Source organism: Bacteroides sp. AF39-11AC (genome assembly GCF_003474285.1).
In the GTDB taxonomy this organism is placed as follows: Bacteria; Bacteroidota; Bacteroidia; order Bacteroidales; family Bacteroidaceae; genus Bacteroides.
Genome location: NZ_QROH01000005.1, coordinates 57,672 through 519,044, shown reverse-complemented (window position 1 = coordinate 519,044; position 461,373 = coordinate 57,672). Strand labels below are relative to the sequence as shown.

Below are 461,373 nucleotides of genomic sequence, written 5' to 3'. Positions count from 1 at the left end.
TCATTTATTTTAGCCATTGTTTTATCAGTTCCATCACCTCTTTCTTTTCTTTTTCGGGCAATGTATTGATACGTGCCAGATGGCTGCCATTCGGTTGGATAAATACATGAATATTCTTTTTGTTTTTCAGCCAGGTGACGCCTGCGGCCGTCCATGGGTCGTTCTGACCATAAATGAAGATCATCTTCGGATCTTGTTTCTTTAGAAACTTTGTTATTTTCTTGCTTAAGGTTTTGTCGAAGGGCATGTCTTTTAATTCTTCGGGAAGCATTAAACGATGCAGATAGCCTTCACCGGACCGGATGGAGAGATACTGCTTGAACGGTTGGACATCATAACCATAGTATCCCAACTCACGGGCAGCTTGTACGAAGAAAGAAGCATTGGGGCTATCGGCGGTGAAATATCCCGGTTCACTGATAGCAAGCAGATGAGAGAAAATATCGTTATCTGAAGCGGTGGTAGCAGGGATTGAGTTGATAGAAGTACCCCACTGCCACAAAGCAAAAGAATATTCCAATACCGAATAATCGTAAATTTCTTCAATGGGTGCACGGAATGAATAATTCTTTTCAGTGCAATACTTCTCAAAACGGGGAAGTAAGGTTGCTTTCCGTTTCAAAGCTTCCAATTGGAAACCTTCAATTTTCTTGCGGTTTTCCGGTGTCGAAACTTTGTGAAGGAAAGGCTCATGGCGTCCATCTTCTACTCCATAACAAAGCGGAGCTACGTAAGGAACGGAAATATCTACATCATCCGGATAGAAAGTGCGGTAAAGAAGGGTAGTCTGTCCTCCTTTGCTGATGCCGGTGGCGATCCATTTGCCCGGATAGATGTTTTTGAATGCGGTGGTGATGGCATGTAAGTCGTCCGCAGAGTTCTCGGCTGTCAGGTATTGCCAGTCTTTGGGCTCAGGGGTAGACTCAAGGAAGTAGCGATATTCCACGAATATCATGTTGGCATTGAGAAGTTTTGAAAGCTCTTCACGATATTGGGAACGGAGGGCGTAAGCGGCGCCATAGCCTTCGGTAACGATCACTGTGGGGCGGTCGAAGCCGACATGAGCAACGATAACGCGTTGGCGGAAGCTGCCTTTCTCCGGATGGCGGTGATCCAGCGGTTGGGTAAAGTAGGTCACATACTTCTCTGAAAACTCAGAAGTTTCCAATGGACGGACTTCTTTAATGGCGGAAATCGCGTTGATTTTTTGCTCCAGAACGGTCTGTGCGAAAGAAGAGGTCGATGCTGACAGCAAAACAAAGAGTAGGAGTGCTGCATAGCGAATGTGCATGGTTTTCATCATTATCGGGTTTTAAATTTATGAATAGTTTTTATAAACTCCGACAAAGGTAATAAAAAAAGAGAGAGAACTACCTCCCGGCACCTCTCCCCCTGCAAACTTAAAACAACCAACAAAAGAAATAGATAATTTCAAATAGTGATTAGTGTTTAGTGATGAGTGATTAGTGGATGCGCTGTATGCGGCATTTTGCTTATCACTAATCACTAACCGTTAATCACTTCTCTTCACTTATCTTATAAACAAGAGTTCCCTGTATTTGGGCAGCGTCCACATCTGGTTGTCAACAATCAGTTCCAGTTTGTCGATATGATAACGGATCTCCTCCATTGCCGGTACGATGGTGTCGTGGTAGGCAATGGCTTTCTCACGTTCACTTTCGATCTTGTTGGCCACCTTGCGGGCTTCGATCATGGTATCTACATGCTCTTTGATGAAGGCGGTGCGGTCGGCAATTTCTTCGATGAGTTCCAGGTTCTTGGCAGACAGTTTTGCAGCTTTGTCGCCGGGGAACAGGTCTTTCATCTTGTAAACGTTATCAATGAGATCCGTTTGATACTGCGTGGCTACCGGGATGATATGGTTCATGGCCAAGTCACCTAATACACGAGCTTCAATCTGGATTTTCTTAGTGTAGGTTTCCCATTTCACTTCGTTGCGGGCTTCCAGTTCTTTCTGAGTCAGGACACCGGTATCTTCGAACATGCGGATGCTTTCCGGTTTCAGATAGCTGTCGAAGATGAGAGGCACACTGGTTTCGCAATCCAGACCGCGTTTCTTGGCTTCTTCTTTCCACTCGTCACTGTAGCCATTGCCGTCGAAATGGATGGGTTTGCAAATCTTGATGTATTTGCGGATCACATCCAGGATAGCCGAAATCTTCGGTTCACCCTTCTCGATGAGTTTGTCCACATCTTTTTTGAATTCTACCAGTTGTTCGGCTACGGCAGCGTTCAGGGCAATCATGGCGCAGGCACAGTTTGCTTCCGAACCTACGGCGCGGAACTCAAAACGGTTTCCGGTGAAGGCGAACGGGCTGGTGCGGTTACGGTCGGTATTGTCAATCAACAGTTCCGGAATCTGCGGAATATCCAGTTTCATGCCTTGCTTGCCGCTAAGGCTTACGAGATCATCCTTGGTACTCTCTTCAATGTGTTCCAATACCTGCGACAACTGTTTGCCCAGGAAGCTGGAAATGATTGCGGGAGGTGCTTCGTTGGCACCCAGACGGTGTGCATTTGTGGCACTGGAAATGGATGCTTTCAATAACCCGTTGTGTTTGTAAACGGCCATCAGGGTATTTACAATGAAAGTGATGAAGCGCAGGTTTTCTTCAGGTAATTTGCCCGGTCCCATCAGTCCGATACCTGTATCCGTACCCAATGACCAGTTGTTGTGCTTACCGCTACCGTTGACACCTTTGAAGGGTTTTTCATGTAGCAGTACGCGGAAGCCGTGGTTACGGGCTACTTTACGCATCAATGCCATGACGAGCATGTTATGGTCTACAGCCAGGTTGCACTCTTCGAAGATGGGAGCCAGCTCGAACTGGTTGGGAGCTACTTCGTTGTGACGGGTCTTGACGGGAATGCCGAGCTTCAAAGCTTCGATTTCCAATTCTTTCATGAAGGCCGCCACGCGGGTGGGAATGGCACCGAAATAGTGGTCTTCCAACTGTTGGTTTTTGGCACTGTCGTGTCCCATCAAGGTGCGGCCTGTCATCAGCAAGTCGGGACGGGCGGCGTACAGACCTTCATCGATCAGGAAGTATTCCTGTTCCCAACCCAGGTAGGCAACCACCTTCTTCACTTCCGGATTGAAATAGCGGCATACGTCTACGGCAGCTTTGTCTACGGCACGCAGAGCTTTCAGCAACGGTGCCTTATAGTCCAGAGATTCTCCGGTGTAGGCAATGAAAATGGTCGGGATGCAGAGCGTATCATCGACGATGAAAGCCGGAGAAGAGGGATCCCATGCGCTGTAACCGCGTGCCTCGAACGTATTGCGGATGCCACCGTTAGGGAAGCTGGATGCATCCGGTTCCTGCTGAACGAGCAATTTGCCTGTGAATTCTTCCATCACACCGCCTTTGCCATCATGCTCAATGAAAGCGTCATGCTTCTCGGCTGTACCTTCAGTCAACGGGTGGAACCAGTGGGTATAGTGGGTAACACCCATTTCGAGTGCCCATTTCTTCATACCGGCTGCCACTTCATCAGCAATGCTGCGATCCAGCGGAGCGCCATTGTCGATCACGTCAATCAGTTTAGCATATACCTTGCTCGGCAGATACCTGAACATCTTTTCCTTGTTGAATACATACTTGGCATAATATTCCGACGGACGTTCCGCAGGAGCTGCCACTGCAACGGGTTTCTTTTTAAACGCCGTTTCTACTACTCTGAATCTCAATTTAGACATAATACTTTATTATTGTTGGTTCGTAAATTAGTGATTAGGGTTTGGTGATTAGTGATTAGTGGCTGCGCTGTATGCGGCATTTTGCTTATCACTAATCACTAACCGTTGATCGTTATCCATTATACGCTGATTCACCATGCTCGTAGATGTCGAGCCCTTCTTCTTCAACGCGTTTGGAAACGCGGAGACCGTGTATCTTATCGAGTCCCTTGAAGATGATGAAACCCATGCCGGCTGCCCATGCACCTACTACGAGGGCGCCGAATACTTGTGCTCCGAGGAATCCCCAGCCTGCACCATAAAAGAGTCCTTCACTGGTGGACAAGAAACCTGTGAGAATGGTACCTGTGAAACCGCAGACACCGTGTACGGAACTTGCACCAACGGGATCGTCAATCTTCAGCACTTTATCGATGAACTCTACCGAGAATATCATTAGGATGCCGCAGATGGTACCGATGATGACGGCACCCAGCGGAGAAACCATATCGCAGCCTGCCGTGATACCTACCAGACCTGCCAGTATGCCATTCAGAGTCAGGGATAAAGATGGTTTGCTGAATTTTAACCAACTGACCACCAGTGCGAAGAAACCTCCGGCACAAGCTGCAAGATTCGTGGTGAGGAAGACGTGTGAGATAGCCATTGCGTCGTCCGTGGAGGCGGCTGCCAACTGTGAACCGGGGTTAAATCCGAACCAGCCGAACCATAAAATGAATACACCCAGCGCCGCCATGGTGAGGTTGTGTCCCGGAATAGCTCTGGACTTGCCATCTTTACCGTATTTACCGATGCGTGGACCAAGGATGGCTGCACCTACCAGCGCAATCCAGCCACCGACGGAGTGAACAATGGTGGAACCTGCGAAGTCGTGAAATGTGGTGCCGAACAGATTCATCATGAACGAACCTTCTTCGCCGTTCATCAACCAGCCGCCGCCCCAGGTCCAGTGACCGGAAATCGGATAGATCAGTACGCTGATGAAGATGGTGTAAACCAAATACATGGAGAATTTGGTACGTTCGGCCATGGCTCCCGATACAATAGTGGCTGCTGTGGCACAGAATACAGTTTGGAAAACAAGGAAACCCTCTGTTGGTAATCCTCCTCCGTCATAGAACGAGAGGTCGAAGAAGTGGGGCATTCCCACGAAACCACCTACGCCGAACATCAGTCCGAAACCGATGAACCAGTAGAGCAGGCTGCCGAACATGAAATCCACGAAATTCTTCATCAGGATGTTGGCGGTGTTCTTAACCCGGGTGAAACCGGCTTCTACCAGTGCAAAGCCCGGTTGCATGAAAAATACCAGCATAGCGGCGAGTAACATCCATACTGTGTTGAGTCCGTTTACCAGTTCTCCGACGGTGGAGGGGGCTGATGATTCTACAGTAGTCTCTTCTAATGTAGCTATAACAGCGGTTGTTGTAGCTGATATACTATCCGTTGTTGCGGAAGTTTGTGCAAAAGTTTCTGTTGTTGTGCAGAGTGCCATAAGGACAGCAAGGGCTATCCACAGCCTGGCAATGCTGCGTTTACTATATTTATCCATAAAATCTTTTTGCTTTTAGTTGTACTTGTATTCTTTGTTTCGTTAAGCAGCTCTTGCAGCTCTCTGGAGGGGGCTCTTAACAGTTGTGGTTTGATGCTGCCCTTTTATCTTTCCTGTTCGGCATTGTAGAGGGCGATGTCGCCACGTTCGGCGGTGCGGATGCGGATAGCGTCTTCTATGGGGATGATGAAGATACGCCCGTCGCCGATTTCTCCGGTCTGTGCGGACCTGATGATGGCCTGCACGGTCTTTTCGGCATTCTTGTCGCGTACCACGATAGAGATCAGGATACGTTCAATGGAACTGGTGTCGTACATTACACCGCGGTAGATGCGTGCCTGACGGGATTTCCCTATCCCCCGGACGTCGTAGTAGGAGAACCATTCGATGTCCGCTTCGAGCAATGCGTCCTTTACATCCTCGAATTTTGTCTTGCGGATAATTGCTTCAATCTTTTTCATACCTTAATACATTTACGATTAGACAATTTACTATTTACGATTTGCCATTCGGCGCATCTGTAAATACCTATACCCGTTTATCCTTCTTTAGAAACTAACTCCGAATACGAAGTATGCACCCTGTGTGTGTGGATTGAACGTCAGTTGTGCAAAGGTGGGCAGCGAAAAAGAATTTGTGAATTTGATTTCTTTTTCTGCTTTCAGTGTGAGGTTGGTTACGTTGAACTTGTTGGCATACGCACCTTCCCATGGGGTAAGACCGACTTCTGCCGACCAGTCCAGGCCACCGAGTTTAAAAGGTGCGCTGATGCCTACATACGTGGAGTAAGCCCTGTCACCGTTCTCCTTCGTATAATCATCTCCTGCAAAGTAAGTGTTCCAACTCAGTGCCAACGGACCGAAGTCATATCCCAGAGTGGCTTCGAAGATGTGTACCGTGCTGTGTGCACCGTACTTGAAATAATCTCCCGTATATCCGCCGTCCTCTTTGTGGTAGGAGAACCAGTAATCCGTAACGGATACGCTGAAACCGCCTGTATTGTAACCCAGTGTGAGGTCGATCTCCCTGGCATCTTCCTTGTCGATGCCTACCGAGCCCCAAGCTGCCAGTGACAAGCCTTTGTAGCTGACTTCCATGCTGGGCTGGATACTTACACCACCGCAGTCTGTTCCACGCCAGATGTAGTTGCTTACAAAATCTGCACCGACTGAGGCTTCCACTTTATCCTGTGCTTTTGCCGTGAAAGGCATTGCTGCTGATAATAGCGCGATGGCTATCATTCTGAATTTTACGCTTTTCATTTTCATACCTATTTTACCTTTTAAGTTTAGACAAATTGCGGATGATCAGTCCGGTGAAACTATAGTTTTATTTTAGTTGTTATCTTTTTCATCTTCATGCCAGCCATTTTCTGATTCGCCTCATGGCTTCCACACAATCTTCGTGATTCCCGAAGGCGGTCAGGCGGATGTAGCCTTCTCCGCTGGGGCCGAATCCTACACCGGGTGTTCCTACTACATTGGCTTCGTATAACATCTGCTCAAAGAATCGCCAGGAGCCGGTGCCATTCGGTGTTTTCAGCCAGATGTAAGGGGCATTCACGCCGCCGTACACTTTCAGTCCGGCGGATTCCAGACCCTCTTTCATGGTTCGGGCGTTGTTCATATAGTAGTCGATGTTTTCCTTTATCTGCTGCTTGCCCGCCGGGGTGTAGATGGCTTCGGCAGCCCGTTGGGTGATGTAGCTGGTACCGTTGAATTTGGTGCATTGACGGCGGTTCCAGAGACGGTTCAGCGGAATGCGTTCACCGGTCAGTGTGGCGGCTGTCAGTTCTTTCGGAACTACGGTGTATCCGCAACGGACTCCGGTGAATCCGGCTGTCTTCGAGAAGCTGCGGAACTCTATGGCACATTTCTTGGCACCTTTTATTTCGTAAATGGAGTGGGGAACGTCTTCTTCCTGTATAAACGCCTCATAAGCGGCATCGAACAGAATCAGAGTGTCGTTGGCAAGCGCGTAGTCCACCCATTTTTTCAGTTGCGACTTGGTTAGCGTTGTTCCTGTCGGATTGTTCGGGTAGCAAAGGTAGACGATGTCAATCCGCTTGTCCGGTATCTCGGGAACAAAGTTGTTTTCGGCGGTACAGGGCATGTAGGTCACGTTGCTCCATTTGCCGTCTTCTTCCAATACTCCGGCACGGCCACACATTACGTTGCTGTCTATATATACCGGGTAGATGGGGTCTGTCACTCCCACACTGTTGTCGTGGCGGAGGATATCGCCTATGTTGCCCGTATCGCTTTTGGCTCCATCGTTTACGAATACTTCCGTAGGGCTAAAATGAATGCCTCTCGGAGCATAATCATGTTTGATGATCGCTTCAATCAAAAAGTCATATCCCTGTTCGGGACCGTATCCGTGGAAGGTACCGGCATTTGCCATCTCATCCACTGCCCTGTGCATCGCCTCGATGCAAGCCGGTGGCAGTGGCCGGGTAACGTCTCCGATACCCAGACGGATGACCTCTTGTTTAGGGTGCGTTATCCTGAAAGTATTCACCTTTTTAGCTATGTCTGAAAATAAGTAACTTCCCGGTAGTTTCAAAAAATGTTCGTTTACTAATGCCATACTTTCTTGTTGTTTTAAGCGTTATTTAGGTTAGTGATTAACGTTTAGTGATTAGTGATTACACTGGATGCTGAATAGAGCTAATCACTAATCACTAAACATTAATCACTAATTATCTTTTCTCCGTCGAACACCCGGACTGCTCCTCCGGTCATCCATACGTGATCCGTCTTTTCGTCCCATTCGATGTTAAGTGAGCCTCCATCCATGATGATGTCTGTTTTTCTTCCGGATTTTCCGGTCAGTGCGGCGGCTACTGCGGTGGCACAGGCTCCGGTTCCGCAAGCTTGGGTGATGCCCGAACCTCTTTCCCAAACTCTCATCCTGATTTTCCCATGCTCCAGCACCTGGGCAAACTCTACATTGATGCGGTCGGGAAACAACGGATGGTTTTCCAGTTTCGGGCCGATGCTTTCGAGGTTGATATCTTTCACATCTTCTACAAAGATTACCAGGTGAGGATTTCCCATTGATACGGTTGTTCCGATGAATTTCTGCCCGTCGGCTTCGATGGGTTGTTCCTTCATATCAGCGGGACGTCCCATATCCACGGTTACGGTGTCCACTTTTCCGTCTTCCACGTGGAGTTTCAGTATTTTGATGCCCGATAGGGTGTCGAGGGTAACGGCTGTTTGGGAAGTCAGGCCGTATTCATATAGATACTTACCGATGCAGCGACTGGCGTTGCCGCACATTTTGGCTTCGGAACCATCCGCATTGAAGATGCGCATACTGAAATCTGCCTTGTCCGAACTGCCGATGAGTACCAGGCCGTCGCTTCCAATTCCTGTATGCGGGGCGCTCCATTCAACCGAAAGTTTTTCAGGGCTTTCGATGGGATATTTCAGGGTGTTTACATAAATGTAATCGTTGCCTGCTCCGTGCATCTTAGTGAATTTTATAACTCTTGTCATTTTGTACTCTGTTGATGAATTAATCTTTCTTTTTGTTTTATTGCAATGCAAAGATACGACGTTTTGCTAAATTATTCATAGAATATATATCTTATTTCTATTATTTTCATTTATTCTTTCAGTCGCTGCAAATATACGGTATTCAAGTTTTAAATTAAAAGTTTGCGGGTGGATATTTGTATAAATTGTTATTTATGGAATTATTTCCGCATATTCATTCTATGTGGGTAGTGGCGTAAATACGTGTTTTTAGTGGAAAAATGGAGTATGTGGGGTGAAAATGAAGAATTGTATATGACAGAATGAAATTATTTTCTTCTTTTTGGTGACTAAATGATCTTTTGCATAATGCCGCACTATTACAAGGCAAATGCCACACTTTAGCTTCCGCAATGCCATTCATTGGAGCCATCGAAGTGTGGCGTTTGAATTGTTGAGGTGTGGCATTGGGGGAGTTAAAGTGGGGCATTGGTACAGCTTGGGAAAGTAATGAACTAAATGCTGATAATAATTTAGGCGCGGATTACGCGGATTACACGGATTCTTTTTCTGTAATATAGTGTGATAGCGCAGCCATTAATCCGTGTAATCCGCGTAATCCGCGCCTAAAATTATATTCATAACCGAAAATAAAGAAATGAATTTAACTACCGATCTGCATTACTTCTTTTTCAATATCTCCTGCAATAATACCGGTTCGTTAGTGGTGATGAAATCCACTCCCTGGCTGATGAGCCATTCCATATCTTTGGCATCATTTACTGTCCAGGCATTTACTTTCATGCCAAGATCGTGACATTCTTTGATCCATTCGGGATGTTTTTTGAAGACAGAGAAATGGTAATCAGGACCGGCGCAACCCATGTCTTTCAGTTCCTGCGGATTGAGGTCACCTTCCAGATAATATACGGGGGTGCCTTTAGGAGCCAGGCGAATGAACTCTTTGGTCGCATGGCGTGAGAAAGTGATGTATTCGGTACGCTCTTCCAGTCCCATCTCCTTAATCATTTTCACAATTTGCTCTACGGCGAGCGTTTCCCGTTCGGGAGTCTTGTGTGCTTTGAGTTCCAGGATAAGGCGGGTTTTCAATCCTTTGGCTTTATCGAGGTATTGCTGAAGGGTAGGGAGGTTCTCACCGTTGTCGAGGGTGATGGAGGTACATTCTTTCTCGGTGGATGTTTCCATGCGGACACCTTTGAATACGCCATCGTGGTCTACGATAAGTTTGTTGTCGGCAGTGAGCCAGACATCGAACTCAGAGCCGTAGCAATGGATGGAGTCAGCTTTCACCAGGGCGGCAATACTATTCTGGGCAGAGCCGTCGGTCTTCCAGAAACCACGGTGTGCAATGACTTGGGTGTTTTGGGCTTGCAGGATGCCGCATGCGGCAAAAGACATAGCGGAGGCAAATAAAAGTTTTTTCAGTTTCATAGTTCCTTATTTATAATTCTGCCGCAAGGTACAAAATATGTCTGAAAAGTGATGTTTCATTTATGTTATTAATGCGAATCAGGAGATAAAGGTGTTATCTCCTTTACCTCCTATTACCTGCGTATACGGCGTCTGCGCCTGTGGTGACGTTTCTTCTGCTTATAAACGCTGATCCGTTTCCAGACAATCCACACAAACAGTATTCCGAAGACTGCAAAGATAAGAAGCACGATGCCTGTATTCAGGTTATCGCCTTTAACGCGGCTCCACATTTCGAGAACAAGCTCTGTGCGGTCGCCGAAATCACGGATCATGGCGCAACGCTCCACGACTTTACGGTCGGGGTATTGTATCGGATTGATCTGAACGCTGTCTGCACCGGGGCCGAAGAAATAACTGAGGTCGGAGAACTGTTCAAGAGTAGTGTCGGTCTTTGCTTCCATAATTTCGGGCGTTGCTACGGCACTGACGTAGCCGATGGCGTCCATATTGCGCAGGGCAATATCCGGCTGGCAAAGATAATTGATGAAGTAGCTGGCGGCTTTTACGTTGCGGGCATACTTGGGGATGGCCCAGCCATCGTACCAGATGTTGCTGCCTTCACGGGGAACTACATAGTCCAGGTCCACGCCTACAGCTTCCGCTTCGTCAATGGCCCAGACGGCGTCGCCACTCCAGGTAAGGTTGAGCCATGCTTTGTTTTTGGTCATCATTTCTTTACCGAAGTCGGCTTCCCATCCGGCAATGTTGGGTTTCAGGGCTTTCAGGTATTGCTCTGCAAGAGCAATGGCCTCAGGGGAATTGTCGTTCATCAGTTGCTCCACGGTGATGGTGCTGTCGGCAAGTTGCCGGGCATGGGCATAGATGATGGCAGTACCGTAGGCATCGCGATAACTGTCTTTCATCAGAATCTTGCCACGGTTGACGGCATCCCAAAGGCATCCCCAGGAGCTGACTTCTTCAAGGGTCTTGAACTTCTTGTTATAGAGTATTCCGGCGGTACCCCACATGTAGGGAACAACGTAATCATTGGTGTGGCGACCGGGCTGGCTGATTTTCTCCAACTCTTTCTGAATATACGGGGAAATGTTGGGGATATAGTCCGGAGTCTTCCCAAAATTGCGGTTGATAGGGAGGAGGAGATCTTTCTTCAACATTCGTTCGATGATGTATTCCGATGGGCATACAAGGTCGAAATCTTCCTGTCCGCGCTCAATTTTGGTGAGCATGATTTCGTTGATATCGAATACCTGGTAGATGATGCGGATATCTTCGCCTGTCTGCTCTTTGTACCAGGCAGGGAATTCGGCGAGGACTTCTTCGTCGATGTAATCTGCCCAGTTGTAGACTTTCAGTACACGGCTGCGCTTCTCGCTGGCACCGGTACAGGAGGCAAGGAGAAGAATGCAGAGAAGGAGGGGGATGTATTTCTTCATTGTTTATAGGGTTATATTAGTGATTAGCGTTTAGTGATAAGTGATTAGTAGGCTGCGCTATCATTCCGCATGGCACTAATCACTTATCACTAAACGCTAATCACTATTCTTGTTTCTTTCTGCTCTCTTGTTAATCACAATCAGCAATACTAACACCGTTACAAAAATGATTGTTGACAGTGGCCGCAGTTCAGGAGTCAATCCACCCTTACGTGCGTCCGCATAGATGTATGTCGACAATGTTTCCAATCCTTCATTTCCGATAGTGAAGATCGTTACTGCGAAATCATCAATGGAAAGCGTGAAAGCGAGGATGAAACCGCTGATCATTCCCGGCAGAATTTCAGGGAAGATGACTTTGCGAAGCGCCTGGAAAGGAGTAGCTCCGAGGTCGAGGGCTGCTTCGTATACATTCTGATTCATCTTCTTCAGACGGGGCATCACACTAAGTACCACGTATGGGGTACAGAAAGTGATGTGTGCCAATACCACTGTAGTAAATCCCTGCGAAATGCCAAAGCTGACAAACAGCAGGAACAGGGAGACACCGGTAATGATATCCGCATTCATCATCGGAATAGCATTGGTGAAATTCATCACCTGACGCGCCCGGGAGCGTAGGTTAAAGATGCCGATAGCTGCCAGACTTCCCAGCAGGGTAGAGGCTGTGGCGGCAATCGTAGCAATCGCGAATGTGTTCCAGATGGCATTCATCAGTGAGTGGTGCATGCCGCCTGTAAACAATGAACTGTATAGTTTGGTAGAGAATCCTGTCCAGTTACCCAGTACTTTGGCCTCAGTGAAAGAGAAGATCATAATGATCAGGATGGGCGAATAGAGCAGGGCAAGCAGAAACCAAAGATAGCCTTTTGCCAGAATACGTGTCATCATATCACACCTCCGCTTTCATTTTGTGCACTGTCGTCCTCGTTGGTGAAGAGGGCGGTGACGCCAATCAGCAACAGCATGATGAGCGAGAGGGCAGCGCCGTAGTTCCACATTCCGTTATATATATTCTCTTGTACGGTAGTACCGAACAGTTTGATGTTGTTCATCGTCAGCAACTCGGCAATGGCAAAGGTGGAAACCGTGGGCATGAAAACCATCACCACACCACTCATGATGCCGGGCATCGAAAGGGGGAGGATCACTTTACCGAATACCTGTACAGGCGTAGCTCCCAGGTCTTGGGCTGCTTCTATCAGACTGCCATCCATCTTCTGCAACGTATTGTAGATAGGGTATATCATGAACGGCAGGAAGTTGTAGACCATACCGAATACCAAAGCTCCTTCGCCCAGCGGCAAGTTGAGGAAATCAAACAATGCCACCGTGGCAAGTGTACGTATCAGGATGTTCACCCACATGGGCAGGATGAACAGTACAACCATGGTCTGGGAAGTGTTGAAGCGCTTCTGACTGAGAATATAAGCAGCCGGATAACCGAGCAGGAGGCATGCGAGAGTCGTGATGACAGCTATTCCGATGGAGTAGACGAATGTGTTGATAGATTCGGGATGCATCATGAATTTGCGGAAGTTGGCAAACGTGAATGTGCCTTCAGCATCGGTGAAGGCATAAACCACAATGAGCAACAGAGGCATCACAACGAAGATGATGAGAAACAATGCGTAGGGAACTGTCCAGTTCCGGCGACGCATGAAGAAACGGGATATATTACTGAGCACTTCCTTTCTTATTAGCAGATTCAACAATAGGGATAGAACCGGTAGCCTGGGCCGGTGCAACAATTCGTATATTTTCGGGTGCGATGGTGATGCCGACACGGTCGCCGTCGTCCCAGACGTCAGTGGTGTCTACAAAGATATCCTCGTCCCAATCGGTAAACACGGTGAGATGGTAATGGTTTCCTTTATAAAGGATGAATTTCACTTCGCCCGTCAGATGCCCGTCTTCTTCGTTATCTTCGAGGATGACGTTCCGGAAATCTATTTCTACGAGGACAGAGCTGCCCGGTTCGATGTCCTGCACTTCGGCACACTCAAAGGTGTAACCGAGGAATTCAACGTGTGTGGCGTCTATGAGCTTGCCTTCGAAGGTGTTGCAGGTGCGTTCTTTCTTCATTACGTGAATGTCGAAAGGTTTTACGAGCAGACCGACTTCCCGTCCGGCTTCAAAGCTATGATAGTCCTGTACCATGAATTCGTAGCCCTCGTTAGTCTGTACCATCATTTCGTAATGCACGCCTTTGAAGATGCAGGAGGTGACAGTACCCGTCAGTTGGGCAGCGGCAGAAGGCTCGAATATATAGATGTCTTCGGGACGGATGACTACATCGACGGGGGTATTTTCGCCAAAACCTTTGTCGACACATTCAAATTCGTGTCCGGCAAAGGATACGGCTTTGTCTTGAAGCATGAGGCCGTTCAGGATGTTACTTTCTCCGATGAAATCAGCAACGAAAGAGTTGATGGGTTCGTTGTAGATATCTGTCGGCGTGCCTATCTGCTGGATGCGGCCTTCGCTCATCACAACGATGGTGTCGCTCAGGGTGAGGGCTTCTTCCTGGTCGTGGGTGACGTAGACGAAGGTGATTCCGAGCTTCTGGTGCATCTCTTTCAACTCCATCTGCATGTCTTTACGCATTTTGAGGTCGAGGGCGGCAAGTGGCTCGTCCAGTAACAGCACTTCGGGTTCGTTGACGATGGCACGGGCGATGGCAACGCGTTGCTGCTGTCCGCCGGAGAGGGAATCGACGTCACGGTCTTCGTAATCCGTCATACCTACCATGCGGAGGGCTTGTTTCACTTTCTTGCCAATGGTGGCTTCGGGCATCTTTTTGAGCTTCAGTCCGAAAGCGATGTTGTTGTACACGTTGAGGTGGGGGAAAAGGGCATACTTCTGAAAGACGGTGTTCACCGGACGTTGGTGTGGCGGTGTTTGCGTGATGTCTTTTCCGGCGATGGTGATGATACCTTCCGAGGCGGTCTGGAAACCGGCTATCAGGCGCAACAACGTAGTCTTGCCGCAGCCGGAGGGGCCCAATATTGTTACAAATTCGCCCTTACGGACAGAGAGGTTTACATCATTCAGTACGGCTTTGTCTCCGAAGTATTTCGATACGTGCTCTACACCGATGATGCAGTCAGACTTTTGCATAAGCGTTATTAAGTGTTTAACCTAAAACTAATAGAACGAATTCTGCCTTTCTAAAAAAAGCGGGTACAAAGGTAGGGAATAAATTGGGAAAATGAAAGTACTGCCTTCGATTTGCATTATCTTTGAAGAAGATAAGCTGCACTTCGGCATAAAAAATGAACGAGTTCATTTTATACTGTTCTCGGTTTACATTATCTTTGTAGCATTAATGAATACTATTATAGTAGAAGGAGGCAAGGACATGGGTAACAGAATATATCCTATCGGGATACAAAACTTCGAGAAGATTCGTAAAGAAGGATACGTTTATGTGGATAAAACTGCATTGATGTATAAGTTGGTGAAGAGTGGCAGTTACTATTTCCTTTCCCGCCCCCGCCGTTTTGGGAAGAGTTTGCTGATTTCCACGCTCGAAGCCTATTTTGAGGCGAAACGGGACTTGTTTGAAGGCTTGGCGGTGGAAGCTTTGGAAAAAGACTGGGTGAAACGTCCCGTGTTCCATCTGGACTTGAATATCGGGAAATATGATACGCCGGACAGTCTGGACAAAATACTGAATGAAACGCTTGATTACTGGGAGTCACTTTATGGAACGCGTTCTGCCGAAACGACCCTTGCCTTGCGCTTTGCAGGAGTTGTGGGACGGGCCTATGAGCAAAGTGGTGAGCGTGTAGCCATTCTCATCGACGAATATGACAAACCCTTGCTCCAGGCTATCGGCAACGAGGAACTGCAACGCGAATTCCGCAACACTCTGAAACCTTTCTACGGCGTACTGAAAACCATGGACGGCTGCATCAAGTTTGCCTTGCTGACGGGAGTGACCAAGTTTGGCAAAGTCAGTGTGTTCAGTGACCTGAACAATCTGAATGACATCTCCATGGACGAGCCGTTTATTTCTATCTGTGGAATCACTGAAAAGGAGATACATCTTAATTTTGAAGAAGACCTGCACGAATTGGCAGCCGCGCAGAAAATGACGTATCAGGAAGTGTGCAATGAACTGAAAGCGTGCTATGACGGTTATCACTTTACAGAAAACACGGACGGCATCTACAATCCCTTCAGTTTGCTGAATACATTCTTTAAGATGAAATTCGGCAACTATTGGTTTGAAACCGGAACGCCTACTTACCTTGTGGAGTTGCTGAGACGAAATCATTACAATTTGGAGCGCATGGCGCATGAAGAAACGGATGCTGATGTGCTGAACTGTATTTATGGCGACAACGAACCCATACCGGTTATTTTCCAAAGCGGTTATCTCACGATAAAGGGGTATGATAAGGAATTCGGTCTATACCGTCTCGGTTTCCCTAACCGGGAAGTGGAAGAGGGCTTTATCAGATTTCTGATGCCGTTTTATACCCGCTTCAACCAGTTAGAAGCACCGTTTGAGATACAAAGATTTGTTCGTGAGATACGTTCCGGCCAACCTAACGCTTTCTTTAAGAGGCTGCAAAGCTTTTTTGCCGACACACCTTATGAATTGGTGAAAGACTTGGAATTACATTACCAGAATGTGTTGTTTATCGTCTTCAAACTGGTGGGTTTCTACACACAGGCGGAGTATCACACTTCGGAAGGGAGGGTGGATCTGGTAGTGAAGACTGCCGATTACATTTACGTCATGGAATTCAAACTGGAAGGTACTGCAGAAGAAGCCTTGCAGCAAATAGAAGAAAAACAGTATGCTCTTCCTTTCGAGGCAGACCCGAGGAAATTATTCAAAATAGGTGTGAACTTCAGTAATAAAACAAGGAATATAGAGAAGTGGATTATTGAATGACAGATTTGTGTAATTCGCGTTCTTTTATTCCGTTTTGACACTATCTTAGTGTGGATTGGAGTGGAGAGTCCTTTTATATTTCATCTTTGTTGTGTGTTAAGTTAACGTAAGTTCCTAATTTCTAATTCTCAAAATTAGAAAAATGGTATCGGACAAAAACAAAATGGAAGAATTAAAAAATAAAAAAAAGAAAAGTCGGAAAAACCGGCCAGAATACTTGACTTCACCTTTCGGATGTCGTATCTTTGCAGGGTAGTTGATAATAGAGAATTCATACGACTTGTTTTCTAAGATAATAACAGACAAAAAACAAGAAAGGCGATAATTTCAATAGGAAGTTATCGCCTTTTTTGTTGATATTTATCGGATTCGGGCTTAAAAGAGGCTTTTTACGTTTTTAATAAACGTTGAGCACATTCTTTAAAAACGTTCCTGTTATTCTTTAAAAACGAATAACAAGAAGCTTAATAAAGCAGAGAAATGCCTGTGATTTGTCTATATTTGAGACTGTGATAAGAATGCTCAGCATTCTATTGATGGATCTCGCTTGGTAAATTGTTTACACAGTAGACTCTGCTTATAACAGGCTTTATCAGCCCACGTTCCCGGCTGCCTCGTGCACATCTGCCACAGCCCGTCCGCTCGGATCATTTTTCCCTTGCAACGTGGCATCCCAGGCGAGTGCTTCAGCAGTAGAGCAAGCCACGCTCGGCACACTGGGCACGCTTCGGGCAGCCGACTGACTGGGGAAGTGCTCTTCGAAAATGCTACGATAGTAATATTCCTCCTTATTCTGTGGCGGATTGATGGGAAACCGTTCGGCGGCATGTTCCATCTGATGGTCGGTGACGGCGGCCGAAGTAATGGCTTTCAATGTATCAATCCAATTGTAACCGACGCCATCGGAAAATTGCTCTTTTTGCCGCCAGGCAACACTCTGAGGCAGCATATCTTGAAAAGCTTCGCGCACAATGCGTTTCTCCACTTCTTTGCCCGGACACATCTTGACGGCAGGGCTGAGGTTCATTGCCACATCCAGGAACTCTTTATCGAGGAAGGGAACACGACCTTCCACACCCCAGGCAGAAAGGCTCTTATTGGCACGCAGACAGTCGTACAGGTGCAGCTTGGAGAGCTTACGGATCGTTTCTTCGTGGAAAGCCTGCGGTGTGGGGGCTTTGTGGAAGTATAGATAACCACCGAAAACCTCATCGGCACCTTCGCCACTAAGCACCATCTTGATACCCATAGACTTGATGACACGTGCCAACAGGTACATCGGTGTGGAAGCACGAACAGTGGTAACGTCGTATGTTTCGATAAAGTAGATGACATCACGCAAGGCATCGAGCCCTTCCTGAATGGTATAATTGATTTCATGGTGAACGGTGCCGATGTATTCCGCCACTTCACGGGCTTTAATCAAGTCCGGTGCACCGCGCAGGCCGACGGCGAAGGAGTGGAGTTGCGGCCACCAGGCTTCGCTCTGGTTATCAGTTTCAATGCGCTTGCGGGCATACTTCTTGGCAATGGCGGAGATGACGGAAGAGTCGAGACCACCACTGAGCAGGACACCGTAAGGAACATCGGACATTAACTGGCGTTGCACGGCAGCTTCAAGGGCGAGTTTTACGCTGTTGATTTCTGGCTGGGTAGCTCGGCGGGCGGTGGTGTCACTGGCTTTGACGGCGGCATAATCGGTCCAGGGACGCTGATACCAACGGTGCATTTTTCCTTCGCGTCCCCAGAAGTAATGTCCGGGCAGAAAAGGCTCGTAGGTATCACAGAAACCTTCGAGAGCTTTCAGTTCGCTACCAACGTAGATATGTCCCTGGTCGTCACGACCGATATAAAGAGGGATTACCCCGATAGGGTCACGGGCAATCAGATAATCGTCTGCTTCCTCATCGTAAAGGGCAAAGGCGAAGATACCGTTCAATTCTTCGAGGAAATGAATGCCTTTATCCTTATATAATGCGAGGATGACTTCACAGTCCGATCCTGTACGGAAAGCATACTTGCCGGCGTAGCGTGAACGGATTTCCCGATGATTATAGATCTCACCGTTGACGGCAAGGATTTGCTTGCCATCCGGAGAGTACAAAGGTTGTCCGCCACTTTCCGGATCGACGATGGAAAGACGTTCGTGAGCCAGGATGGCACTGCCGCCTACATAAATACCACTCCAGTCCGGTCCGCGATGACGGATTTTCTGCGCCATTCGAAGCGCTTTGTTTCTCAATTCTTGGGATTGAGATTTGATATTGAAGATACCTACGATTCCACACATGATGCTTAGTGATTAGGGGTTAATGATTAGTTCAGTGATTAGGGTTTAGTGATGAGTGATTAGTAATTAGTAAGCATAGCACAGCCTGCTAATCACTAATCACTTACCACTAATCACTCAAATACTTGTCTATTCTCTCTGCCACTCTCCGTCCGTCCGCCAGTGCATGCACCACAAGGCTGGCACCACGTGCCGCATCACCTGCAACGAACACATTTTCCGGAAATTCCGGTTGTTCCGGTTTCAGGAAGCCCATGGCCAGAAGCACCATATCGGTGTCTATCACTTCCTTCTTTCCGGTAGGCTTCATGGTAGGACGTCCTCCATCCTGAGCCGGAGTCCATTCCACTTCTTCCACCTCTACACCGCAGACTTTTCCATTCTTGCCAATAAACTGATTGGATGCCAGCGACCAGCGACGCGTGCAACCTTCTTCGTGACTTGAAGTCGTCTTCAGCACAATGGGCCATTGCGGCCAAGGAGTAGCGTCATTGTGACCTACGGGAGGCTGTGGCATAATCTCAATCTGTGTCACACTCACGGCTCCCTGGCGGATGCTCGTGCCGATGCAGTCCGATCCAGTATCACCGCCACCGATGACGAGAACCCGTTTGCCCTTGGCATTTACCAGTTGGTCTTTCGGGAACGTTGCTCCATCGAGGATCTGATTTTGCTGAGACAGCATTTCGAGGGCAAGATAAATGCCTTTCAGTTCGCGTCCGGGGATATTGAGGTCACGTGCCTGCGGCGTCCCGGTGCAGATGCAGTAGGCATCAAAACCTGCGGGGAGTTTCTGTACATCTACCGTTACGCCCATTTTGAACTTGATACCTTCGGCTTCAAGCACCCGCATCCGGCGGTCGATTACTGCTTTATCGAGTTTAAAATTAGGAATACCATAGCGTAGTAATCCGCCGGGCATGGGTTTGCTGTCAAAAAGAGTCACTTCATAGCCTTTAGCATTCAGCCGGCAGGCAGCGGAGAGTCCCGCAGGACCTGCACCGATGATGGCAACCCGCTTTCCATTACGCTCAGGCCGAATGGGTACGATGTAGCCTTCGCGAAAAGCCGCTTCGGCAATAGCCGCCTCGTTTTCACGAATGGTGACAGGTGCATCACACGAAAGCTTCAGTACACATGACTTTTCGCAAAGTGCCGGACAGATGCGTCCGGTAAATTCGGGAAAGTCGTTTGTGGCGGCGAGCACTTCGTATGCTTCGCGCCATTTACCTTTATAAAGCGCATCCTGAAATTCGGGTTGCTTATTGCCCAACGGGCATGCCCAGTGACAGAAGGGTACACCGCAATCCATGCAACGTGATGCCTGGAGTTTACGTTCGTGACTGTTTAAAGTTTGCTCTACCTGACTGAAGTCGGTGATACGTTCGTGGACAGGACGGTATCCCGCTTCCTGCCGTGGTATGTTTAAAAATGCTTTTGGATCTGCCATAATGAAATTTACAATTTAGCAATTTACAATTTACCAATCTCTTTGTCCGTTTACAATGTTTATTTCCAGATGCTATTATGACAGTTGTTCCGCATGGTAATTGTACATTGTAAATGGTCAATTGTACTTTTAGTAGTCTCTCTGCATCTCCGCAATCTTCTGTTGCAGTTTCCGCATTTGCTCCTCTTGCAGCACCTTCTTGTACTCGATGGGGACTATCTGGATAAACTCATCCACATATCGGTTCCAGTTATCAAGCATCGTGCGTGCCAGGTTGGAGCCTGTATAGAGGTAGTGCTGACGAATGAGTTCGTGCAACTCCTTACGATAGGATGCTTCTTCGATGAGGCTTAGTTCCACCATTTCCATGTTACAGAAATAATCGAAGTTTCCATCCTTATTCCATACATAAGCTACACCGCCCGACATACCGGCTGCGAAGTTGCGCCCTGTTGAACCGAGGACTACCACACGACCGCCCGTCATGTACTCGCAACAATGATCGCCTACACCCTCTACTACGGCAATGGCACCGGAATTGCGGACAGCAAAACGTTCGCCTACGCGCCCATTAATGTAAACTTCACCGCTGGTTGCACCATAGAGCAAGGTGTTTCCTGCAATCGTATTCTTCTCGGCTTGGAAGTTAGAGCGTACCGGAGGCAGCACGGCAATCCGTCCGCCCGAAAGGCCTTTGCCGAGGTAATCGTTCGCTTCACCTTCCAGCTTGAAGTTGACACCCGGTACAAGGAAGGCACCGAAACTTTGTCCTGCAGAACCTTTGAACTTTACGTTCAACGTATGTTCCGGCAGTCCCGCTTCACCGTACTTCGCGGCAATGGTGCCCGAAAGCATGGCTCCGCAAGCACGATCCGTATTGGCAATGGTATATTCCAGTGAGATTTCTTTCTGGCTTTCCAGAGCTTCGGCAGCGGCATGCAGCATTTCAACGTCTTTTACGTGGTCGATGCCGTGTTGCTGGTCGATGGTGTGGCGGATGGCTGCACCATTATCGACGCGTGCCAGTATTTTGTCGAAAGCAATCAGGGATTGTTTGGGTGATTCGTTTTCTGACTTGCGGATAATTAGATCCGTGCGTCCGATGATATCATCCATACGTTCCACACCGATTTCTGCGAGATACTCCCGTACTTCCTGTGCCAGGAAAGTGAAGAAGTTCACCAAGTATTCGCTACGTCCGTGGAAGCGCCGGCGAAGTTCCTCGTTCTGTGTCGCCACACCCACAGGGCAGGTGTTCTGATGGCATTTACGCATCATGACGCAGCCCAGTACAATCAAAGCGCTGGTTGCAAATCCGAACTCTTCGGCACCCAGCATCGCCATCAGCACGATGTCACGACCGGTTTTCAGTTGCCCGTCCACTTGCAGCATCACTTGCCCGCGCAGACCGTTCAGTACAAGGGTCTGTTGTGTTTCACTCAGTCCCAGTTCAGGAGAGATACCGGCATAGCGGATACTGGAAGCAGGAGAGGCGCCCGTGCCACCTTCCGCACCGGAGATGACGATAAGGTCGGCTTTTGCTTTGGCCACTCCGGCGGCAATGGTTCCCACGCCGCTTTCGGCCACCAGTTTCACACTGATCTTGGCGTGAGGATTTACATTCTTCAGGTCGAAGATCAACTGTGCCAGGTCTTCGATGGAGTAAATGTCGTGATGGGGCGGGGGAGAAATCAATGAAATGCCGGGGATGGAGTGACGTGTCTTCGCAATCACCTGGTCTACTTTAAAGCCCGGCAACTGACCACCTTCGCCCGGTTTGGCCCCTTGTGCCACTTTGATTTGTATTTCATCGGCGTTCACCAGATACTCCGTTGTTACACCGAAGCGTCCCGAAGCTACCTGCTTGATGGCGCTACGCAGACTGGTTCCGTCTTCACGGGGCGTAAAGCGTGCGCTGTCTTCGCCTCCCTCACCTGTGTTGCTGCGTCCGTGAATCCGGTTCATGGCAATGGCCATTGCCTCATGCGCTTCTTTGCTGATAGACCCGTAACTCATGGCACCCGTCACAAAGCGGTGCATGATGCTTTCTACCGGTTCAACCTTATCTATAGAAATGGGGGCACGGCGAAAATCCAGGAAGTCGCGCAAGAAGATAGGCGCTTCTTTTCCATCTACCAGACTGGTGAATTCTTTGAACTTCTTATAACTGCCCAGGCGTGTGGCGAGTTGTAAGGTAGAAATGGTTTCAGGGTTCCAGGCATGTTTTTCTCCGTCTTTACGGAAAGCATACAAACCGTTGTTGGGGAGTAATCCGTCTATTTGTGCGGCAAAACCTGCATCGTGGAATGCGATTGCATCGCGTGCCACTTCATCCAGCCGGATGCCGCCTATTGTGGATCTCAACCCGCCGAAATAAGCATTGCTGAGCTCTTCACTCAAACCTACGGCTTCGAATATTTTCGCTCCCCGATACGAGCGGATGGTACTGATACCCATCTTACTCATGATCTTGAACAATCCCTTGCAGATGGATTTGATATATTTCTTTTCGGCTGTGGCATAATCCAATTGGATTTCTTTCTTCGCCACCAGCTTGTCAATCACGGCAAATGCCATGTAAGGATTCAGGGCACTGGCTCCAAATCCCAGTAACAGGGCTGCGTGCATCACCTCGCGTATTTCACCGCTTTCCACTATCAATGCCGTCTGTACGCGTTTTCCTACCGAAATCAGGTGGTGGTGTACTGCGCTTACTGCCAGCAGAGAAGGGATAGCCGCATGAGTGGCATCTACATCACGGTCGCTCAGTACAATGTAGTTCACCCCTTCGCTGACGGACTCTTCCGCTTGCTTGCAAAGTGCTGTGAGTGCTTCCTGCAATCCGGCACGGCCCTTTGCTGCCTCAAACAGCAAGGGTAATTTCACCGTTTTGAAACCTTTGTAGCGGATGTTGCAAAGAATATCCAGTTGTGCATTGCTCAGGATAGGATGGTTGAGGCGCACCATCTTACAATGGCTTTCGCTGGGTGTCAGGATGTTCATACCCACGGCGCCGATATATTCCGTCAGTGACATTACCAGTTCCTCGCGTATCGGGTCGATAGGCGGATTGGTGACTTGTGCAAACTGTTGGCGGAAGTAGTTGTACAGTAGTTGCGGCTTATCGGAGAGCACGGCAAGCGGCGTATCATTTCCCATTGAGTTGATAGGCTCGGCACCCGTGGTACACATCGGGACGATGAGCCGCTCTACATCTTCCTTGGAATAGCCGAAGGTGCGCAGCATCCTCTCATAATCGGGCACAGTGTGCGCTACCTTACGGCCGCTTTTCAGCTCATCCAGTTCGATGCGGTTCGTTGCCAGCCAACTGCGGTAAGGCTTGGCTTCGGCCAACTGTTTTTTCAATTCTCCGTCGTAGTAGATTTCGCCTTTCTCGGTATCTACCAGCAGTATTTTACCCGGTTGCAGGCGTCCCTTTTCTTTGATGTCTCCCGGTTCGAAATCCATCACGCCCACTTCGCTGGCAACTACCATCATGTCGTTGTGCGTAATCAGATAGCGTGCAGGACGCAATCCGTTACGGTCGAGCATACCGCCAGCAAAACGTCCGTCGCTGAACAGCAAGGCGGCGGGGCCATCCCACGGTTCCATCAGGATGGAGTGGTATTCATAGAATGCTTTCAGGTCTTCGCTGATGGGGTTCTTTTCATTGAAAGATTCAGGCACCAGCATGGCCATGGCGTGCGGCAGGCTGAGGCCTGACATAACGAGGAATTCCAAAACATTGTCCAGTGAGGCACTGTCGCTCATCCCCGGCTGAATGATGGGGCGTATCTCCTTGATGTCGCCCAGGACGGGAGAGGAGAGCACGCTTTCGCGGGCTTCCATCCAACCCCGGTTGCCGCGGATGGTGTTGATTTCGCCATTGTGGGCCAGGAGGCGGAACGGCTGTGCCAATCCCCAGGTAGGGAAGGTGTTGGTGCTGAAGCGGGAGTGCACCAGTGCTATGCCGCTGGTGAAGTAGGGGTTTGTCAGATCGGGGAAGTAGCCTCGCAGTTGCAGTGAAGAGAGCATACCTTTGTAGATGATGTTCTTCGTGGATAGGGAGACAACGTAGAAATCTTCGTGCGTGGCAATATCGGATTTGCGTACTTTGTTTTCTATTCGCTTTCTTATTATATAGAGTTTACGGTCGGCTGTCTCGCTTTCCGTAAATCCGGTGATGAAAATCTGTTTGATATCCGGTTCGTTGGCAAGTGCCGATTCTCCTAAGATTTCAGGACAAGTGGGCACATTGCGCAGGTGCATCAATGTCAATCCTTCTTTTTCAATCTCTTCGATGATAATACTTAAGATAGCACCCTGGTCTTTCTCATCTTTCGGCAGAAAGAGAAGACCTGTACCGTATTTCCCTTTCTCGGGAACAGGAATTCCCTGCAAAAGAATAAACTCATGCGGGATTTGCAGCAGAATGCCGGCACCGTCTCCGGTTTTGTTATCCGCACCTTCGGCGCCCCGGTGACGCATGTTCTCCAACACCTTCAATGCAGACTCCACCAGTTCGTGTGACTTGCCTCCGTGGATGTTCACTAACATACCGACACCACAAGCGTCATGCTCGTTCTCTGCATCATACAAGCCCAACTGCCTGGGCTGTCGTTGATATACAGGATGTTGGCTTTCTTCCCTTCCCTGTTGTCCGGCTTTTCTCTTTGTTTCGTTGTTAAAAAGTTCTTCTTTCATCTTTTTAAGTTTACTTTATTCTGCGGTAATACCTATTATTGCTATCAAAATGTTTGGCAAAAGTATTAATTTAATTTCGTATTGGTATGATAATGCGGGTTTTTGTGACTTGCAAAATGTCTGTTTATTGGATCTATGTTTTAAATTGAAATAAAATATGTGCTTTTACGTTTTGAATTGAAGTAAAATGCGTGATTTATATTCTGTATTGTAAGTATGCCTTTCCCTCGTTCGAGAAATTGCCATATTGCCATAATGCCAAATAGCCAAAAGGGAAGTGCATGACATTTTTTTCGTTTCATCCTTATCCGGATATAACCAAGTCCGTACCAACTCCGTGTCAAGTCCATACCAACTCCGTACCAAGTCCATTCCTATAGACACGGAGATGGTACGGACTTGATACAGTGTTGATATGGGATTGACGTGGATTTAGTCTCTTTACCCGTTGGCAGAATTGATTTCTTTCTTTCGGGTATGAATAATGAGTATTTCTACATTAAGTAAATCGAGTATCTCAATTCCCCTCCTCCGTCGGAGGAGGGGTGCCCAGAGGGCGGGGTGGTAGGTAAAGCAAGAAATACCGATGAATCATATAAATAAGGAATTCTTTTCTCACCTACCACCTCCCCCTTCGGGTACTCCACCCCCTCCGGCTCCCCCGTTATCGGGGGAGAGCAATTCCGACGGAGGAGGAGAATTGAGATAGTACTGTTTCATTACTTTTATTCATTACTTTTTCATTATGAATTAATTCCACCAACAGTTTTTCTTTATCTTATTGGCCTTTTCCTTTGGCCTTGGCAATTTGGCTTTTTGGCAATTTGGCAACCTTGAAAAACGACACTCTTTGTCGGATTAGAAGATTTTTCCGCTATCTCCTTTCAATATAAAACTAAAATTCCATTGCTTGCTTTGGATTTATAAAGTTATTCCTTTTGCTTTAATAAGTTTGTTTTCTTTAACTTTTTGACAAGAAAATATCTTTTTTCTATTCTTTTGATAAATAAATAGGCAAAATATTAACTTTATGTTCGTGAGATTTTATATCTTTGCAGCGCAAAATCAAATATTAATTAGTATGTGTGGAATAGTAGGCTATATTGGTCAAAAGAAAGCCTACCCCATTCTTATCAAAGGATTGAAGCGATTAGAGTATCGCGGATATGATAGTGCAGGGGTAGCATTAATCAGTGATAACCGACAGTTGAACGTTTACAAAACGAAAGGTAAGGTTTCGGAACTGGAAACTTTCGTTACTCAAAAAGATATTTCCGGTAACATCGGAATTGCCCATACCCGTTGGGCTACGCACGGGGAACCTTGCTCCGCTAACGCCCATCCTCATTATTCCTCTTCCGAACATCTCGCTCTCATCCACAACGGCATCATCGAAAACTACGCCGTCCTTAAAGAAAAACTCCAGGCCAAAGGCTATTCATTCAAAAGCAGTACGGACACTGAAGTACTGGTGCAACTGATAGAATTCATCCAGAAATCCAAAAATACAGATTTGCTGACTGCTGTGCAATTAGCGTTGCGTGAAGTAATCGGTGCTTATGCCATTGCCGTGCTGGATAAGGATAATCCGGATGAAATTATAGCAGCCCGCAAGAGTAGTCCGTTGGTGGTAGGTATCGGTGAAGATGAGTTTTTCCTGGCTTCGGATGCTACGCCGATTGTGGAATATACAGATAAAGTCGTATATTTGGAAGATGAAGAGATTGCCGTCATCCGCCGCGGAGAGAAACTGAAGGTGGTGAACCTGAAAAATGTGGAATGTCCGCACGAAGTGAAGACGGTAGCGCTGAATCTGGGACAGTTGGAAAAGGGTGGTTATCCGCACTTCATGCTGAAAGAGATTTTTGAACAGCCCGATTGCATTCACGACTGTATGCGCGGACGTATCAATGTAGAAAGTACAAATGTGGTGCTTTCCGCAGTGATTGATAACAAAGACCGCCTGCTGGCAGCCAAACGTTTCATCATCGTGGCGTGCGGTACTTCCTGGCATGCGGCTCTTATCGGAAAGCATTTGATAGAAAGTCTTTGCCGCATTCCGGTGGAAGTGGAGTATGCTTCGGAATTCCGTTACCGTGATCCGGTGATAGACAGTAAGGATGTGGTGATTGCGATTTCGCAAAGTGGCGAGACGGCGGATACACTGGCAGCTGTAGAACTGGCGCGGAGCCGTGGGGCATTTATCTATGGCATCTGTAATGCGATTGGTTCGTCTATTCCGAGGGCTACGCATACGGGTTCTTATATCCACGTAGGCCCTGAAATCGGAGTGGCTTCCACCAAAGCGTTTACGGGACAGGTGACAGTGCTCACTATGCTGGCGCTGACGCTTGCCAAGGAGAAGAATACGATAGATGAGGGGGAATTTCTTGCCATTGTGCAAGAGCTGAACCGCATTCCTGATAAGATGAAAGAAGTGCTGAAGTTGAACGGCAGCATTGCAGAGCTTTCCAAGATCTTCACGTATGCGCATAACTTTATCTATCTGGGACGCGGATATTCGTATCCCGTAGCCTTGGAAGGTGCGTTGAAGCTGAAAGAAATCTCTTATATCCATGCCGAGGGTTATCCGGCTGCTGAAATGAAGCATGGCCCTATCGCATTGGTGGATGCCGAAATGCCGGTAGTAGTGATTGCTACACAGAACGGGCTTTATGAGAAAGTATTGAGCAATATACAGGAAATCAAGGCGCGTAAGGGCAAAGTGATTGCCTTGGTGACAAAAGGAGATATGGTTATCAGCAAGATTGCCGATACTTGTATCGAGTTACCGGAAACAATTGAGTGTCTTGACCCGTTGATTACTACGGTACCGTTGCAGTTACTGGCCTATCATATCGCAGTATGCAAAGGGATGGATGTGGATCAGCCGAGAAACTTGGCGAAGAGCGTAACAGTGGAATAAAGAGGGTAATACGAAATAAATAGTAAACGATAAATTGTACTTTGTACATTGTAAATTGTAAATGAACTGATGGAAGAACTGAAGCATGAATGTGGCGTTGCCATGATACGCCTGCTGAAACCTCTGGAATACTATGAACAGAAGTACGGCACATGGATGTACGGTTTGAACAAACTCTATCTTCTGATGGAGAAACAGCACAACCGCGGACAAGAGGGCGCCGGTATGGCTTGTGTAAAGCTGGAAGCAAATCCCGGTGAGGAGTATATGTTCCGTGAGCGTGCACTCGGTTCGGGCGCCATTACCGAAATATTCGGTACGGTGCAGAGCAACTTTAAGGATCTGACAAAAGAGCAGCTTCATGATGCGGATTACGCTAAGAAATACCTCCCTTTTGCGGGCGAGGCTTACATGGGGCACTTGCGCTATTCCACTACCGGAAAGAGCGGCATTTCCTATGTGCACCCCTTCCTGAGGCGTAACAACTGGCGGGCTAAGAACCTTGCTCTTTGCGGCAATTTCAACATGACGAACGTGGATGAGATCTTTGCACGTATCACTGCTATCGGCCAGCATCCACGGAAGTATGCCGATACGTACATCATGCTGGAACAAGTGGGACACCGTCTCGACCGTGAAGTGGAGCGCCTCTTCAATCTTGCCGAAGCGGAAGGATTGACAGGCATGGGCGTGACTCACTATATAGAAGATCATATGGATCTGGCAAACGTGCTGCGTACTTCGAGCAAGGAGTGGGACGGAGGCTATGTGATATGCGGACTGACGGGAAGCGGTGAATCGTTTGCCGTGCGCGATCCGTGGGGGATCCGCCCCGCATTCTGGTATCAGGATGATGAAGTGGCAGTGCTTGCCAGCGAACGCCCTGTGATACAAACTGCTTTCAATGTGCCGGCCGGCAGCATTAAGGAATTGATGCCCGGACAGGCCTTACTGATAAATAAGGCAGGCAAGCTGCGCACCACCCAGATCAATAAAGTGCGCGAGGTGAAACCCTGTTCTTTCGAACGTATTTATTTCTCACGCGGCAGTGATGTGGATATTTACAGAGAACGTAAACTATTGGGTGAGAAACTGATACCTAATATCTTGAAAGCCATTAATAAAGACCTTGACCATACCGTGTTTTCCTTCATCCCGAATACAGCGGAAGTTGCTTTCTACGGCATGTTGCAGGGACTGGATGATTATCTGAATGAAGAGAAAGTGCAACAGATTGCTTCCCTGGGACATAGCCCCAATCTGGAAGAGCTGGAACAGATACTTTCCCGCCGTATCCGTAGCGAAAAGGTGGCCATCAAGGACATCAAACTGCGCACGTTTATTGCAGAAGGAAACAGCCGCAATGACTTGGCTGCGCATGTGTATGATATCACCTATGGCAGTCTGGTGCCGGGTGTGGACAATCTTGTCATTATCGACGACTCCATTGTGCGCGGAACCACTCTGAAACAGAGTATCATCGGTATTCTCGACCGTCTGGGCCCCAAGAAGATTGTGATTGTTTCTTCTTCCCCGCAGGTACGTTATCCCGATTATTACGGCATCGACATGGCAAAGATGAGTGAATTCATTGCTTTTAAAGCGGCCATCGAGTTGCTGAAAGACCGGGATATGAAAGATGTGATTGCCGCTGCCTACCGCAAATCGAAAGACCAGGTAGGACTGCCGAAGGAGCAAATGGTGAACTATGTGAAGGATATCTATGCACCTTTCACTGACGAGGAAATCTCCGCCAAGATGGTGGAACTGCTGACACCTGCCGGAACAAAGGCGAAGGTGGAAATCGTATACCAACCGTTGGAGGGGCTGCATGAGGCTTGTCCTAATCATCGGGGAGACTGGTATTTCAGCGGTGATTATCCTACGCCGGGCGGGGTGAAGATGCTGAATAATGCCTTTATTGACTATATAGAACAAGTATATCAATTTTAACGAAATAGTGTTTAGTGATAAGTGATTAACGTTAATCACTTATCACTAAACACTAATCACTAACTAACATGAGAAATGTAACTCTTATCCTCGACGACGGGAGCCGCTTCCACGGCAAGTCGTTTGGCTACGAAAAGCCGGTAGCGGGAGAGGTGGTTTTCAACACAGCTATGACGGGGTATCCCGAGAGCTTGACTGACCCCTCGTATGCCGGACAGTTGATGACGCTCACTTATCCGTTGGTGGGCAATTATGGTGTGCCGCCTTTCACTATCGAACCGAATGGACTGGCTACCTTTATGGAAAGTGAACGTATCCATGCGGAAGCCATCATTGTAAGTGATTATAGTGAGGACTTTAGCCATTGGAACGCTGTGGAAAGCCTTGCTGATTGGCTGAAGCGTGAACAGGTGCCGGGCATCACAGGTATCGATACACGTGAGCTGACAAAGGTGCTCCGCGAACATGGCGTGATGATGGGGAAGATTGTTTTTGATGATGAACCGGAGAATGTGCCCGATGCCGTGTATGCGGGAGTGAATTATGTGGATAAGGTGAGTTGCAAGGAGATAATCCGGTACAACGAAGGTGCGGGTAAGAAGAAAGTAGTCCTGGTGGATTGTGGAGTGAAGACTAATATTCTTCGCTGTCTGCTGAAGCGTGATGTGGAAGTCATCCGTGTGCCTTGGGATTATGATTATAATGAACTGGAGTTCGACGGACTTTTCATCAGTAACGGCCCGGGTGATCCGGATACCTGTGATGCTGCGGTGCAGAATATCCGCCGGGCAATGAAGAATGAAAAACTACCTATCTTCGGTATCTGCATGGGAAATCAGTTGCTGAGTAAGGCAGGAGGAGCAAAGATATACAAGCTGAAATATGGTCATCGCAGTCACAACCAGCCGGTGCGTATGGTGGGCACGGAGCGTTGCTTCATCACTTCGCAGAATCATGGTTATGCAGTGGACAACACTACGCTGACGGAAGATTGGGAACCGCTGTTCATCAATATGAACGACGGGTCTAATGAGGGCATTAAACATAAACGGAATCCCTGGTTCTCTGCACAATTCCATCCGGAAGCTGCCAGCGGGCCGACGGATACGGAGTTTTTGTTTGATGAGTTCGTGAAACTGCTGTAATCACCTATAAATGTACAATAAATGAAAGAAAACAATATAAAGAAAGTCCTGCTACTCGGTTCCGGTGCACTGAAAATCGGCGAGGCAGGTGAGTTCGACTACTCCGGCAGCCAGGCACTCAAAGCCTTGAAAGAAGAAGGTATCTACACCGTTCTTATCAACCCGAATATCGCTACTGTGCAGACTTCGGAAGGCGTTGCCGACCAGATTTATTTCCTGCCTGTCACTCCTTATTTTGTAGAGAAAGTCATCGAAAAAGAACGTCCGGATGGCGTTATGCTTGCCTTTGGTGGACAAACGGCACTGAACTGCGGTGTTGCCCTCTACAAAGACGGAGTTTTTGAGAAATATGGTGTAAAAGTTCTCGGTACTCCCGTACAAGCCATTATCGATACGGAAGACCGTGAGATTTTCGTGCATAAGCTGAATGAAATCAATGTAAAGACTATTAAAAGCGAAGCCGTAGAAAATGCCATTGATGCCCGTCGTGCTGCTGCCGAATTGGGTTATCCGGTGATTGTCCGCGCTGCATACGCTCTTGGCGGACTGGGTTCCGGCTTCTGTGACAATGAAGAAGAACTGGATGTGCTGGTTGAGAAAGCTTTCTCCTTTTCCCCGCAGGTGCTTGTGGAAAAATCCTTGCGTGGATGGAAAGAAGTGGAGTATGAGGTGGTGCGCGACCGCTTTGACAACTGTATCACCGTTTGTAACATGGAGAACTTCGACCCGCTGGGCATCCATACGGGAGAGTCCATTGTTATCGCTCCGTCACAGACACTCAGTAATTCCGATTATCATAAGTTGCGCGAACTTGCTATCCGTATCATTCGTCATATCGGTATTGTAGGAGAATGTAATGTGCAGTATGCTTATGATCCTGAAAGTGAAGATTATAGAGTAATTGAAGTAAATGCCCGCTTGAGCCGTTCTTCTGCTCTGGCCTCTAAAGCTACGGGTTATCCGCTTGCTTTCGTTGCTGCAAAACTCGGTCTTGGCTACGGATTATTCGACCTGAAGAATTCTGTAACAAAAACCACAAGTGCTTTCTTTGAACCTGCATTGGACTATGTGGTCTGCAAAATACCCCGTTGGGACTTGGGTAAGTTCCATGGTGTAGACAAGGAACTGGGTTCCAGCATGAAGTCAGTAGGCGAGGTGATGGCTATTGGCCGTACTTTTGAAGAAGCCATTCAGAAAGGTTTGCGTATGATAGGACAGGGGATGCATGGTTTCGTAGAGAATAAGGAACTTGTTATCTCTGATATAGACAAGGCGCTCCGTGAACCGACGGACAAGCGTATCTTTGTCATATCCAAAGCTTTCCGTGCCGGATATACCGTTGATCAAGTGCACGAACTGACGAAGATCGATAAGTGGTTCCTGGAGAAGCTGATGAACATCATGAACACCAGCAAAGAGTTGGAACAGTGGAGCAAGAACCACAAACAGATAGCCGATCTGCCTTTGGAATTGCTGAAAAAAGCTAAGGTACAAGGTTTCTCCGATTTCCAGATAGCCCGTGCCATCGGTTATGAAGGAGACATGGAAGACGGTATTCTCTATGTGCGCAATCATCGTAAGAGCGTTGGCATTGTCCCTGTGGTGAAGCAAATAGACACTCTTGCTGCCGAATATCCTGCACAGACTAATTACCTGTATCTGACGTATAGTGGCATCGCTAATGATGTTCATTATCTCGGCGATCGTAAATCCATCGTTGTACTCGGTTCCGGTGCGTATCGTATCGGGTCTTCCGTAGAGTTTGACTGGTGCGGTGTACAGGCACTGAATACCATCCGCAAAGAGGGGTATCGCAGCGTTATGATCAATTATAATCCCGAAACTGTATCTACGGACTATGATATGTGCGACCGTCTTTATTTCGATGAACTTACCTTCGAACGGGTAATGGATATCCTTGAACTGGAAAATCCGCACGGGGTGATTGTTTCCACCGGTGGTCAGATACCGAATAACCTTGCCCTGCGTCTGGATGCGCAGAAAGTGCCTATACTCGGTACTTCTGCCAAAAGCATTGACAACGCCGAAAACCGTGAGAAATTCTCTGCCATGCTGGACCGTATCGGCGTAGACCAGCCTCGTTGGCGCGAGCTTACGAGCATGGACGACATCAACGAGTTTGTGGAAGAAGTGGGGTTTCCGGTGCTTGTGCGTCCGTCATACGTGCTTTCAGGTGCTGCAATGAACGTTTGTTCCAATCAGGAGGAGTTGGAACGCTTCTTGCAACTTGCGGCCAATGTATCGAAGAAACATCCGGTGGTTGTCAGCCAGTTCATCGAACATGCCAAGGAGGTGGAGATGGATGCGGTGGCACAGAATGGAGAAATTGTGGCATACGCTATCTCTGAACATATTGAGTTTGCCGGGGTGCATTCGGGTGATGCTACGATTCAATTTCCGCCGCAGAAGCTTTATGTGGAGACGGTACGCCGCATTAAGCGTATCAGTCGTGAGATTGCACGCGAACTGAATATCTCCGGTCCGTTCAATATCCAGTATCTGGCTCGTGAGAATGACATCAAGGTGATTGAGTGTAACCTGCGTGCATCTCGTAGTTTCCCGTTCGTCAGCAAGGTGCTGAAGATTAATCTTATCGAACTGGCTACGAAGGTGATGTTGGGGCTTCCGGTAGAGAAGCCGAATAAGAATCTCTTTGAACTGGATTATGTAGGCATCAAGGCCAGCCAGTTCTCTTTCAATCGTTTGCAAAAGGCGGATCCGGTGTTGGGTGTGGATATGGCATCTACAGGTGAGGTTGGTTGTATCGGAAGTGATACGTCCTGTGCCGTGCTGAAGGCTATGCTTTCTGTAGGCTACCGCATACCGAAGAAAAATATCCTGCTTTCTACCGGTACACCGAAACAGAAGGTGGAAATGCTTTCCGCTGCCCGTCTGCTTCAGCAAAAAGGGTATAAGCTCTTTGCAACGGGAGGTACCAGTAAGTTCCTTACGGAGAATGGGGTGGAGAATACGCAGGTGTATTGGCCCAGTGAGACCAACCAACAGCCGCAAGCGTTGGATATGCTGCACAAAAAGGAGATCGACATGGTGGTGAATATTCCGAAGAACCTCACTGCGGGTGAGTTGAGCAACGGATATAAGATTCGTCGTGCCGCTATCGACCTGAATGTTCCGCTGATTACGAATGCCCGCCTGGCAAGTGCTTTCATCAATGCTTTCTGTACAATGACACTGGATGATTTGGCAATTAAATCGTGGGCGGAGTATAAATAATCTCTGTATAACAAAGTGAGAAAAACATTTGTTAGTCAAAGAGAATGGCTTAACTTTGCATTTACAACTATAAAAATATAGGAGAGTATATTATGGATACAACGATGGAAACCATTTCATTTGAGTTGCCGAAAGCTGACTTAAAGTTATTCAAAGAATTGGCAAAGAAGATGGGCTGGACTATTACTGACAAAAAGTCGGGTATAGAAAAGGCTATGGAGGATGTGAAGGCCGGGCGTGTGTATAAAGCAAAAGATGCAGATGAGTTATTTAAGCAAATATTAGGCTGATGGCATATACCTTGACATATACCGGACAGTTCAAGAAAGATTTAAAGCGTTGCCAGAAACGAGGATTATATCTTGAACTTTTGCATAAAGTGATAACTCTTTTACAAGAAAACGGTTCTTTGCCGGCTGAATATAAACCTCATATATTGTCGGGACAATTCTCCGGATATTGGGAGTGTCATATAAAGCCGGACTGGTTGTTGATATGGGAGCAGAATGATAAAGAATTGACTTTATTGTTGCTTAATACTGAGACACATTCGGACTTGTTTTGATAACTTTAGAAATATAGCGCCCCGTTGCATTGCAAAGATGTAACGGGGCTTTTGCTTTTTATATGCTGCAAAACATATCCCTATTTCTTGCTGATTCAGAATAAATAATCTTTCTTTGCACCAGCACAGTTCAGCACAGTTACCTGTATCATCCTTACTTTGATTAAACCTGTATACGCAATATGAAAACAATTTTCGGGCAACAAACGACGAAGGTAAAACAACTGGCCGATTTGATCAGCCAGGACATTTCCATGGGACGTTACAAGACGGATACCGCCCTGCCTTCTATCAATCAGCTGAGCCACGATTATAAAGTTTCCCGCGACACGGTTTTTAAAGCCTTTATTGATCTGAAGGAGCGGGGGATTATCGACTCTACTCCTGGTAAAGGTTACTATGTGGTGAACCGTCAGAAAAATATTCTGCTGCTGCTCGATGAATATTCACCTTTTAAAGATACATTGTATAACAGCATCATCCGCCGCCTTTCTACGCGTTATAAGGTAGACCTGTGGTTTCATCAGTATAACGAAGCATTGTTCAATGCTATTCTTCGCGATTCCATTGGCCGTTATAATAAGTACGTGGTAATGAACTTCGATAATGAAAAGATTTCCCCTTATCTCTATAAGATAGACTCTTCCCGTCTGTTGCTGCTTGATTTCGGGCAGTTTGATAAGCGGGAATATTCATACATCTGCCAGGACTTCGGTGAAGCCTTTTACGCAGCTATGGCTCAATTGTCAGATAGGTTGCAGAACTATCGCAAGCTTATCCTGTTTCTGGCACGGGAAAGTAAGCATCCCAAGGAGACGTGCGATTATTTCAGGAAGTATTGTGCAGATCATCAATTGGAATGTGAGATAATAGAGACTTTGGACGGCAGGGAAGTGCATTCCGGTGAAGCCTATATTGCCATCCGTCAGGTGGATGTAGTGGAGATTGTGAAGAAGAGCCGTGCGGCAGGTTTGACGTGTGGCGTTGATTTCGGCTTGATAGCCTACAATGATACGCCGGCTTATGAAGTGATTGATAAGGGAATAACAGTGATGAGTGTTGATTGGCAAAAGATGGGAATCCTGACGGCGGATTTCATCTTGAGTGGCAAGCCCATACAGGTCTGTCTGCCGACGGAAGTAAATTTAAGAGGCTCTTTATAGCCTTTTTTTACAAACCTATTTCAGCACAGTTCAGCATAGATAATGTTTTATTAACCAAATAAATGATAGCATGAAAAAGTATCCGAAAATCGGGATTCGTCCCACTATCGACGGTCGCCAGGGTGGCGTACGTGAAAGCCTTGAAGAAAAGACTATGAATCTGGCTAAAGCAGTAGCCGAGTTGATCACCAGTAACTTGAAGAACGGTGACGGAAGTCCGGTGGAGTGTGTGATTTCAGACAGTACCATCGGTCGAGTAGCCGAAAGCGCGGCTTGTGCCGAGAAGTTTGAACGCGAAGGCGTGGGTTCTACTATCACAGTGACCTCTTGCTGGTGCTACGGTGCCGAGACTATGGACATGAATCCGTATTATCCGAAAGCTGTTTGGGGATTTAACGGTACAGAACGTCCGGGAGCTGTATATCTGGCAGCTGTACTGGCAGGACATGCACAAAAAGGATTACCTGCTTTTGGCATTTATGGACGTGATGTGCAGGATCTGGATGACAATTCCATCCCTGCCGACGTTGCAGAAAAACTGCTTCGTTTTGCACGTGCCGCACAGGCAGTAGCAACCATGCGCGGAAAATCTTACCTGTCGATGGGTAGCGTATCCATGGGTATTGCCGGTTCTATTGTGAACCCGGATTTCTTCCAGGAATATCTGGGCATCCGTTGCGAATCTGTAGACCTGACCGAAATTATCCGTCGCATGACTGAAGGTATCTATGATAAGGAAGAGTTTGCCAAGGCCATGGCATGGACAGAGAAATATTGCAAGAAAAATGAGGGCAAGGATTTCAATATCCCCGCAAAGACCAAGACCCGTGAGCAAAAAGACGAAGATTGGGAGTTTATTGTGAAGATGACCCTTATCATGCGCGACCTTATACAGGGTAATCCGAAACTTCGCGAAATGGGATTCAAGGAAGAAGCACTTGGACACAATGCCATTGCCGCCGGTTTCCAGGGACAACGCCAGTGGACGGATTTTTACCCGAATGGTGACTATTCCGAAGCTCTGTTGAATACTTCTTTTGACTGGAACGGCATCCGTGAAGCATACGTAGTGGCTACTGAAAATGATGCCTGCAACGGTGTAGCCATGCTTTTCGGTCATTTGCTGACAAACCGTGCACAGATATTCTCTGACGTGCGTACATATTGGAGTCCTGAAGCTGTGAAACGTGTTACGGGTAAAGAATTGACTGGTTTGGCAGCTAATGGCATTATCCATCTGATTAACTCCGGTGCTACCACTCTGGATGGTACAGGTCAGCAAACGAATGCACAGGGTGAACCTGTCATGAAACCCCATTGGGAAATCTCCGAGGCTGAAATGGAGAAATGTCTTGAAGCTACCACCTGGTATCCCGCTAACCGTGATTATTTCCGTGGAGGTGGTTTCTCTTCCAACTTCCTGTCAAAGGGTGGAATGCCTGTAACTATGACTCGCCTGAATCTGGTAAAAGGCCTTGGCCCTGTGCTTCAGATTGCTGAGGGATGGACGGTAGAGATCGATCCGGAAGTTCACAGACTGCTGGATGAACGTACGGACCGTACTTGGCCTACTACTTGGTTTGTGCCCCGCCTGTGCGATAAACCGGCATTTGAAGATGTGTACTCGGTAATGAATAACTGGGGAGCCAATCATGGTGCTATCAGTTACGGACATATCGGTCAGGATTTGATTACACTGGCTTCCATGCTTCGTATTCCTGTTTGCATGCACAATGTGGATGAGAAGAAGATATTCCGTCCTGCTGCCTGGAATGCATTCGGTATGGATAAAGAAGGAGCTGATTACAGAGCTTGCACAACGTACGGACCTATCTATAAATAACAAATAAGAAATAGACATGATAACAAACGAACACATAGAACAATTCATTGCCCAGGCGCATCGGGTAGGAGATGCCGGATTGACAATATGCAGTAGCGGCAATATCTCCTGGCGCATTGATGACGAAGTTCTGCTTTCCGGAACAGGGTCATGGGTACCTTCGCTGCCTAAAGAAAAAGTAGCTGTCTGCCGCCTTTCCACAGGAGAAGTCTTGAATGGAGTGAAGCCCTCTATGGAAAGCGGTTTCCATCTGGGAGTACTTCGTGAGCGTCCTGATGTGAATGTAGTTCTGCATTTTCAGTCACACTATGCCACGGCTGTGGCATGTATGAAGAATCGTCCTACGAACTTCAACGTAACAGCGGAGATTCCCTGCCATGTGGGAAGTGAGATTCCGGTAGTTCCTTATTATCGTCCGGGATCGAAAGAATTGGCCCAGGGAGTGATTGATGCTTTGAAAGATCATAATTCCGTCCTCTTGCTGAAACATGGGCAGGTGGTGTGTGGTAAGGACTTCGACCAGGCTTTTGAACGCGCTATGTTCTTTGAAATGGCATGCCGCATCATTATCCAGTCCGGAGGAGACTATACAGTACTTACTCCTGAAGAAATCGATGATCTTGAAACATACATTTTAGGAAAGAAGACTAAATGATGAATACCTATCTGGCAGTAGATTTTGGAGGTGGAAGCGGTCGCGTTATGGCCGGTTCCATCTGCCAGGGTACGTTGAAACTGGAAGAGGTGTACCGCTTTCCAAACCGTCAGGTGCGGATGGGAAACCATGTGTACTGGGATTTTCTTGCCTTGTTTGATGAGATGAAGAACGGACTCCGGCAAGCGGTGCGCAAGGGATATCATATCAGGAGCATTGGTATTGATACCTGGGGCGTGGACTTTGGATTGATAGACCGTAACGGTAATTTGCTGGGAAATCCTGTGTGTTATCGTGATCCCCGAACGGATGGTTTACCGGAGGAGTTTTTCGGTGGTGATCTTGTTCGGCATTATTCCGAAGTCGGCATACAAGTGATGTCCATCAATACACTTTTTCAGCTTTACAGCATGAAGAAAAGCGGTGATGTGCAATTGGAAGTTGCAGACCGTCTTCTGTTTATGCCCGATCTTTTCAGTTACTTCCTCACTGGGGTGGCAAATAATGAATATTGCATTGCATCCACCTCCGAACTGCTTGATGCACATAGCCGGACCTGGAATCAGCCACTCATCCATCGATTGGGAGTACCTGCACATCTTTTCGGAAACATTGTGATGCCCGGTACGGTACGTGGCAAACTGAAACGGGAGATTGCTGAAGAAATCGGTCTGACGGATGAAGTGGATGTCATAGCTGTCGGTTCGCACGATACGGCGAGTGCTGTTTATGCGATTCCTTCGACACAGGTGGATAAATCCCGTTGTGCTTTCCTCAGTTCCGGTACGTGGTCTCTGCTGGGTGTTGAACTGGATGAGCCTATTCTCACGGAAGAAGCTTGCCGCGCCGGTTTTACCAATGAGGGCGGGGTAGGCGGTAAGATTCGTTTCCTTCAGAATATCACCGGGCTTTGGATCTTGCAACGCCTTATAGCGCAATGGAAAGAAAGAGGAGAGCGATGTGGGTACGATTTCTTGCTTTCTGCTGCCGAATCTGCGGATATTTCATCCGTCATTGACGTAGACGATAAGATATTCCAGAATCCTGTGGATATGGAAGATGCCATTGCGGAGTATTGCGAAGCGCACGGGCTGCCTATACCGGAAACTTACGGTGAGGTAGTGCGTTGTGTACTCCAATCACTTGCCTTGCGCTATAAGCAAGGAATAGATCAACTGAACCGCTTGCTTCCTGCTCCGATAGAACAGCTCAATATCATCGGTGGCGGATGCCGTAATTCACTGCTGAACCGCCTGACTGCCGAGGCTTTGGGTATTCCCGTTTATGCCGGACCTGTAGAGGCAACCGCTATCGGTAATATCCTGGTGCAAGCCATTGCCAAAGGAGAGATCGGCAGCCGTGAAGAAATCAAAGAATTTATTTAATAACTTAGCCGGAACGCAGATAAACACTGCTTTGCGTAGATAATTATCGTATCACTTTTTAATCTGCTAAAATCTGTGTTTATTTGCGTTTCAATATTGATTTACTATGGACACATCAATCAAACGTTATCCCGCCAAAGAGCATCATCAGCCGGTGGAGCGTATCTGCCGGACACTGGAACTCCGTGACGATCCGAAGTTGATAGCCGAATACCGCCGCCGGCACAGTCGGGAAACTATCTGGCCCGAAATACCTGCCGGTATTCGTGAAGCCGGCATTCTGGAAATGGAAATATATCTTTTGGACACCCGCCTGTTTATGATAGTCGAAGTGCCTGTAGGGTTTGACTGGGATGCAGCTATGGAGCGCCTCGCTTCCTTGCCCCGGCAGCAGGAATGGGAAGACTATATGGCCATCTTCCAGCTTGTAAAACCCGGTTCCACTGCCGCCGAGAAATGGCGACCGATGGAGCGTATTTTCCACCTTTATGATTAATCCCAGCCAAAGAAATAACTACCATGAAGAACAACACTAAGAAAAACAGCATTATCAGTAAAGACGGAGTAAGCTACCTCATTCCGTTCATTCTTATCACCAGTTGCTTTGCCTTGTGGGGCTTTGCCAACGATATCACGAATCCTATGGTGAAAGCCTTTTCCAAGATCTTCCGTATGAGTGTTACCGACGGGGCACTGGTGCAGGTGGCTTTCTATGGCGGATATTTTGCCATGGCATTCCCCGCAGCTATTTTTATCCGTCGCTTTTCATATAAAGCAGGGGTACTGTTAGGGCTGGGGCTGTATACTATCGGTGCATTCCTCTTTTATCCTGCCATGCTGACAGGCAATTACTATCCCTTCCTCATTGCCTACTTTATCCTGACATGCGGACTCTCGTTTCTGGAGACAAGTTGTAATCCGTATATTCTTTCTATGGGTGATGAAGCTACATCCACCCGCCGCCTGAATCTCGCACAGTCTTTTAACCCGATGGGCTCGTTGTTGGGTATGTACGTGGCGATGAATTTTATTCAGAATCGCTTGAACCCGATGGATACGGTGGAACGCAGTCAGCTTTCGGATATTGAATTCGCTGCGGTACGTGATTCGGACCTGATGGTACTGATTGCGCCTTATCTGATTATCGGGCTTGTTATTTTGGCAATGCTGATTGTGATTCGCATGGTGAAGATGCCGAAAAATGGTGATCGGTCTCATGACATCAACTTCCTGCCTACATTGAAACGCATATTTAGCATACACCATTACCGTGAAGGAGTTATCGCACAATTCTTCTATGTAGGTGCGCAGATTATGTGCTGGACATTTATCATTCAATATGGTACGCGCTATTTCATGTCGGAAGGGATGGAAGAGAAAGCTGCGGAAGTGCTTTCACAGCAATATAATATTGTGGCTATGATTATTTTCTGTGCCAGCCGTTTCATCTGTACGTTTATTTTAAGGTATCTCAGTCCGGGACTGTTGCTGAAAGTACTGGCTATTGCAGCCTGCGTATTTACGGCCGGGGTGATTGGTTTCCAGAATATCTGGGGAATGTATTGTCTCGTAGGGGTATCAGCCTGTATGTCTCTGATGTTCCCCACGATTTACGGCATAGCTTTACAGGGATTGGGCGATGATGCCAAGTTCGGTGCTGCCGGATTGATTATGGCAATTCTCGGAGGTTCGGTATTGCCCCCGATTCAAGCAAGCATTATAGACTGCCAGACGCTTCTGGGCATACCGGCAGTAAGCCTGTCATTCATTCTTCCGTTCATCTGTTTTGTGGTAATTGTAATCTATGGTCATCGGTCGTATTGTAGGGAGAAAATGCGAAAGCAATTATAGATACTTCTGATTTTGATAATGAAGAGCCTTTTTCAAAAAAAAAGGCTCTCTTTTTGTTTTATATGGTTGCATTTCTTCTTTTTTTGCTACTTTTGTATTGCAAAATAAAACAAGTAAATATTTCGCATAACATAAAATTCTTCTGGTACAGATGAAAAAATATTTTCTACTTCTGTTTTTCTATCTCTTATTTGTAATTTCAGCTTTTGCACAAAAAGATGCGATAGACGGTAAAAGTTATATCCTTTGTATAAACTCATATACGGAAGCTTCTCCCTGGAGTAGCCGACTCATTTCCAACGTTACGGAATTCGTTCAGCGGGATCCTGAAATCACTCTCTATGTGGAGCACCTGAATATGCTGTTGGTTGAAAATGATTCCATCTTGGAAGAGTTCAAATATAATATATTTGATAAATATAAAGATCGTTCTCCGCGTATGTTGCTATTATTGGGAAATTCAGCATTGATGTTACGGGATGAATATAGAAAGGTTTGGGGAGATATTCCTATTGTGCTTTGTGCGCAGGAAAGCTATTTAGATTCTTATGAAGCTTACATTCACAGGCAGCTTTCTACATCGAAAGAACGAACTCCTCTTTCTTATTTAGTTGACCCTTATAATTTGGTTTATCTGTATGCTGATTTGTTTATCCCGGAAAATATTCGCTTAATGAAGCAGATGATTCCCGATATGGAAAAGTTTATATTTATAGGTGATGGGCGTAAAGTCAATCAGGACAATGCTGCACTTATCAAGCGAGAACTAAATACGAATTATCCGGATGTCAAATTTCAATTTTGGTCTGCTGAAAATCTAACGACTAATCAGTTGTTGGACTCCTTGTATTTTGTGAATCCTAAAACAACGGGAGTTTTGTTTGCTTCGTGGTTTTATAAATACAAATTAGCTGGTAATAGTGTGTTAGCTACAAATTCTCATAAGCTTATAGCGACTACTTCTATCCCTATCTTTTCTCTTAGCATGGTAAACTTAACAAGTGGAAAAGAAGGAATGTTAGGTGGATATACTTACAATCAGGAGCGTTATGATGAGAGATTGATTCAAACCATTATGGATGTGTTGAAAAGCAAACAAGCGCGTAATATTCCCTCCTATATAGCCACAGATGGAGCACCCGTCATTAATTATGAGATACTGATACGCGAAGGGCTTTCTTCTTCTGTATGTCCTGCAAATACTCGTTTCCTGAATAAACCGCCTACGTTTTGGGAACATTACCGGTACTTCATTTTGGGAACTCTCTTTTCTATTCTGCTTCTTACACTGTTTTTCCTGTACCGTATTCGCAATTTGAACGAGTTAAAGAAAGCGCAACAGAATGAGATAGATGCAATGACTACCTATAAGATGCTGGTGAATAATATGCCTTTGCTCTATATGCAGGAAGAACTGGTGACGGATGAGAATGGCAATCCCGTCGAATTGATCTATCGGAATGTAAACTCGGAATTTGAGAAACAGTTCTATCGTAAGGAGGAAGTCATAGGCAGGAAGGGCAGTGAGGTATTCCCTGAATCTATGCCCGAATTTCTGCACTTCACTAAGATGGCACTGACAGAGAAAAGAGCCATTACATTCCCTTATTATTTTAAAGCCATAGATACTTTTTACGATGTGGTACTGAAAGGGACCCATCACGGGAATATGATTGATATTTTCTGTCTGAACAGCACGGAACTACACAAAGCACAGCAAAAGCTGAGCGCCACCAACAGTAAGCTGGCAATGGCTCTCGACATTGCTAACATTGTGCCCTGGAAGTGGGATTTGAAGAGCAAAACAATTCTATGTGACATCAACAGGCCGATTGAATTGAGCACTGACGAACGGGAGGTGGAAGATGCACAACTGTCTGTGCCCGATTCCCAGTATTTCGCTAAAATATTCAAGGAAGACCGTGAACGGGTGAAACAGGCTTACCGTGACTTGATAGAAGGAAGGGCGGAAAAAGTGAAAGAAGAATACCGCATCATCGATGTACAGAAAAACAACCTGCACAAAGTGGAGTGGGTGGAGGCACAGGCTGCCGTAGATACTCGTGATAAAGATGGAACCCCATTGACTCTGGTGGGTTCATCCCTTGTCATCACAAACCGGAAGAAGATGGAGCAGGAACTTACTACAGCAAAAGACCTTGCCGAAGAGTCTAACCGTTTGAAGTCGGCTTTCCTGGCTAATATGAGTCATGAAATCCGTACCCCACTGAATGCTATTGTCGGTTTTTCGGGGATATTGGCATCTACCGAAGAGGAACAGGAAAAACAGGAATATGTCAGCATTATCGAGAACAATAATACTTTGTTGCTGCAACTCATCAGTGATATCCTTGATTTGTCGAAGATTGAGGCAGGAACGTTGGAGTTGAATTACTCAAATGTCGAACTGAATGAACTGATGAGGGAATTGGAGCGTGGTTTCTTGTTGAGAGTAAAGACGGATGCTGTGAAACTGGAGTTTGTAGAGCCTGCTGAGCCATGCATGGCCTATACGGAAAAGAACCGGTTGTCCCAACTGATGATTAACCTTGTGACAAATGCCATTAAGTTTACCGAAAAAGGAAGCATTCGTTTTAGCTATGAGATGCGGGAGAATGAATTATATTTCTATGTAACCGATACCGGATGTGGAATCCCCAAAGATAAGCAGCAAAACATTTTCGGGCGTTTCGTCAAGCTGAACTCTTTTGCCCAGGGAACCGGACTGGGACTTTCTATCTGCAAAACGCTGATGGACCGTATGGGTGGCAGAATCGGTGTAGAGTCGGAAGAGGGGAAAGGTTCGACTTTCTGGTTTACGCTTCCCTACAAACCGGCAGTGAAGGAGGATAAAAAACAGGCTCCAAAGGACATTCAACCTGTTGCAGTGGAAAGGAACAAACTGACCATACTGATTGCGGAAGATAATGCAAGCAATTATAAGCTTTTTGAATCCATCCTGAAATACGACTATCATTTGATTCATGCCTGGGATGGCATGGAGGCTGTGGAAATGTTCCGAGAACATAGCCCTCAGATTGTATTGATGGATATCAATATGCCTGTAATGGACGGATACGAGGCTACCCGGGAAATCCGTAAGTTCTCCGCAAAGATTCCTATCATTGCCGTTACAGCTTTTGCCTATGCTTCGGATGAACAGAAGGTGATGGAAAGCGGATTCGACGGATATATGCCCAAGCCTATCAATGCCAAGTTGCTGAAGGCGCAATTGGTGGATATTATGCAGAAGCGTATCATCTTGTTATAAGATGAAAGTTTCTCATTTTCAGTTGAATTGTTTTTAAATTTATTTTTCAGTTGAATGTTTTCCAATGCTGTGTTTCAGCACAGGCAATGCCACACTTCGTGGGTGCCGATGCCACACTTGGACGAGCGTGAAGTGTGGAGTCTGTCCTGTTCAGGTGTGGCATTTGCCCCGCTCAGGTGTGGCGTTTCTTTTGATATTCCGCCGGTGTCATCCCCGTCATCCGTTTAAAGAATTTGCTGAAGAATGACGGATTGGGAAATCCCAGTTCATCCGAGATTTGGAATACCAACAAGTCACTGTGTTTCAGCAGCACTTTTGCTTCAAGAATAACGGCTTGGTTAATCCACTGCATTACCGTCTGCCCGCTTACTTCACGAATAACCGTACTCAGATAATGAGGAGTCAGACACAGTTTATCTGCGTAGAAACTGATGTTACGTTCACGTTTACTGTGTTCATTAACCAACCCGATGAAGCGGCGGAATACTTCTTCCTGGCGTGAGAGCTGCAATGGGGCGGACTCTTCGTTCTTTGCATGGATATACCTTATATTATAGAGTAATGCTATAGTCAAGTGTTGCACTACTTCCCGGCGGAACGGAACTTTGTGCACGGTATCCCATATCATTGAAAAGAAAGCATCGATTTGCTGTAATTCTTCTTCTGTGGGCGAAATGAAAATGCCATGCTTTGTGTACGAACCCGTCAGTGCACTTCCTTGTGCGATGGGCAGAAAGTTATTATCGGGAACGATGACCTGAAAGTCATAATCCTCGCTGATTTCCAGAATTTCTATCAGTGAATTGATAGGACTGATAATGATCATTGGTTCTTTTACCTTATATTCTATCAGATTGATGGAAATCCGTCCTTCACCTTTCAGTATACGGATGATCCGGCTTTCTTTAGTGCGGTAGGGTTGTCCTGTGTTAAAGAAAATGCTATCCATTTGGGCAAAGCTGATGACAATGCCAAGATCGCGGTTGATAAAGCGGAAACCGTTATTGTTTACGATGTTTTGATTACTCAGCAGGTCACCGAGTCCAAGCTCCATAGGTTTACTCTTTTCCATATCCTTTTCCTCCTTTAGCTTATCTATCTGTGGCAAAGATAAGAAAATAGTAGGGTTTTCTGTCTTTTAATACTGGTGATCGAACAAATGGAACATCATTGCGCACAAATAGAATGTATCCATATACTTTTAAACTCTATCTTTGTGTCCTATAAAGAAATAAACAAGAAATATATATGGAAATGAAACGAACTATTCTCTCTTTTTCCTTTGTTCTTGCGGCAATGCTGGCACATGCGCAACTCACGCTGGAGGGATGCCAACACTCGGCACAGACCAATTATCCGCTGGTGCGGCAATACGGTTTGATAGAGAAAGCGCGGGAGTATAATCTTGAGAATGCTGGAAAAGGTTATCTGCCGCAGTTCACGATCTCGGGAAAAGCAACCTACCAAAGTGATGTCACAAAGCTGCCCGTGGATATTCCGGGAATCAACATAAAAAGTATGCCCAAAGATCAGTATCAGGTGATGCTGGAAGTGTCGCAGAACATCTGGGACGGTGGAGATATCCGTTCCAAAAAGCAACTGACCCGGGCTACTTCGGAGATAGACCGCGGGAAGCAGGAAGTGGATATGTATGCACTGAATGACCGTGTGAATCAGCTATATTTCGGCATCCTGTTGCTGGACGAACAGTTGAAGCAGAATCAGCTTTTACAGGAAGACTTGGGACGCACTCATCAGCAAGTGTCCAACTATATGGCAAACGGCATTGCCAATCAAAGTGATCTGGATGCTGTAAGCGTGGAGATATTGAACACGAAGCAGAGACGCATTGAGCTGGAATCTTCGCGACAGGCCTATTTGAGTATGCTCTCTATCTTTATAGGAAAGGAAATTGCTTCCGGAACTACATTGGAGAAGCCCGCCGATACTTTTGAATCCACTTCATTGGTGAACAACCGTCCGGAACTTCGCTGGTTCGATGCCCAAGGCGGACAATTGAACGTACAGGAATCTTCATTGAAGACGCGCTTCCGTCCCCGCTTCGGGCTGTTTGTGCAGGGAGCTTACGGAAATCCGGGACTGAACATGCTGAAAGACGATTTCTCCGCATACTATGTAGCAGGAGTCCGTATGTCGTGGAACTTCGGTAGCCTCTACACGTTGCGCAATGATCGGAGGCTGATAGATAACAACCGCCGTAAACTGGAGATCAGCCGCGATGTGTTCCTGTTCAATACCAACCTGCAATCTACGCAACAAAGCTCGGCCATCCAGTCCATGCGCCGACAGATGATGGATGATGATGAGATTATCCGTTTACGTGTCAACATCCGCAAGGCTGCCGAAGCTAAAGTGGAGAACGGTACGCTGACCGTAACCGATATGCTTCGTGAAATCACTGCCGAGAATCTGGCACGTCAAACCAAGGCTTTGCACGAGGTGCAGTTACTGATGAACATCTGGAATCTGAAATATACGTTGAATAGTGATTAGTGGTTAGTGGGTTGCGCTATTATTCCGCATGGTGCTAATCACTAATCACTAAACGCTAATCACTAATCACTAATCACTAAATACTAATCACTAAATACATGAAATCAAGGAATTTATTGGGACTTTGTTCCCTATTGGCCCTCTTTTCCGCTTGTGGAAACGGTACTCCGAAATATGATGCAACAGGAACGTTTGAGACTACGGAAGTGCTTGTATCTGCCGAAGCGTCGGGCCGCCTGCTTTATTTCGATATCGAAGAAGGGATGTTGCTGAAGGCCGGTGAAGAAGTCGGCGTAGTAGATACCGTACAGCTCTACCTGAAGAAGCTGCAACTGGAGGCAAGCATTAAATCCGTCGAAGAACAGCGCCCTGATATCCTGAAACAGGTAGCCGCTACCAAAGAACAGATATCTGCCGCTGAGCGCGAACGGAACCGTGTGGCAAACTTATTAAAAGTAGGTGCGGCAAACCAGAAACAACTGGATGATGCGGAAGATCAGCTTGAAGTGCTCCGCAAGCAACTTGTTGCGCAGAACTCTACCTTGTCCAACAGTCATCAGAGCCTGACGTGGCAAAGTTCATCCGTCGGTATTCAGGTGGCACAGGTGGAAGACCAGTTGAAGAAGTGTCACATCACTTCTCCGATAACCGGCACTGTACTGGCAAAGTACGCCGAACCGGGAGAACTGACCGCTATGGGCACTCCGCTCTTCAAAGTGGCCGATACGGAGCAGATGTACCTTCGTGCTTACATCACCTCCGAACAGCTGTCGCAGGTAAAACTGGGACAGAAAGTAACCGTCTTCTCCGATTACGGCATCGATGAGCACAAGCAGTATCCGGGCGTGGTAACCTGGATTTCGGATACCTCGGAATTTACCCCGAAGACTATCCTGACCAAGAATGAACGTGCCAACCTGGTGTATGCCGTGAAGATTGCCGTGCACAATGACGGGCTGTTGAAGATAGGTATGTACGGGGGAGTGGAGTTTAGTGATTAACGGTTAGTGATTAGTGATGAGTTTATGGAATATGCGGTTGTTGTAGATAACGTTACCAAGAAATATGGGGCGGTGGAGGCGTTGAAGGGTGTTTCCTTGACGGTTCCTTCCGGAGAGTTGTTCGGCATTATCGGGCCTGACGGGGCGGGGAAGACTTCTCTTTTCCGTATCCTCACTACTTTGCTGCTTCCCGATAGTGGAAATGCTTCTGTGTGCGGTCTGGATATAGCGAAGGATTATAAAGAAATCCGTCGTCGCGTAGGCTATATGCCGGGACGCTTCTCCCTCTATCAGGACTTGACGGTAGAAGAAAACCTGAACTTCTTTGCTACAGTTTTCCATACCACCATTGAAGAGAATTATGAATTGGTGAAGGATATCTACCAGCAGATAGAGCCTTTCCGCAAACGCCGTGCCGGAGCTTTGTCCGGAGGTATGAAGCAGAAACTGGCGTTGAGTTGTGCGCTTATCCATAAACCGGATGTGCTTTTCCTCGATGAGCCGACAACAGGAGTCGATCCTGTTTCCCGCAAGGAGTTTTGGGGGATGCTTCGCCGGTTGAAGGAACAGGGCATCACCATCATAGCCTCTACGCCTATTATTGATGAAGCGCGCCAATGTGACCGCATTGCTTTTATCAATGAGGGACAGATACATGGAATAGATACTCCGGAACGTATTCTGAATCAGTTTGCAAGCATTCTCTGTCCGCCGGGGCTGGAACACGACAAAGTGGAACAGAAAGATGAGTATGTCATCGAAGTGGATAAGCTCACCAAACGTTTCGGCAATTTCACGGCAGTGGATCATATCTCCTTCAAAGTCCATCGTGGCGAGATATTCGGCTTTCTGGGTGCCAACGGTGCCGGAAAGACTACTGCCATGCGCATGCTTACCGGATTGAGCCATCCCACAGGAGGCACGGCCCGCGTAGCCGGTTTCGATATTGCCACACGGACGGAGGATGTGAAAAAGAATATCGGCTATATGAGCCAGAAGTTTTCTCTTTACGAAGACCTGAAAGTGTGGGAGAATATCCGGCTGTTTGCCGGGATTTACGGCATGGCAGAAGATGAAATAGCCCGCAAGACCGATGAACTTCTGGAACGCATCGGGCTGAGTGCCGAACGTGATACGCTGGTAAAAGGTCTGCCGCTGGGTTGGAAACAGAAACTTGCTTTCTCCGTTTCTATCTTTCACGAGCCGAAGATCGTCTTTCTGGATGAGCCGACGGGTGGGGTAGATCCTGCCACCCGTCGCCAATTCTGGGAGCTTATTTATCAGGCTGCCGACCGGGGAATCACCGTCTTTGTCACTACCCACTTCATGGATGAGGCCGAGTATTGCGACCGCATTTCTATCATGGTGGATGGTGTGATTCGTGCTCTCGATACGCCCGATGAATTGAAACGGCAATTTAAGGTTGCTACGATGGATGATGTTTTCCAGCAGTTGGCACGGGAGGCGGTGCGTACGGCGGATTAGCCGATTCATAACATAATTAGTAAGAACAATGAAACAATTTATAGCTTTTGTCCGAAAGGAATTCTTCCATATCTTCCGCGACAGGCGAACCATGCTGATATTGCTGGGGATGCCTGTGGTGCAGATTATCCTTTTCGGCTTTGCCATAACCACGGAAGTGAAGAATGTCCGTGTCGCCATTCTCGACCCGTCGAACGATGTTGTCACCCGGCGCATTATCGACCGTCTGGATGCGAGTGAATATTTCTCCGTCACCACGAATCTGAATACTCCGGACGAGGTTGAGAAGTCTTTCAGACGGGGAGACATTGATCTGGCAGTCATCTTCAGCGAGCAATTTGCGAATCACGTTTATACCGGAGATGCTTGTGTACAGTTGGTGGCCGACGCTACCGACCCCAATACGGCAACCACACAAACCGGTTATGCCGCCAACATCATATCCTCTGCCGGACGTGAAATGCTTCCGGCGGGAATGCAGATTTCCACTATTCTTCCCGAAGTGAAGCTGCTTTATAATCCGCAGATGAAGAGTGCCTACAACTTTGTGCCGGGCGTGATGGGGCTGATCCTGATGTTGATTTGTGCCATGATGACTTCCATTTCCATTGTCCGGGAGAAGGAGACGGGAACGATGGAGATATTGTTGGTTTCTCCGGTGAAGCCGCTGTTCATTATTCTTGCCAAGGCAGTTCCTTACTTTGTGCTTTCATTTGTCAACCTGACAACGATTTTGCTACTGTCTGTCTATGTGCTCGATGTTCCCGTGGCGGGTAGCTTGTTCTGGCTGATTGTGGTATCATTGCTCTTTATCTTTGTTTCCCTGGCTCTGGGCTTGCTGATTTCCTCGGTGACTCGGACACAGGTTGCTGCCATGCTTGCATCGGGATTGATACTGATGATGCCTACCATGCTGCTCTCCGGTATGATATTCCCCATAGAGAGCATGCCCTTGCTGCTTCAAGGCATTTCGGCCGTACTTCCTGCCCGTTGGTACATTCAGGCTGTGCGGAAGCTGATGATCGAGGGAGTGGACATCTCACTGGTATTGACGGAAGTCAGTATTCTTGCCGTAATGGCGGTTGCGCTGATTACGATTAGTTTCAAGAAGTTTAAGAACCGATTAGAATAGGAGGGTAGAGGTATGATAAAGTTTCTGATAGAAAAAGAATTCAAGCAGTTGCTCCGTAACTCGTTCCTGCCGAAGATGATTCTTGTCTTCCCCTGCATGATTATGATACTGATGCCCTGGGCGGCGAACTTGGAGATAAAGAACATCAACCTGAATATTGTGGATAATGACCACAGCGTCCTTTCGCGCCGCCTTGTGGATAAGATCGGCGCGTCCACCTATTTCCGTACAACGGATCTTCCTGCTACTTACAATGAAGGATTGCGCTCCATCGAAATCGGTTCGGCGGATATTATCCTGGAGATTCCCCGTGATTTCGAGAAGAACTGGGTGACGGGCATAAGCCCCCGCCTGCTGGTTGCTGCCAATGCTGTAAATGGTACAAAGGGTGGTTTGGGAAGTTCTTATCTTTCCTCCATCATTAATGACTATACCCGTGAATTGCAATCGGAATCACCGGCAAGGGCAATGTCTGCCGGAATGGGATTACCCCGGATTGGTATTACAACGCAGAATCTGTTTAATCCGAACTTGAATTACAAGCTCTTCATGGTACCGGCATTGATGGTCATGTTGCTGACAATGATTTGCGGTTTTCTTCCCGCCCTCAATGTGGTAGGCGAGAAAGAGGTAGGCACTATCGAGCAGATCAATGTAACCCCTGTTTCCAAACTGACGTTTATTTTTGCCAAACTGATCCCCTACTGGTTGATTGGTTTTGTTGTACTCACTATATGTTTTTTTCTGGCATGGCTGCTTTATGGTATTCTGCCTGCGGGACATTTCGTGACGATATACCTCTTTGCGGTGGTCTTCCTGTTTGTAGTTTCCGGATTCGGTCTGGTGATTTCCAATCATTCCGCTACCTTGCAGCAGGCTATGTTTGTCATGTGGTTCTTTATGTTGATTTTTATTTTGATGAGTGGCTTGTTTACCCCTATACACAGTATGCCGGAGTGGGCGCAACTGATTGCTGCGTTTAATCCGTTGAAATACTTTGTAGAGGTAATGCGTACCATTTACCTGCGGGGTGGCGGCATTGTGGAGTTACTTCCACAGTTGGGGGCATTGACAGCTTTTGCGGTGTTCTTTAATTTGTGGGCGGTGAGGAGTTACAGAAAGAGCAATTAAATGCTGTTATTGCAGCATGGCCCATTTTGTCATTCCTATTATGCGGATAATTCCGTATTTTCTTCTACTTTTGCATCCAAATTAATTATATCTGATATCCTAATGAACACGCAGACAACTTATCTTGCCTCTAAGCCGCATTATGAAATCCTGGATGGATTGCGTGGAGTGGCAGCTGTTATGGTCGTAGCCTTCCATCTTCTTGAAGCACATTCAGGTGGCAACCATCTCGCACAAATCATTAATCACGGCTATCTTGCCGTCGACTTCTTCTTTATGCTTTCGGGTTTTGTAATCGGTTATGCCTATGATGACCGCTGGAACCGGATGAGTATTGGCACTTTTTTCAAACGTCGTGTCATCCGCCTGCATCCTATGGTAATTATGGGCAGCATTATCGGCGCCCTTTTCTTTTTCTTCCAGAAATCCCCCTGTTTTCCCAATATAGATAACGTATCGGTCGGAACAGTTTTGATAATCATGCTTTATGGCTGTACGTTGCTTCCCCTTCCTTTGAAGTGGGACATTCGTGGGTGGACGGAAATGCACCCGTTGAACGGGCCGGCATGGTCGCTCTATTATGAATATATCGGCAATATCCTGTACGCACTGTTTGTCCGTAAGTTCAACAAGGTAGCTTTGTCCATCCTTGTTTTTCTGGCAGCCTGTGCCACTTTGCATCTCTGTCTTACGGCGCCCAATGGTGATATCGTAGGCGGATGGGCATTGAATTGGGAACAGCAGTATGTGGGCTTTATCCGTTTGCTCTATCCGTTCTTTGCAGGTTTGCTGCTTTCACGTCTGGGCTGGCTCATACGGGTAAAGAAACGTGCATTTTGGTGGTGTAGCCTGATGATTGTGATAGTTCTTTCCGTTCCCCGTATTGGCGGTGAAGATGGCTTCTGGATGAACGGACTCTACGAGGCACTTTGCATTATCTTTATCTTCCCGGTCATTGTTTCGATGGGAGCCGGTGGCAAAGTAACGGGAAAACGCTCTGTAGGTATCTGTAAGTTCCTGGGCGATATCTCATATCCCGTTTATATCACTCATTATCCGCTGATATACACATATACAGCCTGGGCATGCAATAATAATGCGACCATTACCGAAGGTCTTCCTTATATGATACTGACCTTTGTCGGAGCTTTTGTTCTTGCTTATGCTTGTCTGAAACTCTATGACGAACCGGTACGCAAATGGCTGACCAATCGTTTTCTGAAAGGAACGCGTAAGGCGAAATAAATACATCCGGAGATATAAAAAGAAACGGGCAGCTTCTCGCAAGAGAGGTTGCCCGTTCTGGTTAATACATCTGTTGGGTTCACCGGAAACCTTATTTCACTTCAATAGATTTCTTGTTCTTCTGTTTTTCTTCGGCTGAGAACTTCGGCAGATTGATGTTCAGCACACCATTTTCTACTTGTGCTGCAATCTTTTCCTTGTCCACATTGTCCGGCAATATCATGGTCTGTTGGAACTTAGAGTATGAGAATTCGCGACGCAGATAGCGACCGTCTTTCTTTTCCTCCTTGTTTTCAGTCTTCTTTTCCATGCTGATAACCAAATTGTTGTCTTCGTCGATATGAACGTTGAAGTCATCTTTGGTCATTCCCGGAGCAGCCAATTCTACTTTGTACTCCTTTTCCGTTTCCAGCACGTTGATAGCCGGAGCGGTTGCATTGGCTTTTTCCATCCATTCGTTATCAAAGAAATCATTGAAAATACTTGGTAACCAATTTTGAGTTCTTCTAACAGGCATCATAATTTTAGTCTCCTATCCTTTAAGTTAAACATTCGGTTAGTTCTGAACTTCCGGTCTTGGACTGCTTTCGGGAGCCGTTTCTTAATCACTCCCATGCGGTTCCTGAACCGTCGTTCACAAACATAATCGCAAAACGTATGCCAATTGATTTTAGTTTCGCTGATTAACAAAATGTCACTAAAGTTCTGACAAAATTACTTGTTTTATGCCGTTTTGTACATTTATTATATAAAATTGCTTTCGAATACTATGGATGTGAAATGTTTCGCCTCCGGCTTATTCGTTTCCCTGATAGTCGAAATAATCAAAGTCAGCCTGTGCCTTTGAAGAAGCGGATACGGCATACAAGCCCAATATGATACCGGTAAATCCGCCGGCAGTTTCGGTGCTGAGATAGCGCGTATTCATCTTGGCTATTTCCTGGAACTTATTTCCGGCGATGGAATAGCCGAATGAATAGAACTCATTATTCCCTTTGACCTGAAGCTGCACTTTTCCTTGGGGGATATTGATTTCCTTTTCTATATGTTTCAGTTCTCCCAACTGATATCTCAGGACGATAGACTGCTGTCCCTTAGCATCCTGCCTTATAAAAAAATCATAGTGCGAATGATTCTCCATGAATACCGTTATTCCGGCTTCGTCCTGCGGTTGCCCTTTCTGTAGTTCAACGGATGTTGCGGCTGTGAAGTCGATATGTTGCTGTCTGCGGCCGATGAAAGTAGGAGAGTCCATACTGTTCAGATTGACGGGAGTTGCTTTCAATCGGAGTGTCTTACCGTTCAGGATGTAGTTCTCCTGTTTGGGATTGCGCAGATAGATCCATTCCGGTCCCAGTTTCTCGGTGTTGAAGGTAGTGCGGGGAGCTTTCGAGTCAAAAGGCTGCTGTGGAAGGGTGGGGACATCCATCTGTAAGGTTATGCTTCCATCTCCATTTACCACAGGCCAGGCATTCTTATCCCATCGTACAGGTGCGATAAACGTTTCGCGCCCCAGCAGATGATGCGAGCCGGTTTGCGGACGGAATGCGAGACATACCATCCACCACGAACCATCGTGAGCTTCTATCAGATCGGCATGACCGGTTCCCTGTATCGGACTGTTCTGTGCGTTTTTGTTTATGTGTGTCAGGATGGGGTTGGCGGGATTACTTTCATACGGGCCGTCAATATCCCGGCTACGGGCAATGGTTACCTTATGCCCATATTCAGTACCTCCTTCGGAAATCAGCAGATAATACCAACCATCTTTCTTATAAATATGTGGTCCTTCCGGATGGCGTCCGCCCGTACCGTTCCAGATACGTTTGGATTCGCTTAACTGTTTTCCGGTCATCGGATTAATTTCGCATAGGTAGATGCCTACATCCGGATTGCTGACCAAATAGCACTTTCCATCTTCAAAATAAAGAGATGGATCAATACCTCCTTGCTTTATCCAAACCGGTTCTGACCATTCACCACGTGGATCAGTGGTGTGAACCAGGAAATTCCCCTTGTCCGAAACATTGGTGGTAATCATGTAAAACACTCCCTCATTGTATCGGATGGTAGGGGCGTAGATTCCGCCCCATGTGCCGGCATTGGTTAACTTCACCTGTGATTCCCGTGTCAGGCAATTCCCTATCTGTTCCCAGTTTACCAGATCCTTACTATGAAACAGGGGCACTCCGGGGAAATAACAGAAACTGCTGTTGACCAGATAATAGTCTTCGCCAACACGGCAAACACTCGGGTCCGGATGGAAACCCGGAATGATTGGATTTTGATATCCTTGTTGGGCATGTGAAAGATTTGCCAGTCCCATCATAATAAAGATGGATAAGATGATTTTCTTCATATATGTGCCTTTTAATATGATATTATTGCAGTTTGAAACGCATTCTCCACCGTTTGGCTTCTTCATTCCAGTCGTGGCTGATGACTTTGAAGGTTCCTACTTCAGAGGTATTTTTTACGTGCGTTCCCAAACAAAGACATTCATCATAATTACCTACTTTCACTATGCGTACGGTTTCCGAAGCATCTTCAGGCAGTCGTTTTAAGTCAAAGCGTCCTTGTGCTTCTTCCTGCGTGATGAATTCTGTGGTAACATCCAATCCTTGCGCAATCACTGCATTTACAGCTTCTTCCAGCCGTTTTACATCTTCTTCGGTAGGAGCAGTTTCCAAAGCATAGTCCAGCTTACTTTTCTTTCTCTCTATATGTGCTGATACTGACCGTCCACAACCGAAAAGATTCATCATGGTACGGTTAACTATATGCTCGCAGGTGTGCATAGGTGGGTATTCCTGTTTGTTGTGGTCGTTGAGTTGAATTTGTTGTTCCATATTGTTTAGTATCTTTTTATTACATTCCTATTTCTTGGCTAATCGAAAATAAAAACATCTTTGCCTTTTTAAGATGCCTGTAAAGCATATCTAATCTTCATTATTTACGTTAATGATTAATATCATAAATCTTGCCATAATAATATTTTTGCGTAAAGGTAGGGCTATATTCTGATATTGAAAAGATTTATATTGTAATTTGTTTAGGCTGTATTTAATTAACCTGTATGCATGGATGGGTATTTTTTGTTTGTTGTAGTCGTTGGTTTTGCTTTTTTCTAAACCCCTCGAATTCGAGAGGTTTAAAATCAGAGTTATATAATAGCTTTCACAATTCTAAGTATCCGGTTATCTTTTTATATCTCTTATTTTCGTCTTATATACGAAATAAGCCTACTGGAAATGATTAAGATAAATACTTCTCCCACAAGTAACGCAACGGTCCGAACAACCTCCCGGTCACATTCCGTTCATCCGTCATAACTTCCGCAATTCCGGTTAGTTCACCTTTAAACTCCAATACTTTCCCATAAGACGTCCGTAAATCTTGTGGTAAGCTTACGGTTACGGTATACATACTTTTATCATCTGTCAGTAGAGAGATGGATAACACTTTTCCCGTCAGAAATCCGAATTCCATATAAGGATATCCTGTCACACTGATATTTACCCGTTGTCCGGGTTTCACTTTGCCCGAACCGTTAACGGGTAGCTTTATCTTGCCGATAATATCCCCGGTCTGCGAGGCCACGATGGAGAAAACTTTATCTCCGCTGTTCACATTCTGATTCTTTTGCCATACGTCGTTGTAAGATAGTATGCCATTTGCCGGACTAGTGAAGAGATATGTCATTTTCCAGTCCTCAATGCCTACCTGTAGCTCATCATAAGCAGCTTTTAATGTTGCTACTAAGTTGTTAGCCTCCCGGCTTCGTTCCATTTGAGTTTCCAGAATATTTTGTTGCAACTGTGCTTCCTGTATTTTGGCGGATGAGAGCGAAGTCATCATTTGCTCTTGTCCCTGCTGCTTGTTCAGAAATGCCTGTTTAGCCTCTTCATAGTCCGATTGTGCCGTTAGTCCTTCACCAAAAAGTTTCTTTTCCCGGCTGTGTACAGTCTCAGCTATACGTACCTGTTCCTTATCCAGTTCTGCCTGACGATTCAGATGTTTTATATAGTTGCGATATTCCTGCAATTCCTTGCGAGTTGCCTCTATTTTCTGTTCGTAAAGATCTAAAGACAGGAAATTACGATAATCTGTCAGGCTCTTGATAAATGTGGCATAGGCCGCCTGTACACTGCCCAAAGCTAATTTTTCGGGAAATACAGTGCTGTGTATGCAACTATCTGTCAGGCAGAAATCCTGCAAGATTTTTTCCAGTAGTAAAACATCCTTTGTCTCTGCCGGATTTTCCAGCACGGCAATGATCTTACCGACTTTCACCCGTTCCCGGTCTTTGCCATATACTTCCTTTATTTTCCCATTTCCCCGTGCCACTATCCATACGGGTGGATGCTCCGTAGTGACCGTAATTTCCGCACTCACTACATCCGGATACTTAAAGAAACATCCTCCGATAAAGAACAGGGCCAACACAGTGAAGAATACTGTGATTCCCCACCTTACCAGCGCATGTGGCGGACGTGTCAGTATCTCCTGCACCTCCTCACATCTCAGTTCAATATCTTTTTCTTCTTTTTCCATGCCTCTCAGACTTCCTGTTTATCAGAGTTCCAACTGGTTTTTCACTAACCTGTAATAGATACCTTTCTTTACAGTAAGTTCCTCGTGTGTTCCCATCTCTGCTATATGTCCCTGTTCTATTACTACTATCCTGTCTGCATTCCTGACGGTACTCAGCCTGTGAGCTACCACTACTGATGTCCTTCCTTCGAAAAATTTCTGCAAATTCTCCATGATGATGCGCTCATTGTTAGCATCCAGTGCATTGGTAGCTTCATCGAAGAAGATGAATTCCGGATTCTTATATACGGCGCGGGCAATGAGAATACGTTGTTTTTGTCCCTGGCTCAGTCCATGCCCTTCTTGTCCTATTTTTGTGTTATATCCCAGCGGTAATTCTGCTATAAATCCATGTATGTTTGCCACTTCTGCGGCGTGGCGCAAGCGTTCTTTATCTATGTGTTCCACTCCCGGCGCAATGTTTCCCGCAATGCTATCAGAGAAGATAAACCCATCCTGCATTACGACGCCACACTGTTTCCTCCACTCCCGGATACTATAATTTTCCAATGGCGTATCTCCCAACAGTATTTGTCCGCTTGCAGGCGGATAGAACCCCAATAACAACTTTACGAGTGTTGTTTTTCCACTTCCGCTCATACCAACCACGGCTGTTTGTTTTCCTGCTTTTATCTCCAGATTGATATTATCCAGTGTCGGAAATTCGCTCAACGGGTCGTATTTAAAATTTAGATTCTCTATTCTCAAATCTTTTCCCACAGGGATTTCCCGTATCAATTGTTTTGTTGGTTCTTCTTCATCCGGCTTGTCCCGCACTTCACCCAGACGATTCATACTGAGGCGTGCATCCTGCATGTCGCGTGCGAAAGTTATCAAATCATTCACAGGACTGTTCAGTTGCCCAATGATATACTGTACGGACAGCATCATACCCAGTGTCATTTCTCCCCGTACCACAAGGCTTGCTACCAATCCCGTTATTATAATGTTCTTGGTTTGGTTTATCAATACCGCTCCCGAATCCTGATATTGTCGCAGGGCAAGGCTACGAATATTCACTTTGAACAATTGTGCCTGTATGCGTTCCCATTCCCATCGTTTTTGTTGTTCACAGGCACTCAGCTTGATTTCCTGCATACCATTTACCAGTTGTACCACTGTACTCTGATTGGCACTCTGCTGTGCAAAACGCTTGTGATCCAGTTCCGCCCGCTTCTTCATGAAAAGCCAAACATAAGCCACATAGAGCACACTGCCTCCCATGAAGATAAGGAAAATCATCCAATTATAGAGTAACAGTACAATACCGAAAACCACGATGTTGAATGTAGAAAACACTACACTCAAACTACTTCCCGTCAGGAAATTCTGAATACGTGTATGGTCGTTGATGCGTTGCAGGATATCTCCTGTCATTTTAGTGTCGAAGTATCCCATAGGGAGCTTCATTAGCTTAATAAGGAAATCTGAAATGAGGGCAATATTGATACGTGTTCCCAGATGTAACAATATCCAGCCACGAATAAACTCCACGGCACTGCTACTGAAACTCAACATGAGTTGAGCTATCAGTATTAGGTATATAAAGCTAAGGTTTTGATTATTAATACCAAAGTCTACGATGGATTGTGTAAGAAATGGGAGCATTAGTTGTATCATGCTGCCTAAGAGCAAACCTAACAACAGTTGTCCAATCAAATTTTGATAGGGGAGAAGATATGAATATAGAAATCTAAAACCTTTACGGTCAATGGTTTCATCTTCGTCTTTCATCGCATAGAATTCGGGAGTTGGTTCCAGCAACAGCGCAACCCCTGTATTTTCTCCATTCTTTCGCGAACTTATCCAGCAACGGCTAAATTCTTCTTTGGTATATTTCAGTTTTCCCGCTCCGGGATCGGCAACCCATACTTGCTGATTGTTTATTTTGTAGACTGTAACAAAGTGCTGTTGATTCCAATGTACGATGCAAGGCAGGGGAGCTTCCAGGAGTTTGTTATAATCTACTTGCACGCATATACTCCGAAAGCCTAACTTCTCAGCAGCCTCACTGATACCCAGTATAGATACACCTTCACGGGTGATGAATGATTTTTCCCTTAACCCACCCAGTGAATAGTGCTTACCATAGTAAGCAGACACCATGCGGAGACAGGTGGGGCCACAGTCCATGACATTATGCTGGATGTAAAAAGGGAAACTTTTCATAGCTACATAGTCCTAAAACATTTAGAACGCAAATGCTCTTAGAATCTCATTTTTGAATAAGACTGTCTAAAACTTGTATAAGCCTTTCTCCATGCAAATCTTTTGCAATGATACGTTGTTCTTTATCTATCAAAAAGTTTGTAGGGATTACTTTAATGTTCAACTGCCGCAATAATCTGGAGCGTTGGCCATTAGGATATGTCCCTATTAGATGCTTAAATATTTGTGTAGAATCTTCATTTATAGCTTTCTGCCAAGCTTCTCGTTTATCATCAAGAGAAACAGCATACACGGCAAAATTATTAGGGTATTTCTGTAAAGCATGTTTGATTGTTGGCATTTCTTGACGACATGGTTTGCACCAACTTGCCCAAAAATCGACTAATGTATAATCTATATCTAAATTACTTGTTGATATTTTATTTCCTTCTATATCAAAAAAAGTAAGTGCTAACTTGCTTCCTAAAGATAGATCCAGTAGTTCAATTTGAAGTCTATTCTTTCTCAATTCAAAAAGTCTTTCTCCTGCATTCTTTGATTCTTCGGATATAGGAGCAAGTTTTCTATTCCCCACAGACTCCTGTAACATGAGATGATTAGGAAATTTTTTAGCTACTAATTTTGATAATGCTTTTATTTCAGGTTTTCTTTCTGGAAAATCTACTGATAATATAATATAAGCATCATGGACTATATACCCCAATTTAGCTGTTTTAAGCCTGTTCATTGATTTAATAAACCACTCGGATTTAAGATGCTCAATACTATCTTTTTTATCTTCTGAAATTAAATCTTGCAATTTCGAACGATATGCCATTCTCTCTTGCCAAAAGACGTACATGCTATTGTTAAACTCCCCTTTAACGGCTTTTTTATAGGAAAAAGACTCTCCGTCAGATTCTTCCACATTCATTATAACACATGAATCCGGTTCTATTGGAAGCGAAAAGTTAGGACCATTTTTTGAAAATAGTATTGCTGCTTCACATTCAATAGGTATATTTGCCTGCAATTCTGCTTTACATTGGCCTTTTTCAATAAATACAGAGTCAAATATAACTCTTTCATTACCAGAGAGCCACTCCTTGAAACCATATAGATAAATCCATTGGTCTTCGCTACAAACATAATTGTCTAAAAGCAAGACAATCTTAGCTCTTTTTTCACTAGGGCCAGAGTTTATAGCAAGTATCATTTTCGTATTGCTAAAGGCAATTTGTACGTTTACAGAAATGGATAAGGTCAGAAACGATAATAAAATAAATAATATCTTTTTCATATGTAATAGACTTTTTTATGTTGCTAAAATATGAAAGCCTACGCAGATAGAATGTCTCACAAGTGTCTCATTATCTGTTTTTTTCAGAATTCCTTCAATTTTACATTTTATCTTACTAAAATAGTAGCGAAGGTATAAATACAGAGATCTGAAACCTTAACGATTGATTGTTTATGAGGGACACTTTTCATTTCTGAATAAGACTGTCTAAAACTTGTACAAGTCGTTCACCACGTAAATTCTTGGCAACGATACGCTGGTCTTTGTCTATCAAAAAATTTGCTGGTATGGCTTTTATATTCAACCGGCTTAATAATTTTGTTTTTTTTCCATTAGGGAATGTTCCAATAACATGTTGAAAAGAAAATGTTGAATCCTCTTTTATTGCATTTTGCCATGCTTGGTGATCCGTATCAATAGAAACAGCATAAATGTAGAGCTCCTTTTTATATTGTTTTGCAACTTGTTTTATAATAGGAATTTCTTTACGACAAGGCTTACACCAACTCGCCCAAAAATCAATGAAAACATATTTGGAGTTATCACTTGTAGGGGATACTTTATATCCTTTATTATCAGGAAAGGATAGTGAGATATTTTCTCCTATTGATGTATCTAACAACGGAATTTGATATTTCTCATCCATCATATATTGAATCCTTTCATTGGCCTTTTGGGCATAAGACGTACCAGGAAGAGGCTCTTTCTTCTTTGCAGATTCTTGCAAAGAGACATATTGTGGAAACCTTTCAGCCGCTTCATCAAACATTTTTTTGCCCTCTTGAGGGAAATCAGTCCGTAAATATATGCAAAGATTATAAACTGCACATGGGTGCTTATACGTTCTAATTAATGAACTTAAGCTATTGAATCTGTCTTTTTGTAATTTAACAATACTATCTTGTTCTCCCTTACTCGTAAATTCCTTTAATTTATCTCTATATAACTTTTTACCTTCTATAGCTTTATGCATAAAATTATTAAGATCGCCTTGAAGAGCCTTTTTGGAGCAATAATTCTCGCCATCTTCTTCTTCAATATTCATAATCACACAAGAGTCTGGTTCCATTCCTACTTCTAATTGGCAAGGTCCATTTTTAGAAAAAAGTACGAATAAGGATTCTGCCATAGGTAGATATGCCTGTAATTCAACTGAATGCTGTCCTTTTTCTATGTATGCAGAATCGAAAATTGCAACTTCATTTCCGGATATCCAGCTCTTACATCCATGTAAATATACCCATTGCCCCTCACTACAGATATAGTCATCTAGTTGCAAGACTATTTTTGAATTATTCTGTTCCTCTTTTTTATAATTATCAGAAGAAAGGAATATACTACTGGAAATTAGGCCCAATAATGATACATAAATGAAATATTTCATAATACATTATTTTAAATATGGAATAAATATCTAACAAAACTTATTTGAAACATCCATAATAGACATTTCAAATAAGTTTATCGTTTTAATAGTGACTAATAATCACATTAACCACATCGTTAATTAGCGATTGACCTTAGACTTTTTTAATAGCTTACAGTCTCTTTGCAACTTACACGACTAGCATCAGGATTTTGATCCAAAACAGCTTGTGTTGCCTCTTTTACAGTCAATCCAGTCTGTACTATACTGCGAAAATATGTACCTTGGTCATCTACAATCATACAGGTTATTGCACCACCTCCAGCGATGGCATTCATTTGAACCTTGTTCAGTTTGAATGCTTCAAAACTACTTAAATTTTTCATGGTAATAAAAAATTAAAAGTAAATAAAAAAGTTAGCTCGGATTTTTTTAAGCTGGCTCCAAAACAGCTATTACTTCTCGAGAATAATATCTTTATGTCAATGCATATCTTAAATCTGATAGCGGATATATTTCTGGTATATAGTGTTTATTCACTATAACAGAGGGAGTTTGGTTTATTTTCTGTTCCCGACAATATACCTGTTGCTTTATCCACAAATCTTGTACTTTAGTTGTTATACTGTAATTGTCTGCCTCTTTAATATGTTTTGTTTCATACCACTCTCCCAAAAGTTGCATTGCCTTATTCCAGCCATCAGTGTAATAAGCTGTAATGATAATTTGCGCAACTTCCTCACCCTGTTTATCATTTGGAAATGTCAGTAATACTAATGATACCGGGATTTTTGAAGCTATTTCTTTTACATGACGGTGAATTCTTGCACAGTTCTTACAATTGGGATTTGTTACTATCATCACTCCGCTATCACCTGTATTTTGACTATGTAGTGTGATGTCCAGGCCTGCCATCTCCTTTATTTGAGGATTGAGTGTCAGTAGTTTTTGGAATATTTCCGGATTAAATAAGCCACTAAAATGCTTCTTTATAGAAATTCTCTCCTTCTCCTTATTCTGAATAGTCCTTAGTTGTATTCCAAGAATCAGACAGATGCATCCTATAGTAGCAAACGCAAAGAATGAGTAGAATGAAAAAACTATATCAAAGTAGTTTCTTAACACATAAAGAGTAATCGCATTGCCCCATACTACTAAATTTACTAACATGCAAAGCATGCAACCTTTTTGGAGGATGAAGATCTGATAAATAATAGAATATAAAGTAAATACCACCGCAATCACACAGCAAATGATAGAAATTCCATAAAAATCATTCCATCGGGTCAAGGAAAACCAAAAAAGAACGGCAAAGTAGAGCAGAGATAATTCTCCTAATCCTACATCTGCTATACTTGACCCTTTGGAATGAAGTACTTCATTGCAGTTCACTACTTTTCCTATATGGCAAAACTGCTCCATGAATTGCCCATTTATCTGTTCTTTGTAAAGGATAGCGATAGACACTAGAATTCCAAAACTTAATGTACATAAATAGACAATAAATACAGGTACTTGATTTTGAGAAAAAGCAGTCTGGATTCCCAATATTAAGATAAAAAGTATAGCAATGATAAATTTATAACGTAGCAAATTGAAAAGGATATTTTTTATTACGCAAAAATGTTCGTTTGATGTCTTTTCAGTAGCTTCTCCGAACAAGACAGTACCTGCCCAATGCTGCAAGAACTTGTCTACCGATGTATGATGTTTTTTTCCGTCTCCATTAAGGAATTCTACGATGAAATCATCCTTTTTCGTCACTACACAAAATTGATTTCTGTCCACCTTAAGTATTGTAATGAAAGGAGCTTCCAATTGTGGAAAATAATCGTGTGACGGAAGCTGATATACTTCATTCTTTACATGAAGCACATCCAATGCATCACTGATACTTCGTATGCTATCTCCCAACGGAGTGTTGAGCAAACGATGCACAGTGCCTCTACTCACTTTTACAGATAGTGCCTGTAAATAATGATAAAGTACAATGTCGATATTATCAACTTCGGTCATGATTACTTTCGTCTATTTATCAGAATGTTATAAAGAGAAATGTCCTTCCAATGATATTTCATTAGAAATAATTTCTATCATATAATCTCCGGTATCTTTTCCGTTTAAGTCAATAGAAAAGCTTGTTGGATTGATGAACAACTCTGAAGAAACTATCTCTCCGGTAGTTTTATTAGCAATATTGACTGTAACAGTAGAGAATACTGTTTGAAAATCAATTGTTACTACCTTATTATATAAGGAGGCATACACAGATTGAGAAATACTACTACGAGTTTGTGGAGCATCTTCTGGAGTTGTATCTCCACTCTTACCACCTATTTCTCTGTCACCGTTCTTCTGTGTGAGAACAATTACAGAATTTTCAAAAATAAACTGTGCGTTTACAGAAACGACAAAGATTAAAAACGAGAATAAAATGAATAATACTTTTTTCATATATATCAGACTTTTGTTTTATGCGGTTAAATTACAAAAGCCTACGTAAACAGAGTGTCTCAAAAGTGTCTCACTACCTAATTTTTTGCAGAATTTCTTCAAATTCACAATTCAGATTAGTATCAATCCGCTTTAGTAGGAGATTTTTCTTGCGGTAGAGTGTTGCTCTGGAGAGATGCAATAAGTATTCTAAATGGGAGAATGGGAATCCTACCAAACTTAAACATACCAGATGGAGTTCTTCTTTAGATAATTGATACTTTACACAAAGTTCTGTTATTGCATTATTCCATTCCATATCCATTTCGGCTACAAACTCCTGCCATTCCTGATCGCTTAATTCTTTATCAGATGCATCTTTATCTTGGAAATCTTTAATGATAGCCTGCATTTTTTCATAAATCGGTGAGTGTAGAAAAGCCTCTTTTGCCAAAGTCTTTCGCTTTAAGACTATTTTATCCAATTCTGCTTGTAGCTTTTTTCTTTGCTCTTCATTAACCTGATGCGAAGCTAATTCTTTTCTCAGTTTTTCAATCTCCATACCCTTTTGTGTTATATCAGTTTGTAGGTTGGCATGATGTTGACTTAAATCCTGATTTATCTTTTCTAATTGTTGCTTGTCCTTTTTCAATAAATTGTTCTTTCTTTGATATCGTTTGTATAGATAAAGAGAAATCGCAATAATAATTATTGTTATCAGTATGAAGCTATACAAATACATCTGTAAACGCCCTTTATAGTATAGCTTTTGAAGTATTGTTTGAACATCAGCTTCCACTTCAATTATTCTTTTAGCAACTGGATTTCTGCGAAGTTGATATAAACTGTCTTTATATGCAGAACTGTTCCTTTCCAATTCTATGGATAAAGTCGTATTTCCCTGAATCATTGCTATATCTGCCAGACGCATATAAACATCCGATTTTCTTCCATAATCTTTGCCCAGTAGACTTTTATTTAGATAGAAAGTAGCAGAATCATATTGCTTTAATTTATAGTATGCATCTCCCAGAAGAAGAAAAGTCTGATAAGGCCATACAGTATCTTTCCGTAAAGAGAAATTCAATTTTGCATAATGTAAAGCCTTTTCTCCCTGATTCATTCGGCTATACAAATTACTTAGTGAAGCTGAAATATTAGCTTTTAGGCCGTCATTTTTTATCTTCTCCATTGTCACAAAAGCGTCCAGCAACTTTTGCTCAGCAATAGGGAAATAATTTTCCCCTTTCATTAAATCGATAGAAGCTTGTCTGGATAAGGCTTCTGACCAAAGAGTCGTATCTCTTAATTCTTTGGCAATTACTTCCATTAACCGATAGATAGAATCTGCCTTTTGATTGAAGTCCTGTATATTATAGATATATCCTATATTATTATATATCAACCCTAATTGTCTCTTTTCTTTGACTTTTTCCGTCAAAGGCGCAGCAATAAGAAATTCTCTGATAGCTTCTGCCTGCTGATTCATATCCCTATATACACATCCCCAATAATAATGTGCCTTTGCTTGCATCTTTGTATCTCCAATAGAATCATAATAATGAACCGCTATCTGTATCAATGAATCATCCTTCTGTACAACGAAGTTTTTATCTTGCGCTTGCGTCAGCAGCAATGCATAGTATGCATTATCAGCTCGTGTAGAAAGTTTTTTAGGTGAAATTCTTTTAAGAATATTCAAGGCATTATCCGGACGAAACTGCATAAGTGAATCTGCCTTAAGTAATTGCTGGTTGTAGTCCTGCCGAATGGTACAAGACGATAGCAAAGACATAGCGAATAATATAATAATGACAGTATTTTTCATATTGCTTGTCGTATTTTCAATTAGATATAGTCCACTTGAAGAAGTGGTATTTCTTTATGCTACTAAGGTACAAAAAATATTCAGACGGAAGCATGGCAAACATTATAAAGAATGAAATATTATTCATAATGGTGCAAATCACTGAATCATTGACACCATTTGCCACTACCATGTAAAGTAAGCTGTTAGTAATCCGAAGAAAAGTAAAGGCTTTAAGCTGTAAACAGTAAACTCGATGATGTGCAGAAAAGTGCAGTTCATGATTGTAGTGAATTACACTTTCTTTATATTTGCGAATCATTATAAGTGTGTGAATAAAAAAACATCCAGAAAAGATGTAAATGCTTTATTTACGATCCTGAATGATAAAAATGATAAAGAGGTTAATACATTTCTGCCTATGGTTTCTGTTAAAGGATATAGAAGAGGCGAAAAAGTGTTACAGAAGATATTGGAATAAATATTCTACTCATTTTATAGAAGAAATACCTTAAACTTATGATTATTCTTATTGCAGGAGATACGCATACGGGAAAGACCTTGCTAGCACAAAAGCTATTGGAGAAATATAAATATCCCTACTTGTCAATAGATCACTTGAAGATGGGAGTCATTAGAAGTGGACAATGTAAATTGCCTGCTGATAGTAATGATGCAGAGCTAACAAACTATCTGTGCCCAATCGTCAGGGAGATGATAAAAACCTGTATTGAAAACTCCCAGAATATGATTATTGAAGGATGTTATATTCCTTTTGGCTGGGAAAAGGATTTTACGGATGAATATGTAGGACAAATAAAATACGTATGCCTTATATTCAGTCAAGAGTATATAAGGCATAGTTTCCAAAATATTCTGGAATATGAAAATGTTATAGAAAAAAGGCTGTCAACAGATGTAACCTTTGAGGATGTAAGTAAAACCAATAGGTATAATTTGGAACAATGTATATCAAGAAAGTATAATTACATTTTAATAGATAAAAACTATCGAATAGATACAGATGATATATAAGTCTCCCTGAGCTCACTCATCATTCAGGAAACCACTTTTGGGTATTATTTGCTATCCGTACCAGCATAAGCATTATCGGAACCTCCACAAGTACACCCACAACAGTGGCCAATGCAGCGCCGGATTGTAAGCCAAAAAGAGAGATAGCCACAGCCACAGCCAGTTCAAAGAAGTTACTTGCACCGATCATTCCGGCCGGAGCAGCCACATTGTGAGGTAATTTCCACCATTTTGCCCATCCATAAGCTACAAAGAAAATCAGGACTGTTTGCAGGACAAGCGGGACGGCTATCAAAAGAATATGTAAGGGGTTATTCAATATTGTTTCTCCTTGAAAAGAGAACAGGATAATAAGTGTCAAAAGTAATCCTCCGACCGTATAGTTATCAAATTTACGGATAAATACATGGTTGAAGTATTCTATCCCTTTTTGCCTGATAACCCATGTCCGTGTTATCACTCCCGCAGAAAGCGGAATGACAACGAACAACAATACTGACAGAAACAGTGTATCCCACGGAATTGTGACACCGCCGACACCTAATAATAAGGCAACAATAGGAGCAAAAGCAACTAATATTATCAAGTCGTTTACAGCTACTTGAACCAGCGTGTAGGCGGCGTCACCTTTCGTTAAGTGACTCCATACAAAGACCATCGCCGTACAAGGAGCTGCACCAAGCAAGACCGCACCTGCCAGATATTCCTTAGCCAAATCTTCGGGTATAAATACCTTGAAGATGACATAAAAGAATAGATAGGCTATTCCAAACATCGTAAAAGGCTTTATAAGCCAGTTCGTAACGCAAGTAACGATTATTCCTTTAGGGCGTTTACCCACATTCTTAACGCTTTGAAAATCTACTTTCAGCATCATAGGATAGATCATCAACCATATTAGAATTGCCACAGGTATAGAAACATTGGCGTATTCAAATTTGCTCAAGGTTTGCGGTATTGCCGGAAGCCATTGTCCCACGGCAATTCCGGCAATAATACACAAGGCAACCCATAGGGTAAGATATCGTTCAAAAAATCCAATTCCTTGCTTCTTTTCCATTATATGTTTCTCCATTCTATCAGGGCTGTATTTCCCTGTGATAATTGTTCTACTTTCTTGATCCAAACTAATTCGTTTTGCGCTTTCGCTTTCAGGAACGAATTTTGAGTATCTGTCAATGAGAGGCAAGCATTTACCACCCACCATTTATTGTTTATCCCGGCACGTTGTAAATCCATTTGAAGGCGTTCCGCTTCAAAGACAGGGGTTGCTTCGGGTAAAGTAACAATCACTACTTCCGTCTCCTTTGAATTACGTAGGCGAGGTAACAGGTTGGCTACTGCTCCCGTGACTTCTCCTTGGGTACGCTCAACCTCTTTATGATAACTTTGAGTGGCGTCCAAAAGCAATAAAGTATGCCCTGTTGGTGCGGTATCAATCACAACAATCTCGGTTTCAGCCTTATCCACAATCTCGGCAAAAGCTTTGAATACTGCAATCTCTTGTGTGCAGGGAGAACGTAAATCTTCCTCTATGTACTCCATGTCTTCAGCAGTGACTGCTTCGGCTGCTTTGTTGCGGACTTCGTTTTTGTACTTCTCTAAAACCTCCGCTTCATCAATCCGGCTTACCGTGATACCGGCTTTTATGGCAAGTTCATAATTCAGATGGTTTGCCGGATCGGTAGTTGTCAAATGCACTTTGGCGCCGAGCTTGGTTAATTTTAAAGCAATCTCAGTAGCTAATGTAGTTTTGCCTACACCACCTTTCCCCATTGTGAAAATAACCCTTTTGCCAGATGTATAAAGATCGTCCACCATCTCGTCCACACCTTTGGGGGATGCCACAGGTTTATAATTTACTTCACTGGAAAGGCTGTCGCTATACAGCATCCGCCGGATATTCGCTATACTGGATAAATTGTATGACCGTAAGGGAACATGATACAACGGATAACCGGATAGTTCCGCAGGCATACTTTGCAGGGCTTTCTGTTGCCTCTCATGCAGCTGACTGGAAACACTGTCGTTTTTATCCAACTGTTGCAAGACACCGTTTATTATTAGTATCTGATTTTTAATTCCTAATAATTGCAGTTCATGAGAAGAACGGGCAGCTTCTTTCAATGGCGCGGTTTCAGGACGGCTCACCAACATTAGCCGGGTTGCGCCCGTATCGGAAAGTGTTTCAACAGCCTTTTTGTATATTTCTTTTCGTTCTTCCAATCCTGACAGCTGACCTAAACAAGATGCGCCATGGGTACTTTCACTGATGAATGTGCTCCACGCTGATGGTAGTTGCAACATCCGTAAAGTATGCCCTGTGGGGGCAGTATCAAAGATTATATGGTCGAACTCTGATTGCTTTTGAACATCGGTAATGAAGTCCGAGAACTCATTGAAAGCGGCAATCTCAACCGTACATGATCCTGACAGTTGTTCTTCCATGTTTTGGATCACGCTTTCAGGCAACTTTCCTCTGAAAGGTGCGATCACCCTTTCCCGATATTCTGCCGCTGCTTGTTCAGGATCAAGATTGACAACCGTCAGCCCCGGAATTTCTGCAATCTCTGAACCGTGTCCGTTAAGCGATTGGTTGAAGACGTCCTGCAAGTTGGAAGCAGGATCGGTACTGATAAGAAGTATTTTCTTGCCCTTGTCTGCTAATCCCACAGCCGTAGCGCAAGCGATAGATGTTTTTCCAACCCCTCCTTTTCCTGTGAAAAAGAGATATTTTGTAAGGTCAATGTCTGATAAATTAAATGCTTTCATTGTGTTCTAATGCTTTTTTGTTTCAAATATCATTTTGTGGGCATGAAGTCTAAATTTATGCCGGTCCATTCACTCATCTGCCGGGTGGTGGGGTAGGTTTTAGATACCGCCACTTCACCATCCACCAGGGTGATGGGTAATGCTTCTGCACCGTGTTTTTGAAGATAATTGTTTACGGTCTGATTGCTAACATATATCTGGGGCTCGTCCCTCAGATTATGACGGATAACTGTTACCCCTTGTCTTTTTAATGTTTCTATAGCGACAGCAATCCGCATTAATTCAGGATTGATGTTTGTTCCGCACAAACCCGTAGGACAACACATTGCCGGGTCGAAAATTTCTATCTTTTTCATCTTTACTGTTGATTTTGATTGTTAAAACTTACTTTATAGATAATACATGACTGCATAATAAATCCCCACCGCAATAAAGAGGATGGCGACTACTTTACGAAACCATTTTTCGAATACTTGTATTCTGTTATAGAGCTTGCCTAATCCAGCAACACTATATGCCAATACCCAAGCTACGAGGATAACAGGTAATCCGGTTGCAATCGCATAAACCACTGGCAAAAGATAGCCGCCTGTTTCTGCTGCCGACATTGGCATAAGCATACCGAAATAGAATATTCCACTTGTAGGGCAGAAAGCAAGGGAAAATAAGATTCCTAAGAATAGTGCACCCCAGCTTCCTTTTGTTTTTCTCTTCAGATTATTCCCGCTAAAGTTGATTTTAGGTAAATTGAGCTTGATGATGTCGAGCATATAAACACCAATCACTATTAATAGCGGGGCAATTAGCATTTCTCCATACTTGCTTACAGCCTTTTGTACGGAAAACATACTTGCACCTTCGCGGAGAATGGGAATAAGGATAAACCCAAGAATCGTATAAGTAATTATTCGGCCTAAAGTATAAAGCAAACCATTAATAAATATCCGGTGATGGTTTTCAATATCTTTGCCGATAAATCCTATCGCCGTTATATTGGTAGCTAACGGGCATGGGCTTATAGCTGTTAATATTCCAAGTATAAAAGCTGTTATGGCAGGAATGGAAGTATTGTCTAATATTGATTGAAGAAAGTCCATTGATATCTTATTTTAGCAATTCATCAATTTTATCTTTTATGCCGTTCTTAAATTTGTCGGGATGACTTTTTGCATTGGCAAAACTAAACTCTGTCATATTATTGACCTTCTCCTGACCGCTCTTCCATCCATTTACAAACAAGGATGACCATGTCACTTCGTACTTATCTGCAATCGGCCCATTCTTCTTTTGAGAAATATCAATTATCCTATAGACGATTCTTCCCGATGCTATTTCCTTTGAATAAAGATTGTCTAAAAGTGCTTTTGTGTTAGTTTCAATAGCCCGACAGGTTATGCATCGTTGTGCTCCATGAAAATAAAGCACTTCCACACGGTCATTCTGCATAGCTTCGCTATTTGCTGTTTCTGTTTTCTCTTTGCCTCCGTTTCCGCAGGAAACTAAAATAACACCTGCAATAAATACATGGAATAACTTTTTCATGGCATGTAATTATTGGGTTAGTAATTCTTTTACTTCTTTCAATGACAACCGTTTACCTGCCGAAACGACTTTCCCGTCTATAACCAAAGCCGGAAGACTTAATATATTATATTCGATGATTTTCAATAAATCTTCCTCTTTTACCAAAGTGGCATCACTTCCTAATTCTGCAATAGCTTGTTGGGTGGTTTCGTACAAAGTTTTGCAACTGGGGCAACCTGTACCTAATACTTTAATTTCCATTATCAGATAGCTTTTAAATGAATAATATGTATAATCGTAGTTCGTAGAACAACGAACATTGTTTATAAAAAAAGGTGCTGTTTATTCACAGCACGAAGTACATTTACATTCACCGAAGAATCCGGTAAACAACTTACGGGCAAGTTCCCAGTTTTCACGGTTAATGCAATACTTGACTTTCGGCGTTTCTATTTCACCTTGAATCAGTCCGGCATCTTTTAGTTCTTTCAGGTGTTGAGAAACTGTCGCCTTGGCTATTGGCAGTTCTTCGTGAATGTCTCCGAAGTAGCAACTTTCCTGTCTGGCTAAAAAATTGAGGATAGCCATTCTTGCAGGGTGTCCCAGTGCTTTTGCAAAGCGAGCTATTTGTTCCTGCTCTGTGGTGTACTGTTTGTTTTTCACTTTATATCTCCTTTTTTTGTTTGTTGTTCGCAAAACAACGAACAATATTTGAAACAACAAAATAAATACGATTATTTTTTAGATTAATTAAATGAATGTTTGCCTTGTGGGGATTTTCATAGCAGAAAAGTAGCTATGGGAAAACTGGTTTGTAGTACTTTTCTTCCTAAAATGATATGTATCTTATCTCTCCGTTTTTAAAGAATATACTTACTTACATGTACATGTCAGCGCTATCTACATGTATATGTTATCCTTATTTACATGCACATGTTGATATTACTAACATGTACATGTAAGCATCTCCATTCTTTAAAAAACTATCGTCTTTACTTTAAAGATATTGTGATTTAAGTGCTATCCGCATGGGATTCTATTAAATTTTACTTATTTTTGCATAGAACTTCTTGTAGAAGTAACCTTTAACCAATCGAAACTCAGATGAAGAAAATAGTCACATCCTTATATCTATTATGTTGTGTATGTATGTGTCAGCTCCATGCCGCCAACAATGTTGTAGACTCCCTTTTATCCCAACTGGACCATGTAATTCAAAACCGCCCTGTATACATCGAGCAAAAAGAAAAGAAGCTGAACGACCTGAGACAAGCCTTGAGACAACGCATTTCTGACGAAAACCGCTTTACCCTGTTGGGAGAATATCTGGATGAATACCGTTCCTACAACACCGACTCTTCGCTTTACATCTCACGCGAGAGATATCAGGTAGCCCTGCGAATGAAAAACAAGGAACATCAAGACAACGCCCTCATGAACACTGCCGAGATTATGGGCACAGCAGGCATGTATAAAGAAGCAGTCGACCTGATGCACAACGTACAAATCAATCATCTACCGGATGACCTGCACCCGTATTATTACCATATTTACCGTACCGTCTATGGCCTTATGGCAGATTACGCCGTTACGGAACAGGAGAAAAAACTCTATGCCGAGATAACGGATAGATACCGTGATTCCCTGTTACTGGTCAACAAAGATAATCTTCTGGTGTACACGCTGATTCAGTCCGACCAGCACAATGTGCGGGGCGAGTTCGATAAAGCCATCCAGCTATTGACCGACTACCTGGCGGGACAGATAGATAATGTGCACGATGTGGCAATCTGTGCCTACACTTTATCAGAGTCATACCGCCTGAAAGAAGACACTGAAAAAGAGAAGGAGTATTTGATTCTTTCCTCCATTGCAGATATGAAGTCCGCAGTGCGCGAATATATTTCTTTGAGGAAACTGGCTGTGCTGCTCTATCAGGAAGGAGACATAGACCGTGCCTATTCGTATCTGAAATTGTGTATGGACGATGCCGTGTTCTGCAACGCCCGGTTGCGTATTCTGGAAATCCTGCAAATTTTCCCCCTCATCAACGACACTTACCAGCAAAAGGCCGAAAAGCAACAGGAACAAATGAAATGGGCGTTAGTCTCTATCAGCTTGCTGTCCATCTTCCTACTGATTGCCATCTTCTATGTGTATAAGCAGATGAAACGCGTAGCAGCCGCACGCCACGAAGTGATAGATGCCAACAAGCGTCTGAAAGAATTGAATGAAGAACTCCACCGCTACAATCTGCAACTGAAAGAAGCCAACCACATCATTGCCGAAAACTCTTACTTGAAAGAGGAATACATCGGCCGCTATATGGACCAGTGTTCCGTATATCTGGAAAAGATGGATAACTATCGCCGTTCATTAGGCAAGATAGCCGCTACGGGCAAGGTAGATGAGCTATACAAAAATATCAAATCTTCCAAGTTCATAGAAGAAGAGCTGAAAGAATTTTATGCCAATTTTGATAACACCTTCTTGCAACTGTTTCCCACTTTTGTAGAAGACTTCAACACCCTGCTTGCCGAAGGGGAGCAGATTTACCCCAAGGCCAACGAACGAATGAGTACCGAACTGCGTATCTTCGCCCTTATCCGTTTGGGAATTACCGACAGTGTGAAGATTGCCCAATTCTTGCGCTATTCTGTGACTACCATTTATAATTACCGTACCAAAGTTCGTAATAAAGCTGCGGGCGACCGTGACCAACTGGAACAGGAAGTAATGAAAATAGGTAAGTCGAGAGACTAAAACCACACTTTTAAGGCATATAAGTGTCTTTTTTACGCTTATATTTTTACTACTTTTTTGGAACAATGCATCTTCTTGATGGCATTGATTATTAGTGTTTTATGTCTTATAAAACGCCTAAAACTACTACTTTTTCACTCTTTTCCCCCTTATTGCTTCCTCTTATCAGATACATTTGCATTGTTCCTTCACAGAGGGGACAAATGCATGTGAATCTATATTTTTATTACTAACTTTAAACTCTTATATTATGCAAAAGTACAAAATGCCGATCAGGCTTCGAATCATGGTTTGTCTGATAGGAATGTTACTTCCGATGTGCATGTTCGCACAGCAAATCACAGTACAAGGTGTAGTGAAAGACCAGACCGGAGAAACCGTTATCGGTGCCAGTGTGGTGCAGAAGAACACAACGAACGGTACGATAACGGGTATCGATGGCGATTTCTCGCTGAATGTGCCTTCGGATGCCGTTATAGTAGTTTCATTCGTGGGCTATAAGTCTTTGGAAGTTCCCGTGAAAGGACAGAAACAGATTATGGTAACACTCTCGGAAGACAGTGAAATGCTGGACGAAGTGGTGGTTATCGGTTATGGAACCATGAAGAAAAGTGACCTTACCGGTGCTGTTTCCTCTTTGGGGAGCAAGGACATCAAAAATGCCCCCGTTTCTAATCTGGGACAAGCCATTCAGGGCCGCATCTCCGGTGTGCAGGTAGTGGATGCCGGAAAGCCCGGTGACAATGTATCTATCAAGATTCGTGGTCTGGGCTCCATTAACAACTGCGATCCGCTGGTGGTGATTGACGGTGTGCCTACCGACCTGGGACTGTCTTCACTGAACATGGCGGATGTGGAACGCCTGGACGTATTGAAAGACGCATCGGCTACAGCCATTTACGGTTCGCGTGGAGCCAATGGGGTAGTGATGATCACCACCAAGCGTGGAACGGAAGGGAAAGGCAAATTGTCGGTATCGGCTAATTGTGCTTTCCAGAATGCCACGAACATTCCTTCTTTGCTGAACGCAAGCCAGTATGCCGATTTGAGTAATGATATGATGGTGAACAGTGGTCGCAACCCGAACCCGAATTGGGCAAATCCTTCGGAACTGGGTGCAGGTACCGACTGGATGGACGAATTGCTGCGCACGGGTGTGATGCAGAACTATACGGTAAGTTATTCCGGAGGAAATGAGAAGTCTCATTATTATGTATCCGGTGGTTTTCTCGATCAGTCGGGTACGGTGCGCAGTGTAAACTATCGCCGTTTTACGTTTCAGTCCAACAGCGACGCACAGGTGCTGAAGTGGTTGAAGTTCTCCAATAATATCACTTTCAGCACTGATACGAAGGATTCGGGCAGCTATAATATCGGTGATGCACTGAAAGCTCTTCCCGTTCTTCCGGTGAAGAATGAAGACGGTTCATGGAGTGGGCCGGAAGGTAATTCGGAATGGTACGGTAGCATCCGCAACCCGATAGGACCTACGCAACTGAACAAGAGCCAGACGAAAGGTTATAACTTCCTTGCCAACCTGACAGCGGAACTGACTTTTACCAAATGGCTGAAATTCAAGAGCACTTTCGGTTACGATGCCAAATTCTGGTTCATCGATAACTTCACGCCGAAATATAACTGGAAGCCTATTCCGACGGAAGAAACTTCACGTTACAAGAGCGATAATAAATCATTCACTTACCTGTGGGATAACTATTTCCTGTTCGACCATACCTTTGCAGAAAAGCATCGTGTGGGAGTGATGGCAGGTTCGTCTGCACAGTGGAATGTGAATGATTACCTGAATGCACAGAAGAACGTATTCATGTTCGACAATGTGCATGAAATGGATAACGGTCAGGAGATGTACGCCATTGGCGGCAGTTCCAATGAATGGGCATTGCTCTCTTACATGGCACGTATCAACTACTCTTACGAAGACCGCTATATGCTGACGGCAACTGTCCGCCGCGATGGTTCCAGTCGTTTCGGTAAAAAGAACCGTTGGGGTACTTTCCCTTCTGTATCTGCCGCATGGCGCATTTCACAGGAAAGCTGGTTCCCGAAGAATGACGTTGTGAACGACCTGAAAATACGTGTAGGATATGGAGTGACCGGTAGCCAGGCAAGTGTCGGCAATTATAGTTACCTGGCATCTTACAACACCAGTGTATATCCATTCGGAACAACGAGCGGCAATCAGACCGCATTGGTTTCCTCTACGCTTGCCAATCCTTACATCCATTGGGAAGAGGTGGCACAGACGAATATCGGTTTTGATGCTTCCCTGTTCAATTCACGGATCGTATTCTCACTGGATGCTTATCTGAAAGAGACAAGGGATATGTTGGTGAAGGCATCCATCCCCATCACATCGGGATTTGAAGATACCACCACCACTTATACGAATGCCGGTAAAGTGCGCAACCAGGGCTTGGAAATGAGTCTGCATACCATCAACCTGACCGGAGAACTGGGTTGGGAAACAAACGTGACCGCCACTTATAATAAGAATAAGATTAAGGACCTGAACAGCGCGGTTCCTTACTATATCAACCAGATCAACAACTCGTATGTGACGATGCTGGCAAAAGACTATCCGATTAATGCCTTCTACGGCTACGTGACGGACGGCTTGTTCCAAAACCAGGCGGAAGTGGATGCGCATGCTGTGCAGCCGGGAGCTGAACCGGGTGATATCCGTTTCAGGGATTTGAACAACGACGGTGTCATCAACGACAGTGACCGTACGGTGATTGGCAATCCCAATCCCAGTTGGTTCTTCTCAATGAACAACAACTTGTCTTATAAAGGATTCGAGCTTTCCGTATTCCTTCAGGGAGTGGCCGGCAATAAGATTTATAACGCCAACAATATCGACAATGTAGGTATGGCTGCCGCATACAACCAGACGACTGATGTGCTGAACCGTTGGCGCGGAGAGGGGACAAGCTACTCCATGCCGCGTGCCGTGTTCGGCGATCCTAACCAGAACTGCCGTGTATCCGACCGCTTTGTAGAAGACGGATCTTACTTGCGTGTAAAGAACATCACTCTCTCTTATACCTTCCCGAAACAATGGTTGCAGAAGTTGCAGATAGAGAATGCACGCCTTTCCCTTTCTTGTGAGAATGTGGCTACCATTACCGGGTATTCCGGTTTCGATCCGGAGGTGGATATCAACGGTATTGATTTGTCCCGTTATCCCATTTCCCGTACATTCAGTGTAGGATTAAACTTTAACTTTTAATTGATTTGGATATGAAAAAGATAACAAACTTACTATACGTGCTGGCTGTATTGATGCTGGTATCATGTAATGACTTCCTGGATAAGTCGCCCAAATATGCCGTTGATCCTGAAACAACTGTGACTGATGATGTGGCCGTGGCACTGACAAATGCTTGCTACAAGGCGCTTCAGTCTTCCAATCTCTACAACCAGCGTATGTGGTCGCTGGATATCGTTGCGGGCAACAGCCTGGTAGGTGCAGGCGGTGGTACAGATGGTCTGGAAACCATACAGGCATCCAATTTTATCACGCAGAGCGATAATGGTATGGCTCTGTATATGTGGCGTTCTCCGTGGGTAGGTATCGGGCAGTGTAACATTGTGCTGACCAGTCTTCCGCAGGCCGAAGCTGTATCGGAAAGTATAAAGAACCGTTGTATGGGTGAAGCATATTTCCTTCGTGCCCATTACTATTATATTTTAGCCCGTTTGTATGGCGGCGTTCCTTTGCGTCTGGAACCTTATAATCCGGGTGAATCTACTGCAATAGCACGCACTACGTTGGATCAGACTTATGAGCAGATCATTTCGGACTGTAAGAATGCGGTCGATTTGCTTCCGGCGAAAGCGGAATATAATGAAGAAGAAAAAGGACGTGCCTGTAAGGATGCTGCCCTTGCCATGCTGGCGGATATTTACCTGACACTGGCTCCCAACTATACGAGTTATTATGAAGACGTGGTGGAACTGTGCAATGAGATTACGAACCTGGGTTACGACCTTTCCACCTGCAAGTATGAAAATAACTTCGATGCTACCATCAATAACGGTCCCGAATCTCTGTTTGAAGTGCAGTATTCCGGAAGTACGGAATATGATTTCTGGGGAACGGACGGGCAGTCTTCCTGGCTTTCCACTTTCATGGGGCCTCGCAACTCGGACTTTGTTGCAGGCAGCTACGGCTGGAACCAGCCTACGGAGGAATTTGTGAGCCAGTATGAAGAAGGTGACAACCGGAAAGACCTGACGGTTCTTTATGCAGGTTGTCCGGACTTCGACGGAAAGACTTATAAGAGTTCTTACTCCAATACCGGATATAACGTGCGCAAATTCCTGGTGTCCAAGACTATTTCGCCGGAATACAATACGAACCCCAATAACTTTGTTGTGTACCGCTACGCGGATGTCTTGCTGAAGAAAGCGGAAGCGCTGAATGAAATGGGACAACCCGGCCAAGCTGCCGCTCCCTTGAACATAGTTCGCAAACGTGCCGGATTGCCGGAAGTTTCGGGCCTGTCGCAGGAGGCGATGCGTGAGAAGATTATTCACGAACGGCGCATGGAACTGGCTTTCGAAGGACATCGCTGGTTCGATATGATCCGCGTCAATAATGGAGAGTATGCCATCCGTTTCCTGCAATCCATCGGCAAGAACAGTGTGAATAAGAATCGCCTGTTGTTTCCCATTCCGCAGACGGAAATGGATGCGAATATACTGATGACACAGAATCCGGGTTATTAATCACTTAAATCAGAAGAAGAATATGAAAAGATATATTTCACATTTAGTATTTGCATTGCTGGGTTGCATGGCATTGTCTGCATGTGTGGACAATGACTATATGGAATTGGATAAGGGACACAATGAACTGGCGCTTTCCACCAGCAACACGGAAGTCGTTTTGAACGAACAGGCGCATGGTGATGATGCCTTGGAACTCTCTTGGACAACAGGCACGAATTATGGTACAGGAAATAAGATTTCCTATACACTGGAACTTGCCAAGGCAGGCAGTAATTTTGCCGCTCCTTATGTGGCTTTGGAGAATGTCGTGCAGGAATATACCTGGAAGAAGAACGTGGAGGAATTGAATAATATCCTTCGTGAGCATTTCGGTGCGGAAGCTACTGAAAACTTCTCTCTGGAGGCACGCCTGACAGCCAAAGTAACGGATCGGGAAGAGACGCAGGTAACCACTACTTCTTTTAGTGTCACAGCTTACAAACCGTTGACTTCCACTCTTTACCTGATAGGTGATGCCACTCCCGGCGGTTGGAGTGCGGACGATGCAACGGAAATGACCCGGAAAGACAATGGTATATTTACATGGACGGGAAAAATGACTGCGGGTTCCTTTAAGTTTATCACTACGCTGGGTTCTTTCTTGCCGTCGTACAACAAAGGAACTGACGGAAAGCTGGTGCTTCGTACCAGTGCCGATCAGCCGGACGAATCGTTTACGATTGAAGAAGAGTTCAACTATGTTGTTGAAGCGAACCTGTTTACCGGTGTTATCACCTTGACTCAGACTGAGAACCTCAGACCGGCTTACGATCAGCTTTATTTCGTTGGAGGTATGAACGACTGGGGATTTGTGCCGATGAAAAAGGATGTGCTCGATCCGTTCCTGTTCCGCTATGCCCGTTTGTTCGATGCAGGCCAGGGTGGGGAATTCAAGTTCGGAACTTCAGAAGGAAGCTGGGAGAGCATGTATAAAGCAAAGAATGCCAATGCCGCTTACACCGATACGGAGATGGTATTTGTGAAAGGGTTCGATCCTGACAATAAATGGGTGCTGAAAGATGCCGAATGTGGTAAGGCCTATAAGATATGTGTCGATATCCGTGCAGGGAAAGAGCGCATGATGATGAGCGAATTTGTTCCTTATGAGATGATTTATATGGTAGGGGATGCTGCGCCTGCGGGATGGAGTATTGGAGATGCCACGCCGATGCAGGCCACGGATAATCCGTATGTATTTACCTGGCAAGGTGTACTGAATGTGGGTGAGTTGAAGCTGACCTGTGATAAGAAAGAGGACTGGAACGGTGCTTGGTTTATGCCGACCGTAGCTGATAAGCAGCCTTCGGGCGAGACGGAACCAATGTTGTTTTTGGATAAGGCCAGCGATGCTTTCAAAGCTCAATACCTGGATGTAATGATTGGAGGTATCGACCTGAAATGGAAGATTACGACGGCTGGTTCTTATAAGATTACTCTGAATCAGTTGGAAGAGACAATTTCGATAGTAAAACAGTGAAACGATGAAATATATAGTTTATGCAATGGCTGCCATGTTCTTTTTGGCTTCGTGCAGCAAAGACAATGATGAAACCGGCGGTGGTAACGGTGGTGGAGGAGAAACCGGAGGAGTGACTGATGTCACTCCCGTTACCTCCGATTTAACCGTGAACCTGACTACTGACAAGGCTTGTTACAAACCGGGTGAAACCGTTTCCTTCACAGCCGATGCCCTGCCTGCGGGAGCAAAGGTACGTTACCGTACTTTGAACAAGGTAATCTCCGAACAGGCAGCCGCAGGCGGTTCCTGGACGTGGACTGCCCCTGCAACGGATTTCACCGGATATCTGGCGGATGTCTATCGCACTAAAGAAGACGGTACGGAAGTCATTCTCGGTACTATTGCCATCGATGTATCCAGTGACTGGGCACGTTTTCCGCGTTATGGCTTTGTCGCCACCTTCGACGCTTCTAAAACGGAAAGTAAAATTCAGGAGGAAATGGCTTTTCTGAACCGCTGCCATATAAATGGTGTGCAGTTTCAGGATTGGCACAACAAGCATCACTGGCCGTTAGGCGGTACGCGTGAACATCTCGATGCGGTATATAAGGACATCGCCAACCGGGATATTTATACACAGTCGGTAAAGGATTATATCCGCATTCAGCACTCGTTTGGAATGAAGGCGATGTTTTATAATCTTTGTTTCGGTGCACTCGATGATGCAGCCGGTGACGGTGTGAAGGAAGAGTGGTACATCTTTAAAGGCACAGGACATACGGATAAGGATGCGCATACATTGCCTGACAGTTGGAAGAGCAATATCTATTTGCTCGATCCGGGTAATGCCGAATGGCAGGCATATATTGCCCAGCGCAACGATGATGTCTATGCCAATCTTGACTTTGACGGCTATCAGATAGACCAGTTGGGAAACCGTGGCGACCGCTATGATTACAAGGGGAATAAGGTGAATCTGCCTAAGACTTATGTTTCGTTTATTGAAGCTATGAAGGGGAAACATCCTGATAAGCGCTTGGTGATGAATGCAGTAAGTAGCTATGGGGCATCCCAAATTGCAGGTACGGGGAAAGTGGATTTCCTGTATAATGAAGTTTGGGGGGATGAAGCTGATTTCACGGATTTATATACGATCCTGAAAGCGAACCATCAGTACGGAAATCAGGCATTGAAGACGGTGTTTGCGGCTTATATGAATTATGAAAAGGGTTCCGGTGAGTTCAATATGCCGGGAATCTTGCTGACGGATGCGGTGATGTTTGCTCTGGGAGGTTCGCACCTGGAATTGGGAGGCGACCATATGTTGTGCAGTGAATATTTTCCAAATACCCGTTTGCAGATGAGTGATGCTTTGAAGACGGCTGTTGTGCGCTATTATGACTTTATGACTGCTTATCAGAATCTTCTTCGCGATGGCGGGGAGGAGGAGAAGGTAACTTTGGTATGTACGGATGCAAGCAAGAATCTGAATCTGAACACTTGGCCGCCACAGAAATCAGCCATTACTTCTTTCGCCAGAAGGGTGAACGGCAAACAGGTGGTTCATCTGCTGAACTTCCTTAGTACAAACAGTTTAAGTTGGAGAGACCTGAACGGGACAATGCCCGAACCCCGGTTGGTGACTAAAGTGCCCTTGAAGCTGAATGTTGCGGGGAAAGTGAGCAAAGTGTGGGTAGCTACTCCCGATGCACATGCCGGAGCTTCGCAGGAATTAGCTTTTGAACAGAAAGACGGAGCGATAACCTTTACGCTTCCTTCACTGAAATACTGGAGCATGATTGTAATGGAATAAAACGGTTATTGGGGTTGATTCAAAATGGCACAATAATGAGCTAAATGATAATTTATCAGGCTGAATTTTAAGCCTGAAAGGCTTGCATTATATAGCGTAGGGCATCGCCCTACGTAATATACATCCCCATTTCTGAGCCCTGAAAGGGCGAGATAAAGCGTGTATGCTTGATTGCGCCCTTTCAGGGCTTAAATAGAGATATACATAATCACGTAGGGCGTTGCCCTACGCTATGTAATCTCAGGCTTTCAGCCTTATAAAATCCGCGTTCGTCCGCCTTGTCCGCGTATCAATTTAGCTCATAACCGGAAAAGAAAAGAACATATTATAAAAGATATAGAACCATGAGAAAATATATATATTTATTTTTAATACTGTGTTGCCTGTCTCCGCATTTATATTGCGGAAATGTAACGGGAAACTGTACTTCTTATTCGCAGGAAGGGAGAGACGTTACGTTTCATTTAGACGATAATTCGGCTGTGCAGTTGCAACTTTGCAGTCCCTCCGTTGTGCGCGTCTGGTTTTCGCCGGACGGTAAGTTGCAGCGGGGAAATCCTTCCTTTGCGGTGATTAATGAAGAATTGGAAGATGTAGGCACTGTCCGGGTGGACGAACAGAATGCCTGCTATGAGATATTTACGCCTAAACTGCGTATTCGCGTCAACAAGGCTCCGTTCAGCTTGCAGATATTCGACAAGTATCAGAAGCTCTTGTTCAGTGATTATGCCGACAAGGGGCATATCAGCGATGGAGAGCGTAAAGTGGAGTATAAGACCCTGCGCCGGGATGAGCATTTCTTCGGTTTGGGTGAGAAGACCGGCAAGCTGGACCGCCGAGGCGAATCTTATAAAATGTGGAATAGTGATAAACCTTGTTACAGCGTTGTGGAAGATCCCCTGTACAAAAGTATTCCTTTCTTTATGAGCAGTTATCGCTATGGTATATTTCTGGATAACACGTATAAGACAGAATTCAAATTCGGTACTGAAAACCGTGATTATTACAGCTTTGAAGCTCCCGGTGGGGAGATGGTTTACTATTTTATCTTCGGTAAGGATTATAAGGAAATCATGAAACAGTATGTCGCATTGACCGGAAAACCCATCATGCCTCCGAAATGGGCACTGGGCTTTGCACAATGCCGCGGCCTGCTGACTACCGAGAAGCTCTCTTATGAAATAGCCGAAGGATACCGCAAGCGTGGTATTCCCTGCGATATCATCTATCAGGATATAGGCTGGACACAATACCTACAGGACTTCAACTGGCGGAAAGAAAACTATCAGAATCCGAAGAAGATGCTTGCCGACTTGAAAGGGATGGGCTTCAAGGTGATTGTTTCGCAAGACCCGGTTATCTCTCAGGCTAATAAAAAGCAATGGGAAGAAGCGGACCGCTTGGGTTATCTGGTGAAAGACTCCACTACGGGTAAGAGCTATGATATGCCCTGGCCGTGGGGTGGCAACTGCGGTGTGGTGGACTTTACCATTCCCGAAGTGGCGGACTGGTGGGGAGTTTATCAGCAGAAACCGATAGATGACGGCATTGCCGGCTTCTGGACGGATATGGGTGAACCTGCCTGGAGCAATGAGGAACAAACGGAACGTCTTGTAATGAAGCACCACCTGGGTATGCATGATGAAATTCATAACGTGTATGGTCTGACCTGGGACAAGGTGGTAAAGGAACAGTTTGAGAAACGGAATCCGGATCTTCGTGTCTTCCAGATGACACGTGCCGCCTATGCAGGATTGCAGCGTTACACCTTCGGCTGGACCGGAGATTGCGGCAATGGAGATGATGTGCTGCAAGGCTGGGGACAGATGGCTAATCAGATTCCGGTACTTTTATCTGCCGGACTGGGTGTGATTCCTTTCGTGGCGTGTGACATTTCAGGTTATTGCGGGGATATTGAAGATTATCCCGCTATGGCGGAACTTTATACCCGTTGGGTACAGTTGGGAGCGTTCAATCCTCTGAGCCGTATTCACCATGAAGGAGATGTGGCGGTAGAACCGTGGCTCTTTGGGGAAGAAGCGGAGAAGAACGTTAAAGCTGCCATAGAAATGAAATATCGCTTGCTGCCTTATATTTATACTTATGCCCGCGAAGCGTATGAAACGGGTTTGCCGATTATGCGCCCCATGTTTATGGAATATCCGGCGGATTTGGAAACAGTCTCTACGGATGCACAATTTATGTTTGGTAGCGAACTGCTGGTGGCTCCGGTAGTGAAGAAGGGGGCAACTAATAAGAATGTTTATCTGCCCGAAGGTACTTGGATTGATTATAATGACAAGCGCACGGAATATAGTGGCGAACAGTGGACTACGGCAAATGCTCCGCTGAATACCATTCCTATGTTTGTACGGAAAGGAAGTATCATCCCTCAGATGCCTGTGATGAATTATACGGATGAGAAAGCGGTTTATCCGATTACATTTGAGGTATTTCCGGCTACGGCGGGCGGTGAAACGTCTTTCTCCCTGTATGAAGATGCAGGAACTGATCTGGGATATCAGCGTGGAGAATTTATGCGTACTCCTGTATCTTGCCGGACAACGGAAAAGGGATATGTGCTCGAAGTCGGGGAAAGGGCGGGAGAGAAGTATGCCCTTCCGGGAGAACGCAACCTGATGTTTTGCATTTATACCGGGCAGATGCCGAAGGAGGCGCTTATTGACGGACAGAAAGTAAGGAAAATGAAAGCGGAAAAACTGAATGAAGGGATGGAAACGGAGTTTAAGGTTACCGCATGGTGTCCGGATAAGAAACAGAATCTTTGTATGTTGAGATTGCCGGATGACGGGGCGAAACACACGATTGAATTTATTTATTAATACCAACCATAAAAAGTATAGTTATGAGAAAGTTAATGCTTAGCGCAATTTGTCTTCTTTTTGCCTTAGCGGGGAAAGCGGAAGGAGTGTCGTCTCCTTCGGGCCAAGTGAAGCTGGATTTTGAATTATCAAAGAATGGTGCTCCGACCTATCAAGTGGAGTATAAAGGGAAATCCGTGATTAAGCCCAGCACCTTGGGACTGGAATTGAAGAATGCCAATAATCTGCTGGATGGTTTTGAAGTCCTGAAAGTTTCTACTTCTACCTTCGACGAAATCTGGCAACCGGTGTGGGGAGAAACGAAAGATATTCGTAATCACTACAACGAATTGCTGGTTGAATTGAAACAGCCCGCCACGGATCGTTATATGAACCTTCGTTTTCGTGTATATGATGATGGTGTAGGATTCCGCTATGAGTTTCCGCAACAGAAGAATCTGGTTTACTTCGTGATTAAGGACGAACATACCCAGTTTGCTATGACGGGAGATCATACCGCCTGGTGGATTCCCGGTGATTACGATACTCAGGAATATGATTATACGGAATCCAAACTTTCGGAAATTCGCGGTTTGATGCAGGGAGCCATTACTGATAATGCGTCACAAAACCAGTTTTCGCCGACAGGTGTGCAGACTTCCCTCCAGATGAAAACAGCTGACGGAATCTATCTCAATCTCCATGAAGCTGCTTTGGTGGATTATTCGTGCATGCACCTGAATCTGGATGATAAGAACCTTATCTTTGAATCCTGGCTGACGCCGGATGCACAGGGCGATAAAGGGTATATGCAGTCACCTTGCCACACTCCGTGGCGTACGGTGATAGTCAGTGATGATGCCCGCGAAATGCTGGCTTCCAATCTGATACTGAATCTGAATGATCCCTGCAAGTATGAGGACACTTCCTGGATTAAGCCTGTGAAGTATGTAGGCGTATGGTGGGAAATGATTGCGGCAGGCAAGCCGTGGGCTTATACATTTGATCTCCCTTCTGTAAAACTGGGTGAAACGGATTATACGAAGGTGAAGCCGAATGGCATTCACCCCGCCAATACGGAGAATGTAAAGAAGTACATTGATTTTGCTGCGGAGCATGGTTTCGACCAGGTGTTGGTAGAAGGCTGGAATACCGGTTGGGAAGACTGGTTCGGCAACAGCAAGGATTATGTTTTCGACTTTCTCACTCCATATCCTGATTTTGATATCAAATACCTGAATGAGTATGCTCACTCCAAAGGTGTCAAACTGATGATGCATCATGAGACATCGGCTTCCGCACGCAACTACGAACGCCACATGGAGGCTGCCTATGACTTGATGAACCAATACGGTTACAATTCCGTGAAAAGCGGTTATGTGGGTAATATCATTCCGCGCGGCGAATATCATTATGGGCAGTGGATGAACAACCATTACCTGTATGCCGTGACCGAAGCTGCCAAGCATAAGATTATGGTGAATGCCCACGAGGCTGTACGTCCTACTGGTTTGTGCCGTACGTATCCGAATCTGATAGGAAATGAATCTGCCCGTGGCACGGAATATGAAGCTTTCGGAGGCAGCAAGCCTTTCCACACGACCATTCTTCCTTTCACCCGTCTGCAAGGCGGACCGATGGATTATACGCCGGGTATCTTTGAAATGGATATGAATAAACTGAATCCGAATAGTCACGCTCATGTAAACTCTACATTGGCGCGTCAGTTGGCACTCTATGTCACGATGTACAGCCCTCTGCAAATGGCAGCTGATCTGCCTGAGAACTATGAACGCTTTATGGATGCTTTCCAGTTCATTAAGGATGTGGCTCTGGACTGGGATGACAGCCGATACCTGGAAGCAGAACCGGGACGCTATATCACGGCTGCCCGCAAGGCGAAAGGTACGAATAATTGGTTTATTGGTTGTACCAGCAGTGAGCAGGGACATGCTTCTACTCTGAAACTTGATTTTCTGGATGCTGATAAACAGTATATAGCTACTGTTTATGCGGACGCAAAGGATGCTGATTATAAAACGAATCCGCAGGCTTACGTAATCCGTAAAGGGATTGTTTCTCCTAAGACTGTGTTAAAATTGAAAGCGGCTCCAGGTGGTGGTTATGCTATCAGCATTATAGAGGTGAAAGATAAGGCGGAATTGAAAGGATTGAAAAAGCTGTCCGGTAATATCTGATAAACCGGAATATCTGGTATATAAAAATCCCTTTCCTCAGCTCTCCAATCACCAAAGTACGGTAATTAGGAGTGAGTGAGGAAGGGGCTATTTTCTTTTTAATAGTAGCATAGTTTACTTCGATATTCTCTTGCGGGAATACACATACAGAGAGTAGAAGAAGATTGATGAGTAACAGTGTTCTTTTCATGGCATTATTTATTTTAAAGCATTGCCACAAAGAAAAGCCTTTTGCGAGGATATTCCAAACGTATGGACATAAAAAAAGGAGTACCGCTGTACTCCAACCTTTGTTAACCTTAAATCTAATACTATGAAAAACACAGTGCAAAGGTACGGATATTCTGCGTATTTCCAAATGATTAGACCAATATAAGTGTTTTTATAACACTAATTAAAAATTAGGCATTGTTTCTTTACTTTTTTTCAAGGTTTTATTCATTGATACGCTCTTTTATCTTTCCCCAGGCGTGTGTATCGAACAGGCAACTTTCGCGCATGGTGTGATACATCTCTTTGAAGCGGGACATGGGAATAGTGAAACTCAACAGATTGGCTTCAAAGTGGGGACGCACGGACGGATCGAAGAAGCCGAGGAAACAGCGCTTGCCGTCTTTTTGGTTTTCGAGAACAGTGAGGGTTACAACGGAACTGCAACCGGAACCGAAAGGAGTAGCTACGGTATCAAATGCATTCGTATCATAAAAAGCCCATGTGGTAAGTCCTGACAGGATATCAGGTGTAGCAAGGAACAGCAAACCCTCCACATCATCGAAAGAAGTAAGTTTATCTATCCGGGCAAAATGCAGATAGGCCTTTTCCGTACGCGGTACCTGGATTTGCTTTATGAAATCTGTTACCATTTCAGGAGTCTTTTTGTACTTCTCTTTTAGGGATACGAAGTTAGGTACGTGTATTGGCATTTCCGTGAAACCGGTGTAGAACTTTCCGCCGCCACATCCTATGACGTCGCTGTTCAGGCTGATGGTTTTACCTTCCCTTACCTGTTGCAGGCCCTTGAAGAAGCAACCGCCAATTTTTTCTGTTTCGCTTTCCTGTTTATCGGAGTACCAGAAAGCGATGGGAAGTTCGGCACGTTCACCAAATGCTTCCCGATAATTAGTCATAAAAGTATGTATATCCATGATAACAGAGTTTTGGTTTGGAGGTAAAGATAACAATTGATTGCCGGATTATTGAGGATTTTACTTATTTTTGCATAGAAAACTATAATTCCATATTGATTATGAAAGCACGTATTTCCTGTTTTTTTCTACTTGTTTTTTTCTTTGTGCAGATAGTGAAAGGAGAAGATGACACTTTGTGGCAACTTCATGCTTCTGATATAAATGCTCCTTATGTAGGCGCCCCTATGGCGAATGGCGGAATCGGCATTCTTCCCTGGAAAGAACCTTTCTCTGTGCGGCAGGTGATACTGAATCATGTGTTCGATACGGACGGTCCTCAGGGGGTAAGCCGTGTGTTGAAAGGAATCAATCCTTTCCAGATGTCGATGGATATAGATGGAAAAGAGGTGAATACGGAATGTATCACAAACTGGAAGCAGTGTATTGACATGAAAGAAGCAACTCATAACAGTAGTTTCCGGGCAGCCGGGAAAGTTGATGTGGATTATAGCATTTACGCTTTAAGAAATATGCCTTATGCGGGGCTTATCCGTGTGGATATAAAAGCTCTGTCCGATGTATCTCTGAAAGTTGCTGCCCGGATGGATATTCCCCAAGAATACAGTCAGCCTACACAGCGCTTCCGGAAAATGAGGGCGGATGATACACAAATGTATATGCTGCAATCTTATGCTGCATCTGCGCATCGGCAACAAAAAGTTTCCGCTTCTTCCGCTTTTATTTTTAATAAAGGAAAAGCACAGGAGCCTTTTTATGATGAAGTGACTAAAGAGATGTCTTTCGTACTGAATCTGAAGAAAGGAGAGCAAATCTCTTTTGCTTTGGTGGGTTCTGTGTGCTCCGCCCGTGACTTTAGCGATCCGTATAATGAGGCTGAACGGCAGGTGATTTATGCTATTCATGAAGGTACAACTTCACTGATGGCTGCACATCGCCGTCTTTGGAATGAATTGTGGGAAAGTGATATCCTGATAGAAGGGGATGACGAAGCACAACGGGCGGTTCGGTTTGCACTTTTCAACCTTTATTCTTCTTGCAGGGAAGGAAGCGGATTGAGTATCTCGCCCATGGGACTTTCTTCGCAAGGTTACAATGGACATATATTCTGGGATTCGGAACTTTGGATGTTTCCCCCGATGCTGTTGCTGAATAAGGGAATTGCCGAATCTATGATCGATTATCGTATTGATCGCTTGATGGCTGCCCGCAAGAAAGCAATGTCATACGGCTTCAAAGGGGCTATGTTTCCCTGGGAGAGTGATGATTACGGGGAAGAATCGACTCCTACTTTTGCTTTGACAGGTCCTCTGGAACATCATATCACTGCGGACATCAGTATTGCCTGCTGGAATTATTATTGCCTTACCCGTGACGGACAGTGGCTGCGGACGAAAGCATTTCCGCTGATGAAAGCGGTTGCTGACTTTTGGGTAAGCCGTGTGACGCGTAATGATGACGGTTCTTACTCCATTTGCAATGTAGTGGGAGCCGATGAATATGCAAATGGGGTGGATGATAATGCTTTCACAAATGGTGCGGCTATCCGGGCTTTGGAATATGCTTGTGAGGCGGCAAGGATATGTAATGAGCCTGTTCCGGAAATATGGGAAGAAGTGGGCAAGGGCATCCGTATTCTTCGTTTTAAAGATGGAGTCACTCGTGAGCATGCCACATACAACGGTGAGATGATAAAGCAGGCGGATGTGAATTTATTGGGATATCCATTATATTTTGTCGGGGATGCTGAATCGCAAAAGAAGGATATGGAATATTATGTCGATAAGATTGATCCGCAGAATGGTCCGGCCATGTCTTATTCCGTATTCTGTGTGCAGTATGCCCGGATGAGGGATGCGAAGCGTTCCTATGAGATGTTCTGCCGTTGCTATCAGCCGAACTTGCGTGCTCCTTTCGGTGTATTGGCGGAAACGCCCACCAGTGATAATCCTTACTTTATGACGGGAGCAGGCGGATTGCTGCAAGCTGTTATAAACGGTTTCTGTGGATTGCAGATAACGGATGGCGGTGTGGAGCAATTATCTTCCGTACTTCCTGCACATTGGAAAAAGGTTACGGTGAAGGGAGTAGGACCGGAGAAAAAGATGTATACACGTGAGAGGTAGGAAACGTATGGACATAAAAAAAGGAGTACCGCTGTACTCCAACCTTTGTTAACCTTAAATCTAATACTATGAAAAACACACTGCAAAGATACGTACTTTCGGGATAACTGCAAATTATCCAAATAAAAAAGTATGTTCTATAACATTAATTAAAAATATAGACTTAATCTTATATCTTTGTTAACCTTTAGCCTCCTGATACATAAACCGTTTAATAGATTTTTTGGCTGTCTTTTCAAACTCCTCAAAATGTATCTTCACCTTTGAGATCTGGCAATAAGCCGGTAATTGCTGGTTGAGTTCGTTACGGTTAGCTTCCATCATACGCTCTACATCCGTTTGTTGCAGTCCATTAGCAAATGCATCGTCAAAGTCCGGATAAATCAGTGCTACCAGTTTTTCTTTTTGCAACACAATGAGCGACTCGGAAACATAAGGCATATTATTCAGTTTGCTTTCAATCTCTTCCGGGTAGATGTTTTGTCCGCTGGAAGTGAGCAACATATTCTTGCTACGCCCACGCACAGTTACATAACCTTCCGCATCCATTGTGCCTAAATCGCCTGTATGCAGCCAGCCATTTACGTCAATGATTTGTGAGGTTGCTTCCTGGTTCTTATAATATCCCAGCATCAGGTTGGTACCTCGACAAATGATTTCTCCCGCCACCTTTTCCGGATCAGACGAATCGATCTTCACTTCCATGCCTGTGGTTGCCTTACCGCATGATGCCAGCTTCAGGGTTTCCCAGCGGCTGGAACAGATGATAGGACCACATTCCGTCATACCGTAAGCGATGGTGTAGGGGAAGCCTATCTGTTTGAGGAAGCGCTCGACTTCTGCATTGAACGGGGCTCCGCCGATGATTATTTCATCGAAGTTACCACCGAATATTTCCATTGCTTCTTTGCGTGCAAGAGCCCTGATCTTGTCATTGATGATAGGAAGACGAAGCAGCAACTTACCTATTTTATTATCTACACGAGGCAGAATATTCTTCTTGATAATCTTTTCTACAATCAGAGGCACGCATGAGATGACGCGTGGTTTGATTTCAGCGAAAGACTGTGCGATAATTTTAGGAGTCGGCATGCGAGTGAGGAAGTAGAGGTGTGCCCCGGCTGAAAAACCGTAGAGGAAATCGTAAGTCATTCCGAACACATGTCCCATAGGAAGCATGGCAACCATATTATCGCCCGGTTTTACCGGAAGCATCTCATGGCAGTAATTCACGTTGGACCAAAGGCTGCGATAGGGGAGCATGACACCTTTGGAATATCCGGTAGTACCCGAAGTATAGTTAATGATGGCAAGTTCTTCCGGTTCATCCTTCCGATAGCAGATGTGTTCGGGACGGAAGTTTTTAGGATAGCGTTGTCCGTAGAGTGTATTGCGGTGCTCGAAAGCTTCCATCAATCGTTTGTCTCGACAGACTACAGGGGTGAATTCAGTCATCAGAATAACGCCCAGCAATTGTGGCATGGCGTCCTCATTCAGGTTTTCCCATACCTGGTCTCCCACAAAAAGCAGTCTGGCTTCTGAGTGATTGACGATATTATGTATATTATCCGCTTTAAATTCGTGAAGAATAGGCACAATAACAGCTCCATAAGTGATGGTTGCCAGGAAAGTAACTGCCCAGTGTGCACTGTTACGACCGCAGACGGCAATTTTATCACCCGGCTGGATACCGGCACTTTCCAGTACAATATGGAATTTTGCAATCTTGCGAGCCACGTCTTTATATTGGAGAGTAGCACCTTTGTAGTCAGTCAAGGCGTTTAAGTTCCAGTTCCGAATGATGCTTTGTTCAATGTAATCAATGAAGTGTTGTTCCTGTTCCATCTGTTAAATTTGCACACTTTAGTTAAAACTGCGCAAATATAGAGCTAAATGTGATGTCGTGCAAGTTTATATATTTATTCTTTGGTGGGAGGCGAAAGAAAAAGAAAAAATAACCAATTGTACTTTCTTTTGCCTTGATGCAAAAGAAAGATACCAAAGAAAAAATCAAGGCTGCACTTCCGGGGCTACTCCGAAAGTGTTTTCAGCTAAAGGGCAGGAACTCGCTTCGCTCAAACAGCCTGCCCTTCTTAACGCCGAAAACACTTTCTACGCTTAACGCCCCTACAGTGAGGCCGGAGACCATGCGGCGTGAATGGGGGGAAATATTACGTGGTTCTATATTACATAGCTCTGTGATGCACAGTCCTGTATCGCACAACGCTTTACTGCGCAGCACTCTATCGCGCAGCCTTCGGGCATAGGCGTAGGTGCGTCAAGCGGAGATATTGTCAGGCGCAGGTAAGGGGCGATTTGTCTGAGCGTAGCGAGTTCGAGCCCCGTCTGCGCATGGCAGTATCGGAGTAGCACCGTAGACGTAGCCCGTGCCCTTTCTTTTTGGTATCTTTTTCTTTCGGGCAAACGAAAGAAAAAGTACATGTATTAATCACTACTCTTCTTATCCGAAATCAGCAACAGCTTATCCCCCAAATGTAATTTCAGCGATCCGTTCGGTATCAGGAATTCCGTGCCTCGTTTCACAATCATTACGAGTGCTCCATTAGGCAGAGTGATATCCTTCAGGGTATCGCCTTCTTCGAGCATCTCCGTGGTAACGGTCATATCGCTGAGATCACTGTCTATTTCTTCGGGCAATTCCACACCGAATTCATTGCCGGTCTTCTCCAACGGGGTAGAAAGTTTCAGTAAGCGGGCAGCTAAGGAAACGGTAGTACCCTGGATAACGAGGGAAACAATCGTGATAAAGAATACGATATTAAAGATCACATCGGCACCCGGTACTTGCGCTACTACCGGATAAGTGGCGAAGATGATAGGCACAGCTCCGCGCAAACCTACCCAGGAAACGAAGAGTCGCGAACGGTTTGTAATCTTTTTGCCGAAAGGCAGCAAGCAGAGGAAGACACTGAGCGGACGACCAATAACAATCATAAATACACCGATAAGCGTTGCTACCAAAGCGATATCGAGTAATTCGTGAGGATTTACCAACAAACCGAGGCAAAGGAACATGATGATTTGGAACAGCCAGGTCAATCCATCCATGAAAGTATAAATCTCTTTGCGATGCATTATCTTGTTGTTACCTACCATGATGCCGGCAATGTAAACGGCGAGGTAGCCATTTCCTTTCAGAAGATCGGTAATGGAGAAAGTGAAAAATACGAATGCAAGCAAAAGAATAGGATAGAGGGCTTGATTATCAATATTAAGTCTGTTCAGCATGAGGATGGCAAGTTTGCCAAGAAGATATCCGGCTGCTGCACCTACTATAAACTGTACAACGAATGAGCCGAAGATACCTGCAATACCCATTCCACCGGATTGTATGAACTGTATCAGTACGATGGTAAGCATGTAAGCCATGGGGTCATTACTACCACTTTCGAGTTCCAGCATGGGACGAAGGTTATGTTTCAGATTCATCTTCTGCGAACGCAGAATAGCGAATACTGAAGCGGAATCGGTAGAAGACATCGTAGAAGCAAGAAGCAGAGAAGTAGTGATGGGCAGGTAAATGTTTGACCAACTCATGCCGGAGATCCACCAGATGAATAAACCCGTAAAAATAGCTGTAAGTAATACACCGGCCGTAGAAAGGACAATACCTGGAACAAGAATCGGCTTAATTTCGCTGAATTTAGTATCCATACCGCCAGAAAACAAAATAACGCTAAGAGCAACCATACCAATAAATTGTGCTTCTTTAGCGTTATGAAACTGTAGTCCGAAACCATCGCTACCGAAAACCATGCCGACGACAAGGAATAGTAACAGGGCAGGGACTCCGAATCGATAGCCGGTCTTGCCAACAATAATACTAATGAAAAGTAAGATAGAACCAATTAAAAGAATGTTTTCTGCTGTAAAAATCATAAATTGGGTATTATTTAAGTTGTTTATTCAAGGATTTAGTTATCGCAAAGCGAAGTTATGTCTATTTTTAAACAAATGCAAGGTGTAAAATGTTCAGATTGAATTTTACTTTCTTTTCATATAATCCTTCATTACAAATCTTCTTAATTGAATTTTAGTACAAACATGGTTTCCTTTCCGGGATGTAGGGAAAGGCTGCCACCTGACAGGCGCATTATTTGACGTGAAATGCTCAATCCGATGCCGCTGCCACCTTCTTTTGTGGTGAAGAAAGGTATGAAAATGTGTTCTGCTACTTCAGGAGGAATGGCAGGACCGTTATTGGATACTTCGATGAGTACGGCTTCATTTTCATTACAATAAGCGTGTAAGGTGATGATACCTTCTTGAATTCCTGCTGCCTCGATGGCCTGAATGGCATTTTTCAATAAGTTGATGAGTACCTGTGAGATAAGGTTCTCATCTGCATAAAGAATAAGGTCATCTGGAGTGATGTGGGAGTGGAAGGTGATATGGGAATCAGGATATTGATGCCGTGCCAGTTCCACCATACGATTGATAAAACCTTTGACGTAGAACAAGGAAGGTTCCGGTTTGGGGATACGGGTGAAACGGCGGTAATTTTCTACAAAAGAGAGAAGTCCTTTGCCCGTAGTACTGATGGTGTGCAGGCCATTGCGGATTTCGTCAGCAGTTTCTTTGTCGGAAGAGATAGATTCACTTTTTGCTTTTAATTCTTCGCTTCCTTGTATCAGTGTCAGCAATGTATCACTCAGTGAAGTGATGGGAGTGACGGAATTCATAATTTCATGTGTCAGTACACGGGTCAGGCGTATCCAAGAGTCGATTTCCTTTTCATCCAGTTCGTTATTGATATCATTCAGGGCAAGGATGCGGAAATGCTCCTGACGGATGGTTATGTCGGAGACGCGGATGGAGAGGTTGACTGTGCCGCGTTCGTTGGACAGGCGGGTTTGCAACTTGTCTCCGGGGCGGCAATGGGCGAAAAGTCCCATAAGATTTGCGTCAATACGGCTAAGTTGGCTGACATGGGTGAAGACTTCCAGGCCTAACAGGCGGAGGGCTTCGTTATTTTTCTGGTAAACAGCACCTGCATCGTTCAGTACCAGGATACCGGTATTGATGCAGTCGAGAATGAGTTCGTAATACTTTTCCTGTTGTGCTGTTTCACTCTTTACATTATATAATATAGAAGCAACACGGTTCAGGGCCTGGTTTACAATACGGTTGTCCGGAATGTCTTCGTGTTCGGAGAAATGGATGGATGCATCGTTGTTTTCAATGGCATCGAGCAGAAACAGGACCTTCTGCGTATGCCGACGATACAGTTTCCATTGCCAGCGCAGACTCGTCAGCAGCAGCAAGGAAGAGATGACGATCCATAAAAGGTCTTTATAAATAATGGATACCGTGACAGCTCCCGCCAGCAGGAGAGAGATGACGATACGGAAAAGGTAGCGATCGGTGATGCATCGGTAGTAATGTTTCATAATCCGAACTTTTTCATTTTGTTATAGAGAGTCTGCCGGGTGATGCCGAGTTGTGCGGCAACAGCGGATAGATTGCCGTTACAGGTGTCCAGAGCTTTCTGTATCATTTTCCGTTCCATTTCTTCAAGGGTGGCTGCTTCTGTACCGGCATCGCTTCCGGTGCGTGAGGTTTCGGGACGCTTAGGCAACTGGAACAGTTCCGCCGGCAGTTCGTTGCCGTCGCAAATAATGACTGCTTTCTCTATGGCATGCTCCAGTTCGCGGATATTTCCGTACCAGGGGTGTGTTTTCAATTTGGTACAGGCAGCATCGGAAAGCCGTAATAATGTTTTGTCATATTGCTTGCAGAAGCGTATTATAAAGCGTTCGGCAAGAGGAAGAATGTCTTCCGGCCGTTCGCGCAAAGGCGGAATTTCAAGATGGATAGTATTGATGCGGTAAAGCAAATCTTCACGGAATTCATTGCGTTGTACCATCTCGTTCAGGTTGCGGTTGGTGGCACAAATCAGACGGATGTCAACAGCTATAGGCAGGTTGCTGCCTACACGGACAATACTGCGGCGTTGCAATACGGTCAGTAGTTTGGCTTGCAGGTGATAGAGTAAATTGCCGATTTCATCGAGAAACAATGTGCTATGGTCTGCTGTTTCGAACTTACCGGGACGGTCAGCGTATGCATCTGTGAAAGAGCCTTTTGTATGCCCGAAAAGCTCGCTTTCAAAGAGGCTTTCGGTGATGGCTCCCATGTCTACGGCAATCATTTCCTTCGTACAGCGGGAAGAAAGTGCATGAATTTCACGTGCCAGCATCTCTTTTCCCGTACCGTTTTCTCCGGTGATAAGGATATTTGCATCGGTTATGGCGACTTTCTCCACCAGCGAGCGCAATTGCTGCATGATGGGACTTTCTCCCCAATACATGGCAGAGGTTACAGGAGAGGCATTTTTTCCATTATTCTTATTATGAATGGCTTGGGCTGCATTCAGTAAGGTTTCCACCAGCTTTTGATTATCCCACGGCTTGACAATAAAGTCCGTCGCCCCTTCTTTTATGCCACGCACGGCAAGATCAATATCTCCATAGGCAGTGAAAAGAACCACAGGCAAGGAGGGACGAAGGCGTTTGATCTCCTGCAACCAGAATAATCCTTCGTTTCCGGTATTGATGCCTGATGTAAAGTTCATGTCAAGTAACACCACCGATGGAGTTTCTTCACGCAACACAGAGGTAAGTGTGACAGGTGAAGTGAGCGTGATGATCTTTTCGAAATGGGGTTTCAACAGCAGTTGCACAGCGGTGAGCACACCGCGGTTATCATCGACAATGAGGATATTTCCGGGCTTTTTCATACGAGAGTTTCTTTTGAGGGAGTAAAGATAATGCAAATCGAAGGTATAACTTTCATGCTTGCATGAAAAAGTTATGTTGAGATGCAGCTTATCTTCTGTAAAGATAAGGAAGTTCAGTGAAAAAAATGAAAGATACTTGTCATATTTTCTACATATCGGCGTAATACGAATAACTGACCTTTGCCTGCAACTAAAAATACAGACACTATGAGATTACGTACTTTTTATTCTACCATTCTATTATGGCTGAACCGTATTTATAATGTGTATCGTGCCCGGCATGGACAACCTTATTATTCTTTGTCACAAGCGATTAAACAAAAAGTAAAATCCGCTGTTTCTTATATTTCCGATTTTGAGGAGGAACTGGTGAAGTTTGCCCCTACACGTAAATGCGACGGTATCATTTGCGGGCACATTCATCATCCGGCAAATACTTATTATGATGATATACATTATCTTAACTCCGGTGACTGGATGGAAACTCTTTCAGCACTTGTAGAGGATGAGGACGGAAATTGGGAAGTGTTACGGTACGAGGATATGCTGATGAACGAAAAGCCTGAAGAGCGCCTCTGTAGTTAAAATCGTGAATTATAAATTGTAAATTACTAAATTATAAATATAAAGATGAAAGTTCTTTTTATTGTTCAAGGAGAAGGTCGCGGTCATCTGACGCAAGCCATCACACTGGAAGAAATTCTACGACGCAACGGGCACGAGGTAGTAGAAGTACTGGTGGGGAAGAGCAATACCCGTCGCCTGCCGGGTTTCTTCAACCGCAGCATACAGGCACCTGTGAAACGCTTTCTCAGTCCGAACTTTCTGCCTACGCCTGCCAATAAGCGGGTCAGCATGTCTCGTAGTATCGCATATAATCTGATGCAGGTTCCTGCTTATCTGCGTAGCATTTGTTATATTCACCAGCGTATCCATGAAACTGATGCGGACCTCGTAATCAACTTTTATGAGTTACTGACGGGCTTGACTTATCTTTTTTTCCGCCCCTCTGTACCGCAGATCAGTGTCGGCCATCAATATCTTTTCCTGCATCATGACTTTGAGTTTCCTAAAAAGAATCCCGTGAGCTTGCTGATGCTCCGTTTTTTTACACGACTCACGTGTATCGGAGCCAAAGAGAAGCTGGCTCTCTCATTCCGTCCGATGGAAACGGACGAAAAAGCGCATATACGTGTGGTACCGCCTTTACTGCGGCGCGAAGTGCTTTGTTGTGAAGCTGCTTTCGGAGAGTATGTGCACGGTTATATGGTTAATGCCGGATTTGGAGAAAGTATCTCCCAGTGGCATGAGCAGCACCCTGAAGTGCCTTTGCACTTTTTCTGGGACAAACCGGATGAGCCGGAAGTATGCAGGATGGATGAAACATTGTCATTTCATCAGTTGGATGACGAAAAATTCCTTCGCTATATGTCGGGTTGCCGGGCGTATGCCACTACAGCAGGTTTTGAATCCGTTTGCGAGGCTATGTATCTGGGTAAGCCTTTGCTGATGGTACCGGCGCACATTGAACAGGATTGTAACGCTTATGATGCGGCACGAGGCGGAGCAGGTATTATTTCCGATAATTTTGAGGTAGACCGTTTGTTGGAGTTCGCCCGGAGTGAGTATCAACCCGAAGAGAATTTCCGTAGCTGGGTGCGCAGTTGTGAGTGGCGGTTGCTGAACTGTATAGAAACGGCGGAAGGAATAGGCTTTATAAATGATTATAAATTGATGTATGAATAAGAAAATAGCCTGTATGAAAATAGAGAAGGGGAAAATTAACTTCCCCCTCTCTTTTCTTTTGCTTTTGCTGCGGCCTGGGTAGCAGTGGTTTCAGTTTCTTCGGTCTGTTCTTCGCTGTTCTTTTCCGCTTCCTTTTGTTCCATTTCCCGTCTCAGTCTTTTCAATCTCCACTTATTCCAGAACATAAGCTCTTTCCATCGGTTGAAGTCTTTCTTGAAAATGATACCGATGCCTTGCGTTGTCAGATTGGTTCTTGTATAATAGCGGTCATTCGTTTCATTATACGCTTTCAGTCGAATATCTCCGCTACGGTTCACAAGCCATTCTGCTTCAAAGTCACCTACAAAGTTCGTATTTGCCATCGGATTGTCGCGGTATCCGAAGTTACCGTTGATAAGCAGACGATTGTTCAGTAATTGTCCCGATAGCATTCCTTCGAATTCCATATCCGTCCAGCCTTTTTCTCCGGTGCTGAGGTTGGTACCTATATTCCAGTTGTTACTATTAATAATGTTGGAAAGTGCATTATTTAGTTGTCCTGAAAGGGTAGATGAAAGCACAGAAGTCATCATGTTCGAGTTTTGAGTGGCATCTACATTCTCGGGTGTATAGAATTTGCCGATACCTAACAGATATAGAATCTGCATATTCATTTGTTCGTCTGTAGGGATATAGTTGCGGATAAGGGCTTGCACTTCATCCCGTTCATTAGGCACTTCCAGTCCCAACTTGATGTCAGGGGAAGTGAGTTGACCTGTCAAATTCATGGTACAGTTTACCCGAATATTCGTAGGGATTCCATAGCTGCTTGCATTGGGTACCAGGTCATTCAATGATGCGGAATTCACCATATAGTTTGCTTGGATATCCATAGTGGCATCCAATGGAGGACCGTTGAAACTGATAGTACTTCCGTCTTTTATTGTAAAATCCTTGCGTATCACTTCCTGCAAGCTGAATTTATAAACTCCCTGACTGATGCGGTAACTACCGAACATTTTTACATCATCTGCTTTGTTGTAAAATTCTGTGCGGATATTTCCGGACCCTCGTCCACTGATGTAGTCACCTGCGATAGGGTCCATAACGATTCTCATGGTTGCATTCGGGGTAGCTTCTACAAGCAGATTGAGGCGGATATCGGTCTGACTTTCTTCCTCATGCTGTATCTCTTGCTGTGCCAGCTCGTAATCAGAGGTCAAATTAATGGAATCCAGCACAGCACGACGAGGTGTCTTATCTACAAACTTGATAAATTGGGTGCTGGCAGCTGAAGATACATTATCCTTTATATAAACAAAATTGGTGTTTCGGTCGGTAGCCATAGCAACATCTATGTTTACGCCCTCTCGCGCATTACCGGCAATCAGAGCACTTCCCGTTCCGTATACCGTACCATAGAAAGGAAAATCCAGTGATTCCTTTGTATTCATCACCAGCATATTATTTACGTCAAACTGAAAACGATATTCCAAATTCTTGAAGTGTTCATAGTGCAGGTAACCGTTTACATTTCCTTGATTACCCTGAGGGTCGAAAATACGATTATTATGGAAAGTCAGTCCGTTCGGCTCTATCAGAATGCTGTCTTTTATGAAGAAAGTGGTGTTCAATACATCTACTTTCATGGAGGCATCGCCAAGTACGCGCCCTTCCATAGTAAGCCCTTTAAATTTACCATAGAAATGTACGTTGCCACTGGCCCGTCCGTTAAATTCCGGTGTAATACTACTCATGTAGTGTTCAATAAACTTGAGATTGGTGCTGTCCGCTTCAATCTGTAAGTCGAGTGCACTTGTGGGCTTTATGGGGTAGATATATCCATATACATGACTTTTGGCTATGTCTTTCTCACGAATATGTGCATCGAGATAAATTCCTTTTACTTCGTGATGCCATTCTCCATGAATATTGGCATCGCCCAATAATCCATCATTCAATCCAAGGCTTCGGATAAACAGGTCGGTATACATAACGGGAGTCTTTAATACTCCACTGGCATAGGCAGGGCCGGTAGCTTCACCTTTGAAGTTAACCCCAAGGTCGGCTATATCGAATACATATCCTATATTAATATCTTTCAAATCCAGGCGTACCGTGTCATTGGGTTCTTCTGAAATAACCCCATTGATGCGCAAGTGTCGGTCTTTATGGCTGAAATAGAAATCATTAATATGTATTTTCCCGGAATCAATGACTACTTGTGACGGGTGTATTTCCCATAGAGTATCATTCAGAATGATATCTGTTTTTTGTACATCTACGACCGTTTTCAATGGCGAAACTGCCTTACGGGAACGCTTGTTATCTCGTTCTTCGGTTTGCGCACGGAGAAAGTGTGCAGTAGCAGCCAGTTTACCACTATAGGTGACGGAACTACTGTTACCCCAGTTTAGGGAAGTCTGAATAAGGTCGTCTTTGGCCTGAGCCTCCAATGCAATGTTTATTGCACCTGTCGGCTTGCGGTTATTGAAGCGCAGGCGGGCATGAATTTTGTCACCCGGATTTTCGCATAATAGCATTCCGGATTCAATGAATTTATCTCCGTAACGCAGACGTGGAAAATAGCCCTCTACCCGCAGGCGTTGCGCTTTGTCATTGAAATAACCTTTTAGAGTAGAGTGTGTATAGATTTTAATGGGAACATTGAATACAGTGGACAATAAATCCGTATTAAAGATATTTACATCAAAATGGAAGTTATTCTCGCTTTCTATGGGGTTCTTGTCCGGTAATATCAGAGCGGGAATGTATTTCCTCATGATATTCATTACACTGGCAGGCAGAGTACGATAGGAATAATCTCCCTCGATGCTTGCATTCAGGAAATTAGATGTTACTGTCAGTTGCTTATGAGAACTATCCCTCTGGCTGGCAGCGATTTTCAGGTTATCCAGGAAATACTCCTTATCGGGTGCAGTGAATTGCAGACTGTCGATATTGATTTCTCCATTCATTTCGTCAATGGAGCCACCCGTGAAGTCGGCTGTTAATTGAACAGAAAGTTCCGTATCCTCATATTTTGGGGTCAGGTGGAGTTCGTGCGGACGCACATTGCGAATGCTGGCGTGAAAGTTGAAAGTCGGTATACGGCTGACGGTATTGATATTACCGTTCAGCAGAATAGAACCATTTTCGTCATCCAATGCTGCTTTTCCATTGAAACCGCCTTGTTTGTATTCTCCGTCCAGTGTGATATTCTCATAATTATAATCACTATAGTCGATGGAAGCAATCAATCCTTTCATCACAATGGAAGGATATTGATTATCATAGTGGCTACCTTCAACGTCAAGATTGAAAGTTACTTTTCCCAGCTTTTCGTTATCCAGCATATTGCCCAATTCGAATTCTTCAGTCTTCACGGCACCCGAATATGCAAAATAACCTTTTTCTTTATCTGAACTTATTTTCAAGTCCGTCTTGATGGAGCCAATGTCTGTGTATACCAAACCATAAGTTACGATGTCCGTGAAATAGCCTGATACTTCTCCATGAAATGAAATGGTGCCCAAACGTTGTAATATTGGAGGAACACCCTCGTAATTCTTACTCAAGTTGCGTACAAAAAAAGCAACCCCTTCCGGATCAGCATATAAATTGGACAGGTTACCAAATACAAATGCATCCTGAGGGCGGGATAGATCCTGTAAAGATACATCTCCTTTCAAACGGAAATGCGGTCCTCCTGTGATTGATAGGTGGGGACAGTTCAGCTGGTTAATGGTACCATTTGTTTCTACAGCTATTTGCAGCTTTTCTTTAAAAGGAGAAAATGCGGGAACAAATGCAGCCAAATCACGAAGTGAGATATCTGAAGGCAGCATACGGAACGAGAAGTGCACGTCATTAGCAAAATTGCCAAAGGCCCCCAGGCTGTCATATTCCATACGTATGGTGTCCATGGTAAGCGAAGTATTGGGCAGGTCGATTGCAAAATTTTCGATATTCATCTTCTGATCATTTGCCACAACTTTTAAGCTCAGCCTCTTTAACTCAAATCCGGAATTTCTTTCTTCTATACTTAAACGTTTGATAGCAGCATTTATAGAATCATTTTGAAGTGCTTTTAAGGAGATATTGGCAATAATGTTACGTAGCTGTATGTGCTGTGCATTGAACTTTCCCGGTGTTTCTTCTGCCGACAGCACATTGTAGGACAGCTTGCCGCGTCGTATCAATAAAGAATTGATGCGGATATCCAGATTACTTTCTTTTTTGATGGTATCTTTAGAGGCAAATGCATCAAGTACGAACTGGAAATTGGGTATATCTTCCGGTGTTTTTTTTTCCAGATTGATGTTAAAACCAAATAACTGCACGTTACTGATGGAAACTTTTCCCTTGAATAGGGGTAATATATCGAATTTAGCTGAAAGACGGGATATTTTCAGCATTTCTTTATCGGACTGGTCATTCAATAATAAGTCATCGATTATGATGCGGTTTAGTAGTCCCATATTTATCCGCCCGATGGTCAATTGTGTACCCAGAACGTTAGCTAATTCGTTTGCAACCAGCACAGATATTTGTTGTTGAACGTAAGGAATGTTCAACAACAAAATAGTCCCGATATACAAACTAAGTATAATACCGAGCACCCAGCGAACTGTCTTTTTTAACTTTCTGATAGGCGGTTTGTTTGAATTAGCCAACAAAAATATGAAATAATACGTTATCAATCCTACTTTTATCATTACTTTTGCAGCGTTTAAACGTAAATAACGATATGAGTACAATAATTTTAGGAATAGAAAGCTCTTGCGACGACACCTCTGCTGCCGTTATCAAAGATGGGTATCTGCTATCAAACGTCGTTTCCAGTCAGGCGGTGCATGAAGCCTATGGCGGTGTAGTTCCCGAATTAGCTTCACGTGCACATCAGCAAAACATAGTTCCGGTGGTACATGAAGCATTGAAACGTGCTGGAGTGACCAAAGAAGAATTGAGTGCAGTGGCGTTCACCAGAGGACCGGGATTGATGGGCTCTTTGTTGGTAGGTGTGTCATTTGCCAAAGGTTTTGCTCGTTCTTTAGGTATTCCTATGATTGATGTTAATCATTTGACAGGTCATGTGTTAGCTCACTTTATTAAAGCAGAAGGTGAAGAGAATGCTCAGCCTGAATTTCCTTTCCTTTGCTTGCTTGTATCGGGAGGAAATTCGCAAATTATCCTGGTAAAGGCATACAATGATATGGAGATTCTAGGGCAGACGATTGATGATGCTGCTGGAGAAGCCATTGACAAGTGTTCGAAGGTAATGGGACTAGGGTATCCCGGTGGTCCGATTATTGATAAGTTGGCCCGTCAAGGAAATCCGAAAGCATTTACTTTTAGCAAACCTCATATCCCTGGATTAGATTATAGTTTCAGTGGTTTGAAAACCTCATTCCTGTATTCTTTGCGTGACTGGATGAAGGAAGATCCCGATTTCATCGAGCATCACAAGGTGGATTTGGCAGCTTCGCTCGAAGCTACCGTGGTGGATATCCTGATGGATAAGCTCCGTAAGGCTGCTAAAGAATATAAGATAAAGCAAGTAGCCGTGGCTGGTGGGGTTTCTGCTAATAATGGTCTGCGCAATGCCTTTCGTGAACATGCCGAAAAGTATGGGTGGAATATATTTATTCCTAAATTCAGTTATACGACGGATAATGCCGCTATGATTGCGATTACAGGTTATTTCAAATATCAGGATAAAGATTTCTGTTCGATAGATGCACCGGCCTACTCACGTGTTATGTTACAGTAAAAGGAATTTTAGAGCACTTTTTGGTCTGTACCGTATCTGGTCCGTGTCTGGTCCATACCAACTCCATACCAAGTCCAAATGTATAGATACGGAGCAAGCACGGAGTTGATGCGGATTTGGTGATGTGGAGAGGAAATATAGAACAAAATATAGAAATAATATATATATAAGGTATATGAAGCTGGAAGAAAAGATCGGGGAGTTATTAAAATCGAAGAATTTGTCCCTTTCCACCGCAGAAAGTTGTACAGGAGGCAGTATTGCAGCTCTGGTGACTTCTGTTCCAGGGAGTTCGGAATACTTTAACGGGGGAATTGTGGCATATTCTAATGAAGTAAAGATGTCTCTGCTCCATGTCTCTGCTGAAACTTTGGAGAAATATGGAGCTGTCAGTCGGGAGACTGTTATTGAAATGGTGAAAGGTGCGATGAAAGCGCTGAAAACAGATTGTGCTGTCGCTACATCAGGAATCGCAGGTCCCGGAGGTGGAACGGCAGAAAAGCCTGTCGGAACCGTATGGGTTGCTGCTGCCTATAAAAATGAAATTGTAACTTTCAGACAAGAGGGAGATGATGGAAGGGGTGAAAATGTACAAAAAGCCATTCGAAATGCTCTAATGATGCTCTGTGAGTGCTTAAAATGAAGAAAAAATGCTATCAGACAATGAATTATTTTATGAAAAACTTGTTTGGTATCGATAAAAGTACTTACTTTGCGCTCTGTTTGAAATAAGTATAGATAAAAACTATAAAAATAAGATAGAAATGTCGAAGATTTGTCAAATTACCGGAAAGAAAGCCATGATTGGCAACAATGTTTCACACTCAAAGAGAAGAACTAAGAGAACCTTTGATTTGAACTTGTTTAACAAGAAGTTCTACTATGTAGAGCAAGATTGCTGGATCAGCCTTAGCATTTGTGCTAACGGTCTGCGTATTATTAATAAGAAAGGACTGGACGCTGCTTTGAACGATGCAGTAGCAAAAGGTTATTGTGATTGGAAAAGCATTAAAGTAATTGGCTAAAAAGTAGAGGAGAATACTGATTATGGCAAAGAAAGCAAAAGGTAACAGAGTACAGGTGATTCTGGAATGCACAGAACACAAAGATAGCGGTATGCCGGGAACTTCTCGTTATATCACTACTAAGAACAGAAAGAATACAACTGAAAGATTGGAGTTGAAGAAGTATAATCCGATCCTGAAGAGAGTAACAGTACATAAAGAAATTAAATAATAAGTATAACCCATGGCAAAGAAAACTGTAGCAAGTTTGCACGAAGGTTCTAAAGAAGGTCGTGCTTATACAAAGGTTATCAAGATGGTTAAGTCTCCGAAGACTGGTGCTTACATCTTTGATGAACAAATGGTATTGAACGAAAAAGTACAAGACTTTTTCAAGAAATAAGATATCCCGTCGAAAGACGTTTGATTATAAAATCCTCTTATCGTATTCCGGTAAGGGGATTTTTTTTGTACTTTATCCCCGTACTTTCATTACTTTGTTATATCTTTGTGGCATAATGTATTGTACAAAAAAATAGGATATGGGATTTTTTAGTTTTTTCTCAAAAGATAAAAAGGAAACATTAGATAAAGGATTATCTAAGACGAAAGAAAGTGTATTCGGAAAGATTGCCCGTGCTGTGGCAGGAAAGTCGAAAGTAGATGATGAAGTGCTTGATAATCTGGAAGAAGTGCTGATTACTTCGGATGTGGGCGTAGAAACGACGTTAAATATAATTCAACGTATAGAAAAGCGCGCTGCATCTGAAAAATATATGAATGCGCAGGAGTTGAATACTATCTTGCGCGATGAAATCGCTGCTTTACTAACGGAGAATAATTCGGATGATGTAGACGATTTTGAAGCACCAATTACGAAGAAACCTTACGTAATTATGGTAGTAGGGGTGAATGGCGTGGGTAAAACAACTACTATCGGTAAGTTAGCTTACCAATTCAAGAAAGCGGGCAAAAGCGTTTATCTGGGAGCAGCGGATACTTTCCGTGCAGCAGCTGTGGAACAGTTGGATATTTGGGGCGGACGGGTAGGAGTACCTGTCGTAAAACAAAAAATGGGAGCTGATCCGGCTTCTGTGGCCTACGATACATTAAGCTCTGCTGTTGCTAATAATGCTGATGTGGTAATTATTGATACTGCCGGTCGCCTCCACAATAAGGTCGGCTTGATGAATGAGTTGACTAAGATTAAAAATGTAATGAAGAAAGTGGTTCCTGATGCTCCCAATGAAGTTCTGTTGGTGCTGGATGGTTCTACAGGGCAGAATGCATTTGAGCAGGCTAAGCAATTTACGTTAGCTACAGAAGTAACTGCAATGGCTATCACTAAGCTGGATGGTACGGCGAAAGGTGGAGTTGTTATCGGCATTTCTGATCAGTTTAAAATACCTGTTAAGTATATTGGTTTGGGTGAAGGTATGGAAGATTTACAGGTGTTCCGTAAGAAAGAATTTGTTGACTCGTTGTTTGGGGAGAATGCATGAAACGGAAAACAATTGATATCATAACTTTAGGGTGTTCTAAGAATTTGGTGGATTCGGAGCATTTGATGCGCCAGCTGGAAGAAGCCGGATATCATGTGACTCATGATACGGAAAAGCCCAAAGGAGAGATTGCTGTTATCAATACTTGTGGTTTTATAGGTGATGCTAAAGAGGAATCCATTAACATGATCTTGGAATTTGCACAGGCAAAGGAAGAAGGAGCTCTGGAAAAGTTATATGTAATGGGTTGTCTTTCTGAACGCTATCTGAAAGAATTAGCGATTGAGATTCCGCAGGTGGATAAGTTTTATGGTAAATTTAACTGGGCGGAGTTATTGCAGGATCTGGGTAAAGCCTATCACGAAGAACTTCATGTAGAGCGTACTCTCACTACTCCTAAACACTATGCATACCTGAAAATATCGGAGGGATGCGACCGGAAGTGTTCGTATTGTGCTATTCCGATTATTACAGGGCGGCATGTATCACGACCGGTAGAGGAAATTTTGGATGAAGTCCGTTACCTGGTAAACAAGGGAGTAAAAGAGTTTCAGATAATAGCTCAGGAATTGACTTACTATGGCGTGGATCTGTATAAGAAGCAAATGCTTCCTGAACTTATAGAACGTATATCTGAAATTCCCGGGGTAGAATGGATTCGTTTGCATTATGCTTATCCCGCACATTTTCCTACAGATTTGTTCCGGGTGATGCGTGAACGTCCTAATGTGTGTAAGTATATGGATATAGCTCTTCAGCATATTAGTAATCCGATGTTGGAGAAAATGCGTCGTCATGTAACTCAGGAAGAAACTTATCAACTGATAGAGCAATTCCGCAAAGAAGTACCTGGAGTCCATTTGCGTACTACTTTAATGGTAGGGCATCCCGGAGAAACAGAGGCGGATTTTGAAGAGTTGAAAGAGTTTGTTCGTAAAGTGCGTTTCGATAGAATGGGGGCCTTTGCGTATTCGGAAGAAGAAGGTACTTACGCAGCTGCGCAGTATGAGGATGAAATACCTCAGGAAGTAAAGCAGGCACGTTTGGATGAGTTGATGTCCATTCAACAAGGTATTTCTGCTGAATTGAGCGCTGCAAAAGTGGGGCAATCTATGAAAGTTATTATTGATCGTCTGGAAGGGGATTATTATATCGGGCGTACTGAATTTGATTCTCCTGAAGTGGATCCGGAAGTATTGATAGAGCGTGGTGAACAAACATTGCTTATTGGTAACTTTTACCAGGTAGAGATAATAAGTTCCGATGATTTCGACCTTTTTGGACAGGTTATTTAAATAATTTTCCCGAAGAATTTGTGTATATGCGGAAGTTTTGCTAATATAGCACCGAACTTTATAAAAACATCTGTATTTTGAATAACAAAGAATTTACTTCAGAACTGTCACGAAGATTGGGATATACCATAAAGGATACATCCGAACTTATTGCATCTTTACTGTCGGACATGACACAACAGCTGCAAGAAGGGAATATTGTTTCCGTACAAGGTTTCGGTACTTTTGAGGTAAAGAAGAAAGCGGAGCGTATTACCATCAATCCAACGACAAAGTTGCGTATGTTGGTTCCACCTAAGTTGGTGCTGACCTATAGACCTAGTACGACTCTGAAAGATAAGTTTAAATAATGTCGTCTTCTACTCAAGTAACCCTTCGTAAATATGAATGAAAAGCTGAACATACAGAATTTAATAGAATTGCTTGCCGAAAAGCATGGCATGGATAAAACGGATGCTGAGAGCTTCGTAAAAGAATTTTTCCAGTTGATTGAAGAATCATTGGAGAGCGATAAGTATGTGAAGATTAAAGGTTTGGGCACATTTAAGCTGATTAACGTGGATAGTCGTGAAAGCGTAAATATAAACACGGGCGAACGTTTTGAAATACAAGGACATACAAAGGTTTCATTTACTCCGGAGCCAACTTTAAAAGATTTGATAAACAAACCTTTTTCGCATTTTGAAACTGTGGTATTGAATGATGAAACAGTGTTAGAAGATACACCGGTGGAGAATAATTCTGAAGAGGAGGAAAAAGAAGAGAATTTTGTAGAGCCTGAAAGTTCTACGATTGTTGTAGAATCGCAGGTTGCTGCTCAGGAAACAGCTGAAGAAAATGTAGAAGAGTTGATAGGGGAATCTGTTGAGACTGCCGAGAAGTCCATAGAAAGTATAGAAGAAGAGGCTGAAGTAACTGAAGAGACGACTGAAATTGCTGAAGAAGAATCAATAGAGACAGTTGAAGAACAGGTAATTCAGACTGTTGAGGAAGCTGTAGGGGATATAAAAGAACAGCCAGTTTCGGAAGAAGCGCCCTCTGTTTATCAAGCTGAACCTGCTCTTCCGCCCGATGAAGAAGATTTGGTACCTACTTATGAAGTCTCTGAGCCTCCATCACCTCCTGTGAATAAAGCAGATAGCTCTACCATGAAGTTTTTTATCGGAATTGTAGTGCTTGTAGTATTGCTGTGTGTAGGCGCTGTTACTTTTATGTATTATCCGGATTTATTGGATAGGATGTCCACGCCATCAAAAGAGGAAGTTGCTGATGAAAAAGTTGAGAAACCAGCCGCTCCGGTCGCTCTGACGGATAGTATTGTTCGAAAAGATACCACAACTGTGGTGGCGAAGAAAGATACTGTGGCAGAAGTTGCTGCTCCTAAAGTTGTTGAAGAACCGAAGCCGGTTGCAAAACAAGAGACTCCTGCTACTACTCCTAAACAAGAGACAAAGAAAGCTGCTGCAACTCCTTTTGAACCAGATTCTGTAAATTATAAGATTGTGGGTACGAAAGCCACCTATACTATCCAGGAAGGAGAAACTCTGACAAAGGTTGCACTTCGCTTTTACGGAACTAAGGCCCTGTGGCCCTATATTGTGAAGTATAATTCGGGTGTTATAAAGAATCCTGATCATGTGCCGTATGGTACTGTAATCAAGATACCGGAGCTCGAAAAGAAATAAAAGAAAATATTGCACCCCTGCAAGCTGATGATACTTCACTTGCAGGGGTGATTTGCTATTTATTCCTGTCTGCGAATTTGAAATCCTTTTCAGAAACTATTGTTAACTACTAAACTCTATGAAAGTAGTTTAATCTAATTGTTTTTTAATAAAAATTAGTTGGTATGGTTAATTTATTCCTGTACTTTTGGGAGCGAAAAAAATAATTACCAGTAGCATACTGGAGAGATCAATGGAATTTAAACAATAAAAATAATAGTATTTATGGCTGAAACAATTGATATCCGCGAACTGAACGAGCGGATTGAAAGACAAAGTTCTTTTGTTACCAACCTTACTGCTGGTATGGACCAGATCATCGTAGGACAAAAACATCTGGTAGAATCATTGTTAATCGGTTTGCTGTCCGATGGACACGTATTATTAGAAGGTGTGCCCGGTTTGGCGAAGACATTGGCGATTAAGACGCTTGCCTCACTGATCGATGCACAGTACAGTCGTGTACAGTTTACTCCCGATTTGCTGCCTGCCGACGTTATCGGTACAATGGTTTACAGTCAGAAAGACGAAACGTTCCAAGTAAAGAAGGGACCTGTTTTTGCCAACTTCGTTCTGGCAGATGAAATAAACCGTGCTCCGGCCAAGGTACAGAGTGCTTTGCTGGAAGCGATGCAGGAACGTCAGGTAACCATTGGTACGGAAACATTCCCGTTGCCAGAACCTTTCCTTGTACTTGCTACACAGAATCCTATTGAACAGGAAGGTACTTATCCGCTGCCTGAAGCTCAGGTGGACCGTTTCATGCTGAAAGTGGTTATCGACTATCCGAAGATGGAAGAAGAAAAACTGATTATCCGCCAGAATATCAATGGCGATAAATTCAATGTGAAGCCTATTTTGAAAGCTCAGGAGATTATTGAAGCACGTAAAGTTGTTCGTCAGGTATATCTGGATGAGAAGATTGAACGTTACATTGTTGATATTGTATTTGCTACCCGTTATCCGGAGAAATATGATCTGAAGGAACTGAAAGATATGATTGGTTTCGGTGGCTCTCCCCGTGCCTCTATCAATCTGGCATTGGCTGCCCGTACTTATGCTTTCATCAAACGTCGTGGTTATGTGATTCCTGAAGATGTTCGTGCTGTGGCTCATGACGTATTGCGTCATCGTATCGGATTGACTTACGAAGCAGAGGCCAGTAACCTGACTTCTGACGAGATCATCAGCAAAATACTGAATAAGGTTGAAGTACCTTAATTAAGTAAGCATTTTTAAAAAGGTCTTCCAAGACCTGTTAATAAATGATGTGAACGTTTTTAAAGAATCTTGCCAACGTTTTTAAAGAACGTTGCCGGTATTTATTAACGGAATTATTTAACGATATAGATGGAAACAAGTGAACTGTTAAAAAAAGTCCGTCAGATTGAAATCAAGACGCGCGGATTATCCAACAATATCTTTGCCGGCCAGTATCATTCGGCCTTCAAGGGTAGGGGTATGGCATTTTCCGAGGTGCGCGAATATCAGTTTGGCGATGACATACGCGACATTGACTGGAACGTGACCGCTCGCTTCAATAAGCCTTATGTGAAGGTGTTCGAAGAAGAGCGTGAGCTGACCGTTATGTTGCTGGTGGATGTTTCCGGTAGTTTGGAATTCGGTACGGTGAAGCAGATGAAAAAGGATATGGTGACGGAAATAGCTGCAACATTAGCTTTTTCGGCCATACAAAACAACGATAAAATCGGGGTTATCTTTTTCTCTGACCGGATAGAGAAATTCATTCCGCCTAAGAAAGGGCGTAAGCATATCTTATATATTATTCGCGAACTGATTGACTTTAAAGCGGAGAGTCGGAGGACTGACATCCGGCTCGGACTGGAATATCTGACAAACGTAATGAAGCGTCGTTGTACAGCCTTCCTGTTATCCGATTTCATTGATCAGGGGAACTTTAAGAATGCAATGACTATCGCCAACCGGAAACATGATATGGTGGCTATCCAGGTGTATGACCGCAGGGTAGAGGAACTGCCGGCTATCGGTTTGATGAAAATAAAGGATGCTGAGACCGGACATGAGCAGTGGATTGATACTTCGTCGCGTGCCGTTCGTCGTGCTCACCACGACTGGTGGGTGAATAAACAGGTGGAACTGAACGAAACATTCACTAAAAGCAATGTCGATAATGTGTCGGTACGCACCGATCAGGACTATGTCAAAGCATTGATGAATTTGTTTGCGAAACGAAATTAATCGGAAAAATGAAAAGATATCTATTTCTGATAACCCTATTGGGGATGTTGACTGGCAAGGCAGTGGCTCAGTCGGTAACAGTGGATGCTACCATTGACTCTCTGCAAATTTATATCGGTGACCAGGCGAAGATAAAACTTCAGGTAGCCTTGGATGCCGATAAACGGGCCATTTTCCCTGTTTATACGGATACACTGGTAAGTGGTGTGGAGATTATAGACGTTGCAAAGCCGGATACGCAGTATATAAATGATGATAAACGAATGCTGATTACGCAGGAGTATACTGTTACATCATTCGACTCGGCATTGTATTATCTGCCACCGATGGAAGTATTGGTGGATAATAAGGCATATCGTTCGAAGGCATTGGCACTGAAGGTATATTCGATGAATGTACCATTGGATCCTGAGAATCCGGAACAGTTTTTTGGTCCGAAGACAGTGATGCAGCCTCCTTTTGTGTGGGAAGACTGGTATGGGATTATCACCTGTGGCATATTGCTTATTCCGATTGCATTATTACTTATCTATCTGATTATGCGTATCTGTGACAATAAACCTATCATCCGTAAGGTAAAGGTTGAACCGAAGTTACCTCCGCATCAGATGGCGATGAAAGAAATAGAGCGTATCAAAGGGGAAAAAGTATGGCAAAAGGGACAGCCGAAGGAGTATTACACGGAATTGACAGATACTTTGCGTACGTATATTAAAGAGCGTTTTGGTTTCAATGCTTTGGAAATGACTTCTTCGGAGATTATAGAAAAGCTGCTTGAAATGCAAGATAAAGAAGCTATTGCAGATTTACGTTCTCTTTTTGAGACTGCCGATTTGGTGAAGTTCGCTAAACATAATCCGTTGATGAACGAAAATGATGCAAATCTGATCAATGCCATCGAATTTATCAATGAAACCAAGGAGAAAGAAGTGGAGAATGCAAAACCGCAACCCACTGAAATTACCATCATTGAGAAACGTTCATTGCGTACTAAAATATTGCTGGGCATAGGCATCGTAGTATTGTCGGTTGCCTTGATTGGTTCGTTCGTTTATATTGGAATGCAGTTATACAATTATTTTGCATGATAGCAGAATTTAAGGGTAACTCCAATCTTAAATTGTAAATTGTTAAATAGTAAATACAATGGTTTTTGCCAATATTGAATATTTGTTTTTGCTGCTGTTGCTTATACCTTATATAGTATGGTATATCATGAAGCGGAGGAATAATGAAGCTACACTTCAGATTTCGGATGCCCGTGTATATGCTCATACGCCGAAGAGTTATAAGAACTATTTGTTGCATGTGCCTTTTATGTTACGGATTATTGCCTTGGCATTGATTATCGTAGTGTTGGCGCGTCCTCAAACTACTAATAGCTGGCAAAACAGTGAAATTGAAGGTATAGATATTATGATGGCCATCGACGTATCTACCAGTATGCTGGCAGAGGACTTGAAACCGAATCGTCTGGAAGCTGCTAAAGATGTGGCTGCGGAGTTTATCAATGGTCGGCCCAATGATAATATCGGTATAACTTTATTTGCCGGTGAAAGTTTTACGCAATGTCCGTTGACGGTGGATCATGCAGTGCTTCTGAATCTGTTTCAAGGCATTAAGTGTGGTATTATTGAAGATGGAACAGCAGTCGGTATGGGTATTGCTAATGCAGTTACCCGCTTGAAAGACAGTAAAGCGAAGTCTAAAGTAATCATTCTGTTGACGGATGGTACAAATAATAAAGGAGATATATCTCCGCTGACTGCAGCAGAAATAGCTAAGAGTTTTGGTATTCGTGTTTATACTATTGGTGTAGGTACAAACGGAATGGCTCCGTATCCTTATCCGGTGGGTAACACTGTGCAGTATGTCAATATGCCGGTGGAGATTGATGAGAAGACACTGACGCAGATTGCGGCTACCACAGAAGGTAATTATTTCCGTGCCACCAGTAATTCTAAGCTGAAAGAGGTATATGAGGAGATCGATAAGTTGGAGAAAACCAAGTTGAATGTGAAGGAATACAGCAAGCGCCAGGAAGAATACCGTTGGTTTGCTTTGGCGGCATTCTTGTGCGTGTTACTTGAAGTGTTGCTTCGTAATTCTATCTTGAAGAAGATACCTTAAAACAATGCATTAATTGTAAATTACTAAATTGTACATAGAAAGATGTTTCGATTTGAAGAACCTACATATTTATACCTGTTGATCCTGTTGCCTTTCCTGGCGGCTTTCTACCTGTACTCCAATTATCGGAGACGGAAAGCGATCCGCAAGTTTGGCGATCCGGTGCTAATGGCACAGTTGATGCCGGATGTATCTAAATATCGTCCGGATGTGAAGTTTTGGCTGGTGTTTGCTGCAATCGGACTGTTTGCTGTATTGCTGGCACGCCCGCAGTTTGGCTCTAAGCTGGAGACTGTGAAGCGTCAGGGAGTAGAGGTAATGATTGCGTTGGATATTTCTAACTCTATGTTGGCACAAGATGTACAACCCAGTCGTCTGGAGAAAGCCAAGAGACTGGTAGCACAGTTGGTTGACAAGATGGAGAATGATAAGGTAGGTATGATTGTGTTTGCCGGTGATGCCTTTACACAGTTGCCTATTACAAGCGATTATATTTCTGCCAAGATGTTTTTGGAATCTATTAATCCGTCGTTGATATCCAAGCAGGGTACGGCTATCGGTGCAGCTATTAATTTGGCTACCCGCAGTTTTACACCCCAGGAAGGAGTAGGGCGTGCCGTCATCGTTATTACTGACGGTGAAAACCATGAAGGCGGAGCTGTGGAAGCGGCCAAGGCTGCTGCGGAAAAAGGTATTCAAGTCAGTGTTCTGGGTGTGGGTATGCCTGATGGTGCACCTATCCCCGTAGAAGGAACCAATGACTTCCGTCGTGACCGTGACGGAAACGTGGTTGTAACCCGCTTGAATGAGCAGATGTGTCAGGAAATAGCTCAGGCAGGAGATGGGATTTATGTGCGTGTAGACAATTCAAATGCTGCGCAAAAGGCAATTGCTCAAGAGATTAATAAAATGGCGAAAGCGGATGTGGAAACACAGGTTTATACAGAGTTCAACGAACAATTCCAAGCTGTTGCATGGATTATATTGTTACTGTTGTTGGCTGAAATGCTGATTTTGGAACGTAAAAACCCGTTATTCCGTAATATCCATCTGTTTAAAAAGGAAGAAAGGTATGATGATGAGAAATAGAACTATCGGAATTATCTTGCTGCTACTGACGGCTATTTCAGTTTCTGCACAGAAAGCGGAACGCGACTATATTCGTAAGGGAAATCGTGCTTATAAAGATAGTACGTATGTAAATGCTGAAGTGAATTATCGGAAGGCTATTGATGTGAATCCGAAGTCAGCGATATCCATGTATAATCTGGGTAATACGCTTATGCAACAGAATAAGTTGCAGGAGGCTATGGAGCAGTTTGTTGCTGCCACTAAAATGGAGAAAGATAAGGGCAATCTTGCTCAAATCTATCATAATATGGGAGTAATATTTCAGTCCGGTAAGGATTATGCTAAAGCTGTGGAAGCATACAAAGAGTCATTGCGTAATAATCCGAAAGATAACGAGACGCGTTATAACTTGGCTTTGGCTCAGAAAATGCTGAAAGATCAGGAACAGAATCAGCAGAATCAAGATCAGAACCAAGATCAGAATCAGGACAAAAAGGAGCAGGAAAAAGAACAAGATAAAGACAAACAAGACCAAAATCAGCAAGATCAGCAGAACCAGGATCAACAGCAGCAACCTCCTCAGCCACAAGAAAATCAGATGTCAAAGGAAAATGCTGAACAACTTTTGAAGTCGGTGATGCAAGATGAGAAAGATGTACAGGATAAGGTGAAGAAACAGCAAGTTATCCAAGGTGGTCGTTTGGAAAAGGATTGGTAAATAATAAAAGATACGATAATATATGAGAAAATTAATTTTCTTATGGATAGCACTGGTAGTAGTCAGTCTGCAAGCTTTGGCTAATGACAAGGTGTCATTTACCGCGTCAGCTCCTGATGCTGTAGCGGTGGGTGACCAGTTCAGACTGGCATATACAGTGACTACACAGAAGGTGAGAGATTTCCGTGCTCCTTCTATTAAGGGATTTGACGTACTGATGGGACCCAGTCGCTCTCAGCAAAGTAGTATGCAAATAGTTAATGGGGTATCGACCTCAACCAGCAGTATTACTTTCACTTATATACTGATGGCTACTGCTGAGGGTAGTTTTACAATTCCAGGAGCTACAATTACAGCCGATGGTAATCAGATGGTTTCTAATTCTGTGCAAATCAAGGTTCTGCCAGCAGATCAGGCCAGAGCAGCTTCTTCAGGCGGAGGTAGTAGTAGCCAGCAGGGCAATACCAGCCGTGCTTCTTCAGGAACTTCTGTTTCCAATCAGGACCTCTTTATTTTGCCTACTATTAGTAAGACCAATGTGTATGAACAAGAAGCATTCTTACTGACTTATAAAATTTACACTTTGGTTGACCTTCGCGGTTTTGACAATGTGAAACTTCCTGATTTTAAGGGATTTCATTCACAGGAAGTAGAACTCCCGGGTGATAGAAAATGGAGTTTGGAACATTATAAAGGGCGGAATTATCAGACTACCGTTTACCGGCAATTTGTGTTGTTCCCACAGCAGTCTGGTAATTTGACTATTGATCCGGCACGTTTTGATGCTTCTATTGCTAAAGCTACTCATGTGTCTGATCCGTTTGAAGCGTTCTTTAATGGTGGCAGCAATTACATTGAAGTCAAAAAGACATTGATGACACTGAAACTAACTGTAGATGTAAAGCCTTTACCAGGCGATAAGCCTGCTGATTTTTCCGGTGGAGTGGGAGAGTTTAGCATTTCTTCTTCTATTAATAGTACTAATGTAAAGACAAACGATGCTGTAACTATTAAACTCGTCATTTCCGGTACAGGTAATTTGAAGTTAATAGGTGATCCTGAGGTGAAATTCCCAGATGACTTCGAGGTGTATGACCCTAAAGTTGATAATAAATTCAGGCTGACGAGTGCAGGACTTTCGGGTAGTAAGGTTATTGAATATCTGGCTATTCCCCGCAATGCCGGAACATTTAAAATACCAGCGGTGAAATTCAGCTATTTTGATATCAAGTCCCGTACTTATAAGATATTGACTACCGAAGAGTATGAATTGCATGTAGAGAAAGGTGAAGGAGATGCAGCGCAAACTATTGCTAACTTTACGAATAAAGAGGATTTGAAAGTCTTGAATGAGGATATTCGCTTCATTAAGCAAAATGATGTGACACTTTCTCAAAAGGGAGACTTCTTCTTTGATTCTATATTGTACTGGTTGCTCTATTTAGTACCTGGTGTTGCGTTTATTCTTTTCTTTATCATTTACCGTAAGCAGATAGCTGCTAATGCTAACGTTGCGAAAATGCGTACGAAAAAGGCAAATAAGGTTGCTGTTAAACGTATGAAGTTAGCTGGTAAGTTGTTGGCTGAGAATAAAAAAGATGTTTTCTATGACGAAGTCTTGAAGGCTCTTTGGGGATATATAAGCGATAAATTGAATATTCCGGTTTCTCGACTTTCAAAAGATAATATTGAAGAGGAACTTCGTAAATATGGAGTAGAGGATGCTTTGATTAAAGAATTCTTGGCTGCATTGAATGATTGTGAGTTTGCCCGGTTTGCTCCTGGCGATGATAATCAGGCTATGGATAAAGTCTATTCGGCTTCATTAGCAGTAATAAGTAAAATGGAGAATTCGATTAAACATTAATTAGGAGGTTATATGATGAAAAAAATACTGTTTTTTACTTTTGTTGGCCTGTTAATGGCATTGACCTCTTCTGGACAGACTGCATCGGATACATTACAACAAGCGAATGATTCGGTAAGAATAGGTTCACACACTGAATTCTCAGCTGTTGCGCAAGAGAATAGTGTGACAAAAGCAGAAGGAGATAGCGCATATGTGAAGAATGATTATGCCTCTGCTATTCAGATATATGAAGCTCTGCTGAAAGAAGGAGAAGCGGCTGAGGTATACTATAACTTAGGAAATAGCTACTATAAGGCCGGTGATATAGCTAAAGCCATTTTAAATTATGAGCGTGCACTTTTAATACAACCAGGTAATGCTGATATTCGGGCTAATTTGGAGATTGCTCGTGCAAAAACAATTGATAAAGTGATTCCCGTACCCGAGGTTTTCTTTGTATCTTGGACGAAATCATTGATTAATTGTTTGAGTGTGGATGCTTGGGCAAAGGTAGGCGTCGTTTGTTTCTTTTTGTTGCTTGCATCTCTTTACTTCTTCTTCTTTTCCAAGCAAATCGTGTGGAAGAAAATAGGATTTATTGCAGGGATAGTATTTCTGGTATTAGTTATATTAGCGAATGTCTTTGCTTTTCAACAGAAAAATGAGCTATTAAACCGTAACAATGCTATCGTACTAACTCCAAGTGTAACAGTACGTAGTACTCCGAGTGAAAGTGGTACCAGTTTGTTTATATTGCATGAGGGACGGAAGGTTGAAATTAAAGATAACTCCATGCGTGAATGGAAAGAAATCCGCTTAGAGGATGGTAAAGTAGGATGGGTACCTGCATCATCTGTTGAAGTTATCTGATAGATATAATTCTTTCATAATAAGATAGTTAATAATAGAAAGAAGCCTGTTGAAAGGGAAAATACGAATTTCCTTTTGACAGGCTTCTTTATTTTTGTAAAAAAGACACCGAAATAGTTTGTTTTATCTTTTTTTTTCCTTAAGTTTATAGCGTGATAAGTGAAACTCACAGAGTTATTAACCATTAAATTTATAAATATGAGAACAATAACATTTAATGAACTTCGCAGAATTAAAGATTCATTACCTACTGGTAGTATGCATAGAATAGCCGATGAGCTCGGATTGAACGTCGATACAGTTAGAAATTTTTTTGGCGGTCACAATTTTAAGGAGGGTAAGAGTGTTGGGATACATTTAGAGCCTGGTCCGGATGGTGGTTTGGTTATGTTGGATGATACTACTGTCCTTGATAGAGCTCTAAAAATTTTAGATGAAATGAATGCCAGTGCTGAGCCTGTTCGAGCTTAAGAAAAGAAAGTTATAAATGAATCCCAATTGATAGACAAACAATTGGGATTTCTTATTTGTTTATGAAGTAAAAACAGTTGATTATGGAAGAAAAGTTAGTAACCTTAGCCATTCTGACTTATGCAAAAGCTCAGATATTAAAGAATGTGCTTGAGAATGAAGGTATTGAAACCTATATTCATAATGTAAATCAAATACAACCCGTAGTGTCTTCAGGTGTGCGCTTACGTATAAAAGAAAGCGATCTACCGCGTGCATTGAAGATAACTGAGAGCTCTGCTTGGCTTTCAGAAGAGGTAGTGGGAGGGAAGTCACCCAAAGTAGAAAAGGAGAGTAACAAAGTCTTAATTCCTGTAGACTTTTCTAATTATTCAATGAAAGCATGTGAGTTTGGTTTTAATTTTGCTCAGAATATGGGAGCGGAAGTTGTGTTGCTTCATGTTTACTTTACACCAATCTATACCACATCATTACCTTATGGAGACGTTTTTAATTATCAGCTAACAGACGATGAAAATGTAAAAAACATATTACAAAAAGTTCATGCAGACTTAAACACTTTATCTGACAAGGTAAAAGCAAAAGTAGCTTCAGGAGAGTTTCCGAATGTAAAATATAGTTGTGTATTGCGTGAAGGTATTCCAGAAGAGGAAATTCTTCGTTATTCGAAGGAATATCGGCCACGTATTGTGATTATGGGGACTCGTGGTAAAAATCAGAAAGATATAGATTTAATTGGTAGTGTAACTGCTGAGGTAATTGAGCGAAGCCGCGTACCAGTTTTAGCCATTCCGGAGAATACTCCATTTAAACAGCTGGCAGAAGCTAAACGTATTGCATTTATTACCAATTTTGATCAACGGGATTTAATTGCATTCGATTCTTTGATTGCTGCTTTAAAGCCATTTCATTTCTCTGTATCTTTGATTCATCTGTCAGATGTTAAGGACACTTGGAATGAAATTAAATTAGGTGGTATTAAGGAATACTTTCAAAAGCAGTATCCGGACCTGGAAATCCATTATGATGTTGTGATGAATGATGATTTCTTGAACAGCTTAGATAATTACATAAAAACTAATCATATTGATATAATTACGTTGACTACTTATAAACGCAATATATTCTCTCGTTTATTTAATCCAGGTATTGCTCGGAAGATGATTTTCCATTCCGATACACCGCTGTTAGTTATTTATGGACGCCCAAGCTAAAATAAATAGCGCAAGCAGGAATGAGAAATAATCAGTATTATGTTTAATATATAATACTAATATTCATTGGATCAGATTATTATACTTCCCTATTATAAAAATTAAGTATTTACTAAGAAGCTCCTAAAAAATAAAAAGCCTAATCAACATGGTTGATTAGGCTTTTTATTAAAAACTATTGGTGTTTTTATTGAACCATTTTTTCGATTTCTTCGAATTCAGGTCCCATATCCAAATTGTAGTATACCCGGTATAAACCATTCAACCATAAATCTTTTTGGTCAGGCTTCAATGCTCTTGCTTTTTCATAGCAAGGTTTTGCTTTTTCATAGAAAGCTTTCAAAGTTGCTTGATCTTCTTTATACTTAGGATCATTTACATCTGCTGTTGCTTTCTCTGAGAAGTCTTGTGCTTGCAGACAGTAGATCAAACCTAAATTAGAAAATGCTTCTGCGTAGTTAGGATCTATTTCTGTTGTTTTAGTATAATACTTGATAGCATTATTGAGTGCATCTGCAGCTTCTTGCTCTTTCTTTTCATTTTTCAGGTTAGTGTACATATTATGATAAAGATATCCTTTTACATACAGATAGAATGTATTATTAGGATCTTTAGCCAACATATCATCAGCAAACTGCATAGCTTCATCGTATTTATTATTATTGCTATAATAATCAATCAAATGACCGAAGAAGAATGAATGTTGAGGATATTTCTGCAAACCTTCTTTTAAAGATGCAACCCACTTAACAGTATCACCTTGTGCTTTTAAAGCTGTAGAGATGAATTCCATTGCATACTGACCTACTTCCTTATCATTCTGTGCATAAGGAGCATATTTCAGAACGCTAGGATAATCTTCCATTTTAGCCGCTGCCAAACTTGCATAATATGCAATCTGTGGTAAAATAGTATCTGTCTGCAGGAAATTTTCCTTTTCAAACATAGGATTTTGAGCTATTTCAATGTAAGTTCCAAAGAAATCTAATGCTTCTTTGTTCTTCTCCAAATTATAGTATTGAATACCTCCATTGATCAAGTTAGGACGCTCTGCTATAATTGCAGCAGCGTTAGCCTTTCTGTACTTGTTCTTAATCTTTCCTTTTTCATTTGGAACCTGTGCCAGTTCATCACATTTGAGGTAGTACTTACACATGTTTAATGCACTGTTGTATACCTTAAGAGTATCATAAGGTTTTCTCAAAAATGCGTCTTTCATTTCCTCCTCATTAATCCTTTTCTGAATAAAACCAGCTACATCCCAAGTGTCGGCATTATCCTTTGTTTCAGGATTAGTCAAGGCTTGATTGATGAGCTGTTCGGCCTTATTAAAGTTTGGCTTTACTTCATTCGCAATGCTTTTAGCTTCTTTCACAGTCTTTTCTTGAGCGAAAGTGAAGCCTGCAGCGAGCAATAAAATCACTGAAAATAATACTCTTTTCATGATAGTTGTAAAATTAAAATTAATATTATGTCTATTCTTCATCTTTATTATTGACTTCATTATCAGAGTTATAGTCTTTCTCCTCTCCTTCTACCTCATTTATAGTAGGCGGAATCGGAGAATTTTCATCATCAACAGGAACTTCATCTTCCATACTTTCTGATGTAACCTTACATACTGAACCGATCTCATCGTTTCTCTTTTCAAGATTGATTAGACGAACACCCTGGGTAGCACGCCCCATAATACGAACATCAGCAACTTTCAGACGAATGGTGATACCAGATTTATTGATAATCATCAGGTCATTATCATCTGTTACAGACTTAATTGTTACCAATTTACCTGTTTTATCGGTGATATTCATCGTTTTAACACCCTTGCCGCCACGATTAGTCTTGCGGTAGTCTTCGATATCAGAACGTTTGCCATAACCTTGTTCAGAAACTACCATAATGGTTTCTGCTTCAGGATCTTTGATGCAAATCATTCCTACCACTTCATCTTGTCCGTCTTCGTCAAGCGTCATACCACGCACACCAGTTGCAGTACGTCCCATAACGCGTACAGCACTTTCGTGGAAGCGAATAGCACGTCCGTTACGATTAGCAATGATAATTTCGTTGTCACCGTTAGTCATGCGTACTTCAATAACCCGGTCGTCCTCACGGATAGTAATGGCATTTACACCATTCTGGCGAGGGCGGGAATACTGTTCAAGTAATGTCTTCTTGATAACACCATTCTTGGTACAGAATAAGACATAATGGCTGTTGATGAAGTCTGTGTCAGAAAGGTTCTTCACACGCAGATATGCATTTACAGCATCATCAGAATCAATATTCAGCAAGTTCTGGATAGCACGTCCTTTGGAACTCTTGGTACCTTCAGGGATTTCATATACTTTGAGCCAATAGCACTTACCCTTTTGAGTAAAGAACATCATGGTATTGTGCATGGTTGCCGGATATATGTGTTCAATGAAGTCTGCATCGCGGGTATCTGTACCCTTGGAGCCTACTCCACCACGGTTTTGAGCACGGAACTCACTCAATGGAGTACGTTTTATATATCCCATATGAGAAATGGTGATAATCATTTCGTCATCTGCATAGAAATCTTCCGGATTGAATTCTTCAGATGAGTAAACAATCTCAGAACGACGTTCATCTCCGTATTTTGCTTTTACTTCAATTAATTCATCAGTAATAACTTTGCGGCAAAGTTCGTCATTCGACAGAATTTCTTCATAATAAGCAATCATCTTCATGACTTCTTCGTATTCGGCATGAAGTTGATCCTGCATCAGTCCAGTTAATTGGCGCAAACGCATTTCTACGATGGCACGAGACTGAATTTCTGTTAATTGGAAACGTTCCATCAAACCTGCAATGGCATCATTAGGTGTCTTTGCAGCACGGATAATGCGGATTACTTCATCGATATTATCTGATGCTATGATTAAGCCTTCCAATATATGAGCACGTTCTTTAGCCTTACGCAAGTCATATTGAGTACGACGGATTACCACCTCATGGCGATGTTCTACGAAGTACTTAATCATGTCTTTCAGATTCAGCAAACGAGGACGCCCGTGTACCAATGCTACGTTGTTCACACTAAAAGAAGTCTGTAACAGTGTCATTTTATAGAGCTTATTCAGGACTACGCTGGCGTTGGCATCACGTTTAATATCAATCACGATACGCATACCTTCACGGTCAGACTCGTCATTGGCATTGGAGATACCTTCTATTTTCTTATCATTAGCTAAATCAGCGATATTTTTGATCAGTTCTGCCTTATTGACACCATATGGAATTTCTGTGATGACAATTTTATCATGTGTAGAACTGGTTTCAATTTCTGCTTTTGCACGCATGATAACGCGACCGCGACCAGTAAGATATGCTTCGCGTACGCCACTCATACCATATATATATCCCCCTGTTGGGAAATCGGGAGCCTTTACATAGTTCATCAGCTCCTCTATCTCGATATCGTTGTTCTCAATGTATGCGACACAAGCATCAATAACCTCTGAAAGGTTATGGGTCGGCATATTGGTTGCCATACCTACGGCAATACCAGACGCGCCGTTTACCAAAAGGTTTGGGATACGAGTAGGCATTACGGTAGGTTCCTGCAAAGAATCGTCGAAGTTGCTTTGCATATCAACGGTTTCTTTGTCAAGGTCTTGCATCATATCTTCACCAATCTTGCGCAAGCGACACTCGGTGTAACGCATAGCTGCTGCGCTATCGCCGTCTACCGACCCATAGTTACCCTGACCATCTACCACCATGTAACGCATTGCCCAAGGCTGTGCCATACGAACTAATGCACCGTAAACGGAAGAGTCACCATGCGGGTGATACTTACCCAATACTTCACCTACAACTCTGGCTGATTTTTTATAAGGTTTATCTGACGTATTTCCCAGTCCCATCATTCCGAAGAGAATTCTACGGTGGACAGGCTTAAAACCATCTCTAACATCCGGAAGGGCACGTGAAACGATGACCGACATGGAGTAGTCAATGTACGATGACTTCATTTCCTCCTCGATGTTAATCTTTATAATTCTGTCTTGTTCAAGCATTTAAAAAGATTATTAATTATACATACTTTGGTTCATGAAAAACCACGCTAAAGTACTGCTTTTTTACGATATACAAAAGTTTTCGCCCATAAACTTTATTTCAAAACCATTCTCCTATCCACTTTGTTCTTATAATATATAAATAAGGTATTAATAAGGAGCTTTTCCCAAGAATGGAAGCACTTTAGTATGGTACTGGTGAACGGGATATTAAACTGTGGCACGGGTTTTGTATATAAATAAAATAAAACGATAGAATACGTACTGGAAATTATAAATGCGTATCTTTGTATTAAGTAACACCTTAGAATGAGGAAAGGAGAATATTAAGTATGAATAATCAGTTTTCACAAAGAGTTTCTGACATTATCACTTACAGCAAGGAAGAAGCTAACCGGCTGAAAAATAGATATATCGGTCCGGAGCATCTTCTACTCGGCATGTTGCGAGACGGCGGAGGGAAAGCTATAGAAATATTGCAGAAACTGAATATAGACCTGAACAGAGTTAAGAAACGCCTGGAAGGTTTTTTGAAAGAGATTGAGGATGATAACTTGTTGCCCGATGCAGACATTCCATTGTCTCCTATGGCAGCTAAGATATTGAAAATGTGTATACTCGAGGCTCGTCTGCTGAAGAGTGCCACTGCTGATACTGAACATGTATTGCTGGCTATCCTGAAAGATGGTAATAATTTGGCCGCTACGGTATTGGAAGAAAATAATATAGATTATAAGTCAGTGTTTGAGCAGCTTTCCATGAAAGCCAGCCCTAATGCAGGCATGGGATTTACGGAAGATGATGACGAGGAAGAGGACGAAATGAATATGTCTTCACGCTCTTCTCAAAGTGGTGGTTCACAGTCTTCTACACAAACAGCGTCTAAGAAACCATCCAACGATACTCCGGTGTTGGATAACTTTGGTATGGATATGACTCGGGCTGCAGAAGAAGGTAGGCTGGACCCTGTGGTAGGTCGTGAACGTGAAATCGAGCGATTGGCTCAGATATTGAGCCGTCGTAAGAAGAATAATCCGGTATTGATTGGTGAACCTGGTGTAGGTAAATCAGCTATTGTAGAGGGATTAGCATTGCGTATCGTTCAGAAGAAAGTATCTCGTATTCTGTTTGATAAACGTGTGGTAATGCTTGATATGGCTTCTGTGGTAGCCGGAACCAAATACCGCGGACAGTTTGAGGAACGTATTCGTTCTATCATTAATGAGTTGCAGAAGAATCCGAACGTAATTCTGTTTATTGACGAGATTCACACGATTGTGGGTGCCGGAGCAGCTGCCGGTTCTATGGATGCTGCCAATATGTTGAAACCTGCATTGGCACGTGGTGAAATACAATGTATAGGTGCCACTACCCTTGATGAATACCGGAAGAATATAGAAAAAGACGGTGCTTTGGAACGCCGTTTCCAGAAAGTGATTGTTGAACCGACCACTGCTGAGGAAACGCTCCAGATATTGAAGAATATCAAAGAGAAGTACGAAGACCATCATAATGTGACTTATACGGATGAAGCGCTGGAAGCATGTGTCAAGTTGACAGACCGCTACATTACTGACCGTAACTTCCCGGATAAGGCTATTGATGCTTTGGATGAAGCCGGTTCGCGCGTCCATCTGACAAACATTACTGTTCCGAAAGAGATTGAAGAACAGGAGAAACTGATTGAAGAAGCCCGTCAACAAAAGGCGGATGCGGTGAAATCGCAGAATTTCGAACTTGCTGCCAGCTTCCGTGATCATGAGAAAGAGTTTTCTGCTCGTCTGGAAGAAATGAAGGCTGAATGGGAAGCTCGCTTAAAAGATGACCGTCAGATAGTTGGTGAGGAAGAAATTGCGAATGTGGTTTCTATGATGTCCGGTGTGCCTGTACAGCGTATGGCGCAGGCTGAAGGTATTAAGTTAGCGGGTATGAAAGAAGAGCTGCAAGCTAAAGTTATAGCTCAGGATCCAGCTATTGAAAAGGTGACGAAAGCTATTCTGCGTAGTCGTGTAGGATTGAAAGATCCTAACCGTCCTATCGGAACATTCTTGTTCCTGGGACCTACGGGTGTGGGTAAAACTCACTTGGCGAAACAGTTGGCGAAATATATGTTTGGCTCTGCCGATGCGCTGATACGTGTGGATATGAGTGAATATATGGAGAAGTTTACCGTTTCTCGTCTTGTTGGTGCACCTCCGGGATACGTAGGATACGAAGAAGGCGGACAGTTGACAGAGAAAGTGCGCCGTAAACCTTACTCTATCGTATTGTTGGACGAGATTGAGAAAGCTCACCCGGATGTATTCAACATCTTGTTACAACTGATGGATGAAGGTCGTCTGACTGACAGTTATGGCAGAACTGTAGACTTCAAGAATACAGTGGTTATCATGACTTCAAACATTGGTACACGTCAATTGAAAGACTTCGGTCGTGGTGTAGGTTTTGCCGCCCAAAATCGTACGGATGATAAAGAATATTCACGCGGCGTGATACAAAAGGCTTTGAATAAGTCGTTTGCCCCTGAGTTTCTGAACCGTGTCGACGAGATTATTACTTTCGATCAGCTTTCGCTGGATGCTATCGAAAAGATTATCGATATCGAGTTGAAAGGCTTGTATGAGCGCGTAGAATCTCTTGGATATAAGCTTGTTATTGATGCTAAAGCCAAGACGTTCATGGCATCTAAAGGATATGATGTGCAGTTTGGTGCCCGCCCGTTGAAGCGTGCCATCCAGACTTATCTGGAAGATGGACTTTCGGAATTGATTATTTCTTCTGAATTGCAGACGGGCGATACGATTTCTGTCTCTTTGAACGAAGAAAAAGGAGAACTGGACATCAAGAAAGCATGAAAATGAAGTCTTCTTAGAAGATGATAAACAGTCAAAATGTCAGTCCTTATGGGCTGGCATTTTTTTTGCATTACACTTGCCAAACGATTAAATATATAAACTTAAAAATATAAATCATAAGTAGTATGCAAAAAGGAAATATTGGGGTAACTACCGAAAACATTTTCCCCGTTATCAAAAAGTTCTTGTACAGCGATCATGAAATTTTTCTCCGCGAATTAGTTTCTAATGCCGTAGATGCTACGCAGAAGTTGAAAACCTTAGCCTCTATTGGCGAGTTTAAAGGTGAAGTTGGCGATTTGACCGTACATGTATCTTTAGGAAAAGATACAATTACTGTTTCGGACCGTGGTATTGGTTTAACTGCCGAAGAAATCGACAAATATATCAACCAGATTGCCTTTTCAGGTGCCAACGACTTCTTGGAGAAGTATAAGAATGATGCTAATGCAATTATCGGTCACTTCGGTTTAGGCTTTTATTCAGCTTTCATGGTGGCTAAGAAAGTGGAAATTATCACGAAATCCCATAAAGAAGGTGCTCAAGCTGTGAAATGGAGTTGCGATGGTAGTCCGGAATTCACCATTGAGAACATTGATAAAGCCGACCGTGGTACAGATATAGTACTTTACATTGACGATGAAAGTAAGGAATTCCTGGAAGAGGCCCGCATTTCTTCTCTGTTGAAGAAATATTGTAGTTTCCTTCCCATACCTATTGCTTTTGGCAAGAAGAAAGACTGGAAAGATGGAAAACAGGTTGAAACAGACGAAGATAACATCATCAATGACAGCAATCCGTTGTGGACATTGAAACCCAGCGAACTGAAGGATGAAGATTATAAGAAGTTCTATCGTGACCTGTATCCGATGTCTGATGAACCTCTGTTCTGGATACATTTGAATGTAGATTATCCGTTCCATCTGACAGGTATCCTCTACTTCCCGAAAGTAAAGAGCAATATCGAATTGAATAAGAATAAGATACAGCTTTATAGCAACCAGGTATACGTTACGGATTCAGTAGAAGGTATCGTACCTGACTTTCTGACACTGTTGCATGGTGTACTCGATTCTCCGGATATTCCGTTGAATGTATCCCGTTCTTATCTACAGAGCGACTCTAACGTGAAGAAGATTTCGACATATATCACGAAGAAAGTATCTGATCGTCTGCAATCTATCTTCAAAAATGATCGCAAACAGTTCGAGGAAAAGTGGAATGACCTGAAGATTTTCATCAATTACGGAATGCTTACTCAGGAAGACTTCTATGACAGAGCAAAAGATTTTGCCCTTTTCACCGATACGGATGGTAAATGCTATACATTTGAAGAGTATCAGAAGCTGATTAAAGATAATCAGACTGATAAAGATGGCAATTTGATCTATTTGTATGCTAATCATAAAGATGAGCAATTCAGCTATATCGAGGCTGCTAAGAATAAGGGATATAATGTATTGCTGATGGATGGCCAACTGGATATTGCTGTAGTAAGCATGTTGGAGCAAAAGTTTGAGAAATCTCGCTTTACCCGTGTAGATAGTGATGTTATCGATAATCTGATTATCAAAGAAGATAAGAAAGGTGAAACTCTGGAAGCAGGCAAACAAGAAGCTCTTTCTGCTGTATTCAAGAGCCAGTTGCCTAAGCTGGAAAAGGTTGAGTTTAATATCACTGCGCAGGCTTTGGGTGAAAATTCTTCTCCTGTGATGATTACCCAAAGTGAATATATGCGCCGTATGAAAGAAATGGCTAATATTCAGGCAGGTATGAGTTTCTATGGAGAAATGCCCGATATGTTCAACCTTGTGCTGAATTCAGATCATAAACTGGTGAAAGAAGTTCTTGCAGACGAAGAAAAAGAGTGCGATTCTGTTGTAGCTCCTATTCAGCAAGAAATGAATGATGTAGACAAACGTCGTAATGAGCTGAAAGATAAACAAAAAGGTAAGAAAGACGAAGAAATTTCTACTGCTGAAAAGGACGAGGTGAACGGATTGGATCAGAAGTGGGAAGAACTGAAAACAAAGAAAGACGAAGTATTTGCCGGATATGCAGCTAAAAATAAAGTTGTCCGCCAATTGATTGACCTGGCATTGCTGCAAAATGGCATGCTGAAAGGTGAAGCTTTGAATAACTTTGTGAAGAGAAGCATCGAGTTAATCTAAATACGCCCTTTATTCACAATCTATATGCCGGGAGCATTGCAACTTTTATGAGAGTTGTAATGCTCCTTTTTTCGTATATTTTGTGTGGGAACGCTTGTTTTTTAGCGTTGGATACGTCCAATTTCGAAACAATTGCATATATTTGAGCTTTAATAATAATATATTTTCAGCTCGGAACTTTGAAGTATGAAAAGAATTCTTTTGCTTTTATCGTTTTGTTTCTTGTTGCTGCCCATGTTGCATGCCCAAAAAGTTGGACTTGTATTGAGTGGTGGTGGTGCGAAAGGTATGACGCATATCGGCATCATTCGGGCTTTGGAAGAAAACAATATCCCTATCGATTATATTACCGGTACATCCATGGGAGCCATTATCGGTTCGTTGTATGCCATGGGTTACTCTCCCGATGATATGGAGGCTTTGCTGCGTTCAGAAGACTTTAAACGCTGGTATTCTGGAAAAGTAGAGCCTAAATACGCTTATTATTTTAAGAAAAGTATTCCCACGCCGGAATTTTTTAATATCCGCTTTGATTTTAAGGACTCCTTGAATGTCAAACCGCAATTGCCGACCAGTATGGTTAACCCCATCCAGATGAATCTGGTGTTTGTGGAGCTGTTTGCCCGTGCTACGGCTGCTTGTGACGGTGATTTTGATAGGCTGTTTGTTCCTTTCCGCTGTATTGCTTCTGATGTATACAATAAACGGCAAATAGTGTTAGGGAAAGGTGATCTGGGAGATGCTGTCCGTGCTTCCATGAGTTTCCCGTTTGTTTTTAAGCCTATTGAGATAGATAGTGTGTTGGCTTATGATGGTGGTATTTACAATAACTTTCCAACGGATGTTATGCGGGATGATTTTCATCCGGATATTATCATTGGTAGTGTAGTGGCTGCCAATCCATCCAAGCCTAAAGAAAATGACCTTATGAGTCAGATTGAGAACATGGTGATGCAGAAGACGGACTATTCTATTCCGGATTCTGTCGGCATCCTTATGACATTCAAGTATGATGATGTGAACTTACTTGATTTTGACCGTCTTCAGGAACTCCATGATATAGGTTACAATCGCACTCTTAGCCTGATGGATTCTATAAAGGGGCGTATTCATCGTAGGGTGAATGCAGATAATGTGCGTTTACGCCGTCTGGTTTATCGCAGTAATCTGCCGCAGCTCTATTTCCAGAAAATTTATATTGATGGAGCTAACCCTCAACAACAAGCTTATATTCAGAAGGAATTTCATGATGAAGAAGATGAACCATTCACCTACGAAGATCTAAAGCGTGGATATTTCCGTTTACTTGCGGATAACATGATATCGGAAATCATTCCGAAGGCGATATTTAATGAGGAAACCGATATGTACGATTTACATCTGAAAGTAAAGATGGAGGATAATTTCTCTGTCCGTTTGGGTGGTAGTGTGTCTACGACGAGTTCCAATCAGATATATCTGGGACTGGGCTATCAGAACTTAAATTATTATGCCAAAGAGTTTACGTTTGATGGTCAATTGGGTAAAGTTTATAATAATGCCCAACTGATGGCGCGTATAGATTTGCCTACTCATATTCCTACTTCATATCGGCTTATTGCATCTATCAGTACTTTTGATTATTACAAGAAAGAGAAACTGTTCTCTAAAAACGATAAACCTTCCTTTAATTCAAAGGATGAACGATTTCTGAAGTTGATTATCGCTTTACCATTCTTAGCGAATAAACGGGCTGAATTTGGCTTTGGTATTGGAAAATTGCAAGATAACTATTTTCAATCCAGTGTGATAAACTTTGAAGAAGACCGTTCGGATAGGAGTTTATACAGGCTTATAGGCGGTTCTATTAGTTTTTATGGAAGTACACTGAATTCTCGTCAATACGCTACAAAAGGATATAACGAGAAATTAATAGCTCAGATTTTTACGGGAAAAGAGAGATATAAGCCTGGAAATCCGGCAGAACAGCCTGTTACACAGGAACGGCAATCATGGTTACAGATTTCTTATATGAAAGAAGCATATCATAGTATGGCGCCTAAATTTGTTTTGGGGTGGATGGCGGAAGCGCTGTATTCATCGAGAAACTTCTCGGAGAATTTTACGGCGACAATGATGCAGGCTGCAGAGTTTTCGCCGACTCCGCATAGTAAGCTGATGTATAATGAGGCTTTCCGTGCTAATCAGTTTTTGGCTGCCGGTATCAAGCCTATGTTTATTTTCAATGATATGTTTCATCTGAGAGGAGAATTTTATGGATTTATGCCTATTTTTCCTATTGAGAAGAATACGCAAAACAAAGCATTTTATGGAAAAGCTTTCTCAAAGGTAGAATATATGGGAGAAGTTTCTGTTATTTGCCAATTACCTTTTGGAGCGATCTCTGCTTATGTAAATCATTATAGCTCACCGAGAAGGGAGTGGAATGTGGGGCTGAGTATCGGTTGGCAACTGTTTAATTACCGTTTCATCGAATAATTTTCTTCAAAAAAAGTTTGTAGAATACTTGCAGTTTCGGAAAAAGTCCGTATCTTTGCACCCGTTAAACAAAAAGGCCGCGTAGCTCAACTGAATAGAGTAGCTGACTACGGATCAGCCGGTTACAGGTTTGAATCCTGTCGCGGTCACATCTTTTTGATAACAAGGTCGCGTAGCTCAACTGAATAGAGTAGCTGACTACGGATCAGCCGGTTACAGGTTTGAATCCTGTCGCGATCACAAAAAACCTCTGCAAAGTACTTTGCAGAGGTTTTTTGTGATACACCGTAGGGTAACGGTTATATCAGTGTAGACTCATGCAAATATGTGTGTGAGTCTACACAGATATAACTGTGTGCTTGTGCAGATATAAGTATTAATTTCTTTCCCTGGATGAATAAATCCGTCTCATGAGACGGTAAAAATCAGCTTGTGAGACGAAAAAAATCGTCCCCTGAGATGAATTTTTTCATCTCAGGGGACGATTTACAAAGAAATATCTATTCTTTTTCTTAGCACTTAATGTTTAACTCATCCAAAATCTTCCGCATGGCCTCAAAAGTAGTAATCCTGGTAGGCACAAGCGGAAGGCGGAGTTTATTCTCAATCATTCCCATAACGTTCAACATTGCTTTTACGCCTGCCGGATTACCATCCACAAAAAGAAGCTTGAATAGCTCGGCAAATTTATGATGGATAGTCAATGCATTTGCATAATCTCCTCGCAATGCCAGTCTTACCATGCGGCTAAATTCGCGTGGAAATGCATTTCCGATGACCGATATGATGCCAACAGCTCCCAAAGTAATCAAAGGGAAGGTAATACCATCATCTCCCGAAATAACGTCAAAATTGGCCGGTTTATTCTTGATGATATCATCCATTTGAGTGATGTCACCGGAAGCTTCCTTGATAGCAATAACATTTTTGAAGTCACGGGCAATGCGCAGCGTGGTTTCTGCTTTCATATTTACACCGGTACGACCGGGAACATTATAGAGTACAATTGGGAGTTCTGTTGCCTCTGCAATTGCTTTATAATGTTGATAGATACCTTCCTGAGAAGGTTTATTATAATAGGGAACAACAGACAGAATAGCATCTACTCCGGTAAAATCGTCGTTTTGAAGGGTATCCACAATGGCACGCGTATTATTTCCACCAACACCGAGCAGGATAGGTATCCGACCATTTACTCGTTCGATGACCATTCTCTTGATTTTCTTTTTTTCTTCTTCCGTCAGTGTCGGAGTTTCTGCCGTAGTGCCCAGCACACACAAAAAATCAGTATTGTTTTGAAGTTGATAGTCCACCAAACGTATCAATGCATCGTAATCAACGCTCTCATCCTCTTTAAAAGGAGTAATCAGCGCTACCCCCATTCCTTTCAATTTAGTCTGTATCATGAGTGAAATTTAAGTAATCTCTAATTAAATGACTCGCAAAAGTACGAATATTTTCGATTTCTACAGCAAATATAAGCTATAAAAAAGATTTCACTGGAAAAATGTTACGAAATGAGCGCTAAAAACTCATCTTCGCTCATTATCTGTACACCCAGCTTTTGCGCTTTTTCCAATTTGGCGGGTCCCATATTTTCTCCTGCCAGGATAAAACTGGTCTTGGCAGAAATGCTACCTACACTTTTTCCTCCATTCTTCTCTATCAAATCTTTATATTCGTCTCTGGAGTGGTGGGTGAACACACCGCTGATTACAATAGACTGTCCGGCAAGCTTATCGGTATAGCCGCTCAGATCTTCTTCCTTCCGGTTAAACTGTAATCCGGCAACTTTCAGTCGCTCTATTAATTCTCTATTCAGAGGATTAGCGAAGTAGGAAATGATGCTTTGCGCTATTTTCTCACCGATTTCATCGATATTTATCAATCTTTCAAGATTTGCATTTTCCAGTTCTTCTATGTCAGTGAAAGACTTAGCTATTTTCTTTGCTACAGTTTCACCGACAAAGCGGATACCCAGGGCGAACAACGCTCGCTCAAAAGGCACTTCCTTACTTTGGGCAATACCCTTGACGATATTTTCCGCCGACTTATCTCCCATACGGTCCAGATTCTTGATATCGTCTACAGTCAGCTTGTACAGATCTGCCGTATCCTTAATGAGTCCTAACCGGTAGAACATATCCACAGTTTCCGGACCTAATCCGTCAATGTTCATAGCCTTCCGGCTGATGAAATGCTCGATCTTTCCTTTTATCTGAGGCGGACAAGCCGTTTCGTTGGGGCAATAATGCGCAGCTTCTCCCTCGTAACGGATTAATTTGCTGCCACATTCAGGGCAATGAGTGATGAACTTCACTTTTTCACCTACCATCATACTCCGGGCATCTTTGTCTACTCCGGTAATTTTGGGTATGATTTCGCCACCTTTTTCTACATAAACCATATCGCCGACATGCAAGTCGAGCCCTTCAATGATATCCGCATTATGCAGAGAGGCGCGTTTTACGATTGTACCCGATAATTGTACCGGATCCAGGTTGGCAACAGGGGTTACTGCTCCGGTTCTTCCCACCTGGTAAGTCACCTTGTTTAAGCGGGTCAATGCACGCTCTGCCTGGAACTTGTATGCGATGGCCCAACGAGGAGATTTTGCGGTGAAACCAAGGTTTTTCTGCTGTTTCAGGCTATTAACTTTCAAAACAATGCCATCCGTGGCTACAGGTAAATTCTTCCGTTCTGTATCCCAATAATGGATGTAATCGAACACTTCCTGCAGGCTGTGGCACTTCTTCATATGGTCGGAGATTTTGAATCCCCATTGTGCAGCTTTCTGCAGGTTTTCATAATGTCCGTCGCAAGGAAGTTCTTCGCCTAATAAATAATAAAGATAGGCATCCAGTTTGCGGGAAGCAACTATAGCAGAGTTTTGTAATTTCAAAGTGCCTGATGCAGCATTACGCGGATTAGCGAAAAGAGGTTCTTCGCGCGCCTCTTTTTCGCGGTTTAGTTCCTCAAAGACTTCCCACGGCATTAGTATTTCCCCTCTGATCTCAAATAATTGGGGATAATCACCATGCAAAACAAGGGGGATAGTACGGATTGTCTTCACATTATCCGTTACATCATCGCCTTTTTCACCGTCACCACGGGTTACGGCACGAATTAATTTACCGTTTTCGTATGTCAGTGAGATGGAAGTACCGTCATATTTAAGTTCGGCACAAATTTCAAAATCTTCGTTCAGGGCTTTTTGAGCGCGATCATAAAAGTCAGATACCTCACCTTCAGAATAGGTATTACCCAACGAAAGCATTGGATATTTGTGTGCCACTTGCGTGAAATTCTTATTCAAATCGCTTCCTACGCGCATGGTTGGCGAATTTTCGTCCTGATATTCAGGATGTTCTCGCTCCATCTCCTGCAATTCCCGCATCATGTCGTCGAACTCTTTGTCGGAGATTTCGGGAGCATTCAACACGTAATAATTGTAGTTGTGCCGATGCAGTTCGGCACGGAGCTGATCTATCTTTTCTTTTGCAGTCATAGCTATTTCAGATTGTTTGAACGCAAAAATACAGGTTTCTCCTCTAATATTTGTACTTTTGCAGAAAATTAAAATTAATATGCGCATTGATATAATAACAGTTCTACCGGAGATGATTGAAGGCTTTTTCAATTGCTCCATAATGAAACGTGCTCAGAATAAAGGGCTTGCAGAAATACATATTCATAATTTACGTGATTATACTGAAGATAAATATCGACGGGTGGATGATTATCCTTTTGGCGGTTTTGCCGGAATGGTGATGAAAATAGAGCCTATAGAGCGCTGTATCAATGCCTTGAAGGCAGAACGGGAGTATGATGAAGTCATTTTTACGACTCCTGATGGTGAGCAGTTCAATCAGCCAATGGCCAATACACTTTCACTTACCCAGAACCTTATTATCCTTTGCGGACATTTTAAAGGTATCGATTATCGTATTCGTGAGCATCTGATCACTAAAGAAATCAGTATCGGAGACTATGTGCTGACCGGTGGAGAGCTGGCGGCAGCAGTGATGGCGGATGCTATTGTCCGCATTATCCCCGGTGTTATTTCCGATGAGCAATCAGCCTTGTCCGACTCATTTCAGGATAATCTTTTGGCAGCTCCGGTCTATACAAGACCTGCCGATTACAATGGTTGGAAAGTTCCGGAAATTTTATTGTCCGGGCATGAGGCCAAGATTAAGGAATGGGAGTTGCAACAGTCTTTGGAACGGACGCGTAGACTCCGCCCGGATTTGCTGGGAGAGGAATAAATCAGTTGTATAAAAATAGAAAAAGGACATTCATAGCGAATGTCCTTTTTTATGTAAAACAGGTGCGAATGATATTCACTTGTTATTAGTTATACCTCAAGCGCACCGATAATTTCTTTCACGGACTTATATCCGTGTCTATCGAGATAGTCGTTTATACCTTCCGCTACTTTAATTGTAACTGCCGGATCGATGAAATTTGCCGTACCGATTTGGATGGCTGAAGCTCCGGCGAGCATAAATTCCACTGCGTCTTTCCAGTTCATGATACCTCCTAAACCTATGACAGGTATTTTTACCGCCTGAGCAACTTGCCATACCATACGGAGTGCGATTGGTTTTACTGCTGCTCCAGACATACCACCTGTTACGGTAGAGAGTATAGGACGCCTGCGTTCCGCGTCTATAGCCATTCCAAGCAATGTATTAATTAATGAAACGCTGTCTGCACCGCCATTTTCTACTGCACGGGCTATTTCAGCGATGCTTGTCACGTTGGGAGACAGCTTCACGATAAGTGTCTTTTTGTAAGCTGCGCGCACAGCTTTCACCACTTCTTCGGCTCCTTTTGCAGTGACGCCAAAAGCCATTCCACCTTGCTTCACATTAGGGCAAGAGATGTTCAATTCAATGGCAGGAATTTTGTCAAGTTCGTTAATGGCTTCCGCTGTTTTTACATAATCTTCTATGGCAGACCCCGAAACATTTACAATCATATTGGTTTCGATGTCCTTAATACGCGGATATATCTGTTCAACAAAGTAATTTACTCCCTTATTTTGCAGTCCCACAGCGTTTAACATACCTGATGGAGTCTCTGCCATACGCGGATATGGGTTACCTTCACGTTTGTGAAGAGTCGTTCCCTTTACAATTATACCACCTATTCGCGTAATATCAATGAAATCGGCAAACTCTTCACCATATCCAAATGTGCCGGAAGCCGTCATCACCGGATTCTTCATTTGTAATTCTCCAATGTTTACACTTAAATCTGCCATAATAGTTTGTTTATATTAAAAACCGGACCTTCTTTACATACACATAAATGCCCTTCCGTTGTATTTTCCACACAACAGAGGCAAGCGCCTATACCACACGCCATTGTATTTTCCAATGATACTTCACAGGCTATATCTTTACTTTTGGCATATTTAGCCACTGCCATCATCATAGGCTTAGGACCACAAGTGTAAATCTGCTCGAATTGCACCTTATTCAATATGGAATGTTGTGTCACATATCCCTTTTCGCCATGACTGCCGTCCTCGGTAGTCGTATATACATCACCATAAGCTGCAAACTGCTCCAGTTGCAGCAAGTCCTTATCGCTTCTTGCTCCCAGAAGGAACGTCGGTTTACTGCCGTTTTTAGCTAATTGCTCGCCCAGATAAAGCATGGGAGCTGTACCAACACCTCCACCTACTAACAGAAGCTTATCAGAAGCCTTTTCAGGCATTGTGAAGCCATTTCCCAAAGGAAGTACTACATTGACCGTATCTCCGGCTTTTGCTTCGCCTAATTGCCTGGTTCCGTCTCCAATCAGTTGGATCAGAAACCACACTTCATTGCGTTGTCTATCTACATAATTAATGGAAATGGGGCGGCGCAAGAAAGTAGTTGGAGATCCGTCCACACGTATTTCCGCAAATTGTCCCGGAAGCATATCCGGAAGTGGAGACGGAGACGTCAGTTTCAACAGCACATAATTAGCGTGCAGTCGGACGTTCTCAGTCACTGTCAAATCTAAAATGTATTTTTTCATTATCCTATATAAAGAAGTGAATTTTATCTTTAGGGTACAAAGATAATGCAAATCGAATGCAGAACTTTCATGCTTGCATGAAAAAGTTATGCTGAGATGCTTATCTTATCCAAAGATACGGGAAATTGTGCAAATAGCCATTTATGAGCCTTGCTTTTCGGGTTTAAACGTCTCGTACGTATTATCGTCGAAGAAAATTCTTATTTCAGTGATTTTTCTGGAAGGCCTTTCTTTATAGATAATCTCTTGTTTTACAACCTCTTTAGTGGCATTTACAGGCGTTTCTAATGCGATTTCCTTGCGATTTTCGGCCGGACCTGTCTCTTTGGACGGATTTACGGAATTCTCAGCGAATAATGGATAGTCGAATCCGCTCTCGATAGAAGAGTCAGAATCGGAAGACGTATTACTCATTTCACCTTGTCCGGTAAGTAACCATTCCAAATTTATATCATTATATCTTTGATGTAGGCGAAGAATAACTTCTGTACTTGGATACTTATTACGCGGACCTAAAATATGTGAGATGGTAGCTTGAGCTACACCAATACTTTCGGCAAATGCGCCTGCGGTTAATTTTTCCCGATCCATGATCATTTTGAACCTATCTTTTATGCTCATAACTGTTGCGATATAGGTGATATTTACAATTGTATTGATTTTCTTTTGGATTACAAAAGTAAAAAAATGAAATTACAAAAGCAAATTAAAAATGTAAATTCTTTCATATTACAATTGTATGTTGATTATTTCATATGTTATTTGCATAAATGTAATGATATATATTACCTAGATTTTTAACCCATATTTTTACTTTAATAAAACTATGTATATTATTGGTTATTATGTATCTAAATTTAGATTTTCTACGTGATATATTCCATATTACAATTGTTTTCCCATTGATTTCTCTATTTATGAACTGTTAGATCATATAAATTGTTATATATACACTGATTATTAGCAATTTAATTGTGTTTTTACTCCTCGTTAACCCCTATCCTATTACTTTTGTTATTTTATCATTATCTCATTAAAAACAGTATTATTACAATTGTGTATTATATCTTTTGATTACATTTGTTATATACATAATTGTTATATATTCAATTGTAAATATAAAGATATTACTTTTTTAATATTTCATAGTTGAAATAACAACTATTTCCTTTTCTAATTGCATTTATTCTTGATGATAGATTCGATATTACAGAAAGAATTTGTTACACTAAAATAAGGAAAGTTCAATTGATATGTTCTAAAGTCTTCGTAATTGTAAATCCTTGCTTTATTTCTGTATAAATGATCATGAACTTGGAATTTCTTAATTCTCAGGAGCTTATTTTGAGTATATTTAATTGTAATACAGTGTATTATACCCTATTTTTTAGTTTTAATTTTCTCTCATTCTAGAAAAATAACCCCTTTTTAAGTGCGAAATGACATAATGATAGTGAAAATGGCATTTACTTCTCTATTATTGCTGATATAGTTAACAAGTATAATCTCTTCTAAAATAAGAAATAGACGATCTATTTCTATTGATCTGCTGACCACTTTCTAAATATAATTTTCCTTTTTCTTAGAAAAAGTATATTGTTTTCCTATAAAAATATGCCTGCTTTACTCGGGACAGGAGATTATATTATATATAAACACATGGTCTATTTGCATTAAATAGACCATGTGTTTATATCAGATAAATGGTCTGTTCATTGTATATAGACCATCTGTTTCAGCGAATATGTTGTATGTATTTCAGATACCCTTCCACACTCTATTACCTATGAACAGTACGTTTGGGAACGGTGGAAGGGGGTGAAGGAAAAGCTAAATTTCTTGTTTAATGAAGAGTATATAGAAGAAAAAAGCTATTAATGCAGGATCTTGAAGACCAGTTCGCGAAGAATATCCCCGTCACTTAAAGATGGATTTCCCACTCCTTTAGATTTTGCATCTGCATATCGTATTTCTCCGATAATTTGCATGGTCTTTACTCCATTATATCGGCGCATAGCTGAGAGATAGTCTTTGGCCTGCCAGGGGGTACGTAGTCCCAACATGTTGGCTATGCCTTGCTCCGATTTTTCAGGGGCATAATAGGCCAACATCAAGTTAGAAAAGAATCCAAAAAGTAAAGATAAAGTCATTTGAATTGGATTTGTCTTCGGATTTTCTTCAAAATATTTTATTATCTTATTAGCTTTCAGGACATCCTTTTCAACGAGAGCACTACGTAATTCGAAGTTATTATAGTCCTTACTGATACCAATGTTCTTCTCTATCTGTTCGGGGGTAACGCGTGTATGACCTTTTGGAAGTGTAATGCTCAGTTTTTCCAGCTCCCCCGTGAGGCGACTGAGGTCGGCGCCAACGAAATCGGCCAGCATGGCAGTGGCTTTAGGTTCCACGTCGATACCTTTGCGTTTCATATAAGAAGTGATGAATGCCGGTAGTTGGGCATCCTTCACTTTTTTAGATTCAAACAGGACACCAGTCTTTTCGATTTCGGCAGCCAGCTTCTTTCTTCGGTCCAATACGCCATGTTTATGGCATATTACTAATATGGTAGAAAGCAGCGGTTTTTGGAGGTAATAAGAAAGTTCCTCCATATTACGGATATTCTGCGCTTCCTTTACCACCACCACCTGATGCTCGGACATCATCGGATAACGCTTGGCGGCATTAATAACGGTAGCTATATCCACATCTGCCCCGTAGACAACGGTCAGGTTGAACTCCTTTTCCGTTTCGGTCAGAATATTGTCTGTTATATAGTCGGCAATGAGGTCGATGTAATAGGGTTCCTCGCCCATGAGATAATAGACGGGACGGTATTGCTTCGCTCTCAGTTCCTTTAAGATGTCATCACACGTGATTTCCTGTTTTGCCATATTCGTTTTTACCAGTCGAATTTCAGATGTTTTACGGTTTTCTTCTCGTCGATAATCATACGCAGGGATGCGATACCGATTTCAACGTGCTCGGTTACATAATTTTGGGTAACCAGATTATCGCTTTTATCGGTTTTCACTCCTTCAGGAATCATTGGCTGGTCAGAAACCAGTAAGATGGCTCCGGTAGGGATGTGATTGGCAAAACCGCAACTGAAGAGAGTCGCTGTTTCCATATCAACGGCCATGGCACGGGTTTTCTTCAGATATTCCTTGAATTCCTCGTCATGCTCCCAAATGCGGCGGTTGGTAGTGTATACGGTACCTGTCCAATAGTCGCGGGCATGGTCGCGGATGGATGAAGAAACGGCACGCTGCAACATAAATGCCGGTAGCGCCGGTACTTCGGGCGGGAAGTAGTCATTGGAAGTTCCTTCGCCACGGATGGCGGCGATAGGAAGGATGAGATCCCCTATTCTGTTTTTCTTATCGATACCACCGCACTTGCCCAGGAACAGGCAGGCTTTGGGCTGTATAGCACTTAGTAAATCCATGATAATTGCAGCGTTAGGGCTTCCCATACCAAAGTTGATAATGGTCATGCCTTCTGCTGAAGCAGACGTCATATTAGCGTCTTTACCAAGAACGGGCACATTGAACTTCTCTGCAAAAATATCCACATACTTGTTGAAGTTAGTCAACAGAATATACTCTCCAAAGTCCTCAAGCTTACGTTTTGTGTAACGAGGCAGCCAGTTAGCTACGATTTCTTGCTTTGTTTTCATAAGATTTCATTAAATTTGTTCCCTAAATACTTTCAGGGAGCGATTATTTAACTCACAAAAGTACAATAAAAAAGTAGAATTCGGAAATTTGTTAATCACTTATCACATATCAATATGTTATCGTTAAACTTACCTGTATTTGATGCTAAAGTCGTGAACCGTGAAGGGAAACCTGCTATTTTCGACGTGATACGGCGCCGATATGTAGCACTGACGCCCGAAGAATGGGTACGCCAGCATTTCGTACATTTTCTGCTGAACCATAAAGGATATCCGCAGACATTGATGGCGAACGAGGTACAGGTACAGCTCAACGGAACGAAGAAACGTTGTGACACAGTGCTTTACCGTCGTGACCTCACGGCACGGATGATTGTGGAGTATAAAGCACCGGACATAGAGATTACGCAAGCGGTGTTCGACCAGATTACACGCTACAATATGGTGCTGAAAGTAGATTACCTTGTAGTGAGTAATGGAATGCAACACTATTGCTGCCGGATGGATTATGAGCGGAATAGCTATACTTTTCTTCCGGATATCCCTGATTATCAGATGTTATAATATCCACTAAAAAGGGCTACACCCTTTACCCCGGATGGCTACACCCTTTGGGGGATATGGTGTAGCCATGTGAGGCAAAGGGTGTAGCCCTTTTCAATGAGACTAATCAGGATCTAAATCAATGAACCCAATCAGGGTCTAAACCTTCTCAGTCTTTTCTTCTATCTGCTTCTTTCCCAATTTTTCCTGTATCTTCTGCATCAACTCATAGAAATTAGGGATATAGACTGTGGCAAGCAATGTATTCAGTGCCATACCAAACACGACAGCAGCTCCCAGTGCAATACGGCTTTCCGCTCCTGCACCCGTAGCAAACAGCAATGGCATCACACCGAATACAAATGCCAGGGATGTCATCAGGATAGGCCGCAAGCGGATATGCCCTGCCTGGAATGCCGCATCACGAATGGAGTTGCCTTGCGCACGGAAATCGCGGGCGAACTCTACAATCAGAATACCATTCTTTGCCGACAGTGCCACAAGCAGGATAATACCGATTTGTGTATAGATGCTGACAGGTGTTCCCATGATGAGACAGCCAATCATCGCTCCCAACAATGCTACCGGAAGTCCGATGACCGCAGCTACCGGGCTCGTCCAACTCTCGTACTGTGCTGCAAGTACCAGGAAGGCAACGAGTAACGCCATTACAAACACAACGGTTGTCGTTGTGCCCGCCTGCGTTTCCTGATAAGCTACTGACGTCCATTCATAACCAAATTCATCGCCCAGTTGCTCCTTAAAGAGTGCCTCCATTTGCTGTATCGCCTCTCCGGAACTGCTTCCCGGGGCTACGTTGCAAGTGACGGAGGCAGTGGAATACATATTGTAGCGGTTGATCTGGTCCATTCCCAACTGTTCCTCCACCCGCATAAAGGTTGAAAACGGTACCATCTCTCCCGATGCATTCTGTACACTCAACTTCAGTACATCGTCAATGATCCGTTGGGCACGATCCCGTGCACCGAGCTTTACCTGATAGATGCGGCCGAACTCAACGAAATCGTTCACATAAGCAGCTCCCATGTAGTAACCTAAGGAAGTAAAGACGCTGTTCAGCGGAATACCCATCAATTGTACTTTATCCCGGTCGATGTTCAGGAAATACTGGGGCACATTAGCCTGGTACTGACTGCTGACGGATGCCAATGCAGGTTTGGTGTGATAGGTTGCCATCAGCGTCTCTATGGCATGTTGCATTTCTGTGGCACCGAGGTTATTACGATCTTCCACCTGTAGCTGTAGGCCGCCCGTAGCACCGAGTCCGGGAATGGCAGGGGGCACCATGGCAAAAACTTCTGCTTCCTGAATTCCATACGCCTGTGCATTGAAACGATTTACTACAGACTGAGCCGTATGTTCCTTTCCTTTACGCTCGTCCCAGTTTTTCAAGATAACGAAATAGGTGCCGGAATTACTCTGTTCCCCGCCTCCCATAACAGAGAAGCCGGATATGCCGATATAATTTTTTACTTCGGGATAGCTGTTGAGGATTTCATTGATCTCACGTCCGACAGCTTCTGTACGTTCCAGACTTGAAGCAGGCGGCAATTGCACCACGGCAAGGAAATACCCGTCATCTTCTTCGGGAATAAAGGTACTGGGCCACTTCATGAACAGGATCACAGCGAGTGCCGTAAACCCAGCATAAGACAACAGTGCAGCAGCAGGACGCCGGAGCAACCAACCCACGGTTTTATCATATATCCCTTGTGTCTTGTCGTACACAAAGTTGAAGCCCCGGAAAAGTGGCGACTGTGCAGGTTTCGTGGGCTGTAATATCAAGGCACACAATGCCGGAGTCAGTGTCAGCGAGTTGAAACCACTCAATACGGTGCTGGCAGCAATAGTCAGCGCAAACTGCTTATAAAGTTGTCCGGAGATACCGCTGACGAGCATTGTCGGAATAAATACGGCAAGCAACACCAGCACTACGCCCACAATCGGACCGGTGATCTCTCCCATTGCCTGAATGACCGCCTGCCGGGCACTGTACTGCCCCGTATCAAGCAAACGCGTGGAGTTTTCCACTACCACAATGGCGTCATCCACCACAATGGCCACGGCAAGTATCAGTCCGAACAGTGTCAGTGTATTGATGGAGAATCCGAAGAGCGCCATCACTGCCAGAGTGCCGATGAGTGATACGGGAATGGTGATACACGGAATGATAACCGCCCGCCAGTTCTGCAGGAAAAGAAAGATGACGAGCACTACAAGCAGGGTTGTTTCCAGGAAAGTTACCAGCACTTCGTCTACTGAAGCGTGGATGACGTCCGTCGTATCCAGGGTTACACTGTAATGGATGCCGCTGGGGAACGATTCTGACAGTTCCTGCATCTTCTCTTTCACGCCTTTGGATACATCCAGCGAATTGGAACCCGGTTGCTGATAGATGGCAATGGCGGCGGTAGGTTGCCCGTTCAGCTGGGATACAACGCTGTAGGACGCGGAGCCAAGGTCGATATGAGCCACATCACGGAGGCGAAGCACTCTCCCGCCCGCTTCTGTTCGTAAGATGATATTGCCGAATTCTTCGGGAGATGAAAGTCGCCCTTTCACCGTCAGACTGTATTGATAGGCAGGGGCATTGTTGCCGGAAGAGACATTGCCGATGTTGGTGTTACCCGGAGCTGGATTTCCCGGCAGGGGTTGTCCCACGGCTCCGGCACTGACTTCTACATTTTGTGATTGAATGGCCTGGTAAACATCGGCTGCCGAAAGATTACGGATACGCAGTGCTGCCGGATCCAGCCAGATACGCATGGAGTAGTCTCCCGCTCCCATCACATTGACAGCGCCTACGCCCGGTACGCGTGTCAACTGGTCGACAAGGTTCAGGGTGGCGTAGTTGCTGAGGTATAGTCCGTCATATTCCTTGTTTTCGGAAGTCATGGTGAGGAACATCACGATGTTCGACGACTGCTTTTGAACGGTTACTCCCTGTACCACTACCGGGGTTGGCAATGAAGCCTGTGCCACGCTGACACGGTTTTGGACTTGTACGGTTGCCATGTCGATATCTGTTCCGACGGCAAAAGTAATGGTGAGTGAATAGGCACCCGATGAGGAGGAATTGGAGGACATATAAAGCATGCCTTCCACTCCGTTTACTTGCTGCTCGATGGGTATACCCACGGTTTGGGCCACTGTCTGCGCGTTGGCACCCGGATAGACGGCGCTGACCTGAACGGTAGGCGGCGTAATGTCCGGATACTGCGCAATGGGGAGTATGCCCAGTGTGACCAGTCCCGCCACCACGATCAGCAGCGCAAGCACAGTAGCGAAGATAGGACGGTTTATGAAGAATTTTGAGAACATGAGCTTAGTATTTAGTTATTTACGATTGGTTATTTGCTGATGGGCTTTACTTTCATTCCTTCCCGTACTTTCATCAGTGCCCGGGTGACGTAGCGTTCCTGTGGAGAGAGTCCGCCGGTTATTTGCCGCAGACTGTCGTCTATCAACTGTCCCACTTCAACGTGGCGATAGCGCACCATATCGGAATCGTTCACTACATACACATATTTTCCTAATTGATCGGTCCCGATGGACGCGTCCGGTATCAGTATTGCCTGCGATTCTTTGCCGTATGGCAAGGTGATACTGACATAAAGTCCGCTTTTCAGTAAACCTTTCGGGTTGTCCAGGCGGGCACGCAGATTCAGGGTTCCGGTACTCAGGTCTACATTCGGTGCAAAGTAATCGAGTGTGGCAGGATACGGTTGTATGCCGTCTTCCCCCAAGTTAACAGTGATTTGGCGAGGTAGTGTATCTTTCTGTTGTGCGGTTCCTTGTTGCATTAGCATGGCAAGCCACTGGTTATCAGTGATATTGAAGTATGTATATAACAGGTCATCTTTATAGATCGTGGCAAGGGTGACAGGCTGCAGACTTCCCCCTACATAACTGCCCACATCGACTTGATTCCGGCTGACAGTTCCGTCAAACGGCGCCCGGACTGTGCAGTAACCCAGGTTCGTGCGTGCCGTATTCAGCGCAGCTTCGGCATTGCTGACTGCCGCTTGCGAAGTGGCAACATTCGATTTGGACTGTAACACCTGTATCTGGCTTACAGCATCGCTTTTCACAGCTTCCAGCATACGGGCATAGTTGTTCCGGGCATATTCCAGATTGGCTCGGGCGGTGTTCAGTTCCGCTTCCGCCTGTTCTACATTGTCCTGGTAAATAGTGGGTTCGATGACGAACAACACCTGCCCTTTCCGGACCCTGCTTCCCGGAGCATAGGCGATGGTTTGCAGTGTCCCGTTCACCCGTGCCACCAGGTCGACGGTCTTTTCCGAACTCAGATAGCCCGGATACTCTTTAGTCAGTGTGATGTCTTTCACCACCGGACTGGCTACGCTTATTTCCGGAACGGGCATCGCTCCGCGCGCTGCTTCTTTTTTGTCCCCACATCCCGCTAGCAACGGAATCAGCGTGAGGATGATGTACATTTCATTTTTCATATATGGTTATGGTTTAGGAATTATTACTCAGTTCTCTTTATATCCTCCTCCCAGTGCCTGGTACAATGACACCAGATACAGTAGTGAACTACCCTCCGCCTGCGTCAACTGGTTTTCGTACGTCAGTAGCGAACGGAGTGCATCCAGTACATTCTGAAAAGGACTAAGTCCCTGTTTATAAAGCTCCAGGGAGAGTTTCAATGTTTCTTGTCCCTGATTTCGTACTTCCCGGAGGGCGACAATCTGCTTGATGGAATTCCGGTAATTATTCATTGCATTATCCGTTTCCTGTACAGCGGTAAGCACGGTTTCGTTGAAGTTATGCACCGCTTCATCCAGTTGTGCACGTGCCTGTTTGGTAGCATTCACCAGCTTTGTTCCGCTGAACAGTGTCCAACTGAGGGTCGGGGCAATTTCAAATGTCATGCTTTTCCGTCGGGTCAGGTCTTTCAGATCACGGGCGGCATATCCTACAGATCCTTTCAGGAATACTTGTGGCAGCCAGTCGCTTTTGCTGGCTCCCAATAGTGCGGCTTGTGCATTAACCAGTCTTTCGGCTTGGCGCACATCGGGACGGCGGAGCAATAAATCGGCGGGTAATCCTACTCCAACAGGTTCCATGTAGTCGGGCAATTTCCCGATTCTTTCCAATGTGGGGCGTATTTCCTGCGGATAAGTTCCCAGCAGAATAGCCAGCGAGTTGATGTATTGGCTGATTCCGGATTCCAGTTGCGGAACAGATGCTTTAGTGCTGAAATACACTGATTTAGCCTGTGCTACATCCAGTTTTGATACAAGTCCCGTGTTGTAGCGTACTTCGGTGATATTGAGCACTTCCTCTTGTGTCCGGCAGTTATGCATTACCACCTGTAATTCCTGTTGTAGTTCCCGCAGGTTGATGTAGGCAGAAGCGACTTGTGCGCATAGGGACACTTGTACAGAGATGTACTCTTCACGGCTGGCTTGGAATGTTTCCCGTTGCGCCTTTACCCGTTGCCGGATGCTTCCGAATATATCCAGTTCCCAACTGGCATTGAGTGATGCATCATAATAATGTGTGATGGATTGGGGCAATTCGGTAGTGTTACCACTGCTTTGCTGGCGGAGCCATCCACCATTTAAAGAAATAGAAGGGAAAAAATTACTGCGCTCCATTCGCAGGCTGGCACGTGCCTGTTCCATGCGGTCTATAGCGGCAAGTACGGAATAGTTTTCGCCGGATGCTACGCTGATAAGCGAATCCAGCACCGGGTCATTGAATGCTTTCCACCACTGGTCGTCTACCGGTAATATCTGTCCGTTGAATAAGTTGTCATCTGCGGATGCCGTGGTAGAATTAGCGGTTCCTGCGGAAGTAGGGACCGTTTTAGAGTTCGGAACTACCGTATTCCCCCAGCCTCGGGGCAACGGTTTTTCCAGATAACGGTTGCCATTCTGTGCCGTGACGGCAGAACATAGGCACGATAAGAGCAGCACGCTGCCCCAAGCTTTAATCTTCATAGGTTTAGGTTGTTTTTTGTGATACAGGGTTCATAACAACCTGGAGCTCTATTTGTTTAGAGAAGATTAGGGAGGTATAATGGAGTTCTGACAGATGGATGTGGGTTGGTGTGGGTGATCTATAATTGAAGAAATGAATTAAAGAGTGCTAATGTCCTTTTGTTAGCTTTCTGATAATCAATCAACTGCATTTACCGGAGGTTTACTGCAAGATGTAAAAGCATTTACTGCTGTATGTAACGACCTTTACCCCTTATTGTAACGGCTTTTACTTTAGCATGTAACGACCTTTACCGCAGTATGTAAATGGAGTTATTGTGTGGGGTTAACAAAGCTATCATTTGGGGTAAACAGAATTTTCATGAGAGGAAACGACTGTGCACTTATAAGGTGAAGTAAGAGATAGTCCAGGCCCCTACAATCATGAGTTTAATTCAACGACTTCGGCGGTGTATATAGGAAAAGACGCCCCTGCAAGCAATAGAATGTTGCTTGCAGGGGCGTCTTTTCCTATATATACCGCTGAATATTATTCCGCAGTCTTTTTTCTTCTTGTTGGCTTTTCCTTTACCTCTTCCTTGTGTTCGATGGTTATACCAGCCAATTCCGGGTCAATCATGATACGTCCGCAATATTCGCAAACGATGATTTTCTTACGAGAACGGATATCCAGTTGTCTCTGGGGCGGGATTTTGTTGAAGCAACCACCACAAGCGTCACGTTGTACATATACGATACCCAATCCGTTGCGAGAGTTCTTACGGATACGCTTGAAAGACTGGAGCAAACGCGGTTCGATCTTGGTTTCAAGTTCTTTGGCTTTGTCTCTCAGCTTTTCTTCTTCCTGCTTGGTTTCAGAGATGATTTCGTCCAGTTCGTTCTTCTTAACGTCCAAGTCTTTCTGTCTTTCATCCAACGCTTCTGTGCTCTTTGCAACTTCAGCAGATTTCTCCTGTTCCTGTGCAGCGAACTCTTTGATTCTCTTATCACAAAGCTCCATTTCCAGAGTCTGGAATTCGATTTCTTTGCTCAGGAAGTCGTACTCACGGTTGTTGCGTACATTCTCCTGTTGTTCCTTGTATTTTGCGATAGAAGCTTTTGAAGTTTCAATCTCCACTTTCTTGGTAGCGATGGCGGATTTCAATTCGGCTACTTCTGCCTTAATTCTGTCGATACGAGTGCTCAGACCGGCGATTTCATCTTCCAAGTCCTGTACTTCCAGCGGAAGTTCACCTCTTAAAGTCTTGATTTCATCAATCTTAGACAACATAGTCTGCAACTGGAACAGGGCTTTTAACTTCTGCTCCACGGTCAATTCCTGAGGATCTTTTTTTGCTTCTTTAGCCATTTTACTTATAAATATTTTATGGGGTTGGTATTCACTTTGCACTGTTGCAGCGCAAGGTTAGGAAACAACTCCCGGATTATTGTATAGAATATTTCTTTTGTATATTGTTCGCTTTCGTAATGTCCTATCTCTGCCAGCAGAATATCCGTATCGTGTCCGAAGTAATCGTGATACTTGATTTCTCCGGTGATGAACACGTCTGCACCGTTGCGTATGGCAAGCGGCATCAGGAATGCTCCGGCTCCTCCACACAGTGCCACGGTCTGTATTTCACGTCCGGTCAGCTTGTTATGCTTCAGACAGCCCACTTCAAAGGTCTTCTTGATGCGTTTCAGGAACTCCAACTCCGTTTCCGGTGTTTCCAGTTCTCCGATAACTCCTGCCCCAGCCTGTGTCCAGCTATTCTGCAAAGGATATAGGTCGAATGCAGGTTCCTCATACGGATGGGCACTCAGTAGAGCTTTGATAACTTCCGATTTCTTGTAGGCAGGCAATACGGTTTCTATCCGCACTTCCTTTTCCGTATGCAACTCTCCGATGCTTCCACAGAACGGGTGGCTACCCTCCTGAGCACGGAAAGTTCCCTCTCCTTCTACATTGTAACTGCATGCGTCGTAGTTTCCTATGCAACCGCATCCGGCTGTAAACAAAGCTTTACGAACATCTTCCGCTTGTGCTGTGGGTACAAAAGTCACCAATTTTACCAAAGCATTCTCTTTGGCTTCCAGCACGCGTACATTACTTAATCCTATTTTCTCGGCAATCTTGAAGTTCACACCTCCCGGAGCATTGTCCAGGTTGGTATGTGCTGAGTAGATCACGATATCATTCTTGATCGCTTTCATGATACAACGCTCTACATAGTCCCTGCCCGTGATGGATTTATACCCTTTGAATATCAGCGGATGATGGGATATGACAAGATTGTACCCTAATGCAATCGCCTCGTCCAGCACGGCTTCAGTGACGTCAAGACACAACAAAGCCCCTGTTGCTTCCGCTTCTGTCAATCCGATTTGCAGGCCGGCATTATCAAATCCGTCTTGCAATGGCAGAGGCGCGAACCGTTCAAGGGCGCTTACTATCTCCTTAATTCTCATTATGTGAATAGAAAATTTCGGTGCAAATATAGTAAAAATGCACTGAATAACTGTTTGTTTTACTCTTTTTTTATATATTTGTTCAGATAATTGTAAAACTCTATACCATGAAAGCATTACTTTTCTCGTTTTTTGCTTTATTATGCATTCTTTTCTCGTGCCAACCCTCATCCAAAGCCCAGGATGGCGGTGAAGAGGATGCACAAGAGGAATTTGTGGATACTACTCCGAAAGCTACGGCGATCTTCTGGATAGATAAAAATAAGAAACTACCCAGTTATATGTCTGGAAAACCGGTTCCTATACGTACCTTAAAGGCTCAAGTTGAAATAGATACGGTAGGAAGTGTTGAGGTGCTTTCTTATGTGAAGTCGCAGACAAAATCTGTAGAAAGACATATCAACTGGTGTCTTGAGACGTTCAAAGTAAAGAAAGTACTGATGGATAGTGCTTACATTAAGCCGGGTATACAGTATGTACAGCTTCGTTACACTCCATCCAAAATGAAAGATTAACGTTTTTTCTTCTTTTCCTTTTTCTCTACCATAATTTCCAACAATTTTCCGTTGGCATCGAATGACTTACGCGATGCCAGCGAGATGGTAATCATCAGCGAAAGCATGGATGCCGTGAAAGTTATCACCATAATCATCATCTGATATTTGATGGCAACATTCGGGCTACTACCTCCCAGGATTTGTCCGATCATTGTGCCGGGCAGTGCTACCAGGCCCATAACGGCAATATTGGCAATCAATGGACTAAAAGACTTAATGATAGCCTGTTTGATAAAAGGCGCCTGTGCTTCTGCCCTTGTGGCGCCATTGCCAAGCAGATAGCGATACAATTGCTGTTCCCGTTTCAATCCGCTGTAATAGGCATTCAGCGCAACAACATTGCTGGATAACATGTTTCCCATCAGGATACCGAATATCGGAATAAAATATTGGGCACTGAACACATTTTCCAGCCGTAATACAATGGCAATAAAGTACATACCGATGCAGACGACACTGAATAAAAAACCGATGGAAATAGGAATAAACAGTATTTTCCGTTTCAGTTGGGTGCGTGCCAGGGCGGTTTGTGCAGCGACGAATATCATAATAATCACCCACAGAAAGTTGATCCATGGGTTATTCCACAGAAACAAGTATTTCAGGTAGATACCGATAAAGAAAAGTTGTACAATCATCCGTGCGATACCAATCACGGTAACCCACAATAGTCCTGTCCTGAACTTCCACAAGTAGAACAGCGGAATAAGCAACAGCAGTAATCCGATGGCTAAACTGGTATATGATATGTCGATAGTTCCCACTTTATTAATCTCTTAGTTATAGTGTTATCATCTGGTTGCATCCTTGCGCAAATCCCTGGTCATGAGAGACGGCGAGAATGGCACTTCCCTCCCTCATTCGTTTCCGGAAGAAAGCAAGTACTTTATCCGTAGAGTCCGAATCCAGTGCGGAAGTCGGTTCATCCACAATCAGTAGCGGCTTTTGCATCAGGGTGGCTACGGCAATCATGATACGTTGTCGTTGTCCTCCGGAGATTTCATTTACACGTTTATCGTACAATTCCTCTTCCAGCCCCAATTCATCGAAGCAGGCAAATAGTTTGTCCAGTGAAAAGGGGGTGTTCCGGTTAGCTTTCAGATTAAAAGGGAGCTGTACCATTTCCTTTACCCATTCCGATGGAAGCGCCAGTTCTTGCGGTATCCATGCCACTTGTCTGCGAATTTGGTCGATAGTTCCTTTTTCCAGTAAAATGCCGTTGACGGTGATGCTCCCTGCTTTGAGGGGTACAAATCCTAAAACTGCATTCAGCAAGGAGGTTTTTCCCCGCCCCGATTGTCCGGAAATGCAGGCGATTTCCCCTTCGTGCAGTTGTAAGCAAAAACCGGAAAAAAGTGTATCTGCTCCGAAAGCGATGCATGCGTTGTCTATTTGAAGTATAGTCCTGGTCTCCATTTGAAAGCAAATATAGAAAGGAATTCTGAGAAAATGGCGGATTATTGGCTGAAATCAGTATCTTTAAATAAGATAAGCTGCATTTCGGCATAACTTTTTCATGCAAGCATGAAAGTTCTGCACTCAATTTGCATTATCTTTGCTATCAGTTTTTAATAAAAGTGAGAATTATGATACAGAACGAACGTGCAAGCCGCCACGAACATGTGTTGGACGTGGCAAGGCAGATGATGACTGCTGCCCGTACTGCTCCGAAGGGAAAAGGTGTAGATATAATTGAAATAGCTATGGTCACCGGAGATGATTTAAAAGTATTGTCGGACAAGATGGTTGCCATGGTAGAAGAACACGGAATGAAGTTCTTTTTGCGGGATGCCGCCAACATTTTGCAGGCTGAATGTGTAATTATAATAGGTACGCGCGAGCAGGCGCAAGGATTGAACTGCGGCCATTGTGGTTATCCCACTTGTGCGGGACGCCCTGAAGGTGTGCCTTGTGCCGTGAATTCGGTTGATGTAGGTATAGCTATCGGTTCGGCTTGCGCCACGGCGGCCGATTTGCGTGTGGATACCCGTGTGATGTTCTCTGCCGGACTTGCTGCGCAGCAATTGGAGTGGTTGCCGGGATGCAGATCTGTGTATGCTATTCCGGTCAGTGCTTCGACCAAGAATCCGTTCTTTGACCGCAAGCCGAAAGAAGAAAAGAAAGAATGATAAATATGAGTGATACGTTCAATACTGTTTTACCTGCCGAATGGGCGCCGCAAAGCGGAATACAGCTGACTTGGCCCCATGCCGGAACTGACTGGGCACATATGCTTACGGAAGTACAAACCTGCTTTGCCGCTATCGCACGCGAAATAGCCCAACGGGAATTGCTTCTGATTGTAACTCCCGAACCGGAGGAGGTCAAAAAGCAGATTTCAGCTACCGTCAATATGCAGAATGTCCGTTTCATGGAGTGTGAAACGAATGATACCTGGGCGCGTGATCATGGTGCAATTACCATGTTGGATTCAGAAGGCGCTTCGCTTCTTGATTTCATGTTCAATGGCTGGGGGCTGAAATTCGCTTCGGATAAAGACAATCTGATTACCCGTCAGGCTGTGGAAGCCGGTTTCCTGAATGGGCGGTATGTTAATCGTCTGGGGTTTGTCCTGGAAGGTGGTTCCATTGAGAGTGACGGGGTGGGAACATTGCTCACCACGTCCGAGTGCCTGCTTTCTCCCAATCGTAACGGACAGATGAGCCGCGATGAAATCGAAGAATATCTCTGTTCTGTATTTCATCTGAAACAGGTACTTTGGCTCGATCATGGGTATTTGGCAGGAGATGATACAGATAGTCATGTCGATACGCTCGCTCGTCTTTGCTCACCGGATACTATTGCCTATGTGCAATGCACCGATACGCAGGATGAACATTACGAAGCTCTCCATCAAATGGAAGAGCAACTGAAAACCTTCCGTACTTTGAATGGAAACCCCTACCGCCTGTTGGCATTGCCTATGGTGGACAAGATTGAGGAAGAGGGTGAACGTCTCCCCGCAACGTATGCCAATTTCTTGATAATGAATGATGCGGTGCTTTATCCTACTTATCGTCAGCCGGAGAATGACCAACGTGCTAAAGAAGTGCTTCAAGCAGCTTTCCCTCATCACGAGATAGTGGGCGTGGATTGCTGTGCATTGATAAAGCAACATGGCTCGTTGCATTGCGTGACGATGCAATATCCAGTGGGAATTATAGCCTGAAAGGCTAAAATTATATGGCGTAGGGCAACGCCCTACGTAGTAAATGAATCGCTAACTTAAGCCCTGAAAGGGCGAAATAAACATGCCACAATCATTATCTAAGAATTATATTCATTTGACTTTTAGTACAAAATACCGTAAGGATAGTATTCGAAAAGAAGATTTACCAGAGATGTTCTCATATATATCCGGTATTTTAAAGAACGTCGATTGTCCTTCAATTATTGTAGGTGGAATAACTAATCATATACATGTTCTTTGTGTTTTAAATAAGAATATAGCTCTAACTAAAATGGTTGAGGAAATAAAGAAAAGTTCTTCTAAGTGGATTAAAGGTAAAGGAATTTACTATCAATGGTTTGCGTGGCAAGAAGGTTATGGAGCTTTTTCAGTTAGTCAGTCTAAAGTGGATGTTGTAACCCGATATATCGGTGGACAGGAAGAACATCATAAAAAGATATCTTTTGAAGACGAGTTAAAGATATTTTTAAAAGAATATGGAGTAGAGTATAATGAACAATATTTATGATAATTTCGCCCTTTCAGGGCTTAGGAAGGAGAATGTTAGCTACGTAGGGCGTTGCCCTACGCTATATAATATCAGGCTTTCAGCCTTTTAAGATGTTGTAGTATAAAGATTATTAATAGCCTGAAAGGCTATAATTATATAGCGCAGGGCAACGCCCTACGTGTTAATCAGATAATTCAATTAAGCCCTGAAAGGGCGAAATAGAATATTGATCTGATACTAATTAGTGAAATATTAAAATTAGAAAGATATGAGAAAAATAAAAGTCGGAATTATTCAGCAAGCCAATACAGCAGATCTTCGTACGAACCTGATGAACCTGGCTAAAAGCATAGAAGCCTGTGCAGTACATGGTGCGCAACTGGTTGTATTACAGGAACTACACAACTCCCTGTATTTCTGTCAGACTGAAAACACACAACTGTTTGATCTGGCGGAAACCATTCCCGGCCCTTCCACCGGGTTTTACTCCGAACTGGCCGCTGCCAATAAAATTGTATTGGTAACCTCCCTATTTGAGAAACGTGCTCCGGGACTCTATCATAACACCGCTGTTGTTTTTGATCGTGACGGAAGTATTGCCGGAAAATACCGCAAGATGCATATCCCCGACGATCCGGCCTATTATGAAAAGTTCTACTTCACCCCCGGAGATATAGGTTTCGAACCTATCCAAACCTCTCTCGGAAAGCTGGGTGTACTTGTTTGCTGGGATCAGTGGTACCCCGAAGCTGCCCGCCTGATGGCATTGAAAGGTGCCGAATTATTAATCTACCCCACCGCCATCGGTTGGGAAAGCAGTGACGCCGATGATGAAAAAGCACGCCAGCTCAATGCCTGGATTATCTCTCAGCGTGCCCATGCCGTAGCCAACGGACTCCCCGTTATCTCCGTTAACCGTGTCGGTCACGAACCCGATCCGTCCATGCAGACGAATGGCATCCAATTCTGGGGAAATAGTTTTGTAGTAGGTCCGCAAGGAGAATTCCTTGCACAAGCCGGAAACGACCGTCCGGAAAATATAGTAGTGGAAATAGATATGGAACGCTCGGAAAATGTACGCCGTTGGTGGCCTTTCCTGCGCGACCGTCGTATCGATGAATACGCTGGATTGACGAAACGCTTCCTCGATTAAAATATGGTTCGATAAAAGCGCAGCAAAACGCAGTTTGATAAAGTGTTAACGGAACGTGATTCTCCTGTTCATTATAAAATTCACGCCTCCGTAGATAAATAGTCCCAGGAACTGAGCCAGGTATTCATCACAATTCAGTGCCTCGACCAGCACTACCAAGAATAGGAATTGCGCCAGATACGCCATTCCGAAAGCGATAGAAAAGAGCAACACCTGCCTCCAGGTGTTGCTCTTCTTTTCTTTATCATCCAAAGGAAATATCCAGTGCTTGCACCAGATAAAATTATGAGTCTGTGCAATGACGTAAGCAGTTATGTTAGAGAGCATATAGTCGATGTCCAGTTCATCCATCATCAGCCAGATGACTGCTGCTATAATCAGGGCATTCAGCGTACCGATTACTGCAAAACGGAAGATGCGTCTCGACTCTCTCACAACAAACTAACCTACTCTTATTCTTTGATATCTACGATCAGATTCAGTTCGTCCAACTGAGACGGATCAAGTGCTGCGGGAGCATCCAGCATCACGTCGCGTCCACTGTTATTCTTCGGGAATGCGATGCAGTCACGAATACTATCCAATCCGGCAAAGAGAGATACCCAACGATCAAGACCATATGCCAGACCGCCATGAGGAGGTGCACCGTATTTGAATGCATTCATCAGGAATCCGAATTGTTCTTCTGCTTTTTCGGGAGTGAATCCGAGGATTTCGAACATCTTTGCCTGCAACTTCGGATCGTGGATACGGATTGAACCGCCACCAACTTCCACACCATTGATTACCATATCATAAGCATCGGCACGTACTGCTGCCGGATCAGTATCCAGCAAATCAATGTCCTCGTCTTTCGGATGGGTGAACGGATGGTGCATAGCCATCAAGCGGTTTTCTTGCTCGCTCCATTCAAACATCGGGAAGTCTACCACCCACAGGCATGCGAATGTGTTCTTATCACGCAATCCCAGTTGGTTACCCATTTCCAGACGAAGCTCGCAAAGCTGCTTGCGCGTCTTCATGGTGTCGTCACCGCTCAAAATCAGAATCAAGTCACCCGGTTTGGCACCGAAAGCTTCTTTTACCTGTTGCAGTACTTCCTGCGTATAGAATTTGTCAACGCTCGATTTTACATTTCCGTCTTCCTCTACACGGGCGTAAACCATACCTTTTGCACCAACCTGCGGTCTCTTCACGAATTCCGTCAGTGCATCCAGTTGTTTGCGGGTATAGTGTGCGGCACCTTCGGCACAGATACCACCGATGTATTCGGCACTATCGAATACAGAGAAGCCATGCCCTTTCAGTATATCCATCAGCTCCACGAACTTCATGCCGAAACGCAAGTCGGGTTTGTCGCTACCATAATATTTCATGGCGTCCGCCCATGCCATACGCTGGAACTGACCTTCCAATTCCACACCGCGGATTTCTTTGAACAGATATTTCGTCATACCTTCAAACAGGTTGATGATGTCGTCCTGTTCCACGAAAGACATTTCACAGTCTATCTGAGTAAATTCCGGCTGACGGTCGGCACGAAGGTCCTCGTCACGGAAACACTTGGCAATCTGGAAGTAACGGTCGAAACCAGATACCATCAGCAATTGCTTCAAGGTCTGCGGGCTTTGCGGCAAAGCGTAGAACTGTCCCGGATTCATGCGTGAGGGCACCACGAAGTCGCGTGCGCCTTCCGGAGTAGAGCCTACCAGTACAGGAGTCTCCACTTCGATGAAACCCTGGCTGTCCAGGTAGCGGCGTACCTCAATGGTCATTCTATGGCGGAGTTCCAGATTTCTGCGTACCGACGGGCGGCGCAAATCCAGATAACGGTATTTCATGCGGATATCGTCGCCACCATCCGTATTATCTTCGATGGTGAACGGAGGTGTCAAGGCTGCATTCAGCACATTCAGTTCCGATACGATGATTTCAATATCTCCGGTCGGGATATTGGCATTTTTGCTGAAGCGTTCGTTCACCGTTCCTGTAATCTGAATGACGAATTCGCGTCCCAGGCGGTTGGCGTTCTCGCAAAGTGCGGCGTCCACCTCTTCGTTAAAAACTAACTGGGTGATACCGTAACGGTCGCGGAGGTCAATGAATGTCATGCCTCCCATTTTGCGGCTGCGCTGCACCCAACCTGCCAGCGTTACTTGCTTATTGACATCGGAGATACGAAGTTCTCCGCAGGTGTGTGATCTAAACATGTTGATATTTACAATTTACAATTTACAATTTACAATTTGGCTGCGCTGTCGGGGCACACGCTTAATTGCTAATGACGCGCAAAAATACAGATTTATTTTATAAAAACTCAGATTTTAGTTAACTTCTTAATCTGTTCTTTGCTCTTATCCAATATCATCTTATTCTTATGCACAATTTCCTCATTGATCTGCTTCAGGCCATTTATGTAATCCTGTGCTCGTTGCAATACATTCGAAGAGTCTTTTTCGGCATACCGGGGGATGATCACCTGCAATCCTTCTTTGATTACCTTTACGTCGATGTTTTCTCCCATCATCATCGGGTCCCCGTCAAAGTGCACTACTCCCGGTTTGGTACGGTGGATGCGCAGCGTCTGGCAGCGGAAAGTTTTGATGCGGCTGTTTTGGTCTATAGTCTTATTAAACAGTTGGAAAGACAGGGAGGGCACATCCAGCACCGTGAAAGGTTCAAGGATGGTCACGTCCAGTAATCCGTCCGTCAGCATGGCCTGTGGAGCTATGTACGCATTGTTTCCATATTGCGAAGCGTTGCCGCAGGCTATCAGGAAAGCCTTATACTTTAAGGTACCGTCTTCCGTTTCCAGTTCGTAAGTTTCGGGCTGATACTTCAGACTCTCCAGCAGAGTCTTTTCTAAATAGGTAAGAGGGCCTCTCCTGCCCGCCTTTGCAAATTTCAGACTGACAAAAGCATCAAAACCCACACCGCAGGTGCAGAAGAAAGGCACTTCATTGATTTTTCCGTAATCGATGACGTCTATAATTCCTTCGTTGATGATTTCTATCGCCTTTTTAGGCTCCATCGAGATTTGCAGGTGGCGTGCCAGTCCGTTTCCCGAACCACACGGAATGATGCCCAATGCAGTTTTTGTATGTACTAGCGAACGGGCTATTTCGTTGATCGTACCGTCACCGCCAATAGCCACTACGGCATGCACATTTTCCTTTGCTTTTTGTGCAGCAATTTCAACAGCATGTCCGGCATATTCGGTATAGATTACCTCCTGGACATACTTTGCCTTATCCAGCTTTTCATCGAGCAAATGGAGGATTTGCTCTTTGCTCTGCGTGCCGGATTTCGGATTTATAATGAATGATATTTTCTTTTTTTCTTCGTCCATGCAAGGGTTGTTTCACTATGCAATTTTATAAATGGCAAAAGTAATACAAATACTTGAATTTTTAACCATAGAGTGGGCTTTATTCCATAGACAAATATATTTTTTAGTAAAAAAAGAACAGATAAGCACATATTTTGCTATCTTTGCCCCCTGTTTTCAAAAGGCTTGTAACTAAGAGTTAAATATTTCATATTATATAATAAACATTTCATGGGATTACTACAAGACAAATTGGCGAAATACGACCTGCCACAGCAATATATGGCAATGGGCGTATACCCCTATTTCCGCACAATTGACAGCCATCAGGATACTGAGGTGTTGATGGATGGTAAAAAAGTCCTGATGTTCGGTTCGAATGCTTATACGGGACTGACTTACGATAAAAGAATAATAGAAGCCGCAAAAGCTGCCACAGATAAATACGGTACAGGTTGTGCAGGTTCCCGTTTATTAAATGGAACTCTTGATATACACGTAGAGTTGGAAAAAGAACTGGCTGAGTTTGTCGGAAAAGACGATGCGCTCTGTTTTTCCACCGGATTTACTGTAAATGAGGGTGTTATTCCGCAATTGACGGGACGTAACGATTACATTATCTGTGACGACCGCGTGCACGCTTCCATCGTAGATGGTCGCCGCCTCTCCTTTTCTACTCAATTAAAGTACAAACATAACGATATGGCCGATCTGGAAAAAGAACTCCAGAAATGCGAGCCGGATGCTATCAAACTGATTGTGGTGGATAGTGTCTTCTCTATGGAAGGCGACCTTGCCAACCTCCCGGAGATCGTACGTTTGAAGAAGAAATACAATGCCAGCATCATGGTGGACGAAGCGCACGGATTGGGTGTGTTCGGAAAACAGGGACGCGGTGTTTGCGATCATTTCGGTGTGACGGATGATATCGACCTGATTATGGGTACATTCAGCAAGTCACTGGCTTCTATTGGTGGTTTCGTTGCCGGAGATGCTTCGGTAATCAACTGGTTGCGCCACAATGCCCGTTCTTATATATTCCAGGCAAGTAACACGCCTGCTGCTACGGCTGCTGCCCGTGAAGCTCTTCACATCATTATGAACGAGCCGGAACGTCAGCAACGTTTGTGGGATATCACCAACTATGCATTGAAGAAATTCCGTGATGCCGGTTTCGAAATCGGTGAAACTGAATCTCCTATCATTCCGCTGTATGTGCGTGATGCGGAAAAGACATTTATCGTAACTAAGATGGCGTTTGACGAAGGCATCTTCATCAATCCGGTTATTCCGCCCGCTTGTGCACCGCAAGATACGCTGGTACGCGTAGCATTGATGGCTACTCACACCAAAGAGCAGGTAGACTATGCTGTTGAGAAGTTGACGAAATGTTTCCGTGAACTCGGAGTGATTGAATAAGGATTTTCCTGAAATCAGATAAAATGAAAAGAGACTGTCTTTAAAAGGCAGTCTCTTTTTTTGTATCTTTGCCACCTGAAAATATTAACTTAATACTAAGAAACAAATGTCTAATACCCCCTCAGCAGCTTTTTCGGATACCAAGGCGCATTACGATCTTCTGGACGGACTTCGTGGTGTAGCGGCTCTTATGGTAATATGGTATCATATATTCGAAGGCTATGCTTTTGCAAGCGATACCATGATTACAACGTTCAATCATGGATATTTAGCCGTAGATTTTTTCTTTATCCTTTCAGGTTTCGTTATCGGCTATGCCTATGATGACCGTTGGGGTAAGAGTCTTACAATGAAAGATTTCTTTAAGCGTCGTTTGATACGTCTTCATCCTATGGTGATAATGGGGGCTGTTCTGGGTGCTGTTACATTCTGTATTCAGGGTTCCGTGCAATGGGATGGAACGCATATCGGCATTTCCATGATAATGCTGTCTCTGCTCTGCACAATATTCTTTATTCCCGCAATGCCGGGCGTAGGTTATGAAGTTCGTGGCAACGGTGAGATGTTTCCGTTGAATGGGCCTTGCTGGTCATTGTTCTTCGAGTATATAGGTAATATTCTTTATGCCTTGTTTATCCGTCGCTTATCCAAAAAGGCGCTGACTGTGCTTGTTGTATTGTTGGGAGTGGCATTGGTGCTATTCGCAGTCTTCGATGTTTCCGGTTATGGAAATATAGGTGTGGGCTGGACGTTGGACGGTGTCAACTTTGGCGGCGGATTATTGAGAATGTTGTTCCCGTTTTCTGTGGGTATGCTTATGTCGCGTAACTTCAAGCCTATGAAGGTGAAAGGCGCGTTCTGGATATGTACCATTGTATTGATTGCTTTGTTCTCAGTACCCTATCTGGAAGGTGCGGAGCCGATTTGTACAAATGGTCTTTATGAAGCATTTTGTATTATCGTAGCTTTCCCCGCCCTTGTATGGATAGGAGCATCGGGAACTACTACGGATAAAAAGTCAACTCAGATATGTAAGTTCCTGGGAGATATCTCTTATCCGATTTATGTGATACATTATCCGTTCATGTATCTGTTCTATGCATGGCTGATTAAAAATCAACTCTTTACTTTGGGAGAAACCTGGCAGGTTGCTTTATGCGTTTATGCCTTGAATGTAGTGTTGGCTTACCTGTGCTTGAAGCTGTATGATGAGCCTATACGGAAATATTTGGCACAACGGTTTTTAAAGAAGAAGTGATTACGCCCTTTCAGGGTGCAGACACTGGGTTATATACTTACGTAGGGCGATGGCCCTACGCTATATAATTTCAGGCTTTCAGCCTTCCTTTTATAGGTCGTGCCATATCTAATTCTCCTTTCTTTATTAAAGTATTATTTTTTATAGCCTTTCATTTTTTTCGGTTATGAATTAAATGGGTACGCGGACGAACGCGGATTTAAAAAGCTGCGCTATACTATTATAAATAAAAAAATAAAGTCCGCGTTCATCCGCCTTGTCCGTGTCGTCCGCGTATCTATTCATTCATTACTATACCGTTATGAGTTAAATGATATAATCTTTAAGAAAGGAAATATTATAGTATAAACTGGAATCTTGCCTGCAATACACTAAAATTCTTGTCGCTTATCTCCCGAATGTGTTTTCCGGGGATTACATAACTGTAGTTTACTTTAATCCCTATATGCTTGTTTATGTAGTAATTCAATCCCAGAGAAAAATCCTTTTGTGTTCCGCCTAATACTTCCGCAGTTCGGTCGTTCATATCTACGATATTGAAACGTCCGCAGAGTTCGAGCGCACGGCCTACAGGACGGGCAGGACATGCCAGAGCTGCATCATATGCATAAGTATCTCCTATCAGGAGCCACGAACATTGCGCATATCCACCCTGTCCGGTATAGTAGGCAAGGGCGTTCCTGCGTTTCACCTGAGTGCGGATATATTCGCTTTGAAGGAGGAATTTTCCGTAATAGATCAGCAGTTCAGTACCCAGCTTCACTTGATGGCGGGCATTATCCACTTCTGCATAAATCAGGTTACGATTATCGATAGTGCTTACTCCGGCAGATTTATAGACAAAGGTATTCCTGTTATCATCATCCGGCAAAGCACCATCGGGAGTGCGATAGACAGCGGCAATGCCGAGATGCAGTAACTTTCCAGTCTCATTTACAGGTCGGTAAACAAAACGTCCGTCTACGGCATAACCTTGCGAGGTATTCTTTAAGTTACTGATATCGTTGTCGGTAAACAATCCTCCGCAAGCATAATAATGCATAGCATTGTAAGTATAGGCAACTCCCAGACGCCGACTGTTGGTCATGGCAAGCACAGAGCCGGGTGACTGATGGAAACGTAGGTCGAAAGTGCTGCAAAGCATATCCATGGTGAAAGGTTCGTAGAATTGCCCTACCTGGATGATATGCTTACCGGAAGTGTAAGTGGCGAAAGCATCTTTGATAGAAACCTTGCTGCCTACATAGCCTATTTCCACTTTCATGTCCCAGCGCTGGTAAGTGGCCTTCATGCCTATGCGCAGATCATTGAATTCCGTACCGTTACCGAAATGATTGTCATTCCTGAGATAAACACCGCCATCTATAAGCATGCGGCCGGTTACTTTGTACTGTAATTTGTCGGAGAGAGTTTCCTGTGCTGTGGCGGTCAGAGAAGTGATGACCGCCAGCAGGCACAGGGAGGATTTAGAAAGGTAATTCATTAGTAAGAAGTTTGTTGGACTACTTCTATCAGACGTGTGAAATCTTCAGGATGTACATCTCCGATGTTGCCGATGCGGAAAGTATCTGCCTGGGATATCTTGCCCGGATAGATGACAAAACCTTTTTCTTTCAGTTGGGTGTAGAAAGAGTTGAAATCGAAACCTGCTTTCGGATAAAGGAAAGAGGTGATGATGGGCGACTGGAATTCGTCCGGCAGCAAGGTTTTGAAGCCGAGTGCGCGCATTCCTTCTACCAATATGCGGTGGTTTTCGCAATATCTCTTGTGGCGGGCGGCTACTCCCCCCTCTTCTTCCAGTTCGGCAAGTGCTTGCTTGAAGGCTCTTACTACATGGGTGGGTGAAGTAAACCTCCATTTGCCGTGTCCCTTTTCCATCGTCTCCCATTGGTCGTAAATATCGAGTGAGAGTGAACGGGAAACGCCTTTGCAGTGTAACAGTTCGGATTTTCGGGCTATGATAAAACCGAAGCCGGGAACACCCTGGATGCATTTGTTGGCACTGCTGATCATGAAGTCGATACCTAATTCATACATATCCAAAGGCACGCCGCCGAAGCTGCTCATAGCATCTACAATCAGCTTTTTGTTGTGGAGCTTCACAATGTGGGCAATCTCTTTGAGAGGGTTCAGGATACCGGTAGTGGTTTCGCAATGTACTACGGCTACGTGGGTGATATCTGAATTGTTGGACAGGTAATCGTCTACATAGTCAACGGAAACCTGTTCGGTTTCTTCGAAAGCAAGCATATCGTAGTTGATGCCGTGATATTCGGCAATGTGGCCCATACGGTCACCATAAGCGCCATTGCTGAGGATAAGTAGTTTGTGCTTGGGAGTGATAACACTGCCGATAACAGCTTCCACGCAATAAGTGCCGCTTCCCTGCAAGAGTACGGAAGTGTATTCGTCGGTGGCTGTAGTGGCAAGGGCAACGAGGGATTTGCGGATTTCTTCTACAATGTGTACGTTATAGTCGGCGTCCCATGTGCACCAATCGGTCATCATGGCTTCTTTTACGGTTTCTGACGTGGTTAATGGGCCGGGGGTTAATAATAAATAGGGTTTCATATTGGTTTGATATTTAAAAGGATTAATGATTCGTATTCAGTTTATGATTGATAAGTTCTATGATTTTGGGAAGTTCTTCGATGCTGTCCACCACATAGTGGGCACCTGCCAGAAGCATGCGCTGTCTGACTTCTGCTTTCCGAGCAGTGAGCGTTGCGGGAGGCATTTGTTCTACTTCCTCCTGGGTTAGTCCCAGTTCGTTACTGCCGAGTATGACGCCGACGGTCCAGACTTTGGCATTGATACCCTCTTTGATGTCGGCAATGGTGTCACCGTACTTCAGAACACAGTCTGTTGAAGGGATGGCAAGATCGATCATGTTTTGGTAAATCATATAAGGGAAAGGACGTCCGGCAGGCAGGCCGTTGGGAGTGACACACTTGTCGGTGGTGTAACCTTTGCGGGCTGCATTGGGGAGCACTACATCCATCATGGCTTGGGTGTAGCCGGTGGTGGAACCTATTTTGATGCCTTGTTTTCTCAGTTCATTCAGGGTATCGATGACTCCGGGAATGGGGTCGGTGTAGTTTGCCAGGGAAGCAAAAAGGTATTCTTCGAATTTGGCGTTCATATCTATTACGTCCTGTTCGTTCCAGGGGCGGTGATAGAGTTTCTCAAACTCCTCGCCTACTCCGTCCATCTTGAACAGTTCGCGGATGTGGTCTATCTTGGCCATTCCCATAGGGCGGCGGGCTTGTTCCATCGTGATGTTGATGCCTATTTCATTGAAGGCTTTCAGGAAGGCGGCTACCGGAGCGAAACATCCGTAATCGACTGCAGAGCCTGCCCAGTCCATAATGATACATTCTATTCTTTTCATGTTTACTTGTTATTTTATAATGAGTTGTTATTTACCTGTTTAGATTTTTAAGTGCGGATTACGCACCCGGGAAACTGAATACAACCCGCTAAATTATCATTTATTACAACAAGGTGTTCCATTTTCCTTGTTTTTTTAGCTGGGCATCACAGAAAATGCAGATTGCAGCATTTCCGGTTTCTCTTCTACCGCACGTCCGGTGCGCAGGAGTTCTTCTTTCTTATGTCTCTGCACCAGATAGACAATAGAACAGCTGAATGCTACGGTACAGATTATTCCTACATAACCGGACATCTGGTTGTAAAAATCGAGCCAATTGATATCCGTATTAAAGAATTCCTTGAACATCAAGACGAGTACCGTACCGGTATATCCGATGAAATCAATCGTCACAATAAAGAATCCTACATTGCCTTTTATCTTGAAGCATGCTATGAAGCGGTCGAAAAATATGCTTTGAAAACAAAGGTAGGCAATGTAAAGGCTCAGACTCTGGATGAACAACCAAGTCACGGTGCTGAGTTGAAGCGTATCGTAATTGAGTGATACGAAACTCATGGTAGCCGTTCCGGCAACCACCATACTCAGGAGGATGACCAATACTTTGATATTACTCTTTACAAAGACCATCATTCCGAAAAGTGCAAGGATGATAAGAGTAACAACACTGTCTATTTGTGCAAACAGCCAGGAAGAATGTCCGCTCATGTCGATAATCTTCACCAGGAAATCTTCTTTAATATCCCGGAGGATAACCAACAGAAGGTTGGCTACGAACAGGAGGATCAATACGGGCATGAAGTTGCGAAACAGTTCTTTGCGTTGTTTTCCGTTGAGAGTGACACGCTGGCTCTTTTCGGCAATGTCCTGTTGGGTGGGTTGCGGCAGGCGATTCAGGGTGTAACCCAGTAAGGCAAGCAATGGCAGGGCAAAGGCACCGATGAGAGCGGGCATCCAAAACTCTCCTACATGCAGGGTGTTCATAACGAACAGTCCGATAGATTTTGCCACGCCGGAGCTGATGACAATACTGATACCCAAAAGGCTGGCAAGAATATCGGTGGTGCGTCTGCCTTCGATGAAGCTGAATATCACGCCCCACATGCAACCCAGTGACAAACCGTTGAAGAACATGGCGAAGATATTATAAGGAGCAGGCAAGAGTCCGAAGAGAACCAGGGAGAGTTCCGCTACCAGAATGGAAGCCAGGATGAACTTCATGCGGTGCTCCTTCTTTAATTCGGAGATCAACTTGATACCGACAAACTTGGCGATGAGGTAGCCCAGAATCTGAACGGTGGTAACCAGTACTTTATAATCCAATCCGAAAGCATCCAGTCCGTCGAAGGAGGCAGCGGTGAAAGGCTTGCGAAGCGCATATACTAAGGAGTACGAAAGAAGCGCTGCACCTCCTGCCCAAAGTATGAATACAAGATCGGATATTTTCTTGTTTGAAAGTAGTTCCGTTTTAATGTCGGTAATTGTTTTCATTTTATTCTCTTTTGATTTCGAGGGCAAAAGTAGAAGGATGATGTTACAGAAAAAATGAATATTTATTATTAATACATTTAATTATCGGATAGAAAATAAAGTAACATTAATGTAACATTTATGCAATCGGAATATAACACAAGTGGGTGTTCTTTGCAAATTAAAAACCAAAAACACTTACAAAATATGGAGGAACTATTAGAGATATATAAGCGGATAGAAGATCTGCGTAATAAAGGGGTGAAGATGAAAGATATAGCTGATAAAACGAATATGCCCGCCAGTGTGCTGTCTTCTCTCTATTCAAGTGTGCTGCCCACCTTTGCAAGATCGGTAAAGAAAGGAATGACGGAAGAAGAAGCATTGGACTATGCCCTGTCTCAGGTGAATAATGTTTCGAAGAAACGTTTGCTCGGTAACCTTACTGAAATGAAAGGGCAGTTGCTGGAACTGGAACCCGTGACAACCGGTAACCAGAAGGAAATTCCATTCGTCAGAATGTTGACCGAAGAGATGAATCATTCGGCACAGGAAGTGTATAATTATAGTGGTATATATATAAGTTATAGTCTTTCGTCTTCGAGCGATTGCCTGAAGATGGAACCGTATCTGATTAGTGCCTCCGAAAACAATGACTATGTACAGGTGACTCATATGAGCGCTTACAACACAACGCACCGGGGGATCGGGTTATTAAATAATCATCAGAATGCATATATCATCTTCAATGAAAGGGAGGCTCCGCAGCTTGCATTATTCACCATCTATCTGCAACTGCCCATGTACGACTATCCGTCTATGCTGAAAGGGCTTTACCTGAGTCTGGACTATAACCGGAATCCGATAGCCCGGCGGATTGTTTTCGTGAAATATTCCGATAGTACCAGCATGGATGATTTTATAGAACTGAAAGGCGGACTGCTGACCGAGGAAGAACTGACACCGGAGCAAAAGGTCTATTTTGAATATACATGCCGGGACGGGGATTATATAAAAACGTGTACGGTGCCCTCCCCTCACCTGAATGGTGACGATCTGGAAAGGGAGAAGAAGATGCTGAAACTGTGATTCTGCTAATAAGAATACAACGACGGTGTGTCTTTTGTTACAGATTTACAGTTTTTCTTATCATCTTGCTTTGATATTGAAAGTTTTTTAGTATGTTTGCCGCATTATTAATGAAAAACACGTCTTTTCAATGAAAAAGCAAGATTTCCTGTTTATTATTCTGGTGGTGGTGGTCTTTCTACCCTTCTTTTTGAGTGACGCGGTTTATGACTGGTATAAGTCGTTCAATGCTGCACACGGCATGGTGATGAGTTTTCTGAAGTTTGCCATTCTGTCTTCGTTGGGCGAAGTGCTGGGATTACGAATCAGTGCGGGAGTGTACAACCGGAAGGGGTTCGGTATTATTCCGCGCATGGTGGTATGGGGCATACTCGGTATGGGTATCAATGCCGCTATGATTATCTTTTCAAAAGGTGTGCCGCAGTTCATGGAGTATATGGGAATGGCAAATGCTGCCGCAACGTTTACAAGTGAAGCGATGTCTCTCGATAAGGTGCTGGTGGCGCTGGCCATATCGGTAACAATGAACACAATCTTTGCTCCGGTATTCATGACTTTCCATAAAATAACAGATACGCATATCCTGATGTGCGGCGGTTCTATTAAGAGTCTTATCACTCCTATCCCAATGACGAAAATCATCACCGGACTGAACTGGAACGTTCAATGGAACTTCGTTTTTAAGAAGACAATCCCGTTCTTCTGGTATCCTGCACACACCATTACTTTCATGCTTCCGCCGGATATGCGCGTATTGTTTGCGGCATTGCTGGGCATTGTGCTGGGAGTATTGCTGGCAGTGGCGGCACGGAAATAGTTTTTTTATTACCTTTGCTTCCTGCTAAACGAAAATAGATGTATGAAACTATATAGTAAGCAGGAAGCAATCGCACGCATGAATATGCTGGCAGGCTGTTCAAAGTCGTTTGTCTTTCTGATTGATTATTCGCAGGAACAGGTTTATGTGGAAGAGACAGCAGAGGTCTCACCGGAGGAGCTGATATATAACCTGAATGGATTTACGAATGAAGCAGTTGCCGGTTTAACGGATGAATTGCTTCCGGAGAGTTTGCCGGAACAGATAGAATGGATCTCACAGCCTGTTTCTTTTCTGGAATACAGTAGTGCTTTCGGACATGTGAAAAAGAATATTCTTGCCGGAAACAGTTTTCTTACGAATTTAACTTGCCGGACTCCGGTACAAACCAATCTGACTTTAAAGGATATATATTGTAACTCCCGTGCTTTATATAAAGTATGGGTAAAGAATCGTTTTGTAGTTTTCTCTCCGGAGATTTTTGTTCGGATAAAGAAAGGGATTATCAGCTCTTATCCCATGAAAGGTACGATAGACGCTACCCTGCCCGATGCCGTACAAACCTTGATGAATGACAGGAAAGAAGCGGCGGAACATGCTACGATTGTGGATCTGATCAGGAATGATCTGAGTATTGTGGCATCTCATGTCCGGGTGGAGCGTTATCGCTATATAGATGTGTTGCAGACAAATCGAGGACCGATATTGCAGACCAGTTCGGAGATATGCGGTGAACTTCCAGAAGATTACAAACGGCAGTTAGGTGATATTCTTTTCAGTATGTTGCCTGCCGGTTCTATTACCGGTGCACCCAAAAAGAAGACGATGCAGATTATTCGTGAAGCTGAAGGATATGAACGGGGATTCTATACGGGAATAACCGGATATTTCGATGGAGACAATATGGATAGTGCCGTGATGATACGTTTTGTGGAGCAAGAGGCGGACGGAATGTATTTTAAAAGCGGTGGTGGCATTACTTTCAAGAGTGACGCCCACAGTGAATATGAAGAAATGAAACAGAAAATATATGTGCCGATTTATTGAAACGATACAAGTGCATGACGGTAAGTTGCAGAACCTTGCCCATCACAACCGTAGGATGAATGAGACGAGACAGGCGGTTTTCGGAATGGCGGATCAACTGGATATTCTGGATTATACAGGGGATTGTCCTGAAAGCGGTTTTTATAAATGCCGGGTAGTTTATGGCAGAGAAGTATGTGAAGTGGCATTTTCCGCTTATGCAATGAGGACTGTACGTTCGCTCCGGTTGGTCGGTTCGGATACGATTGATTATCGCTACAAAAGTACGGACCGGAAGGAACTGGAAACATTGTATGCCCTGCGCGGCAATCAGGATGATGTATTGATTGTCAGAAACAATCTTTTGACGGATACTTCCATTGCTAATGTGGCGTTAGAAAAAGAGGGAGTCTGGTATACACCGAGGACTCCCCTATTGAAGGGCACAAAACGTGCATTGCTGTTGGAGCGGGGGGTACTGACGGAATGTGATATTCCGTCAGATGAGATTTCCTCCTATTCACATATCGCTTTATTTAATGCGATGATTGATTTTCAGTCTCTGGTTCTGGAGATTAACCGGGATACGGTTATTCGTGTTTGATACTATCCACCGGATTATTTCTTGCTGCCCGATAACTGTTCAAGCATACTGTGAGCAGGGTGATGCAGACAGTGAAGAACAAAGGAAGCAGGATATGAAGGATGCCGATGTGCACATGGTAAGCAAATTGTTGCAGCCAATAATTCATCGGATAGCAGACCAGGGGTACAATGAGTATAAACGCTATACCTATGTAGTACAGGAACGGGCGATTGACAAGCCATACTATTTGCCCGAATGATGCACCGTGAATCTTCCGAATTCCTATTTCGCGTATACGTTGCTGGATAGCATAATGGGTGATGCCGAACAATCCGAACAGTGTGAGGAATAAACTGATTGATGCATACATCAGCAGGATGCGGGAAAAGTCGGTGACTTCCTGATTATTGGAGATCAGTACCTGATAAGGGTCTTCATAATTGAATGGAGTACCGGGATATTTCTTCTCCCATAATCCGCGAAGATGATTGATGACTGCTGTGCGATCTTGTTCGTCAAACTGTAAGGTTAATGTGGTATAGTCATCCTGTGGCATTTCGTGCAGAATCATTCTCAGTGGAAACACATTGTTTGTGAGCGAATATTTCTTGAAATCTTTCATGACACCGATAATAGTACCTTTCTCACTCTTTTCGGGCACGTATTTGGAAATCGGTTGTCCCACCGGGTCTTCTCCTTCGGGCACAAGATAGCGAATGAAGGACTCGTTGATGATGACCGGCACAGAGGTACGGAGTAATAAATGGAATGTTTGTTTGGCATCCAGCAAGTCGAAATCGTATATATCCAGGAAGTCCGGACAGTTTTCATAAAGTTCAAGCATCAGAAGGTCATTCTTCTCACCATTTTGGCGGGGAACGGCCATACTCATGGTATAAAGGCCTGATTGGGAAGATACGACAGACTTCACTCCGGGGATGGATTTAATGTCTTCTATCCAAGTAGATAGAGGGGATTTCCGGGAATCGCCGATTCCAAACTCAACGATTCCTTTGTAGCGGCTTCCCTCCTGCTCTATCAGGTCCATCTGGCTACGGATGATCATAAAAGCACTTAGCAGTCCGATGGAAATCATGAATTGTAAGGTGACCAGTGCTGCTACAATGCGCTGTTTCTTACGACCTGTAAAGAAGCTGCGGTAACGGCTTTCGGACAAGGTCTGTATCTTCCGGCTCATGTATTCTGCCGGAACAACGGATAGAATGATGACAAACAGCAGGATAACAGGGAATACCTGAACGGAGAAAAGATAGGAGAACGACAGATGCGCGGATATTGTTGCATTGAATACTGCTAACAGGTCGCTCATCAACAGAATGGATAACAAGAACGCTGTAATCACCATCAGGAAAGTATCGGCAAAGAGTTGCCAACGGATTTGACGGTGGCTTGCACCTAAAAGGCTTTCAATGTGCAAGGTGCGTATTTGCTTCAATAAGCGTGAAAAACTGAGATTGATATAGTTGAAGCAACCGATGAACAAGATTAATAAAGCAGATAGCAGTCCGACGCTTAACAGGGCCTTTTGCCGATGCTCGATACACTGGTTGCTATCTTGTGTGGTAGTGGTAAAATAGGATTCCTGTAAAGTCTGGGTACGATAATACCCTTTGCCTAATAAAGTGGGAAGCTCGGTTGTCTCGAAGCGTTGGCGAAAGGCGTTGAGGTCTGCTCCTTCTTTGAGAAGTATCGAACAGGTGGTTCCTTCGGGACTTTTTAGATGCGTGAGCAAGTCTGCCTGCAACATGCTTTGCGGTGGCAGGCGGAAGACGGCAGCGATACGGTAGGCACTTTCGCCGGATTGAGGGATATCCAGCAGCTTGCCGAGGCAGTCGGTGGTACCGAAACAACGTTCGGCCAAAGCTTGGCTGATGGCGATGGTTCCCGGGTGAGTCAATACTTCTTCTATTTTTCCTGCAAGGGTTTCGATGGGGATAAATTGGGGCAATGTGCTGTCTGCCGATAGCAGGTTCAGTTCGGAATATTCTTGGTCGCCCACACGGATTTTTGTATGAGTGATAGCTTGTGTGCGTAGTGAAGCTTCTATCTCAGGGAATTGTGAGATGATTTCGGGGACAGATTCGTGGTATACGAATGTTCCCTGCATTTCTTGTTGTGCGAAAGGTAGTGTTTGTGTCAGCCGGAGAATACGGTCACGGTTGGGGTTGTTATACTCGATGTTGTATTCGTATAGGACGAAGGCTGTCAGTAGATTGGTGCATGCGATACCGATAACCAGACTGACAAGAGAAATAGTGACGAACAATTTATTTCGCCACCAGCTACGCAGGACAAACTTCAGAATGTACATGTTCTTTTAGTGATAATATTAATAGGTTTTAGCTCTATCAGGAAGCCTGAAGAGTTTACATTATATAGTGCCGGGAAACCTGAAAGGGCTCGCATTTACAGTACAGAAGCCTGAAAGGCTTACATCATATAGCGTAGGGCATCGCCCTACGTAATAAGTATTCCCATCTCTGAGCCCTGAAAGGGCGAAATAAAATAGTATATCTCCGATTTCGTCCTTTTAGGGTTTAAGTAAAAATGTGTACAATTTGGGTTACAGACTCACCTCTGTCACCACCTGTCCGTCGAACAGATTAATGATACGTCCTGCAAAACCGGCATCGTGCTGTGAGTGGGTTACCATGACGATGGTGGTTCCTTCTTTGTTCAGTTCATTCAGCAGTTCCATCACTTCCTTACCGTTCTTGGAGTCCAGATTACCGGTAGGCTCATCGGCAAGGATCAGCTTCGGATTGGCTACTACGGCACGGGCTATGGCAACACGTTGCTGCTGCCCACCGGAAAGCTGCTGTGGGAAGTGTTTGCTTCGGTGTGTAATGGCCATACGTTCCATAGCTGTTTCCACGCGACGTTTGCGTTCGGCGGAAGGAATGCCCATATAGAGCAACGGAAGTTCGATGTTTTCGTATACGTTCAGTTCGTCAATCAGGTTGAAGCTTTGGAATACGAAACCAATGACACCTTTACGCAGGCTGGTACGTTGTGCCTCGGTGTATTTGGAGACTTCCTTTCCATTGAGGTAGTATTCTCCGCCCGAAGGATTATCGAGCAAGCCGAGAATATTCAGCAATGTAGATTTACCACAACCGGAAGGTCCCATGACTGCGACGAACTCACCTTCTTTCACTTCGATGTTCACATTGTTCAAAGCCCATGTCTGCACTTCTTCTGTCTTGAAGATTTTTTGCAGGTTTACTGTTTTAATCATAATACTGATAATTTTAATTAGTAATATTGTTTATTCGTTTTTTATTATCTCGGCCGGATTGATATGCATGATCCGGTAAATTTTGTATGCGGTGGTGAGGAATATCATGAAGGCTACACTGAAGAATAACAGAATTCCCCAATCCCAGCCTTGTATACATTTCACTGTACCTTCGCCTATTGATAGCAGCATCAGTCGTACTAAAGGATAAGCAACCGCAAAAGCCAGCAGGAAAATCACCAGATAAGCTTTACCGAATATGCCGGCAATGATCCATGGGGTAGCTCCGTTGATTTTACGAATGGCTATTTCCTTCTGTCGGCTGACTGTGTCCATGGAGATGGCCGAATAGATGCTCAGTACGACCAATAGTATACTTACAACGGCCAGGATTGTCATCGCCACTTGTGTCATATACATTGATCCCATCATCGTTTGTTTATTATCAGATAGGGAGCGGATTTCAAGAGGCAAGGTTATGGGTACGTAGTTACGACAGATATCAGTGATGCGCCGGATACTTTTGGCAGCGTTTGTACCCGGTGCCAGCTTGACATAGAAATACCTGAAATGGTTACTGGGGAAAAATACCGAACCGATGGTTCCTCTTCCCTGAGTTTCTTTATAGAGCTCTTTGAAAGTACCGATGATGCGGTAACTTTGGCCCTCAATCTCTACTCTGTCTTGCACGTTGTCCTTATCCAGTTGCTGTCTGAAGGCCTCACTGACATAAACGGTACCTTCTGCATCTCCATTCACTTCTTTTCCTTGCAATGGGATGTTCAGGAATTTAAAGTAACTCGGAGTTCCCATTGCTATGTCAATCATGACCTCCGATTGGTCAGCTTTCTTATAGGTGCGCATAAAATGATTTCCACTTTGCAAATCATCTGTCATGGTCAGTGTCTCTATACACTCCGGCAATGCTTGAATATCAGATAATATAGGGTTTATGTGCTGCCACATACGTTGGCTGTTCACCTTCAGGGAAATGATATTTTCTTCTTCTTCGGATGTAAGCGGATTGTATGCCTGACCGAACACTTCGTGCCACACCATATTGACGCCGAGTGTACTGCCCACAAAGAAAATGGCAATACCTAACTGCAACCACATCATAATTGAACGGAAAATATGACGGCTACGGTTATTGTTGATTTGGCTGATTATGCTCACTTGCCGTAAACGGCGGATAGGAAACCATATTACGAGCATACATATCATCAGAAGTGCAATATATATTTGAAACTGTACAACGTAGATAGATGACAAGGGTAAATCGGGCATATCATGGCTTGGAATGTATATTTCCGCAAGATTTATCATGAGTTCCGTTAAAAACAGAGATAAAAGAAATGCGGTGGACATCATCCAAAATACTTCAGCAAAAAGGAGCAGGAACAGTCCTTTTATCTCGGATCCCATACATTTGCGAAGCGCCACTTCACGCTGACGATTATAGAACATCTGAATGATGAACTTAAGGAAATTAATCAGCCCTGAAACCAGGATAAGTGAGGCTATGAATAGTATCAGAAACTGCACCATTGTCAGTTCTTTGTCCTGCCGCATACTGAACGCGGCGTAAGGGTGTACGGTGTCCTCATTCCGTTGCCACGTTATGGACTGTAGACTATTGTTTAGCATTTCCATAGTTGCCTTAGGTGATAGATAACCTTGTACACTCAAGGCGTCATAAGTCATGATTTCATAGGAGAAATAACAATCGACTTTGGGGTCTTGCAGTCCGTTATCTTCCACTACATTCACGACTTTAAAGCTCTGTATTGTATTTTCCGCTATACTTTGTGGGTTAGCAAGGCGTATGGTTGTTCCAATGGGATTTGCAGTACCGTACGCTTTGCTCGCAAATTTATGGGATAATACCACTTCATCAGGTACTTTGGGAAGTCGGCTGCCATGTAGCAATTTTCTGTTGTTATAGGAGAAAAAGTTACTGTTAACCCCTCTATAGCCTATCAGAAAAGGTAAGTTACGTTGCTCGTTATCAATGACTTCTATTTCCGTAGAATTGTTAAAGGATTGTATGGTCAGGCATTCTAAACCACTGATAGATTGCTCTTCCAGTCGCTTTATTTCACTAGTTCGAAAAAAAGGACTTTGTTTCTGGTTGACTGTTATTCTTATCCGTCGCTCGCTGTCAGGTAAGTTTTCAAGTTTGGCCCATTCCTGCATGAAAAAGCATACAATGGTATAGCATACGATTCCCACTGCCAGGCAGAGGGCGGAAATGAAACTGTGAGTCTTGTACTTCAGCAGATTTCGTAGAGCAACTTTCAAATAATGTAATACCATTGTTCTTATTCGTTTTTAATCACTTCCGCCGGATTAGTTTTTGCTATCCGCAAGATACGGAAAAGTATTGTAAAGCCTGTAATAAAAGTAACAATCAAGAATATGCAGAGCCAGAAAAGCAGACCGCAGTCAAAGAATACCGTATACATTTGCTTCCATAACATCAATACAACATATACAAGCGGGAATGCAACGATGGCACTACACGATAACAAGATAATATACAGGCGGGCAAACAACAGGATAATCTGCGGAACATCTGCCCCATTTACTTTACGGATAGCAACTTCTTTCTGACGTCGTTCTGTATCGAGCGTGATGCTGGAGTACACACCTAATAGTGTGATAATAATGCTGATAACTGCAAAGAACAAAATGATGTCTTTCAGATTGCACTCAAGAGCCTGCGAAACATGGATATCATCCAGGAACGTTTTAGCCTGATAAGTTATATTTTCAGGAAGCATCTCGCGGTAGACTTTCTCAATCCATCGGGCTACTTCCTTTTGCTGGTCCGGATGACTCTTTATGTAACAATGGCCTATGTAGACTGAAGAATCATAAGGCAGGAAAGCATATCCACTACTTCGGTTATATACATCGGCCTGAAAAGGTGCGGATATTCCGCAGATTGTGTAGTCGGTATTAGCGCTATACAAGTTCATACCGATTATATCTTTCTTCTGCATCTCCTGCCAGATTTTATCCACTACAATTTCATTTTTCGTTTGAGGAAGTCTTCCTTGTTCTATGGGAATATTCATGAAAGAGAAGAAATTGGAGGGTACAGCCATGATACTAATATCAATCCAAGAGTTCTTATTTCCCTTTTCGGTTGTTAACCCATTGCCCGACATTCCTTGCATATAACCGATATCTGATAACAGGATTTCTTTCACTCCGGCATGTTGTTTAAAACGCTCTATCAACGCCAACTTTTCCTCGTTCTTCATAAAGGGATAGTCCAGGGGAATACTAAGAATCTCCGACTTTTCTTTTTGACTTAGCGTATGGATTAAACTATTGGTCGTTTTCTCTGCTTGAAGATATAAAGCGGCCGTCAGGGATGCAAATATCCAGCAAATAAAGAACTGGATACCCAGCATAAGGTTACGTCCCCATTGCTTACCTCTGCGTTTATTGTTTCCATAAATACCTGTTTGCACGGTAATGCGACGAATACGAATGGACACAGATAAACATATAAGGACGCAGAGTATGATAAGAAGAGCGATATATTGTAGAGCATGTATTAAAAGCATTTCAGAGGTAAAGGTCATTGCAAAGCCCGGCAAAGAGAAATTCATGTGATTCCCCAATAATTCTATGCCTGATAATACCAGTATGGAGGATATGGATATGACGATCAATGACTGTGTGAATAGTAAACAGAAAAGTTGTTTCCAGTTGCATCCTATCATTTTCATGATACTGTATTCCTTGGTGCGGTTGAAGAAAGAACCGATAAGGAAATGGAAGAAGTTGATCAACCCTACCAATAATATCAATGTACCTATAATTCCGGTAACTAATCCCAGATAGGAAGCACCTTGTTGTTTCAATCTGGCTCCCATACTACTGGCAATGACAGTGTAAGCTTCGCCATACAAAGTATAAGTATAGTCTCTTTTTGAGAATTGCTTTTCTAAATCGGTACATGTAGTTTGTGGTGATAACAGTACGTAGGTATTGGCTCCCGTCATGTTATGCCGTTTGGGACTTTGTAGAAGTCCTTCACTATCGTTTACGGTCAGCATATCTACGTTTTGCATAAAATCCAAACTATTGTTCAGAGGGATATCTTTCATTACTGCTTGAATGGTATAGACGATACCTCCTGTTTTCGGGGTGCTTTCAGGAGAAGTATTGAGCCTTCTCATGAGAGTCATATGTTTGCCGATAGCACTTTCTGCATTACCGAATATTTTAATGGCCATAGATTGGCTCAGGATAACGGAGTTAAGAGACTGACTTGCCATTTTCCAATGTCCTGCTACCATTTCCGGAGTGAAGATTTTATTGTAGCAAGTATCTATTTCAATCGTTTCAAGCTCATAGGGTAGCGTCTTTTCCGGAGATAACTCTACATAATAAGGGCGTTCGCGAGGATAGGTTACGGATGAAATGGCTTCTGTTTCTCCCAAAGCCCATGTACGCAATTCTTCGGCTAGAGGAACCGGAGAACCGGAAAAATATCTGTCTGCCTTACCGTCATAGAGGTTTAATTCTGCTATGCGATCATGATTAGCAAAACAATGGTCTGTGCTTTCTACAAAGCGACTGCAATATATGCAGACACAGAAGCAGAGCAAACCTACTGCCAATCCGATGATGGAAATGATATTTTGTGTCTTATGCTTACACAAGTTTCTGAATGCTATTTTGAAATAATGGAGTATCATGGTGTATTAGTTGCTATTATTTTGATTAAGTGATAAAAGTATATTCTTGTACATAGTATATTCATTTTGATAATAAGTTTTCAAATCCTATGCCAAAGTTGTAATGGTTTGTATGCTAGAGATATATGCATTATATTGATACTTAATAAGTGTGCTATACTGCACATAAATAGTGCGAATACGCACCATCTATTCACTCTTTATCACTTCCGCCGGATTCTGCCGTGCAGCCTGCCATACGCGCCAACCGATACATAACAGAATAAGTAAACCTATCCCACTAAATATAGCCAGATATATCCATACACTGATTGCTGTTTGTTCTATATAGCTTTCCAACCATTTTTTCATCAAAGCGTATCCTATAGGAAATGCTATCACTGATGCTGCAACGAGTAATATAAAATACTCTTTTACAAACATGGCAAGTATTTCTTTTACAGATGCTCCGTTTACTTTGCGGATGGCTATTTCTTTGCGCCGCTGCTCGCAACTTAGCGTAATGAAAGAGAATATTCCGAAAGCGGCAATGAGTACGCAAATAATTGAGGCAAAGCCAAGCAGCTTCAATAATAACGTTTCGGATTTCAGGAACTTAGAGTACTCCTCTTCTATATTGAGAAGAGAATGATATTCATTACTGCCAGTTGAGATTTTGGCATATACATCATCTACTCGCTTTTTAAGATCATCCCATGTTCCTGCCCGATATTTTATCAAGATATCACCATAGTTGGCATCGGAACCGGAACCTCCCAAACCTCCTTTATTGCAGAATAAAGTAGGTGCTGCCGGAATTGTAGGTGCTGTGATATGGAAGTCTTTGACGATCCCGACAATTGTAACTCCTTGGTGAATATTGATTTTCTTACCTATCGGATCATCTAAGCCTAATCTTCTTGCACAAGTCTCGTTGATGATAGCCTTATCTGCATCATCCGGTTTTAGCATTTCACCTTCTATTAGTTTCAGGTTGTAGAAATTGATAAATTCCCTCCCTTCTCTTATGCAGGTGATATCTATTCTATCTGCCTTATCCGTACTTTTCTTTCCTTCCCAGCTATCTGTACTATAAGTTAGTGTACTATATCTTGGAAACAAGGATTCACATCCCTTCAGTGTCTCTACAATACATGGCATCTTATCTATTTCGGCACTGGCGGCAGCGTAAGATTCCGGAGAAACATATTGTCTTAATACTGCTGTATTCTTTCTTTCCCAACCAATGTCACCATTTGCCAGATGATTGAGTTGCTTCATAAGAATGCTTACGCAAAAGATAAATAAGATACATATTATCAATTGGAATGCTATACTACATTTGCGGAATCGGAACAGACTGCCGGATTGTCTGTGGTATCGGCGGACAATAAAAGGTATTAATAGGATATAGGATATGAAAAGGATGCCTGTAAAATAGAGGAATGATTCTCCATAAATATCTCCATTAATTTCTGATAGTTCTCTGAATTTCGGAAGTGATAATTCAATGAGTGTCATCCCTACAAGGCCGGATAAAAGCAGCACAAATAAATATTCGGTCCCCAAAAGTATGAATAAATTTCGAATGGATGAACCACATACTTTTCTTAATTCAATTTCCCTGTTCCGCGTGCGCATACGGGTGATAAACAAGGAAAGATAGTTGAACAATGCGCAAAGTATAATCATGCCGCTTGCTATGGAGAAAAGTACTAAATAATTAAATTTAAGGGCCAGCTTTTCATTAATGGCAGAGTAAGGGTACTGGGTTAATGGAATTATCTTATATTTTTCGAAAGGTTTGGAATACCATTGGTTTCCGGATTCGTAGTTTTTCATTTTTTCCTGAAATGATATAGCATCTACTCCTTTACGTAGCCGAACGTAGGTTTGAAATCTATGTACTCCCCATTCGCTTTTTACTTTTTGAAATTGTGATGACATTGTCCATGCAGCAAAATAGAGATTACTATGTTTCTCTACATTTTTCAGAATAGCACAGACTGTCTTAGATGCATTTCCAATTTCGATCTCTTGTCCCAAGACTTCAGTTGAACCGAACAATGACATCGCAGTCTCTTCTGTTAGTGCAATTTTATTATCAGAATAAAGAAATTCCATACTTCCAGATAATATGGAGCTAGGGCGGAACATCTCTAAAAATGTAGAGTCAGCATACATGCAATTAACTTTTGCATTTTTCCCCTCCTTGGTTTTCAGTTCTGTTTCGTTCTGGTAAACTGCACACACAGCTTCTACTTCCGGAAATTCTTGCCGGAGTGTAGTAGCCAACATATATGAACTGTATGTACTGAATGTTGATTCATTGAAAGTGGATTCCTGGTAAAGCAAATGAGTTCGTTCCACACCTTCATAGAATTTGTCATACGTAATTTCGTAGTGTATCCACAGATTTGAGAGTGCGAAGCAAGTGAATCCTACCGCCAGACCTATAATACTAATAATACTCTGTGTCTTGTATTTCAGTATATTACGAAACGCTATCTTGCAATAATGCTGTATCATGTCTTTGATTTTTCTATTATTCACTTTTTATCACTTCTGCCGGATTCTGCCGCGCTGCCTGCCATACCCGCCAGCCGATGCATGCAAAAATAACGATCATTATGCCACCGAATATAGCAAAATATATCCAGGCACTGATAACTGTCCGTTCTACATAGTTTTCAAGCCAACACTTCATCAGCACATACCCTACAGGGAATGCAATGACGCCAGCAATGACCAACAAAAGCATATATTCTTTCACAAACATAATAAGAATATCCCAGATTGTAGCTCCATTCACTTTGCGTATAGCTATCTCCTTACGTCTTTGTTCGCAACTCAATGTGATCAGAGAAAAAATTCCGAAAGCAGCAATGATTATGCAGACGGCAGCGATAAAACTCAATAATTTCATCAAGGCATTTTCGGATTTCAGATACCCGGCATATTCTTCTTCTGTATTGAACAATCTATATCTCACTTCCGGATACTCTTGGCTGAATAGACTGTCGATCTGTTGTTTCAGCTCCTTCCATTTGCCATCATGAAATTTGATTAAGATTTGCCCTTTTCCAAAAGAAAATCCCAAGCTTTTAAGAATATCCTCTGCAACTAAAGTATAGGGCTGTACCGGCTCTGTCGGAGTTGTGATGTGAAAGTCTTTAATTATACCTATAATGGTCCATGTCCTATTCTTCTGATAAAGTTTCTTTCCTACCGGATCATTCATTCCAAGTGCTTTTGCAGCCGATTCGTTAATCATTATTTTGCCCGTTTCCGTTGGCTTCACCATTTCCCCTTCCAGCAGTTTCAGATTGTAAAAAGATACAGTCTTTTCACAGTTCCATAGACATAGCATATCTATACTTTTCGCTGCATTTTCTTTTCCGTCCCAATTATCGAAAGTTTGTGAAAAGCCTGATGTCTGAGGCAATAAACAGCAATGTCCGGATATGACTTCTTTTGTACATGAGAATTGCTTTATCTTATCAGCAATGGCTTCAAAATCTTTATCCGGATATAAAAGATTGATGGAAGCTATGCCCTTTCTTTCCCATCCTAAATCTGTATTCGTAAGAAAATAGATTTGCTTCATCAGCACTATTATACAGAATGTGACAAGAAGCCCTATCGCTAACTGGAATGCAATGCTCGCTTTATGGAGCATATACTTATTTCTGGCATTCCGGATGTGCGACCGTCTGATGGCGAATGGCACTAACAGAAGCAAAGACAGTAAGAGAATTCCCACAAAATAAAGCAGTGATTCTCCATAAATATTTCCAGATACACCGGACATCTTTTTAAAGGCAGGTAAGGCCATCTCAACCAAAGCCATACCCAATACGCCGGATAGTAATATGATGTACAAATACTCTATAAAAAGTAGAATAAATACGCCTCCGATGGAGGAACCGCATACTTTACGCAGTTCTATCTCGCGGCTACGTATTCTCATGCGAGTAATGAACAGAGAGATATAATTGAAGAGAGAACAAAGAATTACCAAAGCTCCGGCTACGGAAAACAGTATCAGATAATAGAATTGAAAAGACTTGTTTCTGTTAATTGATGAATAATGATACTCGTCGAGTGGAATTAGCCGAATACTTTCAAACACTCTGTAAGGATCTCTTGGATCGGCTTTTATTTCGTGCGCAGCAAGTTTCTTTTGAAATGCTATCGGATCTGTTCCTTTACGCAATTTGATAATGATTTCGAAGCTTCCATTATTCCAATCATTCTGCCAACGGCGGAAGTATTCTCCTTGTCCCCAGCAACCGAATGTCAGATTACTGTGATTAAGATTTGAGAGGATGGCGCAAACCGTTTTTGTGTCGTCGTTGTAGTTTTTAACTTCTTTACCCAGTACATCCGTAGAACCAAACAAACGTATAGCTATATCTTCTGTTAAAGCTATTTTATCATCTGAATATATAAAGTCCATACTTCCTGATAGAATGGATATATTGAACATATTCATAAAACATGAGTCTGCCTGCATTTCATATACTTCTGCAGTGCTGCCGTCTGCTTTAACATCTGTTTTTTGTCCCCATCTGGTATAGGCACATGCTGCTTCTACTTCAGGGAAATCGTTTTTCAGCACAGTTGATGCCGGGTATGGTATGGAAGTGGAGTACCCGTTTACTCCAAATACGCTTTCTTTGCATAGGATATACATCCGGTCTGCTCCTTCATGGTAAGCATCATACGTCATTTCATAATGTATCCACAAGTTGGCAAGGGCAAAGCAGGTAAAGCCGACTGCCAGGCCAAGGATACTAATAATACTTTGTGTTTTATATTTCAGTATATTACGAAACGCTATCTTAAAATAATGTTGTATCATAGCTTAAATGTTTGTTTGCTGTCTATTTACTTTTGATGTTATTTGCGGGATTATATATTATAATGAGTTTCTTTTTAATATTAAGGTTCAAATCTTGTGCCAAAGAGATAATTGCTTGTATTATAGATGAATACTTGTTTTGAAAACATTGTTTGAGTGTGCTATATTGCACAAAAATAGTGCACATTCGCACAAATAGTATATTAAAACTATAAAGTATAATTAGAACGAAAGCTTCTTAGACTATATGCGCAACAGAAGATAATTATCATTCAGTTACGTATTTTGGTGATAAGCCTTTTTGCTTAGCTCTTTAGTTATCAGTGCATTGCATTTACATTCTATTTACATAACATGGTAAAAGCATTTACTGCTGGATGTAACGGTCTTTACTCCCTATTGTAACGGTCTTTACCTCTTATTGTAAACACCTTTACCTCGGTGTGTAAATGGAGTTATCATTTAAGGTTGCTTCTGATTCTTATTACTCATTCTGTTTTTACTACTTCTGCCGGATTAACATTTGCAGCTTTATGAATTTGCCAATAATAATCAGTAAAGAGATGATGGCTGTAATAATGACGGCTATGGCAAATAAATCGAATGTAACAGGAGCTTTGTGCGCAAAATCTTGCAGATATAGTGCGATGGCTCCCCTGAAACCGGTATGGATATCAAGGTTGCTACTGCCAGTACCGAAAGATACTGTTTGATGAGCAAGGGATAAATATCCGTTGCTTGCGCCCCATTCACTTCACGCAAACCAATCTCGCGATATCGTTGTCGTATATCGAATAATGAAATTGATAATAACCCCAAAGAAGATATAAAAATGGCGACTCCGGCAAAAAGGGTGTAGATGTTGACCACTTGACGGTCTTCACGATATATTTTTTCAAGCTCATCTTCTATCAAAGTATATTCAAAATCAGTTCTTCCAGTTGACTCCTTATACACGTTGCGTAGAAATTCAATGACTTTAGCCCGATTCTCGTGCTTATACGAAGCAGTGACAGTATATACTCTACCAATGCTCGTGTCGTCATAATAGATAACAACAGGCTGTGTAAATAGTGAAAGGTGCCTGATATTGAGATCCTTTATGACACCTACAATTTCGCAGGACGGATTGTAGAAATTCGGCAATTGACTTGAAGCGAAGTAGGTAGTTTCGGGTTGTAGTTTGCCTTTTGTAATGTCTTTTATTCCATATACTCTTTTAGCTGTCTCATTGATAATTACCTTGAAACTATTGATGGTGAATGCTTCGTCTATGGAGTCATTCCATAGACGTCTTTCCACAAGTTGTAAATCATACATGGATATGTCGTGGCTTGTCAAACATGTACTTAATGCCGGATGGAAACCGTTTTCGGCTCTGTTGAGTGCAAAATTTTCAAAATGAAAGCTAGTAAGCAACAAGCCGCGTCCCTTGCTCCAATGCTCCAAAAGTGTGCTTTCACTCATTCGTTTATCTACTAAATGTCTACTTTTCCACTGCATTTTTGCCTTCTTCCAATCCCTCATCTTTACTTACTTTATATTCACCGAATTTATCTACATGCATCCGGCAGGTTATCACATCATGTGTGCATGTATTTCAGGAAAGGATAGATTGTTGTCAGCAACGGTAATCCCAAAAGTACGATAACAGATACTGTGCTCGTCAATAGAATATTCTCAGCATAAATTTGCAGGAAAATTTCTGCTCTGCCTGCACCAAACACTTTCTTTATGCCAAACTCTTTTGAACGTTTGGACATGATTACGGTATAGATATTAATGAAGTTCAGCAGTCCGATGATACCTACCAGGAAAGCCACTGCCATCAATACCCGGATATAGCTTTTATTACCATATCTGTAGACTTTGTTTTCTTTTCCGTGCTCTTTGTCATAGTACAAATCCTTCAAAGGCAAGTATTGGTAATGTATAGTCTCATATGTACTCCATTTGTCGCGCGGCTGTTCTTTCCGGTATTTCTTATTCAGCAGTTTGATGTCTGTGCCCGGTGTCATCAGCATGGCATATGTAGGATAATACAACAAAAAATCGTCTATTTCGTCCGACATAAATATATCAGGCATCCATGATGTCTTGGTATTGGGGTCATCTACTATCCCTATAATGACGAATTTAACTCCTTTCGCATTTTTGAAAGTGGCTCCAATGGCATTTCTTCCACCCAATTTCTTCATCCAGAAAGAACGGGTGATGATAACATCTTTGGGACGGTTTATTTTTCCACTTCCAGCTATCACTTTATATGGAAATATTTTGAAAAAGGTACTGTCAACAGAGAAGGCATTGACTCTAACCTCTTATTCTCCAAATAGGATTGTCATATCCGAAATTGTGTAAATTCCTGTGTATCTTTCTACGACAGGGTCATTTTCCAATCCCGATCGGTAACCCCCTAAAAAGTTCTCTCTATTGCTGGGAAGTCCTTTAACCAGGCAGATGCGTTCGTACTCGGGAAAACACTGATTTACGGTATTTTCCTGATGTATGTATCGGGTAATGGTCAGTACGCAGGCCAAACTGCAAGTTAATCCCAACACATTGATAAGTGTGTATGCTTTGAATTTAAACAAGGTGTTGATAATCTGTTTCATATGGCACTCCTTATTTTATTCACTTTTTATCACTTCCGCCGGATTTTGCCGTGCTGCCTGCCATACGCGCCAGCCGATACTTATGGTGATAACCATTGCTATACCTGCAAAAATGAGGATGAACGGTGTTGCTCCTATACTTACCTGCCGATTGTACGTCTCTATCCAGTGCTTCATAATAGTATACCCGGCAGGGAAAGCTATCAGTGAAGATACAATCAATAGCAGTGCGTATTCTTTAAAGAAGATGCTCAGGATATTGCTGATGGTAGCTCCATTTACTTTGCGGATAGCTATTTCTTTCCGACGTTGTTCGCATGTCAATGATACCAATGAATATATGCCGAATATAGATATCAGGATACAAACAATTGCGGAGAAACCCAATAGACCGGATAATGCATCTTCTGATTGCAGATACTTATTATATCTTTCTTCTTCGCTGTCCAGAAATAATTTGCGGTCGGGAAGTTCAGCTTGCTGCATTTCCTCGATGCGACGACGACATTCTTCCCAGGTTCCCGATTTATACTTGAAGAGGACAAAGCAACGCGGCCACATCCACTGTGATTTATTGGTATTGACAAATACAGTATGAGGCAGGTCTTTGGTAGGAGATCTGTATGCACAGTCTTTTATGACTCCGATCACAGTCATAGGTTCCACCTCTTTATTGCAATAAAAGATGTGTTTACCGATGGATTCTTCAGGTGTCCATCCCATAGTGCGGGCTGTTGTTTCCATGATATTGACTTCACGAACATCCGACTTATCCGAGATCCATTCTCCTGCTACCAGTTGCATGTTATAGAATTTGAAGAATTCCTCTCCTGCCATAATCTCATCTATGCCGATTGGATTTTCAGTTGTCCCATTCAATCCGTCCCAGGAATCTACCTCAAAAGCTGAATAAGAACCCATACTGATGAGTGGCCAGTAAACAGGCCGTACAACTTCAGTCACCATGGGTAATGCTTTTACTTTCTCTGCCCATACATTCATGTCCACATTCATCCAGATGCCCAGGGAAGCACGGTTTTGATAATCCATTCCCATATCTACATTACGCAAATGATAAAGTTGCATTTGCATTATGACAGTACAAAGTATAAATGCAAGGCAAACGACAAGCTGTATTACAATGCTTCCTTTACGGCATATACGTCCCATTATATTCACTTGAGTACTATGCAGTGTATTCTGCAATGAGTGACGGCGGAATAGGTAAACAGAACACAGCGCCACTATAAAAGCCAATACTGACATACCTGCGACGTATAATATGCAATTCCCATAAATGGATATATCTGTATCGACAATCATGGAATATTGCAGGAACCAGGGTTTGAGTAATTCCACGAAAAACATTCCTAAGAGTGAAGCCAATAGAATAGTAAATAGAAAGTCCGTACTGAGTAATGCCAATAACGAACATTCGGATGCTCCATTTACTTTGCGTAGTGCTATTTCCCGTTTACGCGAGCGAAAACAGTCGATATAAATCGTTAAGTAGTTGATCAATGCGCACAGAATGATAAGCACTCCTGTTATGGAGAAATAAACAATGTAACGGAACTGCACAATCTGTCCATCTCCACGAATAAATTCATCCGCATAGCGCAGTGAGGTAATGGGCTCCAAATAGAAACGTGTATATCCGGTTACTCCATAGCTGTTCTTTTTGAGTTCATCCGGAAAGTGCTGATTCATTTTTTCTAAAAGTACATCCACATTTGTGCCGGGCTTTATTTTTATCAGCATCCTGTAATTGGCGTTATCCCATGAAGTATCATTATTGATACGCCCCATAAAAGCATATTTAAAGTTAGAATGCTCTCCCCAATCGCTGACAATGGCGCTTATGCGATATTCATGCCGACGATTATTGTCTGTTATGGTCTCTCCAATCACTTTGGTAGTACCGAACAACTCTTGGGCAGCTTTTTCTGTAATGGCTATCCCACCCTTTTCCGGTGATGTTGATAAAAAGAATTGGTTGTCACCTTCCAGAACTTTTATATCCATCATACGGATGAAAGTTGTATCAGGCATTAACATCGGATATTCCGTAAGCTGTTTCCCATTTTTAATGAATAGAGTATTTTGACCTGATGCACAGAAATCTTCTATTTCAGTGTAGGTTGTTTTTAGATAATTCCCCAACGCATAGGGCACAAAGTCAGAGTAGTGCCCTCCAAAGTGGCAATTATTCATTCGTACAAAATAAATGCGTTCTGCATCCTTATGGAAGTCATCATAACTCATCTCATATTGCACCCAGAACGTAGACAATGCAAAACATGTCAGACCGATTGCCAGTCCGATGATACTGATAATACTTTGTGTTCTGTATTTCAGTAGATTCCGATATGCTATTTTAAAATAATGGTGTATCATAACTAACCTCCTATTCTGCTTTCATAATTGTTGCCGGATTGATGCGGGTTGCTTTATTAACTTGCCAGAGCAATGTGCCTAATGAAATGCCTGCCACCACTAATATAGCAATCAGGTAGATGAATATACTGAGCGGAGCTTTCACCACAAAATCCCGTGTATAGATGTATATCAGATAATAAGATAAAGGTATGGTCAGCAATACCGCACCAGCTATTACCCATATATACTTACGGAATAGAATGGAATACAGGTTTCTCAGTTGTGCCCCATTCACTTTACGGATGGCTATCTCGCGGTAGCGTTGGCGGATGTCGAATAAGGAAAGCCCGAATAATCCCAATGCCGAGACAAAAATAGAGATGGCGGCAAACAGTGTAAACACGGTTGCTACACGGCGATCCTCACGATACAAAGTTTGTATATCCTCATCCAGCCATCGATGATCAAATTCTTCAGTATTAAATACCTCTTGTCTGGCATTTTTCAAATAAGTCATCAGTTCCTTTTCTTTTCCGGGTATGCATGCAATCTGGTATTGCGAGCCGACACTATTGGGGGTTATCATATACACCACAGGCTTCTTTCCGGCTGTGAGATGACCGGTATAATAATCTTTGATTACAGCTTCTACAGGCATCAGAGATTTACCACCTTCTACTATATTGCCATCCGTCCCCATGGATATCCAAAGTGCCTGCTCTCCCCTTACGAAAGCATCTTCCCCTCGCGTATAACCGAAGGCTTTCATGGCCGATTCATTCATGGCTACCATATACTTACCGTGCCCTTCTATTTTATCGGGCAATGAGCCATCTGCCAATTGCAGATTATACAGGTTGAAGAAATCAACCGGTACCCACATCAGCATCATGTTCAACTTAACATCCTTGTCATTTATGAGAGTAGAAGTACTTCCGCTTCCCAGCACTCCACTTTGTGCAGGATCTCCGCAGAACCATTTCTGTATGAATGGGCATTCATTCAACTTCTGCTGAATACTTTGGGCATTCTGCCAGCGTTGCCGTCTCTCTTGTTCGCTTTCGGAGGTCCAGCTTTGAGAGGTAGGAACTAAGTTGGCATACAGTATACCTTGGGTCTGAAATCCCGGAGGAGTGTTTTGCAGAAAGCGAAGATGGCTGCTGAAATACAAAGACAGAATAATGAGCAAGAGAGTGATGCTGTATTGAATGAATAAAAAGACGGTACGTGTGGCAACGGATTGACGCGATGATCCGATGGTACGTATGGATACGATAGGTGGTAGGTAATTGTACTTGATATAGGGATAAATAGTGGTGAGCAGTGGCAAGAGAATAAGGACTCCTATTGACAGCTGCCAGTCGAATGCCGTATAGGGAATGTCGCTCTCCAATAAGCAGTTGGCATATTCGGAAAATATTTCAATGAAGAACCAGGCCAGCAATAACGCTATGGATATCATGAGTGCATTCTCCAACCACAATTGCAGGAAAAGAGCGCGCCCTTGCACACCAAAAACCTTCTTTATACCATATTCCTTGGAACGTTTCAGCATGAAAACCAAGTATATATTTACAAAGTTCAATATTCCCGCCAATAGTAATAGCATGCATACACCCATAAGTATCAGTATATGTGAGCGACTGCTATAATGCCATATTTCCGAATCATTACCTGCGGCAGCCAGTTCCTTGTTCCAATAGAGTTGGCTGACAGGAAGAAAATTATATCGTATTTTGAATCCATCCGGCGCCTGACGGTAAACGTTACTGGCGGCATTGATGGCATCTACATCGACTCCCGGCATGAAACGTAAAAGTTCTACATACATTCTGCTCCACTCTCTTCGTGATTTAAGATCGATGTTTACCACGACATCAAATGTCAATGACGACTTGCAGGGCGGTTCGTCCAATATACCGCAAATGGTAAGGTGCTTGTCTCCCGAATATTCCATAGTCTGCCCGATAGGATCTTTCTCTCCGAATACACGCTTGGCGAATTGACGTGTGATGAGAGCCTCTTCGGGCGCTTTCATTTGTTTGCCTTTCAGGGGATAATGAAAGAAATGGAAGAATGTTGTATCTGCCACTAACATCTGGATCGCATAGGGTCTTTCGTCTATGTTCACATTGTCATTGCTAAGTGTCATGAAGTAGCTTCTTTCTTTAATGGCTTCAGGCAAAAAATAGATGGTATCCGCACCACTGTCTTCGCTTACGCTACCGGGGAATACATTGCTGTCAATGTCACGAATTGGAATATACACATTTTCAGCATCCGTGCAGTGCGTGTTCACTTGCAACTCACGGTGAATGTAGCGTACTAATATGATGGTGCACGCCAGGCTGAGTGCCAGTCCGACTACATTAATAATTGTATATGACTTGGAGCGTATCAAGAAACGCCAGGCGTATTTCAGTGTTTTCATAGTTCTGTCTTTTTATATTTAAATTATATTCTGTTTATTATTCGCTTTTCATAATCTCTGCCGGATTAATTCGTGCAGCCTTATTCACTTGCCAGAATAATGTACCTAACGAGATGCCCGAAACTACCAGTATAGCTATGACATAAATGAATATGCTGATGGGAGCTTTCACTACAAAATCTTGCGTATAGATGTATATCAGGTAATAAGATAAAGGTATGGTAATCAATATGGCAATTCCTATTACCCAAATGTACTTGCGGAACAGAACTGCATACAGATTTCTCAATTGTGCTCCGTTTACTTTGCGGATGGCTATTTCCCGATATCGCTGGCGGATATCAAACAGAGAAATACCGAATAGCCCGAGGCCTACAATTAGAATCGCAATACAAGCAAAAACGGAATAAATGATGCTTGTTTGTCTGTCCTGGGCATAGATTGCTTTTACGTCTTCTTCCAGAATGCTGTATTCAAAATCTTCACTGCCATAAATCTTGAATTCCGTTTTACGTAAGAACTCAAGCACTTCTTTCTTTTTACCCGGCACACAGGCTATCTGATAGACATCGCCGCTCATCTGATTGCTTACCATATAAATAGTTGGTTTCTTTCCTAGAGATAAATGTCCGTTGTAGTAATCATCTACCACCGCCACGATGGGTTGGGTTTTGGCAGAGCTTCCTCTTCTCAGTGAGTTTTCTTCTGCAATGCTGGCTCCTTGACAGGTGGTATAGTCCAAAGCTTTCATGGCTGCTTTATTCATCACCAGGACTCCGAAAATATCTTTATCTGCTAAATTGGGAAGTTCTCCTTCGATAAATTTAATACCATAGATACGGAAGAAATGAGGCGTGGCAAAACGCATATTCAGGTAGACTTTCTTCCCTTGCTCGTTTATATAATTACTGCCATAATCTCCCTTGAGAATGTCAGTATAGCTGGATTCAAAATCTTCTATATAGGGGCAGGAAGAAAGCTCCTTATCCAATGCATTCACTCGTTCTTGGCGTTGCTTCATACTCTCTTCCGTGTAGACATTAAAGTCTTTTGATTCGTAAGCCAACTGAGCAATGATAATATCTTTGGTACGAAATCCTGGTTCGGTATTTAGCAACATATTCAGTTGGTTATTGAAATAAAGTGAGACTACCACCAATAAAAAAGTGAGTACGTACTGAATGCCCAGAAATATAATCCGTGAATATATTGAACGACTTTCCGAACCAATAGAACGAATGGAGACAATAGGAGGAGTATAATTGTATTTAATAAATGGATATAAAGCGGTAACCAATGGCAGTACTACCAATATACCCAATGATAATTGCCAGTCGAATGTCGTATAGCTAAACTGATGATTGAAAAGGTTTCTCACCGGCACAGTACTTACCTCTACAAGCAACCAGGCTATAAGCATAGCAGCTGATACTAACAAGGCATTCTCTGTCCATATATTAAAAAATAGTTCTTTATCTCTTGCACCGAATACTTTTTTCAATCCATATTCTTTTCCCCTCCGGAGCATAGCAACCAGATAGATATTGATGAAATTTATAATACCTGCTAATAGCACTAATAGGCATACTCCTATCATAATCCACAGATGAGAATAACTGCCGGTAGAGAACATCAATGTCTCTTCATTATTGATGGAACTGTCCCAATAAAATTGCTTGACTGGAATCAAAGAGTAAGTATAAGTACGCGTATCACCGCTTTCGGGTGAGTTTACATATCTGGGGACACTACCTGTTTTGTTCAACTTATCTATATCAGTGCCTGGCATAAATGAAAACAAGTCTACAGCCATGCGTTCCCAGTTATCAGATAAAGCTTTAGACAATACCACATCGAACTGCAGGAAAGTCTTGTTTCCGGGATTACCCAATACCCCCTCGATGGTTACGTCTTTCCCATTAGAACAGCGGATTATTTTGCCTATCGGATTCTCCTTACCGAAAAGTTTGTGGGCAAATGCCTCTGTAACCAAAGCGGAGTGCGGTGAAGGTAATGTAATATTTCCCTGCACTACTGGGTAGCGGAATAGCTGAAAAAAGATGCTGTCCGCCACGATGATTCGTGAAGGAAACCGATTCGCTCCGACCATTACATAATCTTTCTCCAACGGAATGAAGCTGCTCTGCTTATTGATGTAGCGTTGATCGATAAGGCTGCTGTCTGTCCTATTGATAAGAATGCTTAGATATTTATTGCCACCCATATCCGCTTTAATACCATAAACCTGTTCCCGGTCAATGCAATGGCTATCTACTGTCAATTCCCTGTGAATATAGCGAAGTAGAATGATACAACATGCCAGACTGAAAGCCAGTCCCAACAGATTGATAAGGGTATATGATTTAGAGCGTATCAGGAAACGCCAAGCGTATTTGAGTGTCTTCATGTTTCAGTCTTTATTTATTATTATATAATACCTATCATTCGCTTTTTATAATTTCTGCCGGATTTTGCCGTGCTGCCTGCCATATCCGCCAGCCAATGTTGATGAAAATAATTGTAATGACGGCTACCAGTATCACTATATAAATCCACCAGGAAATGACAGTCTGAATAACATACCCTTCCAACCAATGCCTCATAACGATGTAACCTACTGCAAAAGCAACCGTGGCTGCCAATGCCAATAATATCAATAACAAAACCTACGGTTAAGCCAATAATGCTGATCAAAGTCTGCATCCTGTACTTCAACAGATTTCTTAGTGCTATTTTCAGATAATGTTGTATCATGTCTTTGTTCTTTACTTTAATATCAACTCTTCTGCTTCGCCAAAGTTATCATATCCTGTTGTAATAACCCAATCTCCGGGTTGTAAACCATCTGTAATCTCGTATTGCTGCGGGTTCTGGCGTCCAATGCTGAGAGGAACGCGTATCGCTTTAGTTTTGGATGCATTTAGTTTGTATATCCATTGTCCACCGGTGGATTGATAGAAGTTACCACGAGGGATAACAATAGCCTGTTCCGGTTGCCCCAACTCTATTTGTACGCGGAAACTCTTACCTACGCGTACGTTGTCAGGCATTTCTCCGGTAAATACCAAGTCCACATCGAAAGTGCGGTCTTTTACTTCGGGTACTACTTTAGTGATGCGGAGCGGATATTTGCGTCCTTGATAATTAATTGTGGCGGGAAGTCCTGTTGTAATACGGTCTATGTAATATTCGCTAAGGGAAGTGTGTACTTTATATTGATCTAATACCTTTATTTCTGCAATGCCTTGGTTGGATGCTACTTGTTGCCCTGGGGTAACTTTTACAAAGCTAAGCTGTCCGGCGACGGGGGCCTTAATTATTAAATTCTCCAGTCGTTCGCAAGCGCGTTCATACTTCTTGCGTTCGCGTTCCCGGTCATTATTGATTAAGTCTTTGCGGATAATAGCAACAACGGAATCTTGCCGTAAACTCTCGCGCTGTAACTTTGCTTTTTTTACATTATAATTATATTCATCTTCGGCAACCTCAAGTTGAGCTTTGCTCTTGATACCCATTTTAAATTCTTCCTTGTCAAGATTGAAACTTTTTTGAAGACGGGCCAACTCATAGTTCGTTTGTAAAGTTTGTTGTTGAAGGGTCAGGCTCTTCTGTTCCATTTCAATTTCCTTCTCACGGAAAGAAATCAGTTGTTTGTCCAGATCATCGCGCTGTTCTTCAATGTTGTGTATCAAGTCGGGATTTTCGAGTACAAGGATCGTATCTCCTTTCTGTAACAGGCTTCCCTCCTCGCCTACAATACGATCTACACTTCCAGATTCACGGGCATTAACGATAATGGTGAGAATGGGCTGGATAAGTCCTTCTACATCTACATATTCCATGAACTTATCATTCTTTACTTCAGCGATCTGCACATTTTCCTGATCGATACGCAGTTTGCTGGGACCGGTAGAAAGAATGATAACGTAAATGATGAAAGCAAGAAATATAATTCCTCCTGCCAAATAATAACGGTAGCGAATGTACCAGGGCTTCTTTTCAAGTTTAATATCCATAGTGTTTTTATTGTTTTACAATTTATAATCAGACGTATGATATGGCTTTTTATTTCCTTATCATTTCATCCATTACTTCTTCTATTCTCTCAGTTTCCGTTAGTGGGGCATCTTTTTCAAAATCATAAAGTGTCAGGCTACGAAGAGTATAGTACAGGCTCCAGTAATTATATAATGCAGTTATATAATTACGTCGGGCAGCATCTTTTTCGCTGATAGAAGCGTTAAGGTCGAGTACGGTAGATTTTCCTAAAATATAGAGCCGCCGGGCTACATCTGCACGTCGTTGCGCTGTTTCATCCGTGCGGGCGGCAATGTGTACGCGCTGGGACTGCAGATTGAATTGTTTTACTAGTTTGCGGACATTCAATTCAAAGTCTGTTTTATCCTGCTCCACTTGGGTATAAGTTAAGTCACGGTTAGATCGGGCTACCCGAATTTGCCCTTTCCCACGTCCCCAGTCTAATATAGGCAGACTGATACCGAGGGTAACATATTGTTGATCCAAAGGGTTATGATAGGCATCTTTTAGCTTATTTCCGGTCTGTGTCAACCCGAAACGGAGATAAAGATCGGCTTTCAGACCGGCATTGGCACGGGCATTGGCCACTTTGCTTTCACTTTCCAGTTTGCGGCGTTGCATATTCAGTATGTCCGGACTGTTTTGCCGTGCTGTGATTAGAGCGGCATTCAAATCTATTTGAAGATTAGGTACATGGTCGCTGACATCGACTTTAATCAATACATCTTCTTGGATACCAAGGTATGAACGAAGTTCCTGCATGCTATTTTCTACCTCAATATGGGCATTCATACGGTTGGTTTCTTCTGTCAGTTTATTCAGTTCCAATTGCAACATCTCATTTTCGGTAATAGTACCTATATTATAGCGTCCTTGTGCATAGGTATATAAGGTATCCGCATTAGCATAGTTGGTAGAAGCTATTTCATAGTTACTTTGTGCTGTGGCAAGAGCAAAGAATTTTTGTGTAGCATTAGCAGCAACAAGTTCCAGAGTTTCTACATAAGTCTTTTTTGCTTCCTGATAACGCAGTGGCTCGATACGGCGGTTCCATTTCAGACTATTATATCCAAAAAGCGATTGACTGTAGCCGACATTTATAGGTGATGTCTGCCAGGAAGTAGAGTTATCGCTAAACAAGTCAAGCCGTTGGGCAGAGGTTTCCACAAACAGTGTACCACCTGTCCATGGAATATTCTGCGTCAGACTTAGAGTCAGGTCGGTACTCAACAGGTTTTGCTCTACAAACTTTACACTACCGTCACCCATGGTGACTTTGTTAATGGCACGGTTGAGATAAGGGTCGGAAGTCAGTTTCAGAGCAGGCAGATAGTTTGCTTTATAATATTTGTAGTTCCAATAAGACGAACGGAAACTGTGCTGGGCTGTTTGTGCATCGGGAGATTGTAGACGAGCACGCTCTATGGTTTGCCCTAAGGTCAATTCCATAGTCTGTTCTTGGGCAGTAGCGGTTACCAGAGTACCGCAGGCTATCAATGATAAAAGTATATTTTTGTACATAGTATATTCCTTTTAATAATAGATATTCAAATCTCGTGCCAAAACTGTAATCAATTGTTATATAGAATATTACTTCAGGAAAAGGGAATCTTATTCTGTGCCATACCGCACAAAAATAGTGCGCATACGCACACACAACACATTGATATATTACCTATCTTTGCCGACAAGTGATGATAGAAAAATAATAGCTTTTATGGAACAATTAGGAAAGATACTGATAGTAGACGATAATGAGGACGTGCTTTTTGCCCTTAACCTTTTACTGGAACCTTATGCTGAAAAGATAAAAGTTGCAGTAACCCCTGATCGTATTGAACACTTCATGACGACTTTCCAGCCCGATATAATATTGCTGGACATGAATTTCAGTCGCGATGCCATAAGCGGGCAGGAAGGCTTTGAGAGTCTGGAACAAATTTTGCGTATCGATTCTCAGGCAGTTGTTATTTTCATGACAGCATATGCAGATACGGATAAAGCGGTACGAGCTATTAAAGCGGGTGCCACAGATTTTATCCCGAAGCCATGGGAGAAAGAAAAACTGCTTGCTACACTCTCATCCGGTATCAAATTGCGTCGTTCCCGATGTGAAGTGAATCTGCTGAAAGAACAGGTGGAAGTACTTAGTGGCGCGGGCAGTGGTGTAGAAGAATCTATAATTGGTGAATCGGCTGCGATGCAAGAGGTGTTTGCAACGATAGAGAAATTACGCGATACAGATGCTAATATTCTAATTCTTGGTGAGAATGGAACAGGTAAAGATGTAATAGCCCGTTTATTATATCGCTGTTCGCCACGTTATGGCCGCCCATTTGTGACGATTGACCTTGGAAGTATTCCTGAACAATTATTTGAAAGTGAATTATTCGGTTATGAAAAAGGAGCATTTACAGATGCCCGAAAACCGAAAGCCGGACGTATGGAGGTGGCAACAGGAGGCACACTGTTTCTGGATGAAATAGGTAACCTTTCATTGTCCATGCAGGCCAAGCTACTGACGGCCATTGAAAAACGCCAGATTAGTCGTTTAGGTAGTACTCAATCTGTACCTATCGATGTGCGGTTGATCTGTGCTACGAATGCAGATATCCGCCATCTGGTGGAAGAAGGGAATTTCCGGCAAGACTTACTCTATCGCGTCAATACGATTGAACTGCACATCCCTCCATTGCGGGAGCGGGGGAATGATATTATTCTCTTGGCAGACTATTTCTTGCAGCGCTATGCCCGTAAATATCAGAAGGAAATGCGAGGCTTAACGCGTGAAGCAAAAGCTAAATTGTTGCGTTATCCCTGGCCGGGAAATGTGCGTGAGTTGCAGCATACGATGGAACGTGCCGTAATTCTGGGTGACGGTTCGTTGCTTCGCCCCGACAATTTCCTGTTTCAGGCTTCTTCCCCCCGTCCTAAGAAGGAGGAAGAAGTACTCAATCTGGAGCAATTGGAACGGCAGGCCGTAGAAAAGGCTATGCGATTGAGCGAAGGGAATATGACGCGGGCCGCAGAGTATCTGGGAATCACGCGCTTTGCATTGTATAGGAAGATTGAGAAGTTGGGATTATAAATTGATAAGCAGTATGAAGCGGTATTCCTTAATTGTTATCTTGCACATCTGTCTTCTGGCAGTACTTTCTGTAGGCGTCTATGTGTTATTTTGTGCAGACTTGTGGTTTAGTATGCTTATCACATCCTTGTTTCTTTTTGGGACGGGTATACACCTTTATTATATACAGATGAAACAATTGCAGATGATGCGTCGCCTGACAGACAGTTTGCGTTATAATGATATGACACAGGCATTCCGTCCACCTTATAGAAATAAACTGATGACAGAGATGGCTGTAGAGTTATCTGAAACTCTACAGGCTTTTCGTGCCCGTTTATTAGAGGAAGAAGTGAAACACCAGTATTACGAAAGTCTGTTGAATAAAGTGGATACCGCTGTATTGGTGACTGACATGTCCGGTCGTATTGAGTGGTTGAATCGTGCTGCTACTGCTCAACTGGGGCAAGATCCACAGTTGCCGTCCGAGTTTCTGAATCTTCCCTCAGGTGAAACACAAGTCATGCGTATTCATCGGAATGGGGCTACTTTGGAAATGGCCGTAGCTACTACCCTTTTCGTAGCTCGCGGCATGGAAAGGCGCCTCATTAGTTTGAAGAATATCCATTCTGTACTGGAACGAAATGAAATGGAAGCCTGGCAAAAATTAATCCGCGTACTTACCCATGAAATCATGAATTCCATTACGCCTATCATCTCTCTTTCCGAAACATTGAGTGAGCGTGGAGTGCCTGTGGCATTAAAAGACGCAGGAGGCGAAAAAGAATATGCCGTAATGCTGCAAGCCATGCAAACTATTCATCGGCGTAGTAAGGGACTGTTGGGTTTTGTAGAAAACTATCGTCGTCTTACCCGTCTCCCCGCTCCCGTCTGTGCGAGTGTATCAGTTCGGGAATTGTTTACTGATTTGCAGAAACTCTTTCCAGACGAAACGATTCATTTTGAACTTCCACCTTCAGGGAAAACATTGGATGTGGATCGTGCCCAGATAGAACAAGTGCTTATTAACTTGCTAAAAAATGCCCGTGAAGCATCTGGCCGTCGCGAAGAACCTAGAATTGAGGTGAAAGCTGCTTTTACACCCAAAGTGGCATCTTCTCTAACTTCCTGGCGTTGTACTATTATTGTTCGGGACAATGGTGAAGGTATCTTACCCGAAGTACAGGATAAAATATTTGTTCCGTTCTTCACAACGAAAACTGCCGGTTCGGGTATTGGACTCAGCCTTTGCAAGCAAATTATGAATCAGCATGGAGGAAATATTTCTGTTTATTCGGAACCGGGAAAAGGCAGTTGCTTTACTTTACAATTTAGTTAGAGGGACATTGCATCTGTAAAAGGTTGTTTTGAGTCTATTAAAAAATACAAATATTATATAATTGTAAAAATTCTGTGTCGATATTTCATTGCTTTTAACAGCTACTAATTTTTCCATTATTTATTTTTGCAGCCACACAAATCGATAACTCATATTTAATTAACCATAAAATTCTATATGATTATGCGAACTAATTATTTGCTGCTATTAACCATTTTGTTGGGTTTGATACCCATGAATTACACACACGCCTCTGATTCTGTACCAAGCGTGTTTCTTTATTCTCCTTACACAAAGATTTCCGTTTCTCCGGGAACGAATATTGACTACAAAATTGATTTAATCAACAATTCGGATGCACCGGTCAATGCCGATCTGTCCGTAACAGGACTACCCGCAAGTTGGAAGCGTGAGTTAAAATCTGGCGGTTGGAATATTAACAAACTGGCAGTTTTGCCTAATGAAAAAAAAGACTTTAATTTGAAATTAGAAGTCCCGCTGAAGATAAATAAGGGTAGCTACAATTTCATAGTCTCTGCCGGAGATTGCCAACTCCCTTTAACAGTCACTGTAGCCCAGCAAGGTACTTATCAGACTGAATTTACTACCGATCAGCCCAATATGCAGGGAAATTCTAAATCCACATTCACCTTCAATGCCGTATTGAAAAACCAGACTGCCGATCAGCAATTATACGCTTTGATGTCCAATGCACCCAGAGGTTGGAATGTTATTTTCAAACCTAACTATAAACAGGCTACTTCTGCACAAGTGGAAGCTAATGCCAGCCAGAATGTATCGATAGACGTCACCCCGCCAGCCAATGTCGAAGCCGGAAATTATAAGATTTCAGTACGTGCGGTTGCCGGTAATACATCTGCTGATCTGGATTTGGAAGTGGTGGTTACAGGTTCCTATCAGATGGAGCTGACCACTCCACGAGGATTGTTGAGTACTGAGATTACTGCCGGAGATGTGAAGCGCTTGGAACTGGTAGTCAGGAATACAGGTTCTTCTTTACTAAAAGATATTCAGCTTTCATCCGGTAAACCTACAGATTGGGAAGTTTCTTTTGAACCGGCTAAAATAGAAATGCTGAAAGCCGGAGAAACATCTGCTGTTACGGCTGTAATGAAGGCTTCGAAAAAAGCCTTGCCCGGTGATTATGTTGCAACTATGGAAGCCAGAACTCCCGAAGTGAATGCTACCGCACAATTCAGGATTGCAGTAAAAATACCTATGCTTTGGGGCTGGGTAGGAATATTAGTTATCGTTGTAGCCGTGGGAGGTGTCTACTATCTATTCCGAAAATATGGAAGGAGGTAATTATGGGCGAACAAGTGATTGTACTTACCGATTTGACAAAAAAATACGGTAATTTCACTGCTGTAGACCATATTAGCCTATCAATCTGCAAAGGAGAAATCTTCGGATTATTGGGCCCGAACGGTGCGGGAAAATCCACAACTATCCTGATGATGCTGGGGCTGACGGAGCCGACTTCCGGCAAAGTGGAAATTTGTGGAATAGACTCCACTACAAACCCTATTGAGGTCAAGAAGAGGATAGGTTATCTTCCCGAAGATTTAGGCTTTTATGATGAAATGACTGGATTGGAAAACCTTGTCTATACAGCACTCCTGAATGGTCTTTCAAAGAGGGAAGCTGAGGAGAAAGCAAAGGAACTCATGCACCGGGTAGGCCTTTCCGAACAGGCAAACAAGAAGACCGGAAAGTATTCCCGTGGTATGAGGCAACGTCTGGGATTGGCAGATGTACTGATTAAGAATCCGGAAATCATAATCCTGGATGAACCGACATCGGGTATCGATCCTGCCGGAATTCAGGAATTTATAGAACTGATTCGTAATTTGAGCAGAGTACATTCCCTTACTGTATTGTTTTCTTCCCATAACTTGGATCAGGTGCAGAAAGCTTGTGATCGTGTGGGTTTGTTTAATCACGGAAAATTATTGGCACAGCTTGATCTTCAGGAGATGGAGGGTAAACAAGTGGAACTTATTGATGTCTACAATGATTATGTAAAGGAAGGAGGTGAGAAGCATGAACAGAGTTGAGCAGCCTTTCTGGGTTATTGTGAATAAGGAAATCCGGGATCATGTACGTAGTTGGCGCTTTATTATCTTACTTGCCATTATTACACTAACCTGTCTGGGGGCTTTGTATACATCACTCACCAGTATGCGCGAGGCTATCAAGTCAGGTGGTGTGGAAGATGCTTTTTTCTTCCTGAAATTATTTACTGTATCGGATGGTACGTTGCCTTCCTTCGTTCTATTCATTAACTTTTTAGGGCCACTGCTGGGCATTGCCTTGGGATTTGATGCCATGAATTCGGAGCAGAATAAGGGAACATTATGCCGTATATTATCACAACCGATACATCGTGATTGTATAATCAATGCCAAATTTGTTGCTGCATTGATCGTGATTACAATTATGCTGTTTGTATTAGGATTCCTGGTAATGGGCGCCGGATTGATTGCAATTGGTATTCCACCCACGCCGGAAGAATTTGCCCGTATCATTTCTTTTTTGGTCCTCAGTGTTTTCTATGTAGGACTTTGGTTGAATATGGCAATACTGTTCTCACTTTGTTTCCGGCAGACAGCGACTTCAGCCTTGGCTTCTTTGGCAATATGGTTATTTTTTAGCGTCTTCTATACAATGATTGTTAACTGGATTGCCAAAATGTTGATGCCTTCTGATATGATGTCTCCTTATTATGCCATCGGTTATCAGAAAATAGTTTGGGGCATAATGTCGTTGAATCCGTGCGAGTTATTCAATCAGGCAACTTCTGTACTGCTGATGCCGTCTCTCCGAAGTTTGGGGCCGTTAATGATGGAGCAGGTTCAAGGAGCTATACCCAGTCCTCTCCCATTGGGACAGAGTTTACTGGTTATATGGCCACAGTTGACAGGATTGATTGCAGTTACAATACTCTGTTTTGCTCTTTCTTATATTATATTTATGCGTAGAGAAATTCGTTCAAGGTAATTGATTGGTTGGGTTAAGAAGAAATCCCTGACGATACTTTATATTTTAAAGTCGTCAGGGATTCATATGTTGTAGTTTGTATTATTTCTGCCTTACATACTCCAGAGTGTATCCGTAGTTAGAACTCAGCACTAAAGAATCCGGTGTCAACTTATCTATTTTCAGAGTGTCTACACCTTCAATTTCTATTCCATTACCAATGCTTTTTACTGTCAGGTAAAGCTGATCGCCTTGTTGCTCCCATTCTTTGTATGCCAGTGTGTGCATATTAATGGAAGATGCTTCTCCATTCTCTTCCAGTTTGATGCCTTGTACTTCTCCGGGTTGGCCGTCGATAGGCATTATCCACGATCCTACTACGGTAACGGGGGCTTTAGTGCCACCACATGCAGCAAATACGACTGCCATGACAGCCATACTAAAGATTTGTTTTTTCATGATGTCTTTTTTATTATAGTGTAACGTTGAAATCCGCCAATTGTTTTTCGGGGCATAAAGTTAGTTGAAAAATATCGTTTTGCCAGCTATTATTTTATGTTTTCTACATTCCTGTTTAATATATCTGTTGATGAGGTATATTGATATCTCTGCTACCTACCTGGATATAGTCAAGTCCGTACCAACTCCGTACCTGGTCCGTATAAAGGTACCTTTATTGGGAGTTGATACGGACTTGGTACGGAGATGACACGGAGGTGACTATACTTTAATGAGCATTCAACACCTCATCAGAAACTTTTTTATAAAAAAAACTTCAGTTTCCTTTGTTTATTACAAAATACTTTCTATCTTTGCACTCGCTTTTAAGAAATAAGGCACTCGGGGTGTAGCGCAGTCCGGTTAGCGCACCTGCTTTGGGAGCAGGGGGTCGTGGGTTCGAATCCCGCTACCCCGACTGAAAAGAATAAGTTGTTGATTTTCAGCAGCTTATTTTTGTATATAGAAGCATCCAACAAAATAACTGTCTATAACTGTCTATTAATTGTCTATTGAGTTAGTAAATCATCACCTAAAACTCAAAAATGACAAATATGGCAAGAAAAAGATCGTTGATTATCCTACCAAAGTTAAAGAACTGCGGTGGAGATTTAAGTAAGAAATGGTATGTGGAGTATTCTTGCAGGGATCCACAAACCAATGAAATGAAAAGATTCAGGCATTATGATGGCTTTGCTGAATTGGAAACAGTCCAAGAACGGGAAGCCTATGCTGAAAAAATCATTTCGGAAATAAAGCTTAAACTCGAAAAAGGAGAAGATCCTTTTAGCGAGAGGAAAGTAACGTACCAGGATGAACTGATTTATCAAGCTGCAGCGGCTCGCTGGGGAAATCAGAGAGAAGGAATTATAAATATTCGCACGTATCTTTCTGATTTCTTGTTAATGAAAAAGGCAGAGGTCTCCCACTCTACTTACCAGACCTATTGTTCCAAGCTCCGTATTTTTTGTGAATGGATGGAACTGCAGGGATATGCAGAAAAACATGTTCGATGTATTTGTCAAGATCAGATTCATAAGTTTTTCTATTATATAGCTGGAGAAAATCATGCAAGCCGGAGAACTGTATTGAAGTATAAACAACTCCTACATACTTTCTTTGACTTTCTGATGAAGACAAAGGAAGTAATTACAGTAAATCCTATATCTAATATTCCACAGCTGGGAGAAAAACGAGATGAAGCTGCAAGACCTATACCGGATAAGGATCGTAAGAAACTCATCGAATATATGGAGGAGCATGATCCTCAATTACTATTAGTTTGCCAGTTGGAGTATTATTGTGCGATTCGGCCAAATGAATGTCGACAGTTATTGATAAGAGACATTAACTTGGAAACAGCTACAATAACAGTGAGACAGGATATCAGTAAGAATGGGCTCACGGAAACAGTCAATATTCCCCGGCAACTGTATGAGTACCTGGAAAACATTCTTCGGATCGGAGGATATCCGGAAGATTGGTATCTCTTTTCGCGAGATGATATGCCTGGAATGTATAAACTTGGAAAAAACACATTTCGATATAGGTTCAATCGGATTCGAAAAATTTTAGGGTTAAGTGAGCGATACAAGTTATATAGCTTCAAACATACTGGCGGTGTGAAATTGGTGAATGCCGGTGTGAATACTTGGGAACTACAACGACATTTTCGTCACAAATCGATTGATACGACAGGGAAATATGTTAAGAGGAATTTTGGTATACAAAGTAAATTAATCAGGGACGATTTTCCTGATATGTGATTAATTTGTTTGTAGGAGGCTTATTTATGCCTCCTACTATCCTACAGTCCTACACAATTATATTCATTCTTATTAAATGATCATCAAGCGTTTTATGATTGCATTTCAGTTTTCGGCAGATGGCAGCTTTCGAGTAACCATAATCAAGCATAGTCCGGATAATGCCTTCTTTGCCGGTCAGCTTATAATGAGTATTTTTATCTCCTTTCTTCCGGCCAAGTTGCATGCCATTAGCTTTTCTTCTGGCTAACCCCTCTTTGGTTCTTTGACTAATTAGATTACGTTCAATCTGAGCAGACAAACCAAAGGCAAAAGCAAGTACCTGACTATTGATGTTATTGCCAAGCTCATATCTTTCTTTAACTGTCAGGACAAAGGTTTCTTTGCTCATACAGAGATTGAGCATCGACATAATTTGCATTAAGTTCCTGCCGAGCCGGCTAATTTCAGACAGTACAAGGGTATCACCTTTCTTCATCTTCTTCAGTAATGGACCTAACTTCCGGTCTTTAGCAGCTTTAGTTCCCGAAACTGTTTCAGAAACCCATTTGTCAATGACTAATTGTCTCTCTTTTGCAAAATTCAGCACTTCAAATCTCTGATTTTCGACAGTCTGTTTGTCGGTAGAAACTCTGATATACGCGTAAATCATTTTTGCCGGTGAAGTTAACAAACTAATCCTGCCTGAACAAATAACACAAAGGACGCCCGTTAAAAGTAGCAGAGATGATCGAAACAATTAACACCAAAGATTATAATAATGATCTGGAGACAAAAGATAGCCTACATAAAGTGAAGGCAGTAGATGGTTCTGGTAATGATATACTTGTGTCACCTGGTATTGTGGCCAATAGTGGAGGATGTGGAATGTTGAGAGGACCTTTAGAGCAAGACAAATGGTACAGAATAGCGATAGGAGGTTTTGGAAACTCAGCAAATTCAGCAATTATCAATATAGGCAAATACTATAATAATGGTAGCCCTACTTCTCAATTGTTTTATGTAAGTGCAGATGGTTATAGCAATGGGCAAACTGTTATTCAATTGGCAAGAGGAGGAATTAGTAGATCTATAGCAAAGGCGAGAATAATATATCAAGAATCGATACAAGTAAGAGTTATATTGGATATTTATATTGCATCACCGAAGAGCAATGACTTTACTATATCTTACAGCAACAATTTGGGTTTTTCATTCCAACCTCCAGAAGAAGTCAGTGCAGATATTCCAGAGGGCTATTCTGTCAAAGAATTTACGTTTTTAGAATAGGGTGACTTCGGTCGCCTATTTTTATACCATATCTTCCGCCCGTTAAAAGTGTAAAGGTATGGCAGTTGAGAAAGTGAAGCTAACAGACAGTAGTGTGATTGAACAGATCAGGGACAGCATGCCTACAGCAACAAGGCAGGCAAAAGGATTAATGCCTGTTATTACAGAAAGAAGTCCTTATCAACAATATATATTATTAGATAAAGATTTGGAAATGGAATTTGATTACAGTTATGGTATGATAGCTCTATGGTCTACTCAAAAAGGATATTCCTCAATCATACTTCTTGGAACGGTGGCTCTTAATATCGTTTCTGAAATAAGCGGGATTGGATTTAGTTTATCAACCGTGAAAGATACAGCAGGAAAAGTAAATGTATATAAAACTGCTGAGAATAAATTTATTATACAAAATAGGACTTATGATCAATTCCGATTCTATATCAGTTATCAATGATGAGATTGTAATTTATAGGGGCTATGCGCCCCTATAAATATGTTTTTAACCAGTAAATTCTATTTTTCTCCATGGCCCCCAAGTTGCTCCATCATGAAATGAACGAACATATAACATTGAATAGCTTGCAGGGGATGAAAAGCGTTGTAAAATCCAATCTTTAGAATGAAATAAAGTCTCTAATATTGCAAGTCGATCAATGGGTGCATTTTCCCACGAAGACGAGGTGATAATACTGGTTCTTTTAATGGAATTACAATCAACAGTAGTCCCAATACGTTTTTCCACAAGATTACTTACTAAATTAACTTTATCTATTTTCCCTTGATTTCCTTCTTTTTCTCCATAGATATACGATATATCTGTTACTGGAGTAAAGTCTTTCATCACTTCTGATAATTGCACTGTCTCTATCGCCATATCTGCTACTTTTAACGGGCAAAAGAAATGAATGGGAAATAATAGCTTAATGTAATTAGTATTATTTAGTAAAAGATATTTCCGTTAACGTGCTAATATCTATGCCTGTTTGTTCTTCCCAAATAAGTTCCCCTGAGAATATGAAATCCGGTTTGCAATAAATGATATGATACGCTGCTCCTATATAAGCATATACATATCCTCCATCATGGTAAAATTTAATATATTGGGCACTTCCACTGCGCTTATAAATATTTATAATGGACATACCTTCTACGTTAGTATATGCATTCGAATAGATGCTGAATTCTGATATATCAGTTGATTCTCCGCGCCGAAATAATACGGTTACTTTACCTGAGAATCCGTATCTTTTACATGAAAACAATTTTATTAATTTATTGGGGGATTCAGCGGTTTGTAATGACTTGGTTACATATTCTTGATTATATAACCCACTTTTATTTGTTGTGGCTATGGGCAAACTTCCTCTTACTTGCTCTACAACGTCTGCATCTGTTATTTGAATCTTCTCGATCATCTCTGCTACTTTTAACGGGCAAAAGATCTGGAATAATTATAAGCAAAATAAATATGGGTTCAGATTTGGTAAGTGTTATTGACTTCTCATAAAGCAATAAGTTAGCTTGAGTTCTTGATTACGATTGTTTCTCACTGAAAAAGAATACTCACCTCCTGATATGACAGATAACTTATCCTGTACATTACTTAAAAAGGAAAACATACTTCCTGTTTCTGCTATTTTCACATAAGTACATGCATGTAGGAATAGAATACTTGAGCCGGTTGCACTATTTGACAACAAAATAAGACTATACTTAATGTCGAATTTTACTTCTTCATCTGCTGCCAAAGTAATGACACCTTTTATTGTACTATATGCCATACCTGGCGTAGCTAATCCTTTTTCCTCGTTAGTAGCGAGTTGCATTCCTTTTCTGATTTCTTCTGCCACGCTTGCATCAGTAATCTTAATCTTTTCTATTACCATATCTTACACTTTTAACGGGCAATATAACTCACAGTTTTTTACTCAACTGACTATTGTGTTTTTGCTGGGTAATTTTCCTGTATAAAGAATGCCCGTTAAAAATAGCATATATGGAAAAGATATTGATTAGTGATGTAGGTATAGCGGAAGAAATCAGGAAACAGATGAATGTTGCTACTGAAAAAGAAAAAGGGCTTATGTCCAGTATTGATAAAAAGCGTACAAACCAAACCTTACTATATGGTTATTATTACAATGCAATTAAAATTGGGAAATTTACTTCATGGGAAAGAGCCTCCTTTATCGTACATGGAATATATGTACAGGCCCCTTTCTTATTTGTACTGAGTATGTATAATGTGCAAAATGATACGTCAAACGCTCCCAAAATATTCATAACTAATCTAAACTCGAAAATGCCATTTAAAATTTATTGGAAAAAAGAGAATGGTTATCTTGACATATATTTAGTTTCAACGGCTAATTCAGCGACTTCAGATGCCGAAAGTTTCAATATATTAGGTAATAAAACAGTTGAAAGAATGAAGTTAATCGTGGATGATAGTTATACTGAAATAGCCGTTTTATGAATAATAGGGGCATAATGCCCCTATTATTCATGTAACATCAATATACGTTGCTGCATCAACTTCCTCCTGATTGGCAACTGATAAAGGTGTAATGTCATTATAAGGTATAGTAGTATTCAGAATCTTTATATATATAGATGGCGTATATTGCGTGCGTTCCAATATAATTTTGAAAAAACCGGTGTTTTCGTTACTCCATATCTTAAATCGTGGAGTTGTCGGAGCATTCGCCCCACCTATCCGATTTAAAATTATCGCAGGCGCCTTCAAAATATCGACTGATCTATTGATGGCCATATAAAATAGGGTCATCGGTCCGCCACCGAAGGCAGCGAGGCTGATAAGTAAGGAGGTGGATATTGCTGTTGAGGATGCCCCTTCATACACAATTCTCGAAGTTGTGGTTGCGATCATCTTTTCCTTCCTTACATCACTGGCAGGGTTAAGCCCGTTTTTCTCAGTCGTAGCCACGGGAATCACATCTGTTAATTCGTTCACTACATCTGAGTCCTTCAAATAAACTTTTTCCATATATGGTATTTTTAACGGGCGTTTTTTCTATCAAGAAAATCAGCCCAATTTAACATTTAATTTTTAATCTCGTTTTGTAATTATAAATTTTCATACAGCAATTAACTATTGCCATATTCTTTAGTTGTAACATTATTTTTTCTAAATAGAATACGTTGTGGAGATATATTAACAGTATAATTATCGCCTAAATATAAAGAACTAAACGTAATACTACCAGGCAGAATTGTCGTCTTGCCACCCAAAGAACCAGTTGGAGTCATATCATATAGTTCGATTACAGGAGTAGTATAATCTTCTATCGTAGAAAAACTAATCTTTCCAACAAGATTTCCAAGGAAATCATACATCGAAATACTATTAGTGACCGGATCAATAACGATTCGTTTACCTTCAGAAGCGGTAGAAATCTGCCCTGTCAGTTCAACTTTGTTCCCTTTAAATAACCCTGTGAGAAAATTCAAAAGCAGATTAGGAGTAAAATCCTCCGTACCAAACTTTCGGAAATCATTGGTAGGATTGCCCGATGCATCAACACCCTGCTGCGATATCATATATTCATCCTGGAATACAGCCGAGCCTATCAAAGCGAAATTAAGGAGAGCAATCTCGGCCGCAATTAACTTGTCGTAAGGATAAGGCGTCCACAGTCCACTCTCTTGATGAGCTTCAATCCATTCCTTCGGGCTAATCTCCGTATTTCCAGAAACGCGGCTGGTCCACATGTACAGCACATTGTCTTGCTTCAGATACTCTCCGTTCTTATACACATTTTCCACGTTCCAATCATCCGAGCGTGGAAAAGGCGTAGGATTGGCGGCAATAATGTTCACCTGCTTGCTATCAATCTCTTTCGTCCGTGCAGCATCCTCATAAGCATAGATACTGATACGGTTAGCGGTAGCATACTGATCTGAAGGAATAGTGTAGTCATAAGAACTGACCTTTGAAACAGGTTTGTCCTCAAACAACTTCGTGACACTACTCCCTACAACACTTTCAACCCTGAACGTGAGATAAGCAGACATAGCCACCTTATTACTCCCTTCACCGGCCCAAAACCGGACCTGTAACGGTGCAGCCTGTACGTTATTAGCATCCAAAGATACCGTCTCAGGATTGACACCAATCCAAAGGCGTTCCGTTTCGGCTATTAAGTAGAATGTTCCTGTTAGTATCATATCATACAATTTATGCAACCCCGCTAATAGAGCCTGACAGGCCCATTTTAGCCCGAACCATGTCCTCAAAAGGAATCTTTGCATTGGTTCCCGTAAATGTGGCGGAATCCTTTCCCGTCAAAATAAATGCGGCACCGGCATTGTCTTTCAGAGAGAATGTCCAACTCTTAATCAGGGATGGAACTTCCTCTCCCGTGCTACGTTTTGCGGCAACAGGAGTGACCGTTGCCGTTTCACCCTTCTTTACTGTATTACCGCTAATGCCGGTAATCTTGATGATCGTATAGTATGGATCGGAAAAGTCAGTCACTTCATCATACCCGGAGGCGACTAATGAGCCGTCTTTCTTCACATCACAGCGCAATTTAAGTACGTTATCCACATCATTGGTAGAAACCACTTGAGTGCGAGATGTACCCCAGTTCGTGTCACCTGCTCCAAGCATTTTCACCCACTGAAAAGTAAAGCCGGTGTAGTCAGTGACTTCAACGCCATCCTTAAAGATACGGACTGTATCGGTTAACGACTCCCCGGCCGTAAGAAGCTGAGACCCCTTGTTATTCGAAATCAAGGCATCGTACTGGTTGCCGGTGGATTCCTGAATGACAACCTCCTTGGACAACGCATTGAAACCGATAGAGGAACCGGAGATTTCAACAGTACCTGAAACAGTGATCCGGTCATTGTCATACCCGGAGATGGGTACAAGATTCTTCATTACACGCAGGGCCGGTACCTTATAAGTAGCTCCACCAATGGTAGTACTGTAAGCGTCTATTTTCTTGAAATAACCGACCATACCGGAGTTCGTAGACAAACCGTTATTGTCAAATGTCAGTAACAAGTCATTGTAACGATACTCAATCGTATTGGGTACAAGAATGCTACCGTTAGAAATATCACGCAGAATAACAACGACAGTCGGACGGCCGTTTTCGGGTAGTGCAGTAAAGTCCGGTATAAAAACAACCGTCCCTTTATTATACCTCTGTACAAGCGGAGTGCCTTCTACACGAAGTGTTCCGTTGATGGTAGTACCATCCATTAAAGCAATAAGTGTAAAACTTCCTTCAAGATTCATACCTCACCCCCTTCCTGTTCAACTGGGTTTTCGGCCGATTCTTCAGTAGTGATATCTTCTTCCGGAGATTCACTATCACTACTACTTTCACCAGTTACCGGTTCTTCACTATTGTTGCCCTCATCTTCTTGGGGAGGATCATAAAGGCCGCTCTCCTTTTGCTCTTTTATTAGCACTTTCAACTTGTCATCCGAAAGGATTTCAGGGCTGAAATTGGAAAGCACCTTCAAAGCACTGAGCGGCAGGATTACACGGCCGTCCGGAATACGTTCCGCATACTTGTAATCGTAACCCTGCCCGTCCAGTTCTTCAGGTTTCACTAACAGATAATTCATAAGCTATTCATATTTAGATATTATAATCAATTTGCCGTCACTTGTAGTCAGGACTTTATTATCGCTTGTAGTCACCAATGCCGTTACCGCATACATTTTCACAGCAGCATATATCGATATGGGATATAAAGGATCAAACGAATAGGTCGAAGGGATAAACTCCACCGTTCTTCCACGACCAACATTTTTTGCTGTACTACCAGCCTTGGCGGATTTTGCATACCAGTCAATCACAAATAGACTATCCTTGCTACTGTCAATCAGTTGCTTGTTATACGACAATATACACTCGTAACCTACAGTGGTATTCATGCGAGAGTTGATCTTAATGCCTTTCGTCTGCCGAATGTCGGCACGCAATGTCCCCGGCATCTCCACTTTGATGGAAGTCGTCGCCTGCATCTCGTCCGAAGTCGGAGAAGATGGACGCATACCGCTATAGTAAGCACCACGAACACGGACTGAAATATTCCTGAAGAACCGGGCATCCAGTGTAAGAGTTTTCCCCCAGGTACCATTGGCGTTTTTACCAGAAACGAATACATCTAACTCATCTTCTGAAAAGTCTCTCCACGTCGTACCGTCAAGAACCTGCCACCAATAAGCTGCGTTGGCATCAGATACTATATCTTCACCAGAATACACCTGAGCTGTGATCGAATAAAGCCATTCTCCTTTACTATTCGGTATTACTTCGAGCGGGTTTATAGTCCATCCTTTTGGCCGGTTGATCTTCAGCGAATAATTGTTTGAGTCAAAAATACTCGTCCGGAGTACAGTGCTACGCTCAAACTTTTCCTGAGTATTCTTTCGCTTATCGGTAATCGAGAATATGCAGTGTAGCTCTATTGGACTGTTGTAGTCCACATTCTTTTTCACCGTCAAAGAATAAGTAGGTTTGCCTGTTGCGGACACGACATAATCATCGTTATTTACGATACGATTGCTACCGTCTGCCTTTGGAGCACCTTCATACCATTCGGCACCGGTAATCGCTTGGCTACCGTTCATCAGTCTCTCAGGGTCCTGAACCGAAATGTAAGGCATGAGTACGCAAGGGATAAGCGAGCGATCCGGTTCATAGTCGTTCGTATCCTTGTTATAGTTTTGCACAGGATTACCGGATAGAACCTGTATCTCCGCAAGGAAAGAATAAGGATCAATATGTACCTGTACGTCTTTGGGTTGGGTTTGTATAGCCATTTTAATAAGTGTCTATTATAGTTATTTTCTTATGCCCTGTTTTTTCTGTTACCAACTCCTCAAGGCTCTTACCACCGACTCTCTGAATAACAATTGTCATTCTACGGCACGGTATAAGTCCCAAGAACTTGTACCGGTATTCAACAAGGCAAGGAAAAACTTTTTCTAATCCCATAACTTTCAAATTCTAAATCCAACATAATTTTCTACTGTCTCAATATCTTCGCCCACCGGGATGAATACCCGGCAGATGAACTTCACCGTTCTAACTGAAAGCCCCCATTCGCTCCCCATGTCAACGGAAGTCAGTCGGATAACATGCTTCTGTCCGTCCACATAGACAGGCTTCCAACTGTTATCGGCAGGGATATTCCCGGTATCCCGTAACCACTCCACTTCGACACCGATAGTAGCCATAAGGACATTGGTGATATCACGGTTACCATAACTCACAACGGCAGCAATATCGGTATTCACACCGTTTTTGAAGAACTGCCAACCGGCAGTAGAAGTAAACTCTAGGTAATAGTTCTTATCCCCTTCGAGCAATACCCAACCAGCGGAGTTCCATTTAGGTTCTTCAGTCGTTTTATCAATCAGGCATCCCCATTTACAGCCATAATGATAAGCAGTATGCTGTTCCAGTGTAGTTATTACCTTCTGATTCTCTAAAAGAGTTTCATAGTCTACAAATCGGTAAGGTTCATCTCCCTGGGCGGTTTCCAAAGACCATTCACCTCGATCCACTTTTTTAGGAATAATCGTTCCGTTCCAGTCGGCTTCATAGATTTTCTCAAAAACACCTATCTTCGACATTACACCGACGTCAGTAGAGCCGATAGGAAGCTTCTCTATCATCTTCACATTGGGGAAACGCCCAAGGGTAAGTGCATAGTTGTAGTCTTCGAGTATCGGCTTAAACACATTCTGCAAAAACATGATCCTGCCTTCACGGGAAGATATCAGCCAGCTTTGAGCACGCTCGTTCGGAGCTTCACCAGCATCCGGAACTTTCGCATTACCTTTACGAGTTACATTATACCCTTCAACCGGTGGGTAGTTCTTGCCGCCCGGTACTTCGCTGTCGGGATAAAGAACTACAGTCAAAGTATTATCATTGCGGTTTTTCGATACTGGTCTGAACCAAGAAGTATAGTAGTCGGTACCTCCGATCAACAGCGAATTAACGATAGAACATAATACGTCGTTTTCCTCTAATGTGGTCCAATCTGTATCTGTGCGTTTCTCCATAGTAAGCCGATAAGTGCCATCGTCCAACAATTCAACCTTTTCAATGGCGCCACAATCAGAGAAAGAGAAATCCCCGGCCATAGCATGAATTTCGTTTATGATAAGGCAAAACTGTCAATGAGTCCCGAATCTCCAAGCTGTTAAATTGCGCACGTCCATCAGGATATATGCCAGCTCCTTTACCGGCAATTAGCGAGTCGATAAACTCACCAAATTGTAGCAGATAATCGGTACGATCAACTCGATCTTTGTGTATGTACTTATCACCTTCGATATCACCTGCTATATCAGCATAACCGGCTTTGATCTTCTTATTGTTGACTAACAGATATTCTGCGACGTAGCTAAGAAGGTTCAAGAGGTCGATATTCCGGTGCTGGTGGCCAATACCACCTCCGGATCCGGCAAACTCTGCAAGCTGTTGACCAACGAAAGTGGCAAAAGCTTCAGCGGTCGTGATACCCCATTCTTCGGAGTATGGGTTTTGAATTGGAAAGAGTGCCCCCTCGGAAAGTGGAAGGCGAGGAAATTCAGCAAGCCGAGGGGGCACTGTAAAAGAACCGACTTCAGGAACAGTGATGCTGAGAACATCTGCTGGAATATCGGTTCTGGGGAGGTTTAATAAGGGACGGGCATCAGCATATTTGAATGTAAATGTGTAATTGGAAGGAAGAGCACGGTCAGTGTAGCTGACATTGCTTTCTGTTACGACAATCTGACGCAGGTAGTTACCGGCATAAAGATACTTAGCCTGGGAGGGGAAAAAGTCAAGTAACCACTTGCGCTCATCCTGATTCAAATGGCCGGTGTTTTTTTGAAACTTTCGTTCGGTATCGACACGGTACTCTTGAGAAATTTCGTCAATTTCTGCCAGGTTATGTGTATGCTCACCGCTGAATGTTGTAGTACCGTAGGCACGGAAGGTGTCAAGACCTCCGAGGGAATTTTCGAAGAGGATCCACTGCTCTTGCTCGGTACGCATGTCTTCAGCATAATAACGCTGTATGTATGTGAGACGCTGACCGGTTAGGTTTTCAACCCATATATCATAATAGGCTGGCAATTTATGGTCAAGCCAACCGGCAACTACAGAATACTGCAGAGGTATAGTGTATGCGATGCCGGCAACCATTTCAGCAACTGTGTAGTCGGTTTGTGATATCACGGATCCGGAAGTATCGGTGAAGTATGCGCGAAGCTTTGCCACACAAGGTATTGTGGCATAGTAAGTCAGGAACTCCGGAGAATAATAGGTAACCGGCTTTATTGATGGCTGCCATGTGAGGAAATTCTGCGTGAGGAAATTGGCAGCAGAATCGGCCAGGCGGTCAATACCGGAGCGGATGACACGGAAGGTTAATGTAGTGTCATTAATCATGGCTGTAAAATCTGAGGCAAGTGAGGATTGCTCATATACTTGTCCTGATTCGATCAGCTGGTAAGATAGCCGGGCATGGACGATATCACGCAGGTTTATTGTGATATGTCCATCTGCGGAAGGATCGTAACGCTGAGATAAGATTTCCACACCACCTTGTTTCAGAATAAAGGAAACCTGGACATCTGAAGAGATGTGGAATTCCTTTAGATTCTGAGATAGCGATAAAGCATCAGGTTGCTGCAGTATAGTCATATTGATTTCTTTTTATGCCAAAATTAGAGATAGAGAGGGGTTAATTAAAGGACAAATCAAGTAGGAGTTGTCGTTGGGCGTGAAGGACGTTCATTGGGATCCTTTTCTGAGAATAACGCTGGACGCAGGGATAAATCTATGCGATAATAAACTTTTCCACCTGTTCGACTTGTATAATATATATAATAAGAACGATGATAATAAGTACCTCCAGCATCGTAAATAGCCTTGGTTGGTGGTAAAGGATAAATGGCCGGAATTGTATTCTGATTTCTTTTATCTTCACTGATAGTATACCCGGCAGCAACATATTCATCTTCACTGACTTCTGTAGTAGAAGAAACAATCATCCATTTGTATTCTGTGTTCCGGACCATACGTTCAGATTCAGCTTTGGCTAAGGACAATGGCTCATAGAGTGAAGTTGTCATCAGTTCGGATGTAACCGGTTCCGATTTACCACCAATGGTGTATTTAAAGATATTGAAAAGTAATTCAACTCCCTGGAGAGAAACTTTGTGATGAACCTGCAGAGAGTTTTTCAGAGAGTTTGGGAGCAATAGATCAGCAGAAACCTTATGCATAGAGTTCCGAAGCATGTTATCGAACTTCCGATAGAATTTCTCAAAAATTCCAATAGGGCCATTGTATAACAGGGAATATCCCCATTTACCCAATAAATCATGATTGGTCCCGATCGCATAATTAGAACTATATTGCACGAAAGCTAAGATCGGTTTCTGATCCGGATTGTTCGCTACAACATCATCATCTGATGCTGTAGCGTCTTCAACGGAGCTTTCTACAGGGACACCATCAATCGTTGAATTGAGTGTGCGGCCATCACCAATATAAGGTGCTGTTTCTCCTCTTTTCATGTTGCCCCTGTTGGTTGTTGGCAGACCTGGAAAGGCAAGATATGATAAACAAAAAACACAGTCCGGTACTTTAACTTCATAGGCCTTGAGAGGACCGCCGGCATAATAGGGTATATTACCATCGGAAAGCCTTTCTTCAATAGTACTATCTGCATATCCTGTACGACAATAGCTACCATCAGCCTCTTTGTACCAGGCCTCAGGATATTTTGCCTCCAGTTCGTATGTAGCATCGTAGGTATTGCCTTCTGTAATAACAGTTTCTGAAGAGAGTTTGAGCTGTTGATAGCCGGGAAAAGATTCCTCTGGTTGGGATGCAAGGTAGGGTGTTAAATCGACTGTTGGCTTTGAATCTATGATGTCGTTGAACAATTCTATTCGTACAGTACGTGCGACTTCATCAGGTATAAACTCACAGCAAAACTTTTTGCGATACACATCAAGAATGGTGTTGGCCATACAATCGGGAACCAGGTGCGAAAGCCTTATAGTGCCATTAACTAAAGAGTCTATGGTGTTATTGATGAAGACCATCTTACTGAAAGGTTCACTCGTGGTAAGAAAATGATCGAGCAAGGTATAACCGAAGTAAGTGAAGATACGCCGCAACAGGTATGCAGCACGAATGAATGGTGAAATGTAATAACCTGGCTCAAGCTTAATAATACGATTATTGACGGTTTCTTTTCGTTCGAAAGAATTGTAAAAACGATAGCTCCCTTGGCCTGCATTACTGGCTATACAAGTTCCTTCAGCATTCATATAGTTGATGCGGTTGACATATCGACGATCGCCATCCAAGTTGACTGTTATTGGGAAAATAGCATAATCAGGATGGGAATTATCGCGAAGGGACCAACAGAAGTCAATTCCTTGCTGTACAGTAGTGATTCCTGGAATAACTTCATCGCCAAAGATATCGGTTAGAGCAACGTCTGATATCCTGGCAAGAAAAGAGCCTTCATTCATGTAGAAGGAAGTAGAAATCTTCTCATAGCGTTTTGCTGATAAAATGGCTTGCCGGCAGGGCATGAAGTAATCTCCATCCTGGATGCTACAGTCGATGTTGGCTGAAGGTTTGTTCTTGTTGGCCATACAATCGGGATAATTGGTAAGCTGACGGTTCAAGTCCGTATCCGGAAGATCAGTTGGCAAGGATTGTTCACCCCATTCATTGAAAAAGAGGTTAGGGCGTTCGATTTCAAGTTGAGTGCCAGGAGTGAGGTGATAGGCTTGACCAGCTTTAGTATTGACTATTTTCATGATGCTTGTTTTTTGGATCCAATGGAACGAGAACGATTGCGAAGTTCTGTCTTCCGCTCGATGTCGGAAAGAACAACTGAAGCCGGTACTCCATACTCATCAAGATGGATGATGGAACGAGCCAACTTCTCCATGAGTTCTGGCGGCAGTGCAGTGCCTGAGTTGCCAGCAGGTGTCGGATCCGGAGTTGAAGACGTCTTACTTATTGATCCGCCGGAAGCATAACCGGCCATGCGGGCACGAATGGCCTGGTTAAGATCGAGTGTGCGGATGTTGCCGGCTTGCTGGGATTTATCCAGGATATCCAGGATAGGTGCTACAGTGGGATTTTCGACGGCAGCATTGCTGGCTACCCATTCCTTTGATTGGCCGGCAGGCCCCTCTCCTACTATAACGGTAGGATGATCTATGAAACCACGAGCATCCGGATCATAATCCGTATCCGGAAAGAGTTTGCCGTCCTGGGCACGACGGACATCTATTTTACCACCTTCCTGACGACCGGTGGCGACGCGGGCACCGGTGGAAGCTCCGGAAGATGTACTTCCGGAGAGAGTCATATTCTTGACCTTATCGCGTTCGGCTTTGGCACTGGCTAATTGAGCAGCACCAGTAACTCCCATCAAAGTTGCAAAAATAGGACCAGCAATTGGTCCAAGTTCACCAAGTGCTTTCATTATGGCTACAGCTGTATCGGCAATGATCTGAGAGGCTTTAATTGCAAAATTGACATCAGCATACTTTTTCTGGATATCGAGTTTCTTCTGAGCCTTTTCATTCTCCAGGCGTTCAACTTCATCGGCATCACCCTTGGCTGCTTCTATTTCAGCGTCGTATTTGGCGTCGATCTGATCCATTTCAGCTTGTTGTAAAGACTGAATAGCATTGGAGAATAGATCCGCATAATAATCAAACTGTTTTTTATAACTGTCTCGCTTGAGATTTTGGACAGCCTGTTCGTATTCTTCTTCAGTGAGTAGTTGTTGAGCACGTGCGATCTTCAATTGCTCTAACTCTGCATTATGACGTTCCTGCTGAGTTGTGAGCCCGTATTGATTGCGAATAGCCAGGAGACGTTGCTGATATTCGGATTCGAGTTGCTCCTTGGCACGATAGTAGGCTTTGTCAAGCTCAGTGGTATCGAGGTTATTCTCTTCGGCCATTTCCTTCCGGGCCTGATAGGATGCCTTGAGCACCTCAAGTTGCATCGCATAATCTTCATCGACAGTAGTCAGTTTGAATTGATCCTTAAAACTTTTGATAAGTTCATTCAACTGGGTCTGCAGAGCAGCACGAGTAACATTGGCTTCTTTTTCAGCATTGATAACACGCTGATTGGATTTTCGGACGATGTCTTCTTTGGTGTTGGCATCAGTAAGGGCCATCGATTGGGCATCAGAATAATAGGACTGCTCAATCTTGAGACGGGCGTCGGCATTCTGTTTGTTCAGCTCCAACAGCATCATTTCGTACTGCTGCTTGGTGAGTTTACCGGTGGACTGGGCCGAGTTCAGAGCAGCCAGAGAATCGTTGTACGTCTTCTGCTGATTCTGCAAGTCTTCTTCGCGGAGAGCTTCGAGGGATTTCACAGCGGCCTGTTCGGTAGATATTTTGGCCTTTTGCTCTTTTTCGGCTGTTGTTCGAGCTTTTTCAGCTGCAGTATCAGCTTTCTTTTTGGCATCAGCAGCCAATTTTGCGGAACCGAGTTCCTTATATTTTTTGATTTCTTCATCCAAGCGTTCTATCTCTTTGTTCTTCAAGATAATATTTTCTTTGGTATCTTCCTTCCAGGTATTTTGCACCTTTTCTTTTTGCTTCTCCAGCTTTTTAATGATTGAGGTGGATTCAACTTGTTTTTTGATTTCTTCATCGGAGAGGCTTACCGTGGTTTTGATTGCCTTTATATAGGGTTCATACTTACGATTGATCTCATCAACACCGGTAGCAAGGTTTCGCTGATCAATTCGAAGAGCGAGAAACTGGTCTCGGAATTTGGTCATTGCATCACTTCCGAGGTTTGAACTGAAGTATTTCCCGAACGTATTCCAAAAGTCAGATAAATCGGTTTTAGAATCATTGAGTACCTTTTCTATTGATCCGCTAAACTTTGAATATACATCTTTCCCTATCTGACGTGAAGCTTCGGACATGAGGTATTCTATTCTGTCCATCTGAATAGATATATTTTTTTGCACATAGTCAGCCGTTGTTTGAGCTTTCATTTCGGTGGCAATGCGGTTGGTAAGGGCTGCGTTGGCTTCATTTTGAGCCTTCGTTATGTCTTTGAGGGAGGCTTTTTCGAGGTTATAGTTTGCCAAAAGGCCCGGATACTTGCCATTGAGTTCTTTTACAAGCTCGATGCGTTCGTTGGTGCTTGGGTTGGTTTTCTCGAGTTCGTTGAATATATTGTTCAGTTCAGTCCGCTCGCTGAGAAGGCGTTTATTAAGACTTTCGACAGAGGTATTGACCTTATCTGTTCGATTGCCAAAGAGCATGAAAGCAGCGGCAGCGGTGGTTATTAATGTCGTAACAATTCCGAGTGGTGAAGCCTTGAGCACAAGATTAAACATTTCAGTAGCTGCAGTAGCTAAATTGCATCGTCCTCTGTAAAGGTCTAAAACGATTAACTTGGCCAGAAATGCTTTTTTGGATAAACCAAGTTGCAATGCGTGGAGCTTCTCGGCAGCAACCGACTTAAGTGTACTTTGTGCATGTTTGGCATTCCATATTGTCGCAAGTTTCTGTGTCGCTATATAGGAGGTGTAGGCCGTTACCAAGAGAATAAGGGCCTTGCGATGTTTAACGATCCAGCCGATGAGTTCCATTGTGGAAACTGATGCACCGGAATAGAATTCATCCCATTTTTCTTTGATTGGCAGCAAGGTTTCACCAAGTTCAAGTTGTGCATTTTGAAAACGAACAGTGGCTGCCTGAGCGCGATCGGCAGAAGATACATAATTATCTCCTGCAGCTGCAAGCTGTTTATCAACAATAGCTGCAACTGCTGACATGAAATCGCCTGTCTGAGACATTTGCTCATTGATTTCGGCGGCAGATAAGCCAAGGTTATCCAAGATCATGACGGACTTACGCCCTAAACCTGTAACAATGGAGTTGGTCATATAGTCAACGGACTGGCCCGTTTGCTGTGCCTTGAGCTGGGCAAACTGCAGATATTTGCCAAGGTCCTCAAGCGGGATCCGGAAGTCGTTAGCCTGTACAGTAGCCTTCATAAGATCAAGATCGGTGACAGTTCCCTTGGTAGCTTTACGTAAGTTATTGAGGATAGTCCCGTCATCGAGCGCATCGAAAGCCTTCTTCACACCATCGGCAGACTCGGCCATTTCAATACCTTCCGCAATAACTTCTTTCATCTTCTGAATGTATTCTCCAGCCTTCTCGGCCAACTTGGCAAATACGATGCCTGACATGGCCGCTAAAGCCGTTTCGGAAGTGGATATTTCACGCAGACTTTTGGCACTGACCTTGAGCTCATTCATACGCTCATCGACTTTTTTGATCTGGCTCTCCAAGAGTGCATAGCGTTCCGGATCCAATGCCTTGGATACATTGTCCAGTTCTCGATGCAGGTCCCGGGATTGTTTCTTGAGTTGCGCCATCGAGAGGACGTTGACATCGAGCTTGCGGGTGAGTTCGCCCATCCGCTTGTTATTGTCGGATATCTGTTTGCCGTAGGCCTTGTACTCTGCTGCCAATTTCTTATAAGTATCGCTCTCTTTTTTGCCTTTGGATTCAAGTTCAATCATGGACTTAAGGCGTTCACGTTGTTGCTGTTTGAGGTCCTTTGTTGCCTTAGAAAGAGCATAAATTTCCTTTTGTGCCTTATCTGTTTCGGCAGAAATGATGTATTTGATTTCGTCTTCAGATAGGTGCTTTTTTGCCATATCAATTAACTGTTAGATTGTTCATTCTGGAGTGATTCTTCCAGTTTCTTACGGATAGAGTTGCGGATTTCTTCGGTAAATCCATACTGGATTTCTGGGAAAGTCTCATGATAAAGTACTCCCCATACAACACGATTGTAGATAGCCAGATTGCTCCGGATATGCCGAGATATACGATCCTTACCACGACGGTAGTTGATATCCAAGAAACGAAGGTAGGGAAAGATGCGCATGTAGTAGACTTGTTTGGAGTCGGAAGACTGTGAAGTAAACGGGCGGCGCGCGAGGTGAGCCAAAAGATTACCCGAACGGGTATGGAGATATGTACGAACTACATTTTCTTGTGTTTCGTATATCTTGCTAATGCCACGAGACATGACATCATTGACAAATTGGGTTCTAATAAGTTCGTCTGTAATCATATTCGCTGCTTATTTACAGCGAAAGTAAGGCGGAAAAGAGAATAGAAAAAGGACAGTTATCGGCGGAAAATAATCCAATAAATAAAGATACCGACGATGGGGAGAGCCAACGACAAGATAATGTAGAAGAGTTTATCAACCGATGAATGAATGGAAATCATCGGCATCAGAAGCAATACAATCACTATGTAAACGAGATATAACATATTAGCAATTTTTCTTTATCCAAAAATAGACAATTTATTCGACATAAGCAAGATAACCCCGGGAAACTTGGTATCTTTTGTGTAACTAATGCGGTTATAGTTTCCCGGGATTCTCTCTACTATATTTCTTTCGCCTGGAGCATCCAGCGGAAGTCTAAGCCTGCGGATCCGGGCCGGTTCTGGTACCGGTAGCCGGCATCGTGCATGGCTTGATGAACTTGATCCTTGGTGATCTGAGCACCCGGATCAATGCGACGGATGGCGTCGAAGACTTCATCGGTGGTAAACCAATGAGTCGTATGACGGGCATCGGGCGCCGGCTTGAATGATGCAGACAAGGCTGCAACGTGAATACTAATATCTGTGATAGTTTGTTCTTTATTTTTCATCGTTATCTAATTTAAAGGTTGATAAATGGCGACTAATTTCACGGAGATTGCGAACGATATGTAGACGTTGAGTATCGGCATCTTTACCATATGGAAATGTTTCTTCCAATATAATATCAATTACTTCATCGACATTGGATATCATAGCACAAACATAGTTCTGGTCTTGCATGAACTTGATGGACTCAATGGAAGAAGAAGAGATTTGTGCTCCATCAATATTAATAGGATAGAGTTTATTGTCCTCATTGGTAGTCATTGCTTACCTCCTTTCGAATTAATGCAATGCTCAGTGGCAGGATCAGCTGATATCTCCGGATCCGCACAATGGGAACAGATGGTCTGAGACTCATCGGCCCACCAACAGGTTCCATGATCGGGATGAAAGCATGGATCATTTTCAGTGCATCCGCAAATACGGCAGACACCTGGAGTTACAAGAGTTTGAGTTTTGAGCATTCCTTCGCCAAAGCTATAATAACCACGCACTGAAGCGTAAGAGATGAAGCAAACAGACTGATTGTCATCGTTGCCTACCCTTACACTGAACTGACCATCTTGTGAATCGAAGACACCGGCACTAAAGGTAATAGCTTTTGTTTTGGGGTACTTCTGATTGAGTTCATTGACTTTTGCTTCAAAGGAACACTTCAAAGAGTCCAGAGCACATTGATCAGTGATCAACAGACGATCGAAAGCTTTCGCAAACTCGCACATTTCCCGCCCCTTTTTGTTGACGTTGGAATAGGTTTGCACATGGTGGATGAAGAACATCATTTGGAACCTCCTCTCTTTGATTTTTGCGCCATAAGGTAGCAATAAACTACAACTAAGATGCAGGGTAAACAGATAAATGTAGCGCAGATGCTGGCAATGGTAGCAATGTACCAACGGTCGGAAGTGGTTTTAACTTCGCAGTCACATAGACTGCGGTAATAACGCTCTTGGAGCGTGTTACAATCCTGCGTTGAGCGGGATACAGACACGGAAGACGTGCCTTGGGTTAAAGTTTTCATATACTGTGAATTGTTTGGCTGTTACTGGCAAGTTTTCTTGCACCCAAATAGATGCAAGAACGGCTGCCAGTTTCCCGTGTCGCCAAACAACTCACAGTATAATCCCCGAAGAGCATTATAAAATGACAGGAAAAGACAGCCGTATTCGTAAACCTTAAGGTTACTTCTACAATTTCGTATATTAATCTGAAAATTCAGACCTATGGACATAAAAATAGCCCAATTTCGTATTGAGCATCTAACCGGAGCTCATCGGCACAGATTCACTGTGAGTTATTTGGCACTGCAAATATGGGAATTTATTTTGGAAGTGCAAAAAGAAAGCATAAAAACTTTCAATATCACATCACAATCAGCAAAATAAAACACTATATTTTTACTATTTATTTTAAAATATCAAGTATAACTATTTGATTGTCAATTATTTATATTATATTTGCACCTGTTTTACTTTTTATTAATCCAAACATTATCTAAAATGGAAACAAAAATTTGTGTATTTGAAGAAAATCCAATCACTTTTGCATTGGAAAAAAACAATGGTATGATGATTAATGCTACTGAAATGGCAAAGCCGTTCGGGAAAAATGTTGGGCATTTCATGGAAAATGACTCAACGAAAAATTTCATTAGAGCGTGTCTAAATAATCGGAATTCCGATTATTTAGGCATCAATTCGGAGAGCGATTTGGTCAACCCCCGGCAAAAAAGTGGCACATGGATGCACCGCATCTTAGCACTCAAGTTTGCGGCATGGCTGTCCCCAGATTTTGAAGTATGGGTCTATTCCACTATTGAAAACCTCCTTTTCGGAAAACATGTTCAACGTGAGCAATCATTTGAGCGTACTTTGAAATTTCAGAAAGAGCTGGATGAGTTGAAAGACAAGCCCCAGAAAACAGGCGAAGATTTTGAACGATACTTGGAACTTGATAGAGCTTTGAAACATGAAAAAGCGGTACGTAAATCGCTAACATCAGAAGCGGTCACTGGCATGCGATCATTATTCAGTGAAGATGATTAAAATCGACAGAGACAGACATAAGAAAAGCGGAGTTTTTAGGCTCCGCTTTTCTTATTATTTATAGACATCATCCCAAGTGCCTTTTTTTTCTTCTTCCGCTGCTTGTTTTCGTTCCTTCTCTTCTTTCCGTTCTTGCTTATATTCACCAAGAAGCCTTATTCCATCCATAATGGACTCACCGTTACCGATTTCTTTAAATAATATATACCGGTAAGTTTCGGCACCGCCCTGGCCTTTCACAGCTGCAGAAAAAGCCGTATGAAGTTTCCAGCCACGATCTGCCATAAAGTTTAGAGCATCAATCATTGATGAAAAAGGCATAATCTTACCATTATCATCCACCATTTGATTATCACTCGAAGCTCTATAATAATAACCCTGGCTTCCAAAATCAAAAGAAATTTTTATGCTACTTCCAGAAAAGGCGGCTGTACCTACCATTTCACAATAAACAGTGCGTAGTTGTGCATGAGCGGACAAGGCCAAACTTATCAGCACAAAGATAAATAGTACTTTTCTCATTACATATTTATTTAGATTCAACATATTCTTTAATTAAATGATAGTCACGATCTATTTGAAAACTGAGTGCCATCTTTACTATTGATGTAGGATTTTTTTTCCCTATTTCCTTTTCATTGTGATAGTAGCACCTCCATAAGTCTAAGGCGTAAATATGCATTTTGGGATAATAAGCAGCTGTATTGAAAACTAAATACTCATTATCAGCTATGCGTTTATAATGTAGCCCTTTATATTGACTACCACTTTCCAATTTATCTTCTACGAAGTTGAATCCCCACTCTTGTATTTTACACTTAAGTTCTTCATAAATAATATCTTTTGCATGATTGGGATCAATCTGTATCAAAAGGCAACGTCTGTCATTATCGCTTAGCTCAATATTGGGGCATAACTCTTCCATTTCTTTCCAAGTTATTCGAGTAGCTGACTGCAACAGAATGCTATAATACTGCTTGTAATTGCACTCAATAGCTATAGATTTAAGTCTTCCATAAATATATTGATAAACCTCGGAATCCCAGCACTTTTTATAGTGAATCCAGTGTATTTTTCCTTCGATGTACTGTATAAAATATAATTTTCCATTAATCGTAGTTTTATATGCACATAAATCACTACAGATATTACATTTATCCTCTCGAGATAAATGAAATTGCAAATTGTGCTTGCCTTTACTTTTTTCTGACTCTATGAAAGAGTTCCAAATATTATATTTCATTATATTTCAATTTTAATTTCTATTTTTGTATCAAAATCAGTTAGTTATGAAAGACGAAATGAAAATTATAAAACTTGAGAAGCAAATTTCGACCTTATACGAATACATATTTGCTCTACAAACATCTATTGATCGCTTACCAGCCATTGTCTTAGTATGTTTCTTGCTGGGGTTGATAGTAGGAGTCCTGCTATAAACGATATAATACCTATAATAAAGTTATATATCTATATTGACAAAAACAAAAGAGGCATTCCTTAGAGGAATACCTCTTTATTTTGTTATACCTTTAAGAATTCTATGAGTTTATACTCCTCTAAGACATCATCAATAAGAGTCATGAACTTTCTTCCGATACCTTTTATCGTTAAAAGTTTTACAGATGTTTTTCGAGCTTCCAATAACTCTCCTAAAGTATATATTTGGTTTTGGTTTAATAAATACACGAGTCTTTTAGGGAGTGGAGTATATGAAATATTCCTATTGAAATACTCTAAATTAACTTTTTCTTCATCATTGATAAGCACTTTTTTGGTAAATGATAATTCATATCCCATACAATAAAGTAACGTCAATAGTTCTTTTACTCTAAGTGGATATCTGTCTGTTTCAATTCTTTCAAGATGAGTTTCAGATAATCCACTTTTTTCAGAAAGCTCTTTGATAGATAATTTTTCATTTTTACGGAGAGAGGATAACTCTTCACCTATTAAAAAAAAGTGTTTCATTTTTTTGATTTTTGCTTATTAGCCGCTTATACGTTGCCGCCGTTAATTTTTACAAAGATAATAGATTTATTTCCAACAACAAATAAAAAAGGCCTCCAACTCGTGGAAGCCTTCTAATCAGAGGGAAAATAATAGTATTCAATAAATACTCAGCGTTCTTTATACGAACTTTACCCTCAAATTTTGGTGTTTTTAAAAACGATGCTCCTTTCCAGGATGCATTGTTACAATACAGCACTCATAGCGCTTAATTTCTTTCCTATATCATTTAATGCAGCAGACAATGTACTCAATTCATTAGGAGTAAAAGTAGCTTCTTTGCCATTTACTTTGTTACCATTGAGGCGTTGATAAAACCAAGAAGAGGATTTACCGAAGTATTTACGGGCAATGTATGAGACGGATATTGCTGGCAATACTTCTTTCATTTTATCACGCAATACTTCTTGCCGAACATCCTCTAATTTATTGTGGATATTTGCAAAGTCTTGTTTGACGCCTTCCAAAAGCCTTTCATCATCTTCTGTATCCATTGATTCCAGCAATTCCGAAATTTCTTTGTCAATTTCAACACGATGGGCTTCATCACTTTTTTTCCAAAGCTCTTTCAACTCAAAAAAACGTTCAGTTTTATCCATATAACAAAGTTTTAAGTCCAACGAAAGGAATCCCGCCCTTGTGGCCAACAAGGGCGGTTTTCCTTCTGGTCAATACAGCTTACCACCCAAACTCTTGATTTCCTCTTCGAGTCGTTTGATTTCTGCTTCAACCACCGCTTTCATGTTCCTGCTTCTTGAAGACAGTTGATGATGTCTGCGGAGATAAAATTGCAGGTCTTCTTCCAGCTCTTTTATCCGAGCCTTTAGCTCTTTGTCATTACTCATTGAGATCTCTTGTCTTAATGACAATGCAAAAATAACATTTTTATTATTAGCATCCAATTAATTCAATAACAAAAATGTTATTAGATTGATTATTTAACATTTACGTAACCATAAGTAGACAAATCCTCCAAAAAGTGTTCTGGGGAATCGGCTCGGATCACATGGCCGGTCTGATCGTGAAATCGGTCGGTAAAATGGTACATGTATTCCTGGTCGGTACATTCACTATCGAAGCGGCTGCTTTCGCGTAACTTGGTTACAAAATCGGCGGCGCAGGTGGCGGTAATTTTACCGCCGTCCTGCAAAATGTAGGTTATTGTCATTATTATGCTAACTTTTTAGTTCTGAGTTTGAAAAATATTTTTTGGTCAGCGGTTAAAAAAGGAATGCTTGATAGTTGGCATCCTGCGTTAACCATGCCTTGTTGTGCAAAGGTAATCATGTTTGCGGCAAAGCGTATCCAATTCTCCATTTTTGTGAAGTTGGTGGTACCGCCATGTTGGCGAAATTCAACTGTGCGGTGGCGGGCGTAGGCTTCGAGGTTCAGCTTGTGGTAGCGGGCGTTTCCAAAGACTGAGCGTAGCTGTGTGATGTTTTGGGCCTCCCGAATGCGACTTTCAGATATATTGGAAAGAGTTTTGCAGTAGATATTATTGCGGCGGTTGCTCGGCATAAATCCGTCGATTACCGGCTCGAGGCGGCGGTAGGTTATTGCCAAGTTGCGCCAAGTCTCGATGGTAAAGTCTGCAGCGTCCATGTGGATGTGTAGGCCGCAGCTGTTATTCACTTTTACATTGCAATACTCAAGTACCCAGCAAACTTTTTGTAACTCCTGTAGTCCGGCCTCTCCTTGCAGTATCGGGCTTACCAACTCGAAAGTGTTGTTTCCGCTAAGGCTGGCGTCTGTTACAAGCTTCCAATGGTCGCGCGTGTCATGGTTGTAACCCTCAACTACTACGTTGATTCCGGCCTCGCGAAGCTCGCAGGCGAGGTGATGTTTATCGCAGTTATAGGCTTCAATCTCGATGCCGAAGCGGCGGTTAAAAGTGTAGTCTATTTCAGAAAGAATTGCAGATGCAGGTTGATGGTTAAAAGTGCCTGCCTCAAGCATTTTTTTGTAAACGTTTTGCACGAAACCGTAGTTTCCGTTGGTTACCAAGTCGGCTACCTGGCGGCGGGTTAAACCTAAAAGAAGGAGCTGTTGTATTTTCGCTGTCTTCGTTATGTTCTGATTGAGAATGTTTGTAACTTGTTCGTTCATAATGATTTACCTTTATTATTGTACAGCTAAGGTAACACTATTAACGCACACAACGTAGTAATATCTTCTTTATTATCAGCTACTTAGCTTTGTTTAGCTTGAGCTAAAAAGTGATTAGTTTTTGCGACGGAAGTAATAAATAATGGTAGCCAGGAGGATTAAAATAAGGTAGGGAATGAAGGGCTCGTACCAAGACTGGGCTTTCACTTGATAGGTCGTTTCTGCCTTTACTATTTCATGAGATTGCTCCGAGGTGGTATCGGAACTGGCGATAAACTGCTTCTGACTGATTGTGGAATCGGACTTGCTTTTGGAAGATAGATCGATATCGGTTACAGATTTGACCGGACCATGTGAAGCAGTGTCACCAGGTTCCGGAGGGAAGTACTCCACGATCCGGACGGCGAGGTTAGATTCTTGCTCATGCAGGTAGCGGGCAAACTTTGCATTGAAGTCTATGGAATCTTTCCGGGTTTCTTTGAGGTGGGTAGTTTGGACATCGGAATGTGAGGTTCCTGATCGCGAACTTCGACAGCCCACGATCAGGAGTAAGATAAACAACACAATCAATATATTATGAACAAAATTCATGATTACACTATCTTAAAGTTTCAGAATCTGGTTTCGATTGGTAGCCCCTCGATAACTAACGTGGACCCAAGAAAAATTCTTCTCATCGATGAGTTGATCAAACGGTAATCCAAGTTCCTGAATGAGGTAGAATAAACGGCGGTTTTCGTTGGGATTGCCACCTGTGATATCTGCGGCCATTCCTTTCATGTGATCGCTGGTGGCTGAACCACCGATTTTACGATTCAATGCTTCACTACGGAAACCACTATTAATTGTAATTGGTTTCCCATAGGCCTCCCTTAGTGGATCCAGTACATGTTCCACCAATTGTGTGAGGTTCGCAACATGTTCTTTTTTGCATCGATTGTCAATTCCAAATCGATCTGCTGTGTTTGAGCGGCATAATTCCGCAATTGTGAAATGCTTCATATATTTTTATTTTAAAAATGTATTAATACTCCGTCCTAATTTTTTCTCCATTTCCCCACGAAGTTGCGCACGGAATATACGTAAGAAAGGCATCTTTGGGTATATGATAAGCATGGACGCACTAAAACTCCAAACTTCGCAGGCTCCGGCTACAGCCGCAGCAACAGAAGTGATGGTGATGCCTGGATGGAACATGTGTTCAATCATATAGACCGAACCTAAACAACATCCGTATATTGCAATTTTGATGCAGGTTTCACGCCCAGCTTCCGAGTAAGCAAAATCTCCCTTTTTCAGTGAAACTGCAATTCCCCAACCTAAATCTACCAAGATGAGGATAAATACTATAAGAAAAGGATAATAGGCAGGTGCAAAAAAATTGAAGATAAGAAGTAATAAGGCCACTAACCAACCGTAGAAAGTGGAAAATATATGGCACAAATGGTCTAAAATTGATCTAAGAAAAAGTTCCATAGCGTTCTTTTTATTTCAAAAGTATAGTGTTCTCAGCAACGAATAAAGGACATTTATTGTGGTATCTTCACTTCGAAAAGATCAGCTGCTGAGGAACTGAACATGAGTGTCCAGCCTATGGATTTAAACTCCGGAGAAACAAAAGGAACGATATCGTGATTATCGGATATCTTATCCAGCCAAGGGCAATTTTCCGCACGAGAGTCCAGGATGAGTTTCTTCCGGAGAGATGCAAGAAGGGATAAGGTGATATCCGAGGCAAGGGCGACTTCGATCATATCGGCTGAGTCGGTGAGCTTCATGGCGATAGTAGCCGCCAGCTTCTGTTGGTCTAAAATGGAGTTTCGGGAATCCCGGGACGAGGAGAATTCTCCAAAATCAATGAAGAGATAATTACCCGTGATATCATTCACACGCCTTTTTACATCATCGTATGATTGACCGAAAACAAGATTCTCAAGTGCTGGCATGAGCGGTGCCGGAAGTCCTTTCACGTACTCAAGCAGAGCGGAGTACTGTGGGAACTGGCTTGCCCCATTGCTAAACATAGAGATCACCCCTTCTTTCTGAGGGTATTGAGCGAAGTACTTTAATAATTTCAGAATCATAGTATATCATTTATTATGTAAATGGGTAAGCCGGTTTCATTCGCAATGTCTATCTTTTCCATCTTAGCTGAGTGAAGGCTTCGGACGGTATCAATGAGTTTCTTACGAAGAATGGTCAAGTATTGGAGAATATTCATTCGCTCGACGGTATAAACGTCGCCAAGACCATCAGAACTCAAGTTATACAGAGACTCAAGAGCACCGGTAGAAATGGCAGACTCTTTGGTATTCTTAGCCTCTGTAAGTAACTTGAATTCGGTTTTGGTAAATAGATAATTAACGAATGCCTGAAAGTTAAAGGCGATAGCCGTCAACTCATCCGTCGGCAGATTTACAAACTTGTGTGCAAGGGCATGAGCTCCATCAGAAGAGTACTGCTCCGGATAGTAAAGGATAGCGGCCAGAAGTGGAAGTTGATCCAGTGATCCGCCGATTAGGGAGCGAGCCTCGATAAACTGAAGAGCTGTCAAAGAGCAAGTGAGCCGGTTGAACGAGGTATCTATATTATAGGCTGAATACAGCTCGTCGTCATCGATGCGAATTGCCGGGATCTGCTGTTTACAAAAGCATGAGTCAACAGCATAGTTATAAGGCTGCTTACTCAGATATCTGGCAATGGTGATGCCTGTTAGGCGATGTGGAGGAATGCGCTTACATAACTTTCGTGTTTCAGGATCGAGATCCTGAAGAGCAGCATCGTTATCCGGATAGATAATTGTGAATGGAAATGTTACTTGCTCGGCCAGCCAGGTTAAGTTAGCCAATCCATCAGAGTCCTTTATTTTTTTGAGTTGCCACCCCATAACACGACAGACATAGTTCACGCGGACCATAGCAATCGAGAGTTTGCCTTGGGCCATCAAGGATATATCATGGATCAGTGATCGGAAAAGATATGGAGTAAGGCTTTCCCAGGTATTAGGAATGCTATATTGAACTCCTTTCGCCATAAAGTCAATGGTAGGATTTAGCATGGCATCACTAATATTATGTCATCAGGACGGTTAAAAGAAGTGTTAGTATCAACGGATCCGGAAGAATCCGAAGTGAGTATCAGGTCGATATTGGCTAATTCCTGTTTCACTTCATCCATTAATGAAGCGGATAAAGCAAGCATGCGTTCCTGCTCATCTTTTCCGGATCGACTTGCTTTGGAATCATCGAACAGGCTCCGGATCGTAGGCGGAAACTCAATGATATCAAAACGTCGGAGTGCAATGGCAATGGTTTGTTTGGCCAGGCATCGATGAAGCATCCGCAATACATCCTCTTTACCTTCTGCTCGTTCAAAGTAGGCGGATAGGCCATCGTCCAGAGCTTCTTTCTGAATAGGTATTGTCCGGAAGAAAAAGAGATAAGAGAGGTCAATGGAGTATAGCATATCGAAATCTTCGGTACTTTGAATTCTAAGTCCATCAAGAAGTTTCTTGTAGCGGGTTTCTTTCCAGGAAGGGAATTTATCTTCAGTATCGAGTAACTGGATTACTGTATCCATCGCATTGAAGTAGTTTTCAATAAATGAGCGACGCATGGTTTCCTGCTCATGCTTGTAGATATCGACATCATTTTTACGCTTAGAAACGATATCGAATATGAGCTGCTTTGCCATTGTCAAATTGGCCATAGCCATACATAAGGCTTCCTTTAGCTCTCCATCAACCTTCACAATCTCAGAATAGACATCTTTCGTTAGTATAATAATCATCATCTTTTTGGCTGAAACTGCTGATGAGTTGAGCTGATCGAAAGTAATATTACTTTCGGCATACGGAGCGTATTTGCGAAACTCCGCGATGGTAGGAAATAGTTCTTGTAATATTGTCATGACTGTTGCTTATTAAGTCTATCTTTGGGTGATACTTCTTCTTGGCGGGCCGGAACTTCACGATAGAAGCCAAGGCGATATCCCTGACTGTATAAATCGGGAAAGTTTATCTGCAGAGCCTGGTTAAATGGCTCTGTACAAATTTCGTCTTCAGAGGTGAGCGACATAATGTAGATCAGATAGTTGTAATATGCATCAGCACCCGATTTGGAAATAACTCCATCTTTGCTGACGCTCGAAATTGAAGAATCAAGGCCCACACTGGAGAGTAAGACTTCATCGGCACGTTTATCGTAGGATATCAGGGCGTCGATATATTCTTTATATTTCAAATCGACAGTTTCTATTTTCCAACGTTCTTCCTCGCCTTGGCTGTTTTTAAAGCTGATAGTTGCATAGGCTTTTCCCTGGTTATCCGCTCCGGAAAGATAGCGGGATATTTTGCGGAGTTCCGACTGCAAATATTTGATTAACGTCGATTCTTTGAATTCTGTACCAATCTCAATATCATTATATTTTAAAAGTTCCTCATTGTTTTTTCTGCGTCGCTTATTCTCATCACAGAGCTTGGTGATTTGGATACGTTTCGACTCAAGCCAGGCATTAGGGATAATTATATGAATTTTAGCGGCCAGAGAGTTGCGGAGGAACGAGTTTATATAATCGGCGGTATCATTGGAGCCTTTGATATACGATTTCGTTCCGGCATGTGTTTCATTCACCCCGTAGAACTCATCAACGGATTTTTCACGATGGTGTGATATCGCCGCAAACTTGTAATTACCGACCTCTGACGGATTGAATTTAGGATAGATACGGAAAGTTGAAGTTCCGTAGCCCCATCTCCCTACCGCTATATGCCGGAAATCCTTATAATAGACTACATCGGTGGCAACATCCTTCTTTGTTGTCGCCAGCCGGCAATGCTTATTTTCCATTATTTCAAGACCGGCAACAGGGAGTACTCCTCTACCCTTCCCTATTGTAAATCGCCATTTTACAAAGAAATCACGGAAATAGTAGTAGTTCTTAATGATAGATTTGGCAACCTCTTTATGATCCGATTCGAGACCACGATCCTTCCAGCTATTAAGCCAATCGGTGACAGTAGGGCAATCAACCCATTCTTTCTGCAATTTGCCATCGACAATCGTAGGCTTGTACACGCTAAGCCCATGCCCATACAACATATTAACCTGCTTGGTTATTAAGCGAGGAAGTAGTCGATTCTTCTTGATATCTGAGGCGATCTCTTCGCACTTCAGATTGTTGAAGCCACGACTGCAGACTTGAAATCCCTGGATACTCTGCCATTGTATATCCGGAAAGTTACTATTATTAAGTACCGGAAACATAGGATCAGGATCCAGCACTGACGAGAGCGGTGTATCACCGATTTGAAACGATATCACATTATCGTCGTCAAGATAGCAACCATAGTTGCCTACCATTTTAAGGTTGCTTTTATTCATAGCCAATCTATTTTATGAAGTTTGAAACCATCTTGTGGAAAGCCCATATACCGGATTAGTATGCGATAGCACATCTTTGGCTCACCATCTGCATCACTGAAGAGGAAGAAGTTATCACTATCAATGCTGAACCGTTCTTCCGGAAGTTGGGTGCGCCATTTGCATCCTTCCTTAACCGTTAGATTAGGTATTGCCTCCCCTCTATGCCTTGAGCATGGGAAGAAGGCAATGGTGAAGCATCCATTAGGGAGCTTCGAGATCTCTTTAGCCCATTGCATCGCCTGAATACCTGTCATCGTCATTTCCATGCCCGAAAGTAGTGGGTTTCGGGGTGCGCCAAAAGGACGCACCCGGGGTTTGTCATATTTTCGGAATTTTCGGGAGGGGGTGAGCGGCAAAGTGAAAACTCAGCGGTGCGTGCAGGTATGCGCCTTGCAAGAAAAATACGTTTTAAGTTTTCAAAAGCAAAGGGCTATTTCCCAAAGTATTAGATATTATTCGGATGTCAAACAGTCCCATTATTATACTTTTACTGATACATTTTTAGAGTGAAAAAGAACTACTATATAGCAAAGTTATCGGGTAAATTATCCGGCATTGATGATAATTCGCTTTGCACTTTGTTTCCATAGCGGCCAAAAAGAAGGTAAATTAAGGAGCTGGGGAGCTGTGTTGTTAGTCCGGCCTGGTTCTTTAACGGTACTTTCTTTTCTGATGATTTATCAAGCTCTATGCGGCCCTCTGTTTTCTTCAGTGGTGACAACATGATAGAGCTGCAAAGGTTTTTGCACTCGTTTTCATCTATCAAGATTTCCGGCAGGGCATTACTGCGGCCACCAAAAATAAGTAGCAACAGTTTGAATTGTTGCCAATAGTAAATTGTAGACTGGCCCTCGTTCATTAGTTCAACCTCGAAGCCATAACTTTCAAGCTCACGCTTTAGTGCCCGGCTGTCAGTGGTGATTTGCTCCAGTTCTTCACGACGTTTGTTACCGGCACGGTCGGGATATAGAATAATGCGTTTGTTTATGGAGTCCGGACCAAAGAACTCATAGAACTGGCGGGCGAGTTCCGGTTGTTCATCTGGATAACAGCAATAGAACTCTTTTAGGATCCGGAGCTGGCGACCATAGTTTTTTTCCTGGGCAACAGTCAAGGAAGAAAAGTGGCCGGGATCATAGCCAACGAGAAGCTCATCGTGCTTACTGTAATACTTTAGGTAACGAGCCGTGAGGATGAAGTGTTCCCGGAGGTCAAGTTTCAGGATGGACTCGTAAATATAGCTATCGGCAAACTGATGTTTTTCCTTGTTGTAATTAGCAAAGAACTTGTTAATTACTTCTTTGTGACGAATGGCACAAATAGAAGTAAGGAACTCATCCATATCGAGGGTTTCGAGCTGGGTTTTGAAGAATTTAGGACCCAAAATATCCTTGTTACAGAAAGAACTGGCGCGAATGTAAAGAGTTGCATTTCGACGCATGTCGGCCAGGCGTGGTTTCCAAAGTGCAATGATGCGGTCTTGCTTTATGATTTCGAGACGGATGTGCTCAAGAGTAACAGGATTGGTTGTCTCACGCTGTGAATTTATTAATCTGTATTTCTGATAGATAGCGGCATTTACATGAAGAGCAACAGTAGCTATTTCTTCAAGCAGTTTATGGTCCATGTGTTTCTCATATTCTTCAAACCAATCGTCCTCCCCCAAGTCAACACGAGCGGTATCAGATACACCGGTGATACCTTGGTAATATGTTGAGCGGCGGATTTCAGCACTGGATCCACGAAGTGAAGGGAACAAGCGGGTTTTCAGTTTTTCACCCTTGTTGTGCTTCATTTCTTCGATGATTGCATGAACAGCCGATCGGCCTGCGACTGATTCCGGTTGATCGGAACTTACTAATTGGATGTGGTGGCCATCACGGAAAACAACGCTGTGCTTGGGGTACGATATCGGATATCGGGGACGGCGGAAGTGTGAAGGGAGTTTGGCTTCACCGACTACATAATCGATGCCGTATTCAAGCATGGGGCGTACCTTTCCGCCAACGGTAACTTCTTTGGAGAAGTATGCCTGAAGGTTGGGCCAAACATTAGTCATGAGAGCGACGTAGGTCTTATGTACCAGGAAGGAAAGTTCACCGGGCATATCATTGGCCACACGAATAATGCGGGGACCGGTAATACCTTCAGTCTTGCCACCGGCGCGTGCAACTTCAGCATATAGATTATTCGGATCGATTACATTAGCCAAAATTTGCATCTGGTTCATGTAGTAGGATTCGAAGCTCGTAGTCGCATCGAAGGTTGTCTCTGGAGATGAGAGAGAGCTTGAAGATTGGCTATACAGTTCTATTCCCATATTATTCCTCATTTAGTTCTTCGTATTCTGCCTCCTGGATATCAGCATCACGAAGGAGACGTTTTTTCTCTACTTTTTTAATAGGAAGGCTGTCAATGAGATTGAGATAAAAACCTTTGTTATGCTTGGCTGCAATTTCTTTTAATGAGGCCTTGCTGTATCCAAGGTCTTCAGAACTGAGTTCTGGAGAGATAAGAAAAACAATACCCAAGTCACGATCAGCTTCAGCTATTTCGGAAGCACGACGACGACACTCCAGGGCGGCGGAGTAACATTTGCCCATTGTTTTATAGTCTTCAGCTGCAGCACAAAGCTTGGCTAAGTCTTCGTACTTGTCGGCATAGTTGGACTCCCATACTTTGATAGATACATTGTTATCAATGCTGAAATAGTTTATTGCAGCATAGATGCGGGCTTTGCAAGTACGTTCATCAATGTTTATCTGCTGTTGTGCATTGATGCGTTGGCGTAGTTGCTTGGCTGCACGAGTTATGTTACGTTCGTACTCATAGATTTCGGCAGCCCATTGAAGCTGCTTCAAAAAGATTTGTACATCGGGCGCAATTCCGTCACACTTTCCGGTAGTGAGGAAAGCGGATATTAGGTCCGGATGTATCTTATCAAGGGTGTCGAGTTGAGTCATACGCCGAACAGTTCTTTTCTAAGTTTCTCTAACTTTGCTTCTTGCATGGTTTCTTTTAACAGGACAATGGCATCAAGATCACCACTGGCAGCTTTCTTGATGAGTCCTTCCATTATGGCATGTGCCGCTTCTTGCGGACTAAGCGGCGAAGTGTCCGCCTCATTTTCCTGGGTGGGTGATGTTTCCTTTTTCATGGACTGCATTAATTATGCAGGCAAAAGTAAATGATAAGAGAGGAACAATGAAGGACAAATCCCCGCTACAAAAGTCTGTAACGGGGATTTGGAGAATTATTGGTGAAAAGAAAGTTCTATGATTTCCTTATTAATATCGGAACAAAATGCAGTCAGCCATTTTACAAGCTGCATATCATTATTGGGGATTTCGGAAAGGTTGGAAGTTACAATTAAACTCATAACAGCCCGGGCAACCATTGACCATTCTTCAATAGTCAGTTCCTTATTCATTTTTATATTGGGATTCATTGGGGACCTCCTTTCTCTTCTCCAGTGATGTAATCAGTCAAGAAGTCACGTAGTAGTTTCAGTTCGTCCAATTCAAGGTCATCTATGAATAAGGCTGTATCTATTTTAGCAACCTCATACATACATTCTGATGCTCCGTTATTATCCGTCCAGTCATATTTCATAATGGAGAATTTGGGGTCTTTACTCATTTTGGACCTCCTTCCTCATTAAAGGAGATATTCACCGTGCCACCATTGGCATAGATAATAATAGATTTTTCACTACGGGTAGCGCGAATGCGCTTGCGACCTGAACAGAGTTCAATACCAAGGTTAGCAAACATTTGCTGGACCTTCTCGGCGGATACATAGCGTCCGCGGGCGCGTCGATTTTGATTTTTCATTTTCTTACAGCAGTTTAAAATGAAACAATATGTCGATTATACACTTATGTGTTAAATCTTGAAAGACGGGAAAGGGAGTTTCTGATTATGTATCCAAAGCATATATGGAATAGAAAAAAAGTTCCGCTTTCCCGCTGCTGTACACCTTGACAAGGCCGGGAGGCCATTAAGCACTCCACACGGGGGTCGGAACTATATGATAACCGATAGGCACAAAAAAGGCCAACGGCAAAGTTGGCGAACATCGTCGCCTTGTCAAAATGTACAGCAATGCAAATATGAGGAAAGTTTTTGGAATAGCAAAAAGAAAGCAGAAAAATTATATCGCTACATCTATTTTATGTTAAAAATAGCAGTTCTGTATTATCTAATCAATATATTTGCGGTGTGAAATTCTAATAAACCATGTTTGACTTGCTTAGAAATATATTAGCTTTTATGGGTACTTTTGTTGTAATCAGCACTGGTATAATGTTGCTATTACAAGGAGTGGTATGCTGCATTACATGGAGTTGGACCTGCAAAAAAAACACCGATTATAGAATTGTTATAATCGGTATTATTGTAGCCCTTTTGCTTATTCCTTTTTATTATTTCCCTGCATAACTAATAATCGCGTCTACCTTCGTTTTTAGCATTCAGAATTTCTATTATTGGTTGCATATCTTCAGGAGATTTTATTTTCAATGAATCCATTGCTCTGGCTGCTGCTCTGACTAATTCGCGGTCAGCTTCTCTATCCAAATAATCATTGATAGCTCCACCAACTCCATTTGTATATAATTCAAATCCTTCGCCTTTTTTATACCGAAGACCGCCTCCAGTTATTGCAACCGTTATTAAGCCAAATAGGAATAGCAATCCGATAGTTTTAGTTGATAATCGCAGCCATCCTGGTGATTCCATTTGTATCTTCATTGTTAATGTGCCATCACATTCCATTTGATGCTTTTGACAAAAATCATCAATCAACAATGATATTGCTTTCAAATCACAAAAATCGTCCAATGATACTTCATTTCTAGTTCTGATTCTTAGAACTAAATGCATTATATCCTCTTTAACATAACAATCGTGTATAACACTATCTATATAAGGAGCATACCCTTTTACATCAGATAAGATATGTCTGGAATTAAACATTAATTGCAAAGTTGGAGGCAAACTCTCTCTGCGACAAGCATGTTTCCAATTTACATGCCATCTTTTCTTGAAGTCACAATGATGTTCTTCATCTAAAAGTGGATGTACTTCTTCATACATTTGCCCTGTAATAATGCCTATAGCCACATGGCAAGCTCCGTTGGAGGGAATTATAACAACGTCTCCCTCTTTAATTTCACGCGTAAATCGTAATATTTGAGCAACAGGATAACCCGAATTTCGAATATCAGGATATCTATTATTAAACATTACTTTTAATGCTTCTTTAGCCGAATTATCAGTTTGGGGTAAATGGTGCAAATCGGCAAGTGTAATATCATTATATCCAACAGCAATATAATTTCCTTTCACAAATTCTCTGTAATATGCACCGCCCATAGTGCGCACCATCCAGTAGTTCTGTTGTTCATTTAAATTTTTGATGTCTGCTACTAAAGAAGTAAAATCCAAATATTCCATTCTAAATATATGGCGAATCCCTTATCAAAACGTGCCCAAAGGTATTTAGTGTAACCTCAACCCGATTTTACGGATTACGTTTTGAAAAGGGATTCATGTCCTGTTTTTCAGTATTTTTATCACTAAATTTGAGGGGCAATGCAAAAGTGCAGATTTATTTTGATATGACAAAAAAAAGCGGAATATTTCTATTCCGCTTCATCTTCTTTACTCTCCCGGTTCTCCCAAATGTCGAAGTATAGTTTCGTGTTGTATGGGGGTGAGCGCCCGTTGTCGGGGCTTGAAGTGCAGGGTTTCGAGTTCCGATTTCAACTCTGTATTCAGTTCTATCCATCGGTGTAACTGAATACTGGCACTGCGAGGGGTACTTCGCGGGAAGTAGGCTTGAGCGAGGTCGCTCATGTAGATTGCTTTCATTATTCGTATATTTTGCTTTGAGATTTATGGCTACTAAATTACTTGAAACTACCTATAGACAATAGGACGTTTACCTATAGGTAGCGGGAGATTTACTTACAGGCAGTTGGCTGACTACCTATAAGTAATTTATCCCAAAGGGTTCTCCTCTATGCCTCCGTCCGAACCGGAACCATTTCCATCTGTTTGGGAAGTTTCTCCTAACTTAGGCACACGCTTGAAGGTAAGGCCTCCGTCTCCGGCACGGGTTGCTGCTTTAATCGGCTTTCCCGGGCGGAACTGGACGTTGGCTGCCGTGATGTTGTTGGGGGTGAACTCTTTTTCATTTTTGGCTCCTTTGCTGGACAGTTGGAGTTGGAAACTGCCGAAATTTTCGAGACGGACAATCTTGCCTGCCGCCAGATTCTTGTTGATTTGCTTGATGAGGGCACGGATAGTATTCAAAGCATCTCCATCCGTCAGGGATGTGGCGTAGGCAATATCTTCGGCCATTTCGTCCATGGTTATTTCACCATTGGCTTGCGCTTTGGCATAATAAAGTTTTGCGGCTGATTTATTACCTGGTTTACTGCTCATCAGAGCGAGGGAATAGTTTACACTCATGCGATTGATGTTTTTAATGATTAATATTACTTTGTCGTTTTGCAAATTGACAAGGCAAAGGAACACAGTTGGCATGAGTGCTGGTTGGCATATCTGTATTCTACTGCAAAAGGGAGCGTTAAGAGGGATTATTAAGCAGTTCGGAATGGCTTATATCTTGCAATATTGCTTTGAATAGGGCCTCACGTTCACGATGGCGGCGGAGGTTCTCTTTGTCCTGAGAGCGCCGAGTCTGCCGATCGGTTCGCTTCAGGTAAGATTCGTATCTGCGGATGTTATCCGCTACATTCTTGTGCAAGCGTAGAAACTCGTGCGGATCCGTCTTCAGTAACTTCGTCAGTTGCGCTCTCTCTGACTGATGAGTTATGAGCGGATGAATGTAGAGGAACTTCCCAGTGTCGTTGAACGATTGCAGCTCATCGAAAGCCTGCAAGTTTCGGATCCGGAGTTCCACCATGTCCATGATGTCACGTTTGACCGGTTTCTTATCCAGGCTTTCGTCGAGCTGCTTCATTTGTTTCCAAGTGACCACACGATCGTTGTAGATGAGTGTGGCTATTTGGACTTGCGGATCGAAGAGGTTGTCCCAGTCGATTTGCGGGTACTCCTCGTGCTTTTGGACTTTGCTGGAGCTGCTTTGGGCTGCTCTTTTTTTTTCTCGGTATCCAGGGCTTGTTCGGCTTCTTCAGCTCGAGTTTCAGCTTCTTCCTGAGCCTCTTCCGCTTCTTCGGCACGTTGCTCGGCCTCTTCTGCTCTTTCTTCGGCTTCCTCAAGGGATTGTTCCAAAGCCTCTATTTTTACTGATTCTGGAGTATTTTCGTCAGTGGTACCGGTAGTCTCATCAGAGGCTGAAGTATCACTATCTGTAGCGGTGATTTCGTCTGAAGGTGTATCCCCGGCAGCGGTACCAGGAACTTCAGTAGCAGCTTTCAGCTCATCTAACTTTTTACGACGAAAGGCACGAATGCTTTCTCGAGTCGTCAGATCCAGGAGAGAATAGAGGATTTCACTCGCATATCTTTTCGGATCGCGAGTATAAGTTCTCAGTTGAGGAAGCCAGGGACGAACTTGTCGCAACAGTTCAAGGTCATATACTGCAGCATCCGGATTGCGGAGGGCATTAAAATGAAGTTTCTTTTCTTTGAAATTATACATAGCTTGTTGGATTTGAAACAAGCTAACTCAACTGAATTTTATCAGTCGGTTAGCCTGTTAATGATGATTAAGCTGTCTGAACACGCGTTCCTTGGACTTCTACGAGTGTAGCCGGGTCCATAACTCGGAATGTGATGGAGGAACCGGCCTTGGCCGTCCAGGTGGCACCATCTTCGAGAGTGAAGGCTGTACCATCGGCAATAGTGGCAGCTTTGTCAGTACCGGTACCTTCAAGAGTTATGTAGCGACCTTTATCATTGGCTGTGAGGCCTGATATCGCATTGATGGCATAAGTCGCTGCGGATCCGTTCGGGATTTCGTACCGGTTGTTCTGAGGAGATATCGCCAAGGTTGCTGAGTCAGCCGCATGCTTGGCTGCAGGAACACGGATAATATCGCCAGCGTACTTGTAATATTGATCTATGCTGGTACGTTTGAATGTGAAAGTTACATAGCGGCCATCTTTATCATTTTTGGACTCATAAGAAGACAGTACCATTGGTCGATCATAATTGCCGAGAATATACCATTGCTCCTCTCCTACTTCTTTGAATATGACAATGAATTTGCCACCGGCATGTTCTTCAATAAAAGTGAGAAGTTGGTCGCGCATACCTCCCATAATCATTACGAAATTATTCTCTCCACTGGTGGTGATATCACCTTTTTCACCCGTTGATGTATATGTAGGTATATCATGGGCCTCAAAATACTTCATATATTGTCCGGTCTTCATAGGTAAAGTACCTATTTCCCTACTTGCATTAGGCTTCGGAAAAGTTACATCTGGGTTGATTTGGGAGATTTCAATCAAATAGACCTTATATGCTATATTCGAGCCATGAGTTTGTCGGTCGGAGACATCTCCAACGTCACCGATAGCCATCATGGCGGCGAATGAAGTGCCGGTGAAACCTGAGAGGCAGAAGGGAGAAGAGGAAGGATCCAGAAACATTCCGATAACGAAGGCGAATGCAATCAACGTCATCAGTGAGAGAAAGAAGCGGAGCTGCATTTTGCGAGCCGCTTGGTTTCCTTTGCGAAAAGGATTTGAAATTTTCTTTGCTTTCATATTAAATAAAATGATGGGTTAAAAAGAAAAGGGCGGGCCAATAACCCGCCCCTGTCACCTAAAAACAATTAATTACCAGACTAACAAAGGTTATCTTACACCTGGAATGTTAGGCTGCAGTGCAGCGTTCACCTTGCGGACACCGGCTACTTGGCGTTCGAGTTCCAGGAAGTTTCCTTTGCTGTTCAAGATCAGCATAATGTAGTCACCGACCTTAGTAGGTGTATACGCCTCAGTGATATCGGCAAACTTACCGGCTTTGGCAATGGTGGTTGCATTTTCGGTTGATCCACACTCGATGATATAAGCGACACCGGCTTTGGCATTAGTGATATCGGTAATGGCTTTGGCTGCAGTATTGGCTACAGTGATTTGCCAGAAACCTTTGGAAGCATCTACGGCGGTGGCATCAGCCTCCATGTCAACAGCAGGTTTATTCATGAAGATTTGCTGCCATTCGTAGTTGTTTGCTTTAAGTTTATCCAGGCTGTCGAAACGACGGCCGGTAAATGAAGCCGAACAACCTTCTTTCCAAGTAGACCAGGCTTTTACAAGTTCCATGTCTTCTTTAACCTTGATAGACAGCATTTCACCCGGTACGTATTCCAGGAACTGAATGTTTCCGGGCACATCCATAAACATGAGAGGAAGCTGGCCAAGATATGGAAGCCAAATGATGTGTACGTTCGTATCAGGAACAACATACTTATAACTGTCTGGTCCGGTAAAGTCGATATCCTTACCATATTTGGCACGAACGTTCTTGATCCACCAAGGCTGATGGGTTTTGTTCAGGTACAGAACATGGTTGTCAATGTCCATATCTTCCGTGCAGGAAGTAATGATGTCGGCAACAAAATCCTGAACAGCATCCAACATATCGGCATCGGTATATCCACGATAAGCTTCATCATCATGAGGAAGAATCTTAAACTCATGAATGTAGCGGAGTAATGTGTAAATAACACCTGTAGAAGCATTCAGATAGCTACCTGCAACGCCTGTCTCCGGTTTTACATAGATACCACGCATACGGCGTTTGTTTTGCTCAACCTGGGCGGTTTCTAAGGAATTAAGGATGCAGAACTCGATCATGTTCCACTTGATCGGATCAGAACCCTCTTTGTTTAAGTAACCGATGTACATGCGCTCCAGTTCCTTCATTGGACCGAACTTGAGTTTGATCATAGCATCATCAACATGTCCCATCTCGTTTTCGAGCTTCATGTCACCCTTCCAGATTTCACCTTGCTGGTAGGCCTGGGAAACTTCAGAGAAGAAAGCGTTGAATACGAGGTCATGATCCTGAATGCCGTAGCGTACAGGGAAGTACTGAGTGAGGTCACGTTTCGTGAGAACACGAGCAATCAAGGCATCTTGGCGGAGAACTACAAATTGGTTACCGACTCCGGCAGTATTAACGCCTTCGTAATTAGTTCCAAATTCACCGGCAGCCAATTTCTTGGCATCGAGCATGCCATTGGCGTGCAAATAGGCATAGCGTTTTTGCAACGAGCGAGAGAAAGCTACAGCCTGTTTACGGAAAGAAGCGCCTTCTGTATCTTCATCCCAAGCTCCAAAAGAAGCTGCAGCTGCCGGATTAGCAGCAATACGGTTCCAACGATCGGTCATGGAAAACATAGAATTTTCGATACCAAACAAGAACTTCGTGCGATCTGCAGGACCTGTGAAACTGGCAGTAGTAGCGGTTACCGTCTGAATGGGACGATCTTCAGTGGCACTATTTTGCATCGTGTTGACCAAGCCTTGTACGGCTTGAGCAAGTTGTACAATGTCAGTACCGGTTGCCGGAGTTTGAGTAGTCTGTACTACCGGCTTTTCTTCTCCATCTTGAGTTGCATTCTGGTTTGGATTAACAATACTATCCAAAATGCCTTGTACCTGATCCATCTGCTCTTGAGTGATAGGAGTATTTGTAGCAGCATGAGCTGCCATGTCGGCGGCTAAGTCATCCTGAAGAGTTGATTGATACTCTTTCTGATAAGAGTCAACAATCTGTTTCCATTCTTCGTCAGTCAGCTGATTGGCTTTTGCTTTGTCCAGCAGCTTCAATTTCTGCAGGACGGTCTGAATTCTTTCTTTAATATTCATGTGAATGAAAAAATTAAGTTATAAATAGTTGAGAGCGTTCTTTTTGATTGTTTCCAAGTTGGTGTAGTTCCGGCCAAGGTCTACAGCGCTGGCAACGGCTTCGAAGAAGGTCATGGATCCATCAATGAGTTTCTTTTCGATGGCATGAGTTGTATCGAAGGTCTCGCCCCGGAAGACAGGATCGTCTTCCGGGAGCTCACCCAGTTCTGGACGGCTTGTACGGACTTCGTTCAGGAACTGCTCAGTGAGCGGGTTCAGCACATCTTTGACATATTGCTCCGGTTTTCCAGCACGCATGTCGTTGTACTTCTTATTCTTGAGGTCTGATTTATCAGCGGTTTGCCTAATGATTTTAATGCCGAGCTTTTCATAATAGCCGCTAAAGTCATAGGTCTCGACCATTGTACCTATACAGCCAATTACTTCATTGGCTGTAAGTGCGGCGATAACATTGGAATGGCAAGTGATGTAATAACAGGCAGAGCAATCGCATTGCTCTACAAGGGTTATGATGGGCTTATTCAACGAACGCATGGTCTCGCTGAGTCTATCAAGATACCAGGCTTCACCACCTGGTGAGTTGGCATGAATGAAGTGGCAAGAAATAGCCGGATTAGCTTCAGCATCCAGGATATCCCGTTCAAATTGCTTGGAAGAGAAATACCAACGACTATCAGCAGTGATAAAACCCCAGATACGATGGTAGGCGATACTACCTTCAGGAAGTTCATTGGAAGAAAAATCACTGGTAAGGGTTACTTCTTGGAACTCGGAAAGTGCATGCAGTTGTTGCTGGATTTTAGCAAGGGCTTTATCTGCCAAGTCTTTATATGTAGGCGGATCATCATCGAAGAAGAAAGCCGATGGTGTGGGTGTGTCATTTGCTATCAAAGGGAAAGCATCCATCATGGCAGAAGTGAAGCCTTCTGCCGAGATGAGAAGCTGTTGAGTGTTTGATAGAAGAAGCTGTCGGAGAAAAGTTCTGTTCATTGCATATCTTTTCAGCGAAGATAAGCAGCTTGCAGAAGGGGGTGAAGGACGCTACAGGAGAGGCGATTTGAGCATTTTACACTCAATTTTCAGCGTAGCGGAGTTAAGATTCGGAGAAATGTATACGATGGCTGGTATCTTATTATCCCCAATACTGAACTTCCGGTACCGGGTATCCCGAAATTCTATAATGGCAAACTTGCCCGAAGAAAAATCACGGATAACGTCAGCTGGTGGAAGATCGACTGTAATCTCTTTATTACAATTGTAGCATCTGCCGGCTTCGGAATCTTCCGGTACCGGCGAAAAAGTAAATTCATCGGCAATGAAACGATAGATATCCTGACGCATCTTGGCGATGGGATATACATTGAGTTGGATGGATAATTCTCTCATAATGATTATATTTATTTGATATTCAATAAGTTCGCCACACATAGGACATTTTGTCCGCCATTTTGGGACAAAATGCATAGTTCGGTAGGTGATTTTTCATCCCCTTTTTAACTTCTTTTTATACTCTCGACGTCTTTTTCTTTTTCGAATGTTTTCCCGCCACCGATAGAAGTTTTTTAGCAAGGCATCTTCAGTAATGCTGTCAATACAGTAGGAACACAGGAATTTATGAACGATATCGAGGTTGTTAAGCTCATGACCGTTCAAGTCATTCTCATCCATAGCGGTGTGAAGGTCACGATTGAACATACGACGTACTTCATTCTCTATGACCTTGGCAGCTCGTGGAGAAAGGTAATTATAGACTTGTGGGTCCTTTCCTATCCGTCGGTCTGGGAGAACAATAGTAAGATTGCCATTATCCACCGGAGATTGATTCTGATGACGACGAGCCATCAGGGTCCAAATAACGTGATACAAATCTGTATTGTCAGGAATTCTAATGGGTTCATCTGCGCCATTATTATATTTTCCACGCAGATATTCAGCAAGGTAAGGTGTAATCATAATGCTCGTTGTAATCATGGCTGTTTCCTCTAAATATATTTTTGAAATAGTTTTTGTTCATTTTCTCATCCTACCGTCCAACCGTCCAACAGGATTATTAAAGTTACTGATTATTATTTAGTTACACAAATTTACCAAAAGAAAAATAGTGTTGGAGGACGTCCAACACGTCCAACAAACTGCGTTATTTCTCTTTTTTGTTGGATGCCGAATGTTGGATGGTTGAAAACGGTCAATCCAACACGTCCAACAGCGTCCTACAAAACAACACCTATGTAGTATATATATAATTAAAAAGAAAATATATACTACTATACAACAGGGAGTTACATTTTAAAATGTTTTTCCTTGTTGGACGGTTGGACTGTTGGACGGTATTTCTGAAAAGTTTTCTTTTCAAAACTTTGCCTCCTTTGCTTTCTTTTTTGTTTCAGGGGGTCTGGGGGATTTGAGAAAGATAGATAGTATAACATTGGTTTAGATGAATTCGACGAAATGTCCGCAAATCAGAATATAAAAAGCAATTATTCCCAATGGGGTGGCCACCGGGAATAATTGCTTGAGAGTTTAGAATAGAATTTGTCTCACTAAAGAACAAGGGGTTGAGGTGCATCAGCAACTCCCAAAGGATCATTGTCCGGATTAGCAGTCGGGATATCCTCCTCCGGATTGCGCTGCAAGTCAATATCATACAATTCTCTGAAAAGTTCGTAATTGATAGCTATACAGCTTGAATTAGTACTTCTCTTCTCCATCTTACGAACCATATCATTATTCAGTTTAATAGGTATGCCTGTTTCATTGGGAATATTCTCCTCAAAGCCACCGCGTGGAACTTCGACTACATCATACCAATTAAAGCGGCGGGCATGCACCAATCCAATGTAACTGGGATGCGAACGTAGGTTCTGCTCGATGGTAGATTGAGTCGAATCTTCCTGGTTGTACGATGATCGAGCGTATTGCGTATAAATGGTGCTGAGACGTAGAAACAATACGCGAGTTCCTGCAGGAATAGGTATTTCCCTTTTCTCCCCTCCAGGAAGTTTGATCGTAAACCGTTCCGGCGTGTCGATGGCAAAATCCCGGCCTTCCTTTATTGCCTTGGAATCGATCATAACATCCATTGCTTTGAAGAAGCTGGCCAACTTGTCGGTTTTAGAAATCAGTTCAACCTGGAACTTAATCTTGTTGCATGCGATTTTGAAAAAATCTTTGTAAGTGAATGGTAATTTCATATCTGTATAATTTTCAATTAGATTACATGTTGCTAAAAATAATGAAGCCGTTTTCATCAGACGATCGATCTCTCCGGAATTCATCAGCTCCTTCTTCAGTTCATCATAAGCTTTTTGCTTAAGCATCCGGAAATGTTGCATAACCAAGGGACGCAGCTGAAGAACCTCGAAAAGTACATTCGAAAGGCCCCTCTTTGATGGATCCTCAATCTCCTTCAGCTTATTGAAAAGCTCAATCTCTTCCGGTGTGCGATTCTTTGCTTTGGGAACCTCACAAACAATGATACGGGACATAAGAGCATTGTCGTCTCTCTGAGGCGTTTCCTGCCCACAAATAACTACCGGTGCAAAAACCTTTTCTATTTCTATATCTTTACCCTGATTTGCTTTCCTTTTCTGACGGCCTTCTCCATCATAAACAGACTGTTTTAGATATTGGAACATCTGGTCATTGATATCCTTATTGTTATACTCGTCAAGAACGACAGGAACATCCCTGAAAGAAGAAAGCAATGAAGAGAGAGCTGGCAGAGTTCCGGTATTCAGATTAAATATAGAAATATTAGGGGAAATGAACAAGGAGCGGATGGATATCGCTATTTGTGTTTTTCCCGATGACATAGGCCCCATAAAAAAGGGAGCGGTAAAAAGACGGTCGATACAGTGAATATTGCTTCGGAAAGCACACATTATAGCATAAATAAGAGCCCATTTTCCATTGTCATTAATCTTATATACGCGATCCATCAGGGAAGCCCACTCTTCAAATGAGCATCTTTTATCTGCAGGAATTTCTTTATATACAAGTTGAGAAATAAGCTCGTATTTATCAGTTTTCCGGCCAGAACCTGCGTAAATTGTAGAAAATGCCGGCAAATAATAGTTCTCCTTATGGTGAGTGACGACTCCGAGCTCATTAACGGGATCAAAGCGAGCAAGACCATCGACTATATGGAAGATACCATTGGCAAAAGCGAAAAATTGCTGATCCTCGCGGCGAGAAAAACCGTCTTCTTGCTGATTACCATAAGTAACAACTTCGGTACACTTCACATAGTGACGGCTCATATATTCGCGAATCTTGGTCCAATGCTTCTCTTCACCGTTGGTGAAATTGACAGCTTCCAACATGATTAGTTTTTCCTCAATGGTGCTCTTCTTAACAAGAGCTTTGGAGGGAACCTCTATGTAAAGAGGGGTTTTGTAGTAGCGTCGATTTATTTTAATGACACGCTTGTTATCTTCGTCGTTATCAGAATAAATATGTAGCAAAGGAGTCATAAAAAAGTCGCCTACCATCGTATGACCTGATTTTTCTTGCTTAAAAAGGTAACAGACCGGTTCTCCCTGCTTATTCAGCTTTGGATAGAAATTACATTGATTAAACATCTGCATGTATTCCGGATTGTCCTGGACATATCGGGGAAGTTCATCAGGATCATAGCTCTCCTCCACATAATCATCATCTGTACGCTGAGCATTGATGGCCATACGAGATTTACGCTTGGCCAGATATGGCTTTAGAATTTCAGTCAGAGCCTGTTTTATCAGTCCCAAACAGCCACAGAAGTATGAGTAATTGATTATACGTACAGAATCATCAGCATAGCTTATAATCTCGGCACAACGTTCAATATAAGGCGAACGCTCTCCTATGAAATTTTTGAAGAATAGCTTATGCTGATAGACATAAAATTTTGCAAAGTTATAGGCCTCGATCACATTATCTTCATCTTCCAGGTCTTCGTCATCTATAATCTCGTCTTCATCGTCGGGTTCCGCTGTCCTTTCAACCGTCACAGTGATGTTGGATATACCTCCACGAAACATTGTAGCTAATGCAGCCAAATAATCGGCTTCTGTCCCATCTTTAGAAATTGTAAGGCCATCACTATCTGTAGTAAACATTTGGCCGGCTTGACGGAGTAATTGGATATCGTTCATTCCCGGAATGCCATGAACATATACTATAGGTTCGTCTCCATATAAAGTGAGAAATTCCTGATAATCTGAAGTAAGAATGCAAGGTTCGTTTCCGGAGCGAGTTTCTGAAAGCATTTCAATACCATATATGCCAGGCTGCATCAGGTCTTTTTCTTTGATCGAAGCTGTCTTCTTTTTACGTAAAGTCTCATTTACCTTTCGTTGGATCACTTCAGTATTGGTGTCAAAAAGGTTGGCTATTGCTTCAATACATTTAAGACGGAGGGTTTCTGAAGGAATTACCGAAACAAGTTCACAGAGGGTTTGCATGGCCTCTTCTTCTTTATTCGGGTCCTCTACCGGATTATCACCACGCAATAATGGGGCAAAGTAGCGGACAAAATGCATTTGATGGTTCATGATCCACTTCCCGGTATCTGTTTTCTTCTCCCTTGCAAGATCATCCGGATCTTGCCCATTAGGAAGAGGAACAGCACTCACCTGGAAACCTGCAGCAAGCAATGCCTCGCAATTTTTAAGAGAAGCATTGATTCCTGCAGTATCAGAATCATATATCAGAGTGACTTTCTTGGTAAAGCGTCCGATGAGCTGGATTTGTTCAGGAGTTAAGGCAGTACCGCTGCCGGCAATGGTATTGCGAACACCTACATCGTGCATGGAAAGAACATCGAACTGGCCTTCGACCAGATAAACATTGTCATATCGAGAGATAGCATCACGTGCCTGGTACAGTCCGAATAAGTGAAGTCCTTTTTTGAAAAGAGGGGTATCCCCTGTATTAATGTATTTCCCACTTTTTTCCTGGGGAGTAATATAACGGCCAGAATATCCGACAATGTTTCCTTTCAGGTCAAAGAACGGGAACATGATGCGATCACGAAAGACATCGTAGATAAACCCTTTCTCCGATTCGCCCAGAACACCAACTTCGAGAAGTCTCTGCTGGGTAAAGCCAGCTTCAAGAAGTTCTTTCTTGGCAATATTGCCTTCCGGGGCATAACCGATTTTAAAATCCTGCAGTATTCCATTGTCAAGTTTATACCCACGTGAGTAAAGGTAGGATTGCGCATCCGGAAGATGTTTCTGAAAAAAGGCTGTTGCTCCTTTCAAAGCAATGCGCTGCGACTCACGTTCCTTAGCTTTAGCCATCTCATCATCTGTCATGACACGCTGTGGAAGCTCTATTCCGACACGATGGGCCAGCCAGGTAAGAGCTTCATTGAAAGACATCCCCTCATGATCCTGAACAAACTGAAGAACATCTCCACCTTTGCCGCAGACAAAACATTTATAAGTTTGCCTTGAGGGACTGACGACCATAGAAGGGTGTTTATCCGGATGAAAGGGACATATCCCCAAATAATTAATGCCTTTTTTACGTAGAGAAACGAACTGGCCAATAACATCGACTATTTCGTTTGCCTCCTTAATACGCTGTTTTAATTCTTCGTCAATCATTGCTTTCTTCTTCAAATATACAGAGTTGACGCGCTGCAAAGGCTTCTTCTAAGGTAATTCCAAAGTAGTTGGATAGCGCGAGATACTCTTGTTGATTAATATTTTTGCGTCCGTGAAAAATATCCCACCAACGCATTTGATTTATGCCAACTTCACGATAAAAAGTGCGGGTTGGCATAAAGTTCTCCGGATGCCGGAACTTAATCCGGAGCATCTCTTGTACCAGGTTTCTTTTGACTGTCTGGCCAACAACAATATGTTTCCGATGCATATACAATTGTACGGCCAAAGGTGAACGATTCAGAACCTCAGACATCTGCTCTGGAGTCATCTTATTAGCGTTGTCTCTTACGAACTGGTCTTCGTGCGGCTGCCATCTTCCATTGTTCATAGCTTTCTTTCCTCCATATTTGTGTGTAATCATCATTAAATTCGTATTCCGGGTGTCGCTCGATATAACAGCAACAGAACTTAATAAATAGTTCCTGCTGGGACGGAATAACAGAGGAGATAATATCGTAATACCGCCCAACCTGAAGTTTATCCAGAGCTTTGAAAACTCGACTCTCAAAGCTCTGGAATTCATTTGGTCCCAGTACCGCCAGGAACTGGTCGATCCAGTCGAGGTTCTCCATTCGGTATTTGATAAGGCTGTCCATTGTGCTGCAATTTATGATACTGCGAATGTAGACGTTTGAAAAGATCATGAGAAAGACATTCTTGTGCCGCTGCGTCCGGATTATGAAAAGTCTGTAGTATCCTCAGTAATGACTCAAGTTCATTAATTGAAATATCATTAATTGAAAATAGTCCACGAGAATCGACATCCAAATACATCAGTCGTATGCCTTTACTCATTTTCTGTTGTTCTTCGACGCTCCGGAGGGGAAGATCGTAATTCCGCTGACGTTGGGTGGAATATAGGGAGAAGCATTGCCCGGCATCGTTCCAACGAAGCGATTTCCATTTGGTGACTGTTTTTCTCTTTCCGGAAATGGTGACTTTCTGTACTACCGGGACCTGGCCATATACTTGACGAACAGTAGCCCCTTCTCCATAAAATACCTGGTCTAATTTATAAGAGCAAATGCTCATGGCAAGCTCAAAAATTCTTGTGCTATACATATTATTGTTTTTTCATTAGTTACTTAACACTGTTCAGCCAATCTAAAGCGTTTTGCAGATTATCTACATAATCGGCATTATAAATATATGAGACCTTATCTCCTTTTACATACTCCCGGTCATTGTCAGTCTCTCCTATTATAAACTCCATATTTGGAGTTCCTAACCGATGTACACCAATGCAATAGGTTGTATCTTCATGTTTCCTACTCTTTTTGGTTTCTAAAAGAAAAATACTATTTTCTAATTCCATTTTATGGCTCCTTTCGATACTTATTATTCATTAATTGGATGGTTATCAATATCTCCAACAAGCCATTCAATCGCAGCTTTGATGCCTTGTTCGTAAATCATACCAGGATAAATGGAAGAACCAGTCTCTTCCGCTTCTGCACATTGATTGAGCAAATCGAAAATTTCTTGCTCACTTCTTACTATATTCATTACTATCTTGTTTTACGCTAATTCATAAATTCTAATTCACAAAACAATCCACATTCCGGCATAATCTCAGTAGGGAAATCGCCACGGTCAGGAGAAAGCTCGTCAAGAAATAAAGCCTTTGTTTCATTACCGATTCTTTCTTTCAGGCAAGAATGCCCGACAACACGTTCCAATTTTGCCATACGTTCAAAATCTTCCGGGAAATCAATACGAATCTTATTCCAGTAACCCATTCCGCCACGGACGCAACCGATGCAGTTGTTATTGTGATATCCCATCTTATACATTCGAGGTAGTTCTATTCCTTCTTTTGCAAGTAAGCAGGCACAATTAGCCTTTGATAGTTGATTATCTATTAATGGGAACAATGGCTTCATGTTCGGGTATTGCTCAATCATTCGTTGTGCCCGATTGGTTTCCGATATATCAAATCCCCATACTTGACCATCCCAATATTTCAATTCATCTTCGATTTGGTATCGAAGCCGTTTTTTAAGTTCGAAGGTACATGGATAGTAATTGTGCTTACTGATTAGCCCTTTCTTTTCAATCACATCGAAATGGTTAGTATATTCCTTGCTCCGGACAATGTTTATTTTTTGACCAAACCATTGCTCACAATCATGAAGGAAGCGTAGACTATCTTCTTCTTGTGAGCCAGTGTCTGTATAGTATAGGACTACATCTTTGTACGTCTGTAAAGCTATTTTGCATGCGACAGCCGATGTTATACCACAACTGAACCATGCTATTATTATTTGACTCATTTCTTATTAAGTTATTAATTAAATCTCTCTTCTATATCTTGATAATCTATGCAGCTTATAGGAATACATAAATCAGGTTCTTCTAATTTGATGTCAGATCCGTAACATTCTATCTTTTTAGCACAATTAATACAGAGATATTCTTCATTTTCCATAATATTCCTTTTTATCTTTTTAGAAGTACCGGGAACCACCCCGGTACTATAAACCCTAACCTGGGGCTGACCCAATAGCTGTCCTTTTCAGCTGGCATATTAAATTGTTAATTATACAATCTACCCTTTACTGAGTATTTTCTTTCAATTCATGTTTTCCTTTTTCAAAGCAAGTTCTCCTGTAGACATTTTTTCTGAAAGCTCAAAAGAATCAATCAATAATGTTCTAAAACCTTTTGAGTGCAGAATTGCTCCTGCAAGCATACGTATTAGTGTTTCCCTTTTTCCAGATACATATTGTGCAAGGCTTTGTATAATAGTGCCTTTTTCAATTTCATGATCAACACATACATTCAGTACTATTGCAATATCATACTCTTTACAAACAGCTTCAACGTGCTTAATAAGCTCCCTCATTGCTTTATCCCGTTCTTCTATCATATTCATTGTATTGTTTATTAAGTTAGTAAATCATCGTGCGGAGCCAGGAATCGAACCCGGATAACCTTACACCGCTTTTATTTAAGATGGTGGACATGCCAATAAGTTATCATTTCCGGTATGTCATGCAGTCCCAGGCGAGCTTTTATATTTTCTCGATGCCGAATAATGGTAAACTTGGAAAGGGAAAGTTTCGCCGCTATGTCTTCAGTTCGAATGTTTGCAACAATTAGTCGATACACCTCCATCTCTCTATCTGTCAGACTGGTATCAATTTCAGGTTTACAAACAACTCCTTCTAATTGACACTCGCCACGAAGAGGGCATTTCACCTCCTCAAAAATGAAATGCCCATTGGAATCAATATCATGACTAAATTGATCGTATTCGCCAAAATTACAGCGACAAAAACGATGAACGACAGAGTATTCAAAGAATGTTTTATTCATTGTACGCTTTGAATATAGTTCCATCAATGCTGCATAAGCTTTAGGATAACGATCACTGATTATTGTAAGCATAGGGGATATGAGCTCGCGATCTTCTTCTTTTAAGCGACGTGCAGGCTGGTTGACTTCTTTAATTATAACATCCCCATCTGGAGTGTTATAAAATTCAATATTGGCTAACATGGCATTACTTGTTTTATATCTTCAATTATTCTATCTATCAATCTTTCTTCTAATGGTTTGAAAGTATTATGCCGAAGTTTATAATAGAAAGTTGTATAAGACATTCCACTTTCTGCAAGAATACGGTTTCGCATTGTTTCCTTACTATCATCTGGTAAACTATCATAGTAGTCTTTAAATACCATTTTTGCAATTTTCTGTTCTTTTTCCATGATTAGTACAATTTTTAGTGCTATATTTATACTGCAAACATAAATAATAATATTCACACAGCAAAGAATTATTTGCTATAATAATATTATTGTTTATTATTTAGACAAAATATAAATAATAGTTTATGATTAGACCAGATAAATTAGCTCAATTGATTGAAGAAAGAAGAATTGTAAAGACCAAACTTTGTGAGGAGCTTGAGATATCCGTTATGACACTGAACAATTTCTTAAATAAGGGCTCTGAAATTGGTTCTAATAAACTTGAAAAAATAGCAGATAAGTTTCAGGTACCTATCGACTATTTTTATGATCGTGAAGTCGAAATAGATGAACGATGGCATATTGGGCATAATGTGAATGGTAATGGCAATAAGGTGTCTGGAGATATCACTTTAAGTGAATGTCAGAAGGAAATACAACACCTTACGCAATTACTTCACGAAAAACAGGCTATTATCAACGAAAAGGAAAGAACAATTCAAATTCTATTAAATAATAAATAGGACATGGAAAATGGAATAAGTTTTGAGACGCCTCAAGATTCATTTATTGAGGTTACAGGAGAGCTTTATCAAATGAATTCTATCCTGAATCGCGAAGCTACTCTTATTATTAATATATCTCATATCGTAGCGGTGCGTAAAGATAAAGATAAAGCATGTTTCTATTTAATTAATGGTTTAAGAATCAGAACACAAAGGCAGTACTATGAAGTTGAGCAAACTCTGATAGGGAAATGTAACTTCATTGGTACAGTGTGATAAATGAGTAGACAATAATAGACAATAAATGACAAATAGACATTTATACATATTGCTAAAAGATTAATAGTCAAAGCTGGGTTAGTGGGGAGCCTTCTCCCGCTACCCCGACAGTAAGGTGAAAGAGGGTGTTATAAATGACACCTTCTTTTTTTTTTAAATAACTGGACACTTTTTCTATTAATCTTATCATTCCATTATAAAAAGTAATGAGGGTGAAGCTATCGAAATAGTAAAAAATATATTTGAAGAATACGCTGTATTATTAAAGCAATTGAATGTTAAGTTAACTCAAGAGAAATCAAATATAGAAAATAATGTTTATCCGGAATAACTATGTACGGATTAAGTGATATTGTCATAGCTGATATTTGTAGTGTGCTTGAGAAGCATGCTAATATAGAAAAGGCTGTAATTTTCGGTTCACGAGCTAAAGGTAACTATGGAGAAGGATCGGATATAGATCTTGCTATAGTGGGGAATGATGTTTCTTTCAATCAATTGATGGATATAAATATTCAAATAGAAGATTTGGGGTTGTTGTATAAAGTAGATGTTATTAATTATAATAAGAATATCGGTACTCCAATTGGAGACCATATAAATCGAGTAGGTTTACTGTTCTATGAAAAAAAAAGTAATATAATCACATCTTTAAATAAAACTCTTTTGTCAACGCAATGTATTCCGGTGTAAATTGATTGCGTTCTACCTCAATACGTAAAGTTTCCTCCATACATTTTTGTTCCTGATGCCCGAATGCGATAAGCACTCTCTTGCTCGGCTTGCCTGGTTTAGTAAAAACATGAAGGCGTCGTGAAGGGTATAATTTGTATTTCCAGGCTGTGTCAATTACTAACTTCTCTGCTTCAGTAGGGATGATGATACATATCCTTCCCTGGTCTTCAAGAAGGTGTGCCGAACGCTGGAAAAGTAACTCGTAATTCAGCTCGCAGGTATGACGTGCCATATTGCGTTGCTTATCAGGGCAATTTAAAGCATCAACAAAATAAGGTGGGTTAGAAACTATCAAATGATATTTATTATCCGTTTGAAATAAACTGAAATCATTACAGATTACTTCTATCCTATTTGCCCACGGAGAACGCGCTATGTTTTCTTCTGCCTGAGTTGCTGCGGCTTCATCTATTTCTATAGCTGTAATTTGTGAAAGTGGATTGCGTTGGGCTAGCATTAAGGCTATCAATCCTGTGCCGGTACCAATATCGAGAATTTGTTGAGGGGCTCCAGCTTCTGCCCAGGCACCCAAAAGAACTCCATCTGTACCTACTTTCATGGCGCATTTATCATGCCATATAGTAAATTGTTTAAACTGAAAATAAGGATTTGGCATAGCTTACAGTTATTATTTAAGGGCAAAAATAGGTAAAGTCGGGAATATTACGACTAATTTGGCACTGTTTTTGTCTTTTTATAGAAAAGGTGCTTTATATTAATGAAGAATAGATTAACTTTGCAGTCGCTTTGTAAGCCCTGTCAGTGTGACATAAACTTAAAAAGAACAAAATGAAGAAAAGACTTTACCTAAAAGATATGGAGACGAGAGAAGATGGAAACTCTTTCTCAGTAATTGCTGATTTTGAGGGGAATGAGGAACAATTGATGGATATTGAAGTGAATGAGATACTTCCGATATTGCCTTTACGGAATATGGTTTTATTTCCAGGCGTGTTTATGCCGGTATCTGTCGGGAGAAAGACTTCCATGAAATTAGTGCGTGAAGCAGAAAAGAAGAGTGCATATATCGGAGTAGTCTGTCAGAAAGCGGCTGAAACGGAAATGCCGATGTTGGAAGATTTGCATACCATCGGTACGGTAGGTAAGATTATCCGTATCCTGGAGATGCCTGATCAGACAACAACGATTATCCTGCAAGGCGTCAAACGTATGGAGTTGGAAGAAATTGTAGATACAACTCCGTATTTGAAAGGACGAGTAAAGGCACTGGAAGAAGATATTCCTGATAAAAATGATAAAGAGTTCCATGCTTTGGTGGAAGCTTGTAAGGATCTGACTATAAGATATATCAAATCATCTGATATGTTCCCGCAGGATTCTGCATTTGCTATCAAGAACATTACTAATCCTATGTTTCTGGTAGATTTTATTTGCACGAATCTTCCATTGAAGAAAGATGAAAAGATTGAGTTGCTACGTATTGACTCATTGCGGGCACGTACTTACCGTTTATTGGAGATACTGAATCGGGAAGTGCAGCTTGCCGAGATTAAGGAGTCCATACAGATGCGTGCACGGGAAGATATTGACCAACAACAACGTGAATACTTCTTGCAACAGCAGATTAAAACCATTCAGGATGAACTGGGTGGCGGTGGTCAGGAACAGGAAATTGAAGAGTTGCGCCGCAAAGCACTCACAACTAAATGGAGTGTAGAAGTGAGAGACACCTTTATGAAAGAGGTGGATAAATTGGAGCGTACACATCCGCAATCTCCTGATTACAGTGTGCAGCTTAATTATCTGCAAACAATGTTGAGTTTGCCATGGGGAATATATACTACTGATAATCTCAATCTGATCAATGCCGAAAAGACTTTAAATAAAGATCATTATGGCTTGGAGAAGGTGAAAGAACGTATTTTGGAGCACTTGGCTGTATTGAAGTTGAAAGGTGACATGAAGTCGCCTATTATCTGCTTGTACGGCCCTCCGGGAGTGGGTAAAACTTCTTTGGGACGTTCTATCGCTGCTGCTTTGAAGCGTAAATACATTCGTATGTCATTGGGTGGTGTGCATGATGAAGCTGAAATCCGTGGACACCGAAAGACATATATCGGTGCTATGCCGGGACGTATTATCAAGAGTCTGATCAAGGCAGGTTCATCAAATCCGGTGTTTATCTTAGACGAAATTGATAAAGTTAGCTCAGATCGTCAGGGCGACCCCTCTTCTGCCCTGCTCGAAGTACTCGACCCGGAACAGAATACAACATTTCATGATAACTTCCTGGATGTAGATTATGATTTGTCTAAAGTGATGTTCATAGCTACTGCAAACAACCTGAATACTATTCCTGGACCGTTGCTCGACCGTATGGAGTTGATTGAGGTAAGTGGTTATATTACTGAGGAGAAGATTGAAATAGCCCGCCGCCATCTGGTTCCGAAAGAGCTGGAAGCCAACGGTATGAAGAAGAATGATATCAAGATACCGAAGAATACGTTGGAGGCAATTATCGAGTCGTATACCCGTGAAAGCGGTGTACGCGAACTGGAGAAGAAAATAGGAAAGATACTTCGTAAGTCTGCACGCCAGTATGCTACAGATGGTTATTTTGCCAAACAGGAAATCAAGCCGGGAGATTTATATGAATTCCTCGGAGCACCGGAGTATACCCGTGATAAATATCAGGGTAATGATTATGCTGGTGTAGTCACCGGACTGGCATGGACTGCTGTAGGTGGAGAAATCTTGTTTGTAGAAACCAGTTTAAGTCGTGGAAAAGGCGGACGCTTGACATTGACCGGAAATCTGGGCGACGTCATGAAGGAATCTGCAATGCTGGCTTTGGAATATATCAAGGCACATGCTTCTTTGTTAAATCTGGATGAAGAAATCTTTGATAATTGGAATATCCACGTACATGTGCCGGAAGGTGCTATTCCTAAGGATGGACCTTCAGCCGGTATTACGATGGCCACATCTCTTGCTTCTGCCCTCACCCAACGTAAGGTAAAAGCAAATCTTGCTATGACAGGAGAAATAACACTTCGTGGTAAAGTGCTTCCCGTAGGAGGTATTAAGGAAAAGATTTTGGCTGCCAAACGTGCTGGTATCAAGAACATTATCTTGAGTGAAGAGAATCGTAAGAATATTGATGAAATACAGGAAATCTACCTCAAGGGATTGACTTTCCACTACGTGAAAGATGTGAAAGAGGTATTTGCTATTGCGCTGACCAATGAAAAGGTAGCCGATGCCATTGACCTGTCCGTAAAAAAAGAAAAGACAGAAAAGAAAGCAGAATGACATTCGACTTACAATATACAGATAGTAAAAGTAATGCGCGTGCAGGATTGATAACCACCGATCACGGGCAGATAGCAACACCTATCTTTATGCCGGTAGGTACCGTAGGAACGGTGAAAGGTGTGCATGTAACCGAACTGAAAGAAGATATCGAGGCGCAGATCATATTAGGAAATACCTATCATCTGTATCTGCGTCCGGGATTGGATGTATTGGAAAAAGCCGGAGGACTTCATAAGTTCAACGGCTTTGACCGTCCGATGTTGACGGATAGTGGTGGATTCCAGGTCTTTTCATTGTCGGGTATTCGTAAATTACGGGAAGAAGGTGCAGAATTCCGTTCACATATTGATGGTAGCAAACATATCTTCACCCCCGAAAAGGTAATGGACATCGAACGTACGATTGGTGCAGATATTATGATGGCTTTTGACGAGTGCCCTCCGGGAGATTCGGATTATGCGTATGCCAAAAAGTCATTAGGACTGACGCACCGTTGGCTGGACCGTTGTATTCAGCGTTTCAATGAGACGGAACCAAAATATGGATACCAACAGTCGCTCTTCCCCATTGTGCAGGGATGTGTTTATCCTGATCTTCGCAAGGAGTCGGCTGAATTCATCGCATCGAAGGGGGCAGATGGTAATGCTATCGGTGGTTTGGCGGTAGGTGAGCCGGTAGACAAGATGTATGAGATGATTGAGTTGGTGAACGAGATTCTGCCGAAAGATAAACCCCGTTATCTGATGGGTGTAGGTACACCGGTGAACATCCTGGAAGGTATAGAGCGTGGTGTAGATATGTTCGACTGTGTGATGCCAACCCGAAACGGACGGAATGGTATGCTGTTTACCAAAGACGGTATTATCAATATGCGCAATAAGAAATGGGAAACAGACTTCTCTCCTATTGAGGCAGACGGAGCTTCCACTGTAGATACTTTATATAGTAAAGCGTATCTGCGCCATCTGTTCCATGCACAAGAATTGCTGGCTATGCAAATTGCATCTATTCATAATTTGGCTTTTTATCTGTGGCTGGTGGGTGAAGCTCGCAAACACATCATTGCCGGTGACTTCTCTACATGGAAACCGATGATGGTAAAACGCGTATCGACAAGGTTATGAAAAAACTGAACTGGAAAATAAAAGGTATAAAGTTGCCGGATAACTGGAAGTGGTTGAAGCGGCTCGACTTCTACATTATCAAGAAGTTCCTCGGAACTTACGTGTTTGCCATTGCATTGATTATCTCTATTGCAGTGGTATTCGACTTTAATGAGAAGATGGATAAGTTCATGTCACACGAAGCGCCATGGAAAGCCATTATTTTCGATTATTATCTGAACTTTGTTCCTTACTTTGCCAATCTGTTCAGCCCGCTGTTTGTGTTTATTGCGGTTATCTTCTTTACTTCAAAACTGGCTGAAAACTCGGAGATTATTGCGATGTTTTCTACCGGAATGAGTTTTAAGCGGATGCTTCGACCTTATATGGTGTCGGCTGCCATTATTGCAGTAGTAACCTTTTGCTTAGGTTCTTATGTAATTCCTAAGGGGAGTGTGACACGTATCAACTTTGAGGATAAGTACTATAAACAACGTAAATCAAATACTGCCCGAAATATTCAGTTGGAAGTGGATTCGGGAGTAATTGCCTATATTGAACGTTTTGAAGATCATAGCAAGACAGGATATCGTTTTTCACTGGATAAGTTTAAAGATAAGCAGTTGGTGTCTCATCTTACGGCTCGTTCCATCACCTATGATACGGCATCTGTTCATAGGTGGACCATTAAGGATTACATGATACGCGAGATGGACGGCATGAAAGAAAATATTGTTAAGGGGGATCGTATTGACAGTACCCTTTTCATGGAGCCTGCCGATTTTCTTATTATGAAAAATCAACAGGAAATGATGACCAGTCCACAATTAAGTGAATATATTAGCAGACAGCGACAGCGTGGATTTGCCAATATCAAGGAATTTGAGATTGAATATCACAAGCGCATTGCCATGTCGTTTGCGTCGTTTATCCTTACGTTGATAGGTGTTTCTCTTTCTTCGAAAAAGACGAAGGGCGGAATGGGATTGCATTTGGGTATAGGTTTGGCATTAAGTTTCTCATATATCCTTTTCCAGACGATTGCTTCTACTTTTGCTGTAAACGGTAATGTGCCTCCGGTAATTGCCGTATGGATACCGAATATACTCTATGCTTTCATTGCATTCTACTTGTATCAGAAAGCACCGAAATAAGGAATATAACCGAATGAATAAAAAATAAGAAGCCCCTCCTGCTCCTTGTGTTACCACAAGTGCAGGAAGGGCTTTTTTGTTGTATCCATTTCCTCTTTTGTCTTTTGCTTCTTCATAACTTTAACGATGCATTCTCATCGTATGCGTATTTAGAAGCAACCCCACTTTCGTCTTACAGGTTCTTTAAATCTTTCATGGCAATGTGCAGTGAAAGCTTAATTCAAGTAAGCTGAAAGTTCTGCAGCAGAGATGTTTTTGGCTATAATCACACCATTATCATCCAGTAAATAGTTAGTAAATCCCCGGCCTAAACGGTATTTTTTAAAGATGCCGGACGACTCGCCTTTAGTTTCCACGAAACAGGTGGGCGTAACTATTTGGTCCTTACGAATGGTTTCCTCGAAGATAGATTGATATTCATCGAATGATACGGAAACCATTTCCACATTGTTGTTTTGAGAAGTTGAACGAAGTGCATTGCTTAAACTTGCGTTTTGCATCCGGGATTGCGCGTCGTAACTTGCCCAGAAACTGAGTAACACATATTTTCCCTTCATCTTGGACAGATTTTGAGTCGGTTGTTGCTCAGCTGACATAGCTTTGATTTTAAAATCAGGGGCTATGTCACCCACATTTAAACCTCCGGTAGGTTTGTCTTTTTCTACGAAAGAAGTCAAGGAACTAATTAGTAATACAACAAAAATCCATTTTACATGCTTCATGTAAGGCGGTTTTGGTTAATACTGGTTGATTTATAGGTGTTTGTCGGACGATGAAATAACGTCTTAACAAACAAATATACGATCAACGTTTACTAAGATTATAGAACCATTTGTTCCAAATCGGGGACAAAGGTACAATATTATTATAGAAAATCAAGTAAACGATTAACTTTTTCATGTTATATAACATGTTTTGCATCTCAGGATATCCCTCAACATGATATATATGATGCATTTGATGAATAGATTATGATGTGTTTTCTCATTAGCATTAGAAATTTTGCCTACTTTTGCATCGTGTTATTCATTAATTTAGATAAACAACTTTTATGCAACCATTGAGTACAGAACTTATACTTATCCGGGTCACGGGCGAAGATCGTCCGGGATTGACTGCATCTGTTACAGAAATTTTAGCTAAATACGACGCTACTATTCTTGACATTGGCCAGGCCGACATCCATAATACACTGTCATTAGGTATCTTATGTAAGACAGAGGAACAACATTCAGGATTCATTATGAAAGAGTTGCTTTTCAAAGCGTCTTCTTTGGGAGTGACGATTCGCTTCTATCCTATTTCAGTAAAGGAATATGAAGATTGGGTGAATATGCAGGGAAAGAACCGCTATATCCTTACTCTGTTAGGACGTAAATTATCTGCTCGTCAGATTTCTGCCGTTACCCGTATTCTTGCTGAACAGGGGATGAATATTGATGCCATCAAACGCCTGACGGGGCGTATTCCATTAGATGAATGTGATTCGCGTACACGTGCCTGCATCGAGTTTTCTGTCCGGGGAACTCCGAAAGACCGTATTGCTATGCAGGAACAGTTAATGAAGCTGGCGAGTGAATTGGAAATGGACTTCTCTTTCCAGCTTGATAATATGTATCGTCGGATGCGCCGACTGATCTGTTTCGATATGGACTCGACTCTGATTGAAACGGAAGTAATTGACGAATTGGCTATACGTGCCGGTGTGGGCAATGAGGTAAAAGCCATCACTGAGCGCGCTATGCGTGGTGAGATAGATTTTACTGAAAGTTTCCGTGAGCGTGTAGCTCTGTTGAAAGGTCTGGATGAATCTGTCATGCAGGAAATAGCAGAGAATCTGCCCATTACGGAAGGTGTAGACCGCCTGATGTATGTATTGAAAAAGTATGGTTACAAGATAGCCATCCTTTCTGGTGGTTTCACTTATTTCGGGCAATATCTTCAAAAGAAATATGGCGTTGACTATGTATATGCCAATGAATTGGAAATAGTGGACGGCAAGTTGACCGGCCGTTATCTGGGAGATGTGGTAGACGGTAAGCGCAAAGCCGAACTGTTGCGCCTCATTGCACAGGTAGAGAAGGTAGACATTGCTCAGACCATTGCTGTGGGTGACGGAGCGAATGATCTTCCGATGCTGGGCGTTGCCGGATTGGGCATTGCTTTCCATGCCAAACCGAAAGTGGTTGCCAATGCAAAGCAATCTATTAACACGATTGGTTTGGATGGGGTACTCTATTTCTTAGGCTTCAAAGACTCATATATTGATTTACCGAAATGAGTTGAACTATTCCGCAAATATATTTGTTTCATATAATGACATATATATTTGCGGAACCTCTTAAATTTGAATACTATGAAGAGAATAAGGAACCTATTCTGTCTCTCTTTACTTTTAGTTGCAGTCGGCTTACCTGCTGTCGCACAAACAAAACTTCATGTTACCCTCCCCGATTCGATAACCACTGTTGGATATGCCACCGGACTTCGTAAGAATCTTTCTGGCTTGGTGGAAAGAATCACTGAAAATCAGATGAATAAAGACCAGATTACCAATCCGCTGGATGCCATCCGTGGACGGGTACCGGGATTGACGATTCTGAAAGGTTCGAATGGACCTGCTGCGCTGGATGCTGTCCGTCTGCGTGGCACTACCTCCCTGACTACTGGAAATGACCCGTTAATTATTGTGGACGGAGTTTTTGGTGACCTGAGTATGCTTACATCTATTTATCCGGCGGATATTGAAAGCTTTGTTATCCTGAAAGATGCTTCGGAAACTGCACAATACGGTTCGCGCGGAGCATCGGGTGTGATTGAGATTACTACAAAAAAAGGTGTCAGCGGGCGTACAAGCGTTAACTATAATGGAAGTTTTGGCATTGCCTCGAGCTATAAAACAGTGAGGATGCTCAATGGAAATGAATTCCGGGCATTGGCTCAGAGACGTGGCATCTCTATTTTGGATATGGGAAACAATACAGATTTCCAGAAAGAGATCGAGCAAACGGGATTACAACATAATCATCATATCGCGTTTTCGGGAGGAACGAATACTTCCAATTATCGTGTTTCACTCGCTCTAATGAATCGTGAAGGAGTGATTGTCAATGAAAAGTTGCAGAACTTCACATCGAATATGAATATGACACAGTATGTATTCGATAATTTTCTTAAATGTGATCTTGGTATGTTTGGTTCCGTACAGAAGGAACGCAATCTGGTGAATCTGCACAAAATATTCTATTCTGCTGCTTCGTATAATCCTACTTTCCCGAATCACAAGAATCCGGAGACCGGTAACTGGGATGGATATGCTTATGCCAGCCAGTTATCACATCCGTTGGCATGGATGGATGTGAAAGACAAGAATGCTACATCGCATATCAGCACGCATGCCCGGTTGACGTTCAATCTGGCCGAAGCATGGAAACTGACTTTTTTCGGTTCCTATACATATAATGTAGTAGAAAATGCGCAGTATCTACCTGTTGCTGTCTGGGCACAAGGACAGGCATACAGAGGAGACAAAAAAATGGAATCATTGCTGGGTAACCTGATGCTGTCTTATAAAAAAGAATGGCGGAAACACTTTTTTGATGTTTTAGGACTGGCAGAGATACAGAAAGACAAATATTCCGGATTTTATACTACAGTTACAAATTTCAGTAATGATAAATTAGGCTATAATAATCTTCAGGGAGGTGCCATTCGTCCGTGGGATGGAACTAATTCTTACTACGAAGATCCTCGTTTGGTTTCTTTTATGGGGCGCGTGAATTATACATATAATGACCGCTACATCCTGACGGTGAATGCCCGTGGGGATGCGTCTTCCAAGTTTGGCAGTAATCATAAATGGGGATTTTTCCCGGCTGTATCTGTTGCATGGGTAGTTAGTAAAGAGAAGTTTATGGAAAAACTTTCTTTTATCGATAATTTGAAAATCCGTGCAGGATATGGCTTGGCGGGCAATCAAAATGGCATTGATTCATATACTACGTTGAGTCTGATGCGACCTAATGGTATTGCACCGGTAGGTTCTACACCTGTAGTCACAATGGATAAGTTGCGGAATACGAACCCGGATTTGAAGTGGGAAGTGAAACAGACATTCAATGCCGGTATAGAAGTAGCTTTGCTGGGTAACCGATTGCTGCTGACTGCCAACTATTATAATTCCAAGACGAAGGACATGCTTTATCTTTATAACGTGAGTGTACCCCCTTTTACTTATAATACTTTGCTGGCAAACATTGGTTCTATGCGTAATTATGGAACAGAGCTATCTATCGGCATTACTCCGCTGAAGACCAAAGACATGGAACTGAATATTAATGCCAATCTGACTTTCCAGCAAAACAAATTACTTTCTCTTGACGGAAACTACCAGGGCGAACATATTTCAGCTACAGAATACAAGAGCCTTGCCGGACTGGATGGTGCAGGATTCCACGGTGGATACAATCATATTGTTTACCAGATTGTGGGTCAGCCTCTGGGTGTATTCTATCTGCCCCATTGTACAGGGCTGGTATCCGATGGAAATGGTGGATATACCTATCAGATTGCCGATCTGAATGGCGGTGGTGTCAGTCTGGAAGATGGTGAAGACCGTTATGTGGCAGGACAGGCTGTGCCAAAGACGATACTTGGTTCTAATATCAGTTTCCGTTATAAAGATTTTGATATATCGCTACAGATAAACGGGGCATTCGGTCATAAAGTGTACAATGGTACTTCATTGACTTATATGAATATGAACAGCTTCCCCGATTATAACGTCATGAAAAAAGCGCCTGCGCAGAACATTAAAGACCAGACAGCTACGGATTACTGGTTGGAAGATGGCGATTACATTAACTTCGATTATGTTACGTTAGGCTGGAATGTTCCGTTAAAGAATACCCGTTACTTGCAGTCGCTCCGCCTGTCCCTGACTGTTAACAATCTGGCGACAATTTCAGGTTACTCGGGCTTAACGCCTATGATAAACAGCTCGTCTGTAAATGCTACTCTGGGAATAGATGATAAACGCAATTATCCTCTATACCGCATATATACTATCGGACTTAGTGTAAACTTCTAAACCTTAAAGCCATGAAACGTAATTCTATATTTTGTTCGTTTTGTATTTTAGTTGCCCTTTGCTGGGGAATGACTTCGTGCGACGGTTTTCTGAAAGAAAAGTCTCGTGATGCACTGCCTGAAGAGGAAGGTTATAGTAATATCTCTGAACTCTATCTCAATGCAGTGGCATCCCTCTACAATTACATAGGTGGAAATGCTGATAGCCAAGGATTGCAAGGAACCGGTCGTGGTATCTATGACCTGAATACTTTTACCACTGATGAAGCCATTATGCCTACCCGAGGTGGCGACTGGTATGATGGCGGTTTCTGGCAAGGATTATTTCTGCATAAATGGGGTGTAAACAATGATGCAATACAGGCCACCTGGGAATATCTTTATAAGGTAATTATGCTTAGTAACAATTCTCTGGAACATATAGAAACCTATGCTCTAACCCACTCTGATGCGGAGTTATCCGGCTATCGCGCCGAAGTACGTGCTTTTCGTGCAATGTACTATTATTATCTGATGGATCTGTTTGGACGTATACCACTGGTTTTACACTCTAATGTTGCCTCAAAAGATATTGTGTTGAGCGAGCGTAAGAATGTATTCGACTTTGTAGTCAGGGAATTACAAGAGGCCGCTCCACTCCTGCCCGCCCAGTTCAGCAACCGTTCCGGCAATTATTACGGACGTTTGACACGCCCTGTTGCATACTTTTTGCTGGCAAAGTTGGCACTGAATGCCGAAATTTATACAGACAATAACTGGACAGATGGTGTTCGCTCTGATGGAAAGAATATCTTTTTCGAAGTAGATGGCACTACATTAAATGCCTGGCAGGCTGCAGAAACTTATTGTGATAAGATCACAGCGTTTGGCTATCGCCTCGAGCCGGATTATACAGCTAATTTTGCTGTATATAATGAAAGTTCCGTTGAGAATATCTTTACTGTGCCTATGAGCAAAACACTGTACACCAATCAGATGCAGTATCTTTTCCGCTCACGCCATTATAATCATGCCAAAGCATTGGGGTTATCTGGTGAAAACGGATCGAGTGCTACCATTGAAGCCCTGCAGACCTTTGGATATGATACTGATCTACAAGACCCTCGTTTTGATTTCTGCTATTATGCAGGTACAGTCTATGATTTGAAAGGCAATGTTGTAAAGTTGGATGATGGAACTGTTTTGGTTTACGAGCCGTGGAAAGTAAAGTTAGATATATCCGATGAACCTTATGAAAAGACTGCCGGCGCCCGAATGAAGAAATATGAAATTGATGATAAAGCAATGAAAGATGGTAAGCTGATAGAAAATGATATTGTCTTGTTCCGTTATGCAGATGTGTTATTGATGAAGAGTGAGGCTAAAGTTCGTGACGGACGCGATGGAGATGAAGAACTGAACCAAGTGCGTGCCCGTGTAGGAGTATCGCAACGTGTTGCTACTTTAGAGAATCTTCTTGCTGAGCGTCAGTTGGAATTTGCATGGGAAGGTTGGAGACGCCAGGACCTAATTCGTTTCGGACAATTTACCCGTACTTACAGCAGTCGTCCGCAACTGCCTGATGAGGAAAACGGATATACTACCGTCTTCCCTATCCCTGAGAAAATCAGACAAATGAATCCGGGATGGGAGCAGCATCCGGGCTATTAAAGGAATGGATTGCAAAGTCGCTTCATTCTTTTGTGTTAATCACTTTATTTCCTATCTTTGCGGCTAAATAAAAAGAAACATGAAGTTTTCCGAACTACAACTGAATGATCAGGTGCTTGATGCACTGGAAGCCATGCGCTTCGACGAGTGCACACCTATACAAGAGAAATCCATCCCCGTTATACTTGAAGGCAGAGATTTGATAGCCGTAGCACAGACCGGAACTGGTAAGACAGCCGCTTATCTGTTGCCTGTATTGAATAAATTATCGGAAGGTAACCATCCGGAAGATGCCATCAACTGTATTGTTATGTCGCCTACGCGTGAGTTGGCACAGCAGATAGACCAGCAGATGGAAGGTTTTTCTTATTTTATGCCTGTCAGTAGTGTAGCTGTCTACGGTGGTAACGACGGAGTACTTTTTGAACAACAGAAAAAAGGGTTGATGTTGGGAGCTGATGTTGTAATTGCTACTCCGGGACGTTTGATTGCTCATCTTAGTTTGGGTTATGTTGATCTTTCGCGTGTCTCCTACTTCATTCTTGATGAAGCCGACCGTATGCTCGATATGGGATTCTATGACGACATTATGCAGATAGTGAAGTACTTGCCTAAGGAACGGCAAACAATTATGTTTTCTGCCACCATGCCTGCCAAGATTCAACAACTTGCTAATACCATTCTCAACAACCCTGCCGAAGTTAAGCTTGCTGTTTCCCGTCCTGCCGAAAAGATCGTGCAGGCAGCGTATGTTTGCTACGAGAATCAGAAGTTGGGTATCATCCGTAGCCTTTTTGCTGAACAAACACCGGAACGCGTAATTATATTCGCTTCATCCAAACTGAAGGTAAAAGAGGTGACGAAAGCCCTTAAAATGATGAAGCTGAATGTAGGAGAAATGCACTCTGATCTGGAACAGGCTCAACGTGAGGAGGTAATGCATGAATTTAAAGCCGGACGTGTAAATATCCTTGTTGCCACTGACATTGTGGCACGTGGTATTGATATTGATGACATCCGTCTTGTGATCAACTACGATGTTCCCCATGATAGCGAAGATTACGTTCACCGTATTGGCCGTACAGCACGTGCTAATAATGATGGTGTTGCTTTGACTTTCATCAGTGAAAAGGAGCAAAGCAATTTCAAGCAGATAGAGAATTTCCTGGAGAAAGAGATTTATAAGATAGGTGTACCCGAGGAGTTAGGCGAAGCACCTGAATACAAACCACGCAGTTATGATGGCAGAGGCAAGAGAAACTTTCGCCCATCCAAGGGAGGCAGAAATGCGAATAAAGGTGGTAGAAAGAAATAATGGTGAAGTTTTACTACTCCACCATTTTTATATGTAGCTCTTTATCAGCGTCAATAGTCAAATCTACGAGGCGGTAAACGGAGCTTTCCGGAACACGGAGTGTTGCTTCATAATGGTAACCTTTTTCATTTACCCCCATAAAATCCATATCAGTAAGAATCATTTGATTGAGTACCTCTTCCGGGAAGACAGTATGGAACATTTTCTTGGTTATATCTTGACCGTACAGTAAATTCTTCCCTTCATAGACACAGATATGTATCACATTGTCGTAGTATACATTGTCGATACCAATTCCTTCATCTGAATAAGTAGTCCTGATAACCTTCATCTTGGAGGGATTAATATAGACGTATCCCCGATAACGTGTCCCTTTATACATTACCACACTATCCTTTTGCACCACTTCGGAGATAGTGGGAATGGCTTCCGCTTCCTGACTGGAGAATGACAGTGTATCTTCCGGGTTTTCTGACTTATGCAGTTTCACGATTTCATCAGAAAGCGAATGGAACCAGAAACTGTATTCTGTCTGCCGGTCTATTTTATAAGCTATAGGGGTATTACCTCGTACATATATTGTGTCGCGAAGTACCTTGAAATAAACTGGAATATTTTGAGGGTCGACATAATAAATCGTATCACCGCTAATACGCATTAACGGCATATCCGTCTCGTCATCTATCCAGATACCTTGCAACATTTCTTTTGCGGTCAGATCTTCCTTGCTGGAAGTCTCTCCACTTTTGACGTTATTGCAAGATGTCAGCATAATAACGAGCACTATAGAAATAGTACTCCACTTCATCATAACTCCCTCCGTTTTAATATTCTTAATGTCCGATGCAATAATAAATAAACCCTTGCTCTTCCATTTCTTTTTTATCATAGATGTTGCGTCCGTCCAGTACTACAGCTCGTTCCATGGTCTTCTTGATAACTGCCCAAGACGGTAACCGGAACTCCTTCCATTCAGTAACCAGCATCAAAGCATCAGCATCAAGTACGGCATCATACATGTCTCTTGCATAGTAAATGCTCTCTCCTATCCGGCGGCGGCATTCGTCCATTGCAGCGGAGTCATAGGCGCGTACTTTACATCCGGCTTTCAGCAATTTATCTATCAGAACCAGTGAAGGGGCCTCACGCATATCATCAGTTTCCGGTTTAAAAGCCAGCCCCCACAAAGCAATTGTTTTACCTTTCAGGTCATTGTTGAAATGCTTGCAAAGCTTATCAAAAAGGATACTTTTTTGCAGTTCGTTTACTTCTTCTACTGCATGCAACACACGCATTTGGTAGCCATTTTGTTCAGCGGTCTTAATGAGTGCTTTCACATCTTTTGGGAAGCAAGAACCTCCATAACCAATACCGGGATAGAGAAACTTACGACCAATGCGGGTATCCGAACCAATACCGCTACGCACCATGTTCACATCCGCGCCTACCAGTTCGCAAAGATTAGCTATGTCATTCATAAAACTGATGCGGGTGGCGAGCATTGAATTAGCTGCATATTTAGTCATCTCGGCAGATGGAATATCCATAAATATAACACGGAAATTATTTAGCAAAAACGGCTTATAGAGCTTGCTCATCAGCTTCTTTGCCCGTTCGGACTCTACTCCTACTACTACTCGGTCGGGACTCATGAAGTCATTAATGGCGTTACCTTCTTTTAGAAATTCCGGATTAGAAGCTACATCGAATTGAATGTTAATGCTTCGTTTATCCAATTCTTCCTGAATAGCAGCGCGTACTTTTTTAGCTGTGCCAACGGGAACTGTACTTTTGGTAACTACCAATATGTATTTCTGCATATTCCGGCCAATAGTACGGGCGACTTCAAGTACATAACTAAGGTCAGCGCTTCCATCTTCATCAGGAGGAGTACCAACGGCACTGAAGATGACGTCCACTTCATTCAAGCAACTTTCCAGCGAAGTGGTGAAGTGCAGGCGTCCGGCTTTCACATTCCGGTTTACCATTTCTTCCAGACCACTCTCATAAATAGGAATGATACCTTTCTTCAGTGCTTCGATTTTCTCACTGTTCGTGTCTACGCAAATAACGTTGACACCAATTTCTGCAAAACAGGTTCCAGTCACCAGACCGACATATCCTGTACCGACAATAGCTATCTTCATACTCTTTATTCAAAATATACTGCATCCTTAAAAAGAGGAGCAGCTTTATCTTTAGGAGATAATAGTAAATGTTCTTCGGCAATCGGCCAGTCAATGCCTATTGCTTCATCATTGTAGCGGATGGATGCTTCTGCCTGTGGAGCGTACACATTATCCACTTTATACGTAAAAATAGCTTCGTCGCTTAATACCAGAAAACCGTGTGCAAAACCACGAGGAATGAAGAACTGGCGTTGGTTCTCTTCACTGAGTTCCACGCTGACGTATTTGCCGAACGTTGGGGATGTCCGTCGCAGGTCCACGGCCACATCCAGAACTTTTCCTTTAATGACACGTACCAGTTTCGACTGGCAGTATTCTCCTTTTTGATAGTGCAGTCCGCGTAACACGCCGAAAGAGGATTTCGATTCATTGTCCTGAACGAAATGCACATCACCTATGTGCGCTTTAAAATCTTCCTCTTTAAAGGCTTCCATAAAATACCCACGCTCGTCGCGAAACACTTTTGGCTCAATCAACCATACGCCATCAATTTCTGTCTGTATGTAATTCATTTCTTTAGAATATTTTTCGTACTTTCAACTGGCAACCTAAATTGTCGCCATATATCTCTCCAGTATCAAAAGCGATAGAAGCATTGAACTTCCATCCCTTCCATTTACGGGGAGTGTAGATAATTGATGCAAAAGTAGAAAAATTTTCTAATATATCGGGTATAGGTTTGAAAGGAGTTCCCCAAGTTTTGTTATATGACAGTTTTGCGAGGTATGTCCATTCGCTGCTGATGTCTCCGCTCCAGCCTAAATGCAGTGCTCGTATACGGTTGTATTTGAAGCTCATATCGCCATCTTTGTTGTAAATGGGAGAAGCTATTAACGGATTGGCCATACTCATCCCCCAATGTACCCAGCCGGGATACCAATCATTATTATAGTAGTCATCGGCTCCTCCGGTCTTCTTTACCTCACTGAAGTCCAACCCATGCATCGGACCACTTTGATTGGTAGTTTGATAATACTCCAGAACGAAACCGTTGATAGCTTGCTTGTGATCGGATTTATACTCGACTCCCCACAATCCGTCAAATCCATTGAGCTTACCCATTCCGCTGAAATCGTCGTAATAGTTTTCTATATAGGCACTAATTGAGAAATCATTGTGACGATAGGTCATCCGGATATGTTCACTGCCCATAAAATTACCTTGATAAGCTATCTGTTCACCCTCCGGGCTGCTGTCATCTCCATGAGTCGGGATAAATACTTTGAAATAATCTTTCCAACTATTGCCCAAATCTCCTGCATCTATTCCGGCACTTTTGTAACCGCCAAATTGTACATCCAGGCTCATACCTAAATCCAGTTGCCATTTACCTTGTGGTACACCGATGCGGAGAAATCCACTCTTGTGATGGTATTTGATACTCTTGGTATACCAGAAATCTTCTCCAACTTTTTTTTCCTGGTATTTATTGTCAGTAAACCATCCGTATGATATTTCTGCTTTCAAGGCAAGGCGCGGCAGTATCTGTACATATTCAGGAAGGCCTATCCATACTTGCGGAATTGGTCTTGCATTTCCTGACCAGAGCAATCCTCCGCTACTTAATTCTTGGTTTAACAAAGGGGAATTAATCTCTTTACTACCAATAAGTAATCCTATCCATTTGTATCGAATATCTGCATATGCCTGTTGCAAAACAAAGGTAGATGTAAACCCTGTAGCCATTGCCATATCCAGTCCACCTTCCAACCTCCATTGGCGGATTGTATCTGTATAGAAAGCACCACCTCTCAAGTAAGTATTATTGTCGATAGAGGAAAGCCCATGCTGATTACTTACTTGCCATAAAGGAGTATTATCGCCTGTGTGGACAGATGCTCCATATTCAACGAAAGATGAAACATTCTGTTGTTTCAGGCCATTTTGTGCTGTCATCACGGAGGATGCAGAAAAACAAAACAGGATTGTGAGTATGTGGCAGACTGTACGCATAGGCTTATCGAAATATTATTTTCACTGTGCTCAGCATTATTCTTAGGTCTAATAAGAATGACCAATGCTCAATATACCATATATCATATTCCACTCTTTTCTTCATCTTGTCTAATTTTTCCGTTTCACCGCGCAAGTTGTGTATCTGTGCCCAACCCGTTATTCCCGGTTTCACCATAAGCCTTTTGTTGTATTCAGGAATAATATTGCAATATTGCTCAGTGTGTATCAGCATATGAGGACGTGGTCCTACTATAGACATATCTCCTTTGAGAACATTCCAGAATTGAGGTAATTCATCAAGACTGGTAATACGTAAGAAATGCCCTAATGGAGTAATACGTGGATCTTCATTGTAGGCTTGTTGTGTATCGGCTTCACCATTGGGTAGCATGGAGCGAAACTTATAACATGTAAATACCTTCCCATATAAGCCGTTGCGCTTTTGAGTAAATATAATCTTACCCGGCATCTTTATTTTGATGCAACACCCGATGACGATATACGCCACTGGATATATCGTAGTCAAGACTATCAATGATAACACTATGTCAAGTGTTCGTTTGAGTATACAGTTACTTTTCCGTTTCAACGGAAAAGTATATATTGAAGATTGTATATTCATTCTTAAAATACAGAATTCTTTAGTATATAGAACGTTAAATTGTTATCTATATTGTTTTATAATATTAGAGAATTATATATTTCTTTGGTCTGTCCGGCTATATTGGTCCAGTTATATGCAGACAAGTTGTAAGAAACCCGTTCTGTCTGAGCATTTTCCAATTGTTTCTTCAGAGCCTGTTGCAAACAGGATAAATCTCCACTTTTGAAGTAACATTCCTCCGGTAATTCTATTTCCTTATTAGCAGGAATATCACTTGCCAGTACCGGACAATTATAACTCATAGCTTCAAGTAGTGCGATAGGCAATCCTTCATGCGTGGAAGGTAATACAAATATCCGTGCGTATGTATATAATTGTGCAAGTTTTTCTCCTTTGATAAAGCCTACCAGGCGTATGTTCTTCTGCCCTTTACACATTTCTTTTAACTTCTGAGTATATTCATCCTGATAATCAGCATCCCCAGCTATTACTAATTTTATAGATACTGGAGATAGTTGTTTGAAGGCTTCAATTAGTTTATCAAAGCCTTTCTCTTTCACAAGACGCCCTACTGCTAAAATATAACCATATTCTGTCAAATCCAGACTTTGAAGATGTTCAGTGCTACGTGCAGGAAATACTGGATTTATTCCATTGTAGATCAGTGTTATATTTTTCTTATCTGGATATTTCTGTTGAATCATTCGTCTGATATGTTCAGAAATAACTATGATATGATTAGCATAGTACATTCCTGTTTTTTCTCCCATACGAAGTATCCATTTGGCAAACTTTCCCCATTTATCACGATCATAATCTGGACCATGATGGGTGATTACCGCTTTCATACCTAATAATCGTACTAAAGGGGTCATTAATGCCGGACCTACTGCATGAATATGTACAATATCTGCTTTTACTTTGCGTGCATATAACACGGCCAAGAAAGTATGTATGAAAGCTTCCAAATGCTTGTTACGCAGCACTCTTATGTCTTTTATAATAACTTGTTTATATACTTTTACAGAATGATCCACTGCATAATAGGGACGGCGAACAACAATAATTTCATGCTGTTTATCTGCAATTAATGGATAGAGCTCTTCGCAATGCGTTTCTACCCCTCCCTGTATACCGGGAATGCCTCTGGTCCCTGTTACTACAATTTTCATATTTCTTTATCTTAAAGACAAATATATCTAAATTTTAAATGCTTTGAACAACTTCCAACCATTTTCGATAATATAGTTCGGCAGAAAAGCGTTCACATGAGGTTACAGATAGTTTTTGTCTATCTACCTCCGAAGAAGAAATAAACATATCCGAAAGAGATGTTATAAGCTCTACTTCATTAGAAAACAGGCGATTATCAGCATCTTTTTCTAATAATTCAGGAATACCACCAATACGCCTACCGCATACGGGAGTGCCACAACATAATGATTCGATAGCGCTGAGTGGATTATTTTCATAGCAAATAGAAGGAACCATAGAAAATTGTACTCTCTTCAATAATCCAATAATTTCCATAGCAGATAAATGTCCGAGGAACTTGATATGATTAGATGAATAGACTCGTTTCAGTTCATTTTCTAAAGGCCCGTTTCCCGCTATATATAGTTTATATGGTAAACGATCTGCGACTTTTAGCAATTCTATAACTCCCTTTTCTTCTGAAAGGCGCCCTATATATGCATAAGCACTTTCTCTTTCTTCTGACGTTGATTCGATGATGAATTTAACTTTCTCGTCGTTAATAAAATTGCAAATAACGTGAAGTTTATCCGCCGAATAACCTCCTTTCATCATCTTCTGTGCTATAAAATTACTGGGACAGATAAAAGCATCTGTCCATTCAGATAGTCTTTCTTTATTCCAATATACAGCTTCACTCCAGGCGAGAAGACTGGCAAGAAAACTATTTTTCATGCATCGGCGGGATACAACCTTGGATTTGTCTGTGAAACATGCCTCACAAGGCATCCCATTACAGAGGCAAGAATATGCAGGACATATCAACTTATAATCATGAACGGTCCATATTACCTTAATACCTTTTTTATGTGCCAATCTGGCAACTATAGGTGAAAGATAAGAATGTATATTATTTAGGTGAACAATATCCGGCTGAAAATCATCTAATATTTTCTCGTAATTTCGTTTTATTCCAGTTCCGAAGATACGTAAAGCTGCATTGATTTTTCCACTGATTGATGGCTGAAAGAAAGATACCTCTTTTGCGAAATATTTATCCTCATTTACATGGATATTCTGCGGATGATGCATTGAAAAGAAACAGACTTCATGTCCTTGCTTTTGCAGCATTTCTCCCAAATTCATGGCATAAACTTCTGCTCCTCCACGTGCATATAAGAATTTACTGACTATAAGTATCTTTAATCTTTTCATTGTATAAATTGATATATTGTTGGGCTATTAGGTTGGAATCAAAATTAACTGCTACAAATGTCTGTGCTTTATCAGAAAGTTGCAGAGCTTCTTCATAATGTTTAATTATATAACGTAACATCCGACAGAGATCATCCACATCGTTGTGCCTGAAATAATAACCTTGTTTACCTTTGTCTATTATTTCTAAAGGAGCGGGCAGGTCAGATACAAGTACAGGGACTCCCGCAGCCATACCTTCAGCAATAGTAAGTCCAAATCCTTCGCTTATTGATGGTTGAACCAATAAGTGATAATCACACAAATGATGATATATCCATTCTATATCACGATTACCTAGAAAGTTTACCTGTTTCTCCAGTTTGAGCTGTCGGGTTACTTCTTTCAGATAGTTATAAGAACTGCCATCCCCAATAAAATCTACACTAATATGGGAAGAAGATAATCTATGTAAAGCTTTTAATATTAAATGTTGTCCTTTAATACCATGTTCCAATCTGCCTACTTGCACAATGCGAAAATTTTGTTCAGCATTGGGGATATTCTTCTTTGTTCGCTGGATTGCAGAAGTTGAAATTCCATTGTATATTACTTCCGGTCTACAAAGTCCTCGATTCTCAGTATTATCGGCCACAGCTTTGGAAATTGCCACAGTCTGATTATAAAGCTTGTACCCTTTTAATGGCAAATCCATTGCATGAATAGTCAATATCGTATGGTAAAAAGAGCGAATAGGTATATAAAGGATAGCATCCGAATCATGGATATGAAGTATATCCGGATGGAACTTAAAGACATATCTGTTCAATTGAAATACGTCCAGAATATTACGACTTGCTTTTTTACGATTGATACGGAACACTTGTATTCTACTATCTAATTCGTTCAATAACTTTTGAGAATATAGATTATTGATAATGCATAATCCTACTTGATTACTTTGCACTTGATAATTAGCGAGAGTAATTACCATGCGTTCAGCACCGCCTACATTTAATGAATATATCAGATGCAAGATTCTCATTTCTTAAACATATATTTTATATGAGAATGAATAATAATAAACATACGCATCAAATATCCCAGCTTTAATATTTTGAAAACCTGTAATAACTGGTTCTTTGGTATTAACTCGTCATCTCTATAATCATTGACAGCTATTGCCAGAAAACGATATTTCCTGATGCGTTCATGTATTTGCACTAATGCTCCAGCAGCTACATAATCATCATAAAAATCATATATAATATTTTGCAATGCTATGTATTCCAAACGTATAGCGCGTGAATTGTTTAACCTATACTGTAAAGATACAGAATCTTGTCTGTTCAGTTCCGTATAGACTATAATTTGGTTAGTGAATAACTGCTCTCTTGAATAGCGGTGCAGTTTTAGAAAATTAGTTTCTTCATAAATTCGTAATTCTTCATTAAAAGGGAATTTTTGCAACATACCACGATTCATAACATGTACAAAATCACCACCAACCTTGCCTCTTAACCAGTCAAAATAGGTTAGTACAGTTTGTTTTTGCTCTAATAGGTGATAGGTCTCATAGAAAGACATACGCCCATTTGTCGCAAACAAATAATGAAGATAAGAGGGAGATTCTTTTATAGTTGTTCGGATAAAAGCAATCGCATTTTCAGCAAGATAGTCATCGCTATCCACAAAAAGGATGTAGTCTCCGGTGCATTTTTGTATGGCGGCATTTCGTGCTGCTCCTACTCCGGCATTACATTCGTATGTTAATAAATGAATATGCGGATACTTATCGGCAAACTGTCGTACTATAGACAATGTAGCATCGGTGGAACCATCGTTCACAATCCAGTGTTCTACTCCTTCAGCCTGAATTGCTACACTCTCTATACATCTACTAATGCAGTCTTCCCTATTATATACCGGTGTAATAATACTAATTTTCATATTTGCATTTTATTTTTCTCAGTAGCAGGAGAGTACATCCCAACAGCATTACTGATTTAACAACTTCCATTGAAACATCTGCCACAGCATAACCATTCACACCTTTTTGCTCAATTAACCAATAGTACAAAACGCACGTAATTATGTTGCAGGGGATCATCAGAAATGTATATGTCTTTATTTTACGCATAACGAATAACATGCGTGTTGATACAGCAGTGATAATAGAAAATGGGATACTGATAATAAGTATGCCCAGTACTTCAATAAATACTTCAATATTTTCAGGTGTCATGGCTCCATTGCCAAAGCATATTTCTACAATAGGTCTGCGAAGAATAAAAAAGAAAATAGCGCCAATCAAACTTAAAAGTATTGACTTCCCTCCGATTTCTATATAAGTACGCTTCATTTCCCGTCCGAGATGTTTGGAATACAACTCACTCAGTTTTATTTGTAAAACTGCAAAAAGCTGAACTAACAAAATCATTGGTGCTTGTAATAGTTTGTTAGCATAAGTTATCACTGTAATAGTTCCCGGATAGAACATGGAAAGGAGGTACATCGGAAACATAGTTGTGAATGCCATTGTAGAATCATTTACAAGCTTGACACATATATCACTGAAACTATCTTTCAGATGTGTAAATGAAAAACATGAATAACTCCATGATAGATTACGTCTTATAAAAATGACCAGCCATAAAAAGTTTATTATAGTTGCAATACCAAAACCGACCGCCAATGAAAAAACGCCGAGTGAAGCATGAAATAAAACTATGAAAAGAATAATGAATATATTATTGATTACAGTAATGATTTGTGGAAAAATAAAATACTTATAAGATGCCAAAACTTCTACATATACAACATTGATTATATAAGGTATGGAGGCAGGTAGTAAAATATATAATAACGGCAAATGTATATCAATATCCTGTGCCGAAAAATTGGAAAGCAATAACAGGCATTCTTTTCCATTTATCAGTATAATGCCTATAATGATAATTGCTATCGAGAGAATGGTATATAAAAAAGCATTCAAATATGCGTTTTCAGTATGAAATGAGTCTTGATTCCTTAATAACATGGAGCGGGGAATCAGTATGGAAGAAGTGATGCTTTGAAGAATTTCACAAGCAGCTATCATGCCTCCGAACATATAAAAATAAATATCCGTCCCCGTCCCGGCTCCCAGATAATAAGCGATCAGGAAGTTCTGGAAAAAAGCGATGAATTTTACTACAACGCTTAATCCCGCAGAATATATAGCTCCACTTTTATATGACTCTATCTTGGCTTTCATATAGAAACAGACGACTTAACATTCCAGATTTCTTTATTCGCAAGTAAAACACATCCCAAAGCCAGTCCTAATAATAAAAGTCCATGTGGAATATTCAGACCGGCGAATCCTCCGACACCAAAAATAGAAATGCAAACAAGAGTTACAAGATACAAATTGCTATACTTATATTTTCGAAGGAAAAAGTAAATGGCAATATAGAATAAATGTTGCACACAAAAACCAATGAGTCCTGTATCAAGTATAGTCTGGACTTGTGTAACCTCTACTAAAGAGGCTACCTCTTCGGCTGCCGATTGATCAGAGTAATATTCATTATGGATGATGTAATCATCATTGGTTGTTAACTCGTTATGGAGAAACCCAAACCCAAGCATGAGCTTTTGTGTAGAAGTGAGCAATTCTATTTTAGGAATGATCTGTGCACCTCTGTCAGAACCGAATTCAGCCAGATTGTCCATGTCACTCATAGCATCTTCTACAGAACGATAAGATGCAAAGGAGGTAAACTGACCTACCAGATGTTGAACACGCAATGCTCCATTCATTTGTCCGTCTAATACATATCCGGCGGCCAACATCACAGATCCGATTACCAAATATATGATTTTCTTCTTCCATGTACCATAAAAGCAGAAGATGGTAATCAAGACTCCTCCTATGACACTGAATGTTTTCGTACAAATTAATCCCAGTGCTATGATCAATATATATTTTAAGGGAGTTTTATAGAGATAAAGCATAGGAAATAAAAGTAGTGCCACAAAATACATTCCCGGAGGATATATTCTGAGAAATTCACCAAACAGATTCATCTCTAAAGTCGTATAGGTCAGATCTCCCCATGTTGTACGCGGTACTAGGATATTACTACTGAATACTAAAGAATCCAGAATGTAGAAGCTACTGATAATTAGCACATAAATGAACAGCTTTTTGAAGAACTTATCGATTTCGAAATCGTGATTTCTGAAAACCAACAAAGGAAAAAGAAAATAAAGAATATGCATATATAATCTTAATCTTCTTATTTGTACAATCAAGGTTTCGTCACTCAGCATTGCAACGAAAATCAAGAACAATATATATGCTGAAATCAATATCAGCAGTTTACTGATGTTTTTCTTCTTCCAATAAATAAAGAATCCGGCTATATATACGATGAATAGCAAATCGTGCATCTTAATGGGAAAAGTCACATTTTCATCATAGAAACCAAATACTCCAAATAAGATCGTACTTTGTAACAGGAAATCATACTTGTTTACTATCAGTGAGAGATACAGGACGATGAAGACTAATATATATGCAAAAGGAAACTCCAGACCTAACAAGGACATGGATAATAAGAAAGAGGCCGGAAGAACAAAATCCTCCGGACATAATCCTAACTGTTCTTTTTGCAACATTTCCAAGCTCTTCTAATATCTAACTTTGATGTAACAACCTGCTCCTATAATTGCAATACTCATAGCAAAAGCCAACAGTCTCATAGGGCGTGGGCTGACAGGCGTCTGTAAAGTATAGGCTTTATCTACAATTTCAGCTTTAGGAGTAGTTACAGCCATAGACAATGCATTTTCTTCTTTTTTTTGCAACAGGAATACAAATAATTCCTGCTTGATCATCTGTTGGCGCTTGATATCAATAAACTCCCTTTCTTGTGTAGGCATGCCTTTTATACGAGCCATGAAATAATCTCCTTGTTCTTGCAAGTTTTCCTTAGCATGGCTGAAACCGGACTTCAAACTCCGGATAGTTGCCAACATATTGTCATGCATTGCATCTATCTGCTCGTTCATGATATCGAGGGTTGGAGTATTTCCCTGGGTTGTTTTCAATAATCTTAAACGTTCCAATAGCGCTTCGTTGTATTTTTGAAGTCCCTCTAAGACGGTACGGTCATTCAGTCCGATATTTAAAGGAACCAGTGAGAAACGGTTTTCTGGTTTCAGCAAAAAATCCTCCACTAACTCAATAACGGTATATTGAGTTTCTGCTTCAATCAACCGTTCTTTGAAATTAGTACTTTTATCCAGTATAATTTTAGCTTCCGCCTCAATGTCAGTCAGAGAATTTTCTTTCTTATAGCTTTCTATTTGTTTTTCTATTTCTACCAGTTCTTTTGATATAAGATTAATACGCTCATCCAGAAAGAGTACCATATTGCCTGCCAGAGCATTTCGGCGTTCTTTGCTGGAGGTATTATAAGAAGCAATCAATTCGTTCAGGACATCTTTTCCTTTCTTGATGTTTTTTTCTTTAAGTTGCATATTGATGATGTTGGCCTTTTTAGTCGCAAAATCCACCTCTACTTCTTTTTGTAGCATTTCGGTGGCATAATCATATCCGGAAAAACTGACTTTTACATTGATTTCTTTGTCAGGGTTATAGAACTGGGTTGTCTCTATCTTAAAATCTCCATAAGAAGTTTGCATAATGAAAGGTAACGAAAAAGTCTCCTCATGTAAGGTTTTAAATCCCTTGGACATTTTTACTTTTACATTTTTTCCTGAACTTTTGATTTTGAATTTTAAAGTCGCAGTGAGGGTGTCCGCAATATCATTTATAGGAGTAATAACCACAGGACTGTTCTTATAATAAGATATTGGAAATATCCATTCACCGGAACTATACTTTTCATTCAGATTTAAACTCTTAACTACACGGCGAAACATAGAGAAGGAACGAATCAGTTCTATTTCATTATGTATGCTGGAATTTCCTCCGAAAACGTCGGTTAAAGAAAATCCTTTCATCATCGACTGCATCTGATTCATTGGGCTACTTTCTTTTTCTTCCACAAGGATGTTTGCTGTTACCAAATAAACAGGTTTAGTTATATATATATACAATATAGCAATGCTGATACATACGATGAGACTGACTATGAATATTTTCCATCTTCTCAAATAGAATACTAAAATTTCTTTTAGTTTCCCGATATCATTCAATTGGTTTTGTTGAGACATAACAGTGATTTTATTTTACCAATAATGCGATTCCTAATGATGCCAAGACAGAGATGGCGCTGATTATAGTAGAAGCTAATGATATATTGAATTGTTGGTTTTGGCTATATTTGGCATTACCTTTTCGGGCCTTGTTAGGTTCTACATACAGCACATCATTTTGTTGTAAATAGTAATAAGGTGAATTCAGAGATTCTATAGAAGTGAGGTCAAAACGATGATATTCCTTTTTACCTCCGTTATCACGTATAAGTAATACATTTTTGCGATTACCATAAATGGTTAGATCTCCTGCCATACCAATAGCATCAAGGATAGATAGACGTTCATTGGGGACACTGACCGTACCAGGTTTAGTTACTTCGCCCAGAACCGAAACTTTAAAATTGCGTATTTGAACTGTTACAATCGGATCTTTTACATAAGTAGCCAGTTTATCAGTCATCAGATCCGTTAACTCACTACGAGTCATTCCTGCTACAGAGATTTTGCCAAGCACAGGGAAGTCGATTTTACCATGAGAATCTACCAAGTATGTATGTAGTACAGGTGTCATGGTTACATTGGTCTCACCGGGTGTCATATAGCTGGACAAAGGCATATTGAATACAGCCACAGCATTAGGATCCACTCCTGATATAGTAATAGACAATTCGTCATCAGGCACTATTTTAGGGGCATAATTAATACTATCTCTGGAATATGCAGCCAAATTATCTAGATCTTGGAAATATGCAATTGAGTCGTTCGTTGTTTTGCACGACATTAATATAAGAAGTGAAAGGGCAGGTATCAGCGTTTTAATCTTCATCGTATATTTTAATATTTTTATAGTTTGATTGGTTGCAAAAATAACTCTCTTATGCCAATAAACGTTAGTTTTTCCGGTTTATTGTTGAATTGTCTATTATTTATGCATCAGCATTTAAGAAAAATCGCGGTAAAATAGGCAGAATTCTTAGTAGATTTGTACTATTTGATATTCAGGATTTTATAAACAGTATTTTTCAAGCCTGTAAGAAGTTAACTCCTTATCGACAAACTCTTAACTTCTTATGGACAGGAAATTTGTATGTTTTCTATTATTTTACAAGTGGTTTAATCTTTTATATCTGGATAGAATTGGCTTACCTAATGATGACTATTTTGCTATATAAGCTATTTGCTATGCTTTCGTGTAGAAACTCTTTTGAGCAGAAAAAGTATAAGGTAAGTAGTATTGCTAAATAACACTGTTCTATATCTATCTTCTTTAACATTAAAATGGTTTTATATTTTACTTTGAATGTGACTACTAAAGCAGTACCTTGCGATGTTTTTCAATGTTAATTATTTAATTCAACTATTATGAAACAGAAAATTGATTTAACAAGTTCTTATGTGAGGACAAATGGTATAAAGTTAGCTTCTACTATTTATAAAATAGCGGAAGATGTCGACTTTAATGGACAGCAAATTCAAATGCCTGCAGACTGTGTACTTAGTTTTGAAGGTGGAAGTATTAGTAATGGTACATTAACAGGGCTAAATACTGTTATAAATGATAATCGACTCTATGGATTTATTAAATCTAATATGCAATTAGCTGGTAGTTTTAATATAGAAAAGGTTATCGCTAATTGGTTTGTAGAGGTTGAAGATTATAAAATGTTTCAACGTGCATTCGATTTTGCTTATGCTATTTCTGAAGCCCAAAAAACATATTTCTCTTCATCTTCTATTTTTGTAACTTGCTTTGCTATGTCATACAATATAAGCAGAGGTATGTATCTTCCTGTTGGCGTTTCTTTTAATGGTAATAATGCAAGTTTCTTTCCTAGCTCAAGTTGGAATACTAGTGAGTATATGTTTTACTTGAATATAAACAAGCAAAGTTTAAATTGGGAGATAGAATATCCAGGAAATATTGAAGAGGAATTTTGTCATATAAATTATTGTAACCCAGATAACAAGCTCTGTCATTTTATCTTAGGTGGCGATAGTCGATATATTCATGATATATATGCTTTTCGACCAGCTATATTCTATAAGCAGATTGATGCATACATAGATAACAAACATATCTGCAATGTTGTTATCAATGGAGATAATTCTTCTTTCCCACTTAATAAACAAATTTCAGATACATATAGGATTCAATGGTATTTAGGAGATGCGTCTGAGATAAACCATATATCAGATGGTGTATCAATTTATATAGGAGGAGGTGCAAATGCTTCTATTCGAAACTCTATAAATGCAACAGTATATGTAAGTAGTTGCAGAAATATTCTTTTAGAAAGTTTTCATAATGAATTAGGAGCTATTATTGCTGAACGCTCATCGATAATAATGAAGAATGCATATTTCTATGCAAATCAAAATGGAAATATATTAATTACTGGACAGTATAATGTAGGAAGTGAATTGTTTCTTGAAAATGTGTTTTTCGGAAATTTAATTAGCTTGACTGATTTTAATTCATATTATCCTATTGTAAGCTTAAGTACTTTTGAGAATTCCAGAATTGTGCTGAAAAATGTATATGGCCTTATTAATAATGGTATGAATGGTCACAATAGCGGTAATGCTATTATGCTCAAATATAAAAATAAATATAACAATGAAACACATTATATTAATCCAAATGGAGAAATCATAAACGTTGGCCATGTTGTTAATAGTTTCAAGCATCTTGATTCGAACTCCGTGCTTCCTCTAACATGGTCTAATGAATCTGGCAGCAGAAAGGCATATATGAGAGTTCTTTATATTGTAGATGATGTTCGAAAATTAAAATTATTGGGAGGTTCACTGACTGATGGAGAAGTTCTTGTAAATTCAATAGATAGTACATTTGCATATCGTGCTACAATGTATAATAGTGGAAGTTCTATTCAACAACTAACTAATTTGCTGGTTCGAATCTTTGTTGGAACCACAAGTGGTCGTTATAACTCCTATTATGATTTCGGTGTGGTGATGCAGAATCAAGAGAACTTTATATTGAGAGAGAATGGAATAGATGGATTGGTACACAAAAGAACAGATAATATTGATGTAAATTATACTCCATGTATAAGCTATACCTGTGATGGATATAATGTCTCTGTGAAGTTATTGAATAATCAACTTCCAACTATAGGCAGTTGGTTGGTAGGAGATAAAATTTTCTTTCCGAATGGAAAAATCTATCAATATAATGGAACTGGTTGGCAGGAGTAATTGAAATTTCTAAATGTACGAATAAGAAATAGGCTAACTTAATCATAGGAAGTAAGTTGGCCTATTTGTTCTTCTCGAAATGGGCATTGTTGATAAGTTGTTGAAAAGAAAAATGCCCTGAAACTGGCTTATATCCGAGATTTGCGTTACTTTTGCATCATGATTGAATTGGCACAACATATAGAAGCTTTGTTATTGGAAAATGACTGCGTCATTGTTCCGGGTTTAGGAGGATTTGTTGCTCATTATGCTCCGGCTACGAGAGTGAAAGAAGAGAATATTTTCCTGCCTCCTACCCGTATCATCGGTTTTAATCCACAACTGAAGATGAATGACGGTTTGCTGGTTCAGTCTTATATGTCTGTATATGGAACCAATTTCTCTGATGCTACCAAGATGGTAGAACGTAAAGTGGGTGAATTGATTTCTGTTTTACACGAAGAAGGTAAGGTTGATCTGCCAAATGTTGGCGAAGTACGTTATACCATTCATAATACCTTCGACTTCGCGCCTTATGATAATAAGATCACAACCCCCTATTTATACGGGCTGGATGTATTTGAAATGCAGGAATTATCTGCTTTGGAAAAGCCACAGGCAGAAAAGGCTGTTTCTTATTCAATTCCTACTGTTGTTAAGAAAGAAAAGCGTACTTTCGCAATCAAAATTAATCGTGCATACCTAACAAATACTGCTGCAGTAGTAGCTGCTATAGTGCTTTCTTTCTTCTTTTCTACTCCGATAGAAAACACAGAAGTGATAGAGGAAAACTATGCAAAGTTACTTCCGGATGAATTATTTGAAAAAATAGAAAAACAATCTCTGGCCGTTACACCGATTGTTGTAAAGCAGAATACTCTTACACGCAAATCTGCAACAGGTAAACAAGCCGGAACTAAGAAAGTTGTAGCTCCTGTTGCTGTCAGAGAAGTTAAGGTTGGTAAAACACCAGCTGTTGCTTCTGAAACAAAAGTGAAGGAAGAAGCCTCCCATTCAGCTACAACGACTGAAGCTCCCAAGCAGAATGTACAGCCTGCTACAGCTAAACCGGTTGTTGCAACTCCTAAAAGACCTTATCATATTATCATTGCCAGCGTTGGAACTGAACAAGATGCAGAAACAATGGCTGCTCAGTTGATTTCTAAAGGTTTTAAAGGTGCAAAAGCGATTGTCGGTGATGGTAAAATGCGTGTTAGCATTGAATCTTGCGGGACGGAAGTAGAAGCCTATCAAGCATTGGCTAGAATTCGCCAGGATGAAACATATAAGAATGCTTGGGTTTTGAAGAAGTAGGAAGCATTTGCTTTGCTTTAATTTTTAATTCTTTAATTTGTAATTGTCATGAAGCGTATCCGTTGCCCTAAATGTGAGAACTATCTTTTATTTGATGAAACAAAATATAGCGAAGGCCAATCTTTGGTTTTCGTTTGTGAGCATTGTGGCAAGCAATTTAGTATTCGCCTGGGAAAAACAAAAATGCGTGCTCCTCAAAAAGAAGAACGTCCTGACGAAGAAGAATTCAAGGATGCTTTCGGTAGCATTACGGTGATTGAGAATGTATTCGGATTTAAGCAAGTGTTACCTTTGCAGGAGGGCGATAATGTGATTGGGCGTCGTTGTGTTGGTACTAATATCAATACTCCCATTGAAACCTCGGATATGAGTATGGATCGTTGTCACTGCATTATCAACGTGAAGCGCAATAAGCAAGGCGTGCTTGTTTATACTCTGCAGGATGCTCCCAGTCTGACCGGAACTTTCCTTAATAATGAAATACTGGGAGATAAAGATCGCATTCGCATTGAAGACGGAGCCATTGTTACCATTGGAGCTACGACGTTCATTTTGCGTACGGCGGAATAGTCGGCCCATTCATTCTGCGGCAGAAGCTTTGATGCTAATTGAATAGCAATCAGGCTTCACTTTACTTTACCCCATTGATTGCTTACCTTTGCAATAAGTCCGATAGGGTGTTGACCTTGGTTAACAGGCCTGTCAACCAAGGCTAACAGGCCCGTCAACCAAGGTTGACAGGCCTGTTGACCGAGGTTGACATCCGATTATTCCTAAGACTGAACAAGCTTTTACTTAGGGCAAAACCAGATAAGACCTCATGTAAAACCAATTAATCTCTCATAATTTAGTCAACCAACCAATGGCAAGCAGACTTTCTGGACGGTGTGTGGTATAAGGAAACTGACTGCAATGGGGAATATTCACCGTTTGCACGGGGAAAAAACTAAAAAAAACACGGATTGCAGGTGCTTTTGATATAGGCGTTTATCACAAGATATCAAATTGTAAAACAATAAGTTAAGCCACAAAAATGTAAATTCGGAGTGTGAGAGTAAGCCACCTACCCTCACGCTTTTATTTTACTCTCACCACACTTGATATTCTATTTATCAACTGTTTATTTTCAAAGTGAGAGTAGTGAGAGTAAACTGCTATGAACTTTTATTTGTGAGCGCTGCTGAAACGCAACTGCGTTACAACATTATCGTTTATGCATGATAGAACAATACAATTTAAAATGATGAATTTATACTTGTGTATCTCCACTTAATGTCACATAACCTTTTTCAGTGAGAATACCTGTATGATATCAATTAGAATCCCATTCATCAAAACTTTCTATATTCTTCAAATTCTCTTTTACTCCTCTTTTATAAAGATCATACAAATTATGTCCTAGACTATCCTTTACACCAAAAAGCCAATAGCTATCACCAAAAGGAATGGAATATTTTACATACTTTCCTTTTTCATTTTGAAAGTAAAAAGTTGAATCACGAAGCAAATTATATAATTTATACCATGATTCTTGTTGGGGTAGTGACTTAAAGAAAATAGGATTATTCATACTCTCAAAGAATAAACACTGCATTATTGTATCTGTAATGTTTAGTTTAAGCGTATCTTTTCCATTCAATACGGCGAAAAAAGGACTATGTATGCTATCTTTGTTTTCTGTAAAATATTCATCAAAAGGATTTGTATAATAGATATCCCCTTCAATATATTGAATATGATCGCGAAACGCCTCCTTTGGAGTGTATGAAGTATCTACAACCAAACTATACATACCTAATACAAAACGTGGTAAATTAACCTCATCATAACCATTGAATACATATTCCAAAAGTTTAGGAAAAGTATAGAAACGAGAGGTCAGATAAGTTATGTGCGTGGAAACTAACGATTGCTTTTTTCCATCTTTCGATACCCCTATATACCACATTTCATTACGTATAGGACCTATTGTATCATTTTGATAATTCGTCATTTTAAGCAATTTTTCTTTGGATATATCTGTTGAAGCCATAGGGCTTATTAAGCAGATATATTTATCCTTGTACTTTATCACTCTTTCTGGTCTTTCCAGACTCCATTCCACAAAGGGACTATCAGTTGATGTTATCTGATAAATAGAACCTATGTCATTTGATGTTACTTCATACATAATTACATACTTAGCGGGAAAAGAATCTTGTTCAATCATACACTCAACTTTCTGCAAAGCGGCAAAAAGAACAGGGGATTCTTTGCTGGGCTGACAGCCCGCCAGCAAAGAAAAGAATAATAATATTAAATATATTTTCTTCATACAATCAGTTATTTCATTTTAAAAAACGCTGCTATGAGGGCAGTATGTATAAAATACCAATCTATATATACCATTCTCTTCACAGAATTTCTTCAACATGATTTTTATTTTTTTGAAATAAGGTTCATTATTATCGATTCTTTCTTTATTGCAATAATTAAAGAGCCCATCATTTCTTATATAGTCAATTAAAATAGCTTTATCTTTATCCATCTTATATTTCTGAGAAATGGTCATTATCTCATTTAGAAGAACATTAGAGAGTTGTGTTTTCATTATAATAATTTTATTTTTTGCATTAAATGCTTTTGGTGTAGAATTAACTAACTGATTTATTATTGCAAATTTCTCCTCCGGATGTGGGAAACAGTCCAAATCGCAACATTTCTTACCTACATTATACAATAATATAGTACTATCCTTTTCTTGCATCCACAGTTGAAATTCACACTCATTTTCCCTAAAAAATAGATGTGCTTTATTTTCTTTCAGAGTTACAAGAGTTTGTTTTTTTAGTATATCATAATAATATAATTCTTCTGGATATGCAACATGCATACTATCAATAAACTCCTCCAATTCATCAAGGCTATCAGGCATTGCCAAGTAATAGACATAATAGAAGTCTAATATATCTGCTAAAAAGGGGAAGTGCGCAGTGATTGTATCTTTATTGTCAATTTCAAATTTTCCATCTTTAGAGTAAAAGGGGGATGATAATTCTTTATCTATCTCGTTGGTGAAAAAAATAAAGAATGGACATAATACAATGTATATACAAAAAAAGTTATTTGCTTTCATAAAAAAATAGTTTTTTGAATATAGAATAGGTGTTATTTTTTGCTTCTTTAGTAGTAAAAACGACTCGTGCACTCCAGTTATTGCTTGATCCGCCACTTCTCGGAAATCTTAAATTATATCCGGATTTCATACTACCAGTTCCCCTATTTGAATTATAAGTGAATCTATTTGTTGTTGTCCAGCTTTCAAAAGTTCCCTTATTCTGTTGCCCTCTACCTATCATATAATAATAGGCTATACCAGTATTTCCCTGTGCTCCATATTCAAAACTAAAATAGGTATCTTCTGTTAAACCAAGAGCGGATGTTCTTGCGTATGCCCCAATGTCAAAATCTGTTTGTCTTTGTTTTATTTCAGAATCAATTACACTCTCTTTTAGAAAATCAACATAGTTAATTATCGCAGCGTCCAATTTGCTCATAGCTTTACCCTCCTTTGTGTTTGCGTCTTCTGTTTGACCAAATAAACTATAATATGTATTATCAGACTTGTATGTTAGTCCTAAATATTCTGCTCCTTTTATCGTTTTATCCAATTCTTTTTGTGAATGAATTTCAGTACTCCATAGGTATGTCCATTCATTATTCTCATCTTTAACACGATACCAGTCTCTACCATCCGGATCAATGAGATTTGCAGGGTTATTCAGACAATATGTATAAGAACTAATCCAATAACATTTCTCTACTAATGGATCCATCGTCGTAAATCTTCCTAATGCCATATCATAATGTCTCGCCCCATAATCATACCAATCTAAACCATGCATTCGATCCAACTCCTTACTATTATACTTATAATTCTGATTACTTGTAGCTAGACCCTCTTCAAACAAGCCACCAAATGGATAATAATGATTAACTTGTTCAACCGTTGTTCCATTTTGATTCATGACTATGCGATTATTGCCTTGATGATCTTTCAGGTAGTAATGATAAATAGGAGCATCTCCACTTAACGTCACATAACCTTCTTCAGTGAGAATCATACTTAGAACTCCATTTTCATAGATCACATTACTACAATAGTCAGTAGTATTAGTTTGAGAAATCTGACTACTTGCCAATTCCTTTATCTGTCCCATTGGTACGGAAATATTGGCAATTGCTGTTTTATAGGTTACTCGTCGTTTCATACCATCAGCACCATATAAGTAATTCGTGCTATTACCATTTGCAAATTGTAGTGTACTTGGCAAATTTAAACTATTATATTGAATCTTAGCTATTTTCTTATTATAATCTTGTTCTAAATTACCATTAGCATCATATTTGTACTCCTGAATAGAAGTTTTATTGCCATCAACGAAGTTAAATGCACCATTATAAAGAGGATCTGTTGCGGCATCTGCCACATTATTAAGTTGATTGCCCACATACGTTAAGGACAAATTATCAATCTTTCCATAAGTACTTCCACTCACCTTACCATATCTTTGTAGACCGGTAATGTTCCCATTATAATCATAACCGATCACATTCTCTGAGAAGTTTTTTCCTGTAGGAGGAGTGATACTTGTTCCTTCGCCATAAATAGCATTTCGCATACGACTCATATTATCATAAGTAAACTTATAGCCACGTATACCGTCTTCCCCACTCTTCCAAGTCATACTTCCAATATTGCCATTATAACATTGACTTCCACTCCCTGTGTTATAATAAAGATTTTGTTCGAAAAGTGTTCCGCTGATTTGGGTCAACCAATTACGTATATTATATTCATAAGTCAGCTTATGTCCTGAAGCGTTATGATGAGTTTTTGTTTTTAATCTTCCTAACTTATCATAGGTATTGATAGCAAGCTTTACTTCACTATTCCCATTTAACTTATATTTTACTTCTTGCAAGCGTTCTGCATGATCATAAACATAAGTATATAATTCTGTTGTATTTATTGCTGTATGTGTATGACTTGTTGTTAATGGTTTATCAGTAAAAGAATAAGTAATGTTATCCACTTCATATTCATTCATATGATTGCTTGAGACCTTTTTTGTCATTCTGCCTTTGACATCGTAATAATTAGCGGAATATAGTTTCTTACCATCTTCCAAAACAGTAACGACATTACCGGTTAGATAGCCTTTGGCATTGCTGCCCATTGAAAAATGTGGTACACCGGAAAATCCTGTTAATGAACAAAACTTATAATCATCGTAATAATTCACAATATGTATTTCTTTGACCTTATCAATCGGTATAAATGTAGAATAATATCCACTTCCCCCTAAACCTGTATTGCTATTTTCTCTGTAGCAAGTTACTACTATATCGGGAATTAAATTTAGCCGATCTATTTCCATGCAAATGCCTTGTATTGTAAGACGATTCAATCTATCATACAAATAAAAAGTCCATTCGTTTTGTAGCCGTTGATTGCCATCTTGTGAAAATATGAGTCTGTCCAACTTATCATATACATATTTAATAGCTTCTGCTCCCGGCATCTTTTTCTCTATGCACAATTGCCTTCCCATATATTTATATTGAAAAGCATACATATTCAGATTGGTATTTGTCTGATACATAGGTTGAAGAACGTATCGTAAATTGTCAAGTCCATCGTACACATAATAGGTATCAAGATTTTGACTTCCTGAGATTTGTCGTGTCAATATAGTGTGTCCCGACTTATCTGTAAAGGTATACCCGACGTTATTATCTTCATCAGTACTTTTGGTTACATATAACTGTCCTGCGGCGTAATACTGATTGCTGGACACTAAAGTTCCGTTGTCATTAACCATGTAATTAAGACAGTTTAATGGAGAAGAAGTGGTGTTTGTCATATATTCAATGTGTACAGGGTGATTATTCCAATCTTCCCCTGCTCCATATTGATTGACTATTTTATTCAAAGGAGAAGCTGAGTATTCTGTCTTTGTATAAGGATGCGTATCTCCATAATCAGCTACAGCTTGAGCTTTAACAGAAGCAGATGACATAAATGTACTGGTAGCAGACTCAACTGGCAGCCATGTATATGTTTTCCTGTTTGCAGCATCATATTCTTGTAAAGTGATTAAATGAGTTTGGAATGGAGTTATTTTACATTCCACTGTCTGGTATGGACGCCCTAAACCATCATAATAACTATATACTTCCATATATTTGTTCCCTTCCTCATTCATCATAGTACGAGTTTTGAAGAAATTTTGTGATGTCCCATTATGGGATAACTGATATTGAAATGACATGATTGTTTTTCTGTTTAGATCTAATATCTCAGAAACTCTGCCTATAGCATCATACTCATAGAATGTTTTTAATCCATTGGGTGACCTCACTTCACTAACTCCGTATGATGGATTATAAAGCCATGTGGTAACTTCACAATCAGAAAATATATTTTGCAAATTATACAGCGAAGTACTATTAGGTATATTAGAGCTACATAGTGTATTCAATAAACTCTCTCCCAATCGGGACAGTACTTTGGCATATGTAATATTAGTAATTTTTGCAATAATCCGGGAATATTTATATCCCCATAAATAAACAACCGACGAACTGTCTTGATAGGTTACTTCGACAGGATTCCATTTACTATCATACTTATATGAAACAGTACGTCTTTTGGGCGATACATTGCTTGACTCCGTACTTGAAAGCAATGTAAATTTAGTAAATACATTTCCATACTTATTTTCTAAAATGGCAGTTGAGCTGCCTGATGTACGTTTATATCTCATTACTGCAGTAAGTACATTATGATCTAAGTGATCTTTATAGAAAGAAGAATCGGCAGCATATTTATATGTTTCCTGAATGTAGTCGGAGCGACTGGTACTTGTTTTACAGGTTGATATTTGATTACGTTGATTATATGTATAAAGTTTCTCTTTGCTTATTGGTACTGAATTGAGGTACTCAGTTTCTGTTTGTTGCGTTAATTGAATATCATAAGCAATGTATGGATATAAAGTTATAAAAAAACGTCCATTATATATGTATGGATTATAATAAGGATGTGCTTCAATTGAAAGGCAATGATTTACAGGACCAACATAATTGTCTATGACTTTTATATTGACTAATTCTTTAGCCTTATTGGCAATGGAGTATTTATTAATTTCTTCTTTTACGAGTTTATTATTTGCATCATATGCACTTTTCCTGATTAAACGTCCACTATAGTTCTCTGGAAAATAGCAAAGTGTAGCATCAATAACTTCACAACTTTCATTGGCAAAGACAAATACTTCTTTTCCTATATTGATTATTTCCTTTTGTTTAATCACACGACTATAACCGACTGGATTTCCATTGGAAGCATAAGCTGGAGGAGATAATGTTTGTGCATCATATCTGCGAAATTGATGGTCTACCATACTATGTATAGGACAATTATCCAGACCATGACGAATATTATGATCAGTCACAAAGTTAATAGGAATCATCAACAGACCGGAACTTTTATGATTATCCAATTCGTAAAGATATTTGGTTCTCTCTAAGATTTCTCCTGTGTTATTCCTTTGGGTAATAGTTTTTATTCTCACTCCGGCACCCATATGTTCCAAAGTATCTATATCTACATTGAATATTTGTGATTTGTAAGTTAAGGTTGCAGCGCTAACATTACGGGCTGTATAACCCTGATTGGGAACAATTGACGCTAAAGTGGATGACAGTACATAGTCCCCAGCTTCCAAGGTAAATGATTCAACAACATGATATGAGTGTTCATCAGTTGCATTTTGTGATGTTACTTTATATGATTTTATAATACCTCCTCCACTTGAACCAACCTGCCTGATAATTGTTCCTGAACCTTCGACTTGACTCGCTGAATAATCATCAAAACGAACTGTTACATTTATGGTTACAGTTTGTGCAAATGGAATATTGAAAGTTACAAATGGAGTGGAAAACTCTGCATTATTGTTATTCACCGTATTTAAATATGCCAATTTAGGAGCATACTTTTCTAAATCCTCTTTTGAAATAACTTTGGCATTAGCAAAAGTATGAGGTTCAAATTCGAACTCTACACTACCTCCTGTTGGGTATGTTATTTTCTTTAGCATATTAGCTGTTATATATTTACGACTCGCATTCCTGACAGCAGTTTGTGCTGGTAGCTCCTGTCCCTGAATTATAAGTGCATCTTGGTTAATTCCTAACCCTTCAATAGAGGGTATAAGTGTGTGGCGATAGCCGGTAAGTGAAGATATATTTTCTGCACCATTGTAAAATCCCCAATAATCCACAGCAAAGGATGTTTTATATGGCAATGGTTGTTCTTCATTATAAACGAATGAATATGTTTCTCCTTGCATGTTGTTATTTTGTTTAGAAAGAGAAAGTAGTTTGAGACGTTTACGTAAAGTTACTTCTGGATTTTGAGAAACATATCCTGCTGCTCCTATACAATCTTCACTACTTAATGTATTACCTCCAATTGCATTCGTAGCACACATAAAATAACTATAGTCAAAATTATATGAATATATAATTTCATTGTTTAACTTATTCTTTATTTCGATGGAAACTAATCTCCCTGTTGTTCCAGGAGAAAGATCTTCTCTGTTACTTAATGTAAATTTTATCTCTTCAGTATTAGACTCTATCTTTGATAGATAAGGAGCTTTATTGGTTGTTGAATTGAAGTTCCGTTTAGTAAAATCATTATGAAGAGGATAGCCAATTGTGTAATATTCTGAAATAACAGGAATAGAGTAACAGGTCGCATCAACATAAGAAAGTGATATAATATTACCTCTCGTATCTTTAATTGCAGTTAATAAATATGTCAATGGTGCATACTTGCCATTGAAGGTATAGGCTGTGAAAGTATATTGAATTCCAGAATTATCAGTTACCACTATATTTCCCGTAGAGTGTACTATTTTGTAATTATAACGTGGCCCGATAATGATAGGGATTTGATTTTTGGGATGTAATATGTATTTAAATGAACGCCCATTAGGAAGAGAAACTTCGAAAACATCTCTTTCCCCTTGTCCGAATAACCCTTGATTTAATACATCATCGGTAGTTGTACTTGTGTATTGATCATAGGATAAACATCCCCATTTGTGAAACTGATCTTCAATACCTGTTCGAATACTGGCTGTATCCCCAGCAACAACCTTCCATTGATATTTAATTTTTTCCCATTCTTCCCATGATGGATAATTTGTAGAACATGCATCTACATTACCAACAGCGTTCAGGGTAACACATCCTCCTGCAAGCAAATTCCATCCTAATCCCACCCATGTTGCTTCTTGCGCAACTTTTATACCACTTACATGATATGATAGAGTAATGGGCAATTCTATTTGACCACTTCTTAGTGTATATAAAGGAATAGAGATATCAGGAGTGCCTGTATATTCATTAACAGGGATATTTCCATATAAATTCATGCCGGCAGCTTCAGGTGTAGGTGGCGTATAATCCGATACATTTAAGAGGTTGTCATTCATGTCCGTATTACTTCGTTGCATGAATTTCTTTTCATATCTTTCATTTTGCTGTCTTCTGATCAAAGAATTTATGCTATCTGCGGAAAATCGTGACAATTCTATTGTATCATTGGACAATGAGCTGCAATGCACACAAAATATATTTGTAACTAAATATATTATAATCAAAATATGTTTTTTCATAACTATTGTCTTTAATGATAATTCATAATTATTTCTTTATGACCTTTTCGCCATATTTCTTATTTCCTACAACTATCTGTAATATATACTTCCCCTTAGGATATTCACCTATTTTAATAATTTCATTATAAACTCCTGAAGATTGGCTATATTTCTGAATGGCAGAAAGTTGTTCCCCCTGTATGTTATAAAGAATAATCGAAATATTACTCGATTCTTTTAACTCATAATAAACCTGTAGATCATTATTATATACTTGAATCTGATAATCAATTGGGATATTAGGGGGCTCTTTATTATCTCTTTCTTTTTTCCAGTCTTTTTCTTGTTGTTTGATTTCTCTTTGTCTTTGGTTTTCTGCATCATGTGGCAAATCATAATATTGTTCACTAGGCATATAGGCAAAAGAAGTAGTAAAATGCTCATAAGGAGTCCCTACTTTGTATGTGGTACTCTTTATTGTCTCAAATATAGGATAGCGATATCCACTAGCGTACCAGCGCCATATTTCCATTTCTATATGAACGGAATCATTGGCAATTAGATAGTCTATACTATCTTTATTGATAGTGAAAGGGATAGTATCTATGCATGACGAATTATCTGATTTTTTTTGAGGTTGCATTTGTTGATGGATATACTTGTGAGTATAAGTACGCAATACATTCTGTATCGTATCTCCGTCTGGTAATATTAATTTTCCAGAAGCGTCTGCTGTAATTGTTGTTTTGCCACGTAAATGTATATCTAAGTAATTACAATAATTTCCTTTACCTTCAAAATAATCATAGACGGTATGTCCTTGAGAGATAGGAAAGACAAGCAATAATTCAGGCTTTTGATAAATAATAAAAGTTGTTGGATTTTCATATCCAATACACAAGAGAGAGTCGCCGGATTTTTGATAGTAATACATTGTACGGTGTTCTGTAGCAATAATTGTGTCATTGCCCTGAGCTTCATATTTTAATTCATAATTCGCATCTTGGAGCTTAATATCTGTGAAATTCCAGACTTGTTGGTTACCACCTTTATTGGGTTGAATAGTGGTTATCTGACATTTCATTAGTTTATCTCCTGAACGAGGGAAATTATAAGATGTGTTCAAAGTTTGACAGTGGACACATAGAGGGAATAAGAGTCCCACGAGAACAGTACATAATGTCTTTCCCATAGTCATTTGATTTTTAAGAGTTAACGCTCTAAATATACCCAAAAGAAGTGACAAAGAGAATTTATTTGAGTATGAAATGCACAGTTCTGTTCTTTAACATAAAAAATAGGGCGAAGCCTCCGCCCCGCCCTATCTCCTTTGTGATACTTGTAGATTAATTAAAGAATTCCCTTTACTGTTTCCAGCATACCTTTTTCCTGGATAGAATCCAGATCAGCTTTCACAGCAGCGGTAAGTCCCGGGATATTATTCAAATCTTCGCCCCAGATAGAAGTTGCAGCAAGTACACCTTCGGTTACTTTCTGGGTATCGCCTGTTGCCCACAGGTCTTTCAGTAATTGCATGATTTCCGGAGCATCGTTCGGGGTGATCTCAGCACCGTCTTCACGAACACCGCCTTTATAATAAGTAATAATAGCGGCCAAACCGAGAACCAGTCCCTTAGGCAATTCACCTTTGCGTTGCAGATAAGTCTTCAAGCCAGGCAGGTCACGAGTTTCATATTTCGGGAAAGAGTTCAGCATAATGCTGGTAACGGCATGGTCAACAAACGGGTTGTTGAAACGCTCCAATACATCTTCCGCAAACTTCTTCAACTCATCTTTCGGCAAGTTCAATGTTTCCATCAACTCATCGAACATTACCTTATTGATGTACTGACCAATAACCGGATGTTGACAAGCATCACGCACAATGTTTACGCCCGACAAGTAAGCTACCGGAGAAAGAACAGTGTGAGGACCATTCAGCAACGTTACTTTTCTTTCGTGATACGGTGCTTCAGAAGGAACGAACAATACATTCAAACCAGCTTTGTCAGCAGGGAATTCTTTGGCAATCTCCTGCGGGGCTTCGATGACCCAGAGGTGGAAGATTTCAGCCTGTACCACCAAATTATCATCATACTGTAATTTTTCCTTAATTGCTGCAATATCTTTGCGCGGGAATCCCGGAACAATACGGTCAACAAGCGTAGCGTACACACCACATGCTTCTTCAAACCAAGTCTTGAATTCATCACCCAATTGCCATAATTCGATATATTGGTAGATGGTTTCTTTCAGTTTGTGACCGTTCAGGAAGATAAGTTCGCAAGGGAAGATAATCAGACCTTTGCTCTTATCACCGTTGAATGTTTTGAAACGATGATACAGTAGTTGGGTCAGTTTGCCTGGATAAGAAGAAGCCGGAGCGTCAGTCAGTTTGCAGGAGGGATCGAAAGCGATACCGGCTTCCGTTGTGTTGGAGATTACAAAACGCATTTCCGGTTGCTCAGCCAACTTCATGAATTCATTGTTCTGAGTGTAAGGATTCAGTGCACGGCTGATAACGTCGATCATTGTCAGACTATTGACAGTTTCTCCTTTATCCAATCCTTGCAGGTTTACGTGATAAAGATCATCCTGTGCATTCAGCATGTCTACCATACCTTTGTCGATGGGTTGAACTACTACAACACTGCTATTGAAATCAGTTTTTTCGTTCATGTTATAAATAATCCAGTCAATAAATGCACGTAAGAAGTTTCCTTCACCGAATTGAATGATACGTTCCGGGCGCTGAGCCTTGGGAGCGGTCTGTTTGTTTAATGCTTTCATGCTTAAAAATCGTTTTTAAAGTGATTGATATTATGATGTTTATTCAAATTCAAAATAGAAATTGATGTTTTCTTTCATCAGGATGTCGATAGGCATATACTTTACACCGGTCACCGGACGTTTGAATACGACATGGTCGCACAGAGCTTTTACACCGCAATATCCTTGCAGTCCCGGGCGTTGTCCGATGAGATAATTTACTTCGCCGGATTTCAGATAATCCACGTTCTTGGGCAGAAGGTCGTATCCAACTAGTCCTTCCAAATGGTGTCCTGTCTCCTGTAGATATCCTGCCACCTGGTAGACACGTGAGTTAAAAACGGCTCCTAATACTGCCTTGGGATGTGCGGCAAAGAAATCTTCCAATGTCCGGCGGTTGGCTTCATCATCTTCTTTATTCAGTACTACATCATGAACCACCAGATTCTCATGTTCCTGTGCAATAAAATTCATGAAACCGTCCATGCGTCGTTGCATCTGTATTTCTGCCGGACTATTCTTTTTATTATTAAGAAATAGTATCAGCTCCTGTCCTTCCTTATACTTGCGCATCAGAATTTTAGCAGCCATATACCCGCTTGTTTGGGAGTCTTGGCCGATGTAGCAGAGTGCATGGGTGTCTTCTATATTAAAGTCGACGAATACGTAAGGTATCTTTTTCCCTTCCAGATAAGATGTCAGCGACATTGTCTCTTCGCGGAAATTGGGTGCAATCAATACGGCATCCGCTATTTCTTTGCGAAGTCTCGCGCAGGCTTTTTCATAAGAAAGCCGGTCGGCATGACGGTAGCACAAATAGTCCACGCTTACATTAAAAGGGCGCAACTCTTGTGCAGCACGGTTGATGCCTTCAGCTACGGAATACCAATAATCATGTTCTACATAATAAGGTGTAATACACAGAACACGGTAGCGCTTCTTGGCTGCCAGACCAATGGCAAACATATTAGGATGATAGTCTATCTCATCAAGCACTTTTTGAACCTTCTCCCTGCTGGCAGCAGAAACATCTCCCCGATTGTGCAACACGCGGTCCACAGTTCCGGCAGAAACACCCGCCATGCGGGCAATGTCTTTAATGGTGTAGTTCTTGTTTTCCATATTCTTTGTCTCATTCGTTTTAAGGCACTAAAGGTTCAATGTCTAAAACTTAAATATTATAAATATTTGCGGCAAAGATACGAATTATTTTGTTTCTCCAAGTAATTTTTCTACTTTTGTGTTCGATAACGGTTAATAAAAGCAAAAACCAATATCTTGCCTATTAGCTTTACAATCAATACTATATAGGTATAGAAAAGAGAAAGTAATATTTTTATATACTTAAAACACAGTAGAATGAAAAAATTTATGGATGAAAACTTCCTGTTGCAGACAGAAACCGCACAGAAGTTGTATCATGAACATGCGGCCAAGATGCCGATTATCGATTATCACTGTCACTTAATCCCTAAAATGGTAGCAGACGACTATCAGTTTAAGTCATTGACTGAAATCTGGTTGGGCGGCGACCATTACAAATGGCGTGCTATGCGTACCAATGGTGTAGACGAACGTTTCTGCACAGGTAAGGATACTTCCGACTGGGAAAAATTTGAAAAGTGGGCTGAAACCGTTCCTTATACTTTCCGTAATCCTTTGTATCACTGGACACACCTGGAGTTGAAGACAGCGTTCGGTATCGATAAGATCCTGAGCCCGAAGACTGCCCGTGAGATTTATGACGAGTGTAATGAGAAGCTGGCTCAACCGGAATACTCTGCTCGTGGTATGATGCGCCGTTATCATGTAGAAGCAGTTTGTACAACGGATGATCCTATTGATTCTCTGGAATATCATATTCAGACACGCGAAAGTGGTTTTGAAATCAAAATGTTGCCGACATGGCGTCCTGACAAGGCAATGGCTGTAGAAGTTCCTGCTGACTTCCGTGCATACGTTGAGAAACTGGCTGAAGTAAGCGGTGTTGCTATCTCTAATTTCGATGATATGATAGCTGCCCTGCGCAAGCGTCATGACTTCTTTGCTGAACAAGGCTGTAAATTGTCTGACCACGGCATTGAAGAATTCTACGCAGAAGACTATACAGATGCTGAAATCAAAGCTATATTTAATAAGGTATATGGTGGAGCAGAACTGACTAAGGAAGAAATCCTGAAATTCAAATCAGCTATGCTAGTTATCTTCGGTGAAATGGACTGGGAAAAAGGCTGGACACAACAATTCCACTATGGCGCTATCCGTAACAATAACAGCAAGATGTTCAAGTTGCTCGGTGCTGATACCGGTTTCGATTCTATCGGTGAATTTACTACTGCTAAGGCAATGTCTAAATTCCTCGACCGCTTGAATTCCAAAGGCAAGTTGACGAAGACTATTCTTTATAACCTCAATCCGTGCGCTAATGAAGTTATTGCCACTATGTTGGGCAACTTCCAGGATGGCACGATTCCGGGTAAGATACAGTTTGGTTCCGGCTGGTGGTTCCTCGATCAGAAAGACGGTATGGAGAAACAGATGAATGCTCTTTCCGTACTGGGTCTGTTGAGCCGTTTCGTAGGTATGTTGACGGACTCTCGTTCATTCCTCTCCTATCCGCGTCATGAATATTTCCGCCGTACATTGTGTAATCTTGTTGGCCGTGATATTGAAAATGGTGAAATTCCGGCTTCTGAAATGGACCGCGTGAACCAGATGATTGAAGATATCAGCTACTATAACGCTAAGAATTTCTTCAAGTTCTAAAAGAAGAATTACTTTTTACCCATAGTAAGGAGTGCATCAAAGTTATATTGATGCGCTCCTTTTCTTTTATACGCATCCATCGCTTCGCTTCTTTTAAAGATAAAATGCGTCCAAATTGGATACCAATTTCCTTTTTACTATATTTGCATATAAATCCCATAAAACAGAAGATTATGATAATAATTAGCACAAGAGATTTCAGAGCCAATCAATCTAAATTCATGGATATGGCTAACAATGGAGAGGACATTATTTTGAAGTCCCGTAAAAACGGAAGTTTTAAACTTGTTCCGGTAAGTGAAAGTGATATGCTGATAAGCAAAGAATATATTCTTGAGCCAGATGCAGATCTTGATCGGGCTATAACAATGGATGAACTTCTTCAAGGTGTAAAAGCAGACATTCATGAATTGTTCGGGAATAAAAGGAAACAAGAATAATGAAAGTAATAGCATTACCAGAGGTGAGAGAATACCTCATGGAGCTGATTCTGATTCTCTATAAAAAAGAATATTTCGGATTTGAGGAAAATGCACAAAAGTACGTGGAAGAATTGATTTTCGATATAAAAAACAACCTTCCGCTAAAGCTAAACAAGCCGGCACCTCCCTATTTTGACAGGTACGGAAAGAAGATGTTATACGCTACGTTCCGGAAAAATAAGGCTACACAATGGTATGTATTTTTCAATGTCTATCAGAAAGACGGTGAAATGATTTTTATTATACGCTATATCAGCAATAACCATGTAACAGCGCAATATTTATAAAGCACTCTAAAACTATCGCATCACTCCTTCGACTTCTATCTACGGCAAAATGACATCGTTTCTTCTTATATCCCTGGCAGGGTTAATGGCTACATCATTGTTTCTATGGTTACTACTAAAACCAACACTTCTTCTTTTTGTCCTGGTCCGTGGAGATATTACCTTGCGTATAGATATCCCGGAAAGTTTTACGTTCTTTAATCATCTGATAGATGAGTCCCCAATCGGGCAATCCGCCCAGATTACGGTCATCAATGAATAGGTCTACTTTCAGTTTACGGGAGAATCCACAGTCCTGCTGCTTTTCTTCGGGATAATCACGATTGACAGCATAGAATTCCACTCCTCTTTCTTTGCACCAGGCGACGGCTTCTTCCAGAAGTTCACCTTCGCGCACACTCCACAAAATAAGCTTGTGCTGGTCTTGCTGCAACAGTTTTAAAGTGTCTGTTGCAAAAGGAATTTCTTTACCGATACGGGGATAGCGATGTTCTACTATAGTTCCGTCGAAGTCAACTGCTATTGTCATAGTTTTATGCTGAAAAATTACAGAACAAAGATACGAATCTTATTGAATAAACAAAGTGTTTTCTCCCTTTTACAATAGGCAAATATGAAAGAAATTTGCATATAATTTCATAAAAATGTATTTTTGCGCTTAATTTTTCACTAACAACATAATATTAGGATGACTCAATCACCCAAAAATGTATCTAAAGGGTTCACTAAAGCCTTTTGGGTAAGCAACACGGTCGAACTGTTCGAACGTATGGCGTATTATGCCGTTTTTATCGTTCTCACCATTTATCTTTCTTCTATTTTAGGCTTCAACGACCTTGAAGCGAGTATGATTTCCGGTTTATTTTCCGGTGGTCTTTATCTTTTGCCTATCTTCACAGGTGCTTATGCCGATAAGATAGGTTTCCGGAAATCCATGATTGTTGCTTTTTCGCTGCTGTCTGTCGGATATCTGGGTTTAGGAATTCTCCCTACCCTGCTGGAAGCTGCCGGTTTGGTGGAATATGGCAAAGCAACCCGTTTCACCGGACTGCCGGATAGCGATAGCCGCTGGATGATCGTTCCTGTGCTGTTTGTTATCATGGTGGGCGGATCGTTTATCAAATCCATTATTTCGGCTTCAGTGGCAAAAGAAACTACGGAAGCAAACCGCGCACGCGGTTATTCCATCTTTTATATGATGGTGAATATTGGTGCATTCACCGGAAAGACAGTGATTGATCCGTTGCGGAATATTATTGGAGATCAGGCTTATATCTATATCAACTATTTCTCTGCTACGATGACCATATTGGCATTGCTTTCCGTTATTCTGCTCTATAAATCTACCCATACGGCAGGCGAAGGAAAAAGTATGCGTGAAATCGGCCAGGGCTTCCTGCGCATCATTACGAACTGGCGTCTGCTGATCCTTATCCTGATTATAACGGGATTCTGGATGGTGCAGCAACAGTTATACGCTACGATGCCTAAATACGTAATCCGTATGGCGGGCGAAACTGCCAAGCCGGGTTGGATAGCCAATGTAAACCCGTTTGTTGTGGTTTGCTGCGTTAGTTTCGTGACGCGTTTGATGGCGAAACGTTCGGCTATTACTTCCATGAATATCGGTATGTTCCTTATTCCATTCTCGGCTCTGCTGATGGCATGCGGTAACCTGCTTGGAAATGACGTAATAAGCGGAATGAGCAATATCACATTAATGATGATAGCCGGTATTGTGATACAAGCTCTGGCAGAATGTTTCATTTCACCGCGTTATCTGGAGTACTTTTCCCTGCAAGCGCCTAAGGGTGAAGAAGGTATGTATCTTGGATTTAGCCATCTCCATTCCTTCCTTTCTTCCATTTTCGGTTTTGGTATCGCCGGAGTATTGCTGACAAAATACTGTCCCGATCCTGTCCTCTTTGAGACTCGTGAAGCATGGGAGGCTGCCAGCACCAATGCGCATTATATCTGGTACTATTTCGCCGCTATCGGTCTGATATCTGCACTGGCACTGTTGGTATTTGCCAAAATCACCGAATCCATCGACAAAAAGAAGAAAGCCAAGGTCTGAATATCTCATTTTTTATGTATATTTGCCGTCACTTTGCCATAAAAGTGGCGGCTTTTTCTAAATTGAGGAGAACATAATGAAAGTAAAATTTATAAGCCTTGCGAGCGGAAGTAGTGGCAACTGCTATTATATAGGCACTGAAAAATACGGAATACTTATTGACGCTGGTATAGCGGTACGTACAATTAAGAAATCATTAAAAGAGGTGGGTGTCGGCATGGAGACGATACGTGCTGTATTCGTCACACACGACCATGCGGACCATATTAAGGCGGTGGGCGGACTGGGTGAGAAGCTGCATATCCCTGTCTACACTACTGCACGCATCCACGAGGGAATCAATAAAAGTTATTGCATGACGGAGAAGCTGCACTCTTCCGTCCGCTATCTGGAGAAAGAAGAACCGATGGTATTGGAAGACTTTCACATTGAGTCTTTCGAAGTTCCCCATGACGGTACGGATAATGTGGGTTATTGCATTGAAATTGACGGAAAAGTATTTTCATTCCTTACCGACCTTGGTGAAATCACCCCTACTGCTGCCAAGTTTATCCGTAAAGCGAATTATCTGATACTGGAAGCTAACTATGATGATGAAATGCTACGTATGGGTACATACCCGCAGTATTTAAAGGAGCGAATTACCAGCCGTACGGGACACATGAGCAATATTGCAACTGCCGAGTTCCTGGCGGAAAATATCACGGAAGACTTGAAATATATCTGGCTTTGCCATTTGAGCAAAGACAATAATCATCCGGAGCTTGCTTACAAGACGGTGGAATGGAAATTAAAGAGTAAAGGTATATTGGTAGGTAAAGATGTGCAACTCTGCGCTTTAAAGCGTAGCACTCCCTCCGACCTGTACGAGTTTGATTAAAAAAAGCCGCTTTCATCGAAAAAAAGATTTTATTTTGCTTGGATGAATAAAATAAAAGGACTACTTTTGCACCCGCAAACAAGAAAAACGATGCACTCTTAGCTCAGCTGGTAGAGCAATTGACTCTTAATCAATGGGTCCAGGGTTCGAGTCCCTGAGGGTGTACAAAGATAAGGTTCTGAAAACAATTGAGTTTCAGAACCTTTTTTGTCGTTACTGAATATTACTATTATTACTAGACTTAAGAATATTGAAAATCTCCCCGTATGTAGATGCAACAACAGGAGGCATTTATCTGTTTTTCATTATATAGTTTCACTCTCATCATGAATAATTGGAAGAAAAAATTTATCATAATATGGAGCGGGCAACTATTTTCTATATTAAGTAGTTCCATCGCTCAGTTCTCTATCGTCTTATGGATTAGTCTCAAAACGGGTTCTGCGGAAGTTTTGTCCTTTGCCATGATTGCCGCCTTATTGCCGCAAGCTTTGTTAGGGGCATTTGCAGGCGTATATGTGGATCGCTGGAACCGGAAATGGACTATGATAGGTGCAGATAGTTTCGTTGCACTCTGTTCTGGTATTATCGCTTTGCTATTTTACCTGGATATCGTGGAATTGTGGCACATCTATATATTACTGGCGCTTCGTTCCATTGGTGGTTCTTTCCATTCACCGGCCATGAAATCATCTATTCCATTGTTGGCTCCGGAAAAGGAACTGACCCGTATTGCGGGGATTAACCAAGCTATCCAGTCTATTTGTAATATCGGCGGCCCTGCATTGGGAGCGGTTCTGCTTCTGGCATTCGATATGAGTGTAGTCATGTTATTGGATGTGGCAGGCGCAATCATTGCCTGCACTTCCCTACTGTTTGTTTACATTCCGAATCCGAAGAAGGAAAATATCTCAGCTAAGAGTGTATTGAACGATATGCGCGATGGTTTCCATGTGATTATGCGCAACCGAGGGGTTAGTTGGGTGATGGTTACAGAAATTTTGATTACTTTCTTTGTGTTGCCGATAGTCGCCCTGATGCCGCTGATGACTCTGCATACTTTTTCCGGAACAGCTTATCAGATTAGTTTGATAGAAACACTTTTCGGGGCGGGTATGTTGGCCGGAGGGGCTTTACTGGGAATCTGGAATCCTAAGATAAGGAAGATACTGATGATAGCGTTCTCTTATGCGATACTTGGTCTGGCATTGGCCGTATGTGGTATGTTACCCGGCAATGGGTATGTATTTTTTGCTATACTGACGGTGGTACAAGGACTCATCGTACCGTTTTTATCTGGTCCTTTTACCTCTTTGTTGCAGACGCAGTTCAAGCCGATTTATCTGGGGCGTGTATTCTCGCTTTTCGACAGCGTTAGTTTGTTCCCTTCCATCATCGGTTTGTTTGTCACAAGCTTCGTTGCCGATTCTCTGGGAATAGGCAACATATTTATCTACTGTGGTTTTGCCATTGTGCTGACTGCAATTCTGATGATGTGTATTCCTTCTGTGAGAAATCTGGAGAAAGAGGAGATCAGGAAGAAAAAGTAAATAGTATTATTGCGCGTCTATACCTCTTTTTTTCAGCATCTCAAAGTCTTCCTTTCCCATCCCTATATCATCCAGCGGACGCGGTTCATTATGATCGTTCAGATAAACTCTCGATTTTTCTGTATAGAGAGGGCTGGTGACAGATAGACTGTCATTGCGATACGGAGTTTCTATTCCGGCCAGTTCCATCATGGTCTGGAAGAAAGAAATACTGGAAGATATATTTTTCTGTCGGTTCATCGAAGCAGCTTTCTCTATTCCGGGATACTCTTCCCTATAACTGTCGGATGTCCACAGCAGGAAAGGTACGTGTAGCTGATAGTAAGACGGAACGGGGGATGCATGAAGAAACAGGTGTCGGCTGTCGTCGAAGATATCTTCCCCATGGTCGGACGTGTAAAGCATACCGGAATCTACTTGCTGCTCCTTCAATAGATGGATGATACGTGCCAGGAAATTATCCGTATACCGGACGGAATTGTCGTAGGCATTCATCAGGTTATCTTTGTATTTCACTTCTGCATCTACGGGGAAATCCGGCAAGAAGAAAGCAGCAGCTTTCGGATAACGTTCCCGGTAATTGAAGTGGGATCCATAGGTATGCAATACAATGAACTGTTTCCGATTTCCTTTCTCAAGTTCTTTTTCTACCAACATTAACAGGTCGTCATCTGAAGGGTTATATTGCGAATCCTGGGAATCTTCCTTGATAAAATCATAAGTATCCGCTTCCATTCCGAAGAAATCGATGAAAGAATGGTTATACCGCTGGTTTGAGAAGAAAGCTGTTTGGAAACCGGCTTCTTTGAAAGCAGTAATGATGCTCTTTCGATAGTAGATGGAATCGAAATTCTGTGCAGAAACAGAAGACAGCAGCATCGGTACACTCTTGTGCGTAGTATTCGATTCCGTCAGAACATGGCAGAAAGATACCACTCCTTCTATTTTAGAGAGTTCGGGATTCGTATTCCGGCCATAGTCGTAAAGGCTCCAGTTTAGGGCACGGGATGTTTCACCCACTACCATAATATAAATTTCCCGCCTGTCTTCCGGATGGGAAGGCTGGGCGTTAAAAGTGAAGTTCTCTGATGTGCGGTGATACGTCCTTGTTTGGGCATTGCGCTGGAATGCGAGTGCTACATTGTAACACACATTGGCCGGATATAAATCCGATTTCAACTCGTAACGTTTATCCAATCCATAAGCGGCGCCCAGTGAAATAAAACCGATGAACAAGGCAATCCATGCCTTTTTCCGTTCACGACGGATAAATTCCGGAGATAATTTCCGTTTCTTTATAATGGAGATTGCAGCCAGAATCAATGCCGGTATGTAAAGGATAATCACACTCACTAATGCCGGAACAAGATTATCCAGCAACTCCATGGCTTCACTCGAATTAGTCGTTACCAGATTCAGGAACATATCCACAGCAATAATGGACTGCCCGAAGAGATAAAGCAACACTATCTGGAAAGCCCCAAAGAAGATGAACACGAAAAGTATCCAGAACATTTTTCCACAGTTCCTCGACAGGGTCATCACCAGGTAGTAGAAAGCAAATGGCAACAGTATATTGCACACTTTCGCAACCACAGGCATCGGCTCTGTAAAGCAGAGAATGATATTGGGTACTATCAGGATCAGCAGGAACAGATAGAACAAATGCTCCTGATTTTCCAACCATTTCTTTATGTTTTTAAAAAGCTTCATTGATGTTGAATATAAATCCGGTCTGGCCTTTTCCAAACCCTAAATCTAACCTTACGTTTACTCTCTTTTTGAACTCCCACCGATAACCAAAACCATAATTAGGCAGAATATGTTTAACTTCGAAACTGGAAAATTTGGGAAACACGGTTCCCGCTCCTGCCCATACAGCTACACCATTTCGTTTCCAGACATGCTGACGTAGTTCTATCTGGGCATCCATGGCACATTTATCCCGGTAACGCCCTTCGTAATAACCACGCATAGAATAAGAACTTCCCAATGTTGCCATCAATCCCCAAGGCGGATTACCGTAATTCAGCAACGTATGGAATTGTCCTGCCAATACTCCCCCCTTCCATACTGGATGATAATAGCTGGTAGTCAGTTCTGTGCTACTGAATGCATATTTGTTGCCCAGAAATGCGGGGCTGAACCGTTGGTCTATTCTCAGGTAGTAACCGCTGTAGGCATTCGTGAGGAAATCCCGTGAATCATAGAGTAATGAAAATCCAAGGCTTGTATTGGTAGTCCGGGCTTTCATTCCTTCCCACAGTTCGGGCTTTTCAAAATCGTGGCCGTAGACATAATCAAAGACTGCCATCGGACCAATGTAGAAGTTCCGCGCTACACGAGTCATGAAGTCTACTTTTACTTGTGCCTGGAAGCGGTCATAATCACTTTCATTATCGTCATTAGAACCGTTCTCATATCCTTTTCCCCAATACAGACTGGGGAATGAATAAAAATAAAGATTGTAGTTCAGACGGTATTTGTCTTGTGGAAAGAGGTGGTTTCCACGTATACCCAACAAATAGAAACCTACCGTAGATACATCACCGTATAAAGATACATTAGATGGCGGAAGGATGGTATCATTCAGGTCTGTACGGTATAATCCGGCCGCTACCAGACCGATACCGAACTTAGTGTCACTGGAATAATGAGGCCCTCCGATAACGCTGAAGTCAAACTTCTTGTTTTTCTTCTCTTTATTGGCATCATTAAAATAGTCCAGGAATTTCTTGAAGAAACTTTTCTTTTGTGGTAAGGTGTCAGTTACAGAAACAGAAGATGCAACTGAAACATCTGCTCCTGTGTGGCCTTGTGCCCATATATCGGTTGCTATTAGTAATAACAGCACCGGCAATATCCATTTCGTTAGTTTAGCGTCCATGATTATACCTGTAGGAAACTACGTCGGCAAATTTAGTTTTATTTTTAATCATATAATAACAATAATCTGAAGTATTTTGTTCAAACTTCTTCCTTTAAGAAAAAAAGATGAAGAAATAAGAAATCCAGAACTTTATTCCCTATTTAGCGTTATTCTTTTAGAACGAATAACGAACTTCATTATGAAAACAAAAATGGATATTCCCGATAAAGAGGGACGAAAACGACTTGTGATTGTGGGTGGCGGCTTTGGTGGGTTGAAGTTGGCACGAAAATTGAGAAGCGATAAATTCCAGATAGTGTTATTGGACAAGAATAATCATCATATTTTCCAACCCCTACTCTATCAGGTAGCAACCGCCGGTATTGAACCGAGTGCAATTTCTTTTCCTTACCGCAAGATATTTAAAAAGAGAAAACATTTCCATATACGTATCTGTGAGGCACAACGGGTGATTCCCGAAGATAATGTTCTGGAGACTTCCATCGGGGCTCTTTCATACGACTATCTGGTCGTATCTACCGGATGCCGTACCAATTATTTTGGTAACGATGGGCTGTCTCAACGGACAATGGCCCTGAAGAATACTTCCGAGGCCCTGTTTAACCGCAACCAGATACTGGAAAGTTTTGAAAAAGCGCAGAATACCAGCAATCTGGAGAAAAGAAAACGCCTTATGACATTTGTCATCGTAGGTGGTGGTGCTACAGGTATAGAACTTTCCGGTGCATTGGCAGAAATGAAGAAATTTGTGCTTCCGCAAGACTATCCCGATCTTGATATGAACCTTATGCGCATTATCCTTGTGGATGGTGCCCCCCGTCTGCTTTCCGCTTTCTCTGAAAAATCTTCGGAAGAAGTGGCAAATTACTTGCTAAAACGTGATGTAGAAATCAGGACTAACGTACAGGTAACAAATTATGAAAACGGAATTATGACACTGAGTGATAACCGTACCTTGGAAACAACCAACGTCTTTTGGGTTGCAGGTGTACGTGCCAACAGCATAGAGGGACTTGCAAAAGAAGCCTATGGTCCCGGTAACCGCCTACTTGTTGATCTCTACAACTGTGTTCAGGGTTATAACAATATTTTTGCCATCGGTGATACTGCACTTATGATTTCCAAGGAATACCCGAAGGGACATCCACAAGTAGTTCAACCAGCCATTCAGCAAGCCCGTAATCTGATCCAGAATCTGGATAGAAAGGAACGGGGACTTGAAATGCAACCTTTTGTTTATCATAACAAAGGCTCCATGGCTACCATAGGACGCAATCACGCAGTGGTGGAACTGAAAAAACTTCGCTTCGGTGGTTTCCCCGCGTGGGCAGTATGGCTATTCATTCACTTAATGAGTATTGTCGGTGTAAAGAACCGTTTGTTTATCTTCGTAGACTGGATGTGGAGTTACTTTACATACGATCCTTCTTTGCGGGTAATTATAAAACCTTTGCGCAGAGATAAACCATAATGCCTTATTTTTCGTTATATTAAATATAAATGTTTAAAACGAACGACTATGCTTTACAAATTTTTATTCCCGTCTAAACCGGATGGAGCAGCAGCGTCTGCTATATTGTTAATAGTGAGAATTATATTTGGTCTGTTATTAATGAATCACGGCATCGAAAAGTGGTCTAATTATCAGGAGTTATCCGCTGTATTTCCCGACCCGCTGGGTGTGGGTAGTCCTCTTTCCTTAGGATTAGCCATATTCGGTGAATTGGCTTGTTCTATGGCATTTATCATTGGATTCCTTTACCGTCTGGCAATGCTGCCGATGATATTTACAATGGGGATGGCATTTTTTGTCATTCACGGAAACGATCCGTTTGCGGTCAAAGAACTGGCTTTTATATATCTGGTGGTATATGTACTGATGTATATTATCGGTCCCGGAAAGTTTGCCGTAGACCACTGGCTGGGTAAGGCTTTGACTCCCAAAAAGCCTTAATTTTACCGGGGCTGTTTAACTGAAAATTTGTTTTTGTCTCTTATTTAAGTGTATTTTTCACAAAAAGCACTTATATTTGCCCGAAGAAAAAGAGCAAAGAGTTAAATCAATAAACTCAGTAAAACAAAAGAAAGTAATTATGAAAAAGAGTAATTTGAATTTGGCTGCAACCGTGATGATTTGTGGCGCATTTCTTTTCAGTTCTTGTATCGGTTCTTTCGGCCTGCACAGTAAATTGGTGAATTGGAACCAAAATATCGGTACAAAGTTTGTTAATGAGCTTGTTTATCTGGCTTGCAACATTATCCCCGTATATCCTGTTTGCTATCTGGCAGATGCGTTGGTAATCAACTCCATTGAATTCTGGAGCGGTTCCAATCCGATGGCTAACGTGGGTGATGTGAAGAAAGTAAAAGGTGAAAACGGAAACTATCTCGTAAAAACATTGGAGAACGGTTACTCTATCACAAAAGAAGGTGAAACCACTGCTATGGAGTTGGTTTACGACAAAGAATTGAACACTTGGAATGTTGTTGCAGAAGGTGTTAGCACTGAATTGCTGCAAATGAACGGTGATGGTACCGCACAGATGTATCTGCCGAATGGTGAAGCAATGAATGTGACATTGGATGCACAAGGCGTAGCTGCTGCTCGTCAGGCAACGATGATCAACACTTATTACGCTGCACGCTAATTAAGAAAAGAATTTGAATATGCGGGCGGATGAGCAATCATTCGCCCGTTGCTTTTTATACCCCTCCCGATTTTTTTAGAATGGGTAACCTACTGCAAAGTGGAAAGCGAAGTCACGTCCGAAGTCAGGCTTCAGAATGGGATAACGATCCTTTCCCATTTCAGGATTAATAGCCTTCATACCACCATCAAAGCGAAGTACAAAAAAATCCAGATCCAGACGTAGTCCCAGACCGTAAGCTACGGCTATTTGCTTATAAAACTGGTCAAACTTGAATTTACCTCCCGGCTGATCCTGATACTCGCGAATCGTCCAGATATTTCCCGCATCTACAAACAAGGCACCTCTGAACTTCCAAAATAAACGTGTGCGGTATTCTATACTGGCATCCAGTTTAATATCACCCGACTGGTTCATGAAGTTACCTTTTTCATCAGAAAAACTACCGGGACCGAGACTACGTACCGACCATCCGCGTACACTGTTTGCTCCACCCGAGAAATAACGTTTCTCAAAAGGAATCATCTGCGCGTTTCCATAAGGAATAGCAATGCCTCCCCCAATATGAAATGCAATAGAATTACGGTTATCAATGACGATATTTTTGGCAAAGTCCAAGTCACCCTTTATATATTGCGCATACGGAATATTCAAGATAGTATATTCGTCCTGATCATTCTTCTTTAAATTGCTCATTTTAGAAAGCACATACAAAAGATTTCCCGCAGACTCAAAGTTGAAACGTATGCTATAAGAATTACCAATCACCGCATTGTTCATCAAAGCCTGCCCCGCACTGTTGTAGATGTAACTATATCCGGTACGGACAATCAAACGGTCTTTATAGTTATACTCCAATAAATAGTTCTTTTCATCGTTCAGGAATTTATCTTCAAATTCGGGCTCTATCCACGGCATATACAAATAGTTGATGTCCAGGAGATCTATACGGTGTTGCGAACGCTGGCGCTGCAAGCCCCATTTATAACTCCATGAACCGGATGCAACGATGCGTGTAAATTCCGGACGCATCTGATAATTATATTGCAGCCCGAATTCCGTAGTTGCCCTTATTTTCCGTTTGAAATCATTGGATATGAACGGGAACATAAAGCGGGGGAAGTTTATGCTGGTCTCCACACCAAGTTCCGTATAGTTGTCATTCTTATACCCTAAACCGGAAACAGCTTCATAGGCTCCGCGAAGCTTAACCAGGAAAGTTTCGGAACCTCTGAATACATTGCGATTCTGAAAGGATACAGATGCCGCGGCACCCAAATCACCCGCAGAGTTTGTTCCCTCCAGCTCGAAAGATACAGACTGATGTTTATTCTTCGTCAACATTACATAGGCATTCAGCTTTGCGCTATCACCTACCTGTGTTTCAAAGAAACGTACATTGGTATATTTCAATACCGGTAGGCGTCCGAAGTTGGAATAAGTGCGCTGCACATCCTGTTCATTGTAAAGATCTCCCGGAGTTATCCGCAGATTATCAGTCAATACTTTGGGGCGCAGGTACAATTTATCCTTATAATATATGGGAAACCCTTTATAGTGTATCGAATCATTGATTTCTACACTACTGAGAGCTGAAGATTGCAGCACGTTATAGTCCGCAATGAAATTCACTTTATTAATTGTATATTGTGGATGATCCTGCAACTCGGCACCGGAATGCTGTCTGTAACGTGCCAGATGCAAGGTCAGATCCACCTGATAAGTGCCACGTACCGTATCTGCCGTATAAGAAATATAATCTTTATTGAATTTGTAATAACCGTTGCGAAGCAGGTTGCTCGTGATCCGTTGGCGTTCACTGCCCAGTATGTTGGCATTGAAGTACATACCTTCGGATAAATAGGTCGATGCAGAATCTTTCTGCATATATTCCCAGATCTTTTCATCCTGAACATCATATTTCAGACTACGGACAATATACGGCTCTCCGGTGTTTACTTTATAAGCCAGTTTTACCTTTTTCTTCTTGATTTTTGGGATGCACTCTACGGTAGCACCCATGTACCCCATATTCTGAACGGCTTTCGTCATTTCCTCCCGGGAACGTTCAGTCTCTTCCTCACTATAGATTACGGGGGCATCTCCCAACCTGCGTAATGCTCTGTTCACCCAGCGGGTAGAATCACGTCCTGACCAGTTGTAAACATACAACTGGGTTTTAATCAGACTGAACCATTTGGAGTTCGGATTTTGCCGCACATATATGGACAAATTAGAAGGCTTCACATTTTTATTATCAGTATGTATGCGCACTTCATCCAGCAAGTATGAACCATCTGGCACATATTTGGTGGTCGAGCAGGAAGCTAATGTAAGTATGGCAGCAGTAAGTAGTGCGTAGTGGAAGCCTTTCTTCATACCAGAATTAATAAATTGCGCATAATTGACTACAAATATAAATCTATTTTTTCTTTTCCGAAATAAAAAACCGGATGAAGTGTGTTCCGTTTTTTGATTATATAGAAATAATCACGTACTTTTGCCAAACGATAACATTTAAGCTATGGCACTGAGCAAAAACCGTATCAAATATATCCACTCGTTGGAGCTGAAGAAGAATCGTAAAACAGAAAAAGTCTTTCTGGCAGAGGGTCCTAAACTGGTAGGCGATTTGTTAGGACATTTTCCCTGCCGCTTTCTGGCGGCTACGCCCGAATGGCTATCGCAACATCCCAAGCTTCCGGTAGAAGATGTTTCGGAAGTGTCTGACGAAGACCTCTCCCGCGCCAGCTCATTGAAAACTCCCCAGCAAGTGCTTGCCATATTCGAGCAGCCGGAATATGAAATGGATGCTTCCGTCATCAGCCATTCGCTTTGTCTGGCGCTGGACGATGTGCAAGATCCGGGAAATCTGGGCACCATCATTCGTCTGGCAGATTGGTTTGGAATAGAGCATATCTTCTGTTCTCCGAACACCGTAGATGTATATAATCCAAAGACGGTTCAAGCCACCATGGGAGGCATTGCCCGTGTGAAACTGCACTATACTCCCCTGCCCGACCTCATTCAAAGCCTAAAGGATATACCTGTTTATGGTACTTTCCTCGATGGAGAAAATATGTACACACAAAAATTATCATCCAACGGATTGATTGTGATGGGTAATGAAGGCAACGGGATCGGGAAAGAAGTGGAGCAACTCATTAACCGCAAACTTTATATTCCCAATTATCCCGCAGAGAGGGAAACGTCCGAGTCACTGAATGTGGCAATTGCTACCGCAGTAGTCTGTGCCGAGTTCCGTCGACAGGCAGCATCGTTGTAAAATCGAAAGGATAAAGCAGATAAGCACTCATTCCGGAAGGAAACGTTTCTTTGCAGAAAACTTCCGGAAGTTCATGTAATACTTCATTTGATTTCTGGAATATACCGGAGTAGTCTTTGGAAATATCTTCTTCATTATTCAATAAAGCAATGATTCCGGGAAACCATTCCACTCCTTCAATCTCCTCTGTCAAGGGAAAGGCGGACACGACTTGCCCTTCTTCCACCCCTACCACATATTGTTTGAGATAACCATGTCCGGGCAGAAAAATAAAGTGTGAAGCAAATCGTTTGATCATCAGGGGTTATCTTTACGGAATTGAACGTGTTCCGGTTTGTCCAACTTCTTCAGTGCAGGTTCCGAAGACGGACGTGGACGGGCAGCATCACGTCTGCGCGGATTGTCGTTTATCTTTTCTTCCACAGGTTTGAGTTCCTCTTTCTTGAGTTCCTGAGATTCTATTTTCTCTGTCTTAACAGAATCTTTCTGAATAGAATCATTCTTAGCAAACGACAGTGTATCCGTAGCATGATAACGCATCAGCGAAATGCGGTCGGTCAGCAATGTACGGGTAGCCTGTGCTGCGGGATAATAGATATACCCACGTATTTCCCGGATTTCTCCCAACGTATCGGCAAAGAGTGAAACCGTTTCCATACCCGATTTGTATACTTTCTGAATATCACTGATTATGCTGTCCTTATAGACAATCTGCATAGCCATGACGGGAGCATATAAGGAATCCGGCGCACCGTTGTGGAAGCGGAAACGAACGTTCCATCGCAAAGTATCGCGGTCTTTAAAGTTGGTATCTGAAGGTAAAACGAAAGTAATCTTGTTGTCCATCGGCATACCTGTCAGCTGGTAAATACGTTGCCATGCCCATACATCAATACTGTCACCCGGAAGACTTTCCTTCGGCTTATTGTCACGTATGGCAATTAAATGATTGACAGCATCCCGCTCCGCTTTCAGCCTTGCGTTTACTTTCTCATAAATCTTGGTGAGTACTTCCGGATTACGCGTGAACCAAACCATTGAAGAGTCAAATTCGGCTTGCGTAATGCCATGCTTTTTAAACACCGATTCAATGTACAACACCCTTTTATAGCCATCGGTATAAGGGACTTCTTCCCCCATAGCCTTTGCTATATGGTAGTCATAAAGCACATTTTCCATTTTAGCATCCGATATAACTACCTTGGGTCTTTTCACCTGACAGGCTGTCAAACAAGATGCTAACAGGAATATGCTAAACCATTGAATTCGACGCAGACCTTTCATGATTTCTTTATTGCATGATAAGAGTCATTCAAATATTTGCTGTAAAATAATAACAGGGCAATAATACCACAACTGATAGCGGCATCGGCAAGGTTGAATATCGGGCTGAAGAATATGAAATGATCCCCACCTACCAACGGCATCCATTGAGGCCAGTTCGTATCAATGATAGGAAAATAGAACATATCCACCACCTTTCCGTAGAACAAAGGAGCATATCCTCCGCCTTCCGGCAGGAATGTAGCTATCTGCGAATGTGTACTCTCATTGAACAACACACCGTAGAATACACTGTCGATAATGTTACCCAATGCTCCCGTAAGAATCAGAGATACGCACACGATATAACCTGTCTTCAAGCCCTGCTTAATAATTCTCGTCAAATACCACCCTATCGCTCCTACGGCAACAATACGGAACAAGGTAAGGAATAACTTACCGAATATCTCCATACCGAACGCCATACCGTTATTCTCGGTAAAGTAAATATAAAACCACGTAGGCGGTTCTGCATTTACCATGCCCAGTTTCTCATAAAGCCATTTAATAGCGTTTTCGCTCTGATGCCAATACATGTGGGTCTTGACATAGATCTTGATTATCTGGTCAGCAATTAGTACCGAGAAAATAACGAGCAGCGCAATGCGACCTTTCGTGAGGTATTTGTTCATCCTTACTTTTTCGTATTATTTTTCGCCTCAATGCTCAGCGTAGCATGAGGCACAGCGCGCAAACGTTCGGCAGGAATCAATTTACCTGTTTCACGACAAATGCCATACGTTTTATTCTCAATGCGTACCAATGCGGCCTGCAATCCCTGGATAAACTTCAACTGACGTTGAGCCAGGCGTGTAGTTTCTTCTTTGGACAAGGTGTTGGCACCTTCTTCCAAAACTTTGTACGTAGGAGACGTATCGTCGGTGTCATTACCGTCGGCTCCGGTTAAACTGGCTTTCAGCAATTCATAATCGCGTTGTGCCAATTCTAACTTCTCATTAATAATGGCGCGGAATTCTTCCAATTCAGCATCCGAGTATCTTGTTTTTTCTGCCATAACTTTACGTGTTTAATCGTTAGTATTTTATTCTTTTACAACGCTTACGTACAGGGAGAAATCGTCAAAGTTTAGTTCCGTGCCGTTTTCCACCTCATCGGTCAGCGTCAGTGAGGTTCCTAAAACCTGGTTACAAATATAGTCTTTATATTCGTTTACCGCATCATCTGTTTGCTGATTTTTTGATAATGTAATCTTTATTTTGTCCGTTATCTCCAAACCACTTGACTTACGGATATTCTGAATACGGTTAACCAGTTCACGGGCAACGCCTTCCCGGCGAAGCTCTTCTGTTACGGTTACATCCAGAGCAACAGTCAGTTTTCCTTCGTTGGCAACCAGCCATCCCGGAATATCTTCGCTAAAGATTTCGACATCAGCAGTTTCTACAACCACATCCGCACCATCCAGTTGCAAAGTATAAGAACCATTCTTTTCCAGTTCGGCGATAGCTTCCTGTGACATTTCTGCTACAGCGGCAGCTACGGCTTTCATCTGTTTGCCGAATTTCGGTCCCATCTTCTTGAAGTCACATTTCACTTTCTTCACCAGCACACCGGCAGCACCGTCTACGAACTTGATATCCTTCACGTTCACTTCGCTCATGATAAGTGCTTTTACGGCTTCGATGTGGGCACGTTGTTCCTCGTCCACTACCGGTATCATGATACATTGCAGCGGCTGGCGTACTTTGATGTTCACCTTACGGCGCAAAGCCAATACCATGGAAGTTACATCCTGTGCCATTTGCATGCGGGCTTCCAGTTCCTTGTCTATCATTTCCTCGTTATATTCGGGGAATTTAGCCAAGTGTACGGACACCACGTTGTCGCGTCCAGTTGCAGTAACCAAGTCCATATAGAGCTTGTCTGCATAGAACGGAGCAATGGGCGACATCAGTTTGGCAACGGTTTCCAAACAAGTGTACAAAGTCTGGTATGCAGATAACTTATCCTGCGTAAATTCACCACCCCAGAAACGTTTACGGTTCAGACGAACGTACCAGTTGGAGAGGTTGTCGTTTACGAAGTCGGATATCAGACGTCCGGCCTTTGTCGGCTCATATTCGCTATAGCAAGTATCCACTTCTTTTATCAGCGTATTCAGTACAGAGAGTATCCAACGGTCTATTTCAGGACGTTCAGCCATCGGCACGTCAGCTTCCTTGTATTCGAATCCGTCTACATTGGCGTAGAGGGAGAAGAAAGAATACGTATTATATAATGTACCGAAGAACTTGCGACGAACTTCTTCGATGCCGTCTACGTCGAATTTCAGGTTATCCCACGGAGAAGAGTTGGTGATCATGTACCAGCGCAAGGGGTCGGACCCGTATTTCTCGATAGTAGAGAAAGGATCTACGCCATTGCCCAGACGCTTGGACATCTTGTTACCATTCTTGTCAAGCACCAATCCGTTAGAGATAACAGCCTTGTAAGAGATGGTATCGAATACCATTGAAGCGATTGCATGGAGCGTAAAGAACCAACCGCGAGTCTGATCCACACCTTCTGCGATAAAGTCGGCAGGGTAAACCTGATGGCTATCCAGCAGTTCTTTATTCTCGAACGGATAGTGGATTTGTGCATACGGCATGGCACCGGAATCGAACCATACATCTATCAGGTCCGCTTCACGCTTCATGGGCTTGCCGTCTTTGGATACGAGGATGATATCATCCACATACGGACGGTGCAAGTCTATTTTATCATAATTTTCTCCATTGTACTCACCGGGTACGAAACCTTTATCCTTATAAGGATTGGACTTCATGAATCCGGCAGCTACGGATTTCTCTATTTCATTATAAAGCTCTTCGACAGAACCGATGCAGATTTCCTCGCTGTTGTCTTCCGTGCGCCAGATAGGCAGCGGAGTACCCCAGTAACGTGAACGGCTCAGGTTCCAGTCATTCAGATTTTCCAGCCACTTGCCAAAACGTCCCGTACCGGTGCTTTCCGGTTTCCAGTTGATCGTCTTGTTCAGCTCTATCATGCGGTCTTTGCAAGCGGTAGAGCGGATGAACCAGCTATCCAACGGATAATACAATACCGGTTTGTCCGTACGCCAGCAGTGCGGATAATTGTGCACATGCTTCTCTATCTTGAACGCCTGATTGTTGGCTTTCATCATCATGCAGAGACTTACGTCAAGACTTTCGTCCTGATCTGTCAGGTTCGGATCGTAAGCGTTCTTCACGAAACGGCCTGCATATTCTTTATATAAGTCTACGTTTACACGTTCTTTCACGAAGTTCTCGTCCAGCTCGTCCAGTTTATAGAACTTACCGGTCAGGTCCACCATCGGGCGGAGTTCACCTTTCTTATTGATGAGTTGCAACGGCGGAACACCGGCGGCTTTCGCTACCTGGGCATCGTCCGCACCGAATGTCGGAGCAATATGTACGATACCTGTACCGTCTTCTGTCGTCACATAGTCACCTGAGATTACACGGAATGCGCCTTCACCCGGATTCACCCAAGGTATCAGTTGCTCATATTCCATACCCACAAGTTCCGGACCTTTATATTCTCCTACAACTTTGAAGGGTATCAGCTTGTCTCCCGGTTTGTAATCTTCCAGGGCGATGTCTTCCGCTTTCTTGTTGAAGTGCGTGTAAAGCAAAGCTTTGGCAAGTACAACGGTGATTTTCTCTCCGGTGTATCCGTTGTAGCTTTGTACGGCTACATAATCTATCTTCGGGCCTACACAAAGCGCGGTATTCGAAGGCAATGTCCACGGAGTGGTAGTCCATGCTATGAAGTATGGGGTTCCCCACTCTGCCATTTCCGGCTTCGGGTTCTTCATCTTGAACTGTGCCACACAGGTCACATCCTTCACGTCGCGGTAGCAACCGGGCTGGTTCAGTTCGTGTGAGCTCAGTCCTGTTCCGGCAGCGGGAGAATATGGCTGTATGGTGTACCCTTTATAAAGATACCCTTTCGTATAGAGTTGCTTCAACAGCCACCACAAGGTTTCGATGTAGCGGTTGTCGTAGGTGATATAAGGATCGGTCATGTCTACCCAATACCCCATCTTGTGAGTCAGATCTTCCCATTCTTTGGTGAACTTCATCACATCTTTGCGGCAGGCAGCGTTATAGTCGGCTACGGAGATCGTTTTACCGATATCTTCCTTGGTGATGCCCATTGCTTTTTCCACACCCAGTTCCACGGGAAGTCCGTGTGTGTCCCAGCCGGCTTTACGTTTCACCAGGAAACCTTTCATGGTTTTGTAACGGCAGAAAATATCTTTGATGGAGCGAGCCATTACGTGGTGAATGCCCGGCATACCGTTGGCAGAGGGCGGTCCTTCATAAAAAACGAAAGAAGGACAGCCTTCACGTTCTGTCATACTCTTGGCGAAAACCTGGTTCTCGTCCCATTTCTTCAACACTTCCGCGTTTACCTTTGAGAGGTCGAACTGCGAATATTCGGCAAACTTCTTACCCATCTTATTTGCAATTTAACTATTTACAATTTAACGATTAAGGAGACACTTTGAAACATGCTAAAGCGACCCTCCTTATTTTAAGGGTGCAAAGTTACAAAAAAGTTAGAGAAAAGATATTATTGAATAGAAAAAAACATATCTAAATGGAATGAGACAAACAGAATACGAATACAATATGCTATTTTTGCAAAAAATAAAAGGCTGATATTTATGGAACAATTAGATGTATTCGACTGCTCAAACGTGCTTATAGCAAGTTACTTCACCGACGACCGGGGATGTGCTCACGAAAACAGGGAACATACGCTCATTTACCTCTGTTCCGGAGAACTGGAAATTGAAGAACGGGGAAAGAAAACCGTTTTGCACCCGGGAGATTGTGCCTTTATGCGGCGTGACAACCGGATGTGGTTACAGAAAAAAGTCGGGGACGATAAACCTTACCGTTCTGTCGTGCTGAAATTTTCGAGGGCTTTCTTGAGAGAATTTTATCAGACACTCAACCACCAGCAACTCCCTGTTGATTCCAAACGCGAAAAAGTAAGCCTCCGTGTACTGCCAAGCAACAGGCCGGATATCCGGTCGCTGTTTGAATCGGTTATCCCCTATTTCGATGCAGGCGAAAAGCCATCGGAAGAAGTGCTGAAACTAAAAATGATCGAAGGAGTCTATGTACTGCTCAACACTGACCGCAATCTCTATGCCTCACTGTTCGATTTCGTCGAGCCGTGGAAAATAGACATTCTTGACTATCTGAATGAAAATTATATGTGCGATCTCTCGATGAAGGAAATTGCAAGTTATACCGGACGCAGTTTGGCTACCTTCAAGCGGGACTTTGCCAAAGTAAGTGACCTTACGCCGCAGAAATGGATTATCAAACGACGCTTGGAAACAGCGCATGATTTAATTAAGTCGGGAAAAAAGAAAGTGACGGAGGCTTGTTTTGATGTAGGCTTCAAGAATTTGTCGCATTTTTCCAAAATATATAAGGAAAATTACGGAGTTGCACCATCTTGGTGAGATGAGCTTTATAACAAAGAATTTTGAGCCTCGCAGCAAAATTGTTGCGGGGCTCTCTTCGTAAATTTGCACCCGAACATTAAAACATCAGGATCATGGAAGAAATGAATAAAAAGAATCTCAGCCGTCGCGGGTTCCTTAAGACGGCGGCATTAGCGGGTGCAGCATTGGCCATGCCCGGCGGATTAGACAACGTTTTTGCGGCCGGAACGAAACAACAACCAGAAACATCCGGCAAAGATACCGATGCCGCACATATTACGGGCCATCGCGTATTGGGTACCGGCGAGGCGGTCTTCGAGGTCTCAGCCCTTGGCTTCGGTGTGATGGGCATGACCTATAACCGCAGCCAGCATCCGGACAAGAAGCAATGCATCCGGTTATTGCACGAAGCGGTGGATCGTGGGGTGACACTCTTCGATACAGCCATCATCTACGGGCCGCTGAATAATGAAGAACTGGCAGGGGAAGCCTTATCCGAGTTCAAAGGAAAGATCAATGTAACCACCAAATTCGGACATGAAGTCATCAATGGCAAGGGAACCGGTCGGCAAGACAGCCGTCCGCAGACTATCCGTCGTTATTGTGAAGAATCACTCCGTCGTCTCCGACTCGATTCGTTGCCGATGTTCTATCAGCATCGTGCCGATCCGAATGTATCGGCGGAAGAGGTGGCATCGACTATTGCCGATCTGATGAAAGAGGGCAAGGTACAACGCTGGGGAATGTGCGAGGTCAGCCCTGAAACTATTCGTAAAGCCCATGCAGTATGTCCGCTCACTGCCATTCAGAGCGAATATCACTTGATGCACCGTCTTGTGGAGGATAATGGAGTACTTGATACCTGCCGGGAATTGGGCATTGGCTTTGTTCCATACAGTCCGATTAATCGCGGTTTTTTGGGTGGCTGCATTAACGAATACACGGTTTTTGATTCGAACAACGACAACCGTCAGACTTTACCGCGTTTCCAACCGGAAGCGATGCGGGCGAATATGCGTATTGTAAATGCACTGCAAGCCTTCGGTCGCACGCGGGGCATGACTTCGGCACAGGTGGCACTCGGCTGGTTGTTGCAGAAAGCGCCGTGGATCGTACCGATTCCCGGAACGACGAAATTGTCGCACTTGGAAGAAAATCTGCGAACGTTGGAATTTGCCCTTTCGCCCGAAGAGTGGAAAGAACTGGAAGTGGCAGTTGCTACCATTCCGGTGGTGGGAGACCGTTATAATGCCGAACAGCAACGGCAGGTAGGACGTTGAGAAAAGATTCTGCTCACTTTATTTTGTCCGATTCTATCGTTTTTACGCAATTTATACTTATTTTTGCCTGTCGCAATTATTTATTCACCCAAACAAAACATCAAAAATAGTAGTATGGACAAAGATCTAAAAAAGGTTGTGGTACTTCTGGCACACCCCAACATGGAAAACTCACAAGCCAATAAAGCCCTGTTTGATGCCATAAAGGATATAGAAGATGTGGCTATATTTAATCTATACGAGATGTCAGAGCAAGATATTCTCAATATGGATGCATGGAGCCGGATTATATCTCATGCCAATGCGGTGATATACCAGTTCCCGTTTTATTGGATGTCGGCACCCTCTTTATTAAAGAAATGGCAGGACGGGATATTTACCTATTTGGCAAAAACTCCGGCAGTAGCCGGTAAACCTTTGTTGGTGGCTACCACTACCGGTTCTGAATTTGATGCGTACCGAAGTGGAGGAAGAAATCGCTTCACGGTGGATGAACTTTTGCGTCCTTATCAGGGTGGTGCTGTGCATGCAGGGATGGTATGGCAGACTCCTTTCGTGGTGTATGGTATGGGAACACCCGATGCGGAAAAGAATATTGCCCTGGCAGCGGATCTTTATAAAAAACGGGTGATGGCACTTATCGGGAAAGATAAATTAGAAGATAGCTGGTAAAATGTAAAGTATCAGTCGAAATACTTGATTTTGCCTTTCCGATGTTGTATCTTTGTAGAAACTTTAAGCTGAGTTTTATTATAAACCTAAACCCTTGGTAAAATGGCAATAGTTATTCTTTCTTTTTCGGAAACTTTTAAACGGTGCATTAATTTGACAGATGCTTCATTTAGAGCAAGCTGTTTGCCGGATAACTATGGGTGGTTTACTCGTTAGAAAATTAAATATTATAATTATTTCAGATATTCGGACATAATAATAAGCAAAAAAGAAGATAAGGTGGTATTTCCTCACAAGGATTTGCCACCTTTTTTGTTGACATATATTGAATCAGGAATTAAAGCTCATTTCTGTGCTGTTAATAAACGTTGGATACATTCTTAAAAAACATTCTGGTTATTCTTTAAAAACGTTGTTTGCGGTTATTAATAAGCTGTTTTAAATGTCACAAATTCAGAATTGTTTTATTTCATTAAAAAAGAAAATAATTCATTCTGAAATATATGATAACATAATATCTATGAAGAAATATTATCCAACAATCCGAGCAATCAGTAACCGTGATGCGCAGTGTTGGAGATAAATACTTATATTATAAGTCACTTCTTTTGTCTTTCAGGTCGCGTACTCTGCCATCATCTCAGGATGAAGTATTTCCCGTATGAACCCTAAATTACATTGACCGATTTTAATCAGATAGATGAGATTCTAAAGATTATCGATACGAAAGGCATCAACTACATGCGTATCGGGGAACTGAAAAACAAGGATATGCAAGTCTATCGGCAACAAAGCAAGATAGAGGCACTGAAAGCCGCAAAAAAGAAAGCAGAATATTTGGTGGAAGCATTAGGCAAACGCCTGGGAGATGTCATTCGCATTGTCGAACCGCAGGAAAGCGCAGGTTATCCCCGGTATTTTGCAGCTCAGAGCAATGTGAGTTCATCACAGGCAGAAGCTTACGATGCTTTCCGTACGATAAAACTGAATTACTCGATGCTGGTGAGGTTCGAGATAAAGTAGAATCGTACGGAAAGCAACGAAATGATTTATTTCTTCATCTTTACCTCATACAAGTCGTTTCTCCTGTCTTTCAGATTGCGCACACTGCCGTAAGTATGCAATTCATTCAATAAATCCAGATCCACATCAGATACCAGTATCATTTCTGTATTCGGTGTGGCTTCTGCACGCTTGCCATCCGTCGGGAATGCAAAGTCGCAGGGAGTAAATACACCTGACTGTGCATACTGAATATCCATATTGTGAACACGCGGAAGATTACCTACACTACCGGCAATGACAACGAAACATTCATTTTCAATGGCACGGGCATGGGCGCATACCTTTACGCGTGAGTAAGCATTTTGCGTATCCGTCAGGAAAGGAACGAATAAAATCTGCATACCCTGGTCTGCCATAATACGGGATAGTTCCGGGAATTCCACATCGTAGCAAATCAGTACGCCAATCTTAGCACAATCCGTATCGAATGTCTGTAAAGCCTTTCCACCGCTCAATCCCCAACTTTTTATCTCATCAGGTGTGACGTGCAACTTCTCATACATCTCAAAACTACCATCGCGGCGACAAAGGAAACCGACATTATACAAAAGTCCATCTTCTTTAATAAGCGGCATACTACCCGTAATGATATTGATGTTGTAACTGATAGCCAACTTTACAAATCGTTCTCTAATCTCCTCTGTATAAGCCGCCAATCCGCGAATGGCCTGTGACTCCCCTTCATTATTGAATCTTGCCATCAGCGGAGCATTGAAGTATTCGGGGAAAAGAATGAAATCACTCTTATAATCGGATACGGCATCCACAAAGAATTCTACCTGTTCAAACAGGTCATCCAGTGTCTGATAACTACGCATCTGCCACTGCACCAACCCTACGCGCACGGTGGTTTTCGGTGCAATATATTCTTCTGTAGGTTCCTGATAGTAAATATTATCCCACTGCAACAGGCAAGCATAATGCTTGGATTCCTCGTCATTCGGCAGGTAATTGCGCATCACCTTGCGTACATGGAAATCATTGGAAAGCTGAAAGGTCAATACAGGATCGAAAATTTCTTTCTGCTTTACCTTATCTATATACTCTTTCGGGCGAAGTTGATCCGAGTATTTATAATAGTTGGGTATACGCCCGCCAAACATAATAGCTTTCAGATTCAGAGTTTCGCAAAGCTCCTTGCGATATTCGTACATACGGCGTGCCAGGCGAAGCCCACGATATTGGGGATGAATAAAGACTTCAATACCATATAATATATTGCCTTTAGGGTTATGGGTGTTGAAGGTTTCTTTACCCGTCACCTGTGCATAAGTATGATCGTTCTTCACATCATCGTAATTCACAATGATGGAAAGTGCGCAGCCGACAATCTTTTCATCTACCACGGTTACAATCTGTCCTTCGGGGAAAATTCGGATGAGTTTTTCAATTTGTTTGTGTGTCCAAAACACATCGCTGCCATCCGTATATACACGGGTGAATGATTGCGCCAGTTGCTCATAGTCTTCTATCTGTAAATTACGCAACTGTACTTTGTTGATTTTCAATGAGTCCATAATGTCTCTTTTTTTACCAGAAGTTAAATCCGCTGCAAAGGTACGGTTTAAACTTATACATTGTCTCTCGGAGTGCACATTTTTGCGAAAGACGGATTTTGCAATAAAAAAGAAATGAGGATTTAACACTTTAGGAATAAGAGTATTTTGCTTTTTTTATACTTTTGTGGCGTTTTCTACAACTTTCAGTTTATTCCTTACTTAAATTTTAAAAATTATGGCTAAAAAGATGCTATTCCTATTTGTGCTTTTGCTTTCCCTTACAGGAATGCTCAAAGCACAGGTAACTACTGCCGGAATGAGTGGTAAAGTGACGGCTGACGAAGAGTCTGTCATCGGCGCTACGGTTGTAGCCGTACACGAACCTTCCGGAACCAGTTACGGTACTGTTACCAATGTAGACGGGCGTTTCAGTCTGCAAGGTATGCGCTCCGGTGGTCCTTACAAGGTGACGGTATCTTATATCGGTTATCAGACGGCAATCTATACAGGCATCCAGCTGCAACTGGGTGAAACTTATTCATTGAATGTAACCCTGCACGAAGCTTCGGAATTATTGGGAGAAATCACCATTACGGCCAGCAGGTCAAAGTTCAGTGCTGAAAAGACAGGAGCCACTACCAATATTTCTTCTGAACAACTCACCACATTGCCCAGTATTAACCGCAGTATCAGCGACTTTACCCGCATCTCCCCGTATGCGTCAGGAAACAGTTTTGGAGGCCGTGACGGACGCTCAAATACGTTCACGGTAGATGGTGCGAACTTGAATAATAACTTCGGTCTGTCGTCTGGTTTGCCAGGCGGTGGAAATCCTATTTCGCTGGATGCCATTGATGAAGTACAGGTGGTGATTGCCCCGTACGATGTACGTCAGGCAAACTTTATCGGTGCAGGCATCAATGCCATTACGAAGTCGGGTACAAACGCTTACAGTGGTAGCGCATATATGTACTTCAACAATGAAGTGATGCGCGGTAACAAAATTGGTGATACTGATTTCGGCGCACGTGCCGAAGAGTCTAAGACTGTTTACGGTGCTACATTTGGCGGTCCTATCATTAAAGACAAGCTGTTCTTCTTTGCAAATGTAGAATATGAAAAAAGTCCGCAGCAAGTGATTACATGGCGTGCGGCAAAAGAAGGAGAAACTCCGAATAACTCTACGATTTCACGAACAACAGAAGCTGATCTGGCGGAATTTTCCCAGATTCTGAAAGACAAATACGGATACAATACCGGTTCGTTCACAGATTTTCCTGCCGATGTCACCAACCTGAAATTATTGGGGCGTATTGACTGGAATATTAATCAGGGAAACAAGTTGAGCGTACGTTATAACTTTACTAATAACAAAACTTGGGACGCACCCAATGGAAGTTCGGGAAATACCGGGTATCGTTTGGCATACAATCGTGTTTCGGCTTACTCCATGTCTTATGCAAACTCTTGCTATTCTTTGCAGAACGTTGTAAATTCGGCTACTGCTGAATTGAACAGCCGTTTCTCTTCCAATGTTTCCAATCAGCTGTTGTTTACATACAGTGACATGAAGGATGAACGCGGAACGAACTCCAGCCCCTTCCCTTTCATTGATATTATGGCCGGACACTACGAAAACGGTAATCAGATATTAGAGCCTTACATGACCGCCGGTTACGAGTTGTTTACCTATAACAACCTGGTGAAGAATACGGTTATGACTATTGTGGATAACTTCACCTATTACCTGGGAGCGCATAAACTGACGGCAGGTATCAGTTACGAACGTCAGAAAGCCGGAAACTCATACATGCGCAACGGAACCGGATATTATCGCTATTCCAGCTTCGAAGATTTCAAGAATGGAGCTGCACCTGAGTCATTTGCCTTGGCTTATGGGTACAATGGCAATACAAAACCTTCTGCGGATGTGAAATTCGGTCAGCTAGGTGTTTATCTGCAAGACGAATGGAACATACGCGATAACTTTAAATTGACTGCCGGTATACGTATGGACAATCTCAGCTTCCTGAATGATATTATGCGCAATCAGGCTATCTACGATCTGAACTTCAACGGTATGCATATTGATACCGGTGCATGGCCCGATAGCAAACTGCAATTTTCTCCACGTGTAGGGTTCACCTGGGATGTGTTCAATGATAAGACGTTAAAAGTGCGTGGTGGATCAGGATTCTTCACCGGGCGTATTCCTCTGGTGTTCTTTACAAATATGCCTACCAACTCGGGTATGATTCAAAATCTGGTAAGCATTACCACCAGATATAAGGATGGTGTTGTAACCAGTCGTGATCCCCGCCTGGAATTGCTGAAAGGTAATATGATAACGGACGTAAACCAGATGATTTCGACACTGGGACTTCCTACTACTATCAGTCCGGAAGAAGGTGTGTTGCCAAGCTCTGTAGTGGGTATAGATTCTGACTTCAAGATGCCACAGGTCTGGAAGACGTCGTTGGCTTTGGATTACCAACTGCCTGTTTCTTTCCCTCTGACAGTTACATTGGAAGGAATGTTCTCTAAGGATATCAATGCGGTACGCCAATACAACTACAATGTACAGGCTCCGGATAAAGATAAATGGTCGCGTTTTAACGGACCGGATGATCGTTACATCTATCCCGAAAACTTTCTGCAACACACGAATATTAGTAGCGCGAACGTATTAACAAATACCTCCAAAGGCTGGGGATGGACAGGTAACATTACCGTAATGGCAGAGCCCGCCAAGAATGTGAATATTATGGCAGCCTATACTCATACCGAATCAAAGGAAATCAGTGGTATGCCCGGTTCGGATGCTAATTCCGCTTGGACAAACGTTCCATCCATCAACGGACCGAACAGCTCAGGACTCATGCGTTCGCAATATGTCACTCCCAACCGTGTAGTTGCTTCCATTAACTGGCGCGTACATTTGAATAAGAAAACATCTTCAAATTTCAGCCTCTTTTATAGCGGATATTCATCCAGTGGCTATAGCTTTATGTACTCTAATGATATGAATGGTGATGGCGTAACCAATGACCTTATATACATTCCGAAGACTAAAGATGAAATCAAGTTCACAAGTGCCGAAGATGCAGATGCTTTCTGGAAATTCGTAAATCAAGATCCTTATCTGAAGAAGCATAAAGGCGAATATGCCGAAGCTTATTCGGCACGTGCTCCCTGGGTACACCGCTTTGATTTCCGTTGGAGTCGCGACTTCTTCGTGAAGATTGGCAAAACTAAGAATACGCTGCAACTCAGCCTGGATATCCTAAATATAGGTAACTTGCTGAACAGCAAATGGGGTGTAACGAAAAACATGTCCAGCGCTAATGGTGGACGAATTCTGACCTATAAGGGTAAGGATGAGAGCAACACTCCTATTTTCTCTATGTACAAAGACAGTGACGGTAATTATCCTACCGAAAGCTTCACCCGAAACTTGAATTACAGCGAATGTTGGAAGCTTCAGATCGGTCTGCGATACGTATTCAATTAAAGATTCCGAACTTATATTTATCAAAAAAGAAAAGGTGCAACCGAAACATACCGATTGCACCTTTTTACATTTATAAGATATTAAAGGAGAGAGAATTTTATTTGTTTTTTCTCCAGAGTTTACTCATGTCTTCCAGAGTCTTGCCCTTCGTTTCGGGTACCCAACGCCAAACAAAGAAGGCGGCTGCAACGCAGATGATGCCATACAAACTGTATGCGAACATCGGACTGAAGTCGTACAGTGCTGGGAACGTGGACGATACAATATAATTGAATATCCATTGGAAAGCTACCGCAATGGCCACAGCTTTACCACGAATGGTGTTCGGGAAGATTTCTGAAATCAATACCCAGCAAATCGGTCCCCATGACATCATGAAGAATGCTGCGTATACAATTACGGAAAATACCGGAAGAATACCCTTGATTCCCATGCTGTCGCACATTGCCACTGCAAATGCACCTACCGCCATACCGATAGAACCGATAATCAGCAACGGCTTGCGTCCGAAACGGTCTACAGTAAAGATAGCTACAAGCGTAAATACAATGTTTACAATACCCATGATAACAGTTTGCATCATGCCACCGCCTTCAGCACCTGCACTTTCGAAAATACGCGGAGCATAGTATAATACTGCATTAATACCAATAGCCTGCTGGAATACGGAAAGCATGATACCGATAACAATAACTGCCACACCATAAGAGAACAACTTCTCGGTCTTTTCCTTGGAAGTAGCCTTGATTTCTGCCAGAATTTCTTTTGCTTTGTTTGCACCATTCACCTTCTCCAGGATAGAATATGCCTTTTCGTCCTGATGTACCAACACCAGATAACGCGGAGTCTTCGGTACGAAGAAAAGAAGGAAGCCGAATAATGCAGCCGGGAATGCTTCCGAACCGAACATATAACGCCATCCGGTTTGCACGCTCCACATATCCGAAGTGGCATTCACTGACAATATACCTTCAGCGCTTTTATCGATAATAGGATTCGTGTGGTCGCCCATGATCAGGAAGTTGACGAAGTAAACCACCAACATACCGAAGATAATGGCAAACTGGTTACAAGATACCAGCGTTCCACGAATATTAGAGGGTGCAATTTCTGCGATGTACATCGGACATACGGCAGAGGCAAGACCTACACCGATACCGCCCAATACGCGATACAAATTGAATGCGATGAGCAATTCCATGTTTGGCTCACCGTAGTTGAAGAATAAAAATTCGGGATAGTAAGAACCCAATGCAGACAGGAAGAACAGCACGGATGCCAATCTCAACGAATTGCGTCGTCCCAGGCGGGAAGCGAAGAAACCGGAAAGAGCACCACCGATCACACAGCCGATAAGTGCGCTGGAAGAAGTGATACCGTGCATCACCTTGTCATATTGGAAATCCGTAGCCATCAGGAAGAAAGCTTCCAAGCCCTTCTCCGCACCCGAGATTACCGCCGTATCGTAACCGAACAGCAGGCCTCCCAAAATGGCAACGGTTGTAATAGAATACAGGTAGAGTTTACTACCATTGTTAGCATCATTCATGATAAAAAAGATTAGGTTGATAAATGAGAAAGGATAGTGGTTAACGGGATAGTGATTAGTGATAAGCAACACTGCTAATCACTAATCACTCACCGCTAATCATTAGCAATACATATTCACGATTGCTTCATACAATTCTTGTTTACCGCTGGTTTGTTTCGGTTCGCCGTTAGCTTTCGCATAAGCTACAACATCTTCCAAAGACAATTTGCCTTCTTCGAATTCCTTACCCTTGCCACCGTCGAATGATGCGTAACGGTCAGCCAACATCTTCTTGTAAGGAGATTCTTCCAGTAATTTAGCTGCACTTTCCAGAGCACGTGCCATAGCATCCATACCTGCAATGTGAGCGATGAAGATATCTTCCAGGTCGGTAGAGTTACGACGGGTCTTAGCGTCGAAGTTAGTACCGCCATTGCCCAAACCACCGTTGCGGATGATCTGCATCATAGCCTGAGTCAGTTCGTAGTTATCGATAGGGAATTGGTCAGTATCCCAACCGTTCTGGTAGTCACCACGGTTAGCATCGATAGAACCCAACATGCCGTTGTCAACAGCTACAGCCAATTCGTGTTCGAAAGTATGGCCAGCCAGAGTTGCGTGGTTAACCTCGATATTTACTTTGAAATCCTTATCCAAACCGTGAGCTTTCAGGAAGCCGATAACTGTCTCAGTATCTACGTCATACTGATGTTTTGTCGGTTCCATCGGTTTCGGTTCAATCAGGAAAGTACCTTTGAAGCCACGAGCACGTGCATAGTCACGAGCGATAGTCAACATCTTTGCAAGGTGTTCTTTTTCACGCTTCTGGTCAGTGTTCAGCAAAGACATGTAACCTTCGCGACCGCCCCAGAATACATAGTTTGAACCACCCAGTTCGATAGTAGCGTCAATAGCGTTCTTAATCTGAACAGCAGCGCGTGCTACAACGTCGAAATCAGGATTGGTAGCAGCACCGTTCATATAGCGTGCATGACCGAATACGTTAGCAGTACCCCACAACAGCTTGATACCAGTTTCAGCTTGTTTTTCTTTTGCATAAGCTACGATAGCTTTCAGATTAGCTTCATATTCTTCGATGCTGGCACCTTCAGAAATCAGGTCTACATCGTGGAAGCAATAGTATTCGATACCCATCTTCTGCATGAATTCGAAACCTGCATCCATTTTATTTTTAGCCGCTTGCAAAGCGTCAGAGTCACCATTCCAAGGGAATTGTTTCGTTCCGCCACCGAATTGATCACCACCTTCTGCGCAGAGAGTGTGCCACCAAGCCATAGCAAACTTCAACCAATCTTTCATCTTCTTACCCATGATTACCTTCTCAGCATCGTAGTAACGATATGCCATCGGGTTCATACTCTCTTTACCTTCGAATTTAATCTTTCCTATTCCGGGAAAATACTCTTTTGTTGCCATAATTTTAATTGATTTTTAAAGGGTTAATTATGTTTTGATTGTAACTGTATTACTCTAATTCCCCTCGTTTTCAGAGGAGAGTCAAGTTAGCATTATTTTGCCATTGATTTTTCCAAACGATATTTCCAGCGTGCATAAGCATCTGCATATTCCTGGCGTTTAGCCTGATTAGGCTCGATAACATCCAGCTTTTCCAGCGTTGCGAATGCCTCGTTATTATCTTTATAGATACCTGCGCCGATACCCGCTCCCTTGGCTGCGCCTACCGAACCATCCGTATCGTACAGTTCGATCACAGCTCCCGTCACACCTGCCAGCGTATCGCGGAAGATGGAGCTAAGGAACATATTTGCATGGCCTGCATGGATTTTCTGTACAGGAATACCCATACCTTCCATAATATCTATACCATATTTGAATGAGAATACGATGCCTTCCTGAGCTGCACGCACAATGTGTTGTTTGCCATGCAGATTGAAGTTCAAGCCACGGATGGAGCAGTTGATTTCTTTGTTTTCGAGCATGCGTTCCGCACCGTTACCGAAGGGCAGAATACTGATACCTGCACTGCCGATAGGAGCTTGTGATGCCAATACATTCATTTCATTGTAAGAGATGCCTTCGGGAGCAATCGTACGTTTCACCCAAGAATTAAGAATACCCGTACCATTGATGCAAAGCAACACACCCAGACGGGTTTGTTCGTCCGTATGGTTTACGTGAGCGAATGTATTTACGCGTGATTTCGGATCATAGTTCACTTCACCGTTCACACCATATACAACACCCGAAGTGCCTGCTGTAGAGGCGATTTCTCCCGGATTGAATACATTCAGTGAAAGAGCGTTATTCGGTTGGTCACCTGCACGATATGTGATCGGTGTACCTTCCTTTAATCCCAATTCTTTTGCTGCGGCAGCATTCACACGACCTTGTTCGGAGAATGTGGGTTTGATATCCGCAATCAGAGAGCTATCGAAATCATAATAATCCATCAGGAAGTCAGCTACACGATTGTTTTTGAAATCCCAGAACATACCTTCCGAAAGTCCGGAAACAGTGGTACAGATTTCACCGCTCAACTTCATAGCGATGTAATCACCCGGCAGCATAATCTTATAAATCCGTTCGTAGATGGCCGGTTCGTTTTCCTTTATCCATGCCAGTTTAGAGGCAGTGAAGTTACCCGGAGAGTTCAACAGATGTGAGAGACATTTCTCTTCTCCCAGCGTTTCGAAAGCCTTCTGTCCGTAAGGCACAGCACGCGAGTCACACCAGATTATGGAAGGACGCAGCACATTCTGGTCCTTGTCTACACATACCAATCCATGCATCTGATAAGAGATACCGATTGCCTTGATTTCACCTGCGTTTGCACCCGATTCATTCATGACAGCCTGTGTGGCAAGTTTCAGATTCTCCCACCAGCTTTCGGGATTTTGTTCTGCCCAACCCGGTTTAACTGCAATGATTGCCGCCTCTGTCTTCGGGAAGAAAGCAGAAGATACACATTTGCCGGTTTCGGCGTTTACCAGGCTCGCTTTTACGGACGAGCTTCCAATGTCATAGCCTAATAAATACATGCTTTTAATTTATGATTTTTGATTTATTTTGTTTGAAATTTATGCCCCTTGAACTATGATTTATTCCGCTTATGATGGATCATAAATCTCTTCACCTTCTTACCTTATTATATATCTTCTTATCGAATCGATAATAGCGTGCGGCACGGTGGGCAACTCCCTGTTGTTTTTCCTCCAATGGAACAACGTATTCCATCATCGCTATTTTCTTGTGGAAGTTCCGCACATCAATAGGCTTGCCATATATCAATTCATATAAAGTACGCAGTTGTGATGCCGTAAACTTACGAGGAAGCAGATCGAACAAGGCCGACGGATTAATCTCCACGTACTGGCGGATATATACCAATGCTTCTTTAATAATCAGATTATGGTCGAAAGCCAATGCCTTAATATCTTGCAGTGCCACCCAATATGCTTCGAAATCAGCCAGATTCCGACTCAGCGCCCGGTCTATCTTCACCAATGACAGGTAAGCAATTGTAACGATACGCTCCACCTTCGATTCCATGGCCCGTTCCAGCCAATGAATGTCTTTCGGGTCCTTCGTCCGGTTTTTGGAGCCGAATGCCTTGAACTGCATCAGGTTGACGTTCTTCAATCCTGTCAGTTCATTCAACACACGCTGGGCAGCTTCATCCAAGTCTTCATCCATATAGATCAGGCTTCCGGGAAGCTTCATATCGTGAAAAATTTCACCTTGCTCCTCACCTACACGTTTTATCAACAGAACTTTTAATTGTTCTCCGTCAAAGCCAATCACTACACAGTCCACTGAGATATGATTGTTCGCTAATGGGGTTTTATGTTCCATGTTTTGCATAATATCCATGTTTAAGCGCTGCAAATATAAATAGGTTTTTTGAATATACAAGCAATAGAAACTTAAAAATTACTATGTTGTAAAGCACTATTTTTCAATATGATACATATCGTACTTATTACAATATCAAAATATGGTCTTATCGTTGAAAGTACAATATGTATTGTTGATAAACAGTGAAGGTGCCTAATCGTAGGAAATACAATAAGAGCGAAGTGCTTTATTTTTAAGGATTTTAGTATGTTGGAGGGATGAAAGGGACAAGTGCCTCTTATTGTATTTTATTTGAAGTTGCTAAAAATATATTTGATAATGCTTAAAGAATAATTCGGTAGTTTCAATCACACCGTCAGTCAGCTTTCATGTTCCCGCCTTATAAAGTCTTCATAAGGAGAGTTTGCTTGCCCTACTTGGTCTGAAAGCAAATCCACCGTTAGACTAACGTTTAGTCTAACGGTGGATGTTTGTTAACGGTTTTCCCGTTTTATTAATAAAAGATAAAAGGGGCCCTTTATCCCAACGGATTTTCATCAAGACCGCCATCGCCTCCACTTTCACCGCCACTGCTCGGGGCGCTACCTATGTAAATGCTTTGCCATAATAATTAATTAGCTTTTGAAGAGTTAATAAAATAGTTGCTTTGTTTGCTCCGGCATCAAAGTGATGGTAATATTACCACATGAAGTGGAACCATCTGATGATGTGTCGTGATGCTATGTGTTTCTTCGTACCTCTGGAGATGCGAGTCTGCGATAGATCATTTTGGGGACGTATCAAAGGTCTAAATAATTTATGTAAAACAATACTTTTTCTTCTCTATCTTATTACAATATCAGTCCTCCCATCCTTCATCTTCATCTTCGTCATACTCTTCTTCTTTTTCTGCCACTTCCCCAATATAATGACAGAAGCCGCGTTCATCCGTCACATAAAAAGCCTCCGATATCATACCGTATACCCTCTTCCTTTCATCTATTATTTTTCTAAACGCCATGTAATCAGCCATCCCTTCTTCATTATCCGTATCAAGTCCGAACTTTGTATTTATAAAGTGCCAATTCTCTTTTTGCGTATAAAGCTCAGCTACAAGGCTCTGAATATATTTTTCTCTTTGCTCTGCCGTAAAAAGACGAAAATCCTTAGGAACTATGTCTATCGTCGTTATTCGATGCAAGATAAGAGACTTATCATCATAATCTTCAATTTTATAATTACCTCCCAAGTCACTCCCTTTAAAAAGTTCCCTAAAGTGCCAATCTTGAACTACCTTATCAATGATTGATTCCCAAAGGCGTGGGCCTAAATTATCAAACAGCCCTCTCAGCCGAACACCTATTATTTCAGATATTGGGAGAACGATTCTTTCCTTTGCTTCCTTCATTTGGGATAAGATGCCCTGCATTAACTCTTCCGCCAATTCATCAATTGATTTTAGTTCTATAAAAATATAATCCAAAAAAGGTTTATCTTCTTCCTCTGCTATTTCGAAATATTGGGATAAGAATTCATCTTTCTTCAACGCCTGTATTGCTTTTTGATAACTATAACCGGCTCTTTTATAATACAGTCCCATTAAGTCTTTAGAAATGGAACGCCGTAATTTTTGTATATCTGCCATTTTGTTTACTCTATTTAAAATGTTTATATGTTATTATGCCCACAAAAGTAAGTCTATATTTTTATCTTTTACTTAAATTTACTGTAATAATATTCATGTATTTGCACAAAATGACTGTGTTTGTGCGGTCAATATCAGAAAAAGCTATACCTTTGCACCACTTTTTTAATTAACTACTAAAACAAGAACAGTATGAAAGCATTTGTATTTCCGGGTCAAGGTGCCCAATTCGTAGGAATGGGAAAAGACTTGTATGAAAACTCCGCTTTAGCAAAAGAATTGTTTGAAAAAGCCAATGATATCCTGGGATATCGCATTACGGATATTATGTTCAACGGTACGGACGAAGACCTGCGTCAGACGAAGGTAACTCAGCCTGCTGTATTCCTCCACTCCGTTATCTCCGCACTTTGTATGGGTGATGATTTTAAACCTGAAATGACTGCCGGTCACTCATTGGGCGAATTCTCTGCTCTGGTTGCTGCCGGTGCATTGAGCTTCGAAGATGGATTGAAACTGGTTTATGCCCGTGCCATGGCTATGCAGAAAGCTTGCGAAGCACGGCCCTCTACAATGGCGGCTATCATTGCCCTCTCCGATGAAAAAGTAGAAGAAATCTGCGAGCAAGTAACCGCTGGAGGTGAAGTTTGCGTTGCAGCCAACTATAACTGCCCGGGGCAGATCGTAATTTCCGGTTCTATCGAAGGTATCAACAAGGCATGCGAACTGATGAAAGCTGCCGGAGCAAAGCGTGCTTTACCTTTGAAGGTAGGTGGTGCTTTCCACTCTCCGCTGATGAATCCTGCAAAAGTTGAGTTGGAAGCAGCCATCAATGCTACTGAAATCCACGCTCCCAAATGTCCGGTTTATCAGAATGTAGATGCATTGCCTCACACTGATCCGGAAGAGATCAAGAAGAACCTCGTTGCTCAGCTGACAGCTTCTGTACGCTGGACACAGACTGTTAAGAATATGGTTGCAGACGGTGCTACCGACTTCACAGAATGTGGCCCGGGTGCTGTACTGCAAGGTCTGATTAAGAAGATTGCACCGGAGGTATCTGCTCATGGTATTGCATAATCCCTGAATACATATATTTTGTAAGGGCTGTCTTTTGTAACAAAAAGGCAGCCTTTTATTTTATAATCATACTACCCTCTTTCAGAACTTCCTTATATCTGAAAAAGACAAGCATCATCTCAGCAACACTTTTTCACGCAAGTATGAAAGTTTTGCATTCTACTTGCATTATCTTTGCAAAAACAATGCATGATATGGAGAAAATCGACGAATACAGAAATACCCTTGCAATGCCTCTTTGCAAGTTATCAATAGATAAACTGGTGCAGGAAATATGCCTGCATCCGGAATATCTTAAAGATATATACCAGTTGATTTCCGATGATAAAATCGTCGTTTCATGGCGGGCTATATGGGCATGTGAGAAAGTAAGTGAGAAGCATCCCGGCTGGTTCGTTCCATTGCTGGATGATATTATTCAGCGATTATTGGTCTGCCAACATGATGGTTCCAAACGATTACTGCTATCTATATTATATAATGTACCCGTATCCGATTCTGTCTCTGTCGATTTGCTAAATTATTGCCTGGATCATATGTTGGCCCCGCAAGAAAGTATCGGTGTGCAGGCATTATCCATCAGAATGGCATACCAGCTTTGCAAGTCTGAGCCGGAACTTTTGAAAGAGCTGCAACTCATATTAGAGAATGCAGATACCGAATATTACTCCACAGGCGTTAAGACTACCATACGGAATATCCTGAAAAAGATAAATAAATAAGTTCCCGTTTCTACATCCCTTTTTTCACTCCTAATTTGATGAGCAGTGCATTCATTGGATATGCACATACAAATCCTATCAGCATGGCTATCTGCATCATGAACCAGAAAGCCCATGTATCTTTTACCAACGGAATATCTTTGAAGATCACAAAATATACGATTGCCATCCACCCATACATACCCACTTGCCAGGAAAGTAATGAGAAGAAGTCCGCCTTGAATGCCCGCATGAGTCCTGCGGAGACAGATATTTTTTCCATCTCCCTTATAGCATAGAATTGAAAATATATCCCGATAGTCAGTGCCAGAATAAAGTCGAATACCCAGTTGCCGAGAATCATGCTGCCACCTATACTGATTGGAAAATAACATGTAAACCATTCACCGATGATATCTGCCAAAGTACAACCAGCACCGCAATGCAAAGCCGACAAAGCAATAGATTGCCAGTGCGGGCGATCCATATTTCCCATAGGCATATCCATCGGCATATCTTTCATGCTCATATTCATTTTCATGTCAGCCCCCATAGTCATATCCTTACCGTCTTCCTTTTGTGCAGTCTCCATCCCGAACTTAAAATAAGCCCAGAGAGCGAGATAACTTGCCCAAAGTGCGGTAAGCACCCACACAACATTCATGATTTTCATGGATTGCTTATTCTGTACCAAATCATTGGCGATAATCAGGGCTATGACGAAACCCGAACAGATGAAAAACAATGAAATTGTTGTAAGCATAACTACGAGGTTTTAAAGTGAATAGCAGAGAAACAGCTTACAACAGAAAAGGTTGATATATAGAATGAAAAAACACTTAAAGCGGCAACTTTTTCACGCTAAATGATGAAGAACGGTGCTCTCTAAATTATTTTTCTGTAATCCCCATCGCTTTTCTTCTTAAACCCATTGCTTAACAGCACCTTTATTAAAGCCGTGTTTTCTTCGGAAGGAGTCCGCCACAATTTCACGTCTGCCCGATTCAATGATCTTCTCTTCAATTTCACCCTTATCGATCATAAGCTTATTAAAGTCATTTTCCATATTCATTCAGCCCGATTTCCTTTCACATCTATAAAGAATGTTTCGCCGTTCAGCTTCACCTTTGCTTTGCCATTTTTATTAAAATAGCGGGCGTCCTCATATACAAAAGGAATAACCTCCTTCCCCGTTTTATCCACATAACCCCACCAACCATTCTGCCTAACTAATGCCAATTCTACAGAAAAAAACATGGGCATAGTCATAAATAAACGGTACGACTTCTTCGCCTGTCGCAGCATCTAAAAAGCCCCATTTACCATTGTATTCCGTTGGTACTAATTTTTGCGTTTTCGTTTTTTGAGTATTCATAATTGCTGTAATCCGATAACCATTGAATTGGCAAATAGAAAATAGTCCAAGGGATGAACCTATCCATATTGCGGAACATTCAGAATCAGCATGAGTATGCTCAGTGACAAATATAAAGATAAGAAGCGAGAATAAAACATCGGTTAAGAAGAAGGCTTGCGAAATGAAGCGCAATCAGAAAGAAAAAACAGATTTCAAAAGAATAATTCTCCGCTTTATGCTACTTTTGCAGAAAGCGCTTAAAATATGTTCTTATGGATTATAAAATAAATGCCCCGACCGATGGAGATGAGATGATATTCAGGCATGCGGATATATTTTTCAGTTGTTTCTACAATGACGAAAATCATTGTGTACATAAATCCCGCGAGCACGCCATGAACTATGTTTATTCAGGCGAAATGCTCATTGATGACGGGAAGAAAATCACCCATGTCCGGAAAGGTGAATGTGTATTTATCCGGCGCGACCACCGGGTTACGCTGACTAAGAAACCCCTCGAAGGCGAACAGTATTGCGGTATTTTTCTGATGTTTACACGGCGTTTCCTGCGGGAGATGTTTCAACGACTTCCCTCGGATAAAACGCTGGACAATGTGCCCAAAGTCGGCTCAAGCGTGATTAAATTGCCTGTCAGTATGGAAATAGACAGTCTGTTTACTTCGATGATTCCTTATTTCAACCAGAAACTCAGGGCACAGGATGATTTCATGAACCTGAAATTGCAGGAAGGACTCCTGGCATTGCTTCATATCGACGAACGCTTTTATCCTACACTTTTTGATTTCAACGAGCCCTGGAAAATCGACATTCTGGAATTCATGGAACAAAATTACATGTACGATTTCAGTATGGAAGATTTAGCTACGTTTACGGGACGCAGTTTGGCTACATTCAAACGGGATTTCAAGAAGATTAGCACCCTTACTCCGCAAAAATGGCTGATTCACAAACGCCTCGAAGCGGCCTACGAGAAAATGAAAACCGGCACACGGAAAGTACAGGACGTTTATCTGGAAGTAGGATTCAAGAATCCATCCCACTTTGCTACGGCTTTTAAAAAGCAATTCGGCGTCTCTCCCACCGCTATCTCCCAATAAATTTCCGTGAGTTGCGATTGATATAGCAAAATGAGCTTCTGAGAAAGATTCTTTGAGCCTCGCAGCAAATCCGCTGCGGGGCTTTTGCGTTAACTTTGCATTGTAGAATTAAAAGACAAAAAACAATGAAAAAAGTAATAATGCTAATCATGCCTCTGATGCTGACAGTTGTTGGCGTTCAGGCACAAAATCAAAAAGAAATGAGAGGAAGTAATATTAAAACACAGGAATTGGTTCTCACTCAGGAATGGGACAAGACTTTCCCACAGTCCAACAAAGTGAATCACCGTAAAGTGACATTTGTCAACCGCTATGGAATTACGTTGGCGGCAGATCTTTATGAACCGAAAGATGCGAAAGGCGCATTAGCGGCCATTGCAGTAAGCGGTCCTTTTGGTGCTGTGAAAGAGCAGTCCAGCGGATTATATGCGCAAACAATGGCTGAGCGGGGTTTCCTTACTATTGCCTTCGATCCCTCATTTACAGGTGAGAGCGGTGGCGAACCCCGCCGGGTTGCTTCACCGGACATCAATACGGAAGATTTTCAGGCCGCCATCGATTTTCTATCCACTCAACCCAATGTTGACCCGGAACGTATCGGTATTATAGGCATTTGCGGATGGGGCGGTCTGGCACTTAATGCAGCTGCTATCGACACACGCGTCAAGGCTACTGTTGCCTCTACAATGTACAACATGAACCGCGTAAATGCAAATGGCTATTTTGATGCCGACAACAATGAAAACGCCCGTTACGAGAAACGCAGGCAACTCAACACACAGCGCACCAAAGAGTATGCCCAAGGCTATTACGAACAAGGTGGTGGCGTGGTCGATCCGTTGCCTGCCGATGCACCTCAGTTCGTGAAGGACTATTACGATTATTATAAAACACAGCGCGGCTACCACAAGCGTTCGGGCAATTCCAACGATGGATGGACTGTCACCGGTCCAATGTCATTCCTGAATCAGCCCATTCTTGCCTATAGCAAAGAAATCCGCTCTGCCGTACTGATTATACATGGCGAAAAAGCACACTCCCGCTATTTCAGTGAAGACGCTTACCGCGATATGACCTCTTACACCAACTATCGTGACAACAAGGAACTTCTTATCATTCCAGATGCTTCACACACCGACCTTTACGACGGTGGAGGAAAAAATGCTATTCCGTTCGATAAATTGGAGGTATTCTTCAAAAAGAATCTGAAATAAAAAAATCCGGGGAAAGTGGAAAATAATTTCCATAGTAAATAGTTTATTGAAATTTGGCACGACGCTGTGAATCAACTATATTTGTACATTTATTATAAATACTATAATTATGCAAGATTTAGTAAACGGGCGCTGCGGTTGGTGCGGAACTGACGAACTGTATGTGAAATACCATGATCAAGAGTGGGGAAATTTAGTGACCGACGACAAGACACTGTTCGAGTTTCTTGTGCTGGAGAGTGCCCAGGCTGGATTGAGTTGGATAACCATTCTCAAAAAGCGTGAGGGATATCGCAAAGCCTTTTGTGATTTCGATGCCGGGCAGGTAGCGCAAATGACTGACGAAGATGTCGAACGGCTGATGCACTTTGATGGCATTGTAAAGAACCGCCTGAAAATCAAATCGACTATCACAAATGCAAGGTTATTCCTCGCCATACAAAAGGAGTCCGGTAGTTTTTATGAATATACACTCTCGTTCTTTCCCGATAGAAAGCCGATTATCAATACCTTTCAGTCATTGAGTGAGATTCCGGTATCATCCCCCGAATCCGATGCCATGAGCAAGGACATGAAAAAACGGGGATTCAAGTTCTTCGGATCTACGATTTGCTACGCCCACTTGCAGGCAGCGGGCTTCATCAACGATCATCTGGCTGACTGTATCTGTAGGAAAGGATAAATTACAGTACAACTTCATACAAAGTAAAAGGCGGTATTTCCTCGCATGGATTTACCGCCTTTTCGTTGAAATATATTAAGTTTAGTTTTTGAGTTCGCTTATAGAGTCAAGTATCAGTTCACTTCTTTATTCCCAAAATATTTCTTGCTTTCTCTTCACTGGAGATAAAGTCGAGTGCATTGATTATCTCGTCATAATTCTCCCGGTCGGAGATATTCGGAGCTAAGATTTTCAGGACTTCCAGTTTGTCATCATCAAACCGGTATATCGACATCATCCGCACACACTGTTTGCAACTCACCCCTCTGTTACCGATTCCGGCTTCCAGCAAATCCAGTTGGTCGTCCTTGAAAGGTTTACCCTTCACTTTGTTGTAAAGTGACTGGAAATCCCTTTCGTTCATCCCCCTTCCACCAGTAACGTGCGGATGGGAAGGTACTTCTCCACCAATTTCCACAGACGGATAAACTGCTACACGAGGATTGGTATACTTTTCATAAGAATCCATATAAGTCAATTTTCCATCCACAAATCCAAGATCAATGACTGTTATGCCGGGAGCTCCGGTAATACTTTTCTCATACGTCCATCCTTCCACTTCGTGATCGAAGCTCCGGCGCATCGGCTGCCCCAATATGGATGTAATCTCCTCTTTAGTCATCCCTTTCTGAATCTTCATCAGGGTATTACTGTCAATCCCTAAAATCATGGCACAGCTACTCATACAGACTGCAAATGCCAATAGTGCCAATGTCAGTTTTATTGTTTTCATTGTATATATTGTTTTTAGTTTTTATGTTACTGCAAATATAGGCGGATAAAAACATATAATATTATCTTTTTCCCTATTATTTAGGGAGATTTCCCTATATAAAATAAATTGCATTCTCTTTTTTCTCAATTTATTATATGTAAAGCCCTATATATCACGCGAAAATATATATTAAAAAAGCATTGCTGTGTGTTGCTCAATCTCGGTTTATTATTTAATTTTGTATTCTAAGAAATAGCGATTTAAGCCTATTGGAGGACTTAATGGACTAACTTAATGTTGTACATAAAATGATTTTAAATAAGTTAGCGAAATATGATAAAACATAGTAGTTTATATGGTTCCTTTCTACTGGCCTGTCGCTTATGCGGATGTAGGAGTATTAACGAAAAGCAAAATATTGTGTATGGGAATGGTGTGCTGATTTGGATACAAGTGATTCTTGCCGGATAATACGCGGTGGTGGTTGGGATAACTATGCAAAACGCTGCTTAACAGTAAACCGTATGGGTTTTATGCCTGTGGAGCGGGATGCAGGGGTTGGTTTTAGAGTGGTAGAAGATAAATAGAATCTTATTCGATTTTTTCAGATGAATTCCGTATCTTCGCAAAAACATCTATTACTATGACACAGACAATCAAGCTTCTTTTCTGTATTTCGCTGTCTTTTTTATTTTGTACAGTCGGACACGCACAGCAACAAGATTCAGTAACTATTTGTGGACGGGTGACGGATTTCAACGGGCAACCGATAGATAGTTGTTCCGTATGTTGGTACACTCCCCGATTCAATCCTGTATCAGAAGGTATCACTAATAAAGATGGCTACTACACTGCCAGAGTACCTAAAGGAAAATATCAAAGTGTATATGCTATCTACTATCCTACTTATGCACACGCAGCCCTCAAACTTGGATTACCCAAAGCGGAACACCGTTTAGAGTTTTGGGCATGGGATTTTATTGCCGATCGCGACACTACGTTAAACATACGATATCACCGTATGGAAGCTTATGGAATACGTGTTTTCCGCATCCCCGGCGCTATGCCTGCTTATCAGATATATGTCCGCCCCATGAGCCTGACACGCTTTTACGAATGGATGAAGACCTCCGAACCGACTTCTATTGTACGCAATGAAGACCTTAGCAATAAGAAACAGCAAGCCCAAAGCAAGGAAGCCAAAGCGGCTCAATGGGCTCCACCAATCGATCAACTGAAAGTTGTTGTCTGGATAGATGGCGAAGAAGTTCCCATTCTGATGAAGCAGGAAATAAAAGAATACTACGATGCCGATGAATATGGAAGCGCCTATCTGCTGACAGTAGATCTCCCTAAGAATTTGCAGAATGACCTCCCTTATCGTGTATTCAAATTAGAACTGACCGACTTGGAGAATGGTGATCGTGGTGAAGGTCTTTATTATATGGAAAAAGAGAACTATATAAATAAATGAACATTATCTTATATTCCCATATCTGAAGCCTTGATAGGGCTCAACTGGATATTGCGCCCTGTCAAGGTTTGGAAGGAAAGATTTACTTCAATGCCTTGCCATCCGAAAAAGCCTTACCCACCTTTTCGCCCACCTTCAGATAGTCGTTGTTGAACGGATCGAAGATGATGGGAGCTACTTTGGAAGCATCTACTTTTCCGTTTTCATCAAGTACACGCTCGTCCACACTTACATTTACAATCTCTCCACGCAAAATGCAGGTTTCGGGATTGTAATCCTTCAGTTTACACTCCACCGCTACGGACAGTTCGTCAATCAGCGGGGCATCCACGAACTCCGAACGGGTGGCATGGAAGCCTGCACGAACAAACTTGTCGGCTACCTTATTGCCGGAAACGATACCTACGTAATCGCAGGCAACAACCTGCCCCACTTCCGCCATACTTACTGTAAATGCTTTGCGCTTCAGGATATTCGCAGTGGTCTTGTGTCCTTCGCTGATGCAAATGCTGATCTCTTTCATTTCACTGATACCGCCCCAAGCCGCATTCATAGCGTTTGGGAGTCCATTTTCATCATAAGCAGCGATGATAAACACCGGCTGCGGATAGGAAAAGGGTTTTGCTCCGTAATTCTTTCTCATACTGATTTATTTTTTAGTCCATTGTTTAATGTCTTCCTTGGTTGCACCGTTCAGCAGTTTGCCTTTCTGCCACTTCAGGTTGGAATAAGTCTTCTGCAACTCTTTTTCGGAATTGGAGATACTGCTTCCGCCCGATGTGGCAAACAGAATAACCGTCTTACCAGAAAAATCACCACTTTCTATAAAAGTATTAATGATTCTCGGAGCTAAATTCCACCAGATGGGAAAACCGATATAAACAGTATCATAGTCCGCCAGGTTCGCCGCTTTGGAGCTTAAGGCAGGACGTGATTTGGCATCCGCCATCTCCACACTGCTGCGTGAGGACTTGTCGTGCCAATCCAGATCGGCAGAAGTGTACTTCTTCGCAGGCTGTATTTCGTAAAGAGTGCCACCTGTGACTTCAGCAACTGCCTTGGCTGCTTTTTCCGTTGTTCCCGTTGCCGAGAAATAGGCAACCAATGTCTTAGAACTTTGTTTCTGTGCGATTGCCGTCAAACATAACGCCATAATCGCTACCATAAAGAATGTAAGTCTTTTCATACGATATATTATTTAGTTCAAACATAGATTACTTTTCCGTAGCAAACGCTTCGATTCGGGAAGCATATTGCAATGATACAAAATTACGGAGTATTATCCAGTATGCAGGTATATAAATTACGGAATATATAACCAATATTACGGATGTATCTCCTTTTGACATACTTTATACCCCCTATTATTGGATTGTAACTATTTTGTAGTTACATTTGAAGAAATGGAACGCTTGTTGTCGATATTTGGTTATGAAAAATCGAATAAAGGTAAAACTTCCGGTTCGAGAGTTATCTTTAAGAATGGAGATAAACGCCCTATAATGATTCACAAACCTCATCCCGGCAACCTTATCAAAGGGTATGCAATGAAACAAGTATTAAATGATTTGATGGATGCAGGTTTTATAAAATGAAGAAAGGAGTATTATTATGAATACATTAAGGTACAAAGGTTTCATTGGGTCTGTCAACTTCAGTGATCACTATAAAACTCCACTGAGTGTAAAGCATATATCTGGTATTGCAGAGATTATCCAATAAAAAGAATAGTCTCTGCATTTTTTATGTTAAAAACACAAATGCCTGTCACAATCCTCTTCGGGCCATGTCTAAATATATAAAACAGAAATCATGGAAATAGAAATCTATCATGTGGACCAAGCGATAAATGGCTCTAAAGAGGCATTAGGAGCAATCATTGAAAATATTGAAGGCCCGGTGTTTAATTTGTCATTGCGCATGCTCGGGCGGATTGAAGATGCTGAAGACGCAAAGCAAGACATTCTGATAAAGGTCATCACAAGCCTTTCTTCTTATAAAGGAAAAAGTTTATTTTCGACATGGGTATATAAAATAGCCGTAAACCATTTAATCAATGAGAAGAATAAAAAAAGAAAAAAAGAAAAGTCGGAAAAAACAACCCAAATGCTTGACTTCGCCTTTCTGATGTAGTATCTTTGTAGAGCTTTAAAAAAACTGAATTTTAATATTAAACCTAAAACCTTAGCAAATGGCAAAACTGATTCTTTCTTTCTCCGAATTGGCCGGTATGTATTTTCCCGGTTGTTCCACTCCGAAAAATGCGGTAAGATCTTTACAACGAAGCATTAAAAGGTGTACAAAACTGGCGACTGCTTTAGGTGAAACGGGCTATCAACCTTATAATCATCGCTGGCTCTCTCCCAAGCAATACGAGCTAATAATAGAGAATTTGGGTGATCCATTCCCGGAATAATATTAGACAATAAATAGAAAAGGCGGTGATTCTTATGAAGAATTACCGCCTTTTTTGTTGACATTTATCAAATCTGGGCTTAAAAGAGGCTTTTTACGTTTTTAATAAACGTTGATCACGTTCTTAAAAAACGTTCCCGTTATTCTTTAAAAACGAATAACAGGAAGCTGAACAAGGCAGAAAAACGCCTATAATTTGTTTATATTTAAGACTGTGACATATCTTGTTTCACTTAGCAAAAACGAACTTCGCATTTCCATAATACCTGACACATGGCATGAGTCGATAATCAAAAAACGACTTTAGATTCTACGATAGACTTCATTAAATGGTACTCTGCACCGTTCTCCCCAGATTCCTTTATTACCGTCCCGTATTCCACAGGGAATAACCATATTTATCTCAGCGCCATGAGGCAATTTCAGTATCCTTTTTAACCGACGGCTATCCAAACCTTCCAGAGGACAAGTATCATACCCTTCGTTTGCCATAGCAATCATAAACGTTTGGGCAGCAAGTGCACAAGATTTATGGGCAGTTACGCGCATATCATTTTCGGAGACTTCGAGCATCATCGGTCGGAAAATGCTGATGATGTTGACCAGCAGTTTTCTGAACAATCCCAAGATTCCGAAGAAACGGGCATAAACAAATGGCATCAATTTGCCATAGTATAATTCCCGGTCTTTGATGCGTTTGGCCTGACGCTCTTTCGGGCTGTAACGCCTGATATTCTCCCGTTCGAAATCGAGTACAAACTGTGCATGCTTCCTGTACCAATCACGCCGCACCACGAAAACAACTATTTGTGAGGCTGTGGAAGTAGCTTTCTGATCGAGACAGGCTCTTGAAACCTTTGCCAGCAATTCGGGCTGAGTGATATGATAAAACTCCCACAGTTGCATATCCGAACTGTTGGGAGCTAATGTTGCCAATTCCAGACAATGTTTTATTCGTTCCGGATCTATCAGTTTTGTTTTATCGTACGCTCGCACAGAGCGACGATAATGGAGGACTTCGTCTAAATACATAATGCTATAAATGTTATGATACTGCTATATTTTATAATAAAACAGCCCCATAAGCTAATTGTTCCTCATCAGACTAAATAAACCACCGAAGCATATTTCGAATTTTTATCGGTTTGATATAACCGATTGAGGAATGACTTTATAGCGGAGTATCTAAAGAAACATCAGTAACGAATTGGCAACCGTACGAATTTCAGCGATTTGCAGTGCTATACTGTCAAATAATCCTCTCTTTGAGGTGTGAACACATCAACAACCTCACCACCTTCTATCACTTCAAAAGAATGAGGTGTATTGCTTGGTATCGCATAACTGTCGCCAGTATGGAGCAATACATCGATGTCCCCCTCCGGCATTTCCACTTTCAGGCGATATTCGCCGGATATGACATAGCCACATTGTTCATGCGGATGCTCGTGGGTGGTGGCGAAATTACCTTTTACATAGTTCATTTTCGTTACCATCGACTTCGCGCCAACAGCGAGAGAATCCAACGAAACACCTTTGAATACTTTTTTCAAGGCGTCTTCCTTCCGTACTATAACTTTTGTTTCCATTCACTAACACTTTATTTATTATCAATCAGTTATCTTTAATTCCATCTGAATGTTCCCACGTTCATATGCAGGATGATATTCCGCAAGTTCCTTAAATCCCAATTTTCTGTATGTGTGGATGGCAGGTTTAAGCAGGGTATTACTTTCGAGAAATAGGACTTTCGCTCCCATTGCCTTCGCTTTTTCTATGACGGCATTGCAAAGTATCGTTCCGATGCCTTTGCCCTGTGCTTCGGAACTAACGGCAAGTTTTGCCAGTTCATAGTCGTATATCGGGTCATCCATTTTACAGAGGGCGCACACTCCAACGGGCTTCTCCTTGTAAATTGCCACAAAGATGAAACCGCCTTTGTCTATGATGTATTCCTGTGGATGATCGAGATAGTCCAAATCGTGCGGCTCTATTTCCCAATGTTGTGTAATCCAATTTTCATTTAGAGATTTGAATAATTCTTTGTGGCACGGTTCGTAAGGAATTATCTCTATTTCCCCCTTTTCTCGCATTTTCCGAGTTTCTTTCACTCGTTGCAGTAAGCTTTTCTCTGCGAGCAGATATTCCCATTCGCCAATAGCTTTCCATAAGTCGTGAGGGGTTTCTTTGGAAATCCCTTCCACCGCAACCTCCACGTCCTTACAAAGTTCCGTCAACATTGCAGCAACTTTTTTTCCACGTGACGATAAGGTTATGACAGTACGCCTTTTGTCCGCTTTGTCTTCAACCCATTTCACCAATCCTTTTGCAGTCATCTCCTTTACGATGTTGCTTACGGACGGGTGGCTGTGTCTAATCTCTCTGGCTATACCTGTTATAGTCCTATTTTCTCCATCAGTTAATATAAAAAGCAGTGGAAACCATTTCGGTTTGATGTCAATGCCATATAATTCATAAATTCGGCTTGCATCAGCCGTTACCGTGTCTGTCAGCATGCGTAGTCTGCTGCCGATAGCCATCTTACCTGTTTTATCAAAGAAATCCATATTTATGTATGTTACTTAAAACGTAATTAATTACGCAAACCTATAAAAAATCTGTTATATCACAAAATTATTTGCGTTTTTTATAGCGAGTATTCCTATAATTTCATGGTCCTACCTTTCCTTATGCTGCTGTACGGGGTGATGTATGCTCTGCTTTAGTTTGCCGAACTGCTCCTTAAGCCATTCCCCTAATCGTTTTTTGTTGATACAAAAGAGTAATTTCGTCTCGCCCATTGGGGCTTTCACTACTTGAAAGCCAACCTTTTCGGTTGAGAATTTCCCCTTGTGTTCCTCCGAATAGAGCTCCCCTACATACTCCAACGGCTTGCCCTTGATGAGCGTTGCGGTCTGTATTTCTTTTTTCGCCCGATTAAGTTCCTTCCATACCGTTTCTTTCTGTTCCTTCAATCCCACTACTTCCGCTTTCAGGTCATCGGCGAGTTTCTTCAAATCACGGTAATACTGCTGTGTGGACTTGTGCCGTGCTTCCCTAACCCTTAATACCTCTTTACAACCCGTATTTCGACATCACTACGGCGTAGGTGTCTGGGTAAGATTTCAACCGTAACCGTGTCATAATATCGTCGGCGCATAGCTACTGTAAAAGAATCGTTTAGTAAGAAACCAGCGCCCGTTACAAGAGTAATGAAGTGGTAACTGAACTCTTGCACTGTTTGGCTTCGGGATGGCTTTTCGTTGGCTCTACGACATAGAAAAACAATGCGTAACGAACGCTTTTTCAGCTAATTCGCTACGCATTGCTTAAATTTGCTTTTCCGCTATGTGTTTATTTTGAATTTGATAAACGTCCTTACTTTATAAAGAATGAGTCAGATATTTCAGCCGGTAATAGTTATAAATCAGATTTATCCGCGCATCCACTAATTTTAATTCTGCCGACAGCTTGATGTTCGATGCATCCAACATATCTGTAATAAGCGCCACCCCGTCATCATAGCGATTGTTCACTACACGATAGTTCTCCGTGGCAAGTTCTACGCTCTTTTCCTGTGTCCTTAACTCTGTGAAAGAAGTGTTAAAGTCGGTATGTGCAGCCTGTATTCCTACATTTACATGCTCCTTGGCAAGTTCATATTCCTCACCGGCTTTCCGGAATTGCTGTTTGGCTTTGCGTATGCCATGGTTGTTCTTGAACAAGGCAGAAAGGTCGTACTGAATGCCAATGCCCACGCACCAATAGTTCAAATTTTTGTTTATCGGTGGAACTTCAACGGTGATAGGTCCCATGAGCGAGTTTTCGGCAAACAGAGACAGGTGCGGCAGCGATACGGAGCGGGCGAGGTTGATATTTCTCTCCGATATCCGCTTGGCAAGTGCAGCCTGTTGCAAACCGATATTTTCACTGGTAGCCAGCTGCTGCCAATACAACTCGTCCATCACCCGCAGTTCCGTATGAAGAACTGCCGTATCCGGGCGCACGAACACCCCTTCATCTAATCCAATATGGGTACACAATTGATGATTCAGAATCTTGCAGGCATCTTTTACCTTGGCTTGTTGCAGGCAGAGCATCTCCAATTGCAATTCATAACGGGTAATGTCGTTCTTCAAAGCCGTGCCTTGTTTAAAACGGTTTTTCATATTTTGCAAGACCTTCTCGGTCAGGTCGATATTCTGTTCCAGCACTTCTAAGGTGTTCAGCAACTTGTAGATGTCCAGGTACTGACCGGTAATCAGGAAGCGCACCTCCTGACGATTCTTCTGCCTGTCGAGTTCCACCATTTCCTTTTTCATCTCCCCCAACTTGGTGGTACTGGTAATAGCACCACCGGCATAAATGACCTGACTCACTTTCAAGGCGAAGTTGTTGCCGTATTCAGGAATATAGACATTCATCAAATTAGAGAAATTACGGTCTGTGAGGATGCCGCGCCCATTGTAGCTGAACGACAGTCTCGTCTCAATGTCAGGCAACCGCTGCGAGCGTGCCAACGCTGCATTTTCATCCGCTACTGCCTTGGCAGCATTGTAAACCCGAATACTTTTATTGTTCTTATCCGCAAGGTCATACAACTCTTGCAGCGTGTAGACTTGTCCTTGTGCATGGAGTGTTTCCGTGAATGTGAAAGCCATTCCGATGACGAACAGCCAGAATAGGATAAGTCCCTTTTGAAATCTTTTTTTCATATCTGTTCTTTGTTTTCTTTTTCTGTTTTATTATTGCTTGTCTGCCATAGCCTTGACAGGATGGCATAACTCTGCCGGAGTGTAGGGTACGGATTTCGCAACCGCTCGAAATGGGAACATAGTATCGCTATAAGCAACACTACCCCGAAGATAACAGCCCAACCGTAAAGCTCGCGTAAGGAACAGAGAAGAGCCTCGGTGGAAATCATATCCGCAAGGCTTCCGAACGCTTGTCCACCACTGAAATTTGCTGCCGAACCGATAGCTGCCAGATATACCCGCATACAGCCGTCGAGAGCGTGGCTCCAGATTGACACGCCAATAGTGTCGCCAATGCCGGTACGGATGAAGCCCAACAAGCAAAGTACTTGAAAATAGTACTTGAAGTTACAGTATGCCTGCGCATAAACCGTCAGGGCAATGAATACACCGACATGCCCGAAGCCAAGCAAGAAGACTGGCCACCAGAGTTTGCCGATGTTGATATCAGGCGACAGGATGCCAATCATACATACATTGTAGAGCACCACGGCAGACATACTGATGAAGGTCAGCCATTTGAGGTGCCATCCCAACTTTGTCCGCACATACCAGCAAAACAATGCGGATGCCGCCCCGCCGAGAAATTCAGGCCATTTAAGTTGTGCTGCCGTAATTTGCGAATACCCCATGATGCCACCCGTAAACATGTTTTGTAATACATTCTGTGTACCCAACAGAATATCAAGGCCAAGAAACAGCACCAGTAGGTTGAGCAGGTTCGGACAACTGAACGTCCCCTTGTCTATAAACGGGTGACGGATGTGAAACATACGCAGGATGCAAGCTGCCAGAACGATCATGCACGTACCGATACCTATGCGGATGCGTCGGTCGGCCGTCCAACCGTATTGCTCACCGTACTGCACCACGTAAATCGCCGTCAGGATAAAGATGCTCCACATTACCATCCCCAATCCATCTATACCATACAGAGGCATGCGGGGCATGGGCCGGAAATGCCGCATGGTAATGTTCACCACGACAATGGTCGAAAGGCACAAAGCAACGGAGAGCAAATGGATATACGTCCAGCCGTAATAATAGATGAACTGGATGGCCACCCAGTCGAACACATGGATGCAGCCTAACACCACGAAGAACACGAAAGAAAGGAACACCGCATAATTATAGGTAGGCGTAATCTTCGGTAGCAGGTTAGAGAAACACTCGAATGTGCCGTACAGGCGGAAAAAACCTCCGGCATAGCACAATAGCAGTAACAGTGGATAAGAGTGTACGAACGGGAACACAGCATTGATAAGTGCCAGTCCTGTCGCCGCCACGGTCAGCGAGGTGCGATTGGTGAAACGGAACTTCAGACGGAAAGCCAGCGGGAAATAAAATGTCAGTCCGATGAGTACTGCCTGTCCGAACATGTGGGCGTCGTTCATGGTCACATTCCGTTCGCCGACTACCTGTGCCATCGTTGTGAAATAGAATCCGTTGGAAAACTGGAACACTGCCAAAAAACAAATATAGAGCCAGAATCGTGCGGAATCCGGCACCCACTCGCGGAAGTTCATCAGCCTTACCGGTTCTTGGTTTCCCCAGTCGCTCATGGTTTCATCACTTTACATTCCACATTCATGCCTGCCGTGAGCTGTTCCAATAGCTCGTGGTCGTTATTCTCCGTAAAGACAATCTTCACCGGGATGCGTTGCTCCACCTTCACGAAGTTACCGGTAGAGTTGTCGGGAGCCACAGGCGAATAGCGTGCACCAGTGGCAGTGCTTATGCTCTCTACCCTGCCTTCAAAGATATTTCCACGAAAGGCATCAACCGTAATTTCCACTCTGCTGCCCACGGCGATGCCACCGCGTTGCGTCTCGCGGAAGTTAGCAATGATCCATCTTTTTTGTTCGTCAACAATGGAAACAAGCCGCATACCCGGCTGTACGAGTTCACCCTCCTGCACCGTTTTGCGCGAGGTATAGCCGTCGCAAGGGGCAAGCACCGTGCAATAGCCGAGGTTTAGCCGGGCGAGGTCTAACGCTGCACGTGCCACCTCGATGGCCGCCTCTTGCTGACTGAGACGGATGGTGTGCTCGTCGCGTGCAATTCCTGTACCGGTGCGTTGCCTGCGCATGGTTTCCACTTTCGCTTTCAGCGACTCATAGCGGGTACGCACATCATCATATTGCTGCCGGGTGACAGATTCCTGCTCATACAGTTTCCGGTAACGCAGAAAATCAGTCTCGGCATTTTTCAAAAGGACATTCACCTCGTTGATTCCCGCTTCGGTCACCGAAATGTTGTTTGTCATTCCGATCACTCCCTTTTCTGTAGCGGCTTTTCCGGCAAGTGTATTCTGTAGTCCGGCTTCCGCCTGTGCCATATGCAACCTGAATTCGCTGTCTTCGATGGTCATAAGCGTGTCGCCCTTGTTCACATGCTGGTACTCGTCCACATAGATACGTCCTATGAATCCCTGGATACGCGAATGCACGTTCACAATATCCTGTTCCACTTGTGCATTGTCCGTGTATTCGCCTCCCACATGGATGAAAATACTTGCAATCCATCCAATACCACATGCCATCAATGTGATGATAACCACATTGGCAATCGTCTTTTTTGTTCTTTTGTTCATTTTCGTTGTGATTTATATTTAATTAATCTGATGACCGTTTTCTACCGCCTCACATCCGTAGATGAGCAGCGAGGACGGGTACAATAATCCCAACCTTCGTCCATGCATTTGCTGGCAAACGGGTACGAAGAATGCATGTCACAAGGATTGCGACATACAAATAGTAATTATAAAAGTGCTAAATGATTTGATTGAAAGGATATTCACTACCCCACAGAAATGTTTTGGGGGCAGAGGTTTTGTAGATGGCCGTAACAGTAGAAACTTTTTCCATAATCCTTTCTATGTGACATTTTTTACACGGCAAAGGTATAAATAATTCGTTTTTTGAACAAAAAAAAGAATTATTTTTCACTGCAAAAAAATCTGTTTACAGAATTTTGGCACCTTTATTGCCACACAAACGATGAGTAGTATTCTGTATCAGCCCGCTCCTTGCATGAATATCCGCCATACAGGAAAGAACGTTCTAAAATGGGATAATTAGTAAGAGCCGTTTCAATTCATACTATATTCTATCAGAAAATTAATTGGATGTCCTGTATTCATTCGGTGAACATCCTATGATACGCTTAAATGCTTTACTGAAATATTGCGGATATTGATATCCCAAAGTGTAGGCAACATCGCTGACTGATTTGTTCGGGTCGGCAAGCAATTCTTTTGCCGCATCCATTGTTTTTGTCAGAATATATTCTTGTGCAGAAGAACCTGTCTCCTTTTTAATCAGATCTCCAAAATAATTTGCAGACAAATGCAGTTGGTCTGCACAATAAGCCACGGTTGGCGTACCGAATTTAGAGGGTTTGTCCGACGTGAAATAGTCGTTCAGCAATGCTTCGAAAGAACTAAGTGCATCTTTGTTCTCCTTTTTACGGGTTATGAACTGCCGGTCATAGAAACGGATGCAGTAGTTTAACAGCAATTCAATGGCCGAAGCGATAATCAGCTTGCTGTGCTTGTCCGTTGCTCCCTTGATCTCCTCGTCGATTTTCATCATACAATCTATCACGGTCTGCCGTTCCTGTTTAGAGAGATGCAAAGCTTCATTAACGGCATAGGAAAAGAACGTGTAATCCTGCATGTGGCGGCCAAGCGGTGTACCGTGTAACAATTCGGGCTGAAATGTCAGCCACCAACCTTTGGGCTGGAATGACTCTCCTGTATCGTCATTGCCAATGATCTGTCCCGGAGCGGCGAATACCAGTGTCTCTTCCTGAAAATCATAGAATTTACGGCCATACTTTATCACATCGGCGCACTTGATGTCCTTCAAATAAATGACATAGAAGCCAATGTTTTTACAGACATGGTGCAACGGTTTGATTTTGGAAGCGTCGATTACGCTTACCAACGGATGGGGAGTTTCTATACCCAGAAAATCATTGTAATCCTTGATTGTATTCAGCTTTATAATCTTCTCCATAACAGTGGATTTCATTGTTTTTACGCAAATATATAAAATATCTTCGGGCGATCAATTTCAACCTGTAATAATTATACGTGAAACCGTAATTTATACCCTATGGAACTTTCGGATAGCCCGTAATTTTGCATCATGGAAAAATAAATAGAAAAAAAGAACAGTGATACAAATGAATAATTCCGTACTTATGACTATTGATATGTTCAATAAATTGACGGGACATGAAACGCTGCATCCGCAGATTTGCATGATTGATCTGTCAAAAACAAATTTGAGTGAGGATATTCGGATAATGTGTGATTTTTACGGGTTGCTATATTACAACTCTCCCAAGCAGAGCAAAGCGTCGGAAAAGGAATGGTTACGACTGATTTATCCCGGTGAGGTGGTCGAGATACCCTCGAAGCAACACTGGCATGCCGACCACTATTCGGGCGTGCTTTTCCATCCTGACCTGTTGTGCGACACATCGCTTGAAAACCGTATCGAAACCTATCCGAAACGCTGCCGTTGCCGGGGTGCACTGACAGAGCACGAACAACAAATTATAACCGATAACCTGCGGGAGATCGGCGAAGAGTTGCACCATGCCATCGACCGTTATAGTGCATCGATCATCGCCTCACACATCGAACTGCTACTTAACTACTGCGTACGCTTTTGCAGTCAATAAAATAAAGAAAATGCAGCAAATCCGTAAAAATTATCCTTTAAACCGTAATTCATGACCGGTCGAAGCGAAAATTCCAGCCTAATTTTGCATCAGATAAAAACAGGAAAATAAAATGATAGAGATTATGAAAATAAAAACAAGAATTAGGATGACGCTGATCTGTATCCTTTTCGGATATGGAATCGCAGCCGCCCAAAACCCCAAAATGGAACAAGTTATGAACAGTAAACGGAAACACATTGCAGAGGTCGCCGCCCTTACGGGTAAGGGAGACCTCGATAAACTGAAACCTGTCCTTATCGACGGATTAAATGACGGAATGACCGTGGGTGAACTCAAGGAAGTGATGGTACACGCCTACGCCTATTGCGGTTTCCCGCGTGCCTTGCGCGGACTACAAACCCTTGTTGCGGTACTCGATGAACGGAAAGCGAAAGGTATCGAGGATAACCGGGGGCGTGAAGCGTCGCCGATAACTGATACCCGCAGCAAGTACGAACGCGGACGTGATATTCTCGCTGAAATTTCGGGTGTTCCGGCAGATGCACCAAAAGCTAATTATGCAGTATTGGCTCCGGAAATCGAAGTATTCCTCAAAGAACACCTCTTTGCTGACCTTTTTGAGCGAGATGTCCTGACATACGCCGAACGGGAACTGGCGACCGTTGCCGTGATCGCCTCTTTGGGCAAAGGCGTAGAGCCGATGCTAAAAGGGCACATGGGTATCGCACTGAATGTGGGCGTAACACCGGATGAATTACGTGGTGTGCTGGCCATCATCGAAAAAAATATCGGTCGCAGTGAGGCTGATGCCGGCAAACTAATATTGAACGAATTGCTACAAAGCAAAGGATTAATCGCTGATTCCCAAGCCCCGGCCATGGCAGTGGAGAATGGCGTGAAGAAGCAGAAGGTAACGTTCCACAACCGTTTCCTGATTGATGTGGTTGGCGATCTTTATTTCCCTGCAAACTACGACCCTGCAAAGAAATATGCTGCCATCATCGTCGGTCATCCTTTCGGTGGTGTCAAGGAACAGACTTCGGGACTACATGCCCGTAAGTTGGCAGAATTCGGTTATGTGACATTGGCTTTTGATGCTTCCTATTATGGTGAGAGCGGCGGTTATCCGCGTCGTATCGAGTCGCCCGAGGTGCGGGTGGAAGATTTCAGTGCAGCGGTTGACTTCCTCACGAACCATCCGGCTGTTGATGCCGATAAGATTGGTGTCATTGGTATCTGTGGCGGAGGATGCTATTCCGTCAGCGCAGCGCAGATAGACCATCGCATCAAGACGTTGGCAACGATCAGTATGTACGACATGGGACGTGCCCGCCGTCAGGGTGTGGGCGATTCCCAGACGTATGAACAACGTATGGCAATTCTCGATGAGATCGGTCGCCAGCGCACGGCGGAATATGGCGGAGCTGCACGTAAGGATATCCGTGCGCTACCCGAAAAAGTAGATGAAAACACACCGAAGTTTGCCATTGACTTCCTCGATTACTATGACAATCCGGAGCGTGGCCAGCATCCCAATTCTACGGGCTATTACTCCTACACGAGTCTTGCACCGATGATGAACTTCTTCCCGTTCGCACAGATCGAGACCATATCGCCACGACCGGTACTCTTCATCGTGGGAGAAAACGCTGTATCAGCTTACTTCTCGGAAGACGCATACGCAAAAGCAGTCGAACCGAAAGAGCTGTTTGTCGTACCCGGAGCAACACACGTAGATTTGTACGACCAGCCGGAGTATCTGAAAATCACGCTGCCCAAACTAGACACATTCTTTAAACAACATCTTAAATAACCATTTGAATATGAGAAAATTATTTTTTATCCCATTTTTGTTCCTTCCGCTGACGACTATGGCAGCTTGTTCTTCAGATGACACTCTTGCATCGCAGACGGAACAGTCGACAACTCCCGATGATCCTGACAATCCGTCCGGTAACAGTAAAACTCTCGTAGCCTACTTTTCCGCACAGAGGCACACGCAAGCCGTAGCCAAACGAATTGTGGAACTTACCGGTGCTGACATATATCGCATTGAGGCGGCCGATCCGTATGCCGAAAATCCATACGATGACAGCGACCGTATTCAGAATGAGGCTTACAACGACCTGCGTCCCGGAGTGGCAAACCTGCCCGATAAGGAAATTATCGCGCAATATGATACGATTTTCGTTGGCTCACCTTGCTGGTGGCATCAGCCTGCTATGGTGGTTTGCACATTCCTCGAAGCATACGATCTGAAAGATAAGGTTGTTATCCCGTTCTTCACTTACGGAGCTACAACTTATTTGAACGAATCAATGCAGAAGATTTATAAGGTAACCCCTGAGTCAAAGCATATTCCAAAAACGCTTCCTGAAGACCTCAATCCGGATGACATTACTACTCCCGGCCCGCCCGACGATGCAGGTATTGATATGCCAGGCAGTGCTAATGGCACGGAGGCTTGGCTTCGGAGAATCGGAATCATCAAATAAAAAACATAAAATAAGGAAAAGATGAAAAAAAGAAAATCTTCATGTACGGACTCCGGTTTTGATATCCTAAGAATACAGAAAATAAAATCTAAAGAGGGTATCAAAATAAAGCTTAGAACACAAATTACACGAATTACGCAAATAATTCATTTTTTATACTTCTGATAATCAAAGCTTATCTGATTTATTATTTACGTAATTCGTAGAAGTGACTTTCTGATCGAGTTCCGAATCTAGCTCCAAATAGTTTATTGTCTCGTTATGAATTTGGTTATTTTTCACCATTGTGCGAATGGCCGAAACAGACTATTTTTGCAAAAAATAATCATTCATAATCTATTAAGCAATGAAAAGTAATACTATTTGTCAAGTAATTCTTGCAGGAAGCATCATATTGGCTTCTTGCCAATCTAACAATTCTGCTAAGCAAGATGAGTCTCAACAAACAATGAACGAAACAGTTATGAACAAAGTTACAGATTGCAAAATCAGTGCGGGAAACATCACTTTCACTAATGCCATCAATGGAGCTGAAAATTGCGTGAAACTGCTTGATGATGGCGCATTGGAATTCCATTGTACCGAAGGACTGGATTTCTTCAGTGACCCGAATGGAAAACTGTCAAATACAACGCTTCCTATTCTGCTTGTCCCCGTTGAGAACACGAAACCTTTTACGTTAATAGCCAAGGTTACTCCGGAGTTTACAACAGAGGGATTGTATAATGCAGCCGACCTTTTTGTCTATTCTTGTGATTCACTTTGGCAGAAACTGGCATTTGAACAGGATGAACATGGTAACCACCGTATTGTTACAGTAAGAACACAAGGAACATCCGATGATAATAATCATGATAAATTAAATGTTTCATCTGTTTACCTGAAGATTTCATCTGATACAAAAACCATTGCCAGCTATTATTCCATCGACAAGAAAAGATGGAACATGGTTCGTCTATACAAGAATTGTTATCCAAAGAACATCTATTTGGGCATCAGTAGCCAGTGTCCTCAAAAAGGCAGCTGCACAAGTCGTTTTGAAGAAATTTCTTTGTCTCACGATAATGTTAGCGATTTCCGCTTGGGAGAATAAGCCATTTATATTGAAGGTGTAATTCTTAAAATGGCATGACAAAAGCCGCAGAATATTTCTACTTTCTGAAAAAGCTTATGATTTAAGTATAGTTTTGGAATCAATTGATAACAAAGAAAAGAATCTTGCTCTTATCTTTAAAAGTTATAAGAAAGAGCAAGTTCTATCGATTTTTACAAAGCACTTTAAATCATCCATTTACAACTTTTCTCAGAAAAAACCACTCCAAGGTGTCAAAAGAGCACAATACTTCCCGCACTACATCCTATCTTTGCAATGTCATCAGGAATAAATGATGGCAAGTGAACCCTATTTTTTTTAACCAATTAAACTTTAATTATTATGGCTTTAGAGTATGTAGTGACCAAAAGAGTGTTTGGCTTTGACGACACAAAGACAGAGAAGTATGTAGCGAAATCTGTACGTTCGGGACAGATGAGTTTTAGTAAAACGTGTGCAAAGGTTAGTCGACTTTGCGGAATCCACCGAAAGGTAGTAGATTTAGTAGTCAGCGTTCTGGTTGATATGATGGCGGAGGATATTGATGACGGAAAAAGTGTTCAATTAGGGGAATTTGGCATCTTCCGCCCCACCATTAAGGCTAAAAGTGCGGATACAGCGGAAGGTGTAACGGCAAGTAATATAGTGCGCAAGCGTATTGTATTTACTCCGGGAAAGATTTTCCAACGTACTTTGGGAGAAATGAGCGTGACACGTTCTATTCCCGTTGATACAGATTATACGGACGGAAGCAGTTCCGGTGGTAACGGCAGTGGCGGAAATCAAGGCGGTGGCAACCAAGGTGGTGACGGTGGTTTAGATGAGAATCCGTTAGGATAATTTCCTTGTCGGAGTGAAAAAGTGAGTAGTGAAGTTCTTTTGCTACTCACTTTTCTGCTACTATAAAAATTTCACTGCTCGACGTAAAATCATTCTTGCCGAGTAGTTCTTTATAAATAGATATTTTACGGAATCCTACCTTTCTCAATATACTTGTTATTTCTTCCTCCGAATAATATCTTTCCCAAATGATGAAATGTTTGGCTGTGTCTTCAAGTATCAGGTTATATTGATATGCAAAAACTTTGTTCTCCGGATAATGGAATGTTTGACTTAGAAGTAAATATTCACTTTCATCCCAGAACCCACCGCAAGGGGCATATTCCCAATCCCGGCTTTCCTGTCTGTCATCAATAATCCCTTCCGAGAAAACATCAAAAATGAGAATACCTCCATCAGTCAGCGAAAGATATATATTGTCCAGCAATCGGTCGCGATCACTATCCGGATGGGTTCCCATATCACAATAGATCATGGTGATTGTATCATACTTACCCATAGGATAATTATTGATGTAGTCACCCCAAATATAGTTGATTTCCTCCCGTTTTCCAATGGCATATTCTATAGAAGCTTTATTAAAATCAATGCCCGTCACCATATAATCCTTATCTGCTAAAAGCGATGTGTACAGTCCCGGACCGCAACCTAAATCAAGCAAATGACTTTGGGGCTTTGTGTGCTGGAGTATGAAATCCACTATCTTCAGAACTGATTCCCGCTTCCGGCTTGCACCATCAGATTGCGGATCAAGGTGATCTTTTAATATCTGCTGCTGAATATACGGGTCGGTCCAAATGTTATGAGCGGACTTTTCAAATAAAACAGGTTTATGATCTATGATTCTCATGCTTTCTTGTAGATAGTTCTTTCATATTATTTATTAATAGCTCATTGGCAAACAAATATCTGTTTTTCCGAATGATTACAAAATACTTTTTCTTCAAAACTGCCAAACTTATGAAGAATTTCAAAACCGTTCCATTCCAGGTATGAATCTAACTCTTGAGGAAAGAATAGCCTCATATCCAAATTTTGAACCGAATCAAACTCACCATTAATGAAATAGTGCCATTCTATGCGATTCATCTGAGTTTTGCTCTCGTATCGCATAATCTGCTTTATCAATACTTCTCTCCCATCTTTGGTGGTATATTCAGCAATTTCTATGGGCTCTTTTTCATGTTCTACAATGTATTGGATATTGGGATTAAAACAATCTAACAAAAATATGCCTCCTTCTTTGAGATGATTTTTAACCACACGTAATGCTTTAAACAAATCTTCATTTTGATATAAATGATGGATCGAATTGAAAGGAATAAAGACAAGGTCGTATTTCTTCTGTAAATCGAGAGTTCTGATGTCAGCCTCAATAAATTCTATTTCTAATCCTGCTCCGGCAGCTTTTATTTTCGCTTGTTCAAGCATAGAAGCAGTGTAGTCTACCCCGCTGATATCATATCCTTCCTGTGCTATCGGAATAGTAAGTCTACCTGTACCGCAACAAAGTTCAAGTATACAGGCATCCTTGTTTTTAGGCAGCCATCGCTTGTAAAATAGCAAATCATCTATGTGGGTATTCATTCCATCATAAATATTCGCATCATAAATTAAATCCCCAACTTTATAATTGCTATTCATCTGATTCTTCAATATCTGGTGAGTACTAATATTTACTTAACCATACAAAGGTAGTACTATTTGCTTTCATAACGAACACTATTTCAACTAATTCACTCTACTCTGTCTGGATTTGATCGTTAGCCGAAAAAATTATTTTTATATTTTTCTCAAAATTATTTGTTTAAAGGTACCGAAAGGGGACAATCTCTCTTGTACCGTATAGTACCTTTGCAAAGTCATCTGAAACAAATGACAACAGTAAACCTTATTTTTTTTAACCTATTAAACTTTAATTATTATGGCTTTAGAGTATGTAGTGACCAAGAGAGTGTTTGGCTTTGACGACACAAAAACTGAGAAGTATGTAGCAAAATCTGTACGTTCGGGACAGATGAGTTTTAGTAAAACGTGTGCAAAGGTCAGTCGACTTTGCGGAGTCCATCGAAAAGTGGTAGACTTGGTAGTCAGCGGTCTGGTTGATATGATGGTGGAGGATATTGATGACGGAAAAAGTGTTCTATTGGGAGAGTTCGGCATCTTTCGCCCCACCATTAAGGCCAAAAGTGCAGATACCGCAGAAGGCGTTACGGCAAGCAATATAGTACGTAAGCGTATTGTATTCACTCCGGGGAAGATTTTCCAACGTACTTTGGGAGAAATGAGCGTAACCCGCGCCATTCCCATCGATACAGATTATACGGACGGAAGCAGTTCCGGTGGTAACGGTAGCGGCGGCAGCCAAGGAGGTGACGGTGGCATAGAGGATGATCCGTTAGGATAATGCCAAATTAAAGTAGCGAAAGAACTTCGCTACTTTTTTTGTTCCCATACCTATTTATATGGATAATATCTCTTATTTTTGCACATATTATAACTATAAATAGGTAATATGGAAACATCAAAAGTCTACTACACAGACCTGCGTACCTCTCCTACTTCCAATCTTCTGGATAAGATGGAGCGCCTGGTAAAGCGGGCAGGTATTGAACAGCTACCCTTAAAAGACAGTTTTGTCGCTATCAAGATTCACTTCGGTGAGCCGGGAAACCTTGCTTATCTTCGGCCGAACTACGCGGCTCGCATGGCAAACCTATTGCGCAACAATGGTGCAAAACCTTTCTTGACGGACTGTAACACACTATATTCAGGCCGTCGTGCCAATGCCGTCGATCACCTGCAAAGCGCAATGGAAAACGGTTATAATCCTATATCCGCCCAATGCCAGGTCATCATCGGAGATGGATTAAAAGGTACGGATTGCCGGGAAATTCCCTTGAACGGTGAGTACTGTGCCGCCCCTAAGATTGGTACTGCCATAGCCGATGCGGATATTATCATCAGCATGAATCACTTTAAGGGACACGAACAAGCCGGCTTTGGCGGAGCTTTAAAGAATTTGGGCATGGGTTGTGCCAGCGTAGCCGGAAAACTGGAACTGCATTCGGCCTCTCAACCCAAAATAGATACGGAAAGTTGCATCGGCTGCAATATCTGCGTGAAGCACTGTGCACACGACGCCGTACACCTGAATGCAGGACGCAAAGCAGAAATAGATTACGCTAAATGCGTAGGTTGCGGACAGTGTGTCGCCTTGTGCCAGTATGACGGCGCCATTATGGGCGATGAAGATACGTCCGAGCGCTTAAACTATAAGATTGCCGAATATTCACTGGCTGTAGTGAAAGATAAGCCCAACTTCCACATCAGTTTTATAATGAACGTATCTCCGGAATGTGACTGTTGGAATCATAATGATGCTGCCATTGTTCCCGACCTCGGTATTCTGGCTTCTACAGACCCGGTGGCTCTGGATAAAGCATGCGCGGATATGGTCATCCAGGCTCCTATACTGCACACGGGTAACCGCCTTTCTGCTGGGCATGAGCACGATGATTTGTGCGGCCATGACAAGTTCCACATGATGCACCCGGATACAGACTGGCTGGCTGGATTGCGCCATGCGGAAAAGATCGGATTGGGCAATATGCAATATGAATTGGTGAAGATTTAAACCTTTTCCGTCCGAAAGAGTCATAATATAAATGTACTGATACAAAACCTGTAAGGATTGAGACAAATCTTCAAACAAAATGAACGCTCATCTCCTACTTTTGTATCTTGAAGAAACATAATAATAACAAATTAAAATCTAATCATTGAATAATGGAAACATCCGCTAAACTCTACTCTTTGTCGTTCAGTAACGTGAAGACCTATTTGTTTGCATTCTTATTTGTTGCAGGAAACATAGCATTGCCGCAGCTTTGCCATCTGGTTCCCATGGGCGGACCGACTTTGCTGCCTATCTATTTCTTTACACTAATTGCCGCCTATAAATTCGGTTTCCGTGTAGGACTGCTTACAGCTTTACTTTCTCCGGTAATTAATCATTTACTGTTTGGCATGCCTGCCGCCGCCGCATTGCCTGTGTTGCTGATAAAATCCGGTTTGCTTGCAGGAGCCGCTGCATTTGCCGCACGATATACAAAGAAAATATCCTTAGTTGCATTGCTTGGTGTGATTCTTGCATATCAGGTGATTGGCACTGCTTTTGAATGGGCTATATGTGGTAACTTCTTCCTAGCCGTACAAGATTTCCGTATCGGTATTCCGGGCATGCTGATCCAATGGTTCGGTGGTTACGCTCTGCTGAAAGCAATTTCCAAACTTTAATAACAGACTATCTCCCATAACAATATGGCAAAAACAATGGAAGAAGTGCTGGAACGCTTCCGCACAATTGAATTCCACGATGATTTTGATATGATCGTGGCTATTGCTAATGGCGGTATCGTTCCGGCAGGTATCATCAACCAGCGATTGCAAAAAGAAGTGCATCTGCTACGTATCAATTTGCGGGATGAATACCAGCATCCGAAGTACGATGCTCCCCAGTTGCTCGCTCCGGTTGACTTTGATTTTAAAGGTAAGAGCATCTTATTGGTAGATGACCGTATTAAGACAGGGTCTACCATTCGTCTGGCGTGCGAATTACTGAAAGAGGCACGTCTGATAAAAACATTCGCAGTCAATGGTACGGCAGATTATGCTTTGTTTGACGAGACGTGTTTTAAGTTCCCGTGGATACTATGAATAATTGATAATTAATAGATTAACAATCTAAAGGGCCTATGAATAGAAGGGATTTCTTAAAGACTCTGGCGGTGACGGGTGCGGTGATGACCGTGCAACGTTCCGAAGCAATGGACATACTGGCGCAAAAGCTGACAAATGCTGGCGGTGGTAAGGTGGATCTGGTAGCTGTGATGGGTGGAGAACCGGAAGTGATGTTCCGGCGTGCTATTACAGAAATGGGGGGCATGAAACAGTTTATCAAACCGGGACAAAAGGTAGTGGTTAAACCGAATATCGGTTGGGATAAAGTACCCGAACTGGCCGGTAATACAAATCCGAAGCTGGTTGCGGAAATTGTGAAGCAGTGTCTTGCCGCAGGTGCCAAGGAGGTTACGGTTTTTGATCATACTTGCGATGACTGGCAGAAGTGCTACAAGAACAGCGGCATTGAAGAAGCTGCCAAAGCTGCGGGTGCCAAGGTTATGCCGGCTCATCTGGAAAGCTACTATAAACCAGTCTCATTGCCCAAAGGTGTACGCATGAAAAGTGCCAAGGTGCACGAAGCTATTCTGAACAGTGATGTATGGATCAATGTGCCCATCCTGAAAAACCATGGAGGCGCCAACCTGACGATTTCCATGAAGAACCACATGGGTATTGTCTGGGATCGTGGTTTCTTCCATTCCAACGACTTGCAGCAATGTATTGCCGATATCTGCACAATGGACAAGAAAGCTGTGCTGAATGTGGTGGATGCCTATCGCGTTTTGAAAACGAATGGTCCGCGCGGACGTTCTGCTTCGGATGTGGTATTGACCAAAGGACTATTTATTTCACAGGATATTGTGGCCGTAGATACGGCTGCCACCAAATTCTTTAACCAGGTTCGCGAAATGCCGCTTGAAAGCGTAGCTCACCTTGCTAACGGGCAGGCATTGAAGATTGGAACGATGGATTTGGATAAGCTGAATGTAAAGCGCATCAGGCTTTAATTCAAGCTATAAAAGTATACACACTTATGTTGAGAAAAGCACGTATTATACTGTCCGTTGTCATTTTCGGGCTGATAACTTTTTATTTTTTGGATTTTGCGGAAATATTGCCAAATAGTTTCCACAGACTGGCGCATATACAGTTTGTACCGGCATTGATGTCACTCAGTTTTATCATCCTGACAGTGCTGATACTGATTACCTTGTTATTGGGACGTATCTATTGCTCTACAATTTGCCCGATGGGTATCTTTCAGGATATAGTGACCTGGATTTCTAAAAAGACAGCTAAAAAAAAGAAACGTTTCCGCTACTCGCCTGCCAAGAATATACTCCGCTGGGGAGTATTGGGGGTGACGGCTATAGCTTTCCTTTTTGGATTTACGGTCATTTTAGGTCTGCTCGATCCTTACAGCGCTTTCGGACGTATGACGGTCAATGTGTTTAAACCTGTGTATATGTTAGGGAACAATTTGCTGGAAAGCATATTTTCAAGTTTCAATAACTATACTTTCTATCAGGTGGACGCTTCTCTTCTGAGTATCTCGTCCTTTATTATCGGACTGTTGACGTTCTTGGTGATTGGCTTTCTGGCATGGAAATACGGACGTATCTGGTGTAACACAATATGCCCGGTAGGTACGTTGCTTGGCTTTCTGAGCCGCTTCTCACTGTTTAAAGTACGTATCGATACAGAAAAATGCAATCATTGCGGACTGTGTGCTACTAAATGCAAAGCCTCATGTATTAATAGCCCGGAACAGATTATTGACTACAGTCGTTGCGTAGATTGTTTCGATTGCTTGGGTGAATGTCGCCAGAATGCACTTAGTTATACCACTCCCCTCAAAACAAAGAAACAGGTGACTGACGCTTCCAAACGCCGTTTTTTACTTGCCGGGCTGACAACTGCCGCCGCAACTCCCACAGTAATGGCACAAGCCCAGAATGTAGCGGCTGTGGCAGCCGGAATGAAAAGTGATAAACGTCAGACGCCTATAACGCCGCCGGGATCTATCAGTCTGGAGCATTTTCAGGCACATTGCACCTCGTGCCACCTGTGTGTCAGCAAATGTCCCTCTCATGTACTGAAGCCTGCTTTTATGGAGTATGGTTTAGGGGGAATGATGCAGCCGACCGTTTTCTTTGAAAAGGGTTTCTGTAATTTTGATTGTACCGTATGCGGGGATGTTTGTCCGGATGGAGCTATCCTGCCACTGACGAAAGAGCAGAAACACCTGACACAGATGGGTAAAGTTGTCTTCATCGAGGAGAACTGCATCGTCTACCGCGACGGAACCAGTTGTGGGGCTTGTTCGGAACATTGTCCTACGCAAGCTCTGTCGATGATTCCTTTCAAGGACGGATTGACAATTCCTCATATAGATACGGAAATTTGTGTAGGTTGTGGCGGTTGTGAATACGTCTGCCCTGCCCGCCCCTTCCGCGCCGTATATATCGAAGGAAATGCCGTACAGCAAGAGGCTAAACCCTTCACCGATAATCATCAGGAAGAAATTCAGGTGGATGATTTCGGCTTTTGATTAAATATTTTCCCGATTCCCACTGACGCCTGTCTTCGATTGTATAAATTGGGGGCAGGCGTTGCTTTTTCTCTATACTTAGCACATTTTTCTCCCTTTTTACTTTCAACCTACGATAAAATCACTAATTTCGTGGCGAACAAATATATGGTAGATTTTTTACATGGAGGCAACATCAAATAATTGGTTTACGAACAAATATCCTATAGGATATGCTTTGAGCGGTGGTTTTATCAAGGGTTTCGCACATCTGGGCGTGATGCAGTCATTGTTGGAACATGACATCAAACCTAATATCCTTTCGGGAGTAAGCGCAGGGGCTTTGGCAGGCGTGTTTTATGCAGACGGTAACGAACCGCATAAAGTGCTGGATTACTTCTCCGGGCATAAGTTCCAGGATCTGACCAAATTAGTCATCCCGAAAGTGGGATTGTTCGAGTTAGGCGAATTTATTGATTTCCTGAAAACCAATCTGAAAGCAAAGACGATGGAAGAATTGCAAATACCTCTCATCATCACTGCAACCGACCTCGATCACGGACGTGTGGTGCATTTCCACAAAGGGAATATTGCCGAACGTGTGGCAGCTTCCTGCTGTATGCCTGTCCTCTTCTCTCCTGTAAAAATAGAAGGAACGCATTATGTAGATGGTGGGGTGTTTATGAACTTACCTGTATCTACCATCCGACGTGTCTGCAGCAAAGTGGTGGCAGTAAATGTTAGTCCGCTACTGGCGAACAAATATAAGATGAATATTGTAAGTATTGCCATGCGTTCCTACCACTTCATGTTCCGTGCCAATACGTTCCCCGAACGGGAAAAAGCGGATTTATTAATAGAACCGTATAACCTGGATGGATACAGTAATACCGAACTGGAAAAAGCAGAAGAAATATTTATGCAGGGATACAATGCCGCTAACGCTCTTCTGGATCAATTGAAAGCGGATCAGGGAACCATCTGGAAAGATGAAAGTAATTATCAAATCATAAAATAAAAATAGAATGGGGAAAGATGAAAAAATGATTATCTATCAAGTGTTTACACGCTTGTTTGGTAACAATCATAATCACTGCATCAATAACGGAAACATAACGGAAAACGGATGCGGTAAAATGGCGGACTTTACAGCCAAGGCACTCAATGAAATAAAGAAGTTGGGAGCCACCCATATTTGGTATACCGGTATCATAGAGCATGCCACGCAAACGGATTATCGCCGTTACAACATACGCCCCGATCATCCGGCTATTGTTAAGGGGAAAGCAGGTTCTCCTTATGCCATCAAGGATTATTATGACGTGGACCCGGACTTGGCAAATGATGTACAGGAACGTATGAAGGAATTTGAAAATCTGGTACAACGTACTCATCGCAGCGGTCTGAAAGTCATTATCGATTTTGTTCCGAATCACGTTGCCCGCCAATATCATTCGGATGCACAACCTGACGGAACTTCACAGTTGGGTGCAAATGATGATCCTAATTACGCTTTCAGCCCATATAATAATTTTTACTATATTCCTCAATCCGAATTGCATGGTCAGTTTGATATGAAAGGATCGGCTGCGGAACCTTATAAAGAATGTCCTGCCAAGGCTACGGGAAACAATCGTTTCGATGCTTATCCCAATATCACCGACTGGTACGAAACCGTGAAGCTGAATTATGGAGTGGACTATCAGAATGGTGGAACCTGTCACTTCAATCCCACTCCGGACACCTGGACAAAGATGCTGGATATCCTTCTTTTCTGGGCAGACAAGAATATCGACGGCTTTCGTTGTGACATGGCGGAAATGGTTCCGGTTGAGTTCTGGGAATGGGTGATTCCGCAAGTGAAAGAGAAATATCCCGACCTGTTATTCATTGCAGAGGTTTATAATCCGGCAGAATATCAGAATTACTTATTCCGAGGAAAATTTGATTATCTATATGACAAGGTAGGGCTTTATGATACACTTCGCAATGTGATTTGCGGCTATGATTCGGCTACGGCCATTACCCGTTCCTGGCAAAGTCTGGGTGGCATCGAGAAGCGGATGCTGAATTTCCTGGAGAACCATGACGAACAGCGCATTGCTTCTGATTTCTTTGCCGGAAATCCACGTAAAGCAGTTCCGGGACTGATTGTTTCAGCTTGTATGAATACCAATCCGATGATGATTTATTTCGGGCAAGAATTCGGTGAGCTAGGCATGGATAGCGAAGGTTTCAGCGGCAGAGACGGACGTACCACTATTTTTGATTATTGGAGTGTAGATACCATTCGTCGCTGGCGGAATGGCGGAAAGTTCGATGGCAAGATGTTGACGGAAGACCAAAAACACATCTATAGTATCTACCAACGCATCCTGACGCTTTGCAACAAAGAAAAAGCAATCACTGAAGGAGAATTCTTCGATCTGATGTATGCCAACGCAAATGGCTGGCGCTTCAATGAGCATAAACAATACACATTCTTACGCAAAGCCGGAAAAGAGTTATTGTTCATTATCGTAAACTTTGACCACATTTCAGTAGATGTAGCTATCAATGTGCCTTCTCACGCCTTCGATTTCCTGCAAATACCGCAAATGGATGTTTACCCGGCAGTAGATTTGCTAACCGGAAAGACGGAAAGTATTAGTTTGCTGCCTTATAAGGCTACGGAAGTTGCTGTAGAAGGATATAGTGGAAAGATATTGAAAATCAAACTATAATAGGATTTCCGCCACAGAGCAGCACAGAGTTCCACAGAGTAATAAGGATTCTTTCGAATAAAGATAACTCTGTGGAACTCTGTGTTACTCAGTAGTACTTTCTCCTTCCAGTTTTTCCTTCAGCCTGTACAGACGCGTAATGGCCGGATTGTAAAACTCATCCGGATAATGCGCTTTGATATCGTTTATATTTGCCACCACATATTGTCTAAGATTCACAATATTTTCGGCCTCACTTAACTGTAACTCTTTGGGTAACTGCGCGTTATCAGCCCATTCCATCAGGGCATTCACACTTTCTTCATCATACTTATATTCCATCTGTTCGTATAATTTTTCTACAAAGATATAAACAAATGATAAAAACACACATACCCCTTCGAACTTTTTCTGTGGAGGCGTGTTATATTATTGTGTTTTTCATAGTATTAGATATAAGATTAATTAAAGGAGACGTACCCGCTTGTGATAAGTAAGTACATCAAAAACAGAAGCGTCTGTTTGATTGATAAATGTGTAAGGAGCATCGGTTTACCAGAGCCGATGCTTTTTTTATCCCTCTTTGTAGCATGTTAGGAAAATTATGCGTAATTTTGTCAGATAATAAGGAAAATACCAATATGAACATCCCTGTTATTTTTCAATTCTTAAAAGAAGTGTCCGCTAACAATAACCGCGAATGGTTCAATGCTCATAAGGACTTGTATGAAGAAGCCCGTGGGGAATTTGAGAACCTGTTATCGGCTATAATTACCCGTATCTCGCTTTTCGATGAAAGTATTCGTGGCGTTCAAGTCAAAGACTGTACTTACCGAATTTATCGTGATACGCGCTTTTCGCAGGACAAGACCCCGTATAAAACTCATTTGGGCGGATACATCAACGCCCGCGGTAAGAAATCAGACCACTGCGGTTACTACGTTCACATCGAACCGGGCAACTGCCTGTTGGCAGGCGGCAGCTATTGCCTGCCTCCTAAAACGCTGAAAGCCGTGCGACAGGCAGTGTATGATAACATAGACGAATTTCGCGGTATAGTTGAGAATCCGGCTTTCAAGCAATACTTTCCGGTGATAGGCGAAGACTTCCTAAAAACAGCTCCAAAAGGGTTTCCGAAGGATTTTGAATATATACAATATCTGAAGTGCAAGGAATATACCTGTTACTGCAATCAACCGGACAGCTTCTTTCTGGCATCCGATTGCGTGGATCGTACGGCGGAAATCTTTAAGCAAATGAAACCTTTTGCTGATTTCCTGAACTACACAATTGACGACTTTGAATAAAATTTGATAATAATATAACTAACTTAAAACATTAAAGCTATGGTAGTAGATAGATTAGAAAATTTAGAAAAATATGCATCGTTGAACCCCTTGTTTGCCCAAGCTATTGAATTCTTGCAATCACATGACTTGAACGCAATGGAAGTTGGCAAAACCGAACTGAAAGGTAAAGACCTGGTTGTAAACGTAGCTCAAACTACGCCTAAAGCTAAAGAACAAGCCAAACTGGAAACACACAATGAATTTATAGATATCCAGATTCCTCTCTCCGGTGCGGAAGTAATGGGCTATACTGCAGGAAAAGATTGCGTACCGGCTGATGCTCCGTACAATGCAGAGAAAGACATTACTTTCTTTGAAGGACTGGCTGAAACTTATATCACTGTAAAACCTGGAATGTTTGCTATATTCTTCCCGCAAGACGGACATGCCCCCGGCATTTCTCCCGATGGTGTGAAGAAAGTCATTGTAAAAGTGAAAGCATAATAATCCAATCAATCAAAAACTCATCCTTTATGGAAACATTGAATTTGATCAAGAACGACCCTTGGCTGGAACCTTTCGAAGATGCCATCAAAGGCCGTCATCAGCATGCATTAGACAAAGAAGCTGAACTGACGAACAAAGGGAAACAGACTTTGTCTGATTTTGCCTCGGGATATTTATATTTCGGACTTCACCGTACTGCTGATGGCTGGATTTTCCGTGAATGGGCACCCAACGCCACAGAAATATTTATTGTGGGCACATTCAATGAATGGAAAGAACTGAAGAAGTACAGTCTGAAACGTAAGGATTATGGCGTTTGGGAAATCAAACTCCCGGCAGATGCCATGAGACACGGAGACTTATACAAACTCATTGTACATTGGGAAGGCGGTTGTGGAGAACGTATTCCTGCCTGGGCAACACGGGTGGTACAAGATGAACAAACCAAAATTTTCAGTGCGCAGGTCTGGGCACCGGAAAAGCCATATAAAGTAAAGAAGCGTACATTTAAACCTAATACGGACCCTTTGCTTATATACGAATGCCATATCGGTATGGCGCAGCAGGAAGAAAAAGTAGGAACCTATAATGAGTTCCGTGAAAAAACTCTTCCACGCATTGCCAAAGCCGGATACAATTGCATTCAAATCATGGCAATTCAGGAACATCCCTACTACGGTAGTTTCGGTTACCATGTATCCAGTTTCTTTGCCGCTTCTTCCCGTTTCGGTACTCCGGAAGAGCTTAAGGAGTTGATCGATACTGCACACGGATTGGGCATTGCAGTGATTATGGACATCGTTCATTCTCATGCAGTAAAGAATGAAGTGGAAGGGTTGGGCAATTTTGCTGGTGACCCTAATCAGTATTTCTATCCCGGCGCACGCCGTGAACATCCGGCTTGGGACTCGCTTTGTTTTGACTATGGAAAGAATGAGGTTATCCATTTCCTTCTCTCCAACTGTAAGTACTGGCTTGAAGAATACGGATTCGACGGTTTCCGCTTTGATGGTGTAACATCTATGCTCTATTACAGTCACGGACTGGGTGAAGCCTTCTGTAACTATGGAGACTATTTCAATGGTTATCAGGATGACAATGCCATCTGTTACCTGACTCTTGCCAACAAACTTATCCACGAAGTAAATTCCAAGGCTATAACGATCGCCGAAGAAGTATCGGGAATGCCCGGCTTGGCCGCTAAAGTTGAAGACGGTGGCTATGGTTTCGACTACCGTATGGCAATGAATATCCCTGATTATTGGATCAAGACCATCAAGGAAAAAATAGACGAAGACTGGAAACCGTCCAGCATGTTCTGGGAAGTAACCAATCGTCGTAAAGATGAAAAGACTATATCTTATGCCGAAAGCCATGACCAGGCATTAGTGGGCGATAAGACGATTATCTTCCGTCTGATAGATGCCGATATGTACTGGCATATGCAGAAGGGCGATGAAAACTATACAGTGAATCGTGGCATTGCCCTCCACAAGATGATATGCCTGCTGACTTCAAGTACGATCAATGGTGGTTACCTTAACTTTATGGGCAACGAATTCGGTCATCCCGAATGGATTGACTTTCCACGCGAAGGTAATGGATGGTCATGCAAGTACGCCCGCCGCCAGTGGGATCTGGTAGATAACAAGAATCTTACCTATCACTATATGGCAGACTTTGATGCTGATATGCTCAAAATGATTAAAAGCGTAAAAGCTTTCCAGGCAACACCTGTTCAGGAAATCTGGCACAATGATGGCGATCAGGTATTGGCATACATGCGAAAAGATTATATCTTTGTGTTCAACTTCAATCCGAAACAGTCATTTACCGATTATGGCTTCCTGGTTTCTCCGGGAACGTATGAAGTAGTATTGAATACGGATAATCCGGCCTATGGCGGTAATGGATTTGCTGATGACACCGTGAAACATTTCACTATTGCCGATCCTCTTTATGAAAAAGAGAAGAAGGAATGGTTAAAGTTATATATTCCTGCCCGTACAGCAGTAGTATTGAAGAGAACGAAATAAGTGATATATTATAAAAAAAAGCCGTGTCGGGAAATTCCGACACGGCTTTTTTTATTCATTTTCTGATAGTTTACTTCAATTGTGCTTCAATTTGCGGCAATAATTTCTTAATATTATCTATCATACTTTTTTCACGAGGTTTGTCTGCCGAGAGTAAAGGGAGTGCAGTTTCCAGATACGTTTTAGCATTCTGGAAGTTTTTGTCAGCGATTTCTTTCTGTGCATCATACTTAGCTTTATCAGAATTAGCTAATGGTGCTGCATTCTTCAGAACTAAAGCTGCCTTATTATAAGAAAGCGTACCCAAACTGTACAATGCGTTGGTGTTCTTTTCATCGTCAGCCAATACTTGTTTGAATGCTTCTTCAGCATCATCCAGTTTATTAGCCTTTTGTGCCTTGATACCGGCATTCAGATAATAATTAGCATGAAGTCTTTTCAGTGTCTTGTTTTCCGGAGCTGCTTCTATACCCTCTTTCAGGGTAGCAAGATACTCACTGTCTTTTTTCAAATCTTTCAATGCACCGGCTTTACCTACATATGCATTTCCCAGATTGTATTTCTTTTGAATAGCAATATCAAAGTACTTGAGAGCTTCATCCGGTTTTTTGATTTTATCGGCACAAACGCCGCAGTTGTAAGCGATAACAGAGTCCTGATTGTTTGTCTGTGTCAGGTAGGTACTGAATTTTGTAAATGCTTCCTGGTAATTTTTGGCTTCGAGTGCTGCCTTTCCTTCGTTAATTAGATTTCCAGGTTCCGTTGTTTGTGCAAAAAAGTTAGTTGCTGCACAACAAAGTGCAATGGATAACAAAAATTTTTTCATGTGCTTTAATTTTTAAAAGTTGATATCCCAAAATTAGTGTTCATAGCTATAGAAGCAAAACCATTTTAACTTTTTTGTAGTTTTTAGGACAGCTGTAACAAATGTTATTTTACGTAAATTTCAAGAGGAACTGAATGTTAAACACTGTCATTTCAGGCTGTACTATACACCACCGGTTACTCTTCAGATAAATATTTTTAAAGAATTAACTCGAAACTATCTACAATTTAATTGCTTTTATCCAATAAACTAAATACCTTTACTGCATAAATGAAATAGGATGTTTATAAACAGCTGATAGGTTGGTAACAAACAACTTATTGGCTGATTATAAGCATTCAATAAGTCTGATATAATCAACTGACTACATTTATTAATAAAAAGGAATTGGTTATCGCGCTGTATGAAGTTAATTTATGTACCATCCTAATTTAATTTCACCAGTAAAAGAATATCTAAATAAAGCAACTCATGGCATTTTATGATCTGAAAAAGAAACCCGCCCTCACAACAAAAGAGGGTGAAAAGGAAACACTCTACCCGAGCATAGTATATAGCGGCACACTCTCTGCACGCAAATTACTGGAAAGGGCCTCGTATGGAACCGGCTACACTGTAGGTGAATTGGAGGGAGCACTAAGTATAATTATGGATACAACTGCACGCTACATCGGTGAAGGATACCGTGTAGAACTTGGTGAATTCGGTTACTTTGCCGGAAAAATTAAGGCATCACGCATGGTAGCTAAGAAAACAGATATCCGTGCTGCTTCCATTCGTTTCAATGGGGTAAGCTTCAGAGCTTCAAAACAATTCAAAATGAAGTCGGCAGGCGAATTAGAACGTGTACCTGAACGTGCTTTTCGCACTTCCAGCCAGTTAAATATAGAAGAACTGGAAAGGCGAATGATGATGCATCTGGAACAAAATGGTTTTATCACACGATCCATCTATACAAGTTTAACCGGACGCCTGAAGTGGAAGGCCACAGAGGACTTGAAAATATTCGTGGAAAAAGGATTAATACGAAAGATGGGCAGAGGGAATCAGATGTATTATGTGAAGGTAGAAGGCAGTTGTACAAACAATCTACCTTGAATTGGGCTATGGCTCATAGCCTTCATAATAATAAGATTGAGTAATCCCTTTGAATATTACTTCCCGGTCATCTACCTGATCGGTGAGTGCTTGATACAGTAAAGTACGCAGTTCCAAGTCATTAATCGGGCTTCGATCCATCGCTTGCAAATACAGATACTTATCCACATTCCGCCAATCAACAACTCTTTTAAGATTCTTTTTTAATATCATATCGAGCCAAATGCGCATAGTCCTTCCATTTCCCTCCATAAAAGGATGGGCTATGTTCATTTCAACATATTTTGCGATTATTTCATCGAATGTCGTTTCGGGCATTTTTTCTATTACAGGTAATATGACATCAAGATACATGCAGTTGGCAAAACGAAAGTTTCCCTTTGCTATATTTAGAGTACGCACCTTTCCAGAGAATTCATACAAACCGTCAAACAAATAGCAGTGTATATCGCATAATCCTTTTACCGTCCCTATTTCGATACGACTTATATCACCAGTATCAAACAGAGCATGGGCTTTTACGAGGCTCAACTTATCTATTTCGTTAGTATTCATACGCCGGGCATTGAAATTATGACGTACGCAGTATGAAGAACTGATTACGTTTAAAACAAAAAAACCGCAAAAGCCCTATTATAAACTATTTGCGGTTTTATTATGTGATTCCGTTGCGATTCGAACGCAAGACCCACGCCTTAGAAGGGCGTTGCTCTATCCAGCTGAGCTACGGAACCATCCTTAATTGCGGTGCAAAGGTACGCTTTTCTGTGAAATTTGCAAAGATTTTACGCAGAAAATATTTTGTAAATAGCTGCTTTTATATCCGAGTAGATGTTATAATCCTAATGGTAAACCAGTTACATACCATAAAATAAATAACAAAGTCCAGGCTAATAATATATATAGAGAGTATCTCCATGTATATTTCAGCAACGAACCATAGGTCGCTTGCTTATCATATTGCTGCATGTAAGTAAGGATAAGAGGCATGTAGAACATAAAAGGAGTGATGGCATTGGTGGCACTGTCACCAATACGAAAGGCGCATTGTACCATATCCGGAGAAATCCCCATATTGGCAAAGAATGGAACAAAGATGAAGGACATGAAAGTCCACTTGGCAGTGGCAGAGACCATAATAAGGTTCACAAGTGCTGTAAAGAGAATAAATAGAATGAGTATCCATAAACTCCCAAGATGAATAGACGAAAGCATGTCCGCTCCCATAATGGCTATACATTTATCCAAATGAGAATACTCGAAACACGCAAACATCTGAGCAGCAAAGAAAGCGATGACAAAGTAAACACCCAACAATTTCATAGGTTGAGTAAGCCCCTCAATCACATCTCCATCTGTACGATAACGACCGGAAGCAAAGCCGTAAACCATCCCCATAAGTCCGATACCAAAAGAAAGCAAAAACAGAATGCCCTCTATAAAAGGAGAACGGATCAGACCACCATTCACACTACGCAAAATACCCCATGAAGAGAAAGTAGCCCAAAGAATCACGGTTGTATAAATCACCCCGATAGATACTGCACCTATCATAGCACGACGCTCTTTGCGGGATAATTGCTTATAACCATTGAAACGAATATGACCAACATATTCGCCCAAAGCTGGTAGAAGATTGCGGCGGGTTACCTGATAAATAATAAAAGCAAGCAAGAAAGTGGATGCAAACAAGAAATAGTAATTGCATAACGGTCCTGTATTTCCAGGTGATACATTTGCCATATCCGCAGCTTCCTGGGTACTGGCAGCAAGCATAGGGTCCAAGGTACTCAGCATCAGGTTAGCGCTATACCCGCACGAAACAGAAACGTATGCCGTGATAATGCCTGCAACCGGATGCAGCCCAACCGAATGGAACAAGGTCGCTGCTATTGGCAATAGGATTATGTACCCTGCATCCCCTACTACATTAGAAAGTAATCCCAAGAAGATAACCAGTATCACCATGCGCCATGGATTATGCTTACGACGTGCCCCACCGCGGATGCAAGCATCTATAAAACCCGAGTGTTGTGCCACCCCGATACCAAACATAGCCACAATCACTAATCCCAGCGGAGCAAACCCCGTGAAATTAGTAACCACATGCCGCAACAGCCAACGAATACCTTCCGGACTAAGCAAACTTTGTACCCGTATCTCCTCTCCTGTTTGCGGTTGAAACACGCTCAGGCCGTAAATGTCAAATATCCATGATAGGACAATGACAGCCAGCGTCAACAAGAGAAACATTGTTGCCGGATGCGGTAAACGCCATTTGCTATTCATCATCTGCTTCCAGATTATCTATATCAAGAATACGGAGTTCCAGAGCACGCACAACCAGGCGGGTTGCATTCACTCCTACCCGCTCTCCTTGTGGAAACAGACGGTTTACCAAATCATTCTGACGCTTTTCCAGGGATTTGACTCCAAAAGGCATACCTTTCAGGTTGGCAATCATATCTTTGGTATACCCCAGTGCCAGATGACGTAGGAAACGTTCGTCATACTCATCGATATCATAACTGATAACCGCTTCCTGACGTTTGGCATCATTCGCAACAGATTGTTTGAAACGGTCTACAATCTTTTCCAGAATGGGGTAATTGAAAACCAGTTTCTTTCCATCCATTACTGCCTGTACATCTGTTTTCGTAAGCAACTCACCTGTTTTCAAAATAATGCCGTCAGCACCCGCATTCATAACATCCACCCAAAGCTTTTCATTCAGAATTTCCCCGGTAAATATGAGTACGTGTACTCCCGGATAGCGCTTAAAGATATTCCGGCAGATATCCACACCAATGGTAGTAGAACCACCCAAGCCTAAATCCAGCAATACCAAGTCGGGGACTCCGGCTTCCATCAATGTCCAGAATTCGCTTTCGGTCATGGCCGTACCGATAACTTCTGCATTGGGTATTTCATGGCGGAAGATTTCTTCCGTTCCTTTCAGTTCAAGCTTGACGTCTTCTACAATAATTACTTTGAATTTCTTGTCTTCCATATTCTTTAATTTTATTTTCTTCTCGGTATCGTGAAATAAACAGTAAATCCACCATTCTCAGCCGGTTCAGCATTGATGCGACAGCCACGTTTTCCGGCAAACTCGTCATGGTCGCGAATAATCTGCTTGCAGACGAGATACTCCGTACCTCGCAACTCTCCTTTCTCTCCTGTTGCCGTCATACGTTCCAGGTTTGGATAGAAAAGTTGATTTAACTCCTCACGGGTTTTCGTCCTTCGCATATCCGTAAAAAGGAAACGAATATATTCTCCGTCTACTGCTGCTGCCAAATGTATTTTTCCATCCAGAGGGACGGACAAAGCTTCGTCTATCAGATTCTCCAATAAGAAGCGAAGTTGGATAAAATCTCCGACCACTCTTTCATCAATAGCTCTTGTAGAGAAAGATACAGCAAACCCTTTTCCCTTATTCGCTTTACGGAAATACTTTTCTGCTAAAACAAACAACTCCGGTACGGAAATCATCCCGCGACGGAATGTAACTTCTTCCAACTGGCGCGATGCACACGAACTCAATATGGTAAATATACCTTTATAATATTCTATCAATTCGCTGATAGCTGAAACCGTCTCTTTTTCTTCCGTTTCAGAGAGAATACCTGAACGGAGTTTACCAATGAGTTGCTTGATTTTGTTCGGATAATAAATCGTCTCATGCTTGATGGTGGAAAGACAATTATCAAGCACCATATTCTGCACATGCAACATACCGTCCTCCCATGACGCCCGGTGTGCTTCTTCATGCGCCGCTTCAATGTCGCGGTATTTTGTAGCCAGTTTCACAACTGCATTGAAGACCACAATCGCTATATACCGCGCAATCAATTCCAACAATAAATGAGCCGTCTCCTGATCGGCACTCTCCTGCCGCTCAAGATATAACACACCTACACAACGCGAATCACCCGCAGCATCCACCACCAAAGGTAAGGCTTCAAATCCCGGTGCGGACAGTTGAGTGTGCTCCTCAAAACAACGCTGAACTACTTCCTTCCAAAGTTCATCTTCTGCCGTAGATAATCCACTATCTCCCGCAGAGGACAACTCATTTTCTATAGAATTTGATGCATATTCCAGTTGATGCGTCGTTTCATTATAAACGGCAATTCCCAACCGATCAATGCTTAGCAACTCATTTACAGCATCGAAACCTTCGTCAACAATACGTTGAGGAATAGCTTTCAGGGTGTCTTCTTCCCGTTGCAAAGCCTCTTCTGTTTCGGGAACTTGTATCAGGGAGGCAGCAAATATCTGTCTATTGATTTCCAAAACCTGTTCCAGATTCCAACGGTTTACAAGGCGTTTACGAATATACAGGATGTAATAACCTAAGAGCAACATAGCTATAAGTCCGATAAACAAGATAACACCCACCATCTTATTATTGGTAGAACGTTCCAGTCGACGACAATATTCCTCCAAAGACTGGTCTTCACCCAGCAATTTGTACAAGGTTGTATAGGCGGCATTATTATAACTGTACGCATCCCATTGTTTCAATGCCAAAAAAGCGACAGCCGCTTCATTCCGAATATCCAGTATGACATGAAAGTCCGAATTGAAAAGTTCATTCCACCAGGATAATTCACCCGGTTCTCCCTCTCCTCTCAATGACATATAGCGCTGCGGATCCTGAGCGTACCTTTTATAATGCGCATTCAGGCAAGACATGGCAGAATCGGCATATTCCAAAGCCTGTTCAAAATCACCCTCCACATTACTATAATAGGCATTATTGGCATAGTCGGACGCCTCGTTCAGCAGGGCTTCAAACTCATTTTCCGCAGCTAACGACAAAGAGTCCTGAGTGGTTTGCGCGTAGATTTCATCCGGTTGCATCACCGCTTCCTCCACTGCTTTATTGCACGAACTCATGCCTATAGAAAAGAATATGCACAGAAATACCATCAAAGTTTTACGCACTCCTGTAGGCAGGCGGAAATAGAAACGGCTACCCTTCCCTAAAGTACTTTCTACATTGAATAAACAGACTTTGAAGACTTCGTTCGTCTTCCGGTATTTCTCAATGATACCTTTACAATTCATCAGGCCGAAGCCGCTTCCTTTGTTTTTCAACAGTTCTTCCCGGTCAGCAGCATCCAGTATGCCTATTTCCTGTGAATTATACAATTTCTCACCGACAATACGTGTCACATCTTCTTCTGAAAGGCCATAACCGGTATCCTCTACTGATATTTCCACATATTCTTCTGTCAGATTTGCATAGACTTTTACCTTACCTCCCTTTGGAGTATATTTACGGGCATTTTCCGCAAGCGTGTTTATCATGAACAGTGTCAATGCCTTGTCAGCTTTCACATAGGTATCCGTTGGCGTCACTTCCAGTTGTTGCTGTTTCATTTCGAAGGCACGGCTTCCTTTCCGTATCAGATCGAAAAGCTCGTTCAATCCGAATGTCTCTACATTCAAGCTCAGGCTACCCTGTTTCATTTTAATCCATAAAGCAAGGATATCATTGTATTCATTGATGGTTGTCACCAATTCGTCCATATATTGATACTTCTCGGCTTTGATGCGTTCGTCATGGATAAAACCTTTTTCCGTCAGTTTATGCACTTCATTTATGATACGGTCTATATACGGATGAATACCGTTAACAATGGCCATACACGCTTTCTTTATGAGATTCTGACGTTTATTTCCGGCTATATGCTGTTCGTACACGTACCGTTCTTTCTCCAACCGGCGGCGTTCATCACCCAGCGAAATGGAAGTCATACCATTATCAAGCGCCCATGTAATATAAGGAGCAATCACATGTAATATTGCCTTCTCATCCTTCGTTAGACGTTTGGGTAATACCAACTGCCCATCTTCTATCCGAATGTCTTTTACACTGAAAAGTTCCTCTATATCTGTCTGCACAGCAGAAAGAATAGCATCTACAATTTCTTCTTCCGTCTGCGCGTCCGTGGGAATAGAAGCGGTTATTTTCTGACAAATGTCCAACATCTGCCTCAAACGGTGCAAATGAACATGATTACGTTCTTTAGACCGCTTATTGAATATCCAAAAGAATAAAACCACCAGTATGAAACCGACAATCACAAAGAAGAGTAAAATATTGAGTTGCCGGGCTTCACTTTCCAAGGCTTGGTAGCGGCTTTCCAACTCCTTATCCTGACGGGTATCTTCCAAAATGTCCAGATAGATATTACGATTATAATCGGAGTGTTGCTTCATTTCCAATCCGGCATACGTAACGCTCAATTGTTCGCGGATGCGTGAAATCCATTCCGGAACGGTCCGTAACTTACGCTCTATCCATGCTTTTTCTGAAGAAATGGTATCCCGTATATCATAGGTTTTCAGCCAGTCCAAGCTATCGTGGCAATCATAAAAACGGCGATGATGGTTGTTCACGCACTCCAAGGCAAGCGTCAATGTATCCAATGCTTCGGCGTAGTTATCATGCGCATTCAGATACTTACCGATAGAAACATAGGCACCGGCAATCTGATACACATCATTATATTGCTTGAATTTCTTCAAAGCCAATTGTCCTAAACGCATGGGTAATAAAGAATCCACGGGTACATCAAACTGTTTCAACGCATGAGAACGCCTGACCTGAAAAAAGTCATAATTATCGGGAGATGCCATCAGGTTAGCAAGCCCCTGCACTCCATTACCTTCAAAATATAAATATCCACCGCGGGACGCCATTTTCCAGGTTGTATACAACTCGTCGAATTCACGCAAACGACGTTCGTCCGCCGTTTCGCCATCACAAAGTGCCGCCGATCCCTTTATATAATGATAATACAATAACTGGTTCGTATCTGCCGCAAGTTCTTCCTGCGGATATATTTCGTTGATGGAAGCCACCGCTTCCGGGCGTTGTTGCAGATAGTAATAATACACAGCTGAAACAATATAAAATTCGGAACGTGCATAGTTCAGTCTCAACCGTTCGTGCTTATCTACGAAGAGCTTGTTATCTTCATCTATTCGTTTCATGCGACGGAGGGCACTGTTCCGATAGTCATAAAATTCTTTGTTCATGGCTGTCCGCTGATAGATTTTCATCAATCCGATATCAGCAACCAGCAGTTCCAGTTCATTTTTCGTCAGACTATACACATCTTTATGAAACTTCTCCGCTTTCTCAAAATCCATGCGCATAAAAGCACAAAAACCCAGATTGTTGGATGCTTCCGCCTTCCCCTGGCTATACAAATTTACTTTTCCATAAGCTTGTGTGGCAGCATGACAAGAAGAGTCCAGGTCTTTATATCGATAAGAATAAGCTACTTGGTTGAGCGAATCGATAAGATGTACTTCCTTGGTGGGAGCAGTACCCACACAAGAAATCATTACTATGCAAAAACACAGTAAGCCCACCAATCGTATATGAGGAAACCGTTTCACTTAGCAAAGCTACAAATAAATCCGGGAAAGAAAAAAGATTTTTCTACAATAAGTCTTGTAGAATGTAGCGGGAAATTCATAACTTTGCAGCCGTATTAAACAAATAGGTAACATCTATTACAAAATGAGCGAAAAAGCACCCGTAATGGTATTCTCCGGAACTAACTCGAGATACCTTGCAGAGAAAATCTGCGCAAGCCTTGATTGCCCTCTGGGAAAGATGAACATCACCCACTTTGCTGATGGTGAGTTTGCAGTTTCCTATGAAGAGTCAATTCGTGGCGCACATGTATTCCTGGTTCAATCCACTTTCCCTAATTCCGACAATTTAATGGAGCTTCTGCTGATGATCGACGCTGCTAAAAGAGCATCTGCTAAAAGCGTTGTTGCAGTTATTCCATATTTCGGTTGGGCACGACAGGACAGAAAAGACAAACCTCGTGTTTCTATTGGCGCAAAGTTAGTAGCCGATTTACTTTCAGTAGCAGGTATCGATCGTTTGATTACGATGGATCTCCATGCTGATCAAATCCAAGGTTTCTTCAACATTCCGGTAGATCACTTATATGCTTCGGCAGTGTTCCTCCCCTATATTGAATCCTTGAAATTGAAAGATCTTGTAATCGCTACGCCGGATGTGGGTGGTTCCAAACGTGCCAGCACATTCTCAAAGTATTTGGGAGTTCCCCTGGTATTGTGCAACAAATCACGTGAGAAAGCAAATGAAGTTGCATCCATGCAGATTATCGGTGATGTAACCGGTAAGAATGTGGTATTGGTAGATGACATCGTAGATACAGCCGGTACTATCACCAAAGCTGCTAACATTATGTTAGAAGCCGGTGCTCAATCTGTACGCGCCATTGCCAGTCACTGTGTAATGTCTGATCCGGCTTCTTTCCGTGTACAGGAATCCAGTCTGACTGAAATCGTATTTACCGATAGTATTCCCTACTCTAAGAAATGTGCAAAAGTTAAACAGCTCAGTATTGCTGATATGTTTGCAGAAACTATCAAGAGAGTGGTGAATAATGAATCTATCAGTTCACAGTATATTATCTAAATTGCTCGCATATTAGAAATTAAAAATTAAAAGGCTGCGCGATGTTACATCATCTGCGCAGCCTTTTAATTTTTAATTATTATCTTTTTAATTCTACTCCAGTCTTCCCATTTTGTACGTGCCTTTTTTTATTACTTTCCCATTTTTATCCGTTTCGACAAAAGGACCGTGCTTTTTGCCTTGCTTGAAGAAGCCTTCGTAACGATTACCATTCTTGTCTTCCTGTATACCGTTACCCTCTTCCATACCATTCACAAAACCACCTTTATATTTTGTTCCGTCTGTCATAATCAGAGTTCCCTGACCATTGAACTGGTTGTTTTTCCATTCGCCTTCGTATGAATCACCGACATTCCATTTATAGGTTCCGCGACCGTCACGCTGGTTATCTTTCCATTCGCCGTCATAGACTGCACCATTTGCCCAAGTAAATACACCTTTTCCATGCTGCATGCCATCCTTGAAGTTTCCTACATATTTGTTACCGTTGGCGTAATAATAAATACCTGCTCCGGTACGCTCGCCCTGCACATACGAACCTTCATAACGGTCACCCGTGTGGAAGAAGTAAATTCCCTTGCCATGTTGCATATCATCTTTCCAGTCGCCTACATATTTATCTCCGTTGGCATATTCGAAAGTTCCTTTGCCATCACGCACATCGTTCTTCCAGTCACCTTCGTATTTACAACCGTCATTCCAGACAAAAGTACCTTCCCCCTCTTTCTTATCATTCTTCCAGGAACCTTCATATTTGGAACCGTTTTTCCAAGTGTATGTGCCTTGACCTTCACGTTTATCATTTACCCAGTCTCCTTCGTAAATGTCACCGGTGTAATAGTACATTGTACCTTTGCCTTGCTGGTAATCCTGGAACCACATGCCGTCATAGCGGTTGTTGTTCATGAAGTAGTAGATACCCTTACCGTGTTGCTGGTCCTGAAACCATTGCCCTTCGTACTTTTCGCCATCAGGAAATGTATAAGTACCATATCCTTCACGTTTTCCTTTCACATATTCACCTTCATAGACATTGCCATTCTTGAAAACCGTCTTACCCTTTCCGTTGGGTTTACGTCCTTTCATTTCACCCGTATATACGGAGCCATCTTTGAAGGTATGAGTTCCTATTTTTATTTCAGAAGAGAAAGTTGTTTTTACTTTGTCGAAGAAACCGGATTTCTTTTCTTGGGCCGTCGCCCCGCCTTGGGACATGAATACCAGAATGAGTGCAGTATATAGATATTTCATTGAAAATTATAAATTAGCGATTTTAATAATAAGACGTGTAAATGCAGCAACTTGTTACACGTCCTATATAGTATTTGCACAAAGATACAATTAATCTGCTAAAAGGAAGGGGTATCACACTTTTTTTATGACATTTTTTTGCCGGATACGATTTCTTTTAATGTCTCTTTGCACAAATAGCGTGAGGCAAGTTCGCGTATCTCGACAGGAGTAATTGTCTTCACAGCTTCTACAGCATCCCTCACATACGAGTCCGGGAGACCGGAAGTATGAATAAATATCCAGGCATCCGCCAGTGAGAAGGCAGACTCATAGCTGCGACACATATCACCCAACATATAGTTCCTCACCATGGCAAGTTCTTCGACAGGTACGAGGTCATTTTGCAGGCGGTCTATTTCATGGTAAACTTCTTTGATAAGAGGTTCTACAAATTCATTGGCAGTCTCTGCATTGACAACCAACAGTCCACTATCGGGATAAGGCATAATGCCGGCAGATATACCATACGTATATCCTTTATCTTCACGAATATTAGACATCAAACGGCTACCGAAATACCCTCCGAACAAGGTAACCAGAACGCGGACTTTCAAATAGTCAGGATGGCGTCGATCCAAAGAAAGCATTCCCATGCGAACAGCGCTTTGCATTGCATCGGCACGCTCAATAAAAATACGTTTTTCAGGAGAAGTTACCGGAACATAGGACAGTTTTTCCGGTTTGCGGAAATCTTTGCCGAAAGGTTCACTTCCAAAAAGAGTTTCAATACGACGGATAGCGTCTTCGCTGACCTTCCCCGCAAGATAGATACTGCAATTTCCAGAATGATAATATCGGTCGTAAAACGATTGCAAGACAGAAGGATTGATCAAATGATAATCTTCCTTCTGCACTAATTGCCCGCATGGATGCGTATCGCCATATACGGCATTTATCAAAGTGCGATGGGCCAGAAAATCCACCTTGGAGCTGTTTACAAGAAATTGTTGGATATTGCTGTCGACAATCACTCCCAGCTCTTTTTCAGGGAAAAGAGGCTCTTTCACGATAGATTCAAAAACATCTAACGTTTCGGGCAGATATTTATTTAAAGAATAGAGAGTGATATAAGCATACTCGGATGAACTTGAAAGTTCCAACCAGGCACCGTAGTAATCCAACTTTTCGGCAATGGCTGCGGCTGAATAACGCCGGGTACCTTCGCGCAGCATCCGGTTGGTAAACAAAGCCTGCAATCGTTGGTTCTGTTGCCAGCGTCCACCTTCTACCAACAGGTCAATTCGGACCACTTCATTATCCCCGGCATTGAGTATATATAAAGGTATACCGTTTTTCATCACCCGACATTCGGGAGATGGTACTGCCAGTTGTTCCGGCTCACAAATAAGGGGCTGGATAGTTCTGTCTAACATATTTTCAAAAATTCTTCAGCCTTTTCCAAATCCTGGGGAGTATCAATGCCGATGGTCTCTACTTCGGTAATGCCGGCTTTAATGGTATAGCCATTCTCCAGCCAACGAAGTTGTTCCAGCGATTCTGCCAGTTCCAGCGAAGATTGCGGCAACGAAGTGATCTCTTTTAAAACTTCAGCACGATAAGCGTATAGTCCTATGTGCTTATAATAAGTATGATTTCTCAGCCAATCCTGTTTTTCTGCATTCCGCTGATAAGGAATAATGGATCGGCTGAAATAGAGTGCATTCATATTCTTATTCAGCACTACTTTCGGAGAATTGATATTTTCCAAAGCTTCAAATCCATTCTCTGGAGTGAAAGGTTTCACCAGTGTAGCAATCTGGGTAGTAATATCATCGAAGCAAGCTTTTACAGTTTCCAATTGGGAGGGTTGAATAAAAGGTTCGTCACCCTGAATGTTGACAATGACATCAAAGTCTCCCCCTATTTTGGTATATGCTTCATAGCAACGATCCGTGCCGCTTTTATGATTCACAGAAGTCATCACTACTTTACCTCCGAAAGCTTTTACAGCTTCTTCGATCCGTTCGTCATCTGTGGCCACATAAGCATCGTCCAGAATACCTGCCACTTGTTCATATACTCGCTGTATTACAGTTTTACCTCCCAGCATAGCCAACGGTTTTGCAGGAAAACGCGTGGATGCGTAACGGGCCGGAATGATTCCTAAAAACTTCAACATATTTATATTTACTATTTTATAGATACGCGGACGTCCGCTTTATCCGCGTCGTCCGCGTACCCATTTTAAATTACTCTATCTCTTTCAATCCCCGGCAAATATAATCCCTTTTTAAATCGTCGGGTTTATAGACCGTATCATCACATGATAATAAATCCAGATCCAACCGGACTATTTCTTGCTTTTTCTCTTCAGGCATCCGCCCCGCTTCCCGTTCAATAGCTTTCAAACAAGAAGTTATTTCCGCCGCATCGCTACTGGAAATAAAACGTGCCACCTGATTGGAAAATAAAGATGAGCGCTGGAAATAAAGCGGTTTAGTCTCCTCTTCCGTAGAAAAACGAATACCGGGAAACAGTTCTTTCAACCGCTTACGCGCCAACGAAAGATTCTCTTTCTGTTGCTCGTTACTGCCGATGCTGATTGTATAAACCACGTTCGAAATCAATAATTTAGACCGACACCTGAATTTTAATCAAAGAAGTCATCCAAGCCACTTTCTTGTGCTGGTTCAAAATCAACATCCCCGTTGTCTTTACAAGGATCAAAACCTTCAGGCAATTGGAATGTTTCATTTTCATCATAGCCCAGTGTCTTGTCTCCAAGTACTTTCACCATATATTTAGACCAGATGGGTAATGCCATAGAAGCACCTTGCCCATGCAACATGGTGTCAAAATGAATATCACGCTCTTCTCCACCAACCCAGCATCCGGATACCAGTGAAGGAGTAAAGCCCATAAACCAACCATCTGCATTATAGTTAGTTGTTCCGGTCTTACCACCCATATCAGCTTTCACACCTAACCGGCGAACACGTCCACCGGTTCCTTCGTTAATAACGGCACGAAGCATAACCAACATCTTATAAGCGCTGGAAACACTGATGACTTCTTCCATTTCCGGAGAGAAAGTAGCCAGTACATTGCCATCACTATCTTCTATACGGGTTACAAACATAGGTGCTACACGAATTCCTTTATTGGGAAATGCCGTATATGCACTTACCATTTCTCCTACCGATATCTCGCAAGGGCCAAGACAAAGAGCAATAGAAGGCACAATCTCGCGATTGCGCACACCGAAACTATGCAACAATCGTTTTAACTCATACGGGTTTAATTTACTCATCAATCGTGCCGTAATCCAGTTGTCCGAATTAGCTAAGCCCCATTTCAAAGTCACCATTTCTCCGTAGCGTTTAGTATTTGCATTACGGGGCGCCCAAGGGCTACCATTCTCATCGAAGCCCTGAAATTCCACGTGCCGCATCTCATCGCAAGGAGAAAATCCATTCTCCATAGCCAGTGAATATACATAAGGTTTCATAGTAGAACCAATCTGACGGCGTCCTACCATTGCCATATCATATTGGAAATAGTTATAATTAGGTCCACCCACATACGCTTTTACATGTCCGTTGTGCGGGTTCATTGACATGAAACCGGCACGAAGGAAGTGCTTGTAATAGCGGATAGAATCCATTGGCGTCATGATAGTATCTTTTTCACCATTCCAGGTAAATACCGACATCTCTTCAGGTGTATTGAAAGCCTTTTCTATTTGAGCATCCGATGCACCGGCTTTCTTCATGGTCCGATAACGATCGGACTGTTTCATGGTGCGGGCAAGAATTTCATCTACCTGCTCTTGTGTAATCCTGTTACTGTAAGGCGCCTTTTTGCGTCCCTTCTTTTCTTTAAAGAAATAGCCTTGCAGTTCTTTCAGATGTTCTTCCACTGCTTCTTCTGCATATTGCTGCATACGGGAGTCGATAGTCGTATAGATTTTCAGACCATCCGTATAAAGGTTGTACTTTGAACCATCTTTCTTTGTATTCTTTTCACACCAGCCGAACAGAGGATTATTCTCCCAATCAAGAGAATCTTCATAGAATTTCTGCATCTGCCAACCCCGATAATCACCCTTCACAGGCTTCTTAGCATTCAATACTCCACGCAGATATTCACGGAAATAGGTTGCCATACCTTCTTTATGGTCAACACGGGTATATTTCAAGGTCAGTGGAAGTGCTTGCAGTGAATCACATTCTTCGGCAGTGATATATCCTGCTTTACGCATTTGATCGAGCACTACATTACGACGTCCGCGTGAACGCTCGTTGAAACGGACGGGATTATAAAGAGCCGGATTTTTACACATACCAACTAAAGTGGCAGCTTCTTCTATTTTTAAATCTTTAGGTTCACAGCCAAAGTAAGTGTTGGCTGCAGTTTTGATACCGACTGCATTGTTTAAAAAGTCAAATTTATTAAGATACATCGTAAGTATCTCTTCCTTGGTATAGTAACGCTCCAATTTCACAGCAATTACCCACTCAATGGGTTTCTGAAACAAACGTTCCATTACATTGTCCGCACTGGGCGAATAGAGTTGTTTCGATAATTGTTGGGTAATCGTACTACCTCCACCTGCATTCTTCTGGAATAACAAGCCACGCTTCACAATGGCACGAAACAACGCAATCGCATCAATTCCGGAATGCTCGGCAAAACGCACGTCTTCTGTTGCAATCAACGCGTTAATGACATTGGGGGATAAATCATTATAGCCCACATACACACGGTTCTCTTTGCTAAACGAATAAGTACCAAGTACCTTCCCGTCTTCCGAGAAAACTTGTGTAGCAAACTTATAATTAGGGTTTTCCAGATCTTCAACAGGAGGCATATAGCCTATCCAACCTTTAGCAATGGAGAAGAAAACAGTGACACAAGCCAATACTATGACGGCTAAGAATATCCAAAGGATTTTTATGATGTTCTTTATCATGTTTATTACTGTAAATTCACTAAATCAATAAAACAGATTACCTGTAAAAATAACAAGGCAAAGGTACGGAATTATATTGGAACACCCTTATAAATTCTATAGAAAACTCTTAAAACGCCACACTTTATCATCCAAAATGCTACATCTTAACGGGTAAAACGCCACACTTCAGCAAGCACAAAGTGTGGCATTTCGGAGAATGAAATGTGGCGTTTCCGATGATAAAGTGTGGCGTTTGAGGGGATAGAATATGGCATTTTGGTGACCAAAAAGTGGGGGAATTGATCATTTTAGAGGCATTTTTTGCTTAGGAATCGGCCGATTCCAAGCTGTTTTTTGCCGAAAAATGCACTTTTTTGCTTAGGAACAAAGTGGAGTTTTGAACACTAAAACGCTATCTTTCAACGTTTTCAACAAAACAAGCAGTACATTTTTCTTTCTTATTATATTCTTTATATAACAACAACAGCAGAAAAGAAAAAGAAAAGCTGCTGCTGATGCTGGTAATGATCCAAACAAATTCCGGCATCCATCTCACCGTATGAGCAGCTTCATCCCATGAGATTATTTTTTTTGTCTCACGAAATATTTTTTTTCATCCCATGAGGCAAAACTTTTTGTCCCATGAGCTGAAGATCGTCGGCTATGGAGACAAAAAAACTTCTAAATTTTCTCCCGTCTTTCTTCCGTACTCCGCATCTTTTCCGTACCTTTGAACTCTCGAAAAGAAACAAAATAACGAACGATATGGAAAACAGAAGTTTAGTCACCATTGCCGAACATAGCAAGGAAAAAATCCTCTACATGATCGAGATGGCGAAGCAGTTTGAAGCCCGTCCCAACCGTAGGCTACTGGAAGGGAAAGTGGTTGCAACCCTCTTTTTCGAGCCGTCTACCCGTACAAGACTCAGTTTTGAAACAGCAGCCAACCGCTTAGGGGCCCGTGTAATCGGGTTCAGTGACCCCAAAGCAACGAGTTCTTCGAAAGGCGAGACCCTGAAAGACACCATCAAAATGGTGAGCAACTATGCCGATATCATCGTGATGCGGCATCATCTGGAAGGAGCCGCCCGCTATGCCAGCGAAGTAACCACAGTGCCTATCGTCAATGCCGGAGACGGAGCCAACCAGCATCCTTCACAAACGATGCTCGACCTCTACTCCATCTACAAAACCCAGGGTACACTGGAGAACCTGAATATTTTCCTCGTTGGCGACCTTAAATACGGCCGCACCGTACATTCACTACTGATGGCAATGCGCCACTTCAACCCGACTTTCCACTTCATCTCTCCCGATGAGTTGAGAATGCCCGAAGAATACAAAATTTACTGCCGCGATCATGGCATCAAGTACGTGGAACATACGGACTTTACGGAAGAGACCATAGCAGATGCCGACATCCTCTACATGACTCGTGTGCAGCGTGAGCGCTTCACTGACCTCATGGAGTACGAACGGGTGAAGAACGTCTACATCCTGCGCAACAAGATGCTGGAACATACCCGCCCCAATCTGTGCATTCTGCATCCCCTGCCCCGCGTCAATGAAATCGCTTATGACGTAGACGATAATCCGAAAGCTTACTACTTCCAGCAAGCTCAAAACGGTCTGTATGCTCGTGAGGCTATCCTCTGCGATGTATTAGGCATTACACTGGATGAGGTGAAAGCCTAAATTGTACTTTGTAAATTGCTAAATTGTAAATTGAAAGATGAGCGAAAAAAAACAAGAATTACAGGTTGCCGCATTAGAAAACGGTACCGTTATCGACCATATCCCCTCTGAAAATCTATTCACTGTAGTCTCTTTACTGGGACTTGAACACATGAATAACAATATCACCATTGGCTTTAATCTCAAAAGCGGAAAGCTGGGCACTAAAGGCATTATTAAAATTGCGGATAAATTTTTCTGCGATGACGAAATTAATCGCATCGCTGTGGTAGCACCTAATGTGAAGTTGAATATTATCCGGGATTATGAAGTGGTGGAAAAGCGTGAAGTTAGCCTTCCAGAAGAACTTCGCGGCATTGTAAAGTGTGCTAACCCCAAATGTATCACGAACAACGAGCCCATGGCGACGTTGTTCCATGTCGTGGACAAGGAAAATTGCGTGATCCGATGCCATTACTGTGAGAAAGAGCAAAACAGGAATGAAATTGAAATAATATAAGAGTTACAAGCTACAAAAGCTACAAGCTACAAGTGCTGCGCAATGTTCGCTTTATAGTTTGCAGCTCTCATCCGAAAGGCACTCGTAGCTCGTAGCTCATAACTCCTTCGCCTATGAAACAAGACTGGAAGCCCGGAACAATGATTTACCCGCTTCCCGCCGTATTGGTAAGCTGCGGAAGCACTCCGGAAGAATATAACATACTAACAATTGCGTGGACGGGAACGATTTGTACGAACCCGCCCATGTGCTATATTTCTGTACGTCCCGAACGCCACTCATACGAAATCCTGAAACGGAATATGGAGTTTGTCATTAATCTCACGACCAAAGATATGGCTCGTGCAACGGATTGGTGTGGTGTACGTTCCGGGAAAGATTACAATAAGTTTGAAGAAATGCATCTGACACCGGGAAGAAGTACTGTGGTCAATGCTCCTCTTATTGAAGAATCCCCCTTGTGTATAGAATGCCGTGTAAAGGAAATCATGTCACTTGGCTCCCATGATATGTTTATTGCCGATGTGGTAAACGTACGTGCTGACGACCGGAATCTGAACCCGGAAACCGGAAAACTGGAGCTGGCGGAAGCCAATCCGCTGGTTTATGTTCATGGAGGGTACTATGAATTGGGTGAAAAGATCGGTAAATTTGGATGGTCTGTTGAGAAGAAAAAATAGTGATTAACCGTTAGTGATAAGTGATGAACAAAGTCTTGAAAATATTTATCCTGTGGTTTTTGATTTTCCCCGCTACGATGTGGGGACAGTCTCATCTTGTGCCCGGAACGGCGGTTGAAGAACCCCTGAAGAAACATCACCATGATCGTCCGGTGAACTTCGGTATTAAAGGCGGCTTTACCTCTTCCCTCTTCCTTGTGTCCAATCTTACATTAAACGGCATCACTATAGATGAGGTACAGAATAACTACAAGATAGGCTATTTCGGCTCTGTCTTTATGCGCATCAACTTTGAGCGCCACTTCCTGCAACCGGAAATATCCTACAACATCAACCGCTGCAACATTACTTTTGAAAAACCCGCCGCAGAAGATGCTCCTTTGGAAATGGCATCTATTACTTCATCCATTCACAGCATAGATATCCCTGTAATTTATGGATATAATGTCATTAAAGAAGGTCCCTATAGCCTGGCAGTATTCGGCGGTCCCAAGTTCCGTTATATCTGGAATAAAAAGAGCGAAGTTACTTTTGAGAACTTTGACCAACAGGGAATCAGTGAAAGATTACGTCCTTTGAACCTAAGTTTTACTCTTGGAGTGGCCGTTACCATCTCCCGTATTTTTTTCGACTTCCGTTATGATATAGGATTACATAATATATCCCGTAAAGTGACTTATGATGACGGTGTCGTCGAAGGTGATCCACCTGCTGACGAAATACGTTTCCATCGGCGAGACAATGTGCTCAGCTTTTCCTTTGGAGTATTCTTTTAGAAAGTAAATTTCTGTCTTTTCTGACAGTTTATTCATTTTTTTACCGTAAATTTGTGCGCTTAATAAGAGAACACAGATTTATCAAACTTATCTAAGTAAGCAAAATGAAAAGAGACGATTTAATTTTCGATATCATCGAAAAAGAACATCAACGTCAGCTCAAAGGTATTGAACTGATTGCATCAGAGAATTTTGTAAGTGACCAAGTAATGGAGGCAATGGGCTCCTGTCTCACTAACAAGTATGCAGAAGGTTATCCCGGCAAACGCTACTACGGAGGCTGCGAAGTAGTAGACCAGAGCGAACAAATTGCTATCGACCGCATAAAGGAAATCTTTGGTGCAGAATGGGCTAACGTGCAACCCCACTCAGGCGCGCAGGCTAATGCAGCTGTATTCCTCGCTGTATTGAATCCGGGTGACAAATTCATGGGATTGAATCTGGCTCATGGCGGTCACCTCTCACACGGTTCTTTAGTAAATACTTCCGGTATCATTTATACTCCCTGTGAATATAATCTGAATAAGGAAACCGGTCGCGTAGACTATGACCAGATGGAAGAAGTTGCTTTGCGCGAAAAACCCAAAATGATCATCGGTGGCGGTTCGGCATATTCCCGCGAATGGGACTACAAGCGTATGCGCGAAATCGCAGACAAAGTAGGTGCTATCCTGATGATCGATATGGCTCACCCTGCCGGACTGATTGCAGCCGGATTGCTGGAAAACCCTGTGAAGTATGCTCATATCGTTACTTCTACCACACATAAGACTTTGCGTGGTCCTCGCGGTGGTATCATCCTGATAGGCAAAGACTTCCCTAATCCTTGGGGCAAAACAACGCCGAAGGGTGAAATCAAGAAGATGTCTCAGTTGATTGACTCGGCCGTATTCCCGGGAATCCAGGGTGGTCCGTTGGAACACGTCATTGCAGCAAAGGCTGTTGCATTCGGTGAAATCCTGCAACCTGAATTCAAAGAATATGCTGCTCAGGTGAAGAAAAATGCAGCCGTACTGGCACAAGCATTGATCGACCGTGGCTTTACAATCGTTTCAGGTGGTACGGATAATCACTCTATGCTGGTTGACCTGCGTAGCAAATATCCTGATCTCACAGGTAAAGTTGCCGAAAAAGCATTGGTATCTGCCGATATCACTGTAAACAAGAATATGGTTCCGTTCGATAGCCGCTCTGCATTCCAGACTTCCGGTATCCGTCTGGGTACTCCTGCCATCACTACTCGTGGTGCTAAAGAAGATCTGATGCTGGAAATTGCAGAAATGATTGAAACGGTTCTGTCTAATGTAGAAAATGAAGCGGTTATTGCCGAAGTTCGCGCACGCGTGAATAAGACTATGGAAAAATATCCGCTGTTTGCATATTAAGAAATTTGTTTTTACGAGTCAGTCGGTTTTGTTTTTTCCGGCTGACAGGTATATATGTTTTTGAGAAAAAATGTATATATAGATAATTAAATATATAGTTAAAATGTAAAATGGTCCGTAGCCCTTGCGATAAGGGTTACGGACCTCTTTTTTACACATTTGGTCAAAGAACCGAAAGCTATATTGGATGATCTGAAATAATAGTTAACTCAATCCTTCTATATTTCCATCTACAATGTCAATATGCATGGCTTGCGGTTCCTTGGGAAGCCCCGGCATACGCAAAATTTCTCCGGCGATAGCAACAATCATTTCCGCACCATTATTGATTACAATATCCTTGATATGGAATTCAAAGTTGTTCACCGCACCGTATATCTTTGGATCGGCAGAGAAAGAATATTGTGTTTTGGCAATGCAAACGGGATAATGACCGATACCCATCTTCTCTATTAATTTGATAATTTTACGTGAATGGATACTGTAAGTCACCACACTGGCACCGTAAAGGTTACAAGCTATCTTCTCTATCTTTTGTTCTACACTGTCATTTTCACTATAACTGAAGTTCAAGGGTTCAGAGGGTTTCTTTTCAATGGTATTCACTACCAGATTAGCAAGCTCCACAGCTCCCTCTCCCCCTTCTGCAAAGGCATTATTGACAGCGAAACTTACCCCTAACTTCTCTTCGCAATGACGGCGGATTGCTTCCACTTCCTCATCCGTATCGCTGGCAAAACGATTGAAGGCAACCAGTACCGTCTGGCCGAATGAACGCAGATTGCGTATATGTTTATCGAGATTTCCAAAGCCCTGTTGCAGTCCTTCCATATTGGGCTCTTTAATACGATCGAGGCTGACACCTCCATGCATCTTCAAACCTTGGGCAGTAGCCACAATCACTGTCAGTTTAGGCTGTAATCCACTTTTGCGACACTTGATATTATAAAATTTCTCTGCACCGAGGTCGGCACCAAAACCGGCTTCCGTTACAACATAATCCCCAAAAGTCATAGCCATTTTCGTTGCAAGAATAGAGTTACAACCATGCGCAATGTTTGCGAATGGACCGCCATGAACAAAAGCAGCCGATCCTTCGGTTGTCTGGACCAAGTTCGGATTGATAGCATCTTTCAGCAGGACAGTGATGGCTCCTGCTACTCCTAACTCCTTCACTGTGAACGGGCAACCATCAAAACGAAAACCAAGGATGATATTCTCAATCCGTCGTTTCAGGTCGTCTATGTCCTTTGCCAGGCAGAGAATAGCCATAATTTCGGATGCAGGGGTAATATCGAAGCCGGATTCTTCGGTAATACCGTTCGTACTGGGACCTAAACCGGTGACAATGCTACGCAAAGAACGGTCGTTCACATCGAGCACGCGCTGCCAGATGATTTCTTTCAGCCCGAATCCGTCCGCCTGATGCTGATAAAGATAATTATCGAGCAATGCGGATATCATATTGTGCGCCGAAGTGATGGCATGAAAATCTCCTGTAAAGTGCAAATTTATCTTTTCCATAGGGAGCACCTGAGCATAACCGCCACCTGCTGCCCCACCCTTCATGCCGAAACAAGGTCCTAATGAAGGTTCACGCAAAGCAACGATGGCTTTCTTGCCGATCTTATTCAACCCCAATGCCAGACCGATGGACACCGTAGTCTTGCCGATACCTGCTTTGGTAGCGGTAATAGCAGTTACCAAAATCAAGTTACTTTTCTTCACTTTTTCTTCATCAATCAGATGTGTAGGGATCTTAGCAATATACCGTCCATAGTTTTCTACTTCTTCACGTGGAATACCTACATTCTCGGCTACCTGCTTAATCTTCTTCAGCTCTATGCTGCGGGCTATTTCAATGTCTGATTTCATACAGAATATTTCTTTAAATAACAACTTTCTTTTTGAAAGCTACAAAAGTACGAAAAAGAGTGCAGATAGCAAGATTTTAGGATAAGAAAGCCTCTGTTATCTTATTCAAGTGTCAAAGCGATACCTTCTACACGGTCTGGATTCGGACCAATATTCTGGTATATAACAGGCACAAGTCCACAGAATCGCAACGATATCTATCATCCGTATGATTTTTCTGCTTCACGGGCTTCTCTTCGGAGTACGTTACCATAAGAATAGTTTGATAAGTGATTAGGGGTTAGTGATAAGTGATTAGTGCTGCGCTATAATGCCGCAAGGAGACTAATCACTTATCACTAACCCCTAATCACTTATCACAACGCTTTTTTGTATAAATCCAGAATAATCTCCTTCGTCACCTCGCGAGGATTACCCGGTGTACAAACATCGGCAATAGCAGCCGTAGCCAGCTTGTCGAGATCGCTTTCCTTGATACCCAATTCAGAAAGGTGTTGCGGAATACCTACTCTTACTGACAGTGCTCTCACTGCATCTACGGCAGCACGTGCAGCCTCTTCCTGGCTCATTCCTTCTTTATAGACTTTCATCGCCTTAGCAATTTCCACATACTTATCAAGCGCAGCAGGAGCATTGAATTCCATAACAATAGGCAGCAACAATGCATTAGCCACACCATGAGGTATATCAAATATAGCACCCAACGGATGTGCCATGCCGTGAACAACACCCAAACCTACATTAGAGAATGCCATGCCTGCAATATATTGCGCTACCGCCATACCATTACGCGCCTCTGCATTTGTCGGCTCAAACACGGCTGTTTCCAGATAACGGGTAATCATTTCGATAGCTTTAATCTCGAACATATCGCTCATTTCCCAAGCTCCCTTAGTTATCAGGCCTTCAATAGCATGTGTCAATGCATCCAGTCCCGTAGAAGCGGTCAGCCCTTTAGGCAAAGTGTACATCAATTCGGCATCTACAATAGCGATGGCAGGAATATCATTCGGATCTACACATACCATCTTCTTTTCATTCACTTCGTCGGTAATCACATAGTTGATAGTTACCTCAGCAGCCGTTCCCGCTGTAGTAGGCAAAGCAATGATAGGCACGGATTTCTTCTTAGTAGGCGCCACTCCTTCCAGAGAAACCACATCACTGAATTCCGGATTATTAGTGATGATACCGATAGCTTTTGATGTATCGATGGAAGAACCGCCTCCAATAGCCAGAATAAAATCGGCACCGGATTCTGCAAACGCCTTCACACCTGCATTTACATTACTAACCGTAGGATTTGGTTTAATATCGCTGAATACAACATAGGGTATGCCTGCCTTGTCCAGTACAGACAGCACCTTGTCGGCCACACCAAATTTAATCAGATCTTTGTCGGTAGATACAAAGGCCTTTTTCAAGCCGAGACGTTTAATTTCCTGTGGGAGCACTTCGCGGGCACCCGGTCCGAAGTAAGATACTTCGTTTAAGACGAATCTGTTAATCATAATACGATAATTTAGGTTCCGCAGTGTCATTTTGAGATTGAATGTGCGGAAGGTTGATACTTCATTTTGTTCCGACAAAATTAAGAAATATAGAGGAGGAAAGGGCAAAAGATTCTGATTTTTTTAATGTGTATTATGCTGGTGAAAGTACTTTTCTTTTGTCTTGAGACAAAAGAAAAGATACCAAAAGAAAAATTACAGAAAGCCCTTACGTTCGGCATCCTCAAGCAAGCTTGCGGCTGCTCTCACTAAAACGGGCTTTTCAAGGCTGCACTTCCGGGGCTACTCCGGTACTGCCATTCGCAGACGGGGCTCGAACTCGCTTCGCTCAAACAGATCGCCCCTTACCTGCGCCTGACAGCACCTACGCTCACGCCCCTACAGTGAGGCCGGGGGACCATGCGGCATATAGTGGGATGGAGTTGATTGTTTTTTGATGGGGGGGTGAGGTAAATACGAATTTTAGAAACGCTATTCTAATAAATTGGTTATATTTGCATCTTGATTATAAGAAACAGATTACAAACCATTAATCAGTAAACAATGAGATTCAGCAACGTAAGATTATTAGTAAAAGACTTCGCCAAATGCTTCAAGTTCTATACTGAACAACTCGGTTTAGAACCAGCCTGGGGAGATGAAACGAGCGGATACGCCTATTTTAAAGTGGCCGACGGAATAGAGGGTCTCGCCCTTTTTGTATCTGACTGGATGGCACCTTCAGTAGGCAATGCAGATAAGCAGCAGCCCGTTGCGATGCGTGAAAAATCAATGCTCTCATTCTGTGTAGATAATGTAGACGAAACCTTTGCTGCCCTAAAAGCCAAAGGTGTAAAGTTTATCAATGAACCTACGGATATGCCCGATTGGGGTATGCGTAGCCTATACCTGCGTGATCCCGAAGAAAATCTTATAGAACTCTCTACCCCTCTGCCACCGGAACAGTTTAGCCAGGAACTCCTCGAAGAGGACAAGAAATTTCAATAAGAGATATTGCTAAAAACACACTCATACAATCCCCCACGTCTATAGCGCAGCGCCCCCACCGCGCAGCTCTCCGGCATAGGCGTAGGTGCGTAAGCGTAGGCATTGTCAGGCGCAGGTAAGGGGCGATCTGTCTGAGCGAAGCGAGTTCGAGCCCCGTCTGCGAATGGCAGTGCCGGAGTAGCACCGGAGACGTAGCCGGGGTCCCTTTCTTTTTGGTATCTTTTTCTTTCGGGACAAGCCGAAAGAAAAAGTACACACACACACAACGTTACTTAAACCTCGACCTATCCACCTCTTCCCTCTTCTTCTCCCTATATCCTCCGAACTTATACGTAAACGACACCCCGATTTCCCTGAAACAAGCATAATCATTCGTCACGTTCTGCGTACCAAAGCGGATGCGTGGTTTTATCTGTCCTGTCTCAAAGATATCATTGCAATAAAGATTCAGAATAGCCTTTCCTTTGGCAAAGCCATACCGCAAAGCAGCATTTACATACCCTGAAGACGGTAAATCATAAATTCCCTGAGTCGCTTTACTACGAGCCATTCCCGTCAGTGTCAGCTTCAGATCAGGCTTCTTAGAGAGAGTGAAAGTATTTGTCAGTACAGCAATACCATAACAAATATTCCGGTTAAAAGGAATATCCCAGAAATCATCATCCTTCTCATGATGCCATACCCCAATCAGAGTCAAACGAGAATTTAACCATTGCTTTATATCAAACGGTATAGAAGCCTGTATTCCTGCTTGTTGTTTGAAATTAAAATTCAAATACTTATAGATTTCCACCAGACGTTCAGAAGATTGATAAAGAGTCTGGGTAGAGTAATCTTTCGTATGGGCAAACCACGCAGTGAAGATGTATTTACTCTTCAAAATATGTGTCAACTGAAGTTGATATTCCTGAGCCGGTTTCAGGAACGGGTTCCCATGTATTTCAGAATATCCGCCGCCCATATAAGAGATGGCATTCTGCACAGCCCAATAATCAGGATAGTCCTTATCACTACTCAAAGCCAATTGCCAGACATAGCCGGGGGCAGGCATATAACTCAGGTTAATGGTAGGATACCAATCCCACTGATTCCATACCGGCGTCTTATAATGTTCCACGGCAAGCGAAGCATCCAGGGAAAGTTTATCACCGAAACTTTTATTGAAACCCGCATAGAAGTTCAAAGTTTGTTCGCGACGGCGGGATTGCATATTATCGGGAATACCTGTGCTCGCACCTGCCTTTGTTCCCGCATCCTTCTCCGTATCATAATAATACTGATAACTGTGGTCGATACTGGTAGTATAAACGGCACCATAATTCAATCCCCATCCACGACCCAGATTATGCTCCTGCGCAAGGAAGAATTTCCAGCGATTGATGCGCTGACAGTCTTCGGTATAAAAAGCAAGCTCTTCATCTTGCATGCTACTATGCAACAACTGATCGGACGGAGAACGGTAATAAGTCAGTTCAGCACCGGCTTTCAATCCGAAAGGTGTACGATAGTCCAGACGCCCGTTGTGCAGCCAGTCGGTACTGTTGCTACGAGTGTTGGACTGCTGCGTACCGTAAATATCCATCAGGCTATGATGAGTCGAATAACTTCCATTATAAACAAAGCTCAGCTGATGGTTCTTGGCAATATTATAATCCGTTCCTATCCGGAAACTATGGGTATGCGAACGGCTTCGGCCCATCTCATCGGTTGTGATATGATGAACCGAACCGTCCGCCAGAGAGTGCATAGCTTCTTTATCGGTTAAAGAATATCCCCGTCCGTGGTTGTGTGAGTAAAGAAAATCTGCTGAGAATTTATTTCCGTTATAGATCAGGCTGGCACGTTCGTCGAAGCCCTCGTAATGTTTCTGATTATATTTGCCATAAAGCTCTCCCTGCCAGGAAGACGGGCCTCCGGCGCTTTGTTTCAGTGTGATATTGATAAGTGCACCCCTCACCTGATAGCGTGCCGGAGCATTGTACATCACTTCCGCCTTCTCAATGCGACTGGACGGGATGCTTTTCAATAAAGAATAAAGCTGTTCGGTACTCATGGTGGTAACTTTGCCATCCAATATCACGGTTACCCCCTGTCCTGCCAACATCAACCCGCCATTCATCTCGGTTACGCCCGGCAGTTCCTTCACAGCGTCATAAGCATTATCTACGGGTAGATTACCGATAAGGCGCGGAAGATCGTACACCAGTTTACCTTGCTCCGCTTTCACGATGGGACGTTGTCCGGTAATCATTACTTCAGGAAGAGATTGGTAAAGACTGTCCAGCTGCTTGTCTTGTGTTATAATACTGTCCGCACTGAGCGTCCGTTCGCTCTCTGCATCCGTACTCTTTGTTATTTCCTGAGCGGAAACTCCTGCACTCAATGCACATAGCATCAGGGAAAGATAGTAATAAGACTTCATGTTCATTTGTTTTAGATACGACATAAATGTGTTCAGACTTAGAGATGATTGGGTGTCAACCTTGGTTGACAGGTCGATTAAGCTTGGTTGACAGATCCGTTAACCTTGGTTGACAGGCCGGTTGACCAAGGTTGACACCCAATTATGTAAGGGACTGCACAGGATTCTCCCTATACCTTTTGCAAAAGATGCCGTGTGCAAACCCGAATCATCCCTTAAGCTCTTGCACTGCAAAGTACGGTGAAATCTTCCGGACTTTGTGTTATCCGGAACTTACGTAGTCTTATCTAGTGTTATCTGAAGTGTTATTTAGTCTTACCGTACATACATGTACCGGTTATCTTTCCTATCTTTGTCCATATAAATACAAGAGCTACATGAAACTGCCATTCAAACCTATTGCCATATTGGTCATAATTTCTCTGCTGGGTATCTTTATTTATCAGGCATACTGGATCACGGGGCTATACAAAACGATGAAGCACGAACTGGAACAAAGCATCGTAGAAGCCATGCGCATGAGCGATTATAATGAAATGCTGCTGCGTGTAAAGGAGATGCAAAAAGAAAATAAAGCCCACGGTTCGGTAGAGGTTTCAGCAGGATACAATTCCGATTCCGGAAAATCATTTGTCCGCAGCAGTACAACTGTTGACCAAACAGACAGTGCCGGAAGTCGTTCACTTATAAAAGACGGTATCCCTATGAAGTATGACAGCGTCTCAGTGAGCTACCCGAATGACTCGACAAGAGATATCCTTTTCACACGGGGGCAGGAAGGCACAAATATTTCAGTCTGGGCAGAAAGAGATTCAATAAAAGAGGTCCTGGAAGATACAGTGATTAATGAGAATGAACCTCAGGCTTCTTTAAGGGCCGAAGGTGGAATAGATATGATGCTGCGTGAGCAAAGCAGTATGGTGGAACTTGCCACTTTCATCCAGCGTGGAATGCACTCGGGACTGGATATTTTTATAGAACCTGATATAGCCGTTTATGACAGTCTGCTGAATACCTATCTGCAAGAACGGGGACTTAAACTTCCCTACCGATTGGAGCGTCTTCATTCCGGTACCGATCCGGACTCAACGCTGGTTTACACTGATACGCTCGCCATTGTCGGGACTCCCGGATACATGCCCAGTGAAAAAGCGAAACAATATAATTATGCTTTCGACATTCACTCCAATCAAAGTTACCGCCTCACGATAGAACCTATTTATAAGATTGTATTGCAGCAGATGAGCGGCATTCTTACCACATCATTCGTTATCCTTATTATATTAGGCTTCTCCTTCTGGTTTCTTATCCGCACCATTTTGCGGCAGAAAACACTGGAAGAGATGAAGAGCGACTTTACCAACAACATCACCCACGAGCTGAAAACACCTATTGCCGTAGCGTATGCCGCCAACGATGCTTTGCTTAATTTCAATCTGGCAGAAGACAAGCAACAACGGGATAAGTATCTGGGCATCTGCCAGGAACAGTTACAGCGATTGAGCGGACTGGTGGAACAAATTCTCTCCATGAGTATGGAACGCCGTAAAACCTTCCGCCTGCATCCGGAGACGCTCAGCTTGCACGATCTGTTCCCGGCACTCATCGAACAGCATAAACTGAAAGCGGGCAAGCCTGTAGAAATCAATCTCGACATTGCACCGGAAGACCTGACAATCATTGCCGACCGTACACACTTCAGTAATATTCTGAGTAACCTGATAGATAATGCCATCAAATATTCTCCGGATAAAGCCGACATAACGATCTGTTGCCGAAAAAAGGAAACGGAACAAGTGGAAATCTCGGTTACAGACCATGGCATTGGTATCCCTACGGATAAACAGCCTCACATTTTCGATAAATTCTACCGGGTTCCGACAGGAAATATCCACAATACCAAAGGCTACGGGCTGGGGCTTTTCTATGTAAAGACAATGATAGAAAAGCACGGTGGTATTGTAACCGTACGAAGTGAAGCGGGAAAAGGAAGTACATTTACAATAAGAATCTGAATAACATTGCTTGTTATGGTGTACAACATTGCTTGTTACAACACATTACATTGCTTGTTATGATGCATTACATTGCTTGTTATGAAAATGAATCAAGATATGGACAAAATTAAGGTACTGCTGGTTGAGGATGAACAAACCCTCGCCATGATTATCAAAGATACGCTGGAAGGTCAGAACTTCATCATCCATACTGCTGCCGACGGCGAGGAAGGTCTGCGTATGTTCTTCGACTTACGCCCTGATGTACTGGTAGCAGATGTTATGATGCCTCGCATGGATGGTTTTGAAATGGTGCGCCACATCCGTCAAACCGACAAACGAACTCCGGTACTTTTTCTCACTGCCCGTTCTTCCATCAATGATGTGGTAGAAGGCTTTGAACTCGGGGCCAACGACTATCTGAAAAAGCCTTTCGGCATGCAGGAACTTATCGTACGCATTAAAGCGCTGGTGGGCAAGGCATTTACATTCAGAGAGGAACCGAAGAAGGAAGAAACCTGTTTCGAGATAGGCGATTACCATTTCAACTCTGTCACACAGATATTGTCCCATACCGGAATAGAACAGGAACTCTCCCACCGCGAGGCCGAAATTCTGAAACGCCTGTGCGAAAACCGTAATCAGGTAGTGAATACCCAGAATATCCTGCTCGATCTTTGGGGAGACGACAGTTTCTTCAATTCGCGCAGCCTGCACGTGTTCATCACTAAATTACGACATAAGCTTTCCAAAGATGAACGTATCCGCATTGTCAATGTCCGAGGCATCGGATACAAACTTATCATCAACTGAAACTTCCGTTAACACATAACGACTTATGAAAAAACTATTCATCATTCTGTTCCTTCTCACTGTTTCCTTTCGCATTGCTGCACAAAACGAGCAAGCAAAGGACAGCACATTATTGAATCGTTTTCCCACGGAAATGGGAAAAGAACCGTTGTCTCCTCCACCCGGAACAGCTGCCGCTCCTAATCGGGATATGCCGGTAAAGACTTCTCTCAGCATGGATAGCACGGACTTACACATCACTCTTCCGACTTACTATCCCAACTTTCCGTGGATGGATATCAGAATGGGAAAGATGGTCAGCAGTTACGATCCTTTCGTGATGGATTACGAGCATTACGGTGCTTTTCAGCTTTCACCCAATAGTATACTGAGCACATTCAGCACCTACAATACCTACCCTACTATGGGAACAATTATCCAGTCAGGTGCCGATTTTATATATCGCCCTAATGAACGCTGGGAATTGACAGGGGGCATGTATACCGCCAAATACACCATCCCTTCGCGCATGCATGGTTCTCAATTCGACATTGGCTTGGATGCCTCTGCCGCCTATCGTATCAACAATTTCCTTCGTATCCGCTTCTTCGGGCAATATTCAGGCTTTGGCAAACAAAACTCTCTGAACGGATATATGAATCCTATGTATCCACAAAGCCACTACGGTGTAGTCATGGAAGTGAAAATCAATGATTATCTGGAAATACAGGGAGGTGTGGAACGAGCGTACAATGCTTCGAAAATGAAGTGGGAAACAGTACCGATACTTGCTCCGGTGATTCATCTCAATAGAAAAAAGAAATAGAAAACGGGCTGCATTTCCACACGAGATACAGCCCGTTCATTTACTGGTTAGAGAGGAACAAATAGATTGCTTATAAAACCAATTCAATTATTTACGCTCCAAAGATAACAACAATACTCAAACATCAGCGTACAATATACAAGTTTTATTTTAATAAATGCTATATATTTCCATAATTCATACTTATTTCTTATATTCGCCATTAAATAAAGACCATTAAGTGATGAAATATATAGGACTAATCATACTTTTCTGTCTTCTTTCTTTCAGGGTAAATGCCCAGAATGAAGTACCCGCTGACAGTGTTCGCAGTATGAATATGCCGGCAACAAAGAATTTTGATGGATTCCTTTTGGATATGAACCTGATGAAAATGGCAACTCCCCAAATGCCCAAAATGACTTTAGACATCCCCGATGCCAGCAAAGATTACAGTTTTCTGTTTCGCTTGGACCCGAATGTGACCTACTCACAAGGCTACTCACACTTGTTTAGCTTGGGTAGCTCCACCATATACAGTATGAATCCTTTCGGACTGACAGGTTTCGGATCATCTCCCCAAAACCTGCAAATGGGAAGTTTCCGGCTGAAGAATGGAATGCGCATCAATACTTATGGAGAGTATGACAAGGACGGATGGAAAGTCCCTAATCCTTCTGCCCTGCCATGGGAACGGAATAACTTCAAAGGCGCTTTTGAACTGAAGTCGGCAAACGGATCGTTCGGAATTAGAATCGAAGTACAACAAGGAAGGAATGGACCTTACTAAAAAAGACAACAGCCAAGGGATTAATACTGAAATAATATGAATATGAAGAAAAAAGTATTGGTAATAGGTGCCAATGGCTTCACAGGACGCCGGATATTGAATGATTTGTCACGCAATGACGAGTATATAGTAACAGGTTGTTCTCTGCATGACGACATTGCTCCCGATTCCGGAAATTATCGCTTTATCAGTGCAGACATCTGCCAGATGGGAGAACAAAGCGCATTGTTCCGGGAAGTACGCCCGAATATAGTGATCAACACGTCCGCATTATCCGTTCCTGATTATTGCGAAGCACACCGTGAGGAGGCAGACAGTATCAATGTCAATGCTGTGGGACAGTTGGCATTCCGATGCGAAGCATCCGCTGCACGCTTTATACATCTATCCACTGACTTTGTATTTAATGGAGATACAGGGCAGCTTTATACGGAAGAAGATACTCCTGATCCGGTCAACTACTATGGTGTAACCAAACTGAAAGGAGAAAAACGGGTAGCCGAGCTTTGTAGCAATTATGCCATCGCACGTGTGGTAGTGGTTTATGGTGCTGCCTTGCCGGGACAACACGGAAATATTCTGCAATTGGTAGCCAACCGTTTGAGAAATAATGAAGAAATACGGGTGGTTTCCGACCAGTGGCGCACGCCAACCTATGTAGGAGATGTTTCTCAAGGAATAGAAAAACTGATAAACCATCCCAATAATGGTATCTATCACATCTGTGGTCCGGAATGTCTGACCATAGCCGATATTGCTTATCGCGTAGCAGATACTTTGAATCTGGATTATTCATTAATTCTGCCAGTCACCACCAAGCAAATGGGAGAAACAACTCCCCGTCCCCGTTTCAGCGGATTAAGCATTGAAAAAGCACGCAGAGAACTGGGATACCAGCCGCACACTCTGGAAGCAGGAATAAGACTAATGTTCAATCTTTAAATAAGTGATTAGTGGTGAGTGATGAGTGATTAGTAGTTGGAATGTTATACAACTTGATTAATCACTTATCACTCATCACTCACCACTAATCACTAAACAACGTTTCTGCAATTCCACTCTCCTTCTTATACACCCGCACCATCTCCAACAACTCATCCCCATACTTTTCCACACCTTTTTTACCAAAATAAGGAATCCGGAGAAGAGCGGATTTATCTTCCGGTAATAAATTGGTGATACCCAAAATAGCTTTCTGCTGGATCACAGTATATACCGGTAATCCTAATTGAGACGCTTCCGCATTGCGCCATACTATCAGACGCCTGTATAATTCGGGATGCAGGATATCCGAAGGTACTTCCACTGCCGCCGTTTTTTTCCGTGCAGGGGTACTTCCACTTTCTTCGGCTCCGTCTTTTCGTTTTCTTCTTTCGGAAGAATTGCCGGAACGCTTTTCTCCTTTGCCCTTAGCCGATGCCGTATCGTCAATGGAAAGTACCGCCTTTTGTTTCAGGTACTCTCCCACATGAAAGCCCTTACTGATAACAAATTCCAATAAGTCTACTTTTAACAGAAGCAGATCATCCAATTCCTCACTGGCAGTCTTCAACTGTTTCTTTAGTTCTTTATTATCTGTTTCCACAATGCTGCTACTTCTGATAGCATCCAAAGGCTCTAACTGTTCTTTAAAATACTCAGCCCCCAAATGAATACGTTCCTGCAAGCTTTTATCCGTTGCATAATCTTCGGCACTATCGACCAGGCGTGTGTATTGGAGGCTAAACTTCTGGGCAACTTTCGTCACCTTCTCATGGAAGCGTTCCGTCTCTGACTTATATTCAGTCAATAGTTTGGGATAGAGCTTATACAAATGTTCATCCACCAATCTCACAAAGCGCTTCAATGCCAACTCTAACGGTAAGAAATCAAACAATCCGGATAGCAATTCCAGAAAGTACGCTTGCTGCAATCTCCGATAACGCGATTCATCAGGTTCGTTTCTGCGTGCATCTTCCGTAAAAGTATCTACAGCACTGTCACTGATGACTGCTCTTGCAGATAATGGAGCACTCAAGACCAGACCTTCCAACGTTTTGCAACGACTTAATGCCACATAAGTCTGTCCATGTGCAAAAGAGGCACTGGCATCGATTATAGCGCGTTCAAATGTCAGTCCCTGACTTTTATGGATAGTAATAGCCCATGCCAGCTTCAGAGGGAATTGCTTGAAGACTCCTTCTATATCTTCGGTGATTTCCTTAGTCTCTTCATCCAACACGTATTTTGCATTCGTCCATTCTTCTTCTTGCAGCATAAACGCATCCTCACTTCCTTTACTGCGTACCTCGATGCCCAAAGCTGATACGTTCACCACTTCACCGATCATACCATTGTAATAACGGTGCTCACCGGATGAATCGTTCTTGACAAACATGATTTGGGCACCACGCTTCAATTCAAGCACTTCATCTGTGGGATAAGAATATTCAGGAAATTTTCCATCTACTTGGGCGCGAAAGGTAAAGGAACGGCCGGGTAATTGTGCCAGTTCATATTCATTGATACGTTGCGCCTGATAATTATGGGTAGTCAGTTGGATGTAGCCTTCCTCTTTCGAAGGATTGAAATTCGGAATGTATCTACGGTTCAGTTCATCCAGCAAAGTTTTGTCACAGCGGTTCTCCCGAATGCGGTTCAGCATATCCAAAAAGTGAGTATCGCTCTGACGATACACTGTTTTCAGTTCAATCGTACAGTATTCCGACTGTCTCAGTGCACGACTGGAAAAGAAATAAGGAGTATCATAGTAACTGTTCAGCATCTGCCACTCTTCATCTTTTATCACCGGGGCAAGTTGCTGCAAATCGCCAATCATCAGCAATTGCACACCACCGAAAGGTTTGCTGCGATCACGAAAACGTCTCAACACATCGTCTATCGCATCCAGAAGATCAGCACGTACCATACTGATTTCATCAATCACCAGCAGGTCTATACTACGCATGATGTTGAGTTTATCTTTTCCGAAACGGAAACGATATTGTGCTTTGCCATCCGCACTGAATGAGGTATCGGGTACGTAAGGGGCAAAAGGTAACTGGAAGAAAGAATGAATGGTTACGCCACCTGCATTGATAGCCGCAATGCCTGTTGGGGCAAGGACAACCATACGCTTTGGACTTCCGGACTTCAACCGCCGCAGGAATGTAGTTTTTCCGGTCCCTGCTTTACCGGTCAGAAAGAGATGTGTGCCTGTATTTTCTATAAATTGCCATGCTAATGCCAATTCTGGATTCTGTTCCATTATTTCATCAATGTTGGTTGGAGGTGTAAAGGTAACACAAATAAAAGAGTTAAAGCCTCCATTGGCACATCTTTTTGCAAAAAAAGGGAAAAGCTATAAGAGTGACAAGCTACGAGCTACAAGTGCTTTTCGGGACATAGCACAGCCACTCCCAACTTGTAGCTCGTAGCTTTTAGCTTTATCACTTCAGACTTCCTGCAATGATATCCAACAATTCGTTTGTAATCGCCTGTTGCCTGCTCTTGTTATATTGCTTCGTCAAGTCCTGTATAAGTTCATTCGCATTATCTGTTGCAGTCTGCATGGCAAGTGTACGCGCAGCATGTTCAGAAGCATTGGAATCCTGAAGCACAGTAAATAATTTCTGACTCAGCACCTTCGGTAATAAATCAGCAATCAACTGTCCGACAGATGGTTCTACAATATAATCATTCTGGAAGCCACGTTTTCCCGATCCTTCTGTTGCAGCAGTTGCTGCCACCTTGCTCAAATCAATAGGAAGATATTCTTCACGCATCAAAATCTGCGAACCCATTGATTTGAAATGATGATAAATCAGCTCCACACGATCGATTTGCTTTTCCATAAACTCTTGCATCAACAATGCAGCAAGTTCATACGCTTGCATGTATGATGGTTTATCCGCCATCCCCTGATAACTTCCCTGCGATGTATAGCCCAACTTTTTCACAGCCTGCTCTACTTTCTTTCCTACAGGATATATCAGAACATTCTCTTTACCAAGTGATTTATATTCTTCCAGCGTTTCTCCAAGCTTTTTTACCACATTCGCGTTGAAAGCTCCGCACAGCGAACTGTTGGATGAGAAAACCACAACCGCTACCCGCGTTACGGGACGTACTTCGGTATAAGGTGACTCAAACGTAGCATCTGTAGACAAGAAGTTAGTCAGAATTTCATTCAGCTTCTGTTGGTAAGGCAGCATATTCTCAATCCGTGTCTGTGCCTTGTGCAACTTAGCGGATGCCACCATCTTCATCGCCGATGTTATCTGACGCGTACTCTTGACGGAGTTTATTCTGTTTTTTACTTCTTTTAAAGAACCCATAGCATTTTTTTTAGTGGTAAGTGATTAATGATTAGTGATAAGCGGTAAATGAGCGCATGCCACTAATCACTTGTCACTAAACGTTAATCACTAATCCAAGTATTGTTTCGACATCAGATCTGCAGTTTTCTCTATCTTTTTGCAGATATCATCGTCAATGACACCGCTCTTCAGTACATCAAGCACATCAGCACGATGATTCATTTCAAGTGCTTCAAGGAAACTCCTTTCAAAATCAGTTACTTTATCCAACGGAACATTACGCAGCAAACCATGTGTACCACAATACAGAATGGCAATCTGCTTTTCTACCGGCATCGGGCTGTATTGCGGCTGAACCAACAAACGGGTATTCTTTTGTCCCTTATCAATGGTCAGTGCAGTAACAGGGTCCATATCGCCGCTGAACTTTGTAAATGCTTCCAATTCACGATACTGCGCTTGGTCTATCTTCAATGTACCGGCCACTTTCTTCATCGCCTTAATCTGGGCGTTACCACCCACACGACTCACTGATATACCTACATTGATAGCCGGACGATTACCTTGGTTAAACAAGTCTGTATCAAGGAATATCTGTCCGTCAGTAATAGAAATCACATTCGTCGGGATGTATGCTGATACGTCTCCAGCCTGCGTCTCGATAATAGGCAGTGCGGTCAGCGAACCACCGCCTTTTACTTTGCCTTTCAGACTTTCCGGCAAGTCATTCATTTCACGTGCCACTTCTTCTTGGTTGATGATACGTGCTGCACGCTCCAGCAAACGGGAATGCAAATAGAAGATATCTCCCGGATAAGCTTCACGCCCCGAAGGACGACGCAAGATCAGTGATACCTCACGATAAGCCACCGCCTGCTTAGAAAGGTCATCATAAACCACCAGTGCATGGCGGCCGGTATCGCGGAAGTATTCACCAATGGCGGCTCCTGCAAACGGGGCATAATACTGCAACGCTGCGGGATCACCTGCAGTGGCGGCAACCACAATCGTATAATCCATTGCGCCATTCTCACGCAAGGTGTTCACAATAGTAGCTACTGTGGAACCTTTCTGACCAATGGCTACATAGATGCAATATACAGGATCGCCTGCCTCATAATTGGCACGCTGGTTGATGATCGTATCGATGGCAATAGCTGTCTTTCCCGTCTGACGGTCACCGATGATCAACTCACGTTGTCCGCGACCGATAGGTATCATGGCATCCACGGCCTTTAGTCCGGTCTGTAACGGCTGGTTCACAGGCTGACGAAAGATAACACCCGGCGCTTTACGTTCCAAAGGCATTTCGCACAGTTCTCCACCAATGAGTCCCTTACCATCCAACGGCACCCCCAACGGGTCGATAACACGTCCCAGCATTCCCTCTCCCACCATAATGGAAGCGATTCGCTTGGTACGCTTTACGACGTAGCCTTCTTTGATTTTATCTGTAGGCCCCAGCAAAACAGCACCTACGTTGTCCTCTTCCAGATTCATCACAATTGCCTTGATACCGTTGTCAAACTCCAACAGTTCGTTTGCTTCGGCATTGCGCAGTCCATAGATACGTGCCACACCGTCACTGACTTGCAGCACCGTACCGATTTCATCCAACTGCACACGGGTATCAATTCCCTCTAACTGGTGACGGAGAATATCGGAGACCTCGCTTACTTTTATATTTTCAGACATGATTCTATTTACGATTTAGTTATTACGATTTACGATTGAAATTACCGTACTTAAGTCCGATTCACTACTTACAATATAGAGTAACTCTAATCGTAAATCATACAATTCTTCTGTTCTTATCAATGAACTGTTGTTTCACTCTCTTAAGTTGTGTGGAGATACTGGCATCCAGCCGGAAATCGTTGATGTCAAATATGAAGCCCCCTTCAATCGAAGGATCAACTTCTGTTTGCAACTCCATCTCTGCATGTAGCAAAGTAGAAGCACTATCCCGAATGCGTTCCCAAACTTCCCGGCTCACAGGTACAGCCGTAATCAGCTTTCCTACACCGATATGCTTCAACTTCCTGTATAAATCGAGATAAGTCAAACAGATATACTGCAAGTAATACTCCCGTCGATTTCTCAGTACAAGGGCGATAAAGCGGGAGAATTCCCGGCTCACTTCTCCATTACCTACGGCAGCGGTACAAATCAGAGCTAACTTCTCCTTGGTCTTCAAAATGGGATTATCCAACGCTTCCCGTAAATCAGGATGCTTACGGAAGCTACGTTCCAGCATACGCAATTCACGGTATACGCGGTCTTCAGTCCCCGTACCTTTCGCGTATTCTATCAACGCTTTGGCATATCGCATCGAAACAATTCCTATATCCATTTCCTTTAATTATTAGTGATTAGCGACTCATGACCAGCACATTGCACTCATCACTCATCACTAATCGCTGATCGCTACTTAATTGCTTCTTGAGGCTGCCAGCACTTCGTCCAGCATCCGGTCTATCATCTCCATTTGCTCATGCTCTTCATCCAGATTCTTACGGATTACTTTCTCCGCAATATCCACAGAAAGCACGGCAACCTGACGACGAATATCGCGTATTGCCTCTTCCTTTTCTTGCTGTATCTGCTTCTTCACATCGTCCAGCTCTTTCTGCGCGGCGACTTCCGCCTGCTTGCGTGCTTCAACGATAATCTTATCACGCTCGTGCATCGCCTCCCGCAGGATGCGTCCTTGCTCCTTGTTGGCAGCAGCAACCAATGCTTCACTCTCAGCTTTCAGCCTTTGGAGTTGCGCATTAGCTTCTTTTGCCACTTCCAGCGATTGGTCGATGTAGGTTCTACGACCCTCTACCATCTTGGTAATGACAGGGAAGCCATACTTCGCCAACACCACAAACACCACACCGAATGACAAAAGCATCCAGAACAGCAGACCACTATCGGGTAATAACAATGACATAATTTTATCTACATTTTAATTATAAGAAGAACACTAACAGACACACAACTACTGCCAACAGAGCTACACCTTCAATCAATGCAGCAGCGATAATCATGTTCATACGAATGTCTCCCGATGCTTCCGGCTGGCGGGCAATAGCCTCCATAGCTGAACCACCAATTTTACCAATACCCAAACCTGCGCCGATAACGGCAAGTCCGGCGCCGATTGCTGCACCTAATTTACTAATTCCGGCTGCAGCCACAGTAGCTTGCAATAATACAGATAGTAACATAATCTTTTGTTTTTAAATGGTTTATTATTAATTGTTATTTTCTTTCACTTTTACTTCTTTATGCTCTTCCTGAGCCAGTCCGATGAACACGGCAGACAGCATAGTGAATACGTATGCCTGGATAAATGCCACCAACAGCTCCAATGCATTCATAAAGATATTGAACAGCACAGATGCCACGGTAAGCGTACCGTTAAGCGCAGGTCCCATACTGGCGGAAATAAAGATCAGACATGTTAACACCAACATTGCCATGTGTCCTGCCAACATATTGGCAAAAAGACGGATCATTAAGGCAAATGGTTTGGTGAAGATACCGAAGAATTCAATAAAAGGCATCATCGGTACAGGAACCTTCAGCCACCAAGGTACATCCGGCCAGAAAATATCTTTCCAATAGGTTTTCGTTCCAAACAGGTTGACGGCAACAAATGTAAAGAGTGCCAACACCATCGTAATAGCGATATTACCCGTCACATTGGCTCCACCCGGAAAAATGGGAATCAACCCCATGATATTATTTATAAAGATGAAAAAGAACGCTGTCAGCAGGTAAGGTGCAAACTTCCGATATTTCGGCCCTACACAACTCTTGATGATATCGTCGTTCACCATCATAATAAACATCTCCATAAAGCCGATAAAACCACCCGGAGCTGCACTGCCTTGCGGATGTTTACGATACCACTGGGCAACAGCCAGAATAATGACAAGCAGCAACACACTGTTAATCAGCAATGACAGTGTCACTTTTGTGATAGAAATATCCCAGGGACGTATTTCGTTTCCGGCTGCATCATGTTCTACCAGCTTACCTTCATACTTGCTACCGACCGGAGCTATGAAGAATCCTTCATAAGATCCCCCATTTTCTTCCAACCGTGAAGAAAGGAAAGCGTGCCAACCAGTCTGAGAGCTATATACAATGACAGGTAATGGGATAGTGACGTGCGTTTTTCCCCATGTGGTAATATGCCACTCGTAAGCATCGCCAATGTGTCCGAAGACGATCTCTTTCACGTCTACCGTGTTTTCTTTCTGTTCGGCAGAGGTGACATCATCCCGTTTGGCTACGCTGTCAAGCTCCGCTTCAATCCCCTGTGCCGCAACTGGCAAGGTGGTAAGCAGCATTCCCAGCATCAGGAATATTCCGGTCAATAGATTACGCATTTGTTTCATTTTTCTTTTCTTTTTTTCTGTTTCTTTCCTACTTCATAAGTAAAAAAGAACCAAGTCTCGTATATCAGATAGACTATGTAGTAAAGGATGAATGTCAGCAGGAATAACTTTGCTTCTTCCCGCACTGCAAAACAGTATACCACCAAAAGTATCACAGAGAGCAGCATCTTCATCACCTTCATTGCCATATAAAGCAACAACATCTTTTGCGGGGCATGCTTACGACAAGCATCAAACATAGATATTTCAAAAAGCCCGAACAAGAAGAAATATACCAGAATAAAAGGGTATCCTCCAAAATAATGTCCGGGCAATAGATAATGTAAAATCCCTGCGCCTGCCCATCCTGCTATTAACGTCAACAGGGTGATCTGATATAAAAAATTGCGCTTTGTCAAGCTGATACTCATAGTACTAAATTAAAAATTAGAAATAAAGAATAATCCGGAAAGGAAACATTAGTCAACGCAAGCAGAAACCACTCCACCACTTAACTCTATGAAACCACCCTCTATGTCAAGGATCTGTTCTTCTCCTCCTGTCGGTACATATATCACCTTACCTTCACGAAGCGAAGACACAATGGGTGCATGTTGCGGCAGAATGGTAAACGTTCCTATTGTACCAGGTAACGTTACACTTTCCACTTCTCCATTATAAATTTCCTTTTCAGGAGACACTATGTTCAAATACAACTTTTTCATAGCCTCTTTCCTTCTTCTATTTTTTAATTATTTACCTGTTCCAGCAGCTTCTTACCTTTCTCTATCGCTTCTTCAATCGTACCTACATTCAAGAAAGCAGATTCGGGCAAATAATCCACCTCACCATCCAGAATCATCTTAAAGCCTTTGATAGTATCTTCTATGGGCACCATTGTTCCCGGTACACCCGTAAATTGTTCGGCAACGGCAAAAGGCTGTGACAAGAAACGCTGCACGCGACGTGCACGGTTCACCAGTGTACGGTCAGCATCCGAAAGTTCTTCCATACCAAGAATAGAAATAATATCCTGTAACTCCTTATTACGTTGCAGAATTTGTTTCACCCGTTGCGCCACTTCATAATGCTCTTCTCCCACAACATGCGGGTCGAGGATACGTGAAGTAGACTCCAGCGGATCAACGGCAGGATAAATCCCTAATTCAGTAATCTTACGGCTCAATACCGTTGTGGCATCCAAGTGCGTAAAGGTAGTAGCTGGTGCCGGGTCAGTCAAGTCATCGGCAGGTACATATACGGCCTGTACAGAGGTGATAGATCCATTTCGGGTAGAAGTAATACGCTCCTGCATGGCACCCATTTCAGTAGCCAGCGTCGGTTGGTAACCTACTGCCGAAGGCATACGTCCCAACAAAGCTGATACTTCGGAACCGGCTTGTGTGAAACGGAAAATATTATCGATAAAGAATAGGATATCACGTGAACCGCCAGTCTCAGCACCTTGGTCACGGAAGGACTCCGCTACCGTCAATCCGGACAACGCTACCGATTGACGCGCGCCGGGAGGTTCGTTCATCTGACCAAATATCAAAGATACCTGTGATTTCTCCACTTCACTGTAATCTACCTTAGATAAATCCCAGTTTCCTTCTTCCATACTTTTCTTGAACTCTTCACCATAACGGATAACACCGGATTCAATCATTTCACGCAACAAGTCGTTACCTTCACGGGTACGTTCTCCTACTCCTGCAAACACAGAAAAACCATGTTGTTTCTTGGCAATGTTATTAATGAGTTCCTGGATAAGTACCGTTTTACCTACACCGGCACCACCGAACAAACCAATCTTACCACCCTTACTGTAGGGTTCCAGTAAGTCGATAACTTTGATACCTGTATAGAGTACCTCTTGTACGGTAGTCAAATCTTCAAACTTAGGAGGATCACGGTGGATGGGATAAGCACCGGCACGGTCTAACTCTTTCATACCGTCAATGGAATCACCCACTACATTCATCAACCGACCTTTAATCTGGTTGCCCACCGGCATAGTAATAGGACCGCCTGTGGGATGTACTTTCATACCTCTTTGCAAACCGTCCGTACTATCCATGGCTACGGTCCGCACCGTATTCTCGCCAATGTGTTGCTGCACTTCTACGATTAATGTTTTTCCATTTGATCTTTTTATCTCCAGTGCGTCGTGGATGCTTGGAAGCATTAATTCGGCATCCGTACCCTCGAAATAGACGTCTACTACCGGTCCGATGACCTGAGAGATATGTCCGATAATTTGTGACATAAGCAATCTTTTTATATAATTTCTCTTTTTCTAAATTCTACAAGTCGCGTTCTTGTCATTCCGCTGCTATGAGCTTAACACCTATTGAATCGTTTTTGTTCAAAGCTTCAAATCTTAATTTTAACGGAATAGTTACATAAGCAACTTTGCAAATGTAAACACAAAAACTTTCAAGTTGTACTCTACAGAAACGTTTTTTCTATAAATTATACCCTTTTGAACTATTATTACTACAATAAGAACAAAAAAGCGACATCTATTTAACGTTGCTTAAACATTCATCAACAAATAGTAAGAAGGAATTCTACTATTATTGTATGAACAAAACAGCATTTAGCAAGTTATATGTTTAAGTATAAATTTAATGAAAGGAAAAAGTATGAATTCACATCAAAATCCATTCGAAGGAAACACCCCACAGGATGTAACCGAAAGACAAGGCGAAAATGCCATTTTCATTGTTTACGGCTTAAATCAATCTCCCGATGCTATTGACAAAGTGAAAGATGTATGTGCCAATTTTTCTGCGCTAATACGCAGTATGCGTAATCGTTTTCCGGATGCACAGTTCAGCAGTACAATTAGTTTTGGCGCTGACGCATGGAACCGTATTTTCCCAGGTAAAGGCAAGCCTAAGGAACTGGAAACTTTCAAAGAAATCAAGGGAGGCAAACAAACAGCTGTATCTACTCCCGGTGATATATTATTCCATATCCGCGCTAAGCAAATGGGGCTATGTTACGAATTTGCTTCTATCATTGATGAAAAACTGAAGGGGGCCGTCGAAGCTATTGATGAAACTCACGGTTTCAGATATATGGATGGCAAGGCAATCATTGGTTTCGTAGATGGAACAGAATCTCCGGCTGTAGACGAGAATCCTTATCACTTTGCCGTAGTTGGCGAAGAAGATCCGGATTTTGCGGGTGGAAGTTATGTATTTGTACAGAAGTATATTCACGATATGAAAGCTTGGAATGCGCTTCCGGTAGAAGAGCAGGAAAAAGTGATAGGACGAAGAAAGTTCAATGACGTGGAATTGTCGGATGAAGAAAAGCCTGCAAATGCACATAATGCTGTGACCAATATTGGAGATGATTTGAAGATAGTACGTGCCAATATGCCATTTGCCAATACTTCAAAAGGGGAATATGGTACTTATTTCATCGGATATGCAAGTACATTCAATACTACACGTCGGATGCTGGAAAATATGTTTATCGGGAATCCGGTAGGTAACACCGACCGCTTGCTTGATTTTAGTACTGCGGTTACCGGAACCCTGTTCTTTGCACCGTCGTATGATTTTCTTGGAGAAGATTAGCAGTTTGCCCAGTGTATGGGCGAACATAAAAAAAGGCTATCTATCCCAGACAGCCAATCTTTTGTTAACCTTAAATCTAATACTATGAAAAACACATTGCAAAGGTACGGCTTTTCCTGACTTCTCCAAATTTCAAAGCCTATTCAGAGCATTTTACAACAAGGTTTAATAGTTCTATTGACCTTGTTAACAATTTAGCAAAGAAAAAGAGTATTATGCAGTGTTTTTTAAACAGGTATTAAGAATAATGTAAAAGATCTATTCGACTATAGTGGATTTCTGCATACAATACGCAGAAGCCCCGTCATGATAATAGTCCTCTTTAATGGAAGTATGTTTAAATCCATTCTTTTCATATAAATGAATAGCAGGGAAATTTGAAACATTCACCTCCAAAGTAATTCTCTTCAACCCTTCTCTTTGAGCAATAACAGCTATCTGATCTATCAATAATTGCCCCACTTTCTTGCCACGAAAATCAGGATGAACAGCTATCGAATAAATACGGAGACTGCAGGCACGTTTATTGATCAATACACTAAAATATCCCCCTACCCTTTGCCGATATTCTGCTATACAAAAGTGTCCTTTTGCTTGAGAAATAAGATAAACGAACTGACGTTTCGAAAAGCTATCCTTATTAAAACAAATTTGTTCTATTTCCATAATTGACGGGATATCATCAATTTCAGCCGAACGAAGTATAAATTCCTGTTCCATGCAAATTAGAAACGTTTGATATCCAACATACGCCAAAAGTTATTCAGCAATCGATAGTAAAGTTCATCTCCTAAAATGGCATCCTCCAATCCATGGTCAATGCTGGGGTTATCATTTATCTCAATAACAATAGCACGGTCATTTACCATTTTCAAGTCTACTCCATACAGACCTTTCCCAATAAAAGAAGCCGCACGCAACGCTGTATCCAGTACCTTACGCGGCACTTGATATATAGGAATAGTCTCCACCAGTCCACAACGGCTTCGTCCGGAAGCGTAGTGGCAATAGATTTGCCAATGCCCCTTAGCCATATAATACTTACACGCATAGAGAGGCTCTCCATTCAGAATGCCGATACGCCAGTCAAAATCTGTTGGAGTGAATTCCTGAGCCAGCAGTATTGACGACTTATCAAACAACACCTTCAACGCTTCATCCAATTCGGTCCTATTATTGACTTTCTTCATGCCGATAGAGAAAGAACCATCCGGGATTTTCAAAATAAAAGGACTGCCAAGCTGTTCCGTTATCTCCTCATAAGAGTTGACATTCGATTTGAACAGTAACATGGAAAGCGGTGCCGGAATCTTTTCCTTCTCAAACAATTCTTTCAGATAGACCTTATTGGTACAGCGGATAATAGATTGAGGATCATCTATAACAGCCAATCCATTTTGTGTGGCCAATTGTGAAAGCCGGAACGTATAATGATTTAACGAAGTAGTGGTACGAATAAATAAGGCATCAAACTCCATCAATCGTGTAGCGTCTTCTTCAGTTAGCAATTCGGCATGGATATCCATCTTCTTAGCCAGTTCAAGTAGTTTGTGAAGCGCCTTTTTATCACTTGGCGGAAATTTCTCATCCGGGTCATACAGTATAGCCAGGTTGTATCTCGCCGATTTCGAAGCCTGAGGATTGCGCCATACTTTTCTGTTGAACAAGTCCAAAGCATTAGCGAAATAATCCTCTTCCTCATTATTCAGTGAACTCAAAGGTAAAAACTGAATATTTTCTATCTGATTCTTATGTCGCGTATTTAATGTAACCCGCAATAAAGGAGCCGGATAATTCTCAAAGATAAAACGGGCTATACGCTCCAATCCTTTTTCTTTGCAAGTGCCAAAGTATACATTCAGAGACCAAAGATCATCGGTTATTTCATTTTTCTGAATCCATTGATAACAAAGCTTTTGAAGACTGCTATCCATACGGATACCTGCACCTGCTTCCACCTTATTAATTATATCTACTCCGGGAATAACTTTATGCCCCCTCGTCTGGGCTAATAACGAGCAATAATAGCCTTCGGAGTTATAGCTATAATCATTACTCAGGTTGATTACTAATTTACGATCCTTTCCCGGTGATTTATACTTCAGGTAGTCAGATACTGTTAAAATGCTGTTTGTTTTGGAATATGGTTTCCAATCATCCAAGCTGTCTACAAGGATCAATACGTTGTTCATTTCGTCTTTTTAAAAAAGTGCCCGAAAGTAGTGAATTAAAGAATACAAAATATCGCAGATTCAATAATTATTTTCAAGAGATGAAAACAACTCTTTTTTTGCTCAAAAATAATAGGAGGAAATCTAAAATTAGTCTGCATATTCTCTTAAATTTGCGCTTCAAATTTAGAGTAAATAACACCTATGAATACAACAATCGCAATCATTTTCGGTGGACAATCTGCCGAACATGAAGTTTCTTTAAAATCAGCTACTAATATATTCAATGCAATAGACAGAAGCAAGTTTAATCCCTTATTGATAGGCATTGACAGAGCAGGAAATTGGTTTTATAACCCAGAATATAAAATGCAGAATATCAATCTGGCAAAAGATGATTATTTTGCAGACGCCACCAGTGTTTATATGGCTCATTCTTCTGAAAAGATTGAGATTATAAGTAAAAATACAAATATGATTATGGCGAATGTCGATGTAGCATTTCCCATTGTGCACGGAACGTTTGGAGAGGACGGAACTTTACAGGGCTTTCTAAAATCAATGAGCATCCCCTTCGTTGGTCCGGATGTATTAGGTTCTGCCATAGCAATGGATAAGGATGTAACTAAACGTTTACTGAAAGCTGCCAATATTCCAGTTGCCAACTCTTATACATTATATAAATATAATCCTTCTGAATATTTATATAGTGAGATTGTGTCTACATTGGGACTTCCTCTCTTCGTAAAACCGGCCAATGCGGGTTCATCTGTGGGTGTAAGCAAAGTTACAAATGAAGACGAATTTATAATAGCTTTATCTACTGCATTTCAATATGATAATAAAATTCTGGTAGAAGAAGCCATCATAGGAAAAGAAATCGAATGTGCCGTATTAGGCAATGAACATATACGCGCATCCGTAGTGGGAGAAATTGTAGCAACCAAAGATTTTTATTCTTACGATGCTAAATATATAAGTTCAACCGGAGCAAAATTGCAGATTCCAGCTGAAATAAATGCTGAGATATCCGGACAGATCAGAGAATGTGCAGTAAAGGCATTTAAGACCATTTGTTGTGAAGGTATGGCACGCGTTGATTTCTTTCTGACTAAGGATAATAGATTTGTGTTGAATGAGGTCAATACCTTACCAGGTTTTACGGAAATCAGCATGTATCCTAAACTTTGGGAACAAACAGGCATTCCATATAAAGACCTGATAACCGAATTAATATCCTTGTCTCTGCAAAGACATAAGCGCGACTCAAAGTTATCCATAAAAATATGATCTTTTTAAATGTCTCTATCGGCAACAAACAAAAGCCTCCCAGGATTGTTCCTAATAGCAAATAAAAACAGACCTTGATTATGAAAAAGTTTAATTTCAGTTTATTGGCAGGCTTGTTGTTGCTGATATCCACTTCCGTATGCGCAGAAAATACTCCGGAAAAGGTACAGGAAGCTTTCAAAAAGATGTATCCCAAAGTGACGCCCGTGGAATGGACGCATAAAGGTGATTACCACATTGCCGGATTCATTTCAGATAATCACGAAATGAACGCCTGGTTTGGAAACAATGCCCGGTGGATAATGACAGAGACAAACGTCGAAAGCCTGGAAGATGTCCCTGCTCCCGTAGCTAAAGCATTTATGCAGACAGAGACCCCTCCTATACAAATCAGATATATAAAGATAATTACCTTCCCCAAAATGCCTACTGTAGTAATCATCGATATAGAAGAGTATAACTCTGACAGAGAAATTCAGCTATTCTATGCTCCTGACGGTAAATTACTACAGAGTCTTGATGCATCCGGTGGTGATGGAGAAATCTATCCCGAGCTATTCGGATAATACATAATTCTTACCAAATAGAAGAACAATTGAGCAAAGCAGAGTGTTACCTATAAAAATAACTTTAAATAGCAAGACTTATGAGTAGACGTTCACAGCTGGAGCATGAAGTATCATTAGCTCAAAAGCGTATTAAGGAAGCTCCCAAGGAGACGCCGGCAAACATCAGAAAAATTTGGGAACAAGAGTTGGTTGAACTTGAAGTAGAACTGAACAACCTGACTGACGAAGAAGAAGATAATAACGATTAGCAACCTCTGACAATGAAATGGGATAATCAACTGATAAATCATTTACAATGGTCGAATGCGATCATTAATCGTAAGGGCAAAGAAATTGTAGCACAGGAAATTGCAGCAATGGCGAAAGATGGTGATGTGATCGGAGCCGGCTCCGGTTCTACCGTTTATCTGACGCTATTCGCATTAGCGGAACGTATTCGCAAAGAATCTCTACATATAGAAGTTATACCAGCCTCTGCTGAAATTTTCATGACCTGTATACAATTGGGTATACCACAAACTACTCTTTGGAACAAGCGTCCAGACTGGTCTTTTGATGGTGCTGATGAAGTAGACCCGGAGAAAAGTCTGATTAAGGGACGCGGTGGAGCCATGTTTAAAGAAAAACTTCTGATAAAAAGCAGTAGTAAAAGTTTCATTATCATTGATGAGACAAAACTGGTAGATCATTTAGGAAGCCGTTTTCCAATACCTGTAGAAGTATTTCCAAGTGCATTAACTTTTGTAGAAAACGAGATGCAACGGTTAGGAGCCTCTGACGTGAAGTTACGTCTTGCTGGTGGAAAAGACGGGCCTGTACTTACTGAAAACGGTAACTTCATTTTTGATACCCGCTTCAACTATGTTGACCCTTCTTTGGAACAAAACCTAAAAGCAATTACCGGAGTAATTGAGAGCGGGCTTTTTATCGGATATGATGTTGAAATAATAGTTGCGAAATAAAAAAGCAGTTGCCGCTCAATCTGTGACAACTGCTTTTCTTTTATCTATGATAAGTAAGCTTTAATACACCTCAACCTTTTCTGCTATTCGCTTAGCTTTATTTCTCAATGTATCCATATCTGAGTTTAACGGTGCATAGCATAACACCACTCCCATACGCCGGTTGACGCGCGTTGTTGGCTTACCGAAAATACGGAGATAAGTATCTTCTTCTTTCGTCACCTCTTCAATACCGCGATAATCAGGACGTTCCTGGCTGGCAATAGCTGAAAGAATCACAGCACTGGCACCAATACGCTCCTGCTTGATGTTTGGAATAGGCAAACCTAGTACAGCACGCAAATGAAGTTCAAATTCATTCAGATTTTGTGTTCCTGCCAATGTCACCATACCCGTATCATGCGGACGTGGAGAAAGTTCCGAGAAGTAAACTCCATTTTCATGGCTCAAGAAGAATTCGACTCCCCATAGGCCGGCACCGGTCAGAGCCCGTGTCACTTTCTCAGCCATTTCCTGCGCTTCTTTCAAATGAGCAGGATCAATGTGCGCCGGCTGAAAACTTTCACGATAATCTCCCCCTTTCTGCACATGCCCGATGGGCGGACAGAATAATGTAGGACCATTCTTCTGCGTCACCGTAAGCAAAGTTATCTCACTGTCAAACTTGATAAATTCTTCAATAATCAACTCTTTTATATCACCACGGCTACCATTGCAGCCATATTCCCAAGCATGCTCCAATTCATCCGCACTCTTCACAAGAGACTGTCCCTTGCCCGAAGAAGACATCAACGGCTTCACTACGCAAGGAAAACCGATCTTTTCAGAAGCAGCTTTCAACTCATCCAGAGTTTTTGCATAAAAATATCTAGCAGTTTTCAGTCCCAACTCTTGTGCAGCCAGATCACGGATAGCCTTACGGTTCATGGTAAAGTTTACAGCACGGGCACTGGGAACCACCTGAATACCTTCCTTCTCAAAATCATAAAGACGTTCTGTACGTATGGCTTCAATTTCCGGTACAATAATATCCGGCTGATGCTTGCGTACTACACGTTCCAATGCATCGCCATCAAGCATACTGAATACCTCACATTCGTCAGCCACTTGCATGGCAGGTGCTCCGGCATACGAGTCACAGGCAATGATATATTGACCTTTGCGTTGGGCAGAAATAACGAACTCTTTACCCAGTTCACCGGAACCTAACAATAAAATCTTCTTCATTTTTGCTATGTGTTTATATTAAGAAGCACAAATGTACATAAAAAAATAAGTAGCTACTGCTTTAAATAATTGAAAAAACGAATGGATAGCTCATTTTTATCTGTATCTTTGTACCATAAACAATAGGGTTTATTCTGAAATCTTCTTTGTGCATGTTTGCTTTTGCGGTATTCCGCAAATTATTCCATCCCCAAAATGACCTCATAATCAGCTCCTTTGTTCATTACAAGATTTAATTGTTGTATGAATCCCATACGGATTAGGTGCAGCTATTAGTCCAGAAAAAACTAAATGCAGTATATTTAAACTGCATAATATATAATAATTAAAGAATGGCAGTAAAAAGAGTAACATCAAGTAAAAGAGACAGAGAAAAAGCGAAACAGAGTAAGCGAGAAGAAAAACAAAAGAGAAAAGAAGAACGCTTGAGCAGTGGTAGCCGTAGCTTCGAAGAGATGCTGGCTTATGTGGACGAAAACGGTATTCTTCATTCCACACCAGAAGGTGTAAAGCCTAAAGAAGAAATAGATGCTTCTGAAATAGAAATATCAATTCCTAAAAAGGGCGAAGCAGAAGAAGTTCTGCCATTAAGTGGACGCATTGAACATTTTAATGTGTCCAGAGGTTATGGTTTTATAAAAGATTCAGGAAGTGGTGAGAAATATTTTTTCCACATTACTTCTGCTCCCGAAGGGATAACCGAAGGAGATAACGTAACATTTGAAATTGAACGTGGTACGCGAGGTATGAACGCCGTGCGGATCTCAATCATTAATAAATAACAATTTTAACTTACAAAAAGAAATGAACATTTATGTTGCAAACTTAAGCTGGAACACAAACAGTGACAGCTTACAGGAATTATTTTCACAGTATGGCGAAGTAACTTCAGCCTACATTATTAACGACAGAGAGACGGGACGTTCACGCGGTTTCGGCTTCGTAGAAATGCCGAATGATGAAGAAGGTCAGAAGGCTATTGACGCTCTTAACGAAACAGAATTCGAAGGCAAGAACATCGCTATTAGCGTAGCTCGCCCCAGAACAGAAAGACCTGCAGGCGGCAACCGTGGTGGTGGCTATGGCGGCGGTAACCGTGGTGGCGGTTACGGCGGCGGCAACCGTGGCGGTGGTTACGGCGGCGGCAATCGTGGCGGTGGCTATGGCGGCGACCGCGGTGGAAGATATTAATCTTACAACTAAACAAAACGAGAACTGTTCGGGATGATTTCCGAACAGTTTTTTTATACCCTTGTTCCGTCTATTATATATCAATAATATCTATATTTGCATATATGGTAACAAGCAAACATATTCTACTGACACTTTCACTGCTACTGTGCAATGTTTGTATCTACGCTGCTGCGGTCAACTACTCCGTGCGCGGAAAAGTCATTGATAAACAATCTCGGCAACCGGTGGCATATGCCAACGTAGTGGTTACAGGTATCCCTGGAAAAGGAGCATCCACAGATTCACTGGGTATGTTCCATATAGAACAAGTTCCACCTGGAATTTACCGTTTCGAAGCAACGCTGATAGGATATAGAAGTGCTGTAACTTCCGAATATCTGGTTTCTGCTTCTACACCTTTCATCGAAATAGAGATGGAAGAAGATGAAAATATGCTGGCTGCAATTGTGGTAACCCCCTCTCCTTTTAGGAAAACGGTGGAGAGTCCGGTAAGTATGCGTATTATTGGGCTACAAGAGATAGAAAAAAGTCCGGGAGGAAACCGCGATATCTCACGCATCGTGCGAGCCTATCCGGGTGTCTCTTTCTCTCCCATCGGTTATAGAAACGACTTGATTGTACGGGGTGGATCACCTTCCGAGAATCGCTTCTATATGGATGGAATAGAAATCCCGAATATCAACCACTTTGCTACACAGGGAGCATCAGGTGGCCCTGTCAGTATCGTCAATGCAGATTTGATACGGGAAATCAGTTTCTATACAGGAGCATTTCCTGCGGACCGTTCCGGAGCAATGAGTTCTGTATTAGATTTCCGTTTAAGAGACGGTAGTCCAGATAGACAGACTTATAAAGCTACCTTGGGAGCTTCCGAAGTATCCTTCAGTGGTAACGGACACCTGAGCGATAAAACGACGTACCTGTTCTCTATCCGACAATCGTATCTTCAATTATTGTTCAAGGCATTGGGCCTACCTTTCCTGCCCAATTTCATTGACGGGCAATTCAAACTAAAGACAAAATTATCAGCCCATGATGAACTAACTATACTGGGTTTGGTAGGAATTGATAAAATGAAACTGAATACGGACGAGAAAGGAGAAGATGCGGAATATATATTAAGTTATCTTCCTACCATTCATCAGGAAACATTCACCGTAGGAGCATCTTATCGCCATTATGCTAGAAAACACGTACAGACACTCACGCTAAGTCATAATTATCTGAATAACCGTAATGTAAAATATCTGAATAACGATGATTCTTCCGAAGATAATCTAACCCTCCGTCTGCGATCTGTAGAGCAAAAGACCACCCTTCGTTTCGAAAATCGAACAAGACTGGGACAATGGACTTTGAAAGAAGGTACCGAAGTGAATTATTCTAATTATACCAACCGTACAAAACAACGGATACTCAGTTCCAGTTCTATTTACCACACGAATTTGAACATATTCAGTTGGGGTGGCTTCTTCTCCACAGACTATATCAGCACCAATAAACGATTCTCTGCTTCAGCAGGTATACGGACAGATGGCAATAATTACAATCAGGAAATGAAAGAGTTATGGAAGCAACTTTCTCCCCGTTTTTCATTATCCTATGATCTCACCAAGCAATGGGCATTAAGTGGAAGTGCAGGTTTGTATTATCAACTCCCCCCATATACAGCTTTGGGATTTAAAGACAATAACGGTATTTATATAAATAAGAACCTTAAATACATGCAGGTTATGGAAACCAGTCTTGGGCTTGACTGGCATTTGGAAGACAGGTTGATGATCTCGGCGGAAGGATTCTTCAAACGATATGGACGCATGCCCCTTTCCGTACGGGATAATATCCCATTGGCATGTAAAGGAGATGATTATGGTACTGTAGGTAATGAAGTACTAATTCCTACAGAGCACGGACGAGCTTATGGCATAGAAACCATGTTGCGTTGGCAAGTACCGGGACAATTTAATTTTGTATCTTCACTCACATTATTTCGTAGTGAATTCCGTGATATCCCCTCTGCGTGGGACAATCGTTTTATCCTCAACGTCAGTGGCACCTACAATCTGCCCCGCCGTTGGAGCATTGGAGGCAAACTCAGTTATATCGGTGGTGCTCCTTATACTCCTTATGATAAAGATAAGTCTTCATTGGTTGAAGCATGGAATGCGCAAGGACGTCCCTATTATGATTATTCAAAGTATAATACGGAACGCCTTCCTAACTTTGCCCAATTCGATGTTCGTATAGATAAGTCTTTCTATTTCCATCGTTGCATGGTAGGATTTTATATTGATATACAGAATATAACAGGAAGCAAACTGAAACAGCAGGATGTGATTATGAGTACAGGAGTTATTGAAAATCCTTCTGCTCCCATTGGAGAACAAAGATATAAAATGAAAAATTTAAAGCAGGAAAGTGGAACAGTTTTACCGTCGATTGGACTTACGGTGGAGTTCTAATAAAGACACTTGCGGCTGCGTTGCCCCTCACTTGTACAAGTGTAAGCTTACACAGTCGCAAGTGTTGACCTACGCAGCCGCAAGTATCATTATTGATGTTGATCTCTCAGCAAATCATTCACCGTCTTCACCGGATTGAATGTACTTAGAGGCACCTCTACAAATACTGTATTCCAGTCACTCATTGCACCGTTCCACAAACCGGGAAGTTCCAGTGCTTTAAGATCCTTACCATTCTTCGATTTGTAAGAAATAAAACCGGTAGCTTTATCTACGAAGTTCACAAGGTCAAACTTATGGCCTTTATAATCACGTACGGCACAAACCAGATCTACAGGATTAAAGTGCGTTCCTTTCTCAAACATTTCTTTCTTCTCCGGATCATCCATATCAATTTGGGAGCTTTCTAGAATTTGCAAAGAAATAGTTCCGTCACTGTTATATGCCAGGAACGGACCACCACCCGGTTCGCCTACATTCTTCACCATACCGCACACACGCATCGGACGATTCAGCTTCTCTTTCAGATAAAGCACAAGTTCGGCATCCTCCAGATTCTTGGTTTCAGGGTTCTTACAGAAGAGTTTCTTTTGCAGGAATTGCAGGATCTCAATCACCTGTTCGTGAGTATATCTGCCACTGTCCAAAAGTTCCAGATAAGCAAATGCCTTTTGTTGCAAAGCAACCAATACTCCGGCAATCAACTTCTTGTAAAGTACAGTATCACCTTTCAGCTTATCGGGCACCACATTATCGATATTCTTAATAAAGATCACATCCGCATCCAAGTCATTCAGATTTTCGATCAATGCACCATGGCCACCCGGACGGAATAGCAACTTACCATTATCACGGAAAGGTTGATTATCCATATCGGCAGCAATCGTATCCGTACTCGGTTTCTGCTCAGAGAAAGTTACATTATAATCGACTCCGTATTTCTTTGCATAAACAGCCGCTTTATCTGCCACCAATGCTTCAAACAAACGACGGTGTTCGGGAGAAACAGTAAAATGCACATTTACTTTACCATTCTTATTGGCTGCATAGAGCGCACCCTCTACAAGATGTTCTTCCAGCGGTGTACGGTTACCATCTTCATATCTGTGGAATTTCAGTAGACCTTTCGGCAATGCACCATAATTCAATCCTGCTGCTTCAAGCAGTGCAGCAACTACGGCTTTACAGTTTCCTTCAGACACCAACGCAGGAATATCTTTTCCAAACATCTTCTCACAGGCAGCATTCAAATCATCATAGAAAGCGAATTTTTCAATCTGTTCAAAGAATGTCTTTTCAAATTTAGTTTCGGGGGCATTATAATCAGCTCCGAGAAATTCGAACAAATTCTTGAACATACGGCTCGCTGCACCTGATGCAGGAACAAATTTCACTACTACCTTATCTGTCCGAGTATAAGCGTCCCATGCATCGAGATAGAGCTTTTGCTCATCTGCTGCAGGAGCCAGAATGCCTTTTTCCAGAGAAGCGGCAGCAGCCAGCTTCAGATATGGAAAACCTTTCTCGAAACAAGCCAATTGTTCGGCTATCTGTTCTTCTGAGATACCTTTTTGCGTAAGCAACTCTTTGTCTTGCGGTGTTATCATATTATCTATTTTTATTAATTGATTGCCAAAAATACAAAAAAACTGCAAGCCCTATCAAGAAAAAGAAGAAAAAAACTACCTTTACACCACAAAAATGGACGATTATGGAAAGAGATGAATTTTTCACTACTGAAGAGAAGAAATTGCTCTTCTCTCTCTACCGAAAATTATTACAGTTGACTGGTGAGACATTACAGAAGGGTGACTGCAGAAAACTGAAAACACATCTTATCAACTCTATAAAGGATAACCGGGTTCAACGCGACACTTTCGGATTGAATCCACTGGTTAAGGATATGCAGACCGCCGTTATCGTTGCCGAAGAAATAGGAATGAAGCGGGCGTCAATTCTGGGTATTATGTTGCACGAAAGTGTGAGAAACGGAGCTTGTACTCCCGAAGAAGTGCAGGCTGCTTTCGGTGAAGACGTGGCCGGTATTATCCGTGGACTGATACGCGTAAATGAACTTTATTCCAAAAGTCCGACTATCGAATCGGAAAACTTTCGCAATCTGTTGCTCTCCTTTGCGGAAGATATGCGCGTAATTCTGATAATGATTGCTGACCGTGTGAACATTATGCGGCAGATTAAAGATAGCAAGAACGACGAAGCCCGTCGGCAAGTGGCCAACGAGGCTGCATATCTCTATGCTCCCCTCGCTCATAAATTGGGCTTATATAAGCTGAAATCGGAACTGGAAGACCTCTCTCTGAAATATACGGAAAAAGAGGTCTATTACCATATTAAGGATAAACTGAACGAAACAAAAGCATCCCGCGATAAGTATATTGCAGCTTTTATCACCCCTATGCAGAAAAAACTGGAAGATGCCGGACTACATTTCCACATCAAAGGACGTACAAAGTCCATCCACTCCATCTATCAAAAAATGAAGAAGCAGAAATGCCCTTTCGAAGGAGTGTATGACCTTTTTGCCATCCGTATCATTCTAGACTCACCTGTAGACAAGGAAAAGCAGGAATGCTGGCAAGCATATTCCATTGTAACAGATATGTATCAACCCAATCCCAAACGTCTGCGCGACTGGTTATCCGTGCCCAAAAGTAATGGTTACGAATCATTGCACATCACTGTGATGGGCCCTGAAGGCAAATGGGTAGAAGTACAGATACGTACTGAACGCATGGACGATATTGCCGAACGAGGCTTGGCCGCCCACTGGCGCTATAAAGGTGTGAAGGGAGAAACGGGATTGGATGAATGGTTGACTACGGTACGTGAGGCTTTGGAAAATTCAGATAGTAATGGATTGGAAGCTATGGACCAGTTCAAACTGGATTTGTATGAGGACGAAGTCTTCGTGTTCACCCCGAAAGGTGATCTGTTTAAGTTAGGTAAAGGCGCCACAGTGCTGGATTTTGCTTTTCATATCCATAGTAAATTGGGATGCAAGTGTATCGGTGCAAAAGTTAATGGCAAGAATGCACAACTTCGTCAGGTACTGAACAGCGGTGACCAGGTGGAGATTATGACTTCGAATACCCAGACACCGAAGCAGGACTGGCTGAACATCGTGACTACCTCCAAAGCACGTACCAAGATACGCCAAGCTTTGAAAGAGATGGTTGCCCGGCAGCATGCCTTTGCCAAAGAAACTATTGAAAGGAAATTCAAAAACCGGAAAATAGAGTATGATGAAGCTGTCATGATGCGCCTCATTAAACGCCTCGGTTTCAAGACTGTGACTGATTTCTATCAAAACATTGCCGATGAAACGTTGGATGTTAACGAAATCATCGACAAATACTTAGAACAACAGAGACGGGAAAATGATACGCATGACGACATCATATACCGTAGTGCTGAGGGATATAATCTGCAACAGACGCAGAACGACGAAATCACCCGTTCAAAAGAAGATGTACTGGTAATCGATCAAGATCTGAAAGGGTTAGACTTCAAGTTAGCACGCTGCTGTAACCCGATTTATGGAGATGATGTATTTGGCTTTGTGAGTGTGACCGGTGGTATTAAGATACATCGCAGCGATTGTCCCAATGCCACTCAACTACGCGAACGATTCGGATACCGGATTGTAAAAGCACGTTGGGCAGGTAAGTCACAAGGTACACAATATCCTATAACGCTTCGTGTAGTAGGCCATGATGATATTGGTATTGTAACTAACATCACCTCGATCATATCTAAAGAAAATGATATTTCTCTACGCTCCATCGGCATAGACTCTCATGACGGACTATTCTCCGGCACTATGACAATTATGGTAGGTGATACGGGACGTCTGGAAACACTTATAAAGAAACTGAGAACAGTAAAAGGAGTGAAACAAGTTTCAAGAAACTGAGTAAGCTACGAGCTACAAGTGACTAGTACTTTTTCAGTATGACTTCACAACCCTACTTGTAGCTTGTAACTTGTAACTATTTAGCATGAAATACGATTTTAAGAAACAAATCCGAAGCTTTGGATACGCTTGGAAAGGCATCCGGCAATGTATTGGGAAAGAACAGAATCTTAGTTTCCACCTGATTACTACAACAATCGTGATAGGTGCAGGTTTTCTTTTCGACATTACACGTACGGAATGGATAATCATTATCCTTTGTATTGGTGTGGTCGTAGCTGCGGAGCTCTTCAATACGGCAATTGAAAGATTGGTGGATCTGGTATCACCGGAGCGTCATCCCATTGCAGGACAAGTAAAAGATATTGCCGCCGGTGCAGTGCTGGTATGTGCTGTTGCGGCGGCAATTATTGGAGGGATTATTTTTATCCCATATTTGTTTTGACACGGGTTTATCTCACTCGTCTTCTCTTATAATAGGGACGTGTCAGCAGGAAATAAAACAGTAGTGCTACAATGATTCCCACACCTATAATTTTATAGATCAATTGAAAATCTACATAAAAGTGTGGTTTTTCAATGCTTGAACCATCTTCAAACATAGAATACAGTTCTATGTTGTTTGACAGGAAGCAGCAAACTGCAATACCTATTAAAATTCCCGTTTCCATAGCCAAATGGCAAGTTGTATTTGCTGTTCCACGCTGGCAATGCTGCGAAAGCTTAACGAATATCTTCGTAAGAGGTACTGTAAGTATCACCAAAACAACCAGGAAGAAGGTCGCACTGTAATCCCCATCCTTTATTATAGGTATTACTACTCCCGGTACAAAAGCTATCAGTACTACATTGAGGGCAGGCAACCAGGCCCGTGACAGCAAAAAACGGTCGATATTGCAACGCCCCACACCTATAGGTGCACGGAAAGCAACATACACCCGCAATGCAAACAGTATACTAAATATACCACACAATGCAGAGAGATACACTACCATGCTGAAACCTTTGAGATGGAACATCCATATTCCGACTCCCACTCCTACCAACATACCCAGACGAGCCGCCAAAGCATATGTCATATTCCCTGCGCTACGGCGCGGAGAATTTGTAATATCAATAGCAACTGTAATTCCCGCTGTGGCCGCTAATCCGAAAGCTCCTCCCTGCACAGCGGCAAGTAACAGCAATTTCGTAAAAGTATCAGCAAATAGATAACCCATCGTCGCTGCCAACATTACAAATGTGGAGTAGACAAGCACGTGCTTTCGCTTATATGCATCTCCCAGATATGCGTGAAATGGTCCTACAAGGAACATACCTACCGCAAACACTAAAAACATACTACCCACCTGTACAGTAGAAATGCCTAAGCGTGACACCATCACCGCAGGTAGTACCGGGAATAGTATATATAAGGATGCAAAAAGCAGGAAATTAGCCATGCATATCCGCATAAATCCCAGCGACCAAAGATTATCAATATTGCTCTTTCTCATTCGGGAAGTCTAAGTTCTTCACATCAGATATATAACGGCTTATAGCGTCAGTCATGATCGTATGCAAATCGGCATAACGACGTAAGAAACGAGGACGGAAACCATTATTCATACCCAGCATATCCTGAATTACCAGCACCTGTCCGTCTACTCCACCGCCAGCACCAATACCGATAATAGGAATAGTAAGTTCACTTGCCACACGTTCTGCCAATTCCGCCGGGATTTTCTCTAACACAATGGCAAAGCATCCTGCCTCTTCCAACAGATGGGCATCACGCACCAGTTTCTCAGCTTCGGTATCATCCTTGGCACGAACTGTGTAAGTACCATACTTATTGATAGATTGCGGCATCAGTCCCAGATGTCCCATAATAGGAATACCTGCACTCAGAATGCGCTTTACAGTACCTATTATTTCTTCGCCACCTTCCAGTTTCAAAGCATCTGCATGACTCTCTTTCATAATGCGGATGGCAGAAGCAAGCCCTTCCATCTCATTGCCCTGGTAAGAGCCGAAAGGCATATCCACTACAACCATAGCACGTTTTACTCCACGAACTACGGACTTAGCATGATAGATCATCTGATCAAGGGTGATCGGAAGTGTCGTCACATTACCAGCCATTACATTACTGGCAGAATCACCCACAAGGATTACATCCATACCTGCACCATCCACAATCTGTGCCATAGTATAATCATAGGATGTCAACATAGAAATCTTTTCGCCTCTTTGCTTCATTTCAACAAGGCGATGAGTGGTCACTTTACGAGTGTCATCTGAAATATATCCAGCCATAGTTTCATTTACAATTTTATCATTTACAATGTACAATTTTGACTGTGTACAGATACACGTTGCAAATCATATATCGTAAATTGTAGTTCGTACTTTTATTTATCGCCGCAAAGGTAATCCTTTTTCCCTTTACTTGTGCAATTCTGTTAATTTATCGTAAGTGAATCCCTGGAAATCATCCAGAACATAGTGACACAACGGAGTAATTTCTTCCCGTGAATTAGTGGTAGCCAAACCAATAACTGTAGCACCGGAAGCCATTCCGGCTTTCAGACCATTAAAGGAATCCTCAAAAACATAAGTTGTTTCCGGAGTAGTGTCAAATACTTCCATACCAAGCAGAAAACAATCGGGTGCAGGTTTAGAGGCAGTGAACATTTCTGCTGTGAGAATACGGTCGAACATACTTTTAATTTCAGGTTTAGCACGGTATACAGCTTCCATTTTCTTATCATTGGAGCTGGTAACTACAGCCATTTTCACACCATTACGGTGAAGATCGGCAATAAATTCCTCCACCCCGGGAACAAAATCGTATGACATATTCTGTTCGAAGCGGTCAAGACCTACAGTGATTTCCTCCCTCTCTTTTGTCATACCGGGAAAGAAGGTATCGTAGATGTACATCAGGGTCTGCCCCTTTACACGACTTTCCAGATCTTCCATACCTAAGTAATCTACTCCCATTTTATGCCAAAAAACGCTGTACTGCGTCTCTGTGTCGACAACGACACCGTCGAAATCGAAGAGAACGGCGATGTTTTTAGTTTCAGCCATATAAACTTTCTTTTACCTTATAATGTTAATACCTTATCTATTACGATACAAAGGTCAGAATAATCCTTGAACCGAGCAAATAAATGAGTAACTTTGCAGCGAATACAGAGACGCGGACGACACAGACCGGAGCAGACGAACGCGGACTCATCACTTTCTTTAGATAAATAGTTATGGATAATAACCCTCACATATTAGGTACCGAGAGCATCGGAAAACTGCTGTTACAGTATTCCATACCCGCTATTATCGGCATGACAATAACTTCTCTGTACAACATTATCGACAGCATTTTCATAGGTCATGGTGTAGGTGCAATGGGTATTGCCGGATTAGCTATTACATTCCCTTTGATGAACCTTGTGGTAGCATTCTGTACGCTGGTATCGGCAGGCGGTTCTACCATTTCATCCATCCGTCTGGGGCAGAAAGATTTAGACGGAGCAACTGAGGTATTGGGAAACACACTGATGTTTTGTCTGATTAATGCAGTAGTATTCGGCGGACTTGCTTTTCTGTTTCTGGATGATATATTGAGATTCTTCGGTGCCAGTTCCGAAACATTACCTTATGCACGTGACTTCATGCAAATTATCCTGGCAGGAACCCCAATTACTTATACAATGATCGGGCTAAACAATATTATGCGTGCCACAGGATATCCTAAAAAGGCGATGTTGACTTCCATGGTAACAGTGGTCTGCAACATCATCCTTGCTCCTATCTTCATTTTCCATTTTGACTGGGGAATTCGCGGAGCAGCTACGGCAACCGTTATTTCACAGTTCATCGGTATGGTATGGGTTGTGAAGCATTTTCTTAATAAGGATAGTTTCGTCCGTTTCCGCCCGGACTTCTGGAAATTGAAAAAGCGCATCATCAGTAGTATCTTTTCAATCGGTATGTCTCCTTTCCTGATGAATGTTTGTGCCTGTGCCATTGTGATTATCATTAATAATTCGTTGCAACGTCACGGGGGTGATATGGCTATCGGAGCTTATGGTATCATCAATCGCCTGCTCACTCTCTATATAATGATTGTGTTAGGATTGACTATGGGTATGCAGCCCATCGTAGGATATAACTTCGGTGCACAAAAGCACGACCGTGTGAAACAAACACTGAAACTGAGTATTCTGACCGGTGTGTGTATCACAAGCAGCGGTTTCCTTATTTGCGAACTTTTCCCTCATGCAGTATCCGCTATCTTCACAAATGATCAGGAACTGATTGACATTGCTTCCCGCGGTGTCCGCATTTGTGTGCTGATGTTCCCATTGGTGGGTGCACAGATTGTGATCGGTAATTTCTTCCAGAGTATTGGAAAAGCTAAAATCAGTATATTCCTTTCGCTCACCCGGCAACTTTTATATCTGCTTCCCGGCTTGATCTTCTTTCCCCGTTTTTTAGGACTGGACGGGATCTGGACCAGTATGCCTGTTGCCGATTTCTTTGCTTTCCAGACAGCACTTGTGGTGCTATGGATATATATCCGAAAGAAAAATAAAGAGAGTATCGCGTAAGCAATTCGCACCATTAAGTCTTAAAAACACGTCTACTCGCTCTGAATGCTTTGTACGGGATTCTCATTAGCAATGTACCATGCCTTAATCACAACGCACATGATAATAAACATAAGCAGAGCCACAGCAACACCCATATACCCCATTACAGGCAAGGAAATAGCATCCCTAAACTGACTGATCCAAACTTCACCGGCTTTGAATGCTCCGATTGTACCAATCGTTACAGCCGGAATTGCCAACCACAAGACATCACGCGTCAGTAGACGCAGTACACCGCTCACTTCTGCCCCATTCACCTTACGAATAGCAATTTCCTTAGAGCGCAAACGAATTTCATCATTTACATAACCAATGAGCCCCATAAGAATGATAAACAAGATTGTAACAGATGCCAATAAAGTGACATCACGGAATATGCGAACGGATTCCGAATAACTTCGCATCTCTTTTTCCATTGAACGAAACAGTAACTCATTCTGCGGATACACATGCTGCATCTCTTCATTCAGCCGGATAAGATTATCGTCAAAAGGCTTCTTCAAGCGCACATGTAGAATGCTTTCTATGCCTTCCGTCCAAGCTATCATAACCGGATCGCTATCATCCGGTGCAAGAGGAAAACTGAACGAATCCAAAATGCCTACTACTGTACCCAGATCATTTACGTGTTCACCTATACCGGTACCCTCCCATTTCATCTTTTCTACAAAAGTACGGTTTACAAGCAATTGTCCACTACCCGATAAGTTTTTCCCTGCTTTAAGTCGTAAGCCGATAAAGTCCAGGTAATCCGTATCGAATATAGAAAAGCGAGGAGAAAAAAGCCGGTTTCCTTGATTATCAGTCACCATGTAAGGAGCATAAAAACCCAGTAACGATGCACTGGCAGAAGCCACAGACTCTACATAGGGTAATCCTAAAAGAACACTACGCAAATTATCCGGATTTTCTAATCGTTGGTAAACGTATGCAACGCGTTCAGGACGGAAACCACGATCACGCCCGGTTGCATAATTATATTGTATAAATACCACCAGCATCATGCCCAGTATGAATGCCGCACCTCCAAACTGTATGAATAATAGTACCCGCTTCCAACCACGACGTCCGGAAGTATAGCGATGGAACACTTGCGTCACCGGTATACGCGAAAACAAAATACCAGGTAAACATCCTCCCAACAGAAATAAGAGAGCAACTACAGACAAAGGTGCCCACAAGTTCTGCCAGGCAAAGAGAACACTCAACGGAATAGATGCCAGTTCTTCCATTTTTTCATGGAAAACATACACCAACACTCCTATCAATAATAGTGCCAGTAGAATCACTACCGCTGTCTCCATCAGAAACATGGAGAAAATGCTACGTTCGGATGCTCCACTACACTTGTGTACACCAATAGATTTTGCACGTTGCGTCAGTGAAGCTATCGATATCAATACATAATTTAGTGTTGTTATAAAAAGTAGCACTACTCCAAGCAATGCCATGATCCAAATCATTTTCCGTACCGTCGGCTTGGCAAGGTGCAGACTACGCATAGGTTCCACAGTAACTTTCAATTCCAACCCGCTCTCTTCCGGAATATGACGGGCAATAGCAACTGAAAGATGCTTATTCAATTTATTAGCATCAACAGGATTTCGTAAACGTACGTATCCGTCGTAATTACCGCCACTGTTCCAGCCTAAAGACCAACGGGTATGCCGTTCGATGCTGGGAAAAGAGACAATAGCTTCAGGACGAGTATATAATTCTGTATTCAGTGGCACATCAGCATAGACACCTTTTACGAGCATAGGTACCATAGTACCACCAATTGAGTAATTCAATGTCTTCCCTAATGGTGACTCACTGCCGAAAATAGTGCGTGCCGATGTATGAGACAAGAATATTGCATCCGGATTTGCCAATTCCTGTGGATTTCCCTCCAATACTTCGATACCTAGGGTGGCAAAATAAAGAGTATCTGCCATCACTGTAGGTAACATGAACTTATGTTCTCCCAAGCGATACTCCTTACCAAAAAGAGAACAGCTGGTAGTAGCACTCTGTACCTCATCAGGAAATTCCTCTGCAATGGTAGCAGGAATGGTTTGGATGGTATTATACCCCTCTCCACCACTCAACACTCCCTTATTCATCCAACCGGTCTTGACAATGTAAAGATTCTCCGGTTCATAATAGAAATTATCAAAACTCAACTCGAAAGCAATACGTGCAAAAAGGAAAACAGACATCAGTAGCCCTAATGACAAAGAAATAACTTTAATGATATTTGATCCGCGTCCGCGAAGCAAAGTTTGCAGGGTATAATAAAGGTGTCTCATAATGATAACTTTTATCTATTATAATAATTTATTCGCTTTTAATACTCTTCACCGGATTTTCATTCGCTATCCGCCATGACTTCCAGATGACGCAAGCAACAATAAGTAACAGGATAACCAATGCTATCAGCACATATACCGGCCACGAAAGCGGCACCTGTGCAGCAAACTGGTCCATCCACATCTCGTTGACGTATGCCGAGGCAATAATACCGATAATGACAGCCGGTCCCGCTACATAAAGGACATCTTTTGAAAGTAACTCCAATATCCCCGAAGATTCCGCCCCATTCACTTTACGAATGGCAATTTCTTTGGAACGACGGCGCACTTCATCCGTAGTATAACCTATCAGGCCCATCAGCATGACAAAGAACATGGTTACCGCCGCCAATATCGTAGCATTGCTAAAGACACGAACCGGATTATACCGTTCCAATATTCGTTGTTCCAATCCGGCAAAGTCAATCGTTTTGTCCGGATAAGCTTCGTTTACGTCTTTGTTCAGACGCCGTAAATTCTCAGCAAAAGGTTCTTTGAGACGCACATGGACAGTATTACCGAAAGTACGGGTATATCCGAACATTATGACATCCTGTGGCTGGTAATAGGAACCGATATGAAAATCTTTCAATATACCTACTACTTTAAAATTTTTGCCTTCTGTACGTAACGGGTGGTTCAAAGCCTTGTCTCCCCAACGCATCCTCTCCGCAAAAGCCTCATTCACTACTATTTCATCTGCTGCACGCGGAGCACGACCTTCCTTCATTGTCATACCCATCATTTTAAAGTAATCTTCAAGAGCAAAACTGTAGCGTGTTGAGAAGAGGGACTGTCCACTTTCTCCTTCAATCATTGAGCCACTATAGCTCCAGATAGGGGTACTGACCGCAGAAGAAACTTCTTCTACATAAGGCAGACCACGGAAAAACTGCAATGCCGGTCCACTCTCCTCCTCACTACCAAAATAAGCATTCCCCACCGCTACACGCTGCGGATTATATCCCATATCTTTATCTTTCACATAATTGTACTGCGCCATCACCACATACATCAGTCCACAGATAAAGGCCACACCTGCGAATTGGATAAAAAGTAATGGACGTTTCCACCCCTTCTTACCTTCCGTATAACGACGAAAAACCTGCGACACCGGTATCCGCGCAAATAATCTGCCTGGCAATACTCCCCCCACAACAAAAAGAACCAACACTACAGCGAGCGGTACCCAAATACGATCGGGTGCAAAAAGTACACTCAGTTTAGCTGCGGTAGTATCTTCTATAAACTCCTGAAAATTAAGCAATATCAGTCCCATTAGCACCAGAGCCAGTACAATGATAATACCTGTCTCCAGAAGAAACATTGAGAATACAGTACCTCCGCTTGCACCACTACACTTATGTACTCCCACCGCTTTTGCGCGGTAAGTAAGCGAGGAGATGGATATCAATACATAGTTTAGTGCTGCAATAAAAAGAATTGCAAAAGCCAGGATACTCATAATGCTATCCATTCGTTTCACCTGGTCTTCGTTTCGATATACATCACGGATGGGTTTGACAAAAGCTGTATAGCCATAAGCTTTCTTATCCTCTTCCGGACGATATTTCTGTATCATGTCATCCAGTCGGGCATTGATAATCTCTTTATCAGCTCCCGGACGGAAACGGATATATTCGTAGTAACTGTCTCCCCCACGCCAGGAATAGTTACCCCAACTGCGACTCCAGGCTGTGGGCATAGATACAACTCCCTCGGGACGCATCGTAGTATTTTCCGGTAAAGCAGCATAAGTCCCCTTCACTGTAAATGTTATTTCTTTATTGTAGCTCAGCACTTTTCCAATAGGGTTTTCGCCGCCGAAGATTTTCTGTGCCAAGCGGTCGCTCAGAAAAATAACATCCGGTTGTACCAGTTCATTCTCCGGATTTCCGCTCAGTACCTCAATACCCATAGTTCGGAAAAAGAGTGAGTCTGCCAACAGGATCTCGTCATCGAAACGGACACTACCATTATACAATGGACCACCGAGAAAATAGGCGATACTGGTGGCTGCTTCCACTTCTTTCGGGAAGTTTTCCAATATGGCACCTGCCACGGGACCGCAGTTTTGCTTTTGAGGCTCAAACTGTTCACCATCAGCTGAAAAAATAGAAAATATCTGATATAAATTGTCATAGTCTTTGTAGAAGGTGTCGTAACTTTGCTCAAAAGCCACACGAGAAAACAGCAAAATACTCATCGTCAACCCCAATCCAAGAGAAATGACTTTGATAATATTCGAACCGCGCCCACGTAATAAGGTCCTTATGACATAATAGATTTGTTTCATACTTTAATCTTGTAATAATCGTAACTTACATTTCCTGTGCTGCAACACTTGCCACTATACTGCCATCGAACAAATGAATCGTACGATGGGCGAAAGAAGCATCGTGCTGGGAATGTGTCACCATGATAATGGTAGTTCCTTCCCGGTTCAACTCCGTCAGCAAGTTCATTACTTCTGCACCGTTCTTAGAATCCAGGTTACCGGTCGGCTCATCGGCAAGTATCAGCTTAGGATTAGTAACCACAGCACGGGCAATGGCTACACGTTGCTGCTGACCACCGGAAAGCTGTTGTGGAAAGTGTTTGGCACGATGACTGATATTCATACGTTTCAGTATATCTTCCACCATCCGGCGACGTTCGGAAGCTTTGATGCCAAGATAAGTCAAAGGCAATTCCACATTTTCATATACATTCAGTTCGTCTATCAGATTGAAGCTTTGGAATACAAAACCCAGTTTACCTTTACGAACGCGTGTACGCTCTTTTTCTTTCAGGTTCCCTACTTCCTGTCCCAGAAGTTTATATGATCCTTCCGTCGGATTATCCAGTAATCCCAGAATATTCAACAGGGTTGATTTTCCGCAACCTGACGGTCCCATAATAGCTGCAAACTCCCCCTCTTTCACTTCAAGGTTCACGTGGTTCAATGCTACTGTTTCCACTTCCGATGTACGGAATACTTTACTGATGTCATTAATTTCAATCATGATGTTCTTTAAATTATGAGTTATTAGTTATTTCTTTTAATCTACTCTTTAGCATATAAGATTAATGTACGCAATACTTTAACTATATAAATGCAGAAAGCGTGCCAAAACTTAAAATCCATTTATTATCAAGAAATTAGCTTTCTAATCCCAGCCATCAAGTGTCTAATAATTAGACACCTCCGTCTAAAAAATAGACAATCACCAGATAATCAGTGTAGCATGAAAGGACAGAAAAAAGGAATATAAGACAATCATTAATCAAAAAGAAAACTCTATCTTTGCATCCAGTTTTCAATATAGAGATTACATATACTATTAATATCATTACACATGAAATTATCTAAACTCCTATTCATTCCGCTCATTGGTCTGTTTATGGGCGGTTGCGACATGATAGATTACCATCCTTATGATGTGCGTATCAGTGGTCCGACGGATATAAACAATCGCAATATAGAAAAGATAGAAGCCAATTGTAAAGGCAAGACGACAATCCGTTTTGTTACCATGGGCGATTCACAACGTTGGTATGATGAAACTCTGGATTTTGTCAATCACCTCAATAAACGAGATGACATTGATTTTGTCATCCATGGCGGAGATTTCAGCGATTTTGGTGTCACTGACGAATTCTTGTGGCAACGTGATATCATGAATAAACTGAGAGTTCCTTATGTTGGTCTCATAGGTAACCATGACTGTCTTGGTACAGGTGAAGAAACTTATCGCGCCATTTTCGGTGATTCGAATTTCTCATTTATTGCCGGCCGCATCAAATTCGTTTGTCTGAATACCAATGCTCTCGAGTTCGATTACTCCCGTCCTATTCCTGACTTTGACTTCATCAATGCTCAGCTGGATGACCGCCGTGAGGAATATGACCGTACCATCTTCTCCATGCATATACGTCCATTCTGCTTCGAGTTCAATAATAATGTAGCCCAGGTTTTCCAATATAGCATTAAGAAATTTCCCGGTTTATTATTCTGCACGGCAGCTCACGAACATCATGTATTCGAAGAGGATCTTTTTGATGATGGCGTGATGTACTACATGAGTGATTGCATGAAAAACCGTTGCTACTATATATTCACTGTAACTCCTGACGGATATGAGCGCGAAGTGGTCTATTATTAAAGCATTGATATGCTTCCTTCTTGTCTATTCGTCAACCGGCCATGCACAGGAAGTGAAAACAATAAATACAGAGCCGGCCCAAGTGTTCAGGGATACTATTATTATTGTGAAATATGATACGGTATGGTTGGAAAAAGAGGAAACTAAAATAGATAGCGCCGATATTAGTGAGAAACGTTCCAGCCGTTATGATAAGCGTGTCCATCGTTATCGGAAACACTGGGAAAGTCTGATACCGACTCATACCAAACTGCAATTTGCCGGTAATATGGGATTGCTGTCATTGGGTACCGGATGGGATTATGGTAAACGAAATCAGTGGGAAACGGATATCCTCTTTGGTATCCTGCCTAAATATGATTCCAAACGTACCAAAATCACCATGACCTTGAAACAGAACTATATGCCTTGGAGCATCTCACTTGGACAAGATTTTGCAGTTGAGCCTCTCGCATGCGGTATGTATCTAAATACCGTATTCGGAGGTGAATTCTGGGCACATGAGCCCGACCGTTATCCGAAAGGTTACTATGGCTTCTCATCCAAAATACGTATCCATGTTTTCCTGGGGCAACGGTTGACTTACAACATACCTCCACGCTGGCGCCTGGGGGCAAGAGCTGTCACTTTCTTCTATGAGATAAGTACATGCGATCTGTACGTGGTAAGTGCATTCCTTAACAAATATCTGAAACCGAAAGACTACCTCAGTTTATCATTCGGCCTGAAAACACAATTGTTCTAACTTCTTCCCTATAAGAAAAAAGAGGGCTGCATCCTCCTATACGGAAGTGCAGCCCTCTCCTATTATCTTTATGATATCTTATTAATATGAACGGGCAAACAAAGCACGGCAAACCGACGGTTTACCGGTCACCATACAGATACCCGGTTCTTTATCATCATCCAGGAAAGTTTCAAAAGGAATACAGCGGATAGTAGCCTTTGTATCTTCCTTGATCTTCTCCTCAGTTTCGGTAGTACCATCCCAGTGAGCAAGGATAAAGCCACCTTCTTCAATCTTTTCCTTGAATTCATCGTAACTATCTACTTTCGTGATGTGAGAGTTACGATAGTTGAGAGCCTTCTGGTAAATATTTGCTTGAATTTCTTCCAACAGATCTTTTACGTATTCCTCGATACCATCGCAAGAACGGGTTTCTTTTTCCAGCGTATCGCGGCGCATTACTTCCATTGTATTGTTTTCCAGATCACGACCACCCATCACAAGGCGTACAGGTACACCTTTCAATTCATAGTCTGCAAACTTGAAGCCCGGACGTTTGTTATCAGCATTATCATACTTCACCGAAATACCCATAGATTTCAGTTTAGCAACAATACCGGCTACCTTCTCATCAATCTTCTGCAGCATCTCTGCATTCTTATAGATAGGCACGATAACCACTTGTATCGGAGCCAGATGAGGAGGCAGTACAAGTCCGTTATCATCAGAGTGAGTCATGATCAGTGCTCCCATCAAACGGGTAGATACCCCCCATGAAGTAGCCCAAACATATTCCATTTTATTTTCCTTGTTCACGAACTGCACATCAAATGCCTTGGCAAAATTCTGTCCAAGGAAGTGAGACGTACCACTTTGCAGAGCCTTTCCGTCCTGCATCATGGCTTCGATAGTGTAAGTGTCCAGTGCACCGGCAAAACGTTCATTGGCAGATTTCACACCTTTCACTACAGGAACAGCCATATATTTTTCGGCAAATTCCGCATATACGTTCAGCATACGTACTGCTTCTTCTTCAGCTTCTTCACGAGTGGCGTGTGCTGTATGTCCCTCCTGCCACAGGAATTCTGCAGTACGCAGGAAGAGGCGGGTACGCATTTCCCAACGCATCACGTTCGCCCATTGATTACACAAAATAGGCAGATCGCGATAAGAATTAATCCAGTTCTTATAAGTATTCCAGATGATGGTTTCAGAAGTAGGACGGATAATCAGTTCTTCTTCCAGTTTAGCTTCCGGGTCTACAATTACTCCGCTACCGTCAGGAGCATTTTTCAGACGATGGTGTGTTACTACTGCACACTCCTTTGCAAAACCTTCCACATGTTCCGCTTCACGGCTGAGGAAAGACTTCGGAATCAGCAAAGGGAAATAGGCATTCACGTGTCCTGTTTCCTTAAACATATCGTCCAGCTGACGCTGCATTTTCTCCCAGATAGCGTATCCGTAAGGTTTGATCACCATACAGCCACGCACAGCCGATTGTTCTGCCAGATCGGCCTTCACCACCAACTCATTATACCACTGCGAATAATTCTCGCTGCGTTTAGTCAGGTCTTTTAATTCTACTGCCATTTTATTTCGTTTTTTAAAGTTTTTTCGGATGTGTCTATTAAACAGTCGGCAAAAGTACAAAAAATTGCGTGAATAGTGCGTTTGATAAACGCACTATTTTAAAAAAGCCGCTATCCGGATGATTTCGGGATAGCGGCTTTCAGTTTATGTTGTTACTATACATTTACTCTATTCTCCAATAACAATAGCGTAATAATCTTCTATATCTTCATGAAGGAGAGCAGAACAGCCTAATGAAGAAGTTAATGCGTCAAACTCCATGACAGTAATTATCTGGCAAGAACCGACTTCTTTCACAATCAATAAATCTTTATCCCCAGTTATCAGATAATCAGCTCTTGACACTAATGCAAGTTCTAATAAATAATCATCCTTAGGATCCCGACAACGGGAAGAAATATTACCTATTTCGTAATACAATGTCTCTTGATCCAAAAAATCCCATAGCATATCTAAATGCTCTTTGGAGAAATATTTCACAAATTTAGGACGTGAAGCAACGCTTTCAATCTCATCTAAAAGTTCTTTAGAAACTACAAGTTCTACATTTCCGTTAGATATGAGTTCCAACAAGCAAGACAGCTTCTTGCCTATAAGAAAGCTAATCCAAAGATTTGTATCAATAATTATTCTCATTTCGCAATCGCTTTTCATACGCCTCTTGCCTAACAGCTTCCACTTCTGCATCTATCTCCTTTTGGGAAATTTCATCTGTTTTAAAAGCTTCCAACAACCGTCTCAACTTAATGCCTCTCGTTTCAGCAGTAAGTGCACGGCTCAATTCCAACTTATCATCATCAGAAAGTTGTTGAGTTAACTCTAATATCTGATTATAATTCAGACGTATTTTCAATGATACTGTTGCCATACGATTATACATTGATATTACCCATAAACAAAAGTACGACTATTTGTGCAACAATCAAACAAAGAAGTGATTATTTTTCTAAAGATTGACATCCTCTCTTATTTATCGTTAACATTCTATTTTGACGTGTCACCTTGCGATGCTTACGTACACAGAACCGAAAAATACACAATGAGCGAATACCAAACGCAGACAAATCTGTTACTTACTTTTTAAGATATAATTTCTTCACAAACTTCATATCATGCGTCACCATTATCCTCACAAGTTCAGAAAAACTTGTTTTCGTTGGATTCCAACCCAATACAGTTTTTGCCTTAGTAGGGTCACCCAATAATTGCTCAACCTCGCAAGGACGAAAATATTTAGGATCAACCTCAACAAGCACTTTACCGGTACTTACATCAATGCCCTTTTCATCAACACCCTCACCTTCCCAACGAATTTCAATGCCAGCCTCTCGAAATGCTAAAGTAGTAAATTCACGAACGGTATGCATCTCGCCTGTAGCTATCACGAAGTCTTCCGGCGTATCATATTGAAGAATAAGCCACATACACTCTACGTAATCCTTCGCATATCCCCAGTCACGACGAGCATCCAGATTACCTAAATATAACTTATCTTGAAAACCTTGTACAATACGAGAAACAGCAAGAGTTATCTTTCGAGTTACAAAAGTCTCTCCTCGACGTTCGCTTTCATGATTGAACAGAATACCATTCACAGCAAACATTCCATAACTCTCACGGTAATTCTTGGTTATCCAGAAACCGTATTGCTTAGCTACTCCGTATGGACTACGCGGATAGAAAGGAGTGGTCTCCTTTTGAGGAATTTCCTGTACCTTACCATAAAGTTCTGAAGTAGAAGCCTGATAAATTCTTGTCTTCTCCTCTAAACCAAGAATACGGACAGCTTCAAGCATACGCAGTGTGCCCACCGCATCAGCTTCGGCCGTATATTCAGGAACATCAAAAGACACCTTTACATGACTTTGAGCAGCAAGGTTATAGATCTCATCGGGCTGCACTTGTTGAATAATACGAATCAATGAACTACTATCCGTCATATCCCCATAATGGAGATTTACTAATCGTTGTTGTTTCATATCACGCACCCATTCATCCAAATAAAGATGCTCAATACGTCCTGTATTAAATGAAGAAGAACGACGAAGAATTCCGTGAACTTCATACCCCTTTTCTATTAAAAACTCAGCAAGAAATGAACCATCCTGACCAGTGATTCCAGTTAGTAATGCTACTTTTTTCATACAATTATTCTACAGCGAAGATTTATCTTAATATTTTTATGAATTATTTCAAACCCAAGAATGATACCTGCCCAATTTCGGTCTATACCCTCTTGATCATATTCACTACCTTTTCAACGTCTTCTTCTGTCAACATTGGTCCGGAAGGCAAGCAAAGACCAATGTCAAACAGACGTTCACTCGTACCATTGCCATAAAATGGAGCATCCACAAATACAGGCTGCAGGTGCATCGGCTTCCATAACGGACGTGTTTCAATATTTTCAGCATTCAATTTCAGACGAATGTCCTCTCTTGTCTTTCCGGCTATTTTCGGATCAACCAAGATACAGGTCAGCCAAAAGTTTGACTGAAAACGATCATTCGGATTCTGCATCACTGTTATTCCGGGTACATCTTTCAACAAATTCGTATAAAGTGCCTGATGGGCACGACGCCGAGCAATGTGTTCTTCCAACACAAACATTTGTCCTCTCCCAATACCAGCACAGATATTACTCATACGATAATTATAACCGATGTGTGTATGCTGGTAGTGTGGAGCGGCATCCCGGGCTTGGGTTGCATAAAATTTAGTCTGCTTCGCTTCCTCTTCCGTACGACAAATCAGTGCACCACCACCTGAAGTCGTTATCATCTTGTTTCCATTGAACGAAAGAGCAGCCAATTCTCCAAATACTCCACACATCTGTCCGTTTAATTTAGAGCCGAGAGCCTCCGCAGCATCTTCCAGCACCGGAATATCATACCGATGTGCAATCTCCATAATTTCGTCCATCTTGGCCGGCATACCATATAGATGTACCGGAATGATTGCTTTTGGCAATTTCTCGGTTTTACGCAAACGGTCTTTGATAGCCTCTTCCAGCAATACCGGATCCATATTCCACGTATCTTTTTCACTGTCCACAAACACTGGTTTAGCTTCCAGATAAGAGATTGGATTTGCCGATGCCGCGAATGTAAAGCTCTGGCAAATCACTTCATCACCCGGTTTAACACCTAGTAAAATTAGTCCTAAATGTAAAGCAGCTGTCCCAGCGCTCAGTGCCACCACCTGACGATCGTCTTGTAAATAGTCAGCCAATGCTTTTTCAAAAGCATCTACATTCGGGCCTAAAGGTACCACCCAGTTTGTGTCAAATGCCTCTTTTATAAAGTCTTGCTCACGGCCACCCATGTGAGCAAGCGAAAGCCAAATTCGTTTGTTCATAACGAAAATTATCTATGTTTATTTGATCTTCTTACGTAGTAAGGGATAAAAAGGAAAGAAATAAGACGCAACAATTGTATCCAATATTTACGCATACACAATATCTCCATGCCCAGGATAAAGACTACATCCTACAGAAAGTTCCTTTATTCTCTCCAACGATTTAAAAGCCTGCTCTTTATTACTTTTAGGAAAATTTGTGATTAAGTCGTATTGTGGTAAATAAGAGTCACCTGTAAAAACAGCATCTCCCACTTTAAAGCAGAGTGCACTCCAATCATGACCAGGAGTTTCAAAAGCCATCAACCGTACATTCTCCCACAACTGCACTTCTTGCCCTTCCTGTAATATTTCCACATTGTCAGACCGAAAGACAAATGGTCGCAAATTATAGCGAGACATATTTAGTTTATCAGACCCTAGTCCCTCCTTTCCACGGTATGATGTGTAAACCATTAATTCAGGAAATACATTAGCCAAACGATTTAATCCATAAATGTGATCAAAATGAGTATGAGTCAATAACACACCTTTAAGTTTTTTGCTATTTAAAGCCAAATAATTACAAATAGGGTCTACGTCACCTGCGTCTATCAACCACACTTCAGGCGAATCGTCACTATACAGCAAGTAACTATTAGAGCTGAAGATACTATTTACAATTCTCTTAATTTCAAGCATATTATAACACAATGCACTCTCGAGATAAGGTTTGTATCAAGTTGTAACCATCCCAAGTAAAAGAGAAACTTGTAGTTTCTCCCAATGGCACAATCCGATCGATGCCCACCAACCGATTATCCACCACAAACCGATCCAGTTCCTCTCTATTCAGCCCATAATAAGCCAATGTCTGATATCTATTTTTCACGATAGCCGCCATTTCATCCAAAGAAGATGCCACATATTCGGAGAAATAACCACCTGCACATCTGAACTCGTCAATCACAGGCGAAAGTTGTTTTAGTTTCACACGTACAAGCGTATTATCTTCTATCGGCTCTTTTTGAATATCCATCGCTATGGCCTGCCGATAGAAAGCAGTCAACTTGTCTACCGCCAATACAGCCTGAAACTCATATTTCCTTTTCACTTCATCCTGAACGGCAGTCCAGAATATTTCTTGTGCTTTCTCCATGTTCTCTAACTTTCCCAACCAGACGATGAGGTGGGGGGCAGAGCAGGCATTCTGATCAAACAAATACGTGTCGTTATAGAAACTTTCGGCTACTTTCCTCATATTCCTCTCATTCACCAGCTCATCCGCATTTATGACAGCCATAGAGTAACGATCGGCAAATGTCACATCGAACGACCGCGCAGGTATCTGGCTCTTACGGATTTGGTTAATCGTATCATCGCCTCCCCAAATAACTCTTACATGACAAAAAGAAGAGAAAAAAGCAGTAGCATCACTGCTTCGGTCGTATTTAACCAAAGCAATTCTGTCGAACACTTCCCTGTAATCCTGACTCTCAGCCATCTCAATCAGATGCCTCACTATCAAATCGACCTGTGGGAACTCCTTCGACGAAACACGCACCACATTATGGTTGCCGCTTAATAAGCCAGCAATCAATGAGTATCCAAAATTAATAGGTACATTAGAGGGCGCCACATGAAAAAGTACCCCCCTTCCCAACCGAATAGATCCACCGGAGATTTCATTATCTGCACCTACATATTGTTTCTTTTGTGCCAATAGATTTGCCTTTCTGCAAAAGAAAGCAAATGTAATTACATCCGGATATATCCGACTTTGTTTATCTTTCAGCAAAGAGGCAGAAAGCGCATTCAAACAATCTATTACCTTCTCCGAAAAAAGCACATCAGGCTTTGCACAAGCCCACTGTTCCCAATCCAATTTCAATGGAAACAAAAGCTTAATATTCAAATTATCAGAATTTAGCAGCATACGTATCACTACATCCGCGGATCTCCGCATTTTTAATTCGACCCATTATTTTAAAATATTTGCCTTTCCTTCCGCAAGGACAATCATCTTCGCCAAGAATCATCCCTTCATCCTCCGTAAGAAGCACATGCCCGGGATAACTTTCCGGAAGTACAGATACCACTTCAATAATTCCTTTTTCTCCATAAGGAGCCAATGAAAAATCGTTGGCACGCCGTATAAGGATGTCCGAAAACACTGGGGCATGCAAATGCCCACATTCACATTCCATATAAATGCTGCCCGTTTGCTCCACCATTCCATAGTAATCGTGTACATTATTTGTATCGATACCGCAGGCGTCGGAAAGCCTCTTTTTGAACTCTTCGGGAGACACAGATTCGTATATCAGTTTTTTCCATCCTCCTCCATGAATCAAAATGCCTTTCGACAAATCGGGCTTATATTCCGTCGCCAAGAGTTGTTTGTAGAAGTGCTGCCAGATCATAAAAGTAAATCCGAACATAAAAATAGGCTCTCCCTCATGCTCCTCCAGAAATTCTCTAAGCAATGGAATATTCAATTGCATCTCTTCATCCAACGCATATATCTTTTTTGAGCCAAACATCGAAAAGCCAAGAATACCTGCCCCCCGGGCAGAAAACATATTGCGATTTTTGACCACTCCACTCGAATCGAGTATCAACATCGGGACGCGTTTGGTTCCGATAAATGAAGAAACAATTTTAGTCAAAGCTTTCGTTTGGTTAGTCGATGTGTCCCGGTCTAAAAAGATACGAGACACTTGCTGTCCTGTTGTTCCCGAAGAAGTCATCGTCTTCACTACCTCCTCTTTATCAACACTGCAAAGCTCGAACTCCTTAAACAGCCTCACCGGAAGAAACGGAAGTTTATCGTATTCAGGAAGGTGATTTATATCCAATTTCTGCGCATCAATCATTCTGCGATAATCACTGCACCGCTCATAATGCTGCAAAGTCAACACCTGCAACCTTTCATTCAACAACAAGCGCTTTGCCTCTTTATCCAATGAATAAGGAGGTATGTTCAAAATATCATTCAAATTCATTTAAAGACTAATTTAGTAAATTAGAGAGTTCAGCATATTGCACCTTACCCGAAGGATTTTTAGGAATTTCTTCTATAACCCGAACCGCAAAAGCACGAACGTTCAATCCAGTCTTCTTCATCAGCAGAGATTTGATTTCTTCTTCTTTGCCCTGCTCCGTTGTAAACACAGTAATCTTATCATCGACGCCGACACAAGCACACGATGTTGTAATGTCTTTAACAAGCTGTTCGGTTGCATCCAGATTCACCCGATTGCCATATATTTTTACGAAGCGTTTCATACGCCCCGTTATATAATAAAATCCATCTTCATCTCTACGGGCAATATCTCCTGTATATAATACACCTGAATTTTCGTCACCTTTTGCCAAGTCCTCCCGGCATTCGGCATAACCTAATGAAACATTAGCACCGGTATAAACCAATTCCCCGTCCTTATTTACGTCCTCTATCTCATCTCCCCTTTCGTCAATCAACAAGAACGATCCACCTGGAATGGCAATGCCTATACTACTATATTTTTCGAGTGCTCTGTCAAAGGGTAGATAACTCATGCGGGCAGTCGCTTCCGTTTGCCCGTACATCACAATAAATTTCTTTCCCGAAGCAGCCGCTTGTTCCATATACTCTTTTGCCAGATCAGCATTCAGTTTACCTCCTGCCTGCGTCATCGTTTTCAACTCTGGCAAATCCATACGGAATATGCGAAGACGCTTAAGCATTTCATAAGTATAAGGAACACCTGCTATAGAAGTTGCTCTCTGCTCCTTTACAAAAGTCCAAAACTCTTTTTGGATAACAGGTTTATCCGTTAGAAGAATAGTCGCGCCTTTCAACAAATGGCTATTGATAACCGACAGTCCATAAGAATAATACATCGGGAGCGAAGTTACAGGTCTCTCGTCGGCCGTGATATTGAGATACTCGGCTATTGATTCGGCATTGCTCCTTATATTGTCATAACTCAAACGAACGAGCTTAGGGCTACCTGTACTTCCGGAGGTAGTAAGTAAAACAGCGAGTTCACTATGAAGTTCTATCGGATCATTACTATAAGAAGTAAGAGTATAATTAAACACCGAATATTCTATTTTGCCATACTCCGGAGAGTAAACAGAAGTAGGCAGCCAAATATAAGAAGGTTTATATATAGCCAGCAACCTATTCATCAACTCCATGTCCTTTGAAGCATCCAGCATCACCGGGACAATACCTGTTTTGAGAAAGCTATAATAGCCCAGTAATGAACCTATTCCATTTGTACACAAACAGAATACAAGTCTACGTGCTATCAAATGGCATGAAAGTTTATTTGAACAATCATCTAATTCACTATAACTTAAGGTACGCCCATCATCTGCAACAATGGCTTTTCTATTTAGGTACATTGCATGATTCCAAATTTGCTTCTTCATCCTTTATACTTACCCATAATATCCTCAGCCAATTGCTGAGGAAGCAATCTATTTTGTCCTAACAAATTCTCATACTCACCTGCTATGTTAAAAACATCATGTATACCCAATCTTAACAATTTAGGATAAGCAGTAAACTCCGACAACACTTCAGCGATGGCTCCTCCCAGTCCTCCAATGACATTATGTTCTTCTATTGAGACAAATAATTTGGCAGATTGATTATCACGAATAGCATTGATATCGATCGGTTTTATTGAATGCATATCCACTACTTTCACCCTAACTTCTTGCTCTTGTAAAATATCAGCCACAAGTAAAGCCTGATAGACCATTACTCCAGTGGCAAATATCACAATATCCTCCCCCTCTCTAACTGTATTCGCACAGCCTATCACATAATCGAACTCCTCTTTATACACTATCGGACAATTGAGCCCCCCTGTTAAGCGTATATAAACTGAAGTATCGTGCTTTAAAGAAGCATCAAACGCTTTTACTGCAGAACCTGCATCAGCAGGCGACAGTACGGTCAAGTTAGGTATAGCACGCATCACGGCTAAATCTTCTACAGAATAATGCGTATTACCTGAATATGCTTGAATTAATCCGGCACCCGACCCAATCACGATGACCTTTAGCCCCATATAACCCAAATAATGCCGTATCTGCTCACAGCTACGCAATGAAATAAATGTTGCATAGGTTGTCACAACTGGGTGGTAACCTTCTGCACTCAATCCAGCAGCTATTCCAAGCATATTTTGTTCAGCAATACCAATATTCAAAAATTGTTCAGGATATTTACTTGCATATCTATCCAAGCCAGATAAAGATGCCAAATCAGCAGTTAGAACCATCAACTGAGAATCATTTTGAGCTGCATCTAATGTAGCCATCCCAAAAATAGATCCTCTTTGTCCCAACCGAGAGTAGATTTTTGCTTTTGTAGAATTTAATACACTCATAATGGTAATTCAGATAATGCTTGTTCATATTGTTGCTGTGAAAGAGTTGAATGATGCCATTCTTTTTTATTTTCCATAAATGACACACCTTTCCCTTTTACTGTATGAGCTACTATAGCAATAGGAGTATTTTTATTTCTCTTTTGAAAAGCCTCACATAAGGCATTACAATCATGTCCATCAACTTCTATTGTGAAAAAGCCAAAGGCCCGAAACTTTTCCACCAATGATAAATGATTCATCACATCTGTCGTTAAACCATCATACTGCAGACCATTACAATCGACTATTACAGTCAGATTATCCAACCTATAATTTGAAGCAGACATAGCCGCTTCCCAAACTAACCCCTCATCACACTCGCCATCACCCACAATCGCATATACCCGATTATTAGTCGCTTTCTTTTTGGCAGCGATAGCCACTCCCACAGCAAAAGACAGCCCCATACTTAAACTTCCTCCTGAAAATTCAATTCCATACTGAAGATTCCTTGTTGCATGCCCATGAAAATGAGAGCCGTTTGATTCGAAAGAATCAATATCTTCTTTGGTTAGATAGCCAGCAAATTCCAATGCCGTATAATACGCCAAAACACAATGTCCTTTACTGACAATCAATCGGTCTCGTTCTTCATTTAGTGGTTGAGCTACGTTATATTTTAGCACCTTACCATACAATGTTGCGAAAACTTCAATAAGAGAAAGCCCACCTCCTAAATGAGCCCCATTCTTTCCCGATCGCAAAGCAACCTCTAATGCTCGTCTACGGAGCTGAAGTGCTAATTTATCTAACTGTTCAATATTCGTCATAAAAAAGAGTATTACATACCACCATCTGCTCTAATTATTTGCCCTGTTATAAAAGATGATTTATCTGATGCAAGAAACAATGCTAATTCTGCGATTTCTTTAGGATCGCCCAAACGATTCAAATCCGACCGACCAACCATTTCTTTCCAAGCCTTGTCTTCCATTTGACCTGCCATACCAGTATCTGTTAATCCAGGAGCAATTGAGTTAACTCGAATATTATAAGGAGCAAGTTCACGCGCTATTGTTTTCGTAAAACACATCAGAGCTGCTTTAC

Annotated in this window: 391 protein-coding genes, 5 tRNA genes and 5 pseudogenes (1 of these 401 cut by a window edge); 161 read left to right on the top strand and 240 right to left on the bottom strand. The window is 42.4% G+C overall.

The window, feature by feature from the left end; translation table 11 throughout:
* Nucleotides 1-4: 4 nt before the first annotated feature.
* The 12 genes from DW036_RS13335 to potA all read right to left on the bottom strand — a co-directional run bounded on the left by DW036_RS13335 (nt 5) and on the right by potA (nt 14,763).
* Complete coding sequence (locus tag DW036_RS13335) at nt 5-1,300, bottom strand: S28 family serine protease (RefSeq protein ID WP_118464902.1); 1,296 nt, start codon at nt 1,298-1,300, stop codon at nt 5-7.
* A 231-nt stretch (nt 1,301-1,531) separates the two neighbouring features.
* Nucleotides 1,532-3,721 carry a glutamine synthetase III gene (locus DW036_RS13330; protein WP_118464797.1) on the bottom strand — a complete coding sequence of 730 codons (2,190 nt, stop codon included), beginning with the start codon at nt 3,719-3,721 and terminating at the stop codon, nt 1,532-1,534.
* Between the two features lie 112 nt (nt 3,722-3,833).
* Nucleotides 3,834-5,273: an ammonium transporter gene (locus tag DW036_RS13325; RefSeq protein WP_118464796.1), complete on the bottom strand. Its 1,440-nt coding sequence runs from the start codon at nt 5,271-5,273 to the stop codon at nt 3,834-3,836.
* A 104-nt stretch (nt 5,274-5,377) separates the two neighbouring features.
* Complete coding sequence (locus DW036_RS13320; protein WP_007214346.1) at nt 5,378-5,734, bottom strand: P-II family nitrogen regulator; 357 nt, start codon at nt 5,732-5,734, stop codon at nt 5,378-5,380.
* A gap of 87 nt (nt 5,735-5,821) precedes the next feature.
* Nucleotides 5,822-6,541 (bottom strand): hypothetical protein, encoded by a 720-nt coding sequence (locus DW036_RS13315; protein ID WP_118464795.1) that lies wholly within the window; start codon nt 6,539-6,541, stop codon nt 5,822-5,824.
* An 88-nt stretch (nt 6,542-6,629) separates the two neighbouring features.
* Nucleotides 6,630-7,862 (bottom strand): LL-diaminopimelate aminotransferase, encoded by a 1,233-nt coding sequence (locus DW036_RS13310; protein WP_118464794.1) that lies wholly within the window; start codon nt 7,860-7,862, stop codon nt 6,630-6,632.
* A 101-nt stretch (nt 7,863-7,963) separates the two neighbouring features.
* The gene (dapF, locus tag DW036_RS13305) at nt 7,964-8,776 is read right to left on the bottom strand and encodes a diaminopimelate epimerase (RefSeq protein ID WP_118464793.1); all 813 of its coding nucleotides are present in this window, start codon (nt 8,774-8,776) and stop codon (nt 7,964-7,966) included.
* A 660-nt stretch (nt 8,777-9,436) separates the two neighbouring features.
* Entirely contained in the window at nt 9,437-10,207 is a 771-nt protein-coding gene (locus DW036_RS13300; RefSeq protein ID WP_118464792.1) for a glycerophosphodiester phosphodiesterase family protein, read from the bottom strand.
* Nucleotides 10,208-10,320: 113 nt separating this feature from the next.
* The gene (locus DW036_RS13295) at nt 10,321-11,643 is read right to left on the bottom strand and encodes an ABC transporter substrate-binding protein (protein WP_118464791.1); all 1,323 of its coding nucleotides are present in this window, start codon (nt 11,641-11,643) and stop codon (nt 10,321-10,323) included.
* A 96-nt stretch (nt 11,644-11,739) separates the two neighbouring features.
* Nucleotides 11,740-12,534: an ABC transporter permease gene (locus DW036_RS13290; protein WP_022210239.1), complete on the bottom strand. Its 795-nt coding sequence runs from the start codon at nt 12,532-12,534 to the stop codon at nt 11,740-11,742.
* Nucleotides 12,531-13,304 carry an ABC transporter permease gene (locus DW036_RS13285; protein WP_118464790.1) on the bottom strand — a complete coding sequence of 258 codons (774 nt, stop codon included), beginning with the start codon at nt 13,302-13,304 and terminating at the stop codon, nt 12,531-12,533. The genes DW036_RS13290 and DW036_RS13285 overlap by 4 nt, the downstream gene beginning before the upstream one ends.
* Nucleotides 13,305-13,320: 16 nt before the next feature.
* Complete coding sequence (potA, locus tag DW036_RS13280) at nt 13,321-14,763, bottom strand: polyamine ABC transporter ATP-binding protein (RefSeq protein WP_118464789.1); 1,443 nt, start codon at nt 14,761-14,763, stop codon at nt 13,321-13,323.
* 241 nt (nt 14,764-15,004) lie between these two features.
* Here potA and DW036_RS13275 point away from each other — a divergent pair, with 241 nt between their 5' ends.
* Nucleotides 15,005-16,552: an ATP-binding protein gene (locus tag DW036_RS13275; RefSeq protein WP_118464901.1), complete on the top strand. Its 1,548-nt coding sequence runs from the start codon at nt 15,005-15,007 to the stop codon at nt 16,550-16,552.
* A 592-nt stretch (nt 16,553-17,144) separates the two neighbouring features.
* On the opposite strand, the gene asnB is transcribed toward DW036_RS13275, so the two are convergent.
* The 3 genes from asnB to gltB all read right to left on the bottom strand — a co-directional run bounded on the left by asnB (nt 17,145) and on the right by gltB (nt 24,996).
* Entirely contained in the window at nt 17,145-18,842 is a 1,698-nt protein-coding gene (gene asnB, locus DW036_RS13270; RefSeq protein ID WP_118464788.1) for an asparagine synthase B, read from the bottom strand.
* 109 nt (nt 18,843-18,951) lie between these two features.
* Nucleotides 18,952-20,292, bottom strand: coding sequence for a glutamate synthase subunit beta (locus DW036_RS13265; protein ID WP_118464787.1), 1,341 nt, complete (start codon nt 20,290-20,292; stop codon nt 18,952-18,954).
* Nucleotides 20,293-20,421: 129 nt separating this feature from the next.
* Nucleotides 20,422-24,996 carry a glutamate synthase large subunit gene (gene gltB / locus DW036_RS13260; protein WP_118464786.1) on the bottom strand — a complete coding sequence of 1,525 codons (4,575 nt, stop codon included), beginning with the start codon at nt 24,994-24,996 and terminating at the stop codon, nt 20,422-20,424.
* 1,081 nt (nt 24,997-26,077) lie between these two features.
* On the opposite strand from gltB, the gene glmS reads away from it, so the two are divergent.
* The 13 genes from glmS (at nt 26,078) to DW036_RS13195 (ending at nt 45,008) form a co-directional block, all read left to right on the top strand.
* Nucleotides 26,078-27,922, top strand: a complete 1,845-nt coding sequence (gene glmS / locus DW036_RS13255) for a glutamine--fructose-6-phosphate transaminase (isomerizing) (RefSeq protein WP_118464785.1) — start codon at nt 26,078-26,080, stop codon at nt 27,920-27,922.
* Nucleotides 27,923-27,991: 69 nt separating this feature from the next.
* A complete protein-coding gene (locus tag DW036_RS13250) occupies nt 27,992-29,875 on the top strand; it encodes an amidophosphoribosyltransferase (protein WP_118464784.1) in 1,884 nt (627 codons plus the stop codon).
* Nucleotides 29,876-29,943: 68 nt separating this feature from the next.
* Complete coding sequence (gene carA, locus DW036_RS13245) at nt 29,944-31,020, top strand: glutamine-hydrolyzing carbamoyl-phosphate synthase small subunit (protein WP_007218623.1); 1,077 nt, start codon at nt 29,944-29,946, stop codon at nt 31,018-31,020.
* 21 nt (nt 31,021-31,041) lie between these two features.
* Nucleotides 31,042-34,275 carry a carbamoyl-phosphate synthase (glutamine-hydrolyzing) large subunit gene (gene carB / locus DW036_RS13240; RefSeq protein ID WP_118464783.1) on the top strand — a complete coding sequence of 1,078 codons (3,234 nt, stop codon included), beginning with the start codon at nt 31,042-31,044 and terminating at the stop codon, nt 34,273-34,275.
* A 92-nt stretch (nt 34,276-34,367) separates the two neighbouring features.
* Nucleotides 34,368-34,565 carry a hypothetical protein gene (locus tag DW036_RS13235; protein WP_044268755.1) on the top strand — a complete coding sequence of 66 codons (198 nt, stop codon included), beginning with the start codon at nt 34,368-34,370 and terminating at the stop codon, nt 34,563-34,565.
* Nucleotides 34,565-34,840: a type II toxin-antitoxin system YafQ family toxin gene (locus DW036_RS13230; protein ID WP_118464782.1), complete on the top strand. Its 276-nt coding sequence runs from the start codon at nt 34,565-34,567 to the stop codon at nt 34,838-34,840. The genes DW036_RS13235 and DW036_RS13230 overlap by 1 nt, the downstream gene beginning before the upstream one ends.
* A 182-nt stretch (nt 34,841-35,022) precedes the next feature.
* Nucleotides 35,023-36,003 (top strand): GntR family transcriptional regulator, encoded by a 981-nt coding sequence (locus DW036_RS13225; protein WP_118464781.1) that lies wholly within the window; start codon nt 35,023-35,025, stop codon nt 36,001-36,003.
* A 70-nt stretch (nt 36,004-36,073) separates the two neighbouring features.
* The gene (gene fucI, locus DW036_RS13220) at nt 36,074-37,846 is read left to right on the top strand and encodes an L-fucose isomerase (RefSeq protein WP_118464780.1); all 1,773 of its coding nucleotides are present in this window, start codon (nt 36,074-36,076) and stop codon (nt 37,844-37,846) included.
* 16 nt (nt 37,847-37,862) lie between these two features.
* On the top strand, nt 37,863-38,501 hold the full coding sequence (locus DW036_RS13215) for a class II aldolase/adducin family protein (protein ID WP_118464779.1): 639 nt from the start codon (nt 37,863-37,865) through the stop codon (nt 38,499-38,501).
* A complete protein-coding gene (locus DW036_RS13210; protein ID WP_187374613.1) occupies nt 38,501-39,886 on the top strand; it encodes a rhamnulokinase family protein in 1,386 nt (461 codons plus the stop codon). Before DW036_RS13215 ends, DW036_RS13210 begins: the two co-directional genes overlap by 1 nt.
* A 106-nt stretch (nt 39,887-39,992) precedes the next feature.
* Nucleotides 39,993-40,382 carry an L-rhamnose mutarotase gene (locus DW036_RS13205; protein ID WP_118464777.1) on the top strand — a complete coding sequence of 130 codons (390 nt, stop codon included), beginning with the start codon at nt 39,993-39,995 and terminating at the stop codon, nt 40,380-40,382.
* 23 nt (nt 40,383-40,405) lie between these two features.
* A complete protein-coding gene (fucP, locus tag DW036_RS13200; protein WP_118464776.1) occupies nt 40,406-41,737 on the top strand; it encodes an L-fucose:H+ symporter permease in 1,332 nt (443 codons plus the stop codon).
* Between the two features lie 151 nt (nt 41,738-41,888).
* Nucleotides 41,889-45,008 (top strand): ATP-binding protein, encoded by a 3,120-nt coding sequence (locus DW036_RS13195; RefSeq protein WP_118464775.1) that lies wholly within the window; start codon nt 41,889-41,891, stop codon nt 45,006-45,008.
* A gap of 172 nt (nt 45,009-45,180) precedes the next feature.
* Here DW036_RS13195 and DW036_RS13190 read toward each other — a convergent pair whose 3' ends face one another.
* Nucleotides 45,181-46,080 carry an AraC family transcriptional regulator gene (locus tag DW036_RS13190; RefSeq protein WP_118464900.1) on the bottom strand — a complete coding sequence of 300 codons (900 nt, stop codon included), beginning with the start codon at nt 46,078-46,080 and terminating at the stop codon, nt 45,181-45,183.
* Nucleotides 46,081-46,256: 176 nt separating this feature from the next.
* Here DW036_RS13190 and DW036_RS13185 point away from each other — a divergent pair, with 176 nt between their 5' ends.
* The 6 genes from DW036_RS13185 to DW036_RS13160 all read left to right on the top strand — a co-directional run bounded on the left by DW036_RS13185 (nt 46,257) and on the right by DW036_RS13160 (nt 53,516).
* Nucleotides 46,257-47,522 carry a TolC family protein gene (locus tag DW036_RS13185; protein ID WP_118464774.1) on the top strand — a complete coding sequence of 422 codons (1,266 nt, stop codon included), beginning with the start codon at nt 46,257-46,259 and terminating at the stop codon, nt 47,520-47,522.
* 98 nt (nt 47,523-47,620) lie between these two features.
* Nucleotides 47,621-48,523, top strand: coding sequence for an HlyD family secretion protein (locus tag DW036_RS13180; RefSeq protein ID WP_118464773.1), 903 nt, complete (start codon nt 47,621-47,623; stop codon nt 48,521-48,523).
* 24 nt (nt 48,524-48,547) lie between these two features.
* A complete protein-coding gene (locus DW036_RS13175; RefSeq protein WP_118464772.1) occupies nt 48,548-50,008 on the top strand; it encodes an ATP-binding cassette domain-containing protein in 1,461 nt (486 codons plus the stop codon).
* A gap of 28 nt (nt 50,009-50,036) precedes the next feature.
* Nucleotides 50,037-51,140 (top strand): ABC transporter permease, encoded by a 1,104-nt coding sequence (locus tag DW036_RS13170; protein WP_118464771.1) that lies wholly within the window; start codon nt 50,037-50,039, stop codon nt 51,138-51,140.
* A 12-nt stretch (nt 51,141-51,152) separates the two neighbouring features.
* Complete coding sequence (locus tag DW036_RS13165; protein ID WP_118464770.1) at nt 51,153-52,271, top strand: ABC transporter permease; 1,119 nt, start codon at nt 51,153-51,155, stop codon at nt 52,269-52,271.
* Between the two features lie 102 nt (nt 52,272-52,373).
* On the top strand, nt 52,374-53,516 hold the full coding sequence (locus DW036_RS13160; RefSeq protein ID WP_118464899.1) for an acyltransferase: 1,143 nt from the start codon (nt 52,374-52,376) through the stop codon (nt 53,514-53,516).
* 91 nt (nt 53,517-53,607) lie between these two features.
* Here DW036_RS13160 and DW036_RS13155 read toward each other — a convergent pair whose 3' ends face one another.
* The 11 genes from DW036_RS13155 to DW036_RS13105 all read right to left on the bottom strand — a co-directional run bounded on the left by DW036_RS13155 (nt 53,608) and on the right by DW036_RS13105 (nt 67,184).
* Nucleotides 53,608-54,036: an Hsp20/alpha crystallin family protein gene (locus DW036_RS13155; protein ID WP_007214301.1), complete on the bottom strand. Its 429-nt coding sequence runs from the start codon at nt 54,034-54,036 to the stop codon at nt 53,608-53,610.
* A 276-nt stretch (nt 54,037-54,312) separates the two neighbouring features.
* Nucleotides 54,313-55,875, bottom strand: coding sequence for a glycoside hydrolase family 43 protein (locus tag DW036_RS13150; RefSeq protein WP_118464769.1), 1,563 nt, complete (start codon nt 55,873-55,875; stop codon nt 54,313-54,315).
* A gap of 22 nt (nt 55,876-55,897) precedes the next feature.
* Nucleotides 55,898-56,365, bottom strand: a complete 468-nt coding sequence (locus tag DW036_RS13145; protein ID WP_007214299.1) for a hypothetical protein — start codon at nt 56,363-56,365, stop codon at nt 55,898-55,900.
* Between the two features lie 406 nt (nt 56,366-56,771).
* Complete coding sequence (locus DW036_RS13140; protein WP_118464768.1) at nt 56,772-58,070, bottom strand: HlyD family secretion protein; 1,299 nt, start codon at nt 58,068-58,070, stop codon at nt 56,772-56,774.
* A gap of 21 nt (nt 58,071-58,091) precedes the next feature.
* Nucleotides 58,092-60,278: a peptidase domain-containing ABC transporter gene (locus DW036_RS13135; RefSeq protein ID WP_118464767.1), complete on the bottom strand. Its 2,187-nt coding sequence runs from the start codon at nt 60,276-60,278 to the stop codon at nt 58,092-58,094.
* Nucleotides 60,279-60,324: 46 nt separating this feature from the next.
* Nucleotides 60,325-61,557, bottom strand: coding sequence for a TlpA disulfide reductase family protein (locus DW036_RS13130; RefSeq protein ID WP_118464766.1), 1,233 nt, complete (start codon nt 61,555-61,557; stop codon nt 60,325-60,327).
* A 187-nt stretch (nt 61,558-61,744) separates the two neighbouring features.
* On the bottom strand, nt 61,745-62,941 hold the full coding sequence (locus tag DW036_RS13125; protein WP_118464765.1) for a TlpA disulfide reductase family protein: 1,197 nt from the start codon (nt 62,939-62,941) through the stop codon (nt 61,745-61,747).
* 146 nt (nt 62,942-63,087) lie between these two features.
* Nucleotides 63,088-63,309, bottom strand: a complete 222-nt coding sequence (locus DW036_RS13120; RefSeq protein WP_061438137.1) for a hypothetical protein — start codon at nt 63,307-63,309, stop codon at nt 63,088-63,090.
* Between the two features lie 91 nt (nt 63,310-63,400).
* Nucleotides 63,401-64,939, bottom strand: coding sequence for a vitamin K epoxide reductase family protein (locus tag DW036_RS13115; protein WP_118464764.1), 1,539 nt, complete (start codon nt 64,937-64,939; stop codon nt 63,401-63,403).
* Between the two features lie 27 nt (nt 64,940-64,966).
* Nucleotides 64,967-65,377 carry a DUF3244 domain-containing protein gene (locus DW036_RS13110; protein ID WP_118464763.1) on the bottom strand — a complete coding sequence of 137 codons (411 nt, stop codon included), beginning with the start codon at nt 65,375-65,377 and terminating at the stop codon, nt 64,967-64,969.
* Nucleotides 65,378-65,450: 73 nt separating this feature from the next.
* A complete protein-coding gene (locus DW036_RS13105; protein WP_118464762.1) occupies nt 65,451-67,184 on the bottom strand; it encodes a hypothetical protein in 1,734 nt (577 codons plus the stop codon).
* A 235-nt stretch (nt 67,185-67,419) separates the two neighbouring features.
* On the opposite strand from DW036_RS13105, the gene DW036_RS13100 reads away from it, so the two are divergent.
* The gene (locus DW036_RS13100; RefSeq protein ID WP_022210275.1) at nt 67,420-67,644 is read left to right on the top strand and encodes a hypothetical protein; all 225 of its coding nucleotides are present in this window, start codon (nt 67,420-67,422) and stop codon (nt 67,642-67,644) included.
* 38 nt (nt 67,645-67,682) lie between these two features.
* Nucleotides 67,683-68,198 carry an adenylate kinase gene (locus tag DW036_RS13095; RefSeq protein WP_118464761.1) on the top strand — a complete coding sequence of 172 codons (516 nt, stop codon included), beginning with the start codon at nt 67,683-67,685 and terminating at the stop codon, nt 68,196-68,198.
* 19 nt (nt 68,199-68,217) lie between these two features.
* Here the strand turns inward: DW036_RS13095 and arsB are convergent, their stop codons facing one another.
* The 7 genes from arsB to DW036_RS13060 all read right to left on the bottom strand — a co-directional run bounded on the left by arsB (nt 68,218) and on the right by DW036_RS13060 (nt 73,157).
* The gene (arsB, locus tag DW036_RS13090; protein ID WP_118464898.1) at nt 68,218-69,258 is read right to left on the bottom strand and encodes an ACR3 family arsenite efflux transporter; all 1,041 of its coding nucleotides are present in this window, start codon (nt 69,256-69,258) and stop codon (nt 68,218-68,220) included.
* Nucleotides 69,258-70,970: an arsenical pump-driving ATPase gene (arsA, locus tag DW036_RS13085; protein ID WP_118421865.1), complete on the bottom strand. Its 1,713-nt coding sequence runs from the start codon at nt 70,968-70,970 to the stop codon at nt 69,258-69,260. Before arsA ends, arsB begins: the two co-directional genes overlap by 1 nt.
* A gap of 29 nt (nt 70,971-70,999) precedes the next feature.
* Entirely contained in the window at nt 71,000-71,326 is a 327-nt protein-coding gene (arsD, locus tag DW036_RS13080; protein WP_022210279.1) for an arsenite efflux transporter metallochaperone ArsD, read from the bottom strand.
* 33 nt (nt 71,327-71,359) lie between these two features.
* The gene (locus DW036_RS13075) at nt 71,360-72,067 is read right to left on the bottom strand and encodes an aromatic aminobenezylarsenical efflux permease ArsG family transporter (protein WP_118223254.1); all 708 of its coding nucleotides are present in this window, start codon (nt 72,065-72,067) and stop codon (nt 71,360-71,362) included.
* Between the two features lie 7 nt (nt 72,068-72,074).
* Nucleotides 72,075-72,512, bottom strand: coding sequence for a nitrophenyl compound nitroreductase subunit ArsF family protein (locus DW036_RS13070; protein WP_061438129.1), 438 nt, complete (start codon nt 72,510-72,512; stop codon nt 72,075-72,077).
* A 9-nt stretch (nt 72,513-72,521) separates the two neighbouring features.
* The gene (locus DW036_RS13065) at nt 72,522-72,755 is read right to left on the bottom strand and encodes a thioredoxin family protein (protein ID WP_022210282.1); all 234 of its coding nucleotides are present in this window, start codon (nt 72,753-72,755) and stop codon (nt 72,522-72,524) included.
* A gap of 81 nt (nt 72,756-72,836) precedes the next feature.
* Nucleotides 72,837-73,157, bottom strand: coding sequence for a helix-turn-helix transcriptional regulator (locus DW036_RS13060; RefSeq protein ID WP_022210283.1), 321 nt, complete (start codon nt 73,155-73,157; stop codon nt 72,837-72,839).
* Nucleotides 73,158-73,598: 441 nt separating this feature from the next.
* On the opposite strand from DW036_RS13060, the gene DW036_RS13055 reads away from it, so the two are divergent.
* The 7 genes from DW036_RS13055 (at nt 73,599) to DW036_RS13025 (ending at nt 88,343) form a co-directional block, all read left to right on the top strand.
* Nucleotides 73,599-75,257, top strand: coding sequence for a DUF6377 domain-containing protein (locus tag DW036_RS13055; RefSeq protein ID WP_029328742.1), 1,659 nt, complete (start codon nt 73,599-73,601; stop codon nt 75,255-75,257).
* A 250-nt stretch (nt 75,258-75,507) separates the two neighbouring features.
* The gene (locus DW036_RS13050; RefSeq protein WP_118464760.1) at nt 75,508-78,507 is read left to right on the top strand and encodes a TonB-dependent receptor; all 3,000 of its coding nucleotides are present in this window, start codon (nt 75,508-75,510) and stop codon (nt 78,505-78,507) included.
* An 11-nt stretch (nt 78,508-78,518) separates the two neighbouring features.
* A complete protein-coding gene (locus DW036_RS13045; RefSeq protein ID WP_118464759.1) occupies nt 78,519-80,009 on the top strand; it encodes a RagB/SusD family nutrient uptake outer membrane protein in 1,491 nt (496 codons plus the stop codon).
* Between the two features lie 22 nt (nt 80,010-80,031).
* On the top strand, nt 80,032-81,528 hold the full coding sequence (locus tag DW036_RS13040) for a SusF/SusE family outer membrane protein (RefSeq protein ID WP_118464758.1): 1,497 nt from the start codon (nt 80,032-80,034) through the stop codon (nt 81,526-81,528).
* A gap of 4 nt (nt 81,529-81,532) precedes the next feature.
* On the top strand, nt 81,533-83,323 hold the full coding sequence (locus tag DW036_RS13035) for a glycoside hydrolase family 66 protein (protein ID WP_118464757.1): 1,791 nt from the start codon (nt 81,533-81,535) through the stop codon (nt 83,321-83,323).
* A gap of 344 nt (nt 83,324-83,667) precedes the next feature.
* Nucleotides 83,668-86,166, top strand: coding sequence for a glycoside hydrolase family 31 protein (locus DW036_RS13030; protein WP_118464756.1), 2,499 nt, complete (start codon nt 83,668-83,670; stop codon nt 86,164-86,166).
* Between the two features lie 23 nt (nt 86,167-86,189).
* Nucleotides 86,190-88,343, top strand: coding sequence for a glycoside hydrolase family 97 protein (locus DW036_RS13025; protein ID WP_118464755.1), 2,154 nt, complete (start codon nt 86,190-86,192; stop codon nt 88,341-88,343).
* 434 nt (nt 88,344-88,777) lie between these two features.
* On the opposite strand, the gene DW036_RS13015 is transcribed toward DW036_RS13025, so the two are convergent.
* On the bottom strand, nt 88,778-89,488 hold the full coding sequence (locus tag DW036_RS13015; protein ID WP_118464897.1) for a DUF169 domain-containing protein: 711 nt from the start codon (nt 89,486-89,488) through the stop codon (nt 88,778-88,780).
* 101 nt (nt 89,489-89,589) lie between these two features.
* Here DW036_RS13015 and DW036_RS13010 point away from each other — a divergent pair, with 101 nt between their 5' ends.
* The gene (locus tag DW036_RS13010) at nt 89,590-91,614 is read left to right on the top strand and encodes a glycoside hydrolase family 65 protein (protein WP_118464896.1); all 2,025 of its coding nucleotides are present in this window, start codon (nt 89,590-89,592) and stop codon (nt 91,612-91,614) included.
* Nucleotides 91,615-91,794: 180 nt separating this feature from the next.
* Here DW036_RS13010 and DW036_RS13005 read toward each other — a convergent pair whose 3' ends face one another.
* The 4 genes from DW036_RS13005 to DW036_RS12985 form a co-directional block, all read right to left on the bottom strand.
* Nucleotides 91,795-93,459 (bottom strand): long-chain fatty acid--CoA ligase, encoded by a 1,665-nt coding sequence (locus tag DW036_RS13005; RefSeq protein WP_118464754.1) that lies wholly within the window; start codon nt 93,457-93,459, stop codon nt 91,795-91,797.
* 600 nt (nt 93,460-94,059) lie between these two features.
* On the bottom strand, nt 94,060-95,514 hold the full coding sequence (locus DW036_RS12995) for a potassium/proton antiporter (protein ID WP_118464753.1): 1,455 nt from the start codon (nt 95,512-95,514) through the stop codon (nt 94,060-94,062).
* A 143-nt stretch (nt 95,515-95,657) separates the two neighbouring features.
* A complete protein-coding gene (locus DW036_RS12990; RefSeq protein WP_118464752.1) occupies nt 95,658-97,025 on the bottom strand; it encodes a PAS domain-containing sensor histidine kinase in 1,368 nt (455 codons plus the stop codon).
* Entirely contained in the window at nt 97,022-98,374 is a 1,353-nt protein-coding gene (locus tag DW036_RS12985) for a sigma-54 dependent transcriptional regulator (protein ID WP_118464751.1), read from the bottom strand. The genes DW036_RS12990 and DW036_RS12985 overlap by 4 nt, the downstream gene beginning before the upstream one ends.
* A 231-nt stretch (nt 98,375-98,605) precedes the next feature.
* Here DW036_RS12985 and DW036_RS12980 point away from each other — a divergent pair.
* Both DW036_RS12980 and DW036_RS12975 read left to right on the top strand, forming a co-directional pair.
* Nucleotides 98,606-98,959, top strand: a pseudogene (locus DW036_RS12980) (UDP-2,3-diacylglucosamine diphosphatase); the annotation flags it as partial.
* Between the two features lie 45 nt (nt 98,960-99,004).
* A complete protein-coding gene (locus DW036_RS12975; protein WP_118464750.1) occupies nt 99,005-100,120 on the top strand; it encodes a glycosyltransferase family protein in 1,116 nt (371 codons plus the stop codon).
* A 35-nt stretch (nt 100,121-100,155) separates the two neighbouring features.
* Here the strand turns inward: DW036_RS12975 and DW036_RS12970 are convergent, their stop codons facing one another.
* Nucleotides 100,156-104,817 carry a translocation/assembly module TamB domain-containing protein gene (locus tag DW036_RS12970; protein ID WP_233560424.1) on the bottom strand — a complete coding sequence of 1,554 codons (4,662 nt, stop codon included), beginning with the start codon at nt 104,815-104,817 and terminating at the stop codon, nt 100,156-100,158.
* Nucleotides 104,818-104,849: 32 nt separating this feature from the next.
* Between DW036_RS12970 and tsaD the strand changes: the two genes are divergently transcribed.
* The 19 genes from tsaD to DW036_RS12875 all read left to right on the top strand — a co-directional run bounded on the left by tsaD (nt 104,850) and on the right by DW036_RS12875 (nt 121,940).
* Nucleotides 104,850-105,872 (top strand): tRNA (adenosine(37)-N6)-threonylcarbamoyltransferase complex transferase subunit TsaD, encoded by a 1,023-nt coding sequence (gene tsaD, locus DW036_RS12965; protein WP_118464749.1) that lies wholly within the window; start codon nt 104,850-104,852, stop codon nt 105,870-105,872.
* 175 nt (nt 105,873-106,047) lie between these two features.
* The gene (locus tag DW036_RS12960; RefSeq protein ID WP_118464748.1) at nt 106,048-106,515 is read left to right on the top strand and encodes a CinA family protein; all 468 of its coding nucleotides are present in this window, start codon (nt 106,048-106,050) and stop codon (nt 106,513-106,515) included.
* Between the two features lie 121 nt (nt 106,516-106,636).
* Nucleotides 106,637-106,897, top strand: a complete 261-nt coding sequence (gene rpmB / locus DW036_RS12955) for a 50S ribosomal protein L28 (RefSeq protein ID WP_007214256.1) — start codon at nt 106,637-106,639, stop codon at nt 106,895-106,897.
* Nucleotides 106,898-106,919: 22 nt separating this feature from the next.
* Nucleotides 106,920-107,108 (top strand): 50S ribosomal protein L33, encoded by a 189-nt coding sequence (rpmG, locus tag DW036_RS12950; RefSeq protein ID WP_002560155.1) that lies wholly within the window; start codon nt 106,920-106,922, stop codon nt 107,106-107,108.
* Nucleotides 107,109-107,120: 12 nt separating this feature from the next.
* On the top strand, nt 107,121-107,279 hold the full coding sequence (locus DW036_RS12945; RefSeq protein ID WP_007662457.1) for a DUF4295 domain-containing protein: 159 nt from the start codon (nt 107,121-107,123) through the stop codon (nt 107,277-107,279).
* Nucleotides 107,280-107,418: 139 nt separating this feature from the next.
* Complete coding sequence (gene ftsY / locus DW036_RS12940; RefSeq protein ID WP_118464747.1) at nt 107,419-108,378, top strand: signal recognition particle-docking protein FtsY; 960 nt, start codon at nt 107,419-107,421, stop codon at nt 108,376-108,378.
* Nucleotides 108,375-109,673, top strand: coding sequence for a 30S ribosomal protein S12 methylthiotransferase RimO (rimO, locus tag DW036_RS12935; protein ID WP_118464746.1), 1,299 nt, complete (start codon nt 108,375-108,377; stop codon nt 109,671-109,673). Before ftsY ends, rimO begins: the two co-directional genes overlap by 4 nt.
* Before the next feature lie 77 nt (nt 109,674-109,750).
* On the top strand, nt 109,751-110,023 hold the full coding sequence (locus tag DW036_RS12930; RefSeq protein ID WP_118464745.1) for an HU family DNA-binding protein: 273 nt from the start codon (nt 109,751-109,753) through the stop codon (nt 110,021-110,023).
* Between the two features lie 33 nt (nt 110,024-110,056).
* On the top strand, nt 110,057-111,358 hold the full coding sequence (locus tag DW036_RS12925; RefSeq protein ID WP_118464744.1) for an HU family DNA-binding protein: 1,302 nt from the start codon (nt 110,057-110,059) through the stop codon (nt 111,356-111,358).
* Nucleotides 111,359-111,622: 264 nt separating this feature from the next.
* Entirely contained in the window at nt 111,623-112,618 is a 996-nt protein-coding gene (locus DW036_RS12920; RefSeq protein WP_044272165.1) for a MoxR family ATPase, read from the top strand.
* 129 nt (nt 112,619-112,747) lie between these two features.
* Nucleotides 112,748-113,617 (top strand): DUF58 domain-containing protein, encoded by an 870-nt coding sequence (locus tag DW036_RS12915; protein ID WP_007214248.1) that lies wholly within the window; start codon nt 112,748-112,750, stop codon nt 113,615-113,617.
* Nucleotides 113,618-113,625: 8 nt separating this feature from the next.
* Nucleotides 113,626-114,705 (top strand): membrane exported protein, encoded by a 1,080-nt coding sequence (locus DW036_RS12910; protein WP_029328723.1) that lies wholly within the window; start codon nt 113,626-113,628, stop codon nt 114,703-114,705.
* A 58-nt stretch (nt 114,706-114,763) separates the two neighbouring features.
* Complete coding sequence (locus DW036_RS12905) at nt 114,764-115,747, top strand: VWA domain-containing protein (protein ID WP_007214246.1); 984 nt, start codon at nt 114,764-114,766, stop codon at nt 115,745-115,747.
* Between the two features lie 42 nt (nt 115,748-115,789).
* Nucleotides 115,790-116,836 (top strand): VWA domain-containing protein, encoded by a 1,047-nt coding sequence (locus DW036_RS12900; RefSeq protein ID WP_118464743.1) that lies wholly within the window; start codon nt 115,790-115,792, stop codon nt 116,834-116,836.
* Nucleotides 116,820-117,536, top strand: coding sequence for a tetratricopeptide repeat protein (locus tag DW036_RS12895; RefSeq protein ID WP_118464742.1), 717 nt, complete (start codon nt 116,820-116,822; stop codon nt 117,534-117,536). The genes DW036_RS12900 and DW036_RS12895 overlap by 17 nt, the downstream gene beginning before the upstream one ends.
* 22 nt (nt 117,537-117,558) lie before the next feature.
* On the top strand, nt 117,559-119,403 hold the full coding sequence (locus DW036_RS12890; RefSeq protein ID WP_118464741.1) for a BatD family protein: 1,845 nt from the start codon (nt 117,559-117,561) through the stop codon (nt 119,401-119,403).
* A gap of 12 nt (nt 119,404-119,415) precedes the next feature.
* Nucleotides 119,416-120,255 carry a tetratricopeptide repeat protein gene (locus DW036_RS12885; protein WP_118464740.1) on the top strand — a complete coding sequence of 280 codons (840 nt, stop codon included), beginning with the start codon at nt 119,416-119,418 and terminating at the stop codon, nt 120,253-120,255.
* 198 nt (nt 120,256-120,453) lie between these two features.
* A complete protein-coding gene (locus DW036_RS12880) occupies nt 120,454-120,726 on the top strand; it encodes a hypothetical protein (protein WP_007218563.1) in 273 nt (90 codons plus the stop codon).
* Nucleotides 120,727-120,809: 83 nt separating this feature from the next.
* Nucleotides 120,810-121,940, top strand: coding sequence for a universal stress protein (locus DW036_RS12875; RefSeq protein ID WP_118464739.1), 1,131 nt, complete (start codon nt 120,810-120,812; stop codon nt 121,938-121,940).
* A 187-nt stretch (nt 121,941-122,127) separates the two neighbouring features.
* On the opposite strand, the gene DW036_RS12870 is transcribed toward DW036_RS12875, so the two are convergent.
* Nucleotides 122,128-123,384, bottom strand: a complete 1,257-nt coding sequence (locus DW036_RS12870; RefSeq protein ID WP_181982214.1) for a hypothetical protein — start codon at nt 123,382-123,384, stop codon at nt 122,128-122,130.
* A 31-nt stretch (nt 123,385-123,415) separates the two neighbouring features.
* The gene (gyrA, locus tag DW036_RS12865; protein ID WP_118464738.1) at nt 123,416-125,986 is read right to left on the bottom strand and encodes a DNA gyrase subunit A; all 2,571 of its coding nucleotides are present in this window, start codon (nt 125,984-125,986) and stop codon (nt 123,416-123,418) included.
* Nucleotides 125,987-126,318: 332 nt separating this feature from the next.
* Here gyrA and DW036_RS12860 point away from each other — a divergent pair, with 332 nt between their 5' ends.
* The 5 genes from DW036_RS12860 to DW036_RS12840 all read left to right on the top strand — a co-directional run bounded on the left by DW036_RS12860 (nt 126,319) and on the right by DW036_RS12840 (nt 133,730).
* Nucleotides 126,319-128,841, top strand: coding sequence for an ATP-dependent Clp protease ATP-binding subunit (locus DW036_RS12860; protein ID WP_118464737.1), 2,523 nt, complete (start codon nt 126,319-126,321; stop codon nt 128,839-128,841).
* Nucleotides 128,842-128,966: 125 nt separating this feature from the next.
* Complete coding sequence (htpG, locus tag DW036_RS12855; RefSeq protein WP_022393886.1) at nt 128,967-131,012, top strand: molecular chaperone HtpG; 2,046 nt, start codon at nt 128,967-128,969, stop codon at nt 131,010-131,012.
* A gap of 186 nt (nt 131,013-131,198) precedes the next feature.
* Nucleotides 131,199-133,490, top strand: a complete 2,292-nt coding sequence (locus DW036_RS12850) for a patatin-like phospholipase family protein (RefSeq protein WP_118464736.1) — start codon at nt 131,199-131,201, stop codon at nt 133,488-133,490.
* A 75-nt stretch (nt 133,491-133,565) separates the two neighbouring features.
* Nucleotides 133,566-133,639, top strand: a tRNA-Arg gene (locus tag DW036_RS12845).
* Nucleotides 133,640-133,656: 17 nt separating this feature from the next.
* A tRNA-Arg gene (locus tag DW036_RS12840) sits at nt 133,657-133,730 on the top strand.
* A 272-nt stretch (nt 133,731-134,002) separates the two neighbouring features.
* Here the strand turns inward: DW036_RS12840 and dapA are convergent.
* Both dapA and ligA read right to left on the bottom strand, forming a co-directional pair.
* The gene (gene dapA, locus DW036_RS12835; RefSeq protein WP_118464735.1) at nt 134,003-134,896 is read right to left on the bottom strand and encodes a 4-hydroxy-tetrahydrodipicolinate synthase; all 894 of its coding nucleotides are present in this window, start codon (nt 134,894-134,896) and stop codon (nt 134,003-134,005) included.
* A gap of 104 nt (nt 134,897-135,000) precedes the next feature.
* Nucleotides 135,001-136,998, bottom strand: a complete 1,998-nt coding sequence (ligA, locus tag DW036_RS12830) for an NAD-dependent DNA ligase LigA (RefSeq protein WP_118464734.1) — start codon at nt 136,996-136,998, stop codon at nt 135,001-135,003.
* Nucleotides 136,999-137,077: 79 nt separating this feature from the next.
* On the opposite strand from ligA, the gene trmD reads away from it, so the two are divergent.
* On the top strand, nt 137,078-137,758 hold the full coding sequence (gene trmD / locus DW036_RS12825; RefSeq protein WP_022210442.1) for a tRNA (guanosine(37)-N1)-methyltransferase TrmD: 681 nt from the start codon (nt 137,078-137,080) through the stop codon (nt 137,756-137,758).
* 89 nt (nt 137,759-137,847) lie between these two features.
* Here the strand turns inward: trmD and DW036_RS12820 are convergent, their stop codons facing one another.
* The 5 genes from DW036_RS12820 to DW036_RS12800 all read right to left on the bottom strand — a co-directional run bounded on the left by DW036_RS12820 (nt 137,848) and on the right by DW036_RS12800 (nt 143,202).
* Nucleotides 137,848-138,759 carry a dihydroorotate dehydrogenase gene (locus tag DW036_RS12820; protein WP_007214229.1) on the bottom strand — a complete coding sequence of 304 codons (912 nt, stop codon included), beginning with the start codon at nt 138,757-138,759 and terminating at the stop codon, nt 137,848-137,850.
* Nucleotides 138,747-139,523 carry a dihydroorotate dehydrogenase electron transfer subunit gene (locus DW036_RS12815; RefSeq protein WP_118222296.1) on the bottom strand — a complete coding sequence of 259 codons (777 nt, stop codon included), beginning with the start codon at nt 139,521-139,523 and terminating at the stop codon, nt 138,747-138,749. The genes DW036_RS12820 and DW036_RS12815 overlap by 13 nt, the downstream gene beginning before the upstream one ends.
* Nucleotides 139,524-139,664: 141 nt before the next feature.
* Nucleotides 139,665-140,144, bottom strand: coding sequence for a helix-turn-helix domain-containing protein (locus DW036_RS12810; protein WP_118464733.1), 480 nt, complete (start codon nt 140,142-140,144; stop codon nt 139,665-139,667).
* Nucleotides 140,145-141,397: 1,253 nt separating this feature from the next.
* Nucleotides 141,398-142,417, bottom strand: coding sequence for a DNA polymerase III subunit delta (holA, locus tag DW036_RS12805; protein WP_118464732.1), 1,020 nt, complete (start codon nt 142,415-142,417; stop codon nt 141,398-141,400).
* Nucleotides 142,418-142,425: 8 nt separating this feature from the next.
* Complete coding sequence (locus DW036_RS12800; protein WP_007214225.1) at nt 142,426-143,202, bottom strand: AMP nucleosidase; 777 nt, start codon at nt 143,200-143,202, stop codon at nt 142,426-142,428.
* A gap of 114 nt (nt 143,203-143,316) precedes the next feature.
* On the opposite strand from DW036_RS12800, the gene DW036_RS12795 reads away from it, so the two are divergent.
* Nucleotides 143,317-143,766: a type I restriction enzyme HsdR N-terminal domain-containing protein gene (locus DW036_RS12795; protein ID WP_044271992.1), complete on the top strand. Its 450-nt coding sequence runs from the start codon at nt 143,317-143,319 to the stop codon at nt 143,764-143,766.
* Nucleotides 143,767-143,904: 138 nt separating this feature from the next.
* Here DW036_RS12795 and DW036_RS12790 read toward each other — a convergent pair whose 3' ends face one another.
* From DW036_RS12790 to DW036_RS12770, 5 genes are all read right to left on the bottom strand, one after another.
* On the bottom strand, nt 143,905-147,087 hold the full coding sequence (locus DW036_RS12790) for an efflux RND transporter permease subunit (RefSeq protein ID WP_118464731.1): 3,183 nt from the start codon (nt 147,085-147,087) through the stop codon (nt 143,905-143,907).
* A 29-nt stretch (nt 147,088-147,116) separates the two neighbouring features.
* Nucleotides 147,117-148,235, bottom strand: a complete 1,119-nt coding sequence (locus DW036_RS12785; protein ID WP_118464730.1) for an efflux RND transporter periplasmic adaptor subunit — start codon at nt 148,233-148,235, stop codon at nt 147,117-147,119.
* 27 nt (nt 148,236-148,262) lie between these two features.
* Nucleotides 148,263-149,735 (bottom strand): efflux transporter outer membrane subunit, encoded by a 1,473-nt coding sequence (locus DW036_RS12780; RefSeq protein WP_118464729.1) that lies wholly within the window; start codon nt 149,733-149,735, stop codon nt 148,263-148,265.
* 529 nt (nt 149,736-150,264) lie between these two features.
* Entirely contained in the window at nt 150,265-151,083 is an 819-nt protein-coding gene (locus DW036_RS12775; protein WP_118464728.1) for a zinc ribbon domain-containing protein, read from the bottom strand.
* 5 nt (nt 151,084-151,088) lie between these two features.
* The gene (locus DW036_RS12770) at nt 151,089-152,183 is read right to left on the bottom strand and encodes a Nif3-like dinuclear metal center hexameric protein (RefSeq protein WP_118464727.1); all 1,095 of its coding nucleotides are present in this window, start codon (nt 152,181-152,183) and stop codon (nt 151,089-151,091) included.
* A gap of 107 nt (nt 152,184-152,290) precedes the next feature.
* Between DW036_RS12770 and DW036_RS12765 the strand changes: the two genes are divergently transcribed.
* Nucleotides 152,291-152,698: a DUF4891 domain-containing protein gene (locus tag DW036_RS12765; RefSeq protein ID WP_118464726.1), complete on the top strand. Its 408-nt coding sequence runs from the start codon at nt 152,291-152,293 to the stop codon at nt 152,696-152,698.
* Here the strand turns inward: DW036_RS12765 and DW036_RS12760 are convergent.
* On the bottom strand, nt 152,695-153,504 hold the full coding sequence (locus tag DW036_RS12760) for an ABC transporter permease (protein WP_118464725.1): 810 nt from the start codon (nt 153,502-153,504) through the stop codon (nt 152,695-152,697). The two genes, DW036_RS12765 and DW036_RS12760, sit on opposite strands and share 4 nt — an antisense overlap.
* 16 nt (nt 153,505-153,520) lie before the next feature.
* Nucleotides 153,521-154,141: an ATP-binding cassette domain-containing protein gene (locus DW036_RS12755; RefSeq protein ID WP_029328709.1), complete on the bottom strand. Its 621-nt coding sequence runs from the start codon at nt 154,139-154,141 to the stop codon at nt 153,521-153,523.
* A 185-nt stretch (nt 154,142-154,326) separates the two neighbouring features.
* On the opposite strand from DW036_RS12755, the gene DW036_RS12750 reads away from it, so the two are divergent.
* From DW036_RS12750 to DW036_RS12735, 4 genes are all read left to right on the top strand, one after another.
* A complete protein-coding gene (locus tag DW036_RS12750) occupies nt 154,327-154,869 on the top strand; it encodes a ferredoxin domain-containing protein (RefSeq protein WP_007662536.1) in 543 nt (180 codons plus the stop codon).
* The gene (locus tag DW036_RS12745) at nt 154,866-155,909 is read left to right on the top strand and encodes an agmatine deiminase family protein (protein WP_118464724.1); all 1,044 of its coding nucleotides are present in this window, start codon (nt 154,866-154,868) and stop codon (nt 155,907-155,909) included. Before DW036_RS12750 ends, DW036_RS12745 begins: the two co-directional genes overlap by 4 nt.
* An 82-nt stretch (nt 155,910-155,991) precedes the next feature.
* Nucleotides 155,992-156,438, top strand: coding sequence for a transposase (locus DW036_RS12740; protein ID WP_118464723.1), 447 nt, complete (start codon nt 155,992-155,994; stop codon nt 156,436-156,438).
* A gap of 250 nt (nt 156,439-156,688) precedes the next feature.
* A complete protein-coding gene (locus DW036_RS12735) occupies nt 156,689-157,573 on the top strand; it encodes a carbon-nitrogen hydrolase (protein ID WP_118464722.1) in 885 nt (294 codons plus the stop codon).
* Nucleotides 157,574-157,618: 45 nt separating this feature from the next.
* On the opposite strand, the gene DW036_RS12730 is transcribed toward DW036_RS12735, so the two are convergent.
* The 3 genes from DW036_RS12730 to DW036_RS12720 all read right to left on the bottom strand — a co-directional run bounded on the left by DW036_RS12730 (nt 157,619) and on the right by DW036_RS12720 (nt 160,922).
* Nucleotides 157,619-158,008 carry a GtrA family protein gene (locus DW036_RS12730; protein ID WP_007214210.1) on the bottom strand — a complete coding sequence of 130 codons (390 nt, stop codon included), beginning with the start codon at nt 158,006-158,008 and terminating at the stop codon, nt 157,619-157,621.
* A 17-nt stretch (nt 158,009-158,025) separates the two neighbouring features.
* Nucleotides 158,026-159,783 (bottom strand): aspartate--tRNA ligase, encoded by a 1,758-nt coding sequence (gene aspS, locus DW036_RS12725; protein ID WP_118464721.1) that lies wholly within the window; start codon nt 159,781-159,783, stop codon nt 158,026-158,028.
* A 107-nt stretch (nt 159,784-159,890) separates the two neighbouring features.
* The gene (locus tag DW036_RS12720; protein WP_007218543.1) at nt 159,891-160,922 is read right to left on the bottom strand and encodes a diacylglycerol kinase family protein; all 1,032 of its coding nucleotides are present in this window, start codon (nt 160,920-160,922) and stop codon (nt 159,891-159,893) included.
* Nucleotides 160,923-161,132: 210 nt separating this feature from the next.
* Here DW036_RS12720 and DW036_RS12715 point away from each other — a divergent pair, with 210 nt between their 5' ends.
* Both DW036_RS12715 and DW036_RS12710 read left to right on the top strand, forming a co-directional pair.
* Complete coding sequence (locus DW036_RS12715) at nt 161,133-162,320, top strand: aminotransferase class I/II-fold pyridoxal phosphate-dependent enzyme (protein ID WP_007214203.1); 1,188 nt, start codon at nt 161,133-161,135, stop codon at nt 162,318-162,320.
* A gap of 106 nt (nt 162,321-162,426) precedes the next feature.
* Nucleotides 162,427-163,578 (top strand): acyltransferase, encoded by a 1,152-nt coding sequence (locus DW036_RS12710; RefSeq protein ID WP_118464720.1) that lies wholly within the window; start codon nt 162,427-162,429, stop codon nt 163,576-163,578.
* 337 nt (nt 163,579-163,915) lie between these two features.
* Here the strand turns inward: DW036_RS12710 and DW036_RS12705 are convergent, their stop codons facing one another.
* The 4 genes from DW036_RS12705 to DW036_RS12690 form a co-directional block, all read right to left on the bottom strand.
* The gene (locus DW036_RS12705) at nt 163,916-165,061 is read right to left on the bottom strand and encodes an OprO/OprP family phosphate-selective porin (protein ID WP_118464719.1); all 1,146 of its coding nucleotides are present in this window, start codon (nt 165,059-165,061) and stop codon (nt 163,916-163,918) included.
* On the bottom strand, nt 165,061-166,149 hold the full coding sequence (locus tag DW036_RS12700) for a 2-aminoethylphosphonate--pyruvate transaminase (RefSeq protein ID WP_118464718.1): 1,089 nt from the start codon (nt 166,147-166,149) through the stop codon (nt 165,061-165,063). The genes DW036_RS12705 and DW036_RS12700 overlap by 1 nt, the downstream gene beginning before the upstream one ends.
* Nucleotides 166,150-166,171: 22 nt before the next feature.
* Entirely contained in the window at nt 166,172-166,969 is a 798-nt protein-coding gene (gene phnX / locus DW036_RS12695) for a phosphonoacetaldehyde hydrolase (protein ID WP_118464717.1), read from the bottom strand.
* Between the two features lie 135 nt (nt 166,970-167,104).
* Nucleotides 167,105-168,460 (bottom strand): DUF5690 family protein, encoded by a 1,356-nt coding sequence (locus DW036_RS12690; RefSeq protein ID WP_118464716.1) that lies wholly within the window; start codon nt 168,458-168,460, stop codon nt 167,105-167,107.
* 186 nt (nt 168,461-168,646) lie between these two features.
* On the opposite strand from DW036_RS12690, the gene DW036_RS12685 reads away from it, so the two are divergent.
* From DW036_RS12685 to DW036_RS12670, 4 genes are all read left to right on the top strand, one after another.
* Nucleotides 168,647-169,528, top strand: a complete 882-nt coding sequence (locus DW036_RS12685) for a hypothetical protein (RefSeq protein ID WP_118464715.1) — start codon at nt 168,647-168,649, stop codon at nt 169,526-169,528.
* 130 nt (nt 169,529-169,658) lie between these two features.
* The gene (locus DW036_RS12680) at nt 169,659-170,345 is read left to right on the top strand and encodes a hypothetical protein (RefSeq protein WP_007214195.1); all 687 of its coding nucleotides are present in this window, start codon (nt 169,659-169,661) and stop codon (nt 170,343-170,345) included.
* A gap of 42 nt (nt 170,346-170,387) precedes the next feature.
* Nucleotides 170,388-171,392 carry an aminodeoxychorismate synthase component I gene (locus DW036_RS12675; protein ID WP_118464714.1) on the top strand — a complete coding sequence of 335 codons (1,005 nt, stop codon included), beginning with the start codon at nt 170,388-170,390 and terminating at the stop codon, nt 171,390-171,392.
* A complete protein-coding gene (locus DW036_RS12670; protein ID WP_118464713.1) occupies nt 171,376-171,975 on the top strand; it encodes an aminotransferase class IV family protein in 600 nt (199 codons plus the stop codon). The genes DW036_RS12675 and DW036_RS12670 overlap by 17 nt, the downstream gene beginning before the upstream one ends.
* Here DW036_RS12670 and DW036_RS12665 read toward each other — a convergent pair.
* From DW036_RS12665 to DW036_RS12605, 16 genes and pseudogenes are all read right to left on the bottom strand, one after another.
* Nucleotides 171,962-174,289, bottom strand: a complete 2,328-nt coding sequence (locus DW036_RS12665) for an ABC transporter permease (RefSeq protein WP_118464712.1) — start codon at nt 174,287-174,289, stop codon at nt 171,962-171,964. The two genes, DW036_RS12670 and DW036_RS12665, sit on opposite strands and share 14 nt — an antisense overlap.
* Nucleotides 174,290-174,541: 252 nt before the next feature.
* The gene (locus DW036_RS12660) at nt 174,542-175,216 is read right to left on the bottom strand and encodes an ABC transporter ATP-binding protein (RefSeq protein ID WP_007218531.1); all 675 of its coding nucleotides are present in this window, start codon (nt 175,214-175,216) and stop codon (nt 174,542-174,544) included.
* A gap of 30 nt (nt 175,217-175,246) precedes the next feature.
* Nucleotides 175,247-177,532 carry an ABC transporter permease gene (locus DW036_RS12655; protein WP_118464711.1) on the bottom strand — a complete coding sequence of 762 codons (2,286 nt, stop codon included), beginning with the start codon at nt 177,530-177,532 and terminating at the stop codon, nt 175,247-175,249.
* 5 nt (nt 177,533-177,537) lie between these two features.
* Nucleotides 177,538-179,934 carry an ABC transporter permease gene (locus DW036_RS12650; protein WP_118464710.1) on the bottom strand — a complete coding sequence of 799 codons (2,397 nt, stop codon included), beginning with the start codon at nt 179,932-179,934 and terminating at the stop codon, nt 177,538-177,540.
* A 189-nt stretch (nt 179,935-180,123) separates the two neighbouring features.
* Nucleotides 180,124-182,442 (bottom strand): ABC transporter permease, encoded by a 2,319-nt coding sequence (locus DW036_RS12645; protein ID WP_118464709.1) that lies wholly within the window; start codon nt 182,440-182,442, stop codon nt 180,124-180,126.
* A 16-nt stretch (nt 182,443-182,458) separates the two neighbouring features.
* Nucleotides 182,459-184,777 carry an ABC transporter permease gene (locus DW036_RS12640; RefSeq protein ID WP_118464708.1) on the bottom strand — a complete coding sequence of 773 codons (2,319 nt, stop codon included), beginning with the start codon at nt 184,775-184,777 and terminating at the stop codon, nt 182,459-182,461.
* 585 nt (nt 184,778-185,362) lie between these two features.
* Nucleotides 185,363-186,304 (bottom strand): ABC transporter permease, encoded by a 942-nt coding sequence (locus DW036_RS25975; protein ID WP_233560422.1) that lies wholly within the window; start codon nt 186,302-186,304, stop codon nt 185,363-185,365.
* Between the two features lie 56 nt (nt 186,305-186,360).
* Entirely contained in the window at nt 186,361-186,606 is a 246-nt protein-coding gene (locus DW036_RS26260) for an ABC transporter permease (protein WP_369906553.1), read from the bottom strand.
* A gap of 231 nt (nt 186,607-186,837) precedes the next feature.
* Nucleotides 186,838-187,077: pseudogene (locus tag DW036_RS26255) on the bottom strand (ABC transporter permease); the annotation flags it as partial.
* 21 nt (nt 187,078-187,098) lie between these two features.
* The gene (locus DW036_RS25965; protein ID WP_233560418.1) at nt 187,099-187,392 is read right to left on the bottom strand and encodes a hypothetical protein; all 294 of its coding nucleotides are present in this window, start codon (nt 187,390-187,392) and stop codon (nt 187,099-187,101) included.
* 15 nt (nt 187,393-187,407) lie between these two features.
* On the bottom strand, nt 187,408-189,789 hold the full coding sequence (locus DW036_RS12630) for an ABC transporter permease (protein ID WP_118464707.1): 2,382 nt from the start codon (nt 189,787-189,789) through the stop codon (nt 187,408-187,410).
* A gap of 10 nt (nt 189,790-189,799) precedes the next feature.
* Nucleotides 189,800-192,202, bottom strand: coding sequence for an ABC transporter permease (locus DW036_RS12625; protein WP_118464706.1), 2,403 nt, complete (start codon nt 192,200-192,202; stop codon nt 189,800-189,802).
* A gap of 37 nt (nt 192,203-192,239) precedes the next feature.
* Nucleotides 192,240-194,609 carry an ABC transporter permease gene (locus DW036_RS12620; protein ID WP_118464705.1) on the bottom strand — a complete coding sequence of 790 codons (2,370 nt, stop codon included), beginning with the start codon at nt 194,607-194,609 and terminating at the stop codon, nt 192,240-192,242.
* Between the two features lie 34 nt (nt 194,610-194,643).
* Nucleotides 194,644-194,865: a hypothetical protein gene (locus DW036_RS12615; RefSeq protein ID WP_187374609.1), complete on the bottom strand. Its 222-nt coding sequence runs from the start codon at nt 194,863-194,865 to the stop codon at nt 194,644-194,646.
* Nucleotides 194,866-194,967: 102 nt separating this feature from the next.
* On the bottom strand, nt 194,968-196,218 hold the full coding sequence (locus tag DW036_RS12610; protein WP_118464704.1) for an efflux RND transporter periplasmic adaptor subunit: 1,251 nt from the start codon (nt 196,216-196,218) through the stop codon (nt 194,968-194,970).
* A 49-nt stretch (nt 196,219-196,267) separates the two neighbouring features.
* Nucleotides 196,268-197,761 (bottom strand): TolC family protein, encoded by a 1,494-nt coding sequence (locus DW036_RS12605; protein WP_118464703.1) that lies wholly within the window; start codon nt 197,759-197,761, stop codon nt 196,268-196,270.
* 196 nt (nt 197,762-197,957) lie between these two features.
* Here DW036_RS12605 and DW036_RS12600 point away from each other — a divergent pair, with 196 nt between their 5' ends.
* From DW036_RS12600 to DW036_RS12580, 5 genes are all read left to right on the top strand, one after another.
* Entirely contained in the window at nt 197,958-199,328 is a 1,371-nt protein-coding gene (locus DW036_RS12600; RefSeq protein WP_118464702.1) for a sigma-54 dependent transcriptional regulator, read from the top strand.
* A gap of 13 nt (nt 199,329-199,341) precedes the next feature.
* Nucleotides 199,342-200,646, top strand: coding sequence for a PAS domain-containing sensor histidine kinase (locus DW036_RS12595; RefSeq protein WP_118464701.1), 1,305 nt, complete (start codon nt 199,342-199,344; stop codon nt 200,644-200,646).
* Between the two features lie 177 nt (nt 200,647-200,823).
* Entirely contained in the window at nt 200,824-201,972 is a 1,149-nt protein-coding gene (locus DW036_RS12590) for an NEW3 domain-containing protein (protein WP_118464700.1), read from the top strand.
* A 2-nt stretch (nt 201,973-201,974) separates the two neighbouring features.
* The gene (locus DW036_RS12585) at nt 201,975-202,724 is read left to right on the top strand and encodes an ABC transporter ATP-binding protein (protein WP_118464699.1); all 750 of its coding nucleotides are present in this window, start codon (nt 201,975-201,977) and stop codon (nt 202,722-202,724) included.
* Nucleotides 202,711-203,667: an ABC transporter permease gene (locus tag DW036_RS12580; protein WP_118464698.1), complete on the top strand. Its 957-nt coding sequence runs from the start codon at nt 202,711-202,713 to the stop codon at nt 203,665-203,667. Before DW036_RS12585 ends, DW036_RS12580 begins: the two co-directional genes overlap by 14 nt.
* 81 nt (nt 203,668-203,748) lie before the next feature.
* Here the strand turns inward: DW036_RS12580 and DW036_RS12575 are convergent, their stop codons facing one another.
* Nucleotides 203,749-204,105 carry a lipocalin family protein gene (locus DW036_RS12575; protein WP_118464697.1) on the bottom strand — a complete coding sequence of 119 codons (357 nt, stop codon included), beginning with the start codon at nt 204,103-204,105 and terminating at the stop codon, nt 203,749-203,751.
* Nucleotides 204,106-204,487: 382 nt separating this feature from the next.
* Between DW036_RS12575 and DW036_RS12570 the strand changes: the two genes are divergently transcribed.
* Nucleotides 204,488-204,562: transfer RNA gene (locus DW036_RS12570), tRNA-Pro, on the top strand.
* 136 nt (nt 204,563-204,698) lie between these two features.
* Entirely contained in the window at nt 204,699-205,910 is a 1,212-nt protein-coding gene (locus DW036_RS12565) for a site-specific integrase (protein WP_118464894.1), read from the top strand.
* A 49-nt stretch (nt 205,911-205,959) separates the two neighbouring features.
* Here the strand turns inward: DW036_RS12565 and DW036_RS12560 are convergent, their stop codons facing one another.
* A complete protein-coding gene (locus tag DW036_RS12560) occupies nt 205,960-206,562 on the bottom strand; it encodes a master DNA invertase Mpi family serine-type recombinase (RefSeq protein WP_118464696.1) in 603 nt (200 codons plus the stop codon).
* Between the two features lie 74 nt (nt 206,563-206,636).
* Between DW036_RS12560 and DW036_RS12555 the strand changes: the two genes are divergently transcribed.
* Together DW036_RS12555 and DW036_RS12550 are read left to right on the top strand one after the other, a co-directional pair.
* Nucleotides 206,637-207,179 carry a hypothetical protein gene (locus tag DW036_RS12555; RefSeq protein ID WP_118464695.1) on the top strand — a complete coding sequence of 181 codons (543 nt, stop codon included), beginning with the start codon at nt 206,637-206,639 and terminating at the stop codon, nt 207,177-207,179.
* 58 nt (nt 207,180-207,237) lie between these two features.
* A complete protein-coding gene (locus tag DW036_RS12550) occupies nt 207,238-207,636 on the top strand; it encodes a hypothetical protein (RefSeq protein WP_118464694.1) in 399 nt (132 codons plus the stop codon).
* A 45-nt stretch (nt 207,637-207,681) separates the two neighbouring features.
* Here the strand turns inward: DW036_RS12550 and DW036_RS12545 are convergent, their stop codons facing one another.
* The 3 genes from DW036_RS12545 to DW036_RS12535 form a co-directional block, all read right to left on the bottom strand.
* Entirely contained in the window at nt 207,682-208,056 is a 375-nt protein-coding gene (locus tag DW036_RS12545; RefSeq protein WP_118464693.1) for a pyocin knob domain-containing protein, read from the bottom strand.
* Between the two features lie 61 nt (nt 208,057-208,117).
* The gene (locus DW036_RS12540; protein WP_118464692.1) at nt 208,118-208,597 is read right to left on the bottom strand and encodes a hypothetical protein; all 480 of its coding nucleotides are present in this window, start codon (nt 208,595-208,597) and stop codon (nt 208,118-208,120) included.
* A gap of 75 nt (nt 208,598-208,672) precedes the next feature.
* Entirely contained in the window at nt 208,673-209,068 is a 396-nt protein-coding gene (locus DW036_RS12535; protein ID WP_118464691.1) for a hypothetical protein, read from the bottom strand.
* 110 nt (nt 209,069-209,178) lie between these two features.
* On the opposite strand from DW036_RS12535, the gene DW036_RS12530 reads away from it, so the two are divergent.
* Nucleotides 209,179-209,658 carry a hypothetical protein gene (locus tag DW036_RS12530; protein WP_118464690.1) on the top strand — a complete coding sequence of 160 codons (480 nt, stop codon included), beginning with the start codon at nt 209,179-209,181 and terminating at the stop codon, nt 209,656-209,658.
* A gap of 27 nt (nt 209,659-209,685) precedes the next feature.
* Here the strand turns inward: DW036_RS12530 and DW036_RS12525 are convergent, their stop codons facing one another.
* The 15 genes from DW036_RS12525 to DW036_RS12455 all read right to left on the bottom strand — a co-directional run bounded on the left by DW036_RS12525 (nt 209,686) and on the right by DW036_RS12455 (nt 224,952).
* Nucleotides 209,686-210,189 carry a hypothetical protein gene (locus tag DW036_RS12525; protein WP_118464689.1) on the bottom strand — a complete coding sequence of 168 codons (504 nt, stop codon included), beginning with the start codon at nt 210,187-210,189 and terminating at the stop codon, nt 209,686-209,688.
* A gap of 101 nt (nt 210,190-210,290) precedes the next feature.
* The gene (locus DW036_RS12520; RefSeq protein WP_147401486.1) at nt 210,291-211,370 is read right to left on the bottom strand and encodes a hypothetical protein; all 1,080 of its coding nucleotides are present in this window, start codon (nt 211,368-211,370) and stop codon (nt 210,291-210,293) included.
* A gap of 10 nt (nt 211,371-211,380) precedes the next feature.
* Nucleotides 211,381-212,451 (bottom strand): hypothetical protein, encoded by a 1,071-nt coding sequence (locus DW036_RS12515; protein WP_118464687.1) that lies wholly within the window; start codon nt 212,449-212,451, stop codon nt 211,381-211,383.
* Entirely contained in the window at nt 212,448-212,786 is a 339-nt protein-coding gene (locus DW036_RS12510) for a hypothetical protein (RefSeq protein ID WP_118464686.1), read from the bottom strand. The genes DW036_RS12515 and DW036_RS12510 overlap by 4 nt, the downstream gene beginning before the upstream one ends.
* A gap of 3 nt (nt 212,787-212,789) precedes the next feature.
* Nucleotides 212,790-213,989: a hypothetical protein gene (locus tag DW036_RS12505; protein ID WP_118464685.1), complete on the bottom strand. Its 1,200-nt coding sequence runs from the start codon at nt 213,987-213,989 to the stop codon at nt 212,790-212,792.
* A 180-nt stretch (nt 213,990-214,169) separates the two neighbouring features.
* Entirely contained in the window at nt 214,170-215,321 is a 1,152-nt protein-coding gene (locus DW036_RS12495; RefSeq protein ID WP_118464683.1) for a hypothetical protein, read from the bottom strand.
* Nucleotides 215,296-216,873, bottom strand: a complete 1,578-nt coding sequence (locus DW036_RS12490) for a hypothetical protein (RefSeq protein ID WP_187374608.1) — start codon at nt 216,871-216,873, stop codon at nt 215,296-215,298. Before DW036_RS12490 ends, DW036_RS12495 begins: the two co-directional genes overlap by 26 nt.
* A 56-nt stretch (nt 216,874-216,929) precedes the next feature.
* Nucleotides 216,930-219,014, bottom strand: a complete 2,085-nt coding sequence (locus tag DW036_RS12485) for a hypothetical protein (RefSeq protein ID WP_118464682.1) — start codon at nt 219,012-219,014, stop codon at nt 216,930-216,932.
* Nucleotides 219,011-222,919, bottom strand: a complete 3,909-nt coding sequence (locus DW036_RS12480) for a hypothetical protein (RefSeq protein WP_118464681.1) — start codon at nt 222,917-222,919, stop codon at nt 219,011-219,013. The genes DW036_RS12485 and DW036_RS12480 overlap by 4 nt, the downstream gene beginning before the upstream one ends.
* A gap of 5 nt (nt 222,920-222,924) precedes the next feature.
* Nucleotides 222,925-223,341: a hypothetical protein gene (locus tag DW036_RS12475; protein WP_118464680.1), complete on the bottom strand. Its 417-nt coding sequence runs from the start codon at nt 223,339-223,341 to the stop codon at nt 222,925-222,927.
* Between the two features lie 56 nt (nt 223,342-223,397).
* Nucleotides 223,398-223,547: a hypothetical protein gene (locus DW036_RS25540; RefSeq protein ID WP_158585963.1), complete on the bottom strand. Its 150-nt coding sequence runs from the start codon at nt 223,545-223,547 to the stop codon at nt 223,398-223,400.
* A gap of 119 nt (nt 223,548-223,666) precedes the next feature.
* Nucleotides 223,667-223,936, bottom strand: coding sequence for a 5-formyltetrahydrofolate cyclo-ligase (locus DW036_RS12470; protein WP_118464679.1), 270 nt, complete (start codon nt 223,934-223,936; stop codon nt 223,667-223,669).
* On the bottom strand, nt 223,926-224,195 hold the full coding sequence (locus tag DW036_RS12465; RefSeq protein ID WP_118464678.1) for a hypothetical protein: 270 nt from the start codon (nt 224,193-224,195) through the stop codon (nt 223,926-223,928). The genes DW036_RS12470 and DW036_RS12465 overlap by 11 nt, the downstream gene beginning before the upstream one ends.
* Nucleotides 224,192-224,713: a hypothetical protein gene (locus DW036_RS25960; protein ID WP_229129570.1), complete on the bottom strand. Its 522-nt coding sequence runs from the start codon at nt 224,711-224,713 to the stop codon at nt 224,192-224,194. Before DW036_RS25960 ends, DW036_RS12465 begins: the two co-directional genes overlap by 4 nt.
* Nucleotides 224,710-224,952 (bottom strand): hypothetical protein, encoded by a 243-nt coding sequence (locus tag DW036_RS12455; RefSeq protein ID WP_118464677.1) that lies wholly within the window; start codon nt 224,950-224,952, stop codon nt 224,710-224,712. Before DW036_RS12455 ends, DW036_RS25960 begins: the two co-directional genes overlap by 4 nt.
* Before the next feature lie 478 nt (nt 224,953-225,430).
* Here DW036_RS12455 and DW036_RS12450 point away from each other — a divergent pair, with 478 nt between their 5' ends.
* Nucleotides 225,431-225,976 (top strand): KilA-N domain-containing protein, encoded by a 546-nt coding sequence (locus DW036_RS12450; RefSeq protein WP_147401484.1) that lies wholly within the window; start codon nt 225,431-225,433, stop codon nt 225,974-225,976.
* Between the two features lie 54 nt (nt 225,977-226,030).
* On the opposite strand, the gene DW036_RS12445 is transcribed toward DW036_RS12450, so the two are convergent.
* The 41 genes from DW036_RS12445 to DW036_RS12245 all read right to left on the bottom strand — a co-directional run bounded on the left by DW036_RS12445 (nt 226,031) and on the right by DW036_RS12245 (nt 256,699).
* Nucleotides 226,031-226,498 (bottom strand): hypothetical protein, encoded by a 468-nt coding sequence (locus tag DW036_RS12445; protein WP_147401482.1) that lies wholly within the window; start codon nt 226,496-226,498, stop codon nt 226,031-226,033.
* Nucleotides 226,499-226,505: 7 nt separating this feature from the next.
* A complete protein-coding gene (locus DW036_RS12440) occupies nt 226,506-227,219 on the bottom strand; it encodes a hypothetical protein (protein ID WP_118464674.1) in 714 nt (237 codons plus the stop codon).
* A gap of 281 nt (nt 227,220-227,500) precedes the next feature.
* Nucleotides 227,501-227,947 (bottom strand): helix-turn-helix domain-containing protein, encoded by a 447-nt coding sequence (locus DW036_RS12435; protein WP_118464673.1) that lies wholly within the window; start codon nt 227,945-227,947, stop codon nt 227,501-227,503.
* 224 nt (nt 227,948-228,171) lie between these two features.
* Nucleotides 228,172-228,585: a DUF5053 domain-containing protein gene (locus DW036_RS12430; protein WP_118464672.1), complete on the bottom strand. Its 414-nt coding sequence runs from the start codon at nt 228,583-228,585 to the stop codon at nt 228,172-228,174.
* Between the two features lie 69 nt (nt 228,586-228,654).
* On the bottom strand, nt 228,655-228,831 hold the full coding sequence (locus DW036_RS25760; protein WP_165361029.1) for a hypothetical protein: 177 nt from the start codon (nt 228,829-228,831) through the stop codon (nt 228,655-228,657).
* 89 nt (nt 228,832-228,920) lie between these two features.
* Nucleotides 228,921-229,154: a hypothetical protein gene (locus tag DW036_RS12420; protein ID WP_118464670.1), complete on the bottom strand. Its 234-nt coding sequence runs from the start codon at nt 229,152-229,154 to the stop codon at nt 228,921-228,923.
* 2 nt (nt 229,155-229,156) lie between these two features.
* Nucleotides 229,157-230,092, bottom strand: coding sequence for an amidoligase family protein (locus tag DW036_RS12415; protein ID WP_118464669.1), 936 nt, complete (start codon nt 230,090-230,092; stop codon nt 229,157-229,159).
* 114 nt (nt 230,093-230,206) lie between these two features.
* Entirely contained in the window at nt 230,207-230,632 is a 426-nt protein-coding gene (locus tag DW036_RS12410; protein WP_147401480.1) for a hypothetical protein, read from the bottom strand.
* Between the two features lie 63 nt (nt 230,633-230,695).
* Nucleotides 230,696-231,094: a D-Ala-D-Ala carboxypeptidase family metallohydrolase gene (locus DW036_RS12405; RefSeq protein ID WP_118464667.1), complete on the bottom strand. Its 399-nt coding sequence runs from the start codon at nt 231,092-231,094 to the stop codon at nt 230,696-230,698.
* Nucleotides 231,095-231,100: 6 nt separating this feature from the next.
* On the bottom strand, nt 231,101-231,568 hold the full coding sequence (locus DW036_RS12400; protein ID WP_118464666.1) for a hypothetical protein: 468 nt from the start codon (nt 231,566-231,568) through the stop codon (nt 231,101-231,103).
* Nucleotides 231,569-231,621: 53 nt separating this feature from the next.
* Nucleotides 231,622-232,116, bottom strand: a complete 495-nt coding sequence (locus tag DW036_RS12395) for a hypothetical protein (RefSeq protein WP_233560416.1) — start codon at nt 232,114-232,116, stop codon at nt 231,622-231,624.
* A gap of 56 nt (nt 232,117-232,172) precedes the next feature.
* The gene (locus tag DW036_RS12390) at nt 232,173-233,126 is read right to left on the bottom strand and encodes a hypothetical protein (RefSeq protein ID WP_233560414.1); all 954 of its coding nucleotides are present in this window, start codon (nt 233,124-233,126) and stop codon (nt 232,173-232,175) included.
* A 17-nt stretch (nt 233,127-233,143) separates the two neighbouring features.
* Nucleotides 233,144-234,001 (bottom strand): hypothetical protein, encoded by an 858-nt coding sequence (locus DW036_RS12385; RefSeq protein ID WP_061438331.1) that lies wholly within the window; start codon nt 233,999-234,001, stop codon nt 233,144-233,146.
* Nucleotides 233,998-235,473, bottom strand: a complete 1,476-nt coding sequence (locus DW036_RS12380; protein ID WP_118464663.1) for a hypothetical protein — start codon at nt 235,471-235,473, stop codon at nt 233,998-234,000. The genes DW036_RS12385 and DW036_RS12380 overlap by 4 nt, the downstream gene beginning before the upstream one ends.
* On the bottom strand, nt 235,470-235,781 hold the full coding sequence (locus tag DW036_RS12375) for a hypothetical protein (protein ID WP_118464662.1): 312 nt from the start codon (nt 235,779-235,781) through the stop codon (nt 235,470-235,472). The genes DW036_RS12380 and DW036_RS12375 overlap by 4 nt, the downstream gene beginning before the upstream one ends.
* 254 nt (nt 235,782-236,035) lie before the next feature.
* On the bottom strand, nt 236,036-237,835 hold the full coding sequence (locus DW036_RS12365) for a hypothetical protein (protein WP_233560412.1): 1,800 nt from the start codon (nt 237,833-237,835) through the stop codon (nt 236,036-236,038).
* Between the two features lies 1 nt (nt 237,836).
* On the bottom strand, nt 237,837-238,478 hold the full coding sequence (locus DW036_RS12360; RefSeq protein WP_118464659.1) for a hypothetical protein: 642 nt from the start codon (nt 238,476-238,478) through the stop codon (nt 237,837-237,839).
* Nucleotides 238,475-238,672: a hypothetical protein gene (locus tag DW036_RS12355; RefSeq protein ID WP_147401478.1), complete on the bottom strand. Its 198-nt coding sequence runs from the start codon at nt 238,670-238,672 to the stop codon at nt 238,475-238,477. The genes DW036_RS12360 and DW036_RS12355 overlap by 4 nt, the downstream gene beginning before the upstream one ends.
* A 96-nt stretch (nt 238,673-238,768) precedes the next feature.
* Nucleotides 238,769-238,963: a hypothetical protein gene (locus tag DW036_RS12350; RefSeq protein ID WP_118464657.1), complete on the bottom strand. Its 195-nt coding sequence runs from the start codon at nt 238,961-238,963 to the stop codon at nt 238,769-238,771.
* On the bottom strand, nt 238,960-239,154 hold the full coding sequence (locus tag DW036_RS12345; protein WP_118464656.1) for a hypothetical protein: 195 nt from the start codon (nt 239,152-239,154) through the stop codon (nt 238,960-238,962). Before DW036_RS12345 ends, DW036_RS12350 begins: the two co-directional genes overlap by 4 nt.
* Nucleotides 239,151-239,348 (bottom strand): hypothetical protein, encoded by a 198-nt coding sequence (locus tag DW036_RS12340; protein WP_118464655.1) that lies wholly within the window; start codon nt 239,346-239,348, stop codon nt 239,151-239,153. The genes DW036_RS12345 and DW036_RS12340 overlap by 4 nt, the downstream gene beginning before the upstream one ends.
* Nucleotides 239,349-239,954: 606 nt before the next feature.
* Entirely contained in the window at nt 239,955-240,971 is a 1,017-nt protein-coding gene (locus DW036_RS12335) for a hypothetical protein (RefSeq protein WP_118464654.1), read from the bottom strand.
* Between the two features lie 207 nt (nt 240,972-241,178).
* Nucleotides 241,179-241,388 (bottom strand): DUF4248 domain-containing protein, encoded by a 210-nt coding sequence (locus tag DW036_RS12330; protein WP_118464653.1) that lies wholly within the window; start codon nt 241,386-241,388, stop codon nt 241,179-241,181.
* Nucleotides 241,389-241,517: 129 nt separating this feature from the next.
* Nucleotides 241,518-241,991 carry an HU family DNA-binding protein gene (locus tag DW036_RS12325; RefSeq protein WP_118464652.1) on the bottom strand — a complete coding sequence of 158 codons (474 nt, stop codon included), beginning with the start codon at nt 241,989-241,991 and terminating at the stop codon, nt 241,518-241,520.
* A gap of 118 nt (nt 241,992-242,109) precedes the next feature.
* Nucleotides 242,110-242,505 (bottom strand): hypothetical protein, encoded by a 396-nt coding sequence (locus DW036_RS12320; RefSeq protein ID WP_118464651.1) that lies wholly within the window; start codon nt 242,503-242,505, stop codon nt 242,110-242,112.
* A gap of 41 nt (nt 242,506-242,546) precedes the next feature.
* Nucleotides 242,547-243,146, bottom strand: a complete 600-nt coding sequence (locus DW036_RS12315; protein ID WP_118464650.1) for a hypothetical protein — start codon at nt 243,144-243,146, stop codon at nt 242,547-242,549.
* Between the two features lie 67 nt (nt 243,147-243,213).
* Complete coding sequence (locus tag DW036_RS12310) at nt 243,214-244,218, bottom strand: hypothetical protein (RefSeq protein ID WP_061438339.1); 1,005 nt, start codon at nt 244,216-244,218, stop codon at nt 243,214-243,216.
* A 90-nt stretch (nt 244,219-244,308) separates the two neighbouring features.
* Nucleotides 244,309-246,330 (bottom strand): hypothetical protein, encoded by a 2,022-nt coding sequence (locus DW036_RS12305; protein WP_118464649.1) that lies wholly within the window; start codon nt 246,328-246,330, stop codon nt 244,309-244,311.
* Between the two features lie 18 nt (nt 246,331-246,348).
* The gene (locus DW036_RS12300) at nt 246,349-247,320 is read right to left on the bottom strand and encodes a S49 family peptidase (RefSeq protein ID WP_118464648.1); all 972 of its coding nucleotides are present in this window, start codon (nt 247,318-247,320) and stop codon (nt 246,349-246,351) included.
* A gap of 51 nt (nt 247,321-247,371) precedes the next feature.
* A complete protein-coding gene (locus tag DW036_RS12295; RefSeq protein ID WP_233560411.1) occupies nt 247,372-247,716 on the bottom strand; it encodes a hypothetical protein in 345 nt (114 codons plus the stop codon).
* A 96-nt stretch (nt 247,717-247,812) separates the two neighbouring features.
* Entirely contained in the window at nt 247,813-248,301 is a 489-nt protein-coding gene (locus tag DW036_RS12290; protein WP_061438343.1) for a hypothetical protein, read from the bottom strand.
* 569 nt (nt 248,302-248,870) lie between these two features.
* Nucleotides 248,871-252,938, bottom strand: coding sequence for a DNA primase (dnaG, locus tag DW036_RS12285; protein ID WP_233560409.1), 4,068 nt, complete (start codon nt 252,936-252,938; stop codon nt 248,871-248,873).
* Nucleotides 252,916-253,494: a hypothetical protein gene (locus DW036_RS12280; RefSeq protein WP_316242758.1), complete on the bottom strand. Its 579-nt coding sequence runs from the start codon at nt 253,492-253,494 to the stop codon at nt 252,916-252,918. Before DW036_RS12280 ends, dnaG begins: the two co-directional genes overlap by 23 nt.
* Before the next feature lie 11 nt (nt 253,495-253,505).
* Nucleotides 253,506-254,048 carry a hypothetical protein gene (locus tag DW036_RS12275; RefSeq protein WP_118464645.1) on the bottom strand — a complete coding sequence of 181 codons (543 nt, stop codon included), beginning with the start codon at nt 254,046-254,048 and terminating at the stop codon, nt 253,506-253,508.
* 19 nt (nt 254,049-254,067) lie between these two features.
* Nucleotides 254,068-254,301: a hypothetical protein gene (locus DW036_RS12270; RefSeq protein ID WP_061438345.1), complete on the bottom strand. Its 234-nt coding sequence runs from the start codon at nt 254,299-254,301 to the stop codon at nt 254,068-254,070.
* A gap of 23 nt (nt 254,302-254,324) precedes the next feature.
* Nucleotides 254,325-254,492 carry a hypothetical protein gene (locus DW036_RS25535; protein WP_158585962.1) on the bottom strand — a complete coding sequence of 56 codons (168 nt, stop codon included), beginning with the start codon at nt 254,490-254,492 and terminating at the stop codon, nt 254,325-254,327.
* Between the two features lie 17 nt (nt 254,493-254,509).
* Entirely contained in the window at nt 254,510-255,259 is a 750-nt protein-coding gene (locus DW036_RS12265) for a hypothetical protein (protein ID WP_118464644.1), read from the bottom strand.
* A gap of 14 nt (nt 255,260-255,273) precedes the next feature.
* The gene (locus DW036_RS12260; protein WP_118464893.1) at nt 255,274-255,414 is read right to left on the bottom strand and encodes a demethylase; all 141 of its coding nucleotides are present in this window, start codon (nt 255,412-255,414) and stop codon (nt 255,274-255,276) included.
* Nucleotides 255,415-255,558: 144 nt separating this feature from the next.
* Entirely contained in the window at nt 255,559-255,855 is a 297-nt protein-coding gene (locus tag DW036_RS12255) for a hypothetical protein (protein WP_187374607.1), read from the bottom strand.
* Nucleotides 255,856-255,932: 77 nt separating this feature from the next.
* Nucleotides 255,933-256,487 carry a response regulator transcription factor gene (locus tag DW036_RS12250; protein ID WP_118464642.1) on the bottom strand — a complete coding sequence of 185 codons (555 nt, stop codon included), beginning with the start codon at nt 256,485-256,487 and terminating at the stop codon, nt 255,933-255,935.
* On the bottom strand, nt 256,481-256,699 hold the full coding sequence (locus DW036_RS12245; protein WP_118464641.1) for a hypothetical protein: 219 nt from the start codon (nt 256,697-256,699) through the stop codon (nt 256,481-256,483). Before DW036_RS12245 ends, DW036_RS12250 begins: the two co-directional genes overlap by 7 nt.
* Before the next feature lie 125 nt (nt 256,700-256,824).
* Between DW036_RS12245 and DW036_RS12240 the strand changes: the two genes are divergently transcribed.
* The 3 genes from DW036_RS12240 (at nt 256,825) to DW036_RS12225 (ending at nt 258,159) form a co-directional block, all read left to right on the top strand.
* Nucleotides 256,825-257,205 carry a helix-turn-helix transcriptional regulator gene (locus DW036_RS12240; RefSeq protein ID WP_118464640.1) on the top strand — a complete coding sequence of 127 codons (381 nt, stop codon included), beginning with the start codon at nt 256,825-256,827 and terminating at the stop codon, nt 257,203-257,205.
* Nucleotides 257,206-257,208: 3 nt separating this feature from the next.
* Nucleotides 257,209-257,463: a hypothetical protein gene (locus tag DW036_RS12235; RefSeq protein ID WP_118464639.1), complete on the top strand. Its 255-nt coding sequence runs from the start codon at nt 257,209-257,211 to the stop codon at nt 257,461-257,463.
* 336 nt (nt 257,464-257,799) lie between these two features.
* On the top strand, nt 257,800-258,159 hold the full coding sequence (locus DW036_RS12225) for a nucleotidyltransferase domain-containing protein (protein WP_118464638.1): 360 nt from the start codon (nt 257,800-257,802) through the stop codon (nt 258,157-258,159).
* Here DW036_RS12225 and DW036_RS12220 read toward each other — a convergent pair.
* On the bottom strand, nt 258,110-258,817 hold the full coding sequence (locus DW036_RS12220) for a tRNA1(Val) (adenine(37)-N6)-methyltransferase (protein ID WP_118464637.1): 708 nt from the start codon (nt 258,815-258,817) through the stop codon (nt 258,110-258,112). The two genes, DW036_RS12225 and DW036_RS12220, sit on opposite strands and share 50 nt — an antisense overlap.
* Nucleotides 258,818-258,990: 173 nt before the next feature.
* On the opposite strand from DW036_RS12220, the gene lon reads away from it, so the two are divergent.
* Genes lon through DW036_RS12205 form a run of 3 tightly spaced genes read left to right on the top strand, consistent with a single transcriptional unit; the run spans nt 258,991 to nt 263,734 of the window.
* Nucleotides 258,991-261,474 carry an endopeptidase La gene (gene lon, locus DW036_RS12215; protein WP_118464636.1) on the top strand — a complete coding sequence of 828 codons (2,484 nt, stop codon included), beginning with the start codon at nt 258,991-258,993 and terminating at the stop codon, nt 261,472-261,474.
* The gene (gene tgt / locus DW036_RS12210; protein ID WP_118464635.1) at nt 261,471-262,601 is read left to right on the top strand and encodes a tRNA guanosine(34) transglycosylase Tgt; all 1,131 of its coding nucleotides are present in this window, start codon (nt 261,471-261,473) and stop codon (nt 262,599-262,601) included. Before lon ends, tgt begins: the two co-directional genes overlap by 4 nt.
* On the top strand, nt 262,598-263,734 hold the full coding sequence (locus DW036_RS12205) for an LptF/LptG family permease (protein WP_022392111.1): 1,137 nt from the start codon (nt 262,598-262,600) through the stop codon (nt 263,732-263,734). Before tgt ends, DW036_RS12205 begins: the two co-directional genes overlap by 4 nt.
* 215 nt (nt 263,735-263,949) lie before the next feature.
* Here DW036_RS12205 and DW036_RS12200 read toward each other — a convergent pair whose 3' ends face one another.
* The gene (locus tag DW036_RS12200; RefSeq protein ID WP_118464634.1) at nt 263,950-264,456 is read right to left on the bottom strand and encodes a thioredoxin-like domain-containing protein; all 507 of its coding nucleotides are present in this window, start codon (nt 264,454-264,456) and stop codon (nt 263,950-263,952) included.
* Nucleotides 264,457-264,785: 329 nt separating this feature from the next.
* Between DW036_RS12200 and serB the strand changes: the two genes are divergently transcribed.
* From serB to DW036_RS12180, 4 genes are all read left to right on the top strand, one after another.
* Nucleotides 264,786-266,015 carry a phosphoserine phosphatase SerB gene (serB, locus tag DW036_RS12195; protein WP_118222250.1) on the top strand — a complete coding sequence of 410 codons (1,230 nt, stop codon included), beginning with the start codon at nt 264,786-264,788 and terminating at the stop codon, nt 266,013-266,015.
* Between the two features lie 75 nt (nt 266,016-266,090).
* Complete coding sequence (locus DW036_RS12190; RefSeq protein WP_118464633.1) at nt 266,091-268,823, top strand: SusC/RagA family TonB-linked outer membrane protein; 2,733 nt, start codon at nt 266,091-266,093, stop codon at nt 268,821-268,823.
* A gap of 11 nt (nt 268,824-268,834) precedes the next feature.
* Nucleotides 268,835-270,472 (top strand): RagB/SusD family nutrient uptake outer membrane protein, encoded by a 1,638-nt coding sequence (locus tag DW036_RS12185; protein WP_118464632.1) that lies wholly within the window; start codon nt 268,835-268,837, stop codon nt 270,470-270,472.
* A gap of 79 nt (nt 270,473-270,551) precedes the next feature.
* Nucleotides 270,552-271,787: a DEAD/DEAH box helicase gene (locus tag DW036_RS12180; RefSeq protein ID WP_118464631.1), complete on the top strand. Its 1,236-nt coding sequence runs from the start codon at nt 270,552-270,554 to the stop codon at nt 271,785-271,787.
* 13 nt (nt 271,788-271,800) lie between these two features.
* On the opposite strand, the gene DW036_RS12175 is transcribed toward DW036_RS12180, so the two are convergent.
* Genes DW036_RS12175 through DW036_RS12115 form a run of 13 tightly spaced genes read right to left on the bottom strand, consistent with a single transcriptional unit; the run spans nt 271,801 to nt 285,963 of the window.
* A complete protein-coding gene (locus tag DW036_RS12175) occupies nt 271,801-272,598 on the bottom strand; it encodes a DUF4738 domain-containing protein (protein ID WP_118464892.1) in 798 nt (265 codons plus the stop codon).
* Between the two features lie 22 nt (nt 272,599-272,620).
* The gene (locus DW036_RS12170) at nt 272,621-273,934 is read right to left on the bottom strand and encodes a UDP-glucose/GDP-mannose dehydrogenase family protein (protein ID WP_118464630.1); all 1,314 of its coding nucleotides are present in this window, start codon (nt 273,932-273,934) and stop codon (nt 272,621-272,623) included.
* 5 nt (nt 273,935-273,939) lie between these two features.
* Nucleotides 273,940-274,488, bottom strand: a complete 549-nt coding sequence (rfbC, locus tag DW036_RS12165) for a dTDP-4-dehydrorhamnose 3,5-epimerase (RefSeq protein ID WP_118464629.1) — start codon at nt 274,486-274,488, stop codon at nt 273,940-273,942.
* 4 nt (nt 274,489-274,492) lie between these two features.
* Nucleotides 274,493-275,929, bottom strand: coding sequence for a capsule assembly Wzi family protein (locus DW036_RS12160; RefSeq protein ID WP_369906447.1), 1,437 nt, complete (start codon nt 275,927-275,929; stop codon nt 274,493-274,495).
* Nucleotides 275,930-275,933: 4 nt separating this feature from the next.
* The gene (locus tag DW036_RS12155; protein WP_118464628.1) at nt 275,934-276,554 is read right to left on the bottom strand and encodes an exopolysaccharide biosynthesis polyprenyl glycosylphosphotransferase; all 621 of its coding nucleotides are present in this window, start codon (nt 276,552-276,554) and stop codon (nt 275,934-275,936) included.
* Nucleotides 276,555-276,610: 56 nt separating this feature from the next.
* Nucleotides 276,611-277,708: a glycosyltransferase family 4 protein gene (locus DW036_RS12150; RefSeq protein ID WP_118464627.1), complete on the bottom strand. Its 1,098-nt coding sequence runs from the start codon at nt 277,706-277,708 to the stop codon at nt 276,611-276,613.
* A gap of 34 nt (nt 277,709-277,742) precedes the next feature.
* Nucleotides 277,743-278,945, bottom strand: coding sequence for a glycosyltransferase (locus tag DW036_RS12145; protein ID WP_118464626.1), 1,203 nt, complete (start codon nt 278,943-278,945; stop codon nt 277,743-277,745).
* Nucleotides 278,914-279,969, bottom strand: coding sequence for a glycosyltransferase family 4 protein (locus DW036_RS12140; RefSeq protein ID WP_118464625.1), 1,056 nt, complete (start codon nt 279,967-279,969; stop codon nt 278,914-278,916). The genes DW036_RS12145 and DW036_RS12140 overlap by 32 nt, the downstream gene beginning before the upstream one ends.
* A complete protein-coding gene (locus DW036_RS12135; protein WP_118464624.1) occupies nt 279,966-280,874 on the bottom strand; it encodes a glycosyltransferase family 2 protein in 909 nt (302 codons plus the stop codon). Before DW036_RS12135 ends, DW036_RS12140 begins: the two co-directional genes overlap by 4 nt.
* Nucleotides 280,864-282,180 carry a lipid II flippase MurJ gene (locus tag DW036_RS12130; protein WP_118464623.1) on the bottom strand — a complete coding sequence of 439 codons (1,317 nt, stop codon included), beginning with the start codon at nt 282,178-282,180 and terminating at the stop codon, nt 280,864-280,866. The genes DW036_RS12135 and DW036_RS12130 overlap by 11 nt, the downstream gene beginning before the upstream one ends.
* The gene (locus tag DW036_RS12125) at nt 282,177-283,589 is read right to left on the bottom strand and encodes a hypothetical protein (protein WP_118402289.1); all 1,413 of its coding nucleotides are present in this window, start codon (nt 283,587-283,589) and stop codon (nt 282,177-282,179) included. The genes DW036_RS12130 and DW036_RS12125 overlap by 4 nt, the downstream gene beginning before the upstream one ends.
* A gap of 12 nt (nt 283,590-283,601) precedes the next feature.
* On the bottom strand, nt 283,602-285,152 hold the full coding sequence (locus DW036_RS12120) for a Wzz/FepE/Etk N-terminal domain-containing protein (RefSeq protein ID WP_118464622.1): 1,551 nt from the start codon (nt 285,150-285,152) through the stop codon (nt 283,602-283,604).
* Between the two features lie 10 nt (nt 285,153-285,162).
* Nucleotides 285,163-285,963: a polysaccharide biosynthesis/export family protein gene (locus tag DW036_RS12115; protein WP_118464621.1), complete on the bottom strand. Its 801-nt coding sequence runs from the start codon at nt 285,961-285,963 to the stop codon at nt 285,163-285,165.
* A 536-nt stretch (nt 285,964-286,499) separates the two neighbouring features.
* On the opposite strand from DW036_RS12115, the gene DW036_RS12105 reads away from it, so the two are divergent.
* The 3 genes from DW036_RS12105 (at nt 286,500) to DW036_RS12095 (ending at nt 290,219) form a co-directional block, all read left to right on the top strand.
* Nucleotides 286,500-288,356, top strand: a complete 1,857-nt coding sequence (locus DW036_RS12105) for a hypothetical protein (protein WP_147401476.1) — start codon at nt 286,500-286,502, stop codon at nt 288,354-288,356.
* A gap of 159 nt (nt 288,357-288,515) precedes the next feature.
* A complete protein-coding gene (locus DW036_RS12100) occupies nt 288,516-289,649 on the top strand; it encodes an SPOR domain-containing protein (RefSeq protein WP_118464890.1) in 1,134 nt (377 codons plus the stop codon).
* 48 nt (nt 289,650-289,697) lie between these two features.
* Nucleotides 289,698-290,219, top strand: a complete 522-nt coding sequence (locus DW036_RS12095; RefSeq protein ID WP_118464618.1) for an FHA domain-containing protein — start codon at nt 289,698-289,700, stop codon at nt 290,217-290,219.
* 742 nt (nt 290,220-290,961) lie between these two features.
* Here the strand turns inward: DW036_RS12095 and DW036_RS12090 are convergent.
* The 6 genes from DW036_RS12090 to DW036_RS12065 all read right to left on the bottom strand — a co-directional run bounded on the left by DW036_RS12090 (nt 290,962) and on the right by DW036_RS12065 (nt 303,256).
* Nucleotides 290,962-291,963 (bottom strand): Imm65 family immunity protein, encoded by a 1,002-nt coding sequence (locus DW036_RS12090; RefSeq protein WP_118464617.1) that lies wholly within the window; start codon nt 291,961-291,963, stop codon nt 290,962-290,964.
* An 18-nt stretch (nt 291,964-291,981) separates the two neighbouring features.
* Nucleotides 291,982-292,764 carry a hypothetical protein gene (locus DW036_RS12085; RefSeq protein WP_118464616.1) on the bottom strand — a complete coding sequence of 261 codons (783 nt, stop codon included), beginning with the start codon at nt 292,762-292,764 and terminating at the stop codon, nt 291,982-291,984.
* Entirely contained in the window at nt 292,751-299,383 is a 6,633-nt protein-coding gene (locus tag DW036_RS12080) for a DUF6443 domain-containing protein (protein ID WP_147401474.1), read from the bottom strand. Before DW036_RS12080 ends, DW036_RS12085 begins: the two co-directional genes overlap by 14 nt.
* 28 nt (nt 299,384-299,411) lie before the next feature.
* Nucleotides 299,412-300,557: a T9SS type A sorting domain-containing protein gene (locus DW036_RS12075; RefSeq protein ID WP_118464614.1), complete on the bottom strand. Its 1,146-nt coding sequence runs from the start codon at nt 300,555-300,557 to the stop codon at nt 299,412-299,414.
* A 158-nt stretch (nt 300,558-300,715) separates the two neighbouring features.
* Complete coding sequence (locus tag DW036_RS12070) at nt 300,716-302,155, bottom strand: tagaturonate reductase (RefSeq protein ID WP_007214136.1); 1,440 nt, start codon at nt 302,153-302,155, stop codon at nt 300,716-300,718.
* 39 nt (nt 302,156-302,194) lie between these two features.
* Nucleotides 302,195-303,256, bottom strand: coding sequence for a substrate-binding domain-containing protein (locus DW036_RS12065; RefSeq protein WP_118464613.1), 1,062 nt, complete (start codon nt 303,254-303,256; stop codon nt 302,195-302,197).
* Nucleotides 303,257-303,493: 237 nt separating this feature from the next.
* On the opposite strand from DW036_RS12065, the gene uxaC reads away from it, so the two are divergent.
* The 3 genes from uxaC (at nt 303,494) to DW036_RS12050 (ending at nt 305,669) form a co-directional block, all read left to right on the top strand.
* Nucleotides 303,494-304,900, top strand: a complete 1,407-nt coding sequence (gene uxaC / locus DW036_RS12060; protein WP_044271047.1) for a glucuronate isomerase — start codon at nt 303,494-303,496, stop codon at nt 304,898-304,900.
* 173 nt (nt 304,901-305,073) lie between these two features.
* Nucleotides 305,074-305,340 (top strand): type II toxin-antitoxin system Phd/YefM family antitoxin, encoded by a 267-nt coding sequence (locus DW036_RS12055; RefSeq protein ID WP_118464889.1) that lies wholly within the window; start codon nt 305,074-305,076, stop codon nt 305,338-305,340.
* Nucleotides 305,340-305,669 carry a hypothetical protein gene (locus tag DW036_RS12050; protein WP_118464612.1) on the top strand — a complete coding sequence of 110 codons (330 nt, stop codon included), beginning with the start codon at nt 305,340-305,342 and terminating at the stop codon, nt 305,667-305,669. Before DW036_RS12055 ends, DW036_RS12050 begins: the two co-directional genes overlap by 1 nt.
* A gap of 115 nt (nt 305,670-305,784) precedes the next feature.
* Here the strand turns inward: DW036_RS12050 and DW036_RS12045 are convergent, their stop codons facing one another.
* Nucleotides 305,785-306,198: a BT0820 family HAD-type phosphatase gene (locus DW036_RS12045; RefSeq protein WP_118464611.1), complete on the bottom strand. Its 414-nt coding sequence runs from the start codon at nt 306,196-306,198 to the stop codon at nt 305,785-305,787.
* A 159-nt stretch (nt 306,199-306,357) separates the two neighbouring features.
* Here DW036_RS12045 and DW036_RS12040 point away from each other — a divergent pair, with 159 nt between their 5' ends.
* The 4 genes from DW036_RS12040 to DW036_RS12025 all read left to right on the top strand — a co-directional run bounded on the left by DW036_RS12040 (nt 306,358) and on the right by DW036_RS12025 (nt 310,176).
* Complete coding sequence (locus DW036_RS12040; RefSeq protein WP_118464610.1) at nt 306,358-307,746, top strand: MFS transporter; 1,389 nt, start codon at nt 306,358-306,360, stop codon at nt 307,744-307,746.
* Nucleotides 307,747-307,822: 76 nt separating this feature from the next.
* Entirely contained in the window at nt 307,823-308,626 is an 804-nt protein-coding gene (locus DW036_RS12035; RefSeq protein ID WP_118464609.1) for an MBL fold metallo-hydrolase, read from the top strand.
* Between the two features lie 92 nt (nt 308,627-308,718).
* Nucleotides 308,719-308,791, top strand: a tRNA-Lys gene (locus tag DW036_RS12030).
* Nucleotides 308,792-308,952: 161 nt separating this feature from the next.
* Complete coding sequence (locus tag DW036_RS12025) at nt 308,953-310,176, top strand: MFS transporter (RefSeq protein ID WP_118464888.1); 1,224 nt, start codon at nt 308,953-308,955, stop codon at nt 310,174-310,176.
* 6 nt (nt 310,177-310,182) lie between these two features.
* Here the strand turns inward: DW036_RS12025 and DW036_RS12020 are convergent, their stop codons facing one another.
* Nucleotides 310,183-311,889, bottom strand: a complete 1,707-nt coding sequence (locus tag DW036_RS12020; protein ID WP_118464608.1) for a lipid A phosphoethanolamine transferase — start codon at nt 311,887-311,889, stop codon at nt 310,183-310,185.
* A complete protein-coding gene (locus DW036_RS12015; protein ID WP_187374606.1) occupies nt 311,876-313,063 on the bottom strand; it encodes a BamA/TamA family outer membrane protein in 1,188 nt (395 codons plus the stop codon). The genes DW036_RS12020 and DW036_RS12015 overlap by 14 nt, the downstream gene beginning before the upstream one ends.
* A 181-nt stretch (nt 313,064-313,244) precedes the next feature.
* Between DW036_RS12015 and DW036_RS12010 the strand changes: the two genes are divergently transcribed.
* From DW036_RS12010 to DW036_RS12000, 3 genes are all read left to right on the top strand, one after another.
* Nucleotides 313,245-314,537, top strand: coding sequence for an NAD(P)/FAD-dependent oxidoreductase (locus DW036_RS12010; protein ID WP_118464605.1), 1,293 nt, complete (start codon nt 313,245-313,247; stop codon nt 314,535-314,537).
* A gap of 48 nt (nt 314,538-314,585) precedes the next feature.
* On the top strand, nt 314,586-315,020 hold the full coding sequence (locus tag DW036_RS12005; RefSeq protein ID WP_118464603.1) for a DoxX family protein: 435 nt from the start codon (nt 314,586-314,588) through the stop codon (nt 315,018-315,020).
* Nucleotides 315,021-315,159: 139 nt separating this feature from the next.
* Entirely contained in the window at nt 315,160-315,714 is a 555-nt protein-coding gene (locus tag DW036_RS12000; RefSeq protein ID WP_118464601.1) for a DUF3332 domain-containing protein, read from the top strand.
* A gap of 75 nt (nt 315,715-315,789) precedes the next feature.
* Here the strand turns inward: DW036_RS12000 and DW036_RS11995 are convergent, their stop codons facing one another.
* Nucleotides 315,790-318,093 (bottom strand): BamA/TamA family outer membrane protein, encoded by a 2,304-nt coding sequence (locus tag DW036_RS11995; RefSeq protein WP_118464599.1) that lies wholly within the window; start codon nt 318,091-318,093, stop codon nt 315,790-315,792.
* Nucleotides 318,094-318,238: 145 nt separating this feature from the next.
* On the opposite strand from DW036_RS11995, the gene DW036_RS11990 reads away from it, so the two are divergent.
* On the top strand, nt 318,239-319,000 hold the full coding sequence (locus DW036_RS11990; protein ID WP_118464597.1) for an RNA methyltransferase: 762 nt from the start codon (nt 318,239-318,241) through the stop codon (nt 318,998-319,000).
* Here the strand turns inward: DW036_RS11990 and DW036_RS11985 are convergent.
* The 5 genes from DW036_RS11985 to ileS are packed head-to-tail and all read right to left on the bottom strand — an operon-like array spanning nt 318,951 to nt 324,791.
* Nucleotides 318,951-319,298, bottom strand: coding sequence for a hypothetical protein (locus DW036_RS11985; protein WP_118464595.1), 348 nt, complete (start codon nt 319,296-319,298; stop codon nt 318,951-318,953). The genes DW036_RS11990 and DW036_RS11985 overlap by 50 nt on opposite strands.
* Entirely contained in the window at nt 319,298-320,284 is a 987-nt protein-coding gene (locus DW036_RS11980) for a DUF4296 domain-containing protein (protein WP_118464593.1), read from the bottom strand. Before DW036_RS11980 ends, DW036_RS11985 begins: the two co-directional genes overlap by 1 nt.
* Complete coding sequence (locus tag DW036_RS11975; protein ID WP_118464591.1) at nt 320,281-320,955, bottom strand: lipoprotein signal peptidase; 675 nt, start codon at nt 320,953-320,955, stop codon at nt 320,281-320,283. Before DW036_RS11975 ends, DW036_RS11980 begins: the two co-directional genes overlap by 4 nt.
* Before the next feature lie 2 nt (nt 320,956-320,957).
* Nucleotides 320,958-321,338 (bottom strand): TraR/DksA C4-type zinc finger protein, encoded by a 381-nt coding sequence (locus DW036_RS11970; RefSeq protein WP_118464589.1) that lies wholly within the window; start codon nt 321,336-321,338, stop codon nt 320,958-320,960.
* A gap of 27 nt (nt 321,339-321,365) precedes the next feature.
* Complete coding sequence (gene ileS, locus DW036_RS11965) at nt 321,366-324,791, bottom strand: isoleucine--tRNA ligase (protein ID WP_118464587.1); 3,426 nt, start codon at nt 324,789-324,791, stop codon at nt 321,366-321,368.
* A gap of 210 nt (nt 324,792-325,001) precedes the next feature.
* Between ileS and DW036_RS11960 the strand changes: the two genes are divergently transcribed.
* The 4 genes and pseudogenes from DW036_RS11960 to DW036_RS11945 all read left to right on the top strand — a co-directional run.
* Nucleotides 325,002-325,814: a helix-turn-helix domain-containing protein gene (locus DW036_RS11960; RefSeq protein WP_118464585.1), complete on the top strand. Its 813-nt coding sequence runs from the start codon at nt 325,002-325,004 to the stop codon at nt 325,812-325,814.
* Between the two features lie 95 nt (nt 325,815-325,909).
* A complete protein-coding gene (locus tag DW036_RS11955) occupies nt 325,910-327,076 on the top strand; it encodes an aldo/keto reductase (protein ID WP_118464583.1) in 1,167 nt (388 codons plus the stop codon).
* 114 nt (nt 327,077-327,190) lie between these two features.
* Nucleotides 327,191-327,748 carry an NAD(P)H-dependent oxidoreductase gene (locus DW036_RS11950; RefSeq protein WP_118464581.1) on the top strand — a complete coding sequence of 186 codons (558 nt, stop codon included), beginning with the start codon at nt 327,191-327,193 and terminating at the stop codon, nt 327,746-327,748.
* Between the two features lie 672 nt (nt 327,749-328,420).
* Nucleotides 328,421-328,771, top strand: a pseudogene (locus DW036_RS11945) (SIMPL domain-containing protein); the annotation flags it as partial.
* A gap of 26 nt (nt 328,772-328,797) precedes the next feature.
* Here the strand turns inward: DW036_RS11945 and DW036_RS11940 are convergent.
* Nucleotides 328,798-330,330: a carbon-nitrogen hydrolase family protein gene (locus tag DW036_RS11940; protein ID WP_118464579.1), complete on the bottom strand. Its 1,533-nt coding sequence runs from the start codon at nt 330,328-330,330 to the stop codon at nt 328,798-328,800.
* A gap of 217 nt (nt 330,331-330,547) precedes the next feature.
* On the opposite strand from DW036_RS11940, the gene DW036_RS11935 reads away from it, so the two are divergent.
* The gene (locus tag DW036_RS11935; RefSeq protein ID WP_118464577.1) at nt 330,548-333,823 is read left to right on the top strand and encodes a TonB-dependent receptor domain-containing protein; all 3,276 of its coding nucleotides are present in this window, start codon (nt 330,548-330,550) and stop codon (nt 333,821-333,823) included.
* 97 nt (nt 333,824-333,920) lie between these two features.
* On the opposite strand, the gene xylE is transcribed toward DW036_RS11935, so the two are convergent.
* From xylE to DW036_RS11910, 5 genes are all read right to left on the bottom strand, one after another.
* The gene (gene xylE, locus DW036_RS11930; protein WP_118464575.1) at nt 333,921-335,372 is read right to left on the bottom strand and encodes a D-xylose transporter XylE; all 1,452 of its coding nucleotides are present in this window, start codon (nt 335,370-335,372) and stop codon (nt 333,921-333,923) included.
* Nucleotides 335,373-335,474: 102 nt separating this feature from the next.
* Nucleotides 335,475-336,791 carry a xylose isomerase gene (gene xylA / locus DW036_RS11925; RefSeq protein ID WP_118464573.1) on the bottom strand — a complete coding sequence of 439 codons (1,317 nt, stop codon included), beginning with the start codon at nt 336,789-336,791 and terminating at the stop codon, nt 335,475-335,477.
* A 92-nt stretch (nt 336,792-336,883) separates the two neighbouring features.
* Nucleotides 336,884-338,374, bottom strand: a complete 1,491-nt coding sequence (locus DW036_RS11920; RefSeq protein ID WP_118464571.1) for a xylulokinase — start codon at nt 338,372-338,374, stop codon at nt 336,884-336,886.
* A gap of 91 nt (nt 338,375-338,465) precedes the next feature.
* The gene (locus tag DW036_RS11915; RefSeq protein WP_118464887.1) at nt 338,466-339,197 is read right to left on the bottom strand and encodes an NUDIX domain-containing protein; all 732 of its coding nucleotides are present in this window, start codon (nt 339,195-339,197) and stop codon (nt 338,466-338,468) included.
* An 832-nt stretch (nt 339,198-340,029) separates the two neighbouring features.
* The gene (locus DW036_RS11910) at nt 340,030-340,815 is read right to left on the bottom strand and encodes a hypothetical protein (protein WP_118464569.1); all 786 of its coding nucleotides are present in this window, start codon (nt 340,813-340,815) and stop codon (nt 340,030-340,032) included.
* Nucleotides 340,816-341,007: 192 nt separating this feature from the next.
* On the opposite strand from DW036_RS11910, the gene fabD reads away from it, so the two are divergent.
* Nucleotides 341,008-341,895 (top strand): ACP S-malonyltransferase, encoded by an 888-nt coding sequence (gene fabD, locus DW036_RS11905; protein ID WP_118464567.1) that lies wholly within the window; start codon nt 341,008-341,010, stop codon nt 341,893-341,895.
* Between the two features lie 194 nt (nt 341,896-342,089).
* Entirely contained in the window at nt 342,090-342,617 is a 528-nt protein-coding gene (locus tag DW036_RS11900) for a hypothetical protein (RefSeq protein ID WP_369906428.1), read from the top strand.
* Between the two features lie 10 nt (nt 342,618-342,627).
* Here the strand turns inward: DW036_RS11900 and DW036_RS11895 are convergent, their stop codons facing one another.
* From DW036_RS11895 to DW036_RS25955, 3 genes and pseudogenes are all read right to left on the bottom strand, one after another.
* A complete protein-coding gene (locus tag DW036_RS11895; RefSeq protein ID WP_187374605.1) occupies nt 342,628-343,359 on the bottom strand; it encodes a DUF4396 domain-containing protein in 732 nt (243 codons plus the stop codon).
* 122 nt (nt 343,360-343,481) lie between these two features.
* Nucleotides 343,482-343,620: pseudogene (locus tag DW036_RS11890) on the bottom strand (GNAT family N-acetyltransferase); the annotation flags it as partial.
* A 44-nt stretch (nt 343,621-343,664) separates the two neighbouring features.
* Nucleotides 343,665-343,901 (bottom strand): WG repeat-containing protein, encoded by a 237-nt coding sequence (locus DW036_RS25955; RefSeq protein WP_369906425.1) that lies wholly within the window; start codon nt 343,899-343,901, stop codon nt 343,665-343,667.
* A gap of 324 nt (nt 343,902-344,225) precedes the next feature.
* On the opposite strand from DW036_RS25955, the gene DW036_RS11880 reads away from it, so the two are divergent.
* From DW036_RS11880 to DW036_RS11870, 3 genes are all read left to right on the top strand, one after another.
* The gene (locus DW036_RS11880) at nt 344,226-345,071 is read left to right on the top strand and encodes an AraC family transcriptional regulator (RefSeq protein ID WP_118464565.1); all 846 of its coding nucleotides are present in this window, start codon (nt 344,226-344,228) and stop codon (nt 345,069-345,071) included.
* A 125-nt stretch (nt 345,072-345,196) separates the two neighbouring features.
* Nucleotides 345,197-346,285, top strand: coding sequence for an alpha/beta hydrolase (locus tag DW036_RS11875; protein ID WP_369906423.1), 1,089 nt, complete (start codon nt 345,197-345,199; stop codon nt 346,283-346,285).
* Between the two features lie 109 nt (nt 346,286-346,394).
* A complete protein-coding gene (locus tag DW036_RS11870; RefSeq protein ID WP_118464563.1) occupies nt 346,395-346,967 on the top strand; it encodes a DNA-3-methyladenine glycosylase I in 573 nt (190 codons plus the stop codon).
* A gap of 118 nt (nt 346,968-347,085) precedes the next feature.
* On the opposite strand, the gene DW036_RS11865 is transcribed toward DW036_RS11870, so the two are convergent.
* On the bottom strand, nt 347,086-347,739 hold the full coding sequence (locus DW036_RS11865; protein ID WP_118464561.1) for a DUF4476 domain-containing protein: 654 nt from the start codon (nt 347,737-347,739) through the stop codon (nt 347,086-347,088).
* Nucleotides 347,740-348,164: 425 nt separating this feature from the next.
* On the opposite strand from DW036_RS11865, the gene DW036_RS25530 reads away from it, so the two are divergent.
* Together DW036_RS25530 and DW036_RS11860 are read left to right on the top strand one after the other, a co-directional pair.
* Nucleotides 348,165-348,308: a hypothetical protein gene (locus DW036_RS25530; protein ID WP_158585961.1), complete on the top strand. Its 144-nt coding sequence runs from the start codon at nt 348,165-348,167 to the stop codon at nt 348,306-348,308.
* Between the two features lie 56 nt (nt 348,309-348,364).
* The gene (locus DW036_RS11860) at nt 348,365-349,195 is read left to right on the top strand and encodes a carboxypeptidase-like regulatory domain-containing protein (RefSeq protein ID WP_118464559.1); all 831 of its coding nucleotides are present in this window, start codon (nt 348,365-348,367) and stop codon (nt 349,193-349,195) included.
* Between the two features lie 82 nt (nt 349,196-349,277).
* Here the strand turns inward: DW036_RS11860 and DW036_RS11855 are convergent, their stop codons facing one another.
* Together DW036_RS11855 and DW036_RS11850 are read right to left on the bottom strand one after the other, a co-directional pair.
* Nucleotides 349,278-349,838 (bottom strand): flavin reductase family protein, encoded by a 561-nt coding sequence (locus tag DW036_RS11855; RefSeq protein ID WP_118464557.1) that lies wholly within the window; start codon nt 349,836-349,838, stop codon nt 349,278-349,280.
* A gap of 6 nt (nt 349,839-349,844) precedes the next feature.
* A complete protein-coding gene (locus tag DW036_RS11850) occupies nt 349,845-350,381 on the bottom strand; it encodes a flavodoxin (protein WP_118464555.1) in 537 nt (178 codons plus the stop codon).
* A gap of 217 nt (nt 350,382-350,598) precedes the next feature.
* Here DW036_RS11850 and DW036_RS11845 point away from each other — a divergent pair, with 217 nt between their 5' ends.
* The 3 genes from DW036_RS11845 (at nt 350,599) to DW036_RS11835 (ending at nt 351,611) form a co-directional block, all read left to right on the top strand.
* Nucleotides 350,599-350,790, top strand: a complete 192-nt coding sequence (locus DW036_RS11845) for a type II toxin-antitoxin system HicA family toxin (RefSeq protein WP_229089194.1) — start codon at nt 350,599-350,601, stop codon at nt 350,788-350,790.
* A gap of 217 nt (nt 350,791-351,007) precedes the next feature.
* On the top strand, nt 351,008-351,328 hold the full coding sequence (locus tag DW036_RS11840; RefSeq protein ID WP_233560404.1) for an RNA polymerase sigma factor: 321 nt from the start codon (nt 351,008-351,010) through the stop codon (nt 351,326-351,328).
* A 58-nt stretch (nt 351,329-351,386) separates the two neighbouring features.
* On the top strand, nt 351,387-351,611 hold the full coding sequence (locus DW036_RS11835) for a DUF4248 domain-containing protein (RefSeq protein ID WP_118464551.1): 225 nt from the start codon (nt 351,387-351,389) through the stop codon (nt 351,609-351,611).
* Between the two features lie 302 nt (nt 351,612-351,913).
* Here DW036_RS11835 and DW036_RS11830 read toward each other — a convergent pair whose 3' ends face one another.
* The 8 genes from DW036_RS11830 to DW036_RS11795 all read right to left on the bottom strand — a co-directional run bounded on the left by DW036_RS11830 (nt 351,914) and on the right by DW036_RS11795 (nt 360,383).
* Nucleotides 351,914-352,642, bottom strand: a complete 729-nt coding sequence (locus DW036_RS11830) for a nitroreductase family protein (RefSeq protein WP_118464549.1) — start codon at nt 352,640-352,642, stop codon at nt 351,914-351,916.
* A gap of 209 nt (nt 352,643-352,851) precedes the next feature.
* Nucleotides 352,852-353,199: a cupin domain-containing protein gene (locus DW036_RS11825; RefSeq protein WP_118464547.1), complete on the bottom strand. Its 348-nt coding sequence runs from the start codon at nt 353,197-353,199 to the stop codon at nt 352,852-352,854.
* Between the two features lie 21 nt (nt 353,200-353,220).
* Nucleotides 353,221-354,177: a GNAT family N-acetyltransferase gene (locus DW036_RS11820; RefSeq protein ID WP_118464545.1), complete on the bottom strand. Its 957-nt coding sequence runs from the start codon at nt 354,175-354,177 to the stop codon at nt 353,221-353,223.
* 111 nt (nt 354,178-354,288) lie between these two features.
* Complete coding sequence (locus tag DW036_RS11815; protein ID WP_369906417.1) at nt 354,289-354,627, bottom strand: hypothetical protein; 339 nt, start codon at nt 354,625-354,627, stop codon at nt 354,289-354,291.
* A 366-nt stretch (nt 354,628-354,993) separates the two neighbouring features.
* Nucleotides 354,994-356,325: a TolC family protein gene (locus DW036_RS11810; protein ID WP_118464543.1), complete on the bottom strand. Its 1,332-nt coding sequence runs from the start codon at nt 356,323-356,325 to the stop codon at nt 354,994-354,996.
* A complete protein-coding gene (locus DW036_RS11805; protein ID WP_118464541.1) occupies nt 356,322-357,926 on the bottom strand; it encodes a hypothetical protein in 1,605 nt (534 codons plus the stop codon). Before DW036_RS11805 ends, DW036_RS11810 begins: the two co-directional genes overlap by 4 nt.
* Complete coding sequence (locus DW036_RS11800) at nt 357,923-358,957, bottom strand: HlyD family secretion protein (RefSeq protein ID WP_118464539.1); 1,035 nt, start codon at nt 358,955-358,957, stop codon at nt 357,923-357,925. The genes DW036_RS11805 and DW036_RS11800 overlap by 4 nt, the downstream gene beginning before the upstream one ends.
* A 526-nt stretch (nt 358,958-359,483) precedes the next feature.
* Nucleotides 359,484-360,383: an AraC family transcriptional regulator gene (locus DW036_RS11795; protein WP_118464883.1), complete on the bottom strand. Its 900-nt coding sequence runs from the start codon at nt 360,381-360,383 to the stop codon at nt 359,484-359,486.
* A 169-nt stretch (nt 360,384-360,552) separates the two neighbouring features.
* Between DW036_RS11795 and DW036_RS11790 the strand changes: the two genes are divergently transcribed.
* The 5 genes from DW036_RS11790 (at nt 360,553) to DW036_RS11765 (ending at nt 365,487) form a co-directional block, all read left to right on the top strand.
* Nucleotides 360,553-361,056, top strand: a complete 504-nt coding sequence (locus tag DW036_RS11790; RefSeq protein ID WP_233560402.1) for a transcriptional regulator — start codon at nt 360,553-360,555, stop codon at nt 361,054-361,056.
* 124 nt (nt 361,057-361,180) lie between these two features.
* Nucleotides 361,181-362,872 (top strand): carboxymuconolactone decarboxylase family protein, encoded by a 1,692-nt coding sequence (locus tag DW036_RS11785; RefSeq protein ID WP_118464882.1) that lies wholly within the window; start codon nt 361,181-361,183, stop codon nt 362,870-362,872.
* Nucleotides 362,873-362,882: 10 nt separating this feature from the next.
* Nucleotides 362,883-363,554, top strand: coding sequence for a flavodoxin (locus DW036_RS11780; RefSeq protein ID WP_118464535.1), 672 nt, complete (start codon nt 362,883-362,885; stop codon nt 363,552-363,554).
* 346 nt (nt 363,555-363,900) lie between these two features.
* Nucleotides 363,901-364,647 carry a DUF1349 domain-containing protein gene (locus DW036_RS11775; RefSeq protein WP_118464533.1) on the top strand — a complete coding sequence of 249 codons (747 nt, stop codon included), beginning with the start codon at nt 363,901-363,903 and terminating at the stop codon, nt 364,645-364,647.
* A gap of 342 nt (nt 364,648-364,989) precedes the next feature.
* A complete protein-coding gene (locus DW036_RS11765) occupies nt 364,990-365,487 on the top strand; it encodes an HU family DNA-binding protein (RefSeq protein ID WP_118464529.1) in 498 nt (165 codons plus the stop codon).
* A gap of 46 nt (nt 365,488-365,533) precedes the next feature.
* Here DW036_RS11765 and DW036_RS11760 read toward each other — a convergent pair whose 3' ends face one another.
* A complete protein-coding gene (locus DW036_RS11760; RefSeq protein WP_118464527.1) occupies nt 365,534-366,337 on the bottom strand; it encodes a bifunctional 2-polyprenyl-6-hydroxyphenol methylase/3-demethylubiquinol 3-O-methyltransferase UbiG in 804 nt (267 codons plus the stop codon).
* A gap of 41 nt (nt 366,338-366,378) precedes the next feature.
* A complete protein-coding gene (locus DW036_RS11755; RefSeq protein WP_118464525.1) occupies nt 366,379-367,131 on the bottom strand; it encodes a class I SAM-dependent methyltransferase in 753 nt (250 codons plus the stop codon).
* A 280-nt stretch (nt 367,132-367,411) separates the two neighbouring features.
* Between DW036_RS11755 and DW036_RS11750 the strand changes: the two genes are divergently transcribed.
* The 8 genes and pseudogenes from DW036_RS11750 to DW036_RS11715 all read left to right on the top strand — a co-directional run bounded on the left by DW036_RS11750 (nt 367,412) and on the right by DW036_RS11715 (nt 375,426).
* Nucleotides 367,412-367,894, top strand: coding sequence for a DsbA family protein (locus DW036_RS11750; protein ID WP_118464523.1), 483 nt, complete (start codon nt 367,412-367,414; stop codon nt 367,892-367,894).
* A gap of 108 nt (nt 367,895-368,002) precedes the next feature.
* Complete coding sequence (locus DW036_RS11745; RefSeq protein ID WP_007218420.1) at nt 368,003-369,124, top strand: DUF362 domain-containing protein; 1,122 nt, start codon at nt 368,003-368,005, stop codon at nt 369,122-369,124.
* A gap of 152 nt (nt 369,125-369,276) precedes the next feature.
* Nucleotides 369,277-369,786, top strand: a complete 510-nt coding sequence (locus tag DW036_RS11740; protein ID WP_007214052.1) for a hypothetical protein — start codon at nt 369,277-369,279, stop codon at nt 369,784-369,786.
* 24 nt (nt 369,787-369,810) lie between these two features.
* Complete coding sequence (locus DW036_RS11735) at nt 369,811-370,206, top strand: phosphoribosyltransferase (RefSeq protein ID WP_118464521.1); 396 nt, start codon at nt 369,811-369,813, stop codon at nt 370,204-370,206.
* 35 nt (nt 370,207-370,241) lie between these two features.
* Nucleotides 370,242-371,180 (top strand): annotated as a pseudogene (locus tag DW036_RS11730) (DUF362 domain-containing protein); the annotation flags it as partial.
* Nucleotides 371,181-371,206: 26 nt separating this feature from the next.
* Nucleotides 371,207-372,724 (top strand): 4Fe-4S binding protein, encoded by a 1,518-nt coding sequence (locus DW036_RS11725; protein ID WP_118464517.1) that lies wholly within the window; start codon nt 371,207-371,209, stop codon nt 372,722-372,724.
* Nucleotides 372,725-372,887: 163 nt separating this feature from the next.
* Nucleotides 372,888-373,721 carry a patatin-like phospholipase family protein gene (locus DW036_RS11720; RefSeq protein WP_022210100.1) on the top strand — a complete coding sequence of 278 codons (834 nt, stop codon included), beginning with the start codon at nt 372,888-372,890 and terminating at the stop codon, nt 373,719-373,721.
* A 7-nt stretch (nt 373,722-373,728) separates the two neighbouring features.
* Nucleotides 373,729-375,426, top strand: a complete 1,698-nt coding sequence (locus tag DW036_RS11715; protein ID WP_118464515.1) for an alpha-amylase family protein — start codon at nt 373,729-373,731, stop codon at nt 375,424-375,426.
* An 84-nt stretch (nt 375,427-375,510) separates the two neighbouring features.
* Here the strand turns inward: DW036_RS11715 and DW036_RS11710 are convergent, their stop codons facing one another.
* The gene (locus DW036_RS11710; protein ID WP_118464881.1) at nt 375,511-375,747 is read right to left on the bottom strand and encodes a hypothetical protein; all 237 of its coding nucleotides are present in this window, start codon (nt 375,745-375,747) and stop codon (nt 375,511-375,513) included.
* Between the two features lie 299 nt (nt 375,748-376,046).
* Between DW036_RS11710 and DW036_RS11705 the strand changes: the two genes are divergently transcribed.
* From DW036_RS11705 to DW036_RS11695, 3 genes are read left to right on the top strand one after another with little or no spacing between them, the layout of a single operon-like run.
* Nucleotides 376,047-376,712, top strand: coding sequence for a DUF2461 domain-containing protein (locus DW036_RS11705; protein WP_118464880.1), 666 nt, complete (start codon nt 376,047-376,049; stop codon nt 376,710-376,712).
* A 39-nt stretch (nt 376,713-376,751) separates the two neighbouring features.
* Entirely contained in the window at nt 376,752-377,198 is a 447-nt protein-coding gene (locus tag DW036_RS11700; protein ID WP_007214042.1) for a YhcH/YjgK/YiaL family protein, read from the top strand.
* 29 nt (nt 377,199-377,227) lie between these two features.
* Entirely contained in the window at nt 377,228-379,237 is a 2,010-nt protein-coding gene (locus DW036_RS11695; RefSeq protein WP_118464513.1) for an alpha amylase C-terminal domain-containing protein, read from the top strand.
* Nucleotides 379,238-379,307: 70 nt separating this feature from the next.
* Here the strand turns inward: DW036_RS11695 and DW036_RS11690 are convergent, their stop codons facing one another.
* Nucleotides 379,308-380,063, bottom strand: coding sequence for a hypothetical protein (locus tag DW036_RS11690; protein WP_118464511.1), 756 nt, complete (start codon nt 380,061-380,063; stop codon nt 379,308-379,310).
* A 471-nt stretch (nt 380,064-380,534) separates the two neighbouring features.
* Here DW036_RS11690 and DW036_RS11685 point away from each other — a divergent pair, with 471 nt between their 5' ends.
* A complete protein-coding gene (locus DW036_RS11685) occupies nt 380,535-381,161 on the top strand; it encodes a DNA-binding protein (RefSeq protein ID WP_118464509.1) in 627 nt (208 codons plus the stop codon).
* A gap of 6 nt (nt 381,162-381,167) precedes the next feature.
* Here the strand turns inward: DW036_RS11685 and fic are convergent, their stop codons facing one another.
* The 5 genes from fic to DW036_RS11660 all read right to left on the bottom strand — a co-directional run bounded on the left by fic (nt 381,168) and on the right by DW036_RS11660 (nt 388,529).
* Nucleotides 381,168-381,716: a protein adenylyltransferase Fic gene (gene fic / locus DW036_RS11680; protein ID WP_118464507.1), complete on the bottom strand. Its 549-nt coding sequence runs from the start codon at nt 381,714-381,716 to the stop codon at nt 381,168-381,170.
* A 105-nt stretch (nt 381,717-381,821) separates the two neighbouring features.
* A tRNA-Arg gene (locus tag DW036_RS11675) sits at nt 381,822-381,895 on the bottom strand.
* A 100-nt stretch (nt 381,896-381,995) separates the two neighbouring features.
* Nucleotides 381,996-383,450, bottom strand: a complete 1,455-nt coding sequence (locus DW036_RS11670) for an AbgT family transporter (protein ID WP_118464879.1) — start codon at nt 383,448-383,450, stop codon at nt 381,996-381,998.
* Nucleotides 383,443-384,171 carry a DUF5932 domain-containing protein gene (locus tag DW036_RS11665; protein ID WP_118464505.1) on the bottom strand — a complete coding sequence of 243 codons (729 nt, stop codon included), beginning with the start codon at nt 384,169-384,171 and terminating at the stop codon, nt 383,443-383,445. The genes DW036_RS11670 and DW036_RS11665 overlap by 8 nt, the downstream gene beginning before the upstream one ends.
* An 11-nt stretch (nt 384,172-384,182) precedes the next feature.
* Nucleotides 384,183-388,529 carry a DUF5113 domain-containing protein gene (locus DW036_RS11660; protein WP_118464503.1) on the bottom strand — a complete coding sequence of 1,449 codons (4,347 nt, stop codon included), beginning with the start codon at nt 388,527-388,529 and terminating at the stop codon, nt 384,183-384,185.
* 178 nt (nt 388,530-388,707) lie between these two features.
* Here DW036_RS11660 and DW036_RS11655 point away from each other — a divergent pair, with 178 nt between their 5' ends.
* Nucleotides 388,708-389,646, top strand: a complete 939-nt coding sequence (locus DW036_RS11655; protein ID WP_187374604.1) for a ribose-phosphate pyrophosphokinase — start codon at nt 388,708-388,710, stop codon at nt 389,644-389,646.
* 93 nt (nt 389,647-389,739) lie between these two features.
* Here the strand turns inward: DW036_RS11655 and DW036_RS11650 are convergent, their stop codons facing one another.
* The 5 genes from DW036_RS11650 to DW036_RS11630 all read right to left on the bottom strand — a co-directional run bounded on the left by DW036_RS11650 (nt 389,740) and on the right by DW036_RS11630 (nt 395,851).
* Nucleotides 389,740-390,897, bottom strand: a complete 1,158-nt coding sequence (locus tag DW036_RS11650; RefSeq protein WP_118464501.1) for a phosphatidylinositol-4-phosphate 5-kinase — start codon at nt 390,895-390,897, stop codon at nt 389,740-389,742.
* Between the two features lie 125 nt (nt 390,898-391,022).
* Complete coding sequence (locus DW036_RS11645; RefSeq protein ID WP_118464499.1) at nt 391,023-392,312, bottom strand: pitrilysin family protein; 1,290 nt, start codon at nt 392,310-392,312, stop codon at nt 391,023-391,025.
* Entirely contained in the window at nt 392,306-393,055 is a 750-nt protein-coding gene (gene kdsB / locus DW036_RS11640; RefSeq protein WP_118464877.1) for a 3-deoxy-manno-octulosonate cytidylyltransferase, read from the bottom strand. The genes DW036_RS11645 and kdsB overlap by 7 nt, the downstream gene beginning before the upstream one ends.
* A gap of 73 nt (nt 393,056-393,128) precedes the next feature.
* Nucleotides 393,129-393,494, bottom strand: a complete 366-nt coding sequence (locus tag DW036_RS11635; protein WP_118464876.1) for a 2-amino-4-hydroxy-6-hydroxymethyldihydropteridine diphosphokinase — start codon at nt 393,492-393,494, stop codon at nt 393,129-393,131.
* Between the two features lie 35 nt (nt 393,495-393,529).
* On the bottom strand, nt 393,530-395,851 hold the full coding sequence (locus DW036_RS11630) for a transglycosylase domain-containing protein (protein WP_118464497.1): 2,322 nt from the start codon (nt 395,849-395,851) through the stop codon (nt 393,530-393,532).
* Nucleotides 395,852-396,598: 747 nt separating this feature from the next.
* On the opposite strand from DW036_RS11630, the gene pyrB reads away from it, so the two are divergent.
* From pyrB to glyA, 5 genes are all read left to right on the top strand, one after another.
* Nucleotides 396,599-397,528, top strand: coding sequence for an aspartate carbamoyltransferase (pyrB, locus tag DW036_RS11625; protein ID WP_118464875.1), 930 nt, complete (start codon nt 396,599-396,601; stop codon nt 397,526-397,528).
* A gap of 37 nt (nt 397,529-397,565) precedes the next feature.
* The gene (gene pyrI, locus DW036_RS11620) at nt 397,566-398,027 is read left to right on the top strand and encodes an aspartate carbamoyltransferase regulatory subunit (protein ID WP_007214025.1); all 462 of its coding nucleotides are present in this window, start codon (nt 397,566-397,568) and stop codon (nt 398,025-398,027) included.
* A gap of 113 nt (nt 398,028-398,140) precedes the next feature.
* Nucleotides 398,141-398,707 carry a flavin reductase family protein gene (locus tag DW036_RS11615; RefSeq protein WP_118464495.1) on the top strand — a complete coding sequence of 189 codons (567 nt, stop codon included), beginning with the start codon at nt 398,141-398,143 and terminating at the stop codon, nt 398,705-398,707.
* Nucleotides 398,708-398,730: 23 nt separating this feature from the next.
* Nucleotides 398,731-399,483 (top strand): porin family protein, encoded by a 753-nt coding sequence (locus DW036_RS11610; RefSeq protein ID WP_118464493.1) that lies wholly within the window; start codon nt 398,731-398,733, stop codon nt 399,481-399,483.
* Between the two features lie 104 nt (nt 399,484-399,587).
* On the top strand, nt 399,588-400,868 hold the full coding sequence (glyA, locus tag DW036_RS11605) for a serine hydroxymethyltransferase (RefSeq protein WP_118464491.1): 1,281 nt from the start codon (nt 399,588-399,590) through the stop codon (nt 400,866-400,868).
* Nucleotides 400,869-401,072: 204 nt separating this feature from the next.
* On the opposite strand, the gene DW036_RS11600 is transcribed toward glyA, so the two are convergent.
* A complete protein-coding gene (locus DW036_RS11600; protein ID WP_118464489.1) occupies nt 401,073-402,743 on the bottom strand; it encodes a formate--tetrahydrofolate ligase in 1,671 nt (556 codons plus the stop codon).
* A 356-nt stretch (nt 402,744-403,099) separates the two neighbouring features.
* Nucleotides 403,100-404,254, bottom strand: coding sequence for a lactaldehyde reductase (gene fucO / locus DW036_RS11595; protein ID WP_118464874.1), 1,155 nt, complete (start codon nt 404,252-404,254; stop codon nt 403,100-403,102).
* A gap of 543 nt (nt 404,255-404,797) precedes the next feature.
* Between fucO and DW036_RS11590 the strand changes: the two genes are divergently transcribed.
* Nucleotides 404,798-405,241 (top strand): VOC family protein, encoded by a 444-nt coding sequence (locus tag DW036_RS11590; RefSeq protein ID WP_118464487.1) that lies wholly within the window; start codon nt 404,798-404,800, stop codon nt 405,239-405,241.
* Here DW036_RS11590 and DW036_RS25405 read toward each other — a convergent pair.
* A complete protein-coding gene (locus DW036_RS25405) occupies nt 405,235-405,501 on the bottom strand; it encodes a hypothetical protein (RefSeq protein WP_147401472.1) in 267 nt (88 codons plus the stop codon). The genes DW036_RS11590 and DW036_RS25405 overlap by 7 nt on opposite strands.
* 8 nt (nt 405,502-405,509) lie before the next feature.
* Nucleotides 405,510-407,663: an outer membrane beta-barrel family protein gene (locus DW036_RS11585; RefSeq protein ID WP_118464873.1), complete on the bottom strand. Its 2,154-nt coding sequence runs from the start codon at nt 407,661-407,663 to the stop codon at nt 405,510-405,512.
* Nucleotides 407,664-408,040: 377 nt separating this feature from the next.
* On the opposite strand from DW036_RS11585, the gene DW036_RS11580 reads away from it, so the two are divergent.
* From DW036_RS11580 to DW036_RS11560, 5 genes are all read left to right on the top strand, one after another.
* Nucleotides 408,041-409,678, top strand: a complete 1,638-nt coding sequence (locus DW036_RS11580; protein WP_118464485.1) for a sensor histidine kinase KdpD — start codon at nt 408,041-408,043, stop codon at nt 409,676-409,678.
* A gap of 99 nt (nt 409,679-409,777) precedes the next feature.
* Complete coding sequence (locus DW036_RS11575; RefSeq protein WP_029328564.1) at nt 409,778-410,473, top strand: response regulator transcription factor; 696 nt, start codon at nt 409,778-409,780, stop codon at nt 410,471-410,473.
* Nucleotides 410,474-410,498: 25 nt separating this feature from the next.
* On the top strand, nt 410,499-411,278 hold the full coding sequence (locus tag DW036_RS11570) for a hypothetical protein (RefSeq protein ID WP_118464483.1): 780 nt from the start codon (nt 410,499-410,501) through the stop codon (nt 411,276-411,278).
* A 223-nt stretch (nt 411,279-411,501) separates the two neighbouring features.
* Nucleotides 411,502-412,047 carry an occludin gene (locus tag DW036_RS11565; protein ID WP_118464481.1) on the top strand — a complete coding sequence of 182 codons (546 nt, stop codon included), beginning with the start codon at nt 411,502-411,504 and terminating at the stop codon, nt 412,045-412,047.
* Between the two features lie 42 nt (nt 412,048-412,089).
* Nucleotides 412,090-412,989: an SDR family oxidoreductase gene (locus DW036_RS11560; RefSeq protein ID WP_118464872.1), complete on the top strand. Its 900-nt coding sequence runs from the start codon at nt 412,090-412,092 to the stop codon at nt 412,987-412,989.
* Between the two features lie 85 nt (nt 412,990-413,074).
* On the opposite strand, the gene DW036_RS11555 is transcribed toward DW036_RS11560, so the two are convergent.
* From DW036_RS11555 to atpD, 10 genes are all read right to left on the bottom strand, one after another.
* Nucleotides 413,075-415,294 carry an HRDC domain-containing protein gene (locus DW036_RS11555; protein ID WP_118464479.1) on the bottom strand — a complete coding sequence of 740 codons (2,220 nt, stop codon included), beginning with the start codon at nt 415,292-415,294 and terminating at the stop codon, nt 413,075-413,077.
* Between the two features lie 181 nt (nt 415,295-415,475).
* Nucleotides 415,476-416,363 carry a F0F1 ATP synthase subunit gamma gene (locus DW036_RS11550; protein WP_118464477.1) on the bottom strand — a complete coding sequence of 296 codons (888 nt, stop codon included), beginning with the start codon at nt 416,361-416,363 and terminating at the stop codon, nt 415,476-415,478.
* Nucleotides 416,364-416,453: 90 nt separating this feature from the next.
* On the bottom strand, nt 416,454-418,040 hold the full coding sequence (gene atpA, locus DW036_RS11545; protein ID WP_118464475.1) for a F0F1 ATP synthase subunit alpha: 1,587 nt from the start codon (nt 418,038-418,040) through the stop codon (nt 416,454-416,456).
* Nucleotides 418,041-418,137: 97 nt separating this feature from the next.
* Entirely contained in the window at nt 418,138-418,698 is a 561-nt protein-coding gene (locus DW036_RS11540) for a F0F1 ATP synthase subunit delta (protein WP_118464473.1), read from the bottom strand.
* 78 nt (nt 418,699-418,776) lie between these two features.
* Nucleotides 418,777-419,283 carry a F0F1 ATP synthase subunit B gene (atpF, locus tag DW036_RS11535; RefSeq protein WP_007213987.1) on the bottom strand — a complete coding sequence of 169 codons (507 nt, stop codon included), beginning with the start codon at nt 419,281-419,283 and terminating at the stop codon, nt 418,777-418,779.
* A gap of 19 nt (nt 419,284-419,302) precedes the next feature.
* The gene (gene atpE / locus DW036_RS11530) at nt 419,303-419,560 is read right to left on the bottom strand and encodes an ATP synthase F0 subunit C (RefSeq protein ID WP_118464471.1); all 258 of its coding nucleotides are present in this window, start codon (nt 419,558-419,560) and stop codon (nt 419,303-419,305) included.
* 27 nt (nt 419,561-419,587) lie between these two features.
* Nucleotides 419,588-420,739, bottom strand: coding sequence for a F0F1 ATP synthase subunit A (gene atpB, locus DW036_RS11525; protein ID WP_118464469.1), 1,152 nt, complete (start codon nt 420,737-420,739; stop codon nt 419,588-419,590).
* The gene (locus DW036_RS11520) at nt 420,736-421,149 is read right to left on the bottom strand and encodes a hypothetical protein (protein WP_118464467.1); all 414 of its coding nucleotides are present in this window, start codon (nt 421,147-421,149) and stop codon (nt 420,736-420,738) included. The genes atpB and DW036_RS11520 overlap by 4 nt, the downstream gene beginning before the upstream one ends.
* A 48-nt stretch (nt 421,150-421,197) precedes the next feature.
* Entirely contained in the window at nt 421,198-421,443 is a 246-nt protein-coding gene (gene atpC / locus DW036_RS11515; RefSeq protein WP_118464465.1) for an ATP synthase F1 subunit epsilon, read from the bottom strand.
* Nucleotides 421,444-421,466: 23 nt separating this feature from the next.
* On the bottom strand, nt 421,467-422,987 hold the full coding sequence (gene atpD, locus DW036_RS11510) for a F0F1 ATP synthase subunit beta (RefSeq protein WP_118464463.1): 1,521 nt from the start codon (nt 422,985-422,987) through the stop codon (nt 421,467-421,469).
* Nucleotides 422,988-423,366: 379 nt separating this feature from the next.
* Here atpD and DW036_RS11505 point away from each other — a divergent pair, with 379 nt between their 5' ends.
* A complete protein-coding gene (locus tag DW036_RS11505) occupies nt 423,367-424,311 on the top strand; it encodes a Dyp-type peroxidase (RefSeq protein WP_118464871.1) in 945 nt (314 codons plus the stop codon).
* Between the two features lie 258 nt (nt 424,312-424,569).
* Here the strand turns inward: DW036_RS11505 and rimI are convergent, their stop codons facing one another.
* Together rimI and DW036_RS11495 are read right to left on the bottom strand one after the other, a co-directional pair.
* On the bottom strand, nt 424,570-425,031 hold the full coding sequence (gene rimI / locus DW036_RS11500; protein ID WP_118464870.1) for a ribosomal protein S18-alanine N-acetyltransferase: 462 nt from the start codon (nt 425,029-425,031) through the stop codon (nt 424,570-424,572).
* Nucleotides 425,032-425,036: 5 nt separating this feature from the next.
* Complete coding sequence (locus DW036_RS11495) at nt 425,037-426,503, bottom strand: RimK family protein (RefSeq protein WP_118464461.1); 1,467 nt, start codon at nt 426,501-426,503, stop codon at nt 425,037-425,039.
* A gap of 183 nt (nt 426,504-426,686) precedes the next feature.
* Between DW036_RS11495 and ddlA the strand changes: the two genes are divergently transcribed.
* The 4 genes from ddlA to rpiA all read left to right on the top strand — a co-directional run bounded on the left by ddlA (nt 426,687) and on the right by rpiA (nt 429,303).
* Nucleotides 426,687-427,772, top strand: coding sequence for a D-alanine--D-alanine ligase (ddlA, locus tag DW036_RS11490; protein WP_118464459.1), 1,086 nt, complete (start codon nt 426,687-426,689; stop codon nt 427,770-427,772).
* An 80-nt stretch (nt 427,773-427,852) separates the two neighbouring features.
* The gene (locus tag DW036_RS11485) at nt 427,853-428,338 is read left to right on the top strand and encodes a PepSY-like domain-containing protein (protein ID WP_118464457.1); all 486 of its coding nucleotides are present in this window, start codon (nt 427,853-427,855) and stop codon (nt 428,336-428,338) included.
* Nucleotides 428,339-428,418: 80 nt separating this feature from the next.
* A complete protein-coding gene (locus tag DW036_RS25755; RefSeq protein WP_187374603.1) occupies nt 428,419-428,589 on the top strand; it encodes a hypothetical protein in 171 nt (56 codons plus the stop codon).
* A 12-nt stretch (nt 428,590-428,601) separates the two neighbouring features.
* On the top strand, nt 428,602-429,303 hold the full coding sequence (gene rpiA / locus DW036_RS11480) for a ribose 5-phosphate isomerase A (protein WP_118464455.1): 702 nt from the start codon (nt 428,602-428,604) through the stop codon (nt 429,301-429,303).
* Nucleotides 429,304-429,363: 60 nt separating this feature from the next.
* On the opposite strand, the gene purT is transcribed toward rpiA, so the two are convergent.
* Nucleotides 429,364-430,530 (bottom strand): formate-dependent phosphoribosylglycinamide formyltransferase, encoded by a 1,167-nt coding sequence (gene purT, locus DW036_RS11475; RefSeq protein ID WP_118464453.1) that lies wholly within the window; start codon nt 430,528-430,530, stop codon nt 429,364-429,366.
* A 332-nt stretch (nt 430,531-430,862) separates the two neighbouring features.
* Between purT and DW036_RS11470 the strand changes: the two genes are divergently transcribed.
* From DW036_RS11470 to DW036_RS11460, 3 genes are all read left to right on the top strand, one after another.
* Entirely contained in the window at nt 430,863-431,312 is a 450-nt protein-coding gene (locus tag DW036_RS11470) for a cold-shock protein (protein WP_118464451.1), read from the top strand.
* Between the two features lie 22 nt (nt 431,313-431,334).
* Complete coding sequence (locus DW036_RS11465) at nt 431,335-431,721, top strand: RNA-binding protein (protein WP_118464449.1); 387 nt, start codon at nt 431,335-431,337, stop codon at nt 431,719-431,721.
* Nucleotides 431,722-431,825: 104 nt separating this feature from the next.
* Nucleotides 431,826-434,186, top strand: coding sequence for a TonB-dependent receptor (locus DW036_RS11460; protein WP_233560399.1), 2,361 nt, complete (start codon nt 431,826-431,828; stop codon nt 434,184-434,186).
* 89 nt (nt 434,187-434,275) lie between these two features.
* Here the strand turns inward: DW036_RS11460 and DW036_RS11455 are convergent, their stop codons facing one another.
* Nucleotides 434,276-435,793, bottom strand: a complete 1,518-nt coding sequence (locus DW036_RS11455) for a DUF4301 family protein (protein WP_118464447.1) — start codon at nt 435,791-435,793, stop codon at nt 434,276-434,278.
* A 104-nt stretch (nt 435,794-435,897) separates the two neighbouring features.
* Between DW036_RS11455 and DW036_RS11450 the strand changes: the two genes are divergently transcribed.
* Both DW036_RS11450 and DW036_RS11445 read left to right on the top strand, forming a co-directional pair.
* Nucleotides 435,898-438,120 (top strand): bifunctional (p)ppGpp synthetase/guanosine-3',5'-bis(diphosphate) 3'-pyrophosphohydrolase, encoded by a 2,223-nt coding sequence (locus DW036_RS11450; RefSeq protein WP_118222151.1) that lies wholly within the window; start codon nt 435,898-435,900, stop codon nt 438,118-438,120.
* A gap of 85 nt (nt 438,121-438,205) precedes the next feature.
* Complete coding sequence (locus DW036_RS11445) at nt 438,206-438,565, top strand: diacylglycerol kinase family protein (RefSeq protein ID WP_118464445.1); 360 nt, start codon at nt 438,206-438,208, stop codon at nt 438,563-438,565.
* A 7-nt stretch (nt 438,566-438,572) separates the two neighbouring features.
* On the opposite strand, the gene DW036_RS11440 is transcribed toward DW036_RS11445, so the two are convergent.
* From DW036_RS11440 to DW036_RS11430, 3 genes are all read right to left on the bottom strand, one after another.
* Entirely contained in the window at nt 438,573-439,616 is a 1,044-nt protein-coding gene (locus DW036_RS11440) for an MFS transporter (protein ID WP_118464443.1), read from the bottom strand.
* Complete coding sequence (gene panB, locus DW036_RS11435; RefSeq protein WP_007662906.1) at nt 439,597-440,418, bottom strand: 3-methyl-2-oxobutanoate hydroxymethyltransferase; 822 nt, start codon at nt 440,416-440,418, stop codon at nt 439,597-439,599. The genes DW036_RS11440 and panB overlap by 20 nt, the downstream gene beginning before the upstream one ends.
* A gap of 129 nt (nt 440,419-440,547) precedes the next feature.
* Nucleotides 440,548-441,195 (bottom strand): HAD family phosphatase, encoded by a 648-nt coding sequence (locus tag DW036_RS11430; protein ID WP_118464441.1) that lies wholly within the window; start codon nt 441,193-441,195, stop codon nt 440,548-440,550.
* 173 nt (nt 441,196-441,368) lie between these two features.
* Between DW036_RS11430 and DW036_RS11425 the strand changes: the two genes are divergently transcribed.
* On the top strand, nt 441,369-442,718 hold the full coding sequence (locus tag DW036_RS11425; RefSeq protein WP_118464439.1) for an MATE family efflux transporter: 1,350 nt from the start codon (nt 441,369-441,371) through the stop codon (nt 442,716-442,718).
* Between the two features lie 32 nt (nt 442,719-442,750).
* Here DW036_RS11425 and DW036_RS11420 read toward each other — a convergent pair whose 3' ends face one another.
* From DW036_RS11420 to DW036_RS11410, 3 genes are read right to left on the bottom strand one after another with little or no spacing between them, the layout of a single operon-like run.
* Nucleotides 442,751-445,051 carry an FtsX-like permease family protein gene (locus DW036_RS11420; protein ID WP_158585960.1) on the bottom strand — a complete coding sequence of 767 codons (2,301 nt, stop codon included), beginning with the start codon at nt 445,049-445,051 and terminating at the stop codon, nt 442,751-442,753.
* Nucleotides 445,052-445,079: 28 nt separating this feature from the next.
* Nucleotides 445,080-447,389, bottom strand: coding sequence for an ABC transporter permease (locus DW036_RS11415; protein WP_118464437.1), 2,310 nt, complete (start codon nt 447,387-447,389; stop codon nt 445,080-445,082).
* 25 nt (nt 447,390-447,414) lie between these two features.
* The gene (locus DW036_RS11410; RefSeq protein ID WP_118464435.1) at nt 447,415-448,098 is read right to left on the bottom strand and encodes an ABC transporter ATP-binding protein; all 684 of its coding nucleotides are present in this window, start codon (nt 448,096-448,098) and stop codon (nt 447,415-447,417) included.
* 333 nt (nt 448,099-448,431) lie between these two features.
* Here DW036_RS11410 and DW036_RS11405 point away from each other — a divergent pair, with 333 nt between their 5' ends.
* Complete coding sequence (locus DW036_RS11405) at nt 448,432-449,238, top strand: metallophosphoesterase (RefSeq protein WP_118464433.1); 807 nt, start codon at nt 448,432-448,434, stop codon at nt 449,236-449,238.
* Entirely contained in the window at nt 449,213-449,983 is a 771-nt protein-coding gene (locus tag DW036_RS11400; RefSeq protein ID WP_118464431.1) for a hypothetical protein, read from the top strand. Before DW036_RS11405 ends, DW036_RS11400 begins: the two co-directional genes overlap by 26 nt.
* Nucleotides 449,984-450,064: 81 nt before the next feature.
* Here DW036_RS11400 and proS read toward each other — a convergent pair whose 3' ends face one another.
* From proS to DW036_RS11340, 12 genes are all read right to left on the bottom strand, one after another.
* Nucleotides 450,065-451,558, bottom strand: a complete 1,494-nt coding sequence (proS, locus tag DW036_RS11395) for a proline--tRNA ligase (protein ID WP_118464429.1) — start codon at nt 451,556-451,558, stop codon at nt 450,065-450,067.
* 168 nt (nt 451,559-451,726) lie between these two features.
* Nucleotides 451,727-452,194, bottom strand: a complete 468-nt coding sequence (locus DW036_RS11390; RefSeq protein ID WP_118464427.1) for a putative toxin-antitoxin system toxin component, PIN family — start codon at nt 452,192-452,194, stop codon at nt 451,727-451,729.
* On the bottom strand, nt 452,178-452,426 hold the full coding sequence (vap15, locus tag DW036_RS11385; RefSeq protein WP_229114519.1) for a type II toxin-antitoxin system VapB15 family antitoxin: 249 nt from the start codon (nt 452,424-452,426) through the stop codon (nt 452,178-452,180). The genes DW036_RS11390 and vap15 overlap by 17 nt, the downstream gene beginning before the upstream one ends.
* Nucleotides 452,427-452,631: 205 nt before the next feature.
* On the bottom strand, nt 452,632-453,702 hold the full coding sequence (gmd, locus tag DW036_RS11380; protein ID WP_118464423.1) for a GDP-mannose 4,6-dehydratase: 1,071 nt from the start codon (nt 453,700-453,702) through the stop codon (nt 452,632-452,634).
* 82 nt (nt 453,703-453,784) lie between these two features.
* Nucleotides 453,785-454,915, bottom strand: a complete 1,131-nt coding sequence (locus tag DW036_RS11375) for a DegT/DnrJ/EryC1/StrS aminotransferase family protein (protein WP_118464421.1) — start codon at nt 454,913-454,915, stop codon at nt 453,785-453,787.
* A gap of 87 nt (nt 454,916-455,002) precedes the next feature.
* Entirely contained in the window at nt 455,003-455,596 is a 594-nt protein-coding gene (locus DW036_RS11370; RefSeq protein WP_118464419.1) for an MBL fold metallo-hydrolase, read from the bottom strand.
* Between the two features lies 1 nt (nt 455,597).
* Nucleotides 455,598-456,809, bottom strand: coding sequence for an acyl-CoA reductase (locus DW036_RS11365; RefSeq protein WP_233560398.1), 1,212 nt, complete (start codon nt 456,807-456,809; stop codon nt 455,598-455,600).
* Between the two features lie 4 nt (nt 456,810-456,813).
* Entirely contained in the window at nt 456,814-457,899 is a 1,086-nt protein-coding gene (locus DW036_RS11360; protein WP_118464415.1) for an acyl-protein synthetase, read from the bottom strand.
* A 7-nt stretch (nt 457,900-457,906) separates the two neighbouring features.
* Nucleotides 457,907-459,316, bottom strand: a complete 1,410-nt coding sequence (locus DW036_RS11355) for an AMP-binding protein (RefSeq protein ID WP_233560397.1) — start codon at nt 459,314-459,316, stop codon at nt 457,907-457,909.
* Nucleotides 459,313-460,284 carry a transketolase family protein gene (locus tag DW036_RS11350; protein WP_118464413.1) on the bottom strand — a complete coding sequence of 324 codons (972 nt, stop codon included), beginning with the start codon at nt 460,282-460,284 and terminating at the stop codon, nt 459,313-459,315. Before DW036_RS11350 ends, DW036_RS11355 begins: the two co-directional genes overlap by 4 nt.
* Nucleotides 460,281-461,096, bottom strand: coding sequence for a transketolase (locus DW036_RS11345; RefSeq protein WP_118464411.1), 816 nt, complete (start codon nt 461,094-461,096; stop codon nt 460,281-460,283). Before DW036_RS11345 ends, DW036_RS11350 begins: the two co-directional genes overlap by 4 nt.
* A gap of 11 nt (nt 461,097-461,107) precedes the next feature.
* Nucleotides 461,108-461,373, bottom strand: partial view of an SDR family NAD(P)-dependent oxidoreductase gene (locus tag DW036_RS11340; protein ID WP_118464409.1) — the 3' end only. The gene runs 487 nt beyond the window's last position; the window shows 266 of its 753 coding nt (coding positions 488-753); the start codon falls outside the window, past its right edge; its stop codon occupies nt 461,108-461,110.

What these genes read in the sequence shown, in the direction of transcription:
- DW036_RS13335 (WP_118464902.1), bottom strand. Translation starts at nt 1,300, where the DNA reads ATGAAAACCATGCACATTCGCTATGCAGCACTCCTACTCTTTGTTTTG.
- DW036_RS13330 (WP_118464797.1), bottom strand. Translation starts at nt 3,721, where the DNA reads ATGTCTAAATTGAGATTCAGAGTAGTAGAAACGGCGTTTAAAAAGAAA.
- DW036_RS13325 (WP_118464796.1), bottom strand. Translation starts at nt 5,273, where the DNA reads ATGGATAAATATAGTAAACGCAGCATTGCCAGGCTGTGGATAGCCCTT.
- DW036_RS13320 (WP_007214346.1), bottom strand. Translation starts at nt 5,734, where the DNA reads ATGAAAAAGATTGAAGCAATTATCCGCAAGACAAAATTCGAGGATGTA.
- DW036_RS13315 (WP_118464795.1), bottom strand. Translation starts at nt 6,541, where the DNA reads ATGAAAATGAAAAGCGTAAAATTCAGAATGATAGCCATCGCGCTATTA.
- DW036_RS13310 (WP_118464794.1), bottom strand. Translation starts at nt 7,862, where the DNA reads ATGGCATTAGTAAACGAACATTTTTTGAAACTACCGGGAAGTTACTTA.
- dapF (WP_118464793.1), bottom strand. Translation starts at nt 8,776, where the DNA reads ATGACAAGAGTTATAAAATTCACTAAGATGCACGGAGCAGGCAACGAT.
- DW036_RS13300 (WP_118464792.1), bottom strand. Translation starts at nt 10,207, where the DNA reads ATGAAACTGAAAAAACTTTTATTTGCCTCCGCTATGTCTTTTGCCGCA.
- DW036_RS13295 (WP_118464791.1), bottom strand. Translation starts at nt 11,643, where the DNA reads ATGAAGAAATACATCCCCCTCCTTCTCTGCATTCTTCTCCTTGCCTCC.
- DW036_RS13290 (WP_022210239.1), bottom strand. Translation starts at nt 12,534, where the DNA reads ATGATGACACGTATTCTGGCAAAAGGCTATCTTTGGTTTCTGCTTGCC.
- DW036_RS13285 (WP_118464790.1), bottom strand. Translation starts at nt 13,304, where the DNA reads ATGCGTCGCCGGAACTGGACAGTTCCCTACGCATTGTTTCTCATCATC.
- potA (WP_118464789.1), bottom strand. Translation starts at nt 14,763, where the DNA reads ATGCAAAAGTCTGACTGCATCATCGGTGTAGAGCACGTATCGAAATAC.
- DW036_RS13275 (WP_118464901.1), top strand. Translation starts at nt 15,005, where the DNA reads ATGGGTAACAGAATATATCCTATCGGGATACAAAACTTCGAGAAGATT.
- asnB (WP_118464788.1), bottom strand. Translation starts at nt 18,842, where the DNA reads ATGTGTGGAATCGTAGGTATCTTCAATATCAAATCTCAATCCCAAGAA.
- DW036_RS13265 (WP_118464787.1), bottom strand. Translation starts at nt 20,292, where the DNA reads ATGGCAGATCCAAAAGCATTTTTAAACATACCACGGCAGGAAGCGGGA.
- gltB (WP_118464786.1), bottom strand. Translation starts at nt 24,996, where the DNA reads ATGAAAGAAGAACTTTTTAACAACGAAACAAAGAGAAAAGCCGGACAA.
- glmS (WP_118464785.1), top strand. Translation starts at nt 26,078, where the DNA reads ATGTGTGGAATAGTAGGCTATATTGGTCAAAAGAAAGCCTACCCCATT.
- DW036_RS13250 (WP_118464784.1), top strand. Translation starts at nt 27,992, where the DNA reads ATGGAAGAACTGAAGCATGAATGTGGCGTTGCCATGATACGCCTGCTG.
- carA (WP_007218623.1), top strand. Translation starts at nt 29,944, where the DNA reads ATGAGAAATGTAACTCTTATCCTCGACGACGGGAGCCGCTTCCACGGC.
- carB (WP_118464783.1), top strand. Translation starts at nt 31,042, where the DNA reads ATGAAAGAAAACAATATAAAGAAAGTCCTGCTACTCGGTTCCGGTGCA.
- DW036_RS13235 (WP_044268755.1), top strand. Translation starts at nt 34,368, where the DNA reads ATGGATACAACGATGGAAACCATTTCATTTGAGTTGCCGAAAGCTGAC.
- DW036_RS13230 (WP_118464782.1), top strand. Translation starts at nt 34,565, where the DNA reads ATGGCATATACCTTGACATATACCGGACAGTTCAAGAAAGATTTAAAG.
- DW036_RS13225 (WP_118464781.1), top strand. Translation starts at nt 35,023, where the DNA reads ATGAAAACAATTTTCGGGCAACAAACGACGAAGGTAAAACAACTGGCC.
- fucI (WP_118464780.1), top strand. Translation starts at nt 36,074, where the DNA reads ATGAAAAAGTATCCGAAAATCGGGATTCGTCCCACTATCGACGGTCGC.
- DW036_RS13215 (WP_118464779.1), top strand. Translation starts at nt 37,863, where the DNA reads ATGATAACAAACGAACACATAGAACAATTCATTGCCCAGGCGCATCGG.
- DW036_RS13210 (WP_187374613.1), top strand. Translation starts at nt 38,501, where the DNA reads ATGAATACCTATCTGGCAGTAGATTTTGGAGGTGGAAGCGGTCGCGTT.
- DW036_RS13205 (WP_118464777.1), top strand. Translation starts at nt 39,993, where the DNA reads ATGGACACATCAATCAAACGTTATCCCGCCAAAGAGCATCATCAGCCG.
- fucP (WP_118464776.1), top strand. Translation starts at nt 40,406, where the DNA reads ATGAAGAACAACACTAAGAAAAACAGCATTATCAGTAAAGACGGAGTA.
- DW036_RS13195 (WP_118464775.1), top strand. Translation starts at nt 41,889, where the DNA reads ATGAAAAAATATTTTCTACTTCTGTTTTTCTATCTCTTATTTGTAATT.
- DW036_RS13190 (WP_118464900.1), bottom strand. Translation starts at nt 46,080, where the DNA reads ATGGAAAAGAGTAAACCTATGGAGCTTGGACTCGGTGACCTGCTGAGT.
- DW036_RS13185 (WP_118464774.1), top strand. Translation starts at nt 46,257, where the DNA reads ATGGAAATGAAACGAACTATTCTCTCTTTTTCCTTTGTTCTTGCGGCA.
- DW036_RS13180 (WP_118464773.1), top strand. Translation starts at nt 47,621, where the DNA reads ATGAAATCAAGGAATTTATTGGGACTTTGTTCCCTATTGGCCCTCTTT.
- DW036_RS13175 (WP_118464772.1), top strand. Translation starts at nt 48,548, where the DNA reads ATGGAATATGCGGTTGTTGTAGATAACGTTACCAAGAAATATGGGGCG.
- DW036_RS13170 (WP_118464771.1), top strand. Translation starts at nt 50,037, where the DNA reads ATGAAACAATTTATAGCTTTTGTCCGAAAGGAATTCTTCCATATCTTC.
- DW036_RS13165 (WP_118464770.1), top strand. Translation starts at nt 51,153, where the DNA reads ATGATAAAGTTTCTGATAGAAAAAGAATTCAAGCAGTTGCTCCGTAAC.
- DW036_RS13160 (WP_118464899.1), top strand. Translation starts at nt 52,374, where the DNA reads ATGAACACGCAGACAACTTATCTTGCCTCTAAGCCGCATTATGAAATC.
- DW036_RS13155 (WP_007214301.1), bottom strand. Translation starts at nt 54,036, where the DNA reads ATGATGCCTGTTAGAAGAACTCAAAATTGGTTACCAAGTATTTTCAAT.
- DW036_RS13150 (WP_118464769.1), bottom strand. Translation starts at nt 55,875, where the DNA reads ATGAAGAAAATCATCTTATCCATCTTTATTATGATGGGACTGGCAAAT.
- DW036_RS13145 (WP_007214299.1), bottom strand. Translation starts at nt 56,365, where the DNA reads ATGGAACAACAAATTCAACTCAACGACCACAACAAACAGGAATACCCA.
- DW036_RS13140 (WP_118464768.1), bottom strand. Translation starts at nt 58,070, where the DNA reads ATGGAAAAAGAAGAAAAAGATATTGAACTGAGATGTGAGGAGGTGCAG.
- DW036_RS13135 (WP_118464767.1), bottom strand. Translation starts at nt 60,278, where the DNA reads ATGAAAAGTTTCCCTTTTTACATCCAGCATAATGTCATGGACTGTGGC.
- DW036_RS13130 (WP_118464766.1), bottom strand. Translation starts at nt 61,557, where the DNA reads ATGAAAAAGATATTATTTATTTTATTATCGTTTCTGACCTTATCCATT.
- DW036_RS13125 (WP_118464765.1), bottom strand. Translation starts at nt 62,941, where the DNA reads ATGAAATATTTCATTTATGTATCATTATTGGGCCTAATTTCCAGTAGT.
- DW036_RS13120 (WP_061438137.1), bottom strand. Translation starts at nt 63,309, where the DNA reads ATGAAAAATTTAAGTAGTTTTGAAGCATTCAAACTGAACAAGGTTCAA.
- DW036_RS13115 (WP_118464764.1), bottom strand. Translation starts at nt 64,939, where the DNA reads ATGACCGAAGTTGATAATATCGACATTGTACTTTATCATTATTTACAG.
- DW036_RS13110 (WP_118464763.1), bottom strand. Translation starts at nt 65,377, where the DNA reads ATGAAAAAAGTATTATTCATTTTATTCTCGTTTTTAATCTTTGTCGTT.
- DW036_RS13105 (WP_118464762.1), bottom strand. Translation starts at nt 67,184, where the DNA reads ATGAAAAATACTGTCATTATTATATTATTCGCTATGTCTTTGCTATCG.
- DW036_RS13100 (WP_022210275.1), top strand. Translation starts at nt 67,420, where the DNA reads ATGATGTGCAGAAAAGTGCAGTTCATGATTGTAGTGAATTACACTTTC.
- DW036_RS13095 (WP_118464761.1), top strand. Translation starts at nt 67,683, where the DNA reads ATGATTATTCTTATTGCAGGAGATACGCATACGGGAAAGACCTTGCTA.
- arsB (WP_118464898.1), bottom strand. Translation starts at nt 69,258, where the DNA reads ATGGAAAAGAAGCAAGGAATTGGATTTTTTGAACGATATCTTACCCTA.
- arsA (WP_118421865.1), bottom strand. Translation starts at nt 70,970, where the DNA reads ATGAAAGCATTTAATTTATCAGACATTGACCTTACAAAATATCTCTTT.
- arsD (WP_022210279.1), bottom strand. Translation starts at nt 71,326, where the DNA reads ATGAAAAAGATAGAAATTTTCGACCCGGCAATGTGTTGTCCTACGGGT.
- DW036_RS13075 (WP_118223254.1), bottom strand. Translation starts at nt 72,067, where the DNA reads ATGGACTTTCTTCAATCAATATTAGACAATACTTCCATTCCTGCCATA.
- DW036_RS13070 (WP_061438129.1), bottom strand. Translation starts at nt 72,512, where the DNA reads ATGAAAAAGTTATTCCATGTATTTATTGCAGGTGTTATTTTAGTTTCC.
- DW036_RS13065 (WP_022210282.1), bottom strand. Translation starts at nt 72,755, where the DNA reads ATGGAAATTAAAGTATTAGGTACAGGTTGCCCCAGTTGCAAAACTTTG.
- DW036_RS13055 (WP_029328742.1), top strand. Translation starts at nt 73,599, where the DNA reads ATGAAGAAAATAGTCACATCCTTATATCTATTATGTTGTGTATGTATG.
- DW036_RS13050 (WP_118464760.1), top strand. Translation starts at nt 75,508, where the DNA reads ATGCAAAAGTACAAAATGCCGATCAGGCTTCGAATCATGGTTTGTCTG.
- DW036_RS13045 (WP_118464759.1), top strand. Translation starts at nt 78,519, where the DNA reads ATGAAAAAGATAACAAACTTACTATACGTGCTGGCTGTATTGATGCTG.
- DW036_RS13040 (WP_118464758.1), top strand. Translation starts at nt 80,032, where the DNA reads ATGAAAAGATATATTTCACATTTAGTATTTGCATTGCTGGGTTGCATG.
- DW036_RS13035 (WP_118464757.1), top strand. Translation starts at nt 81,533, where the DNA reads ATGAAATATATAGTTTATGCAATGGCTGCCATGTTCTTTTTGGCTTCG.
- DW036_RS13030 (WP_118464756.1), top strand. Translation starts at nt 83,668, where the DNA reads ATGAGAAAATATATATATTTATTTTTAATACTGTGTTGCCTGTCTCCG.
- DW036_RS13025 (WP_118464755.1), top strand. Translation starts at nt 86,190, where the DNA reads ATGAGAAAGTTAATGCTTAGCGCAATTTGTCTTCTTTTTGCCTTAGCG.
- DW036_RS13015 (WP_118464897.1), bottom strand. Translation starts at nt 89,488, where the DNA reads ATGGATATACATACTTTTATGACTAATTATCGGGAAGCATTTGGTGAA.
- DW036_RS13010 (WP_118464896.1), top strand. Translation starts at nt 89,590, where the DNA reads ATGAAAGCACGTATTTCCTGTTTTTTTCTACTTGTTTTTTTCTTTGTG.
- DW036_RS13005 (WP_118464754.1), bottom strand. Translation starts at nt 93,459, where the DNA reads ATGGAACAGGAACAACACTTCATTGATTACATTGAACAAAGCATCATT.
- DW036_RS12995 (WP_118464753.1), bottom strand. Translation starts at nt 95,514, where the DNA reads ATGATTTTTACAGCAGAAAACATTCTTTTAATTGGTTCTATCTTACTT.
- DW036_RS12990 (WP_118464752.1), bottom strand. Translation starts at nt 97,025, where the DNA reads ATGAAACATTACTACCGATGCATCACCGATCGCTACCTTTTCCGTATC.
- DW036_RS12985 (WP_118464751.1), bottom strand. Translation starts at nt 98,374, where the DNA reads ATGAAAAAGCCCGGAAATATCCTCATTGTCGATGATAACCGCGGTGTG.
- DW036_RS12975 (WP_118464750.1), top strand. Translation starts at nt 99,005, where the DNA reads ATGAAAGTTCTTTTTATTGTTCAAGGAGAAGGTCGCGGTCATCTGACG.
- DW036_RS12970 (WP_233560424.1), bottom strand. Translation starts at nt 104,817, where the DNA reads ATGATAAAAGTAGGATTGATAACGTATTATTTCATATTTTTGTTGGCT.
- tsaD (WP_118464749.1), top strand. Translation starts at nt 104,850, where the DNA reads ATGAGTACAATAATTTTAGGAATAGAAAGCTCTTGCGACGACACCTCT.
- DW036_RS12960 (WP_118464748.1), top strand. Translation starts at nt 106,048, where the DNA reads ATGAAGCTGGAAGAAAAGATCGGGGAGTTATTAAAATCGAAGAATTTG.
- rpmB (WP_007214256.1), top strand. Translation starts at nt 106,637, where the DNA reads ATGTCGAAGATTTGTCAAATTACCGGAAAGAAAGCCATGATTGGCAAC.
- rpmG (WP_002560155.1), top strand. Translation starts at nt 106,920, where the DNA reads ATGGCAAAGAAAGCAAAAGGTAACAGAGTACAGGTGATTCTGGAATGC.
- DW036_RS12945 (WP_007662457.1), top strand. Translation starts at nt 107,121, where the DNA reads ATGGCAAAGAAAACTGTAGCAAGTTTGCACGAAGGTTCTAAAGAAGGT.
- ftsY (WP_118464747.1), top strand. Translation starts at nt 107,419, where the DNA reads ATGGGATTTTTTAGTTTTTTCTCAAAAGATAAAAAGGAAACATTAGAT.
- rimO (WP_118464746.1), top strand. Translation starts at nt 108,375, where the DNA reads ATGAAACGGAAAACAATTGATATCATAACTTTAGGGTGTTCTAAGAAT.
- DW036_RS12925 (WP_118464744.1), top strand. Translation starts at nt 110,057, where the DNA reads ATGAATGAAAAGCTGAACATACAGAATTTAATAGAATTGCTTGCCGAA.
- DW036_RS12920 (WP_044272165.1), top strand. Translation starts at nt 111,623, where the DNA reads ATGGCTGAAACAATTGATATCCGCGAACTGAACGAGCGGATTGAAAGA.
- DW036_RS12915 (WP_007214248.1), top strand. Translation starts at nt 112,748, where the DNA reads ATGGAAACAAGTGAACTGTTAAAAAAAGTCCGTCAGATTGAAATCAAG.
- DW036_RS12910 (WP_029328723.1), top strand. Translation starts at nt 113,626, where the DNA reads ATGAAAAGATATCTATTTCTGATAACCCTATTGGGGATGTTGACTGGC.
- DW036_RS12905 (WP_007214246.1), top strand. Translation starts at nt 114,764, where the DNA reads ATGGTTTTTGCCAATATTGAATATTTGTTTTTGCTGCTGTTGCTTATA.
- DW036_RS12900 (WP_118464743.1), top strand. Translation starts at nt 115,790, where the DNA reads ATGTTTCGATTTGAAGAACCTACATATTTATACCTGTTGATCCTGTTG.
- DW036_RS12895 (WP_118464742.1), top strand. Translation starts at nt 116,820, where the DNA reads ATGATGATGAGAAATAGAACTATCGGAATTATCTTGCTGCTACTGACG.
- DW036_RS12890 (WP_118464741.1), top strand. Translation starts at nt 117,559, where the DNA reads ATGAGAAAATTAATTTTCTTATGGATAGCACTGGTAGTAGTCAGTCTG.
- DW036_RS12885 (WP_118464740.1), top strand. Translation starts at nt 119,416, where the DNA reads ATGATGAAAAAAATACTGTTTTTTACTTTTGTTGGCCTGTTAATGGCA.
- DW036_RS12880 (WP_007218563.1), top strand. Translation starts at nt 120,454, where the DNA reads ATGAGAACAATAACATTTAATGAACTTCGCAGAATTAAAGATTCATTA.
- DW036_RS12875 (WP_118464739.1), top strand. Translation starts at nt 120,810, where the DNA reads ATGGAAGAAAAGTTAGTAACCTTAGCCATTCTGACTTATGCAAAAGCT.
- DW036_RS12870 (WP_181982214.1), bottom strand. Translation starts at nt 123,384, where the DNA reads ATGAAAAGAGTATTATTTTCAGTGATTTTATTGCTCGCTGCAGGCTTC.
- gyrA (WP_118464738.1), bottom strand. Translation starts at nt 125,986, where the DNA reads ATGCTTGAACAAGACAGAATTATAAAGATTAACATCGAGGAGGAAATG.
- DW036_RS12860 (WP_118464737.1), top strand. Translation starts at nt 126,319, where the DNA reads ATGAATAATCAGTTTTCACAAAGAGTTTCTGACATTATCACTTACAGC.
- htpG (WP_022393886.1), top strand. Translation starts at nt 128,967, where the DNA reads ATGCAAAAAGGAAATATTGGGGTAACTACCGAAAACATTTTCCCCGTT.
- DW036_RS12850 (WP_118464736.1), top strand. Translation starts at nt 131,199, where the DNA reads ATGAAAAGAATTCTTTTGCTTTTATCGTTTTGTTTCTTGTTGCTGCCC.
- dapA (WP_118464735.1), bottom strand. Translation starts at nt 134,896, where the DNA reads ATGATACAGACTAAATTGAAAGGAATGGGGGTAGCGCTGATTACTCCT.
- ligA (WP_118464734.1), bottom strand. Translation starts at nt 136,998, where the DNA reads ATGACTGCAAAAGAAAAGATAGATCAGCTCCGTGCCGAACTGCATCGG.
- trmD (WP_022210442.1), top strand. Translation starts at nt 137,078, where the DNA reads ATGCGCATTGATATAATAACAGTTCTACCGGAGATGATTGAAGGCTTT.
- DW036_RS12820 (WP_007214229.1), bottom strand. Translation starts at nt 138,759, where the DNA reads ATGGCAGATTTAAGTGTAAACATTGGAGAATTACAAATGAAGAATCCG.
- DW036_RS12815 (WP_118222296.1), bottom strand. Translation starts at nt 139,523, where the DNA reads ATGAAAAAATACATTTTAGATTTGACAGTGACTGAGAACGTCCGACTG.
- DW036_RS12810 (WP_118464733.1), bottom strand. Translation starts at nt 140,144, where the DNA reads ATGAGCATAAAAGATAGGTTCAAAATGATCATGGATCGGGAAAAATTA.
- holA (WP_118464732.1), bottom strand. Translation starts at nt 142,417, where the DNA reads ATGGCAAAACAGGAAATCACGTGTGATGACATCTTAAAGGAACTGAGA.
- DW036_RS12800 (WP_007214225.1), bottom strand. Translation starts at nt 143,202, where the DNA reads ATGAAAACAAAGCAAGAAATCGTAGCTAACTGGCTGCCTCGTTACACA.
- DW036_RS12795 (WP_044271992.1), top strand. Translation starts at nt 143,317, where the DNA reads ATGTTATCGTTAAACTTACCTGTATTTGATGCTAAAGTCGTGAACCGT.
- DW036_RS12790 (WP_118464731.1), bottom strand. Translation starts at nt 147,087, where the DNA reads ATGTTCTCAAAATTCTTCATAAACCGTCCTATCTTCGCTACTGTGCTT.
- DW036_RS12785 (WP_118464730.1), bottom strand. Translation starts at nt 148,235, where the DNA reads ATGAAAAATGAAATGTACATCATCCTCACGCTGATTCCGTTGCTAGCG.
- DW036_RS12780 (WP_118464729.1), bottom strand. Translation starts at nt 149,735, where the DNA reads ATGAAGATTAAAGCTTGGGGCAGCGTGCTGCTCTTATCGTGCCTATGT.
- DW036_RS12775 (WP_118464728.1), bottom strand. Translation starts at nt 151,083, where the DNA reads ATGGCTAAAGAAGCAAAAAAAGATCCTCAGGAATTGACCGTGGAGCAG.
- DW036_RS12770 (WP_118464727.1), bottom strand. Translation starts at nt 152,183, where the DNA reads ATGAGAATTAAGGAGATAGTAAGCGCCCTTGAACGGTTCGCGCCTCTG.
- DW036_RS12765 (WP_118464726.1), top strand. Translation starts at nt 152,291, where the DNA reads ATGAAAGCATTACTTTTCTCGTTTTTTGCTTTATTATGCATTCTTTTC.
- DW036_RS12750 (WP_007662536.1), top strand. Translation starts at nt 154,327, where the DNA reads ATGATACAGAACGAACGTGCAAGCCGCCACGAACATGTGTTGGACGTG.
- DW036_RS12745 (WP_118464724.1), top strand. Translation starts at nt 154,866, where the DNA reads ATGATAAATATGAGTGATACGTTCAATACTGTTTTACCTGCCGAATGG.
- DW036_RS12740 (WP_118464723.1), top strand. Translation starts at nt 155,992, where the DNA reads ATGCCACAATCATTATCTAAGAATTATATTCATTTGACTTTTAGTACA.
- DW036_RS12735 (WP_118464722.1), top strand. Translation starts at nt 156,689, where the DNA reads ATGAGAAAAATAAAAGTCGGAATTATTCAGCAAGCCAATACAGCAGAT.
- aspS (WP_118464721.1), bottom strand. Translation starts at nt 159,783, where the DNA reads ATGTTTAGATCACACACCTGCGGAGAACTTCGTATCTCCGATGTCAAT.
- DW036_RS12720 (WP_007218543.1), bottom strand. Translation starts at nt 160,922, where the DNA reads ATGGACGAAGAAAAAAAGAAAATATCATTCATTATAAATCCGAAATCC.
- DW036_RS12715 (WP_007214203.1), top strand. Translation starts at nt 161,133, where the DNA reads ATGGGATTACTACAAGACAAATTGGCGAAATACGACCTGCCACAGCAA.
- DW036_RS12710 (WP_118464720.1), top strand. Translation starts at nt 162,427, where the DNA reads ATGTCTAATACCCCCTCAGCAGCTTTTTCGGATACCAAGGCGCATTAC.
- DW036_RS12705 (WP_118464719.1), bottom strand. Translation starts at nt 165,061, where the DNA reads ATGAATTACCTTTCTAAATCCTCCCTGTGCCTGCTGGCGGTCATCACT.
- DW036_RS12700 (WP_118464718.1), bottom strand. Translation starts at nt 166,149, where the DNA reads ATGAAACCCTATTTATTATTAACCCCCGGCCCATTAACCACGTCAGAA.
- phnX (WP_118464717.1), bottom strand. Translation starts at nt 166,969, where the DNA reads ATGAAAAGAATAGAATGTATCATTATGGACTGGGCAGGCTCTGCAGTC.
- DW036_RS12690 (WP_118464716.1), bottom strand. Translation starts at nt 168,460, where the DNA reads ATGAAAACAATTACCGACATTAAAACGGAACTACTTTCAAACAAGAAA.
- DW036_RS12685 (WP_118464715.1), top strand. Translation starts at nt 168,647, where the DNA reads ATGGAGGAACTATTAGAGATATATAAGCGGATAGAAGATCTGCGTAAT.
- DW036_RS12680 (WP_007214195.1), top strand. Translation starts at nt 169,659, where the DNA reads ATGAAAAAGCAAGATTTCCTGTTTATTATTCTGGTGGTGGTGGTCTTT.
- DW036_RS12675 (WP_118464714.1), top strand. Translation starts at nt 170,388, where the DNA reads ATGAAACTATATAGTAAGCAGGAAGCAATCGCACGCATGAATATGCTG.
- DW036_RS12670 (WP_118464713.1), top strand. Translation starts at nt 171,376, where the DNA reads ATGTGCCGATTTATTGAAACGATACAAGTGCATGACGGTAAGTTGCAG.
- DW036_RS12665 (WP_118464712.1), bottom strand. Translation starts at nt 174,289, where the DNA reads ATGTACATTCTGAAGTTTGTCCTGCGTAGCTGGTGGCGAAATAAATTG.
- DW036_RS12660 (WP_007218531.1), bottom strand. Translation starts at nt 175,216, where the DNA reads ATGATTAAAACAGTAAACCTGCAAAAAATCTTCAAGACAGAAGAAGTG.
- DW036_RS12655 (WP_118464711.1), bottom strand. Translation starts at nt 177,532, where the DNA reads ATGGTATTACATTATTTGAAAGTTGCTCTACGAAATCTGCTGAAGTAC.
- DW036_RS12650 (WP_118464710.1), bottom strand. Translation starts at nt 179,934, where the DNA reads ATGATACTCCATTATTTCAAAATAGCATTCAGAAACTTGTGTAAGCAT.
- DW036_RS12645 (WP_118464709.1), bottom strand. Translation starts at nt 182,442, where the DNA reads ATGATACAGCATTATTGCAAGATAGCGTTTCGTAATATACTGAAATAC.
- DW036_RS12640 (WP_118464708.1), bottom strand. Translation starts at nt 184,777, where the DNA reads ATGATACAACATTATTTTAAGATAGCGTTTCGTAATATACTGAAATAT.
- DW036_RS25975 (WP_233560422.1), bottom strand. Translation starts at nt 186,304, where the DNA reads ATGAGGGATTGGAAGAAGGCAAAAATGCAGTGGAAAAGTAGACATTTA.
- DW036_RS26260 (WP_369906553.1), bottom strand. Translation starts at nt 186,606, where the DNA reads ATGGCAGTGGCTTTCCTGGTAGGTATCATCGGACTGCTGAACTTCATT.
- DW036_RS25965 (WP_233560418.1), bottom strand. Translation starts at nt 187,392, where the DNA reads ATGAAACAGATTATCAACACCTTGTTTAAATTCAAAGCATACACACTT.
- DW036_RS12630 (WP_118464707.1), bottom strand. Translation starts at nt 189,789, where the DNA reads ATGATACACCATTATTTTAAAATAGCATATCGGAATCTACTGAAATAC.
- DW036_RS12625 (WP_118464706.1), bottom strand. Translation starts at nt 192,202, where the DNA reads ATGAAAACACTGAAATACGCCTGGCGTTTCTTGATACGCTCCAAGTCA.
- DW036_RS12620 (WP_118464705.1), bottom strand. Translation starts at nt 194,609, where the DNA reads ATGAAGACACTCAAATACGCTTGGCGTTTCCTGATACGCTCTAAATCA.
- DW036_RS12610 (WP_118464704.1), bottom strand. Translation starts at nt 196,218, where the DNA reads ATGGATATTAAACTTGAAAAGAAGCCCTGGTACATTCGCTACCGTTAT.
- DW036_RS12605 (WP_118464703.1), bottom strand. Translation starts at nt 197,761, where the DNA reads ATGTACAAAAATATACTTTTATCATTGATAGCCTGCGGTACTCTGGTA.
- DW036_RS12600 (WP_118464702.1), top strand. Translation starts at nt 197,958, where the DNA reads ATGGAACAATTAGGAAAGATACTGATAGTAGACGATAATGAGGACGTG.
- DW036_RS12595 (WP_118464701.1), top strand. Translation starts at nt 199,342, where the DNA reads ATGAAGCGGTATTCCTTAATTGTTATCTTGCACATCTGTCTTCTGGCA.
- DW036_RS12590 (WP_118464700.1), top strand. Translation starts at nt 200,824, where the DNA reads ATGATTATGCGAACTAATTATTTGCTGCTATTAACCATTTTGTTGGGT.
- DW036_RS12585 (WP_118464699.1), top strand. Translation starts at nt 201,975, where the DNA reads ATGGGCGAACAAGTGATTGTACTTACCGATTTGACAAAAAAATACGGT.
- DW036_RS12580 (WP_118464698.1), top strand. Translation starts at nt 202,711, where the DNA reads ATGAACAGAGTTGAGCAGCCTTTCTGGGTTATTGTGAATAAGGAAATC.
- DW036_RS12575 (WP_118464697.1), bottom strand. Translation starts at nt 204,105, where the DNA reads ATGAAAAAACAAATCTTTAGTATGGCTGTCATGGCAGTCGTATTTGCT.
- DW036_RS12565 (WP_118464894.1), top strand. Translation starts at nt 204,699, where the DNA reads ATGGCAAGAAAAAGATCGTTGATTATCCTACCAAAGTTAAAGAACTGC.
- DW036_RS12560 (WP_118464696.1), bottom strand. Translation starts at nt 206,562, where the DNA reads ATGATTTACGCGTATATCAGAGTTTCTACCGACAAACAGACTGTCGAA.
- DW036_RS12555 (WP_118464695.1), top strand. Translation starts at nt 206,637, where the DNA reads ATGATCGAAACAATTAACACCAAAGATTATAATAATGATCTGGAGACA.
- DW036_RS12550 (WP_118464694.1), top strand. Translation starts at nt 207,238, where the DNA reads ATGGCAGTTGAGAAAGTGAAGCTAACAGACAGTAGTGTGATTGAACAG.
- DW036_RS12545 (WP_118464693.1), bottom strand. Translation starts at nt 208,056, where the DNA reads ATGGCGATAGAGACAGTGCAATTATCAGAAGTGATGAAAGACTTTACT.
- DW036_RS12540 (WP_118464692.1), bottom strand. Translation starts at nt 208,597, where the DNA reads ATGATCGAGAAGATTCAAATAACAGATGCAGACGTTGTAGAGCAAGTA.
- DW036_RS12535 (WP_118464691.1), bottom strand. Translation starts at nt 209,068, where the DNA reads ATGGTAATAGAAAAGATTAAGATTACTGATGCAAGCGTGGCAGAAGAA.
- DW036_RS12530 (WP_118464690.1), top strand. Translation starts at nt 209,179, where the DNA reads ATGGAAAAGATATTGATTAGTGATGTAGGTATAGCGGAAGAAATCAGG.
- DW036_RS12525 (WP_118464689.1), bottom strand. Translation starts at nt 210,189, where the DNA reads ATGGAAAAAGTTTATTTGAAGGACTCAGATGTAGTGAACGAATTAACA.
- DW036_RS12520 (WP_147401486.1), bottom strand. Translation starts at nt 211,370, where the DNA reads ATGATACTAACAGGAACATTCTACTTAATAGCCGAAACGGAACGCCTT.
- DW036_RS12515 (WP_118464687.1), bottom strand. Translation starts at nt 212,451, where the DNA reads ATGAATCTTGAAGGAAGTTTTACACTTATTGCTTTAATGGATGGTACT.
- DW036_RS12510 (WP_118464686.1), bottom strand. Translation starts at nt 212,786, where the DNA reads ATGAATTATCTGTTAGTGAAACCTGAAGAACTGGACGGGCAGGGTTAC.
- DW036_RS12505 (WP_118464685.1), bottom strand. Translation starts at nt 213,989, where the DNA reads ATGGCTATACAAACCCAACCCAAAGACGTACAGGTACATATTGATCCT.
- DW036_RS12495 (WP_118464683.1), bottom strand. Translation starts at nt 215,321, where the DNA reads ATGGCCGGGGATTTCTCTTTCTCTGATTGTGGCGCCATTGAAAAGGTT.
- DW036_RS12490 (WP_187374608.1), bottom strand. Translation starts at nt 216,873, where the DNA reads ATGACTATACTGCAGCAACCTGATGCTTTATCGCTATCTCAGAATCTA.
- DW036_RS12485 (WP_118464682.1), bottom strand. Translation starts at nt 219,014, where the DNA reads ATGAAAATAGTCAATACTAAAGCTGGTCAAGCCTATCACCTCACTCCT.
- DW036_RS12480 (WP_118464681.1), bottom strand. Translation starts at nt 222,919, where the DNA reads ATGGCAAAAAAGCACCTATCTGAAGACGAAATCAAATACATCATTTCT.
- DW036_RS12475 (WP_118464680.1), bottom strand. Translation starts at nt 223,341, where the DNA reads ATGATTACAGACGAACTTATTAGAACCCAATTTGTCAATGATGTCATG.
- DW036_RS25540 (WP_158585963.1), bottom strand. Translation starts at nt 223,547, where the DNA reads ATGTTATATCTCGTTTACATAGTGATTGTATTGCTTCTGATGCCGATG.
- DW036_RS12470 (WP_118464679.1), bottom strand. Translation starts at nt 223,936, where the DNA reads ATGAAAAATAAAGAACAAACTATCACAGATATTAGTATTCACGTTGCA.
- DW036_RS12465 (WP_118464678.1), bottom strand. Translation starts at nt 224,195, where the DNA reads ATGACTACCAATGAGGACAATAAACTCTATCCTATTAATATTGATGGA.
- DW036_RS25960 (WP_229129570.1), bottom strand. Translation starts at nt 224,713, where the DNA reads ATGATGTTCTTCATCCACCATGTGCAAACCTATTCCAACGTCAACAAA.
- DW036_RS12455 (WP_118464677.1), bottom strand. Translation starts at nt 224,952, where the DNA reads ATGAAAACTTTAACCCAAGGCACGTCTTCCGTGTCTGTATCCCGCTCA.
- DW036_RS12450 (WP_147401484.1), top strand. Translation starts at nt 225,431, where the DNA reads ATGGAAACAAAAATTTGTGTATTTGAAGAAAATCCAATCACTTTTGCA.
- DW036_RS12445 (WP_147401482.1), bottom strand. Translation starts at nt 226,498, where the DNA reads ATGAGAAAAGTACTATTTATCTTTGTGCTGATAAGTTTGGCCTTGTCC.
- DW036_RS12440 (WP_118464674.1), bottom strand. Translation starts at nt 227,219, where the DNA reads ATGAAATATAATATTTGGAACTCTTTCATAGAGTCAGAAAAAAGTAAA.
- DW036_RS12435 (WP_118464673.1), bottom strand. Translation starts at nt 227,947, where the DNA reads ATGAAACACTTTTTTTTAATAGGTGAAGAGTTATCCTCTCTCCGTAAA.
- DW036_RS12430 (WP_118464672.1), bottom strand. Translation starts at nt 228,585, where the DNA reads ATGGATAAAACTGAACGTTTTTTTGAGTTGAAAGAGCTTTGGAAAAAA.
- DW036_RS25760 (WP_165361029.1), bottom strand. Translation starts at nt 228,831, where the DNA reads ATGAGTAATGACAAAGAGCTAAAGGCTCGGATAAAAGAGCTGGAAGAA.
- DW036_RS12420 (WP_118464670.1), bottom strand. Translation starts at nt 229,154, where the DNA reads ATGACAATAACCTACATTTTGCAGGACGGCGGTAAAATTACCGCCACC.
- DW036_RS12415 (WP_118464669.1), bottom strand. Translation starts at nt 230,092, where the DNA reads ATGAACGAACAAGTTACAAACATTCTCAATCAGAACATAACGAAGACA.
- DW036_RS12405 (WP_118464667.1), bottom strand. Translation starts at nt 231,094, where the DNA reads ATGAAGCATTTCACAATTGCGGAATTATGCCGCTCAAACACAGCAGAT.
- DW036_RS12400 (WP_118464666.1), bottom strand. Translation starts at nt 231,568, where the DNA reads ATGGAACTTTTTCTTAGATCAATTTTAGACCATTTGTGCCATATATTT.
- DW036_RS12395 (WP_233560416.1), bottom strand. Translation starts at nt 232,116, where the DNA reads ATGTTTAGCAATGGGGCAAGCCAGTTCCCACAGTACTCCGCTCTGCTT.
- DW036_RS12390 (WP_233560414.1), bottom strand. Translation starts at nt 233,126, where the DNA reads ATGGCGAAAGGAGTTCAATATAGCATTCCTAATACCTGGGAAAGCCTT.
- DW036_RS12385 (WP_061438331.1), bottom strand. Translation starts at nt 234,001, where the DNA reads ATGACAATATTACAAGAACTATTTCCTACCATCGCGGAGTTTCGCAAA.
- DW036_RS12380 (WP_118464663.1), bottom strand. Translation starts at nt 235,473, where the DNA reads ATGAATAAAAGCAACCTTAAAATGGTAGGCAACTATGGTTGCTATCTT.
- DW036_RS12375 (WP_118464662.1), bottom strand. Translation starts at nt 235,781, where the DNA reads ATGGAAATGACGATGACAGGTATTCAGGCGATGCAATGGGCTAAAGAG.
- DW036_RS12365 (WP_233560412.1), bottom strand. Translation starts at nt 237,835, where the DNA reads ATGGGAATAGAACTGTATAGCCAATCTTCAAGCTCTCTCTCATCTCCA.
- DW036_RS12360 (WP_118464659.1), bottom strand. Translation starts at nt 238,478, where the DNA reads ATGACTCAACTCGACACCCTTGATAAGATACATCCGGACCTAATATCC.
- DW036_RS12355 (WP_147401478.1), bottom strand. Translation starts at nt 238,672, where the DNA reads ATGAAAAAGGAAACATCACCCACCCAGGAAAATGAGGCGGACACTTCG.
- DW036_RS12350 (WP_118464657.1), bottom strand. Translation starts at nt 238,963, where the DNA reads ATGAATCCCAATATAAAAATGAATAAGGAACTGACTATTGAAGAATGG.
- DW036_RS12345 (WP_118464656.1), bottom strand. Translation starts at nt 239,154, where the DNA reads ATGAGTAAAGACCCCAAATTCTCCATTATGAAATATGACTGGACGGAT.
- DW036_RS12340 (WP_118464655.1), bottom strand. Translation starts at nt 239,348, where the DNA reads ATGAAAAATCAAAATCGACGCGCCCGCGGACGCTATGTATCCGCCGAG.
- DW036_RS12335 (WP_118464654.1), bottom strand. Translation starts at nt 240,971, where the DNA reads ATGGAATATTTGGATTTTACTTCTTTAGTAGCAGACATCAAAAATTTA.
- DW036_RS12330 (WP_118464653.1), bottom strand. Translation starts at nt 241,388, where the DNA reads ATGAAAGCAATCTACATGAGCGACCTCGCTCAAGCCTACTTCCCGCGA.
- DW036_RS12325 (WP_118464652.1), bottom strand. Translation starts at nt 241,991, where the DNA reads ATGAGTGTAAACTATTCCCTCGCTCTGATGAGCAGTAAACCAGGTAAT.
- DW036_RS12320 (WP_118464651.1), bottom strand. Translation starts at nt 242,505, where the DNA reads ATGAAGCAGCTCGACGAAAGCCTGGATAAGAAACCGGTCAAACGTGAC.
- DW036_RS12315 (WP_118464650.1), bottom strand. Translation starts at nt 243,146, where the DNA reads ATGTATAATTTCAAAGAAAAGAAACTTCATTTTAATGCCCTCCGCAAT.
- DW036_RS12310 (WP_061438339.1), bottom strand. Translation starts at nt 244,218, where the DNA reads ATGAAAGCAAAGAAAATTTCAAATCCTTTTCGCAAAGGAAACCAAGCG.
- DW036_RS12305 (WP_118464649.1), bottom strand. Translation starts at nt 246,330, where the DNA reads ATGAATATTAAAGAAAGAATTCAGACCGTCCTGCAGAAATTGAAGCTG.
- DW036_RS12300 (WP_118464648.1), bottom strand. Translation starts at nt 247,320, where the DNA reads ATGAACAGAACTTTTCTCCGACAGCTTCTTCTATCAAACACTCAACAG.
- DW036_RS12295 (WP_233560411.1), bottom strand. Translation starts at nt 247,716, where the DNA reads ATGAGAGAATTATCCATCCAACTCAATGTATATCCCATCGCCAAGATG.
- DW036_RS12290 (WP_061438343.1), bottom strand. Translation starts at nt 248,301, where the DNA reads ATGATTACAACGAGCATTATGATTACACCTTACCTTGCTGAATATCTG.
- DW036_RS12275 (WP_118464645.1), bottom strand. Translation starts at nt 254,048, where the DNA reads ATGTATAGCACAAGAATTTTTGAGCTTGCCATGAGCATTTGCTCTTAT.
- DW036_RS12270 (WP_061438345.1), bottom strand. Translation starts at nt 254,301, where the DNA reads ATGGAATTAGAAAATAGTATTTTTCTTTTAGAAACCAAAAAGAGTAGG.
- DW036_RS25535 (WP_158585962.1), bottom strand. Translation starts at nt 254,492, where the DNA reads ATGAATATAGTAAGAAGTGAGCAAGAAATTTTCGATTTGCTCAATCAA.
- DW036_RS12265 (WP_118464644.1), bottom strand. Translation starts at nt 255,259, where the DNA reads ATGAGTCAAATAATAATAGCATGGTTCAGTTGTGGTATAACATCGGCT.
- DW036_RS12260 (WP_118464893.1), bottom strand. Translation starts at nt 255,414, where the DNA reads ATGGAAAATGAAGAATATCTCTGTATTAATTGTGCTAAAAAGATAGAA.
- DW036_RS12255 (WP_187374607.1), bottom strand. Translation starts at nt 255,855, where the DNA reads ATGATAGAAGAACGGGATAAAGCAATGAGGGAGCTTATTAAGCACGTT.
- DW036_RS12250 (WP_118464642.1), bottom strand. Translation starts at nt 256,487, where the DNA reads ATGTTAGCCAATATTGAATTTTATAACACTCCAGATGGGGATGTTATA.
- DW036_RS12245 (WP_118464641.1), bottom strand. Translation starts at nt 256,699, where the DNA reads ATGGAAAAAGAACAGAAAATTGCAAAAATGGTATTTAAAGACTACTAT.
- DW036_RS12240 (WP_118464640.1), top strand. Translation starts at nt 256,825, where the DNA reads ATGATTAGACCAGATAAATTAGCTCAATTGATTGAAGAAAGAAGAATT.
- DW036_RS12235 (WP_118464639.1), top strand. Translation starts at nt 257,209, where the DNA reads ATGGAAAATGGAATAAGTTTTGAGACGCCTCAAGATTCATTTATTGAG.
- DW036_RS12225 (WP_118464638.1), top strand. Translation starts at nt 257,800, where the DNA reads ATGTACGGATTAAGTGATATTGTCATAGCTGATATTTGTAGTGTGCTT.
- DW036_RS12220 (WP_118464637.1), bottom strand. Translation starts at nt 258,817, where the DNA reads ATGCCAAATCCTTATTTTCAGTTTAAACAATTTACTATATGGCATGAT.
- lon (WP_118464636.1), top strand. Translation starts at nt 258,991, where the DNA reads ATGAAGAAAAGACTTTACCTAAAAGATATGGAGACGAGAGAAGATGGA.
- tgt (WP_118464635.1), top strand. Translation starts at nt 261,471, where the DNA reads ATGACATTCGACTTACAATATACAGATAGTAAAAGTAATGCGCGTGCA.
- DW036_RS12205 (WP_022392111.1), top strand. Translation starts at nt 262,598, where the DNA reads ATGAAAAAACTGAACTGGAAAATAAAAGGTATAAAGTTGCCGGATAAC.
- DW036_RS12200 (WP_118464634.1), bottom strand. Translation starts at nt 264,456, where the DNA reads ATGAAGCATGTAAAATGGATTTTTGTTGTATTACTAATTAGTTCCTTG.
- serB (WP_118222250.1), top strand. Translation starts at nt 264,786, where the DNA reads ATGCAACCATTGAGTACAGAACTTATACTTATCCGGGTCACGGGCGAA.
- DW036_RS12190 (WP_118464633.1), top strand. Translation starts at nt 266,091, where the DNA reads ATGAAGAGAATAAGGAACCTATTCTGTCTCTCTTTACTTTTAGTTGCA.
- DW036_RS12185 (WP_118464632.1), top strand. Translation starts at nt 268,835, where the DNA reads ATGAAACGTAATTCTATATTTTGTTCGTTTTGTATTTTAGTTGCCCTT.
- DW036_RS12180 (WP_118464631.1), top strand. Translation starts at nt 270,552, where the DNA reads ATGAAGTTTTCCGAACTACAACTGAATGATCAGGTGCTTGATGCACTG.
- DW036_RS12175 (WP_118464892.1), bottom strand. Translation starts at nt 272,598, where the DNA reads ATGATGAAGTGGAGTACTATTTCTATAGTGCTCGTTATTATGCTGACA.
- DW036_RS12170 (WP_118464630.1), bottom strand. Translation starts at nt 273,934, where the DNA reads ATGAAGATAGCTATTGTCGGTACAGGATATGTCGGTCTGGTGACTGGA.
- rfbC (WP_118464629.1), bottom strand. Translation starts at nt 274,488, where the DNA reads ATGAATTACATACAGACAGAAATTGATGGCGTATGGTTGATTGAGCCA.
- DW036_RS12160 (WP_369906447.1), bottom strand. Translation starts at nt 275,929, where the DNA reads ATGCGTACAGTCTGCCACATACTCACAATCCTGTTTTGTTTTTCTGCA.
- DW036_RS12155 (WP_118464628.1), bottom strand. Translation starts at nt 276,554, where the DNA reads ATGAATATACAATCTTCAATATATACTTTTCCGTTGAAACGGAAAAGT.
- DW036_RS12150 (WP_118464627.1), bottom strand. Translation starts at nt 277,708, where the DNA reads ATGAAAATTGTAGTAACAGGGACCAGAGGCATTCCCGGTATACAGGGA.
- DW036_RS12145 (WP_118464626.1), bottom strand. Translation starts at nt 278,945, where the DNA reads ATGAAAAGATTAAAGATACTTATAGTCAGTAAATTCTTATATGCACGT.
- DW036_RS12140 (WP_118464625.1), bottom strand. Translation starts at nt 279,969, where the DNA reads ATGAGAATCTTGCATCTGATATATTCATTAAATGTAGGCGGTGCTGAA.
- DW036_RS12135 (WP_118464624.1), bottom strand. Translation starts at nt 280,874, where the DNA reads ATGAAAATTAGTATTATTACACCGGTATATAATAGGGAAGACTGCATT.
- DW036_RS12130 (WP_118464623.1), bottom strand. Translation starts at nt 282,180, where the DNA reads ATGAAAGCCAAGATAGAGTCATATAAAAGTGGAGCTATATATTCTGCG.
- DW036_RS12125 (WP_118402289.1), bottom strand. Translation starts at nt 283,589, where the DNA reads ATGTTGCAAAAAGAACAGTTAGGATTATGTCCGGAGGATTTTGTTCTT.
- DW036_RS12120 (WP_118464622.1), bottom strand. Translation starts at nt 285,152, where the DNA reads ATGTCTCAACAAAACCAATTGAATGATATCGGGAAACTAAAAGAAATT.
- DW036_RS12115 (WP_118464621.1), bottom strand. Translation starts at nt 285,963, where the DNA reads ATGAAGATTAAAACGCTGATACCTGCCCTTTCACTTCTTATATTAATG.
- DW036_RS12105 (WP_147401476.1), top strand. Translation starts at nt 286,500, where the DNA reads ATGAAACAGAAAATTGATTTAACAAGTTCTTATGTGAGGACAAATGGT.
- DW036_RS12100 (WP_118464890.1), top strand. Translation starts at nt 288,516, where the DNA reads ATGATTGAATTGGCACAACATATAGAAGCTTTGTTATTGGAAAATGAC.
- DW036_RS12095 (WP_118464618.1), top strand. Translation starts at nt 289,698, where the DNA reads ATGAAGCGTATCCGTTGCCCTAAATGTGAGAACTATCTTTTATTTGAT.
- DW036_RS12090 (WP_118464617.1), bottom strand. Translation starts at nt 291,963, where the DNA reads ATGAAGAAAATATATTTAATATTATTATTCTTTTCTTTGCTGGCGGGC.
- DW036_RS12085 (WP_118464616.1), bottom strand. Translation starts at nt 292,764, where the DNA reads ATGAAAGCAAATAACTTTTTTTGTATATACATTGTATTATGTCCATTC.
- DW036_RS12080 (WP_147401474.1), bottom strand. Translation starts at nt 299,383, where the DNA reads ATGAAAAAACATATTTTGATTATAATATATTTAGTTACAAATATATTT.
- DW036_RS12075 (WP_118464614.1), bottom strand. Translation starts at nt 300,557, where the DNA reads ATGGGAAAGACATTATGTACTGTTCTCGTGGGACTCTTATTCCCTCTA.
- DW036_RS12070 (WP_007214136.1), bottom strand. Translation starts at nt 302,155, where the DNA reads ATGAAAGCATTAAACAAACAGACCGCTCCCAAGGCTCAGCGCCCGGAA.
- DW036_RS12065 (WP_118464613.1), bottom strand. Translation starts at nt 303,256, where the DNA reads ATGGAAAACAAGAACTACACCATTAAAGACATTGCCCGCATGGCGGGT.
- uxaC (WP_044271047.1), top strand. Translation starts at nt 303,494, where the DNA reads ATGAAAAAATTTATGGATGAAAACTTCCTGTTGCAGACAGAAACCGCA.
- DW036_RS12055 (WP_118464889.1), top strand. Translation starts at nt 305,074, where the DNA reads ATGATAATAATTAGCACAAGAGATTTCAGAGCCAATCAATCTAAATTC.
- DW036_RS12050 (WP_118464612.1), top strand. Translation starts at nt 305,340, where the DNA reads ATGAAAGTAATAGCATTACCAGAGGTGAGAGAATACCTCATGGAGCTG.
- DW036_RS12045 (WP_118464611.1), bottom strand. Translation starts at nt 306,198, where the DNA reads ATGACAATAGCAGTTGACTTCGACGGAACTATAGTAGAACATCGCTAT.
- DW036_RS12040 (WP_118464610.1), top strand. Translation starts at nt 306,358, where the DNA reads ATGACTCAATCACCCAAAAATGTATCTAAAGGGTTCACTAAAGCCTTT.
- DW036_RS12035 (WP_118464609.1), top strand. Translation starts at nt 307,823, where the DNA reads ATGAAAGTAAAATTTATAAGCCTTGCGAGCGGAAGTAGTGGCAACTGC.
- DW036_RS12025 (WP_118464888.1), top strand. Translation starts at nt 308,953, where the DNA reads ATGAATAATTGGAAGAAAAAATTTATCATAATATGGAGCGGGCAACTA.
- DW036_RS12020 (WP_118464608.1), bottom strand. Translation starts at nt 311,889, where the DNA reads ATGAAGCTTTTTAAAAACATAAAGAAATGGTTGGAAAATCAGGAGCAT.
- DW036_RS12015 (WP_187374606.1), bottom strand. Translation starts at nt 313,063, where the DNA reads ATGGACGCTAAACTAACGAAATGGATATTGCCGGTGCTGTTATTACTA.
- DW036_RS12010 (WP_118464605.1), top strand. Translation starts at nt 313,245, where the DNA reads ATGAAAACAAAAATGGATATTCCCGATAAAGAGGGACGAAAACGACTT.
- DW036_RS12005 (WP_118464603.1), top strand. Translation starts at nt 314,586, where the DNA reads ATGCTTTACAAATTTTTATTCCCGTCTAAACCGGATGGAGCAGCAGCG.
- DW036_RS12000 (WP_118464601.1), top strand. Translation starts at nt 315,160, where the DNA reads ATGAAAAAGAGTAATTTGAATTTGGCTGCAACCGTGATGATTTGTGGC.
- DW036_RS11995 (WP_118464599.1), bottom strand. Translation starts at nt 318,093, where the DNA reads ATGAAGAAAGGCTTCCACTACGCACTACTTACTGCTGCCATACTTACA.
- DW036_RS11990 (WP_118464597.1), top strand. Translation starts at nt 318,239, where the DNA reads ATGGCACTGAGCAAAAACCGTATCAAATATATCCACTCGTTGGAGCTG.
- DW036_RS11985 (WP_118464595.1), bottom strand. Translation starts at nt 319,298, where the DNA reads ATGATCAAACGATTTGCTTCACACTTTATTTTTCTGCCCGGACATGGT.
- DW036_RS11980 (WP_118464593.1), bottom strand. Translation starts at nt 320,284, where the DNA reads ATGAAAGGTCTGCGTCGAATTCAATGGTTTAGCATATTCCTGTTAGCA.
- DW036_RS11975 (WP_118464591.1), bottom strand. Translation starts at nt 320,955, where the DNA reads ATGAACAAATACCTCACGAAAGGTCGCATTGCGCTGCTCGTTATTTTC.
- DW036_RS11970 (WP_118464589.1), bottom strand. Translation starts at nt 321,338, where the DNA reads ATGGCAGAAAAAACAAGATACTCGGATGCTGAATTGGAAGAATTCCGC.
- ileS (WP_118464587.1), bottom strand. Translation starts at nt 324,791, where the DNA reads ATGGGTAAGAAGTTTGCCGAATATTCGCAGTTCGACCTCTCAAAGGTA.
- DW036_RS11960 (WP_118464585.1), top strand. Translation starts at nt 325,002, where the DNA reads ATGGAACAATTAGATGTATTCGACTGCTCAAACGTGCTTATAGCAAGT.
- DW036_RS11955 (WP_118464583.1), top strand. Translation starts at nt 325,910, where the DNA reads ATGGAAGAAATGAATAAAAAGAATCTCAGCCGTCGCGGGTTCCTTAAG.
- DW036_RS11950 (WP_118464581.1), top strand. Translation starts at nt 327,191, where the DNA reads ATGGACAAAGATCTAAAAAAGGTTGTGGTACTTCTGGCACACCCCAAC.
- DW036_RS11940 (WP_118464579.1), bottom strand. Translation starts at nt 330,330, where the DNA reads ATGGACTCATTGAAAATCAACAAAGTACAGTTGCGTAATTTACAGATA.
- DW036_RS11935 (WP_118464577.1), top strand. Translation starts at nt 330,548, where the DNA reads ATGGCTAAAAAGATGCTATTCCTATTTGTGCTTTTGCTTTCCCTTACA.
- xylE (WP_118464575.1), bottom strand. Translation starts at nt 335,372, where the DNA reads ATGAATGATGCTAACAATGGTAGTAAACTCTACCTGTATTCTATTACA.
- xylA (WP_118464573.1), bottom strand. Translation starts at nt 336,791, where the DNA reads ATGGCAACAAAAGAGTATTTTCCCGGAATAGGAAAGATTAAATTCGAA.
- DW036_RS11920 (WP_118464571.1), bottom strand. Translation starts at nt 338,374, where the DNA reads ATGTATTTATTAGGCTATGACATTGGAAGCTCGTCCGTAAAAGCGAGC.
- DW036_RS11915 (WP_118464887.1), bottom strand. Translation starts at nt 339,197, where the DNA reads ATGCAAAACATGGAACATAAAACCCCATTAGCGAACAATCATATCTCA.
- DW036_RS11910 (WP_118464569.1), bottom strand. Translation starts at nt 340,815, where the DNA reads ATGGCAGATATACAAAAATTACGGCGTTCCATTTCTAAAGACTTAATG.
- fabD (WP_118464567.1), top strand. Translation starts at nt 341,008, where the DNA reads ATGAAAGCATTTGTATTTCCGGGTCAAGGTGCCCAATTCGTAGGAATG.
- DW036_RS11900 (WP_369906428.1), top strand. Translation starts at nt 342,090, where the DNA reads ATGGAGAAAATCGACGAATACAGAAATACCCTTGCAATGCCTCTTTGC.
- DW036_RS11895 (WP_187374605.1), bottom strand. Translation starts at nt 343,359, where the DNA reads ATGCTTACAACAATTTCATTGTTTTTCATCTGTTCGGGTTTCGTCATA.
- DW036_RS25955 (WP_369906425.1), bottom strand. Translation starts at nt 343,901, where the DNA reads ATGCTGCGACAGGCGAAGAAGTCGTACCGTTTATTTATGACTATGCCC.
- DW036_RS11880 (WP_118464565.1), top strand. Translation starts at nt 344,226, where the DNA reads ATGGATTATAAAATAAATGCCCCGACCGATGGAGATGAGATGATATTC.
- DW036_RS11875 (WP_369906423.1), top strand. Translation starts at nt 345,197, where the DNA reads ATGAAAAAAGTAATAATGCTAATCATGCCTCTGATGCTGACAGTTGTT.
- DW036_RS11870 (WP_118464563.1), top strand. Translation starts at nt 346,395, where the DNA reads ATGCAAGATTTAGTAAACGGGCGCTGCGGTTGGTGCGGAACTGACGAA.
- DW036_RS11865 (WP_118464561.1), bottom strand. Translation starts at nt 347,739, where the DNA reads ATGAAAACAATAAAACTGACATTGGCACTATTGGCATTTGCAGTCTGT.
- DW036_RS11860 (WP_118464559.1), top strand. Translation starts at nt 348,365, where the DNA reads ATGACACAGACAATCAAGCTTCTTTTCTGTATTTCGCTGTCTTTTTTA.
- DW036_RS11855 (WP_118464557.1), bottom strand. Translation starts at nt 349,838, where the DNA reads ATGAGAAAGAATTACGGAGCAAAACCCTTTTCCTATCCGCAGCCGGTG.
- DW036_RS11850 (WP_118464555.1), bottom strand. Translation starts at nt 350,381, where the DNA reads ATGAAAAGACTTACATTCTTTATGGTAGCGATTATGGCGTTATGTTTG.
- DW036_RS11845 (WP_229089194.1), top strand. Translation starts at nt 350,599, where the DNA reads ATGGAACGCTTGTTGTCGATATTTGGTTATGAAAAATCGAATAAAGGT.
- DW036_RS11840 (WP_233560404.1), top strand. Translation starts at nt 351,008, where the DNA reads ATGGAAATAGAAATCTATCATGTGGACCAAGCGATAAATGGCTCTAAA.
- DW036_RS11835 (WP_118464551.1), top strand. Translation starts at nt 351,387, where the DNA reads ATGGCAAAACTGATTCTTTCTTTCTCCGAATTGGCCGGTATGTATTTT.
- DW036_RS11830 (WP_118464549.1), bottom strand. Translation starts at nt 352,642, where the DNA reads ATGTATTTAGACGAAGTCCTCCATTATCGTCGCTCTGTGCGAGCGTAC.
- DW036_RS11825 (WP_118464547.1), bottom strand. Translation starts at nt 353,199, where the DNA reads ATGGAAACAAAAGTTATAGTACGGAAGGAAGACGCCTTGAAAAAAGTA.
- DW036_RS11820 (WP_118464545.1), bottom strand. Translation starts at nt 354,177, where the DNA reads ATGGATTTCTTTGATAAAACAGGTAAGATGGCTATCGGCAGCAGACTA.
- DW036_RS11810 (WP_118464543.1), bottom strand. Translation starts at nt 356,325, where the DNA reads ATGAAAAAAAGATTTCAAAAGGGACTTATCCTATTCTGGCTGTTCGTC.
- DW036_RS11805 (WP_118464541.1), bottom strand. Translation starts at nt 357,926, where the DNA reads ATGAGCGACTGGGGAAACCAAGAACCGGTAAGGCTGATGAACTTCCGC.
- DW036_RS11800 (WP_118464539.1), bottom strand. Translation starts at nt 358,957, where the DNA reads ATGAACAAAAGAACAAAAAAGACGATTGCCAATGTGGTTATCATCACA.
- DW036_RS11795 (WP_118464883.1), bottom strand. Translation starts at nt 360,383, where the DNA reads ATGGAGAAGATTATAAAGCTGAATACAATCAAGGATTACAATGATTTT.
- DW036_RS11790 (WP_233560402.1), top strand. Translation starts at nt 360,553, where the DNA reads ATGAATAATTCCGTACTTATGACTATTGATATGTTCAATAAATTGACG.
- DW036_RS11785 (WP_118464882.1), top strand. Translation starts at nt 361,181, where the DNA reads ATGAAAATAAAAACAAGAATTAGGATGACGCTGATCTGTATCCTTTTC.
- DW036_RS11780 (WP_118464535.1), top strand. Translation starts at nt 362,883, where the DNA reads ATGAGAAAATTATTTTTTATCCCATTTTTGTTCCTTCCGCTGACGACT.
- DW036_RS11775 (WP_118464533.1), top strand. Translation starts at nt 363,901, where the DNA reads ATGAAAAGTAATACTATTTGTCAAGTAATTCTTGCAGGAAGCATCATA.
- DW036_RS11765 (WP_118464529.1), top strand. Translation starts at nt 364,990, where the DNA reads ATGGCTTTAGAGTATGTAGTGACCAAAAGAGTGTTTGGCTTTGACGAC.
- DW036_RS11760 (WP_118464527.1), bottom strand. Translation starts at nt 366,337, where the DNA reads ATGAGAATCATAGATCATAAACCTGTTTTATTTGAAAAGTCCGCTCAT.
- DW036_RS11755 (WP_118464525.1), bottom strand. Translation starts at nt 367,131, where the DNA reads ATGAATAGCAATTATAAAGTTGGGGATTTAATTTATGATGCGAATATT.
- DW036_RS11750 (WP_118464523.1), top strand. Translation starts at nt 367,412, where the DNA reads ATGGCTTTAGAGTATGTAGTGACCAAGAGAGTGTTTGGCTTTGACGAC.
- DW036_RS11745 (WP_007218420.1), top strand. Translation starts at nt 368,003, where the DNA reads ATGGAAACATCAAAAGTCTACTACACAGACCTGCGTACCTCTCCTACT.
- DW036_RS11740 (WP_007214052.1), top strand. Translation starts at nt 369,277, where the DNA reads ATGGAAACATCCGCTAAACTCTACTCTTTGTCGTTCAGTAACGTGAAG.
- DW036_RS11735 (WP_118464521.1), top strand. Translation starts at nt 369,811, where the DNA reads ATGGCAAAAACAATGGAAGAAGTGCTGGAACGCTTCCGCACAATTGAA.
- DW036_RS11725 (WP_118464517.1), top strand. Translation starts at nt 371,207, where the DNA reads ATGTTGAGAAAAGCACGTATTATACTGTCCGTTGTCATTTTCGGGCTG.
- DW036_RS11720 (WP_022210100.1), top strand. Translation starts at nt 372,888, where the DNA reads ATGGAGGCAACATCAAATAATTGGTTTACGAACAAATATCCTATAGGA.
- DW036_RS11715 (WP_118464515.1), top strand. Translation starts at nt 373,729, where the DNA reads ATGGGGAAAGATGAAAAAATGATTATCTATCAAGTGTTTACACGCTTG.
- DW036_RS11710 (WP_118464881.1), bottom strand. Translation starts at nt 375,747, where the DNA reads ATGGAATATAAGTATGATGAAGAAAGTGTGAATGCCCTGATGGAATGG.
- DW036_RS11705 (WP_118464880.1), top strand. Translation starts at nt 376,047, where the DNA reads ATGAACATCCCTGTTATTTTTCAATTCTTAAAAGAAGTGTCCGCTAAC.
- DW036_RS11700 (WP_007214042.1), top strand. Translation starts at nt 376,752, where the DNA reads ATGGTAGTAGATAGATTAGAAAATTTAGAAAAATATGCATCGTTGAAC.
- DW036_RS11695 (WP_118464513.1), top strand. Translation starts at nt 377,228, where the DNA reads ATGGAAACATTGAATTTGATCAAGAACGACCCTTGGCTGGAACCTTTC.
- DW036_RS11690 (WP_118464511.1), bottom strand. Translation starts at nt 380,063, where the DNA reads ATGAAAAAATTTTTGTTATCCATTGCACTTTGTTGTGCAGCAACTAAC.
- DW036_RS11685 (WP_118464509.1), top strand. Translation starts at nt 380,535, where the DNA reads ATGGCATTTTATGATCTGAAAAAGAAACCCGCCCTCACAACAAAAGAG.
- fic (WP_118464507.1), bottom strand. Translation starts at nt 381,716, where the DNA reads ATGAATACTAACGAAATAGATAAGTTGAGCCTCGTAAAAGCCCATGCT.
- DW036_RS11670 (WP_118464879.1), bottom strand. Translation starts at nt 383,450, where the DNA reads ATGAATAGCAAATGGCGTTTACCGCATCCGGCAACAATGTTTCTCTTG.
- DW036_RS11665 (WP_118464505.1), bottom strand. Translation starts at nt 384,171, where the DNA reads ATGGAAGACAAGAAATTCAAAGTAATTATTGTAGAAGACGTCAAGCTT.
- DW036_RS11660 (WP_118464503.1), bottom strand. Translation starts at nt 388,529, where the DNA reads ATGATTTCTTGTGTGGGTACTGCTCCCACCAAGGAAGTACATCTTATC.
- DW036_RS11655 (WP_187374604.1), top strand. Translation starts at nt 388,708, where the DNA reads ATGAGCGAAAAAGCACCCGTAATGGTATTCTCCGGAACTAACTCGAGA.
- DW036_RS11650 (WP_118464501.1), bottom strand. Translation starts at nt 390,897, where the DNA reads ATGAAATATCTATATACTGCACTCATTCTGGTATTCATGTCCCAAGGC.
- DW036_RS11645 (WP_118464499.1), bottom strand. Translation starts at nt 392,312, where the DNA reads ATGTTAGACAGAACTATCCAGCCCCTTATTTGTGAGCCGGAACAACTG.
- DW036_RS11630 (WP_118464497.1), bottom strand. Translation starts at nt 395,851, where the DNA reads ATGATAAAGAACATCATAAAAATCCTTTGGATATTCTTAGCCGTCATA.
- pyrB (WP_118464875.1), top strand. Translation starts at nt 396,599, where the DNA reads ATGGAAAACAGAAGTTTAGTCACCATTGCCGAACATAGCAAGGAAAAA.
- pyrI (WP_007214025.1), top strand. Translation starts at nt 397,566, where the DNA reads ATGAGCGAAAAAAAACAAGAATTACAGGTTGCCGCATTAGAAAACGGT.
- DW036_RS11615 (WP_118464495.1), top strand. Translation starts at nt 398,141, where the DNA reads ATGAAACAAGACTGGAAGCCCGGAACAATGATTTACCCGCTTCCCGCC.
- DW036_RS11610 (WP_118464493.1), top strand. Translation starts at nt 398,731, where the DNA reads ATGAACAAAGTCTTGAAAATATTTATCCTGTGGTTTTTGATTTTCCCC.
- glyA (WP_118464491.1), top strand. Translation starts at nt 399,588, where the DNA reads ATGAAAAGAGACGATTTAATTTTCGATATCATCGAAAAAGAACATCAA.
- DW036_RS11600 (WP_118464489.1), bottom strand. Translation starts at nt 402,743, where the DNA reads ATGAAATCAGACATTGAAATAGCCCGCAGCATAGAGCTGAAGAAGATT.
- fucO (WP_118464874.1), bottom strand. Translation starts at nt 404,254, where the DNA reads ATGATTAACAGATTCGTCTTAAACGAAGTATCTTACTTCGGACCGGGT.
- DW036_RS11590 (WP_118464487.1), top strand. Translation starts at nt 404,798, where the DNA reads ATGAGATTCAGCAACGTAAGATTATTAGTAAAAGACTTCGCCAAATGC.
- DW036_RS11585 (WP_118464873.1), bottom strand. Translation starts at nt 407,663, where the DNA reads ATGAAGTCTTATTACTATCTTTCCCTGATGCTATGTGCATTGAGTGCA.
- DW036_RS11580 (WP_118464485.1), top strand. Translation starts at nt 408,041, where the DNA reads ATGAAACTGCCATTCAAACCTATTGCCATATTGGTCATAATTTCTCTG.
- DW036_RS11575 (WP_029328564.1), top strand. Translation starts at nt 409,778, where the DNA reads ATGGACAAAATTAAGGTACTGCTGGTTGAGGATGAACAAACCCTCGCC.
- DW036_RS11570 (WP_118464483.1), top strand. Translation starts at nt 410,499, where the DNA reads ATGAAAAAACTATTCATCATTCTGTTCCTTCTCACTGTTTCCTTTCGC.
- DW036_RS11565 (WP_118464481.1), top strand. Translation starts at nt 411,502, where the DNA reads ATGAAATATATAGGACTAATCATACTTTTCTGTCTTCTTTCTTTCAGG.
- DW036_RS11560 (WP_118464872.1), top strand. Translation starts at nt 412,090, where the DNA reads ATGAAGAAAAAAGTATTGGTAATAGGTGCCAATGGCTTCACAGGACGC.
- DW036_RS11555 (WP_118464479.1), bottom strand. Translation starts at nt 415,294, where the DNA reads ATGGAACAGAATCCAGAATTGGCATTAGCATGGCAATTTATAGAAAAT.
- DW036_RS11550 (WP_118464477.1), bottom strand. Translation starts at nt 416,363, where the DNA reads ATGGGTTCTTTAAAAGAAGTAAAAAACAGAATAAACTCCGTCAAGAGT.
- atpA (WP_118464475.1), bottom strand. Translation starts at nt 418,040, where the DNA reads ATGTCTGAAAATATAAAAGTAAGCGAGGTCTCCGATATTCTCCGTCAC.
- DW036_RS11540 (WP_118464473.1), bottom strand. Translation starts at nt 418,698, where the DNA reads ATGGATATAGGAATTGTTTCGATGCGATATGCCAAAGCGTTGATAGAA.
- atpF (WP_007213987.1), bottom strand. Translation starts at nt 419,283, where the DNA reads ATGTCATTGTTATTACCCGATAGTGGTCTGCTGTTCTGGATGCTTTTG.
- atpE (WP_118464471.1), bottom strand. Translation starts at nt 419,560, where the DNA reads ATGTTACTATCTGTATTATTGCAAGCTACTGTGGCTGCAGCCGGAATT.
- atpB (WP_118464469.1), bottom strand. Translation starts at nt 420,739, where the DNA reads ATGAAACAAATGCGTAATCTATTGACCGGAATATTCCTGATGCTGGGA.
- DW036_RS11520 (WP_118464467.1), bottom strand. Translation starts at nt 421,149, where the DNA reads ATGAGTATCAGCTTGACAAAGCGCAATTTTTTATATCAGATCACCCTG.
- atpC (WP_118464465.1), bottom strand. Translation starts at nt 421,443, where the DNA reads ATGAAAAAGTTGTATTTGAACATAGTGTCTCCTGAAAAGGAAATTTAT.
- atpD (WP_118464463.1), bottom strand. Translation starts at nt 422,987, where the DNA reads ATGTCACAAATTATCGGACATATCTCTCAGGTCATCGGACCGGTAGTA.
- DW036_RS11505 (WP_118464871.1), top strand. Translation starts at nt 423,367, where the DNA reads ATGAATTCACATCAAAATCCATTCGAAGGAAACACCCCACAGGATGTA.
- rimI (WP_118464870.1), bottom strand. Translation starts at nt 425,031, where the DNA reads ATGGAACAGGAATTTATACTTCGTTCGGCTGAAATTGATGATATCCCG.
- DW036_RS11495 (WP_118464461.1), bottom strand. Translation starts at nt 426,503, where the DNA reads ATGAACAACGTATTGATCCTTGTAGACAGCTTGGATGATTGGAAACCA.
- ddlA (WP_118464459.1), top strand. Translation starts at nt 426,687, where the DNA reads ATGAATACAACAATCGCAATCATTTTCGGTGGACAATCTGCCGAACAT.
- DW036_RS11485 (WP_118464457.1), top strand. Translation starts at nt 427,853, where the DNA reads ATGAAAAAGTTTAATTTCAGTTTATTGGCAGGCTTGTTGTTGCTGATA.
- DW036_RS25755 (WP_187374603.1), top strand. Translation starts at nt 428,419, where the DNA reads ATGAGTAGACGTTCACAGCTGGAGCATGAAGTATCATTAGCTCAAAAG.
- rpiA (WP_118464455.1), top strand. Translation starts at nt 428,602, where the DNA reads ATGAAATGGGATAATCAACTGATAAATCATTTACAATGGTCGAATGCG.
- purT (WP_118464453.1), bottom strand. Translation starts at nt 430,530, where the DNA reads ATGAAGAAGATTTTATTGTTAGGTTCCGGTGAACTGGGTAAAGAGTTC.
- DW036_RS11470 (WP_118464451.1), top strand. Translation starts at nt 430,863, where the DNA reads ATGGCAGTAAAAAGAGTAACATCAAGTAAAAGAGACAGAGAAAAAGCG.
- DW036_RS11465 (WP_118464449.1), top strand. Translation starts at nt 431,335, where the DNA reads ATGAACATTTATGTTGCAAACTTAAGCTGGAACACAAACAGTGACAGC.
- DW036_RS11460 (WP_233560399.1), top strand. Translation starts at nt 431,826, where the DNA reads ATGGTAACAAGCAAACATATTCTACTGACACTTTCACTGCTACTGTGC.
- DW036_RS11455 (WP_118464447.1), bottom strand. Translation starts at nt 435,793, where the DNA reads ATGATAACACCGCAAGACAAAGAGTTGCTTACGCAAAAAGGTATCTCA.
- DW036_RS11450 (WP_118222151.1), top strand. Translation starts at nt 435,898, where the DNA reads ATGGAAAGAGATGAATTTTTCACTACTGAAGAGAAGAAATTGCTCTTC.
- DW036_RS11445 (WP_118464445.1), top strand. Translation starts at nt 438,206, where the DNA reads ATGAAATACGATTTTAAGAAACAAATCCGAAGCTTTGGATACGCTTGG.
- DW036_RS11440 (WP_118464443.1), bottom strand. Translation starts at nt 439,616, where the DNA reads ATGAGAAAGAGCAATATTGATAATCTTTGGTCGCTGGGATTTATGCGG.
- panB (WP_007662906.1), bottom strand. Translation starts at nt 440,418, where the DNA reads ATGGCTGGATATATTTCAGATGACACTCGTAAAGTGACCACTCATCGC.
- DW036_RS11430 (WP_118464441.1), bottom strand. Translation starts at nt 441,195, where the DNA reads ATGGCTGAAACTAAAAACATCGCCGTTCTCTTCGATTTCGACGGTGTC.
- DW036_RS11425 (WP_118464439.1), top strand. Translation starts at nt 441,369, where the DNA reads ATGGATAATAACCCTCACATATTAGGTACCGAGAGCATCGGAAAACTG.
- DW036_RS11420 (WP_158585960.1), bottom strand. Translation starts at nt 445,051, where the DNA reads ATGAGACACCTTTATTATACCCTGCAAACTTTGCTTCGCGGACGCGGA.
- DW036_RS11415 (WP_118464437.1), bottom strand. Translation starts at nt 447,389, where the DNA reads ATGAAACAAATCTATTATGTCATAAGGACCTTATTACGTGGGCGCGGT.
- DW036_RS11410 (WP_118464435.1), bottom strand. Translation starts at nt 448,098, where the DNA reads ATGATTGAAATTAATGACATCAGTAAAGTATTCCGTACATCGGAAGTG.
- DW036_RS11405 (WP_118464433.1), top strand. Translation starts at nt 448,432, where the DNA reads ATGAAATTATCTAAACTCCTATTCATTCCGCTCATTGGTCTGTTTATG.
- DW036_RS11400 (WP_118464431.1), top strand. Translation starts at nt 449,213, where the DNA reads ATGAGCGCGAAGTGGTCTATTATTAAAGCATTGATATGCTTCCTTCTT.
- proS (WP_118464429.1), bottom strand. Translation starts at nt 451,558, where the DNA reads ATGGCAGTAGAATTAAAAGACCTGACTAAACGCAGCGAGAATTATTCG.
- DW036_RS11390 (WP_118464427.1), bottom strand. Translation starts at nt 452,194, where the DNA reads ATGAGAATAATTATTGATACAAATCTTTGGATTAGCTTTCTTATAGGC.
- vap15 (WP_229114519.1), bottom strand. Translation starts at nt 452,426, where the DNA reads ATGGCAACAGTATCATTGAAAATACGTCTGAATTATAATCAGATATTA.
- gmd (WP_118464423.1), bottom strand. Translation starts at nt 453,702, where the DNA reads ATGAAAAAAGTAGCATTACTAACTGGAATCACTGGTCAGGATGGTTCA.
- DW036_RS11375 (WP_118464421.1), bottom strand. Translation starts at nt 454,915, where the DNA reads ATGAACAAACGAATTTGGCTTTCGCTTGCTCACATGGGTGGCCGTGAG.
- DW036_RS11370 (WP_118464419.1), bottom strand. Translation starts at nt 455,596, where the DNA reads ATGCTTGAAATTAAGAGAATTGTAAATAGTATCTTCAGCTCTAATAGT.
- DW036_RS11360 (WP_118464415.1), bottom strand. Translation starts at nt 457,899, where the DNA reads ATGAATTTGAATGATATTTTGAACATACCTCCTTATTCATTGGATAAA.
- DW036_RS11355 (WP_233560397.1), bottom strand. Translation starts at nt 459,316, where the DNA reads ATGAAGAAGCAAATTTGGAATCATGCAATGTACCTAAATAGAAAAGCC.
- DW036_RS11350 (WP_118464413.1), bottom strand. Translation starts at nt 460,284, where the DNA reads ATGAGTGTATTAAATTCTACAAAAGCAAAAATCTACTCTCGGTTGGGA.
- DW036_RS11345 (WP_118464411.1), bottom strand. Translation starts at nt 461,096, where the DNA reads ATGACGAATATTGAACAGTTAGATAAATTAGCACTTCAGCTCCGTAGA.